This window comes from Ruegeria sp. AN6, assembly GCF_056540425.1.
The window spans coordinates 282,727-737,382 of the sequence record NZ_JBQFWR010000001.1; the positions used below are offsets into that span (position 1 = coordinate 282,727).

At 55.3% G+C, this 454,656-nt stretch carries 434 protein-coding genes, 11 tRNA genes, 1 other RNA gene and 2 pseudogenes (1 of these 448 only partly in view); 241 read left to right on the top strand and 207 right to left on the bottom strand.

The window, feature by feature from the left end:
* The first annotated feature begins 144 nt into the window (after positions 1–144).
* The 3 genes from ACR0MQ_RS01370 (at position 145) to ACR0MQ_RS01380 (ending at position 2,583) form a co-directional block, all read left to right on the top strand.
* Positions 145–2,004 carry a Na/Pi cotransporter family protein gene (locus tag ACR0MQ_RS01370; RefSeq protein ID WP_480605392.1) on the top strand — a complete coding sequence of 620 codons (1,860 nt, stop codon included), beginning with the start codon at positions 145–147 and terminating at the stop codon, positions 2,002–2,004.
* 39 nt (positions 2,005–2,043) lie between these two features.
* Positions 2,044–2,292 (top strand): hypothetical protein, encoded by a 249-nt coding sequence (locus tag ACR0MQ_RS01375; protein WP_170486660.1) that lies wholly within the window; start codon positions 2,044–2,046, stop codon positions 2,290–2,292.
* 144 nt (positions 2,293–2,436) lie between these two features.
* On the top strand, positions 2,437–2,583 hold the full coding sequence (locus ACR0MQ_RS01380; RefSeq protein WP_170623611.1) for a hypothetical protein: 147 nt from the start codon (positions 2,437–2,439) through the stop codon (positions 2,581–2,583).
* A 106-nt stretch (positions 2,584–2,689) separates the two neighbouring features.
* On the opposite strand, the gene ACR0MQ_RS01385 is transcribed toward ACR0MQ_RS01380, so the two are convergent.
* A complete protein-coding gene (locus ACR0MQ_RS01385; RefSeq protein WP_480605394.1) occupies positions 2,690–3,862 on the bottom strand; it encodes a cation:proton antiporter in 1,173 nt (390 codons plus the stop codon).
* A gap of 198 nt (positions 3,863–4,060) precedes the next feature.
* Between ACR0MQ_RS01385 and ACR0MQ_RS01390 the strand changes: the two genes are divergently transcribed.
* Positions 4,061–4,510 carry a phasin family protein gene (locus ACR0MQ_RS01390; protein WP_480605397.1) on the top strand — a complete coding sequence of 150 codons (450 nt, stop codon included), beginning with the start codon at positions 4,061–4,063 and terminating at the stop codon, positions 4,508–4,510.
* A 109-nt stretch (positions 4,511–4,619) separates the two neighbouring features.
* A complete protein-coding gene (locus ACR0MQ_RS01395; protein WP_480605400.1) occupies positions 4,620–5,237 on the top strand; it encodes an IS6 family transposase in 618 nt (205 codons plus the stop codon).
* 107 nt (positions 5,238–5,344) lie between these two features.
* On the opposite strand, the gene ACR0MQ_RS01400 is transcribed toward ACR0MQ_RS01395, so the two are convergent.
* Positions 5,345–6,223: a LysR family transcriptional regulator gene (locus tag ACR0MQ_RS01400; RefSeq protein WP_480605403.1), complete on the bottom strand. Its 879-nt coding sequence runs from the start codon at positions 6,221–6,223 to the stop codon at positions 5,345–5,347.
* A 97-nt stretch (positions 6,224–6,320) separates the two neighbouring features.
* Here ACR0MQ_RS01400 and ACR0MQ_RS01405 point away from each other — a divergent pair, with 97 nt between their 5' ends.
* Positions 6,321–7,628: an aminotransferase class I/II-fold pyridoxal phosphate-dependent enzyme gene (locus ACR0MQ_RS01405; RefSeq protein WP_480605406.1), complete on the top strand. Its 1,308-nt coding sequence runs from the start codon at positions 6,321–6,323 to the stop codon at positions 7,626–7,628.
* A gap of 85 nt (positions 7,629–7,713) precedes the next feature.
* Here the strand turns inward: ACR0MQ_RS01405 and ACR0MQ_RS01410 are convergent, their stop codons facing one another.
* From ACR0MQ_RS01410 to ACR0MQ_RS01430, 5 genes are all read right to left on the bottom strand, one after another.
* The gene (locus ACR0MQ_RS01410; RefSeq protein WP_480605409.1) at positions 7,714–8,466 is read right to left on the bottom strand and encodes an outer membrane protein; all 753 of its coding nucleotides are present in this window, start codon (positions 8,464–8,466) and stop codon (positions 7,714–7,716) included.
* 77 nt (positions 8,467–8,543) lie between these two features.
* Positions 8,544–9,788, bottom strand: coding sequence for a DUF3179 domain-containing (seleno)protein (locus ACR0MQ_RS01415; protein WP_480605412.1), 1,245 nt, complete (start codon positions 9,786–9,788; stop codon positions 8,544–8,546).
* A 45-nt stretch (positions 9,789–9,833) separates the two neighbouring features.
* Positions 9,834–11,477, bottom strand: a complete 1,644-nt coding sequence (locus ACR0MQ_RS01420; RefSeq protein ID WP_480605415.1) for a sulfatase-like hydrolase/transferase — start codon at positions 11,475–11,477, stop codon at positions 9,834–9,836.
* A gap of 123 nt (positions 11,478–11,600) precedes the next feature.
* A complete protein-coding gene (locus ACR0MQ_RS01425) occupies positions 11,601–13,241 on the bottom strand; it encodes a sulfatase-like hydrolase/transferase (RefSeq protein WP_480454766.1) in 1,641 nt (546 codons plus the stop codon).
* Position 13,242: 1 nt separating this feature from the next.
* Positions 13,243–13,551, bottom strand: coding sequence for a hypothetical protein (locus tag ACR0MQ_RS01430; protein WP_480605418.1), 309 nt, complete (start codon positions 13,549–13,551; stop codon positions 13,243–13,245).
* 96 nt (positions 13,552–13,647) lie between these two features.
* Between ACR0MQ_RS01430 and ACR0MQ_RS01435 the strand changes: the two genes are divergently transcribed.
* The gene (locus ACR0MQ_RS01435; RefSeq protein WP_480606148.1) at positions 13,648–14,973 is read left to right on the top strand and encodes a tetratricopeptide repeat protein; all 1,326 of its coding nucleotides are present in this window, start codon (positions 13,648–13,650) and stop codon (positions 14,971–14,973) included.
* A 24-nt stretch (positions 14,974–14,997) separates the two neighbouring features.
* Here the strand turns inward: ACR0MQ_RS01435 and ACR0MQ_RS01440 are convergent, their stop codons facing one another.
* From ACR0MQ_RS01440 to guaA, 8 genes are all read right to left on the bottom strand, one after another.
* Positions 14,998–15,612: a TetR/AcrR family transcriptional regulator gene (locus ACR0MQ_RS01440; RefSeq protein WP_480605421.1), complete on the bottom strand. Its 615-nt coding sequence runs from the start codon at positions 15,610–15,612 to the stop codon at positions 14,998–15,000.
* Between the two features lie 83 nt (positions 15,613–15,695).
* Positions 15,696–16,565, bottom strand: a complete 870-nt coding sequence (gene ppk2 / locus ACR0MQ_RS01445) for a polyphosphate kinase 2 (RefSeq protein WP_480605423.1) — start codon at positions 16,563–16,565, stop codon at positions 15,696–15,698.
* 49 nt (positions 16,566–16,614) lie between these two features.
* A complete protein-coding gene (locus ACR0MQ_RS01450; RefSeq protein WP_480605426.1) occupies positions 16,615–17,568 on the bottom strand; it encodes an alpha/beta fold hydrolase in 954 nt (317 codons plus the stop codon).
* The gene (gene metA / locus ACR0MQ_RS01455) at positions 17,558–18,475 is read right to left on the bottom strand and encodes a homoserine O-acetyltransferase MetA (RefSeq protein WP_170770616.1); all 918 of its coding nucleotides are present in this window, start codon (positions 18,473–18,475) and stop codon (positions 17,558–17,560) included. Before metA ends, ACR0MQ_RS01450 begins: the two co-directional genes overlap by 11 nt.
* 38 nt (positions 18,476–18,513) lie before the next feature.
* Positions 18,514–19,386 carry an ATPase gene (locus ACR0MQ_RS01460; protein ID WP_170770618.1) on the bottom strand — a complete coding sequence of 291 codons (873 nt, stop codon included), beginning with the start codon at positions 19,384–19,386 and terminating at the stop codon, positions 18,514–18,516.
* Between the two features lie 150 nt (positions 19,387–19,536).
* Positions 19,537–20,760 (bottom strand): outer membrane protein transport protein, encoded by a 1,224-nt coding sequence (locus ACR0MQ_RS01465; protein ID WP_170770621.1) that lies wholly within the window; start codon positions 20,758–20,760, stop codon positions 19,537–19,539.
* Positions 20,761–20,877: 117 nt separating this feature from the next.
* Positions 20,878–21,783, bottom strand: a complete 906-nt coding sequence (locus ACR0MQ_RS01470) for a DMT family transporter (protein WP_480605430.1) — start codon at positions 21,781–21,783, stop codon at positions 20,878–20,880.
* A gap of 109 nt (positions 21,784–21,892) precedes the next feature.
* Positions 21,893–23,452, bottom strand: a complete 1,560-nt coding sequence (guaA, locus tag ACR0MQ_RS01475) for a glutamine-hydrolyzing GMP synthase (RefSeq protein WP_170770623.1) — start codon at positions 23,450–23,452, stop codon at positions 21,893–21,895.
* Between the two features lie 70 nt (positions 23,453–23,522).
* Between guaA and ACR0MQ_RS01480 the strand changes: the two genes are divergently transcribed.
* Complete coding sequence (locus tag ACR0MQ_RS01480; RefSeq protein WP_170770625.1) at positions 23,523–23,963, top strand: GNAT family N-acetyltransferase; 441 nt, start codon at positions 23,523–23,525, stop codon at positions 23,961–23,963.
* A 135-nt stretch (positions 23,964–24,098) separates the two neighbouring features.
* Positions 24,099–25,643 (top strand): trimethylamine methyltransferase family protein, encoded by a 1,545-nt coding sequence (locus ACR0MQ_RS01485; RefSeq protein ID WP_170770627.1) that lies wholly within the window; start codon positions 24,099–24,101, stop codon positions 25,641–25,643.
* On the opposite strand, the gene ACR0MQ_RS01490 is transcribed toward ACR0MQ_RS01485, so the two are convergent.
* Entirely contained in the window at positions 25,644–25,943 is a 300-nt protein-coding gene (locus ACR0MQ_RS01490) for a DUF6477 family protein (protein ID WP_480605434.1), read from the bottom strand.
* Positions 25,944–26,184: 241 nt separating this feature from the next.
* Between ACR0MQ_RS01490 and ACR0MQ_RS01495 the strand changes: the two are divergent.
* Positions 26,185–27,203: pseudogene (locus ACR0MQ_RS01495) on the top strand (DUF6456 domain-containing protein).
* A gap of 52 nt (positions 27,204–27,255) precedes the next feature.
* Positions 27,256–28,179, top strand: coding sequence for a hydrogen peroxide-inducible genes activator (locus ACR0MQ_RS01500; RefSeq protein WP_170770631.1), 924 nt, complete (start codon positions 27,256–27,258; stop codon positions 28,177–28,179).
* A 51-nt stretch (positions 28,180–28,230) separates the two neighbouring features.
* Here the strand turns inward: ACR0MQ_RS01500 and ACR0MQ_RS01505 are convergent, their stop codons facing one another.
* A complete protein-coding gene (locus tag ACR0MQ_RS01505; RefSeq protein WP_170770633.1) occupies positions 28,231–28,779 on the bottom strand; it encodes a peroxiredoxin in 549 nt (182 codons plus the stop codon).
* Between the two features lie 264 nt (positions 28,780–29,043).
* Here ACR0MQ_RS01505 and lipA point away from each other — a divergent pair, with 264 nt between their 5' ends.
* Positions 29,044–29,994 carry a lipoyl synthase gene (gene lipA, locus ACR0MQ_RS01510; RefSeq protein WP_170770635.1) on the top strand — a complete coding sequence of 317 codons (951 nt, stop codon included), beginning with the start codon at positions 29,044–29,046 and terminating at the stop codon, positions 29,992–29,994.
* Positions 29,991–31,136, top strand: a complete 1,146-nt coding sequence (locus ACR0MQ_RS01515) for an amidohydrolase (RefSeq protein ID WP_170770637.1) — start codon at positions 29,991–29,993, stop codon at positions 31,134–31,136. The genes lipA and ACR0MQ_RS01515 overlap by 4 nt, the downstream gene beginning before the upstream one ends.
* A 162-nt stretch (positions 31,137–31,298) precedes the next feature.
* On the opposite strand, the gene hpt is transcribed toward ACR0MQ_RS01515, so the two are convergent.
* Entirely contained in the window at positions 31,299–31,847 is a 549-nt protein-coding gene (hpt, locus tag ACR0MQ_RS01520; protein ID WP_010439696.1) for a hypoxanthine phosphoribosyltransferase, read from the bottom strand.
* Between the two features lie 72 nt (positions 31,848–31,919).
* Here hpt and ACR0MQ_RS01525 point away from each other — a divergent pair, with 72 nt between their 5' ends.
* Together ACR0MQ_RS01525 and ACR0MQ_RS01530 are read left to right on the top strand one after the other, a co-directional pair.
* The gene (locus tag ACR0MQ_RS01525) at positions 31,920–32,363 is read left to right on the top strand and encodes a type II toxin-antitoxin system RatA family toxin (RefSeq protein WP_170539340.1); all 444 of its coding nucleotides are present in this window, start codon (positions 31,920–31,922) and stop codon (positions 32,361–32,363) included.
* A 38-nt stretch (positions 32,364–32,401) separates the two neighbouring features.
* The gene (locus ACR0MQ_RS01530; protein WP_480605437.1) at positions 32,402–33,697 is read left to right on the top strand and encodes an MmgE/PrpD family protein; all 1,296 of its coding nucleotides are present in this window, start codon (positions 32,402–32,404) and stop codon (positions 33,695–33,697) included.
* Here the strand turns inward: ACR0MQ_RS01530 and pyrC are convergent.
* A complete protein-coding gene (pyrC, locus tag ACR0MQ_RS01535; protein ID WP_480605440.1) occupies positions 33,694–34,731 on the bottom strand; it encodes a dihydroorotase in 1,038 nt (345 codons plus the stop codon). The two genes, ACR0MQ_RS01530 and pyrC, sit on opposite strands and share 4 nt — an antisense overlap.
* A gap of 146 nt (positions 34,732–34,877) precedes the next feature.
* Between pyrC and ACR0MQ_RS01540 the strand changes: the two genes are divergently transcribed.
* Together ACR0MQ_RS01540 and ACR0MQ_RS01545 are read left to right on the top strand one after the other, a co-directional pair.
* The gene (locus ACR0MQ_RS01540) at positions 34,878–35,786 is read left to right on the top strand and encodes an AAA family ATPase (RefSeq protein WP_170421335.1); all 909 of its coding nucleotides are present in this window, start codon (positions 34,878–34,880) and stop codon (positions 35,784–35,786) included.
* Positions 35,787–35,820: 34 nt separating this feature from the next.
* Positions 35,821–37,077 carry a vWA domain-containing protein gene (locus ACR0MQ_RS01545; protein ID WP_480605443.1) on the top strand — a complete coding sequence of 419 codons (1,257 nt, stop codon included), beginning with the start codon at positions 35,821–35,823 and terminating at the stop codon, positions 37,075–37,077.
* 3 nt (positions 37,078–37,080) lie between these two features.
* On the opposite strand, the gene ACR0MQ_RS01550 is transcribed toward ACR0MQ_RS01545, so the two are convergent.
* Entirely contained in the window at positions 37,081–37,581 is a 501-nt protein-coding gene (locus ACR0MQ_RS01550; protein WP_010439711.1) for a hypothetical protein, read from the bottom strand.
* A 206-nt stretch (positions 37,582–37,787) separates the two neighbouring features.
* Here ACR0MQ_RS01550 and ACR0MQ_RS01555 point away from each other — a divergent pair, with 206 nt between their 5' ends.
* The 5 genes from ACR0MQ_RS01555 to ACR0MQ_RS01575 all read left to right on the top strand — a co-directional run bounded on the left by ACR0MQ_RS01555 (position 37,788) and on the right by ACR0MQ_RS01575 (position 43,693).
* Positions 37,788–38,756, top strand: a complete 969-nt coding sequence (locus ACR0MQ_RS01555; protein ID WP_170539350.1) for an XdhC family protein — start codon at positions 37,788–37,790, stop codon at positions 38,754–38,756.
* On the top strand, positions 38,753–39,754 hold the full coding sequence (locus tag ACR0MQ_RS01560; protein WP_480605447.1) for a molybdopterin-binding protein: 1,002 nt from the start codon (positions 38,753–38,755) through the stop codon (positions 39,752–39,754). Before ACR0MQ_RS01555 ends, ACR0MQ_RS01560 begins: the two co-directional genes overlap by 4 nt.
* 154 nt (positions 39,755–39,908) lie before the next feature.
* Positions 39,909–40,394: a (2Fe-2S)-binding protein gene (locus ACR0MQ_RS01565; RefSeq protein ID WP_170770651.1), complete on the top strand. Its 486-nt coding sequence runs from the start codon at positions 39,909–39,911 to the stop codon at positions 40,392–40,394.
* A 51-nt stretch (positions 40,395–40,445) separates the two neighbouring features.
* Positions 40,446–42,806 carry a xanthine dehydrogenase family protein molybdopterin-binding subunit gene (locus ACR0MQ_RS01570; protein WP_170770653.1) on the top strand — a complete coding sequence of 787 codons (2,361 nt, stop codon included), beginning with the start codon at positions 40,446–40,448 and terminating at the stop codon, positions 42,804–42,806.
* Positions 42,807–42,901: 95 nt separating this feature from the next.
* On the top strand, positions 42,902–43,693 hold the full coding sequence (locus ACR0MQ_RS01575; protein ID WP_480605449.1) for an FAD binding domain-containing protein: 792 nt from the start codon (positions 42,902–42,904) through the stop codon (positions 43,691–43,693).
* 45 nt (positions 43,694–43,738) lie between these two features.
* Here the strand turns inward: ACR0MQ_RS01575 and ACR0MQ_RS01580 are convergent, their stop codons facing one another.
* Positions 43,739–44,638: a MurR/RpiR family transcriptional regulator gene (locus ACR0MQ_RS01580; RefSeq protein WP_480605453.1), complete on the bottom strand. Its 900-nt coding sequence runs from the start codon at positions 44,636–44,638 to the stop codon at positions 43,739–43,741.
* A 108-nt stretch (positions 44,639–44,746) separates the two neighbouring features.
* On the opposite strand from ACR0MQ_RS01580, the gene ACR0MQ_RS01585 reads away from it, so the two are divergent.
* The gene (locus tag ACR0MQ_RS01585) at positions 44,747–45,508 is read left to right on the top strand and encodes a beta-keto acid cleavage family enzyme (protein WP_480605455.1); all 762 of its coding nucleotides are present in this window, start codon (positions 44,747–44,749) and stop codon (positions 45,506–45,508) included.
* The gene (locus tag ACR0MQ_RS01590; protein WP_170770660.1) at positions 45,505–46,821 is read left to right on the top strand and encodes an aspartate aminotransferase family protein; all 1,317 of its coding nucleotides are present in this window, start codon (positions 45,505–45,507) and stop codon (positions 46,819–46,821) included. Before ACR0MQ_RS01585 ends, ACR0MQ_RS01590 begins: the two co-directional genes overlap by 4 nt.
* Before the next feature lie 131 nt (positions 46,822–46,952).
* Here the strand turns inward: ACR0MQ_RS01590 and infC are convergent, their stop codons facing one another.
* The 6 genes from infC to ACR0MQ_RS01620 form a co-directional block, all read right to left on the bottom strand.
* Positions 46,953–47,543, bottom strand: a complete 591-nt coding sequence (gene infC, locus ACR0MQ_RS01595; RefSeq protein ID WP_310793657.1) for a translation initiation factor IF-3 — start codon at positions 47,541–47,543, stop codon at positions 46,953–46,955.
* Between the two features lie 116 nt (positions 47,544–47,659).
* Positions 47,660–48,493: a ferredoxin--NADP reductase gene (locus tag ACR0MQ_RS01600; RefSeq protein ID WP_170770661.1), complete on the bottom strand. Its 834-nt coding sequence runs from the start codon at positions 48,491–48,493 to the stop codon at positions 47,660–47,662.
* Between the two features lie 107 nt (positions 48,494–48,600).
* Positions 48,601–49,008: a DUF934 domain-containing protein gene (locus ACR0MQ_RS01605; RefSeq protein WP_170469810.1), complete on the bottom strand. Its 408-nt coding sequence runs from the start codon at positions 49,006–49,008 to the stop codon at positions 48,601–48,603.
* Positions 49,005–49,766: a phosphoadenylyl-sulfate reductase gene (locus tag ACR0MQ_RS01610; protein WP_170770663.1), complete on the bottom strand. Its 762-nt coding sequence runs from the start codon at positions 49,764–49,766 to the stop codon at positions 49,005–49,007. Before ACR0MQ_RS01610 ends, ACR0MQ_RS01605 begins: the two co-directional genes overlap by 4 nt.
* Positions 49,756–51,420, bottom strand: coding sequence for a nitrite/sulfite reductase (locus tag ACR0MQ_RS01615; RefSeq protein ID WP_480605458.1), 1,665 nt, complete (start codon positions 51,418–51,420; stop codon positions 49,756–49,758). The genes ACR0MQ_RS01610 and ACR0MQ_RS01615 overlap by 11 nt, the downstream gene beginning before the upstream one ends.
* 65 nt (positions 51,421–51,485) lie before the next feature.
* Positions 51,486–51,800, bottom strand: a complete 315-nt coding sequence (locus ACR0MQ_RS01620) for a DUF2849 domain-containing protein (protein WP_170469818.1) — start codon at positions 51,798–51,800, stop codon at positions 51,486–51,488.
* Between the two features lie 245 nt (positions 51,801–52,045).
* On the opposite strand from ACR0MQ_RS01620, the gene ACR0MQ_RS01625 reads away from it, so the two are divergent.
* Positions 52,046–52,519, top strand: a complete 474-nt coding sequence (locus tag ACR0MQ_RS01625; RefSeq protein WP_170539370.1) for an Lrp/AsnC family transcriptional regulator — start codon at positions 52,046–52,048, stop codon at positions 52,517–52,519.
* A 126-nt stretch (positions 52,520–52,645) separates the two neighbouring features.
* On the opposite strand, the gene ACR0MQ_RS01630 is transcribed toward ACR0MQ_RS01625, so the two are convergent.
* Positions 52,646–53,827 carry a cytochrome P450 gene (locus ACR0MQ_RS01630; protein ID WP_480605460.1) on the bottom strand — a complete coding sequence of 394 codons (1,182 nt, stop codon included), beginning with the start codon at positions 53,825–53,827 and terminating at the stop codon, positions 52,646–52,648.
* Between ACR0MQ_RS01630 and ACR0MQ_RS01635 the strand changes: the two genes are divergently transcribed.
* The 6 genes from ACR0MQ_RS01635 to ACR0MQ_RS01660 all read left to right on the top strand — a co-directional run bounded on the left by ACR0MQ_RS01635 (position 53,826) and on the right by ACR0MQ_RS01660 (position 60,843).
* On the top strand, positions 53,826–55,607 hold the full coding sequence (locus tag ACR0MQ_RS01635; RefSeq protein ID WP_480605463.1) for a sensor histidine kinase: 1,782 nt from the start codon (positions 53,826–53,828) through the stop codon (positions 55,605–55,607). The genes ACR0MQ_RS01630 and ACR0MQ_RS01635 overlap by 2 nt on opposite strands.
* Entirely contained in the window at positions 55,604–56,833 is a 1,230-nt protein-coding gene (locus ACR0MQ_RS01640) for a sigma-54-dependent transcriptional regulator (protein WP_480605465.1), read from the top strand. The genes ACR0MQ_RS01635 and ACR0MQ_RS01640 overlap by 4 nt, the downstream gene beginning before the upstream one ends.
* Positions 56,834–57,201: 368 nt before the next feature.
* Entirely contained in the window at positions 57,202–58,203 is a 1,002-nt protein-coding gene (locus tag ACR0MQ_RS01645; RefSeq protein ID WP_480605467.1) for a DctP family TRAP transporter solute-binding subunit, read from the top strand.
* 117 nt (positions 58,204–58,320) lie between these two features.
* Positions 58,321–58,998, top strand: coding sequence for a TRAP transporter small permease (locus ACR0MQ_RS01650; RefSeq protein WP_170469832.1), 678 nt, complete (start codon positions 58,321–58,323; stop codon positions 58,996–58,998).
* Positions 58,998–60,374: a TRAP transporter large permease gene (locus ACR0MQ_RS01655; RefSeq protein ID WP_010439778.1), complete on the top strand. Its 1,377-nt coding sequence runs from the start codon at positions 58,998–59,000 to the stop codon at positions 60,372–60,374. The genes ACR0MQ_RS01650 and ACR0MQ_RS01655 overlap by 1 nt, the downstream gene beginning before the upstream one ends.
* Before the next feature lie 157 nt (positions 60,375–60,531).
* Complete coding sequence (locus ACR0MQ_RS01660; RefSeq protein ID WP_170770671.1) at positions 60,532–60,843, top strand: DMT family transporter; 312 nt, start codon at positions 60,532–60,534, stop codon at positions 60,841–60,843.
* Between the two features lie 6 nt (positions 60,844–60,849).
* Here the strand turns inward: ACR0MQ_RS01660 and tpiA are convergent, their stop codons facing one another.
* The gene (gene tpiA / locus ACR0MQ_RS01665; protein WP_170770673.1) at positions 60,850–61,599 is read right to left on the bottom strand and encodes a triose-phosphate isomerase; all 750 of its coding nucleotides are present in this window, start codon (positions 61,597–61,599) and stop codon (positions 60,850–60,852) included.
* Between the two features lie 121 nt (positions 61,600–61,720).
* Between tpiA and ACR0MQ_RS01670 the strand changes: the two genes are divergently transcribed.
* Positions 61,721–62,635 carry an isopenicillin N synthase family dioxygenase gene (locus ACR0MQ_RS01670; RefSeq protein WP_480605469.1) on the top strand — a complete coding sequence of 305 codons (915 nt, stop codon included), beginning with the start codon at positions 61,721–61,723 and terminating at the stop codon, positions 62,633–62,635.
* Here ACR0MQ_RS01670 and ACR0MQ_RS01675 read toward each other — a convergent pair.
* The gene (locus tag ACR0MQ_RS01675) at positions 62,632–62,997 is read right to left on the bottom strand and encodes a HesB/IscA family protein (RefSeq protein ID WP_170469848.1); all 366 of its coding nucleotides are present in this window, start codon (positions 62,995–62,997) and stop codon (positions 62,632–62,634) included. The two genes, ACR0MQ_RS01670 and ACR0MQ_RS01675, sit on opposite strands and share 4 nt — an antisense overlap.
* Positions 62,998–63,173: 176 nt before the next feature.
* On the opposite strand from ACR0MQ_RS01675, the gene ACR0MQ_RS01680 reads away from it, so the two are divergent.
* Entirely contained in the window at positions 63,174–63,506 is a 333-nt protein-coding gene (locus ACR0MQ_RS01680; RefSeq protein ID WP_170770676.1) for a hypothetical protein, read from the top strand.
* A gap of 219 nt (positions 63,507–63,725) precedes the next feature.
* On the opposite strand, the gene ACR0MQ_RS01685 is transcribed toward ACR0MQ_RS01680, so the two are convergent.
* From ACR0MQ_RS01685 to ACR0MQ_RS01695, 3 genes are all read right to left on the bottom strand, one after another.
* Complete coding sequence (locus tag ACR0MQ_RS01685; protein ID WP_010439793.1) at positions 63,726–64,088, bottom strand: SUF system Fe-S cluster assembly protein; 363 nt, start codon at positions 64,086–64,088, stop codon at positions 63,726–63,728.
* A gap of 96 nt (positions 64,089–64,184) precedes the next feature.
* Positions 64,185–64,463, bottom strand: coding sequence for an NfeD family protein (locus ACR0MQ_RS01690; RefSeq protein WP_170469854.1), 279 nt, complete (start codon positions 64,461–64,463; stop codon positions 64,185–64,187).
* Positions 64,463–65,353: an SPFH domain-containing protein gene (locus tag ACR0MQ_RS01695; protein ID WP_010439798.1), complete on the bottom strand. Its 891-nt coding sequence runs from the start codon at positions 65,351–65,353 to the stop codon at positions 64,463–64,465. The genes ACR0MQ_RS01690 and ACR0MQ_RS01695 overlap by 1 nt, the downstream gene beginning before the upstream one ends.
* 175 nt (positions 65,354–65,528) lie before the next feature.
* Between ACR0MQ_RS01695 and ACR0MQ_RS01700 the strand changes: the two genes are divergently transcribed.
* The 4 genes from ACR0MQ_RS01700 (at position 65,529) to lon (ending at position 70,780) form a co-directional block, all read left to right on the top strand.
* Positions 65,529–66,440, top strand: a complete 912-nt coding sequence (locus tag ACR0MQ_RS01700) for a nucleoside hydrolase (RefSeq protein WP_170770678.1) — start codon at positions 65,529–65,531, stop codon at positions 66,438–66,440.
* A gap of 63 nt (positions 66,441–66,503) precedes the next feature.
* Positions 66,504–67,634: a tRNA guanosine(34) transglycosylase Tgt gene (tgt, locus tag ACR0MQ_RS01705; protein ID WP_480605474.1), complete on the top strand. Its 1,131-nt coding sequence runs from the start codon at positions 66,504–66,506 to the stop codon at positions 67,632–67,634.
* 92 nt (positions 67,635–67,726) lie between these two features.
* A complete protein-coding gene (locus tag ACR0MQ_RS01710; RefSeq protein WP_480605476.1) occupies positions 67,727–68,137 on the top strand; it encodes a DUF6636 domain-containing protein in 411 nt (136 codons plus the stop codon).
* Between the two features lie 234 nt (positions 68,138–68,371).
* Positions 68,372–70,780, top strand: a complete 2,409-nt coding sequence (gene lon / locus ACR0MQ_RS01715; protein WP_319547075.1) for an endopeptidase La — start codon at positions 68,372–68,374, stop codon at positions 70,778–70,780.
* 48 nt (positions 70,781–70,828) lie between these two features.
* Here the strand turns inward: lon and ACR0MQ_RS01720 are convergent, their stop codons facing one another.
* Positions 70,829–72,415, bottom strand: a complete 1,587-nt coding sequence (locus ACR0MQ_RS01720) for an APC family permease (RefSeq protein WP_480605479.1) — start codon at positions 72,413–72,415, stop codon at positions 70,829–70,831.
* 249 nt (positions 72,416–72,664) lie between these two features.
* On the opposite strand from ACR0MQ_RS01720, the gene ACR0MQ_RS01725 reads away from it, so the two are divergent.
* Entirely contained in the window at positions 72,665–72,892 is a 228-nt protein-coding gene (locus ACR0MQ_RS01725; protein ID WP_170469869.1) for a hypothetical protein, read from the top strand.
* Between the two features lie 73 nt (positions 72,893–72,965).
* Here the strand turns inward: ACR0MQ_RS01725 and ACR0MQ_RS01730 are convergent.
* Positions 72,966–73,040, bottom strand: a tRNA-Val gene (locus ACR0MQ_RS01730).
* Between the two features lie 213 nt (positions 73,041–73,253).
* Between ACR0MQ_RS01730 and ACR0MQ_RS01735 the strand changes: the two genes are divergently transcribed.
* The 4 genes from ACR0MQ_RS01735 (at position 73,254) to uvrA (ending at position 77,097) form a co-directional block, all read left to right on the top strand.
* Positions 73,254–73,330: transfer RNA gene (locus ACR0MQ_RS01735), tRNA-Asp, on the top strand.
* 52 nt (positions 73,331–73,382) lie between these two features.
* Positions 73,383–73,459, top strand: a tRNA-Asp gene (locus ACR0MQ_RS01740).
* A gap of 105 nt (positions 73,460–73,564) precedes the next feature.
* Entirely contained in the window at positions 73,565–74,131 is a 567-nt protein-coding gene (locus tag ACR0MQ_RS01745) for a methyltransferase domain-containing protein (protein WP_170770958.1), read from the top strand.
* Positions 74,132–74,238: 107 nt separating this feature from the next.
* Positions 74,239–77,097, top strand: coding sequence for an excinuclease ABC subunit UvrA (uvrA, locus tag ACR0MQ_RS01750; RefSeq protein WP_480605482.1), 2,859 nt, complete (start codon positions 74,239–74,241; stop codon positions 77,095–77,097).
* A 6-nt stretch (positions 77,098–77,103) separates the two neighbouring features.
* On the opposite strand, the gene ACR0MQ_RS01755 is transcribed toward uvrA, so the two are convergent.
* From ACR0MQ_RS01755 to ACR0MQ_RS01770, 4 genes are all read right to left on the bottom strand, one after another.
* The gene (locus ACR0MQ_RS01755; protein WP_480605483.1) at positions 77,104–77,496 is read right to left on the bottom strand and encodes a hypothetical protein; all 393 of its coding nucleotides are present in this window, start codon (positions 77,494–77,496) and stop codon (positions 77,104–77,106) included.
* Positions 77,497–77,604: 108 nt separating this feature from the next.
* Complete coding sequence (mmsB, locus tag ACR0MQ_RS01760; RefSeq protein ID WP_480605485.1) at positions 77,605–78,477, bottom strand: 3-hydroxyisobutyrate dehydrogenase; 873 nt, start codon at positions 78,475–78,477, stop codon at positions 77,605–77,607.
* A 3-nt stretch (positions 78,478–78,480) separates the two neighbouring features.
* A complete protein-coding gene (locus tag ACR0MQ_RS01765) occupies positions 78,481–79,521 on the bottom strand; it encodes an enoyl-CoA hydratase/isomerase family protein (RefSeq protein WP_480605488.1) in 1,041 nt (346 codons plus the stop codon).
* Between the two features lie 7 nt (positions 79,522–79,528).
* Positions 79,529–80,671, bottom strand: a complete 1,143-nt coding sequence (locus ACR0MQ_RS01770) for an acyl-CoA dehydrogenase family protein (protein WP_170770694.1) — start codon at positions 80,669–80,671, stop codon at positions 79,529–79,531.
* Between the two features lie 160 nt (positions 80,672–80,831).
* Between ACR0MQ_RS01770 and ACR0MQ_RS01775 the strand changes: the two genes are divergently transcribed.
* Positions 80,832–81,692: a hypothetical protein gene (locus tag ACR0MQ_RS01775; protein ID WP_480605492.1), complete on the top strand. Its 861-nt coding sequence runs from the start codon at positions 80,832–80,834 to the stop codon at positions 81,690–81,692.
* A gap of 2 nt (positions 81,693–81,694) precedes the next feature.
* Here ACR0MQ_RS01775 and ACR0MQ_RS01780 read toward each other — a convergent pair whose 3' ends face one another.
* Positions 81,695–82,810: a carboxylate-amine ligase gene (locus ACR0MQ_RS01780; RefSeq protein WP_170770696.1), complete on the bottom strand. Its 1,116-nt coding sequence runs from the start codon at positions 82,808–82,810 to the stop codon at positions 81,695–81,697.
* A gap of 134 nt (positions 82,811–82,944) precedes the next feature.
* Between ACR0MQ_RS01780 and ACR0MQ_RS01785 the strand changes: the two genes are divergently transcribed.
* Together ACR0MQ_RS01785 and ACR0MQ_RS01790 are read left to right on the top strand one after the other, a co-directional pair.
* A complete protein-coding gene (locus ACR0MQ_RS01785; RefSeq protein ID WP_170770698.1) occupies positions 82,945–83,796 on the top strand; it encodes a class I SAM-dependent methyltransferase in 852 nt (283 codons plus the stop codon).
* A gap of 71 nt (positions 83,797–83,867) precedes the next feature.
* On the top strand, positions 83,868–84,344 hold the full coding sequence (locus ACR0MQ_RS01790; protein WP_170469899.1) for a fasciclin domain-containing protein: 477 nt from the start codon (positions 83,868–83,870) through the stop codon (positions 84,342–84,344).
* Positions 84,345–84,423: 79 nt separating this feature from the next.
* Here the strand turns inward: ACR0MQ_RS01790 and ACR0MQ_RS01795 are convergent, their stop codons facing one another.
* Positions 84,424–85,023 carry a L,D-transpeptidase gene (locus ACR0MQ_RS01795; RefSeq protein ID WP_170539434.1) on the bottom strand — a complete coding sequence of 200 codons (600 nt, stop codon included), beginning with the start codon at positions 85,021–85,023 and terminating at the stop codon, positions 84,424–84,426.
* Positions 85,024–85,211: 188 nt separating this feature from the next.
* Entirely contained in the window at positions 85,212–86,711 is a 1,500-nt protein-coding gene (locus tag ACR0MQ_RS01800; RefSeq protein WP_039535334.1) for a CoA-acylating methylmalonate-semialdehyde dehydrogenase, read from the bottom strand.
* Positions 86,712–86,815: 104 nt separating this feature from the next.
* Between ACR0MQ_RS01800 and ACR0MQ_RS01805 the strand changes: the two genes are divergently transcribed.
* The 3 genes from ACR0MQ_RS01805 (at position 86,816) to coaD (ending at position 88,790) form a co-directional block, all read left to right on the top strand.
* A complete protein-coding gene (locus tag ACR0MQ_RS01805; RefSeq protein WP_480605496.1) occupies positions 86,816–87,718 on the top strand; it encodes a LysR family transcriptional regulator in 903 nt (300 codons plus the stop codon).
* A gap of 60 nt (positions 87,719–87,778) precedes the next feature.
* A complete protein-coding gene (locus ACR0MQ_RS01810) occupies positions 87,779–88,216 on the top strand; it encodes a CBS domain-containing protein (RefSeq protein WP_010439840.1) in 438 nt (145 codons plus the stop codon).
* A gap of 82 nt (positions 88,217–88,298) precedes the next feature.
* Positions 88,299–88,790, top strand: coding sequence for a pantetheine-phosphate adenylyltransferase (gene coaD / locus ACR0MQ_RS01815; RefSeq protein ID WP_170778753.1), 492 nt, complete (start codon positions 88,299–88,301; stop codon positions 88,788–88,790).
* On the opposite strand, the gene gap (ACR0MQ_RS01820) is transcribed toward coaD, so the two are convergent.
* The 3 genes from gap (ACR0MQ_RS01820) to gap (ACR0MQ_RS01830) form a co-directional block, all read right to left on the bottom strand.
* On the bottom strand, positions 88,782–89,786 hold the full coding sequence (gene gap / locus ACR0MQ_RS01820; protein WP_480605499.1) for a type I glyceraldehyde-3-phosphate dehydrogenase: 1,005 nt from the start codon (positions 89,784–89,786) through the stop codon (positions 88,782–88,784). The genes coaD and gap (ACR0MQ_RS01820) overlap by 9 nt on opposite strands.
* Positions 89,787–89,867: 81 nt before the next feature.
* Positions 89,868–90,011, bottom strand: coding sequence for a hypothetical protein (locus tag ACR0MQ_RS01825; protein ID WP_008757368.1), 144 nt, complete (start codon positions 90,009–90,011; stop codon positions 89,868–89,870).
* Positions 90,012–90,084: 73 nt separating this feature from the next.
* The gene (gap, locus tag ACR0MQ_RS01830; protein ID WP_170770706.1) at positions 90,085–91,086 is read right to left on the bottom strand and encodes a type I glyceraldehyde-3-phosphate dehydrogenase; all 1,002 of its coding nucleotides are present in this window, start codon (positions 91,084–91,086) and stop codon (positions 90,085–90,087) included.
* 180 nt (positions 91,087–91,266) lie between these two features.
* Here gap (ACR0MQ_RS01830) and ACR0MQ_RS01835 point away from each other — a divergent pair, with 180 nt between their 5' ends.
* On the top strand, positions 91,267–92,238 hold the full coding sequence (locus ACR0MQ_RS01835; RefSeq protein WP_170770707.1) for a DUF808 domain-containing protein: 972 nt from the start codon (positions 91,267–91,269) through the stop codon (positions 92,236–92,238).
* Positions 92,239–92,255: 17 nt separating this feature from the next.
* On the top strand, positions 92,256–92,666 hold the full coding sequence (locus ACR0MQ_RS01840; RefSeq protein ID WP_170770709.1) for a hypothetical protein: 411 nt from the start codon (positions 92,256–92,258) through the stop codon (positions 92,664–92,666).
* A 60-nt stretch (positions 92,667–92,726) separates the two neighbouring features.
* Here the strand turns inward: ACR0MQ_RS01840 and tkt are convergent, their stop codons facing one another.
* Positions 92,727–94,751: a transketolase gene (gene tkt, locus ACR0MQ_RS01845; RefSeq protein ID WP_170770711.1), complete on the bottom strand. Its 2,025-nt coding sequence runs from the start codon at positions 94,749–94,751 to the stop codon at positions 92,727–92,729.
* A 235-nt stretch (positions 94,752–94,986) separates the two neighbouring features.
* On the opposite strand from tkt, the gene ACR0MQ_RS01850 reads away from it, so the two are divergent.
* From ACR0MQ_RS01850 to ACR0MQ_RS01860, 3 genes are read left to right on the top strand one after another with little or no spacing between them, the layout of a single operon-like run.
* Positions 94,987–95,820, top strand: a complete 834-nt coding sequence (locus tag ACR0MQ_RS01850) for a coiled-coil domain-containing protein (RefSeq protein WP_170770713.1) — start codon at positions 94,987–94,989, stop codon at positions 95,818–95,820.
* Positions 95,820–96,212 (top strand): cell division protein ZapA, encoded by a 393-nt coding sequence (locus ACR0MQ_RS01855; RefSeq protein WP_170469928.1) that lies wholly within the window; start codon positions 95,820–95,822, stop codon positions 96,210–96,212. The genes ACR0MQ_RS01850 and ACR0MQ_RS01855 overlap by 1 nt, the downstream gene beginning before the upstream one ends.
* Positions 96,212–96,562 carry an MliC family protein gene (locus ACR0MQ_RS01860; RefSeq protein ID WP_010439860.1) on the top strand — a complete coding sequence of 117 codons (351 nt, stop codon included), beginning with the start codon at positions 96,212–96,214 and terminating at the stop codon, positions 96,560–96,562. Before ACR0MQ_RS01855 ends, ACR0MQ_RS01860 begins: the two co-directional genes overlap by 1 nt.
* Position 96,563: 1 nt before the next feature.
* On the opposite strand, the gene grxD is transcribed toward ACR0MQ_RS01860, so the two are convergent.
* The 5 genes from grxD to ACR0MQ_RS01885 all read right to left on the bottom strand — a co-directional run bounded on the left by grxD (position 96,564) and on the right by ACR0MQ_RS01885 (position 103,319).
* Positions 96,564–96,926 carry a Grx4 family monothiol glutaredoxin gene (gene grxD / locus ACR0MQ_RS01865; protein WP_170539459.1) on the bottom strand — a complete coding sequence of 121 codons (363 nt, stop codon included), beginning with the start codon at positions 96,924–96,926 and terminating at the stop codon, positions 96,564–96,566.
* Between the two features lie 249 nt (positions 96,927–97,175).
* Entirely contained in the window at positions 97,176–97,412 is a 237-nt protein-coding gene (locus ACR0MQ_RS01870; RefSeq protein WP_010439863.1) for a BolA family protein, read from the bottom strand.
* 142 nt (positions 97,413–97,554) lie between these two features.
* Positions 97,555–99,714, bottom strand: a complete 2,160-nt coding sequence (gene purL, locus ACR0MQ_RS01875; protein WP_480605504.1) for a phosphoribosylformylglycinamidine synthase subunit PurL — start codon at positions 99,712–99,714, stop codon at positions 97,555–97,557.
* Positions 99,715–99,904: 190 nt separating this feature from the next.
* Positions 99,905–102,142: a mechanosensitive ion channel domain-containing protein gene (locus tag ACR0MQ_RS01880; protein ID WP_480605506.1), complete on the bottom strand. Its 2,238-nt coding sequence runs from the start codon at positions 102,140–102,142 to the stop codon at positions 99,905–99,907.
* Positions 102,143–102,410: 268 nt separating this feature from the next.
* Positions 102,411–103,319: a LysR family transcriptional regulator gene (locus ACR0MQ_RS01885; RefSeq protein WP_170539465.1), complete on the bottom strand. Its 909-nt coding sequence runs from the start codon at positions 103,317–103,319 to the stop codon at positions 102,411–102,413.
* 169 nt (positions 103,320–103,488) lie between these two features.
* Between ACR0MQ_RS01885 and ACR0MQ_RS01890 the strand changes: the two genes are divergently transcribed.
* From ACR0MQ_RS01890 to ACR0MQ_RS01935, 10 genes are all read left to right on the top strand, one after another.
* Positions 103,489–106,908: an indolepyruvate ferredoxin oxidoreductase family protein gene (locus ACR0MQ_RS01890; RefSeq protein WP_480605509.1), complete on the top strand. Its 3,420-nt coding sequence runs from the start codon at positions 103,489–103,491 to the stop codon at positions 106,906–106,908.
* A 78-nt stretch (positions 106,909–106,986) separates the two neighbouring features.
* Entirely contained in the window at positions 106,987–107,865 is an 879-nt protein-coding gene (locus ACR0MQ_RS01895; RefSeq protein ID WP_170776821.1) for a lysophospholipid acyltransferase family protein, read from the top strand.
* An 8-nt stretch (positions 107,866–107,873) separates the two neighbouring features.
* Entirely contained in the window at positions 107,874–108,683 is an 810-nt protein-coding gene (locus ACR0MQ_RS01900; protein ID WP_170770723.1) for an aspartate/glutamate racemase family protein, read from the top strand.
* A gap of 94 nt (positions 108,684–108,777) precedes the next feature.
* The gene (argC, locus tag ACR0MQ_RS01905) at positions 108,778–109,806 is read left to right on the top strand and encodes an N-acetyl-gamma-glutamyl-phosphate reductase (RefSeq protein WP_170770725.1); all 1,029 of its coding nucleotides are present in this window, start codon (positions 108,778–108,780) and stop codon (positions 109,804–109,806) included.
* A 7-nt stretch (positions 109,807–109,813) separates the two neighbouring features.
* Positions 109,814–110,260, top strand: coding sequence for a cytochrome c maturation protein CcmE (gene ccmE, locus ACR0MQ_RS01910; protein ID WP_010439882.1), 447 nt, complete (start codon positions 109,814–109,816; stop codon positions 110,258–110,260).
* A gap of 123 nt (positions 110,261–110,383) precedes the next feature.
* Positions 110,384–110,995, top strand: coding sequence for a holin-associated N-acetylmuramidase (locus tag ACR0MQ_RS01915; RefSeq protein WP_170770727.1), 612 nt, complete (start codon positions 110,384–110,386; stop codon positions 110,993–110,995).
* Positions 110,986–111,564, top strand: a complete 579-nt coding sequence (locus tag ACR0MQ_RS01920) for a holin family protein (RefSeq protein ID WP_480605512.1) — start codon at positions 110,986–110,988, stop codon at positions 111,562–111,564. Before ACR0MQ_RS01915 ends, ACR0MQ_RS01920 begins: the two co-directional genes overlap by 10 nt.
* A gap of 74 nt (positions 111,565–111,638) precedes the next feature.
* Positions 111,639–113,603: a heme lyase CcmF/NrfE family subunit gene (locus tag ACR0MQ_RS01925; protein ID WP_480606151.1), complete on the top strand. Its 1,965-nt coding sequence runs from the start codon at positions 111,639–111,641 to the stop codon at positions 113,601–113,603.
* Positions 113,600–114,055: a cytochrome c-type biogenesis protein gene (locus tag ACR0MQ_RS01930; protein ID WP_170770732.1), complete on the top strand. Its 456-nt coding sequence runs from the start codon at positions 113,600–113,602 to the stop codon at positions 114,053–114,055. Before ACR0MQ_RS01925 ends, ACR0MQ_RS01930 begins: the two co-directional genes overlap by 4 nt.
* A gap of 73 nt (positions 114,056–114,128) precedes the next feature.
* On the top strand, positions 114,129–114,905 hold the full coding sequence (locus ACR0MQ_RS01935) for an enoyl-CoA hydratase-related protein (protein WP_480605514.1): 777 nt from the start codon (positions 114,129–114,131) through the stop codon (positions 114,903–114,905).
* Between the two features lie 8 nt (positions 114,906–114,913).
* On the opposite strand, the gene bmt is transcribed toward ACR0MQ_RS01935, so the two are convergent.
* Both bmt and ACR0MQ_RS01945 read right to left on the bottom strand, forming a co-directional pair.
* Positions 114,914–115,927, bottom strand: coding sequence for a betaine--homocysteine S-methyltransferase (gene bmt / locus ACR0MQ_RS01940; protein WP_170539486.1), 1,014 nt, complete (start codon positions 115,925–115,927; stop codon positions 114,914–114,916).
* Between the two features lie 122 nt (positions 115,928–116,049).
* A complete protein-coding gene (locus tag ACR0MQ_RS01945) occupies positions 116,050–116,370 on the bottom strand; it encodes a DUF1476 domain-containing protein (protein ID WP_170469973.1) in 321 nt (106 codons plus the stop codon).
* A gap of 187 nt (positions 116,371–116,557) precedes the next feature.
* On the opposite strand from ACR0MQ_RS01945, the gene purC reads away from it, so the two are divergent.
* From purC to ACR0MQ_RS01975, 6 genes are all read left to right on the top strand, one after another.
* Positions 116,558–117,313, top strand: a complete 756-nt coding sequence (purC, locus tag ACR0MQ_RS01950) for a phosphoribosylaminoimidazolesuccinocarboxamide synthase (protein WP_010439911.1) — start codon at positions 116,558–116,560, stop codon at positions 117,311–117,313.
* A gap of 100 nt (positions 117,314–117,413) precedes the next feature.
* The gene (gene purS, locus ACR0MQ_RS01955) at positions 117,414–117,644 is read left to right on the top strand and encodes a phosphoribosylformylglycinamidine synthase subunit PurS (RefSeq protein ID WP_010439914.1); all 231 of its coding nucleotides are present in this window, start codon (positions 117,414–117,416) and stop codon (positions 117,642–117,644) included.
* 26 nt (positions 117,645–117,670) lie between these two features.
* Positions 117,671–118,339, top strand: coding sequence for a phosphoribosylformylglycinamidine synthase subunit PurQ (purQ, locus tag ACR0MQ_RS01960; RefSeq protein ID WP_170770741.1), 669 nt, complete (start codon positions 117,671–117,673; stop codon positions 118,337–118,339).
* Between the two features lie 36 nt (positions 118,340–118,375).
* Positions 118,376–120,154, top strand: a complete 1,779-nt coding sequence (locus ACR0MQ_RS01965) for a sensor histidine kinase (RefSeq protein ID WP_480605517.1) — start codon at positions 118,376–118,378, stop codon at positions 120,152–120,154.
* An 11-nt stretch (positions 120,155–120,165) separates the two neighbouring features.
* A complete protein-coding gene (locus ACR0MQ_RS01970; RefSeq protein WP_010439922.1) occupies positions 120,166–121,500 on the top strand; it encodes a sigma-54-dependent transcriptional regulator in 1,335 nt (444 codons plus the stop codon).
* Positions 121,501–122,010: 510 nt separating this feature from the next.
* Positions 122,011–124,803, top strand: a complete 2,793-nt coding sequence (locus tag ACR0MQ_RS01975; protein ID WP_480605519.1) for an Rne/Rng family ribonuclease — start codon at positions 122,011–122,013, stop codon at positions 124,801–124,803.
* A gap of 55 nt (positions 124,804–124,858) precedes the next feature.
* Here ACR0MQ_RS01975 and ACR0MQ_RS01980 read toward each other — a convergent pair whose 3' ends face one another.
* Positions 124,859–125,092 carry a sulfurtransferase TusA family protein gene (locus tag ACR0MQ_RS01980; protein WP_170469979.1) on the bottom strand — a complete coding sequence of 78 codons (234 nt, stop codon included), beginning with the start codon at positions 125,090–125,092 and terminating at the stop codon, positions 124,859–124,861.
* Between the two features lie 105 nt (positions 125,093–125,197).
* Between ACR0MQ_RS01980 and ACR0MQ_RS01985 the strand changes: the two genes are divergently transcribed.
* The 4 genes from ACR0MQ_RS01985 to ACR0MQ_RS02000 all read left to right on the top strand — a co-directional run bounded on the left by ACR0MQ_RS01985 (position 125,198) and on the right by ACR0MQ_RS02000 (position 129,549).
* On the top strand, positions 125,198–125,950 hold the full coding sequence (locus tag ACR0MQ_RS01985; protein ID WP_010439928.1) for a cytochrome c biogenesis CcdA family protein: 753 nt from the start codon (positions 125,198–125,200) through the stop codon (positions 125,948–125,950).
* Between the two features lie 87 nt (positions 125,951–126,037).
* Positions 126,038–127,249 (top strand): hypothetical protein, encoded by a 1,212-nt coding sequence (locus tag ACR0MQ_RS01990; protein ID WP_480605523.1) that lies wholly within the window; start codon positions 126,038–126,040, stop codon positions 127,247–127,249.
* A complete protein-coding gene (locus ACR0MQ_RS01995; RefSeq protein ID WP_480605526.1) occupies positions 127,246–128,595 on the top strand; it encodes a cytochrome P450 in 1,350 nt (449 codons plus the stop codon). The genes ACR0MQ_RS01990 and ACR0MQ_RS01995 overlap by 4 nt, the downstream gene beginning before the upstream one ends.
* A gap of 72 nt (positions 128,596–128,667) precedes the next feature.
* Positions 128,668–129,549, top strand: coding sequence for a fructose bisphosphate aldolase (locus ACR0MQ_RS02000; RefSeq protein ID WP_170770755.1), 882 nt, complete (start codon positions 128,668–128,670; stop codon positions 129,547–129,549).
* Positions 129,550–129,561: 12 nt separating this feature from the next.
* On the opposite strand, the gene ACR0MQ_RS02005 is transcribed toward ACR0MQ_RS02000, so the two are convergent.
* The 4 genes from ACR0MQ_RS02005 to fumC are packed head-to-tail and all read right to left on the bottom strand — an operon-like array spanning position 129,562 to position 132,012.
* Positions 129,562–130,164 (bottom strand): DNA-3-methyladenine glycosylase I, encoded by a 603-nt coding sequence (locus ACR0MQ_RS02005; protein WP_170770757.1) that lies wholly within the window; start codon positions 130,162–130,164, stop codon positions 129,562–129,564.
* Between the two features lie 59 nt (positions 130,165–130,223).
* Complete coding sequence (locus ACR0MQ_RS02010) at positions 130,224–130,445, bottom strand: ribbon-helix-helix domain-containing protein (protein ID WP_170770759.1); 222 nt, start codon at positions 130,443–130,445, stop codon at positions 130,224–130,226.
* The gene (locus tag ACR0MQ_RS02015; protein ID WP_170770761.1) at positions 130,442–130,618 is read right to left on the bottom strand and encodes a DUF4169 family protein; all 177 of its coding nucleotides are present in this window, start codon (positions 130,616–130,618) and stop codon (positions 130,442–130,444) included. Before ACR0MQ_RS02015 ends, ACR0MQ_RS02010 begins: the two co-directional genes overlap by 4 nt.
* Entirely contained in the window at positions 130,618–132,012 is a 1,395-nt protein-coding gene (gene fumC, locus ACR0MQ_RS02020) for a class II fumarate hydratase (protein WP_170770763.1), read from the bottom strand. The genes ACR0MQ_RS02015 and fumC overlap by 1 nt, the downstream gene beginning before the upstream one ends.
* A 222-nt stretch (positions 132,013–132,234) precedes the next feature.
* On the opposite strand from fumC, the gene ACR0MQ_RS02025 reads away from it, so the two are divergent.
* The gene (locus tag ACR0MQ_RS02025) at positions 132,235–132,783 is read left to right on the top strand and encodes a hypothetical protein (protein WP_170770962.1); all 549 of its coding nucleotides are present in this window, start codon (positions 132,235–132,237) and stop codon (positions 132,781–132,783) included.
* Positions 132,784–132,811: 28 nt separating this feature from the next.
* On the opposite strand, the gene ACR0MQ_RS02030 is transcribed toward ACR0MQ_RS02025, so the two are convergent.
* The 7 genes from ACR0MQ_RS02030 to ACR0MQ_RS02060 all read right to left on the bottom strand — a co-directional run bounded on the left by ACR0MQ_RS02030 (position 132,812) and on the right by ACR0MQ_RS02060 (position 137,609).
* Positions 132,812–133,282 (bottom strand): SspB family protein, encoded by a 471-nt coding sequence (locus ACR0MQ_RS02030; protein WP_170470011.1) that lies wholly within the window; start codon positions 133,280–133,282, stop codon positions 132,812–132,814.
* A gap of 76 nt (positions 133,283–133,358) precedes the next feature.
* Positions 133,359–134,609: a chromate efflux transporter gene (chrA, locus tag ACR0MQ_RS02035; protein WP_170770765.1), complete on the bottom strand. Its 1,251-nt coding sequence runs from the start codon at positions 134,607–134,609 to the stop codon at positions 133,359–133,361.
* A complete protein-coding gene (locus tag ACR0MQ_RS02040) occupies positions 134,606–135,421 on the bottom strand; it encodes a chromate resistance protein ChrB domain-containing protein (RefSeq protein WP_480605531.1) in 816 nt (271 codons plus the stop codon). Before ACR0MQ_RS02040 ends, chrA begins: the two co-directional genes overlap by 4 nt.
* A 127-nt stretch (positions 135,422–135,548) precedes the next feature.
* A complete protein-coding gene (locus tag ACR0MQ_RS02045) occupies positions 135,549–135,983 on the bottom strand; it encodes an ester cyclase (protein ID WP_170770769.1) in 435 nt (144 codons plus the stop codon).
* 99 nt (positions 135,984–136,082) lie between these two features.
* Positions 136,083–136,430, bottom strand: a transfer-messenger RNA (tmRNA) gene (gene ssrA, locus ACR0MQ_RS02050).
* Between the two features lie 36 nt (positions 136,431–136,466).
* Complete coding sequence (locus tag ACR0MQ_RS02055) at positions 136,467–136,829, bottom strand: DUF4345 family protein (RefSeq protein WP_170539524.1); 363 nt, start codon at positions 136,827–136,829, stop codon at positions 136,467–136,469.
* A gap of 48 nt (positions 136,830–136,877) precedes the next feature.
* The gene (locus ACR0MQ_RS02060; RefSeq protein ID WP_170770771.1) at positions 136,878–137,609 is read right to left on the bottom strand and encodes a FadR/GntR family transcriptional regulator; all 732 of its coding nucleotides are present in this window, start codon (positions 137,607–137,609) and stop codon (positions 136,878–136,880) included.
* Between the two features lie 89 nt (positions 137,610–137,698).
* On the opposite strand from ACR0MQ_RS02060, the gene ACR0MQ_RS02065 reads away from it, so the two are divergent.
* From ACR0MQ_RS02065 to ACR0MQ_RS02145, 17 genes are all read left to right on the top strand, one after another.
* Positions 137,699–138,490: a DUF2182 domain-containing protein gene (locus ACR0MQ_RS02065; protein ID WP_480605534.1), complete on the top strand. Its 792-nt coding sequence runs from the start codon at positions 137,699–137,701 to the stop codon at positions 138,488–138,490.
* A gap of 4 nt (positions 138,491–138,494) precedes the next feature.
* Entirely contained in the window at positions 138,495–139,199 is a 705-nt protein-coding gene (locus ACR0MQ_RS02070) for a DUF1326 domain-containing protein (protein WP_010439955.1), read from the top strand.
* On the top strand, positions 139,199–139,705 hold the full coding sequence (locus ACR0MQ_RS02075) for a DinB family protein (protein WP_480605537.1): 507 nt from the start codon (positions 139,199–139,201) through the stop codon (positions 139,703–139,705). The genes ACR0MQ_RS02070 and ACR0MQ_RS02075 overlap by 1 nt, the downstream gene beginning before the upstream one ends.
* A gap of 1 nt (position 139,706) precedes the next feature.
* Positions 139,707–140,801, top strand: a complete 1,095-nt coding sequence (locus ACR0MQ_RS02080; protein WP_480605539.1) for a dimethylsulfoniopropionate demethylase — start codon at positions 139,707–139,709, stop codon at positions 140,799–140,801.
* A 49-nt stretch (positions 140,802–140,850) separates the two neighbouring features.
* Positions 140,851–141,846: an acryloyl-CoA reductase gene (acuI, locus tag ACR0MQ_RS02085; protein WP_480605542.1), complete on the top strand. Its 996-nt coding sequence runs from the start codon at positions 140,851–140,853 to the stop codon at positions 141,844–141,846.
* 186 nt (positions 141,847–142,032) lie between these two features.
* On the top strand, positions 142,033–142,596 hold the full coding sequence (frr, locus tag ACR0MQ_RS02090; RefSeq protein WP_480605544.1) for a ribosome recycling factor: 564 nt from the start codon (positions 142,033–142,035) through the stop codon (positions 142,594–142,596).
* A 9-nt stretch (positions 142,597–142,605) separates the two neighbouring features.
* Positions 142,606–143,337, top strand: a complete 732-nt coding sequence (locus ACR0MQ_RS02095) for an isoprenyl transferase (RefSeq protein ID WP_170770779.1) — start codon at positions 142,606–142,608, stop codon at positions 143,335–143,337.
* Entirely contained in the window at positions 143,334–144,116 is a 783-nt protein-coding gene (locus ACR0MQ_RS02100) for a phosphatidate cytidylyltransferase (RefSeq protein WP_480605547.1), read from the top strand. Before ACR0MQ_RS02095 ends, ACR0MQ_RS02100 begins: the two co-directional genes overlap by 4 nt.
* A complete protein-coding gene (gene dxr / locus ACR0MQ_RS02105) occupies positions 144,116–145,288 on the top strand; it encodes a 1-deoxy-D-xylulose-5-phosphate reductoisomerase (protein ID WP_480605548.1) in 1,173 nt (390 codons plus the stop codon). The genes ACR0MQ_RS02100 and dxr overlap by 1 nt, the downstream gene beginning before the upstream one ends.
* A gap of 5 nt (positions 145,289–145,293) precedes the next feature.
* Entirely contained in the window at positions 145,294–146,646 is a 1,353-nt protein-coding gene (rseP, locus tag ACR0MQ_RS02110) for an RIP metalloprotease RseP (protein ID WP_170770785.1), read from the top strand.
* 347 nt (positions 146,647–146,993) lie between these two features.
* Positions 146,994–149,354, top strand: a complete 2,361-nt coding sequence (gene bamA / locus ACR0MQ_RS02115; protein WP_480605551.1) for an outer membrane protein assembly factor BamA — start codon at positions 146,994–146,996, stop codon at positions 149,352–149,354.
* A gap of 72 nt (positions 149,355–149,426) precedes the next feature.
* Positions 149,427–149,945 (top strand): OmpH/Skp family outer membrane protein, encoded by a 519-nt coding sequence (locus ACR0MQ_RS02120; RefSeq protein ID WP_480605554.1) that lies wholly within the window; start codon positions 149,427–149,429, stop codon positions 149,943–149,945.
* A gap of 72 nt (positions 149,946–150,017) precedes the next feature.
* Positions 150,018–150,491, top strand: a complete 474-nt coding sequence (gene fabZ, locus ACR0MQ_RS02125; protein ID WP_010439978.1) for a 3-hydroxyacyl-ACP dehydratase FabZ — start codon at positions 150,018–150,020, stop codon at positions 150,489–150,491.
* A complete protein-coding gene (gene lpxA / locus ACR0MQ_RS02130; protein WP_170770788.1) occupies positions 150,488–151,273 on the top strand; it encodes an acyl-ACP--UDP-N-acetylglucosamine O-acyltransferase in 786 nt (261 codons plus the stop codon). The genes fabZ and lpxA overlap by 4 nt, the downstream gene beginning before the upstream one ends.
* Before the next feature lie 3 nt (positions 151,274–151,276).
* Positions 151,277–152,071, top strand: a complete 795-nt coding sequence (locus ACR0MQ_RS02135; RefSeq protein ID WP_170770790.1) for a UDP-2,3-diacylglucosamine diphosphatase LpxI domain-containing protein — start codon at positions 151,277–151,279, stop codon at positions 152,069–152,071.
* Positions 152,071–153,228, top strand: coding sequence for a lipid-A-disaccharide synthase (gene lpxB, locus ACR0MQ_RS02140; protein WP_170770792.1), 1,158 nt, complete (start codon positions 152,071–152,073; stop codon positions 153,226–153,228). Before ACR0MQ_RS02135 ends, lpxB begins: the two co-directional genes overlap by 1 nt.
* Positions 153,228–153,809 (top strand): cadmium resistance transporter, encoded by a 582-nt coding sequence (locus ACR0MQ_RS02145; protein WP_170470071.1) that lies wholly within the window; start codon positions 153,228–153,230, stop codon positions 153,807–153,809. The genes lpxB and ACR0MQ_RS02145 overlap by 1 nt, the downstream gene beginning before the upstream one ends.
* Here the strand turns inward: ACR0MQ_RS02145 and mnmA are convergent.
* A complete protein-coding gene (gene mnmA, locus ACR0MQ_RS02150; RefSeq protein WP_170539558.1) occupies positions 153,806–154,951 on the bottom strand; it encodes a tRNA 2-thiouridine(34) synthase MnmA in 1,146 nt (381 codons plus the stop codon). The two genes, ACR0MQ_RS02145 and mnmA, sit on opposite strands and share 4 nt — an antisense overlap.
* Positions 154,952–155,081: 130 nt before the next feature.
* On the opposite strand from mnmA, the gene sciP reads away from it, so the two are divergent.
* The 5 genes from sciP (at position 155,082) to ACR0MQ_RS02175 (ending at position 160,874) form a co-directional block, all read left to right on the top strand.
* Positions 155,082–155,375, top strand: coding sequence for a CtrA inhibitor SciP (sciP, locus tag ACR0MQ_RS02155; protein WP_480606154.1), 294 nt, complete (start codon positions 155,082–155,084; stop codon positions 155,373–155,375).
* 84 nt (positions 155,376–155,459) lie between these two features.
* Positions 155,460–156,176: a response regulator transcription factor CtrA gene (gene ctrA, locus ACR0MQ_RS02160; RefSeq protein WP_480605557.1), complete on the top strand. Its 717-nt coding sequence runs from the start codon at positions 155,460–155,462 to the stop codon at positions 156,174–156,176.
* 125 nt (positions 156,177–156,301) lie between these two features.
* Positions 156,302–158,554, top strand: a complete 2,253-nt coding sequence (ligA, locus tag ACR0MQ_RS02165; RefSeq protein ID WP_480605559.1) for an NAD-dependent DNA ligase LigA — start codon at positions 156,302–156,304, stop codon at positions 158,552–158,554.
* Positions 158,551–160,641 carry an ATP-dependent DNA helicase RecG gene (gene recG / locus ACR0MQ_RS02170; RefSeq protein WP_480605562.1) on the top strand — a complete coding sequence of 697 codons (2,091 nt, stop codon included), beginning with the start codon at positions 158,551–158,553 and terminating at the stop codon, positions 160,639–160,641. Before ligA ends, recG begins: the two co-directional genes overlap by 4 nt.
* 110 nt (positions 160,642–160,751) lie before the next feature.
* Complete coding sequence (locus ACR0MQ_RS02175) at positions 160,752–160,874, top strand: hypothetical protein (RefSeq protein ID WP_010440002.1); 123 nt, start codon at positions 160,752–160,754, stop codon at positions 160,872–160,874.
* 186 nt (positions 160,875–161,060) lie between these two features.
* On the opposite strand, the gene ACR0MQ_RS02180 is transcribed toward ACR0MQ_RS02175, so the two are convergent.
* Both ACR0MQ_RS02180 and ACR0MQ_RS02185 read right to left on the bottom strand, forming a co-directional pair.
* Positions 161,061–161,699, bottom strand: coding sequence for a MarC family protein (locus ACR0MQ_RS02180; protein WP_480606158.1), 639 nt, complete (start codon positions 161,697–161,699; stop codon positions 161,061–161,063).
* A gap of 57 nt (positions 161,700–161,756) precedes the next feature.
* Positions 161,757–162,209: an iron-sulfur cluster assembly scaffold protein gene (locus tag ACR0MQ_RS02185; RefSeq protein ID WP_480605565.1), complete on the bottom strand. Its 453-nt coding sequence runs from the start codon at positions 162,207–162,209 to the stop codon at positions 161,757–161,759.
* A 48-nt stretch (positions 162,210–162,257) separates the two neighbouring features.
* Between ACR0MQ_RS02185 and hisI the strand changes: the two genes are divergently transcribed.
* On the top strand, positions 162,258–162,647 hold the full coding sequence (gene hisI, locus ACR0MQ_RS02190) for a phosphoribosyl-AMP cyclohydrolase (RefSeq protein WP_480605567.1): 390 nt from the start codon (positions 162,258–162,260) through the stop codon (positions 162,645–162,647).
* A gap of 29 nt (positions 162,648–162,676) precedes the next feature.
* Here hisI and gluQRS read toward each other — a convergent pair whose 3' ends face one another.
* The 4 genes from gluQRS to ACR0MQ_RS02210 form a co-directional block, all read right to left on the bottom strand.
* The gene (gene gluQRS, locus ACR0MQ_RS02195) at positions 162,677–163,522 is read right to left on the bottom strand and encodes a tRNA glutamyl-Q(34) synthetase GluQRS (RefSeq protein WP_480605570.1); all 846 of its coding nucleotides are present in this window, start codon (positions 163,520–163,522) and stop codon (positions 162,677–162,679) included.
* Positions 163,519–164,133: a class I SAM-dependent DNA methyltransferase gene (locus ACR0MQ_RS02200; RefSeq protein ID WP_010440009.1), complete on the bottom strand. Its 615-nt coding sequence runs from the start codon at positions 164,131–164,133 to the stop codon at positions 163,519–163,521. The genes gluQRS and ACR0MQ_RS02200 overlap by 4 nt, the downstream gene beginning before the upstream one ends.
* Positions 164,134–164,171: 38 nt before the next feature.
* Positions 164,172–165,512, bottom strand: coding sequence for a methylenetetrahydrofolate--tRNA-(uracil(54)-C(5))-methyltransferase (FADH(2)-oxidizing) TrmFO (gene trmFO / locus ACR0MQ_RS02205; RefSeq protein ID WP_480605572.1), 1,341 nt, complete (start codon positions 165,510–165,512; stop codon positions 164,172–164,174).
* 251 nt (positions 165,513–165,763) lie between these two features.
* Positions 165,764–166,549 carry an enoyl-CoA hydratase gene (locus tag ACR0MQ_RS02210; protein ID WP_480605575.1) on the bottom strand — a complete coding sequence of 262 codons (786 nt, stop codon included), beginning with the start codon at positions 166,547–166,549 and terminating at the stop codon, positions 165,764–165,766.
* A gap of 58 nt (positions 166,550–166,607) precedes the next feature.
* On the opposite strand from ACR0MQ_RS02210, the gene ACR0MQ_RS02215 reads away from it, so the two are divergent.
* Positions 166,608–167,051: a PaaI family thioesterase gene (locus ACR0MQ_RS02215; RefSeq protein ID WP_480605578.1), complete on the top strand. Its 444-nt coding sequence runs from the start codon at positions 166,608–166,610 to the stop codon at positions 167,049–167,051.
* Between the two features lie 59 nt (positions 167,052–167,110).
* Here the strand turns inward: ACR0MQ_RS02215 and ACR0MQ_RS02220 are convergent, their stop codons facing one another.
* Positions 167,111–167,338: a YjiS-like domain-containing protein gene (locus tag ACR0MQ_RS02220; protein ID WP_170770811.1), complete on the bottom strand. Its 228-nt coding sequence runs from the start codon at positions 167,336–167,338 to the stop codon at positions 167,111–167,113.
* Between the two features lie 99 nt (positions 167,339–167,437).
* On the opposite strand from ACR0MQ_RS02220, the gene ACR0MQ_RS02225 reads away from it, so the two are divergent.
* Positions 167,438–168,841, top strand: a complete 1,404-nt coding sequence (locus tag ACR0MQ_RS02225; RefSeq protein ID WP_480605580.1) for an aminotransferase-like domain-containing protein — start codon at positions 167,438–167,440, stop codon at positions 168,839–168,841.
* A gap of 3 nt (positions 168,842–168,844) precedes the next feature.
* Here the strand turns inward: ACR0MQ_RS02225 and ACR0MQ_RS02230 are convergent, their stop codons facing one another.
* Complete coding sequence (locus ACR0MQ_RS02230; RefSeq protein WP_480605583.1) at positions 168,845–169,210, bottom strand: nuclear transport factor 2 family protein; 366 nt, start codon at positions 169,208–169,210, stop codon at positions 168,845–168,847.
* Positions 169,211–169,455: 245 nt separating this feature from the next.
* Between ACR0MQ_RS02230 and rplM the strand changes: the two genes are divergently transcribed.
* Both rplM and rpsI read left to right on the top strand, forming a co-directional pair.
* Complete coding sequence (gene rplM / locus ACR0MQ_RS02235) at positions 169,456–169,914, top strand: 50S ribosomal protein L13 (RefSeq protein ID WP_010440027.1); 459 nt, start codon at positions 169,456–169,458, stop codon at positions 169,912–169,914.
* A 6-nt stretch (positions 169,915–169,920) separates the two neighbouring features.
* Positions 169,921–170,406: a 30S ribosomal protein S9 gene (gene rpsI / locus ACR0MQ_RS02240; protein WP_010440030.1), complete on the top strand. Its 486-nt coding sequence runs from the start codon at positions 169,921–169,923 to the stop codon at positions 170,404–170,406.
* A gap of 60 nt (positions 170,407–170,466) precedes the next feature.
* Here rpsI and ACR0MQ_RS02245 read toward each other — a convergent pair whose 3' ends face one another.
* The 10 genes and pseudogenes from ACR0MQ_RS02245 to ACR0MQ_RS02290 form a co-directional block, all read right to left on the bottom strand.
* Positions 170,467–171,627 (bottom strand): ABC transporter substrate-binding protein, encoded by a 1,161-nt coding sequence (locus ACR0MQ_RS02245; protein ID WP_010440033.1) that lies wholly within the window; start codon positions 171,625–171,627, stop codon positions 170,467–170,469.
* 30 nt (positions 171,628–171,657) lie between these two features.
* Positions 171,658–173,544, bottom strand: a complete 1,887-nt coding sequence (locus tag ACR0MQ_RS02250) for an AMP-dependent synthetase/ligase (RefSeq protein WP_480605586.1) — start codon at positions 173,542–173,544, stop codon at positions 171,658–171,660.
* Positions 173,545–173,549: 5 nt separating this feature from the next.
* Positions 173,550–174,323 carry an ABC transporter ATP-binding protein gene (locus tag ACR0MQ_RS02255; RefSeq protein ID WP_480605589.1) on the bottom strand — a complete coding sequence of 258 codons (774 nt, stop codon included), beginning with the start codon at positions 174,321–174,323 and terminating at the stop codon, positions 173,550–173,552.
* Positions 174,320–175,084, bottom strand: coding sequence for an ABC transporter ATP-binding protein (locus tag ACR0MQ_RS02260; RefSeq protein ID WP_480605591.1), 765 nt, complete (start codon positions 175,082–175,084; stop codon positions 174,320–174,322). Before ACR0MQ_RS02260 ends, ACR0MQ_RS02255 begins: the two co-directional genes overlap by 4 nt.
* A complete protein-coding gene (locus ACR0MQ_RS02265) occupies positions 175,081–176,178 on the bottom strand; it encodes a branched-chain amino acid ABC transporter permease (RefSeq protein ID WP_480605594.1) in 1,098 nt (365 codons plus the stop codon). Before ACR0MQ_RS02265 ends, ACR0MQ_RS02260 begins: the two co-directional genes overlap by 4 nt.
* 5 nt (positions 176,179–176,183) lie before the next feature.
* Entirely contained in the window at positions 176,184–177,059 is an 876-nt protein-coding gene (locus ACR0MQ_RS02270; RefSeq protein ID WP_170770823.1) for a branched-chain amino acid ABC transporter permease, read from the bottom strand.
* Between the two features lie 42 nt (positions 177,060–177,101).
* Complete coding sequence (locus tag ACR0MQ_RS02275) at positions 177,102–178,130, bottom strand: alcohol dehydrogenase catalytic domain-containing protein (RefSeq protein ID WP_170770825.1); 1,029 nt, start codon at positions 178,128–178,130, stop codon at positions 177,102–177,104.
* A gap of 210 nt (positions 178,131–178,340) precedes the next feature.
* The gene (locus tag ACR0MQ_RS02280) at positions 178,341–178,859 is read right to left on the bottom strand and encodes a hypothetical protein (protein WP_170770827.1); all 519 of its coding nucleotides are present in this window, start codon (positions 178,857–178,859) and stop codon (positions 178,341–178,343) included.
* 222 nt (positions 178,860–179,081) lie between these two features.
* Positions 179,082–179,840 (bottom strand): annotated as a pseudogene (locus tag ACR0MQ_RS02285) (IS5 family transposase).
* A gap of 102 nt (positions 179,841–179,942) precedes the next feature.
* Positions 179,943–180,974: a LacI family DNA-binding transcriptional regulator gene (locus ACR0MQ_RS02290; RefSeq protein WP_480605597.1), complete on the bottom strand. Its 1,032-nt coding sequence runs from the start codon at positions 180,972–180,974 to the stop codon at positions 179,943–179,945.
* 113 nt (positions 180,975–181,087) lie between these two features.
* Between ACR0MQ_RS02290 and ACR0MQ_RS02295 the strand changes: the two genes are divergently transcribed.
* Genes ACR0MQ_RS02295 through ACR0MQ_RS02315 form a run of 5 tightly spaced genes read left to right on the top strand, consistent with a single transcriptional unit; the run spans position 181,088 to position 187,041 of the window.
* Positions 181,088–182,599 (top strand): tripartite tricarboxylate transporter permease, encoded by a 1,512-nt coding sequence (locus ACR0MQ_RS02295; RefSeq protein WP_170470135.1) that lies wholly within the window; start codon positions 181,088–181,090, stop codon positions 182,597–182,599.
* Complete coding sequence (locus tag ACR0MQ_RS02300; protein ID WP_480605600.1) at positions 182,596–183,051, top strand: tripartite tricarboxylate transporter TctB family protein; 456 nt, start codon at positions 182,596–182,598, stop codon at positions 183,049–183,051. The genes ACR0MQ_RS02295 and ACR0MQ_RS02300 overlap by 4 nt, the downstream gene beginning before the upstream one ends.
* Before the next feature lie 41 nt (positions 183,052–183,092).
* Entirely contained in the window at positions 183,093–184,052 is a 960-nt protein-coding gene (locus ACR0MQ_RS02305) for a Bug family tripartite tricarboxylate transporter substrate binding protein (RefSeq protein ID WP_170539621.1), read from the top strand.
* Positions 184,053–184,111: 59 nt separating this feature from the next.
* A complete protein-coding gene (gene sauS / locus ACR0MQ_RS02310) occupies positions 184,112–185,533 on the top strand; it encodes an acylating sulfoacetaldehyde dehydrogenase (protein WP_480605603.1) in 1,422 nt (473 codons plus the stop codon).
* Entirely contained in the window at positions 185,530–187,041 is a 1,512-nt protein-coding gene (locus ACR0MQ_RS02315; RefSeq protein WP_480605606.1) for a class I adenylate-forming enzyme family protein, read from the top strand. Before sauS ends, ACR0MQ_RS02315 begins: the two co-directional genes overlap by 4 nt.
* Before the next feature lie 236 nt (positions 187,042–187,277).
* On the opposite strand, the gene ACR0MQ_RS02320 is transcribed toward ACR0MQ_RS02315, so the two are convergent.
* Together ACR0MQ_RS02320 and ACR0MQ_RS02325 are read right to left on the bottom strand one after the other, a co-directional pair.
* Entirely contained in the window at positions 187,278–188,369 is a 1,092-nt protein-coding gene (locus ACR0MQ_RS02320; RefSeq protein WP_480605609.1) for an aminomethyl transferase family protein, read from the bottom strand.
* A 12-nt stretch (positions 188,370–188,381) separates the two neighbouring features.
* Positions 188,382–189,944, bottom strand: a complete 1,563-nt coding sequence (locus tag ACR0MQ_RS02325) for a trimethylamine methyltransferase family protein (RefSeq protein ID WP_480605611.1) — start codon at positions 189,942–189,944, stop codon at positions 188,382–188,384.
* A gap of 107 nt (positions 189,945–190,051) precedes the next feature.
* On the opposite strand from ACR0MQ_RS02325, the gene ACR0MQ_RS02330 reads away from it, so the two are divergent.
* The 3 genes from ACR0MQ_RS02330 (at position 190,052) to ACR0MQ_RS02340 (ending at position 192,102) form a co-directional block, all read left to right on the top strand.
* Entirely contained in the window at positions 190,052–190,924 is an 873-nt protein-coding gene (locus ACR0MQ_RS02330; protein ID WP_480605614.1) for a LysR substrate-binding domain-containing protein, read from the top strand.
* Positions 190,925–190,996: 72 nt separating this feature from the next.
* Positions 190,997–191,533, top strand: a complete 537-nt coding sequence (locus ACR0MQ_RS02335) for a dihydrofolate reductase family protein (RefSeq protein WP_480605618.1) — start codon at positions 190,997–190,999, stop codon at positions 191,531–191,533.
* Complete coding sequence (locus ACR0MQ_RS02340; protein WP_480605621.1) at positions 191,530–192,102, top strand: TetR/AcrR family transcriptional regulator; 573 nt, start codon at positions 191,530–191,532, stop codon at positions 192,100–192,102. The genes ACR0MQ_RS02335 and ACR0MQ_RS02340 overlap by 4 nt, the downstream gene beginning before the upstream one ends.
* Positions 192,103–192,474: 372 nt before the next feature.
* Here the strand turns inward: ACR0MQ_RS02340 and ACR0MQ_RS02345 are convergent, their stop codons facing one another.
* From ACR0MQ_RS02345 to ACR0MQ_RS02355, 3 genes are all read right to left on the bottom strand, one after another.
* Positions 192,475–193,179, bottom strand: coding sequence for a hypothetical protein (locus ACR0MQ_RS02345; protein ID WP_480605624.1), 705 nt, complete (start codon positions 193,177–193,179; stop codon positions 192,475–192,477).
* A 542-nt stretch (positions 193,180–193,721) separates the two neighbouring features.
* Positions 193,722–194,003 (bottom strand): HupE/UreJ family protein, encoded by a 282-nt coding sequence (locus ACR0MQ_RS02350; RefSeq protein ID WP_480605628.1) that lies wholly within the window; start codon positions 194,001–194,003, stop codon positions 193,722–193,724.
* Entirely contained in the window at positions 193,924–194,088 is a 165-nt protein-coding gene (locus ACR0MQ_RS02355) for a HupE/UreJ family protein (RefSeq protein ID WP_170770847.1), read from the bottom strand. The genes ACR0MQ_RS02350 and ACR0MQ_RS02355 overlap by 80 nt, the downstream gene beginning before the upstream one ends.
* Positions 194,089–194,813: 725 nt before the next feature.
* Between ACR0MQ_RS02355 and ACR0MQ_RS02360 the strand changes: the two genes are divergently transcribed.
* From ACR0MQ_RS02360 to ACR0MQ_RS02370, 3 genes are all read left to right on the top strand, one after another.
* Positions 194,814–195,518, top strand: a complete 705-nt coding sequence (locus ACR0MQ_RS02360; protein WP_480605631.1) for a hypothetical protein — start codon at positions 194,814–194,816, stop codon at positions 195,516–195,518.
* A gap of 66 nt (positions 195,519–195,584) precedes the next feature.
* Entirely contained in the window at positions 195,585–196,979 is a 1,395-nt protein-coding gene (locus tag ACR0MQ_RS02365) for a site-specific DNA-methyltransferase (protein WP_480605634.1), read from the top strand.
* A gap of 29 nt (positions 196,980–197,008) precedes the next feature.
* Entirely contained in the window at positions 197,009–197,524 is a 516-nt protein-coding gene (locus ACR0MQ_RS02370; protein WP_480605637.1) for a DUF5681 domain-containing protein, read from the top strand.
* Positions 197,525–197,796: 272 nt separating this feature from the next.
* Here the strand turns inward: ACR0MQ_RS02370 and ACR0MQ_RS02375 are convergent, their stop codons facing one another.
* The 13 genes from ACR0MQ_RS02375 to ACR0MQ_RS02435 all read right to left on the bottom strand — a co-directional run bounded on the left by ACR0MQ_RS02375 (position 197,797) and on the right by ACR0MQ_RS02435 (position 211,523).
* Positions 197,797–198,441, bottom strand: coding sequence for a sugar transferase (locus ACR0MQ_RS02375; RefSeq protein ID WP_480605639.1), 645 nt, complete (start codon positions 198,439–198,441; stop codon positions 197,797–197,799).
* Positions 198,442–198,466: 25 nt separating this feature from the next.
* Positions 198,467–200,524 (bottom strand): GumC domain-containing protein, encoded by a 2,058-nt coding sequence (locus ACR0MQ_RS02380; protein ID WP_480605642.1) that lies wholly within the window; start codon positions 200,522–200,524, stop codon positions 198,467–198,469.
* Between the two features lie 4 nt (positions 200,525–200,528).
* The gene (locus ACR0MQ_RS02385) at positions 200,529–201,371 is read right to left on the bottom strand and encodes a glycosyltransferase (RefSeq protein WP_480605644.1); all 843 of its coding nucleotides are present in this window, start codon (positions 201,369–201,371) and stop codon (positions 200,529–200,531) included.
* Complete coding sequence (locus tag ACR0MQ_RS02390; protein ID WP_319545950.1) at positions 201,368–201,910, bottom strand: glycosyltransferase; 543 nt, start codon at positions 201,908–201,910, stop codon at positions 201,368–201,370. The genes ACR0MQ_RS02385 and ACR0MQ_RS02390 overlap by 4 nt, the downstream gene beginning before the upstream one ends.
* Before the next feature lie 27 nt (positions 201,911–201,937).
* On the bottom strand, positions 201,938–202,405 hold the full coding sequence (locus ACR0MQ_RS02395) for a UDP-N-acetylglucosamine--LPS N-acetylglucosamine transferase (protein WP_319545949.1): 468 nt from the start codon (positions 202,403–202,405) through the stop codon (positions 201,938–201,940).
* Between the two features lie 65 nt (positions 202,406–202,470).
* Positions 202,471–203,778, bottom strand: a complete 1,308-nt coding sequence (locus tag ACR0MQ_RS02400) for a glycosyltransferase family 4 protein (RefSeq protein WP_480605647.1) — start codon at positions 203,776–203,778, stop codon at positions 202,471–202,473.
* Entirely contained in the window at positions 203,745–204,680 is a 936-nt protein-coding gene (locus ACR0MQ_RS02405) for a glycosyltransferase family 2 protein (protein WP_480605650.1), read from the bottom strand. Before ACR0MQ_RS02405 ends, ACR0MQ_RS02400 begins: the two co-directional genes overlap by 34 nt.
* Positions 204,681–204,704: 24 nt before the next feature.
* On the bottom strand, positions 204,705–206,012 hold the full coding sequence (locus tag ACR0MQ_RS02410) for a hypothetical protein (RefSeq protein WP_480605653.1): 1,308 nt from the start codon (positions 206,010–206,012) through the stop codon (positions 204,705–204,707).
* A 3-nt stretch (positions 206,013–206,015) separates the two neighbouring features.
* A complete protein-coding gene (locus ACR0MQ_RS02415) occupies positions 206,016–206,993 on the bottom strand; it encodes an acyltransferase family protein (protein WP_480605656.1) in 978 nt (325 codons plus the stop codon).
* Entirely contained in the window at positions 206,990–208,249 is a 1,260-nt protein-coding gene (locus tag ACR0MQ_RS02420; protein WP_480605658.1) for a Coenzyme F420 hydrogenase/dehydrogenase, beta subunit C-terminal domain, read from the bottom strand. Before ACR0MQ_RS02420 ends, ACR0MQ_RS02415 begins: the two co-directional genes overlap by 4 nt.
* Positions 208,246–209,478 carry an oligosaccharide flippase family protein gene (locus ACR0MQ_RS02425; protein ID WP_480605661.1) on the bottom strand — a complete coding sequence of 411 codons (1,233 nt, stop codon included), beginning with the start codon at positions 209,476–209,478 and terminating at the stop codon, positions 208,246–208,248. The genes ACR0MQ_RS02420 and ACR0MQ_RS02425 overlap by 4 nt, the downstream gene beginning before the upstream one ends.
* A 10-nt stretch (positions 209,479–209,488) precedes the next feature.
* Complete coding sequence (locus tag ACR0MQ_RS02430) at positions 209,489–210,742, bottom strand: polysaccharide pyruvyl transferase family protein (RefSeq protein ID WP_480605664.1); 1,254 nt, start codon at positions 210,740–210,742, stop codon at positions 209,489–209,491.
* Positions 210,743–210,920: 178 nt separating this feature from the next.
* Entirely contained in the window at positions 210,921–211,523 is a 603-nt protein-coding gene (locus ACR0MQ_RS02435; RefSeq protein WP_480605667.1) for a response regulator, read from the bottom strand.
* Between the two features lie 261 nt (positions 211,524–211,784).
* On the opposite strand from ACR0MQ_RS02435, the gene ACR0MQ_RS02440 reads away from it, so the two are divergent.
* On the top strand, positions 211,785–212,309 hold the full coding sequence (locus tag ACR0MQ_RS02440) for a putative pterin-binding protein (protein WP_480605669.1): 525 nt from the start codon (positions 211,785–211,787) through the stop codon (positions 212,307–212,309).
* A 17-nt stretch (positions 212,310–212,326) separates the two neighbouring features.
* Positions 212,327–214,924: an ATP-binding protein gene (locus tag ACR0MQ_RS02445; protein ID WP_480605671.1), complete on the top strand. Its 2,598-nt coding sequence runs from the start codon at positions 212,327–212,329 to the stop codon at positions 214,922–214,924.
* Between the two features lie 70 nt (positions 214,925–214,994).
* Here the strand turns inward: ACR0MQ_RS02445 and ACR0MQ_RS02450 are convergent, their stop codons facing one another.
* Both ACR0MQ_RS02450 and ACR0MQ_RS02455 read right to left on the bottom strand, forming a co-directional pair.
* Complete coding sequence (locus ACR0MQ_RS02450) at positions 214,995–217,985, bottom strand: calcium-binding protein (RefSeq protein WP_480605674.1); 2,991 nt, start codon at positions 217,983–217,985, stop codon at positions 214,995–214,997.
* Between the two features lie 561 nt (positions 217,986–218,546).
* Positions 218,547–219,254, bottom strand: coding sequence for a Crp/Fnr family transcriptional regulator (locus ACR0MQ_RS02455; protein WP_480605676.1), 708 nt, complete (start codon positions 219,252–219,254; stop codon positions 218,547–218,549).
* 220 nt (positions 219,255–219,474) lie between these two features.
* Here ACR0MQ_RS02455 and ACR0MQ_RS02460 point away from each other — a divergent pair, with 220 nt between their 5' ends.
* The 8 genes from ACR0MQ_RS02460 to ACR0MQ_RS02495 all read left to right on the top strand — a co-directional run bounded on the left by ACR0MQ_RS02460 (position 219,475) and on the right by ACR0MQ_RS02495 (position 229,121).
* Positions 219,475–221,580: an alkyl/aryl-sulfatase gene (locus tag ACR0MQ_RS02460; RefSeq protein ID WP_480605679.1), complete on the top strand. Its 2,106-nt coding sequence runs from the start codon at positions 219,475–219,477 to the stop codon at positions 221,578–221,580.
* Between the two features lie 125 nt (positions 221,581–221,705).
* A complete protein-coding gene (locus tag ACR0MQ_RS02465; protein ID WP_480605681.1) occupies positions 221,706–222,173 on the top strand; it encodes a hypothetical protein in 468 nt (155 codons plus the stop codon).
* Position 222,174: 1 nt separating this feature from the next.
* A complete protein-coding gene (locus ACR0MQ_RS02470) occupies positions 222,175–222,561 on the top strand; it encodes a hypothetical protein (protein ID WP_480605684.1) in 387 nt (128 codons plus the stop codon).
* A 499-nt stretch (positions 222,562–223,060) separates the two neighbouring features.
* Positions 223,061–224,734, top strand: a complete 1,674-nt coding sequence (locus ACR0MQ_RS02475) for an alkaline phosphatase family protein (protein ID WP_480605686.1) — start codon at positions 223,061–223,063, stop codon at positions 224,732–224,734.
* 172 nt (positions 224,735–224,906) lie between these two features.
* A complete protein-coding gene (locus tag ACR0MQ_RS02480) occupies positions 224,907–226,433 on the top strand; it encodes a DUF1214 domain-containing protein (RefSeq protein ID WP_480605688.1) in 1,527 nt (508 codons plus the stop codon).
* Positions 226,434–226,843: 410 nt separating this feature from the next.
* The gene (locus tag ACR0MQ_RS02485; protein ID WP_480605690.1) at positions 226,844–227,071 is read left to right on the top strand and encodes a DUF3489 domain-containing protein; all 228 of its coding nucleotides are present in this window, start codon (positions 226,844–226,846) and stop codon (positions 227,069–227,071) included.
* Positions 227,068–227,508: a DUF2924 domain-containing protein gene (locus ACR0MQ_RS02490; protein ID WP_480605693.1), complete on the top strand. Its 441-nt coding sequence runs from the start codon at positions 227,068–227,070 to the stop codon at positions 227,506–227,508. Before ACR0MQ_RS02485 ends, ACR0MQ_RS02490 begins: the two co-directional genes overlap by 4 nt.
* Positions 227,505–229,121, top strand: a complete 1,617-nt coding sequence (locus tag ACR0MQ_RS02495) for a recombinase family protein (RefSeq protein WP_480605696.1) — start codon at positions 227,505–227,507, stop codon at positions 229,119–229,121. The genes ACR0MQ_RS02490 and ACR0MQ_RS02495 overlap by 4 nt, the downstream gene beginning before the upstream one ends.
* 173 nt (positions 229,122–229,294) lie before the next feature.
* On the opposite strand, the gene ACR0MQ_RS02500 is transcribed toward ACR0MQ_RS02495, so the two are convergent.
* Positions 229,295–229,384 (bottom strand) — tRNA-Ser (locus tag ACR0MQ_RS02500).
* A gap of 123 nt (positions 229,385–229,507) precedes the next feature.
* On the opposite strand from ACR0MQ_RS02500, the gene ACR0MQ_RS02505 reads away from it, so the two are divergent.
* From ACR0MQ_RS02505 to ACR0MQ_RS02545, 9 genes are all read left to right on the top strand, one after another.
* Entirely contained in the window at positions 229,508–230,350 is an 843-nt protein-coding gene (locus ACR0MQ_RS02505; RefSeq protein WP_480605699.1) for a DUF2059 domain-containing protein, read from the top strand.
* Positions 230,350–231,156 (top strand): DUF2059 domain-containing protein, encoded by an 807-nt coding sequence (locus tag ACR0MQ_RS02510; RefSeq protein WP_010440084.1) that lies wholly within the window; start codon positions 230,350–230,352, stop codon positions 231,154–231,156. Before ACR0MQ_RS02505 ends, ACR0MQ_RS02510 begins: the two co-directional genes overlap by 1 nt.
* 209 nt (positions 231,157–231,365) lie before the next feature.
* Complete coding sequence (locus ACR0MQ_RS02515) at positions 231,366–231,974, top strand: 50S ribosomal protein L21 (protein WP_010440087.1); 609 nt, start codon at positions 231,366–231,368, stop codon at positions 231,972–231,974.
* An 11-nt stretch (positions 231,975–231,985) separates the two neighbouring features.
* Positions 231,986–232,255, top strand: coding sequence for a 50S ribosomal protein L27 (gene rpmA / locus ACR0MQ_RS02520; protein WP_010440093.1), 270 nt, complete (start codon positions 231,986–231,988; stop codon positions 232,253–232,255).
* A 95-nt stretch (positions 232,256–232,350) separates the two neighbouring features.
* Positions 232,351–232,959, top strand: coding sequence for a LysE family translocator (locus ACR0MQ_RS02525; RefSeq protein ID WP_480605702.1), 609 nt, complete (start codon positions 232,351–232,353; stop codon positions 232,957–232,959).
* A complete protein-coding gene (locus ACR0MQ_RS02530) occupies positions 232,956–233,492 on the top strand; it encodes a GNAT family N-acetyltransferase (RefSeq protein WP_010440096.1) in 537 nt (178 codons plus the stop codon). The genes ACR0MQ_RS02525 and ACR0MQ_RS02530 overlap by 4 nt, the downstream gene beginning before the upstream one ends.
* Positions 233,493–233,529: 37 nt before the next feature.
* Positions 233,530–234,564, top strand: a complete 1,035-nt coding sequence (gene obgE, locus ACR0MQ_RS02535; protein WP_480605705.1) for a GTPase ObgE — start codon at positions 233,530–233,532, stop codon at positions 234,562–234,564.
* The gene (proB, locus tag ACR0MQ_RS02540; RefSeq protein WP_480605708.1) at positions 234,552–235,658 is read left to right on the top strand and encodes a glutamate 5-kinase; all 1,107 of its coding nucleotides are present in this window, start codon (positions 234,552–234,554) and stop codon (positions 235,656–235,658) included. The genes obgE and proB overlap by 13 nt, the downstream gene beginning before the upstream one ends.
* 34 nt (positions 235,659–235,692) lie before the next feature.
* Complete coding sequence (locus tag ACR0MQ_RS02545; RefSeq protein WP_480605711.1) at positions 235,693–236,955, top strand: glutamate-5-semialdehyde dehydrogenase; 1,263 nt, start codon at positions 235,693–235,695, stop codon at positions 236,953–236,955.
* Here the strand turns inward: ACR0MQ_RS02545 and ACR0MQ_RS02550 are convergent.
* Positions 236,952–237,548, bottom strand: a complete 597-nt coding sequence (locus ACR0MQ_RS02550; RefSeq protein WP_480605714.1) for a histidine phosphotransferase family protein — start codon at positions 237,546–237,548, stop codon at positions 236,952–236,954. The two genes, ACR0MQ_RS02545 and ACR0MQ_RS02550, sit on opposite strands and share 4 nt — an antisense overlap.
* Before the next feature lie 42 nt (positions 237,549–237,590).
* On the opposite strand from ACR0MQ_RS02550, the gene ACR0MQ_RS02555 reads away from it, so the two are divergent.
* From ACR0MQ_RS02555 to tsf, 5 genes are all read left to right on the top strand, one after another.
* Positions 237,591–237,773 carry a DUF3553 domain-containing protein gene (locus tag ACR0MQ_RS02555; RefSeq protein WP_010440107.1) on the top strand — a complete coding sequence of 61 codons (183 nt, stop codon included), beginning with the start codon at positions 237,591–237,593 and terminating at the stop codon, positions 237,771–237,773.
* Between the two features lie 106 nt (positions 237,774–237,879).
* Entirely contained in the window at positions 237,880–238,635 is a 756-nt protein-coding gene (olsB, locus tag ACR0MQ_RS02560; RefSeq protein WP_480605717.1) for an L-ornithine N(alpha)-acyltransferase, read from the top strand.
* A gap of 4 nt (positions 238,636–238,639) precedes the next feature.
* On the top strand, positions 238,640–239,476 hold the full coding sequence (olsA, locus tag ACR0MQ_RS02565) for a lyso-ornithine lipid O-acyltransferase (RefSeq protein ID WP_480605721.1): 837 nt from the start codon (positions 238,640–238,642) through the stop codon (positions 239,474–239,476).
* A 166-nt stretch (positions 239,477–239,642) separates the two neighbouring features.
* Positions 239,643–240,443 carry a 30S ribosomal protein S2 gene (rpsB, locus tag ACR0MQ_RS02570; RefSeq protein ID WP_010440118.1) on the top strand — a complete coding sequence of 267 codons (801 nt, stop codon included), beginning with the start codon at positions 239,643–239,645 and terminating at the stop codon, positions 240,441–240,443.
* A 76-nt stretch (positions 240,444–240,519) separates the two neighbouring features.
* A complete protein-coding gene (gene tsf, locus ACR0MQ_RS02575) occupies positions 240,520–241,395 on the top strand; it encodes a translation elongation factor Ts (RefSeq protein WP_170770869.1) in 876 nt (291 codons plus the stop codon).
* Between the two features lie 371 nt (positions 241,396–241,766).
* Here the strand turns inward: tsf and ACR0MQ_RS02580 are convergent, their stop codons facing one another.
* The 3 genes from ACR0MQ_RS02580 to ACR0MQ_RS02590 all read right to left on the bottom strand — a co-directional run bounded on the left by ACR0MQ_RS02580 (position 241,767) and on the right by ACR0MQ_RS02590 (position 244,098).
* Positions 241,767–242,519 carry a LuxR family transcriptional regulator gene (locus ACR0MQ_RS02580; protein ID WP_170770871.1) on the bottom strand — a complete coding sequence of 251 codons (753 nt, stop codon included), beginning with the start codon at positions 242,517–242,519 and terminating at the stop codon, positions 241,767–241,769.
* Positions 242,516–242,965: a type II 3-dehydroquinate dehydratase gene (gene aroQ / locus ACR0MQ_RS02585; RefSeq protein WP_010440129.1), complete on the bottom strand. Its 450-nt coding sequence runs from the start codon at positions 242,963–242,965 to the stop codon at positions 242,516–242,518. Before aroQ ends, ACR0MQ_RS02580 begins: the two co-directional genes overlap by 4 nt.
* 131 nt (positions 242,966–243,096) lie before the next feature.
* Positions 243,097–244,098 (bottom strand): NADPH:quinone oxidoreductase family protein, encoded by a 1,002-nt coding sequence (locus tag ACR0MQ_RS02590; RefSeq protein ID WP_480605724.1) that lies wholly within the window; start codon positions 244,096–244,098, stop codon positions 243,097–243,099.
* 128 nt (positions 244,099–244,226) lie between these two features.
* Between ACR0MQ_RS02590 and ACR0MQ_RS02595 the strand changes: the two genes are divergently transcribed.
* From ACR0MQ_RS02595 to ACR0MQ_RS02610, 4 genes are read left to right on the top strand one after another with little or no spacing between them, the layout of a single operon-like run.
* Positions 244,227–245,045 (top strand): SDR family NAD(P)-dependent oxidoreductase, encoded by an 819-nt coding sequence (locus ACR0MQ_RS02595; protein WP_480605727.1) that lies wholly within the window; start codon positions 244,227–244,229, stop codon positions 245,043–245,045.
* Between the two features lie 26 nt (positions 245,046–245,071).
* Entirely contained in the window at positions 245,072–246,106 is a 1,035-nt protein-coding gene (locus ACR0MQ_RS02600) for a phosphotransferase family protein (protein ID WP_480605730.1), read from the top strand.
* Positions 246,107–246,133: 27 nt separating this feature from the next.
* A complete protein-coding gene (locus ACR0MQ_RS02605; protein ID WP_480605733.1) occupies positions 246,134–247,351 on the top strand; it encodes a serine hydrolase domain-containing protein in 1,218 nt (405 codons plus the stop codon).
* A gap of 48 nt (positions 247,352–247,399) precedes the next feature.
* Entirely contained in the window at positions 247,400–248,266 is an 867-nt protein-coding gene (locus ACR0MQ_RS02610) for an acyl-CoA thioesterase (protein ID WP_480605736.1), read from the top strand.
* Here the strand turns inward: ACR0MQ_RS02610 and ACR0MQ_RS02615 are convergent.
* Positions 248,263–249,030: an SDR family oxidoreductase gene (locus tag ACR0MQ_RS02615; RefSeq protein WP_170778585.1), complete on the bottom strand. Its 768-nt coding sequence runs from the start codon at positions 249,028–249,030 to the stop codon at positions 248,263–248,265. The two genes, ACR0MQ_RS02610 and ACR0MQ_RS02615, sit on opposite strands and share 4 nt — an antisense overlap.
* Positions 249,031–249,163: 133 nt before the next feature.
* Positions 249,164–250,393, bottom strand: a complete 1,230-nt coding sequence (locus ACR0MQ_RS02620) for an acyl-CoA dehydrogenase (protein WP_170539713.1) — start codon at positions 250,391–250,393, stop codon at positions 249,164–249,166.
* A 98-nt stretch (positions 250,394–250,491) separates the two neighbouring features.
* Between ACR0MQ_RS02620 and ACR0MQ_RS02625 the strand changes: the two genes are divergently transcribed.
* Positions 250,492–251,403, top strand: coding sequence for a LysR substrate-binding domain-containing protein (locus tag ACR0MQ_RS02625; RefSeq protein ID WP_480605739.1), 912 nt, complete (start codon positions 250,492–250,494; stop codon positions 251,401–251,403).
* On the opposite strand, the gene phoB is transcribed toward ACR0MQ_RS02625, so the two are convergent.
* The 10 genes from phoB to ACR0MQ_RS02675 all read right to left on the bottom strand — a co-directional run bounded on the left by phoB (position 251,400) and on the right by ACR0MQ_RS02675 (position 260,880).
* Positions 251,400–252,089, bottom strand: coding sequence for a phosphate regulon transcriptional regulator PhoB (gene phoB / locus ACR0MQ_RS02630; protein ID WP_010440149.1), 690 nt, complete (start codon positions 252,087–252,089; stop codon positions 251,400–251,402). The genes ACR0MQ_RS02625 and phoB overlap by 4 nt on opposite strands.
* 12 nt (positions 252,090–252,101) lie before the next feature.
* Positions 252,102–252,803 carry a phosphate signaling complex protein PhoU gene (phoU, locus tag ACR0MQ_RS02635; RefSeq protein ID WP_010440152.1) on the bottom strand — a complete coding sequence of 234 codons (702 nt, stop codon included), beginning with the start codon at positions 252,801–252,803 and terminating at the stop codon, positions 252,102–252,104.
* Between the two features lie 16 nt (positions 252,804–252,819).
* Positions 252,820–253,617 (bottom strand): phosphate ABC transporter ATP-binding protein PstB, encoded by a 798-nt coding sequence (gene pstB, locus ACR0MQ_RS02640; RefSeq protein WP_480605744.1) that lies wholly within the window; start codon positions 253,615–253,617, stop codon positions 252,820–252,822.
* 12 nt (positions 253,618–253,629) lie between these two features.
* Complete coding sequence (pstA, locus tag ACR0MQ_RS02645; RefSeq protein ID WP_170470249.1) at positions 253,630–254,988, bottom strand: phosphate ABC transporter permease PstA; 1,359 nt, start codon at positions 254,986–254,988, stop codon at positions 253,630–253,632.
* Entirely contained in the window at positions 254,985–256,457 is a 1,473-nt protein-coding gene (gene pstC, locus ACR0MQ_RS02650) for a phosphate ABC transporter permease subunit PstC (RefSeq protein ID WP_480605747.1), read from the bottom strand. The genes pstA and pstC overlap by 4 nt, the downstream gene beginning before the upstream one ends.
* A gap of 82 nt (positions 256,458–256,539) precedes the next feature.
* On the bottom strand, positions 256,540–257,595 hold the full coding sequence (locus ACR0MQ_RS02655) for a substrate-binding domain-containing protein (protein WP_170470255.1): 1,056 nt from the start codon (positions 257,593–257,595) through the stop codon (positions 256,540–256,542).
* Between the two features lie 181 nt (positions 257,596–257,776).
* Positions 257,777–258,808 carry a sensor histidine kinase gene (locus ACR0MQ_RS02660; protein ID WP_480605751.1) on the bottom strand — a complete coding sequence of 344 codons (1,032 nt, stop codon included), beginning with the start codon at positions 258,806–258,808 and terminating at the stop codon, positions 257,777–257,779.
* Between the two features lie 6 nt (positions 258,809–258,814).
* Complete coding sequence (locus ACR0MQ_RS02665; RefSeq protein WP_170778573.1) at positions 258,815–259,336, bottom strand: gamma carbonic anhydrase family protein; 522 nt, start codon at positions 259,334–259,336, stop codon at positions 258,815–258,817.
* A complete protein-coding gene (gene gmk, locus ACR0MQ_RS02670) occupies positions 259,333–259,974 on the bottom strand; it encodes a guanylate kinase (protein ID WP_170539741.1) in 642 nt (213 codons plus the stop codon). Before gmk ends, ACR0MQ_RS02665 begins: the two co-directional genes overlap by 4 nt.
* 15 nt (positions 259,975–259,989) lie before the next feature.
* Positions 259,990–260,880: a YicC/YloC family endoribonuclease gene (locus ACR0MQ_RS02675; RefSeq protein WP_480605755.1), complete on the bottom strand. Its 891-nt coding sequence runs from the start codon at positions 260,878–260,880 to the stop codon at positions 259,990–259,992.
* 232 nt (positions 260,881–261,112) lie between these two features.
* Between ACR0MQ_RS02675 and ACR0MQ_RS02680 the strand changes: the two genes are divergently transcribed.
* On the top strand, positions 261,113–261,784 hold the full coding sequence (locus ACR0MQ_RS02680; RefSeq protein WP_480605758.1) for a PAS domain-containing protein: 672 nt from the start codon (positions 261,113–261,115) through the stop codon (positions 261,782–261,784).
* 51 nt (positions 261,785–261,835) lie between these two features.
* Here the strand turns inward: ACR0MQ_RS02680 and ACR0MQ_RS02685 are convergent, their stop codons facing one another.
* Positions 261,836–263,206, bottom strand: coding sequence for a class II 3-deoxy-7-phosphoheptulonate synthase (locus tag ACR0MQ_RS02685; RefSeq protein WP_010440176.1), 1,371 nt, complete (start codon positions 263,204–263,206; stop codon positions 261,836–261,838).
* A gap of 169 nt (positions 263,207–263,375) precedes the next feature.
* Here ACR0MQ_RS02685 and ACR0MQ_RS02690 point away from each other — a divergent pair, with 169 nt between their 5' ends.
* Entirely contained in the window at positions 263,376–264,380 is a 1,005-nt protein-coding gene (locus ACR0MQ_RS02690; RefSeq protein ID WP_170770901.1) for a GlxA family transcriptional regulator, read from the top strand.
* Positions 264,381–264,399: 19 nt separating this feature from the next.
* Here ACR0MQ_RS02690 and ACR0MQ_RS02695 read toward each other — a convergent pair whose 3' ends face one another.
* Complete coding sequence (locus tag ACR0MQ_RS02695; protein WP_010440178.1) at positions 264,400–264,927, bottom strand: GNAT family N-acetyltransferase; 528 nt, start codon at positions 264,925–264,927, stop codon at positions 264,400–264,402.
* Between the two features lie 81 nt (positions 264,928–265,008).
* Positions 265,009–266,103: a PQQ-dependent sugar dehydrogenase gene (locus tag ACR0MQ_RS02700; RefSeq protein WP_480605763.1), complete on the bottom strand. Its 1,095-nt coding sequence runs from the start codon at positions 266,101–266,103 to the stop codon at positions 265,009–265,011.
* A 170-nt stretch (positions 266,104–266,273) separates the two neighbouring features.
* Here ACR0MQ_RS02700 and ACR0MQ_RS02705 point away from each other — a divergent pair, with 170 nt between their 5' ends.
* From ACR0MQ_RS02705 to ACR0MQ_RS02730, 6 genes are all read left to right on the top strand, one after another.
* Complete coding sequence (locus ACR0MQ_RS02705; protein WP_170470285.1) at positions 266,274–267,455, top strand: ABC transporter substrate-binding protein; 1,182 nt, start codon at positions 266,274–266,276, stop codon at positions 267,453–267,455.
* Positions 267,456–267,584: 129 nt separating this feature from the next.
* Positions 267,585–268,373 (top strand): ABC transporter ATP-binding protein, encoded by a 789-nt coding sequence (locus tag ACR0MQ_RS02710; protein ID WP_170470288.1) that lies wholly within the window; start codon positions 267,585–267,587, stop codon positions 268,371–268,373.
* Positions 268,370–269,200, top strand: a complete 831-nt coding sequence (locus tag ACR0MQ_RS02715; RefSeq protein WP_170770905.1) for an ABC transporter ATP-binding protein — start codon at positions 268,370–268,372, stop codon at positions 269,198–269,200. Before ACR0MQ_RS02710 ends, ACR0MQ_RS02715 begins: the two co-directional genes overlap by 4 nt.
* An 85-nt stretch (positions 269,201–269,285) precedes the next feature.
* On the top strand, positions 269,286–270,296 hold the full coding sequence (locus tag ACR0MQ_RS02720; protein WP_170770907.1) for a branched-chain amino acid ABC transporter permease: 1,011 nt from the start codon (positions 269,286–269,288) through the stop codon (positions 270,294–270,296).
* Positions 270,293–271,606, top strand: a complete 1,314-nt coding sequence (locus ACR0MQ_RS02725) for a branched-chain amino acid ABC transporter permease (RefSeq protein WP_170770909.1) — start codon at positions 270,293–270,295, stop codon at positions 271,604–271,606. Before ACR0MQ_RS02720 ends, ACR0MQ_RS02725 begins: the two co-directional genes overlap by 4 nt.
* A 187-nt stretch (positions 271,607–271,793) precedes the next feature.
* Positions 271,794–272,048, top strand: coding sequence for a hypothetical protein (locus ACR0MQ_RS02730; protein ID WP_010440186.1), 255 nt, complete (start codon positions 271,794–271,796; stop codon positions 272,046–272,048).
* A gap of 44 nt (positions 272,049–272,092) precedes the next feature.
* Here the strand turns inward: ACR0MQ_RS02730 and ACR0MQ_RS02735 are convergent, their stop codons facing one another.
* Complete coding sequence (locus tag ACR0MQ_RS02735) at positions 272,093–273,640, bottom strand: helicase HerA-like domain-containing protein (RefSeq protein WP_480605770.1); 1,548 nt, start codon at positions 273,638–273,640, stop codon at positions 272,093–272,095.
* Positions 273,641–274,092: 452 nt separating this feature from the next.
* On the opposite strand from ACR0MQ_RS02735, the gene ACR0MQ_RS02740 reads away from it, so the two are divergent.
* Positions 274,093–274,686, top strand: a complete 594-nt coding sequence (locus ACR0MQ_RS02740; protein WP_170470310.1) for an invasion associated locus B family protein — start codon at positions 274,093–274,095, stop codon at positions 274,684–274,686.
* A gap of 49 nt (positions 274,687–274,735) precedes the next feature.
* On the opposite strand, the gene ACR0MQ_RS02745 is transcribed toward ACR0MQ_RS02740, so the two are convergent.
* The 4 genes from ACR0MQ_RS02745 to ACR0MQ_RS02760 are packed head-to-tail and all read right to left on the bottom strand — an operon-like array spanning position 274,736 to position 278,970.
* Entirely contained in the window at positions 274,736–275,944 is a 1,209-nt protein-coding gene (locus ACR0MQ_RS02745; RefSeq protein WP_170470313.1) for a beta-ketoacyl-[acyl-carrier-protein] synthase family protein, read from the bottom strand.
* Between the two features lie 8 nt (positions 275,945–275,952).
* A complete protein-coding gene (locus tag ACR0MQ_RS02750; RefSeq protein ID WP_010440190.1) occupies positions 275,953–276,210 on the bottom strand; it encodes an acyl carrier protein in 258 nt (85 codons plus the stop codon).
* A 32-nt stretch (positions 276,211–276,242) separates the two neighbouring features.
* Entirely contained in the window at positions 276,243–277,334 is a 1,092-nt protein-coding gene (gene lpxD, locus ACR0MQ_RS02755) for a UDP-3-O-(3-hydroxymyristoyl)glucosamine N-acyltransferase (protein ID WP_170770915.1), read from the bottom strand.
* 34 nt (positions 277,335–277,368) lie between these two features.
* Positions 277,369–278,970 carry a L,D-transpeptidase family protein gene (locus tag ACR0MQ_RS02760; RefSeq protein ID WP_480605774.1) on the bottom strand — a complete coding sequence of 534 codons (1,602 nt, stop codon included), beginning with the start codon at positions 278,968–278,970 and terminating at the stop codon, positions 277,369–277,371.
* Between the two features lie 345 nt (positions 278,971–279,315).
* Here ACR0MQ_RS02760 and mepK point away from each other — a divergent pair, with 345 nt between their 5' ends.
* The gene (gene mepK, locus ACR0MQ_RS02765; protein ID WP_170470323.1) at positions 279,316–279,885 is read left to right on the top strand and encodes a peptidoglycan L,D-endopeptidase MepK; all 570 of its coding nucleotides are present in this window, start codon (positions 279,316–279,318) and stop codon (positions 279,883–279,885) included.
* Positions 279,886–280,011: 126 nt separating this feature from the next.
* Here the strand turns inward: mepK and ACR0MQ_RS02770 are convergent.
* From ACR0MQ_RS02770 to iscR, 10 genes are all read right to left on the bottom strand, one after another.
* Positions 280,012–280,088 (bottom strand) — tRNA-Arg (locus tag ACR0MQ_RS02770).
* A 55-nt stretch (positions 280,089–280,143) separates the two neighbouring features.
* Positions 280,144–281,364, bottom strand: a complete 1,221-nt coding sequence (locus tag ACR0MQ_RS02775) for a cysteine desulfurase (RefSeq protein WP_480605776.1) — start codon at positions 281,362–281,364, stop codon at positions 280,144–280,146.
* A 13-nt stretch (positions 281,365–281,377) separates the two neighbouring features.
* Positions 281,378–281,935, bottom strand: coding sequence for a Yip1 family protein (locus ACR0MQ_RS02780; RefSeq protein WP_170774173.1), 558 nt, complete (start codon positions 281,933–281,935; stop codon positions 281,378–281,380).
* Positions 281,932–282,417, bottom strand: a complete 486-nt coding sequence (locus tag ACR0MQ_RS02785) for a YIP1 family protein (RefSeq protein ID WP_010440201.1) — start codon at positions 282,415–282,417, stop codon at positions 281,932–281,934. Before ACR0MQ_RS02785 ends, ACR0MQ_RS02780 begins: the two co-directional genes overlap by 4 nt.
* The gene (gene sufD, locus ACR0MQ_RS02790; RefSeq protein ID WP_480605781.1) at positions 282,417–283,697 is read right to left on the bottom strand and encodes a Fe-S cluster assembly protein SufD; all 1,281 of its coding nucleotides are present in this window, start codon (positions 283,695–283,697) and stop codon (positions 282,417–282,419) included. Before sufD ends, ACR0MQ_RS02785 begins: the two co-directional genes overlap by 1 nt.
* Positions 283,697–284,452, bottom strand: coding sequence for a Fe-S cluster assembly ATPase SufC (sufC, locus tag ACR0MQ_RS02795; RefSeq protein ID WP_010440203.1), 756 nt, complete (start codon positions 284,450–284,452; stop codon positions 283,697–283,699). The genes sufD and sufC overlap by 1 nt, the downstream gene beginning before the upstream one ends.
* 52 nt (positions 284,453–284,504) lie before the next feature.
* Positions 284,505–284,708: a hypothetical protein gene (locus ACR0MQ_RS02800; RefSeq protein ID WP_010440204.1), complete on the bottom strand. Its 204-nt coding sequence runs from the start codon at positions 284,706–284,708 to the stop codon at positions 284,505–284,507.
* On the bottom strand, positions 284,708–286,228 hold the full coding sequence (gene sufB / locus ACR0MQ_RS02805; RefSeq protein WP_170539790.1) for a Fe-S cluster assembly protein SufB: 1,521 nt from the start codon (positions 286,226–286,228) through the stop codon (positions 284,708–284,710). Before sufB ends, ACR0MQ_RS02800 begins: the two co-directional genes overlap by 1 nt.
* Positions 286,229–286,246: 18 nt before the next feature.
* Positions 286,247–287,290 (bottom strand): cysteine desulfurase family protein, encoded by a 1,044-nt coding sequence (locus tag ACR0MQ_RS02810; protein ID WP_170774168.1) that lies wholly within the window; start codon positions 287,288–287,290, stop codon positions 286,247–286,249.
* Positions 287,291–287,344: 54 nt separating this feature from the next.
* Positions 287,345–287,803, bottom strand: a complete 459-nt coding sequence (gene iscR, locus ACR0MQ_RS02815) for a Fe-S cluster assembly transcriptional regulator IscR (RefSeq protein WP_010440207.1) — start codon at positions 287,801–287,803, stop codon at positions 287,345–287,347.
* Between the two features lie 176 nt (positions 287,804–287,979).
* On the opposite strand from iscR, the gene ACR0MQ_RS02820 reads away from it, so the two are divergent.
* The 5 genes from ACR0MQ_RS02820 (at position 287,980) to ACR0MQ_RS02840 (ending at position 292,329) form a co-directional block, all read left to right on the top strand.
* Positions 287,980–288,633, top strand: a complete 654-nt coding sequence (locus ACR0MQ_RS02820) for an alpha/beta hydrolase (RefSeq protein WP_010440208.1) — start codon at positions 287,980–287,982, stop codon at positions 288,631–288,633.
* The gene (locus ACR0MQ_RS02825; RefSeq protein WP_010440209.1) at positions 288,633–288,878 is read left to right on the top strand and encodes a hypothetical protein; all 246 of its coding nucleotides are present in this window, start codon (positions 288,633–288,635) and stop codon (positions 288,876–288,878) included. Before ACR0MQ_RS02820 ends, ACR0MQ_RS02825 begins: the two co-directional genes overlap by 1 nt.
* A gap of 354 nt (positions 288,879–289,232) precedes the next feature.
* The gene (locus ACR0MQ_RS02830) at positions 289,233–289,607 is read left to right on the top strand and encodes a DMT family transporter (protein WP_010440210.1); all 375 of its coding nucleotides are present in this window, start codon (positions 289,233–289,235) and stop codon (positions 289,605–289,607) included.
* Positions 289,608–289,684: 77 nt separating this feature from the next.
* Entirely contained in the window at positions 289,685–291,502 is a 1,818-nt protein-coding gene (gene typA / locus ACR0MQ_RS02835; RefSeq protein WP_170470428.1) for a translational GTPase TypA, read from the top strand.
* Positions 291,503–291,777: 275 nt separating this feature from the next.
* A complete protein-coding gene (locus ACR0MQ_RS02840) occupies positions 291,778–292,329 on the top strand; it encodes a hypothetical protein (protein ID WP_480605787.1) in 552 nt (183 codons plus the stop codon).
* Between the two features lie 54 nt (positions 292,330–292,383).
* On the opposite strand, the gene ACR0MQ_RS02845 is transcribed toward ACR0MQ_RS02840, so the two are convergent.
* The 4 genes from ACR0MQ_RS02845 to recA form a co-directional block, all read right to left on the bottom strand.
* Positions 292,384–293,004 (bottom strand): transglutaminase-like cysteine peptidase, encoded by a 621-nt coding sequence (locus ACR0MQ_RS02845; protein WP_170774164.1) that lies wholly within the window; start codon positions 293,002–293,004, stop codon positions 292,384–292,386.
* Positions 293,005–293,357: 353 nt separating this feature from the next.
* The gene (locus ACR0MQ_RS02850; RefSeq protein ID WP_010440216.1) at positions 293,358–293,645 is read right to left on the bottom strand and encodes a DUF1330 domain-containing protein; all 288 of its coding nucleotides are present in this window, start codon (positions 293,643–293,645) and stop codon (positions 293,358–293,360) included.
* A 1-nt stretch (position 293,646) separates the two neighbouring features.
* Positions 293,647–296,316, bottom strand: a complete 2,670-nt coding sequence (alaS, locus tag ACR0MQ_RS02855) for an alanine--tRNA ligase (protein ID WP_170774162.1) — start codon at positions 296,314–296,316, stop codon at positions 293,647–293,649.
* 179 nt (positions 296,317–296,495) lie between these two features.
* The gene (gene recA, locus ACR0MQ_RS02860; protein ID WP_010440218.1) at positions 296,496–297,560 is read right to left on the bottom strand and encodes a recombinase RecA; all 1,065 of its coding nucleotides are present in this window, start codon (positions 297,558–297,560) and stop codon (positions 296,496–296,498) included.
* 190 nt (positions 297,561–297,750) lie between these two features.
* On the opposite strand from recA, the gene ACR0MQ_RS02865 reads away from it, so the two are divergent.
* Entirely contained in the window at positions 297,751–298,344 is a 594-nt protein-coding gene (locus tag ACR0MQ_RS02865; RefSeq protein WP_170774160.1) for a sulfotransferase family 2 domain-containing protein, read from the top strand.
* 5 nt (positions 298,345–298,349) lie between these two features.
* Here the strand turns inward: ACR0MQ_RS02865 and ACR0MQ_RS02870 are convergent, their stop codons facing one another.
* From ACR0MQ_RS02870 to guaB, 3 genes are all read right to left on the bottom strand, one after another.
* On the bottom strand, positions 298,350–300,656 hold the full coding sequence (locus ACR0MQ_RS02870; protein WP_480605791.1) for a two-component system sensor histidine kinase NtrB: 2,307 nt from the start codon (positions 300,654–300,656) through the stop codon (positions 298,350–298,352).
* A 104-nt stretch (positions 300,657–300,760) separates the two neighbouring features.
* The gene (locus tag ACR0MQ_RS02875) at positions 300,761–301,924 is read right to left on the bottom strand and encodes an RsmB/NOP family class I SAM-dependent RNA methyltransferase (protein ID WP_170774155.1); all 1,164 of its coding nucleotides are present in this window, start codon (positions 301,922–301,924) and stop codon (positions 300,761–300,763) included.
* A gap of 58 nt (positions 301,925–301,982) precedes the next feature.
* On the bottom strand, positions 301,983–303,431 hold the full coding sequence (gene guaB, locus ACR0MQ_RS02880; RefSeq protein ID WP_170470449.1) for an IMP dehydrogenase: 1,449 nt from the start codon (positions 303,429–303,431) through the stop codon (positions 301,983–301,985).
* Between the two features lie 215 nt (positions 303,432–303,646).
* On the opposite strand from guaB, the gene ACR0MQ_RS02885 reads away from it, so the two are divergent.
* Together ACR0MQ_RS02885 and ACR0MQ_RS02890 are read left to right on the top strand one after the other, a co-directional pair.
* Complete coding sequence (locus tag ACR0MQ_RS02885) at positions 303,647–305,692, top strand: ASKHA domain-containing protein (RefSeq protein ID WP_170774152.1); 2,046 nt, start codon at positions 303,647–303,649, stop codon at positions 305,690–305,692.
* A 24-nt stretch (positions 305,693–305,716) separates the two neighbouring features.
* Positions 305,717–306,574, top strand: a complete 858-nt coding sequence (locus tag ACR0MQ_RS02890; protein WP_170774151.1) for a class I SAM-dependent methyltransferase — start codon at positions 305,717–305,719, stop codon at positions 306,572–306,574.
* A gap of 10 nt (positions 306,575–306,584) precedes the next feature.
* On the opposite strand, the gene ACR0MQ_RS02895 is transcribed toward ACR0MQ_RS02890, so the two are convergent.
* The 4 genes from ACR0MQ_RS02895 to ACR0MQ_RS02910 all read right to left on the bottom strand — a co-directional run bounded on the left by ACR0MQ_RS02895 (position 306,585) and on the right by ACR0MQ_RS02910 (position 309,080).
* Positions 306,585–306,658 (bottom strand) — tRNA-Gly (locus ACR0MQ_RS02895).
* Between the two features lie 110 nt (positions 306,659–306,768).
* Positions 306,769–307,821 (bottom strand): methyltetrahydrofolate cobalamin methyltransferase, encoded by a 1,053-nt coding sequence (locus ACR0MQ_RS02900; RefSeq protein WP_480605796.1) that lies wholly within the window; start codon positions 307,819–307,821, stop codon positions 306,769–306,771.
* Positions 307,822–307,830: 9 nt separating this feature from the next.
* The gene (locus tag ACR0MQ_RS02905; RefSeq protein ID WP_170774149.1) at positions 307,831–308,757 is read right to left on the bottom strand and encodes a methylenetetrahydrofolate reductase; all 927 of its coding nucleotides are present in this window, start codon (positions 308,755–308,757) and stop codon (positions 307,831–307,833) included.
* 26 nt (positions 308,758–308,783) lie between these two features.
* Positions 308,784–309,080, bottom strand: coding sequence for a virulence factor (locus tag ACR0MQ_RS02910; protein ID WP_010440228.1), 297 nt, complete (start codon positions 309,078–309,080; stop codon positions 308,784–308,786).
* A gap of 241 nt (positions 309,081–309,321) precedes the next feature.
* Here ACR0MQ_RS02910 and ACR0MQ_RS02915 point away from each other — a divergent pair, with 241 nt between their 5' ends.
* The 3 genes from ACR0MQ_RS02915 to ACR0MQ_RS02925 all read left to right on the top strand — a co-directional run bounded on the left by ACR0MQ_RS02915 (position 309,322) and on the right by ACR0MQ_RS02925 (position 311,954).
* Positions 309,322–310,434, top strand: a complete 1,113-nt coding sequence (locus ACR0MQ_RS02915; protein WP_480605799.1) for a Ppx/GppA phosphatase family protein — start codon at positions 309,322–309,324, stop codon at positions 310,432–310,434.
* Entirely contained in the window at positions 310,434–311,150 is a 717-nt protein-coding gene (locus tag ACR0MQ_RS02920) for an RlmE family RNA methyltransferase (RefSeq protein ID WP_170539829.1), read from the top strand. The genes ACR0MQ_RS02915 and ACR0MQ_RS02920 overlap by 1 nt, the downstream gene beginning before the upstream one ends.
* 150 nt (positions 311,151–311,300) lie before the next feature.
* Complete coding sequence (locus ACR0MQ_RS02925) at positions 311,301–311,954, top strand: leucine-rich repeat domain-containing protein (RefSeq protein WP_170774144.1); 654 nt, start codon at positions 311,301–311,303, stop codon at positions 311,952–311,954.
* 19 nt (positions 311,955–311,973) lie between these two features.
* Here the strand turns inward: ACR0MQ_RS02925 and ACR0MQ_RS02930 are convergent, their stop codons facing one another.
* The 3 genes from ACR0MQ_RS02930 to ACR0MQ_RS02940 all read right to left on the bottom strand — a co-directional run bounded on the left by ACR0MQ_RS02930 (position 311,974) and on the right by ACR0MQ_RS02940 (position 315,021).
* Entirely contained in the window at positions 311,974–312,168 is a 195-nt protein-coding gene (locus tag ACR0MQ_RS02930) for a hypothetical protein (RefSeq protein WP_170703218.1), read from the bottom strand.
* A gap of 91 nt (positions 312,169–312,259) precedes the next feature.
* On the bottom strand, positions 312,260–314,164 hold the full coding sequence (locus ACR0MQ_RS02935) for a cytochrome c3 family protein (RefSeq protein WP_480605804.1): 1,905 nt from the start codon (positions 314,162–314,164) through the stop codon (positions 312,260–312,262).
* Positions 314,164–315,021, bottom strand: a complete 858-nt coding sequence (locus ACR0MQ_RS02940) for a YihY/virulence factor BrkB family protein (RefSeq protein WP_170703207.1) — start codon at positions 315,019–315,021, stop codon at positions 314,164–314,166. Before ACR0MQ_RS02940 ends, ACR0MQ_RS02935 begins: the two co-directional genes overlap by 1 nt.
* A gap of 123 nt (positions 315,022–315,144) precedes the next feature.
* Here ACR0MQ_RS02940 and ACR0MQ_RS02945 point away from each other — a divergent pair, with 123 nt between their 5' ends.
* From ACR0MQ_RS02945 to ACR0MQ_RS02980, 8 genes are all read left to right on the top strand, one after another.
* Positions 315,145–316,281 (top strand): AI-2E family transporter, encoded by a 1,137-nt coding sequence (locus ACR0MQ_RS02945; protein WP_319547216.1) that lies wholly within the window; start codon positions 315,145–315,147, stop codon positions 316,279–316,281.
* Positions 316,256–317,392, top strand: coding sequence for an acetoin utilization protein AcuC (locus ACR0MQ_RS02950; RefSeq protein ID WP_480605809.1), 1,137 nt, complete (start codon positions 316,256–316,258; stop codon positions 317,390–317,392). The genes ACR0MQ_RS02945 and ACR0MQ_RS02950 overlap by 26 nt, the downstream gene beginning before the upstream one ends.
* A 114-nt stretch (positions 317,393–317,506) precedes the next feature.
* Complete coding sequence (locus ACR0MQ_RS02955; protein WP_480605812.1) at positions 317,507–318,484, top strand: AAA family ATPase; 978 nt, start codon at positions 317,507–317,509, stop codon at positions 318,482–318,484.
* 20 nt (positions 318,485–318,504) lie between these two features.
* Complete coding sequence (locus ACR0MQ_RS02960; protein ID WP_480605814.1) at positions 318,505–319,452, top strand: DUF58 domain-containing protein; 948 nt, start codon at positions 318,505–318,507, stop codon at positions 319,450–319,452.
* Positions 319,449–319,922, top strand: a complete 474-nt coding sequence (locus tag ACR0MQ_RS02965) for a DUF4381 domain-containing protein (protein WP_480605816.1) — start codon at positions 319,449–319,451, stop codon at positions 319,920–319,922. The genes ACR0MQ_RS02960 and ACR0MQ_RS02965 overlap by 4 nt, the downstream gene beginning before the upstream one ends.
* Positions 319,922–320,908 (top strand): vWA domain-containing protein, encoded by a 987-nt coding sequence (locus ACR0MQ_RS02970; RefSeq protein ID WP_170774130.1) that lies wholly within the window; start codon positions 319,922–319,924, stop codon positions 320,906–320,908. Before ACR0MQ_RS02965 ends, ACR0MQ_RS02970 begins: the two co-directional genes overlap by 1 nt.
* Positions 320,908–322,404: a VWA domain-containing protein gene (locus ACR0MQ_RS02975; protein ID WP_480605821.1), complete on the top strand. Its 1,497-nt coding sequence runs from the start codon at positions 320,908–320,910 to the stop codon at positions 322,402–322,404. Before ACR0MQ_RS02970 ends, ACR0MQ_RS02975 begins: the two co-directional genes overlap by 1 nt.
* Positions 322,401–323,630: a hypothetical protein gene (locus ACR0MQ_RS02980; RefSeq protein WP_480605824.1), complete on the top strand. Its 1,230-nt coding sequence runs from the start codon at positions 322,401–322,403 to the stop codon at positions 323,628–323,630. The genes ACR0MQ_RS02975 and ACR0MQ_RS02980 overlap by 4 nt, the downstream gene beginning before the upstream one ends.
* A gap of 3 nt (positions 323,631–323,633) precedes the next feature.
* Here ACR0MQ_RS02980 and ACR0MQ_RS02985 read toward each other — a convergent pair whose 3' ends face one another.
* Entirely contained in the window at positions 323,634–324,314 is a 681-nt protein-coding gene (locus ACR0MQ_RS02985; RefSeq protein ID WP_170778511.1) for a Crp/Fnr family transcriptional regulator, read from the bottom strand.
* 241 nt (positions 324,315–324,555) lie between these two features.
* Between ACR0MQ_RS02985 and ACR0MQ_RS02990 the strand changes: the two genes are divergently transcribed.
* The 3 genes from ACR0MQ_RS02990 to cls all read left to right on the top strand — a co-directional run bounded on the left by ACR0MQ_RS02990 (position 324,556) and on the right by cls (position 328,606).
* The gene (locus ACR0MQ_RS02990; protein WP_037321012.1) at positions 324,556–326,124 is read left to right on the top strand and encodes an arylsulfatase; all 1,569 of its coding nucleotides are present in this window, start codon (positions 324,556–324,558) and stop codon (positions 326,122–326,124) included.
* Between the two features lie 72 nt (positions 326,125–326,196).
* On the top strand, positions 326,197–327,171 hold the full coding sequence (locus ACR0MQ_RS02995) for an HAD family hydrolase (RefSeq protein WP_480605827.1): 975 nt from the start codon (positions 326,197–326,199) through the stop codon (positions 327,169–327,171).
* Between the two features lie 22 nt (positions 327,172–327,193).
* Positions 327,194–328,606 (top strand): cardiolipin synthase, encoded by a 1,413-nt coding sequence (cls, locus tag ACR0MQ_RS03000; protein WP_010440246.1) that lies wholly within the window; start codon positions 327,194–327,196, stop codon positions 328,604–328,606.
* Here the strand turns inward: cls and ACR0MQ_RS03005 are convergent.
* Positions 328,603–329,037, bottom strand: coding sequence for an ion channel (locus ACR0MQ_RS03005; protein WP_029621819.1), 435 nt, complete (start codon positions 329,035–329,037; stop codon positions 328,603–328,605). The genes cls and ACR0MQ_RS03005 overlap by 4 nt on opposite strands.
* A 157-nt stretch (positions 329,038–329,194) precedes the next feature.
* Between ACR0MQ_RS03005 and ACR0MQ_RS03010 the strand changes: the two genes are divergently transcribed.
* Genes ACR0MQ_RS03010 through ACR0MQ_RS03020 form a run of 3 tightly spaced genes read left to right on the top strand, consistent with a single transcriptional unit; the run spans position 329,195 to position 333,277 of the window.
* A complete protein-coding gene (locus tag ACR0MQ_RS03010) occupies positions 329,195–329,842 on the top strand; it encodes an ABC transporter ATP-binding protein (protein WP_170774121.1) in 648 nt (215 codons plus the stop codon).
* Positions 329,839–332,253: an FtsX-like permease family protein gene (locus ACR0MQ_RS03015; RefSeq protein ID WP_170774119.1), complete on the top strand. Its 2,415-nt coding sequence runs from the start codon at positions 329,839–329,841 to the stop codon at positions 332,251–332,253. Before ACR0MQ_RS03010 ends, ACR0MQ_RS03015 begins: the two co-directional genes overlap by 4 nt.
* The gene (locus tag ACR0MQ_RS03020) at positions 332,243–333,277 is read left to right on the top strand and encodes a lipocalin-like domain-containing protein (protein ID WP_480605830.1); all 1,035 of its coding nucleotides are present in this window, start codon (positions 332,243–332,245) and stop codon (positions 333,275–333,277) included. Before ACR0MQ_RS03015 ends, ACR0MQ_RS03020 begins: the two co-directional genes overlap by 11 nt.
* A 271-nt stretch (positions 333,278–333,548) precedes the next feature.
* Here ACR0MQ_RS03020 and ACR0MQ_RS03025 read toward each other — a convergent pair.
* Positions 333,549–333,634: transfer RNA gene (locus ACR0MQ_RS03025), tRNA-Leu, on the bottom strand.
* Positions 333,635–333,779: 145 nt separating this feature from the next.
* Between ACR0MQ_RS03025 and ACR0MQ_RS03030 the strand changes: the two genes are divergently transcribed.
* Positions 333,780–334,358, top strand: coding sequence for a YqaA family protein (locus tag ACR0MQ_RS03030; RefSeq protein ID WP_170774115.1), 579 nt, complete (start codon positions 333,780–333,782; stop codon positions 334,356–334,358).
* Complete coding sequence (locus ACR0MQ_RS03035; RefSeq protein ID WP_170774113.1) at positions 334,355–334,816, top strand: disulfide bond formation protein B; 462 nt, start codon at positions 334,355–334,357, stop codon at positions 334,814–334,816. Before ACR0MQ_RS03030 ends, ACR0MQ_RS03035 begins: the two co-directional genes overlap by 4 nt.
* 3 nt (positions 334,817–334,819) lie before the next feature.
* On the opposite strand, the gene ACR0MQ_RS03040 is transcribed toward ACR0MQ_RS03035, so the two are convergent.
* Positions 334,820–335,407 carry an HNH endonuclease gene (locus tag ACR0MQ_RS03040; protein WP_010440254.1) on the bottom strand — a complete coding sequence of 196 codons (588 nt, stop codon included), beginning with the start codon at positions 335,405–335,407 and terminating at the stop codon, positions 334,820–334,822.
* Positions 335,408–335,619: 212 nt separating this feature from the next.
* On the opposite strand from ACR0MQ_RS03040, the gene ACR0MQ_RS03045 reads away from it, so the two are divergent.
* Together ACR0MQ_RS03045 and ACR0MQ_RS03050 are read left to right on the top strand one after the other, a co-directional pair.
* Positions 335,620–336,225, top strand: coding sequence for an rRNA large subunit pseudouridine synthase E (locus ACR0MQ_RS03045; RefSeq protein WP_480605833.1), 606 nt, complete (start codon positions 335,620–335,622; stop codon positions 336,223–336,225).
* 31 nt (positions 336,226–336,256) lie between these two features.
* Positions 336,257–336,682, top strand: a complete 426-nt coding sequence (locus ACR0MQ_RS03050) for a VOC family protein (RefSeq protein ID WP_480605836.1) — start codon at positions 336,257–336,259, stop codon at positions 336,680–336,682.
* A gap of 4 nt (positions 336,683–336,686) precedes the next feature.
* Here the strand turns inward: ACR0MQ_RS03050 and ACR0MQ_RS03055 are convergent, their stop codons facing one another.
* From ACR0MQ_RS03055 to ACR0MQ_RS03065, 3 genes are read right to left on the bottom strand one after another with little or no spacing between them, the layout of a single operon-like run.
* Positions 336,687–336,989: a putative quinol monooxygenase gene (locus ACR0MQ_RS03055; RefSeq protein WP_480605839.1), complete on the bottom strand. Its 303-nt coding sequence runs from the start codon at positions 336,987–336,989 to the stop codon at positions 336,687–336,689.
* Positions 336,990–337,018: 29 nt separating this feature from the next.
* Positions 337,019–337,684 (bottom strand): alpha/beta hydrolase, encoded by a 666-nt coding sequence (locus ACR0MQ_RS03060; protein WP_010440258.1) that lies wholly within the window; start codon positions 337,682–337,684, stop codon positions 337,019–337,021.
* Positions 337,681–338,313 carry a DNA-3-methyladenine glycosylase family protein gene (locus ACR0MQ_RS03065; protein WP_170539885.1) on the bottom strand — a complete coding sequence of 211 codons (633 nt, stop codon included), beginning with the start codon at positions 338,311–338,313 and terminating at the stop codon, positions 337,681–337,683. Before ACR0MQ_RS03065 ends, ACR0MQ_RS03060 begins: the two co-directional genes overlap by 4 nt.
* A 98-nt stretch (positions 338,314–338,411) precedes the next feature.
* On the opposite strand from ACR0MQ_RS03065, the gene ACR0MQ_RS03070 reads away from it, so the two are divergent.
* Entirely contained in the window at positions 338,412–339,638 is a 1,227-nt protein-coding gene (locus tag ACR0MQ_RS03070; protein WP_170774104.1) for an MFS transporter, read from the top strand.
* Position 339,639: 1 nt separating this feature from the next.
* Here ACR0MQ_RS03070 and ACR0MQ_RS03075 read toward each other — a convergent pair whose 3' ends face one another.
* From ACR0MQ_RS03075 to cysS, 3 genes are read right to left on the bottom strand one after another with little or no spacing between them, the layout of a single operon-like run.
* Entirely contained in the window at positions 339,640–340,416 is a 777-nt protein-coding gene (locus ACR0MQ_RS03075; protein ID WP_170774102.1) for a squalene/phytoene synthase family protein, read from the bottom strand.
* A 1-nt stretch (position 340,417) separates the two neighbouring features.
* Positions 340,418–342,052, bottom strand: a complete 1,635-nt coding sequence (cimA, locus tag ACR0MQ_RS03080) for a citramalate synthase (protein WP_480605842.1) — start codon at positions 342,050–342,052, stop codon at positions 340,418–340,420.
* Positions 342,049–343,449, bottom strand: coding sequence for a cysteine--tRNA ligase (gene cysS / locus ACR0MQ_RS03085; protein ID WP_480605845.1), 1,401 nt, complete (start codon positions 343,447–343,449; stop codon positions 342,049–342,051). Before cysS ends, cimA begins: the two co-directional genes overlap by 4 nt.
* A 218-nt stretch (positions 343,450–343,667) precedes the next feature.
* On the opposite strand from cysS, the gene ACR0MQ_RS03090 reads away from it, so the two are divergent.
* The gene (locus ACR0MQ_RS03090; RefSeq protein ID WP_170774208.1) at positions 343,668–344,012 is read left to right on the top strand and encodes an MmcQ/YjbR family DNA-binding protein; all 345 of its coding nucleotides are present in this window, start codon (positions 343,668–343,670) and stop codon (positions 344,010–344,012) included.
* A gap of 53 nt (positions 344,013–344,065) precedes the next feature.
* On the opposite strand, the gene ACR0MQ_RS03095 is transcribed toward ACR0MQ_RS03090, so the two are convergent.
* Positions 344,066–344,584, bottom strand: a complete 519-nt coding sequence (locus ACR0MQ_RS03095) for an outer membrane beta-barrel protein (RefSeq protein WP_170774096.1) — start codon at positions 344,582–344,584, stop codon at positions 344,066–344,068.
* Positions 344,585–345,003: 419 nt separating this feature from the next.
* Here ACR0MQ_RS03095 and ACR0MQ_RS03100 point away from each other — a divergent pair, with 419 nt between their 5' ends.
* Complete coding sequence (locus ACR0MQ_RS03100; protein ID WP_170774094.1) at positions 345,004–346,548, top strand: trimethylamine methyltransferase family protein; 1,545 nt, start codon at positions 345,004–345,006, stop codon at positions 346,546–346,548.
* Positions 346,549–346,602: 54 nt separating this feature from the next.
* Here the strand turns inward: ACR0MQ_RS03100 and ACR0MQ_RS03105 are convergent, their stop codons facing one another.
* Together ACR0MQ_RS03105 and ACR0MQ_RS03110 are read right to left on the bottom strand one after the other, a co-directional pair.
* On the bottom strand, positions 346,603–346,848 hold the full coding sequence (locus ACR0MQ_RS03105) for an EF-hand domain-containing protein (RefSeq protein ID WP_170774092.1): 246 nt from the start codon (positions 346,846–346,848) through the stop codon (positions 346,603–346,605).
* A 542-nt stretch (positions 346,849–347,390) separates the two neighbouring features.
* Positions 347,391–351,008 carry a vitamin B12-dependent ribonucleotide reductase gene (locus tag ACR0MQ_RS03110; protein ID WP_480605849.1) on the bottom strand — a complete coding sequence of 1,206 codons (3,618 nt, stop codon included), beginning with the start codon at positions 351,006–351,008 and terminating at the stop codon, positions 347,391–347,393.
* Between the two features lie 543 nt (positions 351,009–351,551).
* Here ACR0MQ_RS03110 and ACR0MQ_RS03115 point away from each other — a divergent pair.
* Positions 351,552–351,986: a hypothetical protein gene (locus tag ACR0MQ_RS03115; RefSeq protein WP_480605852.1), complete on the top strand. Its 435-nt coding sequence runs from the start codon at positions 351,552–351,554 to the stop codon at positions 351,984–351,986.
* A 9-nt stretch (positions 351,987–351,995) separates the two neighbouring features.
* On the opposite strand, the gene ACR0MQ_RS03120 is transcribed toward ACR0MQ_RS03115, so the two are convergent.
* From ACR0MQ_RS03120 to pdxH, 4 genes are all read right to left on the bottom strand, one after another.
* Positions 351,996–352,072, bottom strand: a tRNA-Pro gene (locus ACR0MQ_RS03120).
* Between the two features lie 43 nt (positions 352,073–352,115).
* Positions 352,116–352,580: a DUF192 domain-containing protein gene (locus tag ACR0MQ_RS03125; protein ID WP_010440270.1), complete on the bottom strand. Its 465-nt coding sequence runs from the start codon at positions 352,578–352,580 to the stop codon at positions 352,116–352,118.
* A gap of 10 nt (positions 352,581–352,590) precedes the next feature.
* On the bottom strand, positions 352,591–353,118 hold the full coding sequence (locus tag ACR0MQ_RS03130; RefSeq protein ID WP_029621826.1) for a cold-shock protein: 528 nt from the start codon (positions 353,116–353,118) through the stop codon (positions 352,591–352,593).
* A 121-nt stretch (positions 353,119–353,239) separates the two neighbouring features.
* Positions 353,240–353,845 (bottom strand): pyridoxamine 5'-phosphate oxidase, encoded by a 606-nt coding sequence (gene pdxH, locus ACR0MQ_RS03135; protein WP_319547242.1) that lies wholly within the window; start codon positions 353,843–353,845, stop codon positions 353,240–353,242.
* Positions 353,846–353,979: 134 nt separating this feature from the next.
* On the opposite strand from pdxH, the gene fabI reads away from it, so the two are divergent.
* From fabI to trpE, 5 genes are all read left to right on the top strand, one after another.
* Positions 353,980–354,786 (top strand): enoyl-ACP reductase FabI, encoded by an 807-nt coding sequence (gene fabI, locus ACR0MQ_RS03140; RefSeq protein ID WP_480605857.1) that lies wholly within the window; start codon positions 353,980–353,982, stop codon positions 354,784–354,786.
* Positions 354,787–354,792: 6 nt separating this feature from the next.
* Entirely contained in the window at positions 354,793–355,302 is a 510-nt protein-coding gene (gene gpt, locus ACR0MQ_RS03145; protein WP_010440275.1) for a xanthine phosphoribosyltransferase, read from the top strand.
* Between the two features lie 39 nt (positions 355,303–355,341).
* Positions 355,342–356,517: an aminotransferase gene (locus tag ACR0MQ_RS03150; protein ID WP_480605860.1), complete on the top strand. Its 1,176-nt coding sequence runs from the start codon at positions 355,342–355,344 to the stop codon at positions 356,515–356,517.
* Positions 356,518–356,598: 81 nt separating this feature from the next.
* A complete protein-coding gene (locus ACR0MQ_RS03155; RefSeq protein WP_480605863.1) occupies positions 356,599–358,440 on the top strand; it encodes a peptidyl-prolyl cis-trans isomerase in 1,842 nt (613 codons plus the stop codon).
* Between the two features lie 11 nt (positions 358,441–358,451).
* Positions 358,452–359,963, top strand: a complete 1,512-nt coding sequence (gene trpE / locus ACR0MQ_RS03160; RefSeq protein WP_480605866.1) for an anthranilate synthase component I — start codon at positions 358,452–358,454, stop codon at positions 359,961–359,963.
* A 24-nt stretch (positions 359,964–359,987) separates the two neighbouring features.
* On the opposite strand, the gene ACR0MQ_RS03165 is transcribed toward trpE, so the two are convergent.
* Positions 359,988–361,472, bottom strand: coding sequence for a divergent polysaccharide deacetylase family protein (locus ACR0MQ_RS03165; protein WP_480605869.1), 1,485 nt, complete (start codon positions 361,470–361,472; stop codon positions 359,988–359,990).
* Positions 361,473–361,669: 197 nt separating this feature from the next.
* Between ACR0MQ_RS03165 and ACR0MQ_RS03170 the strand changes: the two genes are divergently transcribed.
* From ACR0MQ_RS03170 to lexA, 6 genes are all read left to right on the top strand, one after another.
* The gene (locus tag ACR0MQ_RS03170; RefSeq protein WP_170774078.1) at positions 361,670–362,251 is read left to right on the top strand and encodes an aminodeoxychorismate/anthranilate synthase component II; all 582 of its coding nucleotides are present in this window, start codon (positions 361,670–361,672) and stop codon (positions 362,249–362,251) included.
* Positions 362,248–363,267, top strand: coding sequence for an anthranilate phosphoribosyltransferase (gene trpD, locus ACR0MQ_RS03175; protein ID WP_170777133.1), 1,020 nt, complete (start codon positions 362,248–362,250; stop codon positions 363,265–363,267). The genes ACR0MQ_RS03170 and trpD overlap by 4 nt, the downstream gene beginning before the upstream one ends.
* Positions 363,264–364,076: an indole-3-glycerol phosphate synthase TrpC gene (gene trpC / locus ACR0MQ_RS03180; protein ID WP_170774074.1), complete on the top strand. Its 813-nt coding sequence runs from the start codon at positions 363,264–363,266 to the stop codon at positions 364,074–364,076. Before trpD ends, trpC begins: the two co-directional genes overlap by 4 nt.
* Complete coding sequence (moaC, locus tag ACR0MQ_RS03185; protein ID WP_170774071.1) at positions 364,076–364,549, top strand: cyclic pyranopterin monophosphate synthase MoaC; 474 nt, start codon at positions 364,076–364,078, stop codon at positions 364,547–364,549. The genes trpC and moaC overlap by 1 nt, the downstream gene beginning before the upstream one ends.
* Positions 364,546–365,718, top strand: coding sequence for a molybdopterin molybdotransferase MoeA (locus tag ACR0MQ_RS03190; RefSeq protein WP_480605873.1), 1,173 nt, complete (start codon positions 364,546–364,548; stop codon positions 365,716–365,718). Before moaC ends, ACR0MQ_RS03190 begins: the two co-directional genes overlap by 4 nt.
* Before the next feature lie 70 nt (positions 365,719–365,788).
* Complete coding sequence (lexA, locus tag ACR0MQ_RS03195; protein ID WP_480606162.1) at positions 365,789–366,487, top strand: transcriptional repressor LexA; 699 nt, start codon at positions 365,789–365,791, stop codon at positions 366,485–366,487.
* Here lexA and ACR0MQ_RS03200 read toward each other — a convergent pair.
* Positions 366,481–368,508: a ComEC/Rec2 family competence protein gene (locus ACR0MQ_RS03200; RefSeq protein ID WP_480605876.1), complete on the bottom strand. Its 2,028-nt coding sequence runs from the start codon at positions 368,506–368,508 to the stop codon at positions 366,481–366,483. The genes lexA and ACR0MQ_RS03200 overlap by 7 nt on opposite strands.
* 78 nt (positions 368,509–368,586) lie before the next feature.
* Here ACR0MQ_RS03200 and gltX point away from each other — a divergent pair, with 78 nt between their 5' ends.
* The 3 genes from gltX to ACR0MQ_RS03215 all read left to right on the top strand — a co-directional run bounded on the left by gltX (position 368,587) and on the right by ACR0MQ_RS03215 (position 372,517).
* Positions 368,587–369,993, top strand: coding sequence for a glutamate--tRNA ligase (gene gltX, locus ACR0MQ_RS03205; RefSeq protein ID WP_170774064.1), 1,407 nt, complete (start codon positions 368,587–368,589; stop codon positions 369,991–369,993).
* Between the two features lie 114 nt (positions 369,994–370,107).
* Entirely contained in the window at positions 370,108–371,403 is a 1,296-nt protein-coding gene (gene gltA / locus ACR0MQ_RS03210) for a citrate synthase (RefSeq protein WP_170774062.1), read from the top strand.
* A 172-nt stretch (positions 371,404–371,575) separates the two neighbouring features.
* A complete protein-coding gene (locus ACR0MQ_RS03215) occupies positions 371,576–372,517 on the top strand; it encodes an autotransporter domain-containing protein (protein WP_480605879.1) in 942 nt (313 codons plus the stop codon).
* 9 nt (positions 372,518–372,526) lie between these two features.
* On the opposite strand, the gene ACR0MQ_RS03220 is transcribed toward ACR0MQ_RS03215, so the two are convergent.
* Positions 372,527–373,594, bottom strand: coding sequence for a PA0069 family radical SAM protein (locus tag ACR0MQ_RS03220; protein ID WP_480605883.1), 1,068 nt, complete (start codon positions 373,592–373,594; stop codon positions 372,527–372,529).
* A 308-nt stretch (positions 373,595–373,902) separates the two neighbouring features.
* Here ACR0MQ_RS03220 and ACR0MQ_RS03225 point away from each other — a divergent pair, with 308 nt between their 5' ends.
* Entirely contained in the window at positions 373,903–374,601 is a 699-nt protein-coding gene (locus tag ACR0MQ_RS03225) for a corrinoid protein (RefSeq protein WP_170392964.1), read from the top strand.
* 96 nt (positions 374,602–374,697) lie between these two features.
* The gene (locus ACR0MQ_RS03230; protein ID WP_480605886.1) at positions 374,698–375,363 is read left to right on the top strand and encodes a DUF1638 domain-containing protein; all 666 of its coding nucleotides are present in this window, start codon (positions 374,698–374,700) and stop codon (positions 375,361–375,363) included.
* 3 nt (positions 375,364–375,366) lie between these two features.
* On the opposite strand, the gene ACR0MQ_RS03235 is transcribed toward ACR0MQ_RS03230, so the two are convergent.
* Entirely contained in the window at positions 375,367–375,777 is a 411-nt protein-coding gene (locus ACR0MQ_RS03235) for a SufE family protein (protein WP_170539959.1), read from the bottom strand.
* 141 nt (positions 375,778–375,918) lie between these two features.
* On the opposite strand from ACR0MQ_RS03235, the gene ACR0MQ_RS03240 reads away from it, so the two are divergent.
* On the top strand, positions 375,919–376,443 hold the full coding sequence (locus tag ACR0MQ_RS03240; RefSeq protein WP_010440294.1) for a hypothetical protein: 525 nt from the start codon (positions 375,919–375,921) through the stop codon (positions 376,441–376,443).
* Here ACR0MQ_RS03240 and rnd read toward each other — a convergent pair.
* The 3 genes from rnd to purM all read right to left on the bottom strand — a co-directional run bounded on the left by rnd (position 376,440) and on the right by purM (position 379,346).
* Positions 376,440–377,597: a ribonuclease D gene (gene rnd / locus ACR0MQ_RS03245; RefSeq protein ID WP_480605889.1), complete on the bottom strand. Its 1,158-nt coding sequence runs from the start codon at positions 377,595–377,597 to the stop codon at positions 376,440–376,442. The two genes, ACR0MQ_RS03240 and rnd, sit on opposite strands and share 4 nt — an antisense overlap.
* A 109-nt stretch (positions 377,598–377,706) precedes the next feature.
* The gene (gene purN / locus ACR0MQ_RS03250; protein WP_480605892.1) at positions 377,707–378,303 is read right to left on the bottom strand and encodes a phosphoribosylglycinamide formyltransferase; all 597 of its coding nucleotides are present in this window, start codon (positions 378,301–378,303) and stop codon (positions 377,707–377,709) included.
* Positions 378,300–379,346, bottom strand: coding sequence for a phosphoribosylformylglycinamidine cyclo-ligase (gene purM / locus ACR0MQ_RS03255; protein ID WP_170470907.1), 1,047 nt, complete (start codon positions 379,344–379,346; stop codon positions 378,300–378,302). The genes purN and purM overlap by 4 nt, the downstream gene beginning before the upstream one ends.
* A gap of 107 nt (positions 379,347–379,453) precedes the next feature.
* Between purM and ACR0MQ_RS03260 the strand changes: the two genes are divergently transcribed.
* Positions 379,454–379,530 (top strand) — tRNA-Ile (locus ACR0MQ_RS03260).
* Between the two features lie 2 nt (positions 379,531–379,532).
* On the opposite strand, the gene ACR0MQ_RS03265 is transcribed toward ACR0MQ_RS03260, so the two are convergent.
* Complete coding sequence (locus ACR0MQ_RS03265; RefSeq protein WP_480605895.1) at positions 379,533–380,852, bottom strand: ATP-binding protein; 1,320 nt, start codon at positions 380,850–380,852, stop codon at positions 379,533–379,535.
* Positions 380,853–380,896: 44 nt separating this feature from the next.
* Between ACR0MQ_RS03265 and ACR0MQ_RS03270 the strand changes: the two genes are divergently transcribed.
* The 4 genes from ACR0MQ_RS03270 (at position 380,897) to ACR0MQ_RS03285 (ending at position 383,276) form a co-directional block, all read left to right on the top strand.
* Entirely contained in the window at positions 380,897–381,811 is a 915-nt protein-coding gene (locus ACR0MQ_RS03270) for an MBL fold metallo-hydrolase (protein WP_170774050.1), read from the top strand.
* Between the two features lie 74 nt (positions 381,812–381,885).
* Positions 381,886–381,960 (top strand) — tRNA-Asn (locus ACR0MQ_RS03275).
* 199 nt (positions 381,961–382,159) lie between these two features.
* Positions 382,160–383,041, top strand: coding sequence for a hypothetical protein (locus ACR0MQ_RS03280; RefSeq protein ID WP_170774049.1), 882 nt, complete (start codon positions 382,160–382,162; stop codon positions 383,039–383,041).
* Positions 383,042–383,201: 160 nt separating this feature from the next.
* A tRNA-Asn gene (locus tag ACR0MQ_RS03285) sits at positions 383,202–383,276 on the top strand.
* Positions 383,277–383,295: 19 nt separating this feature from the next.
* Here ACR0MQ_RS03285 and ACR0MQ_RS03290 read toward each other — a convergent pair.
* The 4 genes from ACR0MQ_RS03290 to zwf all read right to left on the bottom strand — a co-directional run bounded on the left by ACR0MQ_RS03290 (position 383,296) and on the right by zwf (position 388,760).
* The gene (locus tag ACR0MQ_RS03290) at positions 383,296–384,915 is read right to left on the bottom strand and encodes a long-chain-fatty-acid--CoA ligase (RefSeq protein ID WP_480605898.1); all 1,620 of its coding nucleotides are present in this window, start codon (positions 384,913–384,915) and stop codon (positions 383,296–383,298) included.
* A gap of 106 nt (positions 384,916–385,021) precedes the next feature.
* Positions 385,022–386,632 (bottom strand): glucose-6-phosphate isomerase, encoded by a 1,611-nt coding sequence (gene pgi / locus ACR0MQ_RS03295; protein WP_480605901.1) that lies wholly within the window; start codon positions 386,630–386,632, stop codon positions 385,022–385,024.
* A 5-nt stretch (positions 386,633–386,637) separates the two neighbouring features.
* Entirely contained in the window at positions 386,638–387,309 is a 672-nt protein-coding gene (pgl, locus tag ACR0MQ_RS03300) for a 6-phosphogluconolactonase (protein ID WP_480605903.1), read from the bottom strand.
* Positions 387,306–388,760, bottom strand: coding sequence for a glucose-6-phosphate dehydrogenase (gene zwf / locus ACR0MQ_RS03305; protein ID WP_480605905.1), 1,455 nt, complete (start codon positions 388,758–388,760; stop codon positions 387,306–387,308). Before zwf ends, pgl begins: the two co-directional genes overlap by 4 nt.
* Before the next feature lie 163 nt (positions 388,761–388,923).
* Here zwf and ACR0MQ_RS03310 point away from each other — a divergent pair, with 163 nt between their 5' ends.
* Positions 388,924–389,877 (top strand): radical SAM protein, encoded by a 954-nt coding sequence (locus ACR0MQ_RS03310; protein ID WP_480605908.1) that lies wholly within the window; start codon positions 388,924–388,926, stop codon positions 389,875–389,877.
* Here the strand turns inward: ACR0MQ_RS03310 and ACR0MQ_RS03315 are convergent, their stop codons facing one another.
* Together ACR0MQ_RS03315 and ACR0MQ_RS03320 are read right to left on the bottom strand one after the other, a co-directional pair.
* A complete protein-coding gene (locus ACR0MQ_RS03315; protein ID WP_480605911.1) occupies positions 389,878–390,573 on the bottom strand; it encodes a lipid-binding SYLF domain-containing protein in 696 nt (231 codons plus the stop codon). It abuts the gene before it with no gap.
* Positions 390,574–390,675: 102 nt separating this feature from the next.
* Complete coding sequence (locus tag ACR0MQ_RS03320) at positions 390,676–390,945, bottom strand: usg protein (protein WP_170470617.1); 270 nt, start codon at positions 390,943–390,945, stop codon at positions 390,676–390,678.
* A 224-nt stretch (positions 390,946–391,169) separates the two neighbouring features.
* Here ACR0MQ_RS03320 and gyrA point away from each other — a divergent pair, with 224 nt between their 5' ends.
* Positions 391,170–393,875, top strand: coding sequence for a DNA gyrase subunit A (gene gyrA, locus ACR0MQ_RS03325; protein ID WP_480606165.1), 2,706 nt, complete (start codon positions 391,170–391,172; stop codon positions 393,873–393,875).
* A gap of 143 nt (positions 393,876–394,018) precedes the next feature.
* Here gyrA and ACR0MQ_RS03330 read toward each other — a convergent pair whose 3' ends face one another.
* On the bottom strand, positions 394,019–394,462 hold the full coding sequence (locus ACR0MQ_RS03330; RefSeq protein WP_319545258.1) for a hypothetical protein: 444 nt from the start codon (positions 394,460–394,462) through the stop codon (positions 394,019–394,021).
* Positions 394,463–394,499: 37 nt separating this feature from the next.
* Entirely contained in the window at positions 394,500–394,868 is a 369-nt protein-coding gene (locus tag ACR0MQ_RS03335; RefSeq protein ID WP_319545259.1) for an antibiotic biosynthesis monooxygenase family protein, read from the bottom strand.
* 67 nt (positions 394,869–394,935) lie between these two features.
* On the opposite strand from ACR0MQ_RS03335, the gene ACR0MQ_RS03340 reads away from it, so the two are divergent.
* The 3 genes from ACR0MQ_RS03340 to ACR0MQ_RS03350 all read left to right on the top strand — a co-directional run bounded on the left by ACR0MQ_RS03340 (position 394,936) and on the right by ACR0MQ_RS03350 (position 400,009).
* Positions 394,936–395,469, top strand: coding sequence for a MarR family winged helix-turn-helix transcriptional regulator (locus tag ACR0MQ_RS03340; RefSeq protein ID WP_480605916.1), 534 nt, complete (start codon positions 394,936–394,938; stop codon positions 395,467–395,469).
* A gap of 448 nt (positions 395,470–395,917) precedes the next feature.
* Positions 395,918–398,401, top strand: a complete 2,484-nt coding sequence (locus ACR0MQ_RS03345) for a response regulator (protein WP_480605919.1) — start codon at positions 395,918–395,920, stop codon at positions 398,399–398,401.
* Between the two features lie 3 nt (positions 398,402–398,404).
* A complete protein-coding gene (locus tag ACR0MQ_RS03350; RefSeq protein ID WP_480605921.1) occupies positions 398,405–400,009 on the top strand; it encodes an adenylate/guanylate cyclase domain-containing protein in 1,605 nt (534 codons plus the stop codon).
* On the opposite strand, the gene ACR0MQ_RS03355 is transcribed toward ACR0MQ_RS03350, so the two are convergent.
* From ACR0MQ_RS03355 to ACR0MQ_RS03370, 4 genes are all read right to left on the bottom strand, one after another.
* A complete protein-coding gene (locus tag ACR0MQ_RS03355) occupies positions 400,006–400,392 on the bottom strand; it encodes a response regulator (protein WP_170470627.1) in 387 nt (128 codons plus the stop codon). The two genes, ACR0MQ_RS03350 and ACR0MQ_RS03355, sit on opposite strands and share 4 nt — an antisense overlap.
* Before the next feature lie 523 nt (positions 400,393–400,915).
* Positions 400,916–402,385 (bottom strand): carboxypeptidase M32, encoded by a 1,470-nt coding sequence (locus tag ACR0MQ_RS03360; RefSeq protein ID WP_010440315.1) that lies wholly within the window; start codon positions 402,383–402,385, stop codon positions 400,916–400,918.
* Positions 402,386–402,390: 5 nt separating this feature from the next.
* Positions 402,391–403,536, bottom strand: coding sequence for a heme A synthase (gene ctaA, locus ACR0MQ_RS03365; RefSeq protein ID WP_010440316.1), 1,146 nt, complete (start codon positions 403,534–403,536; stop codon positions 402,391–402,393).
* A gap of 62 nt (positions 403,537–403,598) precedes the next feature.
* A complete protein-coding gene (locus ACR0MQ_RS03370; RefSeq protein WP_010440317.1) occupies positions 403,599–404,342 on the bottom strand; it encodes an RNA methyltransferase in 744 nt (247 codons plus the stop codon).
* Positions 404,343–404,496: 154 nt separating this feature from the next.
* Between ACR0MQ_RS03370 and ACR0MQ_RS03375 the strand changes: the two genes are divergently transcribed.
* The 4 genes from ACR0MQ_RS03375 (at position 404,497) to ACR0MQ_RS03390 (ending at position 407,719) form a co-directional block, all read left to right on the top strand.
* Complete coding sequence (locus tag ACR0MQ_RS03375; RefSeq protein ID WP_480605927.1) at positions 404,497–405,117, top strand: thiamine phosphate synthase; 621 nt, start codon at positions 404,497–404,499, stop codon at positions 405,115–405,117.
* A 55-nt stretch (positions 405,118–405,172) separates the two neighbouring features.
* Positions 405,173–406,066 carry a PfkB family carbohydrate kinase gene (locus ACR0MQ_RS03380; protein ID WP_170774197.1) on the top strand — a complete coding sequence of 298 codons (894 nt, stop codon included), beginning with the start codon at positions 405,173–405,175 and terminating at the stop codon, positions 406,064–406,066.
* Positions 406,063–406,977, top strand: a complete 915-nt coding sequence (locus tag ACR0MQ_RS03385) for a pseudouridine-5'-phosphate glycosidase (protein WP_170774027.1) — start codon at positions 406,063–406,065, stop codon at positions 406,975–406,977. The genes ACR0MQ_RS03380 and ACR0MQ_RS03385 overlap by 4 nt, the downstream gene beginning before the upstream one ends.
* 64 nt (positions 406,978–407,041) lie before the next feature.
* A complete protein-coding gene (locus tag ACR0MQ_RS03390) occupies positions 407,042–407,719 on the top strand; it encodes a DUF502 domain-containing protein (RefSeq protein WP_010440321.1) in 678 nt (225 codons plus the stop codon).
* On the opposite strand, the gene ACR0MQ_RS03395 is transcribed toward ACR0MQ_RS03390, so the two are convergent.
* Entirely contained in the window at positions 407,720–408,745 is a 1,026-nt protein-coding gene (locus tag ACR0MQ_RS03395) for a patatin-like phospholipase family protein (RefSeq protein ID WP_170774025.1), read from the bottom strand.
* A 64-nt stretch (positions 408,746–408,809) separates the two neighbouring features.
* Complete coding sequence (locus tag ACR0MQ_RS03400) at positions 408,810–409,583, bottom strand: 3-hydroxybutyrate dehydrogenase (RefSeq protein WP_170774023.1); 774 nt, start codon at positions 409,581–409,583, stop codon at positions 408,810–408,812.
* 293 nt (positions 409,584–409,876) lie between these two features.
* On the opposite strand from ACR0MQ_RS03400, the gene ACR0MQ_RS03405 reads away from it, so the two are divergent.
* Together ACR0MQ_RS03405 and ACR0MQ_RS03410 are read left to right on the top strand one after the other, a co-directional pair.
* Entirely contained in the window at positions 409,877–411,703 is a 1,827-nt protein-coding gene (locus ACR0MQ_RS03405) for an extracellular solute-binding protein (protein WP_170774020.1), read from the top strand.
* 531 nt (positions 411,704–412,234) lie between these two features.
* Positions 412,235–412,471, top strand: coding sequence for a hypothetical protein (locus ACR0MQ_RS03410; protein WP_010440325.1), 237 nt, complete (start codon positions 412,235–412,237; stop codon positions 412,469–412,471).
* On the opposite strand, the gene ACR0MQ_RS03415 is transcribed toward ACR0MQ_RS03410, so the two are convergent.
* Complete coding sequence (locus tag ACR0MQ_RS03415) at positions 412,460–413,083, bottom strand: helix-turn-helix domain-containing protein (RefSeq protein ID WP_010440326.1); 624 nt, start codon at positions 413,081–413,083, stop codon at positions 412,460–412,462. The two genes, ACR0MQ_RS03410 and ACR0MQ_RS03415, sit on opposite strands and share 12 nt — an antisense overlap.
* 65 nt (positions 413,084–413,148) lie before the next feature.
* On the opposite strand from ACR0MQ_RS03415, the gene ACR0MQ_RS03420 reads away from it, so the two are divergent.
* From ACR0MQ_RS03420 to ACR0MQ_RS03440, 5 genes are all read left to right on the top strand, one after another.
* Entirely contained in the window at positions 413,149–414,666 is a 1,518-nt protein-coding gene (locus tag ACR0MQ_RS03420; protein WP_480605935.1) for a class I adenylate-forming enzyme family protein, read from the top strand.
* Positions 414,663–415,322, top strand: coding sequence for a DsbA family oxidoreductase (locus tag ACR0MQ_RS03425; protein ID WP_480605938.1), 660 nt, complete (start codon positions 414,663–414,665; stop codon positions 415,320–415,322). The genes ACR0MQ_RS03420 and ACR0MQ_RS03425 overlap by 4 nt, the downstream gene beginning before the upstream one ends.
* A gap of 73 nt (positions 415,323–415,395) precedes the next feature.
* On the top strand, positions 415,396–416,604 hold the full coding sequence (locus ACR0MQ_RS03430) for a multidrug effflux MFS transporter (RefSeq protein ID WP_480605941.1): 1,209 nt from the start codon (positions 415,396–415,398) through the stop codon (positions 416,602–416,604).
* A 57-nt stretch (positions 416,605–416,661) separates the two neighbouring features.
* Positions 416,662–418,326: a hypothetical protein gene (locus tag ACR0MQ_RS03435; RefSeq protein WP_170774013.1), complete on the top strand. Its 1,665-nt coding sequence runs from the start codon at positions 416,662–416,664 to the stop codon at positions 418,324–418,326.
* Positions 418,323–419,000 carry an SH3 domain-containing protein gene (locus ACR0MQ_RS03440; RefSeq protein ID WP_170774010.1) on the top strand — a complete coding sequence of 226 codons (678 nt, stop codon included), beginning with the start codon at positions 418,323–418,325 and terminating at the stop codon, positions 418,998–419,000. The genes ACR0MQ_RS03435 and ACR0MQ_RS03440 overlap by 4 nt, the downstream gene beginning before the upstream one ends.
* Here the strand turns inward: ACR0MQ_RS03440 and mfd are convergent.
* On the bottom strand, positions 418,997–422,452 hold the full coding sequence (mfd, locus tag ACR0MQ_RS03445) for a transcription-repair coupling factor (protein WP_480606167.1): 3,456 nt from the start codon (positions 422,450–422,452) through the stop codon (positions 418,997–418,999). The two genes, ACR0MQ_RS03440 and mfd, sit on opposite strands and share 4 nt — an antisense overlap.
* An 18-nt stretch (positions 422,453–422,470) precedes the next feature.
* The gene (locus ACR0MQ_RS03450; RefSeq protein ID WP_480605945.1) at positions 422,471–422,998 is read right to left on the bottom strand and encodes a component of SufBCD complex; all 528 of its coding nucleotides are present in this window, start codon (positions 422,996–422,998) and stop codon (positions 422,471–422,473) included.
* 120 nt (positions 422,999–423,118) lie between these two features.
* On the opposite strand from ACR0MQ_RS03450, the gene hemB reads away from it, so the two are divergent.
* The 4 genes from hemB (at position 423,119) to ACR0MQ_RS03470 (ending at position 427,963) form a co-directional block, all read left to right on the top strand.
* Positions 423,119–424,117, top strand: coding sequence for a porphobilinogen synthase (gene hemB, locus ACR0MQ_RS03455; protein WP_480605948.1), 999 nt, complete (start codon positions 423,119–423,121; stop codon positions 424,115–424,117).
* A gap of 143 nt (positions 424,118–424,260) precedes the next feature.
* Positions 424,261–424,836 (top strand): lipid-binding SYLF domain-containing protein, encoded by a 576-nt coding sequence (locus ACR0MQ_RS03460; protein ID WP_010440335.1) that lies wholly within the window; start codon positions 424,261–424,263, stop codon positions 424,834–424,836.
* Positions 424,837–425,000: 164 nt separating this feature from the next.
* Positions 425,001–427,463: a penicillin acylase family protein gene (locus tag ACR0MQ_RS03465; protein ID WP_170774002.1), complete on the top strand. Its 2,463-nt coding sequence runs from the start codon at positions 425,001–425,003 to the stop codon at positions 427,461–427,463.
* A gap of 104 nt (positions 427,464–427,567) precedes the next feature.
* On the top strand, positions 427,568–427,963 hold the full coding sequence (locus tag ACR0MQ_RS03470) for a nuclear transport factor 2 family protein (protein WP_170540042.1): 396 nt from the start codon (positions 427,568–427,570) through the stop codon (positions 427,961–427,963).
* A 16-nt stretch (positions 427,964–427,979) separates the two neighbouring features.
* Here the strand turns inward: ACR0MQ_RS03470 and ACR0MQ_RS03475 are convergent, their stop codons facing one another.
* The 5 genes from ACR0MQ_RS03475 to trkA all read right to left on the bottom strand — a co-directional run bounded on the left by ACR0MQ_RS03475 (position 427,980) and on the right by trkA (position 432,863).
* Positions 427,980–428,270, bottom strand: a complete 291-nt coding sequence (locus tag ACR0MQ_RS03475) for a putative quinol monooxygenase (protein WP_170774000.1) — start codon at positions 428,268–428,270, stop codon at positions 427,980–427,982.
* 32 nt (positions 428,271–428,302) lie between these two features.
* On the bottom strand, positions 428,303–429,574 hold the full coding sequence (hflX, locus tag ACR0MQ_RS03480; protein ID WP_170773998.1) for a GTPase HflX: 1,272 nt from the start codon (positions 429,572–429,574) through the stop codon (positions 428,303–428,305).
* Positions 429,574–429,813 carry an RNA chaperone Hfq gene (gene hfq / locus ACR0MQ_RS03485; RefSeq protein ID WP_010440340.1) on the bottom strand — a complete coding sequence of 80 codons (240 nt, stop codon included), beginning with the start codon at positions 429,811–429,813 and terminating at the stop codon, positions 429,574–429,576. The genes hflX and hfq overlap by 1 nt, the downstream gene beginning before the upstream one ends.
* 132 nt (positions 429,814–429,945) lie before the next feature.
* On the bottom strand, positions 429,946–431,487 hold the full coding sequence (locus ACR0MQ_RS03490; protein ID WP_010440341.1) for a TrkH family potassium uptake protein: 1,542 nt from the start codon (positions 431,485–431,487) through the stop codon (positions 429,946–429,948).
* On the bottom strand, positions 431,487–432,863 hold the full coding sequence (gene trkA, locus ACR0MQ_RS03495) for a Trk system potassium transporter TrkA (protein ID WP_010440342.1): 1,377 nt from the start codon (positions 432,861–432,863) through the stop codon (positions 431,487–431,489). Before trkA ends, ACR0MQ_RS03490 begins: the two co-directional genes overlap by 1 nt.
* A gap of 96 nt (positions 432,864–432,959) precedes the next feature.
* Here trkA and ACR0MQ_RS03500 point away from each other — a divergent pair, with 96 nt between their 5' ends.
* Positions 432,960–433,439 carry a hypothetical protein gene (locus ACR0MQ_RS03500; protein ID WP_170773996.1) on the top strand — a complete coding sequence of 160 codons (480 nt, stop codon included), beginning with the start codon at positions 432,960–432,962 and terminating at the stop codon, positions 433,437–433,439.
* Here ACR0MQ_RS03500 and ACR0MQ_RS03505 read toward each other — a convergent pair.
* The 7 genes from ACR0MQ_RS03505 to dusB all read right to left on the bottom strand — a co-directional run bounded on the left by ACR0MQ_RS03505 (position 433,404) and on the right by dusB (position 442,458).
* A complete protein-coding gene (locus tag ACR0MQ_RS03505) occupies positions 433,404–434,597 on the bottom strand; it encodes an MFS transporter (protein ID WP_480605956.1) in 1,194 nt (397 codons plus the stop codon). The genes ACR0MQ_RS03500 and ACR0MQ_RS03505 overlap by 36 nt on opposite strands.
* 43 nt (positions 434,598–434,640) lie before the next feature.
* Entirely contained in the window at positions 434,641–435,228 is a 588-nt protein-coding gene (locus ACR0MQ_RS03510) for a helix-turn-helix transcriptional regulator (RefSeq protein WP_480605959.1), read from the bottom strand.
* 9 nt (positions 435,229–435,237) lie between these two features.
* Positions 435,238–436,647, bottom strand: coding sequence for a nitrogen assimilation response regulator NtrX (ntrX, locus tag ACR0MQ_RS03515; protein WP_010440346.1), 1,410 nt, complete (start codon positions 436,645–436,647; stop codon positions 435,238–435,240).
* Positions 436,644–438,869 carry a sensor histidine kinase NtrY-like gene (locus ACR0MQ_RS03520; protein WP_480606170.1) on the bottom strand — a complete coding sequence of 742 codons (2,226 nt, stop codon included), beginning with the start codon at positions 438,867–438,869 and terminating at the stop codon, positions 436,644–436,646. Before ACR0MQ_RS03520 ends, ntrX begins: the two co-directional genes overlap by 4 nt.
* Positions 438,870–439,031: 162 nt before the next feature.
* Positions 439,032–440,399 (bottom strand): response regulator, encoded by a 1,368-nt coding sequence (locus tag ACR0MQ_RS03525; protein WP_170773989.1) that lies wholly within the window; start codon positions 440,397–440,399, stop codon positions 439,032–439,034.
* Positions 440,399–441,478 carry an ATP-binding protein gene (locus tag ACR0MQ_RS03530; RefSeq protein ID WP_170470680.1) on the bottom strand — a complete coding sequence of 360 codons (1,080 nt, stop codon included), beginning with the start codon at positions 441,476–441,478 and terminating at the stop codon, positions 440,399–440,401. The genes ACR0MQ_RS03525 and ACR0MQ_RS03530 overlap by 1 nt, the downstream gene beginning before the upstream one ends.
* Positions 441,475–442,458, bottom strand: a complete 984-nt coding sequence (dusB, locus tag ACR0MQ_RS03535; protein ID WP_480455010.1) for a tRNA dihydrouridine synthase DusB — start codon at positions 442,456–442,458, stop codon at positions 441,475–441,477. Before dusB ends, ACR0MQ_RS03530 begins: the two co-directional genes overlap by 4 nt.
* 178 nt (positions 442,459–442,636) lie before the next feature.
* Between dusB and ACR0MQ_RS03540 the strand changes: the two genes are divergently transcribed.
* From ACR0MQ_RS03540 to radA, 14 genes are all read left to right on the top strand, one after another.
* Positions 442,637–443,767, top strand: coding sequence for a bifunctional 2-C-methyl-D-erythritol 4-phosphate cytidylyltransferase/2-C-methyl-D-erythritol 2,4-cyclodiphosphate synthase (locus ACR0MQ_RS03540; protein WP_480605964.1), 1,131 nt, complete (start codon positions 442,637–442,639; stop codon positions 443,765–443,767).
* Positions 443,764–444,261 (top strand): phosphatidylglycerophosphatase A, encoded by a 498-nt coding sequence (locus tag ACR0MQ_RS03545; RefSeq protein WP_170470685.1) that lies wholly within the window; start codon positions 443,764–443,766, stop codon positions 444,259–444,261. The genes ACR0MQ_RS03540 and ACR0MQ_RS03545 overlap by 4 nt, the downstream gene beginning before the upstream one ends.
* Entirely contained in the window at positions 444,258–444,725 is a 468-nt protein-coding gene (locus tag ACR0MQ_RS03550; RefSeq protein WP_010440353.1) for a CinA family protein, read from the top strand. The genes ACR0MQ_RS03545 and ACR0MQ_RS03550 overlap by 4 nt, the downstream gene beginning before the upstream one ends.
* 208 nt (positions 444,726–444,933) lie before the next feature.
* Positions 444,934–446,115 carry an ammonium transporter gene (locus ACR0MQ_RS03555; RefSeq protein WP_480605967.1) on the top strand — a complete coding sequence of 394 codons (1,182 nt, stop codon included), beginning with the start codon at positions 444,934–444,936 and terminating at the stop codon, positions 446,113–446,115.
* A 140-nt stretch (positions 446,116–446,255) separates the two neighbouring features.
* Positions 446,256–446,933, top strand: a complete 678-nt coding sequence (locus tag ACR0MQ_RS03560) for an orotate phosphoribosyltransferase (RefSeq protein WP_480455015.1) — start codon at positions 446,256–446,258, stop codon at positions 446,931–446,933.
* 199 nt (positions 446,934–447,132) lie between these two features.
* Positions 447,133–448,623, top strand: a complete 1,491-nt coding sequence (locus tag ACR0MQ_RS03565) for a replicative DNA helicase (RefSeq protein WP_170470688.1) — start codon at positions 447,133–447,135, stop codon at positions 448,621–448,623.
* Positions 448,624–448,789: 166 nt separating this feature from the next.
* Entirely contained in the window at positions 448,790–449,728 is a 939-nt protein-coding gene (locus tag ACR0MQ_RS03570; protein ID WP_480605970.1) for an isopenicillin N synthase family dioxygenase, read from the top strand.
* 48 nt (positions 449,729–449,776) lie between these two features.
* Entirely contained in the window at positions 449,777–450,811 is a 1,035-nt protein-coding gene (gene alr / locus ACR0MQ_RS03575; RefSeq protein WP_170540097.1) for an alanine racemase, read from the top strand.
* Positions 450,808–451,590: an MlaE family ABC transporter permease gene (locus tag ACR0MQ_RS03580; RefSeq protein WP_480605974.1), complete on the top strand. Its 783-nt coding sequence runs from the start codon at positions 450,808–450,810 to the stop codon at positions 451,588–451,590. Before alr ends, ACR0MQ_RS03580 begins: the two co-directional genes overlap by 4 nt.
* Positions 451,587–452,333, top strand: a complete 747-nt coding sequence (locus ACR0MQ_RS03585) for an ABC transporter ATP-binding protein (protein ID WP_480605977.1) — start codon at positions 451,587–451,589, stop codon at positions 452,331–452,333. The genes ACR0MQ_RS03580 and ACR0MQ_RS03585 overlap by 4 nt, the downstream gene beginning before the upstream one ends.
* Positions 452,333–452,725: a hypothetical protein gene (locus ACR0MQ_RS03590; RefSeq protein WP_480605981.1), complete on the top strand. Its 393-nt coding sequence runs from the start codon at positions 452,333–452,335 to the stop codon at positions 452,723–452,725. Before ACR0MQ_RS03585 ends, ACR0MQ_RS03590 begins: the two co-directional genes overlap by 1 nt.
* Before the next feature lie 10 nt (positions 452,726–452,735).
* The gene (locus ACR0MQ_RS03595; protein WP_170773967.1) at positions 452,736–453,188 is read left to right on the top strand and encodes a paraquat-inducible protein A; all 453 of its coding nucleotides are present in this window, start codon (positions 452,736–452,738) and stop codon (positions 453,186–453,188) included.
* Positions 453,189–453,336: 148 nt separating this feature from the next.
* Positions 453,337–454,113: a DNA repair protein gene (locus ACR0MQ_RS03600; RefSeq protein WP_480605984.1), complete on the top strand. Its 777-nt coding sequence runs from the start codon at positions 453,337–453,339 to the stop codon at positions 454,111–454,113.
* Positions 454,114–454,234: 121 nt separating this feature from the next.
* A protein-coding gene (radA, locus tag ACR0MQ_RS03605) for a DNA repair protein RadA (protein ID WP_170470696.1) crosses the window boundary here: on the top strand, positions 454,235–454,656 show its 5' end (the start). Its footprint extends 943 nt past the window's final position; only the first 422 of its 1,365 coding nucleotides appear in the window; it begins with the start codon at positions 454,235–454,237; the stop codon falls past the right edge of the window.

The following is a 454,656-nucleotide window of genomic DNA, read 5'->3' on the forward strand; positions in this document are numbered from 1 at the left end:
AGAAAGCGCCCGGGTTTGGGATGTGGTATCTGCTGAGAATCTTGGCGCTGCACGAACGTTGGTTGAGGTTAGTGTGCGGTCTTCCTGGAGGTGGAAATTTGCGCCATGCGGTGTTTTTGCGATCCAAAAATTTGGATTGATTGAATGATCAAGTACTACCTACCGGTCGCAATTGGCGCGCTACTAATTGCCTTTTGGGTAAGTCCTGACGCGCAGGTGGTTGCAGCTGGGATCGCTATCTTTTTGTTTGGCATGCTTATGCTTGAAGACGGCTTCAAGCTACTTGGAGGCGGAACACTAGAACGAATGCTTCAGCGGGCGACAAAATCCGTTTCGCGATCTCTCTTATTCGGTTTCGTCTCTACTGCGTTGTTGCAGTCCAGCTCACTGGTTTCGGTCATAACGATTTCGTTTTTAAGTGCTGACCTTATTTCTCTGGTCGGTGGGGTGGGGATCGTCTTTGGGGCCAATATCGGAACGACGACGGGTGCGTGGTTGGTTGCCGGGCTAGGATTGAAGGTGAATATCGCAACCTATGCCATGCCAATTATCGGCCTTAGCATAATCCTTGTGTTTCAGAAGCCGAAGGTGCTCCGTGGGATTGGTTACGCCCTTGGCGGACTGGGTTTTCTGTTCCTAGGCATTCATTACATGAAAGAGGGTTTCGACGCGTTCAAGGACCAGGTCGACCTAATGCGATTTGCTTTGTCGGGATTTTGGGGGCTGGTGGTCTATTGTTTGTTGGGGACTGCCGCAACCGTGATTATGCAGTCGAGCCACGCGACGATGGTGCTTACTCTCACTGCGCTTGCCGCTTCACAAATTAGCTATGGAAACGCGCTGGCTCTCGCGATCGGGGCAAATATTGGAACCACGATTACGGCGATTATTGGCTCGATCAGCGCCAATTTTCAGGGCAAGCGACTGGCATTGGCGCACCTGATCTTCAATACAATGACTGCGGCGGTAGCTTTGGCTTTTATAGTCCCCCTGAGTGGGATGGTTGACCTGATCAGTAGTGCCGTGGGCATCGGTGCGGAAGATTATGCTCTGAAGTTGGCGGTGTTTCACACCATATTTAACGTGCTCGGCGTCTTGCTCATGTTACCATTGATGCGAGGGCTGATCTCCTTTCTTGAGCGCAGTATTGTCGAACCAACCCCGGATGTCAGTCAACCGCGTTACCTGAACGATGCGGCCGATGATTTCCCACAAACTCTTGAGATCGCACTTCGAAAGGAAGTCATGCATCTCTACGAAAACGCGAAGACGTTGATCTTGCATGGCCTGAATCTGCATAGGAAGGATGTGCTTAGCGCGAACAGCGTTGCAGAGGTGGTTCGAAGCAGTCGAACACCTACCGACATGGATATTGAGGAAAGCTACCGGCGCAAGATCAAGACACTCTATTCCGCCATTGTCGAATTCTCGACGCGCGTCGGGGAAAAACGTGTCGAACCAGATGTAGCGGAACGAGTTTATGCCCTGAGAGATGTCGCTGGCGACATCGTTCAAGCGGTTAAGTCGGTCAAACACCTGCGAAAGAATATCTTGCGTCACACTGTACGGTTTTCCGGGAGTGCAACCGAACTGTATGATGACCTCCGTACTGAAATTGCCAGAATACTCATTGAGATTCAAAAACTTGAAGGAGCAGAACCGGATGAGCGTAGTGCGCTCTGGCTTGATCAGGAACGTGCGCAAATAGAAGAAGATGCTCGGACCGCTACGCGCCGTGTAGAACAGCTCATTCGAAAAAACCAACTCACTCCCGATGCCGCAACTTCATTTCTCAACGACTCGGACTATGCCTACAGCGCGATGCGTAAACTGATCGAAGCAGCGAGAACCTTTTACATCGAACGAGACAGCGCCATGGCCGAAGTCGAACGTTTGTTGGCTTTAGAAGAAGAAGAACTCGGTGAGTATAAAATTGAAACCGATGCGCTCTCTAAGGAAGAAGAATCCGAAAAACATCACAGTAAAGTCGTAGAAAGCAAATAGCATGCTGAAATTTTGCGACGATCTGCGGGGGGTATTAAGATGGGATTGAAAAAACTTGCCGAAAAAATGGTCGAGTACAACTCGCGTCTTGAGGCAGGCAAAGCGGAGAAAATTAAATTCAGCCATGTTCAAAAGGTACTCAAAAAGCTGCGCAAGAAGGTGGCAGATCTTGAAGCCGAAATTCATTTGGAGAAGAATTCTGACAGGAAAGCCAGACTGGTTCGAAAACTCGGAACAGCGCACGAGAGTGTCAAACGGGCTGAGTGGCTGTTGAGCGAAATTGACTAATACTCTGGTTCAGGCTTTAGAAATTTGAGGACTCGCGACGAGTGCCTTGGTGGCCATTTTGAACCTGATGCCAACACACCTAAGCAACTGGAGTGCCCCATTTTATTTGGACCACCGTTACGTCTGAGAAACGGAGGGCCGAGAATGGCGAACAAGAGACATAAGCCGGAAGAAATAGTTAAGAAGCTGCGGCAAGTTGATGTGCTTGTCGGCCAGGGAATGATGCGTGTAGATGCGATCCGCGAGGTTTGCATATGGTGGCGAAATGCCAGTCTTTGGCGCGGTGTTTGAGACAGACCAACAAATCACGGTGGCTCTGCCTAATGGGCAACCTATAATGGTAGGCCTGCCGTTGGCGAATTTGCTCGCCTTTCTTGAATCGATCCAGTCTGAATAGTCACTGACCAATCTGCTCATCCGTGTCAGCCGTTCGTCTGATTGACATGAGAGTCAACGGCGGCCCCAACACCTCGAAGGCCACAGTACTGACTAGAGTAAAGGCCATGATCGACGCGGCCCAATGTGGAAATTGTTCTCCGGCGACAAGGGCCATTCCTACCGCGACACCGGCCTGTGGTAACAAAGCTGGACCGTACCAGCGGGTCTGACGGCTAGGCAGGCCGCCAAGTCTCGCTCCGTAATAACCCCCGACGAGGCGGGCGACGGCGCGCAAGAATAGGAAAAGAGCACCAGCCCAGCCCATCAAGCCGAAGGCTTCAATATCCAACGTGGCGCCAGCCAACAGGAAGAACAGGATCATGAATGGCCACTGAATGTGCTCGATCTCATGGAAAGCACGCTCGTGATGGCGGGCGAGATTCCCGATAACTGCGCCCGCAACCATGCCTGCTACCAAGAATGAAACCTCCAACCAAAGCGCGAGGCCCGCTGTAAGAAAGACTATGCCCACTGCTTCTGCCTGCATTGGCTCTCCCGGTTTCAAGCGACCGGTCAGGTAAGCGGATGGCACGCCTAGTGCGGAACCCAACAAAATAGCCCCTCCGAAATCCCACATCGCTGTGGTCGTGATGGTGGCCCAACCGTCCGAATGACCGGCCAGAACCAGGGCGATACTGAATACGATCAGACCCCAAGCGTCATCAATTGCGACTATACCCTTTAATGTCTCGGTGAAGCTGTTGGACACCCCAGATTGTTTGATCACGTCTGTCATGGCGGCCGGAGCTGTAGCCGTAGCAATTGCCGCCAGCACCAGCGCCAACCCGAAGGGCACGCCAATTGCGGCCAGTCCAGCAGACACAACAACAAGGGTTGCAACCACGGTTGAAATCGAAATCGTCAGAATGGCTCGGCCATGCCGAACTAGGTTCTCGCGGGTCAATGATCCTCCAAGAAGAAATGCGACCATCGTCAATGCAACGATGGATACCTCATCGAACCACATTGCAACGTCGAGTGGGATCAACCCCATTCCGGCATTCCCTGCGATCAAGCCAAGGAAAAGTAAGGTTGTAACACGAGGAAGATGCGTGGCCCGGCCGAGTTGGTCGGCGGCCAATCCGGCAAGGAAGAGTACACCAAGGGTAATCAGAAAGCCGGCAATGTGCATAGAAAACCAAGCGTTAAGTTCTTGTCTAGACTACTCTAACCCCAACCCTGCCTGCTAGGAACCGATGACGGAGAAAATGCGAGTGTCCCGTCGCAGCTTAGGCCGAAGATCCCTAAAAAGGGATATTGATCTGTATTAAGGCGAAAGCGCGCCGCACTTGGCACAATAACTCATTCAGGAAATGAGGAGGAACTTTCGATGCCGACAAAGAAATTTAACACAAATAGCCCGACCTCACTTTTGGATGTTTTCAAACAAATGCAGCCGCCCATGTCTGGCAATCCGGCCTTCGGTGCCCAGATCGAACAATTTTGGGACGCACAAGAAAAATTGCTCGAAGAAACAGAGGCCTTTGCGCAGCATTGGTTCGAACGGCGTCATGAGGCCGTCCGGACGGCTCTACAAGCTGCACGCAATGTGTCTTCCGCGAACCCGTCCGATCCATCGAAAGCCCTTCAGAGCATGGCGGAATGGCAGCGCCATTCGGCTGAGCAGTTGGTTGCTGACGCGCAGGAATGGTTTGAAACCGTGTCCCGTTGTGCATCTTATGTTGCTGAAACCGAAGCTGAAGCTGTTGAGAAAACAGTTGGTGATGTTGCAGCCTCTACAAAGAGCGCGGGGAAATCTTCAAAGTCTAACCCTGTGTAGGGTTCCTGCTTCCGAAAAACCAAACTGAAATCATCGGAGCAGTAGCTGGGAGGGTCTTGTCCGAACAACTTTGCTTGAGCGGGATAGGGGTGTTGCGTAGCTTTTGCCCATGACCAGACCTGCCTCTTTCAAGTACTTCAAAACCAGTCCCGAGATCATCCGCCTTGCAGTGATGCTGTACATCCGCTTTGGCCCAATGTTTGCTGCTGAGATCAGACGGAAGCGTGTTCAGCAACTGCGCGCGTTCTCCAAATGGAAGTGGCACGTGGACGAGGTTTTCGTGAAGGTGAATGGCAAGAGACACTACCTCTGGCGGGCTGTCGATCATGAGGGCGAAGTGCTGGAAGCAATCGTCACCAAACGCCGAAACAAGCAGGCCGCATTGAAATTCCTCAGGAAATTGATGAAGCGACACGGTAAAGCGGAAAACGTCGTCACGGATCACTTCGCCTCATACAGAGCCGCGCTCAGAGAGCTGGGCGCGCTCGAAACACAAAAGACGGGAAGGTGGCTCAACAACCGCGTCGAGAACTCGTACCTGCCGTTTCGACGACGCGAACGCGCGATGCAACGTTTCAGGCGCATGCGAAGTTTGCAAAAATTTGCCTCCGTCCATTCCTCCGTCTACAACCACTTCAACCAGGAAAGATCGTTGACCAGCCGAGACACCTTCAAGTTGACACGAAGCGCCGCTCTTGCCGAGTGGCGCGAACTTGGTGCTGGATAAAGGACAGCGTCACTGGCCTAATAGAGACTGGTTCGAATTCGTCTGACAGCACCGCCACTATTTCAAGCCAAATTTTCGCGGGTGCTCAGCTGCCCAGTTGGTCTTCATTAGTTTGATAACAACGCAACGACTTGACTTGTTTCAGATCTTTGTCGCGTCTTCGAAGGCAATGAAACAACAAGAGATCGACCTGTCGGACAAGAGCGCGAATGCGCAAATAGAAGCGTTTTGGATTCCAGTGCGTCTTCGATCAGACACAGATGCCCCATCAGCAAACCAGCCGATGCTTTGGCTTCTTCTACAGCAAGGCTATAGAGTGAGAACTGCGGGCCGCTTGCGTCAATTTGCAAATCAAAGCCCACATTTCGGGACCACGTGAACCAATCGTCGTTCCAGGTCTGGTCGTGCAAAATCGGTATCTCTCGGAAACCGTTTGAACAGTGCGCTCGGTCCAGAAGTGTAGGGGCGCAAACTGGCGCGATTACGTCTTGTGCCAAGGCAATTTGGTTTGACGATCCGTCCGGAACTGCGAAAAATATCGACAGATCAAACATCTCTCGCGAGAGACTGGGCGGAGTTTCCATAGCGGTGACAGAGAAATTGATCTCCGGCAATTCTTTTCGGATCCGTCGCAATCGTTTTGGAAGCCAGAGCTGGGCAACGGCGGGCAGGGCAGCGATATGAAAATCAGCGTTTGGTTTGAGTTCACGCAGGGCACGTGCTGCATCAGCCATTTGATCAAAGGCAGCGGAGAAAACCGGGACAAGCGATTGCCCCTCAGGCGTGAGTTCAACGCCTTGCGCGTTGCGTCGAAACAGCGGTGTACCGGCCCAGCCTTCGAGAGCCTTGATATGCTGCGAGATCGCCCCGGGCGTGACGTTCAATTCTTCGGCTGCAGCAACAAAGCTGACGTTTCTAGCCGCCGCTTCAAAGGCCCGCATCGCATTCAATGGAGGGCCTTTGGGGCGCTTGGGGGCAACACTCATTTCACTAGCCTTAGTTTTTCTACACCAAGAAATATCATTTCTGCTTTGCGATGTCACGCGACTGCCGCCAAAGTGGCAAAAACTAGGAGGATGTCAGATGACACTCGCACAAAGAGACTGGGTGCCCACCGCAAGCGAAGCACTGGTTCAAGATATCGCAAAAAAGGCGGCATCGGCATCTTCAGATGACCTGATGGCGCGGATCGAGCATCTTGCAAAGGAAAACCGCCGCATACACGAGCAAGAGTGCTTTAACCTGAACCCTGCCACAAATGTCATGAACCCAAAGGCCGAGGCGCTTTTGTCTTCGGGGATTGGGTCGCGGCCCTCGCTGGGCTATCCCGGTGACAAATATGAAATGGGTCTGGAAGCAATCGAACAGATCGAGGTTGTCGCGGCAGAGCTTTGCGCCGAGGTTTTTGATGCTAGGTTCGCTGAGGTCCGGGTGCCCTCCGGGGCGATTGCCAATCTCTATGGCTTTATGGCGACCTGTAAAGCTGGCGACACTATCATAGCCCCACCTGGATCAATTGGGGGGCATGTGACACATCATCTGGCGGGTTGTGCGGGTCTCTTTGGCCTACGTACCGTCGAAGCTCCTGTTAACGCTGATGGCTATACCGTCGATCTGGGTCAGTTGAGAGCGTTGGCAAAAACCGAACGACCAAGGCTGATCACCATCGGCGGCAGTCTTAACCTGTTTGAACATCCCGTCGCCGAAGTGCGTGCGATAGCTGATGAAATCGGTGCCAAGGTTATGTTCGATGCGGCCCATCAATGCGGCATCATCGCGGGGCGCGCTTGGTCCAACCCGTTGAAAGAGGGTGCACATTTCATGACCATGAGCACTTACAAAAGTCTCGGAGGACCGGCTGGGGGCCTGATCGTAACGGATGACGAAGAAATCGCAAAAGCGCTGGATGCAATCGCTTTCCCTGGTATGACGGCCAACTTCGATGCGGCCAAAACTGCGGCGCTTGCTGTCACGATGTTGGATTGGAAAGCGTATGGTTCTGCCTATGCGAACGAGATGATTGCGATGGCCAAAGCTCTCTCCAACGCATTAGATATAAAGGGTGTTCCCGTCTTTTCTGGAACACAGGGCTTCACCAACTCTCACCAGTTCGCGGTATTGGCTGCCCCATATGGAGGAGGTCAGGCCGCATCTAAGCAGCTTCGCAAATGCGGGTTCCTCGCTTGCGGTATTGGATTGCCGGTGGAGTTAGTGGAAGGCGATATGAACGGTCTTCGTATCGGCACACCAGAACTAGTGCGGTGGGGCATGACCTCTGGGGATGCCGAGGGTTTGGCTAATTTGATAATGCGTGGCCTGGGCGGGGAACAAATCCAGTCAGAGGTATCCGCATGGCGTCGTGAATTTGACACGCTGCATTATGTGAACTGAGAACAGGATGGCCGACTATGTCGCTGAACATTGTCGGCCACGCCAATCTTTGTTGGTTGAGCCAATGCAAACTGCCTATCGCAGATCAAAAACGGTAGGTAGCACCCAACAGCGGACCGGATTGATCAAACTTAAAGTCGTTACCATCGATGTCGTGGTCAAATGAGATATAGCGATACCCACCCCGGATCAGCCAACGGTCATTGATTGCGTAGTCGGCAGTTAGAAGAACTTGCCATGTTTCGCTCCCGCTCCGGAAACCGCCATAATCAATAAACCCGGTACCAGACCATTTGTCAGAGAACCTGACACGTGCGCGGGCACCAATCACAGGATCAGTCCAGCTTGCATCGACCGTTGTTCGGCGCCCAGGGGCAGCACCGGGTTGCAGGTCGAATTCAGTTTCAGTGCTGAACCACCTAAAGCCGCCGACGATATCAACATATGTGTCACGATCGTCATAGACCCGATATCCTGCATATCCGCTCAGAAACTGAGTGGTGAAAGAGGTGTCCAAGCCCGAGCTCGCCGGGCCAGGTGTGTCGCTGCTGAAAGACAGATTTGTATAATTGTAGTCTGCCAGGAATGACCAACGCCCATTGGTCGCTCCGAATGCAGCCATAAAGGCAAAGTCCAAATTCTCCAAAGCATCAGAAAAGCTCAGCGTGCCATCTAATGTGCCCAGCGGGGTATCCAGCGACGTTTCTGTTTCCGGCATGAACAGGTAGATTGAGGCCTCGTATGACCAGTCGGACTGTTGGGCCGAGGCCATTGACGCCATTGCGCCCGCCAATGAGATTCCAAGGAGTGGTCCTCTCCAATTTCGTGTCGCACCCATTATTGCTCTCCCGTCAAAAGTCTTGTTTCGAATTTTCGTTTCTGTGCAGCGAAAATCTGCGCAGATTTGTCTTGCGGTCAGGCTACTGCATCCTCGGTTTTGCCAGAACCAACGCCAACACGATTTATATCAGTGCTGGGAAAGAACTCGGACCAGACATGCCAGAATATGCCTGCGCGTAGAGTTTCGACCCGCTGCAGTTGCCCTTGATCAGACATTCCCCAAAAGTCGCATTTGGTTACGGGGTGCCCGCTGTCATTGTACCAGACGCCTAAACTTTCATATTTCGGATCAAGGCTGACGACAACATCTCGACCTCCGACCGTTGCGTTGACGATCCAATCGTTGTCGACGACGAAATCATCGGTCCAGCAGGTGGCATCCTGCCCGATGGTAATCCCCCAAACATAGGTTTTGTTCGGCAACCGGTCGTCTGAACGATCCATGTTGTCCATCACTGGAGCGTTTTCCTGATGTTGACGGCCAATCCCCCACCCAAAGGTGATTTCGGTCATCATATCAAGCAGGCGCAGCAATGGGTTTGGGGAAGGTTCATTCAGGAAAACCTCTCCATCCGGGTAGGCTTTCTGAAAGCCGCGAAATGTCATCCGGTAGGTAGGCCACGGTTTCATCCGGGCCTCGGGCCGGAGAGGGCATGCGAGGCCATCTGTGTTTGGGTTCTGGTCCGCTTCACGAAAGCCATATATCTGCTGAATCGGCTCGCCGCTTTCGTTGTCGCGCAGGATCAGGTTATTGCCGTGCTGGGCGAGAACCTCGAGATTCAGGCGCTTACCCTCTATTCTTGGAGTGTACCCCTGACCAAGATTGGCCATGGCACAATACGTCATGACGACGTCCTCTCCACCAAGCCCTTTTTCATTACCGGCAAGATGCGGTCGCATGATCTGCGCGTCGGGGTGTGCACGAGCGTGGCCGTTGTTGTCGATCACCATCACGGGCGCGGTCGGCCCCACGTATTTACGGGCCTCGTCAATCGGGAAGTACTGCGCGGTATTTAGTTGGTTTCTCAGCCCCAGATGAACCCAGACGTAGGGGAATCCATAGAAGAAAAGGACCAGCACTGCCGACACCAGCCACAGCCAGAACGGACCTGCACCAAGTATGAAATGTACAAGTGTTGCGACAGCAAATGCACCCAACCCAATAGCGATCAGGCGATATTCATGACGGATGAAGCGCACCATATTCTCGCGCTTCACCTTCAGCAGCATCTGGGACACATCGCCAAGGTCTCGGAAATAGATGAACCCGATCCCGAGTGATCCGATCAAACCCAGTGCAAACAGAAGTAGTCCAATCATGTCATGATCCTAAAGTCTTGAGCGCGTGATTTCCGTTGCACGGTGTTATTGCTGCGGGGATTGGCGTTTGATCAGGAAAGCCTCGACCGCTTGCTGGGTTTCGGGGCGGATGTTCTCGATCCCTTCATATGGCACACCATACGCTGGCGCGGTGTCGGGAAATTTCTCTTTGCGGGCCATATGTCGGCCAAGGATGCGTGCGAACTCCTGCCCTCCCCAGGCGCCAACCTCGGTCGAAACTGAATATTCCTCGCGCGTGTCCCGGTAGAGATCAAAGAACTTTGCCAGAATAGCGCTTTCGCCAGGTCCCGGCAGTTTCAGCTTAAGCTGGTCCTTCACGATCGCCTCGGGTTTGTTCACGGAATAGACGATGACGTGATCGCGTCGGGCCTTGGATTCGTCAGCAAACAACAGGGCGGCAGATTGGTCCACGCCATCCACCAGACGATCCCGCGGAATGTACTGATCTGCCCCAGCAAAACGCGACAGCGTTGTATAGAGGTCCGAGACGTGGATGATGCTGTTGAGCAACCCGTCAGCCTCGATCATGCCGGGCCAGCGGATAAAGGCGTCAACGCGGATACCTCCCTCGGTCGTGTCGCCTTTGCCGCCCGCATAGATCAGCGGGGTGAACCCGGATTGCGGCGCGTATTTGGTGAAGTGGCCGTTATCCCCCATGACCACAACCACGGTGTTTTCCGTTAAGCCCAGTTCTTCGATGCGCGCAAACAAGTCGCCCAGCCACTGATCCAGTAACTGCATCTTGTCGACATACAGACCACCATTCACGCTCTCTGGTCCTGATCGCCCGGCCCGGGTGTTGTCCAGCGGGATCATCGGCCAGTATTGCAGGAAAAACGGGTCTTCCCCACCTGCGAGGCGCTCCAGTTCCTCCATCGTCTTGTCTTGAAACGCCTGGTTCATCTCATCGTATTTCGCAGCGTTCCAGCGCTCTCCGGTTTCCATGCGAATTTCGCGGATCGGCCCGCCGGTTTCCCCTTCGATGACTGTCATCATCGCGGCAGAGTCCGGCCGGAACCAACCGTCCAGCGTGTATTTATCGTCATAGTCCTGGATTGCGACCGAGACCTGTTCTTTGATCGCATCATCATTGAAGATCGTCAGCTGGCCCTGTTGGTGGATGGCGTGCTGGGCATAGTCAAATCCCTGATTCATTGCCCAACTTTCGGCGATATCACCCATGTGCCATTTGCCGACATGGCTGGTCGCGTAACCCGCCTGTTTCAGAATCTCGGCCAGGGTGACCTCGTTTTCCGGCAAGCCGAACCCGGCAATGTCCACCGTGGTATCGCCCATACCCATGCGTACGGGCAACCGCCCGGTCATCTGCGCCACGCGGGTCGGCGTGCACGAAGGTTCGGTATACATACGCACCATTCGCATCGCCTGATCTGAAAAGTCGTTGATATTCGGCGTCTCATAACCTCGCACCGCGTTGAGCTCGGGAATTCCCATGTCGCCGAAGCCCATATCGTCGATCAGAACGCTGATTATGTTCGGGGGCTGCCCATTGTTGCTGTCGCGAAAAGCGGCCAGAGCTTCATCAACAGCGGTATCATCCTGTGCCCATTGTTCTGCGTGTTGTGCTTGCAGAATGTAAAACTCGGCGTCGTGTTGGATTGGATTGTCTTGTGCCAGCGCGGCCTGCGCTGCAAAACTAACAGACATAGCCAATACCCCTGAAATCTTCATCCCATATTCCCCGGTCATCTGCTTGGTGGAAGGCAAACGCTTTTGCAGCTGCCTTCACATTTAAACATTATCATATGTAAACAACAATTTCTGTAGATTTCAATTTTGCCAACCCATGAACACATCACGGGTCAATTCTGATTCCGGGCGCAGGTTGTCGATGCCCTCATAGGGGATGCCGCGACCGATCTCGGAATGCGGATGTTTGGCTATCATTTTTTGATGGCGTTTGATCATGTCCTGAAACGAAGCTCCGGCCCACAGCGAGTACCCAACCAACGGGTGCAGTTCACGTGGATCGCGATAGATGTTGAAGGTCGGGGCTGCCGCACCGGGTTGGCCGGGCGCGGGCAGGTGCATCTTGAACTCCTGCTTAACCACTGAGCGCAAAACAGGGCCTTCGTAGACATACACATAGTCGCGTCGACCATGACCTTCACCATTCAGCAACAGCGCCGTCTGATCGATCCCGTCGATGATGCGGTCACGTGGGATATGATCAGTCGCACCTGCAATCCGCGCCATGGTGGTGTAGATATCCGACACGTGAAAGATATCACCGGCTGCGCTGTCCGCTTCGATCACGCCGGGCCAGCGTATGAAAGCGTCCGTGCGTACGCCGCCTTCTAGATGCTGGGTCTTACCACCGCGATAGATCAGCTGATTAAGGCCCGAGGTCCCCTCGTAGTGGTACATCAGCCCATTGTCAGCCATCAGTACCACAATCGTATTGTCGGCTTCTCCGGTCTCTTCAAGCTTGGTCAGAAGATCACCGATCCACCCATCCAATAACTGCAGTTTATCAGCGTGGAAGCCACCATTGCGAGAGAGGGCCTTATCCGCATAGACGAAATTAAGGGGGTAGAGAGGCCAATATTGCAGAAAAAACGGTTCTTCTTCGGCTGCAGCACGTTCTAGCTGCTCAAGGGCCTGACGTTGATATCGCTCGTTCATCTCTTCGTACTTGGCCTGGGTCCAGATCTCCCCCGGTGACATGTCCACCTCACGGGCAGTGCCGCCTGCTTCGGCCTCGACACCGGTCACCAACCCGTATGGCTTGAAACGTTCGTCCAGAAGAAACTGATTGTTTTGCCCTTCGGGCACATATCCAAGCATGGCGTTCGCACGCATCGCCTCGGGGGTCATAAGGCTTAGTTGAACCTGTTGATGCAGGGGAAAAGCTGCCCAGTCGAAGCCCTGATTGTGCGGGTAGGCCTGTTCGATATCGCCTTGATGCCATTTGCCGACATGTACGGTGTTATAGCCAACTTCCTTCAATATCTCGGGCAGGGTTACTTCACTGGCAGGCAGGCCTTCGCCCACCAACGCAACTTTGACTTCTGATACCCCGGCGCGGACAGGGTGTCGACCTGTAAGCATGGCAGTCCGCGTCGGTGTGCAGGATGGCTCGGTATACATGCGCATCAACGATAGGCCTTCGGTGGCGAACTGGTTGATACTGGGTGTCTCGATGCCCATCACGTAGTTCATCTTGCGGTCACCCATCTGACCAAAACTGATGTCATCGATCAGAATGTACAGAAAATTGGGTGGACTGCCGCCGTTGGCCTCGCGAATTTCGGCTAACTTTGCGTCGATCTCGGCATCCTGTGCGTCCCACGCATCGCCGAATTGAGCGCGCAGATAATTGAACTCGCCGTCGTGAATGATCGGAGACTGCTGGGCAAATGCCGCTCCGGTGGTCAGAATTAACGAAGACAGGATGGGTATTAGTTTCATTTTAATCTCCGGGTTTGCCAAAATTCTGAGGCATGTTTTGAGCTTCAACTATTCTGGTTTCGATACTGCAGCGCAGATCGGCGAGGGTTTCGGCCAAATCGGCCAGGAACCGAGATTGCTGAGGCGTGTTTGAGTGCTGCAAAAGAGCGATTTCAGTAAAGATCTCTTGGTAATCCAGACATATCCGGTCAAATTCACTGTCCTCGGTGCGTAAACTTTGCAGAAGATTAGCGTGTTCAGGGAACTGATCCTCAATGAAATCACTATCGACCATCGGCAGCACTTTCGAAGCTGGTTGCTCGGTCAGCATGCGCTCCGCAGGAATTTTCTTGAACGTAATAAGCCGCATGCTACGGTAGCAACATGGCCACAAGTCCTTATTGTGAAAGGATAGTTCTTGACCGGCATGGGGGATGGGAAGCAAGATGACAATAAGCGTAACTTCTCTGCTGAAGATGTACGTGCTGCGCTTGAGCGTGTTTTAGACTCGGCAGGATTTAAGGGATCGGCCCGAATGCGGTCTTTCCTGACCTATGTCGTCGACGAAGCTCTTGCCGGGCGCACCGATGAAATTCGCGCAAAAACGATTGCGATGGATGTTTATGGCTACGGCGCAGACGAGCTGACAAAACGAGAAGGCGTTGTGCGGGTAGATGCTGGCCGGATGCGACGAAAGTTGAAGGCCTATTACGGTGGAGCGGGAGCGTCTGATCCGATCATGATATCGCTGCCCGTTGGTCGTTATGCACCAGAGTTCAGACCGGGTACGCGCCAGTACCGAAAGTTAACAAATCTGTGGCGTATAAGTGTGATGTCGGCGATGGCTATCACCCTTGTTGCGCTGGGTGGCGTCGGAGGCACCGTCCTTACAAAGCAATGGCCATCGAGCGATGTAAAAGCCGAGCAGTCCGCGATCTATGACGTGTCTCCGGCGCGGGTCGAGGCGATGAATCTGTGTAGTGCCGGACAGGATGTGATGTTTCCGGTTGTTAACTTGCCGCGCCTGAAACCCGCGTTATTGATCTTTAAAACCGCGATTGAGCGTGATCCGCTATATTTCTGCGGGTACGCGGGGGCCGCTCAGGTCGAAACCATGCTTGCCATTCTTCAGTCTACCGATCCTGCAGCCACTGATATGCTTGCTGTGGCAGACGAAAACAGTGCTCATGCGCTAGAGATCGAGCCGGATGCGGCATGGGCACTTTCATCGCGCGCCTGGTTGGAATTCGGGTTGGGGAACTACGACAAGGCTACGGCGTTGTCCCGCAGGGCGGTCGATCTTGCACCAACAGATCCACATATAGCTGAATTTGATGCGCTAATCTCGCTCTACACAATGAACTTTACGTATATCATTTCGCAATCAGAGCGATATGAAAAACTGGCGGAAAGCAGCGGTGCGCTTGTGTTCGGGAATGTGCTCGGGTCAGCTCAATTTCATTCTGGTGATTTTACGGCCGCGATTCGAAGCTACGAAGATACTATCGCGCGTGGTGGCCCCTTCGGCCCGATTTCCGCGGCATATCTGATGGCGGCGCGCTGGAACAACGGAGAGCAGACTGAGGCGCGTCGGCTCGCAAGTGTTTACCAAAAGACCTGGCCCGATTTTCCACTGGAAACCTTAAAACGGCGGGTTTTCCAACAGCCACAACCGGTCGACGCACTTGTCGAAGCGATGAAAGCCGCTGGTGTAGTTATGGAGCGGGACAATGCGCCCCTGACAGCAGATTGACATGCTCTGGAATTGGCAATCCTGTTAGTCGTCCTGCGCGACCAGCCCCAAACCGCGTAGGTAGATACCGATCCCACTTTCGAGCAGGTCTTCAGGAGGGAAGGGAGAGCTTGCACCGGTATTGCGCGCATAAAGTTCAACGACACCGTGACTCAACGCCCAAATGTGAGCACTGAACATTGACGCAGGGGGTCTTTTCTCTGGCGGTATGTGTTGAGACAAATCGCCAGCAGCTTTTTCCAGCACATTCTTTGCGCGATTGGCGGCGAGGGCCAATTCGGGCGTTCGGTTTAGGGATATACCGCTTTCGAACATCGCGATGTAGTGGCCTGGGTGCTTGCGCGCAAAGGCTAGATAGGCGCGCCCAGTGGCTTCAAATGCTGCCAGTGCCGACGGTTGCCCCTTGTCATAGGCAAATTGCATCAGGTCAGCGAACATCTCAAAGCCTTGTCGCGCGGCCTCAGCAATTAGATCTTCGCGCCCCTCGTAATGTCGATAGACCGCTGCGGGCGTCACCCCAGCCGTCTTGGCGGCCTCGGACAGCGTAAATCCGGTCGGACCTTTTTGTTCAATCAGAGACAAGGCAGCCTCGATCAGGGCCTGCTTCAGATTTCCGTGGTGATATCCGCGCTTTGTCATCCCGTCCTCAAGTGCTTATACGGGTATATATGCACAGGTCATGACCTAATCCAGCGCAGTTCGTGTATTGCCCCATGCCAAGTTCAGGCATCCCAGATTTCCGGTCCACCACTGATCTTTTTGTCTGGCTCGCCAACCACGTCGGCATTTTTGCCATCATAATCCAGCCCGCTAAGCACTGTGCGAATGGCGGCCAGCCGAGCGCGTTTTTTGTCATCGGACCGAATGATCGTCCAAGGACAATCTTCGGAATGGCTGCGGGTCAGCGTTTCGGAAATTGATTGGCTGTATTCGTTCCACTTGTGCAGGCCAGCTATGTCGATTGGGCTGAGTTTCCATTGCTTCAAAGGGTCGGTTTCGCGGGCAAGAAAGCGGTTCAGCTGTTCTGAGCGACCTACATTCAGCCAGAACTTGAACATGTGGATCCCGTCATTCTTGAACCCCATTTCCAGAGGCAGAACCTGTCTGAAGAACCGCTCACGCTCATCTGTTGTGCAAAAACCAAAGACGTTTTCAACGACGCCCCGGTTATACCAGCTGCGATCAAAGAACACGATTTCTCCGGCAGAGGGCAGATGTGAAATATAGCGTTGAAAATACCACTGGCTGCGTTCAGCATCTGATGGTTTGCTAAGTGCAACATTGCGCGCGCCCCGTGGATTAAGGTTTTCGCGGAACCTTTTGATTGTCCCACCTTTCCCGGCTGCGTCACGCCCTTCGAACAGTATTGCGACACGCTGATCGGTGTTCTTGACCCACCGCTGCATCTTGACCAGTTCGATCTGCAAACCCTGCATCTGCTCGTCATAATCCTTGCCCTTCATCTTTTTCGGGTAAGGGTAGGTCGGGTTCAGAATTTCTCCTTTTTTGGCCTGCTCAATGACCGATTGAACAGTCTTGGGCGCGTCATAGCGAAAATAGCTCTCGATAGCGCCGTGTTCTGATTTGGTCATGTGCGGCCTCGCCATAAAATCCATAACTTACTATGGATTACGGATGGGGTTAACGCAAACCCGCACGTGCGGCGGCACGGTCGATTGCGGCTGCGACCTCTGGGGCGGCAACTACCTGAGGCATGTGACCGACACCGTCCAGTTCGATCAGCTCCGCACCTGGTATTTGCTCTATCAGGCGCTCAGAATGCCAATCCAGCCCAACGGTCGTATCGGCGGTGCCGTGGACTATTTCAGTTGGAACCGTAATCTCGTTATAGCGGGGTTGGAGTTCGGTGATTTCGTCCAGCAGATTTGCTCGCTGTTTGGCATTTGCATGCATCGATGCGCGGCGCATGGTCAGACCGGGGCCGAAATGTTCCGCATAACCTTCGGGGGCTACTTGCGGCGCAAAAACCTGATCCAGTGCTTTCGAAACGAACCAGTCAGGAACGAAGGCGCTGACCAACGGCAGGCCAAGTGCGTTGCCGATGGTTGTTGCGCCCATTGTGTTGAATGCGTCCAATGGCGTCTCCCAGGGGATAGCTGCAGGAGCGATCAAAACGAGAGCGGCGATATTGTCAGGCCGTGTGACTGCCCAGGCAAGTGCGACTGACCCGCCATAGCTTTGCCCAGCAACAACGGGTTTTTCAGCACCAAGTCCTGAGGCAGCTTTCTGTAGGATTTCTGCTTGTTCAACAATGGTTTCTCCGTCTGGGTTAAAGCTTTCAGAATAACCTAGCCCAGGGCGATCGAATACGATGACCCGATAGCTTTCTGCTAAGATCGGTGCCAACGCAAATGTCATGTCGCGCGTATTCCCGCTGGAACCGTGGATCAGGACGACATCTGGACCTTCGCCCATGACGACGGCATGTACAGAGATACCATCGACATCCAGGATCTGACCTTCAGCAGGAAACGAAGCTTCGGCACTGATTTCGCGTTGCGTACCACGCCAGGCAGTGACTATGGCAACGGCTGTCAGCGCAATGCCAATTGTTATCAAGAGTTTACTGGCCAATTTTTTCCAAATCAAAGGGGGTTGTCTGATAGATGGAATTGATCCAGTTGCCATAAAGCAGATGTGCGTGACTGCGCCAGCGGTTCTGCGGATGCTGGCTTGGATCATCGTCTGGATAGTAATTTATTGGGACATTGATCGGTGTACCGTTGGCAACGTCCCGGTCATATTCCTGCTTGAGCGTGTCGCTGTCATACTCGAAATGATTGAAGATATAGAGCGCCCGATGTGCTGGATCTTCGATCAGGCAGGGGCCCACATCATCGCTGCCAAGCAGTGTGATCAGATCAGGTACCGCGTCGATTTCATACTGCCGCATCTCGGTCCAGCGGCTTACAGGGATCACGCAATCGTCAGAAAAACCACGTAAAAATGGCGATGCTGGCGCAAGATTTCGATGCCGGAAACACCCGAAGGCCTTTGCATTCAGCATATGTTTTTTGACATTGTGAAAATGGTTGATCATGGCCATGCCACCCCAACAGACACCGAAGGTGGAATGCACATTGGTTTGCGTCCACTCGAACACTTCACGGATTTCGTCCCAATAGGTGACATCAGCGAAATCAAGGTGCTCGATTGGGGCACCCGTAATGATCAACCCATCAAATTTCTGGTCCTTTACCTCCTGAAAAGGATGGTAGAATTCGGCCATATGCTCGGCAGCGGTGTTTTTGGTCTGATGCTCGGTCATACGGATCAGCGAAAGTTCGATCTGCAAAGGTGTCGCCCCGATCAGACGCGCAAACTGGTTTTCGGTCTGAATTTTCTTGGGCATCAGATTCAACAGGCCGATCCGCAAGGGGCGAATATCCTGCCGTGCGGCCTGATCTTCGGCCATGACCATGACACCCTCATTGGTCAGGACTTCAAAGGCGGGCAGGTCGGAAGGAATTTTAATCGGCATTTGGTCACGCTGTTGAAACTGCGAAAGAAGTCTGGAACTTATGCGGGGTTGGCGCGGGCCTCAAGGGTGCGTTCGATCAACTCATCGAAATCACTGCTGTCGCGGACCTTGGCGATATCGTCGGCGGCGATTGTAACGCCCCAGTTTCGTGCCATCGCTTCATATCTCGGTTGTCGGTGCGCCAGCGCTTGCGCATAGGTCCAGCGTATGAACGCGTCCGGATCGACCGCGGAGGCTTTGCAGTTGTTAAGGGCAAGGTATTCATCCCAGACCCGCTGCAGGAACTCGGCTTGGTAAGACATGGGCTTTGGGGCCTTGTCGAAACGTTTTACCAATTCCTCTGTATGGGCCTCGTCGCCCTTGATCCAGATCATCAGCGTCTGGCGCGATAGCTCGGACAGGACCTGGTCGTTCGGATCTTCGGGCTCGACCCACTCGCAGATAGAGCCACCGGTATCGCAGATAAAATGCGGATAGCTGTACAGACGCTCGGCTCGGTCGATAAAATACTTGGTATCCAACAGGGCGTGAATCTCTGCCAGTCGGAACTGTTCCTGGCGAAGCCGGTATTCCGAGATTTCAAGACCGCCAAGCCCGGGATTGCCGGGTTTGCCCAGATAGGCGGAGACGGGGGTCAGGTTTTCGAACGTGATGTTCGATCCGATATAGATCGAATCCGATAGCAGAAGCTCGCGCAGAAAGGGCACTTTCATCGCTTCGGCCTTGGCGTTGTCGGCGATGTATTCACCCATGTAGCGGGTCCCGATCCGGTAATCGATCGAGTAGTGGAACCAGTCACCTGCATCCCGAAGAGTGTTCGAGACATAGGATTTCCCCAACCCGGACATACCGAAGAACAGTACTTTCTTTCGCGCAGCGTCGCGCCAGTCCTTTGCCGAGTTGTAGATCATGCGCCACCATCCCTTGTTTTGCATTAGCTAAATCGGGCTGATCGCGGCGTCAATTGTGCTGCTGTGTTCCGCAATGAAAAGAAGGCGTGTAATTGGAAAAGCCCCACCATACCAAGGCGGGGCTTTCCGATGTGTTTGCTGCCGCTGGGATCAATCCAGGGCGTAAGTCACCTGAATGCCAACGCTCCATGCACTGTTGCCGGTGAAAGTGGCGCGGTTGTCGGGACCCGTACCGTTTGCCGTGGCATCACCGATGTCGGTATAGCGCACGCCGCCGGAGATTTTGGCTTTCTCAAGCGAATACGTGCCACCCAGACCTATGCTCCAGAAACCATCTGTCGGGCCGAGGTTGGAAACCGAGTTCCCTTGCGAACTTTCGTAGCCGAGAGTTACGGCGCCCGAGAATTCGTCGGTGAATTGGTAGCCCAGACCAAGCGAATAGGTCCAAGTTGCTTCTTCATAGTCGACGAGGTTTATACCTGTCAGGCCGGTATAGACGGGCGGTGCGTAAACGGTTTGTGGCCAGTCAACCCAGCGCACCGAGCCGAACAGCAATGTTCTAGGCGCGACACCTGTCTGGAAGTCCAGATTGACGGATTGAGGTGTTACAACCTCGGTTGAAGTATCTGCGCTCGATCTAGCGATTTCGGGAAATGGCGTGAAAGCGAGCGCATCATTTGACTCGGTCTGCGACAGATCGTGTTTAATCTTTGAGTTATATGTCAATGCGACGCGAGCCGCGATATCAGGTCGTTCCCACGCGACGCCAACCACATAGCCAAAATCGATTTCAGCGTCTGTTTCAACACGGTATCCACCAGATGGGAACGGCTCTAAGCCCGCGCCTGCGATTGGTACTGATACGCTTGCTTTCAGCCTTTGTGCACGGACACCGCCGATTACACTGAATCCATTGTCCAGTTTATAGCGAAGTAGAGCCGTAATTGCGTCAGTGTCTGCCTTGGCTCTCAACACATCTTGGTTTGCGCCTAGAGGAAATGGAGGGGAGAAACCTAACACATTCTGCGATAATGGGTACTCCGAAGAGTAATCGATATCGGCGCCAAATGGCTGGTCATAGACCAGCGCAAAATCCAGTTTCTCTGTCAGCGATGTTTTGTACGCAAGATGTGGCGTGAAGAAGCTGTTCGAGACATTGCCCGACTCAATGGTTTCCCCGAATGTTGGGCTCAACGGGATCTGATCTTCCATCGAGCCACTGACATCAGGCTTGGTATAGCCCAGTCGAAACTGAACGACAGATCCTTCTTCAAACAGAATGTTAACGCCCTGACCGCTACGATCTAGGCCACCTGCCTGCACACTGGTTGCCCCGATGCACAACGCGCATGCGTGAAACAACGATCGTTTCATACACTTCTCCCTACACTGTCCTGCGGCCTGTAATGCTCATCCCATCAAACGCACCCGGCCTTGTTACCGGCTTTTACTGTCTTAAACTTTAAATTTTGGTCAATTGGTGACGGAACGTTACTCGGTGTGCGCACGCTGCACGGGTGTTGCGGATTTGTTACGATTTTCTGACCAGACGTTCAGGAAAATCCCCGCAAAGATGACTGCTGCACCCAGGAGCGTCCACTGGTCCAGCGGTTCATGATAAAGGATCATTCCCACTATCGCGATGGTCGGAAGGCGTGCAAAATCAAAGGGTACCACGATTGTTGCTGGAGCGATCGCGAGAGCATTGGTGATACAATAATGCGCAAATAGACCAGCCACGCCGACCAGCAGAAGAAACGGCGCTGTATTTACGCTAGGTAATGAGATCTGTCCGTCATAGGCCGATGCGATGAATCCAAGGCCCGCCTGAATCAGAGTCAGCCAAAACATGATGCAACCGATGCTCGCGAACCGAGTAAGGGTTTTCGTCGATATCGTCGTCAGAGCAAAGAACAAAGCGGACAATGCTGCGGCAATCACTCCTGGGCTGATCGAGGCCGCGCCAGGACGTGCCACAATGAGTATTCCGGCAAATCCGATTAGTGCTGAGGTCAACCGAAGCGCAGTCAACCTTTCTTTCAACAGCAATGGTGAGAGGAGTATCACCCAGATCGGTTGGGTAAACTCCAGCGCGAAGACCTGCGCAAGAGGAATGACCGTCACCGCATAGAACCAGAGGTTTTGCCCCGTAAAATGCAGTACATTTCGAACGCCGTGCAAATCTAATCGCCGTGTCGAGACTTGATGCCATTTGCGCGATATCGTCAGAAAAAAAGCGACTATGCAGATCCCGACGAGGCTGCGATAGAACATAATCTCAAAAGTATCATGAGTTACGCTAAGTTCGCGTCCGGCAATTGCCATCGATGAAAACGAGGCGATTGCTCCGGTCATCCAGAGCGCGGCCTTGCCGATCTGCATTGAGTTGCTGCTCATGAAACTTGGTTTACGTCCCGACGTATGGCAGGCCGACTTAATGGTGTTTCACGAGGCAACGCAACGAATAATAGCCGTGTCAGAATTTTTGTGCTTTGCGTGTGAGCGTTTATTCCCACTCGATGGTACCTGGCGGTTTCGAAGTGATGTCGTACGTGCATCGGTTGATGCCTTTGACTTCGTTGATGATGCGTGTTGCCGTTTCACCCAGGAACTCGTGACTGAACGGATAGTAATCAGCGGTCATGCCGTCGACCGATGTCACCGCGCGCAGTGCACAGGCATAATCATATGTTCGTCCATCACCCATCACGCCGACCGTTCGCACCGGAAGAATGGCGACAAAGGCCTGCCAGATATCGTCGTATAGCCCATGTTTGCGGATTTGATCGATATAGATCGCGTCGGCTTCGCGTAGAATGTCGAGCTTTTCGCGAGTGATTTCTCCAGGGCAACGGATTGCAAGGCCGGGGCCGGGGAAGGGGTGGCGACCGATGAAACTGTCGGGCAGACCCAACTCGCGACCCAAGGCGCGAACTTCATCCTTGAACAGTTCTCGCAGGGGTTCGACAAGCTTCAGGCCCATTTTCTCGGGCAACCCGCCCACATTGTGGTGCGATTTAATGGTGACCGAGGGACCACCAGAGAACGAAACAGATTCAATCACATCGGGATACAGGGTGCCTTGTGCCAGAAACTCGGCACCATCAATGGTGTCGGCGTGTTTCTGGAAAACATCGATGAACAGTTTGCCGATGATTTTCCGTTTGGTTTCAGGATCGCTTTGCCCCTCCAGCTCGCCCAGAAACAACTCGCTCTCGTCAGCATGGATCAGCTGGATATTGTAATTGTCGCGGAACATTCCGACGACTTCGGTCGCTTCGTTCTTGCGCAAAAGGCCATGGTCAACGAAGACACAAGTCAACTGATCACCGATTGCCTCGTGGATCAGGATTGCCGCGACCGAACTGTCGACGCCACCTGAAAGACCGCAAATGACTTTTTTGTCGCCGACCTGCTCGCGGATTTTCGCGATCATTTGCTCGCGATATGCGCCCATGGTCCAGTCACCCGAGAATCCTGCCAGTTTGACGAAATTCTCATATAGTTTGGCACCCTTGGGAGTGTGGTGCACTTCCGGGTGGAATTGCACGGCATAGAAATGACGCGACGGGTCTGCCGTTATGGCATAGGGCGCGTTGGGTGAGGTACCAAAGACTTCAAAGCCCGGCGCGATTTCACTGACGTGGTCACCGTGGCTCATCCAGACCTGCTCATCACCCTCTGCGAACCAGCCATCAAGAATGTCCAACTGGTTCTGAGGCGTCACGAAAGCACGCCCGAATTCGGCGGTGCCGTGACCGCTTTCGACCTGGCCGCCCAGTTGCTGCATCATCACCTGCTGGCCATAGCAGATGCCTAGGATTGGCACGCCATAGTCAAAAATTTCCTGTGGCGCACGGGGCGAACCCTCTCGTGTAACGCTGTCCGGACCGCCCGAGAAAATGACAGCTTTGGGGGCCATCTGTCGGACAAAGTCCATCGTGACGTTCTGATAAGGATGAATTTCGCAATAGACATTCAGTTCGCGCAGGCGACGGGCGATTAGCTGCGTCACCTGGCTGCCGAAGTCGATGATCAGAAGGCGGTCGTGGGATGCTTGGGTCATGACTGGCTATTAGGTTGCAAGCCTTGCTTGTGCAAGCGCAATGACGTCAATTGGTGGCGGAGGCACTCAGATGACTGACCTAATTCTCAGAACTGCGGAACCAGGCGACGTAAATGCAATAGAAATCTGTATTACAAGCGCCTACGCTGATGCGAACAGGAAAATTGCCGATATCCCGGATGTGGCAAGCGGAATCGAGGGCGATATTGCCAACCGAAATGTCCTTGTCGCAGAAGAAGGTGGGCAACTTTTGGGTGTCATAATTTATGGTCTGAAGGCTGGCGCGATGATGGTCTTCAATCTCGCGGTTGTGCCGCAAGCTCAGGGGCGGGGCCTCGCACGAAAATTGCTTGCTGCTGCTGAAGCCGATGCGTTGACAGCGGGGTTGTCCGTGCTTTGCCTAAGAACGCATCGACTTATGGGAGCAACCCGCGCCATGTATACACATCTTGGCTGGCACGAGGTCGAGGTGACCGGGAACTCGGTGATGATGCAGAAGAGCGTGACGTGACGTGCAAATGTGTCTGAAATAGCGATGCTGCCAGTTCATGTCGCTTTTACCTCTATTGCGCCGTAAACTACCTCTGGCATCGTGGTTCGTTGATGTAACACACTTGTCGAACCAACCAATAAACGGGATTTTCTCATGACAGAGGCAAGCACCCGGCGCAGAGCACGAGGTGGCGGCGGCGCCGCCCGCCGGGCCGAGCGCACGGCGGTAAAGATCGAAACCGCAAAATACATCGAACGTAACATTCCCAATTTCGAAGTCCTCAATGAAGAAGCGCTTGAGGTCATCGAAACCAACGCGGAAACTGTGCTGGCCGAGATCGGTGTCAATTTTGTTGACAATCCGGCGGCATTGGAACGTTGGCGCGAGGCTGGTGCCGATGTCGATGGTGAACGCGTGCGTCTGCCGCGCGGACTGGCGCGTGAATTGATCAAATCCGCACCCAGCGAATTTACTCAACATGCGCGCAACCCTGAGAAATCAGTCGTCATTGGCGGTCGGAATCTTGTTCTGGCCCCGGTATATGGCCCTCCGTTCGTACGCGATGCGCAAGGCGGCCGTCGCTATGCGACCATGGACGATTTTAACAAGTTCGTGAAATTGGCCTATATGTCCAAATGGCTGCACCACTCGGGCGGCACCGTGTGTGAGCCGACGGATATTCCGGTGAACAAGCGTCACCTGGACATGTTGATGGCCCACATGACCTTGTCGGACAAACCGTTCATGGGCTCCGTCACCGATCCTTCGCGAGCACAGGATTCGGTTGAAATGTGCGAGATTCTCTTTGGCAAAGAGTTCGTGCAGAACAACACGGTTATGACCTCGCTAACCAACATCAATTCGCCGATGACATTTGACGATGTGATGATGGGTTCGCTTGAGGTTTACGCTGCTAACAACCAAGCCTGCATTATCTCGCCCTTCATCGTCGGTGGCGCAATGGCACCGGTATCAGTCGCTGGTACGCTGACGCAGGTTCTGGCAGAAGTTATGGCCGGGGTGGCATATAGCCAGATCATCCGTCCGGGGGCTCCGGCGATTTTTGGGGCTTTTGTTTCATCGATCGACATGAACTCGGGCGCGCCGACTTTTGGTACTCCTGAAGCATCGCACGTGACCTATGGTGCGGGTCAGCTAGCGCGTCGCTTGGGGCTGCCGTTCCGGTCTGCAGGTTCTTTCTGCGGCTCGAAGTTGCCCGATGCGCAGGCGGCATACGAGACCGCAAATTCACTGAATATGGGTCTGATGTCAGGCGTGAACTTCATGTTGCACTCATGTGGCTGGCTTGAGGGCGGTCTGGTTGCCGACTTCGAGAAGTTCGTCATGGATGCCGATCAGTTGGGTGTTCTCCACGGTCTGGCCAAAGGCGTCGCATATGACGAAAATGCTCAGGCCATGGATGCGATCCGCGAAGTTGGTCCGGGCGGGCACTACCTTGGGTGCGCCCACACGCAGGCAAACTTCAAGGAAGCGTTTTGGAAAACCGATTTGCTGGACTACAAGCCGTTCGAAACCTGGGAAGAAGAAGGCGCGCGTGACACACGGACGCTGGCATCGGCACGGGTTGAACATCTTTTGGCCAATTATCAGCAGCCACAACTTGATCCTGAGATTAATGCTGCACTGGACGCATACGTTGCCGAAAAGAAAGCATCCATGCCGGACGCCTTCACCTAATCACTGAAATTGCGCGGCGCGACTGGTTTGATACAGTTGCGCCTCGCCATTCAATGCGATCAGCAAATCCAGATGGCGCACCAAAGAATAGGCCGCGTCTTCTTCTATCCGCTGTGCATTCACTTCGCGTTCCAGCTCTAGCAGGCGCATTAACGCAGCGCCCGTTCCTGGAATCGATCCATAACCCAGAAGACGTTGCAGATGACGGTCGCGATTATAGTCCAGCGCCCCGATCTTGGCAGCATGGGCCAGCAGTCGCGGGCGGCGGAGTGAAGTAATCAAGGTCATCAGGTCCTGCACGGCAGTATCCTTTTCGTTCAGTTTCAATGTCTGAAATGCGGCACAACCTGAGCAGGTGTTGCCTTGATGTAGTTCGCCCCGAACTATGGTTTCACCACTATTTATCTTTTTGAATCAATTCTACTCTGAGCCGTCTGTGATTAACGAACGAGTAACGAAAGCACCTCTAGTTAGATTTGGTTAACTAAGATTCCGACGGCTAAAACTGTCAGTTTGTTTTGTCGACAAGGGCGAAGAAAATATGGAAAACAGCGTGGCTTTCACCGTTCCGGCATGGGTTCCCGAAGGAGCACAACGATATCTTGACCATGCAGAATCTGGGCGGTCGATACGGGATATCGCGCGGTCGGCTGGATGCCATGCCTCGACCATATTGCGACAGATCCGCAGGGTCGAGATGCGTCGCGATGATCCGCTGGTGGACGCCGCGTTACAATCACTGGCCCAATCGCATTTTTCACCCACGGAATTCAAAAATCCTGCGTTTGCAGTCGTAACATCCGAAGAGAACCGACCAGAAACTCAAAACGCAGAGTTCGAGCGAGAGGCGCTGCGTGTTCTGAGACGTTTGTGTGAATCCGGGGCTGTGCTTGCAGTGGCCGAAGACATGGATAAGGCCGTAGTGGTTCGGGACAACGGTGAAGGCGGGACAACCAAAACAGCAGTTGTGGATTGCCGAACAGCGCAGGCGCTGGCGTTAAATGACTGGATATCGTGCGATAATCCCGGTCGGATTTCACGATATCGTATTTCAAGTGCAGGACGCTCGGCATTGAGTCACTTGATTGCCGAAGTGGAAAACCGGGCGCGCACTCAGAATGAATTTGGCATGGCCGAAGCCCCCTGATCGCATTGGCGCGGCGACGGGACAAGAGCGGTAAACCGTTCCTTGATGAGACATTGGTCGGCGCGGGTGAGCGTTTGCGTGAGGATTTTGAACTTGCACAGATAGGCCCTCAGATCACGCAGAACTGGGATCGCTTTCTGACCTGTGGAGGGCGTGGAGATTTCGTTTCAGATGCCCATATTGGGCAAGGCCATTCCAGTGCCAGGGACCGTGTGACAAAGGCGCTTTCAGATTTAGGGCCGGGTTTGAGCGACGTTGCCTTGCGTTGTTGCTGCTACCTTGAAGGGTTGGAGTTGGCGGAAAAGCGCATGGGCTGGTCGGCGCGATCGGGCAAGATCGTTCTGCGTATCGCCTTGCAGCGGCTGAAGCGACACTATCAGGATCAGGCCGAGCAAGACCGCATGATCGGCTGATGACCTATTAGGATGGTCTTGAGTAACGGGCTGCAAATGATAGTCAGAGGTTATGAATTTCACCATTCGACAATTGCAGTATTTCCGTGCTGTCGCTGAACAACGAAACTTTGGTCGCGGTGCGCAGGTCTGCAATGTATCGCAGCCTGCGCTGTCAGTTCAGATCAAGGCGCTGGAAGACGCGATGGGCGGGCCACTGTTTGAACGGCAGGCGCGGGATATTTTGCTGACCCCACTTGGGCGAGATGTTCTGGAATACACACAGGATGTACTGAATGCGGCAGCGCGTCTGGATCAATTCGCGCGTGATCAATCTGGCGGGCATCGTTCCCTATCGATTGGAATAATTCCGACCGTTGCCCCGTACCTTCTGCCGGGGGTGCTGGCTGGGTTGCGCGCGTCAGATGTCTCGTTAAAAGTGCAAATTCGCGAGGCCCGGACTGAGCGACTTCTTTCAATGCTGCGCTCAGGTGAAATTGATGCGGCTATACTAGCGCTTCCGTTAGGCAGCGAAGCCTTTCACGAAGAACCATTATTCGAAGACCGCTTCTTGCTTGCAGGAAGTCAAGCCCGGCTGGACCGGCTAACGATCAGCCCCGAGGCGTTGCGGCCGGTGGACCTTAAGACGGCTCAGTTGATGCTGCTTGAAGACGGGCATTGCTTGACTGATCAGGCACTTGAAGTTTGCGGGCAGGATCGCACCAGCGGTCAGATAAATATGGGCGCGTCATCGCTTGCGACATTGTCTCGGTTGGTCGCGGAAGGATTCGGTATGACCTTGATGCCAGAACTCGCAGCGCAGGCCGAGACAGATGCGGTGCCTGGCCTGCGGTTGCTCCGGTTTGGCACCCCGCAGCCAGCCAGAACCATCGGTTTGGTGCGTCGCGTTTCGACTGGTGCAGAGGAGTGGTTCAATCGGTTGGCGCGGGTGATCCGTGAGGTTGGGGAAGACGTGGTCTCGGGAACCCGTACCTGACAAAAAAGGCTCGCCGATATGGCGAGCCTGGTAGCGGTTTAACTGATCGGATTATGCCAGCGCTGGTTCGCGGGCCTCGTCCAGATGTTTCATCAGATTCTCTGGCGACGACACGCCATAAGGGTCTTCGGGGCAGTTATCCATCAGGCCGGGCTCTTCAAACCATGCCTCAACCACACCGTCATTGACGATGGCCGCATAGCGCCACGAGCGCATGCCAAAGCCCAGATTATCCTTGTCGACCAACATACCCATCTTGCGGGTGAATTCCCCGGATCCGTCAGGAATGACTTTGACATTTTTCAGCCCCTGATCCGCAGCCCATTTGTTCATGACAAAGCTGTCGTTGACGGACATGCAGTAAATTGCGTCGACGCCTTTGGCTGCGAAATCAGCATGACCTTTTTCAAAACCGGGCAACTGATAGGTCGAGCAGGTCGGGGTGAATGCACCCGGCAGCGAGAACAGGATGACGCGCTTGCCTGCAAAATAATCTGCGGTTGTCTTGTCTTCCCAGCGGAAGGGATTGGGGCCTTCTATCGCCTCGTCGCGGACGCGGGTGTGGAAAGTTACGTCAGGCAGTTTTGCACCGGTTTTCATCATCAAACTCCTGTGATTCACATGTGATTAACGTGAGGGTTAGAACGATTCCAGAGCGGCTTCAACATTAGATATGCTGCACTTGCGAGATATCTTATTCGCATGCAAATTGAATGAAAATAGGTAATAATATGTGATTTATTTGAGGCTTTTGCTGCAGTCGCGAATGCGGTCTGCATAGCGGCTATGCGCCGCTGGTGTAACCAACAAAGTCAGTTTATGTTAAGCACCAAGCAAATTGACCCGAAGTCAGGAAAGCCAGCCGTGCGTGATCTGAAAATACCCGAACAAAGACACCCCGAAAAAGCGCATCGGCCTGATAATGCAGCGCCGCGCAAACCTGCGTGGATTCGTGTCAAAGCGCCTGGTGGCAAAGGGTATGCTGAAACGCACAAGATCATGCGTGACAACAATCTGGTCACTGTTTGTGAAGAGGCTGGTTGCCCGAACGTAGGCGAATGCTGGAGCCAGGGCCACGCCACCATGATGATCATGGGTGAGATTTGTACGCGTGGTTGTACCTTCTGCAATATTGCGACGGGCAAGCCGGATACGCTGGATGCGTTCGAGCCAGGGCGCGTGGCGCACGCGGTGCAAAAGCTGGGCTTGAATCATGTTGTTATCACGTCGGTCGATCGGGATGACCTGCTCGATGGCGGCGCAGACCACTTTGCACAGACCATCCGCGCGGTGCGACACCGGTCACCCAAGACAACAATCGAGATTCTGACGCCGGATTTCCTGAAATGTGATCCTACGGTTCTAGAGGTCGTCGTCGAAGCCAAGCCGGATGTGTTCAACCACAACCTCGAAACAGTACCAGGGCTATACCCTGAAGTTCGTCCCGGTGCGCGTTATTTCCATTCATTGCGCTTGCTGCAGCGGGTGAAAGAGATGGATCCGTTGATTTTCACCAAATCCGGCATCATGGTCGGGCTGGGTGAGGACGAGCAACAGGTCCGTCAGGTCATGGATGACATGCGCGCAGCAGATATCGATTTTCTGACAATTGGCCAGTATCTGCAGCCAACGCCCAAGCACCATGGCATTGATCGTTTTGTCACACCCGAAGAGTTCGCGGCCTATGAAAAGGCTGCTTTTGGCAAGGGCTTCCTGATGGTTTCGGCAACCCCTTTGACCCGGTCGTCATACCATGCGGGTGATGATTTTGCGCGCTTGCGTGAGGCCCGGCAAAAGAAGTTGAATCAGGTGTGAAACCCGAGCTTCAATCCTGGCTCACTGAAAAACGCCATGAGCTGCATCAGGTCCCGGAGATTTCGGGCGAGGAGCGCGGAACCGCCGCAAGTATTTCCAATCTTCTGCTGGCTTGCGGCCCCGATGCGGTTTTGACTGGAATCGGTGGTCACGGCGTTGCGGCAGTCTATGAAAGCGGCCAGCCAGGGCCTACGATAGGTATCCGATGCGAACTGGATGGTTTGCCGATCCAGGAAATATCTAGCGCGCGATACGCGTCGCAACATCCGGGCAAGGGGCATCTGTGTGGGCATGATGGTCACATGGCAATGGTTTTGGGTGTGGCTTTTGTTCTTGGTGATAAGCGCCCAGCAAAAGGACGCGTCGTTCTGATTTTTCAACCCGCTGAGGAAACTGGGCAGGGTGCTATAGCCTTTCGCGCCGCCCCCAAGTTCGCCAATATTGCACCGGATTACGTGTATTCTTTGCACAATCTTCCGGGGCTGGAATTGGGGGCGGTCGAGCTGTGCTCTGGCCCGGCCAATTGCGCCTCACGCGGGATGCGGATCGTGCTGACAGGCAAAACCTCACATGCAGCCGCACCGCAGGATGGGCTTTCACCGGCTGGAGCCTTGGCTGAGCTTATACCTGCATTGGCCGCATTGGGACACGGTGGGGTGCTGGATGCAGACTACGCTCTGACGACTGTAACCCATGCGCGGCTGGGTGAGACCACATTCGGGGTCGCACCTGGCATGGCCGAGCTTTGGGTTACTCTGCGGACGGTATCAGACACGCGAATGACCGTTTTGATCCGCGAGGCGGAGCAGCTTGTGAGCGCAAGCGCTCAAGCGCATGGGCTGGGTGTCGAAATCAGCTATGACGATGTGTTTGAGGCTTGTGTAAATACGGATGAAGCCGTGCAAATTCTGTCAGAGGCTTGCCAAACACGCGATATACCCTGCAAACTGGTGCCGACGCCACAGCGGTTCTCGGAAGATTTCGGGCAGTTCGGCAAAGGCGCGAAAACTGCGATGTTCTGGCTTGGAGCAGGCCGGGATCATCCGCAACTGCACAACCCCGACTATGATTTCCCGGATGCTCTGATCCCGATCGGGACCGACATATTTCTTGCAGCGATCGAACAAACGCTCAAGGCTTGAGCTTTCTGGGTTGGCTTCCTGCCCATTCGGGCCACCAGCCCATATATTCAACGCCGGCAACCAAAAGACAGATAAGTATTGCGCCGAACACCAGTTTCACCCGCCGTTCCGAGGGCGGATTTCGCCCCCATTGCGACATGCGAAGGAAGTGGCGCAAATTCATCAATCCTGATCTTCGACAAATCGAACCTTGCCAATAAACGGCAAATTGCGATTGCGTTGCGCATAGTCGATCCCATAGCCCACGACAAATTCATCAGGGATTTCGAACCCGATCCAATCCGAGCGGAAATCGACCTCGCGCCGGCTGGGTTTGTCCAGAAGGGCGATGGATTTCAACCGGTGTGGTTTACGGGTGCGGAGCAGCTTGGAGACGTGGTTCAGGGTATGGCCGGTGTCCACGATATCCTCGACCACCAGCACATCACGCCCTTCAATTGCGCCGCGTAAGTCTTTGAGAATGCGAACTTCCCGACTGCTTTCCATCGAATCTCCGTAGGACGATGCCTCAAGAAAATCGACCTCGATGGGCAGGTCTAGCTCACGCACCAGGTCAGCGATAAAGACGAAACTGCCGCGCAGCAGGCCGACAACAACCAGCTTGTCGGTACCGCCAAACTCGGCTGTGATTTCGCGGCAAAGCTCTTCGATCCGGGCGGCAATTGCCTTGGCCGAGATCATCTCATCTATCACATATGCGCGTTGGCTCATCGCTGCCCCCTTGATCTTTGGCGCGCAACATACGAAATCACGCGCCATTGTCACCAGTTAATCCCGGATATCATGCCAACCCACTCCGAGACCCGCCCGCTGCCTTACACCGCTCAGCAGATGTATGATCTGGTCGCGGATGTTGCAAAATACCCTGAGTTTTTGCCTTGGTGCGCCGCGGCCCGTATCCGTCGGACCTATACCGCGGGCGAAGGCAAGGTGATGGAAGCGGATCTTGTTATTTCATTCAAGGTGTTCCGCGAACGCTTTGGCAGCCGGGTTACGTTGTTTGATGCTCATAAACGGATCGATACCGAGTATCTGGACGGTCCGTTCAAATACATGCGTTCCGATTGGGAGTTCGAAGATACGGATGACGGCTGCAACGTCTCGTTTCACGTTGACTTCGAGTTCAAAAATGCGGTCCTGCAAGGGATCATCGGTGTCGTGTTCAACGAGGCCATGCACCGTATCGTGCGCGCATTCGAACAACGTGCTGCCGTCCTCTACGGCTAAGGCTTTACGCGCGTGACGCGCGCGCTAGACTGCGCGCCATGACCGATCTCACATCCGCCCTTGCCGAATTCGCCGCTGGTCCTGTGTCGACCACTTCACAGGCTCGAATCGTGACATCGCTTTCCGCGTTGGATTGGCTCGCCGTGGGGCGGGCGGGTGCGGAAGAGCCTGTTTCCCGCATCGTCCGCCAGATGGTTTTTTCCGAAAGCGGTGCAGCACAAGCACGCCTATTCGGGGGTGGTGAAGCCCCTTTACGCGCTGCGGCACTGGTGAATGGTACCGTTTCCCACGCGCTTGATTACGATGACACCCATTTTGCCCATATCGGTCATCCATCGGTTGCTGTGTTTCCGGCAGCCCTTGCGCTTGCGGCGTGGGAGGATCGACCGCTGGTCGATTTGCTCGAAGCAGCGCTTGTTGGGATGGAATTGTCGATCCGCGTTGGACTGTGGTTGGGCCGCGGCCACTATCAGGCAGGCTTTCACCAGACCGCCACGGCGGGCGCGTTTGGGGCTGCGTTAGCTGCGGGGCGCATTATGTCCTTCGATGCCAAGCAGATGCGTGATCTGTTGGGGCTGACTGCAACAAGAGCATCCGGACAGAAGTCACAGTTCGGAACCATGGGCAAACCCTATAATGCCGGGCTTGCGGCCTCAAATGGCGTTGAGGCGGCTCAGTTGATCCGCAATGGATTTCAACCCGGTTGTGACGCGTTGGAAGGTCCGTTTGGGTTTGGGGCGACACATCTGGGGGCAGACGATATCAATGCAGCGCTTGATGGGTTGGGTGATGAATGGTTGTTCGAAAACGTAAGCCATAAGTTCCACGCCTGCTGCCATGGCCTGCACGCGGCGCTTGAGGCCGCGCGCGATCTTGACATTGCCGAACCAGAGGTGGCCGAGATCAAGGTTAAAACGCACCCCCGCTGGATGAGCGTTTGCAATCAACTGCAGCCGACTAGCGGGTTGGGTGCGAAGTTTTCTTATCGCACAGTGATCGCAATGCAATCGATGGGGTACGATACGGCACTACCGGGCAGCTATACTGCCAAGATTTGTGCAGACCCGAGGCTTCAATCCCTGCGGGATCGGATTAGTGTAGAGGCAGATGAAAGCTTGTCCGAGACCCAAGCCCATCTGTCCCTCTTGCGACGGGATGGCGCGCGCCGCGAGGCCAAACATGATCTGCTCGCCCCGATGTCACTTTCGGACCGCGAAGATCGGGTTAGGGACAAAGCGGCGAAGCTGATCGGAGGGGATGAAGCAGATGCGATCTGGTCGATGCTGCGCACCGGCGGGCGCGCAGCGGATCTGGCAGATAGACTAAATGATTAGGCGACTCGCCAGTGCAGTGGGAAGCCGGGATCGAAAACTGTGACAGGACCGTCCGCGCATTCGATTTTGGCGGGATAGACAACCTCATCGCCCTTTGTCAGCGTGATGGTCTCTTCGTTCACCGGCAGGCGATAAAAGGCCGGGCCGTTAAGGGAGGTAAACGCTTCCAGTTTGTCCAACGCATCCGCGCGTTCAAACATTTCGGCCAGCAGTGACATCGTGTTGGTTGCAGTGAAACAACCGGCGCAGCCACAGGCCATTTCCTTGTTCGCATCCGTGTGCGGCGCGCTGTCTGTGCCAAGGAAGAAGCGCGCGTCGCCTGAGGTCGCGGCGGTCAACAGCGCCAGCCGATGCTCTTCGCGTTTGGCGACCGGCAGGCAGTAGTAATGCGGCTTGATGCCGCCGACCAGTATGTGGTTGCGGTTGATGATCAGGTGATGCGTTGTAATCGTCGCACCCAAATCTTTCTCGTTCGCCTTGACGTAATTCACGCCGTTTGACGTCGTGATGTGCTCCATCACCACGCGCAGCCCGGGTGTTGCCTTGCGAATCGGATCAAGAACGCGGTCGATGAATACGGCCTCGCGATCGAAGATATCGATCTCGGCATCTGTGACTTCACCGTGCACACACAGCGGCAGACCGATCTCGGCCATCTTCTCCAGCACCGGGCGCACATTGTCGAAATCGCGAACGCCAGAAGACGAGTTGGTTGTTGCCCCAGCCGGGTAAAGCTTGACTGCCTTGACCAATCCGCTTGCATGTGCGGCGGCCACATCTGCCGGGTCCGTGTCCTCGGTCAGGTAGAGCGTCATCAGCGGCTCAAACGTCATATCCTCAGGCAGTGCTGCAAGGATGCGGTCCCGATAGTCTGCCGCGTCGTCACTCTTCACAACGGGCGGAACCAGATTTGGCATGATAATGGCACGGGCAAAATGGCGCGCGGTTTCAGGTAGGACGGCTTGAAGCATCGCGCCATCGCGCAGATGCAAATGCCAGTCATCGGGGCGGCGGATCGTCAGGGAATGGGTCATGGCCCCCGGCTAGCACAGCCGCTTGAGTGGTGAAAGACCCTCTTGCCCTTGCCGATGAGACAGATCGCCGTAAGTCACTGACGGATGGTGGTCTTGACCTCTGGTTGTGGTCATGACCTGTTGGGGCGCAGGAAAAAGGGGAACTCATGACACAGCCAAACTCCATCGATGCCGTGCAAGAGCTTTTGGGCTCTGAGGGCTATGTCTGTGGCCGGGCTTTGGCGACGGTTGTGTTTCTTTCGCTGAAGCTTGGCCGGCCTCTGTTTCTGGAAGGTGAGGCGGGCGTTGGCAAAACCGAAATTGCCAAAGCGCTGGCCGCGGGATTGGGGCGTCGCTTGATCCGGTTGCAGTGTTACGAAGGCCTTGATGCCTCCTCCGCTGTGTATGAATGGAATTTCCCCGCCCAGATGGTGGCGATCCGTACCGCCGAAGCGTCGGGCGGTGCGGATCGAGGCGCGCTACAGACCGAGTTGTTTTCGGACGACTATCTGATCGAACGCCCCTTGCTGCAGGCGATGCGTCCGGACGCCAATGGGGCACCTGTATTGTTGATCGACGAGTTGGACCGGACCGACGAACCTTTTGAGGCGTTCCTGCTGGAAGCCCTCAGCGACTTTCAGGTCACGATCCCCGAACTTGGTACCGTCAAAGCACCCGAACCACCAATCGTAATCGTCACCTCAAACCGCACGCGCGAAGTGCACGACGCGCTGAAACGCCGCTGCTTGTATCATTGGGTGGATTACCCTGATTTTGCTCGTGAAATCGAAATCCTGCACGCCCGTGCCCCCGAAGCGGCCGAAGCGCTGAGCCGTGAGGTCGTGGCATTTGTTCAGCGTCTGCGCACCGAAGACCTGTTCAAGAAACCCGGGGTGGCTGAGACCATCGATTGGGCCAAGTGCCTTCTTGCGCTGGACGTCATCAATCTCAGCCCCGAGGTGATTGGCGATACGTTGGGTGCTATCCTGAAATACCAGGACGACATCCAAAAGCTGCAAGGGTCCGAGGCCAAGCGCATTCTCGATCAGGCCAAGGCCGACCTCGAACCGGCCTGATGCTTCATCCGCTTGCAAATATTTCGGGGGTGTGATGGCCGAACAACTCCCACTCGATATCCCGGACAACCCCAAGCTGGCCCAGAACATCATCCATTTTGCGCGCGCTTTGCGTAAGGCCGGGCTGCCGATTGGAACCGGACGTGTGGTTGATGCGATTCGCGCGGTGCAGGCTGCGGGCTTCACCGAGAAACGAGATTTCTACTGGACGCTACATGCCTGTTTCGTAAACCGGCCTGAACACCGCACGGTTTTTGCGCAGGTCTTCCGCCTGTATTGGCGCGATCCGCGCTATCTCGAACATATGATGTCCATGATGCTGCCCGCCATTCGCGGTGTGCAGGAGGAGCGCAAAGCGGATGCGGCTGAAAAGCGCGCGGCTGAGGCGTTATTGGATGGCGTCGAACGCGACTTGCCGGAAACGACGGAGCAGGAAGAAGGAAGTGAGATCGAGATCGACGCGACCCAAACCGCATCCTCCGAAGAACGCTTGCGCAACCTCGATTTCGAACAGATGAGCACATCCGAGATCGCCCAGGCCAAACGCATGCTGTCGCGCCTGAATCTACCGGTCAAACCCATCGAGTCTCGGCGTGGTCTGGCCAGTCATCTCGGTCACCGCATCGATCGCGCACGCACCCTGAGGTCATCCATGCGGCAGGGTGGCGAGCTACGCGATATCGCGCGCCTGCAACCAAAACCTCGCTGGCCGAATTTGGTAGCGCTCTGCGACATTTCCGGATCGATGAGCCAGTACAGTCGGATCATTCTGCACTTTCTTCACGCGGTTTCGAATGCCAAAGGCGCAGGTTGGGCCAAAGTGCACGCATTCACGTTTGGCACACGCCTGACCAACATCACCCGCCATCTGCATCAACGTGATGTCGATGCAGCTCTGGCCGCTGCCGGGGCCGAGGCGCAGGACTGGGAAGGCGGAACACGGATCGGAGAATGCCTGCATCAGTTCAACCGCGACTGGTCGCGGCGTGTAATGGGGCAGGGGGCGGTCGTGTTGTTGATCACCGACGGTTTGGAACGGGGCGATCCCGAGGTGCTGGAAAAGGAAATCGAGCGTTTGCACCTGTCGTCGCGACGCTTGATCTGGCTGAACCCATTGCTGCGCTGGGATGGGTTCGCGCCAAAGGCTCAGGGCGTTGCGACAATGCTTCCACATGTCGACAGCTTCCGCGCCGGGCATTCGATTGCGTCGCTGGAAGATTTGGCCGCCGTGATATCTCAGCCTGACGATCAGGGTCAGAAAGCGCGGCTGATGGCCGCGCTTTCTGACTAGATATTAAGACAGCTGTTCTTCATTGCACTTTCGCGCCATCTCCATGGCTTTGTAAGTGCCAGTCAGATCGACTGTGAAGGCGAACTCTTTTTCCGGGAACACTACCATCACCTTCTTCTTGGCAAGGTCATCTGCGAACTGAGGATCGTCTGACAGAACATACCCGCCTGAATAGCCCTTGGTGATATTCCCTTTCATGCCAGTGGCCTCACCAACATAAATGTTGTCTCCGATGAGGATGGCGACGGCTTCTTTCTCGCCCTTCTTGATATTGGTTTTGGCCTTGGTGAAAACGCCCACATAGCCGACACCGCGATCTTCGGTCAGCCCCATCTGCACGACATTTTCCGAGTCATCCACCGCTTCGATCAGGCAGGATTTCTTGTCTTGATCGATGAAGACTTTCCAGCCTTCAACCTCACCGTACTTCAAAAATGTATCAGCCCATCCGGCGCTGGCAGCCATCATGCCAAGCGCCGTTCCCAGTGTAAGAATACGTTTCAACTGTTTGTCTCCGCTTTGAAATATGCAGGGGTGATTTCGGGAAGCACCCGAAACTGCGTCCAAGCTAGAGTGCGGTCAGGTGACAATCAATCTTTTATGAATATGAGTTCAAAACCGGCCTGTTAGCGCCGGTAACTTAGACTTCTGAACGCTTTTCATTGTTACAAAGCTGACTATGTTGAAGCCGAGCACGGTCGGAGGTCTCAATGGAACGATTCGATAGCAGCCCGGAAACCGCATTGGAATGGTATCGCGCAGGTAAGGGCGCGGCTCTGGCGACTGTAGTCGAGACCTGGGGCAGCGCACCACGCCGTGTCGGTGCGCAGCTCGTTATTGCAGGCGACGGTCGGATCGAAGGTTCGGTTTCAGGCGGCTGCGTAGAGGGCGCAGTAATTGTCGAGGCGTTGGAGGCCATCGAAGAAGGTGAGGCCCGGCTGCTGGAATTTGGGGTCAGCGATGATGACGCATTTGCCGTCGGATTGGCCTGCGGTGGGACGATCAGGGTTCTCGTTGAACCGGTTGGAAAAGTCCTGCCCGAACCGATGCTGGCTGAACTGGTCGCCGCACGGGCGCGGCGTGAACCTTTGGCGTATGAGGTAAACACTGAAACCGGCCACCGAGCATTGCGTCGAAACGCCTATACCGAACGATTGCGCATGGATAGGTCTGGGTTCGAAGAAGATGGTCAAACCTTTGTTGCGGTTCACAATCCTCCTTTGCGATTGATCGTGATTGGAGCTGTGCATATTGCCCAAGCACTTGTGCCGATGGCACGCCTCGCTGGCTACGATCCAGCGATTGTTGACCCACGCGAAGCTTTTGCCTCGGACGCCCGATTTCCCGGAGAGACCATCCTGACAGACTGGCCGGATGAGGCGGTGTCGAAACTGGGGCTGGACACAAGAACGGCGCTTGTTCTGCTGACCCACGATCCAAAGCTAGACGACCCAGCGCTTCAGGCCGCATTGTCAGCCGATGTGTTTTACATCGGGGCACTTGGGTCCAAGCGCACCCACGCCAAGCGTATCGATCGGATGAAACAATCCGGGTTTACAGACGAGCAGATTTCAAGGATTCACGGACCGATCGGGCTGGATATCGGTGCGGCCAGCCCTTCCGAGATCGCTGTGGCCATCCTTGCACAAATGACAGCAGTTCTGCGGGGCAAGGCGTGAAGTTTGGTCCGGTAGCGGTTGCCGACGCCTGCGGCGCGATTCTGGCTCATTCCGTCAAGGCAGGTGACCAGAGGCTGCGCAAAGGCATCACGCTGACGCCCCAGCATATCGCTGAATTGCAGCAGGCTGGTCTGACTGAGGTAACGGTCGCCAAGCTTGAGCCCGGCGATTGTCATGAGAATGAGGCGGCGGCAATGCTGTCTGCAGCCCTAGTGCCGGACCCTGCAAAGGCTAACCTGCGCGTGACCGACTCCTTTACAGGGCGGGTCAACTTGCTGGCTGATGGTCCAGGCGTGGCAATCTTGGACACTGATGCATTGCAAAACTTCAATCGGGTCAATCCGATGATCACGGTCGCAACCGTACCGCAGTACCAACAGATGACGGCAGGCGGCATGGTCGCGACGATCAAAGTCATCTCGTATGCGGTGCAGCAAACCGACGTTCGCCGTGCGGCCGAACAGGCGCAGAAATCCATTCGACTTTCGGTGCCGAAATACAAGAACGCCGGGCTCGTCATCACCGATATTGCCGGCGGGCCTTCGAACGAAAAAGGTATTGCCGCCATTCGCGGACGGGTTGAGTCATTGGGGATGGACCTATGCGATGTTAAAGTTGTTCCGCATAGACAGGGTGATTTAACAGCCACGCTAAAGTCCGTTCGCGGCGAGATCGTCATGATTCTGACCGGATCGGCCACGTCGGATGAAAATGATGTGGCACCGGCCTCTGTTCGAGAAGCCGGAGGCGCAGTCGACCGATTTGGGATGCCGGTTGATCCGGGAAACCTGTTGTTTCTTGGGTCTTTAGGTGGTCGCCCAATCATCGGTCTGCCTGGATGCGCCCGTTCGCCTGCACTGAACGGGGCGGATTGGGTGCTGTCTCGAGTCGCTTGCGGGATCGAGACGACGGGTGCTGACATCGCAGCGATGGGTGTCGGAGGGCTGCTGAAGGAAATCCCCACACGGCCGCAACCTCGCGCTGCCAAACAAAAGTGACGTAACGGCATTTTTGCCGTTTCGATCATACGCCTCATGATTAGTGAGATGAGCAAAGAAGTTGCGGAAAAAACGGGCAAATATTTTTGTTCTCAAACAAAATTTCCCGTGTTTAACTCGGAACTAAGGAAAAACAATAAATTGGGAGGATCTCATGACACAGGTCTCAATGACCGTGAACGGGAAAGCCGTTAATGGTGATGTTGAAGGCCGGACGCTTCTGTCCAGCTTTTTGCGTGATCATCTGTCGCTGACCGGAACACATGTCGGATGTGACACAGCACAATGTGGTGCGTGCGTCGTGCATGTGAATGGTGAGGCGGTCAAATCCTGCAATATGCTGGCCCTGGAAGCGAATGGTGCCGATGTGGGTACGATCGAAGGGCAGGCTGCAGAAGATGGTTCGCTGAACGTCATTCAGCAGGCCTTTCAGGATCATCATGGGCTGCAATGCGGGTTTTGTACTCCTGGCATGGTGATGAGCGCTGCGGCACTGCTCAAGAATAATCCGCGCCCGACCGAAGGGGAAATCCGGAAGTACCTTGAGGGTAATCTGTGCCGGTGCACAGGCTATCACAACATCGTCAAGGCGATCATGGCCGCATCCGGCCAGGACGTTTCCAGCATCGCCGCCGAGTAAGGCGGGTAAGAATTTTCGACGAAAATTCTTTTCCAGGGAGGAGAACAAGCAATGCCCAAAGACAGTGGCATCGGAGCCAGTTCCAAGCGGCGTGAGGACGTACGCTTTCTGACCGGAGCAGGCAATTACACCGACGACATCAACGTACATGGCCAGGCCTATGTGCATTTTCTACGGTCCGACATCGCACATGGCCGGATCACCAATATCGACACATCTGCTGCCGAGGGCATGCCAGGTGTGGTGAAGGTTTTCACCGGCAAGGATTTTGAAGGCGTGGGCGGAATGCCCTGCGGCTGGGAAGTCACCGACCGGCACGGCGCCCCGATGCAGGAACCCCCGCACCCCATTCTGGCACAGGGTAAGGTCCGCCATGTAGGCGATCCGATTGCCGCTGTTGTGGCCGATAGCCTCGAGCAAGCCCGCGATGCAGCTGAGGCGATCGAGGTGGAGATCGAGGAACTGCCCGCAGTTCTGGATATGAAGGCTGCGGCGCAGGATGGCGCGACGCTTGTCCACGACGATCTGAAGAACAACATTTGCTATGACTGGCACTTGGGCGAAGAAGACAATGACAAGGTCAACGCGGTCTTTGCCGATGCGGCCCACGTCACCACGCTGGATCTGGTCAACAACCGACTGGTTGCCAACCCGATGGAGCCGCGCGTGGCCGTGGCCGAGTACAGCCGAGGCACGGATGAGTACACGCTCTACACCACCTCGCAGAACCCGCACGTGATCCGTTTGCTGATGTGCGCGTTTGTTCTGGGCCTACCCGAGCACAAGGTGCGGGTGGTCGCCCCGGATGTGGGCGGTGGCTTTGGAACCAAGATTTTCCACTATGCGGAGGAGGCATTCTGCACCTTCGCTGCCAAGGCCTGCAACCGCCCGGTCAAGTGGACATCCAGCCGGTCCGAGGCGTTCATGTCGGATGCCCATGGTCGCGACCATGTAACTACGATTGAGCTGGCGTTGGATGCGGAGAACAACTTCACCGGTTTGCGCACCAACACTCATGCCAATCTGGGTGCTTATCTATCGACTTTCTCCAGCTCGGTTCCGACCTGGTTGCACGGCACGCTGATGGCGGGGAACTACAAGACGCCAGTCATTCAAGTGAATGTGCGGGCGATGTTCACCAATACGGTGCCGGTGGATGCCTATCGCGGCGCGGGCCGGCCTGAGGCAACATTCCAGTTGGAGCGGGTCATCGACAAGGCCGCGCGAGAGTTGGGCGTTGATCCGATTGCGCTGCGTCGTCAGAACTTCATTACCCAATTCCCGTATGACACGCCGGTTGCGCTGACCTATGACACCGGGGATTACAACGGGACGATGGACAAACTTGAGGCCGCAGCCGATCTATCTGGCTTTGCCGCACGGCGCGCGCAGAGTGAGGCCAATGGCAAGCTTCGCGGCTTAGGTGTCAATTGCTATATCGAGGCCTGCGGTATCGCGCCATCCAACATCGTTGGCATGTTGGGGGCCCGGGCGGGTCTATATGATGCTGCCACGGTGCGGGTAAACGCCACCGGTTCGATCAGTGTCATGGTTGGCGCGCACAGCCACGGGCAAGGGCATGAAACCGCCTTCCCGCAGGTTGTGGCGGACATGATCGGTATCGATGAGTCGATGGTCGAGATTGTACATGGCGATACCTCGAAGATCCCGTTCGGGATGGGCACCTATGGCTCACGCTCGCTGGCGGTTTGCGGTTCGGCCATGGTCAAGGCGACTGAGAAGGTGATCGACAAGGCCAAGAAGATCGCAGCTCACCTGTTGGAAGCGTCTGAGGCCGATATCGAGTTGAAGGACGGACAGTTCAGCGTTGCGGGTACCGACAAATCGGTGGCCTGGGGTGATGTGACCCTCACGGCCTATGTGCCGCACAACTTCCCGCTGGAGGTTGAGCCGGGGCTGGAGGAGACCGCGTTTTATGACCCGGCCAACTTTACCTTCCCGGCCGGCGCCTATGCCTGCGAGGTCGAGGTGGACCCCGAGACCGGTCAGGTCAGCATCGAGAAGTTCACCGCCGCGGATGACTTTGGCAACATCGTGAACCCGATGATCGTGGATGGTCAGGTACATGGTGGTATTGGTCAGGGCATCGGTCAGGCGCTGCTGGAGAACTGCGCATATGACGAGAACGGCCAACTGCTGAGCGCGTCGTTCATGGACTACGCGATGCCACGCGCCGATGATCTGCCATTCTATGAAGTCGACCATTCCAGCCAGACGCCGTGCACACACAACCCGTTGGGTGTGAAGGGCTGCGGCGAGGCCGGAGCAATCGGTTCGCCACCTGCCGTTGTCAACGCGGTTTTGGATGCGCTGAATTCGGGTGGAAAGGCTGTTGATCACATTGACATGCCGATGAGCCCGTCGCGTGTTTGGACGGCAATGCATGGTTGAGAGGTTGGGGTGCGAGGGGCCAGCCCCTCGCGCTCCCCGAGATATTTATAGCCAGATGAAGGGCGGATCCGCGCCTTTCGGAAAGGAAGAACGAAATGTACAATTTCGAGTTTGAGAAGCCCTCGACCATTGCTGACGCGGTTGCCGCGTTGGCGGGTGAGGATACGCAGGCGTTGGGGGGTGGTCAGACCCTGATCCCCACGTTGAAGCAACGATTGGCGGCGCCATCAACGCTGGTTTCAGTCAGTGGGATTGCTGAAATGAAGGGCGTCTGTGTCGAGGATGATGGTTCAGTTGCCATTGGTGGTGCCACGACCCACGCAAATGTAGCGGCGGATGCAGCGAGCAGCTATCCGGCGCTGGCGGCCTTGGCTGGTCAGATCGGAGATCCGGCGGTGCGTAATCGCGGCACCATTGGTGGCTCTGTCGCCAACAATGATCCGGCGGCCTGTTATCCAGCGGGAGTGCTGGGTTCAGGGGCGACCGTTGTCACTAATACGCGACAGATTGCGGCAGATGACTTCTTTCAAGGCATGTTTACGACTGCGCTGGAAGAGGGTGAAATTATCACCTCGGTGCGTTTTCCGGTGCCGCAAGCTGCGAGCTATCAGAAGTTTTTGCAACCGGCGTCCCGTTTTGCATTGGTCGGAGTCTATCTTGCCCGGTTTGCGGATGGTGTGCGGGTTGCCGTAACCGGCGCCAGCGAAGATGGAGTGTTCCGTTGGTCCGAGGCCGAGGAGGCCTTGAACAAAGAGTTCCGTACCGATGCTTTGATGGGTCTGCACATCAATCCGATGAACATGATCGGAGATTTGCATGGCAGCAAAGAATACCGGGCGCATCTGGTCAGCGTGATGACAAAACGGGCCGTCGAAGCCTGCAGCTAAGCAGGTTCGCAGCCAAATCGATAAGCCCCGGTGAAAGCCGGGGCTTTACTTTTTTCTGACCCGAGGCGGCTTGGCCGGTCGCCAATATGCGCCAGTGTCTTCTCGGGCCGTCTGATACCGTTCGACGCGATCGCGTGCTGCCGACCCACCTGCAGCAAAAAGGTGACCGATCAGGCATTCAAGCACGGCCATGGCCCCGGAGAAGCTGGAAAAGTGATGTTGAGTGCGGGTGCTGACCGGCAGCACGACATCCGGGTCAACACCAGGTGCAATGACCTCGCTATCCGACAATAAGACGATCCGCATCCCGCGTTTACGCGCAAAACGCATGGATTGGATAGTGTCCGAGGAATAGGGATGAACGGTGATGGCGAACAAGCAGTCCGCTGCATCGGCCTCGAGCAGATCATCGACGGCTGACCCCATGTGCCGGGGGACCAATTGAAATCCGGGGTGTGCCATCCGACCGGCATAGTGAAAATAATAGGCCAAAGCATAGCTGGCTCGGGTTGCTGTGATATAGCAGCGTTTTGCTGACAACATGTGGTCCGTGACCTGCTTTACCAACGCGGGATCAGCCAGACGCAGGGAGCGGGTTACGACATTCAGCTCATTTTGCGCGAACCCTGCTTGAGCCGCGCTGAAGTCATCACCTGACCGCATGCGGCCCAACCAATCTTGGCCCAACCGATCCTCGCGATCGGTGACAAGTGTCTGCCGAAATGGTTTTCGAAAAGCCTCGAAACTGTCGAAGCCCAGACGGTACGCCAGACGCACGAGGACGTTTGAGCTTACACCGATTTTCTCAGCCGTAACGCGGACCGGGTCGAGCCCAAAATCCCCGGGATGATCGATGATGTATTTTGCTGCGGCCTGCATCTGTTGGGGCAGGGTCTCGATATCAGCGCGCAGCTGCTCGGTCAGTTGGGCTGGTTTGTTTTGCATGGTTATAGAAAAACAAATGTTATGGAGAATGCAAATTGAAAACACTAGGGCTGCATATATTTCGGGATCAGATTAAGCCGTTTGGAAATGTCAGAAGGTGGTTCCGGGATGTCGGTAAGCGAAGCCCTGCCTTACATATTGGTCGCGCCAAATGGAGCGCGCAGAGGGCACCGGGATCACCCTGGCTTGCCCGTCACAATGGAAGAAATCGTCGAAACGGCGAAAGCCTGCAGCCTGGCAGGTGCCAATGGATTGCATCTGCATGTCCGTGATCAGGCGGGTCAGCATTCTCTGGATGCAGGTTTGTATCGAGAGACGCTTGCGGAATTGCACCACGCCGTACCGCAGATTGACATCCAGATTACCACAGAGGCTGCTGGAATTTTTGACGTTCAGACCCAGTTCGATTGCTTGAAGAACGCCCAGCCGGATTGGGCTTCGATTTCGGTACGCGAGATCGCAAGATCGCCGGAGCTTGCGCCAAGTGTTTATGCGCTGTGCGCCGAACAGGGGACGCGCGTTCAACACATTCTCTATGACGCTACCGACGTTGAGTTGTTGGTCCGCTGGCGGAAGGATGGAGTTGTTAAACCCCATCAGATCGAACGTCTGCTTGTGCTTGGCCGCTACTCGACAACGCAGGAATCAACACCGGAAGATCTGGATGCATTCCCGGCTACGACAGACCCATGGATGGTCTGTGCCTTTGGCGGGCTAGAGCATGCGTGCCTGCAAAAAGCTGTACAGCTTGGTGGTGATGTGCGCGTGGGATTTGAAAACAGTATTACGGGCTTTGATGGTCAGGCCTGGGCCGATAACGCCGCATCCGTTGCCGCTCTGATTGATCTTTTGAAAAGGACTTCGAAATGAGTCACGTTTTTCCGCGCCACACTAAGTCTGAATTGCCGGTCGCTGCAGGTGGTGAGGGTTGTTATCTGATTGATTCAACCGGTCGCCGCTATCTGGATTGCGGGGATGCAGCGGTTTCGTGTCTTGGTCATTCCAATGATACTGTGGTCAAAGCGGTGCAGCAGCAGGTAGAGCAGATCGCGTTTGCCCATACCGGCTTCATGACCTCGGAACCGGCTGAGGCGCTTGCTGATTTGTTGATCGAACATGCTCCGGGTGATTTGGACCGCGTGTATTTCGTGTCGGGCGGGTCCGAGGCGACCGAGGCTGCGATCAAGTTGGCACGGCAGTACTATCTGGAATCAGGTCAGCCTGAGCGCCGTCATGTCATTGCACGTCGGCAAAGCTATCACGGTAACACACTGGGGGCACTGTCGGCGGGGGGCAACGAATGGCGACGGGCTCAGTTTGCGCCGATGCTGATCGAGATGACCCATATCGCACCCTGTTATGAATACGCTGAAAAGCCTGAGGGCGAGAGCAGCTACGACTACGGGCAGCGTGTGGCTAATGAATTGGAGGCCGAAATATTGCGTCTGGGGCCCGATACGGTGATGGCCTTCATGGCAGAACCCGTGGTCGGCGCGACTTTAGGGGCCGTTCCTGCGGTTGAAGGATATTTCAAACGTATTCGTGAGATTTGTGATCAATATGGTGTTCTGCTGATCCTTGATGAAGTGATGTGTGGCATGGGGCGTACCGGCCATCTGTTTGCTTGTGATCATGACGGCGTGGCACCGGATATTTTGTGTATAGCCAAGGGGTTGGGGGCCGGGTATCAGCCAATCGGGGCGATGCTGTGTTCGGCTCGGATCTACGACGCAATCCAAAACGGATCGGGATTCTTCCAACACGGTCACACCTATATTGGTCACCCGGTTGCAACAGCTGCCGCATTGGCGGTCGTGACGGAACTTACGCAGAACGATCTGCCATTGAGGGCGGCGCTGATGGGCGAGAAACTGCAGTCAGCCCTGACCACTGCGTTTGGTCAGCATCCCCATGTTGGCGATATCCGCGGGCGTGGTTTGTTCCGGGGGATCGAACTTGTGGCAAATCGCGAGACCAAAACGCCGTTTGATCCAGCACTTGGAGTTGCGGGCAAGATCAAGAAGGCGGCGTTTGCGGAAGGATTGATTTGTTATCCGATGTCCGGAACACGCGATGGTCAACATGGGGATCATATCCTTCTGGCGCCTCCATTCATTATAGAAGGCAAGCAGATCGATGAGTTGGTCGCCAAGTTGGATCGCGCGATCTCAAACGTGATCTGACAAACTGAAAGCTGTCTTCTCAAATAGTTCGCCGCACGTTGAAAATCTGCAGAGCGGATTCGATAAGAGCCAGGCATGAAAAAAGGCTCCGACCAGACTGGCGGAGCCTTTGAACACGTCCTGAAGCGCGGTTACTTCTGCGGCAGAGGGCCGATCATCATGATCATCTGACGGCCTTCCATCTTGGGCATGTTCTCAATCTTGCCCAGATCCTTGACGTCTTCAGCCACACGCTCTAGCAGCTCACGGCCCAGATTTTGGTGTGCCATCTCGCGACCACGGAAACGCAGGGTGACTTTGACCTTGTCGCCGTTCTCAAGAAACTTGAACACGTTGCGCATCTTGACGTCATAGTCATGCGTATCGGTGTTGGGCCGGAACTTGACCTCTTTCACCTCGATGATCTTTTGCTTCTTGCGGGCTTCGCTTTCGCGTTTCTGCTGTTCGTACTTGAACTTGCCGAAATCCATGATTTTGCAGACCGGCGGGTTCGCGTTGGGCGAAATCTCAACCAGATCGAGACCGACGTCGGCGGCCATCTGCATGGCTTTTGCGGGATGAACCACCCCGACATTTTCGCCTTCGGCACCAATCAGGCGAATTTCGGGAGCACGGATCTTGTCATTGACGCGCGGGCCGGTATCTCGCTGTGGCGGCGCGTTGTGAGGTCTGCGGGCTATGGGTTCATTCCTTTGATGATTGCAGAATTTCGAGCCCGGAATTTAGACCGGGCTGAGAGGTGTTTCAAGCGGCATAAATTGCAAGCCGCATGAATTTTCCATGAATTTCGTGAGTTTTTGCCGGTTTAGGGTGTCGACAACCCGACCGGCAAACCCGTTTAGCCCACAAAGGCCTTTTCGATCACGAATTCCTTGGGTTCGGAATTCGCGCCTTCGCGCAGGCCGAACTCTTCCAAAATTGCTTTGATGTCATGGTTGAACGCAAGGCTGCCACAGACCATGGCACGGTCGGTGTCCGGTTTGATACCACCTTCGATGCCCAGATCGGCAAACACCGAGCCGTCTTTCAGCAATTCGGTGATGCGGCCCATTTTGGGGCTCTCTTCTCGCGTGGTGGTCGGGTAGTAGCGGATCTTGTCGGCGAAACCTTCACCGATCAGTTCAGCCAGCAACTCGTCCTGACGGATGTTCTCGATCAGCTTGCGACCATAATCCAGCTCGGCCACATCGCGGCAGGTATGAGTTATGATGACCTCGTCATAATCCTCATATGTCTGAGGTTCGCGCAGCAACGATGCGAAGGGGGCAAAGCCGGTTCCAGTTGCAAAGAACCAGATGCGCTTGCCGGGCAGCAGCGCGTCATGGACCAGCGTTCCAACCGGTTTGGGCCGCAGGATGATCTGATCGCCAGGCTGGATGTGCTGTAGTTTCGAGGTCAGCGGGCCATCCTGCACCTTGATCGAATAAAATTCCAACTCTTCGTCCCACGAAGGCGAAGCGATTGAATAAGCGCGTAGCAGAGGTTTGCCATTGTCACCCAGCAGACCAATCATCACGAACTCGCCCGATCGGAAACGCAGGGACGCCGGGCGCGACACCTTGAACGAGAACAGGCGGTCGGTCCAGTGCTTGACCTCGGTCACGGTCTGAGCGTCGGGCAGGACGGGGGCCTTTACGGCGGTTGCTTCACTCACGGGCTTCATCTCTGTCATAATTTCACCACCGATCTGCTAAACCGGTATCTCCGTTTAATCTTTGATCCAAGTCAGGAAAAGGGGCAGATTGCCCCTTTCGTGTCACAAGCTGGCGATGGCGGGTTTCAGCCGCGCAGGCGGGCCTGATAATTGTTCTCTTGCCAGTTGGCACGCGCCAACCACTGATCTTCGGGCTGACGTGCGGCTAGGCTGTGATCGATTTCGACCTCATCAAACCCGCTGCGACGTGCCATTGCGTATTGATCCGCCAATACATGGCCTTTTGCACGAAGGCGACCGGTATACCCTTTCAACCGCAGCACACGTGCGATCGTAAAGCCGCGCCCGTCTGCTGATGACGGAAAGTCAACGCGCACCATCTGAGCGCTGCCCAAACGGTCAATCAGTTCATCCGGATCCGTGTCCGAGCTGACGTCGAGTGCTACAACATCGTTGGCTGCATCGTCCAAAGTAACGAAGCCGTCGGTCCAGTCCTCGGGCGAAAAGCCTTGGTCATTCACGATTACGTTCATGTTTTCTCTCCAACACGCACCATCTTGCCGTCGACAAAATGGATGCCGCATTCTTCTTTTTCTTTGTTACGCCAGCGTCCGGCGCGGGGGTCTTCGCCCTCTTTGACCGGCGAGGTGCAGGGTGCACAGCCGATCGATGGGTATCCTTTGGCCACCAGCGGGTGCCGGGGCAGGTTGTTCTCAGTCATATAGGCGCGCACATCTTCGGGCGCCCAATGGGCCAATGGGTTGACTTTGATCCGTCCGGTGCCGTCTTCGACTTCGAAGAATTCGAGCGCCGCGCGGGTTCCTGATTGAAACCGTTTGCGCCCGGATATCCAGCCGCAATATCCAGATAGCGCCCGTTGCAGCGGGAAAGTCTTTCGCAAATTGCAGCAAGCGTCAGTGTCACTTAGATGTAGTGCCCCATAAGGGTCGTCACCCTCAACATCGTTCTTATCCGCTTGGATGATTTTCACGTTGGTCAGCCCCAGACGTTCACTAACCTCGTGCTGATACTCGAGCGTTTCCGTAAACAGCATCTGCGTGTCGATGAACAATACCGGTGTGGCTTTGTCGACCACTGCCGCCATGTGCAACAGCACGACTGATTCCGCCCCAAAGCTGGAAACGAGCGCAAGTTCTTCGATCTCTTCAATCGCGCCGTGCATCACGTCATGAGCACTATGATGACGGAACCGGGTATTCAGCGCGTCGACCTTTTCGGTCAGTTCGCGTCTGTTGGAACCCAGTTCCGTCTGGATCAGGTCAAGCGGCATTAGCCCGCGCCTCGGGATAAAGCACAGCTTTGAACGGAGCCATTCCAACGCGGCGATAGGTTTCGAGGAAAGTTTCCTCGGCGCTATCACGCAGGTCCAGATAGGCTTCGACGATGCGTTCAACGGCAGGAACGATCTCATCATAGGCAAAACCCGGACCCGTGCGATCACCGACGGCTGCCGTTTCAGTCGCGTCACCACCCAGCGTGATCTGATAGTTCTCGACGCCTGCGCGATCCAGGCCCAGAATGCCGATGTGACCGACGTGGTGGTGCCCACATGCGTTGATGCAGCCCGAGATTTTGATCTTCAAGTGGCCGATATCATGCTCCAGCTTCATGTCCTCGAACCGGGTCGCGATTTCCTGAGCAACCGGGATCGAACGGGCCGTTGCCAGCGCACAATAGTCCATGCCCGGGCAAGCGATGATGTCGCTGATCAGCCCGATATTGGCTGTGGCCAGTTCGTATTCTTTCAGCTTCGCATGGATCGTAGGCAGGTCCGATTTGTGGACATGCGGCAGGATCACGTTCTGCTCGTGGCTGATGCGTAGCTCGTCATAGGCGAACTCTTCGGCCAGGTCGGCCATAACGCGCATTTGCTCGGCAGTTGCGTCGCCTGGCGTTTGGCCGTGCTTTTTGATCGAGATCGTTACGATGGCGTGGTCCGCGTTTTTGTGCGGCGAGATGTTGGTGTCGACCCACGACCGGAAAACCGGATCGTTGGTGTAGGCGCTCTCGAACGAGGCAACCGAACCCTCACGGAAGGCCGGAGGCGCAAAGTGACCTTTGATTTCTTCCAGCAGGTTCATGTCAGCACCTTTGAACTGCGGGCGGACCTGCAAGAAGCGCTCGTTCACCTTGGCGCGGATGGCGTCGATGCCATGTTCATGCACCGTAATCTTGATACGGGCTTTGTACTTGTTGTCGCGGCGGCCAATCTGGTTCCACACCGAAACAGTCGCTTCGAGATATGCCAACAGGTCGTCAATGGCGACAAATTCGGACAGTTCTTTGCCGATCATCGGCGTGCGACCCAGACCACCACCCACGATGACGCGGGCGCCAAGAACGCCGTCACGCTCGACCAGTTGCAGTCCGATGTCATGCGCTTTGATCACGGCGCGGTCGTTCTCGCTGCCGGTAATGGCGATCTTGAACTTACGCGGCATGAACTGGAATTCCGGGTGGTCGGTGGACCACTGGCGCAGCAGTTCAGCATAGGGGCGCGGGTCGGCAACCTCATCCGCGGCGGCACCGGCGAAGTGGTCGGCTGTCACGTTACGGATGGTGTTGCCTGAAGTCTGGATGGCGTGCATGCCAACCTCGGCCAGCGCGTCTAGCATATCCGGCACGTCGTTCAGCTTCGGCCAGTTGTACTGGATGTTCTGACGGGTGGTGAAATGGCCATAGCCCTTGTCCCACTTCTCGGCCAGTAACGCCAACTGACGCATCTGTGCACTGGACAGAGTTCCGTACGGTATCGCAACGCGCAGCATATAGGCGTGCAACTGCAGATACAGGCCATTCATCAGGCGCAGGGGCTTAAATTCGTCTTCGGTCAGCGAACCGTCTATGCGGCGCTCAACTTGCGCGCGGAACTGTGCGTTGCGTTCTGCCAAAAATGCTGTGTCGAACTCGGAGTAGCGATACATGTTTAGCTGTCCTTAGTTGCAGCCCCGGACCTGGGGCCTTGAAGGGGAGAGAGAAGAGCCTGAAATCAGACCCGGGGCTGCGGGGAGGTTTCCTGTTTGCCGTGGGCATAGTTGGACGGACCAGTCCGGCGGAAATCCTCCCGGAAATGGGTGGGTTCAGGTCCCTTGTCACCGGCGATCGCGTCGGCGAGATACGCGCCAACGATCTTGTTTGCCTGACGCGCGGCATCCAGCAATCGAACCTGCGCATGGGCTTCATCGGTGATCAGCTCGGCCTCGGATAGATCGCGCGACCAGCGGTCATCTTCGGTCTGGTAAATCACATCGCCTTCCAACAGGTCGTTGGCGGTGACGACTTTAGGGGTAAAAGCGCGGGCCATCAGGCAAACTCCTTATGAAAAACCGAGATCAGGTGCAGGCCGAACACGGCTTGGGCTAAGCCGGGCTTGTTCATGCATTCATCTGACTGTTTGACCTGCATCGGATCATCTCGTGACTGAATTGACTTGAATGGCAATATAGGAAATATTCCCGGTAAATCGCCATATGCGCCGACAAATAAGGACACATGTTCTTTTGCGGGCTGCAGGCGGAACCTTTGTCCTGAATTGGAAGGAAATTTGGAATGTCGGTGCGGATAGACGACACGGATCGGAAAATTCTAGCCGAGCTGCAACGGGACGCGAGCCAGTCGCTGGATGAAATCGCGGCCCGTGTCGGCAGTTCGAAGACGCCAGTTTGGAATCGCATTCGCAAGCTGAAGGGGGCAGGGGTCATTGGTCAACAGACGGTTCTGCTGGATGCTGAGGCGCTTGGATTCGAGGCCACTTTCTTTGTGCTGATCCGTACGTCGGAACATGAAGCGGAATGGCAGCAGAAGTTCCTGAAAGCTTTGCGAGACCGTCCTGAGGTGCAGGAAGCACATCGGCTGGCCGGCGACATTGACTACATCCTGAAGGTAAGGGTCAGGAATGCGCGTGCCTATGATGCATTTTACCAGGCGCTGATATCAGAGGTTCGGGTGCACAACGTTACGGCTTTGTTGTCGATGGAAGAGATCAAATCGACCACCATGCTGCCATTGAAATCTGTCGGTTGAATTAAGGCGGGTGATTGGGGGCGCTGCCCCCGTCCCCCATGGGCGACTCCCCGGGGATATTTTTGGCCAGATGAAGAACGGATCCGGGATCGATAGACCGGTTGATGCTTTATGCGCGTCTGGGATTCACGTTTCCACCATCAGTTTGGTTAGCCCATGGAAATGATAGCTGTTCGAGTATTCAGGGCCATCTGCAAGCCGCAAGTTGGGATGTCTGTTGAACAGGATTGGAAGTGCGATACGCATTTCCAATCGTGCCAGAGGGGCGCCGACGCAGAAGTGGAGACCTCCGCCAAAACTGGTGTTGGCGCTGATTTCTCGTGTTGGATCGAACTTATCGGGTTGGTACCAGACCGTGGGGTCACGATTGGCGGCCCCCAGAAGCAATGCGACCTGATCTCCGTGGGAAAAGCGGTGCCCCAATAGCTCAACCTCTTCATAGGCATAGCGTGTGAACATATGGAGGGGCGGATCATATCGCAGAATTTCCTCGACGACCCCATCAATGGAGTTGGGTGACAGGAGAAGCTGCTGGGTGCGTGTTGTCAGTAGGGTTTTCACGCCATTGCCGATGGCATGCACCGTCGCTTCGTGACCGGCATTCAGCAATAGGATGCAGGTTGTTATCAATTCATCGCGTGAGAGTTTTTCGCCGTCTTCTTCCGCTGCGATCAACCGCGTGATTAGGTCATCGCGCGGGTCTCTGCGTCGCAGTTCGATGTAGTCTTCAAGATAGGCCGTAAACTCTTGCGTGGCCTGAACAGCATCATCCTCGATTTCGCGGGTTCGGTTTGCCTGATACATGGACACCATCGCGTGGGACCAATGCAGGAATTCTGGTGCCATTTGTTCGGGAACGCCCAGCAGGCGGCAGATCGTAATGACAGGAACCTGTGTGCAATAGGCCTGCAATAGATCGAAGGGGCCATCGGGAAATCTCTCGATCAAATCGTTGCTCAATTCTTCTATGGCGGGCTCCAACGCGGCAATGGCGCGGGATGTAAAGGCCCGCAGGACTAACGATCGCAGCCTTGTGTGCCTGGGTGGTTCGAGTTCCAACATTGAATGCGACTCAACCTCAAGCCACGGGGCAAGGTGGCTTGGGCCGGGTTTTGCAAATTCCGTTGGTATTTCGCGCCCAAAGCGCCGATCACGCAACAATGTATGCACCGCCTTGTACGAAGCGGCTGCAACCAAGCCATACTCCTCCCAATAGAACAGATCGCCGAATTGGCGCGCAGTTTCATAGAACGGGTAAGGGTTTTGCACGAATGCCGGGTCAGTCGGGGATTGGTAGAGCGTCTTCATGCGCTGCACACTTGCCATGGGCGTCGCTGAATGCAAGACCCTAGATATGCAACGGATTTGGATCATTGCAGGTTTTTTGTGCGCAGTTGGTTTGTTGTCGGCTGGGGTCTGGACATATGGCTATCGTCAGGCCTTGTCGCAGCTGAGCGAAAAGGCCGAGGCGGATCTGGAGCTGGCGGCGGACCGGTTGAGCACACAGATGCAAGTATATCAGGAAGTGGCTGCGTTGATAGCGGACCATCCTGCATTACAGGCGCTTGGTGCCGGGGCGCAGCAGCAAGCAGCACGAAAAGTGTTGTTGGATGTGGCTGACAAGACCGCTGCGGTTAATGTGATCTACCTGGACACAGATGGGCAGGCTCTGGCGGCGGCACAGCCCGTGGCGCAGCGCGATATGTCTGAGCACCCGGCTTTTGAACGCGCCATGCAAGGCGCGTTAGGGAGCGCGCATGGAGTCGAAGACGAGAGTGGGGATCGGATATATTCATATGCAGCGCCAGCGTTTGGAGATTCAGGGCAAATAAAGGGTGCACTGATGGTTCTGGCCGACGTGCAGGATGTCGAGCAGACATGGCGTGGAAGTACGGATGCGGTGTTCTTTGTTGATGCGGATGGGGTCGTTTTTATTTCGAACCGCTCGGACCTGTTGCTTTGGCACCGTGCGCAAGGCCAGCAGGGTTTGATGTCACCAGCAGGTGAGAATGTTGAATTTGCGTCGTCACGAGTTGCCGGGCATGAAGTTTGGAAACTGAATTGGGGGCGTTATCTGCCTCGCCGTGCGTTGCACCTGACTCTCGACCTGCCGGTGATTGCGATGACTGCAGAGATGCTGGTCGATGTCGCGCCTGCTCGTCGTTTGGCAGGACTACAAGCAGCAGCGGTTGCAGCGATCTGTTTCGCGTTTGGAGCGTTGTTGTTTCTGGCCTCAGAACGTCGGCGAACATTAGCGGATGCCAATACTGTATTGGAAAGCAGGGTGGCCCAGCGCACGCGAGCGCTGACAGCGGCAAACTCGGCTTTGCGCCGTGAAGTCGCTGAACGTGAAGAAGCCGAGGCGGCGCTTAAGCAAGCTCAGACCGAACTGGTTCAAGCAGGTAAGCTGAGCGCATTGGGCAAGATGTCAGCGGGGATCAGCCACGAGCTGAACCAACCGTTGATGGCTATCCAGCAATTCGCTGATAACGGGTCAGCATTTCTGGAACGCGGTAAAGAAAAAAAAACCGGTGAAAACCTGAGCCGGATTTCCGACATGGCTGCGCGTATGGCCCGGATCATAAAAAACCTGCGCGCATTTGCCAGAAACGAGAGCGAGCCGATGGGGCGCGTCGACTTGGTTGAAGTTTTGAATACGGCTGCCGAATTGACTGAGTCTCGATTACGAGACGAAGGCGTCGAATTGAGTTGGGAGCCGCCAAATTCGGCGGTTTACGCATGGGGAGGTGAAGTGCGTTTGGTGCAGGTTTTCGTCAACCTGATCAATAATGGCGCAGACGCCATGGCCGATCGGGCAGCCCGCAAAATCTCGATCACTTTGACGGAGGGGCAGCCCATTCGTGTTTCGGTCAGAGATACCGGGCCGGGTATCGAAGACCCAGATCGCGTGTTTGAACCATTCTACACCACGAAAACCGTGGGTTCGTCCGAAGGAATGGGTCTGGGGCTATCCATCTCCTACGGTTTGGTTCAAAGTTTCGGGGGGGACATTCGCGGCACGAATACCGGCGACGGTGCTGAATTTACCGTCGAACTGGAACCCTTCAGCGAGGATAAGGCTGCATGATCCGCAAAGTGCTTTTGGTCGACGACGATGCCGCTGTTCGTGAAGCTTTGGCACAGACGCTTGAATTGGCAGAATATGAACCGGTTACAGCGGGATCATTTGTTGCGGCGAAAGATCATATTCATAGCGAATTTGACGGTGTGATAATCTCGGATATTCGGATGCCTGGGCGCGATGGGTTCCACCTACTGAACTTCGCGCGCGAGGTTGATCCTGAACTACCAGTTGTTTTGCTGACCGGCGAAGGAGATATTCCAATGGCTGTGCAGGCCATGGGACAAGGCGCTTTCGATTTTCTTGAAAAGCCCTGTGCGGCAGCAGATCTTCTGGCGGTTCTGGAGCGTGCGATTGCCGCGCGGTCAGAGGTGTTGCGTGATCGTGAGCTCAAGCGCGAGTTAGAGCGAGGCGATCCAGCAGCCCGAATGCTATTCGGTTTGTCAGAGCAAGCCGAAGCCTTGCGAGAGCGCGTGCGGAGCGTGGCACCGACACACGCCGAAGTCTTGGTCACTGGACCGGCGGGCAGCGGTATATCCAAAGTCGCCGAGGTTGTGCATCTGATGTCTCCGGTCGGGCAGGGACCGTTTGTAAAGCGCCCGGCTGCGAGCCTGATGCCTGAAGATTTGTCAAGGGTCTGCGGGGACGCGGCTGGCGGGTCGCTGTTTCTTGATGAGGTTTCTGCAATGCCGGATTCCACTCAATACGCAGCGTTGGAACTGATCGAGCAGGGGACAGATGCGCGAATAATAGCAGGCACAACTTCCGACTTGTCACAGCTTTCTGGGCAAGGGCGGTTCAACGTCGATCTGTTCTATCGCCTTGATGTCATGCGGGTTCGCATTCCTGCATTATCGGAGCGCCCAGAGGATATTCCGATCATTTTTCGCCGTTATGTAGCGCAGGCGGCGGAACAGGCTGGTATCGCCGAGCCAGAGATTACGCCTGAACATCTGGCCTCTCTCATGGCGCAGGAATGGCCGGGAAATGCGCGCTCTTTGATGTCTGCCGCCATGCGATTTGTGTTGGGAATGCCAGAAGAGGTCGGGCAGGCTGCGGACCTGGGGCTGAGCGAACAATTGGCGCTGGTAGAGAAATCTTTGTTGGTCGCTGCACTAGGGCGCCACAATGGCAAGGCTTCTGACGCGGCCAAGGCTCTGAAACTGCCGCGCAAGACGTTCTATGACAAGTTGGCTCGCTACGAAATACGACCAGAAGACTATCGTCGGTAGGCAGATCCTCCCGCCTATTTTGCCAGTATTAACATACCAGCAAAACTGTTGGGCCGGGCAGCGCGCATATGCGGGCTGCGGTCGCACATTGCCTAGACGAATCGATTCGGTCGGGTTGATTTGATTTTGTGCGAAAACTCGCACTCGGCGTGGTTGCTCTGTGCGAAATTTCGCACAGAGCATTGCGGTAGCTTTCTTGATTTGCGAAGTGGGACATTAAACGTATTGATAATAAATAATAATTATTAATTTGGTTAGTAACGGAACAAACCGTTGAGAGGGAGAGATTGATTCGCTTCACTCCGCTTCATACGGCGCGGACTGAGCGCTTGATCGAAGTTTTAGGGAAATCTGGGAGGAAAAGACTGATGAAATTCCTAACAACGGCAGCAACTGCAATTGCACTTTCTGTCACCGCGACGGCCGGGATCGCGGCCTGTGATGACGGTGAGATCGTGGTTAAGTTTGCCCATGTGACCAATACTGACAAACATCCCAAGGGTATTGCCGCCTCGCTGTTGGAGCAGCGCGTCAATGACGAGATGAACGGCGTTATGTGCATGGAGGTCTATCCGAACTCGACCCTCTACAATGACGATAAAGTGCTTGAGGCGATGCTGCAGGGCGACGTGCAGCTGGCCGCGCCATCGCTGTCGAAGTTCGAGAAGTTCACCAAACAGTTCCGCCTGTTCGACCTTCCGTTCATGTTCAAGAACATCGATGCCGTTGATGCATTCCAGGCCTCGGCTGATGGCCAGGCGATGAAAGACAGCATGCAGCGTCGTGGCCTGCAAGGGCTGGCATTCTGGCATAACGGCATGAAACAGATGTCCGCGAACAAACCTTTGGTTGATCCGTCGGATGCTGACGGCCTCAAGTTCCGCGTGCAGTCCTCGGATGTTTTGGTGGCACAGATGGAAGCCATCGGTGGTAGCCCTCAGAAAATGGCATTCTCGGAAGTCTACGGCGCACTGCAGCAGGGTGTTGTGGACGGGCAGGAGAACACCTGGTCGAACATTTACGGCAAGAAGTTCTTTGAAGTGCAGGATGGTATCACCGAGACCAATCACGGTATCATCGACTATCTTGTGGTCACTTCTGTGGACTGGCTGGACAGCTTGGACCCCGAAGTCCGTGATCAGTTCCTGACAATTCTAACCGAAGTGACGGAGACCCGGAACAAGGAAGCCTTTGCGGTGAACGAAGCGGCTAAGGCCTCGATCACTGACGCAGGCGGTATTATTCGTGATCTGAATCCTGAGCAGCGTCAGGCTTGGGTCGATGCGATGAGGCCCGTGTGGGACAAATTCGCTGACGACGTAGGTCAGGACAAGATCGACGCCGCACAGGCGATCAACGCCGGGTTCTGATCCCGGATCAAGCCGCGTGTCCGGGGACTGGGGAGTTATGGACGCGTAGGTCAGGCGGGCCTTGATGGCCCGCCACACTCCCTCCACTCTCATCAAAAAAAATGCGGGGACAGAGAGATGTCTGGTGCGAAATCCGGCCAAGGCGGGCTGGTCGACCATATCGAAGAAACCATGATCGCGTGCCTCTTGGGCCTGATGACGATTGTCACCTTCGCCAATGTGATCGCGCGGTTCGTGTTTAACTCTAACATTCTTTGGGCACTAGAGCTGACGGTATTCACCTTTGGTTGGTTGGTGCTGCTGGGTGCGTCGTATGCCGTGAAAAAGCACGCGCATCTGGGTGTTGATGCGATCCTGAACATGCTGGCCCCTGCGCCGCGCCGGGTTTTGGCGCTGATAGCGGTTGCGTGCTGTCTGGTGTTTTCGCTGCTCTTGCTCAAGGGGTCGTATGACTACTGGGCGGTGTTTGCCGATTTGCCACCAACTTCGGGTCGCTGGTTTCCGACCGGCTTCGACATGAGTGCACGCAGCCAGAGTTTTTATGAGGTCGACGATATCCCCATGGTCGCACCGCTGCGATTTCTCGAAGATATGATCAACTACGGTGAGTACTACGAGAAACTGCCCAAGGTGGTTCCGTATTTCGTTCTGCCCTTGTCGATGCTGTTGCTGGTGATCCGCTTCGCACAGGTCGCGGTCCAAATCTGGCGCGGCGAAACCGATCGCCTTGTTGCCAGCCACGAGGTTGAGGACGAGATCGAAGAGGTTCGCGCGCAGCAGGGGGAGCATGACTGATGGATGTTGTTCTTCTCTTTTCGATGGTCATTGGTCTGCTGCTGATCGGTGTTCCGATTGCGGTTTCGCTTGGCCTCAGTTCGACCCTCTTCCTGCTGATCTATTCCGACAGTTCGCTGGCCTCGGTCGCGGGCACGCTGTTTGAGGCGTTCGAAGGGCACTTTACGTTGCTCGCGATCCCGTTCTTCATCCTCGCATCGTCCTTCATGACGACAGGCGGCGTTGCACGCCGGATCATTCGGTTTTCGATTGCCTGTGTGGGGCATCTGCCGGGCGGGTTGGCAATTGCGGGCGTGTTCGCCTGTATGTTGTTCGCCGCGCTTTCGGGCTCATCGCCAGCTACCGTTGTGGCCATCGGATCGATCGTCATCGCAGGGATGCGTCAGGTTGGTTATTCCAAGGAATTCGCCGCTGGTGTGATCTGTAATGCTGGTACTTTGGGCATTCTAATCCCGCCGTCCATCGTGATGGTTGTCTATGCTGCCGCCGTCGAGGTTTCGGTTGGGCGGATGTTCCTTGCGGGGGTTATTCCGGGCCTGATGGCGGGTCTGATGTTGATGATCACCATCTACGTCATGGCCAAGGTCAAGAACTTGCCCAAAGGAGACTGGAAGGGTTGGGGCGAGGTCTTCACCTCGGCGCGCGAGGCCGGTTGGGGCTTGTTCCTTATCGTCATCATCCTCGGCGGAATCTACGGCGGTATTTTCACCCCGACGGAGGCTGCTGCGGTTGCGGCTGTCTACGCATTCCTGATCGCGAGCTTTGTTTACAAGGACATGGGGCCGCTCAGCACCGAAGGCGATGCAAAGAACATCTCGTTGTTGAAGAAGCCCTATGCTCTCGTCACGGCCTTTGTGCACCCCGACACTAAGCATACGCTGTTCGAAGCTGGCAAACTGACCGTCACGCTGCTGTTTGTTATCGCCAACGCGCTGATATTGAAGCATGTTCTGACCGATGAACAGGTCCCGCAGCATATCGCAAGCGCTATGCTGTCCGCGGGACTGGGGCCGGTAACGTTCTTGATTGTGGTTAACGTGATCTTGCTGATCGGCGGTCAGTTCATGGAACCCTCAGGCCTCTTAGTCATCGTGGCGCCTCTGGTCTTTCCGATTGCGATTGAGCTGGGCATCGACCCGATCCATCTGGGCATCATCATGGTGGTGAATATGGAGATCGGGATGATCACGCCGCCGGTTGGTCTGAACCTGTTCGTAACCTCAGGCGTCGCGGGTATGCCAATGATGAGTGTTGTGCGCGCGGCGCTGCCGTTTTTGGCCGTGCTCTTCGTCTTCCTGATCATGGTGACGTATATCCCGTGGATTTCGACCTTCCTGCCCAACACCTTCATGGGGCCAGAGATCATAACCAACTAGATCAAAAACACCGATCATTTGAACCGGGCGGCGTAATCCGCCCGGTTTTTTGTGCCTTGAAACTGATGCTTAAGCGCATATCTGAGCGTCAGAGGACGACCTCACCATCATGGATGATCATTCGGGACGACCCGAACTCGGAAAGTGAGGTGTTCTTATGCCCTGGATATTACTGTTGTTCGCTGGCCTGCTTGAGATTGTCTGGGCCGTCGCAATGAAGCAGACCGCAGGTTTTACACGCTTGTGGCCGACAGCGATCATGGGCGTCGCAATGATCGGGTCATTTGGTCTGCTTGCGATGGCCATGCGGGAATTGCCACTTGGAACGGCCTATACCATCTGGACCGGAATCGGCGCTGTCGGTGCGTTCACCGTTGGCATCTTGTTTCTGGGCGAAGCGCTGACACCGATGCGGATCGGTGCGGCGATTCTGATTGTGACCGGTTTGGTCATAATGAAACTGGCCTAAGTCTACTTAGGCCTTTTCAAGCGCGCGAATGATGCCCGAGAAATCTTGGGCTTTCAGGCTTGCGCCACCCACAAGTGCCCCGTCGACATTTGATACTCCAAAAATCTCGGCGGCGTTGCTGGGTTTTACCGACCCACCATAGAGCAACCGGACCGAGCGGCCCACGCCTTCACCAAAGCGGCGTTCCAGCCGGGCGCGGATGAAATCGTGCACTTCGCCAATCTCTTCCAGGGTTGGCACTTTGCCGGTCCCAATCGCCCAGATGGGTTCATAGGCAACAATGAGATTTTCGCCGGTCGCCTGATCCGGGATTGATCCCGACATCTGACCTCCAATGATGTCCAGTGTGTTCGCCGCTTCACGCTGTTCAAGGCTTTCGCCAACGCAGATTATCGCTTTTAGGCCCGCGTCCATCGCGGTGCGGGCCTTGGCGCGAATGTCTTCGTTCTGTTCGCCATGGTCCTCTCGACGTTCGGAATGACCGAGTATTACTGCGTCTGCCCCTGCGTCAAGCAGCATCTCGGCGCTTAGATCCCCTGTATGCGCACCCGAAGTCGCGGCGTGGCAATCCTGTCCGCCGACAGTGATTCCCGAGCCTTCGACAGTAGTACCAGCGCGATGAAGCAATGTGGCAGGCGGGCAGATCAGTATTTCGACGGGGGAAGAGGGATGTGACGCGCTCAACTCTTTTAGTTCGTTCAGCGCAACGCCGGTTCCATTCATTTTCCAATTGCCTGCCGCCAACTTACGCCGCATTGCGATCCCTCCGGTTTTGTGCGTTCTGCACCCCGGATATCACCGGCAAGCAGCGCTGACAATTCCGGTTGCGGACCGCGAATTGTGTGGACAGATTGCACGCGTAAATGCAGAGGACAGCATGATAGACAACCTAGACCTTGCAAAGCTGGACCAGCGTGAGCCGGCGGAGCTGGATAAGCTGAGACATGCCATTGGCCGGGTCGGATTTCTGACGATTTCCAATACCGGACTCAGTGCTGAGCGCGTTCAGCAGGTGATTAGCGAGTACCGCGACTTTTTTCGGCAACCTGAACAGATCAAGCGGACTGTAGACATGGCCACCACCGGTGCCAACCGCGGCTGGGGCGCACCTCGTTCTGAGCAAGTCGATCCTACAGCGAACCCGGATTTCAAAGAAGTGTTTGACTGCGGCTATGAACTGTCTGCCAACAATCCCTATGCAGGCCGCGAACTGAGCGTGTATGCCCCAAACCACTGGCCGGAATTTTCCGGCGAGTTCCGGACAATAATCCAAGGCTATTATTCGGACGCTTGTGGCATTGCCATGCGCGTTTTGCGTGCCATTGCCGTTGCCATCGGTCGGGATGCGAACAGTTTTGATGCCGCCTTTGATACGCCCATGGCCTTGCTGCGCGGTAACTTCTATCCGCAACGACCTGATTGGGCAGGAGAAAACGATTTTGGAATCGCTGCTCACACTGACTATGGCTGCCTGACATTGTTGGCCACCGATGGTACTCCGGGGCTAGAGGTGCGTATGCCTGATGGCGATTGGCAGGCCATAAACGCCGCGCCGGGGCAGTTCATTATCAATTTTGGCGAAATGTTGGAGTTCTGGACAGACGGTGAAGTCACGGCAACCGAACATAGAGTCAAAGGGAGTTCAGACGAGCGAATCTCGGTCCCGCTGTTCTTCAATCCCTCTTATGACACCAATGTCGCCCCGCCGGATTCAGGCAAGATAATTGGGGCTGGAGAGCACTTGACGCAGCGATTTAATGAAACTTACGTGCACCTGCAGGCAGCGTCTTAACGCTGCGTCGCCAGAGTATCGTCGAACTTGATCGATTCCCCGCAGCCGCAGGCATCGACCACGTTCGGGTTGCGGAACTTAAAGCCGGATTCGAGCAGTGAAACCTCATAGTCGATCTCGGTCCCAAACAGGAACATCTGTGCCATTGGCGCGATCATCACGCAGGCGCCATCCTGCTCGACCACCTCATCGTTTGGGTCGGCTTCATCGACATAGTCCATGGTATATTCCATACCAGCACAGCCGCCTTTCTTGACGCCAATGCGCAGACCGGCGTGACCGCCAGAATTCATCAGCCGAACAATCTGTTCGGCGGCTTTGGGTGTCATGGTCACGGCTTGTTTGCCGGGAATGCCAAACATGATGGGCTCCGTATTCGCGCGTTATCTCCAATCTAAGGCCGACGCTCGTCGGGCTCAAGAGAGGGAGGGCACAATTCCCACACATGTGGCGGGTTGATCGGGAATTCGGGTTGGCAATATCGCGCGGGATATGGTCGGATGACGTGGAATTATTGGTCTGACAGAGGCGAAGTAAGATGGCATTAAGTGCAAAGCAGTTGTTTGGTCGAAGTATTTCCACTGGGTTGGTTTACATTGCACTGGCTTATCCGACATTCGCCGCCGGTGATGACAAACGGCACCCGGTCAATTGTGCCACAGCACCGGGTGATCTTCGTGCGATCGCGGCAGAAAAGAAGCATGCGGAGGAACAACAAGCGGAAAGCGTTGTCTCGATCCTACCAGCCGGAGCTTTATTGGGATTGATAACCGGGACCGAGAACAAACACCTAAAGATGCTTTCAGGCGATTACGTCGAACAGTTGGATGCGAGAGCCGCGGAAATCAAATCGACCTGTGGAATCAACTAGTAGCAACCGGAAAAGACCGCCCTCGGGCAAGGGCGGTCAATATCCGGGCTAGGTCAATTTGGGGACAGCAGACAGGTTTGCGACCCGGTGCGCCAGCACAGTATGTATCACTGCGCCTACAACCGAAAAGTACCGGCTTTTTGTGTCACAATGTCTACGCATTTGTAACAGGCGCGTAACCGTTTCACGACAAACGATAAAACCTGATGAGAAAAGGGGTTACATGAACCCCAGCTCAAGCCGCGCTTCATCTGACATCATCTCCATACCCCAAGGCGGTTCCCACGTCAGTTCGACGTCAACTTCCTTGACGCCCGCAACGGGTTCAATGGCTTCCACGATCCAGCCGGGCATCTCGCCGGCGACTGGGCAGCCGGGGGCCGTTAGGGTCATAATGACTTTGACCGCGTTTTCATTGGTGATGTCGATGGTATAGATGAGACCCAGATCATAGATATTGACTGGAATTTCAGGGTCAAAAACTGTTCGGCACGCGTCCACTATCGCGTCGTACAAAGGATGTTCGATGGTCGAAGGCGCAATGAGCGGGCTGCCTTCGAACTGTTCGCTGGGGTGGGTCATTGATGCCTCGGGTCTGTTACCTGAGAAATTATATAGGGAAACCGCCGACCAGCGTCCAGAGGGGCAGTGGCGCCCGGAATGGGCGCCAGTACAAAATCACTCGTTGATATCGTGATTGAAGGTTTTGACCTGCCCGTGAGGCAGCGCGAACATGCGGCGTAATGCGAGCCAGGATACCAGCGAAAGAACCGCAAAGATCAGCAATAGAACGGGCAGGGAAGGTACCAGTCCCGGTATCAGCAACAGCAATCCTGTGATGGCTGCTCCGATGGCAAAGCCAAGAAAGATGAAGCCTGGCAGGGCGACCTCAAGGATGGCCAAAGCGAGCGCTGCGGCCAGCCAGACCCACCAAGTAAGCCAGAAAGGTTCAGCCATTATTTTCCTCCTTTCAGCATGTTAAAGGCATTCCCAAACGCTTCAATAGCATTTGCCGGTACCACGATTGTCTGCGAGCCGCTGCCATTACCCAAAGCGTTCAGTGATTCCACTTGCTTCAAGGCGACCTGATATTGCGCAGCTTCCAATCCATTATCTTGAATCGCCTTGGCCACAACCTGAGTCGCGTAGGCTTCGGCCTCGGCCTGGATACGGCGGGCTTTGGCGGTCTGTTCAGCGGCATAAAGCTCGGCATCGGCTTGCAGCTCAACGGCACGCTTCTGACCTTCGGCCTCTGTTACCTGTGCGCGGCGCGCGCGCTCGGCATTCAGCTGCTGCAGCATTGCGTCACGGGTGGCCTGGTCGAGGTTTACGTCCAGAATCTCGGCGCGGGTCACTTCGATACCCCAATCGTCAACAGCGGTTTCGACACTTTCCTGAATGCGTTCAATCAGTTGCGCGCGGTTCGACTGAACTTCATCCAAGTCCATCTTACCAATCTCCGCACGGACGATGCCGGCCACGGTTGTGGCAATCGCACCGTCTACGTCACGGATACGGTATACAGTCTTTTCAGGTTCCAGAATACGGTAGAACACCGAGGTATCGATCTGCACCAGAACATTGTCCTTGGTGATCGCGTCTTGAGTTGCGTTGGGCAACTGACGCTCAAGGATGGATATCTTATGGCGTGCAACATCAAGAAAAGGAACGATAAAGTTGATTCCGGGCCCAAGGACCGAGCGCAAGCGGCCGAACCGTTCAACCACGTATTTCTCGGATTGAGGCACGATCTTGATGCCCTTGAAGATGACAAGTGCAATTAGCGCTGCCGCCAGCAGATAAATAATGTTCGAAGTAAGCAGTCCGATAATCTGGTCTTCTGTCATATCTGTCCTCATTTATTGTGTACTATAGTATACATTTGGGGATTGAGTCGCCCGATTTCAACTCTGGTATGGATTGAGTGCGCCCAAATGCAAATCTTTGAAACAGTTAATGCGGTGCGAATTCTTTGCCTGTGACCGCTTTGCATCCTACCTGTGTTTGCGGTATCGGGCGGGGATGAAACTGATAATTGATACTGATCCCGGCATCGATGATGCGATGGCCATCGCCTATGCCGCTGCAGCTCCGGAAATAGAGTTGGTTGGCCTGACGACCGTCTTTGGCAATACTCATGTGCATCAATCCAGTCGCAATGCGCGCTATCTGGTTGATAAACTTGGATTGAATATTCCAGTAGCTGAGGGGGCGCCATTTGCACGTGGTGAAGACCGCCACGCGCCGTCCGAGCATGTACACGGGCCTGAAGGGTTCGGTGATTTTACCGATATCCCGCATATTGGCGAGAACCACGCGCTGACAGGCGCAGAGTTCCTGGTTGAAATGGCGCGCGCGCATCGCGGTGAATTGGTCGTTTGTGCTGTTGGCCCGCTCACCAATATTGCGGATGCAATCAAGCTTGACCCGGATTTTGCCGACAATGTGGCCAAGCTGGTGATCATGGGTGGCGCGGTTTACTGCCCGGGTAACATTACCGAGCATGCCGAAGCGAATATTTACCATGATGCCAAGGCTGCCGATGAAGTATTCGCTGCGTCTCTGCCGACCGTGCTGGTTGGCTTGGATGTGACCTTGAAAACGCTTTATGAAACTGCCGACTTCGAAGGGTTGGCTCAGAAATCCCCCGATATGGGTGGTTTTCTGCGCGACATCTCGCGGTTCTATCTGAAGTTCTACAAAGAGGTTGGCGGGCTTGAAGGTTGTGGCCTGCACGATTCGACGGCAGTGATCGCTTGTACGCATGAGCCAATGTTCGATGTGGTTGAAACTGGTTTGCAGGTGTCGCTCGAAGGACCTGACATCGGGGCCACACGTATTAACCCTTCGCGGCCTGCAGTACGCGTATGCCGGAATGTGGACGGGGCAGGGGTTGTACAACTGTTTACCGAACGCGTTGCATCTCTGCCCTGACGGGTTGCATTGAACCAGTAGATCGGGCAAAGCCTGCCCGGTTCCGCGACCCGAGGCCCCAACATGACCGACCGTTTCTCGTTTGACCTGAAAGCCACAGACGGCAAGGCCCGCACCGGCGTGATCAACACGCCGCGCGGCGAGGTGCGGACGCCTGCATTCATGCCCGTCGGGACTGCGGCGACGGTTAAGGCAATGATGCCCGAAAGCGTCCGCGCAACCGGTGCGGATATCTTGCTGGGCAACACTTACCACCTGATGCTGCGTCCTACGGCCGAGCGGATCGACCGCCTGGGTGGTTTGCACAAGTTCATGAACTGGGAACGCCCGATCCTGACAGACTCGGGCGGGTTTCAGGTCATGTCGCTGGCTGGTTTGCGCAAGCTGACTGAGAAGGGCGTGACCTTCAAATCCCATATCGATGGGTCAAAGCACGAATTGACCCCTGAACGTTCGATGGAGATCCAGCGCCTTTTGGGATCGGACATCGTGATGTGTTTCGACGAATGCCCGGCATTGCCTTCGGATCGGGACCGCATCGCCGAGTCGATGCGATTGTCGATGCGATGGGCCGAACGGTCTCGGGACGCGTTCGGTGATCGCCCCGGACATGCCTTGTTCGGAATCATGCAGGGTGGGTTGGAACAGGACCTGCGTGAAGAAAGCGCAGAAGCGCTAAAACAGATCGGTTTTGAAGGCTACGCGGTTGGTGGGCTCGCGGTGGGCGAGGGGCAAGAGGCCATGTTCAGCTGTCTTGATTATGCACCAGAATTCCTGCCTGAGGACAAGCCGCGCTACCTGATGGGTGTGGGCAAACCCGACGACATCGTGGGTGCCGTGGCACGCGGAATCGACATGATGGATTGCGTGCTGCCTTCGCGGTCCGGACGTACCGGGCAGGTGTTTACGCGCTACGGTGTGGTCAACATCAAGAACGCCCGCCATGCTGACGATCCGCGCCCTCTGGATGAGCATTGTACGTGCCCTGCGTGCTCAAATTATTCCCGCGCCTATCTGCACCATGTATTCCGGTCAAATGAGATGATCTCGGGTATGCTGCTGACCTGGCATAACCTTCACTACTTTCAGGAAGTCATGCAGGGCATGCGTGACGCGATTTCCAACGGAACATTTGCGCAGTGGCAGGCGCAGTTTCATGCACAACGAAAGCAGGGCGATATAGAACCACTCTAGATTGCGTCTCATGCGGTGACAAACATCGCCCTGTTTGCTATACTGTTCTCAGTTTGTTTCATCAATTTCATTGTTTTGTTAAGGAGGATTCCATGCCTCACTTACTTGTTTCTATAGCTATCGTTTTTTGTGCATCCTTGGCCCACGCAGATGTCTGGACCTTTGAGACCCCGTCTGAAAACATCCAGTTTGTGGTCGGGCAGGATGCCGGAACCTCGGATTTGTCTTGCACTATAATTGAGCGTAGCGGCGCGCCTGCTTTGCCACGACCTGCGGATTGTCAGTCTGATTGGGGACATGAATTTTTCATGACCGATAAAGGCGCTGTCCGCATGCTGTGCCAACCCGTCAATCAAAATCGCGACGGTTATGATCGCGCAGAATATGGCGTAACCGGGACGTTTGGTGGATTTATCTGCCATTCCTCGAAAAAGGGTTTGGAATGCAGGAATGAAGTCGGCCACGGGTTCTTTTTATCTCGTGCCAAGCAGCGGATATTTTGATCCCCAACTGACAATTTATTGGCGGTTTTGTCGGTGCGCCTGGCCAAAATCGGTGGATATGTCTGCCGGACGCCTTGAAGTCCCCAATTCATCGGGTCATGCTGCATCACGACAAACGGCGATGAGGTTGAAATGGGGGAACAGGTGCCCCACCTTTATCGTCCAAGACAGGAGACAGCCAATGGTTGCCTGATCCAGGGACCAGCGCCGTCTTGCCAATGATAAGGATAGAGCATGCAAGAGCCTCTGAATTCCTCATACCCCGTCCTGCCGCTGCGCGACATCGTGGTATTCCCACATATGATCGTGCCGCTGTTCGTGGGCCGAGACAAATCGGTGCGCGCACTGGAAGAGGTGATGCAGGATGACAAGCAAATTCTGTTGTCGAGCCAGATTGACCCCGGTGAGGATGATCCGGAAATCGACGGTATCTACCGTTCGGGTGTTCTGGCCAACGTACTGCAGCTGCTGAAGCTGCCCGATGGCACCGTTAAGGTTCTGGTCGAGGGGCAGGCGCGCGTACAGATCACAGAATTCCTTGAAAACGATCAGTTTTTTGAAGCGCGTGCCGAGTATCTGACCGAAATTCCCGGCGATGTCACCACGACTGAGGCGCTTTTGCGCACTGTCGCGGATGAGTTTGAGCGCTATGCCAAAGTGCGCAAGAACATTCCCGAAGAAGCACTGGCTGCAGTCGGCGAAACCACTGAGCCTGCGAAACTGGCCGACCTTGTGTCAGGTCATCTGGGCATTGAGGTCGAACAGAAGCAGGAACTTCTGGAAACCCTCAGCGTCAGCGAGCGGCTTGAGAAGGTCTATGGCCTGATGCAGGGCGAAATGTCTGTTCTGCAGGTCGAGAAGAAAATCAAGACCCGCGTCAAATCTCAGATGGAGAAGACGCAGCGCGAGTACTATCTGAATGAGCAGATGAAGGCCATTCAGAAAGAGCTCGGCGATGGTGAGGACGGAAGCAACGAAGTCGCCGAACTGGAAGCCAAGATTAACGAGACCAAGCTTTCGAAAGAAGCGCGCGAGAAGGCCGAGGGTGAGCTGAAAAAGCTCAAGAACATGTCGCCGATGTCGGCCGAGGCCACTGTTGTGCGCAACTATCTGGACTGGATCCTTGCTCTGCCATGGGGCACCAAATCCCGTGTCAAAAAGGATCTGGGCCGTGCGCAGGACATTCTGGACGCTGATCACTATGGTCTTGAAAAGGTCAAGGAACGGATCGTTGAATACCTCGCAGTTCAACAGCGTTCGAAAAAGCTGAAGGGCCCGATCCTGTGCCTTGTTGGCCCTCCGGGCGTGGGTAAGACCTCACTGGGTAAGTCCGTCGCCAAAGCCACGGGGCGCGAGTTTATTCGCATCTCGCTGGGTGGCGTGCGCGACGAATCCGAGATCAGGGGTCACCGTCGGACTTATATTGGTTCGATGCCCGGTAAAATCATTCAGGCGCTGAAAAAGGCGAAGACCACGAACCCGCTCATCCTGCTCGACGAGATCGACAAGATGGGACAGGACTTCCGTGGCGACCCGGCCTCAGCGATGCTGGAGGTGCTGGATCCAGAACAGAACAACACGTTCATGGATCACTACTTGGAGGTCGAATATGACCTGTCCAACGTGATGTTCCTGACCACGTCGAACAGCTACAATATGCCCGGGCCTCTGCTGGATCGGATGGAGATCATTCCGCTGGCTGGTTATACCGAAGACGAAAAGAGCGAGATTGCCAAGCAGCACCTGATCGGCAAGCAGGTCAAGAACCATGGTCTGAAAGACAAAGAGTTCGAACTTACCGATGAGGCGCTGCAATCGATCATCCGCACCTATACTCGTGAGGCGGGTGTACGAAACCTTGAACGTGAAATCGCCAAAGTGGCGCGAAAATCGCTGACCAAGATCATCAAGAAAGAGGCGGAAACCGTGACGGTGACGCCGGAAAATCTGGATGACTTCCTCGGCGTGCCTAAGTTCCGCTACGGACTCGCCGAACAGGACGATCAGGTCGGCGTAGTCACCGGCTTGGCCTGGACCTCGGTCGGGGGCGACTTGCTGCATATCGAGGCGCTGAAACTGCCTGGTAAGGGTCGGATGAAGACCACAGGTAAGCTGGGCGATGTGATGAAAGAATCCATCGACGCAGCATCGTCGTACGTTCGGTCGATTTCGCCTCAGATCGGCGTGAAGCCACCGAAGTTCGACAAGATCGACATCCACGTCCACGTGCCCGATGGCGCGACGCCCAAGGATGGGCCGTCAGCGGGCTTGGCGATGGTGACCTCGATTGTTTCGGTCCTGACAGGTATTCCGGTGCGCAAGGACATCGCCATGACAGGCGAGGTCTCGCTGCGCGGCAATGCGATGCCAATCGGTGGGTTGAAGGAAAAACTGCTGGCTGCTCTTCGTGGTGGGATCAAAACTGTTCTGATCCCTGAAGAGAACGAAAAGGATCTGGCAGAGATTCCGGATAACGTGAAGGAAGGACTGGAAATCATCGCGGTCAAGCACGTCTCGGAAGTCCTTGAGCAGGCACTTATCCGTGCGCCTGAGTCCATTGATTGGGACGAGGCTGCGGAAGAGGCTGCCGCGGCGGCTGCAAAAGCGGCCGAAGGTGCAGGACCGTCTGCGACAGCTCACTAAGACTGCTGATAAAGTTAAGAGGCGGGGTCACCCCCGCCTTTTTTTTGTTTAAAGGCCGATGACCGGTTTGGATGGATCGAGCACTTCTTCATCAGCGATGTAAGCCTGAAATTTCTTATCCGACAGGGACGAACGTACAGCGAGTGTGAAGATCACCATCGAAAATACGACACAAAGCAAAATATCCCAACCGAATGGGATTTGTTTCTGCGCACCGTCTCCAAATTGCCCCATGTAAGATATCAGCCCCAGGCCGCAGAAATATGGCATCAGCCAAAGGGCTTCTGTCGCGTCCATCTCATCAAGCCGGTTGTGAAAGCGGATCAGCAGCAGCGCCATGCCAATAAGCAAGGCGATACCAAGCCTCCAGACCGTGTCCCAACCGCTCCAATAAACGATCAACGTCGAAATGGCGAAGGCTGTGATCGCGACAAATTTGACCGCGGGGATACGGATCGAGCGGGGTTGATCAGGTAGCAGATCGCGCAGGCATACCACTGCGATGGGACCGACCGCAAATGAGAGGACGATTGCGGCCCCGTTCAAGGCGATGACGGTGGTGAACGGTGCGGTGAGCAAGAACAGCGTGCCGATCAGAAAGTTCAGCGCCAGCGCCCACAAAGGGACGCCAAAGGATGAGAGCATCTGCAAGCGCTTCGTCAGGAATCCATTTTGCGACAGGGCCATTGCGATCCTTGCATTTGAACCTGTTGCTACAAGCCCATTGCCAAACGGGCCGATAATCGAACCGACGTTCAAAAGGCTGAGAAACCACAACAGCCCAACTGACATGATGACGCCATCCAACGGCCCTTGACCGCCAAAGCTCAGGTGCGCCCAGCCTTGGCTGATCATTGTGGGGTCCAGTGCTCCTATAAAGGCAACCTGTAGTCCGAGGTAGATCAGTGCACACAGCACAATGGAAAGAACCAATGCGGCCGGTATAGAAAATTTCGGATTGCGAACTTCCCCAGCCATATCAACCACATGTCGGAATCCAATGAAGGAAAAAATCACGCCGCCAGTAGATACGGCCGCCATGATACCCCTAAGACCATAGGGGGCGAATCCATCTGGCGTCGTAAAGTTTTGCGTTTCAAATCTTGATGCGATCAACAGAACTGACATGACAACTGGGATCGCAATTTTAGCCCAGGTCAGTGTCGCATTTACCTGGGTGAAAAACTTAACCCCCAGCGCGTTTACCGCGACGAATAACAGCATGAATAGCAGTGCAACAGAGACACCGGCCCCGGTCAGTTCCCCAGTTTCTGCCGTATGGAGCCAAGACGCGTATGGCGCGAGGTATTTAAGCATGGCCTCAACCTCGATTGGGGCGGTCGTATTGTAGCCAATCCAGGCGGTCCAACCCATCGCCATCGACACGATATTGCCATGCGAAAACTGCGGGACGCGTGCGATGCCGCCGGGGATAGGCAGCATCGCCGATATTTCGGCAAATGTGATCGCCAAAATGAACATCGCAACGGCGCCGATGATCCAGGAAAGAATAGCGGCAGGGCCGGCATGCTGTACGGCGAGCAGGGGTCCGAATAGCCAGCCCGATCCGATGATGCCGCCGACTGAAATGAACGTTAGACCAACGAGGCCGATTTCCCGCTTCAGTTTCGCCATTTGTTAACCCACCCAGGAAATCCGTTGGTTCGACAGACCACAGTTTCAGGATAAGCAGGCCGTAGGAAACATGGCAAGTCTCTATAATCATGAAAGAATCTCAGTGCCTAAAGCAACGAATTGGAAAGTTCTTCCAGTCGTTTCGAGCACTTTCTGCCACGAGTGTCTATCTTCAGGGTATCATAACGCTGGACCCGGGTTGGAATATCATTCACGCTGAGAGCCCACGCCATTGTAGGAGACCCCAGGATGCCTCGGTACAACGATCTGTTCGAACTTTCGGTGGAAGATATGGAATTGATTGAAGAGGCAATGCGCCATGCGATTTCGGCCAGGTCCGTCGCACTTGTTGATGAAGGCAATGAGGACAGAGAGGCCCGCGAGAACTTTGTGCGCAAGGCACACGAATTACTCGGCAGGTTACATGACCAGAAGATATTCTATCGCCCGAAGTCCGGCGTGTATGTCGGTGGGTAGTGCAGGGTGTGCTGAGCGCTTGATCTGAAGGAACCCCAGCACTTTACTTGCAGCTAATAAGTTATTGAAAACATGGTGGGTGATAAGAGATTTGAACTCCTGACATCTTCGATGTGAACGAAGCGCTCTACCACTGAGCTAATCACCCTTGGCGGGCTCAAATAAAGAAACCAAGAAATATTCGCAAGCTGAAATCGCTATCCGTTGGCCGTGGACCAGGGTTTTCACGATGCGTTCGCTTTGTTCAAAGTTACTCGCATTGGAAAAATCCGTGATTAAGCAAAAAACTTGAAAACGCCGCTTGACGCTGCACAGCGGTGGCCATAATACACCCCAACGTTCAGAGATGAACGGGCAGTGGGCGGTTGTAGCTCAGTTGGTTAGAGTACCGGCCTGTCACGCCGGGGGTCGCGGGTTCGAGCCCCGTCAACCGCGCCATCACTGTCAGCCTTTGATCCGGGCAAACGGATCACACATAGACCCAAAATGCGCGGTTGTAGCTCAGTTGGTTAGAGTACCGGCCTGTCACGCCGGGGGTCGCGGGTTCGAGCCCCGTCAACCGCGCCATTTTCCTTTGAAATCAGACACCATACCCACGCTATCGCATTGCAGGGTGTCCTGAGGTCTGGCATGACGTTTCCGTCCGTTTCAATTCTGTCCGAAAGGGTGCTCATGACAAGCTTGAACCGGGTCGTGATGGCCCGACGCAGCCGTCAGTGGATTCATGGGCTCAATCCGCAGAAGCTGGAGGCTTTCGAGATTTCAGGTTCGTGGGGTAAGCAATTCGCCTTTCAGAACTATACGCAAGCCTGGCAGCGTCAGCTTGATATCTGCTGCGGACCATTGCTGGATGAACACGGACAAGTCCGGCAATTTGACCTGATCCTGGCCAATCAGGTTTGGGAACATCTTGATCGACCCTATGAAGCGACTTTGAATGTGTTGGAGATGCTGCGACCTGGCGGTTACTTCTGGCTCGCAGTGCCTTTTTTCATTCCGTTTCACGCAGCTCCGCAGGATTGTTCTCGGTGGACTGCGCGAGGATTGAAGAATTTGCTAAGTGAGTGCGGTTTTGATCCGACTGGCATCAAGGCAGAGCAGTGGGGCAATCGCCATGCAGCCCAACGAAATCTGGAACTGGATTGGCCACCGACCTACGATCCCGAGACCGACGAATTGGAAAATGACCCGGATTTCCCAATTTGCGCATGGGCATTGGCCCGGAAATCGATTCAGTAGTTGGTAAGCCGGAGAAAATCCGCTAGTTCTTGCTTTGTTCTAACTTTTCGATTGGAGACTCGGCGCTGCTCGCTTATCTCTGAAAGACGTATCTGTTGGGGGCCAGAATGGCTGAGCTGAAGAATATCGAGGTGCGCGGCGCGCGCGAGCATAACCTCAAAAGCATTGATGTTGACATTCCGCGTGATCAGCTGGTGGTGATCACCGGTCTTTCTGGCTCGGGCAAGTCCTCGCTGGCGTTTGACACTATCTACGCCGAAGGTCAGCGCCGCTATGTCGAAAGCTTGTCGGCTTATGCGCGGCAGTTTCTGGATATGATGGAAAAGCCCGATGTAGATCACATCAGCGGCCTGAGCCCTGCTATTTCGATCGAACAGAAGACGACGTCCAAGAACCCCCGCTCAACCGTGGGGACCGTGACCGAGATTTACGACTATTTGCGTCTGTTGTTTGCTCGTGCTGGAACGCCCTACAGCCCGGTCACAGGGCTGCCTATCGAGGCGCAGCAAGTGCAAGACATGGTCGACCGGATCATGACCATGGAGGAGGGCACCCGTGGCTATTTGCTGGCCCCAATCGTGCGGGACCGGAAGGGCGAGTACAAAAAGGAATTCCTGGAACTTCGCAAACAAGGGTTCCAGCGCGTCAAGGTCGATGGCGAGTTCTACGAGTTGGATGAACCGCCAACGCTGGATAAGAAGTTCCGACATGATATCGACGTCGTGGTTGATCGTTTGGTTGTACGTGAAGGGATGGAAACGCGCTTGGCTGACAGCCTGCGGACAGCGCTGGATCTTGCCGATGGGATTGCAATTCTCGAAACCGCACCGAAAGAGGGTGACCCCGAGCGGATCACGTTCAGTGAGAATTTTGCCTGCCCGGTCAGTGGGTTCACGATCCCCGAGATCGAACCCCGTCTGTTTTCATTCAACGCGCCTTTCGGAGCATGCCCCGATTGCGACGGTCTGGGGGTTGAACTGTTCTTTGATGAACGCCTCGTTGTGCCGGACCAGACGCTGAAGCTGTATGATGGGGCTTTGGCGCCGTGGCGGAAGGGGAAATCCCCGTATTTCCTGCAAACCATCGAAGCCATCGCGCGGCACTATGAGTTCGACAAAAACACGCCGTGGAAGGATTTGCCCGATAAAGTTCAGCAGGTGTTCCTGCGTGGTTCTGGCGATGAGGAAATCCAGTTCCGCTATGACGAAGGTGGTCGCGTTTATCAGGTCACGCGCAGCTTCGAGGGCGTCATACCCAACATGGAGCGCCGATATCGCGAGACTGACAGCGCCTGGATTCGCGAAGAATTCGAGCGTTATCAGAACAATCGTCCCTGTGGCACCTGCGAGGGATATCGTCTGCGCGCAGAAGCGCTGGCTGTAAAAATAGCAGGGCTGCATGTGGGGCAGGTGGTCCAGATGTCGATCCGAGAGGCATTGGCCTGGATTGAGGATGCGCCGAACCATCTGACTGCGCAAAAGAACGAAATCGCTCGGGCCATTCTGAAGGAAATCCGCGAACGGCTCGGCTTTTTGAATAATGTGGGTTTGGAATATCTTACACTGTCACGTTCAAGTGGCACTTTGTCCGGTGGCGAGAGCCAGCGCATTCGTTTGGCCAGCCAAATCGGATCGGGCCTGACCGGGGTATTGTATGTACTTGATGAACCTTCGATCGGTCTGCATCAACGCGACAATGACCGGCTGTTGGGGACACTCAAGAACCTGCGCGATCAGGGAAACACCGTTATCGTCGTAGAGCACGACGAAGAGGCCATTCGCGAGGCTGACTATGTCTTCGATATTGGACCCGGGGCTGGCGTTCACGGTGGGCAGGTCGTCAGCCATGGCACGCCCGAACACATCGCTGGTGATGCGGCTTCGATTACCGGTCAGTACCTGTCTGGGACGCGTGAAATTGCGGTGCCTGCAGAGAGGCGAAAAGGTAAGAAGCAGAAGGTGAGCGTGGTTAAGGCCACTGGAAACAACCTGAAAAATGTCACGGCAGACTTTCCGCTGGGCAAGTTCGTCTGTGTTACTGGGGTCTCAGGAGGCGGTAAATCCACCCTGACGATTGAGACGTTATTCAAAACAGCCTCGATGCGGCTAAATGGTGCGCGTCAGACACCGGCGCCTTGCGAGACGATTAAAGGTCTAGAGCATTTGGATAAGGTGATTGATATCGATCAGCGTCCGATTGGCCGGACTCCGCGTTCAAATCCAGCGACTTACACCGGAGCCTTTACGCCGATCCGCGACTGGTTTGCGGGCCTGCCTGAGGCCAAGGCGCGTGGCTACAAACCCGGTCGCTTCAGCTTCAATGTCAAAGGTGGACGCTGCGAGGCCTGTCAGGGTGACGGTGTGATCAAGATCGAGATGCACTTCCTGCCCGATGTCTATGTGACTTGTGAAACCTGTAAGGGCGCGCGCTATAATCGCGAGACGCTTGAGATCAAATTCAAGGGCAAGTCCATCGCGGATGTGCTTGATATGACTGTCGAAGATGCGCAAGAGTTCTTTAAGGCCGTGCCTTCGATCCGAGACAAAATGGATGCCCTTGCGCGCGTCGGGCTGGGCTATATCAAGGTCGGTCAGCAAGCAACAACGCTGTCTGGTGGTGAAGCGCAGCGCGTGAAGCTGTCGAAAGAGCTCAGCAAACGTTCGACCGGGCGAACACTATATATCCTTGATGAGCCGACAACCGGTCTTCACTTCGAAGATGTTCGTAAGCTTCTGGAAGTGCTGCACGAACTGGTGGATCAGGGAAATACGGTCGTGGTGATCGAGCACAATCTGGATGTGGTAAAGACCGCCGACTGGATTATCGACATCGGTCCCGAGGGAGGCGACGGAGGCGGCCAGATCGTGGCAGAGGGCACACCTGAAGATGTCGCGGAATGCGAGAGCAGTCATACCGGACGCTACCTAAAACCGATGCTCAATACTGAACGTGTGGCCGCTGAATAGCGAACTCTAGTAAAGGATGTCGGCAACCGCGCCGATGAGGTTCAACACTTTGCGCGTGTCCGGGTCGATTGAATAGACATAGTCACCGGCACGCACATAGTTGCCACCGCGCCGTAATCCATAGCGATAAGGGTCGTCAATCCAGATGTAATCATCAAGCCGATCACCCTTTCGGTAGAGCTTTTTGGCCTGCCCGGGTGGCACGCAAGGCACAGCCTTTTTCGCAAGCCCCGGAGGGCAATGGCCAGTATTGCTACGCACCACACCAAATTGCGGAGCGACTCGTTCGACTTGCAACTTGGACTTGTTCTTACCTTTACCATTGCCATTCCCGGCCAACGCTACGGCTGGGCTCAGCGCAATCAGGGCGACCATTGAAAGGCAGGTCAGAATTTTCATCGAGGCGCACTCCGGCGTGGGTGTTTGTATTTGCTTGTACAATACCCAATCACGTAGGAGCGCGCCTCCTTGTATTCCAGCCCTGTGCGGTTTTCCGCTGCTAGAGTGTTAGCTTCGGCCGCGCGTCTCGAACCGTGGCAACATGGCGCTGAAATCGCGACCTAAGCCATTTTCGTGTTCGACAAACTGTTCATAAAGCTTAGTTGCGATTTCTCCCATGGGAGTATCGGCATCAGCGCTTTCTGCAGCCTGTTGGCTGAGGCGAAGATCTTTCAGCATCAACTCGGCGGCAAAGCCAGGGGTATAATCATTGTCAGAAGGGCTTTCGGGGCCAACACCCGGCGCGGGGCAATACGCATTCATCGTCCAGCTGTAGCCAGAAGAAGTGCTTACCACATCAAACATTTTTTGGCGGTCCAACCCTAGCTTGTCAGCCAGTGCAAATGCCTCGCAGGTGGCAATCATGGTGACGCCGAGGATCATGTTGTTGCAGATTTTGGCGGCTTGACCAGCGCCCGCCTCGCCGCAGTGAACCGCTTTTTGGCCCATGATTTCAAACAACGGGGCGGCTTTGGCAAAAGCGGTGTCAGAGCCACCAGCCATAAAGGTCAGCGTGCCGGCTGCGGCGCCGCCAATTCCACCTGAAACCGGTGCATCCACCGAGAGCAGACCGGCGTCTGTGGCTTGCTGGGCTACGACGCGGGCGCTGTCGACATCTACGGTCGAACAGTCGATCAGAACCGCACCGTTCTGCATCGCAGGAATAACCTCATTGGCCACGGTGCGCAGTATCTGGCCATTGGGAAGCATGGTGATGACCGCCTCTGCGCCAGAAACGGCTTGGCCCCCTGACGCGGCCATCGTCACACCATCGATCGATATGTCTGCCATGTCATGGCCGACCACTTCATGACCGGCCGCTGCCAAATTGGCTGCCATTGGGGCGCCCATGTTGCCCAGTCCAATGAATGCGATTTTCATCCCTTACTCCTCTGAAAAGGTCAGCGCCTTCTCACCTAATGGTTGCAACATATTCGAGACTGCTGCCGCAGGTACGTTCATATCTGCAAATTGCCAGTTTGGATTGCGATCCTTGTCTATAATCTGTGCACGAATGCCTTCCAGAAAATCTCCGTGTTCCATCGCGCGATAGGTAAAGCGATACTCCATCTCCAATGCCTTGCGCAGGGTCAAATTCGGTCCGCGCAACCGATGCAGCATTTCGATGCAACAGGCCATCGAAATCGGAGCATTTCGTTTGAGGCCATTGAGAACTTTCGACGAGAATTCCTGGCCGTCGCTACGCAGGATGTTCAGGATATCAGTCAGGCTTTCTCCGCCGAAAAACGCGTCGATCTGTGGTTGGAGCTCGGCCAGTTTGCCTTTCGGGAGAGTTTCAGTGTGCTCTTCAACAAATTCTGCACGACCGGAAGCTTCCAGCATTTCGATAAGGCCCGCCCAGCGGTCTTGCGGAATGAAATGATCCGCGAAGCCAGCAAAGATTGCGTCATCGGGGCCCATTCGGTAGCCGGTTAATCCCAAATACTCGCCTAGACGCCCTGGCGCCAGCGCCAACATCAGTGTTCCGCCCACATCAGGGACCAGACCGATCGAACACTCCGGCATAGCAATCTGCGAGCTTTCGCCAACGATGCGATGACTTCCATGGCAGCCGATGCCAACACCGCCGCCCATGGTAAAGCCTTGCAGGAAGCTGATAACAGGTTTGGGGTATTCAAAGATTGTAGCATTCATCCGATATTCGTCGCGCCAGAAGGTACGGCCGTAATCGTAATCGCCATTGGTGCCAGTTGCGTATAGCTCTGCAATGTCGCCACCGGCACAAAAAGCCTTTTCACCCTCGGCGTCAAAAATGATCAGATCGACTACATCATCCTCACGCCAACTCCGGAGAGCGGTGTCGATGGCCATGCACATCTCATAGCTAAGTGCATTCAGGGCCTTTGGGCGAGTTAACGTGATGCGCCCGGCGCGCCCTACGGTACGTATATAGATGTCAGCCATTGGACCCTCAGCGGTTCGCCAGCATTTGCCGTGCAACGATGACGCGCATAATCTCGTTGGTGCCTTCAAGTATCTGGTGCACGCGCAGATCGCGCACAAGCTTTTCGATGCCATAGTCGGCCAGATAACCGTAGCCGCCATGCAATTGCAGGCACTGGTCAACCACCTTCGATCCGGTTTCGGTGACGAATTTCTTGGCCATGGCGCAGAATTTGGTGGCATCAGGCGCGCCCTGATCCAGTTTCCACGCTGCTTGCCGCAGGAAGGTGCGGGCGGCCTGCAATTCGATCTCCATATCGGCGAGGCGGAACTGCAGCGCTTGGAACTGATCGATGGATTGGCCGAATGCTTTGCGCTCGGACATGTATTGCAGCGTCAAATCCAATCCATTCTGCGCTGCACCTAATGAGCAGGAAGCAATGTTCAGGCGTCCGCCGTCCAGCCCCATCATGGCGTATTTGAATCCGTCGCCTTCTGCACCGACCAAGTTTCTTGCGGGGATCTTACAGTCATCAAACTGGACCTGCGCGGTGGGCTGGCTTTTCCAGCCCATTTTCTGCTCCAGAGCGCCAAAGCTAAGGCCGGGTGTCCCGTCTTCGACATAGACCGTCGAAATTCCCTTGGGACCATCCTCACCCGTGCGGACCATGCAGACATAGGCATCCGAATAACCGCCGCCCGAGATGAAAGCCTTAGAGCCGTTCAGGGTGTATCCCTCGTTCGTGCGTTCAGCCCGGGTTTTCAAAGCGGCTGCGTCTGAGCCGGAACCGGGTTCCGTCAGGCAATAGCTGAGCACCGTCTCAAGGCTGAGAATGTCAGGCATGATGCGCGATTTCAGATCATCACTGGCAAAGCTGTCCAGCATTTTGGCGCACATGTTGTGGATTGACAGGAAAGCCGCGACCGAGGGGCAGGCCATCGACAGGGCTTCGAACACCAGCGTCGCATCAAGGCGGCTCAGGCCTGATCCGCCAACTTCTTCCGAGACGTAGAGGGCGCCAAATCCAAGTTCGCCGATCTTGGGCCAAAGATTTTTCGGTATCGTGCCGTCAGCTTCCCATTGGCGCGCGAATGGGGCGATATGTTCCTGGCCAAAGGCATAGGCCATATCAAAAATGGCCGTCTGTTCTTCGGTCAACGCGAAATCCATGGCGGTGGTCCCTGTATACTGCAGAATTGAACAAGCGTTTTATTCTTCAATCCTTACAGAAATTTTTCAGCGGCAGCAAACGTTGCGGACGGGTTTGGGAGAATTACTTGCCTGCGCTATACTGAGGAAATTCAAAAGATCGATTTTATGGAGTATTCTGATGCCGTCTCACAAAATGGCCGTGATCGCCATTCACGGAATGGGAAGCCAATACAGACCCCAAGGGCAACCTGCATCAACAACCCCAACATTTTCGAAAGGATTGAAGCGGCGCGTCGCGAACCGGATCGGAGCCGATATGAGCCATGTGATCTGGCATGAGGTTGTTTGGGCTCAAATCCTGCAGGGGCGGCAGAAAGATTATCTGCGCAAGATCAACCGTAGTTTGGGCTATGACAAGCTGCGCGAGTTTGTTGTGTGTAACTTGTCCGATGCTGCCTCGTATCGCCCGACGCCGGATGACGGTGACAAAATCTATGATGCGATCCACAAGAAAATCGAGAATGTGATGGGTGTGGTCAAACATCAGGTAGGCCATGACGGCCCCGTCCTGATACTGGCCCATTCACTGGGTGGGCACATAATGTCCAACTATATCTACGATATGCAGAGGCATCTGCGGCAGGGTGGATCACCGGTTCATCCGACACATGTAGAAAACATGAAAACAGTCGCGGGGATCGTGACCTTCGGATGCAATATTCCGATCTTCTTGTTCGCGTATCCCGAGAATGAGATATTCCCGATAATGGCTCCTAATCGCGAGCTTCCACCCGCGCTCCGGTTTACGACATGGTGGCACAACTACTATGATCGTCACGATGTTCTTGGGTTTCCGTTGGGCAAAAGTGCGCCGAGCTATGCGCAGCTGGCACAAAGCAGAGCCTTGAAAGACAAGCCAATCAATGCAGGCAAAATATTTACGTCTTGGAACCCGTTTTCGCACAACGGATATTGGACAGACCGGGACCTGTACGAGCCGGTGGCTGAACGGATTAAGGATGTACTGGCCGCAGTCTGAAACTACAAATCAGCGTGAAACTCTTCGATCAGATGGCTAACCACGGCTTTCCCCGGATCATCTCCGCGCGCGACAGCCTCGGCATGGACGCGACGTTGGCGGGTTGAAGAAGTGCCTGTCTCGGCAATGTGCCTTAGACGTGCAATCTCGGTCATCGTGCCGAGCGCTTCCGTATCTTCAGCCAGCATACCCATGAGTTCACCCATCAGTTCGGCCATGGGCTTGATCGAGCGATCCCCGAAATCAATCAGCCCTTCGCCAACGCCATAGCGTTGCGCACGCCAGCGATTTTCGCCGATCAGGAACTTGTCATATTGCCGCCAACGTAGATTGCGCGCTTTCAGACGGCATAACATCCGGGTCAAGGCTTGCGCCAAAGCCGCCAAAGACAATGTGTGTTCCAGCCGGGGCTGGACATCCATGATCCGGGTTTCGAGCGTTGGAAAGCGATGCGAAGGGCGCAGGTCCCACCAGATTTTTGAGGTATCTTCGATTACCCCGAGTTCGACCAAAACTCCGGTTGTACGTTCATATTCGCCCCAACTACCGAATACCGGAGGTAAACCGGTTCTGGGCAAATTATCGAATACGGTCAACCGATAGGAGGATAGGCCCGTATCCTCGCCGTTCCAGTAAGGTGACGAAGTAGACAAAGCCAGGAGATGCGGCAGAAAGTAAGACAGCTGTGGCATCAGATCAGCGCGCAGGGCCCGGTTTTCGATCCCCACATGCACGTGCATCCCGCAGATCAGCATTCGGCGTGCAACGCCGCCAAGAGCGTGCTGCAATGCGTCATAGCGCTCTCTTCTTGTATGATGCTGATCTTTCCAGTTTGCGAATGGATGGCAGGAAACCGCGATTGGTGCCATATTGTATTCAGCCGCGCGCTTTGAGACACAGGACCGCAACCGCTTTAGGTCTTCTCGGGCGGATTTGATGTTGGCGTGCGGGCGGGTTCCGACCTCGATCTGGCATTGCAGAAATTCGGGGCTGACCTGACCTTCGAAATCACTTTGACAAGCTTCGATCAACGCGGTCGGGGCATGCGCAAGCTGCATGCTGTCGCGATCAACCAGCAGATACTCTTCCTCGATGCCTAACGTGAATTCCTGCTGCATGGCGGTCCTCGTCGTTCAATTCCAATCAGTGAATACGGAATTTTCTCTTTTGCCAAGGGTTTGGCTCAAGGGTTCTTGCAGAGGTGCCGCGAGCAAAGGTAAGGAAAGGCGCAACGTAGATTGGAGCCATCCTCGTGAAACCCAGAAAATTTCCACAGATCAACGCTGCTCTGGACGAGTTAGGAGTGAAGCTGATCGACAAGGTCACGGAACAGGATGAACGGGCGCGGCTTGAAGCCTTTGAGCGGGCAGGGGGGCTGACCCGCCCTGCATATGCCCTGTCACCGGGGATGGAAGAGTTCGATATCACACAGTTGGTGGACGCGTACACGCGACACGCCGACGATCTTGCGGCGCTAAAAGATCCTGCGCGCAATCAGACAGGTTATGTAACCAACAACGGGTATTATGATAGCCCGGACGCGGATGCGCTTTATCTTATGATCCGCCGCTTTCAGCCAAAACGCGTGATCGAAGTCGGCTGCGGAAACTCGACCCGCGTGACACGCCAAGCGATAATCGATGGGGCCCTTGATACGACCATCACCGCAATTGATCCGTATCCGCGCGCCGATATCGCTCATGTCGTTGATCGGTTCGAGCAAAAGCGACTGGAAGAGGTCGATCCCGCAATATTCGAACAGCTTGAAGCCGGAGACGTTCTTTTCATCGATTCAAGCCACGTGGTTCGGATAAGCAATGACGTGGCTCATTTATTCTGCCGGATCATTCCTGCGCTGAAACCGGGCGTTGTCATCCACGTCCACGATGTTTTTCTGCCTTACGAATATCCTAAGCGGTTCTTCTATGATTGTCCGGGTTGGGGCGAGCAATACATGCTGCACGCCTTGCTGCAATCTGGCTTCTATTCAATGCTTTGGCCCGGATATTATTTGCAACAGGAACGCCCCGACGCGGTGGAGGCATTGCCGTTTCTGAAAGACGGTCGCGCGCAGAGCATATGGGTGCAGCTCAAAGAAAAATGATCAACATGTGATCCGGTTTGCTAAAAGGCCCGTAATCCTCTGCATAACAAGCTGGAGAGGAGTTAACAGCCATGTTCCGTCGCACATTCATGGGCGCTGCCGCCGCATTTGCACTTGCACTACCCGTCAAAGCACAGGCCGCAGATATCGTCGATACGGCAGTCGCCGCCGGGTCGTTCAACACTCTGGTCGCTGCCGTTCAGGCCGCTGGCTTGGTTGATACGTTGAAAAGCGATGGGCCCTTCACTGTTTTTGCACCTACGGATGAGGCTTTTGCCGCTCTGCCCGAAGGCACGGTTGAAACTCTTCTTCTACCAGAAAACAAGGACCAGCTGGTAGCGATCCTGACCTATCATGTTGTGCCAGCCAAAGTGATGTCTGGTGACATCGCTGGGAAACGAGCAAAGGTTCTGACCGTACAAGGCGATCGTCTAAGCGTGAACGCAAAGAATGGTGTGAAAGTTAACGGCGCCGAAGTTGTGCAGGCTGATATCGAAGCCAGTAACGGCGTCATTCACGTTGTAGATGAAGTGATTATCCCCGAATAAACCTACCACTTCCACAATCGTAAAAAGCCCCATTCCTGAAGGACGGGGCTTTTTTGAATTCCTGATAGAAATTTGCCGTTTAAACCAAACGTACCTGAGTGCCGACCTTCACCAGAGGATACAGCTCTTCCACATGTTGGTTATAAAGACCGATACAGCCGGACGAGCTTTGGCGTCCGATCTTGCGGGTATCGTGGGTGCCATGAACCAAATAGGCAGGCCAGCCAAGATACATAGCGCGGGTCCCCAACGGGTTCCCGGGTTCGCCACCCTCCATGCGAACCGGCAACGACGGATCGCGTTCGCGCATTGATGCAGTTGGAGTCCAGCTTGGGTTTTCCGACTTGCGCGTGACTTTGGTATATCCGCGCTTGGTGAGCTCTTCGCTCATCGGGACAGAGCTGGGATAGAGTTTGTAGGTCCCATCGGGTCCCCAGTAATGCACAGCCCGGCTGGTGATATCGGCCAGCAACGCACCGACGCCCAATTCGTCAAAGTGATCCTGCCAATTCTGCTGCGAGAATGACGACACATTGCGACGGACGGGTAATTGTGTGCTGATCGCTTCTTCATCCTGCGGGAAAGCATCGATGCTTTGGGCGCGTAGGATGGCTGGTGTCGCAATCAGAGATGCGGCGGCCAACAGGGCATGGCGACGGGTCAAACGATTTTGTGACAAGGTTGCCTCCGGAAAGATACGAACTGCTCGATTAGTTGAATCGCCGATAAAATATTGGTGATTGCCTGATTTTTCCAGAGGTGGGTCTCTGAATTTCTTGTGAAGTGTCTGAACCAGCGAGAACAGGCCCAAAACGAAAGAAGCCCGGCCTGCGTTAGGCCGGGCTTCCCGATTAATGAACTAACAGATCAGTCCATGGCTTTGAAGTTGAACTCGCCGCCTTCTTTGATACCCGACGGCCAGCGCGATGTGACAGTCTTGGTGCGCGAGTAAAACTTGAAGCTGTCCGGGCCGTGCTGGTTCAGGTCACCGAACATGGACTTCTTCCATCCTCCGAAGGTGTGATAGGCCAGCGGAACCGGGATCGGGACGTTGATGCCAACCATGCCGATATTGATCCGGCTGGCAAAATCACGCGCGGTATCACCGTCACGGGTGAAGATCGCTGTGCCGTTGCCGTATTCATGATCCATCGCCAGCTTCAGCGCTTCTTCATAAGAACCCGCGCGGACGGTCGACAGGACCGGGCCAAAGATCTCTTGCTTATAGATGTCCATGTCGGGCGTGACGTTGTCGAACAGGTGCGGGCCGACAAAGAAACCGTCCTCATAACCCTGCAGGCTGAAGTCACGGTTGTCGACAACCAGCTTCGCGCCTTGCTCAACACCCGAGTTGATCAGACCAAGAATTCGCTCTTTCGCGGCAGCAGTAACAACCGGACCCATGTCAACATCGTCGCCGGCTGTGTAGGGGCCGACTTTCAGCTTTTCGACACGCGGGATCAGTTTTTCGATCAGCGCGTCTGCGGTTTCTTCGCCAACCGGTACAGCGACCGAGATTGCCATGCAGCGTTCGCCAGCTGCGCCGAAGCCAGCACCGACCAGCGCGTCAGCGGCCTGATCCAGATCGGCGTCAGGCATAACGATCATGTGGTTCTTGGCGCCACCGAAGCATTGCGCGCGTTTGCCGTTGGCGGTTGCACGAGCATAGATGTACTGCGCGATCGGGGTCGAACCCACGAACGACACGCCCTGAATGATTTCACTGTCGAGCAGGGTGTCAACGGCCTCTTTGTCGCCGTTTACAACCTGGAACACGCCTTTGGGCAGACCAGCTTCGACAAACAGTTCAGCCAGCATCAATGGAACAGATGGGTCACGCTCGGACGGTTTCAGAACAACTGCGTTGCCGCAGGCCAGAGCAGGGCCGACATGCCACAGCGGCATCATGGCCGGGAAGTTGAACGGCATGATCGAGGCGACCACACCCAGCGGCTGACGCATCGAATACATATCGATGCCCGGGCCCGCGCTGTCGGTGAATTCACCTTTCAGCATCTGGGGCGCACCGATGCAATATTCGATCACTTCCAGACCACGCTGCAAGTCACCCTTCGCATCGGGAATGGTCTTGCCATGTTCACGGCTGAGCGCCTCGGCCAGTTTGTCCATGTCGCGGTTCATCAAGCCAACCATCGCCATCATGACGCGCGCGCGTTTCTGCGGGTTGGTTGCGCCCCAAGCGACCTGAGCAGCTGCGGCGTCTTCGATCGCTGCGGTGGTCTCGGCAACACTTGCCATCGGGCATTGGTACTGCACTTCGCCCGTTGCGGGGTTGAACACATCATCAAAGCGACCAGATGTGCCGGCGACATGTTCACCGTTGATGAAATGGGTCAGGTTCTGCATGGCAAATTCCTCCGGATTAGGTTGCGCGCAGAATAGACTTGCGAAAATCACCTGAACAGAGGCAATATTTCAAATCAGTTTTGCAAAAATGCAAGGGGAGAGGCATGACACCGAATTGGGATGATTTGCGGGTTTTCCTGGCAGTTGCTCGCGACGAAAGCCTTTCTGGGGCTGGGCGGGTTCTTAAGATAGACCCGGCGACTGTCGGTCGCAGAATCGCGCGATTGGAAGCGGCTTTGGACGCTGTGTTGTTCACGAAATCGCAGCAGGGCTATGTTTTGACGACTGCGGGGCAGCGTCTCATGGAGCATGGTCTACAGGCAGAAGAGGCTATGCGCGCTGCGACAGGTGTCATGTCGGGTTCCGCCAATTCGCTGAGTGGTCAGATCAGAATTGGTGCGCCGGATGGAAGTGCCAATTACCTTTTGCCGCAGGTCTGCGCCAAGATCAGCGATGCGAATCCTGACCTCGATATTCAGATTTTGGCGTTGCCGCGCATCATCAACCTATCCCGGCGAGAGGCCGATATGGCGGTCACTGTCAGTGCGCCCACTGCCGGGCAATTGCTGGTTCAAAAGATATCCGATTATCGGCTGCACATGGTCGCCACGAAAGATTACCTGAATCGCCACGCTGAAATTAGAACCATTGAGGATCTGAAAGGGCACAGGATGATCGGCTATATCCCGGACATGATCTTCGATCGGGAACTTGACTACCTCAACGATATAGGTGTTGAGCGTGTCGCGCTTGCATCAAACTCGGTCTCAGTTCAGTTGCGGCAGGTGTCGCTGGGCACCGGGGTTTGTGTTGCGCATGATTTTACATTGCCGTTCCACCGGGGATTGCAAAAAATACTGACGGATCAGGTAAGTCTGACCCGGGGGTTCTATTTGGTCCGCCATCAGGGTGACCAGCGCAATGAGCGGTTGAATCGGTTTGCCGAAGCACTAACACGTGGCCTGCGGGACGAAGTAGCGCGGCTGGAAGCCGAAGCTTCACCTTGACACCTTCAGACATTCCGGCAACGCTTAGAAAACAGTACGTTATTCCGGAGGTTTTTGCAGATGCTCGTTCAGGCCATTCTCAAGTCCAAAGCTGGCAGCGGCGTAGTGACAGTCGAACCATCGGCGTCGGTCTCGCAGGCCGCTGCAATTCTGGCGGAGAATCGGATCGGTACTGTGATCGTCTCCGAAGATGGCGGGCAGACGGCTTCGGGCATCCTGTCCGAACGTGATATCGTGCGCGAGCTGGCAGCCAGTGGTAGCGGGTGCCTGGACAAGCCGGTCAGTACCTACATGACCAAGAAGCTTGTAACAGCCAGCCAGCAGGACTCGGTCGAATCCATCCTATCACAAATGACGGAAGGTCGATTTCGCCATATGCCTGTTCTGGAAGAGGGCAAACTGGTTGGAATCGTAACGCTGGGCGATGCGGTCAAGGCGCAACTGGCTGAACTTGCTATGGAAAAAGACGCGCTTGAAGGCATGATCATGGGCCACTGAACGCGGGGGCTGTTTCAGCCTCTTGCACCTGCGGCAAAGTTATGTTTGCTTGCGCAGAAATTTTGTTGCGCTGGAGAGCCCTATGCGGGTTGGATTATATCCCGGTACCTTTGACCCAATCACATTGGGCCATATCGACATCATTCGCCGTGCCGCTGCATTGGTGGATAAGCTTGTGATTGGCGTCGCTATCAACCGCGACAAGGGCCCTCTGTTTTCTTTGGAAGAACGAGTCGCGATGATCGAAGCCGAGTGTGCGCATCTCACCGAGCAGACCGGCACGGAAATCGTGGCGCATCCATTTGAAAACCTGCTGATCGATTGTGCACGAGATGTCGGGGCGCAAATCATTGTGCGCGGTCTGCGCGCGGTCGCGGATTTCGAGTATGAATTCCAGATGGTTGGCATGAACCGCGCGCTGGACGACTCGATTGAAACGGTCTTCCTAATGGCCGAGGCTCGGCATCAGGCGATTGCCTCGAAACTGGTCAAAGAAATCGCCAGGTTGAATGGGGACGTGTCGAAATTCGTCACGCCCCGCGTCAATGAAGCTCTGCGTGAGCGTTTAGGCTAGGGCACCCATCGCGGCGGCCGTGTCCAGCATCCGGTTCGAGAAGCCCCACTCATTGTCGTACCAAGCGAGTACGCGCACCAGCGTGCCGTCGGTTACTTTGGTTTCAGCCAGCGAAACAGTTGAGCTGTGTGAGTCGTGGTTGAAATCGATCGATACCAGCGGGCGATTCTCGGCTGCCAAAACGCCGGGGACTTTCGCGGCGGCTTCTACGAAGAGGGCATTGACCTCCTCTTCGGTTGTTGGGCGTGATACTTCGGCGACCAGGTCAACAACTGAGACATTGGGCGTAGGCACGCGAATGGCTTGCCCGGTCAACTTTCCGGCCAGTTGTGGCAAAACCAGACCCACTGCAGACGCCGCGCCGGTTGTCGTGGGAATCATCGACAGTGCTGCTGCGCGCGACAGGTAGGGGTCTTTCCCAGCTGTGTCATGAACCGGTTGGCTCGCCGTGTAGGCATGAACGGTTGTCATATTGCCGTGCTTGATGCCAAGCCCTGCGTCCAGTGCTGCGGCCACGGGCGACAGGCAGTTGGTTGTGCACGAGGCGTTCGAGACAACGATATCGTCAGCGGTCAGCTCATGATCGTTTACGCCAAAGACGACGGTCTTCACACCGCCATCGCCGCGGGCAGGGGCGGAGATCAGTATTTTCTTTGATCCGTTTTTCAGATGCCGCTCGGCTGCTTCGCGGGTACGAAAGACGCCGGTACATTCCAGAACCACATCCACATCAGACCAGTCCAGTGCTTCGGGGTCTCGCTCGCTGGTCAACCGGATCGGTCCGGCACCAACATCCAGACCGGCGTCAGTCAGTGTGACAGGTCTGGGATAGCGGCCATGCACACTGTCGAACTCGAACAAATGTGCGTTCATTTCGGGTTTTGCCAGATCGTTGATTGCGATGATTTCAACATCAGTACGTCCGGACTCCATGACGGCTCGCAGAACGCCACGCCCGATCCGTCCAAATCCGTTGATTGCCAGCTTGAGTGTCATAATGCGCTCCGTCAGAATTCGGTCGATTGATGGTTAGCGCTAACAAAGCTAGATTGGCGCGAAAGTCAAGCAAAACCTCTGTCATCGCCAGAAGGCGAGCCAATCCAGGAAATCGTAGAGTTTCTTACCAAGGAACAGCAGGTGTTCGGTGCCGAACAGTGCAACGTCCAGCATCAGCCCACCCAGGATCAGGACTCCAAGCCAGATGGCGATTTGATTTGTCATTGCTGCGCCCTGAACGAAAATGCCCGCTCAGATAACCTGAGCGGGCAACAAGGTACAAGCGATGTGCGAAGGGTCAGTTAAGGCGGCCCATCGCAACGGCGACATCCGCCATTCGCACCGAGAAGCCCCATTCGTTGTCATACCATGCCAGTACACGCACCATACGGTTGTCAACGACGCGGGTCTGGTCTGGAGCGAAGATCGAGCTTTCCTCGGTGTGGTTGAAATCGGTCGAGACCAGAGGCGCAGGCTCATAGCCCAGGACCCGCTGCATCGGGCCCTTGGCGGCTTCTTCAACGATCGCGTTAACCTCTTCTACGGTCACGTCGCGCGATGCGCGGAACGACAGGTCGACGGCCGAGACATTTGGGGTAGGTACACGGATCGCGGAACCGTCCAAGCGGCCCTTGAGGTTAGGCAGGACTTCACCTAGCGCTGCCGCAGCACCGGTTGTGGTCGGGATCATCGACATCGCCGCTGCGCGCGCGCGATACAGGTCGCTGTGACGACGGTCCAGAGTGGGCTGGTCGCCGGTATAAGCGTGGATCGTGGTCATGATGCCATGCTCGATACCGATGCCTTCATCCAGAACTTTGGCAAGCGGGGCAAGGCAGTTGGTCGTGCAGGAGCCGTTGGACACCATATTGTCGTTTGCAGTCAGGGTGTTGTGGTTTACGCCAAACACAATTGTCTTATTGACATTCTTACCCGGCGCCGAAAGCAGCACCTTACCAGCGCCGCGATCTAGGTGCGTCTTTGCCTTTAGCCCGTCATTGAACTTGCCAGTACATTCCAGGACGACATCGCAGCCTTCCCAGTCAAGCTCGGTCATGTCATAGGTCGAGAACATTTCCATCGGGCCACGGCCCAGATCCATGGTGTTGCCTTCGACAGACACTTCGCGCGGGAAACGGCCGTGAATGCTGTCATATTTCAGCAGATGTGCCGATGTTTCCAGCGGGCCAGTGGCGTTGACCTTGATCACTTCGATGTCGTTACGCGCCGATGCGGCGATGTGCGACAGCGTACAGCGGCCGATGCGGCCAAAACCATTGATACCGACCTTGATGGTCATCCGACGTCTCCAAACTGCGCTTGTGTTGCTGGCCATATAGCCGTGAAAACCGAATCTCAAAAGGGCAAAAATGGCATATTTTTAAGGTGTTAGCGCAAACCTGCGCCGGTTGCGCTAACGCTTGCGCTAAGGGTTGGATCAGGTAGTGTCGGCAACAGCGGATAAACAAGAGGATGCGCGATGAGTGGTCTGTTGGCCCTGTTGGATGATGTGGCAGGCATTGCAAAGGTTGCAGCGTCATCAGTGGACGATGTCGTAGCGGCGGCTGGCAAGGCCGGGGCCAAGACTGCCGGTGTAATAATCGACGACGCGGCGGTAACTCCTAAATACGTGCAGGGGTTCGCGCCGGCACGAGAATTGCCCATCATCTGGCGCATCGCTCGCGGATCCGTTTTCAACAAGATTGTCTTGCTGTTGCCCGTGGCACTGCTGTTGGCGAACTTTGCGCCATGGCTGATTACGCCTTTGCTGATGATAGGTGGCTCGTATCTTTGCTTTGAGGGTGCCGAGAAGATTTTTCATGTCTTGTTCCCGCATGGCAGTCACGTCATCGAAGAAGACATGAAAAATCGCGACCCAGGGCATTTGGAAGAGCAGAAAGTCAAGGGGGCAATCAAGACCGATTTCATTCTGTCCGCCGAGATCATGACCATTGCATTGGCGGCTATCGAAGCGCCCAACATCTGGATGCAGGCTGCGACGCTTGCGGTGGTTGGGTTGGGTGTGACTCTGGCAGTTTACGGTTCGGTTGCGCTGATCGTGAAGATGGATGATGTCGGGTTGTATCTGGCTAAGAACGCACCGACGCCCGTAGGCCGAGGTCTTGGTCGGGGCTTGGTCAAAGCCATGCCCGGCGTGATGAAGACACTTTCAATCGTTGGAACTGCCGCGATGCTCTGGGTCGGAGGATCGATTATCATCCACGGGATGGAGGTTCTGGGCTTTGGCTGGCTGGGCCATCATATTCATGACTGGGCTTATGCGGTAGGACATGCAGTGCCTGCCCAATGGGAAAAAGCCGCCGAATGGATCGCAAAAGCGACAATGGATGGGGTGTTCGGTTTGGCTTGGGGATTTGTGTTAATACCGTTGGCGACGAAGGTCATTGCGCCGATGATCGGGAGGTTTTCAAATAAGCCTGGAGTTCACTGAATCTAAGGCGTGAGGTGATGGATCTTAGTCATTTACCAGCCTTTCGACCGGTTCAAGTCCGCACCCGGTTTAAGTTGAGGGGGCTCGCTGCCAAACGTAAAGCAGCGGCATTGGCTGCCATGAACCTTGGTGCGGAACAAATGCCGTTTGAACCGAACGCACTGTATCGGGTTCTGCATTTTCGGATCGATACGGCGGACAAAGCTGCCGAACGTGCCAAGTGGGCAGGCGGGCGAATGTTCAACCTGCTTACGGGTCAATCTGCGCACTTCATTCCGCTTTATGGAACGCATGTGCGGCAAATTTTGTCTTGGGCAGGGCAAAACGTACCCGGAGGGATCGTGCCAGCGGAGCGGTACGAACTGCGATTGGACTTTGCGAAATTAGCATATGAGGCGTTAAGGGCGAAATTAAGCCAGCCAAAATAGGAAAGGGCGGCCGAGAAAGCCGCCCTTTGTATTTCTAACTGTTGAGCCTGAGCCGAGTGCTTACAGCCCCAGCAGTTCTTTTACTTTTGCAACGGTGGCTTCAGATGTGATGCCGAAGTGTTTGTACAACTCACCTGCCGGGGCCGATGCACCAAAGCTCGACATGCCAATAAACCCAGCTTTGGCTTCGCGGCCACGTTCACCCAGCAACCAGCGGTCCCATCCGCCAGCGCGTACGGCGGCCTCGATGCCAACGCGGACGGCACCGGCAGGTAGGACGCGTTTGCGATAGGATTCATCCTGTTCGGCAAACAACTCCATGCAGGGCATTGATACGACGCGGGTGCCGATGCCCTCGGCCTCCAGCATCGCTTTGGCTTCCATGGCCAGCGAGACCTCGGATCCGGTAGCGATCAGGATTGCCTGACGTTTGGCTTCTGCGTCAGCGAGCACATATGCGCCTTGTGAGGTCAGGTTTTTACCTTTGTGCTCGGTCCGCACTGTTGGCACGCCCTGACGGGTCAGCGACAGGACTGAGGGGCTGTCTTTGAAGGTAAGTGCCAGTTCCCAAGCTTCGGCAGTCTCAACAGTGTCAGCGGGGCGGAAGACATAGGTGTTTGGCGTTGCGCGCGAAATCGCCAGATGTTCCACCGGCTGGTGGGTCGGGCCGTCTTCGCCCAGACCAATCGAGTCATGTGTCATCACAAAGACCGTAGGCACCTTCATCAAGGCAGCCAGACGCATGGAAGGGCGGGCATAGTCAGTGAAAGCCATGAAGGTGCCGCCATAGGGGCGGATGCCCCCGTGCAGAGCCATACCGTTCATCGCAGCGGCCATGCCGTGTTCACGGATACCATAGTGGATGTAGCGGCCTTTGCGGTTTTCCGGCAGGAAAACGCCCATATCCGCCGATTTGGTATTGTTTGAACCAGTCAGGTCAGCCGAACCACCAATGGTTTCTGGCATGATCGGGTTCACCACGTTCAGAACCTTTTCGGACGACGCTCGGGTGGCCAGCTTTGGCTGCTCTTCCGACATCTGTTTCTTGAATGACCGGATGGCACCAGCCAGTTTCTTCGGCGCTTCACACGCATAGGCACGGTTGAATTCCGCCTGCTTACGCTCGGAGATTTGCGCGAAACGCCCTTCCCATGCAGCGCGCTCGGCAGCACCACGTGTACCGATAGCTTCCCATGCGGCTTTGACCTCTGTGGGGATGACAAACGCATCATGCGGCCAGCCATAGCCGTCTTTGGCCGCCTTCAACTGATCCTGATCGGTCAGTGCGCCGTGGCCTTTCGAAGTATCCTGCGCCGCGTGGCCAAGTGCGATGTGGCTCTCGCAGGCGATCATTGTCGGCTTGTTCGACTTTTTCGCCCGCACGATGGCGTCGTCGATGGCCTTGGGGTCATGACCGTCAATCTCAAGCACATGCCAGCCCGAGGCCGCAAAACGGCGCACCTGATCGGTGCGGTCGGCGATATCAACGGTGCCGTCGATGGTGATGTTGTTGTTGTCCCAGAAGACGATCAGCTTGCTCAGTTCGTGTCGGCCAGCCAGGGTGATCGCCTCTTGGCTAACGCCTTCCATCAGGCAGCCGTCGCCCGCAATCACATAAGTGTAGTGATCAACGATCTTCTTGCCGTAATGCGCGCGCTGGATTTCCTCAGCCATGGCAAAGCCCACAGCGTTCGAGATGCCCTGACCCAGAGGGCCAGTGGTGGTTTCGACACCGTCTATCAGGAAGTTCTCGGGGTGGCCGGCTGTTTTGGCACCCAACTGGCGGAAGTTTTTGATTTCTTCCAGCGTAACGTCGCCATGACCAGTCAGGTAAAGCAGCGAATAGACCAGCATCGAACCGTGACCCGCCGACAGGATGAACCGGTCACGATCCGGCCAATTCGGGGCAGAGGCGTCAAATTTCAGGTGCTTTTCGAACAATACAGTCGCAACATCGGCCATGCCCATTGGCATACCGGAATGGCCGGAATTGGCGGCGGCGACGGCGTCGAGGGTCAGGGTGCGGATGGCCGCAGCCTTGTCCCAGTGTTCGGGGTTGGCATTGCGCAGCGCAGTCAGGTCCACGGGCGTTATTCCTTTGGGTTACGGGCAGATTTAGCGCTGAATACCATCCGTCTGACAAAGTGCAAGCAGAACCGGGTTCTGCGCCGATCTGGCGCTTCAAGAGCGGTGTGCAAGTGATTGAAACCAAACAGTGGGTATTTTCTGTTACATTCCGTTAGACTAGGGCAGAGAGCCGCCGCTTTTGATTCGGACAGGCGTATAGCAGAACTAACCTTGATAAAGAGGTGACAGGGGCATGAGTCAGATCGAAGAATTACAACGCCGTATCATTACTGCGATGGAGCGGATCGGCACCGGAGTCGAGGCACTGCAGGACGCTGAGCCCGCGGTCGATAATGGTGTTGCATTACGATCAGAACTTGAAGAAGAGCGCTTGGCCAACGCGCAGTTGGAAGAGCGGCTGAAATCGCTCATAGAAAGGCACGCTCTTGAGGTTGATGCACTCCGGGAGCAGGCGGGATCAGGAGAAGAAGTTGCTGCACTGCGTGATCAATTGGCCGAGGCGACCGCAAAGCTTGCAACGGTCGAGGCCGCGCGCGCAGAGTTAGCCGAGGCCAAGGCCGCACTAGATAACAGCGACGAAGTAAATTCGCTGAAAGCCGAAATCGAAACCCTACGATCCATGGAAAATGCCACAGAAGAAGCCGAGTCGTTGCGGGCGGAGGTCGAGCAATTGACCCCCATCGCAGATCGCGCCGAAGAGATGGAGGCAGAGCTGTCCCGTCTGCGCGCTGAATTGGTCGATAGCGAGCGGCTGACCGAACTGAACGCCGAGCTTGAAATGCTGCGTGCCGAGCGTGCCAGCCATGGCGCGGCGATGTCGCGACTGGATGACGATTTGCAACGGTTGCGCAAGGCAAACGAACAGTTGCGTGGAACAGTGGATGAATTGCGCGCCGCTGCAGAAGAGGGTGTGACCGATGCAGACATGCTGAATCGCGCAACTGCTGCAGAGTTGGAGGCAACGCGTGCCGCAAGAGCCTCGGACGCGGCCGAAGCACATGCGGTTCTGGCCCGGCTCGAACCGCTGTTGACCCACGCCAATCTGGCTGAAGGAGAGGTTGAATAATGCCCGAGGTGACCATTCATATCGGTGGACGAGGATTTGATGTCTCGTGCCAGGACGGTGAAGAGCCCTTTCTGCAGGCCGCGGCCAAGCTTTTGGATGATGAAGCACAGGTATTGTCGGACCAGATCGGACGCATGCCTGAATCGCGCATGTTGCTGATGGCCGGACTAATGTTGGCCGACAAAGCTGCAGCGCACGAAGATCGCCTGAAGCTGGCCGAGGCAAAGCTTGTGGAAGCCGAAGCCGAGTTAAATCGCCTGCGTAGTCAACCTCTGCCCGAGCCCGAGCGAATTGAAGTTGCAGTGGTGCCGCCTTCGGTAACAGACACATTGGCGGAGATGGCCGCGCGTGCAGAAGCGCTGGCTGCGGTGATCGAGGAAAGGAACGCCTGATGGGCTTTGTTCGAACGGCAGCAGGGGCCGCGGTATTGTCTTTGTACGCTACGGCAGGTTTGGCCGAGATCGACATACTGTCTGTGACATTTAACTGCGAGAACAACACGCAGGTGCCAGTGTCCTATTTCAACGCCGCAGATGGATCGGGTGCTGCCGCGATGCTGATTGAGGACCAGTTAATTGCGCTGAAACAGGTTCAAAGTGGATCAGGTATTCGCTACGAATCTGTAGACGGGGCAGGGACATACACCCTTCGATCCAAAGGCTGGGAAGCTACGATCAGCCATCAGGCCCAAGGCAGCACAGCCCCCGAACGTGTTTTGTTCAAGGACTGCTCTAGCCGGTGAATTAGGCGTTTGCTTCACGGATTTTGTCGGCTGCATCTTTGTCGTATCCGACATTGTTTTCTTCAAACAAAGTATCCAGCTCTCCCGAAAGGGTCATCTCGGTGATGATGTCGCAGCCGCCGACAAACTCGCCTTTGACGAAAAGCTGGGGCACAGTTGGCCAGTCTGAATAATCCTTGATGCCCTGACGGACAGAGTCGTCCGCCAAAACATTCACGTCGGTATATTCGACACCCATGTAGTTCAATACACCAGCGACGCGCGACGAGAACCCGCACTGCGGCATCTCTTTGGTACCTTTCATATACAGCACCACGTCATTGGCTTTGACGGTTTCGTCGATCTGGGTTTTCACGTCGGTCATTTGGTGTTTCCTTTGCTCTTCGGCATTATTGCTTTGGCGTAGTCTTGAGGATTCTTCGGAATATGGGTCTGCGCCGAGCTAATTGCACCGTCATGTGAATTGTAGGAGGAATGCAGGAGGTGTTCTCCTTGTCCAGGTGGCGATCCTCGTCTTGTATTACGTCCCGCCTTTGAATGGTTCCAAGCTATGAGCGCGATCAACACAACAAAGACGGTGAATGTAATTGAGATTACAATCGCGTGCTCCATATTACTCCGGTACTTTCGTGGTCAGCGCCAGCGCGTGCAACTCTCCATCCGGGCCATCCATCTTGCCTTTCAACGCGGCATAAACAGCACGTTGTTGCTGAACGCGGTTCTTACCGCGAAAGCTTTCATCCACGACCATGGCAGACATGTGCACGCCATCGCTGCCACCAACTTGGATTTCCGCATCTGGAAAGCTCTCGCGTAGCAGAGTTTCAATTTCGTGGGCGCTCATCGGCATGTAGGTTTACTCCTGAAGGTCTTTCCCAAGATGTAGAGCGATGAGACGGGGCGTGCAAGATGGGGCCGGTTCCGTTCAACAACAATTCCTGCGCGCCGACACGCGCAAGAAATCTGTTTGATCGCACCAGAACAAAGATTGATTAGGCAACGGCTTCGGCAAAGCTGCTGCGGAACGTATCCGCCAACTCGGTAAGCGAGACTTCGGAGCTGCCGATTTTAACACTATCCCCAGTGAAACGTCCGACTGATACTAGGGGAACACCGGCCTGACCAGCTGCGATCATCAATGCTTCGGCCTGATCAAAGTTACAGGCGACCAGATAGCGCGCCTGATCTTCTCCGAACAGGAATTCGGTCGAGGCATCGTCGAGGCAAACGCCGACACCAGCAGCCTCGGCTAGTTCAAAAGCGGCTAGCGCAAGGCCACCGTCACCCAGATCGGTGCAGGCTTTGATCATTTCACGGTTGGCGCGAATGAACTCTCCGTTGCGCTGTTCAGCGTCCAGATCGACATGTGGGGCGTCCCCGTCTTCGCGGTTGAAGACTTCGGCCAGAAGGGCCGACTGGCCCAGATGGCCTTGGGTTTCGCCGATAACCAGAGCGACATGGCCTTCACGAACCTCGTTACCGATGATTTCATCGGCAGTTTGCAGCAGGCCTACGGCCCCAATCGTCGGAGTTGGCAGGATCGCCTGCCCATCAGTCTCGTTATATAGCGACACGTTGCCGGAAACGATGGGCATGTCCAAGGCTCCGACTGCGGCTCCGATACCTTGGATTGCCCCTACAAACTGGCCCATGATTTCAGGCTTTTCGGGATTGCCGAAATTCAGATTGTCAGTGGTGGCCAGCGGCTTGGCGCCCACGGCAGTCAGGTTGCGGTAGGCTTCGGCTACGGCCTGTTTGCCGCCCTCAACAGGGTTTGCGCGGACATAGCGCGGGGTCACGTCGCTGGTGAACGCCAGCACCTTGTCAGTACCGTGCACACGCACCATCCCAGCACCCAGACCAGGCGTGCGGGAGCTGTCGGCCATGACCATAGTGTCATACTGTTCGTACACCCATTGCTTGCCTGCGTAGTTCGGCGAAGAGAGCAGGGCGCGAAGGCCATCAACAGGGTCGATCTGGGGCACATCTGTCAGCTCTTCCGCGTTGGGCGTTGGTTCCCATGGTCGGTCGTACTCTGGTGCCGTTGAAGACAGTTTGGAAAGGACGAGGTCCGCTTTGACTTCGCCGTTGTGCATGATCAGGAACCGGTCTTCGGCGATCGTTTCACCGACAATGGCGAAATCCAGATCCCATTTCTCGAAAACCGCACGGGCTTCGGCTTCAAGCTCTGGTTTGAGGACCATCAGCATCCGCTCCTGAGATTCAGACAACATCATTTCGTACGCGGTCATGTTCTCTTCGCGCTGAGGGACATTCTCCAGATCAAGGCGAACGCCTAGGCCACCCTTGTCTCCCATCTCAACGGCCGAACAGGTCAGCCCTGCCGCACCCATATCCTGAATCGAGATCACGGCGCCGGTCTGCATCAGTTCCAGCGTGGCTTCCATCAAGCGTTTCTCGGTGAAGGGGTCGCCGACCTGAACAGTCGGGCGTTTTTCTTCGATGGTGTCGTCGAATTCCGCCGAAGCCATAGTCGCACCGCCCACACCATCGCGTCCGGTTTTAGCGCCTAGATAAACAACAGGCATACCGACACCCGAGGCCGCCGAATAGAAAATCTTGTCACTGTCGGCCAAACCTGCGGCAAAGGCGTTCACAAGGCAGTTGCCGTTATAGGCTGGATGGAACCGAACTTCGCCACCAACGCAAGGCACACCGAAGCAGTTACCGTAGCCGCCGATGCCTTCAACCACACCATTCACAAGCTGACGGGTTTTGTGGTGGCCGGGCTCACCAAAGGACAGCGCATTCATTGAGGCGATGGGGCGCGCCCCCATGGTGAAGACATCCCGCAAAATACCACCAACGCCGGTCGCGGCACCCTGATAGGGCTCAATGTAGGAGGGGTGGTTGTGGCTTTCCATTTTGAACACCACGGCCTGACCGTCGCCAATATCAACCACGCCTGCGTTCTCACCCGGGCCGCAGATAACTTGTGGGCCTGAGGTGGGCAGTGTGCGTAGCCATTTCTTCGAGGACTTATAAGAACAATGCTCATTCCACATAGCCGAGAAAATGCCCAGTTCGGTGAATGTTGGCTCGCGCCCGATGATCTCGAGGATCATGTCGTATTCCTCGGGCTTGAGCCCGTGCGCAGCAATCAGATCCGGGGTGATGGCGGGCTCTTGCATCTTCTGTCCTGTGTCCATAGTGGCCGAGATTGCGGGCCTTTTAGGGCAAGGGCGCTTCCGTGGGAAGGGTCAAGTCACCGCAGGGCCATTTAGAAAAGAAAATGCGGAACCGACAATGCCGCCGATTCCGCACATCTGGAGGTTGGCTTATAGATTGGCGCTGTAAAATCCCAGCGCCAATCCTACCGATTTAGGCCGGGTTCTGACCTTTGTTGACGGCATCAGCTGCAGCTGCACCAGCGGCTGCTTTTTGTTCTTCAGTCATATTCTCGCTGCCAGGTATCGCAACGCGCACCTCGCGGCGGGCGAAGTCGATGCCATTGGCGTTGAACTCTGCTTTCACGCGATTGAAGATTTCCTTCCGCAGCGTGAACTGCTTGCCCGGCTTGGCCATGAACTTGCCTCGGATGATCATACCGACATCATCAAAGTCGAACACACCCTGAGATTTGAACGGCTGCAGGAACCCATCTTTATGAGTTTCGTCCTGCATCATCTCGGCACCGATCTTTTTGAAGATCTTTTTGACCTTATTGGGATCGGTATCGAAAGGCACAGTGAACTTGAGCTTCATGATGACCCAGTCGCGGCTGAAATTGGTCAGCTTTTGAATCTCGCCATATGGGATCGTGTGAACGGGCCCGCGATGGTGGCGCAATTGCATGGATCGGATCGAGATCTTTTCGACCGTTCCCATCGTACCGCCGACATCGACATATTCGCCGACACGGAAGGCGTCATCGATCAGGAAGAAAATACCACCTACGATATCGGCCACCAGTTTTTGCGCGCCAAATCCAATAGCCAGACCCAGAACACCAGCACCGGCTAGTAGTGGTGTAATGTTGATCCCAAGCGCACTCAACGCCAGCAGGCCGAAGATGACGCAGATTGTGACCTGTGCAGTGATCCGCAGCAAAGGCAGAACCGTTGCCAGACGCGAACCGCCAGCACCGCCACCTTCGCCGCCAGCTTCTTCATCCAGCTCTTCCGCAGCAGTTTGTTCTTTCGCCAGACGACGATTGATCCAGAGCGAGACAATCTCGTTCAAGATGTAGCCGACTGCGATGATCAGCAGGAACTGGATGACCGCGCCACCGACTTCTGCTCCGATGCCAGCTGATGCGACATGGCGAAGGTCAAGTTGCCAGGCACGCGAAATCATCAGGACTACGAACAGTCCCGCAATAACCCGCCCAATCCGGATATAACTGCGCTTGGCCGAGCGATAGGCGCGTTCCGCCAAAGGTCCTTCACCTGATAGCGGCGGCTGCAGATGGCGGACCAGTCCACGTATCAAAGTATCGAGCGCTGGTGCGATCAGCAGCCAGAACATAGTGGTGAAATGCGCCCCGGTTCCAATCACGCGCAAAATTGCCGGATTACGCTGTGCTACGAGGAATTCAACGAGCAACCAGATCACCACCGACACGCCAATGGCGAAGTAGGGGTAATAATGCGCGACCTCCTCATCAAACTTGGTGCGATCCGGGTCTGTGCCCAGCATCATCTGCGACAGTCCTTCGCGTGCAGTCCAGGCGATTACACCGATATATATGTGGATTGCCGCATTCAGCCAAAAGCCGATGCGCGTCTCGTTTGGAGTAATTCCGTTGAGCGCATTGAAGCGGACAACAAACAGCGTGAATCCGATCAGGATCAGAAGGCCAATCAGATTTCTGTGCAGGTATTTAGCCCAGTGGTCATCAATATTCACCAATCGGTATTGAGGTTTTTGCGGTGCGAGTACAAATCTTGAAACAGCCGCTCCAAGGCGCGGGACCCAAATCAAGAAGAATACGAATGGTGCGGCAAACGTGATTTGTTCGGGGGTCAGTAATGCGCGACCAAGCGCGCGGATAACCACGTAGAATACGATGAGGCCGGCAATTTCGCGGCAAAACCGGCGGAATAGGTATTGCACGGCTCCCCAAAGGTCAGCTTCATCTCCGACTTCGGGTGCCTTTGACCAGCGACGGGTTAGTATGCTGAACAGCTTTTCTGCTACATATCCGACCAGTAGGACCGATAGCACTAGCCCGATCAGGGTAAGGACCCCAGTTTCGTTGAATTTATCCGCAAAATTGCTGAACGATTTTATTTGCGCACTGACGATATTGGGAACTGTCGTTAATACTTGCGTCCAGGAGGTAACCATTTCCGCCCAGATCTCGTTCAGTTCAGTCAGCGGATCTTCGTGACCTTCCTTCTCTGCGGCATGTTTTTCGGCAACTGCATCAAGGCGTTCAAGCAAGATCGCCCGTACTTGGTCATCAGACATACGCGCAACCAGATCATCGACTTGCTCAGGCGTTAGATCCTGGGGGATCGTAACCGTAGAAGTTGTGCTTGTGTCTTGTGCGTGCAGCGGCACCGCCAGAAACAAGACTGAAATCATCGCCAACAATAGGCGCAATGAATGGAACATGAATTAGCCCTCGAACACGATTTTAAGTGTTTTTTCGGGATCATAGGCTCGTGTATTCAATTTTCCCAGTGCTTTCCTGAGAATTGCCGAACGTAAGGCCAAAAAAAAGGCCGAGCACTAAGCTCGGCCGTAGTCCAACAGGGAGGTATGAAGATGATGAGCGTTACAGCATCATCGCCTTCAATTGCTCATTTAGGGATCAGTTTGTTAACGATCAAGGTTTAATAGGAGATAAGATCGTCATGCCCGCTATGTCCTGAGTGCATGGCTAGAGTTTCCCCATCTGCCTCAGATGTTTGCGGTGGGCTATGATTTCGTCTTGCACGAAATCCCGAAAGGCAGCGATCCGCTTGGAATGGCGAAGCTCTTCGGGATAGGCGAGGTAAACCGGTACATCAGCAGTTTCAATGTCCGAAAGGATCGGAACCAGATCGGGAAAGTCCTCGGTCACGTAGTCGGGCAGGACACCAATTCCAAGATCGTGGAGTACACCTTGCAGAACGCCAAAATAGTTGTTCACGGTTAATAACGATCCAGGATTATAGGTCATTAGGTGCTTTACCATCGATGCGCCGGCCCCGACCTGAGGAGCAGATGGTGTCTGGCAGATCAATCTGTGCTTGGCAATTTCTTCCAGTGACTCAGGTTTGCCGCCGTGGCTGTCCAGATAGGCTTTGGTGGCATAGAGCATCATTTGCACTGTCATCAGGCGCTTGCGCACCAAATCCGCCTGACTGGGCTCTTTCATGCGGATGGCGACGTCTGCTTCGCGCATCGGCAGGTCAAGAACGCGTTCTTCCAACATCAGATCAATATTGAGATCGGGATATCTTTCGTAAAGCTTTGGCAGTCGAGGTGCGAGCCAGAGCGTGCCGAAACCAAACGTGGTGGTAACACGCAAAACACCGAACACCTCGTCCTCGCTGTCCCGAATTCTTGCAGCCGCAGTGTCCAGACGTTTGGACATTGCCGAAGTCGCGTCGAACAGCAATTCGCCTTGTTCAGTTAGAATCAGGCCACGGGCATGGCGGTGGAATAAGGTCGCATCCAGTGATTCTTCGAGAGCGCGAATTTGACGGCTCACAGCAGATTGAGACAAATTGAGCTTGTCCCCTGCATGTGTGAGGCTGCCTGCATCCGCAACCGCGTGAAATATTCTGAGCTTGTCCCAATCCATCGCCGCAACTTTCGTTATCTTTCGGCAGCCCTATATGAAACACGTAACAAATTCCACATTCAAACCGGGAAATCGTTACGGCAAAGGAGAAAATTACTATACAGGTCAGCAATTATGACCTAAAATACCTAAAGATACAGCACACTAATCCGACGAGGGGAGACGTCAGATGAGTCAGCCGAAGATCACGTTAAATGATCGGTTTGATCTATCCAAAAGCCCGGTTCTTTTGAACGGAACGCAGGCGTTGGTGCGTCTGATGTTAATGCAGAAAGAACGTGACCGCGCGACGGGGTTTAATACTGCGGGTCTGGTTACTGGATATCGAGGATCACCCCTCGGGGCTGTCGATTTGCAGATGTCGCGCGCTGAAAAGCAATTGGCCGAAAGCGATGTGACGTTTCAATACGGTCTGAATGAAGATCTTGCCGCCACCGCATTGTGGGGCAGTCAGCAAGCCGGGTTACGTGGCGACGGCAAGTTCGATGGTGTATTTGGCCTTTGGTATGGCAAAGGCCCTGGGGTCGACCGGTCCGGAGATGTGATGCGTCATGCAAACATGGCCGGTACCGCGCAACAAGGCGGCGTCTTGATGGCCATGGGCGACGACCATACTGGCGAAAGCTCGACCGTTCTGCATCAGTCTGAATGGTCTTTGGTCGATATGTATATGCCAGTCGTCAGTCCGGCCGGAGTTCAGGAAATCCTGGATTACGGCGTCTACGGATTTGCGCTGAGCCGATTTGCCGGGGTTTGGGTCGGGTTGAAAACGATGAAGGACACGATCGAGGTCACTTCGGTCGTTGATGGCAGCCCCGATCGGATGCAGATAACGATACCACAGTTTGATATGCCCGAAGGAGGGCTGAACATCCGGCTGGGAGACACGCCGCATCTACAGGAAGCGCGGGTCATTGACTATAAACGTTTTGCGGCTGAGACGTTCTCGCATGCGAACAAACTGGACAAACGGGTCTGGGGAAAACCCGGTGCCAAGATCGGGTTTGTTGCCGCGGGCAAGAACTGGCTTGATCTGATGCACTCAATGTCACTGCTGAACATAGATGCGGACGAGGCAGAGCGACTTGGTATTACAACTTACAAGATCGGACAGACGTTCCCTCTGGATATGAGGGGTTTCCACGATTGGGCGGAAGGTCTCGACCTGATTGTGATCGTCGAGGAAAAGCGCAAGCTGATTGAGGTTCAGGTCAAGGAGGCGATCTTCGACGATCGGCGTGGTCGTCGCGTTTACGGCTGGTACAAAGGCGGGGCAGGGACGTTGCACCGCGAAGAGCTGTTCCCGACCAGAGGGGCGCTTGATCCAATCATGATCGCTGAAAAACTTGGGCAGATACTGGTTGAGGAAGGCCATGATACCGATGGCGTTCGCGCAGGTCTTGCAAAACTGGACGAGGCGCGCCGCGCTGATAATGCTCAGGAAATCGCAGCAAGATTGCCCTATTTTTGTTCAGGATGCCCGCATAATAGCTCGACCAAGTTGCCGGAAGGCAGCCGTGCCTATGCCGGGATTGGCTGTCATTACATGGTGCAATGGATGGATCGCGAGACCACCGGATTCACCCAGATGGGCGGTGAAGGGGCGAACTGGATTGGCGAGGCTCCGTTCTCGACCACCAAGCACGTTTTTCAGAATCTTGGCGACGGAACCTATAATCACTCGGGCGTTCAAGCGATCCGGGCCGCGTTGGCGGCTGGCACCAATATAACCTTCAAAATTCTATACAACGATGCCGTTGCCATGACTGGTGGGCAAGAGAACGAAGGTGGTCTGAGTGCTGAGCGTATCGTTGCTGAGGTCAGCGCGATGGGTGTCAGCAACGTTGCCGTCGTCTATGACGAAAAAGAAGATGTGAACTTCGGGGCGCTACCCACGGGCGTCGAGACCTTTGAGCGTGCCAAACTGATGAAGGTTCAGGAAAAGTTCCGCGAAATCGAGGGCGTATCAGTCATTGTTTATGTCCAGACCTGCGCTGCCGAAAAGCGCAGGCGGCGCAAGCGGGGCACGTTCCCGGACCCGGACAAGCGCGTGTTCATCAATACCGATATCTGTGAAGGTTGCGGAGACTGCGGTGTCCAGTCGAACTGTGTCTCAATTGTCCCGAAAGAAACCGAGCTCGGGCGCAAACGTGCTATTGATCAATCCAGCTGCAACAAGGACTTCTCATGCTTGAATGGGTTCTGCCCTTCCTTCGTGACGGTAGAAGGCGCGAAAATCCGCAAAGAAGCCACCACTGAGCTTGATTTACCTGACCTGCCGGAACCTGAGCTGCCGCAGATCGATGGAACCCATAATGTCGTAATCACGGGTGTTGGCGGCACAGGCGTCGTCACGATAGGTGCGGTGCTGGCACAGGCTGCACAGATCGACGGTAAAGGGGCAGGCATGATGGAGATGGCAGGCCTCGCACAAAAGGGCGGTGCCGTTCATATCCATTGTCGGCTTGCAAACCGGCCGGAAGACATCAGCGCGATCCGTGTCGCCACTGGTGAAGCGCACGCGCTGATCGGCGGTGATCTGGTGGTCTCGGCAGGGGCCAAAACGCTGGGTCTAACGCAGACTGGTCGTACCGGGGCGGTCGTGAACAGCCATGAGATCATTACTGGTGATTTCACTCGAGATACCGAGTTTACCATTCCAAGCGATCAGCTGCAGCTTGCCCTGCAAGCACGGCTAAAGGATAGGGTAGCACTATTCGATGCAACCGATCTGGCCCGCGCGGTGATGGGGGATTCGATCTATTCCAACATGATGGTATTTGGCGCCACCTGGCAGCGTGGCCTGCTACCGATCAGCCATCAGGCGATCATGGAAGCGATTGAACTGAACGGTGCGGCGGTCGAACGCAACAAACGTGCCTTCGAAGTTGGCCGCTGGGCTGTGACCCATCCCGAAGAGGTCAACAAAATCCTAGGCCCGAACGTGGCCGAATTACCTAAATCGTTGGATCAGGTGATCGATTTCCGCGTGGCACATCTGATCGACTATCAGAGCAAGCGATTGGCCAAACGCTATCGTAATCTGGTCGAAAGCGTCGATGATCAGAAGGTCCGAGAAGCAATCGCCAAAGGCTACCATAAGCTCTTGTCCTATAAGGATGAATATGAGGTCGCACGGTTGCTACTCGACAGTCGCCAGAAGGCAGAGGCTGAGTTTGACGGCGACTTCAAAATGACCTTCCATCTTGCACCGCCAACTTTGGGCAAAAAGGGCGATAATGGACGTCCGGCCAAGAAAGCCTTTGGCGAGTGGTTTCTTGGCCCTCTGAAAGTGCTTGCAAAACTGAAAGTTCTGCGTGGCACTCCACTGGATTTGTTCGGCTACACGGCGGAGCGCAAAATGGAACGTGCTTTGATCCGTCAGTATGAAAAGGATTTGAAAGAGGTTCTGCCCAAGCTGACACCCGAGACTAGCAATGCAATTACGGCGCTTGCCGCTCTGCCTTTGGAGATTCGTGGATTTGGTCCGGTTCTGGTCGCGAATGAGGCCAAGGCCGCGAAACGGCGCGAAGAATTACTGGCTGTTATCCGCGATGGCGGGCCTCAAATGCAAGCTGCGGCAGAGTGAGGCTTTACAATCCTGTCATAAAATCTAGGCAAATTGGTTACCCCGTCATACTTAGTCGGTAGCAAACCGGAGTAGCCAATGCCGCCGCATCATCACGTCGCTCGTGACATATCCTACGCTCATTCCGCAGAAACGCGGGGTGGGCGTATGGTGATCAAGTTGATGGAAAACACAACGGGCCGCCTGCGTCTTATCCGTCGCGCAGATGGCTACGATCAGGAAGTCGCACAGGGACGTGATTTCTGGTCGGTGATGGTGGAACGCTATGGGCTGACATTGGATGTGGTCGGTGGCGCGTTATCGAAAATTCCTAAAGATGGCCCGCTGATTTTGATTGCGAACCATCCATACGGCATTCTGGACGGGCTGATGATGGGTCATATCCTGTCTCAGACGCGCGGAGATTTTCGTATTCTTGCCAACCATGTCTTCCGCAAAGCTGAAGATTTGGATCGGATCGTCCTGCCAATCTCTTTTGATGCTACCAAAGAGGCGATGCGGTTAAACCTTGAGACCCGCAAGACTGCTCTGAGCTATTTAAGCGACGGCGGGGCAATCGGGATATTTCCGGGTGGCACCGTCAGCACGGCTTCGAAGCCATTTGCGCATCCGATGGACCCGGGGTGGCGCGGATTTACCGCTCGGATGGTGGCCAAATCTGATGCGACTGTTGTGCCGGTTTTTTTTGATGGACACACCTCGCGATTGTTCCAGATTGCTAGCCATCTGCACAACACGTTGCGCATGGGTCTTCTAATCAAAGAGTTCAAGAAACGTGTTGATACTCCAGTGCGCGTGGTTGTTGGAGACCCCATCGGGCGCGACATTCTGGACCCATTGGGCAAGGATACACGCAAGATGATGGATTTCCTGCGCAAAGCGACGTATGAGCTGTCTCCAGAGCCATTAAAGTCTTATGACTACGGCTATGAATTTGAGGAACGGCATCGCGCCTGAAGGGGCAAATGGCAGTAGGTATCTTTGATTCCGGGTTGGGCGGTCTAACCGTCCTGAACGCCGCGCAGAAACATCTGCCGGACGTGGATTTCCTGTATTTTGCGGACAGCGCGCATGCGCCTTACGGCGTTCGCGATGCCGAAGACATCTACAACCTGACCCGCACTGCCGTTCATGATCTTTGGGATCGCGGCTGCAATCTGGTGATTCTGGCCTGCAACACAGCCAGTGCTGCCGCTTTGCGCCGGATGCAGGAGGCGGGTGTGCCCGATGGTAAGCGGGTACTGGGCGTGTTCGTTCCTTTGATCGAAGCGCTGACCGAGCGGCAATGGGGTGACAATTCACCTCCGCGCGAGGTCGAAGTGCAACATGTCGCGCTGTTTGCGACACCCGCGACTGTGTCTAGCAGGGCGTTTCAGAGAGAACTGGCGTTTCGGGCGATTGGCGTGGATGTAGAGGCGCAGGCCTGTGGCGGTGTGGTCGACGCCATTGAAGATGGCGATATGATCTTGGCCGAAGCCTTGGTGCGCAGCCATGTGGATGCGCTGAAACGCAAGATGCCGGAACCGCAAGCGGCTATTCTGGGCTGCACCCATTATCCGCTGATGGCGGAAACGTTTCAGAATGCATTAGGCCCTGATGTGAAGGTCTATAGCCAAGGAGACTTGGTGGCTGAAAGCCTTGCGGACTACTTGAAACGTCACCCAAACATGCTCGGCGAAGGTGCAGGTGGGTTCTTGACCACCGGCAAGCCCAGCACAGTGTCGGATCGCGCAACGCAATTCCTCCGACGACAAATCACCTTTGAAGCCGCCTGATTTTGGTCAAGGACGGCGCTTTTCTGATTTTGTAATTCGTTGACCGTCGCATCGGCGGTCACCCCATGTGACACATGAATGAAAGAGGTCTGACATGACCCATAAAATCGCAATTCTAGGTGCTTCCGGCTATACCGGTGCGGAACTGGTACGGCTGATCGCCGGGCACCCGAATATGGAGATCAAGGCTCTGGCCGCCGAGCGCAAGGCCGGGCAGACAATGGCGCAAGTGTTCCCGCATCTGCGGCATATGGATTTACCAGTGCTTTGCAAGATTTCCGAGATCGATTTTTCCCAGATCGACCTGTGCTTTTGTGCCCTGCCGCATAAGACCAGCCAGGAAGTCATCCGTGATCTACCCAACACATTGAAAATCGTTGACCTTTCGGCTGACTTCCGGCTTCGGGACGGAGACGAATATCAGAAATGGTACGGCAACCCGCACGCCGCGTTGGGACATCAGGAAGAAGCCGTTTATGGCCTAACTGAATTCTATCGTGATGATATCAGTTCTGCGCGGCTCGTCGCTGGCACAGGTTGTAACGCTGCGACCGGGCAATATGTGCTGCGGCCATTGATATCAGCGGGCGTGATTGATCTGGATGACATCATTCTAGACTTGAAATGCGCAGTTTCAGGCGCAGGTAGGGCACTGAAAGAAAACCTTCTGCACGCAGAGCTCAGCGAAGGAGCAAATGCCTATGCAGTAGGTGGGACACATCGGCATCTGGGTGAGTTCGATCAGGAGTTTTCTGAGCTTGCCGGTCGGACCGTTCATATTCAATTCACTCCACATCTGATCCCGGCCAATCGGGGCATTCTGGCGACCTCTTACGTGAAGGGCGATCCGCAGAGCGTCTATGAGACTTTGCAATCGGCCTATGAGGATGAGCCGTTCGTCCAGGTGCTGCCCTTCGGAGAAACACCTTCAACCCACCATGTACGGGGGTCGAACTTTTGCCATATCGGTGTCGTTGGTGATCGGATCGAACGCCGCGCAATCGTTGTGGCAGCTTTGGATAACTTGACAAAAGGTAGCAGCGGGCAAGCCTTGCAGAACGCCAACCTGATGTTAGGTGAGGATGAAACCCAAGGGCTGATGATGGCCCCTCTGTTCCCGTGAGGACGGTATGAAAACGCTCAAGAAACGTCGTCGAATACAGATCATTGTGCTAGCCGCGGTGGCCCTTGCCTTATCGACGGCGTTGATTGGAGTGGCCATGAAAGATGGCATCAACTTCTTCCGTTCACCCAGTCAAGTGATCGCCGAGCCGCCTAAGCCGTCCGAAGTGTTCCGCATCGGTGGGCTTGTCGAAGAGGGCTCGATCATACGTGGGCAGGGTGAAACTGTGTATTTCGTCGTCACCGATGGCGGTGAAAGCGTCAAAGTCGCTTTCACGGGCGTCCTGCCTGATCTGTTTTCAGAAAATCAAGGTATGGTTGGGACAGGTAGCTATGTGAACGGCGTCTTTGAAGCCACTGAAATCCTTGCGAAACATGATGAAACCTATATGCCGAAAGAGGTTGTGGACGCATTGAAAGAGCAAGGTGTTTACAAAGAAGCCGGCGACAGCTGATCAATTTCAAAATTTTCAGATCTTGGGGGCGTTGCGTTCAAGGAACACGCAGCGCCCTTTGTTCTATCGTCGGATTAACTTATTTGCCGGACCATTTGCCTGACCACAGCAAAGGGGGCGGGCATGAGCACGGTTCGACAGATCGCAGATGAAATCGTGGCGCGGGAAGGTGGCTTTGTCGATGATCCCGACGATCCCGGTGGGGCGACAAAATTTGGTGTGACGATCCACGCCATGCAGCGTTTGGGTCTTGATCTGGATCGCGACGGTGCTGTGACACATCGGGATGTGAAAGCTCTGACCAGGGCACAGGCCGTAGACATCTTTGTCGACCACTATTTTGAAAGGCCTCGCCTTGAGTTGCTACCCCTGGCTGTACAGGCCTCGGTGTTTGACATGTACGTCAATGCGGGTTCGCAGGCAGTTAGAATATTGCAAAACCTGCTGTGCCAAATGGGGTTTGAGGTCGCGGTTGATGGCGTGATTGGCCCCCAAACTGCGCGCGCAACAGATGCTGCTGCCAAACCAAAACCACAGGCCCTAACAGATGCCTATGGCGTCGCACGGCGTAACTATTATTTTCGGTTAGCAGATCGGAGGGTTTCACTGCGTAAATATGCCCGAACCCGGGCCGGGGGCAAAGGTGGTTGGATCAAGCGCGCTGAAGAGTTTTTGTCTCCTCAGTATCACCTGACGGATGCAGATTTTCAGAGGAGGATTTCAGGATGGGTTTGATCTCTGGCCTTTTAGCCCTGTTGTTCGGTGGAGGCCGCAATGTGGTTCGTGAAACTACCGAGATATTTCGAGAAAATGCTGAAAGCGAGGCGCAGCGGACCACAGCGCTCCGCAGTGCGGCGATGGTGCAGTTCGGGGCCGAGTTCCAAGTGCCCAGAAAAGGGGGGTTTGATCGATTCATGGACGGGCTAAATCGACTGCCGCGCCCGGCTCTGGCGTTGGGCACCTTGTGCCTGTTCCTTGCCGCTATGATCGACCCGCACTGGTTTGCGGCGCGCATGCAGGGCATTGCACTGGTGCCGGAACCGCTGTGGTGGCTGTTGGGTGTGGTCGTGTCATTCTACTTTGGCGCGAGGCATCAGATCAAAGCGCAGGATTTTCAGCGCGAGATCAATCAAACGGTGCTGCGAGCGCCAGAAGTATTGGCCAACATAGCGAAAATCCGTGAACTTCGCGAGGACAGTCCCGGCATCGCGGATACCCGGTCGGACGCGGCCCTGACCGAAGCAGTAATACAGGCCGATTTCAACCCTGCACTAGAAGATTGGCGACGGCTGCGCGCAGCCTGAGGCGCGACACTATGTGCGGCGATACTTGACGAATGTTAATGGCACATGCCGACCTGCCGCAGTATAAGCGCGTCATGATTACAGAGCTCGGCCATTTCGCACTGATCCTAGCCTTCCTGGTCGCCATCGTTCAGACTGTGGTGCCTCAGATCGGGGCTGCCAAACGATGGAACGGATGGATGGTTTTCGCAGAACCTGCGGCCATCGCTCAGTTTTTGCTGACCGCGTTTTCTTTTGGAGCACTGGTTTGGGCTTTCGTGGCGTCCGACTTTTCGTTGCGGATTGTGGTTGAGAACAGCCATTCCGCCAAGCCGATGCTGTACAAGATCAGTGGGACTTGGGGAAACCACGAGGGCTCGATGCTGCTATGGGTCCTTATCGTCACAATTTTCGGGGCAATGGCTGCGATCTTTGGCGGCGGATTGCCCCCGACGCTCAAAGCACGGGTTCTGTCGGTGCAGTCGGCCATCGCTGTTGCGTTTTTTGCGTTCATTCTGTTCACATCTAACCCGTTTGATCGCTTGCCAGTTCCACCTTTCGACGGTCGGGACCTGAACCCACTGTTGCAGGACCCGGGCCTAGCGTTTCACCCACCGTTTCTTTATCTGGGTTATGTCGGCCTGAGCATGGCCTTCAGCTTTGCTGTCGCGGCCCTGATCGAAGGCCGCGTGGACGCGGCATGGGGCCGTTGGGTGCGACCTTGGACGCTTGCAGCGTGGATTTTCCTGACCATTGGTATCGCACTGGGGTCTTGGTGGGCCTACTACGAACTGGGTTGGGGTGGTTTCTGGTTCTGGGATCCGGTCGAAAATGCCAGCTTTATGCCATGGCTGCTGGCCGCAGCGCTGCTGCATTCGGCCATCGTTGTCGAAAAGCGCGAGGCGCTAAAAAGCTGGACTATTTTGCTGGCGATCATCGCCTTCGGGTTCTCGCTGATCGGGACTTTTATCGTGCGCTCGGGGCTTTTAACCTCGGTCCATGCCTTCGCAAATGATCCCGAACGGGGGGTATTCATCCTGTTCATTCTGGTGATTTTCATCGGCGGCGCACTGACCCTGTTTGCGGCCCGTGCGCAGGCGATGGAAGCAAAGGGAGTGTTCGGGATGGTCAGCCGGGAAAGCGCGCTGATTCTGAACAATATCCTGCTGGCAGTCAGTTGTTTCGTCGTGTTCTTTGGTACGCTGTGGCCCATGGTGGCTGAGATGGCATTTGACCGGAAACTCTCGGTCGGAGCGCCATTCTTTAATGCGGCCTTCACACCATTCATGATTGCCCTAGGGATCGTGCTGCCTATTGGCGCTATGCTGCCCTGGAAGCGGGGCAGGTTAGGTCGCGCGGCGTGGTCTCTGCGCTATGCATTCATTCTTGCTGTAGCGTTGGCGATACTGGTCTGGGTGATGCAGACTGGGCGCAGCGCTTTAGGGCCTGTTGGTCTTTTCCTCGGCGCTTGGATTACGTTCGGCGCTCTTGTCGATCTTTGGAGCCGAACAGGCCGCAAAGGCAACCTTGCACGCCTGTTCCGCCTTCCGGGTGCTGATTGGGGTAAAGCCGTCGCCCATACTGGCTTGGGTGTCACAATGTTTGCCATCGCGGGGCTGACAGCGTGGGAAGTCGAAGATATTCGAGTCGCCCAACCCGGTCAGCCATACGAAGTTGGGCAGTTCACGTTGACATTGCAGGATGTGCGCCGGGTTCAGGGACCGAACTATTTCTCGACCATGGCGGATGTGATGGTGGAACAGGATGGGCGTTTTGTCACGACGCTTAACCCCGAAAAGCGCGACTACCCCGTGGCCCGCATGCCGACGACAGAAGCCGCAATTGACTATCGGTTCCTGCGTGATCTTTATGTTGTGATCGGTGATCAACAGGCGGATGGCGGCTGGGTGATGCGAACCTACATCAAACCTCTCGCCAACTGGATTTGGGGCGGATGTATCTTAATGGCTCTTGGTGGTGCACTCAGCCTGTCGGACCGCCGTTTCCGGGTCGCAGCTGGCGCGCGTAAGACGCCTGCAGGTGGGGTGCCGGCCGAATGAAACGTTTACTTTTGATACTGCTGCTGATCGCATCACCGGTTTTGGCTGTTCAGCCAGACGAGGTTCTGGATGACCCGGCGCTTGAAGCGCGGGCTAGGGATATCAGCACGGGCTTGCGCTGTCTGGTCTGTCGGAACGAAAGCATTGATGAAAGTAATGCCGAGCTTGCGCGTGATTTGCGCATTCTGCTGCGGGAACGTCTTGTTGCGGGCGATACGGACCAAGAGGCAGTCGAATTTATCGTTGATCGCTATGGCGAATACGTTCTTCTGAAACCAACCACGACCGGAGCCAATCTGATGCTTTGGTTGGCAGGCCCGATCATGTTGTTGATCGCGGCGGGCATGGGCTGGAGCTTTTTGCGGAAGCGTTCGCGGCATCAACAAGCGGCTCTTTCTGATGCGCTGACCGATGAAGAACAGGAACGCTTGCGCCAAATCTTGGAAGACTGACGCGCGGTTCTACTTTTCCTTTTTCCACATTTGCGTCAGGGTTTTGCGAAACACTGCGCAGGTGAGGTTGTACATGGAATACGAAGCGGTCCTTCTGGATGTTACCGATGATTTGGCGGTTTTGACATTGAACCGACCAGACAAGATGAATGCACTGACGACGCAGATGCGGGCCGAGATCACCTATGCGATGAAAGAAGCGGCTCGCCATGCCAGGGCAATTGTTTTGACAGGAGCTGGGCCTGCGTTCTGTTCTGGCCAGGATCTAGGGGACGCGTCGAGCACAGGAAAGATCGATCTCGAACGAGCATTACGGGATGAATATGAGCCTATGCTTGAGGCGGTTTACGACTGCCCGGTGCCAACGATCGCGGCCGTTAACGGGGCGGCAGCAGGGGCAGGGGCGAATCTTGCACTCTGTGCCGATGTCGTAATCGCAACCGAGAGCGCCTATTTCCTGCAGGCCTTTGCTCGGATCGGATTGCTGCCCGATGCTGGCGGAACTTGGTTCATGCCGCGTCAGATGGGATTTGCCAAAGCGATGGGGGCTGCTTTGTTTGCAGACAAGATCAGCGCGCGTCAGGCGGACGACTGGGGGTTGATTTGGGAAGCAGTCTCTGACGATCAGTTCGACGCGCATTGGCGCGAACGGGCCGCCTATCTGGCTAATGGCCCAACTGCCGGGTTCCGGGCAATCAAACAGGCGATCCGGGGGACCTACGATAGAACATTGCCGAAACAGCTTGCCGCCGAGGCGCACCTGCAAGGCGAATGCGGTAGAACCCGTGACTTTGCCGAAGGTGTGGTGGCATTTCTGGAAAAGCGCCCCCCGAAATTCGAGGGGCGCTGAGAGATCATTCAGGCGCGGCGGCGACGTCGTGTGCGTCGTTCAGGCACCGCCTCGTCGCCGGTGCCATCTGAGGCTGAGGTAAACGGACCAAGCGCCGATGTAATCTGATCCAGGGTCGGGCGATCTCCGCGTTGGCCGCTATCCAGTGCTTCCCGCATCTTGCGCAGATGCGCAGGCATGGTGCCGCAGCACCCGCCAATAATTGTCGCACCTGCATCTCGGGCCATGGCGGCGTATTGGCCCATCAGTTCGGGCGTTCCGTCGTAGTGGATATGTCCGTCCACGTATTTCGGAATGCCCGCGTTTCCCTTGGAAATCAGCGGACGTTCGCTGCCCTGAGCAGCGAAACCAAGCACCGTACGTAAAATGTCGGACGCACCCGTACCGCAATTAGCCCCAAAGGCCACAGGGGGATTGGGTAGGGTTTCGACAATCATCGCCAGATCAGAGGATGTAACACCCATCATGGTCCGGCCCGCGGTGTCAAAGCTCATTGTGCCGCACCAAGGCATGTCGGCCAGAGCAAAGGCCTCGGCTGCGGCGCGGAACTCTTCTGGGGCGCTGATGGTCTCAAGCCACAGAACGTCTGCGCCTCCGGCTTTCAACGCCTCTGCCTGCTCATGAAACATCTCGACGGCTTCAGCATGCGAAAGGCTGCCAACGGGCTCCATGATTTCACCGGTCGGGCCAACAGAACCTGCCACAACAATTGGGCGGCCTGCATTGTCTGCAACTTCACGACCCAGCTCTGCCCCGATACGGTTCAATTCGGTCACACGGTTCTGGGCATCATGCAGTTTCAGACGTGCTGAGGTTCCGCCGAATGTGTTGGTGAGAAACAGATCGCTACCGGCATCGACCGAGCCCTGATACAGCGCGCGAATCTTGTCGGGAGCATCGACGTTCCACAACTCAGGTGCATCACCAGATTGCAGGCCCATGTTGAACAGGTTCGTGCCCGTCGCACCATCCGCAAGAATGACGTCGACGGTTTCAAGTAGAGTGCTGAGCGCGTTTGTCATTGAGGTATTCCAAGAATAAGGCCGTGGCCCGTCAAAATATGAGACGCCCCGTGTCTCATGACCGGGGCGTCAAATCAAATTCATAAAACTCATGAAGATCATGAGTTTTGCATTTTACGCAATCAATCTTCGGCTTCCGCCATAACCTGTTCTTTGGCTTCAACCAGCAGTTCCGCCATTTTCGCACGAATCTTGGCCTCGTCTGCAAGATCGCCAAGATAGCCTTTAACCGCCTCGACGACATCGTCCTCGCTGACATTCTGCAGATCGGTATGGACCAGTTCCTGGCCATATTTCCGAGCTTGCTCTACGGTTTCGCCCTTCAGTGCCGATGCCCAGACAGCCATAAACCGGTTACGGCGCATCCGCGCGATGAACTGCATCTTTTCGTCATGAGCGAATTTGCTTTCAAATGCGGCTTCGCGTTCGTCGAATGTGGTCATTGGTTCGGGACCCCTTGGCTTGAATTCTCTTTCCTGATGATATGACTATACGACGCCTCGGGCGCAAGGTATTTGCGCTGCGTCAAAGCCTCTCGGGGTCGCGAACTTGCGGGAAGGCGGGGCTTGCACTATGAGGGCGCCAACGTAAGGGGACTCATTCCCTTTCCCCAGCCTGGAAAGGTCGCTCATGGCGCGTCGCAAGAAGATTTACGAAGGTAAAGCCAAAATTCTGTATGAAGGCCCGGAACCGGGAACCATCGTGCAGTATTTTAAGGACGACGCCACTGCTTTCAACGCCGAGAAAAAAGATGTCATCGACGGCAAGGGTGTTCTGAACAATCGTCTGAGTGAATTCTTCATGACTGGTCTGGCCCAGATCGGGGTGCCAACGCACTTCATCCGCCGTCTTAACATGCGCGAACAACTGGTGCGGAATTGCGAGATCGTGCCGCTGGAAGTCATCGTGCGCAACTATGCCGCCGGAACGATGTCCAAACGTCTTGGTATCGCCGAGGGGACTCAGCTGCCGCGCCCGATTGTTGAATACTGCTACAAGGACGATGCGCTGGGTGATCCGCTGGTGACTGAAGAGCACATCGCGGCATTCGGCTGGGCTAGCCAGCAGGACATGGACGATATCCTGAGCCTTGCACTGCGTGTGAATGATTTCATGAGCGGTGTAATGCTGGCTGTCGGCATTCGACTGGTCGATTTCAAGATTGAGATCGGGCGCGTGTTCGAAGGTGATTTCCAACGCCTGATCATTGCGGACGAGATCAGCCCCGACAGTTGCCGTCTTTGGGATATCGAAACCGGTCAGAAGTTGGACAAGGATGTGTTCCGCCGCGACTTGGGCAGCCTGACGGATGCCTATTCGGAAGTCGCCCGTCGTCTTGGTGTTCTGCCCAAAAGTAATGTGACCAAGCCAACGCTGATCAACTGATCCTGCCCCGGACGGGCAGGGTTGTCCGACACGCCCAAGCGGGGTATCCCGCGCGCAACGAAACGGATCGGAGAGCGGTCCACCAGTGGAGTTTTCGAAAATGAAGGCACGTGTGCATGTGATGCTCAAGAACGGGGTTCTGGACCCGCAGGGTGAGGCTGTGCGTCACGCATTGGGTGCGATGGGTTTTGATCAGGTCGAAGGTGTCCGTCAGGGCAAAGTGATCGATTTGGAACTGGCCGACGGCGCGACCGAAGCGGACGTAACTAAAATGTGCGAAAAGCTGTTGGCCAACACGGTCATCGAACGCTTCGAGATCGAACTGCTCTGAGTTTTTCCGACCTAGGAGGGTCCGCCATGCGCGCAGCCGTCATCGTTTTCCCCGGTTCCAACTGCGATCGCGATCTCGCTGTCGCCTTTGAACAGGCCGGTTTTTCCGTCGATATGGTCTGGCACAAGGATGCCGCGCTGCCCGAGGGTATCGATATCGTCGGTGTTCCGGGTGGATTTTCCTACGGCGACTATCTGCGCTGCGGCGCGATTGCGGCGCAGTCACCGATTTGCAAAGCGCTGGCTTCGCATACCGAGCGTGGTGGTTACGCCGTCGGTATCTGCAACGGGTTTCAAGTTCTGACCGAAACTGGAATTCTGCCCGGCGCACTGCTGCGAAATGCCGGTCTGAAATACATTTGCAAAACTATCGGACTAAAAGTCGAAACCAGCAACAGTGCATTTACCGAAGGGTATAATGCCGGTGATGTGATCGATATCCCGATTGCCCATCATGATGGTAACTATTTCGCCGACGACGCGACCATTTCTGAACTTAAGGATCAGGATCGCATTGCCTTCACTTACGCCGAGAATCCCAACGGTTCGCGCGACGATATTGCGGGCATTTTATCACACAACCGCCGCGTGTTAGGCATGATGCCCCACCCCGAGCGGGCGGCGGATTCAGGCCACGGTGGCACTGATGGAACGGCGCTCTTCCGCGCATTGGCCGGGGTGTTGGCGCCAGCGTGACTTGAGGTCATCAGTCGGGACGCGTAGCGTCAGAACATGACTGCCCAAAATCAATCAGACCGCAACGGGTTCCCGAACCGACTGCGTGGCTCGCCAATGGGCTGGCGGTTGCGTCTTGCTGTGTTCTTGCTGCTGCTTGTAACGGTCGCCACAGTCTGGATTACCAACAGTCTTCTGACCAGCCGTTTCACAGAATCTACCCGCAACCGGGCCGAACTGCGTCTGGCGCTGTATTCCGGTAACTTGCTCAGTGAATTGCGTCGCAATTCCATCGTTCCGCAACTTCTTTCCAGAGACCCAACGCTGATCTCGGCCTTGCAGTCCAGTGACTATACGCTGTCGACTCAGCGGCTGATCTCTTTTGTAGAAGAAATTGGAGCGGCGTCGCTGGTTCTGTTGGACGGAGATGGGCTTACGGTGGCGGCAACCGATCGCAATCGATTGGGTGAGGGGCATCGTAGCTCTCCCTACTTCATTGATGCGATGCGATCGAATGCTACGATATTCTCGGTCATCCCGCGCGAGGCTGGGGGATACAGCTTTGTCTATTCACGCAGAATTGAAGCCAATGCAGAGATACTCGGGGTGATTGTGGTCGAGGTCGATTTGCAAAAATTCGAGCGCGCCTGGGCCGGGATTTCTGATGCAGTGATGGTGACAGACAGCACCGGTGCGATCATTCTGTCGACTGAACCACAATGGCGCGGCCTGGAAGAAGGAAGTGCTATTCTGCGCCAACCCCCTCAAAGTGCCATTCAACGTGCGATCCGCGCGACGACCGACTGGAATGCGCTGCCGCCTGATGCTTACTTGCAGGGTGAAGCTGTGATGCGAATGGAAACTCGCATACCGTTCCGGGGCTGGCAGATGACATCGTTCACCACCTATTCGTCAATCAGGGAACGTGTGAACAGCGTTCTCGCGCTTGAAATCATGGCATTTGCGATTCTTCTGGCGCTGACCTTCTATGCGCTCAGTCGCAGGGCCACCTCGCGCATGACTTTGTTCCAGCGAGAGTCGGCGGAGCTTCGCGCATTGAACGCCAGGCTGCAGCGGGAAATCGCTGAGCGGGAAAGGGTTGAAAAGACGCTGGAAGTTGCCGAGCAAACGCTTGCTCAAAGCTCGAAACTGGCGGCTCTGGGTGAGATGTCGGCAGCGGTGAGCCACGAGTTGAACCAGCCACTGGCCGCTATGAAAACCTATCTGGCAGGCGCGCGTTTGCTGTTGCGTCGGAACCGACCGGAAGAAGCGCTGGCCAGTTTTGGTCGCATTGATGGTTTGATTGAACGGATGGGTGCGATCACGCGCCAGCTAAAGTCGTATGCCCGCAAGGGCGCGGATGCGTTTTCGCCCGTAAATCTAGGCGAAGCGCTGGCATCGAGCCTGTCGATGATGGAGCCGCAGCTCCGTCAAAGGCACGTTAAGATAACCCAGATTTTACCCGAAGTCCCTGTTATAGTGATGGGGGATCGGATGCGGATTGAACAGGTTATGGTCAATCTCTTGCGCAATGCGCTGGATGCCACCAAATCTGTAGCTGAACCTGATGTCGAAATTATCCTGGCTGCAGGAGATACTGCTGTACTGACCGTACGTGATAATGGCCACGGGATCGAAGATATCGAAAACCTGTTTGAGCCGTTTTATACGACCAAACGCCCCGGAGACGGTGTTGGTCTGGGGCTTGCCATCTCGTCCGGGATCGTGAACGACCATGGCGGACGTTTGACCGCACGAAACGGCCAACAGGGCGGCGCGGTGTTTGAGATGCAATTGCCCATTCTGGGAAGCGACGGCCTTGAGGCCGCGGAATAAAGGAAGTGACTATGGCACAGGCCATGAAAATCGCCATCGTGGATGATGAACAGGACATGCGCCAGTCGATTAGCCAGTGGCTGGCTCTGTCGGGGTATGACACGGAAACCTTCGCCAGTGCCGAAGATGCGCTCAAGGTGCTTGGTCCGGAATATCCGGGGATCGTGATCTCTGACATCAAAATGCCTGGCATGGATGGCATTCAGCTTCTAAAGAAATTGATGGGCGCGGATAGCACATTACCGGTGATTATGATCACGGGTCACGGCGATGTTCCAATGGCCGTCGAAGCCATGCGGGTGGGTGCTTTTGATTTTCTTGAGAAACCGTTCAATCCTGACAAGATGTCTGAACTGGCCAAGAGGGCCAGTAACGCACGACGTCTGACACTGGACAACCGGGCGCTGCGCCGCGAATTGTCGGGTGGCACTCAGATCATGAACAAGCTGATTGGTGCCAGCCCCGTCATGGAACGCTTGCGCGAGGATATTCTTGATCTGGGGCAGGCCGATGGTCACGTTCTGATCGACGGTGAAACGGGGACCGGGAAGACTTTGGTGGCACATGCCTTGCACGCTGTCGGGAGCCGGGCGGGCAAAAAGTTTGTTCTGGTTTCTTGTGCCGCGTTGGAGGAGGAAGCGCTGTCGAAGCGCTTGTTTGGCCCGATGCTGCCAGAGGATACTCAGTTGCCTGCCATCGAAGAAGCACGAGGCGGGACATTGGTTTTGGAAGATGTCGAAGCGCTGAGCGATACGCTGCAGGCGCGTTTGCTGAGTGTTATGAACGAACAGGGGACGCCTGCGGAAACGCGGATCGTTGCGATCTCGAATCTGCAGGAGGCCGGCAAGACATCTGAGGATGTTTTGCGGCCTGACCTGTTCTACCGGCTTGCGGCCTTGCGCATCACGATGCCGCCGCTGCGTCAGCGCGGCGAGGATATCCTGACTCTGTTTACGCGCTTGAGCGAACAGTTTGCCGAGGAATATGGTTGCGATGCACCCCAAGTCAGCGCACAAGAAGCGGCGCAGCTATTGCAAGCCCCTTGGCCGGGGAATGTTCGGCAGTTGATCAATATTGCCGAGCGCGCAGTGCTTCAATCGCGACGCGGATCAGGGACGATTGCGTCGCTGCTGATGTCAGATCATGAAGAGATGCAGCCCGTAATGACCACCGAGGGCAAGCCGCTAAAGGAATATGTCGAAGCTTTCGAACGGATGCTGATCGACAATACGATGCGCCGTCATAAGGGTTCGATCGCATCCGTGATGGAAGAGCTTTGCCTGCCGCGCCGAACATTGAATGAAAAGATGGCAAAGTATGGATTGCAGCGCTCGGATTACCTGTAGGCCGGAGAGGGGGCCAGCCCCCTCTTGAGCCTTAGGCTCAATTCACCCACGAGATATTTTCAGCCAGATGAAGAGATCCTGTGCTGTGATCTGTGGGTGTTATTCAGTTTGCCCATTGTCTTTTCCACAGGACTGCTTTTATTGTGTTCGGACGGGCCGGGCGATTTGACGCCCAGAAGTCCCGAATCATTGAGTTTCGCTACTGATCTGCTGCTGAGGATCATTTCCACGCAGTTCAGCAGGCCGATTGTGCCCCAGCCGGGGCAACTGAGTACCTGAACCCGTTCTGGCGGGTGAAAGGAATAATGGGCAGGCCGCGGCCCTATCCCGCGCCTGTCGGAGAAGAACCGCGATGACGCGCGCGCAACGATTGAGTATACGGGCAGGGGGCCACAGCGCCGCACCCTGCCGCGCGCCGTCTGAAATCGCCCGTACAAGACACCTCCCCAAAAGCGCCTGTCCGCCTGGACGGGTCAGGACAACGCGTTTGGCGCGGTGCACCAAGGACACATGGCTAAGAAAATGCTTATCGATGCCACCCACGCGGAGGAAACCCGCGTTGTGGTGGTCGATGGAAACAAGGTTGAGGAATTTGACTTTGAATCCGAAAACAAACGCCAGCTTGCTGGCAACATCTATCTTGCAAAAGTAACGAGGGTTGAGCCGTCGCTTCAGGCGGCCTTTGTGGATTATGGCGGGAACCGGCACGGGTTTCTGGCGTTTTCTGAGATTCATCCGGATTATTATCAGATCCCGGTCGCCGACCGCGAAGCGCTGATGGAAGAAGAGCGCGCTTATGCCGAAGCCATGAGGGCGCGGGATGAAGCAGAGGAATCCAAACCCAAAAAACGTCGCTCGCGCTCACGAAGCAAGGCGGCAGATGTGAAAACGGATGATCCGGTCGAAACCCTCGAAGTTTCGTCCGAACCCACCGGTATGGAAACCATCGATCTGGGAGATGAAACTGAGGAGACCGATCTATCGGTTCCCGAGGGGACTTCGCCCATGGAAACGGTTGCCGAGACCCCTGTAGAGGAACCGGCCGACGAAGCAGTTGACCAGCCGGAAGAGACCGCGATTGAGAAGGTTGCCGAGCAAGAGGCACCCAGCGCGGAAGATACCTCTGAGGAGCAATCCGAAGCTGTTGCAGAGGATGTCACAGAAGGAGCATCCGAAGAGACTGCCGAGCATGTGGCTCAGGAAGAAGCCGTTGAGGGCTCTGTTGACGCGGAGACCTCGGAGGAGGCTGATCAAGACGTGGACGAGAGCGAGGAGGCCAAGGCGCCGGACGCTGCCTCGAAAGACGACTCGATCGAATCCGTAGCGGATGAGGATGATAGCGAGGACATCCGTCCTCCGCGTAAACCGCGCCCACGCCGGTACAAGATTCAAGAAGTCATCAAAGTGCGCCAGGTTCTGCTGGTGCAGGTGGTCAAGGAAGAACGTGGCAACAAGGGTGCGGCGCTGACCACATATCTTTCGTTGGCCGGTCGTTATTGCGTGCTGATGCCAAACACGGCGCGCGGTGGAGGGATCAGCCGCAAGATCACCAACGCGGCTGACCGGAAGAAATTGAAGGACATCGCCTCGGAGATCGACGTACCAACAGGTGCGGGTCTGATCGTGCGCACGGCAGGGGCCAAGCGCACCAAGTCAGAGATCAAGCGCGACTATGAATACTTGCAACGTATGTGGGAGCAGATCCGCGAACTGACACTGCAATCCATCGCGCCGGCAAAGATTTACGAAGAAGGCGACCTGATCAAACGATCGATCCGCGATCTCTATAATCGTGATATCGATGAAGTTCTGGTTGAAGGTGAGGGCGGGTATCGCATCGCCAAAGACTTCATGAAGATGATCATGCCGTCCCATGCCAAAAACGTGAAACGGTATGAGGATGCGCTGCCGCTGTTCGCGCGTTATCAGGTGGAGAGCTATCTGGCGGGGATGTTCAACCCGACGGTTCAGTTGAAATCGGGTGGCTACATCGTTATCGGCGTGACCGAAGCCCTGGTGGCAATCGACGTGAACTCGGGTCGGGCGACCAAAGAAGGCTCGATCGAGGAAACTGCGCTGAAAACGAACCTAGAGGCCGCAGAAGAGGTGGCACGCCAATTGCGTCTGCGCGATCTTGCAGGCCTGATCGTCATCGATTTCATTGATATGGACGAGCGTAAGAACAACTCGGCTGTTGAAAAACGCTTGAAGGATAAGCTGAAAACAGATCGCGCCCGTATTCAGGTGGGCCGGATTTCGGGCTTTGGTCTGCTTGAGATGAGCCGCCAACGTCTGCGGCCCGGTATGCTTGAAGCGACGACACAGCCGTGCCCATCTTGCCATGGCACCGGTCTGATCCGATCGGATGACAATATGGCGCTGTCGATCTTGCGCCAGATCGAAGAAGAAGGCACCCGCCGCCGTTCGCGTGAGGTTCTGGTGAGGTGTCCGGTCAGCATCGCCAACTTCCTGATGAACCAGAAACGTGAACATATCGCTCAGATCGAGGCGCGGTATGGTTTGTCGGTGCGCATCGAAGGGGATGTGCATCTGGTTAGCCCTGATTTCTCGATGGAGAAGTTCAAAACCGCGAGCCGCGTTGTTCCCGAGGCTACTGCCCCGGTGGTATCGGTGGATGCGTCCCTGATGGATTTGGTCGACGCCACCGAAGAGGAAGAAAGCGAAGAAGAAGTCACAGTACAGAACGAGGAAGAGGCCAAGCCGAAGCGCAAGCGTCGTCGGCGTCGGCGCAAAAAGAACGCGGGCGGTTCAGAGGCGTCTGATAGTGATACTGACGAAACTGAGGCCGAGAATAACGCTGAGGCGGCTGAACGGGCTGAAACTGTTGAGACCGAGCAGGCCGAGGCTGAACCGGTTAATGAGGAAGCGGCTGAGAAACCAGCCAAGCCCAAGAAGCGTCGGGCGCCGCGTCGCCGGAAAAAGGATGCAGATACTGACACCGGTGCCAACGAAACTCAGCCTGCCACAGATGACACGGCGGCTGAACAGGCGAACGAACCAGTTGCCTCCACAGTTGAGGTTTCCGACGCCGAACCAGAGCAAACCCCAGAAGCCCAGAACCCCGGGGAAGTACCCGAACCTGAGGTTGCCGAGGCTCAGCCAGTAGAAGCTTCTGAACAGGCTGAACCGGTGGCCATAGAGGCCGAGGAACAGCCAATAGAGATTGAACCTGAAGTTGTTGAGACTGAGACCCCGGAGCCTGTCTTGGAGGTTGTGACGGAAGAACCTGAACCTGCGCCAGCCAAGCCAAAGCGGCGCGGGTGGTGGTCACTCGGGCAATAATGAAAAGGCGGGCTGATTGGCCCGCCTTTTTCTTTAATACTATCGTGACGAGTCGCTAGTCGGATTTTCGGATCAAATAGATCTGATGACCATCTACACTGTCTTGTGAAATGAGCGTGTGACCCGCCTCAGTACAGAAATGCGGCACGTCGATTATCGCTGCCGGATCATCAGCAAGCAGGCGCAGGACGCCACCTGCAGGTAAGGATTTAAGCCTTTTTCGGGCCTTGAGGACGGGTAGAGGGCATAACAATCCCAGCGCATCCAACGTATCTGTCTCATCTGTCATTCGGTTGAGATATTTCCAACAAGGGGCACTGTCCAGCGTGTAACCACGAGGATGTGACCGAATGGCCCCGTGACGAAACCCACTTGATACCATATGTGCTGATCCATGTTCGGAATTGAGATCATCGATGCAGGACTTTTACCTGCCATGTTTGTCGCCTTGCTCGGCGGGCTGATCAGCTTTTTGTCGCCCTGCGTGTTGCCGATTGTGCCCCCCTATCTTGCGTATATGAGCGGCGTGACCATTCACGAGATGCAGGACGAGGCGCGTGCGCGGCGCAAGGCGACCCTGTCGGCGCTTTTCTTTGTTCTGGGTCTGTCGACGGTATTTCTTCTGCTGGGCTTCACAGCATCGGCCTTTGGGGCGTTCGTACTCCAGAATCAGGTGCTTTTTGCTAAATTGTCAGGCGCGGTGGTGATTGTTTTTGGCCTGCACTTTCTGAATGTGTTCCGTATCCCTCTGTTAGATCGCGAAGCGCGCGTTGATGCGGGAGAATCCGGTGGTTCCGTATTCGGGGCCTATATTCTGGGCCTGGCGTTTGCTTTTGGCTGGACGCCCTGCATCGGTCCTCAACTGGGGGCAATCTTATCGTTGGCCGCGTCAGAGGCGTCTGTCGCACGCGGCACGTTGTTACTAGGTGTTTATGCTGCAGGGCTGGGTATTCCGTTTCTTTTGGCCGCAATGTTCCTGAACCGCTCCATGGCCGTTATGAACCGTATCAAACCTCATATGGGTACGATCGAAAAGGTGATGGGTGGGTTGCTATTGTTCGTCGGTATCATGTTGATCACTGGGCTGTTCACGGAATTCAGCTGGTGGCTGCTTGAAACATTTCCAGCTTTGGCGAATTTTGGTTAACCCTCTGGCGCTAAACGTGGATGGTTAAACGGCGGGTCTTACCTTGACCTTGCCGCTGCGCTAATCTGCCGATCAGAGGGCCGGGTCATGAGCAGTCAACAAACCCAACCACAGGTGCGCAAGCGCCGGGTGTTTTATATACCCGGCTATGATCCGATTCCCCCACGCCGCTATCGCGAACTCTATCGAAGAGAGAGCCGTTCCCAGGCCGCGATATCTGGCTACGAGATCGATGTGATCGGCAAAACCGATGGTGGAGCCTATGGTTGGCGCGTTCTTTCACATCAAGACGGTGTATCTGTTGAGACCGAGATCGAGGTTTTGGTTTGGGCTGATATCGTTAAGGACAGCATGGCGCGCTCGATACTGGCGACGTATTTTCAGATGGTACAGACCGCCTGGATCTACATATCAACGGGAACGCTTTGGCGCCTTATGCAATTGCGCAAGGGTCCGGTTATCGCCGCACTATATCCGGTAGGAATGTTATTGGCTCAACTTGCGCTGGCTCTGCTGGTTGGGTGGGGTGTTGCTGTTGGGTTAAGCACGTTCATGTGGTGGTGGTCTGTGCTGCCTGCTGCTGTGGCCGTTTACGCTCTGATGCGCTGGTTTCGAGCGATCGACAACCGATTGTTCGCCTATTACCTGATGCATGACTATGCGCATTCCGCACGTTTAAAAGGTGCATATTCACCTGAGCTGACAACGCGGCTTGACCAGTTTTCAGATCAGATTTTGCAGGCCCTCGGATCTGACGTTGATGAGGTTTTGGTGGTCGGCCATAGCTCTGGGGCTCATCTTGGCGTGACAGCCCTGGCTGAGGTTCTAAGGAGGCAGGGCAAGATCGGCGGGCCGGCCTTGTCATTCCTGTCATTGGGGCAGGTCGTGCCGATGGTTTCCTTTTTGCCTAAGGCCCGCGCATTGCGGACCGATCTGCAATATCTCTCGGGTAGCGAGGGGCTGGCTTGGGTCGATGTTTCAGCACCCGGAGACGGCTGCGCCTTCGCTTTGTGTGATCCGGTGGCGGTTAGCGGAGTATCGCTACCCAACAAATGCTGGCCGCTGGTACTGTCTGCAGCGTTCACTCAAACTCTTTCACCCAAGCGCTGGAAAAAGCTCAGGTGGCGGTTCTTTCGGCTGCATTTCCAGTATCTGTGCGCGTTCGATAGGCCCAATGATTACGACTACTTCAAAATAACCGCGGGCCCGCAAACGCTGGGAGAAAGGTTTGCTAACCGAACACCTTCGCGTTCACGCATTGAACGCACCATTTCGAAACACACTACGGTGGCGGCATGAGGCCACCTAAACCTGCTTCACGGCCCGATAAGGTTTCACTCTGGCGGTATATGCGTTTGTTTCGACAAGACCTTCTGTCGGCGCAACCTCAACGTTTGTATCGGGCCTGGATGGCTGAGTTTCGGACGCCTTTCTTTCGATCGTTCCTGATCAACCAACCGGAACTGATCCGCACTGTGTTGAAAGATCGACCCGATGTGTTTCCCAAATCAAGCCGCATCAGCGAAGGTTTGCGCCCGCTGCTGGGGCAGTCCGTGTTTCTGACCAATGGGGCGGTCTGGAAGCAGCAGCGCAGGATCATCGATCCTGCGTTTGAAGGTGGCCGATTGAAAGACACATTTCCTGCGATGGTAGATGCGGCGCAAGCTTGCGTCGACAGGCTTGGGGTGCGGATTGGGCAGGACGTGGAATGTGAAGAGATCACCAGCCACGTGGCCGCAGATGTCATATTTAGAACCTTGTTCTCGGTTCCGATTGAGCATGAGGTAGCTGCGCAGGTTTTTGAAAAGTTCAGGATCTATCAGCGCGAACAACCTTTGTTGAACCTGGCAGCCTTTGTACCGATTCCCAGATGGGCCCCCCGGTTGCATTCGCGCAAGACGCGTCAGACCGCCCGACAAATACGCGCTCTGATCAGCCAACTAACACTTGACCGGGCAACAGCAATCAAGAACGGAACGGCACCTGATGATCTCGCCACAAAGATCATGACGACTAACGATCCAGAGACAGGCAAATGCTTTGACGCGCAAGACATGGTCGATCAGGTCGCTATTTTCTTTCTCGCGGGGCATGAAACCAGTGCATCGGCGTTGGCATGGGCCCTGTATCTACTGGCCTTGTATCCCGATTGGCAGGATAAGCTGGCAGAAGAGGCGCAAGCGCTGGATACACCCGATTTCTCGGCCATGTCCCACCTACGACTTAGCCGCGACGTATTTCGTGAGGCGCTGCGCCTGTATCCGCCTGTTCCAATGATGGTGCGTGAAGCCTCCTGTCCGGAAAAATTCCGTGACCGAGATATCCCGCAAAAATCTCAGATCGTGGTCAGCCCCTGGCATTTACATCGCCACGAACGCTTATGGGACAGACCAGACGAATTTGATCCCGGGCGATGGGCAACAGAGAACGGAAAGGCCTGTCAGCGTGACGCCTACATCCCATTTTCTGCCGGCCCTCGAGTTTGCACAGGCGCGGGGTTTGCCATGGTTGAGGGTCCTCTCATACTGTCGATGCTGCTGCGTCGATATCGCTTCGAAACAATCGAAGGCAAAACGCCCGTACCGGTCGCACATCTGACCGTCAGATCAAAGGATGGGATTTGGTTGCGCCTAGTTGAGCGCTAACAAACTACCATCGTTCGTCGGCTTGCTGTATGCGGTTGGAAAATGCGGAATCATATTGAACGGGAATGAGTTATGTCGAAAGCAGAACAGCGCGCGCAGATGTCCGAAGGCGCAGGATTTATTGCAGCCCTGGATCAAAGCGGCGGTTCAACCCCAAAAGCACTGGCTTTGTACGGCGTTGATGCCTCTGGGTATAACTCGGACGAAGAGATGTTCGGAGAGATCCAGAAGATGCGTGCGCGGATCATTCTGGCAGAAGATTTCACCAAGGAAAAAGTGATCGGGGCGATCCTGTTCGAACGAACGCTGGGTGAAGAAATCGAAGGCAAGAAGGTCGCAGATTACCTGTGGTCGGTCAAAAACATCGTGCCATTTCTGAAGATCGATAAAGGGCTTGAGGATCAAGCCAATGGCGTTCAAATGATGAAGCCTATCCCGGGGCTGGTAGAAACCCTGTCCAAAGCGGATGGCGTATTCGGAACCAAGGAACGCTCGGTCATCCACGAAGCCAATGCGCAGGGCATCGCGGATGTTGTTGCACAGCAATTTGAAGTGGCCCGGGTCGTTACAGACGCAGGCATGGTGCCGATTGTCGAGCCCGAAGTGAACATCCATTCGGAAACAAAAGCCGAGGCTGAAGACATCTTGAAATCAGAAATCCTGAAGAACCTCGATCAATTGGCCGAGGGGCAGGAAGTCATGCTGAAGTTGACCATTCCAAGTCAGGCCAACTTGTATGACGAGGTAGCCGACCACCCACGTGTCCTGCGCGTGGTTGCGCTGTCGGGTGGATATTCGACCGAGCAGGCTTGTGACCTGCTCGGCAAGAACGGCAAGATGATCGCGTCTTTCTCTCGCGCGCTGACTGAAGGCTTGTCCAAGCAACAATCCGATGCGGATTTCAATGCAGCGCTCGGAAGCAACATTGACAATATCTACCGCGCCTCGATCTGATCGCAGGAGATTTTATTCTGGCCTGATGAAATCGCGGCGCATTTGCGTCGCTTTTTCGCGCATGGCACATCCCAATGCGTGATCATTGATCAACCCCATGGCCTGCATGAAGGCAAACACGGTCGTAGGACCGACGAATTTCCAGCCACGTTTTTTCAGATCTTTCGACATCGCAATGGATTCTGCCGAAGTGGATGCGCTTTGCGGGGCAGGTGGCGTCTCAGGCTCGTACCTCCAGACATATGCTGCCAATGATCCTTCAGCTGCGATTACGTCCTGCACGCGACCGGCGTTATTGATCACGGCTTCGATCTTGCCGCGGTGACGTACAATGCCTTTGTCGTCCAGAAGACGATTGATATCTGCATCAGAAAACTCTGCTATCTTGTTGAAATCAAAGTTTCTAAACGCTGCTCTGAAATTCTCGCGTTTTGACAGAATGGTGCGCCAGCTCAGGCCCGACTGAAAGCTTTCAAGGCATAGTTTTTCAAACAACCGTCTGTCGTCGGAAACGGGATATCCCCATTCGTTGTCATGATAGTCGAAGAATTCAGGGGCGGCGTTGCACCACGCGCACCGAGATCTCCCATCTGGACCCGTTGCCAAATCGCTCATGAATGTACCCTTTTTGTTCCCCGCGAGGATAAGCGACGAGATCGGCTGAAATCAAGCAATCATTCAGTTTGACGATACCAATTCAGAATGAAAACGCGAATAGCCGAAGCTAACCCGGTTTCAGGATCACGATCTGCATCAATATTTGCCGCCAGAACATTGATTGGAATATCTTTTTTCCGCGCAATGTCACGGAATGCCTGCCAGAATTCATCCTCAAGCGATACGGATGTTCGATGACCTTGCAAGGTCAGAGAGCGTTTGATAGGCCGCCCGCTCATTCGTCGACCTTGTGACCGTCGAGGTCGCGGCGCTGGCGCATTTGCTCCAGCTTTACCACAGCTTTCTCGGATTTGGTCTGTCCGTGCTTCGCAGCGTTTGCATCTGCACGGGCCTTCTTTTCGGCCCGCGTTTTTTCTTTTCGATACCGGTTCAGGTTGACCGGCTTGCCCATCAGTTCTTGGGCCCGATCATCTTCTCAGGGCGGACAACTGCGTCGAAGGTTTCTTCATCGACAAAGCCCAGTGCAATCGCTTCTTCCTTGAGCGTCGTGCCATTCTTGTGCGCCGTCTTGGCGACGGTCGTGGCGTTGTCATACCCGATGGTGGGGGCCAGAGCGGTCACCAGCATCAACGACTCTTTCATCAGTTTATCGATGCGCGGTTCATTGGCTTTGATGCCTAGTAGCATCCGTTCGGTAAAGCTGTCGGTCGCATCACCCAACAGTTGGATGGATTGCAACAGGTTATACGACATCATCGGGTTATAGACATTCAGTTGGAAATGTCCTTGCGAGCCAGCAAACTTCATTGCTGCGTCATTGCCCATCACGTGCGCGGCCACCTGTGTTAACGCTTCGGCCTGGGTCGGATTGACCTTACCGGGCATGATGGACGAGCCAGGTTCATTCTCGGGCAGGATAAGTTCGCCTAGCCCCGAGCGGGGACCCGAACCTAACAGACGGATATCATTTGCGATTTTATAGCAGGATCCGGCGATCGTGGCCAAAGCGCCGGACAAGAAGACCATGGCGTCATGAGCGGCCAACGCTTCGAATTTGTTTGGTGCAGTAACGAAGGGAAGGCCGGTGATTTCGGCCATATTCCTAGCGACAGCCTCGTCCCAACCGTCATGCGTATTCAATCCAGTACCAACGGCGGTGCCACCTTGTGCCAGTTCATAAATGCCAGGCATCGAGGCTTCGACCCGCGCAATGCCCTGACGAATCTGATGCGCGTAACCGCCGAATTCCTGTTCCAGTGTCAGCGGGGTGGCGTCCTGTGTGTGGGTGCGACCGATCTTGATGATCCCGGCGAACTCTTTCGCCTTGGCTTCCAGCGCAGACGCAAATTTCTCGAGCCCAGGCATCAGCACATCTCGCACACTCATTGCGGTGGCGATGTGCATAGCAGTAGGAAATGTGTCGTTCGAGGACTGACCCATGTTGCAATGATCGTTCGGATGTACTGGCTCTTTCGAGCCGATCACGCCACCCAAAATCTCGATCGCGCGGTTTGCAATGACCTCGTTCGAGTTCATGTTGGATTGAGTACCCGACCCGGTTTGCCAGACGACCAAGGGGAAGTTGTCGTCAAACTTACCCTCGAATACTTCTCCTGCGGCCTGAATAATCGCGTCAGCGATCTTATCATCCAACTTGCCCGTCGCCTTGTTTTCCATTGCGCAGGCCTGCTTGATCACGCCCAGCGCCCGTACGATTGCAACGGGTTGCTTTTCCCAGCCAATTGGGAAGTTCATGATCGAGCGTTGTGTTTGTGCGCCCCAGTATTTGTCGGCGGGCACCTCAAGAGGGCCAAAGCTGTCGGATTCGGTACGGGTTTTAGACATCGGTCGCTCCGGTCTGGTATGCAGTCGTATGCCGTTTAACCGCAGCGGGGCTGAGGCGCAATCGGCCAGTTGAGCGCACCATAAACCTAGGCCGGACAAAGGTATAGACGAAGCGCCGCACCAATTAATTTCTGTTAGCGAAAACAGTGCCATTGTGCGCAGATGGACTAAAGTTAGAATGAAGTTACATAGAGGACGGAGTCAGCCATGCGAGTATCATTTATGAACAGACCCCTGCATGCGGTTGCGTTGGCGTTTGCCGCATGTATCTGGCTGGCCGCATCTTTACAGCACGCCAACGCGACCAATATTGAGCCTTTTGTCGGCGATTATACTGGATCTGCCGAAGTTGTTGACGCCGATGGTACTTCGACGCCTCGGGATATGAGTGTTTCAATCCATGAGATTAAAGGTGGTTTCAATGTAAGTTGGACCACCACGACTTACAAAGCAGATGGGCGCATCAAGGATGAGAAATATTCGGTTGATTTTCAAAGCTCAGATCGTGCGGATGTTTATTCTGCCGCAATGAAACGCAACGTGTTCGGGCACGAGGTGCCGCTTGACCCGATGAAAGGTGAACCATTTGTCTGGGGCAGGATTGAAGGCGACACTCTGACTGTATTTTCGTTGTTCATCGCAGAAAATGGGGGCTACGAGTTGCAACAGTTTGACCGGACCTTGGCAGATGGCGGTTTGGATCTGTCATTTTCGAGGTTCCGGGACGGAGTCAAATCACGCTCGGTTGAGACATTTTTGAAAAAGGAGTAAACCCCACATCAAGCGGGGAACTACCTAATTATTTTCGGAAGCTATCCAGCGAAACCACATCCGCATCATGATGCTGTGGTTCCGGTTCTTCCGCTTCCAGTTCGATTGGGGCTTCATCCGCCACAAAGACTTCGTCGTCCTCATCCTCGGGGCTTTCAAAGCGCAAGCCAAACTCGACCGAAGGGTCAACGAAGGTTTTTATTGCCATATACGGTATGTACAGCGGCTCAGGCGCATCGCCGAAATTCAACGTGATCGAAAATCCTTCATCGCCGACTTCGAGATTCTCGAACCAATGCTGCATGACGATCGTCATTTCACCGGGATACCGCTCTCGTAGCCAGTCAGCCAGTTCAACGCCTTCATATCGTGTATCAAAGGTGATGAAGAAATGATGTGCTCCGGGCAGGCCAGTCTTGGACACATCCGTCAGGACGGTCTTGATCAGGCCCCGCATGGCCGTGTGCATCAGATTCCCGTAGTCGATGTCTTGCGACATGTTTGATCCTCGAAAGTGGTTAATACCAGCATAGTTCATTCGGACGGAAACGAAAGGCCGTGCTGGGCTGTATTGGTCACAAAAACTGCAACCCGATTCCGGCCAGAACCATAATTCCTAATGTGGTCGCTAAACCGGATTTCATACGGAAAATCAACAGGCCAGCTAGCACCGTAAGAACAAGCGCCCTGATATCGAGCGTAGCAGGATCGGGCAGGGGGATTGACACAGGTCCCAATGACCAACCGGGGAGAGAGCCAAACAGAACGTTCAACCCAAACCACACGGAGAGGTTGAGAATCACTCCGACAACCGCAGCCGTGATGCCGTGCATAGCGGCCCCAAGCCGAGGGCGTGCTGCAATTCTGTCCAGTTGTGGCGCCGCGAGGAAGATCCAGAGGAAGCAGGGAACAAATGTCGCCCATAAAGCGACAACTCCGGCCGCTAGTGCAAGTGATGGCCCTCCGGCAACCTGTCCAGTCAGCATCGCCACAAATTGCGTCACAAGGATTAGAGGTCCCGGCGTGGTTTCGGCCAGGCCAAGCGCGTCGATCATCTGATCCGTACTGATCCATTGGTATGTGTCCACAACGGTCTGGGTCATATAGGCCAGCACCGCATAAGCTCCTCCAAAGGTGACGACGGCAAGACGGGCAAAAAACCAGCCTAAGTCGCTGAGCAGTTCCTGCCCTGACAATTGCAGTAAAAACAAAGGTCCCAGCCACAATATGAGCCAGAATACTGCCGTTTGAACGGGTTTGCCTAATGCCGGGCTTGCTTGGACGGCTGTAGGAGCTTGGCCTTTGGACGTGGCAAAGCCCCAAAGGGCCGCGCAGAAAATGATCAGAGGGAAGGGTAGGTTGAACAGAAATATTCCAAGAAACGCGAGCCCGGCGATCATCTGATGTTCGGTATCGGTCAACGCCTTTTTCGACAGATTACGCAAGGCTTGAAGAACGATGATAATGACAGTGGCCTTGATGCCCAAAAACCCCGCCTGAACCAGTGGCAATGTACCATACGCTGCATACAGCGCTACAAGTATTGCAATGACCAGCGCCCCGGGCAGGACAAACAAGCCACCTGCAATCAAGCCTCCGGTCACACCACGCAATCGCCAACCCGCGTATGTTGCCAGCTGCATGGCCTCGGGCCCCGGCAATAACATGCACAACGAAAGCGCGCGCAGATAGGTTTGCTCGTCCAGCCAGGGGCGTTTCTCGACGAGTTCCTGATGCATCAGTGAAATCTGCGCCGCTGGCCCACCAAAGGACAAAAGCCCGATACGCCCGAAAACGCTGAACAACTCACGGTACGATAGTGTCATTTCCCGTGACCTGCTGGCCAGTCATGTGTTTCACCAGATCCATCCCGCGCCCATCGATAAAGCGCATCGTAGATATGCAGACCAGCCTCCAGTTGTTGCTGATTGTCCCGATATTGGCGCGACAGTCCGACCGATATTGCCAATAATCCAGCAGCTTCTGGCGCTAAATTATGCCTGTTGGTGTCAGCCGCGCGTATTATGGTGGCCAATCGGTCCATTAGTTCGGAATGCAGGTTGAACACGTCCAGCATGGTATCGAAGGTGCATTTCTCACCGCGATGGCTCCAGTCGACACCTTCGACGTCAAAGGGAGTGGCGCCGAAATGCTCCGCTACTCCCTGTATTTCGCCGGGCGCCACAAAAAGGAAGCGCGCTTGAGCGTCGACAAACCTTCGGATTAACCAAGGGCACGCAATGCGATCAATCTTGGGGCGATGTCGTGTCACCCAAATCGTACCGCCCTGGGCAATCTCAGGCAGGGCAGAAATAGGCACGGAGGGTGCCCCTGGCAGATCGCGCCAGGCAAACATGCCGCCCTCAAGATATTCGGACATTACGCCCTCGGATTGCAGCCAAGAGACGACACCCTGGCTTAGTTTCTTGCCTTTTTGACAAATCACAACAGAAGAGCGATCTCCGATCCATTCTCTGATTTTGTCAACATCTTTGAAAGAACGACGAATAGCGCTCGGAACAAGCACAGGGTCGTCCGCAAAATCCGCCTCGGTTCGCACGTCGATAAGGACAGGCGCCTTGGGCGTACCGATTAAGCGAAGCAGTTGTCGGGGTGTTATTGCATTGGGGGCAGCCATTGCATGTTTCCTTGTGGCTTTGGATACATGCGAACTTGGGCTGCCGCCTCACGGGGTGTTCGCAAGCTTACCCCTTGAACCTCTGCTATCGCGTGGATGCGGTAGGGGTCAAGCTTGCGGTTGTGGTTTAACCGACCCAGTCCAACCTTTGCCCAGTCATGCAAACCGGAAGCGTATCCTGCGGGAACTGCCCAAGCTGCTCAAAGAGTGAAATGAAATCGAACTGATTATACGCCTCGACCATTTTATCCCCTTTGAATCGGGCCATGACTTGCCCGGTAACCTCTAATGGTGCGCCGTTGTCAGCCCGAAATGTGCGGACGTGAAGAACTCCGGACACCCAATCACCGTTTTCAATGATTTTGGGGAGGTCGACCTTGATTTCGCCCAGCACATGTCGGAAGGCCATGACCAGATCGCGAAAATCATCGGCCCCAACTTGCATTTCGGGGATCAACCCCTCGGCCATCGTGTCTGGAGCAAAAAAGTGATCGATTGCGTCGGTATTGCCCTGTTCCCAAACCTCAGAATACCACGCCCTAAGCCTGTCAGAATTCGTCATCTTAACCCTCCTGTCGCCTGGACAGAAATGTGGGATAAACAAGTGAATAAATCCTGAATCTCTAATGAGCTATGAGCAATAAACAGACATAACAGGGAAAATGCAGGTTTCTGTTGCCAGGTACCTGCGAACCCCGCCTTACGCGGCTAGGCGCAAGGGCTTAAGTTTCGGTCTTGCTACTGCTTACGCAGCAACTGCAACCGGAGCACGATTGTCGTTTGCAATTGTACTATTTTCGCCGATAACGGTGGCAGACAGCCGAGACAAAGCTAACCCCTTTAGACGTTCGTCGATCCTGTTTCGGCCCCAAAATCCCCAAACGAAGGATGGTTGGTGGAGCCGCCGGGTACCGCCCCCGGGTCCGATCCGCTTATTACGAGCGCGTTTATGTCCATAGTCCCGAGGGACCTCTCTTATATAGGTGAGGTGACGATGGGATGCAAACTCGGAATCTGGGCTATGGGGTGGTTTTGTTTCAATGGGTTACGATGCTCTGTTCATGTTTGCCAGAATAAGCCAGATGGCGAGAACAAGTTCGATTCCACCAAAAATCAATGCTTTCGCCAAAGGTGGATGATCGAGAGCAACAGAAACGAATCTGCCAAGTGCTGCTCCAGAATAGACTATCCCTAGCATCACATAAGCCATCGGATTGTTAAGCCACAGCACCGCAGCGCCGGTGACTACAAACAGCCCACCAACCGAGGCGCGCATTTCACTGAGACCCATGGTGCTTTTGGTCGGGACCAGATCCAATGCGTTAGCAGTATGCGCAGGCGCCAGGAAGCCAAATAACCCGAAAGCAATTGTCAGCAAGGCGGCAACTACATTGAGGACAGTGATCATTTTCACCTCATGTTTCCATTTCAAACCTCTGATATAAAGCTATTTAGATCAGGCCGGTTTGCGTTTTTTCTCGGCGACATCTTGCGCCAGTTGCCGAGTATAGCTCTCAAGCTGAACCAGCACTGCATCAACCTTTTCAACGTCACGCGCCTCTAAGGCATTGGCGATTTTGGTGTGCAACGCGATGATTTCTTCCCGCGAACGAGCGGTGAAGGTGATCATGTTCATTAATGGCTGCATCGCCTCGACAGCGCCAGCCAGCTGGTAGGACAAGACCGGATTGCCAGCGCCATCGACCAGCGCTCGATGGAAGGCAACATCTGAGGCGCAGAATGCTTCGTCGGTCAGACCGGGCTGTGCCTGCCGAAAGATCTCGGCCCGCATTGTCGCAAGCTGATCTGCCGTTCGACGTTGCGCAGACAGGGACGCACAGGCTCGTTCCAACGCGTACCGTGCCTCGCACGCAGTGTCGAAACTGACCGCGTTCATCGACAGTAATAGCGTTGAGGTCGTAACCTGTTGAGAATAAGCGCCTTCAAAGCTTAGTCGATTTACAAACGCGCCCCCTGTGGCCCCACGTTGTGTACGGATCAGAGATTGTGCCGCCAAGCGTTTCAAAGCTTCGCGAACAGTCGGGCGCGAGACATTGAATTGCTCGGCAAGTTCAGATTCGGAGGGCAAGCGTTCATCGACGATGAGCTGCCCCGATATGATGGCATCCCGGATCGCTTGGGCAATTTGAGCCGATAGATCGGCAGAGCTTTGGGGGTCAATCTTCATCGTCGCTTGCGTCAAAAGTAAATTTTTATTTGTCTGACATTTAAAAGTCTGACATTTGAAAAGCAAGAGAGTTGAGTCGGGAGAGGCAAGTGAGTCGCTCAGTTTTCCGCAGCGCGCTTTGGTTGGGCTTCTACATCGCGATCATTTGGGCGTGGTGGATGATGGTCTCGATGAGCCGCGATATGGATTTGGACTGGATCGGGCGGCCCGGCCCGATGGGACAGGCCATGGCGGCGATGGACCCGCGCATGGATATGTATATGCCCATGGCCGAGTTTGGCCCGCTGTTCTGGATGTGGGCGATCATGATGGCGGCAATGATGCTGCCAACACTAGTCCCCACATTGCGCAGTTACGATGATCTGATCCGCAGCGCGAATGGCACGCGGGCAGGGTGGCTGGGCGTTCTATCCGGGTACTTCATAGTTTGGGTGGGTTTTGCTGCGTTGATCACCGGCCTGCAGCTGGCACTGCTGTTCGGAGGTGCGGTTGATATGCTGGGCATCGCCAAATCGCCCTACTTGGCTGCAGGCCTCCTTATGGCAGTGGGCGCGTTCCAATTCACCCGTGCAAAAGAGGTCTGCCATGGCGTTTGTCATGCGCCCATGATGTATTTTCTGGGACATTGGAAAGCGGGTTTCTCAGGCGGCCTGCGCATAGGCCTTGGGTTGGGTGCATTTTGCGTTGGCTGTTGCTGGGGCTTCATGGCTCTGGGCTTTGTGGGCGGCGTCATGAGCCTGCTGTGGATGGGGCTGGCGACGCTGTTCATGGTTTTGGAAAAACTACCCCAAATCGGACACGTAGTGACCCGGCCGATGGGGTTCATCTTAATAGCGGGCGGTCTGGCACTGCTCGTACATCACATTACTTACGGAGGATAGGTCTATGGCTAAGAACAGAAAACCGGATGCGGATAAGCTGCCGGTCAGTCAGAGAATTGACAGCCGAATGCCCAATCCCAAGCGCCGAGAGATGAGCCCGACCGACTGGGCAGTCAAGGGTGAACTGATCCTGAACTGCTCCTGCGATGTGTTTTGTCCTTGCGTCGTCTCGCTAGGCGCACACCCTCCGACCGAAGGGCATTGCCATGCGTGGATGGGTATCGTGATCGACGAAGGCCACTACGAAGGCGAAGATCTGTCAGGCCTCAACGTCGGGCTGTTGGTCGATATCCCCGGGCGCATGGGAGAGGGCCAGTGGAAAGTCGCGGCTTATGTCGACGAACGCGCTAGTGGGAAGGCCTATAACGGGTTGCTGCAAATATTCAGCGGGCAGGCAGGCGGCACTACCGGTCTGTTCACCATGTTGGTTAGTGAAATCATCGGGGCAGAGCGTGCACCGGTTCAAATCGAGCGAGATGGGACAAAGCGCCGGATCATGATCGGGCGGAAAATTCAAGGCGAGATCGAGATGCTGGCTGGTAAAGACCCTGAGCATCCAGTGATGGTTTCAAACTCGAAATACTGGATGGGCCCGGACATCATCGTGGCCAGAGGAACGAAATCCAAGGTACGTGATTATGGTCGCGTCTGGGACTTTGGCGGGAAATCAGCCGAGATTTGCCCCATCGACTGGCACGGGCCAAAGTAATGATCACCGGTGCCTATGCCCGTGAGATGGCGCGTTATAGTCGATGGGAGAACAGTCAGTTAAAGGGTTTTCTTAAGGCTCTTTCCGACGAAGAACTGACGCGGAAACGGGGCGTCTTTTTCGGTTCAATCATGGGAACAGCCAATCACCTGCTTTGGGGGGACTGGATCTGGATCTCACGGTTCGACAAAGGCCCTGGACCAGGCGGTGGCATCCCAGAGAGCGTGTCAATCTGCGCTGGTTTGTCCGACTGGTTGCCGCTGCGGGATACCATTGACGATCGGATTACTAGGTGGAGCGAAACGTTGGGAGACGACGAACTTACGGGCCCATTCACATGGTATTCCGCTGCAAAAGAAGAAGATGTAACAAAGCCTTATGCGCAATGCATCATTCACATGTTCAATCACCAGACGCATCATCGCGGACAATTGCACCAAATGCTGACCGAGGCAGGCTCTGATGCGCCTGTGAGCGATCTTGTCTTTCTGCCAGAGGATTTCTGACATGGCAGTCATTACGCCGAACCGACGCGTGCGCAAAACCCCGTTTACTCCGGGTGTCGAAGCCGAAGGGGTCAAGGGATACACTGTCTATAATCACATGCTTCTGCCTACAGTCTTCGAAAGTGTCGAGGCTGATGCTGCGCATCTGAAAAAGCATGTGCAGGTTTGGGATGTCTCGTGTGAGAGACAGGTTCTGATCAAAGGCCCGGACGCGCTGCGACTGATGAAAATGCTCAGCCCGCGCGATATGGACAAGATGCAGACGGATCAGTGTTATTATGTGCCGATCGTTGACCAAAATGGCGGTATGCTGAATGACCCGGTGGCGATCAAACTGGCAGATGACCATTACTGGCTTTCCGTCGCTGATGGAGATCTTTGGCAATTTGCTCTGGGCATCGTGCTTGCCCTGGAGCTGGATGTCGAAGTTTCCGAACCAGACGTGTCTCCGCTAGCCGTTCAAGGCCCTAGGGCAGATGATCTGATGGCACGGGTATTTGGAGAAGATGTCAGGGACATAAAATTCTTCCGATACAAGAGGTTGCCCTTCGAAGATACATCGTTTGTCATCGCCCGATCCGGCTGGTCGAAACAAGGTGGGTTCGAGATCTATGTCGAAGGGGCGGATTACGGAATGCCGCTTTGGGACACGTTGTTCGCAAATGGTCGCGACCTGAATGTACGTGCGGGTTGCCCCAACGGGATTGAACGGATCGAGAGTGGCCTATTGAGTTTTGGGTCGGATATGCGACGCGAGAACACTCCTTATGAATGCGGGCTTGAGCGCTTTTGCAATTCTCCGCTTGATTACATCGGTAAGGCCGCTTTGGCGGATCAGGCAGAAAACGGGCCGCCCAGACAAATCCGTCCGCTGACTATCGAGGGCGAGATCGGTCCGTGCACCGAATCCTGGCCTTTGATGGCTGAGGGTCGTCAGGTGGGGCAAGTGGCCTCTGCTGCATATTCGCCCGAGTTCGAGGTGAACGTCGCCATAGGGATGGTGGACCGGTCGCATTGGGCACCCGGCACACGGATCGAGTTGATGACTGAACACGGTATGCGATGGGCCGTCGTACAAGAGAAATTCTGGCGCTGAGCCCTGTATCTGAGGACATGCCCATACGGGCTACTAAAGGAGTAAGTTTATGTTTAATTCACTCGTCGTTGAAAAAGATGAAGAAAGTGGCCTCGCAAGCGCCTCGGTAAAACAGATATCTCTGGATGATTTGCCGGATGGAGAAGTGACTGTTGCTGTCGAATATTCAACAGTTAACTACAAAGACGGGCTGTGTATGTCGCCAAAGGGTGGCGGCTTGGTGCGGAGTTATCCGCATGTCCCGGGTATCGATTATGCGGGCACCGTCGAGCAATCCTCTGATAATCGCTATAAACCCGGTGACAAAGTCGTTTTGACGGGCTGGCGCGTGGGTGAGGCGCATTGGGGCGGGTATTCTCAGAAGGCCAATGCCCGTGCAGATTGGCTGGTTCCTTTGCCGCAGGGTTTGGATACGCGACAGGCGATGGCGGTTGGCACCGCAGGATTTACGGCCATGTTAGCCGTCATGGCGTTGGAAGATCATGGAATGCAGCCGGGCCATGGCCCGGTGCTAGTCACGGGTGCCGCAGGCGGCGTGGGTTCGGTCGCCACTGCCATTCTGGCTCATCTGGGATATGAGGTCGCAGCAGTAACCGGTCGCCCGGATACCGCTGACTACCTAAAGTCTTTGGGTGCAACCACAATTGTTCCGCGCGACGAATTGAACGAAACCACCAAGCGTCCGCTGGAAAGTGAAACCTGGTCCGGGTGTGTTGACGCAGTGGGTGGCGCCATGCTCGCCCGCGTATTGGGTCAGATGAAATATGGGGCATCAGTTGCTGCCGTTGGACTTGCCGGAGGTGCGGGTTTGCCTGCGACTGTGATCCCATTTCTACTGCGTGGCGTGAATCTGTTGGGTATCGACAGCGTCATGCAGCCCTATGACAACCGTGTTCGCGCTTGGCAGCGTATTGCTACCGATCTGCCCATGGAAAAGCTTGAGGCCATGATTCACCCAGCAACACTGTCTGATCTGCCGCAATTGGGCGCGGATATTCTGCAGGGACAAGTCAAAGGTCGCGTCGTAGTCGATGTGAACATCTGATATTGATTGTACCAAGAAGAATCCGACCGAATTCAGTGTTCGGTCGGTCCCTTGGTCGCGATTGGGGCCGGAATGCCGGAAACAGTTCTGGTCATTGCCACAATTCATCCGCATGATTGCTATACATCCCAATTGTGATGGCTTAAGACCCATCCAAACATCACCTGAAGACGGGGAGTGAGCAGCATGTCTGATGATTTCATACTCGACACCGATGATCTGAAACGCCGTATGGACGGCGCAATGGCCAACCTCAGAACCGAATTCGCTTCATTGCGGACCGGGCGCGCTTCGGCCTCGATGCTTGAGCCCGTGATGGTTGACGCGTATGGCTCGATGACCCCAATCAATCAGGTCGGCACCGTAAACGTCCCCGAACCACGTATGGTTACCGTAAATGTCTGGGACAAAGGTCTTGTGGGCAAAGTTGAAAAAGCAATTCGTGAAAGCGGGCTTGGTATCAATCCACAGCTGAATGGCACGATCATCATGCTGCCGATTCCTGAGTTGAACGAGGAACGCCGGCGTGAATTGGGCAAGGTTGCAGGCCAATACGCCGAAAGCGCGCGTGTTTCGATCCGGAACGTGCGCCGCGACGGTATGGACCAGATCAAGAAAGCCAAAGCCGATGGCATGTCCGAGGATGATCAGAAATTCTGGGAGGTAGAAGTGCAGGAGCTGACCGACACGATGATCAAATCCGTCGATGAGGCACTTGAGACCAAGCAAGCCGAGATTATGCAGGTCTGAGACTCGGTCATGCCAAAGGATCCCGATAACGCTTTGCAAACCGGTCCGCGCCATGTGGCCATTATCATGGACGGCAATGGTCGATGGGCTCAGGCACGGGGACGGCCTCGGTTGTTTGGCCATCACGCAGGCGCGCGGCGTGTTCGTGAGGTGGTCGAGGCCTGCCCAGGGCTCGGGATCAAATATCTGACGATCTTTGCGTTTTCGACCGAAAATTGGAAGCGTACGCAGGTGGAGGTTGCAGGCCTCATGAGCCTGTTCCGACGCTATATTGTCAAAGAAACCAATACTCTAAAGAACAACGGTATCCGGGTGCGATTTATCGGTGACCGCGTACGTTTGGATGCCAAACTTACCGAGCTGATGGATACGCTTGAACGTGAAACGCAGGATAATGATCTGGTCCATCTGACAGTCGCCTTGAACTATGGCGGTCGAGATGAGGTTGCTCGCGCAACCAAACGTTTGGCACGTGACGTGGCCGAAGGTGTTTTGCGTCCCGAAGATGTGGACGAAGAAACTCTGCCCAAATATCTGGACACGCGGGTTCTGCCGGACCCTGATCTGGTAATCCGTACCAGTGGTGAAGCCCGAATTTCGAATTTCTTGCTCTGGCAATCTGCCTACTCAGAGTATGAATTCATAGATACATTGTGGCCCGACTTTACTGCTGCCGAGTTGGAACGCTTATGCCTGAACTATGGATCGCGTGAACGGCGATTTGGGGCGGTTCCGGCATGAGTGATGGCCGATGGTCTGATCTGACCGCTCGGGTTTTGTCAGCGTCCGTGTTGGTCCTCATAGCGGCCATCATGGTGTGGCTGGGTGGATTTTGGTTCGAGGCATTTATTGCCACTGCGTGCGGGCTCATGACGTGGGAGCTGGTGCGGATTGTGGACCCTCAGCAACGAGGTGTCGCGATTCAGCTTGCGATATTGACCGGTGTCGCCGTTGTTCTGAGTTACCATTTGCCGCCGCTGTATAAAATTCCATTTTTGTTGGCACCTGCTTTGGTTGGCGCGGGTCAAATCAAGTGCGCGCGTGGTACCTACGCGCTTTTTGCGATCTGGATAGCGACTTCGGGTCTGGGGTTTATCTCGATACGCGAAAGCTTGGGGTTTGGATGGATGGTGTGGCTGATCCTTGTTGTCATAGCGACGGATGTTGCCGGGTATTTTGTGGGCAAAACGCTTGGTGGACCTAAGTTTTGGCCAAAGGTCAGCCCCAAGAAAACATGGTCCGGAACGATAGGGGGATGGGTCGCCGCAGGAATAGTTGGTACATTATTTGCGTTCTACGCGGGTTTTGGTTTGGCTTTCGTAGTTGTATCGGTTCTCGCCTCTATGGCGAGCCAGATCGGCGATATCGTCGAAAGCTCAACAAAACGCAGGTTTGGAGTTAAGGACAGTTCGAACTTGTTACCTGGTCATGGTGGCTTTCTGGACCGGTTCGACGGGATGATGGGGGCCTCGGTCTTTGTCCTGTTGGCAGGGTTGCTTTATGCACCCGGAGGCATGTGATGCGAAAGGTATCGATATTCGGCGCGACGGGATCGATCGGGCAGAACACGCTTGATCTGATTTCGAGGAATCCGAATGCCTATGATGTCGTCGCGCTGACCGGTGGCGGCAATATTTCGAAATTGGCGCAAGATGCGGTCCGTCTGGGAGCAGATGTTGCTGTCACCGCGTTTGATGACAGGTTGGATGACCTGCGTTCAGCCTTAGCCGGAAGCGGTGTTCAAGCGGCTGCGGGGCAGGCGGCTTTGATCGAGGCAGGTGCGCGCCCTGCAGATTGGGTTATGTCAGCGATTGTCGGCGCTGCGGGACTTGCTCCGGGGATCGAAGCCCTTAAGCAAGGCGCGACGCTTGCGCTGGCGAACAAGGAAACGCTGGTATGTGCAGGACCTTTGGTACTGGAGACTGCGCAGAACTACGGCGCAAGGCTACTTCCTGTCGATAGTGAACATTCGGCAGTCTTTCAGGCCCTTGTTGGCGAAGACATGACAAGCGTCGAGCGGATTATTATCACGGCAAGCGGTGGCGCATTTCGGGATTGGCCGCTGAGTGATCTGGCGAACGCAACTGTCGAACAAGCGTCAAACCATCCGAATTGGAACATGGGGCAGCGAATTACAATCGACAGTGCTTCTATGTTCAATAAAGCACTGGAAGTCATAGAAACAAAAGAATACTTCGGCATTCAGCCCTCTGAAATCGAAGTTCTGGTGCACCCCGAATCTATTGTTCACGCGATGGTTGGGTATCGGGATGGTGCCGTGATGGCACACATGGGTGCGCCCGATATGCGCCATGCCATCGGATACGCATTGCACTGGCCCGAGCGGCTTGATCTACCTGTCGCAAGGCTTGATCTGGCTCAATTGGGGCAATTGAGCTTCAGCGCTCCAGATGAGGCCCGGTATCCTGCGTTGCGTCTCGCACGCGAAGTGATGCAACGCGGCGGATTGTCGGGTGCGATCTTCAATGCCGCAAAAGAGCGCGCGCTGGACCACTTTATCGCCCGTAGAATTCGGTTTCTGGATATGGCTGACGCAGTTTCGTCGGTTTTGGAGCGATTTGAGGCGACAGATGGCCTTATTGATGCTCAGTTGACTCTTGATAATGTACAGCAAACGGACCATCTCGCACGTCAGTGGGTCGATGAAACCGTATTGGAACGAGCAGGATAATACCTTTGGACATACTCTCTTTGATCCCGCAATTCGGCAATCTTCTCTATACGATAGTTGCCTTTGTTATTGCGCTTTCAGTGATTGTCGCTGTGCATGAATACGGTCATTACATTGTCGGGCGCTGGTCGGGCATTCATGCCGAAGTGTTTTCGATCGGCTTCGGTCCGGTTCTGTGGAGCCGGGTAGATAAGCGCGGCACACGGTGGCAGGTCGCGTTGCTTCCATTTGGCGGATACGTCAAGTTTTTGGGGGATGCCAACGCTGCGTCTGGCAAAGATACGGATGCGATGAACGAAATAGTCGAGCAGAGCCCGGAAGAATTGCGTCGAACGATGCATGGGGCACCGCTGTGGGCACGTACCGCCACTGTGGCGGCTGGGCCTATATTCAACTTCGCGATGTCGATCCTGGTTTTTGGATTTGTGTACTGGTCGCAAGGCGTATCACGAGAACCTTTGACAGTCGGTTCCTTGCAGCCGCTCCCCGGAGTCGAGCAGGGGTTGCTTGAAGGGGACGAAATTGTTGCGATTGCAGGCGTGCCGACACCGGATTTTGATAATGCAGGCAGTTGGTCGGATTTCGTTGATGCTCTGCCCGTACAGCCTGAACTGGACTATACTGTAATCCGGGACGGTGAGACCATCGATGTTTCTGCCCCGTGGCTGTTTCCAGCGTTGATCCAGCAGGTTACACCACGCAGCGCTGCAATGGACATACAATTGCAGCAGGGCGACGTAATTACAGCGATCGATGGCGACCCAATTTTCAATTTCGAACAATTGAAAGAACGTGTCGAAAGCTCGGACGGGCGCGTGTTGCTTCTGGACGTTTGGCGCAATGGAACCGAGCTTGAATTTGCGCTGGCCCCCAGACGTACCGACGAGCCGAAAGCAGATGGAGGTTTTGTGACCCACTGGCGGATCGGGATCGTTCGGGGAATGATGTTTGAACCTCAGACTGTTCCCGCCGGCATCTGGGATTCCGTAAAAACCGGTTTTGCTCAGACCGGACGCATTATCGAAGGGTCATTGTCAGGTATGTGGCACATGATCACGGGGGCGATCAGCACGTGCAATATTTCCGGCCCGATCGGGATTGCGGAAACCTCTGGCGCGATGGCCAGTCAAGGCGCACAGAATTTCATCTTCTTTATCGCGGTACTTTCTACGGCGGTTGGGCTGCTGAACTTGTTCCCGATCCCAGCGCTTGATGGCGGACACTTGTTGTTTTACGCCTACGAAGCCGTCTCGGGCAAACCACCCAGTGACAATGCCCTGCGGATTTTGATGGGAATTGGGATAACGCTGATCCTTTCGTTGATGATCTTCTCTGTCAGCAATGACCTGTTCTGCTGAATAAGGCGTGACAGGCGCCATTTGGACGCAATATTGCCGCAATTGAAGCGTATCTTCATTGGTGTAATTCAATGAGCGGGCTTGAGAGCGATGACCGAAGCGTTGCAGAGATCTTACAAAAGCGTCAGCGTCCTTTTTCAGTTGAACTGGGATGTATTACTTAGCTTTGGCGTAACCGCCTTGGCATTGGCTGTAGGCGGATATCTCGTCGGTTTGTGATTCTTCAGACCAAGGCTATGAAAATGCAACGGCCCACCGGGCCGTTTTTTTGTGTTTGCTCTTTTGACATGGCTTCTCAATCCGGCTACTCAGCAACTACAGGCTGAGATTTCTGGGTAGTGATAAAAATGACTGATTGCAGGGGCACGAGCACATTCTGCGGCGCTCGAGGGCAGAAGACCAATATTTTGTGGCAGGCACTAACGCTCTTTTTTCTATTTGCTACACCGGGTTTGCTGGTATTACCGGATCCTGCTCAGGCGCAATCTTACACGATTAACCGCTTCGAGGTTGAAGGCAATCGACGGATCGAAACCTCGACAATCATCGCACGAACGGGAATCGAACCGGGGCAAACTGTCAGTGCCGGACAGATAAATGATGCTTTTCAGCGTTTGCTTGACAGTGGTGTTTTTGAAACAGTCGAACTGACTCCTCGCGGAAACACACTGGTTATTGCGGTTGAAGAGTACCCGACGATTAATCAGATCAGCATTGAGGGGAACCGTCGCGTTAAGGATGACGTACTGCTCGAGGCGATCTCATCCCAGACCCGCCGTGTCTTTACCCCGCAATTGGCAGAAGCCGACGCAGATTTGATCGCCGAGATCTATTCGGCGCAGGGCCGGGTGTCAGCAACGGTGATTCCACGCATCATCCGCCGAAATGACAATCGTGTGGATTTGGTTTTTGAGGTGGCCGAAGGCACCACCATCGAAGTTGAGCGCGTCAGCTTTGTTGGCAACCGTGCTTACTCGGACCGCCGCCTGCGTCGTGTGCTCGAGACCAAACAAGCAAATATTCTGCGGACTTTCCTGCGGGGCGACACGTTTATTGCTGATCGTATCGAATTCGATAAGCAGGTCATCCGCGATTTCTACCTTTCGCGCGGTTACATCGATTTCCGAGTAAACAGTGCCAATGTGGAATTCACGCGTGAACGGGATGCGTTTTTCCTGGTTATGAATATCACCGAAGGTCAGAGATTCGCCTTTGGTCAGATTTCAACTGTAAGCGAAATTCCTGGCGTCGATCCGGCACCCTATCAGGCAGCACTAAAGGTCAAGCCTGGTGTTATCTACTCGCCGACTTTGATTGAAAACTCGATTGCTCGACTTGAGCGTCTGGGTCTGAAACAGGGCGTTGATTTCTTGAGGGTTGAACCTCGGGTGACGCGCAACCCGCGTGATCTGACGCTGGATGTTCAGTTTGTCCTAACCCGCGGCCCGCGTATTTTTGTCGAACGCATCGACATCGAAGGCAATACCACAACACTTGACCGGGTGATCCGGAGGCAATTCGATACCGTGGAAGGTGACCCCTTCAATCCCCGAGAAATCCGTCAGAGCGCCGAACGTATTCGTGCGCTGGGCTTCTTCTCAACCGCTGATGTTGAAACCCGCGAAGGTACATCTCCAAGTCAGGTCATCGTTGATGTCGATGTTGAAGAACAACCAACCGGATCGCTTAGCCTGGGTGGTAGCTACTCAGTCTCGGACGGTTTCGGGATCGCCATTGGCCTGAACGAATCCAATTTCCTGGGCCGTGGCCAGAATCTAGGGATCACGCTTTCGACGGCTCAAGATTCTGAGCAGTATACAATTAACTTTACCGAACCTTATCTGCTGGGGCGGAAATTACGCTTTGATCTTGGGGTGGGTCTTGCAAGCACCAACTCAAGCTTTGCGAGTTACGACACCAAAACCGTCTTTTTTAATCCTCAGGTCAGCTATGCCATCGGCGAACTTTCAGCGCTGCGTTTGCGTTACGGCTGGAACCAAAGCGAAATGACCCAGCAGAGCAACGAGACCAATGGGGCGGTCATCGCTTCTGAAATTGCTCAGGGCAAAAGAACCAGCAGTTCGATTGGTGTTTCTTATGTGTACGACAGTCGATTGGGTGGCTTGAATCCCAATGCAGGCGTCTTGTTTGAGCTTGGCGTAGATGCAGCTGGATTGGGCGGCGACAACGAGTATATCAAGACCACAGCCCGCGCGATCGCTCAGAAACGCGTACTCAACGAGGAGGTCGTGCTACGGGCATCTCTGGAACTTGGCGCGCTCAACTGGACCGGGGATGATTTTAGCCGGACCATTGATCGATTTGTGCTTGGCCCGAACACGTTCCGTGGTTTCGAACCTGCCGGTCTTGGGCCGCGCGACCTTTCCAACGGTCAGGACGATGCCATCGGTGGTAACTATTATTGGGTTGCCCGGTTCGAGTCTGATTTCCCCTTAGGCTTGCCTGAAGAGCTCGGATTGCGGGGTGGTTTATTCTACGACGTAGGTAACCTTTACAACATCAACAACGTGGATACGTCGGGTGCCGATATCGTCGGAGCCAGCGGATCCATCCGCCATGTGGTCGGTGTCTCGGTTCTGTGGACAACGCCATTTGGTCCGCTGCGCTTCAACTTTTCACAAGCGCTGAAGAAAGAAGAGTTCGACAAGGAACAGAGCTTTGACCTGACCATTCAGGCACAGTTCTGATCCCAGATGTTGACTAAAGTTATGAATAATCTGCAGGGCCCGCTAAGGGCCCTGTGTGTTTGGGCGGCCCTGATGGCGCCAAGTCTATTGTTGGCGCAACAATTGGGCGTTCCGCAATCAGACGTACTTACCATTTCAAGTGAACGGCTATTTGCTGATTCTCGTTTCGGTCAGCGCATTTTTCGCGAGATTGAGGCCGAGAGCGCTCTGCTAGCGGATGAGAATGAGTTGATCGTGGCACAGCTCAGCAAAGAAGAGAAAGACCTGACGGACAAGCGCTCTGAAATGTCCGCCAGTGAATTTCGACCTTTGGCCGAGGCTTTCGATGAGAAAGTCCAGTCGCATCGGGATGGCCAACGAGCCAAACTGGATGCTTTGGCGCGGCACGGAGAAGAAGCACGCAATCAGTTCTTTGAGATGGCTCAACCTGTATTGATCGAACTTCTACGCGAATATGGGGCGTCGATTGTCATCGAGCGTTCAAATGTTGTTCTCAGCTCGGATGCGTCGGATATTACCGATACCGCAATTGCCCGGATTGACGCGGCAATTGGCGACGGGTCTGCACTTGAAGACGCTAATGACGAATAGGCTGGCTTGCCCTTAAGTACGCGTATTGCTAACCACGCTTGAAAGAGACATCCAAAACAGGACATCCGCACCATGACCACGGAAACCCAGAGCGCCGACATTCAGCTGATTCAGCGTATATTGCCGCATCGCTATCCGTTTTTGCTGGTCGACAAGGTCGTGGATATTGACGGCTATCAATCTGCAGTTGGCATCAAGAATGTCACTATGAACGAGCCGCATTTTCAGGGTCATTTTCCTGGCACGCCGATCATGCCCGGTGTGACCATTGTCGAAGCGATGGCGCAGACTGCAGGTGTCATGTTGGGTGTTGGTATGGACGTGATCGACAGTGAATTGCTGATCTATTTCATGAACATCGACAAATGCAAATTCCGCCGCAAAGTCGTGCCCGGTGACGTGCTTGAGATGCATGTCGAAACTGTGCGTGGCAAGAAAGGCGGCAAGATCTTCAAGTTCAGTGGTCGCGCGACCGTTGAGGGTGAGGTCGCCGCCGAAGCCGAATTTTCGGCCTATGTCGACTGGGACATGGAAAAGACAACATGAGCGGCATTCATCCCAGCGCCATTATCGAAGACGGTGCGCAGATCGGGCAGGGCTGCACGATTGGTCCGTTCTGCCATATCGGGCCGTCCGTCCGTCTAGGCGATCGGGTTGAGCTCAAGTCCCATGTGGTAGTCACCGGCGATACCTCAATTGGTGACGACACAGTGATCTTCAGCTTTGCTGTTGTCGGCGAAATCCCACAAGACAAAAAGTTTGGCGGCGAAAATACACGGCTTGAAATCGGTGAACGCAATCGCATTCGCGAGCACGTCACCATCAATACCGGCACGGATGGCGGCGGTGGCGTCACGCGGATTGGTGATGACTGCCTGCTGATGGCTGGAGTCCACGTTGCGCATGATGTGCAGATCGGTAACCGGGTCATTTTGGTGAACCATGCAGGCGCAGCAGGTCATTGCATTATCGAGGATGACGTCATCGTCGGTGGTATTTCGGGTCTGCATCAGTTCGTTCGCGTTGGTCGCGGGGCCATCATCGGTGCGCTGACTATGGTTCCGAACGACGTGATTCCATATGGTCTGGTTCAGGCACCACGCGGTGAGCTTGATGGATTGAATCTGGTTGGGTTGAAACGGCGCGGTGTCACGCGCGAAGATATCTCGGCGCTGCGCGCGGCATTCAAAGAGTTGTCGGAAGGTGACGGCACCTTCATGGATCGCGCCAATCGCTTGGGCGAGGAGGCCGACAACGAATATGTACGCCAGATTGTCGAGTTTGTGACGGGGCAATCGGACCGTTCCTTCCTGACGCCGAGGAAATAAGACATGTTGGCGCTGATCGCGGGAACTGGGGCATTGCCGGACGAGGTGGTTGCATGTTTGCCGAACCGACCTTTGATTTGCGCGCTGGAAGGGTTTGAGCCTGATAGGCTGAATGTTGACGTGGTCTTTCCGCTTGAGGAATTGGGCAGCTTTATCGCCGATCTGAAAGCGCGCGGCGTGACCGAGATTTGCATGGCCGGGGCTGTGCGCCGGCCCACCGTAAATCCTGCGCGCATTGATGCTGCGACGATGCCATTGGTCCCGATTTTACAAAAGGCCATTATGGCCGGTGATGACGGTGCCCTGCGCGCGGTTATCGGGATTTTTGAAGATTCTGATTTGACGGTCCGTGCCGCGCACGAGATCGCACCGGATTTGCTACCGCCGCTCGGCGCGCTGACTGAGGCACAACCCTCGGATACTGATCACGCAGATGCTGACCGTGCGGCAGGTATCCTGCGAAGCATGGGGACTGCAGATGTCGGTCAGGCATGTGTAGTGCTGAAAGGGCAAGCGCTAGCAATTGAGGGCATCTATGGTACTGCTTGGATGTTGCAGTCGCTGACCCAACGCCCTGACGCGGGTGGGGGTATTCTGTACAAAGGCCCCAAACCCGATCAGGACCGGCGCGCGGATATGCCTGCTATCGGACCCGGCACCGTATCGGGCGCGGTTGCGGCGGGCTTGTCAGGTATTGTCATCGAAAAGGGCGGTGTCATTGTCCTGCAACGGGACCGAGTGATTGAAGAGTGCAATCGCCTCGGTCTATTTCTCTACGTTCGCGAGCGCACCGTCTGATGCGCGTATTCTTGGTCGCCGGTGAACCGTCGGGCGACCGATTGGGCGCCGCTTTGATGGAGGGACTTAAAACCCTTTCGCCAGAGGTGCAGTTTGATGGGGTCGGCGGTCCACTGATGCAGGCGCAAGGACTGAGCAGCCGCTTTCCCATGTCCGAACTCAGCGTCATGGGATTGGTCGAGGTTCTGCCCAAGTTCTTTCACTTGAAGCGCCGGATCGCCGAGACCGCTCAGGCGGTTCTGGACACGCAGCCGGATGTGTTGATCACCATCGACAGTCCGGACTTCTCGCTGCGGGTCGCTAAACTGGTGAAGGCGTCCAGCAATATTCGAACCGTCCACTACGTTGCACCCAGCGTTTGGGCCTGGAGGCCCGGGCGCGCCGACAAAATGGCGAAGGTGATCGACCATGTTCTGGCGCTGCTGCCGTTTGAACCGCCCTATATGGAGCGGGTAGGGATGGAGTGTGATTTTGTCGGTCACCCCGTCGTCAACGAGCCGATTGCGTCTGAACCAGATATCAAGATATTCCGTGCGGATCATGACTTGGGCGACGCTCCAATTGTGCTCGCATTACCCGGCTCTCGGCGGGGAGAGGTCGAACGATTGGCCCCGATATTTGGCGCTGCTCTGCAAGAATTCCTGACAGATCGACCCGATACCCGTGTCGTTGTTCCAACCGTTGCGCATATGGTTGATGTGGTTGCCGAACAAGTTCGGGATTGGCCGGGCAATCCGATTGTTGTCGATCCGCGAAAGTTGCCATCGGACGAGGCACAGGCGCAGAAGAGGGCGGCCTTCGCGTCAGCCGATCTGGCATTGGCGGCATCGGGCACCGTGTCATTGGAACTGGCTGCACAGTCAACGCCGATGGTGATCGCTTATAATCTGAATTGGCTGACCACATTGATCGCGAAGCGCATGGTCAAGCTCGATACGGTGACGCTTGTCAATCTGGTCTCGGACACGCGTGCTGTACCTGAATGTCTGTTGGACGACTGCCAGCCGCTAAAGATCGCGGCAGCACTGGAAGAGGTTGCAGCTACGCCGGACGCCCAACATGAGGCTATGGCGATGACGATGGAGCGTCTTGGGCGGGATGGAGAGGCGCCGGGTCTGCGCGCGGCAAAAGCCGTTTTGGACAGAATGAACACGTGATGCTGGATCACGTGATCTTTGCCGCCTCTGCCTACATGGCACAGGTTCTGACTAACCTCGACAACCTCGCAGCGCTTGTTGCGCTGATGATGGTTTCCGGTCCGCGACGGACCGTTGCGGGGTTCCTGCTTGCGCAGATATTGATCATCGCCGCCGCCTTGTTGCTGGCTTTGGGTGTCGATGACGTGGTGCCACATTGGGCTGGCTATCTGGGTGTGATCCCGCTTGGCCTCGGCGTGATTGGGGTTATCCGGCAGTTTCGGGGATCAGAGACCGAGGAGGCACCGCAAGTATCCTCAGGTGCCTCAACCGTTGTAACGATGTTGCTGTTCATAAGCCTGTCGATGGATACGTTCGCTGTGCTCGCACCGCTTTTGGCAGACTCGGCCCCAAGCTACCGTATTGCAGGCGTTACAGGTGCGGTTGCTGCGGCCCTGACGCTAACCATGCTTGGTCTGCTAGGCGCGCGATCTCCGATCATGACCGGCGGGTTTGCGCGGCGACTTGAGAAACTGGTTCCTTACGTAATGATCTGTGCCGGTATCTATATCCTCAGCAATTCCTGGACTGACGCGATTTAATAACCGCGCCAGATCCAGCCACCGCCAAAGATGCGGCTTCCACCAGTTTCGTAAAACACACAAGCCTGACCCGGAGAGATACCTTCTTCGGGTGTAAACAGCTCAACCTCGGCCGTTGTGTCGGACAGAGGCCGAATGATCGCCTCGCGCGGCGGGCGGGTCGAACGGACCTTGACCGAAACATGCCATTCGTTTTTTGACGTGAAGGGTTCATCCCCAAGCCAATTGATTTCACGCACCGGAACGGTCCGTGTAGCCAACATCTCTTTGGGGCCGACGACAACCTGCTTTTTGTCGACGTCCAGCTTTACCACATACAACGGCTCGCTTAGGCCACCGATGCCAAGCCCGCGGCGCTGACCGATTGTATAGTGAATCACTCCATCATGCTGTGCCAGAACACGGCCATCGGCATGTACGATTTCACCCGGCTCTGCAGCACCTGGGCGCAACTTTTCGATTACGCTGGCGTAGTTGCCGTTCGGTACAAAGCAGATGTCCTGGCTGTCAGGTTTGTCCGCAACCGCCAACCCGTATTGCGCCGCCATCTCGCGCGTGGCGTCCTTGGAGGGCAGGTGCCCCAAAGGAAAGCGCAGGAAATCCAACTGCTCGGGCGTTGTCGAGAAAAGGAAATAAGACTGGTCGCGGTTGGCATCCTCAGCACTATGCAACTCGGCCCCATTGGTTCCCATCTTGCGCTGGATATAATGACCGGTGGCCATACAGTCGGCCTCTAGGTCCTTGGCGGTTTCCAACAGGTCCTTGAACTTCACCCGCTCATTGCAGCGGATACAAGGCACCGGAGTCGCTCCTGCCAGATAGCTGTCAGCGAATTCGTCGATTACAGCGTCTTTGAAGATGTTCTCATAATCCAAAACATAATGAGGGAAGCCTCGCTCTTCGGCCACGCGGCGCGCGTCGTGGATATCGATTCCCGCACAACAGGCACCTTTCTTGGCAAGCGCCGCACCGTGGTCGTAAAGCTGCAGCGTAACCCCTACAACGTCATAGCCCTGATCAGCCAGATAGGCCGCGACAACAGAGCTGTCCACGCCGCCAGACATAGCCACAACCACCCGCGTTTCCGAGGGCGGTTTGGCAAAGCCAAGCGAGTTTAGCGGGGTCTCGGTATCGAGGGCCATTGACGGTTCCAGTCCGGGTTAAGAAAGACCGGCAGAATATAGGAAAATTCTACACACTCTCAAGGGGCGGTTTCACACCGTTTTAAGTAGATTGGATGCAGCTTTGTCGCAGCAGAAGAAGGTGGAACAGATGTATTTGCACAAAGTGGAAGGTCCAAGATCGGTCACCTTTCCGGATGGAAGCGTGCTAACACGCGCCGATCTACCCCCGGCAGACACGCGGCGATGGGTAGCTTCGCGCAAAGTAGTTGTCGTGCGTGGAGTGCTTTACGGGCTGATTTCCCTGTCTGATGCAAAGAAACGCTACGGCATCAGCGATGAGGAATTCAATTCCTGGGTGTCAGCCGTCGCAGAGCACGGAATCGATGCGCTGAAGGTGACTGCATTAAAAAAATATCGACAACCTAAAGGAGAAGCTAAATAAATGATTCAACGGTAACGTCAGATTAACCATTTTTATTCAGGCTCAGATCAGTTGAAGAATTTGACCTAATTGGAGCAGTGAAAAATGCGCATACTTCTTGTCGAGGATGATCCAACCACGTCCAAGAGCATTGAATTGATGCTGACGCACGCAAATCTCAACGTATATGCGACGGACCTTGGCGAAGAAGGAATCGATCTGGCCAAGCTGTATGATTATGACCTCATTCTGCTTGACCTGAATTTGCCTGATATGAACGGCCACGAAGTGCTGCGCCAACTGCGGATCGCACGCGTGGAAACACCGATCCTGATCCTGTCGGGCGCGGACGACACCGAAAGCAAAATCAAAGGCTTCGGGTTTGGTGCAGACGATTACCTGGCCAAACCCTTCCATCGCGAAGAGCTGGTGGCGCGTATTCATGCGATCATCCGGCGTTCCAAGGGGCATTCCCAGTCCGTGATCCACACAGGGCAGGTGGCCGTCAATCTGGATGCCAAGACCGCCGAGGTCGAAGGAAAGACCGTGCACCTGACGGGCAAAGAATATCAGATGCTTGAGCTTCTAAGCCTGCGCAAAGGTACAACTCTGACCAAAGAGATGTTCCTGAATCATCTCTACGGCGGCATGGATGAGCCAGAATTGAAAATTATCGATGTGTTCATCTGCAAGTTACGTAAGAAGCTCAGCAATGCCACTGGTGGTGAGAATTATATCGAAACAGTCTGGGGTCGCGGTTATGTTCTGCGCGATCCACAATCCAGCAATATGGGTGAAGCCCGCCTTGCCGTTGGCGCCTGAATTGATCTGACTGCTACCGTCGATGGTCCAGGACGGTAATTTCACTCGCGTCTCAGCACAACACTGGACCTGATCATGGCCTCGTCCTATCACTGGATTCTAATATGACGTGACAGGGCGGGGCCATGAGCGATACCACTGCAATCGCAGAATTGACGGAAGACGAAGCACGTGCAGAACTAGCTCGGCTTGCCAAGGAGTTGCAGAGGGCCAACCAGCTTTATCACACTGAAGATGCTCCGGAAATATCAGACGCCGATTATGATGCCCTCAAACGTCGCAACGCCGATATTGAGGCGCACTTTCCGGAACTAAAACGTGCAGACAGCCCTTCGGATCAAGTAGGGGCACAAGTTTCAGACGGGTTTTCCAAAGTCACGCATGCAGTGCGGATGATGTCACTTGGCAATGCCTTTGACGAGGAGGATGTTGCCGATTTTGACCGCTCAATCCGCAAGTATCTCGGGTTAGGGGAAGACGCACCACTTGAATATACAGCCGAGCCAAAGATCGATGGCCTCTCGTTATCCTTAAGATATGAGCACGGCGAGCTGATTCAGGCGGCGACCCGAGGGGATGGTGAGACCGGGGAAAACGTGACCGCCAATGCGCGCACTGTGTCGGATATTCCGCCTCGAATTGAAGGTGCTCCAGATATATTCGAGGTTCGCGGCGAGGTTTACATGTCTCATCATGATTTCGAAGCGCTGAACGCACGGCAAATTGAAACAGGTGGAAAGACTTTCGCAAATCCGCGTAACGCAGCGGCTGGTTCGCTGCGTCAACTGGACTCGGAAATAACTCGATCACGTCCACTAAAGTTTTTTGCCTATGCCTGGGGCGAACTGTCGAAACCTCTGGCTGAAACGCAAATGGGGGCAATCGAACGACTCAAAGCGTTGGGCTTCCAAGTCAACGCGCTTACGCGTCTCTGTTCCACGACAGGTCAGATGCTGGATCATTACCGCGCGATCGAAGAACAGCGCGCGATTTTGGGATATGACATCGACGGGGTGGTCTACAAAGTTGATGATCTGAGTCTGCAATCCCGGTTGGGATTCCGCTCGACAACGCCCCGCTGGGCGATCGCGCATAAATTTCCGGCCGAACTGGCCTGGACCCGGCTTGAAGCGATCGACATTCAGGTGGGTCGGACCGGAGCGCTTAGCCCGGTTGCACGTTTGCATCCTGTGACTGTCGGTGGGGTCGTTGTGTCGAACGCGACGCTGCACAATGAGGACTATATCGCGGGGCGGGACGCCAAAGGCGGGGTTATCCGCGATGGCAAAGACATACGCATCGGCGATTGGGTGCAGGTTTATCGGGCAGGGGATGTGATCCCAAAGATTTCGGATGTTGATCTGTCGAAACGACCGGATGATGCGAAACCTTATTCCTTTCCAACGACATGCCCGGAATGTGACAGTGAGGCAATCCGCGAAGAAGGTGATGCGGTACGCCGATGCACCGGGGGTTTAATTTGCCCTGCGCAGGCGGTGGAGAAACTTAAACATTTCGTGTCGCGCAAAGCCTTCGATATCGAAGGGCTCGGTGCCAAACAGATCGAGATGTTCCACAACGACCCCGTTCTGCCTATCAACACACCTGCCGATATCTTCACCTTGAAAGAACGGGACGCTGAAAATCTTGCCCGTTTGAAAAACCGTGACGGTTGGGGAGAGACCTCGGCCAGCAATCTGTTCGCCGCGATTGATGACAAACGAACCATTCCCTTCGCTCGATTGTTGTTTGCGCTCGGAATTCGCCATGTGGGCGAAGTCGGCGCCCGGGATTTGGCCCTGTTCTATCGGGATTGGGATCAAATGACCGCGTCGATCGATACGGCGCGACCCGCAGCACTTGCGCAGCGTGCCGCTGACGAAGCGGAAGATGCAGAAAGGATCGCAGCTATAGAAGAAGGTCGGCGCGCCAGAGTCAAAGAGGCGCGGGATGCTACGGTTGCTAAGCTAAATGTACCAGCGGACGCTGCCAGCGCTTGGACGGATATGATTGGAATTGATGGCATTGGAACCACGCTGGGGCTGTCGCTGTCTGACGCCTTTGCCAACCCGGACGAACGCAAAGCGATTGATGGACTGCGCAGTCACTTAACCATAGTTCCGCCAAATGCGCCTGCATCGGATAGCCCGGTTGCAGGAAAAACGGTCGTCTTTACAGGAACGCTTGAGAAGATGACCCGCGCCGAGGCCAAGGCGCGTGCCGAGGCGTTGGGCGCCAAGGTGTCGGGTTCGGTCAGCCAAAAAACCGATTTGTTGGTGGCGGGTCCGGGTGCGGGTTCCAAGGCAAAGAAGGCGGCCGATCTGGGTATAGAAACCCTGGATGAAGACGGCTGGCTTCAACTGATCGGCGATCTATGAGCGGCAGGCCAGAGCAACTCTTTCCGCTGTTCGCAGGACTTGAAACGCTGGATGGTGTGGGACCGAAAACAGCGCAACTTTTCGGCCAATTAGACATCGAGTCGCCGCGAGATGTCTTGTTTTCATTGCCATATGCGGTGATCGACCGGCGCCGACGCGATACCATACAAGGGGCCGATCTTCCGACCACCTTGACGGTAGAGGTCACGATCGGAACCCACCGGCCTCCGCGTAACAAAGGTGGTGCATACCGCATTCATGTCGAGGACAGCCAAGCGGATTTTCAACTAGTGTTCTTTCACGCGCGCGGGGATTATCTGAAGAAACTGTTGCCGCAGGGTGCGCGCCGCGTGGTTTCGGGAAAGCTGGAACTGTTTGATGGAATGGCCCAGATGGTACACCCCGATCACATGGTTGCGCCAGAAAACGCAGGTGAGTTACCAGAGTTTGAACCGGTTTATCATCTGACCCAGGGCGTTACGCAGAAAACGGCGTACAAGGCGGCGCAAAGCGCACTCAAACGGGTGCCTGCTCTGGCTGAATGGGCAGACCCAGCTCAGGTGGCTCAGCAAAACTGGCCCGACTGGTCGGCTGCAATTCGTGCTGCTCATCATCCGCATGGGGCAGATGACGTAGCCCCTTTTGCACCTGCAAGGGAGCGTCTGGCATATGATGAATTGCTCGCCCATCAACTGACTTTGGCTCTGGCACGACAGCGTGAGCGGAAGGCGCGTGGCATCATCAGTCTCGGGACAGGGGCGCTACAATCTAAGGTGCTTGCAAGCTTGCCGTATCGACCAACCGATGCTCAATCCCTTGCAATCGAAGAAATTTCGGAGGATATGGCCTCTAGTTCCCGCATGAATCGATTGCTGCAAGGCGATGTCGGCGCGGGAAAGACGCTTGTGGCGTTTATAGCGCTTTTGATCGCGGTTGAAGCAGGCGGGCAGGGGGTGATGATGGCTCCCACCGAGATCCTTGCCCGACAACATCTTGAAGGATTGCGACCCTTAGCCGAAGAGGCCGGAGTTGTGCTGGAAATCCTGACCGGGCGCGACAAAGGGGCCGAACGTCGGGCGAAGTTGGCCGCACTGAAACAAGGTGACATTCAAATACTGGTCGGCACCCATGCGGTATTTCAGGACGATGTCGAGTTTAAGGCCTTAAGGCTGGCCATCGTTGATGAACAACATCGTTTTGGTGTCCGCCAGCGGATGGAATTGTCCGAAAAAGGTCAACGCGCGGATGTTCTGGTGATGACCGCAACGCCCATCCCGCGCAGTTTGGCGTTGGCGCAGTATGGTGACATGGATGTCTCGGTTCTTGATGAAAAGCCACCTGGCCGAAAGCCAATCAAGACCGCGATCGTCAGCACGCAGCGCATGGACGAGGTTGTGGCCCACCTGCGCGGCGCGATTGATGCGGGCAAACAATGCTATTGGGTATGTCCTCTGGTCGATGAATCCGAAGTCTCAGACCTGACCGCCGCCGAGGAGCGTTTCAAGCGGCTGCGCGCGCTTTTGGGGGATGATGTGGTGGGGCTGGTGCATGGCCAGATGCCACCCACCGAAAAAGATGCTGCAATGGCGGCGTTTCAGACCGGCCAAACCAAGGTTCTAGTCGCAACCACGGTGATTGAAGTTGGGGTCAATGTTCCCAATGCGACAATCATGGTGATTGAACGGGCAGAGATTTTCGGATTGGCGCAATTGCACCAGTTGCGGGGGCGGGTTGGACGCGGAGAGGATGCTTCGACCTGTTTGCTGATGTATCAACCGCCACTTAGCGAAGGTGGCCGCAAGCGTCTGGAAGTTCTGCGTGAAACCGAGGACGGGTTCCGCATTGCTGAGACCGATTTGCAGATGCGCGGCGCGGGTGACTTGATCGGCACAGCGCAATCTGGCTTGCCTAAGTTCAGGATTGCCGATCTCGAACGCCAGGCAGGATTGATGGCAGTGGCGCAATCTGATGCGCGCGCGTTGCTCTCCTCAGACCCCAAGTTGACATCGGACCGAGGCCAGGCGGCGCGTGTTCTTTTGTGGCTCATGAAACAGGACAAGGCGATCCGTTTGATATCAGTGGGTTAGACTGTAAATCCCATAAAGTTCACAAATGTTCCCAAAAAGTTCTTTACCGACTCGTTAAAATATGAGAACAAAAGGTCAACAAATGATTAAACCTGACCGGAGGTGAGACCATGCTGAGCCAGATCAAGACTGCCTTTACCCGTTCGCAATCCACGATCTTGCAGGATGCAGCAGGCGCGGTTTCTCTGGTTGTGATGCTGGTGGTTGCCCTTCACCTGCCAAGCGGGTTCTAAGCCTTTCTGCCTGCGATCTCGTGCCGATCATACCGCGCTTGTTTCCCCGTCATGATCAAGGGTGACCTGCCTGTCCCATTTCCCTTGAAGGGGCCAGCCTCGGCCCCGTGCGGTAATCCGGACCCTACATGAGAAACGCATGACTTGCCGCCGCCCTTTCCGCCCGGAAGGTGCGGCGGTTCTTTTTTAAAGCTGACCGGTTTTGATGATCTCAATCGTCGCCGACAGGACAGAGTTGACCGCGACTGAGGCCAGGATCATTCCCATTACGCGGCTGATGATGGCTGCACCTGAATGACCGATTAATCGGATGATCGGTTCTGCCAATAGCATCAGCACAAACGCGATGGCGATCACAGCTAGCATAACCATGGCAGTGATACTTTGATCAGCGACGCTGTATCGGTTGTTGTCGGTCAAAACAACGATAGCGAGCATCGCGCCAGGGGAGGCGAGGGATGGAACGGCGAGCGGGAAAATGGCCGGGTTGGTCTTGTGCATTTTATCGTCCAGGTCCTCTTCGGCCTGACGTTGTTCAATCTCTTGCTTGCTTTCGCCAAAAATCATGGTCAACGCGAAGAGGAACAGTATTATCCCACCGGCAACCTGAAACGAGTTCAGGCCGATGTCCAAAGCCTCGATCACAAGTTGTCCGAAGATGAGAAAGAACATTAGTATTCCCGCGCTCACCAATGCCGCCAATAGGGCGGTCTTGCGACGGGCCCCAGCGGCTATACCGGCAGTGACGGCGATAAAGACGGGGATCGTGCCGATAGGGTCGATTACAACCCAAAGCGTCACGAAATGTTCCAGCAAATTGTTCACGTTAACCCCCAAATCAATTAGGGGCACACTATACGTCTTTGTTTGGAAAGGCCACGATCAGGCGCAGTTGGCTTGTTCTACCTGCTCCATCGCTTCCGCAGTTGCGTCCAGTGCCAACAAGATCGACGCATGCCGGTTCCTATAGTCCCGTGCGGGCATTAAAACCTCGAGCCCGTCAAATGGAGCGTCGGGGGCCGGGCCGTCTTTCTTCAACATTGCCGAAAGCTGATCGCGCGCGGTTTCTACCTGAGCCCGTGTCGCACCGATCACCGCGCTGCCGACAACCGAAGCCGAAGCCTGGCCCAAAGCACAAGCCTTAACATCTTGCCCGAAGTTGGTAATCCGACCATCCTCGACTTTGACGTCAACAGTTACTGTCGAGCCGCATAAAGGTGCACGTTTTTTCACTGTCGCATCGGGACTTTCCAAGCGGTCCAGATGCGGAATATCCGCCGCCAGCGCCAGAATGCGTCCGGAATAGAGCTTGATTAGATCGGTTTCGCCGCTCATGGCTTTCCCTCGTTTTCTATTCCCCATACATAATGGCGAGATTCTGGGATGCAAAAGGTTTTTGCGATGGCTGACACAGTCTTGTTTGACCCGTCGACACTGAAATTCAACGAGGCTGGTTTGATCCCTGCGATTGCGCAGGATGAAGAAACCGGTGAGGTTCTTATGATGGCATGGATGAACGCCCAGTCCATCGAGCGCACGTTGGATACTAGGCGCGTCACCTATTGGTCGCGGTCGCGACAGGCGTTCTGGGTCAAAGGCGAAAGTTCGGGCCATGTGCAGGAGTTGGTGGATTTTCGCGTCGATTGTGACCGGGATTGCCTTCTGATCGTAGTGAAACAAACCGGACCGGCCTGTCACACAAATCGGCGGAGTTGTTTCTATACAGCGGTTCGCGATGGCACCGAAGTCGAGCTTATGTCACCGATTGAATGAAGCGTTAGGCGATCGGTTTGCTTCTCAGATCAAAGCCCGACCATCGCTCTGATTTCGGCCGGTGTAGCGCCTTGATCGCGATAGAGAGAAATCGCGCGCGCATCATCTCGTTTTGCAAGCCGTTTGCCAGCCTCGTCCCGGATTAGACGGTGGTGGTGATATACCGGCGTTGGAAGCCCAAGCAAGCCCTGTAGCAAGACGTGTATCTGCGTAGCGTCGAACAGATCTTCACCTCGGACCACATGCGTTATGTTCTGATCTGCGTCGTCAACGACTACGGACAAATGATAAGAACTGCCCATATTGCGCCGAACGAGGATGATATCGCCGACTGCGTTGACAAGCGTATCGGCACTAAGTGAGTGTGTTCCCGCATGTTTCGCTCCGGTTTCACGAAAAGTGCGAAGCTCTGACGCCTCTAGCGCTTTTTCCATATTGAGGCGAAGAACATCCTCGGGGCCCGCATCGAGCAGGAGCCGCTGACGGCATGTACCCGGATAGATGCGCCCATCTGGTCCAAACTGGGGCGCTCCTTCCTGTGGGGCCCCAGCCGCGGCCTCGATATCGGCACGCTTACATTGGCAAGGGTAGACCAACTTCAGATCGATCAAGGTTTCGAGCGCGTGTCGATATTTTTGAATTCGATCTGATTGGCGCATCACCGGCAGAGGCCATGTCAGGCCAAGCCAGTGCAGATCGTCATAGATTTGGTTTTCCCAATGAAGGCGAGAACGCGACTGATCTATATCTTCGATCCGCAAGTGGAATTCTCCACCTGCAGCCTGCGCTTGATCACGGGCCAGAAGTGCGGAATATGCATGGCCCAGATGCAATGGACCTGTCGGAGAAGGCGCAAAGCGCGTTATGAATCTCACGCTTTTTCAACAACGTAGACGTTAGATTTCATGTCCATTCCGGGGAGGTGAGGGCCATATTCACGAAATAACAACCGTGCGTGCCCCATGTCCAGCCAATCGTTGAGACGCGCGGTATAGGCGTGATCGGCCAAGGTATGGTCATTGAAAGAAAAGGCCAGATACCCACCGCGTGGTAACGCATTCATAAGAAGATCAAAGGTTTCAGGCGGAGCCGCGCCGGCTCCAATAACCCCTATAGATGTGATGGCAGAGTAAGCACCCGCCTCAATCGGTTCGGGGTTGGTGACGTCAAAGCCTATCAGATTGCGATAGACACCCTTGGCCGCTGCCCCTTTCAGCATATTCGGCGATGGGTCCATGCCGTCGATCACGTGGAAACCGGCCTTGCTCAGCGCAACACCTGAAAGCCCTGTGCCACAGCCATAGTCCAAAACCGGCACCTCGGCATCTGAGATAAATGACCACAATGCTGCGGCAACACGATCCGGGGTGACGTAGCCATGCTCATCGACTTCATCATCATACGACGCCGCCCAATTCTGATAGTGTTCCTGCGTTTCCTGGGCAGAGTTCAGATTGTATGTGTTTTTCAGAAACTTGTCGCTCATACCTCACATGTTAGGCGCAGGGTAGGCGTGCCGTCCAGTCAACACTGGTTTAACCAGTCTCTCCAGACAGCTTTTGCCCGGTCTGTATACGCCTTGTAGCGATCTTTACGGCCCCGACGACCACCTTTCAGACCATCGACTGGGCGGAATAATCCGAAATTCACGTTCATGGGTTGGAACGTTTTGGCCTCAGCACCGCCGGTAATATGGTGGATCAACGCGCCCATCGCGCTGTCTTGAGGCACTTCGGGCAAGGTCTTGCCCAAAATCTCGGCGGCAGCAAGACGACCAGCCAGCAAGCCCATCGCGGCACTTTCAACATAGCCTTCAACCCCAGTGATCTGGCCCGCAAATCGAATATTGGGCCGGGATTTCAGCCGCATCTGCGCATCTAGCAATGTCGGAGAATTGATGAAGGTATTACGATGAATGCCACCCAACCGCGCAAAGCTGGCGTTTTCCAGCCCTGGGATTTTACGAAAAACATCCGTTTGTGCGCCGTATTTCATCTTGGTCTGAAAACCAACGATGTTGAATAAGGTGCCCAAGGCATTGTCACGCCGCAATTGAACAACAGCGTGTGGCTTTACATCCGGTTGGTGCGGATTGGTCAGACCAACGGGTTTCATCGGACCGTGACGCAAGGTTTCACGGCCGCGCTCGGCCATTACTTCGATCGGCAGGCAGCCGTCGAAATAACCAGCGGTTTCGCCCTCGTGGAACTCGGTCTTGTCAGCCGCCAGCAGCGCATCAATGAAGGCTTCGTACTGTTCACGATCCATCGGACAATTGAGATAGGCCGTCCGTTCTTCTTCGGTCTCGCCCTTGTCATAGCGCGACTGCATCCATGCTTTGCTCATATCAATGCTGTCGGCGTAGACGATAGGCGCTATGGCGTCGAAAAAGGCTAGTGCTTCGGCACCTGTCTCTGACCGTATGGCCTCACTCAAACCGGGTGAGGTCAGCGGGCCTGTGGCGAAAATCCAGTGGCCCTCACTGGGCAGGCTGGTGACCTCCTCGTCAGTGACCGATACGTGTGAATGTGCCTTCAACTTGGCGGTCACAGATTCAGCAAAAGGATCACGGTCAACCGCCAGAGCACCACCGGCTGGTAGGCGGTGGCTATCAGCCGTGGTCATAATCAACCCGTTTGCTGCGCGCATTTCCCAATGCAGCAATCCGACAGCGTTCTGTTCATCATCATCCGAGCGGAACGAGTTCGAACATACCATCTCGGCCAGATAGCCGGTCTGGTGCGCAAAGGTGCCTACATTAGGTCGCATTTCGTGGATCACAACATCCACGCCCATTTCCGCCGCCTGCCAGGCGGCCTCGGACCCGGCCATGCCGCCGCCCACGATGTGCAACTTATCTGTCATGCGCTGCCAAATAGGGCACTGCAACGTCATACGCAATGCGCAGATATCAGCAACTTTAAACGGAGAAGTTTTTGGGGTCGCCGCTGCGGGAATGTCTGCGCCGGTGAGAGAAACCAGCTGGAGGGACCTTCCGCCCACGGCGACCCAAAAGCATATTCAGGCCTTGGCCTTGTCCCAGCATTGCCACAGTGTCGCCCTTTTGAAAAGTGAAAAAATGCGAACAGTGCTGAAAAATGTATGAAATAACAGCGTCACTGATGCCAATTGGGCGGACGTTTCTCTATAAATGCGCTTATGCCTTCCTCGGTATTCCGGTCCATCATATTCTGAGCCATTACTTCGGCAGTGTACGCGTAGGCCTGGTCAACGGGCATGTTAACTTGTTGATAAAAAGCTGTTTTACCGATTTTCACCGCACTGCTAAGCTTTGCCGCCAACTTCTCTGCAAGCGTATCAGTTTCTTCCGCCAGCAGGTTTTCTGGGACAACCCGATTGACCAGACCAAGCTCGGCTGCGCGTTCGGCTGAAATAAAATCACCGGTCGTCAGCATCTCAAACGCCTGTTTACGCGGAATATTCCGGCTGAGTGCCACCATCGGGGTCGAGCAAAACAGGCCGATATTAACGCCATTTACACCAAACCGTGTACCCTCGGCCGCAATTGCCAAATCACAGGTTGCTACCAACTGACAGCCTGCCGCCGTGGCGATTCCGTGCGTCTGGGCAATAACAGGTTGGGGCAGGGACTGGATAGACAGCATCATCTTTGCGCAGCGGTCGAACAGATCCTGAAAGTAAGAAAGCCCTCGGTCGCTGGCCTGTCGTCCTTGCGTCATCTGTTTCAGATCGTGCCCGGCACAAAACGCTTTTCCTGCCCCTGAAAGAACAACGACACGAATCGAATTATCATCACGCAGTGCATCGAGCTCGGCCTGCAACGCGGCGAGCATTTCGTCACTCAGTGCATTCAAACGCTGAGGCGCATTCATCTTGAGCCGCGCAATAGCTCCTGTGTCGTTACGTTCCAGAATTGCCATCTTGCCCTCCCACTGGCGTTTGGGCCAACTCTAGGCGGGCAGAGCCATGAGGGGAAGCATGTCGTTAGCACTGAGCAAACAAGATTTGGCAGAGTATCTGGAAGAAGTATTTCCACAGGTCCACAGCGATTTTGTTGTGGAAGAACTGACCAAGACGTCCATCACGATGCGACTAAGGGTCGAGGACCGACATCTGCGACCTGGCGGCACCGTATCTGGGCCGTCCATGTTCGGGCTGGCTGATGTTAGCGTTTACGCGATGGTTTTGGCGCGAAAGGGTCGGCAATCGCTGGCGGTAACCACAAACAGTTCGCTGGATTTCCTTCGCAAGCCGAAAGGTGGCGCGGACTTAATTGCCGAATGCAAGTTGTTGAAATTAGGCCGAACATTGGCAGTAGGGGATGTGCTGATGTACTCAGAAGGCTCGGACAAACCGGTCGCAAGGGCGAGTATGACGTATTCCATTCCTCCAGAAGGCTCAGCCGCCGCCGCGTTTGGATAAAAAAGGGCCGGGGACAAACCCCGGCCAGGAAGAGGTCCCTTAGGTGGGACTGGGGATAATTATTTCATCCAGAAATAGCGGCTTGCTTCTTCATCAGCGCGATGGCGGGTCAGTCCTACATCGCGAAGCAGCCTGTCATCCAGCTTGCCTAAATTGACGCGGCTGCGGCGGCGTTGCTCCCACTGTGTGACAATCGCCGCAAACCGCACGGCCAGCGCGGCGATCAGCGGCAGCCGAGGGCTGTCGTTCAGCAGCAAGAGGGCGGGGTTGTGCATTGCGCGTGTCATCTTGGGTATCCTTTCAAATTGTATTGACACAAAGCTAAGATGTTCGGTACAGTGCGTTGATACATTCAACATTGTATCGAAATCAAAGGAAGAATTGTAATGGATACAATTTGGCCAGAGGCATTACCTAAATCCAAAGGTCCAAAATACACTCTGGTCGCCGACACGATCCGAAAAGCAATAGATAACAAGACACTGGAGGTTGGAAAGAAACTGCCTCCGGTACGGGAACTGGCGTATCGACTAAAGATCACACCAGGCACTGTCGCGCGTGCCTATACGATCCTGACCGATGAAGGCTTGCTACAAGCCGAGGTCGGGCGTGGTACATTTGTCGCCCCGCCGCGATCGCCCATTTTGGATGATGTCTGGTCGAGGCAGCTGCATCTGAGGGACGATAAATATGAGTCCAACGTCAGCCTGTTCAGCCCACGCCTGCCGGATGTAGGGCAGGTGACCTTAATCCGCGAATGCCTTGAAAAGGTTGCAAAAGGCGATCCGCGGATGTTCATGAACTATCCGACCCGCGATGCTTATCTACCGGTGCGCCAAGTTGTGGCTGACTGGTTATCGGATCTTCCACTTGGTTCATTGAATGCTGATGACATTGTACTGACGCATGGCGGACAAAGTGGTATTTGTGTTGTTTTTCAAACCGTTCTGAGGGATCCCAGACCCGTCGTACTGGTCGAGGATCTGTCGTATGCTGGCTTCCGACGGGCCGGTGAGTTAATGCGCGCCGAGATTGTTGGGGTAAAGATGGATAAATGGGGCATTAGCCCAGACGCGCTGGATCACATCCTCAGGCAAACCAAAGCACAAGCGATCTGCGTCTCACCTGAGGTGCAGAACCCGACGGGCGGGCATTCTCCGCTGGAGAGACGCAAAGAAGTGGTCGAGATAGCGCGTAAGTATGAATTGCAGATCATCGAAGATGATTGCTATCGCATGGGTGAGGCACGCGCGCCCAGCTATCGTGCGTTGGCACCTGAGCGGGGCTGGCATGTCTCTTCAATTTCCAAAACGCTGACGCCAGCGCTACGTGTTGGATTCGCGATTGCCCCGCGGGAGCGAAGCGTAGATTTGCGCCGATCTGCCGAGTACGGGTACTTTGGGTTGGCCCAACCCTTAGCCGAATTGACGCGACTATTGTTGGGGCACCCAGAGGCGAGGCAACTGGCACGAGATGTTCGCTCCAAGATGGGAGAATATGTGCGGGTCGCAGTAAACGCCTTGGGCGGCTTTGACCTTAATTGGGATTCAGAGATTCCCTTTGTGTGGCTGCATCTGCCTTCGGGTTGGCGCTCTGCTGCCTTCAGTCGCGCAGCTGAACGTGAAGGTATTCAGTTGCGATCTGCCGACGAATTCGCGCTTAGAAACGGCAGGGCACCGAATGCTGTCCGAATTGCAGTGAACGGGCATGTCTCGTTAGCTAAATTCGAAGATGCAATGCTGCGCCTGCGCGCGTTGTTGGATAACCCACCCGAACAAATAAGCGTCTAAGTTTTAATTCAACGGGGAAGGGTCGCCAAAAAAACCGGCCAGATGCCCGATCTTGCCGTTGGCATCGAGGCGGATGAAATCATGTCCCGCAACCATGATCGAACCATCGGGTGAAACCATATGCCAGGTGAAGTGGACGACGTCATGATGTGAGGTGGGGGCGCTTGTCAGTTCAACGCGGCCTTGCGTATCTTTCAGGACTTCTCCGATATGTTCGGATAGCTGATCTCTTCCAGTTACCGCAGCGGTAGGATCGACATAGCTGCCATTGCCAGCAAAACACTGATCAAGCAGTTTCAGTCGTCTATTCGGGTTCGTTTCCTGCCAGGCAGCACCGTAAGCAGCAATTACATAGTTTAGTTCTTGCATGGTAGCCTCCCGGGACTGGTTGGTTTTTATGAGCGGGTTACAGTTGCGCACCTTATAGATTTAGATAGGTTGGCGGATAAATCATTGGGGTAAAATAATACCTATTTTGTAAACATCTGTTATCGCATAATTTATTCTACCTTGCGTGTATTGACCTGCATCACGAGTAGGTCTAAACCCCATCCATCGAATTCGAGCCGCTCCGCCACGGGGCGGTCTTTCACATCAAACAGGACTATCCTGCCATGAAAACCTTTTCTGCAACACCTGCAGACATCGACAAGAAATGGATCCTGATCGACGCAGAAGGCGTTGTTCTGGGCCGTCTTGCCTCGATCGTCGCCATGCGCCTGCGTGGCAAGCACAAAGCGTCGTTCACCCCGAACATGGACATGGGCGACAACGTCATCGTGATCAACGCTGACAAAATCCAGATGACCGGCAAGAAGCGCGAAGAGAACTTCTACTGGCACACTGGCCACCCGGGCGGCATCAAGTCGCGCACCAAGCAGCAGATCCTCGAAGGTGCACACCCCGAGCGCGTCGTGACCCAAGCGGTCAAGCGCATGCTGCCGGGCAACCGTCTGGCACGCCAGCAGATGACCAATCTGCGCGTTTACGCCGGTGCCGAGCATCCTCATGAGGCGCAAGCGCCCGAAGTTCTGGATGTTGCATCCATGAACAAGAAAAACACCCGGAGCTAATGACCGATGGCTGACCAGATCAATACTCTCGAAGAGCTGAGCGCCGTCGCAGGCGTTGAAACCGTGGCCGAAGAAGTCATCGTGCGTGAACCCGTACGTGACGAACTGGGCCGCTCCTATGCCACCGGCAAGCGTAAAGACGCCGTTGCCCGCGTTTGGATCAAGCCGGGTTCCGGCAAGGTCACCGTGAACGGCAAAGATCAGGACAAGTATTTTGCGCGTCCCGTTCTGCAGCTGATCCTGCGCCAGCCGTTCCAGGTTGCTGGTGTTGAAGGTGAGTTCGATGTTGTTGCAACCGTCAAAGGCGGTGGCCTGACGGGGCAGGCCGGTGCGGTCAAGCACGGCATCTCGAAAGCGCTGCAACTGTACGATCCGAACCTGCGTGGCGCTCTGAAAGCTGCTGGCTTCCTGACCCGCGACAGCCGCGTTGTGGAACGTAAGAAATACGGTAAGCGCAAAGCGCGTCGTTCGTTCCAGTTCTCGAAGCGTTAATCGCTACGGATACCGAATTGGAAAGGGCTCGCAACTGCGAGCCCTTTTTCTTTGGTGGGTTTATTCTTCGTAAACCAGTTTCCACGCACCATTTTCGACGACGCTGACAAAGACAGTATCAGCACCCTGATGGTCATCCGGCCCATAGGTGATCTGGTTGCCGACCAGCTCATCCATGTAATCCAGCGATTCCATTGCGGCGATGAAACTTTCGTGGGTCAGATCAGGCCCTGCGGCCTCAAGCGCTTTGACCATCATCTCGGCTGCTGAATAGCCAAGCATTGAGAAACCGACCGGATCCTCGCCTGTTGCCTCTTTGTATTCTGCGATAAACGCTGCCGGGGCAGGTTCTTCCGCGCGCGCCCAGAGGTCCAACCAGGACGCGGCTGCATAGAAACCATCCGTGACGCCTCCGGGTACCTGTGCCACCACGGTCAAGAAGCTGGCCGAGGTGCCGAGGAACTTCATGTCGGTCAGACCCATTTTCTTGGCCGTTCCAACAACGGTGATTGCCTGACGTACGCCGAGGGCCATGGTGACGATATCGCAACCTTCTTCCTTGAGCTTGCTCAAGGACCCCACGAAGTCCGTCTCGTCCGGCTTATGGGTGGTCTCTGCGCCGAAAGTGATGCCAGCTTCTTCAGCCCCAGCTTTGCTGCCTTCCAGGATTTCCTCGCCGAAATCGGTGGGTAGATACATTGTGCAGACGGTTTGCGATCCGAATTCACCGTTTAGATATTTCACTCCAATCCGCGCCTGGTCGTAATAGGTCGAGAACGACGTGAACTTGTTCTTCATCGGCTCTTGCAGCATCTGCCGCGCGGCGGTCAGAGGAGCGACGTTGGGAATACCTTTCGGGTCCAGCAGCTTGAACCCGGCGACGTTCATCGGCGTACCCAGCGATTGCAGCATGGCAAACACCTTATCGCGGTTCAGAAGCTTGTTATAACCCTGCATCGCGCGTGGCATCTGGTAGCCATTATCCTCGACCACAAAGCGAATCTGACGCCCGTGAACGCCGCCCTCAGCGTTGACCCGATCAAAGACCACATTCGCGCCCTTCGTGGCCGGTACTCCCACGGCAGCGAAGATGCCACTGAGGTCGTTAACAGAGCCGATGACGATCTCATCATCGCTCACACCTTGGGTTTGCGCCCAGCCTATTGTGGCGCATGCAGTTAATGCCGTGGCTGCAGCAAACCCTTTAATCAGTTGTTTCATATTTCTCCTCCCTGTTGGGTCGTCCCTTAACTAATTGTACATATCTTCAATGAGATGTGCGTGTTTCTTTTCCACAAGACCACGCTTGAGTTTCATCGTCGCAGTCAGCTCATCATCCTCTGCGGTCAGCAACACATCGATCAAACGAAAATCCTTGATCTGTTCGACCCGTGCAAACTCTTTGTTTATGGCTTTGATCTCTGCACCAATTAGTTCGGTGACTTCCGATGCCGCACAGAGGGATGCAAAATTCGAGAAGGGGATCTTACGCTCTTGCGCGAATTTCTCGACATTCTCCTGATCGATCATGATTAGCGCAGTTAAATACTTACGCCTGTCCCCGATGATTACCGCGTCCGAGATGTACTGGCTGAACTTCAATCCACTCTCGATCTCGGCGGGCGTGATGTTCTTGCCGCCCGCAGTGATGATGATGTCCTTAAGGCGACCTGTGATGGTGACAAAGCCATCCTCGTCGATATGCCCCATATCCCCGGTGCGCAGCCAGCCGTCGCAGGTGAAGCTTTCAGCTGTCTTGGAATTATTGCGCCAGTAGCCCTGAAAAATGTTCAGACCTTTAACCTGAATTTCCCCATCATCCGAAATGCGCATGTCGTTTCCGGGCACCGGCATTCCAATGGTGCCGATCTTGTTGACCCCAAGCGTGTTCAACGCCGCTATGCCGGCAGTCTCGGTCATCCCGAACCCTTCGACAATTGGTACGCCGATGGCCCAATACCATCTAAGCAGATCGGGAGAGATCGGGGCTGCGCCAGAGCCACCCCGACGAAGCCGGTCAAGGCCCAGCATCCGTCGGAGGTTGCGCAATACCAGCCGATCCCAGAACCAGAACCGCATGGCGACAGGCGAGGGCACAGGCTTGCCCGTAAGGATGTAATCAGCGCGCGCCGTGCCCGCCTTGAGCGCCTGCGCAAAGGCGAAACGCCCGGTCGGCGTGGCCTCTTTCGCCATGAACATGACCTGCGAGTAGATTTTCTCCCACACGCGCGGAACGGCGGTAAAGGTGGCGGGAGAGACTTCTTGCAGGTTGGCGAATACCGTTTCGGGGCTTTCGGCGAAATTCACTGTGCTTTTCATTGCCAGTGGGTAATAGATCGACACGTCGCGCTCGAGGATATGACAGAGCGGCAGAAAGCACAGTTGTTCGTCGGTCGACTGAGACGGTAGGGAATGCGCCCCGGCCTCGATCGCCGCCATGATGTTTTCATGGCTTAGCATGGCGCCCTTAGGATTGCCGGTGGTGCCCGATGTATAGATGAGCAGGGCAGTGTCTTGTGGCGAGGCTGCAGCGATCTCCGATTCGAATGCGCCAGCTTCTTCGGCCTCAGCCTGCCGCCCCAGAGCGTACAAGTCCCCAATCATCATGCAACGCGGATGGTCGAGATCGTGCAGGCCTTCGTCTTCAAGGATAATGACCTTGAGCAGATCTGGAAGTTGCTCTTCTACCTCGAGGAACTTGTCCAACTGCTCTTCGTCTTCAACGATCAGAAACCGGCTACCACTGTCGTTGATCAGATATTTCAGCTGAGCAGCTGAATCCGTGGTGTAGACGCCAGAGGCGATCCCTCCGACGCATTGGATGCCCATATCGAACCATGCCCATTCCTTGCGGTCTTCGGACAAGATCGAGACAACCTCGCCACGTTGCAGGCCCAACTTACGCAGGGCCAGCCCGATCCATCTGGCGTGCTGCCAGTATTCGGCCCATGAATAGGATTTCCAGATGCCGAAATCCTTCTCGCGATGCGCTGTCCGCTCACCTAGTTCGGCACAGCGTTTCTGGAACAGCTCGCAAATCGTCACGCAACCATCGACCCGCAGCGGGCGCTGCCCGGGCGTCGCGTTGAACTGCACGCCGTTGATCGTGATCTGAGGGGGCAGGGGGGTCGCGTCCATCCGGCTCACCTCCACGTCTTCTTGCGTTTCCAACGGCGGTTCTCCCGCGCGCCTTCTTCCTGAACGCCCAAATAGAAGTTCTGGATGTCCTCGGATCGCTGCAGTACATCGGCGGCACCATCCATGACGATCCGCCCGATCTCCATAACATAGCCATGATGGGCAAGTTCCAAGGCGGCATTGGCGTTCTGTTCAACCAGCATCATCGTCATTTTCTGCTCGTCATTGAGGCGCTTGAGGATGCCAAAAATCTCTTGCACCAACAATGGGGACAGGCCCAGCGAAGGCTCGTCTAGCAGCATGATACGGGGGTTGGCCATCAAACCGCGACCGATTGCGAGCATCTGCTGCTGTCCACCAGACAAGGTGCCGGCCTCTTGACCCCGGCGTTCTTTCAGAACGGGAAAGTAGGAAAAGACCAGATCGCGGTCGTGATCGATCTGACCTTTGTCTGACAGGGTATACGCGCCAAGGCTCAGGTTCTCATCGACGGTCAGTAGCGGAAAAACCTCACGTCCTTCAGGCACATGTACGATGCCTTTTTGAACAACCTTGTGAGGTTCGGAGCCTTGTATTTGCTGGCCGTCAAATGTGATCGTGCCTTTTTCGGGGTCCATCACGCCCGAGACGGTTTTCATTAGTGTCGTCTTGCCTGCACCATTCGCGCCAAGGATCGAGACGATCTGCCCTGGATGCACGTCCAGCGATACACCGCGAATTGCCATGATCGGTCCATAGAAGCTTTCGATATTGCGGATTCTGAGAATTGGCTCATTCATGAGGCTTTCCCCAGATAAGCCTCGACCACGGCTGGATGCGATTGAACCTCAGCTGGGGTTCCTAGCGCAAGTTTCGCTCCGTCTGCCATCGCCAGCACTCGGTCGGAAACGCCCGAGACCAGTCTCATGTCATGTTCCACCATCAGCACGGTGATCCCCATCTGCCGCCGGATATCATCGATCCACCAGCGCATATCGGTGGTCTCTTCAACCGACAGGCCCGAGGCGGGTTCGTCCAGTAGCAGGAGTTTTGGATCGGTGGCCAGCGCGCGCGCGACCTCGACCACCTTGCGTACACCGTAGGGCAGGCCCGAGATCATCTTGTCGCGGAAAGCCTGAAGGTCGAGGAAGTCGATGATCTCTTCTACCTTTTCACGGTTTTCAATCTCTTGCTTGCGCGCAGTGGGCGTAAACAGAATTTCCGAAAACAGGTTGGTTTTGCGGTGCCGGTGGCGCCCGACCAGAAGGTTCTGTAGAACGGTCGCGTGTTCGAACAGTTCAATGTTCTGGAATGTACGTGCCACACCATAGGCCGCTACGGCCGAAGGTTTCACGCGCAGCAAGTCGTGCCCATCGAACCGGATCGCCCCCGCATAAGGATCGTAAAATCGTGAGATCAGATTGAAGACAGTAGATTTGCCAGCCCCGTTCGGACCAACGATTGCAAAAACCTCGCCCTCCTGAACATCAAATGACAAATTATCGACTGCAGTCAGACCGCCGAATTTCAGGGTGACGCTTTCAAACTCCAGCAAGCTCATCTCAGACGCTCCGTCTTGAGATACGATTTTTGCCGTTTGAACATGTCCTTGCGGTAGAAGGGGAACAGCTCGAACCAAGTGCGGATTTTCAGCCATCGGCCATAGAGGCCCATTGGTTCAAACAGGATGAAGGCGATCAAGATCATGCCGAATACGCCGAACTCCAAGCCCGGAATGGCAACGGTGTTGCCGCCAAATAAGGCTGCTACATATTCTTTCGAGATCGATAGGAACTGCGGCAGGAAACCGATCACGATTGCACCCAGAAACGCGCCATGGATAGAACCCAATCCGCCGATCACGATCATCATCAGCAACTGGATCGAAATGACGACACTGAAAGTCTCGTTATTGAACGCTCCCGCAAACATTCCCATCAGTGCGCCTGCCAGCCCGGTGACCGCACAAGAGAGGGCAAATGAGATCGATTTGGTGCGCGCGATATCCACGCCCATCGCCTGCGCTGAGACCTCCGAGTCTCGTACGGCGATGAAGCTGCGGCCCAAGGGCCCGCGCAACAGGTTGATATAGCCCAGTGTCACGACAACGGCGACGGCCAGCACCAGCCAGAAGAACGGGGCCGGGGTGGCCCAACGATCGACCAGATGTCCAAAGATCTCGACACCACCCAGATATTTACCCGCGACACCTCCGGTGATGGGTTCGGCCAGAACGATGATGTCGTCCATGAGCACAGACAGGGCCAAAGTAAAAATCGCAAGATAGATGCCGTGCAGGCGCAGGGCAGGGATGGCGACGGTTGCTCCGACGATGCCGGTCAACAGACCCGCCAAGGGGAAAGCGATGAGGAAGGGTACACCAGCCTCGATCAGGATAACGTTGGCATAGCACCCAACGGCCAGAAAGGCGGCATGGCCAAGACTGGCCTGCCCGGTATGGCCGGTCAGGATCATCAAGCCCAAACCCGCTATGGCCCAGATCAGAACGTTGGTTAGTTCACCAAGATAAAAGTCATCCAGCCACCACGGCGCAGCGGCTACGACCGCCAACAGGATCAGATAGAGGCTAAGCTGATAGCCATCCTTCCACAGGCGAATGTCCTGCATATAGCTTGTTTTGAAAATAACCCGCATGGCGCTCAGACCTTCTTGACCCGCACCTGGCTGAACAGCCCATGCGGTCGAAAGATCAGTACCGCCAGCAAGAGCGCATATGGTGCGATCTGGCTGTATCCAGCGGCGACATAGCGGCTGGCAAAAGGTTCGATCACTCCTACAATCAGCCCGCCGGCCAATGCACCCGGAAGGCTGCCGAACCCTCCGATCACTGCGGCCGCAAAGGCTTTGATTCCCAGCAATCCGGTCGTGGGATCAACCGAGCCTTTGGCGGCGAACAATATTCCGGCGATTCCGGCAACGACACCTGCCAAGGCCCAGATAAACCCCTGAACGCGCTTGACCGGGATACCCATGTAATAGGCTGCCAACTGGTTCTGAGAGGCACCCTGCATGGCAAGCCCCAACTTGGTCTTGCTGAAAAACACATAAAGGCCCCAGGTGAGTAGGATAGTGACGACGATAACGGCCACATCTTCCATGCCTAGAACCAGTCCACCAAACCGGATTTCCTTCCCGGCCAGAGGATTCTGCAGCGTTTGTGGCTCGTGCCCCCAGATCTGACCGGCGGCAAACCGGATCACAAAGCCCAAAGCGATGGTCAGGATCACGACCGCGGTTTGGCTTTCGCCAAACAGGCGACGGATGATCAGCCGATCAATCAGATATCCCAACGCCCCCATAATCATCAGTGAGATTGGCAATGCCAGCCAGAAGGGCAGACCCATATATTCAGTATTCGTAAGGCCGATAGTGACAAACGCACCCAGCATCATGAAATCGCCCTGCGCGAAATTCACCGCCTCGGTCGCTTTGTAAATCAGAACAAAGCCCAGAGCGATCAGGCCGTAAACGCAGCCATTCGCCAGCCCGCTGATCAGCAGCTGTGCGTTATCCAATCTCACCCTCCCTCAGCCGGTTATGTCCGGCGCTTTGTTCTACTATGGCGTGATAATCACCTTGCCGTCACTCTTTTTTAGAGCGTCTGCCAGATTTGGCAGCACTTCTCGCAACGAAAGCCTTGCGGAAACATCTGTGTGCCAGCGTCCGTCCGCAAATCGCGCCTGTACTTCGCCGACAACGCGCATTTGATCAGCCGGGGGAGTGTCCATCATCCAGCGGGTCAGCCAAAACCCTTCGATCCGTTTGCTCATAAAGATCAACTGTCCCATCTGAGTCAGCTTCGGCAATTCAGAGCTGAGCTTGCCGTAACACACCCAGCGCGCGCCATTGGGCATGGCACAAAACACTTGCTCGGACAGTTGGTCTGCAACGGCATCAAGGAACACACGAGGTTTTAGGTTTTTGCTGATAGTCGCGAACTGCGTGGCTGCATCAGCGCCACCAGTTACCACCACCTCTGCAGCGCCGAAGGCCTTTAGCGAGTCAACCGTTTCAGCTCGTCGCACCAACGCGATTGGTTTCAACCCAAGGTCCCGCCCAAGGCTGCACATCAATTTTCCGAGTTGGCTGGTCGCAGCGGATACCACAAAGGCCTCACCTGCATTCTTCGCGATATCCACCATCGCCATAGCTGTCAGAGGGTTAACAATCTGCGCAGCACCGTCTTCGTCTGAGATATCGGGCCGCAAAGGGATGCACATCTGAGATTGCGTGACGACATATTCGGCCCATGCACCTGAGCCTGCTGCAACAAACGCCACCCGCTGATCCTGCAGGGCTTCAGCGCTGGCTCCTGTGGCTACAACGTCCCCGCATCCTTCGAAACCTGCAGCAGCACCTTTGACCCGAGGCTGACCGTATTCGCCTTTGATAAAATGGATATCAGATGGGTTAACCGAGGCAGTTCGCAATCTGATCAACACCTGACCCGGCCCGGGAACGGGCAAGGGTAGATTAGCTTCGGCCAACCAATCCGATGCCTTTTCCAAAGTGGGTCCGGTGGCAGTACCGGAATAGCCGTCATGTGTTTGAACAATGGCAATCATGGAGTCGGGCAGAGCGGTCATTTTACAATCCTTTTGGAAAGGAAGTTCAACACAATGTGGAAACTACTTCAACGTAACACTCTGACAAACATCTAAAATTGTATTTCCCAGTGTTGCAGAACTAAGCGTTCTTGGGTTTGCTGCATTACTTTGCACGATCGCAACACTAAGGAATCAAAGTACCCAAGCTTAGCTGAACCAGCCCCAACCGGGCTGGTTCAAAGAGCCGCGCTACTGCGTCAGCAAGTTGCGCAGGTCTTGTATCTTGGCGACGATCAGCTCGGGCGATGCTTTAATATCGTCGAGAATCGTAAGAGCTTTGGATTTAACATCCTCAGTTAGAGTGCTGTCCTGGATCGATGTGACCAAGGCGTCATAGTCAAAATTCTGTGCAGTCAGCATTCCCTCTTGAACCCAGGAATTAAACAGCTCTTGCCCCTGCGCCGTGAGCGCAGCAACTTGTTCTCCGGCGTCGGAAACTGCATCGCTGGCTTGTTCTGCGACAGATGACGCCGCTTCACTTGCTTGATCTGCAACCGAAGATGCGGCCTCAGACGCTTGCTCGGTCGCCGCTTCAACCGCATCGCTCGCAGCCTCTTGAATGGCTGTGGCTGCCTCGCCAACAGCGTCGGATGCGTCCTCGGCAGCCGATTGAAGCTGTTCGGCTGGTGTTGGTTCAGGCTTTGTGGCGAAATAGTATGCCCCTCCGCCAATGATGGCGATGGCAACAATTAACAATAGACGCGACATAGGGGGTCTCCTTCAAATAATGTGTCGCCGACATGGGTTGAATTTACCCTAGCGCCAAGGGGAAAACCCGTGAATCTGCAGCACATTCCGGGTTTGAGCTACACTGTGCTGATAGGCATGGTATGCGGTGGCAACATCATGCCGTATTCGGTCGATTGATCAGATAAAAACATGTTTCGGAAGTTTGTGGTGGAAACTCAAGCGGCAAACTAGGCTCAAGACTCATAGCCAATAGATTAAGAGTGCGGCGAGCGCGATTGCGGACAGGAAGACCTTCGGGCATCTGTCGTATCTTGTTGCAACTCGCCGCCAGCCCGTCAGCCTGCCGAACATGATCTCAATCTGATTACGTCGTTTGTATCGTCGCTTGTCGTATCGAACTGCTGTCTCGCGTTGCTTTCGACCGGGGATACAGCCGCGTATCCCTTTGTCTTTCAATGCTTCCCTGAACCAATCAGCGTCATAGCCTCGATCACCCAGCGGCCAATCGACCTTTGGTAGACTGGAAACGAGAGCTCAAGCGCCGATGTAATCAACTGACCTGACCGGCGGTTGTGAAGGAATTCAACGGTCATCCAGTGCTGTCACAGATCGCGTGAAGCTAGGTGTTCATCCCGCCCTTTGTCCGCCCGATCAGACGGCTACGTCCCCTTTTTTCACCGCAAGGCTCGACGCCGTGCGATGGGCTTTGAGATAGGTTGCGTCGATCATGACTGTATTCTTTTCACCTTGATCTGCGGCCAAACCAATCAACATCTCAGCAAAGATACCCTTATCGCTCCATCGCTTCCAACGATTGTACAATGTCTTGTGCGGCCCGTATTCTTTGGGTGCGTCGCGCCACCTTAACCCATTGCGATTGATGAAGATAATCCCGCTCAGCACACGCTTATCGTCAACACGGGGCTTGCCATGGGACTTCGGAAAGAAAGGTGCAAGCCGCGCCATCTGCGCGTCGCTCAACCAGAATAGACCACATATGTTCACCGCTCGTTTTTCGACCCGTGAATCACGCAACCAAACGGAATTCAATGGCTCCTGAGCCTAACAATTTCAGTTGGCGAAGTAATCTGTCCAAGTAGGTTAATATACTGACATCGGGCTTGTCGTTCCTCTAACGACACATTCGAGTTCGCAACAGATTTTAAAAGGCTCTGGATGTTCTGAGGTAATGTAGTCGGTGAACCTCTCGCCAGCGAGTTTGCCGATGTTTTCTGCCGGGATGCGAATGGTTGTGAGGCCCGGCTCAACATCCGCTGATCCTTTGAAGTCTCCGATGCCGATGATCGAGAGATCGTCTGGAACCCTCAACCCCAGGCTCTGGGCCGCGAATAATGCGCCTTGCGCAATGACGTCATTGCCGCAAAGCAGAGCCGTAGGACGAGAGTGCTTCGTCAAGAGGGTCTGCGCTGCTTGCTTAGCTTGCGACACACTATATGGGGCTTCAGACTCATGTTCACTCGGAACGGAAATACCCATTTCGTTAAGCGCTGCATGCACGGCAGATATCCGATGTTGGGCGCGGTCATTACCATTGGTTTGGGGAAATATCAGCCCAATGTCACGGTGCCCCAAGGCCAGTAGATGTTCCGTCGCAAGACGCCCGGCCAGCCGATTGTCGGCCCCCACACAAGGAAGGATGGATTCTTCCGAAAAATTCCATATAGCGAGCGCGGGTATTTTCTGCTGTTCGATCAGTCGGGCGGTGGCGTCAGAATGTTCCAATCCAACCAGCGCCACTCCGTCGACACGATGTTCAAGAAATTTTCGTACCATCGCGTATTCCCGATCGAGGTCATATCCATGCGACGCCAGCAGCAGGCTAAACCCGGCGTTGTCGATTGAGTCCGAGAAGGCCTGAATCACTTCGGCAAAAATGGCGTGGTTGATCGTCGGGACGACCAGGCCGATGGTGCCGGAACGTTTGCCATGCATCGTCTGTGCGGCACGGTTTCGGATATAACCCAACCTTTGCACCGCCCGATTGATCTTTTTCCGAGTCGCGGGGTTGACCAAATTCGGGTGATTGAACGTGCGCGACACTGTTGATGGTGATACTTTTGCGGCCTTTGCAACCGCTACAATGTCCACCTTACCTTTTTGAAAGTTAGACATAATATTCTCTCACTTGATCGAATTTATGAAAACATTTGCAATACTATTTTCATCGCCTACCCTGATTTGTCAACAAAAGTAAAAGTGTGAACTGATGGGTTGGGAGGCCCTGAATGGACTTCATTTATTACTTCGGAGACGTATTCACGCCGCTGTCCTTTATGCTACTGTTGGGCGGTACGATTGGGGGGCTTATCCTGGGCGCGACGCCGGGCTTGTCGCCAACAATGGCAGTCGCACTATTGATCCCTTTCACCTTTCAGCTGGAGGCTGCGCAGGGCCTGATCCTGCTGGGTGCCGCCTACACTTCAACAGTCGCAGGTGGAGCAGTCAGCGCCATCTTGCTCAAGATCCCCGGTGCGCCAGCAAATATCGCAACGACCTTGGACGGGCATACCATGGCCAAACAGGGTCAGGGTGCGCGGGCGCTGCAATTGTCGTTTCTGGCTTCGGCCGTAGGTGGCATTTTTGGCGTGCTTTTACTGATCTTTCTAACCCCGGTGCTGGCGAAATGGGCTTTGGCTTTCGGGCCGTCACATCTGTTCTGGCTGGCTATTTTGGGCGTAACAGTAATCGGGACGCTGGATTCCGCCTCGGTGGTTAAAGGTCTGCTCTCAGGCTGTATCGGGTTGTGGCTGGCCACTATTGGCTTTGACGATATCATGGGTGCGCAACGTTTCATCTTTCACCCTGCTTTGGGAGGCGGGATCAATATCATCGCCGCGCTGATTGGCCTGTTCGCGATCCCGCAGGTGCTTACAATGTTCGCAAAGGGTCGCCACAACACCGGTGCCGAAGTCATCGAGGTGCAACGGCATTCTATCCTCGAAGCCTTCCGCGAACTCTTTAGCCGCACACGCGCGTTGAGCATCGGAACGCTGACCGGCTCGATCATCGGCCTGATCCCCGGCGTCGGAGGGCAGATCGCCGGGCTCGTCGCTTATGACCAGACCAAAAAGTTCTCGTCTGAAAAAGACAAGTTCGGCACAGGACATTCCGAAGGCGTAATCGCCGCGGAATCGGCCAATAATGCGATGGTAGGCCCATCTTTGGTGCCGCTGCTGACCCTGTCGATCCCGGGTAGCCCAACCGCTGCCGTTCTACTGGGCGGATTGCTGATCCATGGGATATTCCCAGGTTCGGATCTGTTCGACAACCATCCCGACGTGGCTTGGACTTTCATCAACTCGATGCTGATCGGGCAGGTCTTGATGTGCATCTTTGGCCTCTATGTCGCCGGTCTCGCAGCGCGTGTAGCCCAAGTCCCGCAGTCGGTTATGGCAGCCATCGTTCTGGCACTGTCGGTCTTCGGGGCCTATTCGGTGCAGGGTTCGATGGGCGATGTTTATGTCATGGCCTGTCTTGGAATCGGCATGTTCTTCCTGGAGCGCTTTGGTTTTTCAGCCGCACCACTGGTGTTGGGGTTAATCCTTGGGCCAATCGCCGAAGCCAACTTCATTCAAGGCGGGATGATCGCCGACGCAACTGTCGGCAAGGCTTCGTATTTCCTGACCGGTGGACTGAACCTGTTGCTGATTGCAGTGGTGCTAGCCTCAATCGCTTACTCGGTCTGGATGGAACTGCGCCACCGTCGCTACACCACGAAAGAGGAGGCGCAGGCATGAACCGCTCGCAACACGTATTCGGGTCGGGTCTGGTCTTTGCCGTGGGTCTATGGGTGACCTGGGTCAGCTATACCCAGCAACCGGCCGAGGCATTCCTATTCCCGCGACTTATCGCATCAGTTTTCGTGGTTCTGGCCGGGTGGACATTTGGCAAAGCGGCGATGGGTCTGTCCAAGGTCGGGAATGGTGTAACACGATCGATGTTCCTGAACATGCTGCCGGGTTTGATCATTACACTGATCTACGTGTTCTGGGCGGCCAAGTCGCTGGGCTTCTACACAGCGACGGCCATCGCATTTTTCGTTCTGCTGTCGATTTATGATCCAGCCCCACATTCCGAAACCAAAACCTGGGTTAAGCGCGGCGTCATCACGGCAGTCTTTTTGGCGGTGATGTACGGGCTCTTCGCCATGCTTCTGAACGTCTACACACCAAAGGAAATTCTGTTCTAACCGCGCAGGGCGCGGGGAACTAAATTAGGGAGGAAACGCAAATGAGACGAATGATAGCAGGGGCCGCATTGGCCTTCATGAGCCTGACAGGAGCCGCAGTGGCAGAGGAGTACCCCGAACGGCCGATCATGATGATGGTCAGTTACGGCGCGGGAGGCGCGACCGACTTTCAGGCGCGCATTGTCACCATGACATCCGGTAATGAAGACGCGCTTGGAATGCCCATTGCCATTATCAACAAACCCGGGGCAGGTGGTCGTGTGGGTTGGAATTGGTTTGCCACGCAGGCTGACCCGGATGGCTACACACTTGCGGCCTATAACGTCCCGCATTTTATCGCTCAGTCGATCAAAGGTGGGGTGGAATATTCGACTGACAGCTTTGAACCCATCGCGAATTGGGGCGCTGATCCGGCTGTATTCGTCGTTGGCGCGGACAGTGAGTTCAATTCAATGGAAGATGTTGTCGCCTTTGCCAAGGAAAACCCAGGCAAGCTGACCGTTTCCGGCGCGGGCCTATTTGTGGGTCACCACATTGCAGCCTTGCAGATCGACAAAGCAGCGGGAACCAAGATGGCCTACATCCCGACCAAAGGCGGTGGGGCTGCGGCCATGAAAGCTGTGATCGCAGGTGAAGTGTTGGGCGGTATCAACAACCTGTCGGATGCGTTCCGCGCGCAGGAAGCGGGCAACGTCAAAATTCTGGGTGTTGCTGACCTCGAGCGTAACGCATTCCTGCCCGACGTGCCGACGATGATGGAACAGGGATTGGACGTCGACAACTCGTCGGTCAATTTCCGAGGCGTGATGGTGCCCAAAGGCACTCCACCCGAGGTTATCGAGAAACTCTCGGCAACAGTGCCCGAAATGTTTGCCAATTCCCGCGTTGCCAAAAAGATGGAGGCCGGCGGTTCACCGATGCACATCATGACACGTGATGAAGTGATCGAGATGTGGGCTCAGCGTCAGCAGACACTGAACGAGTTGCTGGCCGGCCTCTAAGCCGGATGGACGCAGCGGGGCGGAGCTGGTCCGCCCCGGACAACATATCGAGGACCAAGATGAACGCTCAGGACGGGATTTCGCCGGAAATAGCCGAAGTAGATCGTATCGTAGCTCAAGCGCGCAAGGCGCAGAGGGATTTCGAAGCTGGTGGAAGTCAGTCGCTATACGACAAAGCGGCACTGGCAGCGGGATGGGCCATAATGGAACCAACGCGCAATCGGACGCTGGCGGAAACTGCGGTTGAAACCACCGGTCTGGGCAACGTGCCGGACAAGATCACCAAGAACCATCGGAAGACACTCGGCCTGCTGCGCGATATTGCCGACGTGAAAACCCACGGCGTCATCAGTGACGACCCGAAAACAGGTATTACCGAAATTGCGCGTCCAATCGGCGTGATCGGCGCGGTTGTACCCTCGACCAACCCTGCCGCAACGCCCGCGAACAACATCATCAATGCGCTCAAAGGCGGTAATTCTATCGTGGTGGCTCCGTCGCCAAAAGGCGTGGCGTCCTGCGAAATGTTGGTTGACTACATCCATTCCGAATTCGATAAGCTCGGGCTGGATCGCGATCTGGTTCAGATGATCCCCGCGCCCGGATCCAAGGCCAAGACACAACGGTTGATGGAAACTGTTGATCGCGTGATTTGCACTGGCAGCCAGAACAATGTCCACCGCGCGCAGTCCTGTGGAACGCCAGCCGTTGCGGTTGGCGCAGGCAATGTGACCGTGATTGTGGACGAGACCGCTGATTTGCAGGCAGCGGCAGCCAAAATCACGGCTTCAAAATGTTTCGACAACGCGACGTCTTGTTCTTCTGAGAACGCGCTGGTCGTAGTGGGCGCAGTCTATGACGCGTTCGTGACCGCAATGGCTGCTGAGGGCGGCGCTTTGGTGACGTCCTCTGAGGCAAGTGATATCGTGGCGCGACTTTGGCCTGATGGCCATCTCAACCGATCGGTCATAGCGCAGGACGCCGAAAAAATGCTCGAAGCCTTGGGGATGGCGGGCAAAGTACCTGAGGGGACTAGATATCTGGCGGTGGAGACTGATGGAATCGGCCCGGATCATCCTTTGTCAGGCGAAAAGCTCAGTCGGGTCCTAGCTCTCTATCGTGCTGCAGATTTTGAGGCGGCCAAGGCCATAGCGTCGAGCATTTTGGTGCATCAGGGGGCCGGGCATTCGGTTGGCATACATACTGGCGACGACGAGCGTGCGATTGGATTGGGTAATGATTTGCCAACCTGTCGGGTCATCGTAAATCAGCCGCACACCTTTGCCACTGGCGGCAGTTTCACCAATGGAATGCCTTTTTCCCTTTCGATGGGCTGCGGTAGCTGGGGCGGCAATTCAATCGACACCAACCTGCATTGGCGGCATTTCGTGCAGACCACCAAGATCGTTCGAGAAACATCCCCGCGTGAACCCGAGCTGGAAGAGATCTTCGGTGACTACTGGTCGGAGGCCGGACAATGATGGAACCGCCCAAGGGAACTGTTCGCGAATGGTTAGACTACAGGGCAAGCCAGGGAGGAACCGGTTTTGTTTTCCCGGATGGGGCACCGGAGCTGAGTTGGAGTGAGTTGCGCGAAACGGCCCACCGCATCGCAGTTATGTTAACCGGCATGGGTGTGGAGAAAGGAGAAAGCGTGGCGATCCTGTACCCTAACTGCCGTGAAGCGCTAGAGATCCTTTTCGGCGTCCTGTATGGCGGGTTTCGGGCGACGATGATTAACCTTGTCGCTGGTGACAGCGCCGTGGCCTACGCGCTGGAACACAGCGGCGCGCGTTATGGCTTCGTCCATCCCGGACAGATGGATTTGTTCGCGCGCACGGCCAATCCTGATGAGGTCACCGCGCTGCGGGTTGAAGATGCCCAGAGTTCCGATGGCAACTTGCATGACCTCTCATCCGGCGACCACGCGCTTTTGATGTACACATCCGGCACGACCGGGCGTCCAAAGGGCGTGGTCCACACGCATTCCAGCCTGCTCGCCGGAGGCTGGACAACCACCGTGGCGCATGATTTGACCGAAGCCGACCGTGGGTTCTGCGTTCTGCCGATCTATCACATCAACGGTCTTTGTGTGACGGTCATGGGAACACTGGTCTCGGGCGGATCGCTGGCCATGTGCGATCGGTTTTCGGCCAGTCGGTTCTGGGGCAATATTGGAAAGTCCCAAGCGACATGGTTCTCTGTGGTTCCAACCATCATTTCCCACCTGCTGCACTCGGATACCTGCCCGGACACCCAAACGCGCCAGAATGTGCGTTTCGGTCGTTCTGCGTCGTCAGCGTTGGCCCCGGATGTGCAGCGCGCCTTTGAGGACCGGTTCAAAATCCCCATCGTGGAAACTATGGGTCTCACGGAAACAGCAGCGCAAATTCTTTCCAACCCATTGCCTCCAGCCGTTCGCAAGATCGGCTCTCCCGGCATCCCATACGGGAACGAGGCGGCAATTGTTGATGCCGACCTGCGACCTGTTCCACACGGATCAGAAGGCGAGTTGGTTATTCGCGGACCAAATGTAATGCTGGAGTATCTCAACGACCAAGACGCTACCACGGGCACGTTTACGTCTGACGGATGGTTGCGAACCGGTGATCTCGCCCGCATGGACAAGGACGGTTATGTTTTTGTCACCGGCCGATTGAAGGAGCTTATAATAAAAGGCGGCGAAAACATTGCACCGCGCGAGATTGACGAAGCACTTTATTCGCATCCCGATGTTGTTGAAGCCGCCGCATTTGCGCGCCCCTGCAAAAGCTATGGCGAAACCGTCGAGGCAGCGGTCAAAATTCGTAAAGGGTCCCAGGTGACGTCGCTGGGCCTTTCGAAACTTTGTGAAGCTCAATTGGGTCGTTTTAAGTCCCCCGACGAAGTTCATATCTTGCCGGAACTTCCAAAAGGGCCGTCGGGAAAGATTCAAAGAAACAGAATACTCGAGATCGTTGGCGAGAAGGCCAACGACTTGAAGAAATAAACATCTGTGATGCTGTGTGTTTGAAAATCCAATGTTCTCACTTCATATACTGCGCAGCGGCACCGTCAGGGTGGCTTAGGGTCTTCGTTGAGCCTGGCTGCCGTCAATCGAGGTGCTGAAATGCTACGCGTCACACCAAAGGCGGCTTTGGACGACTGCACCGCGGCATCATATTTGGAACGTTGAAGTCCACTTTGGGCCGCCAACAGTTTTTACAGAAACCCGCAACGATCTCCTTATTCGTGCGTTCGTAGCTTCGTTGGATCGTAGATGGGGTAGTTTGCGATCTTTGCCTTTGTGTTTAGGCCCTCGCCTGCGACGGAGAGCGTCGTTCCAACAGCCAGTCCTGGAACAACATGCGCAAGAGCAAGGGATTTACCCATCCGGTGTGAGTAGCAGGGGCTGTTGATCACGCCGATAATTTTGCCACCCCACAAAAGCGTTTCACCGCCAACAACCATGTTGGTGTGGTCAATTTCCAGGCAAACATTGCTTATTTTTTCGGCCCCCTTTGCTGCCGAGACGGCAGCTTTTCCGCGATAGTCGGCCTTGGTTGTGCTTACGGTAAAGCCTAAGCCAACCTCCCATGGGGTGTTTTCCTCGTTCATGTCATAGCCGTAAAACAGCAGCCCGGCTTCGATACGCACCTTGTCCAAAGCGGTAAAGGAACAGGGCATGACTCCCTGTTGCGCGAGCTTGTCCCAGATATCCGTAATCACTACCCCATCTGCAAAAATCTCGTAACCGCGTTCGCCGGAATAGCCTGTGCGTGAGATGCGGCACGGATAACCAAAAAGCGTCGCCAGTGCGTGTTCGAAATAGTCCAACTCTGCCAAGTCGATATCTGTGTGGGCGTTCAGGATCTCCAAGGAGGCAGGGCCCTGCACCGAAAGGTCATGCAGATCGTCAGTAAAGTCGATCTGAACGTCACGCCCTGCCGCCGACGCTTTCAGCAGCGCCATGGTGTCGCCGGAGCCGTGCACGATCATCCATTCATTGCCACCATTGTTCGACACGATCGCATCGTCAGCGATCCCGCCTCCATCGGTCAGAACACAGAGGTAGGCAGCCTTACCCGGTCCAACTTTGGTCAGATCGCGCGTGGTCAGATGGTCTAGTACCGCTTGGGCTTCGGGGCCGCGCACGAACACTTTCTTCAGGGGGGACATGTCGAACATACCGGCCCGTTCACGGACCGCATCGTGCTCATCATTGGGATCGGAGTTATAGGTCCAAGCCGTACCCATGCCGTTCCAGTCCTCCAACCCAGAGCCAAGCGCGGTATGGCGCGATGCAAGGGCGGATGTGCGGCTAAGCTCTTCGGTCATGGGGCTTCCTTTCTAGTACCATTCGTCCGGCATGCTTGCCTTGCGTTCAGACACGAAGCCTTCAAGCGCGGCTTTTGTGCAGGAGTTCATTTCGGGCTGTTGATAGTCGTCCAGCATTTGGCGCCACCGCGCCGTGGCGCGTTGGTCTGACGTGAGCGCGCCTTTCTCCGTCCAGGTCTCGAAAGGGCCGGCATCCGGGATTTGCGGTTCGAAATTCGCCGATTTGTAGTGACGCAGCGTGTGGCTGGTGGAGAGGAAATTCTCACCCGGGCCGGTTTCGAGATAGGCATCGCGGCCAAAGGCTTCATCGTCGACTTCAAAACCCTGCAAAAGTTTCAGCATCGCGCCGCAGTGATCTACGTCCATGATGAACTTCTCGTAGGACATGACCAATCCACCTTCGAGCCATCCCGCCGCATGCCAGACCTGATGCGCGCCGGATAGAAGTGTGGACCACATGGCCCCCGTACTGTCCTGCATCGCTTGTCCGTCCGGGGCGTTGGACGCGGTGATTTGTCCGCCGCCCGAGCGCACCGGAACACCAAGTCTGCGCCCCAATTGCGACAACGCCATGGTGACCATGTTCGCCTCTGCCGATCCGAAGGTCAGAGCGCCCGTGCGGAGGTTCATGCTGGAGTGAAAGGACCCCATGACAACCGGGCAACCGGGCCGGACAAGCTGCGCCAGGGCGATACCGACCATGGCTTCGGCCAGTGTCTGCGCGACCACTGCTGCGGGTGAAAGCGGCCCCATGGCACCTGCAAAGATCGCCGGAGAGATACACACGCATTGGTTTGCTTCGGCATAGATGCGCAGCGCGGACGACATGGTGTCATCGAAAACCAGTGGAGAGTTGACGTTGATATTGGCCTGCATCACGGCGTTGTATTCCATGATGTCGCCCCCAAAGACCAATCGCGCCATGTCGATGCTGTCCTGCGCGCGGTCTGGCGCGGTGACCGATCCCATAAAGGGCTTAGTCGATAGGGTGAGATGGGCCAACACCATTTCCAGATGCCGCTTGTTCACGGGTATGTCTGTCGGCTCAACTACGGTTCCGCCGGAATGATGTAGGGCAGAGGAGCTGTATGTGAGTTTGATAAAGTTCCGGAAGTCTTCGAGCGTCGCGTACCGACGACCATTGGTCAGATCGCTGACAAAGGGTGACCCGTATCCCGGCATCAGGACAATATTGTCGCCACCGAGGGTAACGGTGCTGGTCGGGTCCCGACCGTGCAGTTTGAACTCGGACGGTGCTGTGGCGCAAAGGTCGCGCGCATGTCCCGGGTCAAACCGAACACGCTCACCTTCGACGTGAGCACCTGACTCGGCAAACATCTCTAACGCCGCGTGGTCGCCTCGAAAATCGATCCCGATCTTGCCCAGAATCCAGTCCGACTGTTCTTCGATCCGCGCCAAAGCCGCATCGCTCAGCAACGCGTATGCAGGTATCTTTCGCTTCGCAAACGGAGCGCTGGCCGCAAGTGTGCCTCGACACGACGACCGACTGCGACGGGATCGGCTGCGGCGCTCTGCAGGTTGCGGTGTATCCTTTGTTGCGTTCAAGGAACCCAAACGCGTTACTCCTGCTCTTCAGTATCGGATTTAGAATGGGCAATGTTGCGTGATTGGAAATCGAAATTTTCTGGTCTCAGCGTTCAAATTTCTTATACAACGAGGGTATGCCTCGTCACTTTCATCATCATGACCTTCTGCGGCTGTTTACTGAGATTGCCCGATATTCCAGTTTCTCGGATGCTGCCACGGCCCTGAACATGACCAAAGGCGCGATCAGCTATCAGATAAAGACGCTTGAGACTGACTTAGGAATGGCCTTGTTTCGGCGCACGACGCGCGGCATCACGCTTACGAATGACGGGCTAAAGCTGCTGGTGACTTGCCAATCCAGGTATGAAGAAATTGAATCCGGTATCCTGACATTGAAGGGGAAAATCTCACGGTCTCTGACCGTCGGCGTGTCCACCTATTTCGCGGCGCGCTGGCTATCTCCTCGCCTGATGACGTTCATGCAACGCCACCCGGATGTGCAGTTGCGCATTCAACCGATGATCGAATTCTCTGATCACGAGATGCAGGATGTTGATCTGGCGATCAGATGGGGAAACGGTGAGTTCGGTCACGGCAATGTAACCCGCTTCATGCCGATGTCGCCCTATCCCGTTGGGAATGCCTCAGCGGCCCAAATGGTTGCAGAATCGGGAATAGATGCCTCCATATCACAACTCATCTTGCTCAGAGATCGCGATGACAGCAACGCTTGGTCCGATTGGCTGATCGCGGCACATCTGCCCCAGCAATCGCGGCAGGATGTATTGATCGTTCCTGACCCCAATGTCCGGGTGCAAGCCGTCATCGACGGGCAGGGCATCGCCTTGATGGATGACCTCGTGTCGGCTGATTTGGAGGCGCAACGGCTGTTCCGGTTGTCCGATATTGAACTGCCCGACTACGGATACTTTCTTGTTCAGCCACATAACACCGTTGCGACGGAGGCCGTGGCCGCCTTCTCGGAATGGGTGACCAACCAATCCTGACCACGTTTGGCTTGAACATCATCGGTTTGAAATTTATACGCCGTATAATTTAAGGCTTACGGAGGCACCGATATGACAACTGGGCACATCATGATGGCCATGAGCCTCGATGGTTTTGTTGCAAGACCCGACCACGCGCTTGACTGGCTGAACAAGCAAGCGACGCATAACGAAGATCACGGCTTTGCAGAGTTTCAGGGCCGGATGGATGTAATCGTCATAGGGTCGGGATCGTTTCGCACGGTTGTGGGATTCGGGGAGTGGCCATACTCCATCCCCTGCATCGTGATGAGCCGCACTATGACTGACGAAGACGTTCCCATGGAGCTGCGCAGCAGGGTTGAGGTTTCAACGCTTGAGCCGAATGTCCTATTCGCCTCTTTGCAGAAGCGCGGATTGCAACGGGCCTATGTCGATGGTGGCGCGGTTATTCGATCGTTTATCGAGGCGGGTCTTATCGAAGACATGAAGATTACCATCGTCCCAATCCTTCTTGGTGATGGCATCCGGATTTTTGGTTCCATCGACAGGGACATTGATCTGGAACTGATGTCCTCAACACCTTTCCCTTCGGGGCTGGTGGACCTTGAATACAAGGTGAAACGGTGACGAAGGTCGTTTCAGTCGGACGGCCGGTAAAGTCGTCGCAAAAGCTCTCAAAGCAACTGATCCTCAGAACGGCGCTGCCGATCGTTCAGAAAGGCGGCGTTGAAGGGCTGTCATTTCGTGTGCTGGCTGAACAACTGGGCGTTACCCCGATGGCAGTCACGTATCACGCAGGTAGCAAGAAGCAGCTTTTGAGCGATCTGGTTGAGCTTGCATTCGAGGGAGTCCTGGGTGGCATTGAGGACGGTCCTCCGGTCAAACGGGCGCGTAGCATACTGGCGGCCCACTACCGGTATGCGTTGAAGAACGCCAATCTTCTGCGTGCGATCCTCAATGACGTGACACTCATGAGCGAGGACCTTGTCCGTGTTGCGGCGGAATTGAAGGCCTGCACAGACCAACTGAAGAACAGCGATGGCGGAGATGTCCTTGTTCACCTTCTGATCGACTATGCGCATGGCTTTGTGCTCTCCGCCTCCAGCGGAGAAAACAATCCGCTCACAATCGACGACTTTCTGCGCGGCGTTGACTGGATTCTGTTTCAAGCAGCTGGAATGGACGAGGCGATTTAAGATGAAGTACATCCGTGCGGTGCGCCAGAACACCTTTGAAGGCGTAGACATCAGTATCTAAGCAATAATATCTCGGTACTTGCGGGTGTTTCCGGTTCGGGAAATTGTTCGCTGGTTGAATTCACTGTGGGGGATGTTCTGCACCGGCGGCGAATGTCTAGAAAGCAGAATACCACCACAGCATCTCAGCTGGCTGTTGGATGTCACCTTAGGACCGTTTTCGGTACTTGTGAGCGTGGGCAGAGTGCGGAATTCGCCGCGTTTCCGCGAGGCACATTACTGAACACAGATCAAACATTCGATAAAGTTAGGACATTGATTGATCTACAGTCAGAGCGTGAGAATTCGGCAAGAAACCAATTTTAGTTCCGATCAATCCTTGAATTTTGCATCCACAATCGCTGCGAGAACAAATCGCGTTGCTGGATCAATTTCGTCGCCTTGGAGAAGGCTTTCGAATTGATGGTTTAATGCCTTTGAATGCCAGTTTTGCATGGTCGTTGCGACGCGGGCAGCCAAAGACGCGTTATTAGCCAAGGCCTCAGAATACAAACCAATGATGTATGGTCTATATTCCGGATGAACGGTGCCGCCATCAGCCAATGCCCGAACAAGTTCCTTGATGCTTGCATGGTGCACATGGGATTGCCCGAGCGCCTCTCCGATTGTGCGGATTGCTTTCATGCCATCGACTTCGATCCCGGCAAGTGCCCATTCATATACATTTGATCTTTTTGATCGCAATATCTCCGCAAAATTGAACCTAACAACAGCAGCGGCCGTTGCGTCAGTCTGTAGGCCCAGTAGCCGGATGGAAACCGGTACGTAACTGACGCGATCAATTCTGCCGAATTCTTCCAATAGCTGGCTTGTCTCAACAGAGGTTTTCAGGGGGTGCACGAGTTGATACGGTGCCCGATGTATCTCGATCAATGCGACGTTGCGCAAGACCGGGTCTGGGTGTGACAGGTAGTTGGCCAAAAAGGCTGTTCGTTCCTGTTTAACGGATTTCGTGGAAGGCCAGAACGCTGCGGCCTTTCGCAAGCGATTTACAAATTCGGCTCTTTCAGGCGTCATCAGAAAAATTCGTGTCCAACGCCGGGATATAGCGCGGCCAGCGCTATCCCGGTCAATAGAGCCGTAGGTGAATAGCACAGTCTTGTCGGGATCGGATTGCAGCGCGCGCCTTGTCACGCTGTCGATCAGGAACGGGATCTCAGGTAGTCTACCAATTTTCCGATCATTTTCTTTCCACACTTGTATTGGTGCGAACTTGAAAGGATTGTCTGGCTGAGGTCGCGCGAGGACGATGAAATCTGCCGAAAGAATATGGTCCGCAACAGAAGCTTCCGGTAGTTCGATGCAAACCGAACATGCGTGGAGCGACCGGGGCCAAGCCACGACACAGAAAAACAGACAGAGAATGGCCATCAACAGCCGAAGATGTGGCATCCAATTGATTTGCTTCTCCGCACTCGACATAAGAAACCGTTCTACCCCCAAAATCCCTCAACACGTTCAACCCGCCAAAACTGAGCCTATCAGATAAATGGTCACCGTGTTTAGAAATTGCCATTTCTCTGCTTTGATCCGTTCGAATGCCGGAGAAAGCTTCGTGATCAACTCGCCAGTGAAAGGATCCCGGCAACAGACATGATTTGACCGATTTCTACACCAAGGTTGAACCCCAAACGAGCAACAAATTTGTCTCCCTCTGGTAACCCGATTTCATTCAGAGCACTGGCAGAACCCAGGCCGTGTAGAAGGCCACAAGAAAATGAGACAATCCACGGCCATCTCTCTGACATACGCAAGTGCTCGCTATCGCATTTTTGCAATTTCAACCGCAAGAATGACGATTGACAAAACGATGACAGCTTCCACAGGTGGGGAAGGGACATGGATCAAATTCAATGAAGCCAAGGCCAGTGTAATACTATTCGCGAAGGTAAAGGCGGTGATAGCACCAAGTATGGTCCGTTTCACCCCGCGCTCTGCTAGTTCGCGCAGCGCTACATTTTATACTTGTAGCGAATGGCGATAACGGGGGCTACCACAGCAGAATAAAAGCACCACGCTGAATGCCTCTCATGGGCAGGGGATAGATCGTGGAATACGAGACAGGGTTCTATGCTTCAGGAGTTCCGAGGCTGCTACGAGCCCATCCCAGTCTTTGTATTTTTGTGCGGCGCGGACTTATGCAGACATGTTTGCTTAAACTCTAAAACTATTTTGAGATATCTGGTTACTGACCCATTTGTTGTCTAACGGATAGTACACCAATAGCGAGTGACGCTTCGCGCCGCTGACAAAGGCATGTACTAGTCTTAGCAAAGTGGCGGTGGACGCAGTCTGGAGCGAACCGGTCTCTGCGAAGACCGGCGGCAAGACTAGGCATTTTCGCGGTTGTTGGCCTGATTTACCTGTTTTTCACAGTTTTGCGTGTTTTGTATCAGCTCTATTGTCGTAGTTCTCCGATATTGTCCCAAGGTTTCCGCGAGTTAGTCGAATTCAGGTCGCTTTGAAAAACACGCCAGAAACACGAGCAAAACACGTGATCTACAGGGTAGGGGGCTTGGAAATCAGGATCAAATCAGGGTCGGTGCACGCGGTTGATTCAGCGGCAACCCATAATATGACCCCAAATGGGGTTGACTTATCGAGGCGCGAGTATTAATTCGACCCTAAGTCAAGCTGAATTGGGTGCACCAATGTCAAACCAAACCTATGGTCGCGGACAAGCCGAGTGGGCACTGTGGAAGAGTTTCACGGTTGGGAGCGGTGCGTCTGATGACGTCCCAAAGGTCTTCCGGACCCGGGTGAAGCGCCTTCTTGATGTGGATCGCGAACACGACTTTTCTGAGGCCTCTGCGCCACCGCCTGTGCGATGGTCCTTTGTGGCGCCGCCGGAAGAGAGTGGCGCGGAAGCCGCCTATACCGCGATCGACGTGTTCTGTTTGGCGATTGGACTGGACCTGCTCGATGCCGGGTTCAAGCAATCAGAGATCGTGTTTCTGATGCGATACCTTCGGCCCGAGCTGGAGGCGCGCATGCCAGAGCTTGTTGAACGCCCGTCGCTTAACGCCCGCCAAAGGTATAAACCCGAGGTCGACCCCTCTCTCCCGACATACGGCGAGAACCGAAAGAGATACCTGGATGCCCGCCAGTTTGTCGTTTTGAGCAAGATCGAGCTGCGGGAGATCGTGCCGCAGGGCAGGGCCCGTGCGCAAAAGACGCCGCTGTTCCTTGAGCCGGACTTCTGCGGCGGGATCGAAGCGCTGAGTGAGGTTCTGAGCGACGCGATGCCCAATCGCCGCCGGGTCGTTACCGTCCTAGAGCTGACTGCCACGGCCCAGGCAGTTGTCAATTCCCTTGAACAAGCCCCAAGCATCCGGCGCGGACGACCCAAGGCTTAAGGCGTGAGAGATGATCCATTCCCGTCCCAAAGCATCGCCTAAATCAACCCTTAGTGAGGTTAAATAATGAGAACTGTTAGACTTGAGACGATCGATCCAGACGGTCCCATCAGAGCTCTGAAGGGAACAGCGACACTACCAATCGCGCGCCTGAAGCCGCATGATCGGCGGGCGCGGACTCATTCAAAGCGACAAGTCCGCAAGATCGCGGCATCGATCGAACGCTTTGGTTTTGTAAACCCGGTGCTTGTGGATGGAGACAATGGGATCATCGCTGGTCACGGCCGCGTTGAAGCCGCCAAGTCTCTTGGCTGGACAGAGGTTCCCACACTGCGCGTCGAGCATCTGAGCGATGCTGAAAAGCGTGCCTACATTCTGGCGGACAATCGTCTTGCAGAGGAGGCGGGTTGGGACCGGGAAATCCTCGCGATCGAACTTCAGGGGCTTATCGACGTTGACTTCTCCGTTGAGTTGACGGGCTTCGATCTCGCTGAGGTGGATCTTATCCTCGAGGAGCAGGCGACCGGTCAGGCAACTGACCCCGGCCGCGAAGACGAAATCCCGCAGGTGCCCGACGACGCTGCCGTCATCAGCCGTGTCGGCGATCTCTGGGAACTTGGATCACATCGTCTGCTCTGCGCCGATGCAACGTGCCCTGCCTCCTATGAACGGCTTCTCGGCGACGATGTCGCCTCCCTGATCTTTACCGATCCGCCTTACAACGTTCCCATTGCCGGGCATGTGTCTGGCCTCGGAAAGGCACAGCATCGCGAGTTTCCGATGGCGTCGGGCGAGATGTCGTCGGAGGCCTTCCAGACCTTCCTGGCCACTGTCTTTGGGCACATGGCGGCCCATTCAGGTGATGGTTCGATCCATTTTATCTGCATGGATTGGCGCCACATGGGCGAGACCCTGGCGGCCGGGGATAGTGTTTATGACGAGCTCAAAAATCTCTGTGTCTGGGCCAAGTCAAACGGCGGCATGGGTACATTCTATCGGTCGCGACACGAGTTGGTCTTTGTCTTCAAGAGCGGGACAGCGCCGCACATCAATACATTTGAGCTTGGCCAAACCGGGCGCTACCGAACCAATGTCTGGGAGTACCCAGGCGTTAACAGCTTCGGCGAAGACCGCGACGCGGCCCTGGCCATGCATCCGACCGTCAAGCCTGTCGCGCTGGTCGCGGACGCCATCAAGGATTGCTCCAAGCAGCGGCAGATTGTGCTTGATCCCTTTGGCGGGTCAGGCACAACCCTGATCGCGGCAGAAAAAACCGGCCGGCGAGCACGGCTCTTGGAACTTGATCTGGCGTATTGCGACACGATCATCCGTCGATGGCAAAATCTGACTGGCAAGCATGCGCGGTGCGCTGAAACGGGCACGCGATTTGCAACAAAGGCTTCCGAACACGAGGCCGAGGTGCAAGCACCGTCCGCGACGGACGCCGAGCCAGCCTGCTGACATCCAACCATCAAATGAAAGGTAGATTGATGCGCAAAGAAGATGAAAACGCGCCTGATGTGGGCTCGAAACCGACAGACCAGAGCCGGGATGCCCGCGGCCGTTGGCGCAAGGGTCATTGCCCAAATCCGAAAGGGCGACCGCGCAAAAAGAGGTTCAAGAACTACTACCCGTCTGATGTGAAGCACTTTGCCAACACACAAATCGAATTGATGATCGGCGGTGAGCCGGTGAAGCTGGATCGCCGTTCAGCGCTTTTGAACAAGATATTTGAGAGCGCGATGAAGGGAAGGGTCTCGCAGCAACGCTATTTGATGGGGTTGTTTGAAGAGAAGGATGCCGAACTTGCCGAGCTCAGGCACCAATACGAGCGATTTCTGCACGAATGGGTGTTGGACAATCCAAACTTCAAGAACTTCGATGACAGCCTGTCCCATGAGCAACAACTCATATTGCTTAAGATGGGTGCCACCCTCAATCACTACTATCCCGGGCAGTTTACTGCATTTCTGGGGATCGATGATACTGACGAAGAGGTCGGCTAAACGGACAAAAGCGGCTGTTAAGGCGCAGAGCAGCGAATGGCGGTAACGAGCCCAAAGCCGAAGTGCTCTTTCGCTCTTGCTCGCTCATGCAGCAATGCCAACGCCAAAACTTTTTTCCACGCCGAAAATGCGAAAGAAGACGTTCATTCACGGTGGGCCGACAGAACTGCAATTCGTCACGGTGCAAATACTTAAATCGTTAGTTGGCACGGCATCGAACCTTGGTTCTGTCTCGTTCTTATGTAAACGGGCCACGCCTTCGCAGCCTTGCGCTAATACGCACCTTTGCCTCCAATGACAGCGTAAAATGTTCGAAAAAGAATCCGGACGTCCGTACCAAGGGAGCTTTGGCGAACATAATCGAGATCAAGCGCAATCATTTCTTCGAAGCCAATGTCCGCTCGGCCAGATACCTGCCATAAGCCAGTAATGCCTGGCAGAACTTCATGCCTTCCGAGCGCATGGTTCGGGTAGGCGGCCACCTCGTCGACCAGTGCAGGGCGAGGTCCGACCAGTGACATATCTCCGCTTAAGACGTTGAACAGCTGTGGAAGCTCGTCCAAAGACCAGCGCCTGATAAAACGGCCGACAGGCGTGATGCGAGGATCGCATTTGACTTTGAGACAAATCCCGTCGCGGTCGCTCATGTCTTCAATATCTCTGCGGCGGTTCTCCGCATCCTGGTACATCGACCGAAACTTCAACATACGGAAAGTGCGACCGTCGCGACCCACCCGGGTTTGCACGAAGAACACTGGCCCGGGCGAAGTGCTGGCCACGGCTATGGAGATCACCAAAAGGACAGGCCAAATGGCGAGGAGACCCAATGCCGTCAATGAAACATCAAGAACGCGTTTCGCTCCGATTGAGGGCGTTTTTTTGCGCGGCAAATTCGGTTCGATGCTGATCATCGTCATTTTAATTCTCCAGTTCTCAAGAATTTCAGGTGCGGACTGCGACCCAGGGGTCTCCACGCAGCGCGTTACGCATCACGGCCACGCTGCCATTGCGCGGAAGTTCATCAAGGCGGTCTATTTGGGCGAAAACATCTGCGCGCACGTCCGAAGGTGCCATTGCGAGTACACCGACATCCGAGTTTGACAGGATGAGCTGTGCAGAGAGACGGTCTTTCAGGCTCCCGGCAGAGACAACGACGACGTCGAAGGAGTCCGAGGCTTGTTCAATCGCGGCCCTGACCATGGGCGCGGACACCATTCGATCTTCGAGTGTCCCTGGTATTCCTTCGGCCAGCTCCCATAGCCCAGCAGTTTGGGCGTTGGCGCGCGGCTCAGTTGCTTGCCCCAAAAGCACATCTTGCCAGCCGGTGGCGGATACCTCCTCATCGAGATTTCCCAGGTCAGCATCGACAAAGAGCGTTTTCATACGCGCTCGTGCAAAACTCTCGGCAAGCGATCGAGCAAGGTCTGTTGTTTCTCCATTACACGCTCTTGTTACAGCGATTACCGGGGCCTTTCCGACGAGGCGTGGTTTGCGAAAGCTTTGCAGCTGCAGTTCGTTGCGCAGCAGATCTGCAGCATGTGGGTCTGCTTCGTCGGCATCGGAAACCTGATGCACCGGGATACGATTTTCGAAGGGCGCTAATGCTTCTGCAAACCGCACTCTGCGTTCGAACAAGGCCAAAGCAAGTATGAGCGTTCCGGCAAAACCAATTCCCCCAACCATTCCTGCCGCCATGAACATTTTCTTGCTGTCTTCAGCTGGATCAACCGATTGTGACGGCGGTGACATGACAACCGTGTACCCGGGGAGGGCGCGACCGGATTCTAGTCTAATGACTTCAAGAGCATGCCGTGTTTCCTCCAGCAAGCGCTCGGCCTCTTCTATTTCGTTCTCAATACCGTCAAGTTCAATCCGGCGGCGGTTCAGATCTCTTGCTTCCTGTCTCGCGGTTGCGAGTTGCGAGGATACTTTCTCAAACAGAGATCTGAGCTCGACGACAGTCGTTTGAGAGTCGGTTGCCGCGACATCCGTCAGTGCACCGGTTTGCCCCAACACACGGATTTGTTCTCGACGATCCGCTGCGGCTTGTTCGATGACGGCTATCTGATCAAGCTTAGCTTGTTCTTGCTGTCTGAATTGTACGTTGGTTGGGTGCAGGAAACCGGCACGCAATGCAGCCAACTCGCTCATAAGTTTGGCGCGCTCAAAACTGAGATCGGCCATCGCTCGATCAAGCAGTGTCGCGCGCATTATCTCCTGGTCTGAGGTGTCCGCAGAAGGCGCACTGCTCTCAGCTTCCAGCGCCGCAATTGTAGCAGCAACCTCGGACTTTCGAGCGGTCAAGCCGTCGATCTGTGCGATTTTTTCGATGTGCGCTTTGGCAAGAGCATTCAGGCCAAACTCGCCACCGACTTCAAGCTGATCTGTACGGAGAGCAGAAAGCCTTTGCGAGATTTCCGCTTCTCTGTCGTGTAACTCAGAAAGTCTGACGGCCGATCGTTTTTCTTCGGCCTCTGATTTCAATGCGAGGTAGGAAGCTATCACTGCTTCCAGTTTTTCTCTCGCAAAATGTCGATCCTTGCTCCGCGTTTTCAAAACGATCAGGCTGTCAGAACGTTTGATTTCGACAGATCCAGCGAGATCAGAGGTTTTGATTTCATTGGCAAGGTCTGGTCGGGAAAGAGCCAAGGCCTCGACCGAGCGCGCCATTACAGGTTCCGAGGCGACATAGGTTGTTTCGGCCTTCACGAAACTGTCGAATGTTTTCAAGACCGAGTCATTCCCGGTCGCATAAAGAATATTCGACTCTTGCGGGTATACGCGAAGAATGGCTTGCGATTCATAGAGTTGCACGCCCGCGAAGTACCCCGCCGCAGACATCGCCGGACCAAGCAGTGCCGCGCTGACAACAACTGCTTTCCAACGCCCCCGCATGGCCCGAGCGAGTGCTGCAATTGGGTTGGGTTGAGGCGTCTCAACAACAGGAGGCAAGTGAATTTCCTGCCTCTCATCGACAACGGGTGAAGCTGCGGCAACCATGGCGCTATCCTCCAATCCGCGTTGTCAAATCGCGTTCCCAATGGGTGTTTCCTTCTGTCGTCCGGCATGCAAGGACCATCCGGGCCCAGGCGTTGACTGCGAGGTAGACGAAGACGGAATGCAAATTCCTCGGGTTACAGATTGAGCGCCACAAAACGACGCCAATGCTGCCCCGTTCAGGGCTTGGAAAGCCGAGTTCGGAGACTTCTCTCGCGCCGCGCAGACTGCGACGACGAACGCGCGCCAGACTTCCAAGCGTCTTAGGTGCTCGAGCGGTAAAACGGCATCGTTTGACGTAAGTGATTTCATGCGGAGCAAAGCTGCGCCGCACAAATTCATCGTCTGCAGTTATTTGAGGAAGTGGAAACACCCGAGCCGCGCCCTTCGGCGAAACCGCAAAGAGGCCCCCAAACTTTCCGCGGTCGAAGTATGGATTGTTCTTCCAACCATTGTAGTAGGCGCGCACTAAGGGGTGCGCGTCGCAGGTACGAACATCCATGCGCCCGCAAGCGGCAAGGGCAGCGCCTTTTTCTAATGGCTCGATGAGGGCAAGCAGTGTTTCCAATGTCACGTCTACATCAGCATCGAGGCAGATAACCGGCCGGTCTTTTTCCGCTTCGTCGAGACCAAGGTTGAGCGCGTTGCATTTGCCTGGAGTTGCTGTCTCAATGACGATCCCATGCGACAGAACCGAGCGCGCTTTCACGGCCGTCGCATCGGAACAGCCGTTTGCAATCACGACGATTTTGAACTCGCCACGCAGCAAACCACTGGAAAGGTGCAGCAAGGTTCTGCCAATCACTGCTGCTTCGTTGTGCGCCGGGATAAGGATCGTCGCCCGCGTCATGCCGCTTTTTCCCTGAAATCGCTGCGTGGCTTCGCTGCTGTGTCAAACTCCGACCAGACAAAGTCCCGTACAGCTTCGATCAATGGATCGAAATCGCTGGCCTGCGCGACGGCGGTCTGCGGCGCAATCTCAAAACCCCGGGAAAGTGCGTAATCCAGCGCTTCATGCAGCGCCTCACCGTCCTGTACGACCGTAACGTTCGAAAGACGCGCCATCTTGTTGGCCGTGTCCTGTTGATGGTCGTTTCTGTGTTCCCGAAATTTTGCGCGTCGTGGCATCAGAATGATTGGCTTGCCCAATTCAGCTGCTGACAGAATGGATCCCATTCCCGCGTGCGCCACGACCAGATGAGCGGCTTCAAAGTGAGCCTGGAAGTCCGACTGACTTAGGTGAGAAACTGTTTTGATGTGAGAAAAATCACGCGTACTCGTACCGGCCTGTGCGAAAACGGGTACATCAGGGTTCCGCATGGCCCAGCTGTTCAGCCCAAGCAGCAAGCGATCGAAAGGCAGCTGTGTGCCCACAGTAGCAAAAATCATGACTGTATCCTCAGAATAGTTGGGTTGTCAGATGACTGCGCCGCGATATTCGGCGTCGGTCAGAGCGGCGACATCTGGCCATTGCGAAAGCACACGGTCCGCAACACCCAGCGACAGACGGGCGGAGATGGATAGTTCCCGAGCATTCGCAATTGAGTCTATGAACATCGTGCGGGCGCCGATCAGGCGCGCCAGCTTGATGGCGAGAAACCCGCCTGCCGCGCCTGTAGAAACAACAACCTGTGGACGCAGGCGGAGCACGATCCACGCCAGCCGGATAACGCAGAGGAAGAGACGGAACGCTGTGTCTTTGTTTGCGTCCGGATACACGTGCAACTGTGACTTGCCGATCTGATCCGCAGCAGATGGGTCAGTTGTCGCGTAGTGCACATCCGCTCCGGAGAACGCCGGTGCCAAACGCCGCATCTGGACCCAGTGACCACCACCGGAAGAAACCGCGAGTACAACGGGTCGTCTGTTATCTGATCCAAGCATTTATTGATCTCCATCTGCTTCGTTTGACTTCTTGCAGATAGATAACTTGAATTAAGTCACTGATGTTAATGCGTAAAAGTCGTGTCGGCGAGCAAGTTGGCAGTGGTCACACTATCCTTTGGTAGCGTTGGCGCAGACCTTTGGTCAGCGACGATATCCTCGTAGAGAGACACCAGATGTGCCGCCTTGACGGGCCACAGTCCTTCTCGTTCGACTTTTGCCCTCGCGCCCTCGCCAAGGCGAAGCCGCAGTACCGGATCGTTGGCAAATTTTCTGAGCGTCACCGCGATTTGATCGGCAAAATCCGCAGGTTCAGCAACCGGTACTTTGAACCCGGATGCTTCGTCGATAATCCATGCAGGGCCACCGCGATCTGCCGTGATAATCGGAAGGCCATGACGCATTGCTTCGTAAAGCACGCCACCTGCAGGTTCCCGAAACGACGGGAAACAAAAGGTGTCATGAGACGCGTAGAGCCCCTCGACCTGCTCGCGCGGGATTCCGCCGAGGATGGTAACGCGGTCACCGACACCCAGCCGCTCAGCCTCCATGCGGCACGTTTCAATTTCTTCACCGGCACCCGCGCTGGTCAGTGTTACACCGGGCAGATCACGCAGCTGTGCCATCGCGCGCACCGTGTCCCTGAGGCCCTTGGTGCGAACACCGCGCCCGACGTGCAGCACCTTTAGCTGGCCGGCGTCAGTCGCACGTCCCCGCCGAGGTTCCACCTCGTCGATCCCCAATTCAAGGACCGGCTCAAACCTGCGCAACTGCACATCAGCCAGTATGTCGCGCACATAAGGGGCGACCCCGAGAACACATGCAGCTTCAGAATAGGAATTGCGCAGCCATGGGTCGTTCCGGAAACGATACTGGTCCAAAGCGCGCAGGCGCGTAAACAGCGGTGCATTGCCTGCCTCTTCACGAAATTCATCAGGCGTATCCAGCGCTCCGCCCAGTGGTCCGATGATATAGGGCGTATCGAAATGGCGAAGTGGCGATGCGTAGCGCGCCGCCTGTGGCATCAGTTGGTGCGCAATATCGAAGATTTTGCCGCGTTTGTTTGCGGCTTTGACCCACCGCCGAACATGACTTGCAAAGACCGGCCATGCTGGCTTGAGCATAGCATTCAGGCGTTCGTTTCTTCGCGCCCACGCCGGCTCAAGCCACGTCACAACGCGGGCACTGGGCAATTGTTTCGACAAGCAACCGCGGCCGGGCCGCTGGAAGGACAGAACGGTCAGATCCACCAGGTCAGCCAACGCGTTCGCCCATTTGAATGCCACATAGGCTTCGCCCACATCCGTTGCGTCAATGTTGGGTGCGATCAACAGAGCCTTCATGCTTTCGCCGCCCTGTGTTTCGACGGCCATGCCTTTGGCATGTCCAGGGTCACTTTACCAAAATGTTGCGCTCGCGCCTTTGCTCCGGGACGGTGCAACAAACTGAGTACTGACCAAAAAATGGCTCGGGAAGTGTTGTGAGCGGCAAGGATGGCAAAACAGCTGAGCGCGGCGAGCAGCCCGCCGTGTTTCAGATGCAGTCTCGTCGTACCCTCCGTCATCAGCACATCGCGCCGATGATTCAACTTGCCTGCTGAGCCGTTTCCGAAGTGCGTGACCTCCGGGATCGGCGCAAAAACCAATTCCCATTCCGCTTGTGCGAAGCGCCGGCACCAGTCGGTCTCCTCCCCATAAAAGAAAAACGCTTCATCCAACAATCCGACTTGTCGCATCGCCGCAGTTCGGACGAACATCGCAGCCCCCGAGATCACGTCGACATTGCGTTCGGTCGTTCTGTCCCATCCGATCATGCGATATGCGTCCCACTTCGAAAAGCGCGTGAGGCCCATGGTTTGCATTGCTAGATGACCTAGGCTTGGAAAGGCACTGCAAGAGGGCTGAACGGATCCGTCGGTGTTCAACAGACGAGGTCCCATGACGCCGACTGTGGGATGGGCGTCAAGCCAGGTGACTGCGTCCTGCAGCACCGTCCCATGAACAATCGTATCCGTGTTCAAAAGCAAGATGTAGCGCCCTAAGACCTGCTTGAGCGCCACGTTGTTCCCGCCTGCAAAACCCAGATTTTCGCCGCTTTCGAATAGCCGGACCGCCGGGAACTCAGCCCGAACCATGTCGCAAGACCCATCCGAAGAAGCATTGTCGACGACCAACACTTCTGTGTGCAACGAGCCGAGACCCGAATACACCGACTGCAGGCAATCGCGTAGCAGGTTTTCGGTGTTCCAATTCACAATGACGATGGAAAGATCCATGGCGTTTGTCCTGTCAAATGAGTGTCAAAATAGCCTTGCCGGGTGCAAATTGGCTTGAGGCGTTAGAGGGACGTGGAACCGACGTTTTCGTTCAGGCGCCGCATCAAGCAGCCAGGCTCCGGCACCGAGCAGAAAGAAAAAGAGTACGAAAAGAGCGTTCCAGAGGTGAACGGTAGCCGCAGCGACGGTGATCCCGAAAAGCGTAAAGGCCCAGGCGTGACGTGCGCGTTTCCAGTCGGGGGGGAGGTTTTTCCTCTGACCAACAGCCCAGACAAGCCCGAGTAGGAGAGCGAGCAAGAGCAACAACGCCGGCAATCCATAACGCACCGCGATGGCCAGCCAGAAGTTATCCATACTGTCCGACATCCAAAGCGGTCTTTCCCATTCGCCCAACCCGATCCCGAAGATGGGGTGCCGGGCGACTTCCGCCGTGCCAAACTCGAAAATCAAAATCCGGTTGTAGGCGGACTGCTTTGAAAACGTGAAGTAATTTACGAAGACATGGAAAGGTGTTTTCGTTGAGAAGAGATCGATGGCGACGTAGGCCATCGCAAACAGTGAGAAAAGCGCCGCCCAACGGCCCTGCACGGTGCCCAAAACGCGCTCCCACCCGGCCACGAACCCTTGCATCATCAAAACGACATAAGGACCACCCGAGGCGGACATGAAAGTAGCCAGCACCACACCAGCGACCTTCGCCATGCCGCCAAAGTTCATAAGTTGTCTTTGTGCGAGAACAAAATACGCAAGCGAAAAGGATGACGCGCAGAATACACCGTACAGGATCGGATGATCGAAAGGACCAAAAGTGCGTTCAAGCCCCATGCGCGGTTCGATAAAAGGTGCTTTGGGTCCTCCAACGGCCCCGGAAATACCATCGTGCAGAATGTGAACACCGGTCAGTGCTTCGGGAATCGTGAATACCAAAGTAGCGAGCACCATGCCCACGTAGGCACGCGCCATTGCTGTAAAGTCATCGCAAGATCTGATGTAGAGACGACCGAGCAGGTATGCGCCGGCACATTCAACGATGTATATGCCACCAGATTCAATGCCCTGAGCGACACCGCCCCATTTGATGAGTGCCAGCAATGCCCATCCGCAGTGGGCAAATAGAAGCGCATCAAAGATGTGCATCCGGCCACGGTGGCCGGATATCAGCTGGACCAGCATTGGGACAATCAGCACGATCAACACTACCCGATACGCGGAGAGCCTTAGTCCACCAAGGTTCAACGACACGGCTGTTGGCAACATCAACGCGAGAAAGAATATCGCGACCGCTGCGGGGACACCAAAAATGGCGTAGGAGTGCACGCGCGTCGTCGCCATCGCTCAAGCCGCCGCCCGACGATTGGCGAGTCCGGGCCGTTCTACAAACTGCCAGCTCAAGAACGCTATCGGATATGTGGCCAGAAGGCTCAGAACGGCCAGCGGTACCGGCGATATCCCGGGCAAAACAACCACAACCGTCTGCGCGATTGGCCAACCGTATATATACATGCCGTAGGAAACATCGTTGCTGAGCGCCACTACTGGCGCGCTCAGAGCCAGCATGACCAAGGCAAAGCCAGCCACGCCAAGCGCCAGCGCCTCGGGCACAATCGATGCCAAGCCAAGGAGTAAAACAATCATGATCGGACGCAATTCAATCCGGTCGCGCCAAACATAAACCGCCATACCCAGAGCAAAGGATGCGAAGAGCGGAGCAAATGTGGCCGCGCGTCCGAATAATTTTTCCTGCACAAGGCAAGTTGCGGCAGCGAGCGCCAGTAATGCCCAAACTGTTTTCGCATTTCGAGCACCGCCCATCCACACGAACGCCGCGCAGATGCCATATGCAAGCACTTCGTAGAATAGGCTCCACAATGGTCCGTTGACGACTTCGGGGTACGGATTTGTCGCGAAAGCGTCTGTCAATCGGTGTTCAATGGAGACGAGTGTCAGCGCGCGCAAAAACCAAGACGTCGTCTCATGCAGCCCCGCAGTGGAACCGCTGGCGAAAGCCATCGCGAGCGTGACAAAAAGTGCGGCACCCAGGCCAGGTACGATGCGTCGCGCGCGTGCCGTCCAAAAGTGGGTAGGCGTTTTGCGTTCGGCACTAGCCGTTATCAACAGCCCTGAAATGAAGAAGAAAACGCCAATGGCCCAGCCCCCAAGTGAATGACCCGTGAGATGTTCCAGCGGTTCCGCTGTGCCGGGTCCGAGCGAAAGCGGCCAGGCATGGCTGACTAATACCCCTGACGCCAACGCCAACCGCAGGAGGTCAAGATTTCGGCTGCGATCTGAGGCCATTGCTTCTTCGAGTGTCATTGCACCCGCTCCGTAATGGCTACATCGCGCCACAGTCTGTCTCGCAGGACCCTTTTCCACGTCCCGAGAACTGACTGTAGTTTCTGTTTATTTGGCAAGCCCAGCCAGAGACTAAACAGCCTCTGGCCCCGATCCTCTGGAGGGGACAGGCCAAGGACGCGCATGGCGATACGACGCCCCCAGACCGCGCCATTTGTGGCGCTGAGGTTCGGTTGGGCTTGCGCGATCACATCACGTGACCGCTTTTCGGCGACGAGAAAGCCGGCTTCCATAGCCGCTTCGATGAAAGCCCGACCGCGCGCGGTGCGCGCAACAATGAGTGACTGGCCTGCTTCGGTGTTTCCTTTGGGCGGGGCGTGCCATGGGTCGCCCACTGAAATGTCTGCAAAAGCGCCCGTGTGGTCGGCGCACACGCGGCAGCGCCACCTGCGACTTGATTGAAGGATTTTCCCCCAGCCTTCGGCATAAGAGATGCCTTCGCTGGTGTGTTCCTGACCGGTATTGTCTTGCCAGACCGCCTGCATGAGACCCGGCCAGCCTTCTCCGCGATACCTGAGTTCGGTCAGACGCGCATTTTTCGGAACACTCAGGCGATCGAGCAAGGCGTTGGTTGCGACGAGGGTAGGAGCACCGGCACAAAAAATCGCAATAGTCAGGGGTATGCGTGCGGCAAGTGACGCATCCGCCGCCGTGGCTTTGTGAATAGACGCCACATCGCAGGGCTTTCCGACTAACACCACAGGCTCAGTGCCCGCAGAAATCTCGTGGATCGCCTCGGCAGGACTTGCCTGAGCATAGCGCGAACCCGGTGCGCGACGCAGCCCTTCCGCGTCTCTACTGATCACAGTCTCGTTCAGGCGCGGGTCATCGCTACGTGCGGCCACATGTGCAACTCCGGAAGCGAGCCCGTTTGACAAAGCAAATTGGGATAGTGCTGTGACTGCACCGCCAGACGACCCGCGATATCGCGTTTCCGGGTCAGTGGCCCATCCTTCCCACGCGCTTAGAACCGGACCCCACGCTGCGTCAATTTCGTCGCGAATTGGAAGTTCTGTCCAGTTCGTAGAGGCTCCGGCGCAGGTTGCCACTGCAGCTCTGGAAGCCTCGTGGCCCGCTCGGGTTTGCCTAACAACCGGGCGGCGACCGTTCTCGGGATCGTCCACCATCTTTATAAAGTCGGGAAAGCTGCCGGCACAGGCGCCACACCCGGTGCAAAGGTTGCAAGCAACGATCGAGGTAATAGGGTCTTTGGTCATGCGAAAGCGCCTTTCCTATCGTTACAAACGAAAACTGTCGATGAAAGTTGAAACGCGCGGAAAGTAGCGCCGCCTTCCCCTATGGCTGCGGCGGCCGCTATGGCGGCTAAAGGCAGCCCTGCCACAGCAAAGGCTGCTGCGGGCACCAGGGCGAGCGCGCGAATGAGATTTGCACGCGCTGGGTCGCCTGTGCGCCCAGTTGCGACTGCAAGCTGCGAAAAAGGTGTTCTTAGGATTCTGAAACCTGCGGCAATCGCGAGAGCTGTGGCCAATGCAACTTCAGGCTGAAACGCGTCTCCGTAGACGAGTGAAATCACGGTGGGAGCGAGCGTGGCAAAACCAACCACCATCACGCTGGCCAAAACAATGTGAGTGTTGAGACAACGTGACCAGACCCTCTCGAGGTCATTGTTGGCAAGAGCCAAACGCAACTCAGGCAAAACGAGAGACGCCGCCGCCCGGCCAACGATCTGAGCAGGAAGCAATGCCAGTTGCAAAGCCACGCCGTAAAGCGCCAGTGAGGACCACCCATATGCCTGAGCAACGACAAACCGGTCGGCGTAAAACGTCAGAAACAAAAGGCCGGCATTCAGCAGTAGTGGCGCTCCGAACGTCCAGCTGCGCCGCAACGTTGCCAGCGAAAGTGCTGTTTTGTATTTTCGATCTGCAACCAGATGCGATAAGGTTGTGTAGGAGACTGCGTGCGCTACAAGAATGACACCCATCGCGCGGTGATCGGTAAAAAGCCAAGCGAACGGCACCACGCATATGGCCATCGTAACCGTTGCACCGCCCTCTACGATGCTCATTTTCATGTAGCGAAATTGTCTTTCCAACCGGCGATAATCGAGATGCCCGAAACCGCGGATCAAAGGTATGATCGCCAAAAACCCGTACGCCGCCGCGCTCGGGCCATCTGAAAACACCGCTGCCAGCAAAGGTGCAAATCCCAGTAGGATTGTCGCACAAATCACGCCTCGCAGGATCGCAGCTCCCTGAAGTTCTGACTGAAAACGCGCTGCATTGCCGTCGGGCGCCTGAACCATCAGACGTTCGATACCCAAATCGGTTGCCATTTCGACAAGCCGAACAGTCAAGGCCAACATCATAGCGCGCCCCAGCTCGTCGGGTCCAATCACCCATGCAAGAGCTATAGAACGGCCCAACGCGGCCGCTTCCGCCAGCACAGGAACGGCCCACGCAAGAGAGCGGCCAGATATCGCAATCAACCGCACTAGCTCAGGCCCCGACCTGCCGCGCTATCATGTCCATTTCGCGATTAGCGCGGGCGCGAATGCCATCGAGGCGTGATCTCAGGTAAGATTTTCTGCGCTTTGACGACAAGTACGAAGCGGCTGCCCGCGCGCCCAACGCGCGTGCATCTAAGCGGCGCAGGTCTGCCACGTCTTCGCCAATGCCGCATTCGTCGAATACGCCCTGAGCTTTGTCCGTGTACCCCAGGCCCAGAGTCGGCACGCCGGACGAGAAGGCCCCGATGGTCGCATGCATCCGCGCGCCTGCGAACCAATCCAGCTTGGCTAGGACCCACTTGAGTTCCATTGCGTCCAAATGCTGCTCAAGAATGTACACGCGCTTGTGTGCGACCGGTCCCAATCGCCTTAGCAAACGGCGGCATGCTGCCAGATCGCTTTCAGTTTCGGTCTCAGGCTTATGCACATGCGGTATCAATAGAAGCCGCAAATTCGGATCGCCCTTCAAGAGCGACCGTGCCAATGTTTCAATCTGTTTTTCGTGCGATTCCGCGAGATCAAAAGTCAAGCGCGCTTCAGGTGCATCGTTGCAAAGCAACCCTGATACATTAAGCCCTACGAGAGGAAAAACCGATTTCAGCGTCGGCGCAAGCAGGCTTTGAACTTCATTGGACAACATCTGCGGCTTCTTCTGCGGAAGTGTTACAGCAACATCAACGGCAAGACGGTGGCGTTTGGGGTTAAAATCGGACCCGAGATGCTCTTGAAGGAATTCGAAGCTTTGCGCATCTCTCACCCAAACGGCTGCAGCGCCGCGCAGAATGCTTACAGCTTCCACAGCTAGCTCTGGGTTGCGGAACGGCCCGAGTTTTTGCGGCAACAGGATAAGCGGCACACCAGCGTTTAGCGCCATTTGCTTGGTCAAAGCCATCGCCTGGAACCGCTTAAGTCCGTAAATGTCAGTGAAGCTGTCTCCACCCGAAATGTCGAGCACGGCGTGCGACCGCGCGATCGAGCGCGCCGGAGCACTGATCATACCGCCAAAGCGCGTCATGGCATGCGCTGTGCGCAGGTTATCACCCCGCCAGAACCGCCTGTTGTGCGTCAGACCTACAAGATTGACAGCGGTGTAGCCCCAGTCCGCACGACGTAAACCGCGCCCATGATCCGCAACGGTAATCTCTTTCACACCGCGGCTTGATAATCCGGCAACTACGGAGTGGCATAATGCACTAACACCCTGGTTCCCGGTGTCTGGTGCAGCGTTCAAAAGCGTAATCATAACATTCCTCATTCAACTGAGGACGTGATACGCGGGCCTTACCTTCTTGTCCGCTGCGCATCGGGCTGAGACGAACTCCAGTTGGACAGGTGCACCTATACGATCGGATAGATCAGCGGCTGCCACAAGAAAACCGGCGGAAATTCCGCCGGTTTGCTTCTGTGTGCTGTTCTCTCGGTTATAAGAAGTTGCGATCTCTAGCGATCATTGCAGCATGAGTTCTGTTTCGGGCCCCAAGTTTGCGGCACAGCGTTTTGGCGTGCAACTTCACCGTGGCTTCGTGAATATTGAAATCCCGAGCTATTTCCTTGTTCGCTTGGCCGCGACAAATGCCCTGAAGCACGTCGAGCTCTCGTTTTGAGAGCAAGCCTGATGTCTGTTCTTCCCGTTTCTGCATCAGATTGAACGGGGCGTAAATCTCACCGGCCGCCATGAACCGCGCAGCACTGATCATTGATTTTGACCCGAGCGTTTTAGGTACAAAACCTGCGGCGCCTTCGGATATTGCTTCCTCGGCGAGGGCGCGCGTGGTTGTCCCGGACAGCAGAGCGACTGGCCGTTTATCACTGATCGAAATCATCTTTCGCAAGCCGTCGAGGCCGTTCATGCCCGGCATATTGTAGTCAAGTAGTACAAGATCGAACGGACCTTTTTGCTTCACTTCATTGATTGCCTCAGGAAGAGAACCGGTCACAACAACGTCGGCTTCACCTTCATTGACGAGAAATGCCGCGATCGCTTCGCGCACAAGGTCGTGGTCATCGGCCAAAAGTATTTTCATATCTCGCCTTCCTGAGTTTGAGATCCGCGCATCTGCATGACGGCGCCGCTCTCTTCAATGGCGTGCACTACAGCAAATCAATTTAATAAGCTTGCATGGGATAACATCTCCACGGATTACTACTCAACACTCTTTGGCATGGACAAATTGGAGCATCGGCAGCTCCGACATATCCGAAAGTATATAAACCAATGCGTATGGGCAGATGACGAAAATGGTTTTTCGTGTCAGAAACTCCCGCACACTCAGCGGAGATAACAAATGTCTGGATTTACGAAGAGCATCACAAATGCGGCCTTTGGATTGCTTTTTTGTCTGGTAAGTCTGAATGCAACAGAAGCGGGACCCCTTGAACCGGCAAAGAGCGATGTTGTCCTTACCGTCAGCGGTGCAATTTCAAATACCAACGCAGGCGAAACCGCAGAGTTTGACAGGGCAATGCTTGAGGCCATTGGCACAGTTACGTTTGAAACAGAAACCATGTGGACAGAAGGAGTTCAAACCTTCACCGGTGTCGAACTTTCAGATCTCTTGTCTGTACTGGGGGTGAATGGGTCGCAATTGAGAGCATCAGCTGTTAATGACTATGCGGTGGATATTCCAACAGAGGATGCGGTAGAAGGCGGACCCATTGTGGCATTCCTTCGGAATGGTGAATTGATGAGTTTGCGAGACAAAGGTCCGTTGTGGATCGTGTACCCTTATGACAGCTCGCCAAAGTATCGGACCGAAGTGATTTTTTCCCGCAGCATCTGGCAACTGGATCGCATTGAGGTACTGCCCTGAGCGAACAATCAAAAAAGTTGCGAGTCGCAATAGCGCGTATAATTCGCGAAGGTGGCCTGCAGGTCGCGTTTGCGACCGCAGGTTTGTTGTTTTTCTTAGGGTTGATTGTAGCGCTCGTTCAGCTGAACCGGGACGTTTACGGGCAGATTGATGCGTTGGCTTCAGCGAATTCAGACAGCACACAGTGGACGATCGCGCAGTCTGACGTTGAGTTGCTGACCCTAATGACAGCACTCGCCGACGCCGCCGCCGACCCGGACGCTTCTTTATCGGCAGTACGTACCCGCTTCGACATATTTTACAGCCGAACACGCATGCTTTCGGCCAGTCAATCTTTGCAATCTGTGCGTGAAAGCGCGGAGGTCATGGATGCACTGGCAAGGCTCAATTCCTATCTCGATGAAAATGCGCCGCTCATTGATGGCGACGATTCCTCACTTCGTCGCTCACTGCCCGAACTTCAAAGGCGAACGGCCGATATTCGCAATGACATACGCGAAATCAACCTGACCGGAGTCAATGTATTGTCTCGGGAGGCGGATTCACAGCGTACCAGTATTGCCAACACTCTGAGCCGGATGTCGCTGCTCACTTTCGTTCTCTTTGCGATACTTGCGGTTACGGCCATTCTGCTCCTGTTCTTTTTTCACCGCGCCCAGCAACGCGCTGCGGAACAGAGCCAGATCCGATCGCGCCTGGGGGCTATGGTTTCCTCTTCTCTCGACGCTGTAATTGCCGTGAATACCGCTGGGCTTGTGATCGATTTCAACGGTGCTGCCGAAGAGATCTTTGGATATACGCGCGAAGAGGCGTTGGGACAAAAAATGGAGGACCTGATTGTTCCGGATCATCTCAAAGAAGCTCACGAGGCGGGTATGGAGCGTTATCGGAATACCCGCGAGAAACACGTCATCGGAAAGGGTCGCGTTCAGCTCGAAGCGAGGAGGAAAAACGGAGAAGTATTCCCGGTGGAACTGTCCATCGAAACGGCTGAATCCGACGACGGCGAGATATTCGTGTCTTTCCTGCGCGACATATCCAAAAGCGTAACAGCCGAGAAGCAGCTCATAGAAGCGCGGGACAACGCTGTTGCTGGTGAAAAGGCAAAAGCCGATCTGATCGCTGTCATGAGCCACGAGATGCGCACTCCTTTGAACGGGATGCTCGGCACGCTTGAGCTTCTGAAGTCGGAAGAACAAAAACCCAGGAACCACGAGTATCTCGACATTATTCGTGCGTCGGGAAAGCTTCTCTTACATCACGTCGACAATGTGCTCGAAATTTCTCGCGCCGAGGCGGGAAAAATTGAGATTGAACAGACTGTGTTTTCGGTACCGGCTCTGGTGCGGGAGCTCGTTGAAAGTCAACGCGGCGTCGCCGAGCATCGTGGCAATACCCTCTCGAAGATGGTCGAAATGCAGGGTGAAGATTATGCTGTGGGCGATCCGACACGCATTCGGCAAATCCTGCTCAACCTGATCGGTAACGCGATCAAATTCACTCGTAACGGCTCTATTACAGTGGAAGCTAAACGCCTAAAAGAAGGCGAACGCGTTGAGTTCCGCGTCACGGACACGGGTGTTGGGATCCCGGCTGACGCGCGCGAGCGGATCTTCGAAGACTTTGTCACTCTGGACCCGTCGTTTTCCAGAGTGGTTGGCGGAACGGGCCTTGGCCTTGCCATCGTCAGACGGTTGGTTCTGGCGATGGATGGTGAGATTGGACTGGAAAGTACAAGCGGATACGGAAGCAGTTTCTGGGTTCGTCTGCGTTTGCCTAAGGCAGCTGGACATACCCCTGCGGATCCAGGTTCGGGTATTGAGAAAACGCGAAGGATCTCAGACGTCCGCTCGCCGCCCATGAAAATTCTGGTTGTCGAGGACAACCGGATCAACCGGGTCGTGGTGCACGACTTACTCGTGCAAGACGGGCATTCCGTAGACGAAGCGTTCGATGGTCAACAAGGGGTGAAATTCGCGAAAAGCAACTCTTATGACCTCGTTTTCATGGACATTTCAATGCCCGTGATGGATGGGATCGAAGCAACCCGGGAAATTCGGGCAAACGAAACTGCGGGCACGCATTTGCCAATCGTAGCTTTGACGGCAAATGCGGTTCCGTCAGAAAAGGACCGTTTTCTGGCAGCAGGCCTTGATGACATATTGGTCAAACCAATAACACAGCGGCGTTTGCGCGAGATCCTGGCCCGGTATTCCAAAACAGGTGAGCCCGTCGAGTATCAGTCAGAAAACGATGATGGTTCCACTTTTGACGCCATGGTTAACCACGACCATCTGCGAGATTTTTCTGAGGCATTGGGCGCGGAAAAGGCCAACCAGCTCATCGGGAGCTTCTTGCAGGAGGCAGACGAGACGATTTCCGGTATCCGCGCGCGCCTCGAAGCCGGCGAGAGGTCGGACAGCCTGAGGGAGACTGTTCATCACACTGCGGGTTCAGCAGCGCTGTTGGGGGCGGAAGTGCTGCGCGCCATGCTCGCGGAAATCGAAATTGACTTGGCCGAAGGCGTAGAATGTGATCCGTGCAATGCAGATGATTTGAAGGACATATGGTCGAAGACTGCACCGGAGCTGCGCTTACACTTAAGAAATGCATAAGCAGCAAAAAGAGCGGCCGGACGGCCGCTCTTTTAACTGTTCCATCAGTCATGCCGTAGCTACTCTTGGCTCACAGGAACATGAGTTCAACTTCGTTCGCTTGTTCGAGATCGAGTCCACACAACAGTACGGACGCGTCACTCCCGTATTCGATTGAAATGCCGCGATCATCTTCGACCCAGACAAGATCGGTTGGATCAACAGCAAGAAACCGCAGAGCATCTTCTGTCGTATCGAAGGATTTGATCTCATCATGACCATCACCCGACGCGAATTCGAATGTATCCGCGCCAGCGTCACCGCACATGAAGTCATCTCCGAGGCCGCCATTGAGTACATCGGTGCCTGTACCGCCGCTGAGCGTGTCGGCACCGGCTCCCCCATAAATGAGGTCGTTACCGGCATCCCCCAGAAGCTTGTCGGCGCCTTCGCCGCCAGACAGGTTATCGTCACCCAGCATCCCGTTTATGTGATCGTCACCAGCATTCCCGGACAGAACATTATCTCCGGTGTTCCCGACCAGGAGGTTATCACCCAAATTACCACTACCAACAAATCCGCCCTCTCCAAAAAACAACAAATCCTCAACATGCTCTGAGAGCGAAAAATCAGCCATGGCGTGCACCACGTCATGCCCTTCACCAGCATATTCGATAATCGTATCCAGCGTGTCTGACACTTTGTAGGTATCGTCCCCCAAGCCACCGTAAGCTATATCCGCGCCCGCGTTGCCCGAAAGCAGGTCCCGCCCGGCACCACCGAACATGATGTCGTCGCCGTCACCGGGGCACAATGTGTCGTCGCCATCTCCGCCATAAGCGACATCATTGCCCGTGCCGCCATGCAGTTTGTCGTTTCCGGTTCCTCCCCAAAGCTCGTCTGCTCCATCATTTCCGTGCAGCTTGTCGTGCCCGTCGCCGCCATAGATGACGTCGTCTCCATCGCCGCCAATCAGGTTATCGTTGCCGCCTTTACCGTCGATCAGATCATCATTCTGGTTGCCAACGATCATATTGCGAAGTTCGTTGCCAATACCGACATCCGCCACCGAGCCTTTCAAGAGCCAAAGGTTTTCCAGGCCGTCTCCCAAAGTGAAATCAACTTTGGACTTCACCGTGTCGCTGCCACTTCCGTCTTCTTCGGAGACTACGTCTCCAATGGTGTCAACGAAGTAAGTGTCATTCCCAGTGCCGCCAAACATCCTGTCGTCGCCGGTCCCACCGTCGAGAATGTCATTATCCGCCTCGCCATAGATGACATCATTGCCAGCCTGCCCCCTGATAAAGTCGTTGCCGGCACCACCGTAAATGTCATCATCCCCAAGTCCTGCGTAGATTTTGTCTTTCCCGCCGTAACCGAGGATCACGTCGTTCAGGCCATCTGGTCCGTCGATATGCGTACCATCTGCGTCAGTATACCCAACCATATGATTGTCTTGGGCGGTGCCTTGCACCGGAGACGTTTCAATTGTCAGCGTTGCAGTATCGGTGACGCCACTTTCGTTACGGATCGTGTAGGTCAACTCGGCCATGACATCACTCGGGTCGCTTCCGGGCGTGACAGAAACCATACCAGTGCCTAGGTATGTGACGATCTCTCCAGTGGCGAGTGTGAAGGTGTCGCCATCCGCAACTTCCACTCCATTCAAATGGGTCAGCGTCAGACTTTCCCCCTCGCTGACATCATCGTTTGCCAGAAGATCAATAGAGACCTGATCACCTTTCGCTGCGAGTTTTACATGATCGTCTTCTGCCACAGCGACTGAGAGCACTGGTGAACGCAACAAGACGGTCGAAGATGTATCGATCCCGAGAAAGGGATCGACACCGCGCGTATCGAGCGCCCCGTCATTGCTCGACACCCTGGGAGCTTCAGCAAGCAGTTCCATGTAAAGCGCGCCATCATCGCCGGTAGTAATTTTGTAAAACCCACCTTGGATGGGCGTTGACGCATCCAAGTCGTGATCCGCGTTATTGGCGCCGATGTAAACGTTGCCGTCGCCATCGACTATTGTTGCACCGAAGGCGCTTGATGGGATGCCAGATTTGACTTCACCGTCAACGATTGTGCCGACAATTAGTTGGGTCGTGACGACAGGTTCTCCGCCGAGGCTCACTTGCGAGATATCGATCGAAACCAAGGTACCGGGTTGTCCGCTCGAGCCGCCGTGGGAGACGCCAAAGAAGGTCTGAGACGACGGCAAGTATGCGAGGTCGGCAAGACCCTTGGTGGAAACACCAAGTGATGGCAGGTTCAGTGTTTGACTGACCAGAGATCCATCCGGGTTGGTTTCTGAGAGATCGTAGACGACAGCGGTGCCCAGATTACCACTGAAAGTCCAAAGGTTTCCGTGATCATCCACGTCACCAATGTATGATCCCATAACACCAGGCGATACAGCATATGTCGCTCCGGTTGCGTCCATGGCAATGACATCATTTCGCGATATTGCGTTCCCCAAAGCGTCGGTGCCGTCGGAACGGGCTATTCCGTAGATCAGATCAGTCTCATTCGAATAGCCGATAGCATTGACGTTGACCGCAGCGGGTGTCTCTGTTTCGGTGTAACTATTGGTTTCCAGATCGAACTTGACCAACTGCCCATTAAGGACCTGATAGATATAGTTTTGGCCGGGTGCGAAGGCGTCGACCGTGACTTCCTCGCCGAGAAAGCTCACCGCTCGCTCATAAGACGGCACGACGCCGGAGGTACTAATTGACCCTTCCGAGCCTGCGTTCACGTCTGTGATGCGGAATTCCAGTTCCGAAATGTCACCTGTTCCGATGAGATCGAAAGTATAGCTTTCGAAAACACCGCCTTCATGGAAAAAGCTCCCAATGTTTTCGCCGCCGAAGAAGACCTCAACGGTGACACTTTGGACATCCGCCGCAAGATTGGCCGCAAGGTTGAACTCAAGCTCGTAGGGTACGTCCAGAATGGTTTCTACGGACGTTGACAGCACGGGCTGACCGTTCTCATCGACTTCGCCCACCCAGTAGTCTGACACGGCATACTGGTCAAAAGTGAGCTTTTCGTCTGCATCCTGCAGTAAGTTGTCCATTTATTTTTTTGTCCTCGGTAAAAGCGTCGTTGTGAGCTTTGCGGTTGGAGGCGCCGCAAGCCGATGCTTCAATATGCTCCAACGGCACGTCGAGTTCTCGGCGCCAAAAGCATATTCTGAGTACCGTGGGTAGCATTTGCTTCTACTTTCGGAGCGGTCGGATCGACTTTCTGTGTGTGCTGCAGATTGTGACCGGTAAAGAAACACCGCACTCTAGTGAGGAAGATAAACGTCGCTGACTTTTGCTGTAGATATTCACTGATTGAAGTGAAGTGGCAAACGACTGAGTACGCTTGCGTAGCAGTTGGCAAAATAATCGACTGTTTTGAAAAAGAGCATACCGCCTCGCCGTGACTTGATCGGTGTTTTGCATGGTAAAAGTTCGTAAAGTTCGCCGGATCAGCATTAGGCAGCTTTGTCCGCACAGCGGTCGTTCAAATGTACTGCCGCGAATAGCTGCTTCGAGCCCAGAGCAGACCCAACGCGCCAGCCTTTCTTTGCAAGTGCAGCATCTCAGTTTGCCCAACGAACAGCGCATTCCGTCATCAGACCTAGATCTTGCTACCCGGCCCCGAGCTTGTCGGCGAAACGTTTCAATTCTACGGTGTCCTTGACCACGATCTTGCCGTAGTAGGTTTCCAGAATTCCCCGGCGTTTCATGTCGCGAAAAGCGCGCTGGACAGTTGGAACCGAAACACCGACAGCCAATGCAAAGTCCATTTGTGAGATCGCAACCGAATTACCCGCATCCAGCCGGTCGTTTGCTGCCATCCATGACAATCGCCTCGCAACCAGGTCGACACCTTCACCCGTGACAATTTCTGCAACAACCTCTTGCATTTGACGCCTTAGCGCGTTGTCGTGAGCGATGATGTCGACGTAACGCCTTGGGTTTGAGTCCAAAAAGTGCATCAGTTCCCGTCTGGAAATGCGCAGCAGTACTGACGGTTGGCGCGCGATGGCCAACCCCACTGCGGGCTCGTTGGTGATCACATCCGAGAAACTGTACCACTTGCTTTGCCGACCGGATGGGTATGCCAGTTCTTCATTGTTCGGGGCAAGAAGTTGAACGTCAATCTGCCCTCGGATCAGACCATGAACATGGGTTGGAACCCGGCCACGAGGATAGAGAATCTGTCCGATTTCCAGCGTCTTTACTGCGCCTAGTTTCAGGAAATCGTCCTGAAACGCCGGGCGTCTAGTGGAAAGCCATCCGGACCCTCGAAGAATGTCACTCTGCTCTGCCGTCAGTTGTCCAGAATTCCCCATGCCGGCCCTTCAAGCACATTCTTCGCTTCATTCCCGTGCTCATGATGAAGCGATAAACATCGTAAGTTGCTCTGGTGATCAAGTCTACTGAATTAACGCCCCCTATCATTGTGTGCGTAGAGTTGTTCGATGCAAGCATCGCCTCAGATCGGCCTGTCAGACCCAAATGCGCCGAGGTGGAAACAACCGCTCGTCACGTCAACAAGAACGGAGAAAGATGATGACCACCCGCAGAGATGTTTTGAAAGCCATACCCACTGTCGGAACAGCATTTGCTGTTTCTGCAAACGTTCTCTTGGATGATGCCGTCGCTCATGCGCAGGAGGTCGCGCCGCCGTTGGATGGCCATTTCCACCCCAAAGGCAAAGCGCCATCTTCACACACCAAGGCAATTCTGGACAAAGCGCGATCCGACCTGCCGTTTTCTGACACGCAGGATTTTGACGAACAAAAGCGCGGATTGATCGCAGAAATGCCCGAGAAGCAGATCATGGCGGATGCTGGTCATGTCGCCTGGGACAAAGAGCGGTTCGACTTTCTGAACTCGGACGAAAATTTTGACAGCATCCATCCTTCGATGCAGAGAATCTCGCGCCTGAACCAAAACTATGGGCTCTACGAGGTCATCCCCGGCATCTACCAGGTGCGCGGTTTCGACCTTTCGGACATCTCATTCGTGCGCGGCAAGACCGGCTGGATCGTGATCGACCCTCTGGTTTCGGCAGAAGTGGCGCGGGCGGCATGGGAGTTGTTCCAAGAACATGTGGGTGAAGGGCTGCCTGTGACGACGGTGATCTACTCGCACAGCCACGGCGACCACTGGGGCGGTGTTCGTGGTGTCGTCGACGAAGCCGATGTTCGGTCTGGCAAGGTCGAGATCATCGCTCCGCGCGACTTCATGGAACACACGATTTCAGAGAACGTGTATGCCGGTAACGCTATGAACCGGCGACTGTTTTACCAATATGGCCTGCTGCTGCCTGCGAGCCCACACGGATACGCTGGCCAAGGGCTTGGTCAAGGCGTCTCCGCCGGTCAGGTTGGCCTGATCGCACCGACACGCATCGTCGAAGACGATATCGAGGAGTTCGAGGTCGACGGGGTGCGGATGATCTTTCAGAACACCCCGGGCACCGAAGCGCCATCTAACATGAACACCTATTTGCCGGACATGAAAGCGCTCTGGATGGCAGAGAACGTCACCGCGACGGTTCACAACATCTACACGTTGCGCGGTGCGCCGGTGCGGGACCCGTTACGTTGGTCGAAATACATTTCACGGGCGCTGCACCTTTATGGGGAAGAGGCCGAGGTGATGTTCTATTCGCACCATTGGCCGCGCTGGGGAAATGATCGCATTCAGACCATTCTGCGCGACCAACGTGATGTTTACGCCAACATGAACAATCAAGTCCTGCATTTCGTAAACAAGGGCGTGACGATCAATCAAATCCACAACGTTTATGAGTTTCCGAAAGGACTACAGGATAAATGGCATTGCCGCGGCTATCATGGGTCTGCAGCCCACAACAGCCGGGGCGTGGTGCAGCGCTATATTGGGTTCTGGGATTGCAACCCGGCCACGCTGATCCCGCCGTCGCCGGAGGACAGTGCCCCGCTCTATGTCGAGATGATGGGCGGTTCGGACGCGATCATCGCGCGTGGGGCCGACTTGCATGACAAGGGCGACTACATGCTGGCGACCGAAATCCTGAACAAGCTGGTTCAGGCCGAACCGCGCAACATGGCGGCGCGGAACCTGCTGGCGGATGTCTACGAACAGCTTGGCTACCAGCAGGAAAACCCGGGGCTGCGCAATTCGTTCCTGTCCGGCGCGTTCGAATTGCGCTCGGGCATTCCCGGCGGGGACATTCCGGATACCTCCAGCCCAGACGTGATCCGCGCCATGTCGACCGAGTTGTTCCTAAACTTCCTCGCCATTAAGATGGACGGTCGCAAAGTTGAAGGGCATGAATTCACCATGAACCTCGTCACTCCGGACAATGGCGAGAAGTTCCTTGTCGAACTGCGCAACAGCACGCTGACCAATGTCGAAGGGTTCATCTCTGATGCTCCGGATGTGACACTCACGATCAATCGATCAGATTTGGAGCCGGTCATGGCCGGGGAAAAATCGCTGGATGCCCAGATCGCTGATGGTACCGCAACGCTCGACGGCGATCCGACCATTTTGGGTGTTCTGGCGCAGGCGATGGTCGATTTCGATCCCTTCTTCGAAGTTCTTCCAGGCACACGTGATCCACATCATGTCGAAGCTCATTCTGACGCATTCGAAGCCGTAACGGGGCTACCCGTTATCGAGTGAGTGTCTGAAGGATCAGGTGGGAACAAGGCATGGGCGGCAAAATCGCCCGTGCAAGGCATAGATAACAAGGCCATGTTCATCCGGCAGGGTCGACTGGGTTGAACAGAACTGACGGGGGTCCGATCATGATCAAACGTTACGAATACGCTTTTTCGAGACGCCAGTATATTGCACTTCTGTCCGCGGCCTCGCTTGTCTGTGTCGCGGGTTGCGCGTCCTTGACGGCTTCGTCCGAAATCAATGAGCTCAACTCCGATCTCAGGGCCAGACTTGCGACCATCCCGGCAAGTGACAATTCGGAACTGGTGAACATCGCGCGTCAGATCGAGGCATTGTCGTCATCAATGATTGAGGCACATCTGACCTTCGTCGATGAGTTCAATCGTCTTTCGATTGATCAGAGCACAAGCAGCAGGCAACTGACCGAAGCTTCGTCCAGTTATGACGCTGATCGGCTGTCGCGACGTTCCCAGCTGCTTGGATTGCAGCAACAACTGCAAGGTTCAGTTCCAGATGAGTATTGGCCCGAGGTCGCCGAGATCCTGTACAAGAAATCGGACGTCCTGAGCGGTGGAACACGTCTGGAGATCTGAAATGCCCGTACTCATAACAATCACAGCAGTCAATTTCTTGTTTGGAGGGCCATCCGACGGCCCAGCGTCATTTCTGAACCCGGAATCCCTCAGGTCCAAGTTGAATGATGCCATCGAGCCAGAGGACAGCACCACACGCGTCGCGGCAATGCAGATTGTAGACGAGCTGGTCGCAGCTGTTGAAAGCTACCAGCTGGCCGTGGATGCCGCTGCGGACAAGGCGATCCTCCAATCAAAAACCAGACAGACGTCGGCCAGATCTACTGCTGTCATTTTTTCCAAGATTGACCGTAACCGAAGCCAAGCGATGCAAGACATCATACGCTTGCGGGGTCGGCTCGCTGAACTTCTGGGCCAAGGAGTCTGGTCGCGGGTATTCGAAAGCTGAATCGTCTGCGAGAAACGGGCGCGCAATCTGCTGGTATTGGTGCCGCCAATCTTTCCAAATGAGAAAACTGGAAAGGCGCAACACCCCTCTTCCGCCTTGAGGCGACGGTGGTAAGTGTCGGTGACGCAGTTCTTTAAAGCCGCTGTGCGAACCGCCAATGTCTGCTTTGTCGAGCCGTTTTTCGGTAACCAGGCCGACCGACGATTGTCGATCTTGAACCTTTCTCGCCGACTTTGCAATATCCGCTTCCTGCGCATAGCTGTCACGCCAAGATAATCAGGCTGCAACTGCGGCGAACGGCAGCAAGGTCCGCGTTGCAGACCTTGAACCCGAGCTTCAGCAATGACTGCAATGCGGACTAAGCAGACGAGCTATCAATATTGTAAGCTGGCTTTGGCCTTAACGGCACGGGCACCTCAATGGCGGGATCGTACTGACAGTAGCCGAAATACTTAGCCACTGATACTTTCGGCGCTGAGGTCACCCTGCGAGGTAAGAAATGAAGAGATACTGGTCATTTGCCGCAACCATGCTTCTATCTGTTTCCGCAACGGCAGTAAGTGCCACGGAAGACATTCGACTTGTCGTGCAGATAACAGTGGATGGCCTGCGTGGAGATTTGATTTCCCGGTACAGCGCCTCTTTTGGAGATGGAGGGTTTTACAGACTTCTGAAAACCGGTGTCTGGTACACCGACGCTCACCATAGACACGCCAACACCGAAACTATTGTCGGCCACGCGACTCTTGCGACTGGGGCATACCCCTCTGAACATGGAATGATTGGCAATGCCTGGTTTAACAGGAGTGAAGAGCGTTTGGGGTACAATATTGAGGACCCGAACTTTCCAATGCTAGCTGTTACCGGCTTTGGGGGTGAGGTCGATCAAGTTGACCCAACACAGGCAGCCGCTACGACCTCAGGCCGTTCGCCTGTTAACCTGCTGGCCACAACTTTCGGAGATGAATTGTCGAAGTCCAATGCGGGCCGATCCAAAGTGTTTTCTGTGTCTGGCAAAGACCGTTCGGCGGTTGCAATGGCCGGACATGTCGGCAAGGCCTTTTGGATGTCGACGGCCACTGGCGCGTTTGAAACAAGCACGTACTATTATGACGCATATCCTGACTGGGCAAACGATTGGAACGCCAAGCGCCCGGCAGATACGAAAATCGAGAGTGAATGGTGGCCGGAATGCTCGGACGCGCCCTACCTGATGGACAAAGAGGAACGTCCATTCGTAACAAATCTCGGCACGTTCGGTCGTACTTTCCCACATTTCTATGGGACGCCGGAAGATGGGCTCTATTACACACAGGTCCTGGTTTCACCGCATGGAGATCGGATCACGGCGGATTTTGCAAAAACTGTTATCAAAGAAGAAGAACTAGGCCTTGACGAGTGGCCCGACTACCTCTCCATCAGTTTCTCGGGCGTGGACGCAACCAACCATTTCTTTGGACCAACCAGCCTGGAAAATGAAGAAATGGTGCGCTGCTTGGACGAGACGCTGGCAGATTTTTTCGCCTTCCTGGATCGAGAAGTCGGACCCGAGAATGTACTTTACGTGCTTTCCGCAGATCATGGCATGCCCGAAGCCCCGGAAGAGATGGCTCAAGCCGGACTCACGACTTTCCGAAACTCCACCGAAGTACTGATGGCGGAAGTAAATAACACTATTGCTGATGAATTCGGTGTTGAGGGCGCGATTCAGTTCTTTTTTCGTCCATATGTTTATCTCGACCACAACGCTATATCGTCGGCAGGCGCCGACCTCCGGTTGATCGAACAGCGCGTCGCCGAAAGGTTAATGGCTGAACCGGTTATTGAGCTTGCCATGCCGACTGTACCGCTCGCTGAACAACAGGGTCACACGCTGCAAAACCAAATCCGGCGCAATTACCACCCAACACGCTCTGGAGACATTTACGTTGTGCAGACGCCGTACTCATTTCTGTTTGAGGATGGTCCGATTGCCGTAATGCACGGATCACCTTGGCGCTATGACACTCACGTTCCTATCATCTTCTCTGGGCCCGACATCAAACCGGCTAGAGTAAGTCGCCCAGTTTCAACAGTGGATGTCGCTGTTACATTGAGCAATTTTTTGGGTATCAGCCAACCTAGCAGCGCTGCTGGTGAACCGTTAATGGAAATTGGCCCTCCGAGTCCTTAAGGTGGTAGTACTGGGCTCAAGGCAGACGTTCGCTCTCGACTCAAAACTGCCATTCGATCGAACAGATACGCTATTGCTACTCAACGGTTTAGACACTTCAATATCGGTGACTGCAGGTGCTGAATTCAAAACCCCGATTCTTCATCTGCTCATAACTGTGAGGAATAAGCCAATGAAAAGAATTATTTGTTCGACAGCTCTCATATTATCTCTTTCCGTTAGTTCGTCTATGGCTGTCTCACCCACAGGCTCAGACTTTGCCGACACTGGCGACATTCTTGCCCGCTCGGCTGAGATTGAAGACATCGAATATCAAATCATGGTCCAGCGGGCGACGCAGGCGGCGATCTACTACATGCCAGCTGTGGCCCAAGTCGACTTCATCAAGGCCACCGTGCGGGCCGGCGGCGATTACGATACTGTCAACTACGTGACCGAACCCTTTGGGTCCGAGAAGGGTTTTCTCACAGCGAACGACACGACGGCCTATGCTTGGGGGTCGATCACATCCAAAGACGGCCCGATGGTTGTTGAAGTCCCGCCAATGACGGACAAAGTGGACTATTTCGGCTCCTTCATCTCAGCGTGGCACGTCCCGATGATCGACGTTGGATCGAAAGGGGCCGACGAGGGCAAGGGCGGTAAATACCTGTTCTTACCGCCCGACTACGATGGCGCGTTCGGCACGGCGGAAAAGCTGGAAGCACAGGGCTATATAATTGTACCTAAGTACGACACGTATGACGTCTCATTTTCGTTCCGCCCGACGCTTTTAAACGGAGCCACACACGCGGAAGCTGGAGAGCACGCCAAGGGCATTAAGATCTACTCGTTGGAAGAAGACGTTAACGGAACCATCGAGCCCACGCATTACCTCGATGCCACCGAGCTCGCTTACGACTGTCTGCCGTATTACAACATGACCTTTATCGAAGACATTAACGATGTGGTGCAGAACAACCCGATCCGAGAAAAGGACCGCGCCATGTACTCGATGCTGGAAAGCTTCGGTATCGAGAAGGGTGAAGCGTTTGACCCCACGGAGACGCAGAGGAAAGCTGCGCTTGAGGGGTTGGAGCTCGCCTACGCCCACATGCAGAACAAGTTCGTCACCGAGGGCGAAACGGTTGCTCCTCTTTGGACTAAAGATGGTGAGAAACTGTCTGAGTGGTCTTTCTGGAACTTTGGTCCTCAGGCCCAGATGGGTTTCCCATTTGAGGATGGTGCGGAAATCCTCATAGACAAAAGGGCCGCGACCTTCTTTTACGTGACCTTCCTTCCGAGCAAGTTGGGCGGTGCTACCTTCTACCTGACTGGTCTGCGCGATTCAGATGGGAACATGCTCAATGGTGAGGACACCTACAAACTCAACGTACCTGCCGATGTGCCCGCTGAGGATTTCTGGTCGGCTATCGTGTACAATATGGAAACCAAGAACTTTAATCGCGGCGTTGATCGGGTCGGGGCGTCGACCAAAGACTTGGACAACATGGTGAAGAATGACGATGGCTCTGTCGATGTTTACTACGCTCCCAATCTTGATGAGGTGCCAGAAGGCTTTGAAGCCAATTGGGTGACCACAGAGAGCGCCACCAATGCCAACGATTGGTTCTTCCTGTTCCGCCTCTACCGCCCCGTGAGTGAGGACTGGTTCAAGGACTGGATGCTGAATGACGTTGTGAACATCTCTACTAAGTAGAGAATCCAAGGGCTCTTTCGGGAGCCTTTTTTTCTGCCGCGCTAGTAGTATTGCTTTGTCTGGTGACTGCGCAATACTGACACTTGACAGTTTCACAGCATCGTCGCCTTTGGGCTCGTAGCTGTTGTTCGCTGTGTCTTGAACGAATGGCGGGTTTTGGAGCTGAGGGGCCTTGGCTTTGTCCCAGTCGAGCACCACTAGCCGGTGCGACTGGCGTTTGCTCACAATGTTTTCTGGGAAGTTGGGCGGACCCTCTCCAACTTTGGACAAATGACTGGACTACGCGGGCATAGTGAGCGTGTGTGGTGCTGTGGTGACGCACTCATGTCGCCAGTCTCCGCCCGGTTTCCCGGGCTTGTAGCGGTGCGGGGCGCTGGATGGACCAGCAACGATCACCACAGGAGACAAACATGACAACGCAAACAGGAAAGACTGCAGCGAGCAAAACGAAGAAGGCCCGGCTGGTGGGGCTTCTCGGGCGCCCAAGAGGCGCCACTGTCGGGCAGCTTCAGAAGGCGCTGGACTGGCAGCCGCATATCATTAGGGCCGCGATTTCCCGCCTCAGGAAGGACGGAACTGAGATCACCCTCCACCACAGCGGAAAGACACCGGCCTATCGGATCGACGCCGTTTCATGAGCGGGCAAGGGACCCGCGATCTCCCGGAACAACTTCGGGAGATCGCCCACATGGACCACGCCGCTTGTACCGAAGCACTGGCGGCCGTGCCGGGGATCACGCTGCCATCTCGCTTACGGGTCCAAACACTGAGACGGTTGCTGGCCTATGAGATCCAGGCGCGGGCTCTTGGCGGGTTGAGCCCGAAAGAACAGCGCGCACTCAAAGCCATTGCCGGAGGCAAGAGTGCCGGTGATGTGGGTGCCGCGACCCCGTCGACTGGCACGCACCTGGTGCGGGAGTGGAATGGCCGAACCTATCGGGTTGAAGTGACAGACGAAGGCTATGTGCTGGATGGCACGACGTACCGCTCGCTCTCTGCTGTCGCCAAACGGATCACCGGCACAGCTTGGTCGGGCCCGCGTTTCTTTGGGTTGGCAAAGAAGCGATCGGCATGAGAAAGACCCGCTGTGCGATCTACACCCGCAAGTCGAGCGAGGAGGGGTTGGATCAGAACTTCAACTCACTCGACGCGCAGTATGAAGCCTGCGCGGCTTATATCGCTAGCCAGCGCCACGAGGGCTGGGTTCTGGTTAAAGACCGATATGACGATGGCGGCATATCAGGCGGGCATCTCGATCGCCCGGCACTGCAACAGATGATGGCAGACATCGCCTCAGGCCGCATCGATCGGATCGTCGTCTACAAGATTGACCGGCTGACGCGGTCGCTCACAGACTTTGCAAAGCTCGTCGAGACGCTCGATGGGGCAGGGGCGTCCTTTGTCTCCGTGACCCAGTCCTTTAACACGGCAACCAGCATGGGGCGGCTCACGCTGAACGTGCTCTTGTCGTTCGCCCAGTTCGAGCGGGAAGTGACCGCTGAGCGCATCCGCGACAAGATCGCTGCGTCGAAGAAGAAGGGCTTGTGGATGGGGGGAAATGTTCCACTCGGATATGTGGCGGCAGACCGAACACTTTCTATTGTGTCAAAGGAAGCAGAGACGGTTAGGGCACTCTTCGACCTTTACGAACAACTGGGCACGGTGACGTCGGTCACAAAGGAAGCCGCGAAGCTCGGATTGAGATCAAAGAGACGGATTGGCCGAGACGGAACACCCCGCGGCGGATCGATCATGGGTCGCGGCCAGGTCCATCACGTGTTGTCGAACCCAGTCTATGTAGGGCGCATCCGCCACAAGGCCAAAGTGCATGAAGGCCAGCACGCAGCGATCATTGATCCCGACCGTTTTGATGCCATCCAGACCCGGCTGAAGGATCGCTCGGCCAAACTACGCAACAAGCCTGCCACAGCCCATGTATCACCGCTGGCGGGCAAGATCTTTGATGAGACCGGGGATCGTCTGACCCCGTCGCACGCCTGTAAGGGTGGCAAACGTTATCGCTATTATGTCTCTCGGCGACTCGTGACCGGAGCATCCGATGACGGCACCGGATGGCGGATTCCGGCGGACCGGCTGGAGAGAGATCTTGCCAGCTCTTTGCAGAAGCACCTCGTGGAATGCATCGATCGCGGTGACATAGCGGAGAGCCGCGTGCAGGTGATCGGTCGGCTTAGGTCAGACGCAGATGCGCTCGGGCTTCAGGTTCTGGGCATCGTAGGAGCGGCAAGGTTTGCGGATGGCGCCGTTGCGATCGATCTCGATCCCGGTGAGATCGCAAGGAGGATGCAGATTGCACGGACCAGCATCTCATCGGAAGCGCTGTCGTTGCGACTGCCGTTCCGGCAGCGTCGCCGTGGCGTCGAGAACCGGCTGGTCATCGGTGCTGGACAACCCGCCAGAGATGATATCCTGATCTCCAATATTGCGCGGGCATCAGCCTGGCGAGAAGCTCTGTGCATGGGCGAGGACCTTGCCACCATTGCCGCCCGAGACGGCATTGCCGTAAATTATCTCGGCGCGATGCTGAACTTTGCGTTCCTGTCACCAAAGCTTGTTCGCCTGATCTGTGAAGGTCGCCAACCGCCGATCCTAACTACCAACTGGATCCGCCGTCACGGCCTTCCGGCATCCTGGGCCGAACAGGACAATATCCTCGCGCAGCTCTGAGCATCCCACGCATCGCTAAGTCTACTCTGGAAAAGGGAAGCTGAGACTCTTGGCCGAAAGGGCCTGCATTCGGGTCTCACTGTCGGTCTCTGGATGCACCACCGCCCGCTAGTCCCCGGAAATGCGGGACTATTTTGGCGCCGGTGGAAATCAACTGTCGAGACAGGACTGTGTGGCGGAGAGACAGGGATTCGAACCCTGGGTGGGCTTGCACCCACAACGGTTTTCGAGACCGCCCCGTTCGACCACTCCGGCACCTCTCCGCGGGGGTCTGTGAAGGGGGGATTTAGTGGTGAACGGGCAGGGGCGCAAGTGGAAAATTCCGGAATTTAATGATCCTTGGGTTTTCCATTGCCTGAGACAAGAAAACTCCTAGGCTGATGGGTATGACCTACCATCTACGCCAGTTTACCATCAGTGTTATAATTCTGCTTCTTTCGCTAGGTGCCATGACGGTGCAATCGCTTGCCGCCAGCCGAGACCAGATTGAGGCATTTCTGACCACAACAGGGTTTGACGTTGCGTTGGAAAGTATCGCGCATGCGTCTGCCTCAGCCCCGCAAATGCTGGGAATTGACCCCGACGGTTTCGGTTCAGATTGGACGCGACTGACTGAAGAAGTATTCGATACAGAACTCATGTACGATACCGCTGTTTCAATCCTCGAGCAGACGCTCAGCGACGAGGCGTTGGACCATGCTGTGACATTTTATGCATCCGCGCTGGGGCAAAGACTAGTCGTTGCCGAAAACGCAGCTCATTCGGATGAAGATGACGATGCCAAGCAGCTTGCTGGGCAGGAAATTGTGTCCGAGCTCATCAAAAATGGATCTTCCCGCGTCGAAAGCCTGAAACGAATGAACCGAGCGGTAGATGCAAGCGGCACTTCCTTACGTGCACTGCAGGAGATTCAGGTTCGGTTTTTGATGGCGGCCAGTGCGTCTGGCATTATCGACTTGCAACTCAATGGGGATGAGCTGCGTGAAATGATGCGCCGCAACGAAGGCGATATACGTCGGTCGCTGCAACTGTCCGCTTTGGCCGGCGCGGCCTACACCTATCAAGAATTCTCAGATGATGATGTCGATGCTTATGTCGAGGCCCTGGAACAGCCTTTGATGCAAGAGGTGTATGAGCTGTTGAACGCGATCCAATACGAGATCATGGCAATGCGATTCGAGGTCTTGGCGGCCCGCATGGCCGAGCTTCGTCCGGCTCAGGATATTTGATGCGCGTTCTCGCCGCTGCGATCTTGTTGGTCGTATGGGCAGTGCCCTTGGCAGCCAATCAGCAGGCTGAACGATTGATGCAGGCCATGCATTTGTCGGATTTCCTGGAAATACTAAGCGAAGAGGGCTTGGCCCAAGGGCTCTCGATTGACGAGTCGATGCTAGGCGGAGCGGGAGGGTCGTATTTTCAGGCTCAGGTTGCTGAATTGTATGATCCTTCATCCATGTACGAACGCCTGTCGCAATCGGTTGGGCGCATAATGACCAATGCACAATTGGAACAGTCTTCGATCTTTTTTGAAAGCGATCTTGGGCAGAGCATTGTTTCTCTTGAAAATTCAGCACGGAAGGCTCTGGCGGATGATACGATCGATCAGATGGCGCGAACGGCCTATTTTGAGACTGATCGTGAAGACATGTTTTTTCGTCTGGTGGACGAGTACGTGCAGGTTAACGACTTAATCGAACAGAATGTCCGGGGAACCATAAGTGCAGACTTCAGTTTCTACCGTGGGCTCGCCTCGGGGCAGAACGGGTCATTGGATGAGGCAACCGTGTTGGATGAACTGCTGTCCCAACATGAGCAGACCAAGGCAGAAACGACGGAATGGATGTACTCATTTCTTCTTTTAGCCTATCGGCCTTTGAGTGAAACGCAATTGCGCGAGAACATTGCCTTTTCGCGCACGGATGCCGGACGCGCCCTAAACGCGGCTTTGTTCAAGAGTTTTGACGAGATGCTCAACAGCATCTCATACCAGCTTGGCCAGGCCGTTGCGCAGGCAATGAGCGCCTCAGAACTTTGATCCCGGTTTTGGGTTGACTTTGGCAGGCAATGCTTGGATAAGCGCGCATCCCGGCCGGTTTTCCGCGCCGGGTATCGTTATTCTTTGACCCGATAGCAACGCGCTAAGGGTCATCCACACTGCCCGAAAAGGGCGCGCTGTTCGAGGTGGCGAAAGCCAGAAACACCCATCCGGGGACCACAGAACGCGGTTAGACAAAGGAAAGACGCATGTTTGCGGTCCTCAAGACTGGCGGCAAGCAGTACAAGGTTCAGGCGGGCGATGTGCTCCGTGTTGAAAAACTGGCTGCCGACGCAGGTGAAAAAGTTCAATTCAACGATGTTCTGATGCTGGGCGGTGACGCTCCTGTTGTTGGTGCGCCTTTCGTTGAAGGCGCAGGCGTACAGGCCGAAGTGATCGAACAGATCAAAGGTGACAAGGTCATCAAATTCGTCAAGCGCCGTCGTAAGCACAGCTCAAAGCGTACCGTTGGCCACCGTCAGAAGCTGACACTGGTCAAAATCACCGACATCCTGTCGTCGGGCGCTGACAAGTCGGGCATCAAAGCTGCAACCGGTTCAGCTCCGGCTGGCGAAGCGGCACCTGCTGCAAAGCCCGCCAAGAAAGCTGAAGCCAAGGCAGAGGCACCCGCCGCTGCTGCTGACGATCTGACCAAGCTGAACGGTGTCGGCCCTGCCGCTGCCAAAAAGCTGGTTGAGGCCGGTATCGAGAGCTTTGCCGCTCTGGCCGCCTTGTCGGATGAGCAGATTGCTGCTATCGACACCATCAAAGTGAAACCCGAATGGGTTGAGCAAGCCAAAGAGCTGGCTCAAGGCTAAGGAGAGAGAGAATGGCACATAAAAAAGCTGGCGGTTCCTCCCGTAACGGTCGCGACTCAGCAGGTCGCCGCCTTGGCGTGAAACTGTATGGTGGCCAGGCAGCCATCGCAGGCAACATCATCGTACGTCAGCGCGGTACCAAGTTCTGGCCAGGTGAAGGCGTAGGCATGGGCAAAGATCACACAATCTTTGCAACTGTCGATGGCGCCGTGAAGTTCCATAAGGGACTTAAAAACCGCACCTTTATTTCGGTCCTGCCAGTGGCGGAGGCCGCAGAGTAAGCCGAAACCCAGAAGGTTTAAGAAAAATTCATGGGGGACCGGCACAAAGTGCCGGTCCCTTTTTCGTTTTAACGCAGTCGTGATCACCAGAGCCGATGACAGTCGCAACCACCAGTTTCCTGATTTTTGCCGCCTCGCAGGTTGGCACACCGGGACCAGCCAACATGGTCCTGCTGGGAACAGGTGCGCGCTATGGGTTTCGGTCGGCGCTGCCGTTTGTAGGCGGGGTCATTCTGGGCAAGCAGTTGATCATCTGGCCGGTTGGTTTCGGACTGATGCAGGTGGCCGATCAGGCGCCGCTGGTGTTTGAGGCGCTCAAATATGCTTCGGCTGCCTATATTTGCTGGCTTGCGTGGAAAATCGCCAATCTGCGGCTTTCTCGCAGTCAAACGGATAAGCAAGTGCCCGGATTTCTGGCGGGGTTAATTGTACACCCGCTTAATCCCAAGGCCTGGGCGATGATTATTGCAGGCTTCACTGGATTTGTGGCCGCAGGGACACCGAGTTTTGAGGCGACTCTCACGATCGCTCTCTGTTTGTTGATCTGCCAGATCGTGTTGCACCCGATTTGGACATTTGCAGGAGATCGGATCGCCCATGCGGTTGAAGGTCGGCCTGCCGAAAAATATCTGATGTGGACGTTAGCCAGTTTGACAGTTGCGTCCGTACTTTTTGTGTTGTTCGGAGGAGGAACGCACTCATGAAACTTGAGGCAATTATAAATCAGCCGGTCATTGAAACCGAGCGGTTCGACCTGCGCCCCCTGCGCCGGTCGGATATGGGACTAATTGAGCATTACGCCGGCGATGAACGTGTCGCGCGCATGACCACGCGGATCGCCCATCCGCTGCCGCCCGGAGCTGTCGAGGCGTTCGTAACGCGCGCCATGTCGGACGAGCGGGACGAGGACGTTTGGGCGATGGATGCGACCAAGGATGGCGGGCCCGAGCTGATTGGCTTGATTTCGCTTGAAAAGCTGGATCGCAATCAATCCGAAATCGGCTATTGGGTCGCGCCAGTTTATTGGAACACAGGCATTGCATCTTTGGCTGTTGAAACGCTGGTCAAAGCCAATCCGCTGGAAAATGCAACAATGTTTGCCAGCGTGTTTCAGGACAACCCGGCCTCAGCGCGGGTGCTGACTCATTGCGGGTTTCAGTATCTTGGCGATGCGGAAACTTATTCAGTGGCGCGCGATGCGAATGTGCCCACCTGGACGTATACAAAGAAACTCTGACTTGTGGCCGATGGGGCCTTTGCAGTAGGGGACAGCTATGAAATTTCTCGATCTTGCAAAGGTCTACATCCGGTCCGGGGCCGGAGGTGGCGGCTGCGTCAGCTTCCGACGCGAAAAGTACATCGAATACGGCGGACCCGATGGCGGGGACGGCGGTAAGGGCGGTTCGGTATGGGCCGAGGTCGTAGGCGGACTAAACACCCTGATCGACTTCCGTTACCAGCAGCACTTCTTCGCCAAGAACGGTCAACCCGGGCGCGGTCAGCAGCGTACTGGCAAGGATGGTGATGACATCATCCTACGTGTGCCTGTCGGAACCGAGATTCTCGATGAAGACGAAGAGACCGTGATCTGCGACCTGACGGAAGTTGGTCAGCGGGTCCTGTTAGCCAAAGGTGGCAACGGCGGGTTCGGTAACCTGCATTTCAAATCAGCCACCAATCAGGCACCACGCCGTGCCAATCCGGGGCAGGCGGGGATTGATCGCACGATTTGGTTACGCCTGAAGCTGATTGCGGATGTGGGCCTGCTTGGGATGCCCAATGCGGGCAAGTCAACCTTTCTGGCCGCAACATCAAACGCTCGGCCCAAAATCGCTGACTATCCCTTTACTACGCTGCACCCAAATCTGGGCGTTGTCGGCGTAGATAACGTGGAATTCGTCGTCGCAGACATCCCCGGCCTGATCGAAGGCGCGCACGAAGGGCGTGGGATTGGGGATCGCTTCCTCGGCCATGTCGAACGCTGCGCCGTTCTGCTGCATCTGGTCGATGGCACGTCCGAAACCGTCGCCGAAGATTACCGCACTATCATTCACGAACTTGAGGCCTATGGCGGCGAGCTTGCGAACAAGCCGCGTATCACCGTTCTGAACAAGGTTGACGCTCTGGATGAGGAAGAACTTGAGCTTACCAAGGAAGAGCTCGAGCAATCCGTGGGTGGCCCGGTTATGACGATGTCTGGTGTTGCACATCTGGGTGTAACAGAAGTGCTGCGCGCTTTGCGGACACAGATTGATGAAAACCGCCTGCGGCAAAAACCCACCGAGGAGGCAGAGCCTTGGCAACCCTGACCGCCGCAAACCGCATGGTGGTCAAGATTGGGTCCGCCTTGCTGGTGGATCGGAATACCGGCCAGTTGCGATTGGAGTGGTTGCAATCGCTCGCACAGGATGTGGCATGGCTAAAAGGTCAGGGGACAGATGTCATCCTGGTATCTTCAGGCTCAATCGCGCTTGGGCGTGGAGTTCTTGGATTGCCAATGCAGACGCTGCCGTTAGAGCAATCTCAGGCCGCGGCTGCTGTCGGTCAAATTCGATTGGCGCGCGCGTATGAGGAAGTATTAACGCCACATGACATCAAGACCGCACAGGTTTTGGTGACGCTAGAGGATAGTGCAGATCGGCGGCGATACCTGAACTCTCGCGCGACGCTTGAGACATTACTTGGGTTAGGTGTTGTGCCTATCGTTAACGAAAATGACACAGTGGCGACCGATGAAATTCGGTATGGCGACAATGACCGGTTGGCTGCACAGATCGCCGTGACGGTCGGCGCAGATCAATTGATCCTGCTGTCAGACGTTGACGGGTTCTATACTGGCAACCCGATCGAAGACACCACCGCGACCCGATACAATGTGATCGACCAGATCACGCCCGAGATCGAGGCCATGGCCGGTGATGCGGGATCGGGGCTGTCTAAAGGCGGAATGAAAACCAAGCTTCTCGCCGCCAAGATGGCAACGGCTGCCGGCTGCACCATGGCAATAACTGAAGGGTCAACATTGAACCCGCTAAAAGCGCTGGAAAACGGCGCAAATTGCACTTGGTTTACAGCAACACTTGATCCGCATGCTGCCCGGAAACGCTGGATATCGGCCATGAAACCGCGTGGTGAGATCATGATCGATGATGGTGCGGTTACAGCTCTGACAAACGGTAAAAGCCTTCTTCCTGTTGGAATTGTTGAAGTGACCGGCGAATTTGGACGCGGTGACCCAGTTACGATCCTAGACCCAGCAGCGCGACCACTGGCGCAAGGCCTCAGCCGCTATACCGCGCAAGAGGCCGACGCGATCAAGGGGCGCAAGTCCTCTGAAATCGAAACCACACTAGGCTATCCGGGCCGCGCAGTGTTAATCCATCGCGATGATCTGGCGCTTTGATAGAATAGAGAGAACCACCTGAAAGGCTTACGAGATGAAAGACTTCGACAGTATTCCCAGCCTGATGGAAGACCTCGGCAAACGCGCGAAATTGGCTTCGCGCGAACTGACATTTGCCAGCGCCGAACGAAAGCACGCGGCGTTGATCGCGGCTGCAGATGCCGTATGGAACAATCGCAATGACATCATTGAGGCCAACAAGAAAGATTTGGAGTTTGGTCGTGAGAAGGGCCTAAGCCCCGCGATGATGGACCGCCTGATGCTGGATGAGGCGCGCGTTCAAGGTATGGTTGACGGCTTGCGAACCGTGGCTGAACAGGCCGATCAGGTGGGTGAGGTTCTGGCCGAATGGGACATGCCCTCGGGTCTGAACATTCAGCGTGTACGCACGCCTTTGGGTGTGATCGGAGTGATCTATGAAAGCCGCCCCAATGTGACGGCGGATGCGGGTGCGCTATGCCTGAAGTCGGGCAATGCAGTAATCTTGCGCGGCGGGTCCGAGAGTTTTCATTCGTCAACCGCTATTCATGCCTGTTTGGTCGAAGGACTGAAGGCCGCCAACCTGCCCGAAGATGCAATCCAACTGATACCGACCCGTGATCGTGCCGCAGTGCAAGAGCTGCTAACGATGACAGATTACGTTGACGTCATTGTCCCGCGTGGCGGCAAAGGTTTGGTCGGTCTTGTGCAGCGCGAGGCGCGCGTGCCGGTATTTGCCCATCTTGAAGGCATTGTTCATATCTATGTCGATAAGGCTGCAGACCCTCAGAAAACGCTGGATGTGGTATTGAATGCCAAGACGCGGCGCACTGGCATCTGTGGTGCTGCGGAGTGTTTGTTGGTGCATCAGGACGTGGCGGAAACGCTTGGGCGTGACGTCATTGCGGCGCTTCAAGCGGCGGGTGTCGAGGTTCATGCACAAGGCATCTTGGCCAATGATCGCACTATTGCCGCAACTGATGAGGATTGGGGCAAGGAGTTTTTGGATAGCATCATCGCAGCCAAGCCTGTTGCTGACATCGATGCTGCGATCGATCATATCAATACGTATGGTTCCAGCCATACAGATTGCATCATGACCGAGAACACTGCTGCTGCAGCGCATTTCTTCGAGCGCCTCGATAGCGCTATTCTGATGCACAACGCCTCAACCCAGTTTGCCGACGGTGGCGAGTTCGGAATGGGTGCCGAGATCGGCATCGCCACGGGCAAGATGCATGCTCGCGGACCTGTCGGGGCGGCTCAGTTGACCAGCTTTAAGTATCTGGTTCGTGGAAACGGGACGACGAGGGTTTAGAATCTCAGTTTCACCAGGGTTGTGGTCGTTTCTACCGCAACCCGACGCCCCATCGCAGCGGCGGTTTCGGGCAACAGTGCAAATTGAACATGTGCCGGACTGACTTTGCTGGCAAAACAGCCGGTTGAAACCCCTTTCCACAAATCGGGGTCGAGGTTCAGTTTGTCGGCTGTTCCTGTCACAGTCCACGCATCACCCCGAGTTTCGATCTCCACCTCACCACCAAACGGCATCGCGCTTTCGCAGCACATCACGCCGAGGAAGGCGAGTTTAACCTGATTGCGCGGCACGGGTTCGGTCAGGTTCCATGTGATCCGAACCCGGCTCGCCTTTTCAAGATCCTTTAGCAGTTCAATTACCTCAGTTCTTCCCAGCGGTTGATCACTGGCTGCCCCAAAGGCCACGCGAAAGAACCGGATGCGCGCGCCCGCGCTTCCGACGCTGCCGGAAATCAGCTCCATCTCGGGACCCTGGACCGCGCCAACCATCTCCAACAGTTCAAGCCCGTTGGTGATTGCCCCAATTGGGCTGATCAGATCATGGCAGATCCGAGAGCCGATCAATTCGGCCAGGTTGACGTCTGAAGCGCCCATGCGTACCTCCTGCTGCATCTGCCTCAGGACCCGGAGCCCAATATGACAGATCTGAATGCCATTCTTGCACCGGGCATGTATGTCCGCCACCCCGATTTCCCCGATTGGGGCGTTGGACAGGTACAGTCCAATATCGGGGGCAAGATCACCGTGAACTTTCGCGAGCAGGGGAAAGTGGTAATCGACGGGACACGCATAGCCCTGATGCCGGTCTTTGATCCGTGAAACTGGTTTAGGAAAGGTTAACAACTCAGGCGAAACGCGGGCTTGTTGCCTTTCGCAATGCAATCGCGCTATCAGCGCGCAATCACAAATAGCGGACCAATCATTGATGCCGGATAAAGGCCCCTCATTCACCGTAAAACTTGCTGAAACCGAGGCTGAACAACGCGCGGCCCAGCGTCTGCGTTACGACGTCTTTGTGCGTGAACTCGGCGGCGGTGGTGAGATGGTGGACCATGAGTCCGGGCTCGAGAAAGACCGGTTCGACCCGCATTTCGATCATATGCTGGCCATTGATGATTCAACGCGCGCGGTTATCGGCGTCTATCGATTGCTTCCCGGTGAGCGAGCGGCCGAATTGGGGCAGTTCTATTCCGAGGATGAATATGACCTCACCGTTTTAAAGCAAAGCGGGCGCAAACTGTTGGAACTTGGGCGCTCGTGCGTGCATCCGGATTACCGCGGTGGCACCGCGATGTATCACCTGTGGAATGGGCTGGCAGCCTACGTCACGGAGCGCGAAATCGAAGTTTTGTTCGGCGTCGCAAGCTTTCATGGCACCGATGTCCAGAAGCTGGCACAGCCGCTATCGATGCTGCATCACAACCATCTCGCCCCTCCAGACCTTAGGGTCCGCGCACAGCCGGGCGTGTTTCAGCCCATGGACATTCTCCCGGTCAATGCCCTGGATCGTCGTGCCGCCATGGTTCAGGTGCCATCCCTGATCAAGGCTTACCTCCGTCTGGGTGGTTTCGTCGGTGAGGGGGCCTTTATCGATCATGCATTCAATACAACCGATGTGTGCCTGATCCTCGACACCACCCGCATGAACGCGCGTCAGCGACGCATTTACAGTGGAGCGTAACGAGGTGAGCGATCCCTCATGGCAGAGCGAAGACGAACCTGATCCGATCGAACTTGGTGTTCTTGGCTGGATATTGGTGTTCTTGCGCGGCGTCCCTCTGGCGGTGCTAGTTTTTGGGGGCCTGATCGTTCTGCTGTCGATACGCTTGATCGAACGTCCATTATGTGGCGTTCAGCGACCAGTTACACCTTTCATCAGTCAATTTGTCTGCCGCAACGCGTTCAGGACCCTCGGGATAGGATTTCATAGCTCTGGTGAGTTGATGCGGGAACGTGGCGCCGTGGTCGCAAATCACACGTCGTGGCTGGACATTTTTGCGCTGAATGCCCGCAAACGCGTGTACTTTGTCTCGAAAGCCGAGGTGGCGAAATGGCCGGGGATCGGATGGTTGGCACAAGCAACCGGTACGTTATTCATTGAGCGAAATCGCCAAAAAGCTCGCGAACAGACCCGCATATTCGAAGAGCGCCTTAAAGCCGGGCATAAGCTGTTGTTCTTCCCAGAGGGCACTTCGACAGATGGTTTGCGAGTTTTGCCATTCAAAACAACGCTTTTCGCTGCGTTCTTTACGGATGAGCTGCGTGAATTCATGTATGTCCAACCCGTCTCGGCCATTTTTCATGCGCCCAAAGGGCAGCCTGCGCGTTTTTACGGTTGGTGGGGTGACATGGATTTCGGGCCGCATCTGCTCAAGACGTTGGGCGCGCGACGACAAGGTTGGGTGGAATTAATATATCATGAGCCCGCCAAGGTCAGCGATTTTGAAAACCGTAAAGCTCTAGCAGCACATTGCGAACAGGCCGTGCGGCACGCTCACAGCTTGGCGCGGCTTGAAAAATAAGGGCATTTGGCCCTTGCACTGTCTCAAATCCTGTCATATACGCGCGCCATTCAAACCCGCAGGCGGGGTTTGGGTCATTTGAGGGAGACATCCTTATCTGGCCCGCCGGTTGGAGCATCCGCTTCTTTCACCCCCGCCGAGGCGTAAACCGGAAAAGGAAAATAGCATGGCTCTTCCCGAGTTCTCCATGCGTCAGCTGTTGGAAGCTGGCGTTCACTTTGGTCACCAGACACAGCGTTGGAATCCCCGCATGGGCCCGTTCATCTACGGCTCGCGCAATGGTATCCACATCATGGACCTGACCCAGACTGTTCCGATGCTGGATCAGGCTCTGCAGGCAGTTCGTGACACCGTCGCAAAAGGTGGCCGCGTTCTGTTCGTAGGCACCAAGCGTCAAGCCGCTGGCCCGATCGCGGAAGCCGCTGAAAAGTCGGCTCAGTACTACATGAACCACCGCTGGCTGGGCGGCACACTGACCAACTGGAAAACTGTTTCCCAGTCGATCAACCGGCTGAACCAGATCGACGAAGCGATGGAAGCGGGTGCTGAAGGCCTGACCAAGAAAGAGCGTCTGGGCATGGAACGTGACCAGGGCAAACTGCAGGCATCGCTGGGCGGTATCCGCGAGATGGGCGGCGTTCCTGATCTGCTGTTCGTCATCGACGTCAAGAAAGAAGCACTGGCGATCGCCGAAGCCAACAAACTGGGTATCCCGGTTGTGGCTGTTGTCGACACCAACTGCTCGCCCGACGGTGTTGACTACATCATCCCCGGCAACGACGACGCAGCGCGCGCCATTGCTCTGTACTGCGACCTGGCCGCACGCGCCGCTCTGGACGGCATGACCGCTCAGATGGGTGCTGCAGGTGTTGATCTGGGTGCATTCGAAGAAGCTCCGGTTGAAGAAGCCGTTGCCGAAGAAGCACCCGCAGAAGAAGCCGCGCCGGAAGCCAAAGCCGAAGCGTAAGCTGCCCGTCACGTAAATGACATATGGGGCAGGGTAGACCTGCCCCAATTCCGTTTGAATTGAGGAGAGCCAAAAGATGGCAATCACAGCAGCAATGGTAAAAGAACTGCGCGACTCGACCGGCGCAGGCATGATGGACGCAAAAAAAGCGCTGACCGAAACCGGCGGCAACATGGACGAAGCCGTTGACTGGCTGCGCACCAAGGGCTTGGCCAAAGCAGCCAAGAAATCGGGCCGTACCGCCGCCGAAGGTCTGGTGGCCGTTCACGTCAACGGCGGCAACGGTGTTGCAGTCGAAGTGAACTCGGAAACCGACTTCGTTGCGAAAAATGGCGAGTTTCAGGAAATGGTCGGCAAGATCACCTATGCAGCCGAAGGCGTCGACGATGTCGAAGCTCTGCTGGCTGCCGATCTGGGCGGCAAATCTGTTGCAGACACTCTAACCGACAAGATCGCCACCATCGGTGAGAACATGTCGGTACGCCGCATGTCCAAGCTGAGCGGTGACACTGTCGTGTCCTATGTCCACAATGCTGCAACCAGCGGCATGGGCAAAATCGGCGTTCTTGTTGCTCTGTCTGGCGGCGATGAAGCCTTCGGCAAGCAGGTTGCAATGCACATTGCGGCAGTGAACCCGGCGGCCTTGTCTGAGGCGGACATGGACCCGGAAGTTGTCGAGAAAGAGAAGCAGGTCCAGATGGACATCGCCCGCGAATCCGGCAAGCCGGAGCAGGTGATCGAAAAGATGATCGTCGGTCGTATGAAAAAATTCGTTGCCGAGTCGACTCTGCTGAACCAGGACTTCGTTGTGAATCCTGACCTGACCGTCGAAGCTGCGGCTAATGAAGCGGGTGCAACCATCACCGGATTTGTCCGCATGGAAGTAGGCGAAGGCATCGTTGTCGAAAAAGAAGACTTCGCAGCCGAAGTTGCGAAGGCAGCTCAAGGCTAAAGATAAAATGCAGCCTCACTGAGGGGCTGCAATCCATAAAAGACCCGGTTGCGATGCAGCCGGGTTTTTTTGTGCTAGGCAGCTTTTCAATGCGCAGTAAACAACATCAAGGAAAAGAGGAGATTGAGGGGCCCTGCATGATGGGGATGGAAGGGCCCCTCAAAAATTCCGACAAAGCGACGCGGACGAATAGACGCCTCTATGTCAGAGCGATCAGAGAGCTTTGGTATTACAAAGATCCAATCAAAACGTTCCCTGGCTAAAGCCACCACTCACGGAACAATACCAATTTGCAATTTATGGGGGAGATTCGGAAAGTCATGTATTCCTTACCCCAGGTCAATTTGACGCAATGTAGCGTCAAATCAGGGTCAGGCTTCCATTACAAACATCTGGTTATGCAAAGTCGCCTTAAGCACAGCCTGCGCTGTGGTTTCAACCGAAAGCGCCTCGCGCGCCAGCCTTAGGTGCTTTTCCACCGTCGCGGCAGTCAAACCCATAAGTAACGCGATGTCCTGAGTGGTCTTTCCATCCCCCACCCATTGAAGCGCCTCTCGCTGCCGCTTAGTCAGAGCGCGGTTCGGAGCGTTGTACGGTAAGGTAAGGATTTTGAGATGAGCAACATTGTTCATCAGCAAAATATCCTTGCCGTGTTCCTGCCAGATCTCGTCCACTTCATCCTGATCATGCATTCGGGCTGCAAGTGAGATCGCGCCTTTGGTTCGCATCGAAACCGAGTTGAAGCTGACCGTATAACCCGATGTAAGACCCAAAGATTTGTTAAACTCATAAACCCTAAGTTCTTCGGGTGTCATAACCCCGCTGGACATCATGTCATTGATCATGCTCCAGCTTGCCGCGCCCTCATGATCCAAGGCCCATTTCAACATCGGAGCGTGAAAATACAATCCCGAGCGGAGGAACCCATCAAGGTAATCTTTGCAGTGGTTGGACAGGATGACGAAATCCTCGGGGTCACCCAATGATGTCGCCGTGCGATACTGGGTGTAACCATACAGCAACCGATCAAATCCGAACTTTGCCATCTGGCGGCAGTGGGCATCCCACAGCTCTTCCAATGTCTTGGTATAGCTCAGAAAGTTCAGATAATCGTTGAGGTTCATCCAGTGCCCCCCTCAGCCAAATGGGCCGCAAGGGCATTCAGCGCAAGCACATAGCTATGTGCGCCGAATCCACAAATCTGACCAATGGCAACTGGGGCGACGTATGATTTGTGTCGAAACACTTCGCGCGCGTGAATATTTGACAGATGAACCTCTACAACCGGAACTTCGGCGGAAGAAATCGCATCCATCAGCGCGACCGACGTATGGGTGTATCCACCCGCGTTCAAGACGATTCCATCCTGTTCGCCGCGTGCTGCGTGAATCGCATCAATCAATGCGCCTTCGTGGTTGGTTTGAATATGCGTGATCGTCTGATTCAATGCCTGTCCATGAGCAACGCACAGATCCTCGATCATCTTCAAGGTCGTTGATCCATAAACCTCGGGCTGCCGCGTCCCCAGCAGATTCAGGTTCGGACCATTCAGAACCAATATTTTTTGCATATTCAAACTGTCCCCATCTTATTCTTTTTCATAAACCCGAAAATTTGAGGCGTCCAGCGACCATCGCCCCTTTGGCGCGAGTGGTTGTGTCGCATTTTGGTAAGAATCTAAAGTTCTGAATGAATATCAGCTCATTTAGTTCCCATTGTGACCACAACATTACCGAGAGTTTTGCGTTGGTCCATCTTGGCGATCGCTTCCGCCGCGCGTTCAAGTGGGAACCGGGCGCTGATACGAGGGCAGATGGCACCGCTTCGATACATTTTGAACAGCTCACCCACATTATGAGAATGCCCTTTCGGATCCCGAAACACTGACGCGCCCCAAAACACGCCGACGATTTGACATCCTTTGAGTAGCGTCAGGTTCAACGGAATGCTGGGAATGCCTGCTGGAAAACCGACGACCAGATATCGGCCTCCCCACGCCAAGCAGCGCAAGGCAGGTTCGGCGTAGTCCCCGCCAACGGCGTCATAGACCACATCCACACCTTCGCCACCGGCCAGCGATTTGATTTCAGCAGACAGCGCCTTCTGCGCCGCTCGGTCCAGATCACGTGGATAAATCAGTGTTTTATCTGCACCGACTTTTTTGCAAAACTGTGCTTTTTCTTCGGACGAAACTGCCGCGATCACCTGCGCGCCCATGGCTTTGGCAAGCTCTATCGCGGCAGAGCCAACGCCACCCGATGCGCCCAGCACAAGTACGGTTTCCCCCGAGAGCAGCTGCGCTCGATCTTTGAGCGCATGGTAAGACGTACCGTACGTGAATATAAAACACGCAGCGTCTTCATATGGCATATCATCCGGGATTTTGATCGCCGTCGCTGGTTTGAGCGTCAGGTGCGTGGCGAACCCTCCATGTCCTGTCAGCGCCAGAACACGATCACCGGGCAGGAAATCAACGACATCTTTGCCGACGCTGGTGATCTCACCTGCAATCTCGCCACCTGGGGCAAATGGACGAGGAGGCTTTATCTGGTAAAGGTCCCGGATCATCAGCGTATCTGGAAAGTTCACTCCGGCCGCGTGTATTCGCACCAATATCTCACCAGCCTTTGGCACGGGATCGGGCAGGGTGGTCAACTCCAATGTTTCTGGTCCGCCCGGTTTGACGCTGAGTAATGTCTGCATATGCCCCACTTGCCCCTTGCTTCGTTTGAATTGAAATCGTTGGATTACACGAACGTATTGTCAAGATGACCGCCGCTCTGGGTCTCAAACGATAGGCGCAAAGAGCAGATCACCTGAAAGGAGATTTCATGACGCCCGAGACATTGTTTTCACTCAACGGAAAAACTGCGCTGGTGACAGGTGGGGCCACGGGTATTGGCCGGATGGCAGCCGAGGCGCTTGTTCGCGCCGGTGCTCATGTTCTGATTGCCTCGCGCAAGGGTGATGCATGTGAACAGGTTGCGGCAGAGTTGAACGCGTTAGGCACCGCCGGATCTGCAGAAGGTTTCGCAGGCGATATCGGCAGTGAAGTGGGTATTGATGCATTAGTTGGTGAGATCAACAAACGAACGCAATCTCTTGAAATATTAATGAATAATGCTGGTGTTACCTGGGGTGCACCGATGGGTCAGTTTCCCCACTCGGCGTGGGACAAAGTGATGTCCGTCAATGTCGCAGGTATATTCGATCTGACCCAAAAGCTACTACCGCTTTTAATGAAATCAGCCAGCGACGATGATCCAGCACGGGTCGTAAATATTGGATCGGTTATGGGCGAGGTCCCGATGGGTGACGGGGCCTACAGCTATTCCGCGTCAAAAGCCGCGGTGATTCACCTGTCAAAAATCATGGCCAAGGAACTTGCGCCGTATCGTGTCACAGTGAATGCTCTGGCGCCTGGGCCGTTCGTATCGCGCATGACCGCCTTTGCAACCGAAGATGAAAGTAAGCGCGAACGCGTCGGCAAGGCGGTACCGTTGGGTCGCGTGGGTCGTGACGAAGATATCGCGGGCTGTATGTTGTTCCTGTGTGGCCGCGGTGGCAGCTACATCACGGGTGCGGTGTTGCCGGTATCCGGCGGGATCAACGTCCAGACAGGCGGTAACATCTTTGCCGATGCTCTTTAGCCCCAGATCGACCGCAGGTTTGGTAGATGAAAGAAACCGATAGTACATTAGATATCAACGCAGTTGAAACCTATCTTAACTCACATCTTGATGGGTTTCACGGCCCATTGAAGGCGACAAAGTTCACCGTAGGCCAATCCAACCCGACATATTTGCTCAGCACACCGAATGAGGCTTATGTTTTAAGGCGCAAGCCGCCCGGAGTATTGCTGAAATCAGCCCATGCAGTGGATCGCGAGTTTCGCGTCATGAGCGCGCTTGCTGGCAGCAATGTGCCTGTGCCGAAAGTTCACCTGCTATGCGAAGATGACCGGGTGATAGGGTCGGCTTTTTACGTAATGGAATATCTGCAAGGGCGTACGTTTGTAGATCCGGTCATGAAGGGTGAAGACAACGACACCCGTACGGGCGTGATAGATGAAATGAACCGCGTTCTGGCTGAGTTACATATGGTCGATATCGATGCAGTTGGTCTTTCAGATTACGGGCCACCTGGCAACTATTTCGAACGGCAAATTGCCCGCTGGACCAAGCAATATCGTGCTTCTGAGACCGAAACTATCCCAGACATGAACCAGTTGATTACCGCGCTCGAGCATCAAGTTCCAGAGGATGACAACCAAAGGACGTTGGTGCACGGGGATTATCGCATCGACAATCTGATGTTTGAAGCGAATGGCACGGGCTGCATCGGGGTCCTGGATTGGGAATTGTCGACCATCGGCCACCCATATGCGGATCTCGCGGCAGTTATCATGCAATGGCAGCTGCCTCCGGGAAAAGAGGGGCGCGGATTGGCGGGCGTAGACCGAGAAAACCTTGGCTTACCAACAGATCGCGCCTTTGTCGCAAGCTATTGCGCACGTCGCGGCATTCCAGCGATCGAGAACTTTGGGTTTTACCTTGCTTTCAATTTCTTTCGAATGGCTGGAATTCTGCAAGGTGTTTACAAGCGCGCACTTGACGGAAATGCATCTGATCCGAAGCGGGCACAGGCATTTGGTGCGTATGTCCCACTCTTTGCTCAACATGGCTTGTCTGCTTTACGCAGCGAGGCGTAAGCGGTTTGACCCAAACGGAGTTGCCTCATGGGATTTGATCCGACCTCACTGGCCAATATTCGCAAATGGATGAACAGGTATGTGGACCAGCGCAAATATGCGGGTAGCGCGCTTCTAATCCACCAGCACGGGAAAGAGGCCTTCTTTCATACTTGTGGGCGCCGCTGCATCGAGAACGACCTTCCCTTCCAACGTGATAGTTTGGTTCGGATATATTCGATGACAAAACCGGTGACCTCAGTTGCCCTCATGACCCTGGTCGAACAGGGTTTTTTTCATCTCGACGCTCCGGTTTCCGAGTTTCTGCCTGAATTTAAGTCCATGAGGGCCCTAATTCCGGACGCAACCAGCCTAGATCAGACTGAGGATTCGCCGTCACCAAGCCTGCATCAGCTTTTGACCCATACCAGCGGGATGAGTTACCCGTTCAATCCCGGCCTGCTGCCCAAGGCCATGGACGACCTTGATCTGATCTTTTCACCACAACAGGGCCCTCTGTCAGAAAGGGTTAAGCTGTTGGCGCAACTCCCACTGGCCTTTCAACCCGGTGCGCGATGGGAATACTCGGTCGGGATAGATGTAATTGGGCGCGTGATCGAAGTGGTATCAGGCAAATCACTCGACGTATTTCTGACTGAACATATCTTTGAGCCCCTGGGTATGAATGAAACCGCGTTCTCAGTGCCTAATGGGGCAGGGGACAGGTTTGCCTCACTCTACACCCCGTTGGAAGGTGACGCGATGGCGCTGAACGCCACAAAATCAGGTGCCGAAACGCTCCGATTGGTGGATAATTCCGGGCAATCTCCATTCGAGGCGGCGAATACTTTCTCCGGAGGCGGCGGGCTGATCAGTACGATCGACGACTTCAGTAAATTCGCCGAAATGTTGCGGAGCAATGGAACAGGAAATGGCGCCAGAATCCTGGGGCCAAAGACGATGGAGTTTATGTTTCGCAATCACTTACCGGGCGACATTGCATCAATGGGGCCGCAAAGTTTCGCGGAACAACCCATGGACGGAACAGGTTTCGGTATAGGAGGAGCGGTGGTTCTGAACCCGGCACTTGCCAAATGCCCTGGTTCGGTTGGAGACTTCGGCTGGGGTGGTATGGCATCGACGTATTTCTGGTTCGATCCAGTCAATGATCTGACGACCGTATTCTTCACTCAGCTTTCGCCGTCCAGCTCCTATCCATCGCGCGCCGAATTGAAGGCGCTTGTGCATGCAGCACTCGTTGAATGATCGGTTGTCGAATGATACCCGAAAAGTCTGGATGCAGGAGACCCCAAGATGACCGAAGCCGAACGTGTACTGCTTGATCTGCTGAATATCGAGAGGCTCGAAGTCGATCTATTCCGCGGCACCGGCTCAGGCGGTGAAACGCCAACGCGCATCTTTGGCGGTCAAGTGATTGCACAGGCGCTTGCGGCAGCCTACCGGACGGTTGAAGATCGCCTGTGTCATTCGCTACATGCTTATTTCATCCGCCCCGGCGATCCGTCCATTCCCGTTATATATCAAGTGGATCGCGCACGAGATGGAGGTTCATTTACGACCCGTCGCGTGGTTGCGATCCAGCATGGCAAACAGATCCTGAACATGTCCGCCTCATTCCACAAACAGGATGATGGGTGGGATCATCAGCATCCGATTCCCAATGTTGATGGTCCAGAACTCTATCCATCGCGTGACGATCTGCGGCAAAAGTATCTTGGCCGTGTGCCGGACAAGCTGAAGCCAGAGTTTCTGCGTGAGCGTCCCATCGAAGTGCGCGAAGTTGATCCTCTGGACCTGTTCACGCCCTCAAAGGCAGATGATAAGAACTATCTCTGGTTTCGCATGGGTGCGGCGAATGATGCGGACACGATTACGCAACATCTTCTCTTGGCCTATGCCTCGGATATGGGGCTGCTCACTTCCGGGATGAGGCCCCATGGGCTGAGTTGGTTTACTGGCGAAATCGATGGTGCCAGTCTGGACCATGCCATTTGGTTTCATGCACCCGTTATGTTTCAGAACTGGCATCTTTATTCCATGGAATCACCATGGACGGGGCAGGGGCGTAGCTTCAATCGCGGATCAATCTTTTCTCAGGATGGAAAGCTGGTTGCGTCAGTCGCGCAGGAAGGCCTGCTAAGGCGGCGTCGGTTACGTTAGATATCACCGATAAAGCGTTGATTAATCTTATTCATATTACTTAACCAGCCATCATAGTCTTCGATCTTCATGCGCATGTAATCAAAGACTTGCGGATGCGGAAGAACCAGAAAACGCTCGTCGGAAATTGCCTCGATACAGGATTGTGCAACCTCAGCAGGCTCAATTATTCCGTCGAACGCGGCAACAGAATCTTCGTATCCACGCATCATTTCTGTCCGCACAGCTTGCGGACACAAAACAGAAACTCGGATGCCACGGTCGCGATATGTCAGAGCGATCCACTCAGCAAATCCTACGGCCGCGTGCTTGGTAACTCCATACGGCGCCGCGCCGGGTATGTTGAGCAGTCCAGCGGCAGATGCAGTAAACATCATGTATCCGCCACCACGCGCGACCATCCTTGGGATCAAATGCCGCGCAGCCCAAACATGCGACATTACGTTGATTTGCCAGATGCGCTCCCAATCCGTGTCAGGTACGTCAAGCCCACCGAACGTTAGAATGCCAGCGTTGGCACAGAACAAATCAATCGGAGCAATGGTATCCTCGACCACATCGATCAGCTCTCGAATGTCGCTTTCTTTGGAAACATCACATCTGATTGCATCGCCACCGATTTTCTTGGCCACAACCTGCGCGCCAGTAAGATCGAAATCCGCACAGACCACATGTGCGCCTTCCTTTGAAAACCGTTCTCCAAGACCTTTACCGATGCCACTTGCTGCACCGGTGATGACAACGGTTTTTCCATTCAGATCCATCACGATATCCGTGTTCTACATTTCAAACACAGCGTAACATCTTGGGAAACCACAGCCAATGCGGATTAGCCAGCAATGGTTTACCCATTCCATTATTTACATAATACCGATTATACGATTAATCGATAAAGCTTCAGTAAAACGCCTGCAGACCTGTTTGCGCCCGTCCCAGGATCAATGCATGGACGTCATGTGTCCCCTCATAGGTATTGACGGTCTCCAGATTGATCATGTGGCGCACGACTTGGAATTCGAGCGATATCCCATTGCCGCCGTGCATATCACGCGCCATTCGAGCGATGTCCAACGCCTTACCGCAATTGTTGCGTTTGATAATCGAGATCATTTCAGGTGCAGCCTCGGCCTGATCCATCAAACGTCCGACACGCAAGCTTGCCTGCAAGCCGAGTGAGATTTCGGTTTGCATCTCTGCGAGTTTGCGCTGAAACAGTTGGGTCTGTGCCAGAGGGCGATTGAACTGCTTGCGATCTAATCCGTATTGGCGAGCTGCGTGCCAACAACATTCCGCCGCACCCATCGCACCCCAACTGATACCAAAGCGTGCGCGGTTCAAGCAGCCAAACGGGCCCTTTAGGCCTTGAACATGAGGCAGCAAGGCACCCTCGTCCACTTCAACACCATCCATGACGATTTCACCGGTGATCGAGGTTCGCAGACTCAACTTGTTTTCGATCTTCGGAGCGCTCAATCCCTTGGCACCTTTGTCCAACACAAATCCGCGGATCTTACCGTCATGCGCATCGGATTTGGCCCAGACCACAAAAACGTCGGCAATCGGCGCGTTTGAGATCCACATCTTACTGCCGGTCAAGCGATAGCCACCATCAATCTTCTCGGCGCGGGTTTTCATTGCCGCCGGATCAGAACCCGCATCCGGTTCCGTCAGGCCAAAGCAGCCGATCCATTCTCCGCTGGCCAGTTTCGGCAGGTATTTGCGCCGCTGTTCCTCGCTGCCATATGCATAGATTGGATACATTACCAACGAGCTTTGCACCGACATCATCGAACGATAGCCAGAATCCACACGTTCGACTTCGCGCGCTACCAGGCCATAAGTGACATAACCGGCACCAATTCCACCGTATTCCTCAGGGATTGTTGTGCCGAGCAGACCCATTTCCCCCATCTCACGAAAGATTTCCGGGTCCGTTTCTTCGTTTTGGAAAGCCTGAGTAACGCGCGGCTGCAGTTTTTCTTGAGCATAAGCGCGAGCGCTGTCGGCGATCAGGCGTTCATCCTCTTCCAACTGGTCAGACAGGCGGAATGGATCATCCCAGTTGAAACTGCCAAGTTCGGGCGCATCCTTCGCGCGCAGGACCGGTTTTGTATCTGGAGCATTCATTTTGTTTCTCCGGCAGGAATGGGTTTGTACAATCATAACCTGAGCTATTGTCAAAAAACAGCGAGACATTTGCATGGTTTCATGATCAAAACGCATAGATGAGACCGAACCGCCCTACTCTACCGCCCATTTCTGCACTGCGCGCGCTTGAAGCTTTGGATCGACTTGGGTCAGCCTCGGCAGTCGCTGATGAAATGGCTCTGACGCAAAGCGCTGTCAGCCGACAACTTCAGACACTTGAGGCGCATTTGGGCGCCGAGTTGGTTAGTCGTGATCGAAAGCGGCTATCACTCACAAAGGCGGGGCAAGACTATGTTCGGGAAATTCGGCCAGCCTTGTCGCAGATCGCACAGGCTGCATTGAAATTGCATGTTGCTCCGGCCGGTGGAACACTAAACCTTGCGATCCTGCCAACGTTCGGAATGCGTTGGTTGGTGCCGCGTCTTCCCGACTTTGCGCGGCTCTATCCTGATATTACAATCAACATGACCACGCGACTGAGACCATTCAGCTTTGCATCCGAACCTTTTGATGCAGCATTACATTTTGGGGAGCCGGATTGGCCTGGAACTGATCGCTTGTTGTTGAGTATGGAGCGTGTTCTACCTGTTTGCGCGCCCGGTCTCTTACCGCAAGGCGCGCCAACCTCACCTCGAGACTTACTCAAACTGCCTTTGCTGCACATCCAGACCCGACCCCGTGCATGGCAAGACTGGTTTCGCCAAATGGGGATCGAACATCAGCACCCTCTGCCCGGCACGATCCACGATCAGTTCAACACGATCAATCAAGCTGCGTTGCATGGATTGGGTGTGGCGCTATTGCCGAATTATCTGGTCGAACAGGACCTGGCGACCGGCAAACTGATTGCGGCTTTCCCAAACGCAATTGAGGCTATGGGTGCCTATTATCTGGTTTGGCCGCGCGAAAAGTCCGACGACGACGCCCTGCGGCAGTTCAGACATTGGTTGGCATCTCAGGCACAAACCGAAGAAGCGCTACCGCGTTAGCCCAACGCGTACCCTGCCCCACGAACCGTACGCACCGGATCTTCACCGCCGTGCTGTGTCAATGCTTTGCGCAAACGTCCGATATGGACATCAACGGTGCGCGTATCGACATAGATATCGCGCCCCCAAACACGGTCGAGCAATTGCTCGCGGCTCCAGACACGGCCGGGTTTTTCCATGAATGTGCTCAGCAGCCGGAATTCGGTTGGTCCCAATTTCAAAGGCTTATCGTCTCGGCTGACCTTGTGGGTCTCGGAATCCAGAATGATATCATCGAACTCCAGTCGGATACCTACAGTCGCTGGCCTCACTCGCCGCAGTTGCGTCCGGACACGCGCCATTAGTTCCACGATCGAGTACGGTTTGACCACATAATCATCCGCGCCCGTCTCGAGGCCGCGCACCTTGTCGACCTCCTCGGACCGGGCTGACAGCATGATGATCGGGATCGAGCGCGTGTCAGACCGCGATTTCAATCGACGGCAGACCTCGATACCACTGAGATTGGGCATCATCCAATCGAGAACGATTATGTCAGGGCGATCTTCTTCGACCAGCAGTAAAGCTTCTTCCCCATTGGCAGCGCGTGATACGCGAAACCCTTCGGCGTCCAGATTGTAGGCCAGCACCTCTCGCTGAGCCAGCTCATCCTCAACCACCAGTACCGTCGGTTGATCAGCGGACATGTCGAAAGTCTCCTAGATCGTTTGCGACGTGTTATCAGCTTTGGGCCGGGCCTCGCTGGGTCGCTCACCCGTAACGAGATAGACAACCTGCTCGGCGATCGCTGTCACGTGGTCGCCCATCCGTTCGATGTTCTTTGCGATGAAATGCAGGTGCATGCAGGATGATATGTTGCGCGGGTCCTCGGCCATGAAGGTCAGGAACTCGCGGAACAAGCCGTTATACATTTGGTCTACTTCCTGATCGCGTTCGATTACGTCGGTGGCCAATTCTGCGTCTCTCTGGATGTAAGCATCCAGCGCATCGCGCAGCATCAGTTCAACTTCGCGCGCCATGCGACGCAGCGCAGCGGCGCTGCCGTTGATCTCGCCCGCGTTGACCAGAACGGTGGTTCGCTTAGCGATGTTCTTGGAGTAATCGCCGATCCGCTCGAGGTTGGCTGAAACCTTGAGCACCGACAGAACCAATCGTAGATCACCTGCCGTGGGGGCACGCAACGCAATCAGCCGTGCGGTTTCTTCGTTGATCAATTCTTCCAGCGCATCGATGGCCTTATCGCCCTGCCGCACTTCCTGCGCCAATTCCTCGTCGCGGGTTTCCAGCGAACGGGCGGCGCCCATGATGGCGGCTTCGACCAAGCCACCCATCTTCATAATATGGGCTTGAATGGCCTCGAGATCCCGGTCGAACGCGGATGCAATATGTTGTTCGGTCATGTCTGAATACCTGTTCTCAGCCGATCCGGCCGGTAATGTAGCTTTCGGTCCGGGGGTCTTCGGGATTTGTAAATATCTGGCCGGTCTCACCAAATTCGACCAGATTGCCCAGGTGGAAAAACGCGGTCTTTTGGCTAACACGCGCGGCCTGCTGCATCGAGTGGGTAACAATCACCACCGAATACCGCTTACGCAGATCATCTATCAGTTCTTCGACCTGTGCCGTCGCAATCGGGTCTAGCGCCGAGCATGGCTCGTCCATTAGCAAAACCTCTGGTTCGGTCGCGACGGCGCGGGCGATACATAGGCGCTGCTGCTGGCCACCGGACAGGCCTGTTCCGGGCGCGTCCAAACGATCCTTTACCTCGTCCCAGATAGCACCGCGGCGCAGGGATTTCTCAACGATCTCATCCAGTTCCGCCTTGTTCTTCGCAAGGCCGTGGATGCGAGGACCATAAGCCACGTTGTCATAGATCGACTTTGGAAACGGGTTGGGCTTCTGGAACACCATGCCCACTTTGGCGCGCAGCTGCACCGGGTCGACCCGTTTGTCATAGATATCTTCACCATCCAACAGAATATCCCCGGTGACGCGGCAGATATCGATGGTGTCATTCATCCGGTTCAGGCAGCGCAGGAACGTGGACTTGCCGCAGCCCGAGGGGCCGATGAAGGCGGTAACCGTCTTGTCCTCGATCTCGACATTCACGTCCTTGATGGCATGGGTATCGCCATAGTGGACCTGAACGTTATACGCGGCGATCTTGATTGCTTTGGAGTCCACGGTTCTCTCCACTCGTGTCATATCGTTCATCTTAGCCCCCTCTTACCAGCGGCGTTCAAAGCGGCGGCGCAGGATGACCGCAATGGTGTTCATTGTCACGAGGAAGATCAACAGAATGATGATGCCCCCCCATGCGCGTTCGTAAAAGGCCGGGTCAGCGCGTTTGGACCATTCATAGATCTGCGCAGGCATGGCCGAGTTCGGAGACAGAAACCCCGCAACGATTCCGTCCGGCGGGTTTGAAGCGATAAAGCCTACCATCCCGATCAGCAGCAACGGAGCCGTTTCCCCCAGCGCTTGCGCCAGGCCGATGATAGTACCTGTCAGGATGCCCGGTGCTGCCAGTGGCAAGACATGGTGGAACACTGCCTGCATTTTCGAGGCCCCTACCCCAAGCGCCGCATCGCGGATCGAAGGCGGCACCGCCTTAAGTGAAGCGCGGGTCGAGATGATGATCGTGGGCAGCGTCATCAGCGTTAGCACCAGTCCACCCACCAGCGGGGCTGAGGTCGGCAGGTGCATATAGTTGATGAACACCGCCAGTCCGAGGATACCAAACACGATGGACGGTACGGCTGCGAGGTTCGAGATGTTCACCTCGATGATATCGGTCAGCCGGTTTTGCGGCGCAAATTCCTCAAGATAGATTGATGCGGCCACACCAATGGGCAATGCCAGCGCCAGCACCACGAACATCATGAACAGTGAGCCGAGCATGGATACACCGATCCCGGCCGCTTCGGGCCGCTGGTCAGAGGCGTCCGAGCCAAAGATGAAATCCGGGTTGAAGGCTTTGTACAAGATGCCCGCATCCCTTAGCTGGTCAACAAAGTCCAACTGCGCGACCGAGATGCTCTTGTCATTGGCAATAGACTCGCGCGTCACGCGACCTTTCATGTAACCATCGACACGGCTGTTGACCAGAAAGCGGAAGCTTACGGTTTTTCCAATCTCATCCGGATTGGCGATAACATAGTTCCTCAGTTCTGCTTGTGCGGCCTTCGACAGAATCTTACCCATTTCTTTGGGTTTCAGATCTGTTTGAATGCCAAGCTTTTGTACTTCGGATTCCAACGCCGAAGCGATCAATGGGGCGTAACCAAAGGTTGAGACCTTTTTGATATCCTCGATATTTCGATTACCCTTTTTGTCCAGCTTGTCTTCCTTCAGCTCGACATTCAGCTCTAGAAAGCTTTGTTGGAAAGCGCCAGTACCGGCGGTCACGATATTGGTCACCAGAACGATCAACATCAGCAGACCGATACCAATGGCGGCGATGCCATACAGTTTGAACCGCCCCTCAGCGGCATTGCGACGTTTAGTGCGTGCATCCTTATCAAACAGCGAACCTTTGGGTTTCGCAGCAGAAGAAGCACCAGGGGATTGGGAAATATCGGTCATTCGTACTGCTCCCGGTATTTGCGTACGATGTAGAGGGCGAAGATATTCAGCCCCAGCGTGATGACGAACAGCGTGAGACCCAGTGCGAAGGCCACCAGCGTTTCAGGGCTTGCAAAGTCGGTATCGCCGGTCAGTTGGCTGACGATACGGGTGGTGATAGTCGTCATCGCCTCAAAGGGATTACCCGAGAATTTCGCAATCGCACCGGCCGCCATAACCACGATCATGGTCTCGCCAATGGCCCGACTAGCAGCCAACAGGATCGCACCGACGATCCCCGGCAGCGCTGCCGGCAAGACCACCTGACGCACAGTCTCGGACTTGGTTGCTCCCAACCCAAGCGAGCCATCTCGCATCGATTGGGGCACCGCATTGATGATGTCATCCGATAGTGAGGATACAAACGGGATCAGCATGATCCCCATAACCAGACCTGCAGTCAGAACGGCGTTGGAACTTGCCATCCAGCCTAGCCCCAGTGCCCCGCCGTCCCCGAACAGGGACACCAGCGCCGGACCAACGGTCAACAAAGCAAACAAACCGTAAACGATGGTTGGGATGCCTGCGAGAATTTCAAGCAGCGGCTTGGCAATCGAACGGGTCGCTCCGGTCGCGTATTCCGATAGATATATCGCCGCAAAAAGGCCAATCGGCACCGCCACCAGCAGCGCGATAACCGAAATGTATAGCGTGCCCCACAGCAACGGCAGGATCGAAAGCTCACTACCTCCACGGAAGTTCGGGGCCCATGTGCTGCCAAAGAAAAAGTCTTTCCATGAATGCAGTTGGAAGAAATTCATCGTCTCGAACAGCATTGAAAGAACGATGCCTACGGTTGTCAGAATGGCGATAGAAGCGGCCAGAAGAAGAAGCGCCAAAATACCTTGCTCGACAACGTTGCGGGCGCGGAATTCCCTGTGCGTGCGGATATACGCATAGGCGGCTCCCAAAAGCGCAACGACCAGCACCATGATCTGCATTGCGGTTGAACCGGTCGACGTCATGCTACGGTATTTTTGAGCGGCCAACAGAATGGGCTTTGAGATGTCTTGAGTCAGAACCTGACCTGCATCTTTCAGCGATTGTGTCAGTGCGTCGATATCTGCATCGGCGTTGCGCGCCTGCACCTCGGACAGCAGTCCAGACGCAATCGCGCCGTCTAACCCATGGGCGACGCGGCGAACTTCGCTCATGACCAGACCACGATCAGAGCCTTCGGCGATCGCAGTGTCAGGGATCATACCTGACACCGTGTTGTTCACAATCAATGGCTGCACCAGAAGCCACAGGATCAGCAATCCCAGCGCGGGGACAAGCGCGGTAAGCGCGACATTGTACCCATAATAGGATGGCAAGGAATGCAATGCGCGCGCATCACCCTCGGCACTTGCCAAGGCGCGGGACCGGCCCGCGAAGTACCCAAGCACCGCCAAAGCAAGCAGGCTGAGCAAAATCCAGGATAACGCCATGTGAACTCCGTGGGTATGGCAGAGTTGGAGTCAAAAAGAACCGGGGCGTGTTTGCATCGCCCCGGTTCATAAGTTCTATGGTTTAAGAACCGCCGCCCAGAACGGTTTCATTGGCAACAGCTTCCTGAACCTTGATCAGTTCCGGATCCGACACCAGGCCGTATTCGGCCAGTGGGCCATCAGGGCCAGCAATCTCGTCCGCGACGAAGAATTCAGCGTATTCCTTCAGGCCGGGGATCACACCGATATGCGCTTTCTTTACGTAAAAGAACAGCGGACGAGAGACCGGGTATTCGCCGGTTGCAATCGATTCGGTCGAAGGAACCACGTCGGACATGGTGGCAACCTGCAGCTTGTCTGTGTTGTTCTCGTAGAACGCCAGACCAAAGACGCCGATGCCGTCTTTGTTGCTGTCGATGCGGGCCAGAGTTTCAGTGTAGTCGCCGTCGATGTCTACTGAAACGCCATCAGTACGCAGCGCGATACAAGCTTTTTCAGCGGCTTTTTTCTTGGCTTTGTCGCTATCACCTTCGGCAGCGGCCAGATAGGCGTCAAAATCGCCGGTGTGCTCGCAACCTGCCAGGATCACTTTGTCTTCGAACACTTCACGGGTGCCGTGTTTGGTGCCAGGAACGAAGGCAGCAATCGGCTGAGCAGGGAAGTTCGGGTTCACCTGATCCCAAGTTTTGTAGGGGTTGTCGACCAGCTGGCCGTCAACAACAACCTGAGCGGACAGGGCTTTGTACCAGTCATCCGGTGTGAACGCGAACGAGTTGCCGTTTATGTCGGATGCAAACACGATGCCGTCATAGCCGATCTGAACTTCGATGATGTCGGTAACACCAGCATCTGCGCAGGCTTTGATCTCTTTTTCGCGAATCTTGCGCGAGGCGTTGGCGACGTCGATGGTGTTTTCACCCACGCCTTCGCAGAAACGCTTGAGACCAGCAGAAGAGCCACCGGATTCAACAACAGGTGTCGGAAAATCAAAGTTCTCACCGAAGGCTTCAGCAACAATCGAAGCGTAAGGCAGAACGGTTGACGAGCCAGCAACCTGAACCTGATCACGAGCGGCCGCAGTGGTCGCCGATACGGCAGCGATGGCCAGAGCCGAAGCCGACAGTTTTACAAAGGACATCCCAGTCTCCTTGAGAAATATACGTTCTGATCACCCCTATGATGATCTGGGCGAAGCACTATGACGCTCGCGTAAGCCTTTTGTGACAGGCATGTAACAGTTTCATGACAACTCACGAATTTCTCAGAAATTCTTAACTTGACGAGGCGTCATGACTGGATGACCAACCGTCCGTGTAAACTCAACGCGGCAAGATCACCGTGAAAACGGCACCTTGTCCCAACTCGCTATCTACTTTCAGTCGTCCGCGATGGCGATTGACGATGTGTTTTACGATCGCCAAACCCAGCCCCGTTCCGCCCAATTCGCGTGAGCGGTGGCTGTCTGCCCGATAGAATCGCTCGGTCAACCTGGGTAGATGCTTCGCATCGATGCCGGGACCCTGATCTATGATCTTGATCCGCACGGCTGGCCCGCGCATTGCGGTATCTCGCTCGGACAGATTCACGATCACATCGACTCGGCCACCACTCCCGCCGTATTTGATCGCGTTTTCAACAAGGTTAGTGAAAACTTGACGTAACTGATCGCTGTCCCCAACCATCGTGATTGGCTCGTTCGGGGCATTCAGTGATAGCTCGACACCTGCATCATCTGCCAATGGCCGTAGCGTGTTCAACGTCGACTGAATTAACCCGGTCAGCTCCAATGGTTCCTTGGGCCTGACCCGCTCTTCGCTTTCGACCCGATTAAGCGAGAGCAGATCCCCCACCAGCCGGTTCATTCGATTGGCCTCATCCGCCATGATCTGCAGAAACCGATCACGTGCTGCTGTGTCATCGCGGGCTGGGCCTTGCAGGGTTTCGATAAACCCCATCAGCGCCGTTAGAGGTGTCCGCAGTTCATGACTGACATTGGCTACAAAATCGCGGCGCATCTGGCCGGCCTGTTCCAGATGCGTGACATCCTGAAACACAACCAGTACGGCATCGGTCCCATTGACGGGCCTGCACTGTACCTCAAAAGTGGTATCCTGCGCACCGTCATTTGACAGATGTCGCGCCCGACCCGGTTCTTTCGAACGGAGGCTCTGCTCAACCGCATCTATGATCTGCGGTTGCCGCAGGATCGTTGCAAAGTGCCGGCCTTCAATGGCTTGGCCCAGCAGAGACAAGGCCTCAGTATTCGTAGCAACGATCCGCTCGGTTTGCCCGACCAGAAGCGCTGGTGCGGGAATGGCAGAGACAAGATCAGCGAGCAAAGTGTCAGTCATGCAAACTCAGACCGGTCGCAGAGAATCGCGAAAATTACGCATGTTTTCCTGATAATGCAGCGCACTCAAAGTCAGCTTTTGCGCAGTTGCATCATCAATCTGTCGCACGATCTTACCGGGTGATCCCATGACAAGTGAGTTATCGGGGATTTCCTTGCCTTCCGTAACAAGCGCCCCTGCCCCGATCAAACAGTTTTTGCCGATCTTTGCGCCGTTCAATATGATGGCGCCCATACCGATCAGAGAATTATCTCCGATTGTGCAGCCGTGCAGCATGACCTTGTGACCAATGGTGCAATTCTGACCAATCGTCAGCGGATATCCGGCATCAATATGCATCACGCAGTTTTCCTGCACGTTGCTGCCAGCCCCCACCCGTATTTCCTCGTGATCCGCGCGGATGGTGCAACCGAACCAAACCGAAGACCCCTGTTCCAATACTACCTTGCCAATCAGGTTGGCATCAGGTGCAACCCAGGTGTCTTCGTGTATCTTTGGTGTGTGTTTGCCCAAGGCGTAAATCGTCATGATAGACCATCGAATTCGGTTTGCAGAGCGCGGATGTGGTTTTGCAGGCTGGGCTGCTGAATTCGGCGCATCCGCTCGGCACTGACAATGGTTTTCAGTTTTTCCTCGGTTGCATCCAGATCATCGTTGATCAAGACGTAATCATAGTACCCCCAATGACTGATCTCATCCCAACTTTTTAGCATGCGTTTGGCGATCACATCATCACTGTCCTGACCGCGCCCTTCCAGTCTGCGCCGAAGCTCACGGATTGAAGGAGGAAGGATGAAAATTGACAATGCGTGTTTGCCAAGATCAGAATTGCGAATCTGCACCTCACCTTGCCAATCAACATCAAACAGCACGTCGCGCCCTTGCGTGATGGATTCACGCACCGGCCCCGCAGGTGAACCGTAGAAGTTACCAAATACATGAGCGTGTTCCAGCATCTGGCCATCTGCGACCTGCTGCTTGAACTCGTCTTCCGAGAGAAAATAATACTCTCGCCCATGTTCCTCACCCGGGCGCGGCGCGCGGGTAGTGGCTGAGATTGAAAACTCAAGGCCGACATCCCACTGCATCAGGCGACGGGCCAGAGTAGATTTGCCTGCGCCCGACGGCGACGACAGAATGATTAGTAGACCGCGGCGATCCGCCATGTGATGTATCCGTCCTTATTCCACGTTCTGTACTTGCTCGCGCATCTGATCGATCACGGCCTTCAGCTCTAAACCGACTGCTGTCAGTTCGGCATTTTGCGATTTCGAGCAAAGCGTATTCGCTTCACGATTGAACTCCTGCATCAGGAAGTCCAGCTTGCGCCCGACCGGTCCGTCTTGCGACAACAGCGCGCGTGCCGCTGAGACATGCGCGATTAACCTGTCGATCTCTTCGGTAATGTCAGCCTTCACCGCAATAAGCGCAAGCTCCTGCGCAACTCGTTCAGGATCGGCACCTTGGGTGTTGTCGAGAACCCGCGCGAGATTGTCTCGCAATGCCTGTTCCATTTGCAACCGACGACCTTCGGCCAGTTTGACAGCCTGGTTTGTCAATTCAGCGATCTGGTCTAATTGCCCGCCAAGAATGCCTGCCAGCGCTTTTCCTTCAGCACTTCGCATTTCAATAAATTCCAAAAGCAGCCCGCCAAACTCCGCTTTCAGCTTCTCAACAAGTGGCCCCGGATCATCACTATCACCGCCTATTTCCATCATCCCCTTCAGGGAAAGCAGATCGCTGGCCTTCGACGGCGCCAATAGCACGCCGCGCGTGCCAGCCATGGCCTCAGTCTGAGCCAGCGCCTCCAGTGCAGCCTCCATCGCAGAAGTGTTCAGTTGGATATCTGCAGCGGCTTCCTCACGACCCAGCCGCAGGGACAGCGTGACATTGCCGCGATTGACTTGCTTTGACAGGTCGCTTCTCAGCGCGGCCTCAAGCCCTGTCAGCCAATCCGGCATTCGCAGACGCAGGTCCAACCCTTTGCCATTGACGCTGCGCAACTCCCAAGTCCAGCTATGGGGCCCGAACGCGCCCTTACCCGAGGCGAACCCGGTCATGGATTTGATCATGACTGCCCTTTCCGTCAAATTCACTGGTCGCACCTAATGCCATTGACCAGCAGGGGGCAAGTCCTTGCTCAAATCCGGATCAATTCCGAGAGGTTAACCATTCGTTAAAGAATTGCTCCAAAATTGTCTTAACCCCTGTCAATCTTGCAGCGGGAAAGGCTGGTGGGTCGCAGCATTGCCCATTAGGTGGCATTTTAGAAAAATCGTGATCTATTGACGTTGGGGTGATGAAATGAAGAGGTTTTTCAGTACTAAATCCGGTTCTGAATTTGGAAAGATCATCGCGATGGACCGATTTGAGAGTGGACGCAGCCTGTCTCCTATTCGTCAGGCCGAAGCCTATTGGACAGCATTGCTGACAGCAGACGGCGTTCCGATGCGGTCACAAATCGACCCGCGCGGGCTTGAGAATATTCTGGAATACACCTTCATTCTTGAACGCATCGCACCGGGCCTCGCCCGATTTCGTCTGGCCGGGAGTCATCTGAATAAACTGGCGGGAATGGAAGTTCGCGGGATGCCGCTCACTTCGTTTTTCGAGCCCGATGCCCGAGATGACACCAAGCAGCTTCTCGATCAGGTGTTCTCTGCACCAGCAGTTGCCGAACTTGGGCTCGTCTCAACGGGCAAGTTGGGTCGGGTAAGCTTACAAGCGCGCATGATCTTGCTGCCACTCAAGAGCGATTTGGGAGATATCAGCAGAGTCCTGGGTGTCATGGTCAGTGATGGGATGATCGGTGTCACGCCGCGCCGGTTCACAATATCCGATCACCGGGTACATAAGGTTTCCGATCTACAGACCCCGCCAAAACACGCGCCGAACATGGCAGAAGGATTTGCCGAAAGTCCGAGCGGGTTCAAAGGCGCACCGCACCTAAAGCTGGTTTCGTCGCGGGATGAATAAAAAAACGGCGGGCAAGTTGCCCGCCGTTTTCGTCTTTGAACCATTGCTACTTTAGCTCGCGGCGCGCTTGCCCCGATCCCGGCGCAGATTGGTCAGTTCTTCCGCAACAAGGAAGGCCAGTTCTAGCGACTGCGACGCATTCAGGCGCGGGTCGCACGCTGTGTGATAGCGATCGGAAAGATCCTCTTCGGTCACCGCGCGGACACCGCCGGTGCATTCGGTGACGTCCAGACCGGTCATCTCGAAATGCACCCCACCCGGAACGGTGCCCTCGGCCTGATGCACTCCAAAGAAGTCGCGTACTTCACGCAGCACGGAATCGAACGGTCGTGTCTTATACCCGGTCGCCGATTTGATCGTGTTGCCATGCATCGGGTCACAAACCCAAGTGACCTTGGCACCTTCTTCTTTCACAGCCTGGACCAGACGCGGCAAATGCTCACCCGCTTTGCCTGCGCCGAAACGCGCAATCAAAGTCAGACGACCCTCTTCGTTTTCCGGGTTCAGTTTCGACATCAGAACCTTGAGGTCTTCGGCGCTGGTTGTCGGACCGCATTTCAAACCGATCGGGTTCAGGACACCGCGGCAAAATTCGACATGCGCACCGTCGGGCTGGCGGGTACGGTCGCCGATCCAGATCATGTGGCCCGAGCCAGCCAACCAATTGCCCGAGGTCGAATCCAGACGGGTCAGCGCCTCTTCGTACTCAAGCAGCAGGCCTTCGTGACTGGTGTAGAACTCTACCGACGAAAACTCATGCGTCGTATCCGCAGTGATGCCCGCCGCCCCCATGAAATCAATCGAATCCTGAATGCGGTCGGCGATCTCAGAGTATTTCTGAACGTCTTGCCCATCGGCAAAGCCCAGTGTCCAGGAGTGGACATGGCTCATATCCGCGAAACCACCTGTCGAAAACGCGCGCAGCAGGTTTAGCGTGGCGGCCGCCTGAGTGTAGGCCTGCAGCATCTTGCTCGGATCAGGAATTCGGGCCTCGGGCGTGAAGTCCAGTTCGTTGATGATATCACCACGGTAGCTGGGCAGTTCTACACCATCCACAATTTCCGTTGGCGCGCTGCGTGGCTTGGCGAATTGACCCGCCATGCGGCCAACTTTCACCACAGGCACCTTGGCGCCATAGGTTAGCACCATCGCCATTTGCAGCATCACCTTGAACGTGTCACGGATAGCGTCCGCACTGAACTGTTCAAAGCTTTCAGCACAATCTCCGCCTTGCAGCAGGAATGCCTCACCACGGCCTGCAGCACCCAAATGCTGCTTGAGCCGCCGCGCTTCGCCGGCAAAAACCAGCGGGGGATACTTTGAAAGCTGCGCCTCGACTTTTCCCAACGCAGCCGCGTCGGTATAGTCGGGCATCTGAACTCGGGGCTTGTTGCGCCAGTTCGTTTTTTGCCACTCGGTCATAGCTTGGATCTCCGCTGAGGTAATTCAGATCGTCTCTATACAAAAAGCATTGAAGAGAGGCCATATGCGATTTGCACCTCTTGACGGCACAAACAAGCTTTGAGCATGTTGACGGGCATATCTGCCGTCGCCAAGAAGCTGACGTGTACCGAATCAAGGACAGTTCGCCATGCAAGAGCAACGCCAAGTTGTCACCGTGGAAAATGACGCGGGCAAACCGCTTAATTTTGTGTTTGTCCTTTTGGACAAATTTTCACTGCTGTCCTTTGCTTCGGCCCTCGACAGTCTGCGCATCGCCAATCGTATGGCAAATCGCGATTTGTATACTTGGACGCTGGCGGGTGAAGGCGGAGAGCTGGTGCATTGTTCAGCCGGAACCACCTTCAAATTGGATGCAGACCTTAAAGAATTGCAGCGCGATGAAGTGATCCTGATCTGCGGTGGGGTCGACGTTCAGGCGGCCACTACGAAACGGGTGTTGAACTGGCTCCGCCGCGAGGCCCGCAAGGGGCTGAAGATCGGTGGTCTCTGCACTGCTGCTTATACGCTTGCGAAAGCGGGATTGCTGGAAGGTAAACGCGCCACAATCCACTGGGAAAACTCCGACAGCTTTGCTGAGGAGTTCGATACGGTCGAGCTTACCAAATCCGTATTTCTGGTGGATGGGAACCGAATGACCACCGCAGGTGGAACATCGTCGATTGATCTGATGCTTAAACTGATTGCCGACGACTATGGTGAAGATCTGGCCAACGCTGTTGCAGATCAGATGATATATTCCTCAATCCGCACGGATCAGGACACTCAGCGTCTGTCGACGCCGACGCGGATCGGTGTACGTCACCCCAAGCTCAGCCAAGTCATCCTGATGATGGAAAAGAACATAGAAGAGCCGATCTCGCCATCGATTCTGGCCAAGGACGTGGGCATGTCCACGCGTCAGCTTGAACGCCTGTTCCGCCGCTATCTTAGCCGTTCCCCCAAGCGCTACTACATGGAACTGCGCCTGCACAAAGCGCGCAACTTGCTGATGCAGACAGATATGAGTGTCATCAACGTGGCACTGGCCTGTGGCTTTGCCAGCCCATCGCATTTCTCAAAATGCTATCGGGCGCATTACAACACTACACCCTACCGTGAACGTGGAGCGCAGAGCGGGCGATTGTCTGTTTGATCCAAGGACGCTGCCAGACCTACAACTCTTTTTCGAAGTAATGCAGGTGCGGCCGAAGCATCGGCTGATCCAGATAGGTTGTTGTTTCGATCGGTTCTTCAAGCTCGACGAATCCGAGCTTGGGATACAAGCTTCGCATTTCGACATTTGGCGTCAGTGTGTCAGCGATCAGGCGCTTGAGACCCATATCGCGTGCAGCTTGTTCACGGGCCATAATCAGCGCACGCCCCGCACCGGTTCCTCTTGCTCCCTCAATCACAAAGACACGCTTTAGCTCACCTGTACGGGAATCAAAGCGTTTCAGCATTCCGCATCCAATGATGTCTCGGGTTTGATTTCTGGCCACAACCAAGCATCCGTTCGGGGGCAAATAGTCATCCGTATTTGCCCAGAACTCGGCCAGCGCGCTTTCAGGGGCAGCTGGATCTATCTCAAATCCCATTGCCTGCATTCTGACAACGATAAGCGCGTAATACTCTTTCAAGATCGAATTCAGTTCGCTCTTCGGCGGTATAGTGCTGCACAGTTCAATTACGAAGCCACTCATTTGGCACCTCAAAACAACTGGCCACCGGGTTACTCAAACGCTTCGATGACTTGGAAAATTCAATAACTTCGTTGCAGGTTATCAGAGGCGCGACATCCTATAAACCGCGCCCTGCCCGACCGAAATGAACCAGATCGACCCATCGGACGCCTCTACGATATCACGGACACGTTCTGTTTCAGGACCCTTGATCCGTTCTACCTCACGAAGCGGATTGCCCGAAAGCCGTGCAATATAGTCGAATTTCAGAGATCCGACGAACAAATCACCTTTCCACTGCGGCCACAGCTTACCCGAATACACAAGCAATCCCGAGGGTGCGATAGACGGGTCCCAATAGTGTTTAGGCTGCTCCATCCCTTGTTTCGACGTTCCTTCGCCAATCTTCTGACCCGAGTAATGCACCCCATAAGAGATCACGGGCCATCCATAGTTAGCTCCGGGCCGGATCAGATTGACCTCATCGCCCCCTTTGGCCCCGTGTTCAGATACCCAAAGCCGACCCTGCTGATCCAAGTTGGCTCCCTGAGGGTTCCTGTGCCCAAACGACCAGATTTCGGGCCGGATATCGGGATTGTCCACAAACGGATTGTCACGAGGAACTGTTCCATCTCGATTTATTCGAATAACCTTTCCCAAATGGTTTGACCGGTCTTGAGCTGCCGGACGATCCCCACGATCTCCGATCGTGACAAACAAAGAGCCATCCTCAGCCTCGACGACACGCGAGCCAAAGTGCCGACCCCCGGAACCGCCGGGTACGGCCTCAAAAATTATGCGCAGGTTGGTCAGGCGATCCCCGCTTTCGGAGAACCGCGCGACTGCAACTGCAGTACCCGCACCACCTCTTTGCGGCTTTGAAAACGTTAGAAAAAGCTCTCGGGTTTGACTGAAATTCCGAGCAATCGTGACATCAAGCAAACCACCCTGCCCGTTCGCGACCACTCTTGGCACCCCTTTGACGCGCTTTGCCTCGCCTTCAGCGACGTAAAGAAGCTCTCCATCGCGTTCGGTTACGACGAAACTGTTGTCCGGAAGAATGCCAATGGCCCACGGCGTGTCCAGGCCTTTCACGACTTGGTTGAGTTGAATTCTCCCGACCGAAGTCTCGATAACATCGGACCAGCCGGACACCGACCAACAGGACAGAATCAGAATCGCTAAAATTCTATGCATCTCTACCCTCTTCTCAACAATACTTCGGTATTAAGGCTCAATTCCCATCAAAGCAGATAGATTGTCTGCGGACAAAAGCACTTTTTTGTTAGGACTTTTCTTTTCCGAACAGCTTGCCTAGGGTCGTGCCCAGAACGACAACGTTCAAACAATAAATAGGGAGTAACCTAATGAAAAAGCTGCTTACCGCTACCGCAGCAACCGCCCTGCTGGCGGGAACCGCAATGGCCGACGACGTTAAGCTGGGTGTGCTGTTTGGCTTTACGGGTCCGATTGAATCGCTGGCACCTGCCATGGGTTCGGGCGCTGAACTGGCAATGGCCGAAGTTACCGAATCCGGGAAGCTGCTGGATGGCTCAACCGTTACCGGAACGCGTGCTGACACCGGCTGCATCGACAACGGCCTGGCGACATCGAACGGCGAACGCATGATCGCGGATGGCGTCGCTGGCATCATCGGCGGTGACTGCTCGGGCGTAACTGGCGCCATCCTGCAGAACGTTGCGATTCCGAACGGCATGGTCATGATCTCACCCTCGGCAACATCGCCTGGCCTGTCGACCATGGAGGATAACGGCCTGTTCTTCCGCACCGCCCCGTCGGATGCGCGTGAAGGTCAGGTGATGGCAGATATCCTGAACGATCGCGGCATCAGTTCGATCGCTCTGACATACACCAACAACGACTACGGCAAAGGTCTGGCAGACGCGATCCAGTCTTCATTCGAAGCTTCGGGTGGTGAAGTCACCATCGTCGCTGCACATGAAGACGGCAAGGCTGACTACTCGGCAGAAGTCGGCGCGCTGGCCTCCGCCGGTGGCGACATACTGGTGGTTGCGGGTTATCTGGACCAAGGCGGTCTGGGCATCATCCAGTCAGCACTGGACAGCGGCGCGTTTGACACGTTCGGTCTGCCTGGCGGCATGATCGGTGACTCGCTGCCCGCAAATGTCGGCCCCGACCTGAACGGCTCGTTCGGACAGATCGCCGGTTCCGGCGGCGAAGGTGCTGAGAAATACTTTGCCATGGCTGAAGCTGCTGGTTTCGACGGCTCTTCACCCTATTCGCCCGAAGCTTACGATGCCGCAGCGCTGTTCATGCTGGCCATGCAGGCCGCAGGTTCGACCGCTCCGGCAGAATACGGTGCAAAGATCATGGACGTTGCCAACGCTCCGGGTGAGAAAATCTATCCCGGTGAACTGGCCAAAGGTCTGGAACTGTTGGCTGCTGGTCAGGAAATCGACTATGTCGGCGCATCTGGTGTTGAACTGATCGGACCCGGTGAAAGCGCAGGTTCCTATCGCGAGATCGAAGTGACCGACGGCGAGAACAAGACCGTCAACTTCCGTTGATCCGAACTTCATAGTCATAAAATCAAGCAGCCCGGGCCTTGTGTCCGGGCTGTTTCAATGACAAAAGGCCGCACCTCCCTTAAGGGGATGTGACAACAAGAACGCCGAACAGGGCGGCAAGGGGAAAAGATGATCGTCGTCGAAGACGTGCACAAGCATTTCGGCGGGTTTCATGCGGTGGACGGGGCATCGCTGGAAATCCAAAAAGGGTCCATCACCGGCCTGATCGGTCCGAACGGGGCCGGAAAAACCACTCTGTTCAACGTGATCGCGGGTGTTCTTCCACCGACCAGCGGCAAGGTCCACATGGATGGTGAGGATATCACTGGCCTGCCTCCGCATGAGCTGTTTCACAAAGGCCTGCTGCGTACCTTCCAAATCGCGCATGAGTTTTCCTCGATGTCCTGCCGCGAGAACCTGATGATGGTACCCGGTGCGCAATCGGGTGAATCGCTGTGGAACACATGGTTCGGGCGTAAACGTATCGCCGATGAGGAACGCGCACTGAAAGCCAAGGCTGATGAGGTGCTGGAGTTCCTGACCATCGAGCATCTGGCAGATCACAAGGCCGGTCAGGTCTCGGGTGGGCAGAAGAAACTGCTGGAACTTGGCCGCACCATGATGGTCGACGCCAAGATCGTGTTTCTGGACGAGGTCGGCGCGGGCGTGAACCGCACCCTGCTGATGACCATTGCTGACACGATTCTGCGCCTGAACAAGGAACGCGGCTATACCTTCGTCGTCATCGAGCACGACATGGATTTCATTGGCAAGATCTGCGACCCGGTCATCTGTATGGCCGAGGGTAAGGTGCTGGCCGAAGGCACTCTGGACGAGATCAAAGCCAATGAACACGTGATCGAAGCTTATCTGGGCACCGGCCTTAAGAACAAAGACAAGCTGGAGGCGGGCGCATGAGCGACAACCCCTACCAGGACGATAAGGGCAACAAGGACGCCTCAATCACCAATCCGCATGGTGTCGGCACCATGACTCCAGCGCATCGCAAAAGTGGTGAGACTCACCGAGTCGAGGGCGGCCCTTTCCTGATTGGTGACACCATGACCGGCGGCTATGGCAAAGGGCCGGACATACTGCATGATTGCACCATTGCCGTTGACAAGGGTGAGATTGCGGTGATCGTGGGACCCAACGGTGCGGGTAAATCAACTGCAATGAAGGCTGTTTTTGGCATGCTAGATGTACGCCAAGGGTCTGTGCGCCTGGATGGCGAAGACATCACCAATCTCAGCCCGCAGGATCGTGTGCAGCGTGGCATGGGCTTTGTGCCACAGACCTCGAATATATTTACGTCGATGACGGTCGAAGAGAACCTTGAGATGGGCGCTTTCATCCGTCGTGACGATTTCTCGGATACGATGGAGCAGGTCTATGACCTCTTCCCCATTCTCCGCGACAAACGCAATCAGGCCGCCGGAGAGCTGTCAGGTGGTCAACGCCAACAGGTCGCTGTGGGCCGCGCGCTGATGACCCAGCCCAAGGTACTAATGCTGGACGAACCCACCGCTGGAGTCTCACCCATCGTGATGGATGAGTTGTTTGATCGGATCATCGAGGTCTCGCGCACCGGCCTGCCGATCCTGATGGTCGAACAGAATGCCCGTCAGGCGTTGGAGATCGCGGACAAGGGGTATGTACTGGTTCAGGGACGCAATGCCTATACCGGGACGGGCAAGGAACTGCTGGCCGATCCGGAAGTTCGCAAGAGTTTCTTGGGGGGATGACGCCAGTGACAGCTACTCTCGTGTTTGATCACTCTGAAATCAGGTCGAAAAAACGAACGAACTTGGAAAATGAGGTAACGAACTAATGGACTTCCTCAACGCCCTTGTGGCGCTCTCCAACTTCGTTCTTGTTCCCGCAATCGCCTATGGCAGCCAGTTGGCGCTGGGCGCGTTGGGGGTGACGCTGATCTATGGCATCCTTCGGTTCTCGAACTTTGCCCATGGCGATACGATGGCCTTTGGCGCGATGATCGCCGTGCTGGTCACGTGGGCCATGCAGGCCGCCGGGGTCAGTTTCGGGCCGCTGCCGACCGCTCTGCTCGCCCTGCCCTTTGCCATTCTGGGCTGTATTGTGCTGGTGCTGATCACCGACCGACTGGTTTATAGGTTCTACCGGGAACAAAAGGCCAAACCGGTTATTCTGGTGATCGTATCCATGGGCGTGATGTTCATCATGAACGGGCTGGTACGGTTCATCATCGGGCCAGATGACCAGAGGTTCTCAGACGGTGCGCGGTTCCTGATTAAAGCGCGGGATTTCAAGGCTTGGACAGGGCTGAACGAGGGGCTTGCGATCAAGACCTCGCAAGCCATCACAGTTGTTGTCGCTGTGGTAGCCGTGGCCGCCTTGTTCTGGTTCCTCAACAAGACCCGCACCGGCAAGTCGATGCGCGCCTATTCGGATAACGAGGATTTGGCGCTTCTGTCCGGCATCAACCCCGAACGCGTGGTGATGATCACCTGGATCATCGTCGCCGCCCTGGCGACCACTGCAGGTGTGCTTTACGGCCTCGACAAAAGCTTTAAGCCTTTCGTCTATTTCCAGCTTTTGCTGCCGATCTTCGCATCGGCCATTGTGGGCGGCCTCGGAAACCCTCTGGGCGCCATCGCGGGCGGTTTCATTATCGCGTTTTCTGAGGTGACCGTCACCTATGCGTGGAAAAAGGTGCTGACCTATCTGGCACCGGAAAACCTGGAACCGTCCAGTTTGGTCCAGTTCCTGTCCACCGACTACAAATTCGCCGTCAGCTTCGCCATCTTGCTGATCGTGCTGCTGTTTAAGCCGACAGGCCTGTTCAAAGGAAAAGTAATATGAGCGAGCCCGTCAAAAACACACTGCTATTTGTTGTCGTTGGCAGCCTGATCCTGTTGACCGGTTTCACTCAAAGTTGGAACGCCGCGATCCTGATCCTGAACATGGGCCTGATCTCGGCCATCATGTCGATTGGGGTGAATCTGCAATGGGGCTTTGCAGGCCTGTTCAACGTCGGCGTCATGGGCTTTGTTGCGCTGGGCGGGCTGGCGGTTGTTCTGGTCTCAACCCCACCGACACCCGGCGCATGGTCAAGTGGAGGTTACGGTGTCATACTTTCGCTTCTGCTGGGGGCGGCAACCGTGGTTGCGGCCGTTATGGTCGCGCAGAAGATGCCGAAAGGGCTCACACGGACATTTGCGATCATCGGCATTCTGGTCGTTGGATTTTTTGTTTACCGCGCAATCTTTGATCCCAATGTTGCTTCGATCGAAGCGATTGATCCTGCTGTGGCAGGCAATATCGGCGGGCTGAACCTGCCGGTCCTATTCGCTTGGCCGGCTGGAGGGCTGCTGGCCGCAGGCGCGGCCTGGCTGATCGGTAAAACCGCTCTGGGTTTGCGTTCGGACTATCTGGCGATTGCTACGCTTGGGATCGCCGAAATCATCATCGCGGTTATGAAAAACGAAGACTGGTTGGCCCGTGGGGTCAAGAATGTCTACGGCATACCGCGCCCCGCACCAGTGGTGGGCTATGAGGTTGAGCTGCAGCAAGACCCCTCTTTCATCGCGCGGGCCGAATGGTTCGGGCTGGACCCCGTCACCGCCTCGACCCTATCCGTGAAGCTTGGGTATTCGTTGCTGTTCCTCATCGTGTTGCTGATACTGCTCTGGATGGCTCAGATGGCGTTGAAAAGTCCTTGGGGCCGCATGATGCGTGCCATTCGTGACAACGAAGTCGCGGCTGAGGCGATGGGCAAGGACGTCACCCGCCGTCATTTGCAAATCTTTGTTCTGGGTTCGGCCATCTGCGGCATTGCCGGCGCAATGATGACCACGCTCGACGGGCAGCTGACACCAGGTACCTACAACCCCTTGCGCTTTACCTTCCTTGTTTGGGTCATGGTCATCGTCGGCGGATCGGGCAACAATTTCGGAGCCGTACTGGGAGCGTTCCTAATCTGGTTCTTGTGGGTGCAGGTTGAACCCATTGGCCTGTGGCTGATGAACCTAATCACCGCAGGAATGCCCGATGGCAGCGCTTTGAAGTCGCATCTGATAGACAGCGCAGCACATATGCGGTTGTTCACGATGGGACTTATTCTGCTGATTGTTCTCAGATTCAGCCCAAGAGGGTTGATCCCAGAGAAATAAGCAAAATTTCGTGAGAAATTCCCCTAACGCGCCGTGATCCGGCGCGTTTTATTGTGCGGAAGATCAGAAAGGGCTAAACCTGCACACTGCGAACCACCACATCGCTGCTGTGCCGAGCTCTGTGCGAGATTGGCGCAGGGTTGTTAACGATCTGAACGTTTACCAGGATGAGAGCATCGACCTCGCTATGAACAAACCACTCAAAATATTCGCTATGGCCGTTCCGACATTGGCAGTGTTATCGGCCTGCGTACCCACGCCCGAGGAATTGGAAACCACCCCGGTCAAGGTGCAGACACCAAAAGGGGTCGTGACCTGCCAGCTTTACCGGCATGACAGGGTCAGCTGGGATCGTGCGATCGATTTCCCCGCCACCAAGATGTCGGTGCCCGAGGCAGACAACTACTGCAAACAAGAAGGCCTGCGACGATTGAAGCGCTGATCAGGCGGCGTGCGACCTGTTGATCGCGCGCATGAACGAACGCCTCATCGATTGCGAAACAATCCGCCCAGGATGCCACGAACGATACGGCGACCTGTCGTTCCTTTCAGCTCTTTGATCACGGCCTCGCTCATGGCCGTGGCGAAAGTATCCTTCTTTCGCGAGACACGCGAAGAAGAGCGCCCAACACGACTGCCCGAATATCTGCGGGCCGAGGCATATTCCCGTTCCATCGGGCTCTGCTGTTCCAAAACTTCGTCGGATTCGGCCTGTTCAGCCGCGTTGGCCGCCGCATTGGCCCGCGCCTGCAGGATTTCAAAGGCAGATTTGCGATCGATCCGGGTGCCGTATTTGGCACCCATCGGAGACGTTTCGATGAACGATTGACGCTCAGCCTTGGTTATCGGACCAAGTTGAGAACCCGGCGGTCGGATCAGGGTGCGTTCGACGACACCCGGGACCCCTTTTTTTTGCAGCATCGAGGTTACCGCCTCGCCCACGCCGACTTCGCGAATGGCGGCCTCGGTATCGAAGGAGGGATTCTCGCGATAGGTCTCTGCAGCCAGACGCAGGTTTTTTCGATCGCGTGCGGTAAATGCCCGAAGCGCATGCTGGATCCGATTGCCCAGCTGGCCGAGGATATCTTCGGGAATGTCGGCTGGGTTTTGCGAGATAAAGTACACGCCCACACCCTTCGATCGGATTAGCCGCGCCACTTGTTCGACCTTGTCCACCAGCACTTTCGGAGCGTCCTCGAACAGCAAATGCGCCTCGTCAAAGAAGAACACCAGCTTGGGTTTTTCCGGATCACCAACTTCGGGCAATTCCTCGAAGAGTTCACTGAGCAACCATAACAAGAAAGTCGCATATAGACGCGGAGACCCCATCAATTTGTCCGAGGCCAGGATGTTCACCATACCTTGCCCGCTTTCGTCAGTTTGCATCAGATCTGCAAGTTCCAGCGCAGGCTCACCGAACAGGTTCGTGCCACCCTGATTTTCAAGCACCAGCAAACGCCGCTGAATGGCACCAATCGATGCCGTGGAAACGTTGCCATATCGCAGCGACAGCTGGGCTCGGTTTTCGCCAATCCAGACCAGCAATGCCTGCAGGTCTTTCAAGTCCAGCAGCGGCATGCCCTCTTCATCCGCGACCCTAAAGGCGATATTCAGAATACCTTCCTGCGCCTCGCTAAGCTCCATCAGTCTGGATAACAGCAGCGGGCCCATCTCTGTCACGGTCGTTCGCACGGGATGGCCTTGTTCACCGAACAGGTCCCAAAAAGTAACCGGGCACGCGGTGTACGAGAATGTATCGAACCCGATCTTTGCAGCGCGGTCCTGAAAGGCTTGATGTAGCTTGTGACTTTCGCTTCCGGGCAGCGCCAATCCCGACAAGTCACCTTTGACATCGGACAGAAACACCGGAACACCGGCTTGCGAAAATCCTTCGGCCAGAATTTGCAGCGTTACCGTCTTACCTGTTCCGGTCGCGCCGGCGATAAGACCGTGGCGGTTCGCGTATTTCAATGACAACCCCTGTGCCACTGAGTATCCATCACCGCCGCCGCCTACGAATATTTTGTTGTCCATTAAGAAACTGCCCTGAATTCTACCGATCTGCTGCAAGCATACAAAGTTAACCTTTCGCTGCGAGAGTAAATGTTGCTCATCGTGGTCTGACTGCGGTGGCAAACTTCCTCCCTGTCGACTGGCCGTGCCTTCGGGCACGGCTTTTTTATGAATTCTGACCAAATCCAACGATATCGGTTCTTTTTTTGGGGGTTAGCAGTTGACCGATGGGTTTCGCTTTCGTAACGTCTGCGCATAACTAAGTCGGCCAGTCCGACGGGGAGAAAAATTCAAGAAGGGAGCCGCTCCACCGGCTCCCTTTTTCATTGCCTGTTCACTGCTTAATTTGCTGTGTTTGACGCGTATCGGCAAAAAATTGAGTAATTTGCAGACCGTCGTTCGGATTGTTCCTGACACCGCCCTACAACAATGTTAGACGAGGCAAAAAGCTGGATCATCAAGATGAGGCATTTATGATCAGGAAATTGGCACCCCTTAGCATCGTGGCGGCAGGACTTTTCTGCACCACGGCCCTAGCGCAGGAAAGCACCGACGCTCCGGAAACCGGGGCCGAGGTCGGTTCTGATCTGGATTTGGGCCAGACCGGTCCCCGGATTGGCGAGCAATATGAGAAAGAGCAATCGGGCGATTGGAAAATTTCTTGCATCAAATCCGATGCTAGCCAGGATCCGTGCGCCATGGTTCAGATTCTGAACAATCAGCAAGGCGATCCAATCGCCGAGGTGTCGATCGGCAAGTTGCCGCAAGGAGGTGCCGCCGTCGCTTGGGCAAATGTCGTGGTTCCGCTTGAAACACTTCTGCAGGCTCAGTTGGCGGTTTCAATCGATGGTGCGCCGCGCAAGTTGTATAACTATCACCACTGTGTCCCGGTAGGATGTCTTGCGCAACTGGGACTGACACAGGGCGATATCGATGCCATGAGATCGGGATCCACTGCAGTGCTCTCGCTGGTCCCTGCCCGGCTGCCGGATCAGGTGCTGAACATGGAGATGTCGCTAAGCGGTTTCACCGCAGCATTTGATGGCCTGACTGAGTCAGCAAACTGATACCGAATTTAGCTAAAACCCGGGCCGTTGCTTAACAGCGACGGCTTGTTCATATCCGCTTTAGCGCGAGAACGGCATTCAATCCGCCAAAGGCAAACGCGTTGCTAAGTGCGACATCGACCTTCGCCTCACGCGCTTCGTTCGGCACCACATCGAGTGCACATTCGGGGTCAGGCTCTTCATAGCCGATAGTCGGGGCGACAATTCCGTCGCGTAAGGCCATGATACAGGCCAGCAACTCGACCGCGCCAGTTCCACCAATCAAATGACCATGCATTGATTTGGTGGACGAGATCATGAGGTCGTCTGCATGAGGGCCAAATACATCAGCAACCGCAGCGCATTCGGTTTTGTCATTTGCAGCCGTGCCAGTGCCATGCGCGTTGATATACCCCACGTCACTGGCATTTAATTTGGCATCCGCCAAGGCACCGGCCATCGCACGAGAAGCCCCTTGTTTGCTTGGCATAACGATGTCGGCCGCATCTGATGACATGGCAAAGCCCACGACTTCGCACAGGATTTCAGCGCCACGCGCACGCGCGTGTTCATATTCTTCGAAGACAAAGACACCCGCTCCTTCGCCTTGCACCATCCCGTTTCGGTTAGCACTGAATGGGCGACAGGCATCTTTGGACATGACACGAAGCCCTTCCCACGCCTTAACACCGCCAAAACACAGCATCGATTCCGACCCACCAGTCACCATGGCTGGTGCAGCCCCACTGCGCACCATCTGAAACGCCTGTGCCATGGCATGATTCGATGATGCACAAGCGGTCGACACCGTGAAGCTGGGGCCTTTTAGGTTGTGTTCCATCGAAACGTGGCTGGCTGCTGCGTTGTTCATCAATTTGGGGACAACAAATGGATGCACCCTGTTTTTACCGTCCTCGTAGACCGAACGATAGTTGTCATCCCAGGTTGAAACACCGCCCCCGGCGGTTCCCAAAACAACGCCTGACCGTGCCGCAGTATCACCCGAGAACACAATACCTGACTGGTCAATCGCCTCTTTGGCAGCGGTCAGCGTGAACTGTGTGAACCGATCATACAGCGTCATCTGCTGACGATTGAACCGCCCCTCAGCCTCAAAACCGCGCACTTGACCGCCGATTTTGATCGACAACCGGTCTACATCACGGAACTCAAGATCTGAGATACCGCATCGGCCTTCACGCATGGCTTCCAGCGTATCGGGGACAGAATGACCCAGAGAATTGATGGTGCCCGCACCCGTAATGACGACGCGTTTCATACCGGAGGTCAGACCTTTTCCGATACAAGTTTTTCTATGCCCGCAATAATCGCGGCCACGTTTGAAATATCGAAATCACTTGCAGTGGGTTCGTTCGCGTTGAAAGGCACCGTGATATCAAACTCTTCTTCGATGGCAAAGATGCTCTCGACCAGACCCAGGCTATCGATGCCCAAATCCTCGAGCGTGCTGTCGGGCGTCACATCCGAAGGCTCAAGCACGGCCTGCTCGGCAATGATTGCAATGACGCGGTCGCTGATGCTCATCTCGATCCCCTGGTTATCGTGTTGGGGTTGATTTAATCGCTTGGAGCCTGTTTGGAAACAGCCTTTTTCAACGCCTCAACGTCACGGGCCAAACGGGGCAACCGGCGTTGGGCTTTGTAAATCTCTGTGTGGCTTTCCATTTTGATCGCTGGATAGCCCATAATCACGCGGCCAGCAGGCACATTCGACAGGATCTTGGTACCTCCACCGGCTATTACCCCATCACCGACAAAGATGTTGTCGGAAACGCCGGTCTGACCACCCAATACAACGTTATTTCCGATCTCAACTGAACCGGATACTCCGGTCTGACCACATAGCAAGCAATCCTGCCCCACGCGCGTGTTGTGACCTACATGTACAAGGTTATCCAACTTGGACCCGCTTCCGATCACGGTGTTGCGGATAGTGCCGTTGTCGACCGTACAGTTCGACCCAACTTCAACATCGTCACCAATCTCAACCGCCCCAAGTGAGTGAATGCGCAACCAGTTCTGTGCTTTTGCATCCCCTTGATCGCCAAGTGTTTTCCGCGCGTTTTCTGCGCCTGATACCTCAGGCGTGACGTAGCTGAACCCGTCACCTCCGATACGCGCACCCGGCTGAGCAATAAAACGATCGCCAATCTGCGCCCGTGCCCCGATGCTTACCATCTCGCGAAGCAGAGCGCCTTCACCCAGCGAAGCATCCATTCCAATCACGCAATGCGCGCCGATAACCGAACCCTTACCTATCTTTGCCCGCGCTCCGATCACGGCAAGCGGACCGACCGATACGTCCTCTCCAATCTCAGCAGTTTCATCGATAACAGCCGATGGGTGGATCCCCGGTGCAATGCCCTGCCCGCGATCCAGCATCGACGTTATTCCGGCCATCGCCATACGCGGGCGCTGAACAAAGATGGCGGCCTCAAGACCCAAAGCCTGCCAATCTGCCCCATCCCAAAGTACAGCGGCCCGCGCCGCGCCATTCGCCAAGGCTTCGGCGTATTTGGGCGACATTGCCATCGCCAGATCGGTTGGTCCCGCATCGCCTGGCTCGGCTGCGCGAAGGATCGTCAAACTCGTCTGACCCTCGGCCACAACACCAAGAGCGTCGGCGATTTGCTGAACTGTGAATTGCATGCGGGCTTCCTCGTGGCGCGTAGTTGCCCCGTGATTACCCCTGAACGTCCGGCAGGGCTACCCCTGCCTTTTGCAATGCCACCCAGATCTTGCGATCACGGTCATATACATCACGGCGATATTGAACCTCACCCTTCGGTCCGACATAGGCCGTTCTGTAGATCAGATGCACCGGCACCGGGTTTTCAAGGTTCACCTTCGTCTCTTTTCCAGTGTTCAACACACGATGGAAGAAAGATTTTGGATCCTCTTCCTGTTTGGCCAGCAATGCATATGCAAATTCAAATGGCTGCGCCAATCGAATACATCCGTGTGAGAAAGCCCGAACCTCGCGCGCGAACAAAGACTTCTGTGGCGTATCGTGGAGATAGATGTTGTGCTTGTTCGGGAACATGAACTTCACCAGACCCAGCGCGTTGCTTCTGCTTGGTGGTTGACGCATCGAGAACGGGAAGTTCCTTGCGGTGAACTGGGTGAAATCAACAGCGCCCCGGTTAACTTGCCGCCCCCCACGATCAGTAATCTGGATATGCCCCACTGCGTTCGGGTTAGCTTGTAATTTCGGCAGGTACTCTTTGGTGATGATCGAGCGCGGAACATACCAGCTGGGGTTGATCACCATATGCTCCATCTCGTCCGAAAATTCTGGACTACGGCGATCATGTGTATTTTTGCCAATGACTGCGCGTGTCTCGAACGTGACCTGACCGTCATCAACGATCTTTGCCGAAAAGTCTGCCTGATTCACCAGAATGTGGCGCTCACCACGTTCTTCGGGCAGCCAACGCTCACGTTCCAAAGCAACGTAAACCGCTTTCAGACGGTCGGATACTGGCCGATTGATCTCGGTGATTGTTCCATTACCTGCAACGCCATCCGGTTCAAGCCCATGTGCGGTTTGAAACGCCTGAACGGCAGCAAGCAACACGTCATCATAGTTGGGGCTTGCAGTGGGCTTCAAATAACCCATAGCGACCAACCGATTGCGCAATTTGATGACATTCGCGCCTGTGTCTCCGCGCTCAAGCTTTGTGACAGGAACGGTCTCACCCCACCCGCCCTTTTCGATCAGCGTTTCGAGCGCAATTTTCTGCTTCATCAACGCGCGATACTGGCGTGATTGAGGCATAATCTCATTGAAGTACTCATCACCATCGCCGGCAACAAGACGCTTCAGGTGTTCTTGCGTGTTGCGCTGTTCAACATCCCGTACAAGGCCAGCATCGATTTGCGAAGGTGAAGTAACACCGGACTGTATATCGTTGGCATATTTAGCAAAAACTTGACTTAGCTCAGCCTCGATCAAACCCAAATCACGGGTTGTTCTGGCGTCCTGCATCTTCGCAATCAATGCCGAGACATCATAGCGCGCGCGCGGAAGCCCATGCATGTCGATTGTTGACAAAGCCTTGATCAAGGCAGCGCGCCGCGCTTGATGCTCAGGTGTGTTGCCTACCCACACCGGATCGAAAGCATTTTTTCGGTAGAATTCAGCGATCGCATTGTTTGAAACCGTGCTTTCAGCCACCGCCATCTGGAAGGCGGTGCCAGACGTTCCCGCCAAAGCTACGGAAGCTGAAACTGCTACAAAGGTAGCTGCAAATACACTAGAACGAGCACGAGAAACAAACGACATCAGATAGCCTTGGTTATTCAATGATTTGCCGCAAAATTTCTACGGCGTTTAGAAATAATGTTTGGAGGTGCAGTTAATGTCTATTCACAAATATATCAATTAGCCTCTTCTTTTTACCGTGATGCGTGTTTGCATCGTTGGAACCTGGGATGCAGAATTATCATGCATGTTTGCATCAGTTGCGCAAAAAACTGCCGAAAATTCCCCCTTGATTAAAGCGCAAGCAAAGACTCCTTGGCGGATGATTCCGACTATGCAATAAATTCCGCATCTGGGATGGGATAAAAATTAAGACAGCGCGCGTAACATCGTGTGCAGGCAGGAACAGTACGGGACGAAACTGAAATGACCGAGAGCAGTACATCGGGCTTGACCCGGCGTGCCCTATTGGGCGCATTCGCCGCAACGGCGGTTGTCGCGGCACCAACCTATTCCAAAGCAGCGGGTTTTCTTCGTGGCGGTGGCGACATTCGCCGCATTCGTATGTATTCGGGCCGCACCGGTGAGCGGATCGACATGGTATATTGGGTTGACGGAAAATATATCAAGGACGCGGTGAAAGAGGTTAATCACTTCATGCGTGATTGGCGCAGCGATCAGGTCAAGGACATGGACCTGCGCACGATCGACATCATGGCTGCGGCGCATAATATGCTGGATGTAAGCGAACCCTATATGCTGCTGTCTGGTTACCGCTCACCGCAAACCAATGCCATGCTGCGCCGTCGCTCTCGCGGTGTCGCCAAGAATTCCCTGCATATGAAAGGCCAGGCTGCCGACTTGCGTTTATCCTCGCGTTCGGTCTCCCAAATGGCGAAAGCTGCAATTTCCTGCCGCGCCGGGGGCGTTGGCCAGTACAATCGGTCGAATTTCGTGCATATGGATTGCGGTGTCATCCGTTCGTGGCGCGGCTGATTTAACTCATTATCCCATAGCATAATATGAACCCCCTCAGTTATCTCTGATGGGGGTTTTGTTTTGTCGGCAGCTAGATTGCATACCAAACGCCAATGTGCAGAGCAAAAACAAACACACGAGAAGTGGCGCACCTGAGAGGATTCGAACCTCTGGCCTCTGCCTTCGGAGGGCAGCGCTCTATCCAGCTGAGCTACAGGTGCCTTGGCCGTTAGCTACCCTCGTTCCAATCCGGGTGCAACTGCAAATGCGACCTCATCAGGCAAACAGATCGTGGGCCAATTCCAAAGCATCGATCAGCGTGTCGACCTCTTCGGTCGTGTTGTAGAGGCCGAAGCTGGCGCGGCAGGTCGCGGTGACACCCAGATGGTCCATCAATGGCCCCGCGCAGTGATGGCCCGCGCGCACTGCGACACCTTTTTTATCCAGTATCGTCGAAACATCGTGGGCATGCCCTGCCCCGTCCAGCGTAAAGCTGAAGATTGCGGCCTTGTCGGATGTGGTTCCCTGAACCTGCAGCCAGTTCAGCCCGTTCAGTCGTTGCATCGCATAGTCGCGCAGTCCCGCCTCATGTGATGCGATGTTCTCCATGCCCAAGTCCATCATGTAATCCAGCGCAACGCCCATACCGATGGTCTGCACGATGCCCGGCGTTCCGGCTTCGAACTTCATCGGTGGATCATTGTAGATCACCTGATCTTTTGACACCTCTTTGATCATGTCGCCGCCCCCGATAAAGGGACGCATTTCGGCCATGCGTTCCGATTTGATGAATATCGCACCTGAACCGGACGGTCCGTACAACTTGTGGCCCGTTATCGCGTAAAAGTCGCAGCCGATATCCTCGACATTCACGGGCATATGGACAGCGCCTTGGCTACCGTCCACCAGTACCGGAACACCTTTGGCGTGGGCCGCTTGTGTGATCGATTTGACGTCGACCACAGTGCCTAAAACGTTTGAACACTGCGTCACCGCCACCAGCTTTGTCTTCGGACCGATCGCATCGATGACAGCTTGTGGATCAAGATATCCGGTTGCGTCCACATCAACCCACTTCAGAACGACGCCCTGCCGTTCGCGCAAGAAATGCCAGGGTACTATATTTGCGTGATGCTCCATCACGCTGAGCACGATCTCGTCCCCCGCCTGCAGATGCGGCATCGCCCAACCGTAAGCGACGAGATTGATCCCCTCGGTCGTACCCGAGTTCAATACAATCTCTTCCTCGTTCGAAACGCCAAGAAAACGTGCGACAGTGCCCCGGACGGACTCGTACTTTTCGGTCGCAAGATTGGACAGGTAGTGAAGCCCGCGATGAACGTTCGAATACTCATGGGCATAGGCCTGCGTGACTGCGTCAATAACAGCCTGAGGCTTTTGCGCGGATGCGCCATTGTCGAGATAGGTCAGAGGCTTTCCGTTGACCTGTCGCGACAGGATCGGAAAGTCGGCGCGAATTTTCTGTACGTCATACATGGACAGAGGTTCCCTATACAGGCGACAGCCAAAGGACAAATGGGATAGCCACAAGGCCAGACAATAGGATCACCAGAAACGATTTACCCAGCGACTGAAATCGATGCGCTTCGTTGAGGAAATGTAAGGTGATGTAGAGGCTCAGTACCAGCATCGCAAGGCTTGCCGGTAAGAACAAAAACGGCAGCACCGAGACCAATGTCAGAATGATCGCCTGCCCGATAATCTGCAGGATCTGCAGCCAGACGACCAGAGTCATGAGGTCGTTGAACGACCCCTCTCCGCCCAGTACCCGCCCTACCAAGAGGAAAGCAACGACGCTGATCAGAATCGCGGCAACTGATACAAACAAGGTCCGCGATAAAGGCTCGGCAATTTGTTGAACCTCTGGGTTAATAAACGGCATGACAAAGCCGGACAGAGTTTGAACCAGCGCATTCAGGATCACGGCAAGAAAGAATGCAATCCACAGCACGTCTGGACCAAAGCGCATCGCCAGCAATCGCTTGGCAGCCTCGGCCGGGTTTGTCAGGGTCAGGACGACCATATTCAGAAGCACGGCAGAGTTCATTTAATGGCCTTTTGCGATTGTCTGAGACCGGACAACCAGAACCAGGTAAAAATCGCAACCCATAACATTCCGGCTAGCGTTTGTTCCGGGCCCGGACCGATAAAGCCCGCGACCAACCCGTTCAACAACACCAAGGGGGCCGATGCCAACAACGCCCAGAACAACGCCAGCCTTGCGCCATAGCCGTTTCCACGGCCTCCAAAAACCCGCGCTACGAGTTGTGAGAGCCAAGCCAGAAGATAAAAGAACAGAGGAAGTATGAAGACCGAGCCCAACAAAGCGCCGCCCATGAGCATGTTCAGTTCCAGCCCCTCAATGTGGGCACGGCGTGCAAGGCTTGGCAATTGGGCGATGAAACCAACTACACAGAAGGCCATCACAAATGCCAGCGCACGATCTTCACGCGGGCCCATATCCAACAGGCGACGCACAACACGCCCCGGTCCGCGATACGTGGCAACGATATCTGTTGTGACGGACATCAGCGGCGGCGTGCCAGCCAATCTTGCAATCGTGTGACAATCACTTCGGCCAGAGCTTCATCTTCGATTTCCTGAACCGCTTCCGCGAGGAAAGCCAAAGTCAGCATATCCGTCGCCTCTTTGGTGGGAACACCACGCGATCGCAGGTAGAACAGCGCTGTTTCGTCAATCGCACCAGAGGTCGAGCCGTGCGAACAGGCGACGTCATCCGCGTAGATTTCCAACTCGGGCTTGGCGAGAAATTGGCTGTCCTCATCCAGCAGCAACGATTGGCTGATTTGATATCCGTCGGTTTTCTGCGCACCCGCTTTGACGAGGATCTTTCCCTGAAAGACACCGGTCGCCCCGTTGCGCAACACCTTTTTAAACACCTGACGGCTTTCGCAATTCACCGCATCGTGGGTCACAAATACCGTGTCGTCATGATGGAATTCACCATCTCCAACGCAAGCACCCGCAACATGGACCACGGCATCGTCGCCGGTAAGCTCAACCACCTGCTCGTTCCGCGTCAGAACACCGTTCACAGTAAGTGTGAAGGATTTGTACACAGACTCCGTTCCCATTCGAGTGAACATATGCGTCGCTGCTCGCCGCTGATGATCGCGACCCTGCGCGCGAACATGGTGCAGCGTACCGCCATCGGCGATATCGATCTCCATACATTTGTTAAAACGCGATGCGGCCGGGCCATTTTCAAGGATGGTCACCTCGGCACCGCTTTCAACACGAACCACATGATGCAGGATCGCATCCGAGGTTTCCGAAGCATGGCGATAGATCAGGCTGATCGGTTTGGCAGGTTTTCCGGTCACATGGATGGCAACACCATCTGACGCAAATGCAGTGTTCAATGCCGCCAGAGGGCGATGCACCGGGGTCTGACCATTTGCCTCAAGAACACCGTATAACTCTTTGGCCCAATGGATATCTTTGCAGCAAATATCTTCCAACCTGTCGATAGTGACACCCTCCATCGACAGTTCGTCTGACTCTTCAGGGCTAAATACACCATCGATGAAGACAATCTTCAGCCGGTCAAACTCGTTGAACATCGGCGCTTCGTCGTTCTGAAACAACGCCGCCGCGGGTGCTTGTGCCGAGATCAATGTATCGGGTTGGGTATACTTCCAGTATTCATGCCGACGTCCGGGCAGTCCCATTTCGCGCACCCGCGCCAGAGCAGCCTCTCGCGCCTTACGCGTGCAACCCGCATCTGGCATGGTCAGAGCTGCAAGCCGCTCTTCGGTTGCCGACTGTTTTGCTTGAGCGAGAGCCATCAGTTTACCTCGGCCAGAATGTCAGCATACCCATTGTGCTCAACTTCCAGAGCCAACTCGGGTCCGCCGGATTTGACGATACGGCCATCGGCCATGATGTGCACGACGTCTGGTTTGATGTGATCTAGCAAACGCTGATAATGCGTGATAACAAGGAAACCGCGCCCTTCGTCGCGCAACGCATTCACGCCTTCCGATACCAGCTTCATCGCATCCACATCGAGCCCCGAGTCGGTCTCGTCAAGGATGCATAACTTGGGCTCAAGCATTGCCATCTGCAGTATTTCGTTGCGCTTTTTCTCACCACCCGAGAATCCAACATTAACTGGGCGTTTCAACATATCTGCATCGATCTTCAGCGCCTTTGCCTTGGCGCGGATTTCTTTCAGGAAATCCGCTGCAGACAGTTCTTCCTGACCACGTGCCTTACGCTGAGCATTCACCGCTGTGCGCAAGAACGTCATGTTACCGACACCGGGAATCTCAACCGGATATTGGAATGCGAGAAAAACGCCAGCAGCCGCGCGCTCTTCCGGCTCCATCTCTAGCAGATCTTCGCCCTCAAGTGTGGCGGTACCATCTGTCACTTCATATCCGTCCCGACCGGACAAGACATAGCTAAGCGTAGACTTGCCAGAGCCATTCGGCCCCATGATCGCATGCACCTTGCCGGCCTCAACAGTGAGATCGACGCCTTTGAGGATTTGTTTGTCTTCTTCCTCAAGTTTTACGTGCAGGTTTTTGATTTCCAGCATTTTTTGTCCTTTTGCATCTCGCAAGGGGCGCAGATTGACCCCAGATAATTGTCTATCCCAGCACCTTGCGGATCACCCGAGCGATGATCCAACCCAGCAGCGCGCCTCCGCCCACTGCCCAGACCGGGTTGATGAAGTCCATGTATTTCGTGTTGACGTAAGCCACCCCCAACAGGCCGCCGATCACCGGCAGCGCGTAGCCGAGCGCTGTCAGCACATCATCCTTGCGGATACGTTGTTGAGGTTTTGGCGTCATCAGCCGACCGATCCCTCTAGGCTGATCGCAACCAATTGCTGAGCCTCCATCGCGAATTCCATCGGCAGCGCCTGCAGCACATCCTTGCAGAACCCGTTGACAACAAGCGCCACGGCCTCTTCCTCGTCCATGCCGCGCTGACGGCAATAGAACAACTGATCCTCGTCGACCTTCGAAGTCGTCGCCTCATGCTCGACACGGGACGAGTTGTTTTTGACCTCGATATACGGAACCGTGTGCGCCCCACACTTGTCACCAATCAGCAAGCTGTCACACTGGGTGTAATTGCGACTATCCTTGGCCTTTGGATGCATCGAGACCAGTCCGCGATAGGTATTCTGCGCCTTACCCGCACTGATCCCTTTCGACACGATCCGCGACTTGGTGTTCTTGCCCAGATGAACCATCTTCGTGCCAGTATCGGCCTGCTGCATGTTGTTCGTGATCGCGATCGAGTAGAACTCACCCTGGCTGTCATCGCCACGCAGGATGCAGGACGGATACTTCCAAGTCACAGCCGAGCCGGTTTCAACCTGCGTCCACATCACCTTGGAGCGATCCCCACGACAATCGGCACGCTTGGTCACGAAGTTGTAGATACCACCTTTGCCGTTCTCATCACCGGGGAACCAGTTCTGAACCGTCGAATACTTCACCTCGGCATCTTCTTCGATAATGATTTCCACCACGGCCGCGTGCAGCTGTGCGGTATCTCGTTGTGGTGCAGTACAACCTTCCAAGTAACTGACATAACTGCCCTTGTCGGCAATGATCAGCGTCCGTTCGAACTGCCCCGTATTTTCCGCGTTGATACGGAAATAGGTGCTCAATTCCATTGGACAGCGGACACCCGGTGGCACATAGACAAACGAACCATCCGAAAACACAGCGGAGTTCAGAGTGGCATAGAAATTGTCGGATACCGGAACCACGGTTCCGAGATATTTCTTCACCAGTTCCGGATGTTCTCGTATCGCCTCGGAGATCGAGCAGAAGATAACACCCGCTTTTTTCAGCTCTTCCTGGAAAGTCGTGCCAACCGAAACCGAGTCAAACACCGCATCGACGGCGACCTTGCGCCCCTCGGCTGGCGCATCTTCGGCACCTTCAACTCCGGCAAGAATCATCTGTTCTTTCAGAGGGATACCCAGTTTCTCATATGTCGCCAGCAGCTTGGGGTCGACCTCATCCAAGGATTTGGGCTTCTCTTCCATCGATTTCGGACGGGCATAATAATACTGGTCCTGAAAATCGATTTTAGGATAGCTGACCATGGCCCAGTTCGGTTCATCCATCTTGGTCCAGCGTTCGAACGCGGCGAGACGCCACTCGGTCATCCATTCGGGCTCATCATTTTTGCCTGAAATCAGCTTGACGATATCGGGGTTTACACCCTTCGGGGCGTACTCCATCTCGATTTCAGTTTCCCAGCCGTATTTGTAGGTTCCGACCTCGCGTACCGCATCCACGGTTTCCTGATCGACACCTTCTTTTACCTGGGTCTGGTCCAAAGCGGCCATAAGACACCCTCCGTCAGATCACGCGGCGCGCGCGCGATGCTTTTTCTCTTTCTCAAGCCACGTTTCCGCAAAACGCAGCACATTCTCTTCCGTCGTCTCGGGACCGAGCGATACGCGTATCGCACTGGCCGCCGCGTGTTCATCAAATCCCATGGCCGTCAGCACAGCACTGGCGCGCACTTTGCCGCTGGAGCAGGCTGAGCCTGCACTGATCGCAAATCCTGACAAATCCATCTGCATGACCTGGGTTTCTCCCTTCCAGCCCGGAGTGGCAAAGCACAACGTGTTGGGGAGTCGCTCCTGATCTTTCCCGACAAAAATAGTAGATTTCGATCCGGCCTCAAGAGCGTTTTCTAGAATATTTCTAAGTTCACGAACTTTTTCCCAGACACCATTTGCAAGATCGCGGGATGCAGCTTCAGCAGCCGCACCGAAGCCCGCGATTCCGATAACATTCTCAGTGCCCGAGCGACGCCCCATCTCCTGCCCGCCACCTTTGATTTGCGCGGCCAAATCCGTGCCGCGTTTCATCACCAACGCACCGATCCCTTTGGGACCGCCCAGTTTATGTGCAGAAATCAAGGCCATTTCCGCGCCCAGCCAGTTGAACGCGACTGGCAGCTTTCCAAACGCCTGAGTGGCGTCAGTTACAGCCAGATCAGACGGGAGAGATTGAATGATGCCCGTCTCGGAGTTTGCAAGTTGCAATGCAGTTAAGGCGGGATCTGAAACCGTAACTTGCCCGTCTTTCGACACTGGTAAAACTTCATTGGCCCAAGCACGTACCGCATCATGCTCGATCGCGCCCCCCTGCAGACCACGTCCTGACATTGCCAACGCCGCCGCTTCGGTAGCGCCTGAGGTAAACACGATGTCAGCGCCATCCGCCCCAAATGCGGTGGCAATCTGTGCGCGTGCTTTCTCGACTAAAGCCTTTGCGGCACGGCCCTCTGCGTGAACGGATGACGGATTGCCGGCCAGATCCATCGCCGCAATCATTGCAGCGCGGGCTTCGGGCCTTAATGGAGCCGTCGCATTATGATCGAGATAAACCCGTTTCATAGATACATCTTTTCCAACATGGATTCCTGTGGAACGAAAATCTGTTTCATCAGCTCAGTCGTCCACGACCGCAAACAAGTTTGGAACTGCCGGGCACGGTGCCAGATCATTTCGGATCACATCCGACAAACGCGTTTGATGCAGGAACACATACACATGTGCGCTCAGGCTTTCCCACAAACGATTGGTCAGGGATTGCGCCCGACTGCCGGACGAAGCACCCGATGCCCCCGCCCCTTTGTGCATCGCATCCACGGTTTCATCGACTGCAGCCAAAATCTCAACCACTCGAATTTCGGATGCAGGGCGCGCAAGACGATAACCTCCACCCGGACCCCGAACCGAGCTGACCAACTCAGCACGACGCAGTTTTACAAAAAGCTGTTCCAGATAAGGAAGAGAAATATCCTGACGCTCGGAAATCTCACCAAGTGTCACGAGCTTGTCGGAGGATTGCAGAGCAATATCCGCCAGAGCAACCATCGCATAGCGTCCTTTGGTCGACAGCTTCATATGAATTCCTTGAGGCAAGAACCGCGAAAACATTGACGCCGCCGCAGCCAGTGCGTATCTCCCAATGACAGCGTTTTCACGCGACACAATGTAATTAGAACCGTTCTAAGGTGCCTGACGATTACCGTCAAGATAATCTCGGGGCCGAGGCGTCAAAAAACAGGACTAAAGCACACATGCCCGAGGTGATTTTTCCCGGACCCGAAGGCCGCCTGGAAGGCCGCTACCACCCGCAAAAGGAAAAAGACGCACCGATCGCAATCGTGCTGCATCCGCACCCTCAATTTGGCGGGACCATGAATAACAAGGTGGTCTACAACCTGCACTATGCCTTCTACAACATGGGCTTCACGGTTCTGCGCTTTAACTTCCGTGGCGTAGGCCGCAGCCAAGGCGAATATGATCAGGGTGTTGGCGAGCTTAGCGATGCCGCGTCGGCGCTGGATTATCTTCAGTCCATGAACAACAACTCCAAGCATTGCTGGGTTGCAGGATTCTCATTCGGCGCCTGGATCGGAATGCAACTGCTGATGCGTCGTCCCGAGATCACCGGCTTTATTAGCGTGTCACCCCCGGCGAACATGTATGATTTTTCTTTCCTGGCCCCCTGCCCGTCTTCCGGCCTGATAATCAACGGGTCGTCAGACCGCGTTGCACCCCCTGCGGATACCACTTCGCTGGTTAGCAAATTGCACGAGCAAAAAGGGATCACAATCACGCATCACGAGGTTGAAGGCGCGGATCACTTCTTCCAGGATCGCCACATGGACACGCTGATGACCGACGTGACGGATTATGTGAAGCGTCGCCTGACCGAGAATACGCGCTGATGTCTGATACCATCACCACCCTTGCCTCGAGATTGGCAGAGGATACGATGAAGGTCATGGACGAAACCGGTGAGGATCGGTTTTATGTGGAGGTCGGCGAGCTTTTGGGCGCGTCATCTCAGACGCTGGAAGAAGCGTTTTTGACCGAAGTTCGGGTACGGCTCGCAGAACGCAAGGCCCGTAAGTTTGTGGTCAAGAAATTGTCCGATCATCGCTCAAAACTCAAAGCAATCGAGAAGCAGTAAGAATTGAATTCAATCTTATTGCGAACGAAAGAAAAGGAGCCCGAAAGCTCCTTTTGATCAAATCGTTCGGTGGGCGCCTAAACTGGAATACCCTTTAACCGCTCAACATTTTGGGCTGCATCAATGTCGACGGCCCCCCCGTCTGCAAGCCACCCTAACGCCACGATCAACACCGAAACGATAATGATTGATTTTGCAAATGTCGTCATTCAATCAAACTCGCTACAAACTAACTAAAACACCCAACCCTCTATCATGCCTCAGGAATATCGAACAGTCAGGTTTACCTGACCTTTGGTAAAGTCACTCTTTATTCTGCGCCGCCAGAATCCACTTGCCCGGCAATAGTCAACTATGGTCAACCTTCCGCGACACTTCGGAAAGGCATCAATCTTGCCCAAAACATATTTCATTCTGCTGCTGGCGGTCATTGCGGAAACCATCGGGACCACTGCACTGCAAGCCAGCCATCAGTTCACCCGCTTTTGGCCCTCTGCCCTGGTGGTCGTTGGCTATGGCAGCGCATTCTATCTTATGGCGCTCACTCTGAAAGTGATGCCTGTCGGGATTGTCTATGCAATCTGGTCGGGACTTGGGATTTTCCTAATAGCACTGATTGGTTTTCTGGTATTTGGTCAGAAACTCGACTGGCCGGCGATCCTGGGGCTTGTTCTGATACTGTCTGGAATTCTGATCATTCACCTGTTTTCTTCGACCGCGGGTCACTGAACGCCGGTTAGGGCTGGTATATTTTGTCGCGCCGCGTTATGCGCCGGGCCAACTTCCCGTTCAAAGGTTGACCTCTCATGGACCTGCGCAATATCGCAATCATCGCTCACGTGGACCACGGTAAAACGACCCTGGTGGATGAGCTTCTTAAACAATCCGGCGCTTTCCGCGAGAATCAGGCCGTTGCCGAGCGCGCAATGGACAGCAATGATCTGGAACGGGAACGTGGCATCACCATTCTGGCCAAGGCGACATCGGTCGAATGGAAAGACACTCGTATCAACATCGTCGACACCCCCGGCCACGCCGATTTCGGAGGCGAGGTTGAACGCATCCTCAGCATGGTCGACGGTGTTGTTCTTTTGGTCGACGCCGCCGAAGGTCCCATGCCGCAGACCAAGTTCGTGACCTCTAAGGCGCTGGCATTGGGACTGCGCCCCATCGTTGTATTGAATAAGGTCGACAAACCGGATGCCGAACCAGATCGCGCGCTGGACGAATGTTTTGACCTGTTCGCCAACCTTGGTGCTGACGACGATCAGCTTGATTTTCCCGCCATGTATGCCTCGGGCCGTTCAGGTTGGGCAGATATGGAACTTGACGGACCGCGCAAGGATCTGACTGCCCTTTTCGATCTGATCGTCGATCACGTCCCCGCCCCCAAGCAAATTGAGAAAAAAGACGAGCCGTTCAGAATGCTTGCCACCACGCTTGGCAGCGATCCTTTCATCGGCCGCATCCTGACCGGTCGTGTCGAGAGCGGAACGTTGAAAGCGGGTGACAGCCTCAAGGCGCTCAGCCGTGACGGAACATTGATCGAGAATTTCCGTGCGACAAAGATTCTCGCGTTCCGTGGTCTCGCACAACAGCCTATCGATGTAGCCGAGGCCGGGGACATCGTCACCATTGCGGGAATGAGCAAGGCCACGGTTGCGGATTCTTTGGTTGCTCCGCAAGTAAACGAGGCTTTGCCCGCCCAGCCAATCGATCCACCAACGATCACCGTCACCTTCGGCATCAATGATTCTCCGCTTGCAGGCCGAGACGGTAAAAAGGTTCAGTCCCGCGTCATTCGTGATCGTCTAATGAAGGAGGCTGAATCAAATGTCGCCATCCGCATTAGCGATACACCCGGTGGTGAAGCCTTTGAAGTCGCTGGCCGTGGCGAACTCCAGATGGGCGTCCTGATCGAGAATATGCGCCGCGAAGGATTCGAACTCAGCATCTCGCGCCCACAGGTTTTGTTCCGCGACGAAGACGGTCAACGCCTTGAGCCCATCGAAGAAGTCACCATCGATGTCGATGACGAATTCTCGGGCTCGGTGATCGAGAAGATCACTGGAGCACGCAAAGGTGAACTGGTCGAGATGCGCCCCGCGGGAGTTGGCAAAACCCGCATCATCGCCCATGTGCCATCACGTGGTCTAATCGGATATCACGGCGAATTTCTGACCGACACGCGCGGGACCGGTGTCCTGAACCGCGTTTTCCATGGATGGGCTGCCCACAAGGGATCGATCCCCGGTCGTCGTGCAGGCGTCTTGATCTCAATGGAAAAAGGCCAGGCCGTCGCCTACGCCTTGTGGAACTTGGAGGAACGTGGACGCATGTTCGTGGGGCCGCAAACCGATGTCTATCAAGGCATGGTGATCGGTGAACATTCCCGTGACAACGATCTGGAAGTGAACCCGCTTAAAGGCAAGAAGCTGACCAACGTACGCGCCAGCGGATCGGATGACGCGGTGCGCCTGACGCCTCACATTAAGTTCTCTTTGGAAGAGGCGATCGCGTATATCGACGATGACGAACTGGTTGAGGTGACGCCAAATGCGATCCGGCTTCGCAAACGCTATCTGGATCCGCATGAGCGGAAGAGAATGGCACGATCTGCGTAGGTCCTGCAGTAACTCAGTTCACACATACGCAACAATGACCCATTCGTGGCAAATTTGCGTCAATATGGAAATAGTCCAGAAATCTAGAGCCCGCCAATTTGGCGGGCTTTCTATTTGTTTTTAAACGCCTTTCCCTGGCGTAAGCCAATATTGATCCTTTTGCACTCATCATTGGCCGCTTGAAAATAAGGCCCAAGAAGGAGATTTTGAGTTAAAAGAGTGGCGCCGCACGAGTATACGGCGAGGTAGTTAATGAGTATTTAAGGAGAAATGCCATGCGCATTAGTTCCAAACTGTTTTCGATAGTATTTGTTGCTTCTACATTTCCATTGATATCTGCTGGTACTGCGCAAGCATCTGAGATGTGTACTGTGAAGACCGCAAAGCAATCCGTGTCCTCTAACACCCTTTGCGCCTGCGACGTCGTAAGCTCGCGAATGGTGCGCTATATCCAACGGCGCGCCGATTTCGAGAGCATCCTCGAGCAGACGCTGCTTGATTGCCCTGCCTTTGCCTCGGTACTAACTGACTTGCCGACAGCTTCCGTCGGGTTTGCCGAGCAGAGAAATGGCGATGGCAATGATGAAGAAAACGGAGGTGATGACTTCAATGATCCACCTTCCGCGCCAGAACCCGAATCCAAGCCTGATCCAAAATCTGATCCAAAACCGTCAACTCCTGACCCGACCCCAACAGGAGGCGGAGGACCAGGTTCGGAAACACCTAAAGGTGGCGGCGGTCCGGGTTCGGAAACACCAAAAGGTGGTGGTGGTCCGGGGTCAGAAACACCAAAAGAAACGCCAACGGATAATGGAGCTAAAACCTAGAGGATAGTAGTAGGGATAGGAGATACGAATAGATTTCTTTCTGTGTAGTGTTCCCTATCCCTGACCGTAGATACCCACCCAGTTGCGTGGTTGCCTTGGGTCCTGCATCCGCAGAAACAAATACCGCGTAGCGGACCATGGCTTTACCTGGTTCGTCAGGTTATCCAGCACCAAATCACCCTGATTTGATCGATATACCAATACGGCGTGAGAGTTTCGGCGCGTATCCAGTACGGTTGCGATCAATAGTTTACGGGGATCGATTCCTGCATTGATCAAATCACGCTTTTTAAGCAGGGCAAAATCTTCACAATCCCCGCCAAGAGATGTCGGCAGGGCCCACAACTCGCGGGTCTTGTACTGCCTTTGGTCGGTGACCTCTCGCGTCGACACATTTACGCGTCGGTTGATCTGTTTAACGAGCTTCAGTTCTTGTGCGCTGGAAAGGGATGCCGCTCCTTTTTGAGCACAAGCCCAAGAATACTGACGACACAACTGCCGTGCCCCTGTCGGCGGAGGTGAGGCGGCAACACTTTGAATAAATGCGGCATCACGCGCTGACACCGCTGATCCAATCATCATTGAACCAGCCATGATGACCACTATACCAAAATGGTTGATTAACCCTAAAGTTCGCTCAACAACACTATTCAGTTTGGTGCCAACGGTTGTCATGATTTTCCTTTAGTTTCCAGTTCAAACCAATGATTGGCACCATTCACATTAGCATATTAAACAGAAAACATCCGAAAACTGCTATGTTTGTGCAATCACTTGGCAAGTTGAGCGGGAAAAACGGCAGAAATTCGTCAACTTTCATGACCATTTCAGCACAAGATCATGGCAAACACTGCCATAATTGATAGCCGACTAAGTAATAGAGAGCTGGAAAATCCAACAATGACACTGAAATATGCGGCAATTGTTGTTACAGGCCTATACTTCGATAACCCTCTAAAAGATCAAACCCGGCCCAAAGCTGGGCCGGGTCAATGCTCATTCGCGCGGGAGGCAGAATCAGAAAACTGTTATTCGGTAATTTCGACTACAACCAGCTCACGTTCGCTGGCGCCTCGGGCATGATCCAGTGCTTGTTGGTAAGCGGGCGAATTATAGCATTCAACAGCAGCTTCAACCGAGGGGAAGCGGGCGACCACATTACGCGGACGTTCCTTGCCTTCCAACTGCACGTACCGCGCGGCACGGGCTATGAACTCACCGCCATGGGCGGCGATCGCGGGACCTGCCAGCTCGGCGTATTTTCCGTATGCATCGGCATCAGTCACAGTGACATGAGCAATCCAGAGTGCAGGCATCTTATCCTCCCAAAACCTGTTCTGCGGCTTTTATGGCTGCTTCAACGTTCGAGGCATCTTTGCCTCCGCCTTGTGCCATGTCAGCCCGACCACCACCACCCTTGCCGCCAAGTTCGACAACGGCAGCGCGAACCAGATCAACGGCCGAAACTTTGTCAGTCAGATCCGTTGTAACACCGGCGGCAACGGCAGCTTTTCCACCAGTATCTGCGATTAACAACACAGCACCTGAACCCAACCGGTTCTTGTGCTCATCGATCAGCGTTGGCAGGTCCTTTCCGGACACGCCGGTCAGTGATTGGGCGAGGAAGGCCATACCATTGACCTCTTTTGCTTCAGAGCCACCCTGCCCTGCGCCACCAGCCATCGCCAGATCACGGCGCAGTTGAGCAACTTCGTTTTGAAGCGATTTACGCTCATCCATCAGCGATTTCACACGCGCAACAACGTCATCAGGCTGTGCTTTCAACTCCAAAGCAATAGCGCCGAGACGCTGATCCTGAGCCGACAGGTGATTGAAAGCTTCATCCCCAGTAAGCGCCTCAATCCTGCGCACACCTGCGCTGCTGGCGCTGTCGCCGAGAAGGACAAACGTACCTATGTCACCTGTCTGGCGCACATGGGTGCCGCCACACAATTCGATCGACCAGGTCTCACCATCCTGCCCTTTGCCGGTAGGTGCCTTACCCATCGACACGACACGGACCTCATCACCGTATTTCTCGCCAAACAGCGCCTGTGCACCCAGCGCACGGGCATCGTCTGGCGTCATGATACGCGTCTCGACAGCCGAGTTCTGGCGAATAAAGGCATTCACCTCACGCTCGACCTTTTGAATCTCTTCCCGCGTCAAAGCCTTTGAGTGGCTGAAATCAAACCGCAATCGGTCGGATGCATTTAATGAGCCGCGCTGAGCCACATGATCACCCAGCGTTTCACGAAGGGCTTCGTGCAACAGGTGCGTCGCTGAATGGTTTGCGCGAATGGCCGTACGTCTTGCGTGATCGACTTCAAGCTCAACAGCGTCACCTGTCGAGATCGATCCATGATCAACTGTCACCTTGTGTGCATAGACCTTGCCGTCGGCAAATTTTCTGGTGTCTACAACACGGGAAATGTCATTTCGTTCATCGAGCTTGCGGATTTCACCTGTATCGCCAACCTGACCACCGGCTTCACCATAAAACGGCGTCTGGTTAACCACGACCCAGCCACTGCCGCCTTTCTCAATACTATCGACCAAGGCACCATCGACTACCAGTGCAGCCACCTGACCTTCGGCTTTTTCCGTGTCGTAACCAAGGAAATCGGTAGCACCGGCGGAGTCTAACACATCGAACCATACGACCTGATCAGCTGCTTCGCCAGAACCAGCCCAGGCAGCGCGCGCCTTTGCTTTTTGTTCGGCCATAGCGGCATCAAACCCGTCAGTGTCTACTGTACGTCCTTTCTCGCGTAGCGCATCCTGAGTAAGATCCAGCGGGAAACCGTATGTGTCATAAAGCTTGAATGCCGCATCACCCGGCAGCGGATCACCTTCCGACAAACCAGAGACCTCGTCATCAAGCAATTTCAAGCCGCGATCCAATGTTTGTTTGAACCGCGTTTCCTCCAGCAGCAATGTCTCTTCGATCAGAGGCTGCGCCTGACCAAGCTCGGTGTATTGCGCGCCCATCAGTTGAATCAGAGTTGGCACCAAACGGTGCATCACCGGATCTTTCGCGCCCAACAAATGTGCATGGCGCATCGCACGACGCATGATACGACGGAGAACATATCCACGCCCATCATTTGACGGCATCACCCCATCAGCGATCAGGAAAGATGTCGAACGCAGGTGATCCGCAATCACACGGTGATGCACATTCTGATCCCCATAAGGATCAACTCCGGTGGCCTCTGCGGAAGCCTCGATCAGTGTTTTGAACAGATCAGTGTCGTAGTTGTCATGACTGCCCTGAAGCAAAGCACCAATACGTTCCAGTCCCATGCCAGTATCGATCGACTGCATATCGAGCTCGACCATCGAGCCGTCTTCGAACTGCTCGTTTTGCATGAAAACGATGTTCCAGATTTCGATGAACCGGTCGCCATCTTCTTCGGCGGAACCCGGAGGGCCACCCCAGATGTGATCGCCGTGATCATAGAATATCTCGGTACACGGGCCACATGGCCCGGTTGGACCCATCTGCCAGAAGTTGTCATTGGTGGCGATGCGAATGATCCGGTCTTCGGGAACTCCTACCTTCTTCCAAATTTCAAAGGCTTCGTCATCAGTATGGTAGACCGTTGCCAGCAGGCGGTTCTTGTCGATCCCAAATTCTTTGGTGATCAGCTCCCAGGCGAATGGGATTGCTTCCGGCTTGAAGTAATCTCCGAACGAGAAATTTCCCAGCATTTCAAAGAACGTATGATGGCGCGCGGTATAGCCCACGTTATCCAGATCATTATGCTTGCCACCTGCGCGCACACATTTCTGTGCTGTGGTCGCGCGATGATAATCACGGGTTTCTACGCCGGTAAACAGGTTCTTGAATTGAACCATACCTGAGTTCACGAACATCAACGTCGGATCATTGCGCGGCACCAATGGGCTGGACGCAACCACTTCGTGGCCTTGCTTGGCAAAGTAGTTCAGAAAGGTCGAGCGGATATCATTCAGCGTGGGCATTTGGGCTCTCTCAACGCGCATTCATAATGGTCTGCGAAGGTTTAGCCCTCTGTCCAAGGAGTGTCCACAGCATTGGACGACCCAAACGAAACAAGGCGGCTCCCTTGAGCCGCCCCGTTCTAGGTATTCTAAGCACTATCGGAGTGCCGGGGGATTTCTGCTGATGCCGTCAGAGTGCATTACGCTTCGAGGATATCATCCTCTTCCGCCTCGGGGGGCATTTCAAAATCCAGACCGTGGGCCGCGCGAATCTTATCTTCGATCTCTAACGCGGCGCGGGAATTGTCACGCAGATATTGCTTGGCGTTTTCGCGCCCCTGCCCGATCCGCTCGTCGCCATAGCTGAACCATGAACCTGACTTTTCAACCACTCCGGCTTTAACGCCCAAGTCTAGCAATTCGCCCATCTTGCTGATGCCTTCGCCATACATGATGTCAAATTCCACCTGCTTGAACGGCGGCGCCACCTTGTTCTTCACAACCTTGACGCGGGTCTGGTTGCCGACCACCTCGTCGCGATCCTTGATCGCGCCGATGCGGCGGATATCCAGACGGACCGAGCTGTAGAACTTCAGTGCGTTGCCACCGGTCGTGGTTTCGGGGCTACCGAACATCACGCCGATCTTCATCCTGATCTGGTTGATGAAGATCACCATGCAGTTCGAGCGATTGATCGAGCCGGTCAGTTTGCGCATTGCCTGGCTCATCAGCCGGGCCTGAACGCCCACGCTGCTATCGCCCATGTCGCCTTCCAACTCGGATTTCGGCGTCAGGGCCGCAACCGAGTCGACCACAACCATGTTCACCGCACCCGAGCGCACCAACGTATCAGTGATCTCAAGCGCCTGTTCACCGGTATCGGGCTGCGAAATCAGCAGTTCATCCAGATCAACACCCAACTTGCGGGCATATTGCGGGTCAAGTGCATGTTCTGCGTCTACAAAAGCGCAAACACCGCCACGTTTTTGCTGTTCAGCAATGCAATGCAGTGTCAGCGTGGTTTTACCCGAACTTTCAGGCCCGTAGATTTCAACAATCCGCCCCATCGGTAGACCACCGATACCCAACGCAATATCCAGGCCCAGTGAGCCGGTCGAGCTTGCCTCGATATCCTGCTTGGAATCCTCGCCCAACTTCATGATCGAGCCCTTGCCGAACTGCCGTTCGATCTGAGCCAATGCGCTGTCGAGCGCCTTTTGCTTGTCTGCGTTTTTCTTGTCGCTCATCGTCAGAAGATCCGCCATTGTCCTGTCACTATCCCTTTTGTCACACCCTTTGACGGGCGGCAATCGCTGCTTTGTTCGCCTCTTGTTCCTTATGGGACCAAAAAGAGAACATTTCAACTAAAACTTATGAAATTCAGTCTTAGGCAATTGTGTTAAAGAGTCGTTTACGACAATCTGCCAATCGAAAAGCGTTGTAGAGAAAAGATAAATGCTTGTTTTTTATGAAGAGCGTCTCGCGCTTTTGTCCGTCCCCAAAACCGGCAGCACAGCCTACCAATCTGCTCTGAAAGACCGTGCCGATATCGTTGTCTCAGGTCCAACTGAATTAAAACACGCAAACATGCGCCGCTTTGATCGGTTCTATCAAACCATGTTCAAGAAGCTGTTTGACACTGAAATGGAGGTTATGGCCGTCGTCCGAGATCCCATCGACTGGTTAGGAAGTTGGTATCGATATCGCACGCGGCAGGAATTGAACAATCATCCACACTCTACTCAGGGTCTTGATTTTGAGGCATTTGTAGTTGCCCATATGCAGAAATCCCCACCGGCCTGTGCGAATGTCGGACGCCAGAGCGAATTCCTAATGCCCCGCAGCAATGGTGCCGGAGTGAGCCACGTGTTTAAGTACGAAAACCAAGGCACGATACTCGATTTCCTACGAAATCGCCTGAACTGCGACATACAGCTTCCGCAAGAGAATGTTTCGCCCAAGCTCAAGCTTGAACTCTCGAAAGACACAGACCAGCAATTTCGCAGCTTATTCGCAGCGGAATTTGCACTGCATCAATCTGCTGAGTAACGGCGTCAGTTGAGTTGCTGAAACACCGCTTCGGTCAACTGCGTCAATGAAAATGGTTTTGGCAGAAAGGTCGAGTTTTCAATCTCGGGACCGGATTCACCAAATGCGCCTTCCGTATAGCCGGACATAAAGACCACCCGGACCTCGGAGCGCGTTTTCATTGCCTCGCGCACCCAGGTCGGACCATCCATGCCAGGCATCACCACATCTGTGACAAAAACGTCGACCGTGAGATTTGGGTCCTCCAACATATGCAGCGCATCCTCGGCTGATTCCGCCTCGAGCACTGTGTACCCCTTCAGACGCAGCGCACGCGTGGCAAAAGCGCGGACGGGGGCTTCGTCCTCGACTAACAGAACAACGCCCTCACCGTGCCGTGGTTTTTGCTCTTCGTGGGCCTCTAGTGTGATCGGTTCAGGTGTCTGCGCCGCCGTACTGGCAGGAAGAAGAACGGTAAATTCGGTACCCGTACCGGGTACGCTGTCCACGAAAATGAATCCTCCGGTCTGTTTTACAATGCCGTATACCGTCGAAAGACCCAGACCTGTCCCTTCTCCGGTGCGCTTGGTGGTGTAGAAAGGTTCGAATACCTTTTGCAGCTTGTCCGGAGGGATACCTATGCCGCTGTCTATGACCTTGACCATCACATACTCGCCCGGCAGCACTGTCGCCCTGTCGCGCGAATAGGCCCGCTCTAGATTCAGAACTTCGGTTTCGATCCGAATCTCACCGCCGTCGGGCATCGCATCGCGCGCGTTTACAACCAGATTCATCAACACCTGCTCAAGCTGTCGTTTGTCGGCACAAACCGGCTTGAGCACGGGATCATGGCTGAGCGTCAAGCGGACCTTCTCGCCCACAAGGCGATTCAAAAGGTGGATCAGATCGGAAATCGTGTCTCGCAAATCCAACACCTCGGGCCTGAGGGTTTGCTTGCGCGAAAATGCAAGCAACTGACTGACCAGAGCGGCAGCGCGGTTGGCATTCTGGTTGATTTGTACAAGGTCACCATAATTCAGATCATTTTGGTCGTGGCGCAGCAACAGAAGATCGCAATGCCCTGATATTGCTGTCAGCAGATTGTTAAAATCATGCGCAACCCCACCGGCCAACTGGCCTACGGCTTGCATTTTTTGCCCCTGAACGAACTGCGCCTCAAGTGTTTTTAACTCAGTTGCGTCATTCAGAACTGCGATCAGATATACCTGACCGTCACTCACAATGCGAGACAGCGTGACCTGAACGAACACTTCTTTGTCTTTACGGGTAAGGCGCAGAAACTCTGACTTTGGAGCAGAAGTCGGTTCAACCGTACGAGCGAGCCAATCACGAATGGAATAGCCAAGCCCGTGCATAACCTCGTCAATTCTGGAATTGCCCAGCCGAACCTCACCCACCAGTTCGATTGCAAGGTGGTTGGCTTCGATGATCTCACCATCGGGCGCCAATCTCATGATCGGAACCGGCAAATCAGCGAACGAAGTTGCCTCGAGTTTTGCATCGCTATCGGTGATCGGGGTCAAAATCAGTTCGCGTGCGATCCCGCTTCGGCGCAACTGAGAAACCAGGACCGTTTTGTCACCCTCAGGCGTCCTAACTTGAATTGCGCAGCTGTTTCCGACGGGATCGCCCAGCACACCATTCTCTGATGATAACTCTGCAAACGTGGCAGGCGTGCGGCCAAAAAAATTTGCAGCTGCATCATTCGTGTTTAGAATAACTTCATTCCGACCAATGGTGATGACCGGTAACCCGACATTTCGCCAGGCTTGCTCAGCCTCTAATACGAAGCGCCAGCAATACCAATCATGATCCAGTTTCGATACCGTCACCGGTATGGTTTGACCACGTGTGACTACATCCTCCTCAGCTTTCACCCGTGACCGGAGCTGAGTTTGAAGACGCAGCAGAATCGCCGCCGGATTGGCGAATACAGATCGCAAAGCGTCATCCAGTTGCTTCTCTGGTATGGCACCAAGGCCGAGGCTGGCCCGCGAATTGACCAGGACAATTCGGCCGTTTTGATCCGTAACGATACAGGCTGCGGTATCTTGTTCCAAAAGCGCTGCAATCACGCCTTTTGTACGCTGCTCAATCTGCTTGGCGATCCAATTGCCTAAGATAGCAAACCCAACAACCGCAAGAAAAGACAGACCGACGGTTGCAACACCAGTGTTCCATTGTTTTGGAAGGACACCCAAGGCAGCAAGCAGGCAGAGAAGAAGGGCAATCAAACCCAGAGACACATGGCGCCCGCGATCAGATACGACCCGATCTGACAAACGGGGAAACGCTTGGGGAACACTGGGCATAAAGCAGCTCTTATTAAGACATATTTGACCAATATCGGCCCGCAATCGTTAATTGCCGCTTAATAAACCAGCGGTGAGAACTCCTTTAAGTTGTTTGATCGGATCTAGGTTCTAGTCAAGTGAGCCGAATAAAATCCATCCGCCCCGTGTGAAACCAGCCACGTACCCCGAAACCCAGACCGCCAATCCGAATGCTCTTGCAAAAACCTGTCCACAATCGCGTCGTTTTCGACAGCCAGCATTGAACATGTGGCATAAGCAATCGTACCTGCGTCTGCGGTCAATGGAGCGACGCTCTTCAAAATCATTGCCTGAATGCGGGTAAGTTCAAGCAAGCGCTCAGGCGTCAGCGCCCATTTCCCCGCGGGCGAACGGCGCCATGATCCGCTTCCAGAACAGGGCGCATCCACCAGAACGATGTCAAAGGGTGCCTGTCCTGATACCTGATCCGACGTCAGCAGTGAAATTTCTGCGCGCGCCCGCTTTGCACGTGCAGGCAAATCTGCCATGCGACCTGGATTGATATCATGCGCAAAAACCTGAATGCCTTCGGCCCTTGCCGCCAAGGCCAAAGCTTTGCCACCACCACCGGCGCAATAGTCCAGAACCCTCATTCCAGGTTGCAATTCCAACGCTGCAGTAACGGCCTGACTGGCGGCGTCCTGCAGCTCGATTAAACCCTCAAGATATGGATTGCATTGTGAAATTTTTCGTGCACCAGCGGTGACCTCCAAAGCAGTGTCACACGCTGAGTGAGGCTGCGCCACTATGCCTTCATCCGAGAGGCGTTGGATGATTTCAACCAGATCAGCCTGCGACAGGTTCACCCTCAAATGCACCGGGGCCCGACCCTGCAATGCAGTTGCGGCTGCGTTGGCCTCATCTTTCAACGACGCCTTGAATTCGGGCCACAACCATTCAGGGATGTCGAGGGCTTCGGCCTCGGTCTGGAAACCTCGGTCATTCTCGGCATCTGTTACCGAAGTTGGCGCATATCGCGCGCCCGAGAAGTACTGAGCAAGATCCTGATCCGATGATCGCATCGCGCCGATCATCAAGCCCCGCCCTGTTTCAGCCCCACCACGCGCGGCAAAGGATCGTTTGCAGCGTAACGCATCAAATACGTGATCGCGGATTGCCGCACGATCTTTCGAGCCCGCAAACCGACTGCGCCGCGCCCAACCTATCAACGCTTTCTCGACTGGCGCTCCGGCCAAAATTTCATCGAGGATGTCGATCGAGGCCTGAACTCGGGCTGCGGGCGTCATAGCTGGGTCCGTTTGACTTTGTCATAAATTCGATGCCCAGATACGAGCACCATAGCAATTACATGATCCGATAGTTCGGGCTTTCGCGCGTAATCTGCACGTCATGCACATGGCTTTCCTTCAGGCCTGCACCGGTGATTTTGACAAAGTTGCAGTTGCGACGCATTTCATCCACCGTTGCGCATCCGGTATAGCCCATCGCTGCGCGCAAGCCGCCAACCAGTTGATGCACAACCGCACTGGCGGACCCTTTGTAGGGTACCTGACCCTCGATCCCCTCGGGTACCAACTTGTCGTTGGCAGCATCCTTCTGAAAATACCGATCCGCCGAGCCGCGCGCCATCGCGCCCAAGCTACCCATGCCGCGATAGGATTTGAACGAACGGCCCTGATACAAGATGACCTCACCTGGACTTTCGTCTGTGCCAGCGATCATCGAACCAACCATGGCACAAGATGCCCCCGCCGCGATCGCCTTGGCGAAATCACCCGAGAATTTGATGCCACCATCAGCAATGACTGGCACGTCACCTGCTGCTGCCGCACAATCCATGATCGCAGTTAGTTGGGGAACCCCAACACCAGCGACCATCCGCGTTGTACAGATCGAGCCGGGCCCGATGCCCACCTTGATTGCATCAGCGCCTGCATCGATCAGCGCTTTGGTGGCCTCGGCGGTGGCAACATTACCAGCAATGATCTGAACCTCGTTCGACAGCGTCTTGGCGCGTTTCACTGCGTCCAGAACCCCTTGCGAATGACCATGCGCGGTATCTACAACGATGATATCAACCCCGGAATCGACCAGCTGCTCGGACCGTTCAAAACCCGCGTCCCCGACAGAGGTCGCTGCAGCTACGCGCAGACGGCCCAACCGGTCCTTGCAAGCTGTAGGGTTTAGCACAGCCTGTTCTGTGTCTTTCAGCGTCAGTAAGCCGGTCAGCTTGCCCTCGCCATCGACGACCAGCAGCTTTTCGATCCGACGGGCACGCATCAGGCTTTTGGCTTCTTCCAGATCGGCGGGCTCTTGCAGCATCGCCAGATTGTCCGAAGTCATCATCGCTTTGATTGGCGTATCGTCTGAGGTCGCAAAGCGCATGTCGCGGTTGGTCACGATCCCCACGACCCGGCCACTTTCATCAACTACAGGAAAGCCGGTGAAATTATAGCGTTCGACCAGCGCCTGTGCATCAGCCAGCGTCTGATCCGCGCGCAATGTCACAGGATTGTAGACGATCCCGGATTCGAACCGTTTCACGCGCCGCACCTCTCGGGCCTGCTCCTCGACCGACAGGTTCTTGTGCACAACGCCGATGCCCCCGGCCTGCGCCATGGCAATGGCCATACGCGCCTCGGTTACCGTGTCCATTGCCGAGCTAAGCAGCGGAATGTTCATAGTGATCTCGCGCGTCACACGCGTGGTTGTATCCGCCGTCGCCGGAAGCACAGAAGATGCGCCCGGAACAAGAAGTACGTCGTCAAAGGTGAGTGCCTCACGAATCTGCATCTGAAAACCCCATGCAAAAGCCCGTTTGACGGTGACCCTATTACATGGATTTCACCCGAGGGAAAGCCCCGAACCCAAGTTGTTTTCCCCTGCGGGCTTCTGCCACGCCCGAAAACGACGCAAGCAATGCAAAACGTGCCGCTGAATGCCCTTTCCCTTTGCGTTCAAACCCATATGTTCGCCGGCATACGCGCGAATACAAAGGCAGGCCATTCATGACCACCGATCCTCTTGTCGTTTTCACTCCGTCCGGCAAACGTGGGCACTTTCCCGTTGGCACGCCAATCCTGACTGCTGCGCGCCAATTGGGCGTCGATCTAGATTCGGTCTGCGGCGGGCGTGGCATCTGTTCGAAATGTCAGATCACCCCCAGCTATGGCGAGTTCCCCAAGCACGGTGTGACGGTTTCCGAGGATGCCCTGAGCGAATGGAACGCCGTCGAGCAGCGCTATGATGACAAGCGCGGCCTGAAACCGGGTCGGCGTCTTGGCTGTCAGGCATCAGTTCAGGGCGATGTAGTGATTGATGTTCCGCCCGAAAGCCAGGTGCACCGTCAAGTCGTCCGCAAGGCCGCAGCGGCCCGGGCGATTACAATGGACCCAGCCACGCGCCTCTATTTCGTAGTGGTGGAAGAGCCAGACATGCATTCGCCCACCGGAGATCTGGAACGGTTGGAGCGCGCCTTGCGCGAGCAATGGAAGATCGATGCGATCACCGCCGATCTGTCCCTTATGTCCAAGCTGCAGCCAGTTCTACGCAAAGGGAAATGGGAGGTCACGGTCGCCGTTCACAAGGGCCACAAGGATGAAGTGGCGCGCATCGTCGAAATCTGGCCCGGTCTGCACGAACACGGACTCTATGGTTTGGCCATTGACCTCGGCTCGACAACCATTGCGGCACATTTGACCGATCTGGAGACGGGTGAGGTCAAGGCCTCATCGGGTCTGATGAATCCACAAATCCGGTTCGGTGAAGACCTGATGAGTCGCGTCTCATACGCCATGATGAATCCCGGCGGCGACAAAGAAATGACCAAAGCCGTGCGCGAGGCGATTAATGATTTGACAAACTCAATCGCAGATGAGGCCGAGATTGACGCAGCGCTTATTGTTGAAACAGTATTTGTCTGTAACCCGGTGATGCACCATCTACTGCTCGGGCTTGATCCGGTTGAACTCGGCCAGGCTCCATTTGCGTTGGCAACTTCGGAAAGCATGTCCCTGCCCGCGCGAGAAATGGACCTGATCAATATGAACGCGCGTGCGCAGGTCTATATCTTGCCGTGCATCGCAGGCCATGTGGGCGCAGACTGTGCCGCCGTTGCCCTTTCGGAAGAACCCGGCAAATCCGAAGACCTCGTGCTGATCGTCGATGTGGGCACCAATGCCGAAATCCTGTTGGGCAACACTCAGCGCGTTTTAGCCTGTTCCTCACCCACTGGCCCCGCCTTCGAAGGTGCGCAGATAAGTTCAGGCCAGCGGGCTGCCCCCGGAGCCATCGAACGGATCGAGATTGATCCCGTCACCAAGGAACCCCGCTTCCGCATCATTGGGTCCGAGAAATGGTCGGACGAAGAGGGCTTTGATCAGGACATCGCAACAACTGGCATCACGGGAATCTGCGGCTCGGGTATTATCGAGGCTGTCGCTGAGATGCGTATCGCTGGCCTGCTGGACGAAAGTGGCCTGATCGGCTCGGCTGAACAGACGGGTACTCCCCGTTGTGTTCCCGAAGGCCGAACAAACTCCTATCTGATCCACGATGCCAGCGCTGAAGGTGGCCCGCGTATCACGGTAACTCAGGGCGATATCCGTGCCATCCAGTTGGCCAAATCCGCGCTTTATGCCGGTGCGCGTCTGTTGATGGACGAGATGGAGGTCGACCGCGTGAACCGCGTGGTACTGGCCGGGGCGTTCGGCGCGCATATCTCGACCAAACACGCGATGGTTCTAGGCATGATTCCCGACGCGCCTCTGGACAAGGTTTCCAGCGCGGGCAATGCCGCGGGTACAGGCGCGCGAATTGCATTGTGCAACATCGGATCGCGGGCCGAGATCGAGCGCGTCGTGCGCGAAATCACCAAGGTCGAAACCGCGATCGAACCCAAGTTCCAAGACCATTTCGTCGCCGCCAACGCGATCCCGCACAAAACCGATCCGTTCCCTGAATTGGCGCAAGTCGTCACCCTGCCCGCTCCGTCCTTCAACACCGGCGGCGGAGACGATGAAAAGTCTGGTCGTCGCCGCCGCAGGAGGTCATAGTCCCTTCAAAACCTGGAGGGCGCGATGCTGACAATCAACGGTGATCAGGAAGAATTCTGGGGCAAGTCCGAAATGGGCACGCGCTGGCTGACCTTCGAGGATCAGTTGGACCATCTGTTCGCGCCCGTACTGGATCTGGTCCTCGATCACGCCGCGCTGGTTGGTGGAATGCGCGTCATCGATATCGGCTGCGGCACCGGGGCAAGTGCACTTCGGGCGGCGCAGCAGGTTGGACCCGGGGGGCATGTTCTGGGCATTGATATTTCGGAACAATTTCTCGAACGAGCGCGGATGCGCGCAGACGAGGCCAAGCTCGACAATCTCGAGTTCACATATGCCGACGCTCAGGTCGCTGAGCTTTCGTCAGGCGGTTTTGATGCAATGATCTCGCGGTTTGGAGTGATGTTCTTCACCGATCCCGTAGTAGCCTTCGCCAATATGGCTCGGGCCTTGAAACCAGGCGGTCAGATAACCTTTGCAGCCTGGGGTGGTCTGTCAGAGAACCCTTGGTTCAAGATCCCGCATGTCGCCGCCGTCAAACGGTTGGGCCAACCACCCAAGGTGGACCGGAATGCACCCGGCCCTTTAGCATTCCATGACCGCGACAGGGTTTCAAACCTGATGGCGCAGGCTGGTTTAAAAGATATCCATATTGAAGCGGTCCCCCTTGCGCTGACCGCCCCTGCATCCGTCGGAGATGCTGCGCTTTTGTGTACCCGGGTCGGCCCCGCCGCGCGGGTGATCGCCCATTTCGAAGGTACACAGGAGGATGTTGAAGCCATCGTGCGTGGAGTCGCCGAAAAATTTCGCACATTCCAAACACCAAAAGGCGTACAGGTTCCAGCAGTCATCAACCTGCTGCAGGCTCGTGTATCGAGTTGATCGATAGAATTGGAGCGGGTAGCGGGAATCGAACCCGCGCGTTCAGCTTGGGAAGCTGACAGGCTACCATTACATCATACCCGCCGCTAAGAATTGACTACCACTTGTCCTGACTGGGGTTCAAGCCAAACCAGTACCGACAAAAACGAAAGAGCCGGGTCAAAGACCCGGCTCAATCTGTTGTTTTCCATAGATTAAGCGCGACGACGACGTCCACCGCCCCGACGCCCACCGGCGGCACCGGCTTCCTCAGGCGCTTTGTTGGACCTGATCCATTCACCACCATGCGGGTCATTGTTTGTGAGCAGATTTGCGGCGCGGATGGCCTCCATCTCTTTACCAGCGCGCGGTTTGGTCGAACCCAGGCCGAACATCTGAACGAAGGTTTCGTCATCCATGCCTTCTGGCAGGATGATGCCAGCGGCGGCAACCTGTTCCCTCTTCTCGGCAATCTTCTTCTGCGTTACCGGCAGGGCAACCGGGTTCATGATCGCCGAAGTCATGCCAGCACCCATTGCCATCGGCAGGAAGGCGTTGTTGATGCCATGACGGTTGGGCAGACCAAACGAGATGTTGGACGCACCGCAGGTGGTGTTTACACCCAGCTCTTCACGCAAACGACGGACCAGAGCAAATACCTGCTGGCCTGCAGTTGCCATCGCACCGATGGGCATTACAAGCGGGTCCACAACGATGTCATGCGCTGGGATGCCGTGATCCGCTGCACGCTCAACGATGGTCTTGGCGACGGCAAATCGCACATCGGGGTCTTCCGAAATACCGGTGTCATCGTTCGAGATCGCCACAACCGGTACGTTGTATTTCTTTACCAGCGGCAGAACCAGTTCCAGACGCTCTTCTTCGCCCGTGACCGAGTTTAGTAGCGGACGGCCCTCTGCGGCTGCCAGACCGGCTTCTAGCGCACCCGGAACTGAGCTGTCGATGCACAGCGGTACGTCAACCAGACCCTGCACCAGTTCGACAATCTTGCGCATCAGCGGCGGCTCGGTCTCGTTTGGGTTGGGGTTCGAGTTGTAAACAACACCCGCGTTGATATCCAAAACGGTCGCGCCCGCCATAACCTGCGCCAATGCGTCTTTTTCAACGGTTGAGAAATCGCCCGCTTCCAATTCGGCGGCCAGTTTCTTGCGGCCTGTCGGGTTGATCCGCTCTCCGATCACGCAGAACGGTTCATCAAAGCCCAGAACGGCTGTTTTTGTTTTTGATTCGACGACTGTACGGGTCATGTCCGTTCCTTAGGAGTTTGCTGGCTTTGCCGAAGCGCCGCCGTTGTTGATCGCCCAGTTGGCGTTGGTTTTGATGCCGCCAAGCGGGAAGAAGTGGACGTTGGTGATGTTGAAATCCGGGTTGGCCGCTTTGTGGTTCGCGAGTTCGGTGATCACGTCAGTCGGCTCGTAAGGCAGCAACAGTTTGGACACATCCATTGCGCGCTTTTGCAGAACTTTCAGCGACGGGCCTACACCGCAGGCAATGGCGAATTTAATCAGAGTCTGCAGCTTGGCAGGGCCCGCGATACCGATATGGACTGGGATATCAATGCCGGCCTCTTTAAGGCTGTCCGCCCAGGCGATGATCGGCTTGGCATCAAACGCAAATTGAGTGGCCAGCGCCATTTCCGCATCTGTTGTTTCGCTGAATTTTTGCTTCCAACGCAGCGCATCATCGACATTCTTGGTCGAGCCGTCTGGGTCAATGTCCTTGTTCCCCTCGGGGTGACCGGCAACGTGCAGACGCTTGAATCCAGCCTTGTCGAACAAGCCAGTTTCCAGCAATTGCATCGAGCTGTCGAAGTCGCCGTGAGGGTTCGCGACACCACCGGCGAGCAGCAGCGCTTGTTCAACGCCCGCCTCGCCCTGGTACATCGAAATCCAGTTTTCCAGAGTCGCCGCATCCTTGATGATCCGCGCAGGGAAGTGCGGCATGACAGGGTAACCTTCAGCCGCAATGCGCTTGGCCGTTTTGACCATGTCTTCGATTGGCGTGCCCTCGATATGGGCGATGTAAACGCGCGTGCCTTCGGGCAGCAGCGCGCGGAAGTCTTCGACTTTTTCGGCGGTGCGCGGCATTACCTCGATCGAATAGCCCTGCAGAAAGGCTTCGACGGTCGGGTTCACAGGGCCGTTTTCGACCGCATCACGTTTCTTGAAGTTCAGCAAAGCCATAGCGGCCTCCCATAAAGATCTGGGGCTCATGCCCAACCGTCATTGGCGATCAGGGACTTGATACGGTCCTGATCGTATTCCGTTTCCAGGCGCGCGGCCTCGGCCTCGGCAATCTCGGACGGGTCGCCCTCAACTGCGAAAGGTTCGGCTTTGCGCCACTCGGCCAGATAGGCATCACTATCCTTGGCGTTCACCTTCATTGCGGCCCGGTCGATGGCTTGTTCAAACCGCTCTTCCAATTGCCGCTTGGCGCCACGACGGCCTTTGCCGACGATGACCTGAGCGGGAATGTCGCGCCAGTATACGATGGTGACGTCAGGCATAACTGTGATTCCTCCTAACCCGATGGGCCGGTTCTAAACTTCAATATGGGCGCAGGTCGGTCGATTTTCGACACACGGCGTATTTGCAGCGACCTTTTTGCCCAGGATCGGATATCGCTGCTTTTAAAGACCCCTGCCTCGAAACCGAACATCAAAATCCTCATGACTTTAATGAGTGTCTTGCGTGATTGAAAAGCGCGACCTATGGTCGGGGTAACTCGAAAATCGGAGGGCGTTTCAGATGGCGCCCAAGCGTCCCAAAGGTGCGGGCGCGTTCCCGAAAGCGGTCGAAAGCCCCGCGCCGGCAAGACCCGATCCAGATGCGTTATATGCGGCGCTGGATTTGGGGACAAATAGCTGCCGCATGTTGATTGCCCAGCCCAAAGGCAGTGGCTTCCATGTGGTAGACAGCTTCTCCAAATCAGTGCAACTCGGCGCTGGTCTGGAACGCACCGGACGATTGTCGCGGGCGTCTATGGCGCGTACGGTACAAGCTCTTCGGATCTGTCAGCAAAAGCTGAAACGGAACAAGGTCAAGCGCATGCGCTTGATCGCGACCGAGGCCTGTCGTCGTGCCAAGAACTCGCGCGACTTCATCCGCCAGGTCAAACGTGAAACTGGCCTGACGCTCGACATCATTCAGCCCGAGGAAGAAGCGCGCCTGGCCGTCATTTCCTGCGCGCCGCTGGTATCAATCAAAACCGAGCAATTGTTGGTCGTGGACATTGGCGGCGGTTCGACCGAGTTGGTCTGGATCGACATATCCTCGGTTCCGCGCCGCGACCGACCTGCTTCGATCATGCGGCTGCATAACGGATTCCATACCACCGACAGCCCATTTCCTGCGGCTAAAGTCGTGGATTGGATCAGTGTACCGTTGGGAGTGGCCACTTTGCGGGACCAGTTCAACGACGTCGAAGACGACGCAGCGCGATTTGCGCTGATGAGCTGGTTCTTTGAAGAAAACCTTGCTGATTTTGCACCTTATAAAGATGAACAGGCTCGCGAGGGGTTCCAGATCGTGGGCACTAGCGGAACGGTCACCACGGTGGCTGCTTCGCATCTGGGTCTAAAACGCTATGACCGAACCAAGGTGGACGGATTGCGAATGACCAGCGATCAGATTGACAAGGTCATACGAGGCTATCTAGAACTCGGCCCTCGTGGGCGCCGCCGTGATCCCCGGATCGGAGAAGATCGGCAGGCCCTGATCATGTCCGGCTCGGCCATTTTGCAGGCATTGTTGCGCTGCTGGCCCACTGATCGCCTTTCTGTGGCGGATCGGGGGCTACGCGAAGGTTTGCTCTATGCGCAGATGAGCGCGGACGGTGTATTGGAAGACGGACCGTTCTGATGGCGAAGACACCAACCGGCAAAGGCAACTCGGGTCGCGGGCAACGTGACCTGAAGGTCAAGGTTAAGACAGCGCGCGGGCGTAAGCTCAGCTCGACCCGCTGGCTTGAGCGGCAGTTGAACGACCCTTACGTCAAGCGGGCGCAGGTCGAAGGGTATCGCGGACGCGCAGCGTTCAAGATACTGGAGTTAGACGATAAATTCCGGTTCCTTGTGCCCGGCGCGCGCGTGGTTGATCTGGGTTGTGCGCCAGGTGGTTGGCTGCAAGTTGCAGTGCAACGTGTTAACGCACTGGGCGAGAAGAGCGGTAAGCGTATTGGCACGGTTCTAGGTGTCGATCTGCAAGAGGTCGAACCGGTAGCGGGGGCCACCGCGCATGTGCTTGATTTCATGGAAGATGATGCCGACCAGAAGGTCAAAGACTGGCTGGGCGGTAAAGCGGATGTGGTCATGTCCGACATGGCGGCTGCATCCTCAGGCCACAAGCAGACCGATCACCTTAGGATTATGGCCTTGTGCGAAACGGCAGCCTATTTTGCGTTTGATGTGCTGGAAGAAGGTGGCACCTTCGTCGCAAAGGTTCTTGCAGGCGGGGCCGAGGGAGACCTTCAGAAGCTGCTCAAGCAGAAATTCAACAAGGTGGCCAATGTAAAGCCACCCGCGTCACGCTCGGACAGCTCGGAAAAATTCGTTGTCGCCACCGGTTTCCGTGGCTAAGCGACTGTAAGGTTAAATCTTTTAACCAACTGTAATTCTCGGATGGCGACTTAGTCCTCTAGCACGACACGTTGAGGTTTACCGTGATTGCCTGCATTTCGCGCTACACGGTCATAGATTAGCCGCATTGCCGTTTTATCCGCCGCTCACATGAGAAAAACTGTCCTAGTACTTATTATTGCCCTGATTGCGTTGGCCGCCTGGCAGTACAAGCTGCAGAAAACTGCAAACCAACAACTACTGATAGCCGAGCAGCGGGTCAAAGGTGTCGTTTCTGCGGGAACGAACGATCTTGATTTTAAAGATCTTACTGAACTTCGAAAGCTGCCGGCCAACATCCCGGATATTCCGAATCTCAAATCTCTGAATGCACGGGGAACCAATCTAAGTGATCTGACCGGGCTGGAAGGGAACGCAACACTCGAGCGGCTTGACGTGAACATGACGCGGGTCTCCGATCTTGGCCCACTTAACGGTTTACCGAACCTAAAGCTGGTTTACCTCCATGATACCTGGGTTTCTGATGTTTCTCCTCTCGCGACACTGCCATCGCTTGAACGCCTTGATATCGGCAATACCCAAATTGAAACGCTGGTGCCTGTTTTACAAATCGAGAACCTGAATTGGCTGAATCTTCACAACAGTCATGCGCTTGACGGGTCTGGTGAACAATTTGCGATCTTGCAGGAACGTCCATTTCTTCAGTTGTCAGGCGGTTCTGGCTTCCGACAAAATTATCAACCGGGCTGGCAGTACAACATGATGCAGCACCTATCGCGTTTGCGAGAAAAGCTTGGGCTTTAAGGTTTGTCCGGTCGCTGTGCTAGTCCAGATCGATCTTACCCTGAGCAATACGCTGTTTCTTGAGTGACGCCGTCGCAATCCCCTGAAACAAGATTGCCTCTCCATGATTTATATCGACAGGCTCGCGCGCGCGAAGTTCTTCGATGCGCTGATCCAACGTTGTTTTCCGATCAGCAGAAATCGGCTTTATGATAGTAGCTGTGCGATCCGGCATACATCACCTGTTGACAGTCCAAGTGCTGGCATCGGTGTCTAGCCAACAAATGGGCCCGTAACGTGGCGTAAATCTGCCGGATTGGTGCCTGTTACCGCCCCATATCGCGCGCCAACTGATTTAAGCTCGGATCATCTGGAAGGATGGATAAAGCCTCGTCCAATGTCGCAATCGCTGCCTGTGGACCACGATTTATGTGGGCCAGCTGTACCAGCATCGGCCAGGCCTCAGACCGTTGTGGATCTAGCGTCACAACCTCGCGGAACGCCTTTTCCGCGGCTTGGGCATTTCTCAGCGCCAGTGCCCAGCCTCCCAAAACTAAGTGGGTTTCAGGAAAATCCAGACGATGCGATATACTGCGCTGCCAGTCGGCCATACCCTGCTGAGCGGCCGCCCGTTGATCCTGCGACATGGCTTGTGCGGGAATGGCAAGAAACTCCTTGGCTGCCGAAATTCGGACATTGCGCAAGGGGTCGGACAATAGCGGCTCAAGCCGTGCAACACGTTCCGGCATTGGCGCTTGGCGTTGCAAAACCGGCCCGTTGGCGCGAACCAGCGGATCCGGATCGGATAAGAGCGGCGCCACCCGCTGCGCAAGTACAGGCGTCGCAAAGGGTTGCAGCAGATAGAGTGCAGTCGCGCGGACAATTCCTGCCTGCTCTTTGTCCAAAGCGATCGCGATTAACGCTTCGGGATCGTCCAATTGACCAATGCCCGCCGCAGCAAACGCTGTACCATAATGAACGGTTCGATGGGCAGAGTTTGGGAACCAGTCAGAAATCTGTTGCGCAGCCCAGGGCTGCCCCTCTTCCGCATGACAATCGGTGCAAGCGTCAACTCCAAGCCCCAAATCCGGTCGGGGGATTCGGAAACTGTGATCGTGCCTGCCGTCCACGCCCATATAGACTCGCTCGATCATGTGGCAGTTCTTGCATTGGGAGCCATCAGAGTTTTCTGCATGGTGATGGTGTTCGGGCGTGTCATAACTAGCCAATCGAAGGGTTGGGAATTCCGAATTTCCAGCGGGCGAATGACACTGCGTGCACAAGCCATTCCCTTCGGCTTTTACCTCGGCCCGGTGGGGATCATGGCAATCCATGCACCCTACCCCCTCAGCATACATGCGCGACTGAAGGAACGAACCATATACGTAGACCTCGTCCAAAATCTGCCCATCCGGGTGGTAAGCGCCCGGTCGCAGGACAGCTAAATTATATGCGTCATGAAAAGGCGTACCGGGGACCGGATTACCATCCTCCAGCGCCTCGCGCCGAGAATGGCACCCGGCGCATTGCTGGATGTCTGCCTCGGTTTGCCCCTTTCCCAATTCGATTGGAAATCCAAACGCGCCCAACCCGTCGTCAAGCGTTTTGCCAGTTGTCCACTCAAGATGCGCTGATCCTGGCCCGTGACAAGCCTCACAACCGACGCCGATTTCAACTTGTGTCGACGCATAGCGCCTTGTCTCGGCATCGTAATTCTTCACGTAACCGGTCGCATGGCACTCGGCACAGCGCGCGTTCCAGTTCTTGTACGGCCCTGTCCAATGCAGCCCGTCATTCGGTGGTAAATCCTGTTCTGGATAGAGGTGATACCAGCGGCTTTCTTCCGTGTCCCAGACGACATCGAAACTCTGTAATCTGCCTGGTCCAGTTTCAAAGAGGTATTGCTGCAACGGCGCAATGCCGACCACCGAATGCACCGGATAGTCGGTGATAACGCCATCTTTTTCGGTGACTCGCGCTGAAAGAACGCCGTTTTTATCCACGAAAGAAACGCTCATCCCATCATGGGAAAAGCTGGTCCCATCGAAATCAGCCAGAACTTGGCCATCTTCTACCTCGGTCCAAGCGAGATCGTGATGTGACCCTTTCCAGGCTTCAGTTTCGTCTTGATGGCAATCTGCGCACAGCTCGGATCCGACATATTCCTGTGCCCAGCCAGCCGGCGTCGTTGCCCACAGGATCGCAATCAGAATGAGCTCGCGGAAGTACATCAAGTGGTTTCCGCATTTTTTAAGTCTATCAAGGCCCCGTTATACTCGGCACCCAGGATCAGCATGGCAGAACACAGGTAGAGGAAAATCAGCGCGGCCATTGCTCCAGCGAGGCCCGCATAGGTTGCGCTATAGGTGGCAAACTGGGCGATATAGATCGAAAACCCCCATCCACCTGCAGCCCACAATGCCAAGGTCAGGATGACACCCGGAAGTATTTGCGAAAGCCTGTGCCGCCGTGTGGGTAAGATCAGATGAGCCAGAATAACTGTGCCTGCCGGTACCGCAACGGTGAACGTCCATCGCAGGCGGTCAACGGACAGCCAGTTATCAACATCAACGGCCGTCTTTTCCGAGACCAGACGCGTGTAGACAGGCAAAACCACCTCAACCGCTGCGATGGCCAAAATTGCGGCCCCACCGATAATAACAAGCGCAAAACACAACAGCCGGGTTTTCCAGAACGGCCAGATATCTTTGTCATGATAGGCTTGCGTCATGGCGCGACGTACGGCAGCAACACCATTGGATGCGAAGTAGATCGCTAACAAACCGCCCAATGTGATCACGCCCGACCCCGCCCCTGCCAGCACAGCCCGCAACTCAGAAACAATCGGATCGGCGACGTCTTTGGGCCAGGCACCAAAAATCAGCTCTATCAACTCGTCCGTCACATATCCCTGTGACAAAGCCCCCGCCAACGCCACTGTGAATAGAACAAACGGAAACAGCGCCATCATCAATGACATCGCCACATGGCTGCTCATGACAAAACCGTCTTTGTCGTTGAACCGACGAACAGCAAGCCAGAGCGCGCGCAGAAACTGATTGGATGAGAGAATCGATACACGTGACATCGCAACAGCCTAACGCGCCTTTTGCGCTGGCAGAACCGCCAATTCGCCATTTGCAAGGAATTCCAGCGCTTAACCTTCTGTATGGATTGCATAAACTGGTAAGCCTGTGCAGGATCGTGCAAGATGTCCCAAATCACGCACCAGCGGCAAGCAGACCCAGGCCAACTCATGACCTCTGATCCCGAAAATAGCCCATCCAGAGCGCGCCTGCAGTTGGGCGTATTGAGGGATGTTGTGATCGTGGCCACTCTTGTGGTGCTTGGCCTTTATGCAGGGGCGAATTTTCTGGTGCCGTTGACCATGGCACTGCTGATCAATGTACTGATCCTGGCCCTCAGTGACCGGGTCATCGCGGTGACACGTGTACCAATCTGGATCGCGAACTTAGCCGGAGTTACTGTCGTTTTGGCAGGCTTGTTCATGATCATGTATATTCTCGGCAGTCAGGCCACGCAATTTGCGCGTTCGATCAACACCTATGAAAGCCAGTTTGATGGTGCGGTGCACAGAATTACCGGATTGGTCGGAAATGACGTCACCAGTTTCATTCGGGACAATCTGGTCAGCATCGACATGTCCTATGTTGCACGGCTTTTGCTGGGCAGTGCCACATCTCTGCTGAACCAGTTTTTCCTCATCAGCCTGTATGTCGCATTTCTGATGGCTGAGCGCCTGGCATTTCGCAAGAAAATCCAACTTGCAGCAGGTAACCCGCAGCTCGGCGCTGATCTGGCTTCGGTTTTGGATGCTATCTCGTACAGTCTGCAGCGCTATGTCGGGGTGAAGACTTTGATCAGCCTGATCACGGCCCTCATAAGCTATTCAATATTTAAGGCACTGGGACTGGAATATGCCGAGACATGGGCCGTTCTAACATTCGCGCTGAATTTCATCCCGTCTATCGGTTCGATTATTGCCGTGATCTTTCCGTCGATGATTGCATTGGTACAATTTGAAACCATTGGACCATTCCTTGTCATCGTCCTGGGCTGTGGCACGCTGCAATTTGTGATCGGCAATTTCCTGGACCCGGCCATGCTTGGCCGGTCTCTGAATATGTCGACCTTTCTTGTCATATTGGCACTGACATTCTGGACCACAGTCTGGGGTTTAATCGGAGCGTTTCTCAGCGTTCCCTTAACGGTGTGTATCCTGATTATTTTCAGTCATATTCCAGCACTCAGGCCCGTTGCCGTTCTGATGTCGCTGGATGGTCAATTGGGCGATGACAGCCATGCGAGTGTTGAAGACAAACAATAAACCTCGACCCATCTTCATAGGCTCGGAAATCTATCGCACCTCGAGCTATGGCGCAAAACACCCGCTTGCAATCCCGCGCGTTTCCACTGTGATTGACCTCTGCAGATCGATGGGTTGGCTGAACTCGCAGAACTATCGGACCAGCCCGTGTGCCAAACCTAAGGCACTGCAGCGATTTCATTCACCTGCTTACATTTCAGCATTACTAAACGCCGAAAAAACACAGTCGGTCTCCGACGAGGTAAAACGCAGGTTTGGTCTGGGCACATTGTCCAATCCGGTATTTGGAGAAATGTATCGACGGCCAGCCACTGCCGCCGGAGGATCGATGCTGGGAGCCGAGTTAATTTGGAACGGTGGTATTGTGTTTAACCCAGCAGGAGGTACGCATCATGGATTGGAAAGTCGCGCCAACGGCTTCTGTTACCTAAACGATCCAGTTCTCGCGATCCTAAGACTGCTCGATCTTGGGCTTGAACGAATTGTCTACATAGACATCGACGCCCATCATTGCGATGGCGTCGAGGCTGCGTTCCACGGTTCGTCAATGGTGCGCATAATTTCGATTCATGAGGCGCGCAGATGGCCCTTTACCGGACTACTGGAAGATGACGCAGGTGGCGCCGCATGGAATTTACCTGTTGATCGAGGTCTAAATGACGATGAATTCCAAGCCATTCTGGAGGGGATGATTCTTCCTGTAACTAAGGCTTTCCACCCACAAGCCATTATCCTGCAATGCGGTGCCGACGCCGTCACCGAAGACCCGCTATCGCGCCTCGCATTGTCAAACAATGCGCACTGGCGTGCCGTTTCCAGCCTCCAACACTTAACACCTCGGTTTTTGATCTTGGGTGGCGGGGGTTATAATCCTTGGTCTGTCGGCCGTCTGTGGAGCGGTGTTTGGGCAACCCTGAACGGATATGAAATCCCTTCTCATCTGACAGAAGAACAGCAATCTATCCTAAACGCGCTGAGTTGGAACCGAAAGACCGGTCGCGACCGACCAACCCACTGGACAACCACACTACGTGATCCCAGTAATCCCGGGCCCATCCGCGAGGAGTTAAAGAGTGATATTCAAAAACTTAGAACTCGGAATTCATTGTAGTCTGAGCAACTTCGCCCTGCTAACATTCTATCATTACTTCAAGATACCGACTCTCGGCCATCGCAGACGATAGAACGCGAGACCGGTATTTCGGGCTATTACGGGACAATTGTTATGAGCGCACTCAACCAGATTATGGATCTCAGATCCCGTATGGGCCAATCGATCATTGGCCAGATCGAGGTGATTGATCGCCTGCTGATCGGTCTCTTGGCCAATGGTAACCTTTTGATCGAGGGCCTGCCTGGTCTGGCCAAGACACGCGCGGTCAAGGCAATGGCGAAGAATATGGATGCAAGCTTTAGCCGCATTCAGTTTACGCCGGACTTACTGCCTTCGGATGTGACTGGGACCGAGATATTCCAGCAGACCGATGCGGGGGGTGAGTTCAAGTTCGAACCGGGACCGATTTTTGCGAACATCGTACTAGCGGATGAAATCAACCGTGCGCCCGCCAAGGTGCAGGCGGCGTTGCTGGAAGCGATGGAGGAACGGCAAGTCACTGTTTCAGGAACCACGCATAAAATGGATCCTCTGTTTATCGTCATGGCCACCCAGAACCCCATCGAACAGGAAGGTACCTACCCACTGCCCGAAGCACAGATGGATCGATTTCTGATGCATGTTCAAATCACTTACCCCCCCGTCGAAGACGAAGTTGAAGTTATCCGCCTGGTTCGGGGCGAAGATATCGCAGCCAACAAGGGTGGGGCGCGTGAAACTCCAGCCGCGATACCACAGGAAGCCATCTTTGCGGCAAGGTCAGAGATCGGTCAAATCCATGTGTCTGACGCGATGGATCGTTATATGGCCGACCTCGTGCAGGCGACGCGTACGCCCGAAGCTTTGAGCCCCGAACTCGCGAGTTGGATTGAGATCGGCGCCAGTCCACGCGCCTCACTGGCGTTGGACAAATGCGGGCGCGCCCATGCCTGGATGAACGAACGCGATTATGTCGACCCTGCAGACACCCGCGCCATTGCGCATGACGTATTTCGTCATCGCGTTACACTCAGTTTCGAAGCACAAGGATCAGGCAAATCCGCAGATGACGTGATCGCAGAACTCCTTCGCCTGGTGGCGCTTCCCTAATCGCTAAGGAAAACGGCTGCATGACCCTGACTGCGCCATATCCGAACGACCCACGCGTCCGAGTCGACGCGGACCATCTATTGCAATTGGGCCCCAGATCGCGGCCACTCAGCCTGTTACCGCGTCAACCCGCGCGCTCGATCCTGAATGGTCGTCACGCCTCGCGTCTGCGTGGTCGCGGCCTGAATTTTGAAGAATTGCGTGGCTATTTGCCGGGCGACGATATCCGAACGATCGACTGGAAGGTCACTGCACGCACCGGAAAGCCCCATGTTAGGGTCTACACCGAAGAACGTGATCGCCCTGCCCTGCTGTTGGTCGATCAGCGCATATCGATGTTCTTCGGAACAGAAGTCTACATGAAATCTGTCATCGCTGCCGAAGCCGCAGCAATTTCTGCGCATCGAATTCTTGGTCAAGGCGATCGTGTTGGAGGTCTCGTATTCAGCGATACAGACGTTGCCGAGCATAGACCACAGCGCCGCGCGGCAGCCCTTACGCGGTTCTTGTCCTCCATCGGAACAGCAAATTCCAGCTTGCATGCAGGCTTGACCCCACAGCCAACCGTGTTTCTGAATGACATGCTTATCGAGGCTACCCGCATCACCCAAACCAGCGGACTAATATGCCTGTTCTCAGACTGCGACGGGCTCGATGAAAGATCGGAGAATTTGTTGCGGCAACTGGCGTTCTCAAACGATTTGATCGTTTTCAATATCGCGGATCCAACTGCAACGGCCCTCACGCCGAACCTGAAGATGACGGTCTCTGATGGTAACGAGCAGATTGAAGTCGACAGTTCCGACCCTGAGTTATCAGACAAAATTCGAAGATCGATGGAGGATAGGTTAGCACAACTGCACACATGGTCCGGACGATATGGTTTTCCGGTAGTTCCTATGACAACCTCGGAACCGGCTTTGGATCAGCTATTGCGCTTATTCGGGCACCGCGGAGGTCGGCGATGAGCATCGATACCACAGGAAAATCGCTGGTTGATCTGTTGGATATGCTCGAACCAGCGCCAGAACCTGAAGCTATTTCAATGATGCCCCAGACCTGGGGATGGGTCGTGGTCGCTGTCATCCTGCTGGCAATTTTTTCGGTCGCTACAGTCCTGATACTGCGGCACAGGCGTGCGAACGCCTATAGGCGGTACGCGCTGGCAGAACTCGCAGCGCCTGGCATCTCTGTGGCCAAGGTTGCCGAGATCCTTCGGCGTACTGCGTTGGCCGCATATCCTCGCGAGCAGGTCGCAGGGATTCATGGCGAAGAATGGCTGAGATTTCTATCCCAAACCATTGATAGAAAATCATTAAATTCGGAAGTTTGCCGAGCGTTAGTTGAAGCCCCGTATAAAGACATACCGCCAAACCCTGCCGTCACGCAGCTTGCGCGCCATTGGGTTAAAGCCCACAAACCATATCGGAGAAAGTGATGTTTTCCTTCGCTGCTCCGTGGGTTTTTCTGCTACTTCCGCTTCCGGCGCTGGTCTATTTTTTTGCTCCACCCCATCGCGAAAAAAACACTTCAATTCGTATTCCCTTCTTTCGCCGCGTTGCGCAGGCCGCGGGCGTCGAGCCGAGTTCCGGCTCAGTCATCCCAGTTCGATCCCACCTTCAAACGGCAAGCGTCGTGTTAATCTGGATTTTGTTGGTTCTGTCGCTGGCTCGACCAGAACAGTTAGGTGATCCCATAGTGATTGAAAAATCTGCGAGGGACGTCGTCCTCGCGTTGGATATCTCGGGCTCGATGGATCAGCGCGATTTCAAATCCGAGACTGGCGGCCCTGTGCAAAGGTTGGAAGCAGTAAAAGATGTCCTAAAACAATTCATCGCCGAGCGCGATGGTGACAGGATGGCCCTCATCATTTTTGGAACACGCGCGTTCATACAAGCGCCGTTTACAGAAGATCTTAATAGTTTGAATGGCTTCCTGGATCAAACTCAAGTTGGCATGGCTGGTCCGAACACTGCCCTTGGTGACGCGATCGGGCTTGGGATCAGAACATTCGAGTCCAGCGAAGTGGATCAACGCCTGATGATCGTCCTAAGCGATGGGGCCGATACATCCAGCCGTATGACGCCTGTAAACGCGTCGGCGATTGCCGCAGAAAAGAATGTGGTCATCTATACGATTGGTGTTGGAGACCCTAATGCTACGGGCGAAGATCGCGTGGACCTGCAAGCGTTAAAGGATATCGCGGATCGCACCGGTGGAGAATATTTCTTTGCAGATGATGCGTCGGCCCTCGCACAGACCTACGAGCGCATAGATCAGCTAAACCCCAGAATAGTAGAAACTCAAAGCTATCGCCCGACAAACAGCCTTGCCCATATTCCATTGGCGAGTGCGCTGATCGTTATTCTTATCAGCACAATCTCGTTCCATTTTGCCCAGCGGCGCAAGGAGGTTGCTCAATAATGGAACTTCCTGATTTCCATTTTATTCGAGGTTATTACCTTCTGTTTTTAATCCCAATCGTGGCGTTATGGTGGTTGATCAGACCCAAGCCTGCGGCTGAAACCAAGCTACCCTCAGGGATCGCTCCGCATCTGGCGACCGCATTGCAGCTTGGCAAGACTGAAACCCGTCGCATTCAACCAATTGATATTGCGATGGTCATCGCCACACTTGTTGCCCTCGCGGCCTCCGGTCCAACCTGGTCGCGTGCACCCAACCCGCTAATTGCAGATACCGCCCCGTTAGTGATCGCTCTAAAGGTCACCGACAGCATGGAGAACACGGATATTGCTCCTTCACGGTTGGACCGAGCACGGTTCAAGATCGCTGATCTGATCGATGAGCGCGCTGGAGCCCGCACTGCGCTGATCGCTTATTCCGGAACGCCGCACCGAGTTGCTCCCCTAACCGAAGACGCCAACATTCTTCGCCCTCTGCTTGAAGGCTTAACGCCGACTGTGATGCCAACCCCAGGCGACGCAGCGGCCGATGCTCTCGATTTAGCGCAATCCATACTGGATGAAAGTGAGAGCCCAGGGGCAGTGCTGTTTGTTTTGGATGACTTAGACCCGTCTCAGGTATCTAAGTTAAACACTTCGACTAACGACATTTTCTTTCTCACTATGCTGCCCAATGGTGAGCGAATTGTTCAGCTAGGCAACGTCCAAGGCGCATCCGTGATAGCGTTTTCGGATGACGATCGGGACATCAGTCGTCTGCAGCGTCAAATCCAAACTGCCTACACTGCAGCTCTGGATGATGATGAACGTCTTGATTGGCAGGACAATGGCTGGATCTTGGCATGGCCTGCTGCGTTAGTATCACTTCTTTGGTTCAGAAGAGGCTGGGTGATCCGCTGGGCACTACTGGCTTTGATGATAATTCCACCATCAGGAGTTCGAGCCGAAGGGTGGAAAGATTGGTTCCTTACGGCCGATCAGCAAGGTCAAATTGCAATGAATCAAAAGCGCTTTGCTGAAGCGGCGGAATTGTTTGAGGGCTCGTATCACAAGGGATATGCCTATCTCAGGGACGGTCAATATTCAGAGGCGTCCTCCATATTTGCCGGGCTGGACACATCGGAAGCCGCGTTTGCTGAAGGTATGGCGCGAATACGGAACCGTGAGTATCGCCCAGCCATATCCGCCTTCGAGACCGCCTTGGAACGGCGTCCTGAATGGCCCGAAGCGCAGCACAATCTCGAGGTGTCGAAAGCCATCCTTGATTACATTGAAACAACACGCGAACAATCTGATACGGGCGAAGAGGCTGGCATCGGTGCGGACGATACGGTGTTCGACAATGATGCGGCCCGCGGTAACGAAACTACGGTTCAAGCTCCTATAGAAGGGCCGCAAACCCTTTCGGCTGATCAATGGATCAGCTCGATAGATACCGACATGCAAGACTTTCTGCGTAACCGTTTTCTTCTTGAAAATCAGGAGCGAACAGAATGAGATACGTTACTTTCTTTATTCTTTTTCTTGCTCTTCCAGTATTTGCGCAGAATAACGATGCGACTGCCCCTCAGGTCTCGGTCGAAGTGCCTGATAAACCGGTCATTGTAGGGCAACCAGCGATCGTTCGAATCAAAGTTCTGGTGCCAACATTCATGCCACAACCTCCGGTGTTTCCCTCTTTAGAACAACAAAACCTCGTGGTTCGTCTTCCTGAACGTGCCTCTGGACCAATCAGCGAGACGGTGAACGGAGCGACCTGGTCCGGTGTGCAGCGCAGCTATCGCCTATACCCTCTGGCAACAGGTCCGGTTGCGTTTGACTCGCAAGAGGTGGTTGTAACTTATGCCGATCCTCAAACCAACGATCCAATTCAGGTTTCGTTGGCGCTTCCGCCTGTACAACTCAGCGCCGAGATTCCAGAAGGTGCCCGTGGTCTAGATCCGTTAATCATCGCAAACGGGTTTTCGCTCCAGCAGCAAATAGAAGGCACAACAGATATGCAGGCTGGTGACGCCATTACACGCGAATTGAGCGCGCAGATATCTGGCACGACGCCTCTTTTGATCCCAGTGCTCACACCTCACGAGCAAGACCCGTTGGTGCGCGCATATCCTAAGGAGCCGCGCATTACAGAAACCGAAGATCGAGGGGTGTTGTCCGGACAACGCATGGAGAAGACGGTATATATTTCGCAGGAGGGCGGCCAGACAAGGTTGCCAGCTGTGTCAATCGATTGGTTTAACTTGCAAACCAGACAAATTGAAACGGTCGCCGTCCCAGCGACCGAGTTAACGCTGGCACCACCAAAATGGCAGCAGCCGGATATCGAAACCCTTGCAAAGGCTGCATTCTGGATCACGATTGTTGTTTTGGCATTGTGGGCCGCAGTGCGATCTCTTCGCCCACGCTATCAGCGCTGGAAAGACAAGCGACACAGTAGATATCTTGCCTCCGAGGAATACGCCGCCGAAGCTTTGAGAGCAGCATTGAGAGCTCGGGATTTGTCTGCAGCTTATGAAGCTATAGAACTTTGGAAAGAGCGCAGCCTCCAACCAGAACGCGCCGCGCCCCTTGAGAGCAGCCTGACCCAGATAGGTGCTGAGCGGTATTCAAAGAAGAGCCAAACCGGCTTTGAGGATTGGAGTGCGGTCATGCGGAAACTGAATACCCTGAATCACTCTAGTCGTCCCAAACCGGGTGTGTTGCCGCCACTTAATCCCTAGGCTTCAACTTTGGCAGCTTGCGATAAGTTTGCGCCTGTCGATTAGACGTAGTCGACCATATCCCAGCTCAACTAGGCCTAAACCTGAAAGTCGATGCAAGTTACGATGCAACGTTGGTTGAGACACTGCGACCATCGCAGCCAGCTCATCCTGCGATACAATAATCCAGCCGTCGGATTTCGAGGCGCCCTCGTCCAAATGCAGCAGACGTAAGACAAGGCGCTTCTCCGACCCCGTAACTGCCAAGTTGGCCATGATCCGGAGGGCTGTTTTCATGTTTTCACGTGTTAACGCATAGAAATCGCGGACATATTCCGGATTCTCTTGCACCATTCTTTCCACCCGTGAACTGGGGAAAAACAATGTACGCGTCTGTTGGGTGGTCATCACGCTGACCAGTCTTTGCGCTTCGGCGAAAAGAGCAAGATCTCCAATCCAGAAACCTGCACCTTCCCGATGCACAACAAATTCTTGCCCGTCATCGGCGGGTGCCGTGATCTGAACAGACCCATCAAGCACAGCATGAATACCATTTGCCGGATCACCATGGTGATAGAGTGTTTCGCCTGGATCAAACGTTCGGACAACCGCACAAGTCATCAGATCATTCTGAAATTTCGGCCCGCGTGCCCCAAACCAGTCGGTTTGGGTCAGGATCTGCATATCATCATCATTATCAAACATTTGTATCTTTCAAAATGATCATATGATAAGTTTTAGACACGTTTCATCGCTTAAAGTAGTTCTGTTCGATTCCCGGTCCATTACATATTTTTTCTTCCGGTAATCAACAGTTTGCACGCGGCTATCGAGTTCAATTTAGCCGCTGCCTCTAAAACTAAATTTACTGGGCCATTAAGGCTCGTTTAATCAGGAGCACCCTATGTCACCTCCACAAATGATTGCATATAGCTGGCGCAAATCGATGCGCAAGTTCGCAGTGGCAACCGTTGCTGTTGCGCTTGCACTTCCCGCCTGGGCGCAGGATCAAAAACCTAATATTCTTGTGATATGGGGCGATGACATTGGGCAATCGAATATCTCAGCCTACACCATGGGCCTCATGGGATATCAGACACCCAATATCGATCGCGTGGCCAATGAGGGCATGATCTTCACCGATTACTATGGTGAGCAATCCTGCACTGCTGGTCGCTCATCCTATATCATGGGACAGTCCGTGTTCCGGACAGGCCTGTCGAAGGTCGGTCTTCCGGGGGCTGATCTTGGCATGCAGGTCGAAGACCCAACCATACCTGGTTTGTTGAAAGACCACGGTTATGTCACTGGTCAGTTTGGCAAAAACCATCTTGGAGACAAGGATGAACACTTGCCAACAAACCACGGTTTTGATGAGTTTTTTGGCAATCTCTATCACTTGAATGCTGAAGAAGAACCAGAAAACGAGGACTATCCGGGTGACCGGGTATTGGCTGATGGCCGCACCTTCCGCGAGGCGTATGGGCCGCGCGGCGTTATCAAATCAAAGTCAGATGGTACCATAGAAGACACGGGACCATTGACCCGCAAACGCATGGAAACTGTCGATGACGAAACCGTGGCGGCGGCGATTGATTTCATCAAGCGGGCACATGAGCAAGGGCAACCCTTCTATGTCTGGTGGAATGGTACCCGCATGCATTTCCGTACCCACGTCAAAGACGAGATGCGCGCAAAAGCCAATGAAATCTCAGGTCGCGTTGCGGATGAATACACCGCAGGCATGATCGAACATGATATGCATGTGGGTCAGCTGCTGGATCTGCTGGACGAGCTTGGCATCGCCGACAATACCATAGTTCACTATTCCACAGACAACGGTCCGCACATGAACACATGGCCCGATGCGGCCGCAACGCCGTTCTGGGGTGAAAAGAACACCAACTGGGAAGGCGGATGGCGCGTTCCCTCGATGGTCCGCTGGCCCGGTCAAATCGAAGCCGGATCTGTCACCAACGAGATCGTGCACCACATGGACTGGTTGCCAACATACCTCGCGGTCGCCGGTGATCCCGAAATTAAGGACAAGTTGAAGGCAGGTTATAGCTCGTCTGGCATGGGGCGCGAATACAAGGTGCACCTGGATGGCTATAACATCCTGCCTCTGTTGACTGGTGAGACTGCCGAAAGTCCTCGCAAAGAGATTTTCTATTTCTCGGATGACGGAGACCTAACGGCGCTGCGCTTCGAAGACTGGAAGCTAATATTCCTGGAGCAGAAAGCCTGGGCAACTCTGAGGGCCTGGATCGAACCTTGGACCGAGCTGCGCATACCCTTGATCGTCAACCTGCGCCGTGATCCGTATGAGCGAGCCTACCGGACCTCTAACACCTATTACGATTGGCTGTTGGACCGAGCCTATTTCCTAGTTCCAGCGCAGCAGTATGTTGGTAGTTTCCTGAGCACATTCCAGGAATTCCCACCACGTCAGAAAGCGGCCAGCTTCAACTTGGATCAGGTTATGGAGAAGCTAACAACACCGACCAACAATTAGGCCTTGAATGTAACTCTTAGGGTCGCCCTCTACAGGGCGGCCTTTTTCCTTTTTGAAAATGTCGAGAGTCATATGCGATACGCCGCTCTAGCTGCCGTGCTCAGCTGCACCCCCCTTACACTGTTCGCAGACCCACTTCCGAGTTGGAACGCTTCTGATTCAAAAAATACGATTATTGAGTTCATAGGCAACGTCACAGATCCAAGAGGGCCGAACTATGTCACCCCCGCCGACCGGATTGCGGTGTTTGACAATGACGGCACGCTCTGGGCTGAACAACCGGTTTATTTTCAATTCATATTTGCCATGGACCAACTGGCAGAGCTTGCTGCACAAGACCCGTCGATCTTATCGACGCCAGCCCTGAAAGCGGCTGCCGAGGGTGATTTGCAAACCATTCTGGAAGGCGGGCACGACGCTCTGATCGAAGTGGTTAACGCGTCGCATTCCGGCAGCAGCGTTGAAGTGTTCCAGGCGTCGGTGGCCGACTGGCTGGGCACTGCACGACATCCCGAGACCGATCTGCCTTACGACCAGATGACCTATCAGCCGATGGTCGAGCTGTTGCGTTACCTGCGGGATAAAGATTTCAAAACCTATATCGTTTCGGGCGGAGGCCTGCATTTCATGCGCGTATTCGCCGAACAGGCATATGGCATCCCGCCCGAACAGATTCTGGGCACGTATGGAGAAACAACCTATGACAGCGTGGACGGCACACCTGTAATCAACAAGGCCCCCGGCATCGCCTTCATCGATGACAAAGAAGGCAAGCCAATCAATATCGAGCGCACCATCGGCAAGCGCCCCATATTTGCTGGGGGAAACTCGGACGGGGATTTTGCCATGCTTGAATGGACCACCGCAGGCGACGGGCCACGGCTGGGCGTTTTGATACACCACACTGATGCGGACCGTGAATGGGCCTATGACCGCGAAAGTCCGATCGGTCGGCTGGTCGACGGGTTGGATAAAGGCCCTGACATGGGGTGGGTCATCGTTGATATGGCCAATGACTGGTCGCGCATCTACACTGGGGCCAACTAACAAACCGGATCATTGCGCACCCATGTGGACATTGCTCGTTTCGTTTTTTCTGTTTGCGCTCTATTGCCTAGCGGTCGTTTTTTCCGTGCGCGCTGCTCAAACGGCGCGCACACCTCAGGGTGCAGTTGGGTGGGTGGTTTTCCTGCTGTCAGCGCCGGTGTTTGGCGTTCCTTTCTATCTGTTTCTGGGGCACCACCGCTTCAAAGGCTATCGCATCGCGCGACAGGAAAGCGAACGTGTGGTGGAAGGGATCAAAACCTTTGCCGACTACTCGAAACCTGATCCTAAGACGATGCGCATCAATCCGCGGCCATTCGAGGCTCTGGCACACCTACCCGTCTCACGCGGCAATGGGGCCGAATTACTGATTGATGGTGATGTCACGTTTCAGTCAATACTGGACGCAATCGACGGGGCAAAGAATTATGTCCTGATCCAATTCTACATCGTGCGCGATGATGAGCTGGGGCGAAAAGTACAAGATCGGCTGATTGCAGCGGTCAAACGCGGCGTTCATGTTCGGTTTATGACTGATGCCGTAGGCAGCTATGGCCTGCCGTCGAGCTATCTGGAAACACTGCGCGGGTCGGGTGTGGATGTGGCTGATCCGCGCGAACAGCGCGGGCCGAACTTCCGCTTTCAACTCAATTATCGCAACCATCGAAAGACCGTGATCATTGACGGTGAGACAGGCTTCATCGGCGGCCACAACGTTGGTGTCGAGTATCTGGGGCAAAGCCCTCGGTTCGGGCGTTGGCGGGACACGCATATTAAGATGACCGGTCACGTTGTGCGGCAGTTGCAACTGATCTTTACCGAAGATTGGCACTGGGCACGCAACGAAGACCTGATCGATAAGCTCGATTGGGCAGGCAGCGAATCTGAACAGGATATGAACGCGTTGCTGGTCGCTACTGGTCCGGGCGATGATACCGAAACCGGCGCGATGATGTTCTTTTCTGCCATCGCCGAGGCCAAGGAACGGCTGTGGATCGCCTCACCGTATTTTGTGCCCGACATCGACATCATGACCGCGTTGCAACACGCGGCGTTGCGCGGCGTGGATGTGCGGATACTCGTGCCCGATGTCATTGACCATCGCCTGCCCTGGTTAGCGGCATTTGCGTATTTCGATGAAATTCGCGACTGCGGTGCACGTGTGTTTCGCTATACCGATGGCTTTATGCATCAGAAAGTGTTTGTCGTTGACGATACACTGGCAGCTGTTGGTACCACCAATCTGGACAACCGATCTTTCCGTCTGAACTTTGAGGCGATGGCGCTGTTTTTTGATCCCCGCGCGGCACGTGCTGTATCTGACATGCTGGAAACCGATTTCCATTCTAGCTACGAGTTGACGCGCGACCTGCCTCAGCAGCCGTTTCACATCCGGTTTTTCGCGCCAATCGCGCGATTGTTCGCGCCGATCCTTTAGTTCAGGAACCGTTCTTCAAACACCCGCGTCATTAGGGCGACGAGGAATGCCGTAGACAACCCAAAGGCCAGAAGTCCAGTAACCGAGGCGAATGCGCCGAAAATACGCAAACCTTCGCCCAATACGATGTCTCCGTAACCCAGCGTCGTGAAAGTCACCAACGAGAAATAAAGGGCCGAATTCCAATCCGGCAGCACGTCGCCCCACACCCATACAATCGCCCAGATCCAAACTTGTACCGTATGGGTAAGCACAATGAACATAAGCGCTACGCTGATCGGGCCCGCAGTTGCCAGGATCGTGCTCCGGGTCTCCCATCTTTCGACGAGTTTGCGAATGACCAGAACGCACCATGTCAGCAGCATGATTTCGATCAGAAAACAAATACCTAAGTAAAAGCTGCCCCAAATAATCTGCTGCGACAATGTCATATAGATGGCCTTTGTTCCGATTGCAGCCAGCATGGAACTTTCGCGCGCGCTGAACAACCCCGCGCTCAAGGTGCGGGCTGCGGCGAATAGAACCGATCTCTGCTCTGGACACTGTTTCGTTGCGCTGCACATTGTGACAGAACGAATGAGTGTTCAAATGTTGCTATCGATTGATCACGTCCAAAAATCCTATCCCGGCGGACGCCCGGTCCTGAATGATGTCTCGCTGACCTTGGAACAAGGCCAGACCCTGGCGCTGACCGGGGAAAGCGGCAGCGGCAAAAGCACTTTGCTGCACTTGGTTGCCGCTTTGGATGGGTTCGATGGCGGGGAAATCAACCTGGATGGAAGGCCCATGTCGTCTCTGAATGACATTGAGCGTGCTGCCTTGCGCCGAAATACGCTGTCATTGGTGTTCCAACAGTTTAATCTGATCCCGTCGCTGACCATCGCTCAAAACCTTTCAATCCACGCGCGGCTTGCTGAACGTGAGGACCCAGAGTGGATCGAGCATCTGACCAAGCGTCTTGGACTGGCCGATCTGCGGAACCGCTACCCTGAACAGCTATCGGGTGGGCAGCAACAGCGCGTTGCCATCGGGCGGGCCATGGCGATCCGGCCGCGATTACTGCTGGCCGATGAACCGACGGGTAATCTGGATGAGACAGCAAGCGCGGTAGTGCTGGATCTGATGCTTTCATTGGTGGCAGATACAGGGGCCGGCCTCTTGCTGGTCACTCACTCGAACGAGATCGCCAGCAGACTGGACCGTCGTGCCCATCTGACGGGCGGACGGATCGAATGACACGCGCTGCAGTCCAGGCGTTGCTGTCCCATTGGCGCGCGCATCCGTTGCAGTTGCTGACCCTTCTGACCGGCATCGCGCTGGCAACCTGCCTCTGGTCGGCGGTACAAGCGATCAACGCCGAGGCGCGTGCCAGTTATGAGCGCGCCAGCGCACAGCTTGCCATTGGACAGTTTGACGAGCTGCGCGCGACCGGGTCCATGATCCCTCTGAAGCGATATACGGAACTCAGGCGCGCAGGCTGGCAGGTGGCCGCGGTGCTCGAAGGCACGCTGCGCGTAAATGGCCGTTCAATACGCTTAATGGGCGTGGATTTGGTCGCTTATCCTGCCCTGCCCGCCATTCTGCAACTCGAGCAAAGCACCAATGCGCCGGATCCGGCTGATATGCTGACAGCTCCGGGACGGCTGCTGATGTCGCCCCAACTTTCACAGGTATTTCAATCCGCTGACCGATTTCCACCTATTCTTACCAGCGGCGCGCTACCGCCTGATCTGGTCCTTACAGATATCGGAGTAGCCGAGCAACTGCTCAACCGCCCCAATCAAATATCCCGTCTGATAATTTTGCCGGATCAGCCTCGCAAATTGCCAGCTCTGTCGGAAATCGCACCTGAACTGCAACGTATTGCACCATCTTCACAATTGGACACCGCCCAACTCACTGACAGTTTTCACCTGAACCTGACTGCTTTTGGTCTGCTGTCATTCGCAGTTGGTTTGTTCATCGTCCACGGTACCGTCGGCCTAGCTTTCGCACAGAGGCGCGGCACAATCCGAACATTGCGGGCCTTGGGTCTTCCAATGCGGAACCTGATCGGAATTGTTCTCGGTGAACTTTTGTTGCTGGCTCTGATCGGAGGCCTATTCGGGCTTGTGCTGGGATATTTCCTTGCCGGCGCGCTTCTTCCAGACGTTGCTTCGACCTTACGCGGCCTCTACGGAGCACCAATCGACGGGCAAATGTCACTGCGCCCTCAATGGGTCGCCGCAGGTCTTGCCATGGCAACAGGTGGCACTTTGGCTGCAAGCGGGCAAGCGCTCTGGCGGCTTTCCCGCATGCCCATACTCGCCGGACCCGGCTTGCAGGCCTGGGGAGGCGGAAAGATATCTGCCTGGATTTCTGGCGGATTTGGATTCGCTTTGATTGCTTTGGGCATCATTGCCTACATTACTTTCGGTGGTCTTATTGCCGGATTTGCACTGCTCGCCGGGGCACTGACTGGGGCTGCATTGGTACTGCCACTCTTCATTTCAGCTGTGTTGCGCCTGTTGAGCCAAAAGGCAAGAACGCCGGTCACACAATGGGTCCTTGCCGATATGCGCGCGCAACTGCCCGGCCTTTCCTTGGCGCTAATGGCCCTATTGCTGGCGCTGGCGGCTAATATCGGAGTTGGAACCATGGTTTCCAGTTTCCGCCTGACCTTCACCGGATGGCTGGATCAACGTCTAACTTCGGAGCTTTACGTGACCGCTGCGGATGAAACCCAAGCTGAGGCGATTACCCAATGGCTTGCACCAAGAACTTCAGCAATCCTTCCGATCCGCAGCACCGAGATACCGCACGAAACCGGACCGCTTTTCCTGTATGGGATCGTCGATCACCAAAGCTATCGCCAAAACTGGCCACTGATCGCTAAAGAACCTGATGTCTGGGACAGCGTCCTGAACCGGGGTGCAATTCTGATCAACGAACAACTTGCCCGCCGTGCGAATTTGTGGCCGGGAGATACGGTCGCGATCACGCCAGAGCACGTTCTGACCATAAGCGGGGTCTATTCCGACTACGGGAACCCAACCGGACAGGCGATCGTATCAATGCCAATGTTGGATCGGATAGCTCCGGATACGGAAACCCGGCGCTTTGGAATCCGCATTGCGCCAGAGAAAGCCACGGAGTTGGCGCAAGCGTTGCGTGCCCAGTTTGAACTGTCGCCCACGGCCGTGGTGCAACAAGCTGCCATGAAGGCCCGGTCGCTTTCTATCTTTGAGAAAACCTTTGTCATCACCTCAGCCCTGAACGTGCTGACCTTAGGCGTCGCAGGATTTGCGATCTTGACCAGTTTGCTGACGTTGTGGACCCAACGCTTGCCGCAGGTCGCGCCGGTTTGGGCGTTGGGTCTGACACGTTCGAAACTTGCCCAGCTGGAACTTTTGCGCAGCGCTCTGCTTGCTGCTTTAACTGCCTGTCTGGCTTTGCCACTTGGGCTGATATTGGCCTGGGTATTGTTGGCCGTGATCAACGTACAGGCATTCGGTTGGCGTCTGCCTATGCGTCTGTTTCCGGGTGATTGGCTGGCGCTGTTTCTGCTGACATTGATTGCCGCGACTCTTGCCGCCGCTTGGCCTGCCTGGCGATTACTCCGCCTGCCACCTGCGGCTTTGCTACAGGTTTTTGCCAATGAACGTTAGAGCTTTCTTCCTATTCTTAATGTTCCCCATAGCCAGTTGGGCACAAGGCTATGCCGGACTGGGAGGTAATGCCGAGGGGTTTGCGCGGCCTGAAGCAGGTTACCAATTCCAGTTCCCGAAAGATCACGGCCCGCACCCTTCTTACCGGATAGAATGGTGGTATCTGACTGCAAATCTCAAAGACGCAGAAGGCAATGACTATGGTGTTCAATGGACTTTATTCCGGTCGGCCCTGAAACCAACTGAGATAGAGGGCTGGCAGAGCCCTCAGATCTGGATGGGTCACGCAGCAGTAACAACATCAGACACGCACTATTTCGCGGAACGGCTATCCCGTGGAGGTATCGGACAGGCCGGTGCCACCGCCCAACCTTTCGAAGCCTGGATCGACGAGTGGCATATGCGTGGAGGCGATTTAACCCAATTGAGTCTAAGCGCGACAGGATCGGAATTTGGTTACGACCTAAGCCTACAAGCGCAAGGCCCATTGGTGTTCCACGGGGACAGGGGATATTCCGTGAAATCTGCCGATGGGCAGGCCAGCTACTATTATTCACAGCCATTCTACACAGTAGAAGGTATCCTTCACCTACCAGACCAAGACATCGAAGTGACTGGGCAGGGCTGGCTGGACCGCGAATGGTCCTCGCAACCTTTGGCAGAAGATCAAAACGGTTGGGACTGGTTTTCGCTCAGCTTTGACAGCGGCGACAAATTGATGGCGTTTCGCCTGCGTGGGGAACGTGGGGATTTCACAGCTGCCACATGGATCGAGGCGGATGGGCAAACAACATCTCTGCCGGACGGTTCGGTACTATTGACACCACTAGAAACAAACCGCATCGCTCAGCGCGAAATACCTACCAGATGGCAAATATCACTACCTGAGAAAGGTATTGATGTAGTTGCATCGGCCCTGACGCCCAAAGCCTGGATGGGGACTCGGTTCAAGTATTGGGAAGGCCCTGTCACGATCTCTGGCAGCCATTTAGGACGGGGGTATCTGGAAATGACCGGGTATTGAATAAGAACCAACTACCCTTGAAGATCAGTTGAGATGCCCATCGAGAGCATTCGATACTCAAACCAATACGACGAATACCAAACAAAATAAGATATTTACCGAATACTCAAAAGATTCGATTTTTCTGAACGTCTAACCGGTCACCGAATAATGTATCTTGATATCGCCAAATTACCGACTAGCGCAGGAATGCGAGGTTTCTCTGTGACAAAACAAAATCGCCAAAAAGAAAAAACAGCAGGCCGGTTCCCCTAACCTACTGTTTTTACTTTGGTACCCAAGGCCGGACTCGAACCGGCACGGTATCACTACCGGGGGATTTTGAATCCCCTGCGTCTACCATTCCGCCACTTGGGCCACGAACAATGGATTAGCGCTCAAGCGCAGGAAGGTCCAGAGGCAAAAAACAACCAGAGCATCGATTGTTTCGGCGACGGAGGTTGACGGTCAGGCAGGTGCGTGGTTTGCCTTGCAACAACAGTTATCAGGACAACAGTTCTTTATGTTACGACCACTTTATGACTGGACCCTTCGTCTGGCCGAACATCCTCATGCGCTGTGGGCACTGGCCATTGTGGCCTTTGTTGAAAGCTCCTTCTTTCCGATTCCACCCGACGTCCTGATGATTCCGATGATCATCGCGAAACCATCGCGCGCCTGGCTGATCGCCACCGTTGCCTTAGTGGCATCTGTACTGGGCGGAATGCTGGGTTACGCCATCGGGGCATTCTTCTACGAGAGCCTCGGGCAGCCAATTCTCGAAGCCATGGGCAAGGCCCACGCGATGGAAGAATTTAACACCCGCTTCAACGATTTCGGTTTCTGGGCCGTGCTCGCAGCCGGGGTAACTCCGTTCCCCTATAAGGTCATCACAATCATGTCCGGTTGGACCGGGATGCCGCTGGGGACTTTCATTGCCACTTCGATTCTGGCACGCGCATTGCGGTTCTTCCTTGTCGCCGGACTCCTGTGGAAATTTGGTGAGCCAATCCGCGATTTCATCGAAAAGCGGTTGGGTCTGATGTTCACCTTGTTCATCGTACTGCTGTTTGGTGGCTTCCTTGTTGTGAAATACCTATGACCAAGAAAACGCTCATACTTATTGCAACCACAGGTTCGGCCGTCCTATTGCTAGGTGCTTGGGGATTTCAATACCTCGGCGGGTTTGCACCGTGCAAAATGTGCATCTGGCAACGCTATCCGCACGGCGTGGCGATCGTTCTTGGTGTGCTCGCATTCACATTTCCGGGCATTCGACCATTGCCCCTGTTGGGAGCCCTTGCGGCAGCCACAACCGCAGGGGTCGGATTCTATCATGCGGGTGTCGAACAAGGCTGGTGGGAAGGCCCATCAACATGCACTTCTGGTGATATTGGAGGCCTCAGCGCCGAAGAACTGATGAACCAGATCATGTCCGCCCCATTAGCGCGCTGTGATGAAATTCCATGGGAAATGTTCGGGATATCAATGGCCGGCTGGAATGGATTCATCTCGGCGGGTCTGGTCCTGGTCTGGATCGCAGCTTGGCGCGTGCGTTAGGTGTTATTGCTGATCCAATTCGGCATCCCAGTACAGAAAATCAATCCAACTATCATGCAGATGGTTGGGTGGGAACTTGCGACCAATATTTCTAAGGGCTTCAGCGTCCGGCTGACGCGGCGGTTTGCTCAGGGACATTCTGGCTTGTCGAAGTGACTTTGACCCCTTGCGCAGATTGCAGGGGCTGCAGGCTGCCACGACGTTCTGCCAACTGGTCACACCTCCGGCAGCGCGCGGGACGACGTGATCAAAGGTCAGTTCTCCACGGCTCCCGCAGTACTGGCATTTGAATTCGTCCCTCAAAAATAAATTAAAGCGCGTGAAGGCCACGCGCTTTCTGGGTTTTACATAATCTTTCAGGACAACGACCGAAGGTATTCGAATTTCGGTGCTCGGGCTTCGGACGACCTCGTCGTACTCGGCCACAATATCCACCCTGTCCAACCAGGCCGCCTTGATCGCCTCTTGCCAGGGCCACAGAGATAACGGGTAATACGAAAGCGGGCGATAATCGGCGTTCAGAACCAATGCCGGATGATGCCTTAGCGCACCGGGTTCCCTGACAAATTCGGTCCTGAAGTCTCCGTCCATAACAGAATCGCTCCTCGCTCTGTACTGCCCGTTTATGACATCAGAGCGGGGAACACCCGCCCCGGCCTTAACTTAACTATATATCGTGTTAAAACTCTGACAAGTCCCGATTTTACACAACATCTCGAGTAATGCTTAGGCCGATTCCGTAACAGATAAGTAACATTTATCCACAGGTTGCGCTGCCGTGGTCCGGGCGGTATGGCGGGGGCATGTCCTGGTTTATCCGCTTTAACAAACCTTATGATGTGTTGCCGCAGTTCACAGACCGCGCCAATGCGGATTCACCTCGCAGCACGCTGTCGGATTTCATCGATCTGCCCGGCGTCTATCCTGCCGGGCGTTTGGATCGGGACAGCGAAGGTTTGATGCTGCTGACCGACAATGGGAAGTTGCAGGCACAGATATCCGATCCCAAGCACAAGATGGCCAAGACCTACTGGGTTCAAGTCGAGGGTATCCCGGATGGGGCCGTGCTGAAGGCACTGCGCGATGGGATTGAGCTAAAGGACGGGCTGACACGCCCTGCCAAGGCCCGTCTGATTGACGAACCCGAAGGCTTATGGCCCCGAAACCCGCCGATACGTGCCCGCCAGACCGTACCGGACAGTTGGGTCGAACTGACCATACGCGAGGGCCGCAATCGTCAGGTTCGCCGGATGACCGCAGCAGTCGGACATCCAACTCTGCGCCTGATCCGTGCACGGATCGGCGACTGGTATTTGGACGGCCTCGACCCCGGTCAGTGGGACAGCCTGCCGATGCCTTCTATAAGTGCAGCGCCAGCGCGCAAACGCGACCGACGTCCGCGTCGATGACAAAAACTGCGTGATGTGATATACTTACGGCATGAAAGTCACACCAGACATTCCTGCCCCGTCGGCGATCCTTGAAGCCGCACTTTATGTCGACGATCTGGACGCGGCCGAGGATTTCTACGGTCAAATACTGGGCCTCGAAAAGATTCAGCGCGCAACCAACCGCCATGTCTTCTATCGGATCGGCGGGTCAGTCCTGTTGTTGTTCATTGCCGACGAGACCGAAAAACCGCCGAGCAACCCGGAACTTCCGGTCCCACCACATGGCGCTCGCGGCCCCGGACACGTATGTCTTGTCCTCACCCGCGACGAGATCGCAGTGATGCGCAAGCACCTGTTGGACTGGAACATCCCTATCGACGCCGAATTTGACTGGCCCAATGGGGCCTTGTCGCTGTATGTGCGAGACTCGGCGGGCAATTCGGTCGAGTTCTCAGAAGGTTGGTTGTGGGACTGACCGGCTAGCGCAGCGGCTGCTTTTCGCCCCCGATCACGCGGTAGATCTCGCTTGAGGTCACGCCGACCTCACCCAATTCAGCCTGAAACGCGGCCATATGCGGGGTCGCAAAGTGGGCTTCCAGCGCAGTCTGATCCTGCCACTCTTCGTAAACCCGAAACCGGGTCGCATGGCCCAGAACTTGGCTGAACTCATAGACCATGCATCCTGGCTCTTTCAGGGTTTCCGCGACCATTTTCTGCGCAGCAACCGAGGCTTTTTCGACGCCTTCTTCGGCAACTTCCACAATACCTGTCACGATCAGCATCAAATGCTCCTTTAGTAGACGCGCAGAGATCAGAGGCTGAGCTTATCCCGCATGAAGGCCAGTGCAACACTCAAGCCATCCGGAGCGATCCCGTGGCCGGTGCCTTTCATCACATGGGCGTAGACCTCTTTGAAACCAGCGGCCTGCAACGCCTCAGCCGCCTCAGGCAGCGATTGCGGCGGCACCACATCATCGGCATCGCCATGCACCAGCAGCACCGGCATCCGACTGACGGTTTCGTCCGGCAACAAGTCAGGTTCCAACAACCGACCCGAGAACGCGACAATTCCGGCCACAGGATCTTCACGGCGCGGGGCGACATACAGGCTCATCATCGTACCCTGGCTGAAACCGAACAGCACAACCTGTTCGGGCAGGACATCCTCGTCAACCATCAGCGCGTCGAGGAACGCGTTGAAATCCTCGACGGCCATTTCCATACCACGGCGGGCCTCTTCTTCGGACGAGCCATCAATCCACGGAATCGGAAACCATTGAAACCCATTGGGCATACCTGGGATCTGTTCCGGCGCGTCGGGTGACACGAACAGAGTATCCGGCAGATGTTCCCCCAGCGGATCGGCCAGCCCCAAAAGGTCAGCTCCATTGGCGCCATAACCATGAACGAACACAACGACCGAGCGTGTATCCCCCGAAACCGGCTCTTTTCGGAGCGCATTCAAAACTCGTGTCATCTGATCCCTTCTCTGTCTTTTGCGACCCGGTAATAGGCCCACAGCACCCGGGCCGCAACCGATCGCCAGGGCGACCATGCTTCAGCCATCTGACGCAACTCTTTGTCTTTTGGTCGTTCTGGCAGGTCGTAAAGAATTCGAGCCGCTTCCTGCAACGCCAGATCACCCGGCGCAATCACGTCAGCGCGACCAAGCGAAAACATGGCATAAATCTCGGCGGTCCAGACACCGATTCCCGGTACCTCGGTCAGAATTGCGACCACCTCGTCATCCGGGGCATCACGAAGTGCTTTGTAGTCGATCCGCGCTTCGGCCAAGGCTCGGGCATAACGGATTTTCTGACGGCTGAGACCCACCGCCCGCAGATCATCATCCGTGGCCCAAATGATCTTACGCGGGCCGGTCAGTTTTGCGTCCTGCAACCGCTTCCAGATCGCGTTTGCCGAGGCCACGCTGACCTGTTGGCTGACAATGGCGCTGAGCAGTTGGGCAAACCCGTCAGGCTTGCGCCTAAGCGGCAGAGGGCCGGTTTGCTCCATCGCATAGGCCATACGGGGGCAGGCCCCTGCCAGCCATTCGGCCCCTTCACTCACGCAATCCGGGGTTTCGATGATGCGTCCGACGGACATGCGCTCTCCGATAAGTGATCCTCGTCCGCACGTTAGGCGGATGTGCCGCATATGCAAGCCGCTTGTGCCTAGTCTCAATCGTAGATAACCATTCGCCCATGACAATGATCGCTGCCACCCCCGACGACAGTCAGGCCAAACGAAACGTCGCCGTTCTGGTGGCGGCCCAGGCGATCTTGGGTGCGCAGATGCCAATCATGTTCATTGTCGGCGGATTGGCCGGGCAATCGCTGGCCAGCAACGCCTGCCTCGCGACGCTGCCGATTTCACTGATCGTACTGGGTTCGATGCTGGCGGCCACTCCGATCTCGGCCATCATGCAACGCTGGGGACGCCGCGCAGGGTTCCTTGTAGGCTCCACAGCGGGTGCTACCGGTGGCATTATCGGGGCTTACGGCCTCTATCTCGGCTCATTCCCTGTGTTCCTTGTTGGCAGCTTCCTGACCGGCATCTATATGAGCGCACATGGCTTCTATCGCTTTGCGGCAGCCGACACCGCTTCTGATGCGTTCCGGCCCAAGGCAATTTCTTACGTCATGGCCGGGGGGCTCGCGGCGGCCATCATTGGCCCACAGATCGTAAAGCTGACCTCGCAAGCCTATGTGATCCCGTTTCTGGGCACTTATTTGGCTGTGATTGCAATCAACGTACTGGGTTCTGCCCTTTTCCTCTTTCTTGATATTCCCACTCCACCCAAGCCTACCGAGGATGAACCCAAGGGCCGCACGCGGCTGGAGCTGCTAAAAACCCCGCGTATCGCAGTGGCGATCATCTGCGCGATGGTTTCTTACGCGCTTATGAACCTTGTGATGACATCGACACCGTTGGCTGTTGTCGGATGCGGATACACCGAAGGTGATGCCGCGGATATCGTAACCAGCCACGTACTGGCGATGTATATTCCCAGCTTTTTCACCGGCCACCTAATTGCCAGATTTGGCGTTGAAAAGATCGTGGCCCTTGGTCTGGCCATCCTCGGCGGCGCGGGCCTTGTTGCCCTGCAGGGTGTAGATCTGGGTAACTTTTTCGTCGCCCTCATCCTGCTGGGAATCGGCTGGAACTTTGGATTCATCGGCGCCACCAGCATGCTCGCCGACTCGCACGAAGTGCACGAGCGCGGGCGGATGCAGGGCCTGAACGACCTTATGGTCTTTGGCGGCGTCACCTTTGCGTCGTTGGCGTCCGGCGGGCTGATGAATTGCTCGGGCGGCTCAGCGGTCGAGGGCTGGACAGCCGTGAATTTAGCAATGATCCCGCTGCTGACACTGGCAGGAGGCGCGCTGTTGTGGCTGGTGCTAAGGCCGTCAGACCCTCAAACTGCCTGACTTACCAGCGCCCTGTCGCGGCTGTCTTCATCAAAGAAAACCGACGGCGAATTTCGCCCTGCGCTAAGGCACCCGCAGCCACACGTTCTGGCCGTTCCAAGGCCGCCTGCAACACCCATTCTGTCTGCCATCCTGCAAAGAGTGCTGGCCGTGCTGCCGCCGATATTTCGCCACGCGCAGATCGCGCACGCGCCAGCCGGTCCAACGCTTTCTGCGCTAAGGTCCGAACACCATCCTGTGTGCCATCTAACAATGGGATACGACCTCGCGACTCGAGCTCGGGAATAGCACGCATCCAATTCGCAATCCCGGCCGCATAACCAAAATTTCGAAGAACAGTCTCATCCGACGCACCCAAAGCCTGCGCCGACACAACCATCAACGATCCGGCGCTGTGGTCGATATAGGAGTCAAAATGCTCCTCATCCTCAAACGGATCGCGGTATATATCCCAACGCCTTACGGCGACATATTCATCCAATTGCGCCGCCAGATGCGGTGAGAGAATACGCGACAACGGCGTGACAACCTCGTGCCGGCGCACGGTTGGACTTTCGGCAATTTCCTGCAAGGCATCGCGCCACCATTGCAGCCGCATCTCAGCGATCATGCTCTCCTGAGTCACCCATGGAGCGCGGGCCACTTCGACGTTCAGCGCATAGATCGGGAACAGGACAGCCCGTGCCTCGACCGGTGCGGCCATGGACGCCATAAAGCGATCGGGATCGGCCCGATGCACCAGTTCTGCACACGCCTTGATGTCGTCGTCGAACTCCACCTTATTCGGCTGCCGCGGACTGCGGGGCGCAATCGTTCACCAGTTTCCACTGGATCGCGTCCAATAGCGCCTCGAACGAGGCATCGATTATGTTCGCGCTGACACCGACAGTGGACCAGCGCCGTCCCTGCCCGTCTTCGCTATCGATGATCACGCGAGTCACCGCCTCGGTCCCGCCTTGAGTGATGCGCACCTTGAAGTCGACCAGCCGCATATCCGACAGTATCTGCGAATATTGCCCCAAATCCTTGGCCAAAGCCTTTGCCAGCGCGTTCACCGGACCACGGTCACTGCCGCTTTCATCCAGCGACTCACTGACCGACAGCTTCTTCTCGCCATCCACTTTCACAACAACAACCGCCTCTGACAGGCTAACCATCTTGTTGTATTTATTCTTCCGGCGCTCAACGGTGACCTTATAGCGCTTGACCTCAAAGAACTCGGGCAATTGCCCCAACTCATCCCGCGCCAACAGCTCGAAACTGGCCTGCGCTGTGTCATAGGAATAGCCCTCGGCCTCGCGCAGTTTGATCCGCTCAAGGATGCGTCCCAATGCCGGATCACCCGCCTCAACGGCCAATCCCGCATCGGTCAGACGTTTGCGCAGGTTCGATTGCCCGGCCTGGTTAGACATCGGAATGATGCGCGCATTCCCGACGCTTGCAGGATCGATATGCTCATAGGTCGTTGGATCCTTGAGGATCGCGCTGGCATGCAGCCCGGCCTTATGGGCGAACGCCGACGCGCCGACATAGGCGCTCTGCTTGCTGGGCACGCGGTTCAATATGTCGTCCAGCATCCGGCTGATCCGGGTCAGCCCGGCCAGAGCCTCGGGCTTCACTCCGATCTCATTACGCGAGGCATAGGGCTCTTTCAGCATCAGAGTCGGGATCAGTGCGGTCAGATTGGCATTGCCACAGCGCTCCCCTAGCCCGTTCAGAGTGCCTTGAATCTGCCGCGCACCCGCATCCACAGCGGCCAGCGAACAGGCCACCGCGTTTTCAGTATCGTTGTGGGTATGAATACCCAAACGATCCCCTGGCAGACCGGCAACAATCACCTCAGACACGATCCGCCCGACCTCGGCGGGCAACGCGCCGCCATTGGTATCGCACAAGACGACCCACCGTGCACCGGCGTCAAGCGCTGCACGACAGACCTCAACCGCATATTCCGGGTTGTCCTTATAGCCATCAAAGAAATGTTCGGCATCGAACAAGGCCTCACGCCCCTGCGCCACGATATGCGCGACCGAAGCCCTTACGTTCTCAGTGTTTTCCTCCAACGAGATGCCAAGCGCATGAGTCACATGGTAATCATGTGACTTTCCCACCAGACAAACGGCTGGCGTTCCGGCATTCATGACGGCCGCCAAAACGTCATCATTCTCTGCCGACCGACCAGAGCGTTTGGTCATCCCAAACGCGGTCATACGGGCCGAGGTCTTGGGAGCGCTCTCAAAAAACGCACTGTCGGTCGGGTTCGCCCCGGGCCAACCCCCTTCGATATAATCGAGACCCAGCCCATCCAACGCCTGCGCGATCTGCACTTTCTCAGCGGTCGAGAACTGCACGCCCTGCGTCTGCTGCCCGTCGCGCAACGTGGTGTCATAAAGATAAAGGCGTTCCTTAGTCATTCGACCCCCTCCAGCTTGGTGGCATCGAACCCGGCGCCGGGTACCAACTCCACACCATCCTTGCTCATCCGAACCTCAAGCCCTGCAGCGATATATGCTGCCTTAAGGCGATCTACCTCAGAGAAGTCCTTGCTCTGCATCGCAAACGCTCGCGCTTCGGCCAGTTTTTCTGCATGAGATGACAGATCAGCTGAAACGGTCTCGGCCCAAGCGCCCATATCGTCCACCAACAGGCCGACCACCTGAGCACTTGCCAACAGTGATGCGGCCTCTCCCTCGGCCGCGAGCCGATGAAGTTCCGCGATTGCACCTGCCGTGTTCAGATCATCCGCAAGCGCATCGATGACCGCAGGTGCTGCGGTGGTGGCGGGCTCGATGCCCGCCGTCAGCGCCCGCCACTTGCGTAACGTCGCCTCGGCCTCACGCGCCTTCTTCTCGGTCCAGTCCATCGGCTTGCGATAGTGTGTCTGAAGGAATACAAACCGGATCACTTCACCCGGCACACCTTGCTCCAACAGGTCATGCACAGTGAAGAAATTGCCCAGCGACTTGGACATCTTCTTGCCCTCGACCTGCAGCATCTCATTGTGCATCCAGACGCGCGCGAATTCTCCATGCGGATGTGCGCATTTGCTCTGAGCAATCTCATTTTCATGATGCGGGAACATCAGATCGTTGCCGCCGCCATGAATATCAAAGCTCTCGCCCAACAGCTCATAGCTCATAGCCGAGCATTCAATATGCCAACCCGGACGCCCGCGTCCCCAAGGACTGTCCCAGCCAGGCAACTCATCGGTCGAAGGCTTCCACAGCACGAAATCCATCGGGTTTTTCTTGTAAGGCGCGACTTCAACCCGCGCACCGGCAATCATGTCATCGACCGAGCGGCCAGACAGCCTACCATAATCTTCTTTCCAACTGTCCACCGCAAACAGGACATGACCCTCGGCAGCATAGGCATGCCCTTTGGCAATCAGGTCCTCAATCATTGCGACCATCTGCGCGATATATTCCGTGGCGCGCGGCATTGCATTCGGCTCCATCGCCCCAAGCGCGCCCATATCATGCAAGTACCAGCCTATGGTCTCGTCCGAGCGCTCCTGAACCAACTGCTCCAGCGTACCTTCTGCTCCGGCCTGTTTGCGCGCCAAAGCAGTGGCGTTGATCTTGTCGTCCACATCGGTGAAATTGCGCACATAGGTCACGTGATCCGCACCATAAGCGTGCCGCAGCAAACGATAGAGCACGTCGAACACCACCACGGGCCGCGCATTCCCAAGATGGGCGCGGTCATAAACCGTCGGACCACAGACATACATCCGCACATTGCCTGGATCGATCGGCACGAAATCCTCTTTCGTCCGTGTCCTTGTGTTGTGCAGTTTGATCGTCGTCATCGGGTCGTGCTCCTGAAACAGCATGTTCGTCACGCGTTGGCGCGGGCTTAGCAACTTGTCTCAGGGATGAAAACGAAAGAAACCGGCCCGCTTGATAAATCAGCAGGTAATGCAGCAAATAATGATGCAGGTTTTCTGGTTCATGCGCCGTGGGTAACACGAGTTTTACGCTGAGCCAAGTCTTGAGTTTTACCAGCCGTATCGGCACTCTGCCTTTCATGAGCCGTGAATACGTCAATTCCATTTGTGCTGAACTGCCCGGGGCCGAGCTTTCCGATCCCTGGGGCGGAGGTCACGACGCCTGGAAAGTGGGCGGCAAAATGTTCGCCTGCGTCGGCTCAGTCGGGGATGGGGTGTCAGTCAAGACACCTGACATTGAGACAGCTCAAATGCTGATCGATGCTGGAGTTGGGATCAAGGCCCCATACTTCCATCGCAGTTGGGTTCGTCTGCCCTGGTCAACAGAATCTGAAGAAATGCGCCACCGCATTGAATCGTCCTACGATATTATACGCACGTCGCTCCCCAAGAAAGTTCAAGCAACCTTAACCAATCGTATCTGATTGGTGGTTTTGAAGAGCGCGAAGTGGTTTATTCAACCTACCTAAAGCGTTTGTTAAAAGCGGAATGTAGTGCGCAGGTTGAAGACGTTTGCGTCAAGCTTCCCACCTGTCTGAGGAACATTCTCAAAATCCTGTCTCAACGCCTCGCCACTGATCACGAAGCGATCACCCAGAGGATAAGCCACACCGATGCCGTATACTGCTGCCGTGTCGCTATCGCCCGATGTGCTAGCCCGCGCTGCGCCGACGACGACGTATCCCAGTGCCGAGCCGAAATCGTAGCCACCGCGCAATTTCAAACGCGACATGCTGTCTAAACTGCCTTCCGACTGGCCAAGATCAAGGTTGAGCCAGTTGTATTCCAGTTCACCACCCAACACGAAATTTCCAAAATCGTAGTCGTATCCGATCACAGGGCCAAAACCGACATCGCTTCCGCCAGCATTGCCCGATCCGTCAACATCCGCATAGCCGAAACTGAAACCTGCATATGCTCCGGTCCAGTCTTCCGACAATACCGGCCCGACACCTGCGAACAGCGCGATGACGAGTGCGGCAATCGTTGACTTCATCAAGCCCTCCAACAAACCAGAAGCGGTCCATAAAAGAATGCGGCGATATCCAACAGAAGGAAAATCAGCACCTACTTCCAATTCAAACCAACAGTTGTCTCAAAATTAACTAGGGATAGGTTAACAGATTTTTAGCGTAACGGAAAAAAAACATTTCTGTATATCAATTTAACCTGTTCACATCGCCGGTGAAATTTTTGCACGGAAATTCATTTGCAGGTCGCAAACAGAACAGATTGTGACGCTGAGCGTTGAAACTATGAGCTCAGTTAGATTGGAACACAATGCACAACGAAGTTTGGAAAATACGTCTGGTCAGCCGCACCATCGGAGCGGATCGTGGACGTGCGGCACGAGGGCGACCAGCGGCGGTCTGAGTTCACTCAACCCAATACGCATTTCTTCGACCGGATTCCAATATGAACGAACAAACCCGAAACTCATCCCGTAGCGGTGGCCGCGCTGCACGCCGTGCAGCCCGCGCCTCGGCACTGCCAGAGCATTTGCGCCCCATTCGACCCGGCATGGAGGGTGGAACGCTGAAGGTTCTGACTCAGCACCAGATTGAGCGTATCCATGAGTCCGCATTGACCGCGCTGGAAACTATTGGACTTGCCGATGCGCCACAAAGCGGGATCGATTATCTGGTGGCCGCCGGTTGTTCCCTAGGCGACGATGGCCGCATCCGCTTCCCGCGTGCATTGGTCGAAGACACTATCGCCAAAGCAAATCGTTCAGTCACGCTGTACAGCCGGGATGGAAAGTCCGATCTGAAGCTGTCGGGAAACCGGGTTCACTATGGAACGGCCGGGGCGGCGGTCAGCATGGTCGATGTGCACGGGCAGGAGTATCGTGATTCGACCCTTCAGGATCTCCACGATGCATCCCGCATCTGTGAACAGCTTGAAAACATTCACTTTGTTCAGCGTCCTATGGTGTGTCGCGATATTGCGGACAACCTCGAGATGGACCTGAACACGGTCTACGCCACCACTTCCGGTACGTTCAAACACATCGGCACGTCTTTCACTGAACCCAGCCATGTCGCGCCCGCGATCGAAATGCTGCACATGATTGCAGGCGGAGAGGACAAGTGGCGCGAACGGCCTTTCATGTCCAACTCCAACTGTTTTGTTGTTCCACCGATGAAATTCGCCACCGAAAGCTGCGAGGTGATGGAGGAATGCATCAAGGCTGGCATGCCGGTTCTGCTGCTGTCCGCCGGCATGGCCGGAGCCACAGCACCCTCGACAGTTGCCGGGGCGATAGCGCAAGCCACGGCTGAATGTCTGGCCGGTTTGGTTTATGTAAACGCCGTAAAGCCCGGTGCGCCTGCGATTTTTGGCACCTGGCCCTTTGGGTTGGATCTGCGCACCGGTGCAATGTCTATCGGCTCTGGGGAACAAGCCCTGCTGACCGCTGGTTGCGCCCAGATGCACCATTTCTATGACCTGCCTGGCGGAGCCGCCGCCGGTGCCTCAGACGCGAAACTGCCTGATATGCAGGCCGGTTGGGAACAGATGTGCTCGAACGTCATGGCCGGACTTTCGGGCCTGAATATGGTTTATGAGGCCGCAGGCATGCACGCCTCATTGCTGGGCTTCTGCCATGAGAGCTTAATCCTAAGCGACGATCTGATCGGACAAGCGCAGCGCTGCGTACGTGGAATTGAAGTGTCGGATGAAACTCTGGCGCTGGATCAGATGGCCGAGGTCTGCATGGGCGGCCCCGGTCACTATCTAGGGACAGATGCGACACTGGGCCGTATGCAGGCGGACTACGTCTATCCAACCTTTGGCGACCGTTCGTCTCCAAAAGAATGGGTTGAACTTGGAAAACCTGATCTGATCGAGAAAGCGGTGAAGCGGAAAGAAGAGATTCTGGCGGTGCCATCGCCGGCCAGATTTGATCCTCTGCTGGATGCCGAACTCCGCGACAGGTTTAACATTCACTTGCCTGCGTAACCTACTGAAATATAAACGGCCCGAATAAATCGGGCCGCCATTTTTCTAAGTGGATCAACCGTTGGAGGGCGGCAACAGTCCTGCCTGTTGGGCGATTGTGATCTCATCCTGATCAAGCGCGCCGTCGCCGTTTGCGTCCATCTGCGCGAAACCCTCGGCGTCAACTTCTGGCACAACGGCCTGAACCTCGTCGATTGTCAGCACGCCATCGCCGTTGGTGTCAGCTGCGTTCTGGGCCAACGCCAATGCCGGCAGTCCAAGGGCCAGCGCCGAGATTACGGCCAATTTCTGCGGTTTCATATTTGCCTCCTGAGTGAGTTTTCTTAAGTGTTTGTGTCCGGACGAGCGCCAAAAGAAAGCCACCCAAAGGACAAGTCACCCGCTCCGATTGATTTTGCTCCATTCGAGCCAATCTCTGCGTGTTTGTCCGAGTCGCATCTGCGGAGGATTGCCGGGCAAAATGGCCCACACAGGTTTCGGCAACTCTTGCCCGACCCGGGCAAGATAATCTGGCAATCCCCTGCTCAAAAACCGACTCGCACTTGAAAAAAGAAAGGGGGCCGAAGCCCCCTGTCAGTTTCGCCTTCCAGGCTCATTTCGTTGACCGCCCGGTGTTTTTTTGCCTGCGGCCTGGACTGCGCATGGGACGAGCGCACCCGCCCCGTGAGAGAGTGGGAGGGAGCAAATATTCCGCCCCACCCTGTTCCCGGCCAACACGGGCATGTCGGCCGAGTGGACCAAGGCATCGATGGTAAGTCTCAGCGCCTTGCTCCGTATTCGTCGGGGTCGGTACCTGTGGCAGCTATCCGACCCCTGCACCCCGGGTTGCCGGGGCGCTAAACTCAGCTACACCCGCTTGTCGCACCGCAAGTGTTGCACTTCATGCAGGTGCCGTTGCGCACCAGCGTGTAGTTTCCACATTCCCCGCAGGGATCACCCTCGTATCCTTGCATCTTTGCTTTGGTGCGGGCGTCCATTCCTGTCGCAACCGCCGTTTCAGCAGGAGCTTCGAATGTCGCTGCGGTCTCCGCCATACCGGTCACGTCGGCTTGACCACCGTTGAAGACCATCAGATCCTGTGGCAGACGCTTACGCAGATAGCCGGTCGAGCTGATTTGTTTCAACACTTCCAATGACTTGGTCGCCGCAGTTTCACTGATTTCTGAAACATTCGAAAGACCGTCTTCTTCACCCCGACCCAAATCATCGAAGGTTGCGCCTTCTGGCTTTACATGGGCCAGATCGGTGCGGTCAAGATAGGACACGGCCAGTTCACGGAATATGTAATCCAGGATCGACGTTGCGTTCTTGATCGAGTCGTTACCCTGTACCATCCCCGCCGGTTCGAACTTGGTGAAGGTGAAGGCGTCAACAAACTCCTCCAGCGGCACGCCGTATTGCAGACCGACTGACACGGCGATGGCAAAGTTGTTCATCATCGCCCGGAAGCCAGCGCCTTCCTTGTGCATGTCGATGAAAATCTCGCCCAGCTTGCCGTCTTCGAACTCACCGGTGCGCAGATAGACCTTGTGGCCGCCTACAATCGCCTTTTGGGTATAACCTTTGCGGCGATGGGGCAGTTTCTCGCGATGGCTGCGGATCATTTCCTTGACCACAACCTTCTCGATCACCTTCTCGGCCAGAACGACCGCCTTTTCCTGCGTCGAGCCGCTTTCCAGCACTTCCGCCGCTTCGTCGTCATCCTCGACCAGTGCTGCCGCCAAAGGCTGCGACAGTTTCGAGCCGTCACGATAGAGAGCGTTGGCCTTTACACCCAGCGACCAGCTGAGTTCATAGGCCTTCTGGCAATCCTCAATGGTCGCGTCATTCGGCATGTTGATCGTCTTCGAGATCGCGCCCGAGATGAAGCTCTGCGCTGCCGCCATCATGGTGATGTGGCTATCAACCCCAAGGAAACGCTTACCTTTCTTGCCACACGGGTTGGCGCAGTCGAAGATCGAGTAGTGCTCTTCCTTCAGATGCGGCGCGCCTTCCAGTGTCATGGTTCCGCAGACATGGTCGTTCGCTGCGTCGATATCCGCCTTGGTAAAGCCCAGGTGGCGCAGCAGATCGAAAGTTGGGTCATTCAGCTTGGTCGCCGGGATGCCCAGAACGCCGGTGCAGAAATCCTCGCCCAGCGTCCACTGGTTGAAGACAAACCGGATGTCGAACGCGCTTTCCAGCGCAGCATCGACTTTGGCCAGTTCATTGGGGCCAAAGCCGTGGCCAGTCAGAGAGGTGTGGTTGATCCCCGGCGCGTTGCCGATGGTGCCGTGACCAACCGCGTAGCCCACGATCTCTTCGATCTGAGCCGAGGAATAGCCCAGCTTCTCGAGCGCCGAAGGCACCGAACGGTTGATGATCTTGAAGTAGCCACCACCGGCCAGCTTTTTGAATTTAACCAGCGCAAAATCAGGCTCGATCCCGGTTGTGTCGCAGTCCATCACCAGACCAATAGTGCCGGTCGGGGCGATAACTGTGGCCTGCGCGTTGCGATAACCGTTCTTCTCGCCGAGGCTCAGAGCCTCATCCCAAGCGGACATGGCCAGATCGACCAGACGTTTATCCGGACAGTTGCCGTGGTCCAGAGGCACCGGCTTCACCGCCAGTTTCTCATAACCCTCGATCACACCTTGTGACGCACGGCGGTGGTTACGGATGACGCGCAGCATGTGGTCGGCGTTGCGCTCATAGCCCTTGAACGGGCCAAGCTCACCGGCGATTTCGGCCGAGGTCGCATAGGCCACACCGGTCATGATCGCGGTCAATGCGCCACAGATCGCCCGCCCCTCATCCGAGTCATAGCTGTAGCCCATGTTCATCAGCAGGCCGCCGATATTCGCATAACCTAGACCCAGCGTGCGGAAGTCATAGGACAGCTGCGCGATCTCCTTCGACGGGAACTGCGCCATCGTCACCGAGATTTCCAGCGTCAGCGTCCACAGCCGCGAGGCGTGCATGTAATCCGCCGCCTGGAACTCACCATCCTTAAGGAAGGTCAGCAGGTTCATCGACGCCAGGTTGCAAGCCGTGTCATCGAGAAACATGTACTCCGAACACGGGTTCGAGCCGCGAATTTCACCATCTTCGGGGCAAGTGTGCCATTCGTTGACGGTATCGTGGAACTGGATGCCCGGATCGGCGCAGGCCCAAGCGGCGTGGCCGACCTTCTCCCACAGATCGCGCGCTTTGACGGTGCGGGCAACCTTGCCGTCGGTACGGTTGATCAGTTCCCAATCGGCGTCTTTCTCAACGGCAGTCAGAAACGCGTTGGTCACGCGGATCGAGTTGTTCGAGTTCTGGCCAGAAACCGAGCTGTAGGCTTCCGAATCCCAGTCCGTATCATAGGTCGGGAATTCGATGCTGTCGTGGCCCTGCTTGGCGTAATCCAGCACGCGCTTGATATAAGTCTCGGGGATCGCAACCTTTTTCGCCTCGCGAACCGCTTTCTTCAGGCTGTCATTCTTACTGGGATCATACGCATCATCCTGCGCGCCGTCCCAGCTGCGGATGGCCTCGAAAATGCCATTCAGCATCTTCTCGTGCATCTTTGATCCGGCAACGATCGAGGCCACCTTCTGCTCTTCGATCACCTTCCATTCGATGAATTGCTCGATGTCCGGGTGATCTGCATCGACGATCACCATCTTTGCTGCCCGACGGGTTGTCCCGCCTGATTTGATCGCGCCAGCGGCGCGGTCGCCGATCTTGAGAAAGCCCATCAAGCCCGAGGATTTACCGCCACCCGACAGCGCCTCGCCTTCTGCGCGCAGGTGGCTGAAGTTGGTCCCGGTGCCCGAGCCGTATTTGAACAGGCGCGCCTCACGCACCCATAGGTCCATGATGCCGCCTTCGTTCACCAGATCATCATCGACGGACTGGATGAAGCACGCGTGCGGTTGCGGATGCTCGTAGGCGGATTTCGATTTTGTCAGTTTGCCGGTTTTGTAATCGACATAATGGTGACCCTGCGCCGGGCCATCGATGCCATAGGCCCAGTGCAGACCCGTGTTGAACCATTGCGGCGAGTTCGGTGCAGCACGCTGGGTCGCCAGCATATAGCGCATCTCGTCGAAATAGGCGCGCGCGTCTTCCTCGGTCGAGAAATAGCCGCCCTTCCAACCCCAATAGGCCCATGCACCTGCGAGACGGTCGAACACCTGTTTCGAAGACGTCTCACCATCAAATTCAGCGCCATCTGCGGGGACCGAACGCCACAGGAATTCAGGAACGTCCTTTTCCTTAACCTTCTTCAGCTTGGATGGAACACCTGCCTTGCGGAAGTACTTTTGCGCGATGACGTCGCTGGCGACCTGGCTCCACTTTGCGGGAACCTCGATTTCGTCCAGACGAAAAACGATAGTACCGTCGGGATTGCGAATCTCGGATGTTGCAGACACAAAATCCAGATCGGCATATGCATCCTGTCCAGGTTTGGTGAATTTTCTTTCAATTTTCATGTCCGCTGCCCCAGCTACGATCTGTCCAAATTTTAGTACCCGGCACAAAATCTTGATGTCGCGGTGTGCCGCCCGCCCTGCCGTAATATTGAGACGCAAGGGACCAAGCGCTGCCGATAACAGCGCAGAACCGTAAATACGGTTTCACGTCATACTGGTTTGCACTCCGTCCCTCGTCCGATGCCTTTTCTGGTTATTGCTACCAGATTTAGTGGCTCGTCTTTCGGCCCATACAATTTGACGTATATTCCCATAGATGGTCAACGGGCTTTTTCAGTCATTTTTGGAATCTTTTAGCTTGACCTGATCTGACGAACCGGCGGTTTCTTGCCGGATCGCGATTCCTCCACAGGCCTGTCCCCGGATACCAATCAATCTGCGCTCGATGCGTCAGAGTGATTTCTCTTTTTTTCCGCCACAGTTAGAGGAAATTGATCAACCTGTCCGACATTAAGGACATATTCAGAGAATCATCGTCACCGCAACGTGGCGCGTGCCATAGTTTGTAAATCACGACATTTCTGGATGGGAAATCTATTCAACATGCGTTTGATTTCGTTGTTAACTATTATGGGCTTAATCGTGTCCTGCACAGCACAGGACGTTCCGCCTGCGTCTCGTAGCGCTCAATTCGATGGGTACCCGCAGAACCTGTTCAATTCCTTCAAGACAGACTGCGCTGGCCCTGGCGATAAATTCGTCAAAACCGGGACAAGCAGTTTTGAATGTCGCGAAATACTCTCGCCCGAGGCGACAGCCTATCTGATTCTCAATTTTGATGGATATTCTCAAAATCTGCCAAAGATCGTGACGCGGCTAAGTTCAGCAAAGAATCAAGCAGGCTACCGTGTGCATGCCGAATTGTTTTTTATCATTCCCCAAAAAAGCGGAAGCACACTTAAGATTCCAATCGAAAGCGATGAATTGGACAGGGATTTTTCCAGACTCTACACCGACTATGGCGGAACGCCGGTGTAAGAGTGGAAATGGTCGGGGCGGCAGGATTCGAACCTACGACCCCCTGTACCCAAAACAGGTGCGCTACCAGACTGCGCCACGCCCCGGACCGTGCGCCTTCCTAAACGCGCCGATCTGATTTGAAAAGCCCTAACAGGGCCAAATTGCAGGACCTTGCGAAAAAACTTGGTGGCGCATCTGTGTTCCTGGTCGAATACCATAGCGCGCGGCAAGTCCCGCATTGATTTCAAGCACGGCATAAACCGAATCGCCGCCTTCGATCGGGGTCAGATCGCCAGGGATCGCGCCCTCATGCACGCGGGTGACGGTTCCTGCTTTGTCGGTAAAGATCATGTCCAAAGGGATCAGCGTGTTCTTCATCCAAAACGCCACCCGCTGCGGTGGATCAAAGATGAACAGCATGCCAGAGCGGTTGGGCATACTCTCACGAAACATCAGCCCGCGTGATCGTTCCTGAGGGGTAACGGCCAACTCGATATCAAATCGAACCTGCGCAAGTTCATTTCGCAACTCGACACGGTCAGAACGGCATTCGGCTTGCGCGCCACCACTGATCAGAAATGTCAGGGCCGCTACGAATAATGCTGTTCTCATTCTTTAAGACCTAGGCGTTCAGCGCCGCTTCCCAGGCAAGAACCTGTGCCGCCATCCGTCCGCGCTTTCCGTCAATCACACGCATGGCCAAGGCTTCTCCCGGTTGCAGATCCGCAAGACCTGAACGGCGAAGAACCTCAATGTGCAAGAACACATCTTCGCTGCTTCCGAAGACATTGGCGAAGCCGAATCCCTTGCCTTTGTCGAACCATTTGACACGCGCTGCCTCTAATGGAGCATTGCCGATCACGGTCGGATCAAGCTCCGCAAAGTCGGCCAGCATCATTGTTTCTGCCCGCACGGGTGGATCAACGCTGATCACTTCGACCGCCTGAACACCGCGATCAGTTTTGTGCGTCATAATCTCGATACCAGCACCGTCGGCGACCGAGCTCTGACCAAAATTGCGCAACACATTGACATGCAACAGTATGTCCGGACCGCCATCGTCGGACACAACAAATCCGTATCCCTTTGCGGGATCGAACCATTTAACGTGTCCATGGACGCGATACATGCTGTTCAAATCTTCTGGCACTGTTTTCCCGTTACGATAATAGGCAAGCCGTTAAGGGTTTGTTGTTTATGATATTCACTCGCAAATTCAAGCTGAAAAAAACTATTAATAGCAATCAGTTGCATTTCACGGTACGCGAACATCACGGATTCAACCTCTGCACTTGCCAATCGGAATCGGCGTTACGCCTCTTCCATTGAAACCTGTCATGCAACCTGAAGGCTCCATCAGCCCAGAATTCCACTTCGACAGGTGAAACCCGATACCCTCCCCAGAAATCCGGGCGCGGCGGATTGGGTCCCAACTTTGCCGTCACCTTTGCCACCTCGGCCATCAAAGATGCCCGGCTCTCCAGAGGTTGCGACTGGCGAGAGGCCCAGGCACCCAGACGGCTCTTAAGCGAGCGCGAGGCATAATACGCGTCTGCCCCAGGCCCGTCTTCTTTGCTGACTATACCACGAACTCGAATTTGACGCCGCAAAGATTTCCAGTGCATCACAAATGCCGCTTTATGGGCACTGTCCAGTTCCTGTGCCTTGGCGCTGTTATAGTTCGTATAGAAGACAAATGCGTCTTTTTCGATTTCTTTCAGCAGAACCATTCTTGCATTAGGCAAACCTTCCGAATCCACGGTTGCCAATGCAATCGCGTTCGGATCGTTTGGTTCGGTCTTTTCCGCCTCAGCCAGCCACCGACCCGCGATTTCAAACGGATCAGTCCCGGCGAAGATGCCATTATGCTCGTTCATTTCCATCCCCTGGAAATAATTAACCCGACCCTAAGGCGAGAACCCGCTGCGGGCAAGAGCGCGTGGTCTTGCCGCAGGACAATCAATGGCATAAACCAACTCAACACAATGCGACGACAGGCGGAGAACCGAAGATGTCAAATCAGTTGATGGCCGGAAAACGCGGCCTCATCATGGGACTGGCCAATGACAAATCAATCGCATGGGGGATAGCCCGCGCCTTGTCCGACGCCGGGGCCGAACTGGCCTTTTCCTATCAGGGAGACGCGCTGAAAAAACGTGTCGACCCGCTGGCTGCGCAATTGGGCAGCGAAATCGTTCTGCCCTGCGATGTCAGCGACGAGGAATCGATTGATAACCTTTTCAACTCGCTTGAAGAGAAATGGGGAAGGCTTGACTTTGTTGCTCACGCCATTGGCTTTTCTGACAAGAACGAGCTTCGTGGGCGCTACGTCGACACATCGCGCGCTAACTTCAATCTGACGATGGACGTATCGGTCTACTCTTTTACAGCCGTTATGCAGCGCGCAGAGAAGATGATGGGCGAAGGCGGTAGCGCAGTCACCCTCACCTATTACGGCGCTGAACAGGTCATGCCCCATTATAATGTTATGGGTGTCGCCAAGGCTGCGCTTGAGGCATCGGTCAAGTATCTGGCTGAGGATCTGGGAAAAGACGGTGTTCGCGTCAACTCGATCTCGGCGGGTCCAATCAAGACACTCGCAGCCAGCGGCATCGGCGATTTCCGCTATATCATGAAGTGGAACGAGTATAATTCTCCGCTGCGTCGCAACGTGACCATCGATGATGTCGGCAAATCGGCGCTGTACCTGCTGTCAGACCTCAGCAGCGGTGTGACCGGAGAGAATCTGCACGTGGATTCGGGCTATCACATCGTCGGCATGAAGGCCGTCGATGCGCCGGACGTTGAAAAAGGGTAATAGATCATGAGCGCCAAGGACCGCCTGCCCCACGAAAAGGGCTTCCACATTAGTTGGGATCAGATTCATCGCGACTCGCGCGCCCTGGCTTGGCGTCTGGATGGGCAAGGTCCCGATGATGGCGCTTGGCGTGCCGTCGTAGCGATCACTCGAGGCGGAATGGCTCCTGCGATGATCGTCAGCCGTGAACTGGATATCCGCACGGTCGATACCGTCAGCGTGCGGTCGTATCACCACCAGTCACAGGGTGAGGCTGAGATTCTAAAAGCCCCCAATGCTGATTTGATGGGCGATGGGACCGGTATCCTGATCATAGATGATCTGGTCGACAGTGGAAAAACGCTTGAACTCGTGCGCGAAATGTATCCCAAGGCGCATTTCGCGACCGTATATGCCAAACCCAAGGGACGACCGATGGTTGATACCTTTATTACCGAGGTCAGCCAAGACACCTGGATCTTCTTCCCATGGGATATGGCCTTGCAATATGTCGAACCTTACCGGGGTACCGATTGATAAAGCGTTTTGCTTGAACGCTAAAAACACGGACTTTCCATGAATATGACCCGTACCGCCGCCACCTTTGCCCCTCCGGTGATGGAGGCGCGGCGTTGGTTGGACGGTGTCGAGTTTCCTGAAGACCGTCCGCTGATCAATGTCAGCCAGGCGGCTCCGGTCGATCCACCGCCACTGGCCTTGCGGCAAGCTATGGCCGAATTCGCAGTCGAACAGGACAGCGCACATCTTTATGGCCCAGTTCTGGGCAATGATGAATTACGGACCGAGCTGGCTGTACAGATCAGCCAACACTATGAAGCAAGAGTTAAGGCTAATCAGGTCGCGATTACTTCGGGCTGTAATCAGGCTTTCTCGGCCGTGATCGCGGCGATTACGGATCAGGGAGATGAGGTCATTCTGCCAACCCCGTGGTATTTCAATCACAAAATGTGGCTGGATATGGCCGGTGTCAAAGCCATCGACTTGCCCACCGGTAACGATCTGTTGCCCGACCCCGAGATGGCGCGCGCACTGATCACCAAGAAAACGCGAGCCATTGCATTGGTAACGCCGAACAACCCCGGTGGTGTCGAATACCCATCAGACCTGGTACGCCGCTTCTATAAACTCGCGCAGGAAACAGGGATTCGTCTGTTGTTTGATGAAACCTATCGCGATTTCGACAGCCGATCTGGTGCGCCACATGAATTGTTCCAGCAGCCTGATTGGTGCGAAACCTTTGTGCATCTCTACTCGTTCTCGAAAGCCTATCGCCTGACTGGGCACCGAGTCGGCGCAATTGCTGCCGGTTCGCCGCTTTTGTCGGAGATTGAGAAGTTTTTAGACACAGTTGCGATCTGCCCCGGCCAGATCGGTCAATTCGCTGCGCTTTGGGGAATGCAGAACCTGTCTCATTGGGTTGCTGGTGAGCGTAATGAGATTCTGGACCGAAGGGCTGCAATTGCCGAAGGAATGCCTCGGTTAGAGGCAAAAGGCTGGCGTCTTCTGGGGCTGGGTGCCTACTTCGCCTATCTCAAACACCCCTATCAAATCGCATCGGACGATTTGGCCCGGCAGTTGGTGCCTGAGGCGGGCATTCTGCTGTTGCCCGGAACCATGTTCATGCCCGCGCATGACCCGGCAGGGAAACAACAGGTCCGCATCGCGTTTGCCAATCTCGACCGCGCCGGAATCGCGCAATTGTTCGACCGTTTGCAGGCCCTGTCCTTCTAAGCTTGCCCCTCGGCTGCACGCATCGTATTCAGGGCCGCAACTAGCAGGGCAGACACTTGCCGACCAAACCAAGAGGGCACCATGGCCGCAGGCATGAAAAACCTATCCAAAACCTTTGTCTGGATTCTCATGGGCCTTCTGATGCTGGGTCTAGCCGGATTTGGTGCGACCAGCCTGACCGGAACCGTGCGCGCTGTGGCGCAGGTTGGCGATGAAAGCGTTTCGGTCGACGAATACTTCCGCGAACTTCAGCGCGAGATCAGGGCGGTCGAGGCGCAAACCGGACAGCCAATGCAGATTTCACAAGCGCATGATCTTGGATTGGACCAATTGGCCTTGTCGCGTCTGATTGCACTGGCCGCGCTGGACAATGAAGTCGGGCAGCTTGGCATTTCGATAGGCGACGAGAACCTGCAGAACGAGATCGTCCAGATACCCGCATTCCAGGGGGTGAACGGTACATTCGACCGCGAAGCCTATCGCTTTCAGCTTGAACAGGTCGGGATGAGCGATTCCGAGTTCGAATCGGATCTGCGCAAGGAATCGGCGCGCACAATCGTGCAGGGTGCAGTCATGGGCGGGGTTGAGATGCCACGCACTATGACCGAAGCAATGGCGAACTATGTACTGGCCCGCCGCAGCTTTACCGTGGCTACGCTGTCCGCAGACGCGTTGGAGACGCCAGTGGCAGAACCGACAGAAGATCAGATTCAGACATTCTATGACGAGAACACTGATCTGTTTACCCTGCCCCGCACCAAGCAACTGACGTATGCCATTTTGTCACCAGAGATGCTGCTTGATACGATTGAGATCGACGAAGACTCGTTGCGCCGCCTCTACGACCAGCGCGCAGAACAGTATTTCCAGCCCGAGCGCCGTTTGGTCGAACGCCTGACCTATCCCAGCGAAGAGGCCGCAACCGAGGCCTTGGCTCAGCTGGAGGTTGGTGGAGCAGATTTTGAACAACTGGTCCGCGATCGGCAACTCGAGCTTGGCGATGTAGATCTGGGTGACGTCACCCGCGAGGACCTTGGCGATGCCGCTGATGCTGTATTCGCTGCCGAGATCGACGATGTCGTTGGCCCACTCCCATCTGTTTTTGGTCCAGCCTTGTTCCGGATCAACGGATCACTGGCAGAAAACAATGTAACCTTTGAAGATGCTGAGCCCGAGTTGCGTGATGAACTTGCCTCAGATCGCGCGCGCCGTCAGATCGAGGCGCAGGCCGAGGACATCAACGACTTGCTTGCTGGCGGCGCAACGCTGGAAGAATTGGTCGATGAGACTGAATTGGAACTTGGCCAGATCGACTGGACCCAGCAAAGCGATGATGGCGTTGCCGCCTATGACGGCTTCCGCGCCGCCGCCGAGGCCGTGCAAGAGGGTGATTTTCCCGAAGTCGCGTTCCTCGAAGACGGTTCAATCTTTGCTTTGCGCCTGAATGAAGTGCTTGAGCCCCGCCCCGAACCGCTTGAAAATGCCCGAGGGCGGGTTGCTGAGGCCTGGACACAAGCAGAGACCGCGAAGGCGCTACAAAATCAGGCAAACTCGGTGCTGACCCAATTGGCGACGGATGGAGATTTCACGGCGACTGGCCTGCCCTTCCGGGTCGAAAACGCCCTGACGCGTACCGCGTTCCTTGAGGATACTCCGGTAGATTTCATGACACAGGTCTTCGAGCTCGAACCGGGTGAATTACGTGTCATTCCCGGAAACGGCACTGCCCTGATCGTGCGCTTGGATGAAGAGCTGCCACCGGCCGAGACCGACGAACAGCGTCAGATGCAGGATGCTCTTGCAGCGCAGTTTGACCAGGCACTGGCGCAGAACATCTTTGATATCTATGTGCGCAACGCCCAGACCCGCGCGCGCCCTGTACTGGATCAGCAAGCGCTGAACGCTGTACGGTCAAGCTATTAAAGAGACAGCACATGGCCCTGACCCCGGAATTCGAAACTTTCGCGCGCGCCTATGACGCGGGTGAAAATCAGGTTGTCTATACCCGACTTGCCGCCGATCTGGACACGCCCGTGTCCTTGATGCTCAAGCTGACGGGCGCACAAAAAGACGCCTTCATGCTCGAATCGGTGACAGGTGGCGAGGTGCGCGGTCGCTACTCGATCATTGGCATGAAACCCGATCTCGTCTGGCGGTGTCATGCCGAAACATCGGCCCTGAACCGGTCGGCCCGGTTTGATGCCGACGCGTTTCAGCCACAGGATGGCAACCCGATGGATAACCTGCGCGATTTGCTGGCCGAAAGCCGCATCGCGCTGCCGGATGACCTACCACAGGCGGCTGCCGGGCTGTTTGGCTATCTGGGCTATGACATGGTGCGGCTTGTGGAATACTTGCCGGATGTGAACCCCGACCCGCTGGGCCTGCCGGATGCGATCATGCTGCGGCCTTCGGTGATCGCCGTATTGGACGGTGTTAAAGGTGAGGTCACTGTGGTGTCTCCGGCCTGGGTCAGCGACGGACAATCCGCTAAGGCCGCATACGCACAAGCTGCAGAGCGTGTCATGGACGCTGTGCGTGATCTGGAGCGCGCAATGCCCGCCGAGACACGCGATCTGGGCGACGCGATTGAAGTTGGCGCTCCAGTATCCAACTTCACCAAATCGGGTTACATGGAGGCCGTTGAAAAGGCCAAGGAATATATCCGCGCAGGCGATATCTTCCAGGTTGTCCCAGCCCAACGCTGGACGCAGGACTTTCCGCAACCTCCGTTTGCCCTCTACCGGTCTTTGCGGCGTACGAATCCGTCGCCCTTCATGTTCTATTTCAACTTCGGTGGCTTTCAGGTCGTAGGCGCGAGCCCTGAAATCCTGGTCCGCGTCTTTGGGGATGAAGTCACGATCCGCCCGATCGCAGGCACTAGACCGCGAGGCGTAACCCCCGAGGAAGACAAGGCCAACGAAGTCGATCTGCTTGCCGACAAAAAGGAACTGGCCGAACACCTCATGCTGTTGGACCTTGGACGCAACGATACGGGCCGTGTGTCCAAGATCGGAACCGTCCGCCCCACCGAAGAGTTCATCATCGAACGCTACAGCCACGTGATGCACATCGTGTCGAACTTGGTCGGAGAACTTGCCGAAGACAAAGACGCGCTGGATGCCTTCTTTGCCGGGATGCCTGCTGGTACGGTCTCGGGCGCGCCAAAAGTGCGCGCGATGGAGATTATCGACGAGTTGGAGCCCGAAAAACGCGGCATCTACGGTGGCGGTGTCGGGTATTTCAGCGCTGGTGGCGACATGGACATGTGCATCGCTTTGCGTACGGCCATCGTGAAAGACCACAAGCTGTATATCCAAGCTGGCGGCGGCGTTGTCTATGATAGCGACCCCGAGGCGGAATATATGGAGACCGTGCACAAATCGAACGCGATCCGACGCGCGGCGGCAGATGCGGCGCGTTTTACCGGCAGCGGAAACAGCTGAGCAAGCGGCAACAAGGTGCCGCTATTACCCGTCCGTCAAGGCTTCGGAAGCACCTTGTTCGACCTCTTTCATCATCACGGCTGAGATCGGTGCCATCGCCACCCGGCTGCCGCGATCCTCAAGCCCCCACAGCAACAAGGCCGAGATCGTTTCGGGGCGCAATCGGCCAAGCATTACGACCGCACCCTCCTGCCCGGCGCGGAATGCGGCTTGATCTAGAAAGCGCCGCATTATCTTGGGATCCTGCTTGGCCCCATCGAAATCGCGGAATACGACGCTGGACGGAACGCCATTGCGGGCGGCGAGTTTCTGCGCAGTGTTCAGGCCGTTATCCTGTGTCACCAGACCACGGCCGGTGTCGCCAACAATGGCGGCGACCTGGTCTGCCAATTTTCGGTTACCCTGAATACCGCTTTCAACGCCCTCCAGAATGCCTACCGTGTGGGGCAACTCATCCAACCACACCGACAAGGATACTTCTGCATCCTGAGCGCTGGCGGCTTCGTGCATGTCAATCATTGCCAGCACTTCAAAACCCGCTTCGCGATGGCGCGCCATCTTTTCGGCTGCATCCGGGTCTGACGGGCTAATGGCAAAGCTTAGCGGGTATGGAAAATCCTGAAGCGCCTCGGCTCCAAATGCTCCTTCATCGTCGATCAAAATGATAGACATCAATGGCTTGGCTTCGGGGTTCTCAAAGATCGCGGCATGCGCTTCGATAGGTTTTGCCGCCACCTCAGGCACCACCTCGGTTTGCTCAACGGGTGCGTCATCCCTTTCGGTCAGGGGTACGACACGTTTGCCGATCAGTGAATTAGAGCTCGCGGTCCCTTCCCCGCCAATTTGAGGCAGCATCAGCACGCGCGGCTTGCTGACCGGGCGTGTATCTTCTTCGCCCTCAACGGCAATCGGGTTATCGTTCGGCACGCCCTCGGTTACCGGAACCTCAAAAGTTACGTCCGGCAATTCTTCGGTCTCGGGTTCCAATGCCGCCACTTGAGGTGCTTGTTCCTCAGGCGTTTGTTCCGCGATCCGGGGTTCAGGTACCGCTTCAGGCTCTGGTGCTGGAGGCGCGTCTGCAACCCTGGCCGGTTCAACCTCTGGTCTGGGCGTTTCTGGTTCAGCAAGCGGCGGCGGCGGTGCTGTCGGCGCATCTGTCTGAACGGTCACTGCGGGAGTCGAAATTCCAGCAGGTGCTGCGGTGGCAACAGGCGAGTCACTAGACTGCGGAGGAGGCCCGGGCGCAAGCTCGACGTCTGCCAAACCATCCAGAGTATCCGACGATAGCTCCGGGCTTTCGGGACCCGATGGTGGCAACTCAACCAGATCTGCATCGACACCAGCGCTATCGACATTCGCTGTTTCAGGCGCATCAGGCGCATCAGCCACTTCGGGTGCTGTCGCCGCGACTTCTGGCTCGCGCGACAAGGGGGTGGACAGCGACAGGACCGCGCCCAATGCCAGGACAGAAACCGCACCAGCGATCAATCCACCATAAAATCCGCTCATCGAAATCTCGCCTCTCGCGTTGTTTCGTGCCTCAACCACCCATACGCCATCTTCTGCGGCGCTCACCTGCACTGCGCCAAGTTGGGTATGTCCTCTTGACGCTGCCGCACAAGCCTGAGCATGTATGTCCCGACATTATACCGCGCTCAAGGGCTGCATCGCCAGTCTGAAATGCCGATAGGAAGATAAGTGCCCAAATGCTGCTGCTGATCGACAACTATGACTCGTTTACCTACAACCTCGTTCATTATCTGGGCGAACTTGGGGCCGAGATGGTCGTGCGCCGGAATGATGCGCTGGACGTACAGGAAGCGATGGCGATGAACCCGGCTGGCATCCTGCTGAGCCCCGGCCCTTGTGATCCCGATCAGGCAGGTATCTGCCTTGCGCTGACCGAAGCGGCAGCCGAAACGCAGACACCGCTGATGGGCGTCTGCCTCGGCCATCAAACCATTGGTCAGGTCTTTGGCGGCAAGGTCGTGCGATGCCACGAGATCGTGCATGGCAAGATGGGCACGATGAATCACACTGGTAAAGGCGTATTCGCTGGTTTGCCGTCACCATTCGAGGCGACCCGCTACCACTCATTGGTCGTTGAACGCGAAAGCTTGCCCGAGTGCCTAGAGATCACCGCCGAACTTGAGGATGGCACCATCATGGGCTTACAGCACAACGAGCTTCCCATTCACGGCGTCCAGTTCCATCCGGAATCCATCGCATCTGAGCACGGTCATGCCCTGCTCAAGAATTTCCTGAATGAAATGAAAGTCCCCGCATGAGCGATGCTCTGAAACCGCTGATCGGTGCTGCGGCCGATCGACCTTTGACCCGTGCCGAGGCTGAACAGGCCTTTGGTATCCTGTTTGACGGTGCCGCGACTCCGAGCCAGATCGGCGGATTGCTGATGGCGATGCGCACACGCGGTGAAACGGTGGACGAATACGCCGCCGCCGCCGCTGTAATGCGCGCCAAATGCAATGCTGTGAAGGCCCCGGCGGGAGCAATGGATATCGTGGGCACCGGTGGTGACGGCAAGGGAACGCTCAACATCTCGACGGCAACGGCCTTTGTAACGGCGGGTGCCGGTGTCACCGTTGCAAAACATGGCAACCGGAACCTAAGTTCGAAATCCGGTGCGGCGGATGCACTTGGTCAGCTTGGAATTAATGTGATGGTCGGCCCGGAAGTGGTTGAAAAGGCGTTACAAGAGGTCGGTATCGGCTTCATGATGGCGCCGATGCATCACCCTGCGATTGCCCATGTCATGCCTTCGAGGCAAGAACTTGGTACACGCACTATATTCAACATTCTGGGTCCTCTCACCAACCCGGCTGGTGTGAAGCGCCAACTGACCGGAGCGTTTAACCGTGATCTGATCCGCCCAATGGCCGAAACTCTGGGCCTGTTGGGCGCCGAGCATGCCTGGTTGGTGCATGGTTCGGACGGGACCGACGAGTTGACGATTACAGGCGTCAGCTGGATCGCCTCCGTTGAGGACGGCGTTGTAAAAGAGGTCGAGCTTCACCCTGAAGACGCAGGTCTGCCAGTCCACCCATTCGAGGATATTGTTGGCGGGACACCGGAAGAAAACGCCATCGCATTCCGTGCCTTGCTGGACGGCCAGCCATCGGCCTACCGTGACGCTGTACTGCTGAATTCTGCTGCCGCACTTGTCGTCGCAGATGCCACCAGTGATCTGCGTGAAGGGGTGGCTATGGCCGCTGAAAGCATCGACAGCGGCAAAGCCCGTGAAAAGATCAACGCTCTGGCACGCATTACACAGGAAGCCGCATGACCGAGACCGTTCTGGACAGGATCAAAGCCTACAAACTTGAAGAAGTCGCCTCAGACAAGGCAGCTAAATCGCTGGAAACATTAGAGTCAGAGGCGCGCAATGCACCAGAGGTTCGGGGGTTTGCCGAAGCTCTGCACAAAGCCACGCGATCCGGCTATGGGCTGATTGCCGAGGTTAAAAAAGCCAGCCCTTCCAAGGGATTGATCCGCGAAGACTTTAACCCACCCGCGCTGGCCGAAGCATATGAAGCGGGAGGAGCTGCGTGCTTGTCGGTGCTGACCGATAAACCTAGCTTTCAAGGGGCAAAGGAATTCCTGACTGAAGCCCGTGCAGCATGTTCTCTGCCCGCTTTGCGTAAAGATTTCATGTATGACCCCTATCAGGTGATCGAAGCCCGTGCTCTGGGTGCGGACTGTATTCTGATCATCATGGCCTCGGTTGAAGATGCGCAAGCTTCAGAGCTTGAGCAGACAGCGTTCGATTGGGGTATGGATGTTCTGATCGAAGTACACGACGCCGAGGAGCTAGCGCGGGCAACGCAGCTGAAAAGCCCTCTGATCGGGATAAACAACCGCAATCTCAAAACCTTCGAAACCACACTTGATACGACACGCCACCTGTCGAAGTTGGTTCCAGCAGATCGCACGATCGTGTGCGAAAGCGGTCTGAGCACGCCTGCTGACCTTGCTGATATCGCCCGCTATGGCGCGCGCTGCTTCCTGATTGGCGAAAGCCTGATGCGACAAGACGATGTGGCCAGCGCCACCCGTTCGCTACTGGCCAATCCACTCATCCCCGGAGTGATGTGATGCCACTGACGCATTTCGATGCCAAGGGCGAGGCACACATGGTGGATGTGTCCGATAAGACCGTCACCGACCGGGTTGCAATCGCCGCAGGTTACATCAGGATGGCCCAAGAAACCTATGATATTATTTCAGAAGGCCGCGCTAAGAAAGGTGACGTTCTTGGTATTGCGCGTCTCGCTGGCATCATGGGCGCAAAGAAAACACCGGACTTAATTCCGCTGTGCCACCCTCTGCCCGTTACTAAAGTTGCGGTTGAGCTGACCCTGGATCCGGATCTTCCCGGCGTGCAGATCGAAGCCACCGTCAAAACTGCGGGACAAACTGGTGTCGAGATGGAGGCGCTGACGGCGGTCTCAACCGCCGCCCTGACTGTCTATGACATGACTAAGGCCGTGGATAAGGCAATGGAGATTGGCGGCATCCGAGTTCTTTTGAAAGACGGCGGTAAATCAGGTCGTTACGAGGCGTCATGATCTCCGTCGAAGACGCCCGCGCCCTATTGTTCGATCTGGTCACGCCCCTGTCTGCGGAAACGGTTTATCTTGCAGAGGCAGGTGGTCGCATCTTGGCGCAGGACGTTGCTGCAACACGTGATCAACCCCCTTTTGCAGCGTCTTCGATGGACGGATATGCGGTGAAAGCGACCGAAGTTGAATTGCATGCGATGTTCAAAGTGATCGGCGAATCCGCAGCCGGAAAGCGCTTTGAAGGCACGGTCGGGCCCGGTCAAGCAGTGCGAATATTTACGGGTGCGCCGATGCCTGACGGCGCGGATTTCGTCGTTATTCAAGAAGATGTCGAGCGCCGAGACAGCCTGATCACCATCACTCACCCTCCCGGAGAAAAGACTAATGTCCGCCCTGCTGGCATAGATTTCGCCGTCGGCACCAAAATCATGGCCCCACGCCAGCTACGGCCCGAGGATATTGCGCTTTTCGCTGCGATGAATATCGCCTCCGTCCCTGTGACCCGTAAACCTGTGGTGGCATTGATATCGACGGGCAATGAACTGGTGATGCCCGGCGAGATGCCTGGACCCGATCAAATCATCGCATCAAACACGTTTGGCCTGAAAGCGCTCCTTGAAAACAACGGTGCGCATGTGCGCGTGCTACCGATCGCACAAGACACGGTTGGCTCTCTGGAAACGGCTTTTGGTCTGGCGCAAGGCGCAGACCTTGTGGTGACAATCGGTGGGGCATCGGTCGGCGAATACGATCTGGTTGCAGATGTCTCGGAAGGCCTTGGGCTGGAGCAGTCGTTCTACAAAATCCGCATGCGTCCCGGTAAGCCACTAATGGCTGGACGCCTCGGCGACGCAGCAATGGTTGGCCTGCCCGGCAATCCGGTTAGCGCAATGGTCTGTGGGTATCTGTTTTTGGTTCCGATGGTGCGGCGCATGCTGGGAATAGAACAGGTACTTCAACCTCTGCAGCAGGCCCAGCTGACGGTACCACTCACTGAAAACGGTGGGCGCGAACACTATATGCGCGCGATTGTGGACAGAGATGGCATTCGGGCTTGTGACGATCAGGACAGCTCACTCCTAAGTGTTTTGGCACATGCAAACGCATTGCTGGTAAGACAGCCCAATGATCCCGCGCGCCCTGTCGGTGATAAGGTCACCTACCTGCCCATCTAGCAAATCCGTTGACACAAAACGTGAACATGCGTAGAACAAAAGAAAACGCATGAGCGATGAGGTGCGAGCGATGCTGACCAAGAAGCAATTGGATTTGCTGGAATTCATCCACAAACGCGTGCAAGCGGACGGTGTTCCGCCCAGTTTTGATGAAATGAAGGCAGCGTTGGACCTGCGTTCCAAATCCGGGATCCATCGATTGATCACGGCGCTGGAAGAACGTGGCTTTATCCGCCGCCTTGCTCACCGGGCGCGCGCCATTGAAATCGTCAAGCTGCCCGAAAGCCTTGGTGGTGAGCCGACGGCGGGCTTCAAACCCCGCGTGATTGAAGGTGACCGGCCCGATGGGGCCCGCCCAGCGAACTTCGAACCCGTCACCGTTGATGCGATGGAACTACCCGTCATGGGGCGGATCGCGGCCGGTGTCCCGATCGAAGCGATAAGCCATGTTTCCCACCGCGTGGCAGTGCCGGGCTCGATGATTTCAGGTAGCGGTGAACATTACGCGCTTGAAGTGCGGGGCGACTCGATGATCGACGCCGGAATCAACGATGGCGATGTCGTCGTGATCCGTGAAACCACGGCAGCAGATAACGGGGATATCGTCGTGGCGCTGGTTGAAGATCAAGAAGCCACGTTAAAGCGCTTTTTCCGTCGCGGTCAGGCCATTGCACTTGAGGCTGCAAACCCGGCTTATGAGATGCGTGTGTTGCCCGAGGAAAAGGTGAAAGTACAGGGTCGGCTGGTTGGTTTGATCCGTAGCTACTGACGGGGTTGAGGTGACCACAGGCGGCGCCCTGAAACCTCTGAACTGGTGAGCAAATTCCCTTTGGAAATGGCAAGACTGCCTGTGTTTCGCAGTGCATCCGGGTCATAGATCTGACATGCACCTGTCAGAGACAACGACACAGACGAGATAATAATTTGATCTGGCAAGCACTCTTCAAAGGCAAGCGCAGCGCGTTTGCCTGTTAGGTGCACTAGCTCTTTGTCACCCAGCAGATAGCGTAAGACACCCCCTGAGGACTCAGGCCAGCGCTTCGCCGCCTTTGGCTGATCTGCGTCGTCTCCGTCATTCTCCAACCAAACCGATGCGACAAAACCGCTGCCTTTTGGTTTACTCAGCGCACGGCCTTGATCGGTCATCACGCCGACGAGCCCTCCGGTATCTGCGATCAGAACATCAGGACGGCTCCCCTGCCCCCACGCCGCAATAGCAACCACCGTGGGCACCAATCCAATCCATCGCGTGCGCCCTTGCCACAGGATCAGCCAGAGGAAAGACACTGCTGTAACGGGCAGGACAAATGCGCCTGGGCTAACAACAAACCCCCGCGCACCTTCAAGTCCCGAAACCCAGGACGCAACCGCAAGGATCCAATTCAGCCCTAAACCCATCACGTGCAGTGCGATCGCCTCAAGCCCGAATGGCGCAAGAAGTGCTGCGACAACGGCACTCGGGACGACCAGAGTGCCCATCACCGGGACCGAGACGAGGTTTGCGATTAATCCATAGTGGGACACGGTGTTGAAATGAGCCGCCCCGATGGGGGCAGTTGCGATCCCCGCGATGGCCGATGAAATCAACAAGGCCAACACCGGCCGCATCCAGAGTGGACCGGGCATTGGACCATAGTCTCTCAGGGCTCCGAAACCCGCGACCAGAGCGGTCGTCGCAGCAAATGACATCTGGAACCCGGGGCTCAGCAGTGTTTCAGGGCGCAGTACCAATACGATCAATGCGGCAACGGCCACCGCCCGCAGCGAGATCGCGCGGCGGTCCAGCATCACGGCTCCCAGCATGACGCAGACCATGACAAATGCGCGCTCGGTCGCGACGTTTCCACCAGAGAGAAATAAATAGATGGTGGCAGCGACTAAGGCGCAGATCGCTGCGATTTTTCGTACAGGCAAACGCAGGGCCAGCATAGGCACCATCGACAATCCGATGCGGCATGCCACGAATACAAAACCAGTCAGCAAGCCCATATGCAATCCAGAGATCGCCAGAAGATGCGCCAGATTTGAGGCACGCAAGGACTCAAGCGAGGCCTTGCTCATACCGCTGCGATCCCCTGTGGTGACGGCGGCAGCAAATCCGCCGATCTCGCCAGGCAAAATTGCACGAACTCTGTCCGAGATCGCCATACGCCACGCCGTAATACGAACGCCGCTTTGTCCATCGCGAGCCGGGGCCGAAGACAAAACTGGAACACGGGTATATCCAACTGCGCCAAGCCTTTGGAACCAAGCGTGGCGGCGAAAATCAAATCCACCCGGTTCGACCGGACCTTGCGGCGGAGAAAGGTGCGCGGTGGTCATGATCCGCTGACCCGGGGACAACGCAACAGTATCGCCATGTATCGAAAGTCGGATGCGCCCGGGCCTTTGATCAGCGGGAATATCGACAATCCGCACCTGATCCAGCATAACCCGCAGCGCATCCGACGCAGAGCGGTCCAGCGCTATGACCCTCCCCTCGACCGGGCCATAATAGCGCCATTGCAAGACTGGCTCTGCAACCATATGGGCCCGCGTTCCGGCCAGCAGGAAACCCAACGCAATCAGCGTCATCCCGATGGGCAACGGACGCCAGGCCTCTCTCAGCCAAAGACTGGAACCAATCGCCAACAACACAAACGCAACAACCACTGCGTACACGCCTGCGCCGGGTTCAAACCTCAAGCTAAAGTACCAGCCGATCCCGACCGCAAGACAGACCGGAGACCACGGGAACAGATATCCCCGCTGGATCAGCAATGCGGTCTCGACCCGTGTCAGAACACGCATGGTTGCCCCCGTCCTTCGGGCTGGGTAGATAGTCGCCAAACTATGCCCGCTAAGGTTACCAAAAGGTTAATCCACACAATGTCCGATCAGGTCGTCACTCGCTTTGCCCCTTCTCCCACCGGATTTCTGCATATCGGTGGCGCGCGCACCGCGCTGTTCAACTGGCTCTATGCGCGGGGCCGCGGGGGCAAGTTCCTGTTACGGATCGAAGATACAGATCGGGAACGTTCGACTCCGGAAGCAACGGCCGCGATCCTGCAGGGTATGAAGTGGTTGGGGCTGGACCACGACGGGGACGTTATCAGCCAATTCGAAGGTGCCGCCCGTCATGCCGAGGTAGCGCGTCAGTTGCTTGCTGAGGGCAAGGCCTACAAGTGCTATTCGACCCAAGAGGAAATCGCTGCGTTCCGCGAACAGGCGCGCGCCGAAGGTAAGTCGACGCTGTTTCGCAGCCCATGGAGGGATGCCGAGCCAGCCACGCCCCCAGATGCCCCCTATGCGATCCGCATCAAAGCGCCGCAGGAGGGTTCCACCGTGATCCGCGATCAGGTGCAGGGCGACGTGACCATTCGCAACGATCAGCTTGATGATATGATCCTGCTGCGCTCGGATGGTACGCCGGTCTACATGCTGGCGGTTGTGGTCGATGATCACGATATGGGCGTGACTCATGTGATCCGGGGAGACGACCACCTCAACAACGCTGCCCGTCAGATGATGATCTATGAGGCGATGGGGTGGGACATCCCGGTCTGGGCGCATATCCCGCTAATACACGGCCCGGATGGAAAAAAACTTAGCAAACGCCACGGCGCATTGGGTGCGCAGGAATATCAAGCCATGGGCTATCCTGCCGCGGGGATGCGCAATTATTTGGCGCGCCTTGGTTGGAGCCATGGAGACGAGGAATTCTTTACTGATGCTCAAGCCAAAGAGTGGTTTGATCTGGAAGGGATCGGCAAAAGTCCCGCACGGTTTGATTTGAAGAAACTGGAAAACCTATGCGGACAACATATTGCCATCGGAGAGGATGCTGCGCTGCAGCAGGAAATCCAAGATTATCTGTCTGCAGCAAACAAATCACAGCTGACCGAAACACAATCGAGTGATCTAGCGCGTGCGATGTATTGCCTCAAGGATCGAGCTCGCACTTTCCCGGAACTCCTTGAAAAAGCCCATTTTGTTCTGACGTCCAGACCTATCCAACCGGACGAGAAGGCGGCTAAGGCCCTGACGTCAGTATCCGACGGTATACTGAAAGAATTGACGCCGCAGCTGCAAAATGCTAGCTGGTCTCGGAACGAACTGGAGGAGACCCTGAATTCGTTCGCAGAGGCGAACGGGGTTAAGTTCGGCAAATTGGCCGGCCCGCTGCGGGCCGCGCTGGCAGGCCGGGCAGTTACACCTTCGGTATTTGACATGATGCTTGTGCTTGGGCGGAATGAAACCCTGGCGCGGCTTGATGATGCAGCGAACCCTGACTGATTTCACATTCGGGTAATGCTGCTCCACTAAGAACGAACTGCGCGACACCACGCAGTCGTTGCCTGCTTTGACGGACAGCGATCCGGCAACTGTACGAATGAGGAAGGGATAAACATGACCGAGAGCCAACAAACAGCCAAACTGACTGTCCACGGCGAAAGCTACGATCTGCCGATATTTTCTCCGACTGCGGGGCCCGACGTGATCGACATTCGTAAGCTCTATGGTCAAGCTGGTGTATTCACTTATGATCCGGGTTTCACGTCGACGGCGAGCTGCGACAGCACCATCACTTTTATTGACGGCGACAAGGGCGAACTCCTGCACCGCGGTTATCCGATTGAGCAGATCGCATCGAAATCTCACTTCCTCGAACTCAGCTATCTGCTGCTTTATGGCGAACTGCCATCGGCAAAAGATCTGGAGAAATTCGAGACTACCATCACGCGCCACACAATGCTGCACGAGCAAATGCAGTATTTCTACCGCGGTTTCCGTCGCGATGCGCATCCGATGGCCATCATGGTCGGCGTGGTCGGCGCCATGTCCGCCTTCTATCACGATTCGACCGACATTTCGGATCCGCGTCAGCGCGAGATTGCATCTCACCGCTTGATTGCGAAGATGCCAACCATCGCGGCTTGGGCATATAAATACCACATCGGTCAGCCCTTCGTGTATCCGCGCAACGATCTGGACTATGCGTCGAACTTCCTGCAAATGTGTTTCGCAGTTCCTGCGGAAGACTACGAAGTAAACCCGATTCTGGCACGTGCCATGGATCGTATTTTCATGCTGCAGGCCGATCATGAACAGAACGCCTCGACATCGACGGTGCGTCTGGCTTCTTCGTCCGGCGCAAACCCGTTCGCCTGTATCGCAGCTGGCATCGCTTGCCTCTGGGGCCCCGCCCATGGCGGCGCAAACCAGGCCTGCCTTGAAATGCTGGAAGAGATCGGCAGCGTAGACCGCATTCCCGAGTTCATTGAACGCGCCAAGGACAAAGACGATCCATTCCGCCTGATGGGCTTTGGCCACCGCGTTTACAAAAACTTCGATCCGCGCGCGACTGTGATGAAACAGTCTGCAGATGAAGTTCTTGATCTGTTGGGTATCGAAGATAACCCTAAACTTCAGGTCGCCAAGGCGCTTGAAAAGCAGGCCCTGGAAGATCCATATTTCATCGAAAAGAAACTCTTCCCGAATGTCGACTTCTATTCGGGCATTGTGATGGAAGCTATGGGTTTCCCAACCTCGATGTTTACTCCGATCTTTGCATTGTCGCGTACGGTTGGCTGGGTCAGCCAGTGGAAGGAAATGATTGCCGATCCACAAAACAAGATCGGTCGTCCGCGTCAGCTGTATCTGGGCGCGACAAGTCGCGACTACGTAGATATCGAAAACCGCTGATCGGTGACAGAAGTTGAAATGAAGGCCCCGGCTAGCCGGGGTCTTTTCTGTTCCTAGCGTTACCTAAAAGAAACCGTTCTGAGGCAATCTTGGACTAGCGCCTTGTTCGTTCTTTTCGCGGCACGCCACTCAACCTAGTGTTGCTGCGTCCAGCAATAAGATTCCGGTTATCATGCGTTCCGTCCTTGTGTTCCTTTTGCTGCTGTTTGCACAGACCGCCGCCGCACAAAGCCTGCTTGAAAGAGCTTTTGAACAGCAGCAGCAGGAAAATGCTGCTGGCTCGCTTGCGATTTTGGGGCTGGCTGGCATCCCGGACGATTCTGCCAGTGCAATTTCGTTGCAATCGAACACGGATAATCGCGACTACGATTTCAAATCCGCACAGCTGGGTGGCGGATTTCGTCTTGCCGAAGGCGTACCGATCTATCTCGAGGGCTACATCGGATACGCGCGCTATGATCCCGTTCTGACCTTCAGCGGCACCGGAGAAACTAATCATTTACCTCTTAAATGGACCAGCCTCGCCCTCACTGGTGGAGTCGGCTATCAGTTTGACATTGGGGAGTTTTGGAAACTGACTCCAATGGCCCATATTTCGGTCGGGCGCACGCAATCCGATGCATCGATAGGGGCGCAAGCCATTGCCAACCGCCTTGGCCTTGACCGAGATTACCTTGATAGCGGTGGTATCTGGGCTGGTGGCGCGGGTGGCTCGATGACAGTTGCGTACGAGAAGTCGCTATCTAATGATCGGGAGTTCGAAGCAAGCCTGCGCTATACGCATATCGAATATTGGCCTATCGGCGACAACGAAGACCTATTGGTTGAATCGACCGCCGCGAATGCCGTCCTTTGGTCACGATATCGTTTTTCAACGGGTAAACGTATGTTCGGGCGCCCGGTTCGATGGGTTGGTGATCTGTCGGTATCCTATCTGATCGGGGATCAGGCACTGGTGCTGGGCACGGATTGGCTGGCCCGCGTCGGTGGCGGGATTGAGGTTGATCTATCCGATACCTGGGTGCCCTGGGTATCAACGACACGTTTCATGGTCCGCTATTATGGAAGCGATACGGTAAACGGTTTCTCGGCCGGAATCGGTATCAGCTTCTGACTCATGAATTCAGAATAAACTTAACTGATCACCAGACTGGGGCGGTGGCGCGAAATCCGCACAATTCAGCGGCGGTAGGTCTACGGCGAGCCCCAGCCGTTTCACGGCGGCGCTGAACCGTTGCGCAATCATTTCGGCATAGGTCCCCTCGCCCCGCATTCGATGACCCCAACGCGGATCATACTCTTTTCCTCCATGCATCTCCCGTAGCCGCGCCATGACCTTCTCGGCCCTGCCTGGCTGATGCTCGGTCAGCCATTCCCGCCACAGCTCGGACACTTCGCGCGGCAGCCGCAACATAATCCAGCTTGCGGCGTCCGCACCCGCCTGCTTGCCGGCCTCCAACAGCTTCTCAAGCTCATGATCGGTTAATCCCGGCACGACAGGAGAGGTCATAACGCGCACCGGTATACCTGCTTCGGTCAGGACGCGAATCGTGCGCAACCTGCGCAGTGGAGAAGGTGCACGTGGCTCCATCTGACGGGAAAGATTAGCGTCCAGAGTGGTCAGCGAAATCCCGACCCGCACAAGACCGTTGCGGGCCATGGGCGCTAGAATATCGAGATCACGTTCGATCAATGTACCTTTTGTCACGATGCCGATTGGATGCTGAAAATCACTCAACACCTGAAGACAGCCTCTTGTTATCTCGCGGCTTTTCTCAATCGGTTGATATGGATCGGTGTTAGTGCCCAACGCAATCGTAGCCACCTTATAGCGTCGCGCAGAAAGCTCCCGACGCAATATCTCTGCGGCATTGGGGCGTGCGATCAGACGTGTTTCAAAATCCAACCCTGGCGACAGGCCTAGATATGCATGGGTTGGCCGGGCAAAACAATAAACGCAACCATGCTCGCAACCCCGATATGGATTGATCGAACGATCAAAAGGTAAATCCGGTGATTTGTTGTAGGTGATCAGACTGCGGGCCACTTCGTCCTGAACCTCGGTCCGCAGCGGAGGTAGATCTTCGGAGAAATCCCACCCATCCTCGGTCAGTTCGGTCAAATATTTCTCGAATCGACCTGCTGAATTTGATGCCGCTCCCCGGCCCGGATGGTTCATTCTTACGGCCATTTGTTCACCATATGTTCCGATTGTCAGTACTAAGTTAAGCTGGGCCCAATGGCAAGGATTACACCTGCTTCATATCCGACCACCTTGAGGCGTTTTTGAAATCGGTCTGCGCGAAGGAAATCAGAACAAATGAAACAAATGCAGGATGATCTTGCAGAATTCGAGGTCGCCCGAGGCCAAAATTCGGCCTATAGGTCGGTCTCGGAACGACCTAGGTCGCAATCGTCACAGTAGTCCTGCGACGAAATGGCCAAAACGGAAAAAATGCCACCACGGGCCGCGAGCCCGCACAGCTCAGGGAAATACCCATGTCTGATGAAGAAGACATCGTCCTGTCCGAACTGAATGACGACGAACTCGTCGAACAGATGTTCGATGACCTTTATGACGGCCTGAAGGAAGAAATCGAAGAAGGTGTGAACATCCTGCTCGAGCGCGGATGGCAACCCTACGACATCCTGACCAAAGCGCTGGTTGGTGGCATGACAATTGTCGGCCACGACTTCCGCGACGGCATCCTGTTCGTTCCCGAAGTTCTGTTGGCCGCCAACGCCATGAAAGGCGGCATGGCAATCCTGAAGCCATTGCTGGCTGAAACCGGTGCTCCGCGCGTTGGCAAGATGGTGATCGGAACCGTCAAGGGCGACATCCATGACATCGGTAAGAACCTTGTTGCAATGATGATGGAAGGCGCCGGGTTCGAGGTTGTCGATATCGGAATCAACAACCCGGTCGAAAACTATCTGGAAGCGCTGGAAAACGAACAGCCCGACATTTTGGGTATGTCCGCCCTACTGACAACGACTATGCCTTACATGAAGGTGGTAATCGACACGCTGGTCGAACAGGGCCTGCGTGATGAATACACCGTTCTGGTCGGCGGCGCACCGCTGAACGAAGAGTTTGGCAAGGCGATCGGTGCTGACGGCTATTGCCGCGACGCAGCCGTGGCGGTGGAAATGGCCAAGGACTTCATGTCGCGCAAGCACAACCAACTGGCCGGTTAAGGCACGCGACCATACCGTGAGACAGGCCGTCCTTTCTGGGGCGGCCTTTTTTGTCCAAAGCCTGACATATATATAGCTGCCAACCAGAGAGATCACATGACCGACGCGCAGATACCAAATGATGACAGCCTGACCCGTCAAGGTTACGCCACTCCGCGCGCAGCCGAGTCGATTCTGCTGATCGCATGTGGAGCGCTTGCCCGTGAAATTCTGGATCTCAAGGAACGGAATGTCTGGGATCATATGGCTCTGACCTGCCTACCCGCAATTCTGCATGTACACCCAGAGAAAATCACGCAAGCGGTCGAGGATGCGATCGCCAAACACCGAGATTCATACGACCGAATCTATGTTGTATATGCCGATTGCGGAACCGGAGGCCTGCTGCAGACTGCATGTGAACGTCTGGGCGTCGAGATGATTCAAGGGCCCCACTGCTATTCCTTTTTCGAAGGAAATCTGGCATTTGCCGCACATGGCGACGATGAAACCACTGCGTTTTACCTAACCGATTTCCTCGCCCGGCAGTTTGACGCATTTGTATGGAAACCGCTTGGTCTGGATAGACACCCGGAACTGCGCGAGATGTATTTCGGAAATTACACCAAACTCGTTTATCAAGCACAGACCGACAACCCGGATCTCACACGTCGCGCACAAGAATGTGCCGAACGGATGGGACTGGAATTCGAGCGTCGGCAGACCGGATACGGTGACTTGGAAACGACGCTTACGGATTGGGCAACACGCAACGCTACATGAAGATCAAGCGCTGGCCAACGCGACCTCGCGAATGCGTTCGATCATGGCACGTAGCCCGTTCGAACGTTGCGCAGACAAGTGCTCCTGCAACCCCAGTCTGGCAAGTTCTCCTCCGGCGTCGACCTTTGGCACATCGGCTACCGGCAAGCCGTTGTAAAGCGTGCGTAATACCGCAATCAGGCCCCGCACGATCAGCGCATCGCTGTCCCCGTCAAATTTGAATTGTCCATTCTCGATGCTGGGATGCAGCCAGACTTGGCTGGCACAGCCATTCACTTTGGTCGCGGGAACCTTGAACGCATCATCCAGCGGTTCCATCGCCTTACCCTGCTCGATGACATGACGATAGCGGTCTTCCCAGTCTTCCAGAAACTCGAAATCTTCGACTATATCTTCAAAGGCTGGCGTTGCCATGGCTGGTTTGTCCTTGCGTTACGCGATCACATTTGTGAACTATGCTCAGCTTCCCCTTCTGTCCAGCCCCCAGTGTGGCTTTTCAAGGTGCTGAAATTGCGGTAACCCAGTGCGGGTAAAGTTGCGCAAAGTGTTGGGTCCATGCACAAATCTCTGACTGTTCTTCTGCTCTCCGCCACGGTTCTTTCCGCCTGTAACAGTTGGAGCAACTCTCGGGCGAACCCATCGAACTGGTTTGGCAGCAGCACACCTGCCCCATCAGAGGTTTCAGCCAGCGACGCAGATGCATTGGTTCCACGTCAAAACAACGGTAAAGGCCTGTTGGCGCGGCCTGAAATTGAAGACAATAGCGTTCCAATAGCGGTCATCAACGAATTGCGTGTCGACCCCACACCTTCTGGCGCGATCATATATGCGGCTGGCACCGCCATTCGGCAGGGCGCATATAATGCGCAGCTTGCCCGAGTAAGGTCCGAAGAACTTACCAAGAATGGCATTTTGGAATATACATTCCGCGTGGATTATCCCGACTATGCAACCGTTCAGGGAAACGAACGCTCTAGAATGGTTTCTGAAGCTGTCAATGTCAGCGCTCAAGAACTGGAAGGCATCCGCATGGTCCGTGTCAAAGGCCAGCAGAACGCGCTAGAATCACGTCGCCGTTAAAGCGCAACCACATCCACAGCTTGCCCCTTGGCTGCTAGTGCAATCTTGCCCTCGCAAAGCTTAAGTGCATCCTCGCCAAAGACCTCAAAACGCCAGCCGGACATGGCTGGAACATCGCGCTCACCAGCGGCGATCTGGTCCAGATCAGCGCTGGACGCGATCAGTTTTGCGGCGACGCCTGCGCTTTCGGTCTTTGATTTCAGCAGAACGCGCAGAAGATCGGCGAGGGCCGGATTCACTTTCAGCTTGTCACGGCTGTTGTCTACCTTTGGCAATTGATCTTGTGGGCAGTTCACACCCCTTTTTACTGCCGCCAGGATACCGTCAGCGATCGCCCCCTTGCGGGCCTCTCGCAACAGCAAACGTGATCCACCAAGATCAGAGGGCGTTTTAGGCTTTGTCGACGCCATTTCGATTAGTGCATCGTCCTTGAAAACACGGCTACGAGGCACATTGTTCTCTTGCGCATGGGCTTCGCGGAACTGAGCCAACTCTTTCACTACAGCCAGAAATTTAGCGGAATTTGTGCGTGTTTTGACCCTGCGCCACGCTTCTTCAGGACGAATGTCATAGGTCTCGGGCCGTGTTAGAATACGAAGCTCTTCAACGACCCAGTGATCCCGCTTGCTCTTTTTCAACTCAGTAGACAGATGTTCATAGATTTTCCGAAGATGGGTTACGTCTGCCAGCGCATAGGTTTTTTGCGCGTCCGTCAATGGACGCCGCGACCAGTCGGTGAAACGCGATGTCTTATCAACGCCTTCTCTACATACTTTCCGGACAAGTGTTTCATAACCAACTTGCTCACCAAAGCCACAAACCATTGCGGCAACCTGAGTGTCGAACAGCGGTGTCGGAAAGACGCCAGCGTCGACCCAGAAAATTTCCAGATCCTGCCGAGCCGCGTGGAATACTTTGACAACACTTTCGTTCCGGAACAGGTCATACAAAGGCTCAAGCGAAAAATCCTCAGCCAAGGGATCGACTAGAACAGCACTGCCCTCATCCTCGGACGGCACCGCGAGCTGAACCAGGCAGAGCTTTGAGTAATAAGTCCGTTCGCGCAGAAATTCGGTATCAACAGTGACATAAGGATATTGTGCAGCAGCCGTGCAGAAGGCGGCTAGCTCTTGCGTCGTAGTCAGGGTTTTCATGCGCGGTGCTGTTCTTGCTTTTGTTTCTTGTGACTGCCCGTGTCGTGCTTGTCCCGAGCATATGCGACCATAAGACGATTACCCTACGCGTGTAAATCGCCGCGCAGATTCAAGGCAACAGAACTGGGTCTTTGTTGCCCATACAATACCGGCGCAGGACCTCAGGATAGAGTTTGTGTTCCTGTACCAACACGCGAGCGGCAAGTTCCTCTGGCGTATCCCCTGCCTTTACCTCCACGCGCGCCTGCCCCAGAACCGGGCCGTCATCCAGCGCGGCTGTTACTTCGTGAACGGTGCAACCATGTTCGAAATCACCCGCCTCGATGGCGCGGGCATGCGTGTTCAGGCCTTTATACTTCGGCAACAGCGAAGGGTGGATGTTCAGCATACGTCCTTGGAAGCGAGAAACAAAGTCGCCGGTTAGAACGCGCATGAAACCGGCCAAACACACGATATCTGGCTGCGAAGCCAGCAGCGGCTTGAGCAGTTCCGCCTCGAACGCCGCGCGATCTTTGCTGAAAGGCCGGTGATCGACAGAGGCAGTCATTATTCCACGCTCGGCGGCCTTTGCCAGCCCTCCGGCTTCAGGGTCGTTCGACAGCACCAAGCAAGGCCGGCCAGCATGGTCCCCGATCATGCTATCGACCAGCGACAGCATGTTTGATCCGCCACCAGAAATCAGAATCGCGACGCGCTTGTGACTCACAGCAACTTGCCTGAGTACGCGACGCCGGGTGTTTCGGTGACAGATCCGATCCGGGCAACGGTTTCACCAGCTTCGGACAGCAGTGCTTCCAGTTTGTCAGCATCCTCAGCCGCGCAGACCACGATCATCCCGACACCGCAATTGAAGGTTTTCAGCATCTCGGATTCGGCGATGCCGCCAGTTTCGGCCATCCATTTGAACACAGGCGGCAAGTCCCAAGCGCTCAGATCGATCTCGGCCCCCAGCCCGTCGGGCAATACGCGCGGCAGGTTTTCGGTGAGGCCGCCGCCAGTGATATGAGCAAGCGCATGGATGCCCCCTGACCGGATCGCCTGCAGCGCCGGTTTCACATACAGCCGCGTGGGGGTCAGAAGAGCCTCACCCAATGTTCCGCCACCGAAAGGCGACTCTGCATCCCAGCCCAGCCCCGACATATCGACCAGTTTGCGCACCAGAGAATAGCCGTTGGAATGCACACCGTTCGAGGCCAGCCCAAGCAGCACATCCCCGTCTTGCACACCCTCGGGCAGGGTCGCGCCGCGCTCCATTGCACCGACCGAGAACCCGGCCAAATCGAAATCGCCATCGGGATACATACCCGGCATCTCGGCGGTTTCGCCTCCGATCAGTGCGCAGCCAGATTGGACACACCCCTCGGCGATGCCTTCGATAATCCGTGCTGCGGTATCGGTGTCCAGCTTACCGGTGGCAAAATAATCCAGGAAAAACAGCGGCTCAGCACCTTGGCAGATCAGATCGTTGACGCACATCGCCACCAGATCGATGCCCACGCCTTCGACAACGCCGGTATCAATCGCAATCCGCAGCTTGGTGCCCACACCATCGGTTGCACCTACAAGAATCGGGTCCTGATACCCAGCCGCCTTTAGATCAAACAGAGCGCCAAACCCGCCTAGCCCACTCACCACGCCCGAGCGGTTGGTGCGCTTGGCCGCAGGCTTGATCCGATCGACCAGAGCGTTGCCCGCATCGATATCCACACCTGCGTCGGCGTAGGTGATTCCGTTCTTGCCCGCTGTCATGGCCAATCCCTCATGAGTGCTTTGCGCGCGGGTTATTCGATTGTGGGCGATGTTGCAACGGTCAGGCTTGACGCGGGCTGCCATCGTGATACGCAAGGCGCATCGGCGGGCCTGTAGCTCAATTGGTTAGAGCAGAGCGCTCATAACGCTTTGGTTGGGGGTTCGAGTCCCTCCGGGCCTACCACATCACCGCCCTATCACGATATCTGCGCATAAACCGCCCAATTTTTCGCTGCTGCCCAGCCGAAGGATGCCGCCGTGTACACGGGCGATGTCGGCGACGATGGCAAGGCCCAACCCAACACCGCTGCCCTGATTCTGGTTCCGAGCCGGGTCCAGGCGCGTGAAAGGTTTGACCGCCTCCGTACGCTGTTCAATTGGTATACCGGGGCCGTCATCCTCGACTCGGACACGGATCGATTTCGGTGTCATCGACAGACTAACCTCAGCCCGTGAACCATAGCGGATAGCGTTTCCAATCAAATTTTCCACCGCGCGGCGCATTGCCGACGGGCGCAACATAACAGTCCCCTGCCCCTCGACCGATACCAGTTCAACCTGCTGACCTGCGCGTTGCGCGTCATCGATAATCTGACTCAGCCAAATCTCGGGCTCGACCGCCTCAGGTGTGCTTTCTGCAGTCCCTCTTGAGAAGTCCAGAAATGCATCCAGAAGCGATTGCATTTCATCAACATCCTGCAACAGCGGGGCTGCCTCATCTTCGGGCAACAATGACAACCCCAGCTTCAGACGCGTCAAAGGCGTGCGCAGATCGTGGCTGACGCCAGACAACATCAAAGTGCGCTGCTCAATCTGCCTTTCGATTCGGGAGCGCATATCAACAAAAGCGTTGCCCGCCGCACGCACTTCGATTGCCCCGCCAGGAGAGTAAGGCACCACGCGACCCCGGCCGAACGCCTGCGCCGCATCTGCGAGCCGAGTAATCGGCCGCAGTTGGTTGCGCATGTATAAAAATGAGATCGTGGTGATCAACGCCGCAAAGAACACCATCGTAACGATAAGCTGGTGCGGTGCCGTGGGTGACAGGCGCCGTCGATCAAATTTTAATTCCAAAGTGCCAAGATGCGTGCTCAGATAAAGCCGCACCTCCTGTCCATTCGGCAGTGCGACGTCTTGCATTTGAGGCACCAACACCCGCATTTCAGCATCGACTTGTGGTGCGATGAAATCATACCAACGACGCTTTCCAACCACCGGTTCTTGGTACAGCGGCAGAAAACGAGCCGTCATATTCAATGCCGACAGATCAGGCCGTGCGGCAGCCAGCGCCTGCTGCTGCGTCTCTGCACCCTCCATCACGTTCAATATAAGCGTGACCTCACGGGCTGCCGTTCGCGTCATCTGTGCGGTCACTTCCTCGAGATGCTTTTGCAAAAAAGCGATCGCCACAACCAAGAGTACAACGATGACCGGTAGCACCAGGATAAGTGCAGCCCGCGCGTAAAGGCTGCGCGGCATATAGGGTTTGAGCCATTGGGTCGACATGCGCTAAACCTAGCGGGCTGCCTGGACAAGAGGAAGAGGTCAGAATGCAAGCCCCCGATGATTTCGACCCAGTGCCTGGACAAGCTGTGGAACTTGCTCAAGGCCTAAGACGGGTGCTTGCCCCAAACCCCTCACCGATGACATATCGCGGTACGAACACTTACCTTCTGGGTGAAACAGACATCGCCGTCATCGATCCGGGACCGCTGAGCGACGCACATTTGTTGGCGATTCTCGATGCATTACAGCCCAATCAGCGGATCAGCCATATCTTCGTCACTCACACCCATCTCGATCACTCACCCCTTGCTGCCCCTCTTGCGGTCCATACAGGCGCACCGATTCTCGCTTTTGGAGGGCCTCAAGCAGGCCGTAGTGCGGTTATGACGGAATTGGCGCAGAATGGGTTTGCGGGCGGCGGTGAGGGAATTGATATGGATTTTCGCCCTGATATTGAGCTGGAAGACAGTGCATGTATTTCTGCGGACGACTGGACGCTAGAAGTCATCCACACACCCGGCCATCTCGGCAACCATATTGCGCTCGCCTGGGGCGATATTTGCTTTACAGCGGATCACGTCATGGGATGGGCCAGTTCGCTTGTCTCACCGCCCGACGGGGATCTGACCGACTTCATGGCCGCCTGCCATCGCCTTCGCGCGAGAGAATGGTCAGTCTTTCATCCCGGCCACGGCGCTCCTGTAACTGAACCAAACAATCGCCTGGAGTGGCTGATTCAGCACCGTCTTTCGCGCGAATCTCAGATTCTTGACGAACTGATCAAAGGCCCGGCCACTGCACGTCAGCTTGCACAGCGTATTTATGTAGACACGCCTGGTGCATTGCTCCCAGCGGCGGAAAGAAATGTATTCGCGCATCTGGTCGATCTGACCGGAAAGGCCCAGGTCGCACCCGTTGAGACGCTTTCAGCACAGTCCGAATTTAGGAGGCTCGGTTAGCAGCAAACTTTTTTCATCAGCAATGCGCTTCCCCTCTGGACGACGAAATTCCGTGTTGTTATACGCCCCTCAGTTCCGGCGTAGCTCAGCGGTAGAGCAGTTGACTGTTAATCAATTGGTCGTAGGTTCGATCCCTACCGCCGGAGCCAATATCCATATGCACTCTCATTGCGCTGACAGATCGTACTAACCTTCCAGAAGTCTATTTTGGTGCAGTTCTGAAACGGCTGAGACGTCTTGTTTTCTGATTGCCTTGTCGCGGTCCATATTGGTGATTAGGACTTAACCCAATAAACGATATTGGCGGATTGTTTAGCTGCAATCACGTGTACAGGAACAAGAACAAATATGCGCCACGAGTACGAAATAGGGATGCTGTGGGTCGAAGGCCCCCTCAGCTATGTAGAAGTTCTTTGCGCTCAATCTTTTTTAGATGCAGGTCATCATGTAAAACTCTACCATTATGGACACGTGCAAAATGTGCCGGAAGGTGTAGAGCTTGTTCACGGCGATACCGTACTCGGCAGTGATCGCTTTATCAAACACGGTAGAACAGGTAGCTTCGCGTTGTTCTCTGATGTATTCAGGTATCATCTTCTTCAACAAAATGACCGGATGATCTGGGCGGATCTTGATGCTTATTGCGTCAAGACTTTCAAGTCGGAGACTGGTCATTTCTACGCCTGGGAATCCGACTATCAAATTGCTGGTGGTGTTTTAGGCCTACCTTCAGACAGCGAAGCGCTTGGGCAACTTCTTGAGATGACTGAAGATGAATATGGAATTCCTGAATGGTATCCTGATGAAGAGAAGAAGCGCCTTGAAAACCTAAGAGAGGCTGGAACTCCGGTGCATGTTGGTGATTTACGTTGGGGCGTCTGGGGTCCGCATGCAGTGACTCATTATCTGCAAAAAACCGGAGAATCGAAATACGCTTTTCCAGAAAATTGGCTTTATCCAATAAGTTTTAAAAACCGCCGCTTTTTAATGCGGTCAAAATGGGCCCGTAAAGTGCGCCGTGCTGTAACTGAAGATACTTATTCAGTTCATTTCTATGGGCGTAGAGTCCGGCAGTTTTTGGCCACTATAGGAGGCGTTCCTGAACCGGGCAGTTACATGGAACAGTTGTTGACTAAGCACAACATTAACACCGCTGCGGCACCTATTTTTACGCGGCAAGAGCGTGAGGCACAAAAGGCAACTCAGGAAGCAACTCCATCTGTAGAATAAACCTGCAGGTAGCCTTTCCAAGCGACAATGCTTACGTCGATGCTAAGAGAAAACTCACAAGCAAAAACACAGCGTTTTCTTGGCCTTTACTAATTATCTTCAAAAAATAATCTTATCCTCTGGACGATGCCAAAGCTGATTGTTATACGGCGCGGACCGTTCCGGCGTAGCTCAGCGGTAGAGCAGTTGACTGTTAATCAATTGGTCGTAGGTTCGATCCCTACCGCCGGAGCCATTCTTCCCCCGTTTGGCAATCACCCCATCAGCACGTCGCTAAAATCCGCACGCAAGTTCCGTTTCAGGACTTTGCCGGTTGCGTTCAATGGCAGAGCGTCGACGAATACAACTTTGTCTGGGACCTGCCATTTGGCGATCTTACCGTCGAAGAATGAAAGTAAATCCTGCTCGGTCGGCTCTTGGCCTTCCGCCTTCACAGCAACCAAAAGCGGGCGTTCATCCCACTTCGGATGTGGCACACCCACAACCGCCGCTGTCGCCAGTTGAGGGTGCGCGACAGCGATATTTTCCAGCTCAACAGAACTGATCCATTCGCCACCTGACTTGATAATATCCTTCGATCGGTCGCGGATGGTCATAAATCCATCCGGGTCCAATGTTGCCACGTCGCCGGTTGCGAACCAGCCATCCTGCAACAAGGCCTCATCTTGCATGTGGAAATAGCTGTCTAGCACCCAATGGCCGCGCACCATCAGATCACCCTGCGTTTCACCGTCATGGGGAAGGTCGCTGCCATCGTCATCTACGATTTTCAGCTCAACCCCAAAGGGCGGGCGGCCTTGGCTCTCGCGTAGTTTGTGTTGTGCTTCAATGGGCATTTCCAGATGCTTGGCCATAGGATAGTTCGTAGTGCCCAGCGGGCTCATTTCACTCATACCCCAGGCATGGACGGTATCGACGCCATAGGTCTCGCGAAAGGTTTCGATCATCGAAGGCGGGCACGCTGCACCCCCGATCACGGTACGATTCAGGCTCTCCAGTTTGGTTCCACATGTCGCCGCGTGCGCCAGAAGGCCCTGCCAGATGGTTGGCACACCCATCGCCAATGTCACGCCATAAGTGTCGATCAGATTAACCAATGCTTCCCCATGCAAACCCGGCCCCGGCAATACCATGCGTGAGCCGGACATGGCGCTGGCATATGGTGAACCCCAAGCATTGACGTGGAACATTGGCACCACCGGCAATACCACATCCATCGCGGAATAGCCGATCACATCACGTGTGTTTGACGCGAAGCTGTGCAGCAAGGTTGAACGATGCGAATACAGAACACCTTTGGGGTTTCCTGTTGTGCCGGATGTGTAACAAAGGCTAGAGGCGGTATTCTCATCAAAACTGGGCCACGCGTAATCCGCATCGCCGGTTTCAATCAACTCGTCATAGAAGATCAGACCAGGGACCTGAGACAACGCGGCCTCATCTCGTGCCCCCATCAGCACGAAATGCTGCACCTCGGTTAGATGCTCCTGAAGCGCGGCGACCAACGGCAGGAAAGTTGCATCAAAGAACAGAACCCGATCCTGCGCGTGGTTGATGATATAGGTCAGTTGCTCAGGGAAAAGACGCGGATTGATCGTGTGGCAGACGAAGCCCGCGCCGGATACGGCATAGTAGATCTCAAGATGGCGGCGGTTATTCCAGGCCAATGTGCCCACTCGATCCTGCGGCTGTAGCCCAAGCTTCATAAGCGCCGAAGCCATACGGCGGGCGTTCTGCGCGATCCCCGCCCAGTTGGTCTGGGTCACGGCCCCGTCCGTCTCGACCGAGATTATCTCGGTCTGTCCGTGATAGCGTTCGGCGTGATCAATAAGCGACGAAATCAGCAAAGGCTGCGTCATCATCTGTCCCAGCATGGACAATCCTCCCATCGTCAGCGCTTGGCCGCGCGCTTCTACATTGGCAGAAACCCTGCCAAGATTTTAATTGTCTGACAATAAGAGAGTTTGGCTGAGTGCCGTGTCAACCTCGATGGCGTAGCGCGTACTCGACCAGACCGGCTGTCGAACCATCCTTGCCTTCGGTGCCAACTTCGCCATCGACAATGGGGCCCAGAGACGTCGCCAGTTCTTTGCCCAGCTCAACGCCCCATTGATCGAATGAATTGATGCCGAGCAACACGCCTTCGACAAAAACCCGATGCTCGTACAGCGCAATGATCTGGCCCAGCACATATGGCGTAAGCTGCGGATATATCAGGGTTGTTGATGGGCGATCCCCCGAGAACACACGGTGGCGCGCCTGACGCTCCAGCTCTTCGCCGGTCAAACCTTTATCCACCATCCGCGCGCGGGCTTCATCCAACGATCGGCCTTGCATCAGAGCCTCGGACTGAGCCAGGCAATTGGCCAGAAGCAGACGATGATGATGGGCCAATTCAGGCTCATGCCCATTGGCTGCCACCATGAACTCGCACGGGATCACGTCAGTGCCCTGGTGAATTAGTTGATAGAATGCGTGCTGTCCATTGGTGCCAGGCTCGCCCCAAACCACCGGACCTGATGGCATGGCCAACGCACTGCCGTCCATTGCGACAGATTTGCCGTTCGATTCCATTTCAAGCTGCTGGAAATACGCTGGAAGCCGCAGAAGGCGCTGATCATAAGGCAAAACCGCGCGGCTGGCGTAACCCAAAACCTGCCGATGCCAGACACCGACAAGCGCCAACATGACCGGCATGTTTTCAACCCACTTCGCCGAGCGGAAATGCAGGTCCATCGCCTGCCCACCTCGCAGAAAAGCATCGAATGCATTTGAGCCTACAGCGATCATCACCGGCAATCCGACCGGGCCCCAGACCGAATAGCGTCCGCCCACCCAGTCGGCGAAACCGAACACGCGCTCTTCGGGGATGCCAAATGCAGCTGTCTTATCCACCGCGCTCGAAACGGCAGCGAATTGCTGCGACGGGTCTCCGCCTCCATCCACCATCCAAGCCCGCGCCGTCCGTGCGTTGGTCATGGTTTCGATGGTGGTGAAGGTTTTCGAGGCCACAATAACCAGCGTGCGCATCGGGTCGAGCATGCGCAACGTGTCGGCGATATGCGCCCCGTCCACGTTCGAGACGTAATGCAACTTTGGACCATCGTGATACGGTGCCAAGGCATGTGTCGCCATGACCGGACCAAGATCCGAGCCGCCGATGCCGATATTCACAACATCCGTAAAGCTGCCCCCTGCCCCCTTGATCGCCCCGCCGCGCACCTCTTCGGCAAACACGCGCATCCGCTGCAATGTTTCCAGAACGTCTGGCATCACGTCCTGACCATCCACCTCGACCGGACCGCCATCGAGGTTGCGCAACGCCGTATGCAGTACCGCACGCCCTTCGGTCTCGTTGATCTTTTGGCCCGCAAACATCGCCGTCCGGCGATCCGCCAATTTGGCATGGTCACAGAGTTGAATAAGTGCAGAGCGAATGTCGTCGTTGATCTGAGTTTTAGAGTAGTCAAACAACAGGTCGCCGCTGGACGTGGAAAAACTCTCGGCACGGTTTGAATCTGCATCGAACAGATCAAGTATTCTGCGATCACCGATCGATTTAGCCAGAGATTTCAGTTGATCCAATTGCATGGTGACTACTCCGCCCAGTGGACAGTCATGCCGGTTAGCACGGCCGCGATAGGCGCCTCTTCTGGCGGCAGTGACATGGCGCGATCCAGCGCATCGCGCTTGGATTCTCCGAAGATAATGAGGTGTTTTGACAACGCACCTTCGAGCACGGGTGCGGTCAGTGTTATTCTCGCCTCGGGCTGCACGTCTGTCCTTGCCACCGCAAGTGTAGGCGCGTGGCTGTCCAGCGCGGCAGTCAGGCCCTGCATCCCAGGAAAAAGAGAGGCCGTGTGCATATCCTCACCCATGCCAAGAACCAGGACCGACAGAGGCAAGACGGGATTGATCAGGCTTTCGATCTCAGGCAGAACCGCTTCGGGCTCATGACCTGCGACAAACAATGGCAGGTACTGCGCGACAGAGGCGCGATTGGTCAATAGACGCTCGCGGATCAGCCGCTCGTTCGAACGTTTATGGTCACCCGGTACGCACCGCTCATCTGTCGGCAACACGCGCACGCGATCCCACTCAAGATCAGCCGCACATAACCCATCAAACACCGGCCCCGGGGTGGTCCCTCCGGGAACGGCAAGCGAAACAACATCGTGGTGCAACAACGCGGACTCAATGTCTCCGGCCAGTGCATTCGCGACATCAATGGCCAGCATGTCACGGTCTGCATATTCTTTAATATTCATGGGTTTATTCCTTGCCAGCGGCGGTGATCTCTCTTCATCAGCAGTTCGGCGTCGCCTGGGCCAGTGCTGCCATTTTCATAAGGTTTGGGCACGTCTCCGCGTGCCTGCCAGCCCGCAATGATCGGGTCGGTCCAGGCCCACGCGGCCTCGACCTCATCACCGCGCATAAACAGGGTCTGGTTGCCGCGAATGACATCCATCACCAGCCGCTCATAGGCGTCTGGCGGGTCCTGATTTTCGGGTCCAAGCGCCTCGGCAAAGCTCATGTCCAGCGGAACGTCGACCAGCCGCATCCCACCCTGCCCCGGCTCTTTGATCGTCACTTTCAGAGTAATGCCTTCGTTCGGCTGCAACCGAATCGAAAGCGCATTTGCGTGACGCCCCGCCTCTTCGCCGAAAATCGAATGCGGCGCATCCTTGAACATCACATTGATGACCGACGACCGCGCTACCAATTCCTTACCAGTGCGCAGATAAAATGGGGTGCCTGCCCATCTCCAGTTGCTGATATGCGCGCGCAAAGCCACATAACTCTCGGTCGTGGACCGGTTGTTACCCACAACCTCGCGATACCCCCGACCCTGTTTTCCACCGGCAAACTGTCCCCGAACAATGTGGTGCGGTTCAACCGGGTCCAGCGCACGGATCACCTTGAGCTTTTCGTCGCGTACCGCATCCGGGTCAAACTTTGCGGGCGGTTCCATCGCGATCAGACACAAAAGCTGCATTAGGTGGTTCTGCATCATATCGCGCATGGCACCTGCACGCTCGTAATACTCTTCCCGCCCATCGATGCCGACTGTTTCCGCAACGGTGATCTGAATGTGATCCACGTACTGGCTGTTCCACAATGGCTCGAACAACATGTTGCCGAACCGGACCGCCATCAGGTTTTGTACCGTTTCTTTACCCAGATAGTGATCAATTCGATAGATTTGCCCCTCATCAAAATGCGACGCCAAAGTTGCATTCAAAGCGCGCGCACTTTCCAGATCGTGCCCAAACGGCTTTTCAACAACGATCCGGGTCTGAGGGGTGGCGAGATTATGAGCTCTGATCCGCTCGGCCAGCGGACCAAACAGTCTGGGACCCACCGAGAAATAGAACGCTCGGATTCGATCCGTGCTCAGCAATTCGGACAATGGAGCCCACCCGTCTTCGGACAAGGCATCCAGCGGAACATAATTTATGCGCTGCAGAAAACCTTTTACCGCCTCCGGGTCTTTAGACCGTTTTGGCGCATACTGACGCAAAGATTCGGCAACTATATCCCGAAAGGATTCAACGGTTAGCGCACCCCGTGCCGCACCTATGATCCGGGCGGCCTCGGGCCATTGTCCGGCGCAGTAACGCCGAAACAGGGCCGGAACGATCTTGCGCTGCGCCAGATCGCCGGTTCCGCCGAATATGACCAGATCAAATGGGTCAACGGGTATGACGCGAGAAACCATGGCTTTTCCTTACCTTGCCAGTCGCGGCATGTCCAATGTTAGCGCAATCAAAATGACGAAATCTTCGAACATCAAAACTCTGTCAGCAGGGTGTCAACGTACTTAACTAAACCGGCACAAACGATTAAGTCGGTTTGGTAAATGCACAAAACCGGATGCCGGAATGAAAGACAACGCCACTCAGGCTGCAAATATCGGGAAGTTTCAAAACAGTTTGGTGACAGCGGACGGGCAAACGCGCGCGTCTGTTGCATTATCCAATCCGGAAACGCTGTGGTTCAATACGGGCACGCTGTGCAATATCGAATGCGTCAACTGTTATATCGCCAGCAGTCCCACCAATGACGCGCTGATTTACATCGCAGCAGATGAGGTTCGCGCTTATCTGGATCAGATCGAAGAACGCCAGTGGCCAATCCGCGAGATTGGTTTTACCGGTGGTGAGCCCTTCATGAACCCTGAAATGATCGAAATGACCCGCGCAGCGCTTGAACGTGGCTACGAGGTTCTGATTCTGACTAACGCCATGCAGCCGATGATGCGTCGCACGATGCGTGAAGGGTTGCTAGAGCTGCAACGTGACTATGGCGGCAAGCTGACACTGCGCATTTCGGTCGATCACTACCGCCCGGAATTACATGATGAAGAGCGTGGAAAAGGCAGCTTTGCCAAGACGCTGATCGGCATGGAATGGCTGCGGGATAACGGCTTTAAAATGGCGATCGCCGGGCGTACCGTGTGGGGAGATTCTGACGATGACAGCCGTGCAGGCTATAGCGCATTCTTTGCAGAACATGGCTTTGACATCGATCCTCAAGACCCGGGTCAAACCGTGCTGTTTCCCGAAATGGATGAATCCGTTGAAGTGCCTGAAATCACCACCGCTTGCTGGGGAATTCTTGATAAATCTCCGGATGCCGTGATGTGTGCCAGCTCGCGCATGGTGGTTAAACGCAAAGGCGCGGAACGCCCGGCGGTTTTGGCATGTACGTTGCTGCCATACTCACCTGAATTCGAAATGGGCGAAACCTTGGCCGAGGCCGAAGCCGACGTGCATCTAAACCACCCGCACTGCGCCAAGTTCTGCGTTCTTGGTGGGGCAAGTTGCTCCGGTTAATCAGTTAAGTTCAGGTGATTTCCAGAATTTTGTACCTGAGGCTCCCGCTGACACACGCCATCCTTTCTTGCTCAGAACAAAGAAGGATCGGCCATCGGTAAAGCGCAGCGTGTCCCCCGCACGATCCTCACCATACATTGCGCCCGTCTCCGCGGTCGCGTCGTAGCCGTGATCGATAAAATTCTCTAGATCTGCAGGGGTTTCGAAGAGGATCACGAACTTGGTTTCAAAGCCCCCGATCCCAATCGCTCCGCCAACGCCCCCGGTCCCCATGTTCATATAGGTGTGTTGCCCTGTGTCATTTGAAACGGCCACACCGCGCCCGTAACCTGCAGATACCGGAAAAACCGTCACCTTACGCGAGTCAAAAACCGCGTATCCAGCGCAGACATCGTATAGTTCTTGTGCCTGTGGATTCTCGGCTAGTAGTTGATCAAGAATTTCGCCCGCCATCAAATCCAACTTGGCACGTGTCTCTTCAGGCGTGGCCTCGTTTCTTAGCAGTTCCGAAGTCGAATCAATGGTTTCGTCGACGGCGTTCGCACCTTTCTCGATTGTGTTACCAACACCCTCTGCACCGCGACCTATCGCGTTTGCAGTATTCTCAGCCCCCTTTTTGATCTTATCCAGAACCCCTTCGGCGATGGCAGGACCGCTCAGGAAAACCGCAGCGGCGAGGATAAGATATCTGGGCATAGAGTGATTCCGTATAAGACCATCAGTTTGGTCATTACATTATCTCAATCGCGACATTTGAGAACCGGACTTTCGATTCCTGAAAGTATATCCGACGCCCGATTAGTTCACGCGAAACTCTCCAACCATATTCCGCCATTCGCCCGGAGCGATCATCTTTCGATGTGTGAACCGAACAGAATGCAGTGGTCCTTCAATTTCTTTTTGCCAGAATTCCACGAATTCAAAAAGTTTGGGGTGATCCGGGGCAAGATCATAATCCTGCCAGATAAACGTATTCAGAACGTGTATGTAATCGGGCATGTGATAGAAAAATTCTGCGGTTGTCAGCCCGTACCCTTTCAACATGAGTTCGGTTTCGTTTTGCGCCATCCAGACCTCCAATTTTGTTGCAAGGTCTTCTCAGGGTAACACGAAAATCACCTAATACTTAGTTAACAATATGTTACTCTACTGTTACCGGGCTAATTTAGCCACAAGACGGTTGCTTGCTTGCACCTTATATGCCTGGTCTGATAAGGTGCATCCACAAGATATAGATCAAAAACAAGACACGGGCAGCCTACGTGAGCGATACGCCAGAAATACCTGAAAACATGGATGAAACACCGCCCGAGCGCCCCGTTTATGACGGCCCGTCGGTATCCATCGAATCCGAGATGCGCACGTCCTATCTGGACTATGCCATGTCGGTCATCGTATCCCGCGCCATTCCCGATCTGCGCGATGGTTTGAAACCAGTGCACCGCCGCATCCTGTATGCTATGCACGAAACCGGGAACACGCACGAAAAGGCCTACCGCAAGTCGGCCCGCCCGGTCGGCGACGTGATGGGTAAGTACCACCCGCATGGTGATAGTGCGATCTATGACGCGCTGGTGCGGATGGCACAGGATTTCTCGATGTCGCTGCCGCTACTGGATGGTCAGGGCAACTTTGGCTCGATGGACGGCGATAACCCGGCGGCCATGCGTTATACCGAAGTTCGGATGGACAAGCCTGCCGCGTCCCTGCTGGCCGATATTGAAAAAGAGACGGTCGATTTTCAGGACAACTATGACGGCAAAGACAAAGAGCCGACCGTCCTGCCCGCCCGTTTCCCGAATATGCTCGTCAACGGTGCCGGCGGTATCGCGGTGGGTATGGCAACGAACATCCCTCCGCACAATCTGGGTGAAGTGGTTGATGCAACTCTGGCGCTGATCGATGACCCGGACTTGACCTCGGAACAGTTGATCGAATACGTCCCTGGCCCAGATTTCCCGACCGGCGGCGTAATGCTGGGCCGGTCCGGCGCGCGCAAAGCTTATCTGGAAGGCCGTGGCAGCGTCATCATCCGTGCCAAGACCCGTGTCGAGGAGCTTCGTAAGGACCGCTACGCCATCGTTGTCGATGAGATCCCCTATCAGGTGAACAAAGCCGCGATGATCGAAAAGATTGCCGAGGCCGTGCGTGAGAAGCGGATTGAAGGTGTGTCCCATGTGCAGGACGAATCCGACCGAAATGGTGTGCGCGTCGTCGTCGAATTGAAGCGCGATGCAACACCCGAAGTGGTGTTGAACCAGCTCTATCGTTTCTCACCGATGCAAACTTCTTTCGGCTGCAACATGCTGGCCTTGAATGGTGGTCGCCCCGAACAGCTGACTTTGCGCCGCTTCCTGACGTCCTTCATCGACTTTCGCGAGGATGTGGTTGCACGTCGTACTGCGTACGATCTGCGCAAAGCACGCGAACGCAGCCATATCCTCTGTGGTCTAGCGGTCGCTGTTTCCAATGTGGACGAAGTGGTCGCCACGATCCGCTCGTCTGCAGACGCGGCACAAGCACGTGAAAAGCTGATGACCCGCCGTTGGCCAGCGGCTGATATCGAAGGCTATCTGCGTCTGATCGACGATCCACTGTCAAAGATGAACGACGACGGCACCTATAACCTAACCGAGGTTCAGGCCCGCGCCATCCTTGAGCTGCGCCTGCAGCGGCTGACCCAACTGGGCGTCAAGGAAGTCACGGACGAGCTGGAGCAGCTGGCCGCCAAGATCAAGGAATACCTGGATATCCTGTCGTCGCGCGAACGCATCATGTCGATCATCGGCGATGAGCTGCGCGACGTGCGCGAGCAATTCGCCGTGCCCCGCCGCACCGAAATCGTCGACTGGTCCGGCGACATGGAAGACGAGGACCTGATCGAGCGTGAGGATATGGTCGTGACCGTCACCTCGGGCGGATACATCAAGCGCACCCCGCTGGCTGATTTCCGCGCCCAGAAGCGAGGCGGCAAAGGTCTGTCCGGCATGCAGACCAAGGAAGAAGACGTGGTCACCACGCTCTTCGTGGCGAATACCCACACGCAGTTGTTGTTCTTCACAACGGATGGCATGGTCTACAAGCTCAAGACCTGGCGACTGCCGCAATCGGGGCGGACTGGCAAAGGCAAAGCCATCGTCAACATCCTGCCGATTCCAACCGGGGTTTCCATTGCTGCAATTATGCCGGTGGATGTGCCGGATGAAGAATGGGAAAACCTGCAGATCATCTTCGCCACCAGTGCGGGCACTGTGCGGCGCAACCGTTTGTCAGATTTCACCAACGTCAAGCGCAACGGCAAGATCGCCATGAAGTTCGAAGAGGATCACGCCGACACCAAGTTGATCAACGCGCGTATCTGTTCCGAAGATGATGACGTCATGCTGGTCACTAAATCTGGCCGCGCAATCCGCTTCTCAACAACAGATGTACGGGTGTTCAACAGCCGGTCGTCTGTTGGTGTACGCGGTGTACGTCTGACCGGCGATGATGAGGTGGTTTCGATGTCGGTCATCCGCCACTTCAACGCCACCTCGGATGAACGGGCCGCTTACCTTAAAATGCGCCGCCTTATGGCCGGTGTCACCGATGAATCCGAGACGGAAGAAGATGAAGGTAACGCCGACAGTGTGCTGCCTCAGGAACGTTATGCCGAGATGTCGGCTGCCGAGAACCTGATCCTGACCATTACGGCAGGGGGCGCGGGCAAGCTGAGCTCAAGCCACGATTACCCGGTTCGCGGACGCGGCGGTATGGGCGTGGCAGCGATGGACAAGGCCATGCGCGGCGGTAAATTGGTGGCATCCTTCCCCGTTGATATTGACGACCAGATCATGCTGGCCACCTCAAAGGGTCAGTCGATCCGGGTGCCGGTTGATGGGATCTCTTTCCGCTCCCGCAGCGCGGGCGGTGTGAAAGTCTTCAACACGGGCAAGGGCGAAGAAGTCGTCAGTGTTGCCTGGATTGCAGACCAGGGTGATGAAGAAGCCGAAGAGTGAAGGATCGAGAAAGAAATCGGGTGAGTTAAGCTCGGTTTCTTTGGTCTAAACCTTCCAATTACCGCTCTGCGGACAGAGCGCCAATTCGCTGCGTTTGCTCGAATGTCGGCAATTTGGCCAATGCATGTATTGGAACCACATCTTCAGCGAGGCCTCCGAATTCTACCGGTCATTCGCAAGCCATCACGAATGTTCAACCCCATCATCGTGAGGTTGGCCGCCCCGGCGATCAGCTCAATCACCTGAACCGTGTAAAAGGTGCTGTCGAATTCGCCAGCGGCGGCTTTACCGGCCAGAAACCAGGCGGCTGGTACGAGGATCAGCAAACCATTCAACGCAATGACGGGCATTCGGGTTTTCTTGGCCGTCGTAAGCGCATCCTTGCGTTTCCGGCCCATTGCCATGCCCGATACGCCAGCAATCGCCATTGCCGGGACGAGGATGAACATGCCTTTCAAGATCAATGCCTTGACGGTCCCGACTGTTTCATGGCTCGCAAAGAGTTCGCTGGTGGCCGTTGATGTCCAGAAGAGGAGGATCATCACAAAGCCGATACCCCCTGCGATAGCGTGAATCTTTGTTTTCATAACGCTTCACTCAAATTGGCTTTTGGAAAGGATTTCGTCAGGCCGTGCAGCAATTCGGCACCGCAACCTTCTCAAACAGATGGGGGGCGGTCACAGCGCTTGAGGGATAATGGCTGAGCTGCTGCTGAAACTCGGGGTTTGAAAACGCCGCGCGGAAGTCCGCAACAGAGTCCCAGATCGCGTAGTTCATATACATGCTGCCGTCACCAACGGCTTTGTGCAGTTGGGTGCTGATGTAACCCGGCTGCTTTTTCATCCATTGGGCATCGCTCTTCCAGGCTTCAACCAAGGCGTCTTGTTCATCGGGATCGATTGTGAAGAGATTGACGAGAACGACGGGTCCAGCGTCGATGCCCAATTGCCGATCAATGGGAAACTCAGGGTCGAGGGGTTTGAAACTTACCATTTCGGTACTCCTTGAAAGTAGCTTCGTTTTGGTGCCATGTTGTCATATTTAGGAAACATCAAACATAATGACAACACGTTGTCAAATGAAATGGGGAATCGACATGCCGTATGCGCGAAGAACCGAAGAAGGAGAAGCCGTGACAGCGTTGATACTGGATGTGTTTCGGCTAAACGGTCGATTGCAGCTTGCCGGTGATCGCCTCGTGTCAGAACTCGGTCTTACAAGTGCTCGATGGCAGATTCTTGGTGCCATCGCCTATTCTGATCGACCGGAATCCGTTGCCTGGCATGCTCGGACGATGGGCGTTCACCGGCAGGGCGTACAAAGGATCATCAATGAATTGAGCAAAGAAGGCATAGTGGAGTTTCAGCCGAACCCACACCACAAGCGGGCGCACTTAGTCGTACTGACCCAAAAGGGGCAGGAGTTGTACGAAGCCGCGATTGCGAAGCAAATCCCATGGGTGAATGAACTCTCGGAAGGTCTGTCGCCAGATGATGTTGCGACAGCGCAAAACGTTGTTGACCGTCTTAAATCACGTCTCGAAGAAGCATCAATGCGACAAGATCAGAGCCCGTCTCAAAGCGGACGTTCATAAAGAGCGCAGCATCGGTCATTTTGGGCTCGAAGCGGATGTTGCTATTAAGCAAAATCCTGAATTCGTTAACTTTCATACGCCTTATAGAGGTTAATATTCGGCCCTCGCTCAAAGCCCATACAATGCCCCAAACTTGTTCTCAAGATAGGTCAACAACGCCTTCGGCCCGGGCTCGACACCACTTGCCCTCTGGATGATTTCGCGTGGCGCATAAAGGCCGCCAAATTGCTGGACGTTCTCGCGCAATACTATGGCCTCTTAAGTGTCATAGGAGAAAAATAGGATGGCTCAGAAACGGTATTGAGATGAGTATTCGCTGCCCGAACCATGAGAACCTAACCGTACGCAACGAACACATTCAAAAATGCAACCGTCGATAAATCTTGCAAGATTAGGGCCGCACCTGATTTAGTGACCGAAAATTGGGCGGCTTTTGGGGGAGAAGCGCGTGCAGAAAGAACAAGAGCAGGATTACGAAGCCGAACTACGCATTCACGAAGCACTGGACGTTGCGTCGACAACGCCTGTATTTGCATTGTCTTTCGTGATGGCCTTTGCTGTGATGATATTGCAAATCGGTCCCTCGAACCTGACTCTGGGCGCGATCGCGTCTTTGGTCATGTTGCTGATCATGAATGTGAAGGGGATGAAAAGCTATTACGCGTTGCGTAACAAGCCTAGACCAAAATCAATCTCGAAACGGCGGTTGAGGGTTATTCTCATCACCTCACTGATCCTTGGAACAGGTTGGGGCAGTTTCAATTTTTTCATGATGCCGGTCTTGGCACCGCATGAACAGATGGTTCTGTATCTGTTCGCGTTTATCGGAGCATTTGGCGGCTCTACAACATTTTCGCTTAGGGTGACCTGGGGCTTCTCAAGCTCAATTCTCTTTCTAACTTGGCTGTCCATGCTTCTATGGGGGCCTCTGGAATGGTATTTCAATACGCTCATTATATTGGGCACGATTCTGGTCATAACTCAGCTGACACTCTTAACCAGAAAAAGTGCGATCAACGGCATCAATTTGACGCTGGCCAACACCAAGGCGCTGAACAATCAACTTAGGGCTGAAAACCGGATACGTGAATTGGCGCGCATTCCGGAAGAAAACCCGAACCCGGTGTTGCGTATCACCGAGAAGGGCGAACTGACTTACGCCAATAAGGCAAGCGCTCCATTAATCGAAGCACTGCAGCTAAAAGTTGGTGACCGCGTGGGAACGGGTTGGCGCAAACGTATTGCCAAGGGTTTGCAGGAAGATCAAAGGGCAGATTTCCAGTATAAGGCTGGTGGTCAGACCTATTCTCTTTTGCTGTGGCCGGTTCCGGAAGGAGGATACGCGAATATCTACGGTCGGAATATTACGCAGCAAAAACGCGTGGAGAGCGAGTTGCGGGTGGCCCGCGATACAGCAGAAACCGCTAACAAGACCAAAAGCACTTTCCTTGCCAATATGAGTCATGAACTGCGCACACCGCTGAATGCGATTATTGGATACAGCGAACTAATGCTGGAAGAAGCCATCGACCAGAAGGACGAAGCAAACCTGAGCGATTTGAAGAAGATTCAATCTGCCGGAAAACACCTGCTTGCGTTGATCAATGATGTATTGGACCTCTCCAAAATCGAAGCCGGAAAGATGGAGTTCGAACTGGAAACTTTCGACGTTTTCCAGATGATCAAAGATGTTAGCGCGACAGTGCAGCCGTTGGCTGAGCAGAACAACAATACGCTGGAAATTGAGTGCCCTGATGATATCGGCGAGATGGTCTGTGACTTGACCAAGGTGCGGCAGGCCCTGCTGAACTTGTTGTCCAATGCTTGTAAGTTCACAGAACATGAAATGATCACGTTATCGGTTGTAAAATCGAACGACACAGATCAACTGGAATTTGCGGTCACCGATCACGGCATCGGCATGTCGCCAGAGCAGGTCGAGAGGATATTCGATGCGTTTACGCAGGCAGATTCCTCAACAACGCGTAACTACGGTGGTACCGGATTGGGGCTGTCTATCACAAAGGCCTTCTGCGAACAGTTGGGCGGCAACATTCACTGCGAAAGTGCGCTTGGCGAAGGTTCGACCTTCACAATTCGCCTGCCGCGCATCTGTCGCGACCCGTCAAAAGGCGTGATGCGTCTGGCTGACCAGTCAGAGAATGAATCGAACAATGACCCGAATGCTCCACTGGTTCTGTTGGTGGATGACGATCCGACCGTGCATGATCTTCTGGGTCGACGATTACTTCGTGAGGGATATCGCGTTCTCGCATCGGCCAATGGCGATGAGGCATTGGAACTGGCTCGAACAACCCGTCCTGATGCCATCACGCTCGATGTCTTCATGCCCGAAATCGATGGCTGGGCTGTTTTGTCCAAGCTCAAGGACGATCCCGAACTTAGGGATATTCCTGTCATTATGTTGACTTTCGCAGAGGATCGCAAAAGAGGTTTGTCGCTGGGAGCCAGTGAATATCTGGGCAAGCCAATTGACACGACCGAGCTGCTGAGTGTCCTTAAAGAGCACTGCCCGACTCTGCCAACGCCACGCGTTCTGGTCGTCGAGGACGAGGCTGCAACGCGTGAGCTGATCTGTCGCGTTCTCGAAAAAGAAGGCTGGCAGATTGACGAGGCGATCAATGGACTGGATGCCCTTCAACGCCTATCTCAGTTCGTGCCGGACGTGATTTTACTTGATCTCATGATGCCCGAGATGGACGGTTTTGAGTTCTTGGCGGGGATAAGAAAGAACCCGGAGTGGAAGAATGTTCCCGTCATCATCGTGACCGCCAAATCCCTGTCCAGCGAGGACCGCGCGCAACTGAATGGCTCGTTCCAGACGCTGATCCGCAAAGATGGGGATGAGATTGAAATCATTCTGAACCAGTTGAACGAAATCCTTTCGGCTTCTCGATCTGAAGACGTATAGGCTGTGAGTAGCACCCCGAATACCCAACCCGAGCAGGCACAGGCAATGTGGCTGGCAAATTTACGCCAGAACCTGATTCCCCCGGTCAGTGCGATAGTCGGGCTATGTGAGTTTCTCGAAAGTGAGGCTGAACGCCTTACTCTGAAGGAAGCCGCATCAGACCTGAACCGAATATCTCAGGCTGCAACCGAACTAAGCGTGTTTGTGGACCAGCTTCTGCATCCCCGAATGGCCTTGAAGCTTACGGTAAGCGGTGACGAAGGAGTGAAAAGGCTTCGTCACGATTTGCGAACGCCGATGAATGCGATCAAGGGCTACAGCGAAATGCTGCTTGAGGATCTGGAGGATCTAAACGCAGGACATCTGGAGTTGGACCTGCGCGGATTGCTGAAGCATACGGATTCTCTATTGCAAGAAATTGATGTGCTCGCATCGTTGTCCGACAACCAGTCCGGCGATGGCTTCAAAATACCCGAGGCATCGCAGGACGCAGCTGAGATGTTCGCAAATCTGGCTCAAAGCATGCGCTCGATTGATCCGGTTGCGGAGACTGCTTCGCTAACCGGAACCATCCTAGTCGTAGATGATGTCGAAGCGAACCGTACGCTGCTTGCCCGGCGGCTCGAACGGGATGGTCATCAAGTCTGGACCGCCGACGGAGGATATTCGGCTTTGGAAAAGCTGTCTCAACACGCGTTCGATCTGGTCCTGCTTGATCTTATGATGCCGGATCTCAACGGTTATGATGTTTTGAAGCGACTGAAAGAAAACGATGACTGGCGCGACATCCCGGTCATCATGATTTCCGCGCTCGATGAGATCGAAAGCGTTGCGCGTTGCGTTGAGATCGGAGCAGAAGATTACCTCCCTAAACCGTTCAATCCAATCTTGTTGCAAGCTCGGATCAACGCCGCGCTTGAGAAAGGACAGTGGCGGGAGCGAGAACGCCTCTATCTCTTTCAGATGGAGGCAGAGAAGCAAAAGTACAAAGACCTGTTGCATAGTATTCTGCCGCAAAAAATCGTGACACGATTGAACGATGGAGAGGCCACGATTGCCGACCGTCATGACGATGTGACTGTCCTGTTTTCGGACATGGTTGGCTTTACGGAGATGTCGGCGAAATTGTCACCCGCGCAAGTGGTTCACTACCTTAATCGGGTTTTTTCGGGCTTCGACAAGACGGCTTCGGAACTTGGTGTGGAAAAGATCAAGACAAACGGAGACGCCTACATGGCCGCAGCCGGAGTACCCGACCACCGGAATGACCACGCTGAAGTGATCGTTGAACTGGCTTGTCGGATGTTATCTCAGGTCGAAGCGCTGAACCACGAGCTGGACTACCCTATGCATCTTAGAATCGGCGTCCACAGTGGGCCCGTAGTAGCCGGAATAATCGGGTCACACCGTTTTCTCTACGATGTTTGGGGGGATACAGTGAATTTCGCCAGCCGTCTTGAAACAACGGGTGCGCCAGGCCGCATTCAAGTCTCAGAGGAGACCGCAAGGCGGGTTACGCATTGCTTTGACCTAACTGATCCGATGGATGTGAGAATTAAGGGCAAAGGCCAGGCAAAAACATATTTCATCACTGGACGGAAATCTTAGTAGTCGGATCTTCCTCCAGAGGCTGACAGCAGTTTTTCCATTATCTCAAGCAAACGGTTAAGTTCGACAGGTTTGGTATCAAAGTCATCGCAACCTGCCTCCAGCGCCTTTTCCCGGTCGCTGGCCATTGCGTGTGCCGTCAGCGCAACCACCGGGATTGAGGCCGTCTCGGGTGCTGCCTTGATGCGTCGGGTCGCCTCCCATCCATCAATCTCAGGCAGGCTCATATCCATCAAAACAATGTCGGGACTTGCTTCACCAGCCATGGACACGCCTTCCAACCCGTCCTTCGCAACGATAACTTGGAATCCTTTGCGCGCCAACCGACGCGACAACATATCGCTGTTCATTTCGTTGTCTTCCACCAACAGAACTTTAGCCAAATTTCCCCCTTTACGCATGCGCGCCATTTGACTGCCCACGAGACCGAGTGTTTCCGGATCCATTTTCAAAATGTCGAACATACCACTAGATTGCGCAAGTCGTTTCGGTTGAAGCATTCTTTCATCAATTCAGCTTCACGCAATGAACAAATTAGTGTCTTCAGGTAATGTCGTCTTTTAGTCCACCCAACCCGCTACGAATTTCGCTTTCCCACCCTTGCTTTTTTTTGCTGCGGTCGTGTTGCGACCAAAGCAGTCGTTCATTGTCAGATTGCCAATGGCGGTAGTGTCCGCGTCTCGTTCATTGCCTGGGGAATTCTCGCTGCGCCGGGCCCGAATGGCGGCTCCTTACGCCGAATCGCCGTACTCAAGATAATGCACCCCCAGCAAAATCTGCGCTGTGTGCGTTTGCAGCGAGAAAATCGAATTCACAGGATGGGCCTGAGGCGGGCGTTTCTTTTGAGCAAGATCCTGAACTCAAAAACTTGCGTACACCTTCAGGAAGTTAATAATCGGCCATCGCTCAAAGCCCATACAATGCCCCAAACTTGTTCTCAAGATAGGTCAACAACGCCTCCGGCCCGGGCTCGACACCACTTGCCCTCTGGATGTTTTCGCGCGGCGCATGAAGGCCGCCAAATTGCTGGACGTTCTCGCGCAGCCATCCGGTGGCGCCCGAGGAATCGCCCGCAGCCAATTGCGAATCCAAATCGGGTACGGCCTTGCGCAAAGCCTGATTCAGACATCCTGCGTAGACATTCCCCAACGAGTAGGTCGGGAAGTAGCCAAACAGCCCAACAGACCAGTGCACATCCTGCAGGCACCCATTCGAAGGCTTGTCGACCGCATATCCAAAATCTGCGGCGAAACGATCATTCCACGCGGCTTCAAGGTCGCTGACTTGCAGATCACCTGCCATCAGCGCACGCTCTAGATCGAACCGCAGCATGATATGCAGGTTGTACTGCACTTCGTCCGCTTCGGTCCGGATGTATCCACTGTGTACTCGGTTAACGGTGCCATAGAAGGCATCGGCGTCGGCGATGCCAAAATCGCCAAAGGCTTCTTTCATTTGATCGAAAAGCCAGCCGGTGAAGGCGCGGGACCGGCCCAGTTGGTTTTCATAAATCCGGCTTTGGCTTTCATGAACTCCCATGGATACACCGCGCCCTAAAGGCGTCAGCAAATAATCCGGGTCGATCCCCTGTTCATAAGCCGCATGTCCCACTTCGTGGATCGTGGAATAGAAGCAATTGAACGGGTCCGTTTCGCTGGTTCTGGTGGTGATGCGTACATCCAGCCCGCTGCCAGAACTGAACGGGTGTACAGCTTTGTCCACGCGGCCATTATTTAGGTCATAGCCAAAGGCGACGGCCAGCTTTTGCGACAGGCGCATTTGGATCAACTCGTCAAATCTACCGGTCAGAGCCGCAGGCTCGGGCCGATCTAGGACAGCTGCGCGCAAAGTAACCAGACGTGGGCGCATCTGGTCGAATATCTCGGCAATCTGCGCACCCGTCGTGTAGGGCTCGTAATCTTCGACCATTGCGTCGTAGATATCACCGCCTTGAGCGAGCGCGGCACCTTCCTCGCGCTTAAGTGCAACAACCTCTTCCAGAACGGGTAGAAAAGCAGCGACATCCTCATTCGCGCGGGCCTGCGCCCATTTTCCCTGCGCCTCGGACGTCACGCGTGCAATTGCAGTAGCCAGATCCGATGGAACCTTCACCGCCCGATCATATTCGCGTCGAATTTCCCGCAGCTGAGCCTTGTCCGCTTCGCTAGTTGCATATGCGCTCTCCAGCCATTCTGCCACACGTGGGTCTGAGCGGCGCGCGTGAAGCACGGCTTCGATCGCAGCCATCTCTTCGGCCCGTTGCGGAGCTGCGCCGCGCGGCATTACCGTTTCCTGATCCCATCCCAGACGTCCGGCGATCTGGCCAAGGGCCGAAGTTTGGCGCTGATAGGCCATCAGGTCGTTGAAAGCTGTCATCTGAGTTATGCTCCGCGCAGAGAAGTTGCAATAGGATAGGCCGTGAGAAAACGTGCACGCAGGATCAGCGTCCAAACCACGACGGCCATGAATTGGTGGAATATCGCGATTTGCCAGGGTGCCGCGTAGATCACTGTCATGATACCGACCACCACCTGTAGCGAAAGCGCAGCGAATGCGGCGTTGAAAGCGAACCGCGTCTGCGGATGCGCACTTGCCGCGCCGCGCCGCCAAACAACGACACCAAAAGCGAACAGCAGATAACCAGCGCAGCGGTGGATGAATTGCACAAGGCCCGGGCTTTCGAAGAAATTTCGCCACATCGGTTCAAGCATCGTGGCGTCCGGTGGCAGAAGCTGACCTCCGATCAAAGGCCAATCCGTATAGGAACGACCCGCGTCGATACCCGCGACCAGCGCCCCAATGAGTATTTGCAAAAAGGCGAAATGCATCAGACCTGTGCAAAGCGAGAACAACCGGGTTTCCTTTGCGCGGCGTGCTTGCATCAGATCGCGCTCCTCGCGCGCCAACATGAAGATGTACCAAGCCAGAAATCCGAGGATGACAAACGCAAGCCCCAGATGCACCGCTAGTCGATAGCTTGCAACTGCGGTCATCCCCTCGCCTTGCGTCACACCCGACGCAACCATCCACCAACCAACAGCACCTTGAACGCCACCGAGCGCTCCGGGGATCAGCAATCGACCGGTCCAACCAGCCGGTATCTTGCGGGCAACAAGAAAACCGGAAAAGCCGAGAGCCCAGACCAGTCCGATCACGCGGCCCAGTTGGCGGTGGCCCCATTCCCACCAGTAAATTGACTTGAAATCATCCAGCTCCATCCACTGGTTCTGGATGCGCCATTGATCGATTTGCTTGTATTTGTCGAACTCGGCCTGCCAGTCAGCCTCGGAGGTCGGCGGGATGGCCCCGGTGATCGGACGCCATTCGGTGATCGACAGGCCGCTATCTGTCAGTCGGGTCAGTCCGCCGACCGCGATCATGATGACCACAAGCGCAAACAGGATCATAAGCCAGACGCGAATGGCCTGGCGTGCACCACCGCGCCCGCGATCGATCACACCCGGCTGAACCGCTTGTGGTTTTTCAGTGTCTGAGACGTCTTCGAAGATGCTGCGCTTACCGCTCATGCTGTCCTCTTGTGCCTTGGATTTCGTCGCAAGCTAGGTTGACTTGGGGGCGAGGTCCAGCCTCAGCCCCGATCCTTCCAGCGGACCATCTGACGCATCACCCCGTGCAGCATTTGAACGTCCGCCCGCGTCATCCGCATCCTGGACCATAGATTGCGCAGGTTGGTCTTCATCCCTTCGGCCTTTTCGGGCGGGTAGAAAAATCCCGCCTCTTCCAACCGATCCTCGTAATGCTCGACCAGCTTCTCGACCTCGATCCCCGTAGCCCAGTCGCCTTTGCCCAGATCAGTGGCTTCATGCATCACATCCCCAGTTTGGCGCATCCACTCGTAAGCCGTCAGCAAAACGCATTGCCCAAGGTTCAGCGACGCGTATTCGGGATTCACTGGTACCGAGATAATCGCGTTTGCCTTGGCGATATCCTCGTTTTCAAGCCCGGCGCGTTCTGGACCGAACAGCACAGCCACCTTTTCACCAGCGGCCACCTTTTCCGCGGCGATTTGCATTGCCCGCTCGGGGCTGAACACTGGCTTGGTCAAGCCCCGTTGCCGTGCCGTGGTCGCAAAGACATATGTGCGATCCCCCAATGCTCCAGCCAGATCGTCGAACAATTGTGCCTCATCCAGCAATCGCCCTGCGCCGCTGGACATCGCAACGGCCTTGGGGTTCGGCCATCCATCGCGCGGTGCAACAATCCGCATCCGGTCCAGTCCGAAATTCCACATCGCCCGTGCTGCAGCACCGATATTTTCGCCCATCTGAGGGCGCACAAGCACGAAAGAAGGCTGGGATGTATCGCTGGGCATGGCTGTCTCCGAAAAGGTCTGCCTGCTCTAATCGCGTCTCCCCCGCAGGGCAAGGCACCCGGCGCGTCTAATCCAGCACGAGACGGCATAAAAGTTTGCTTCCCGCCCGCAATCCGCTAAACCGCGCGAAAGACTGAAAGCGAAGGACGCGCCAATGGACACCCCCGAGCAGCCGCAGATTTATCTGATCACCCCGCCAGCGATCACACTGAGCACTTTCCCCGACCAGTTGTCCCGCGTTCTGGACGGAGCCGAGATCGCCTGTATCCGCCTGGCCCTCGCAGGAAGTGACGAAGATACCATCGCTCGCACCGCTGATGCCTGCCGTGAGGTTGCTCATGCACATGACGTGGCGCTGGTGATTTCGAACCATGTACTGCTGGCGCAACGGCTGGGTCTGGACGGGGTGCATCTGGACGATGCGGCACGCTCGGTCAGGGCTGCGCGTAAGGAACTGGGGCCAGATGCCATCGTCGGCAGCTTTTGCGGAGCCTCCAGCCATGATGGCATGACCGCTGGAGAAGGTGGGGCAGACTATATTGCCTTTGGCCCGGTGGGCAACGTCGCGCTGGGCGATGGAACCCGCGCTGAGCAAGACCTGTTCCAATGGTGGTCTGAGATGATCGAGGTTCCGGTGGTGGCCGAAGGCGGGCTAACCGAAGACCTGATCCGAGACCTGACCCCCTGCACAGATTTCTTTGGCATCGGCGATGAGATCTGGTCACATGACAACCCGCTGGATGCATTGAACACTCTGATCGCCGCAATGCGCTGACGACTGTGAGCGTTAACCCTTGCACCCGCGTCGGGGCTGCGGCATGACACGAAGCATGACTCAGAACAGCGAAATCCTGTGTATCGGATCGGTCCTGTGGGACGTAATCGGGCGATCTGCCAGCGTCATGCGGCAGGGATCGGACGTACCGGGGCGGATTACCCGCTTGCCCGGCGGTGTCGCCATGAACATCGCCATGACGTTGGTGCGCTTTGGGATGACCCCTACGCTGCTCACTGCAATCGGCCGCGATCCCGAAGGCGATGAATTGGTCCACTCCTGCGCACGGCTGGGCATGGTGACCGACCACATCTACCGTTCGCAAGACTTGCCGACCGACCGCTATATGGCCGTCGAAGGTGCCAATGGATTAATCGCAGCCATTGCAGACGCCCATTCACTTGAGGCGGCGGGAGCAAAAATCTTACGTCCCTTGATGCATGGACCTTTGGGCTATGAAAATACACCTTTTGAAGGCCCCATCGCGCTGGACGGCAACCTAACCCTGAACCTGCTGGAAGAGATCGCGCAAAGCCCCGCCTTTGCCCGCGCCGATCTTCGCGTGGCCCCCGCGTCCCCCGGCAAGGCCGAGCGTTTGTTACCTTTTCTGAAACATGCGCGCGCAACACTCTATGTAAACCTCGAAGAAGCTGGGCTTTTGTGCCAACGCGAATTCACCGATTCCGAAAGTGCTGCTCAGGGCTTGCTTGACCGTGGCGCACTGCGTGTTCTGGTGACCGATGGTGGCAACTCGGCCACTGTCGGTAGCGCTAATAGTGTTCTGACCCAAAAACCACCTTCCGTTCTGGTCACCCGCGTGACCGGCGCAGGTGATACTTTCATGGCAGCCCATATCGCTGCCGAAGCAAGTGGCGCTGACAACGATGCCGCGCTCAAGCGTGCCCTGCATGCCGCCGCAACATATGTTTCCGGAGAAACTCCACTGTGATCGAAATCCAATATTCCGCCGAGGTTCGCGCCGCAAAAGACGCAGGCCAACCCATTGTTGCGCTGGAAAGCACTATCATCACCCACGGGATGCCCTACCCCCAGAACATCGAGGTTGCCGCACAGGTCGAACAGGACATCCGCGATGGGGGTGCAGTTCCCGCAACTATCGCCGTGATCGATGGCGTGCTTAACATTGGGCTTGAGTCCGATCAGCTTCAGGCCCTTGGTCAGGCGCAAAGCGTTGCCAAGCTGTCGCGCGCCGACATGGCTGCATGTCTTGCAACTGGCGGTACAGGGGCCACCACCGTCGCAGCTACCATGATCGCAGCGCATTATGCAGGTATCGAAGTATTTGCCACAGGCGGCATCGGCGGCGTTCATCAGGGGGCTGAAACCTCTTTTGATATCTCTGCTGACCTGCATGAGCTTGCGCAAACACCAGTGACGGTTGTTGCGGCTGGAGCCAAAGCTATTCTCGACCTGGCCAAAACGCTTGAGGTTCTGGAAACGCTCGGTGTGCCGGTCATCGCACACGGACAGGACGAATTTCCGGCGTTCTGGTCAGCCAAGTCTCCGCTGGCCGCACCCTTGCGGATGGACAGCGCAGAGGACATCGCCAAAGCCCATGCCGCGCGGCGCGCGCTGGGATTACCCGGTGGGCAGCTCGTAGCCAATCCGATCCCGCAGACAGATCAGATCGCTGCCGAGGAACTTGCCCCGATCATTGCTTCCGCACAGGCCGATGCCGAAACATACAGGATCACCGGCAAAGGCGTTACGCCTTACCTACTGCAACGCATCTACGAACAGACCAATGGTCGCTCGTTGACCGCTAATATCGCTCTGGTACGCAACAATGCACGGCTGGCGGCGGGCATAGCAATAGCGCTGGTAAAGACGGCTGAGTGACATAAGCCTATTGTACCAAGACCTCGGACTGCTTAACTAATTCCGCAAACCACTCAGGACCGCAATGAACACGCCGTTTGACGAAGAACCACATCGCCGCTCGGGCCTTCTGTCCGGACTGCGCGCGTCATTTTTGACGGGCATTGTCGTCATTGCTCCGGTTTGGTTGACGATCTGGCTGATCTGGTCGGTCGTGGGCTGGATCGACAGCGCCGTGCTGCCATTGATCCCTCAGCAATTCCAGCCGGCCGAGTATGTTGGGATCAACCTGCGCGGCGTCGGCGTCATCATCTTCCTGATCTTCACGGTCATCGTCGGCTGGATTGCCAAAGGCATTTTGGGCCGTTCACTGATCCACTTCGCCGAAAGCCTCGTTGATCGGATGCCCGTCGTCCGGTCCGTCTATTCCGGAATCAAGCAAATCTCGGAAACAGTCTTTGCGCAGACAGAACGTTCTTTCGAAAAAGCCTGTCTGATCCAGTATCCGCGCCGCGGAATTTGGGCGATTGGATTTGTTTCGACCACAGCGCGGGGCGAAGTCAGCCAACGTGCCGAAACGGGTGGTGAGTTGCTCAGCGTCTTTGTCCCGACGACCCCAAACCCCACATCCGGTTTCCTGCTGTTTTTCCCAGCCGAAGACGTGATCCTGCTGGATATGTCGATCGAGGACGCAGCCAAATTGGTGATTTCAGCGGGGCTGGTATACCCCAACGAAAAAGACCCGACCCAGCCGCCGGAGTAGTCAGCCAAACATGGCAGGCAGGTCGACAGTACTGCGTTCGCCCAGATCATCCTTGTGGGCGCGCAAGAATTGATCTGCCGCAACGCGCCCGGCCTGCTTCAACCTGTTCAGAACAACCGGATTTGGAACGGTTTTTGTCGCAGCCGACAGATCGTTCATTAGAGCATCATCCGCGATCATATGAACCAGCACCCGGCTCATCTCGCCCGCTTTCAATTTTCCCTCGGCCAGTAGCCGCTGTACAAAGTTAATCGCGCGCAATTCACGAAATAGCGATGAGTTAAAGCTGATCTCATTAATCCGGTTCTGAATCTGCTGCGGCGTCTTCGGCACCTCGTCCCTTTCTAAAGGGTTGATATTTACAATCACCACGTCGTCGGGAAGGCCACCACCAAACAAGGGGTACAACGCCGGGTTGCCAGTATATCCCCCATCCCAATACGCTTCGGTACGACCAGATTTTGGATCATAGATCTCTATTGCCTGAAATAGGTTGGGTAGACAGGCCGACGCCAAAATTGCGTCGGTCGATATCTCATCTTCAGCAAAGACCCGAATTTTGCCACTGCGCACGCAAGTCGCACAGACAAAAAGCTCCGGCCCTTCATCCGCACAAATCTCATCAAAATTGAACCGATCCACAACCGGCTCAAGCGGATTGCGATAGAACGGCCCGTAAGCATAGGGAGACACCAGCCGCGACCATGTTTCGGCCATCGAATACGGCAGTGAATACTCAAGCGCCTGCGATATATGCGCGGGCTCTATACCGCGCATCCAATGAACGATCCGCATATCACCAACAGCGCCCATGCGCGTCCATAAATCGTCGAGACAGTCCCGAGCGCCTTCGCGCCCCGCATGCACCATTCCGGATTTGAACGCGGCTCCATTCAGGGCGCCAGCCGAGGTTCCAGTGATCGCCGCAACCTCGACATCCTCCTCATCCAGTAGACGGTCCAGCACACCCCAGGTAAACGCACCATGGGCACCACCGCCCTGCAAAGCCAGATTGATCCGCTTCATACTTCCGCCTCTTCATCTGGCCAAAAATATCCCGGGGGGTTGGGGGCAGAGCCTCCATACATCCTCAAAGCGCGGTCCACCCCCCATCGACCGAAATCGTCGTCCCGGTGATCTGCGCAGCCGCATCCGAACACAAGAAGATGGTCGTGCCACCAAGCTGTTCAACCGTCGCGAACTCTTTTGAAGGTTGCCGTTCCAGCAGGACGTTCTTCACAACATCCTCGCGGCTCATGTCATATTCCTTCATCGTATTGGGGATTTGCGCCTCAACCAGTGGGGTCAGCACATAACCCGGGCAGATAGCGTTGCACGTAATCGGTTCCTGAGCCGTCTCAAGCGCAACGGTTTTGGTCATCCCAACCACACCATGTTTTGCCGCTACATAAGCTGCCTTAAAAGGAGAGGCAGTTAACCCATGTGCCGAAGCGATATTCACGATACGGCCCCAACCTGCCGCGCGCATCATCGGCAAGGCTGCAGCTGTTGTGTGAAAGGCTGAATTCATGTTGATCGCGATGATTGCATCCCATTTATCAGTCGGAAATTGATCGATCGGCGAAACATGTTGGATGCCGGCATTGTTCACCAGTATGTCGCAGGCACCTGCCTGTTCGATAAGTGCGCGGCATTCATCGCCTTTCGACATGTCCGCCTTGATGTAGCGCGCGTTGGTCCCGGTCTCTTTCCCAATCTCGGCAGCCAGCGCATGATCTTCATCCCGGTCGGTAAACGAGTTCAGAACCACATCCGCACCCGCCTTGGCCAGCTCACGCGCAACGCCCAGTCCAATCCCTGAATTCGACCCTGTTATGATGGCTGTTTTTCCCGCCAAGCTCATGCCTGCTCTCCGTCCTGATTTCAATTCAGCCACACAGTGCCATGCTGCACCTGCAAAGGAAACGGGGAATGATACAGCGGGTGCATCCCGGCAGATTTTGCCAAAAAAAACGCCCGCACGAAGCGGGCGTTAAGTTATTGAGGCAGGTTTCATACAGGCAAGAAACCTATCGAGCAGTGCATCCTTTATAAGCAATTCTTTGCATCCGTCCAAGCTAAAAGTTTGATAATAAGAAAAATCATGGCTACGGTGAATCCCAAACAAAATAAGGCCAGAGCAGGATTGTTTCCAAAATGAGCCCCGATTATCTCCACCCCCTCCGACCAGCAATTGCGGGAATCGCCTGCATTTTTGCGGCTTCATTCGCTTCGGCAGAATCAGCCCATGGCATAGCTATGTATGGCGACCCGGCACTACCACCGGATTTTGTGTCGCTACCCTACGCAAATCCCGATGCGCCCAAGGGCGGAAAGGTCGTATTTGGAAATACCGGCGGCTATAACAGTTTGAACCCGTTTGTGCAAAAAGGCACGTCACCCTGGCAGCTGCGATTTTGGACCCATGAAAGCCTGATGGGGCGGTCCTGGGACGAACCTTTCACTCTTTACGGGTTGTTAGCCGAATCAGTTGAGACAGATTCAGACCGCACTTGGGTCGAATTCACTTTGCGTGAAAACGCACGATTCTCGGATGGCGCACCTGTCACTGTCGAAGATGTTATCTGGTCGTACGAGACGCTGGGTACCGAAGGCCACCTGCGGTATCGCGGGCTGTGGGGCAAGATCGATAGCATTGAACAGACAGGCCCACGCAGTGTCCGGATCAGCTTTAATGAACCCGATCGCGAGCTGGCCCTGATCGCTGGCATGCGCCCTATCCTGCAAAAGGCACAATGGGAGGGGAAATCGTTCGCAGACGCTCAGTTGCAAGATATACCCATCGGATCAGGACCCTACGTGATCGATGATTACGAAGCTGGCCGCTATGTAAACCTACGCCGCAACCCTGACTACTGGGGTGCCGATATCCCATACCGCAAGGGCACGATGAATCTGGATGACATGCGGATCGAATTCTATGGTGACGGCACCGTTGCCTTCGAAGCATTCAAGGCAGGTGAACTTTCAGCAGTGCGCGAGTTTAACGCGGACAAATGGAACACTCAGTATAATTTCCCAGCGGCGCAACGCGGTGATGTTGTAAAGACCGAAATTCCGCATCAAAAACCTTCGGGCATGACCGGTTTTGTCATGAATACGCGTAAGGCCCCCTTTGACGATTGGCGCGTTCGCGAAGCGCTGACTCTGGCGTTCAACTTTGAATTCATCAACGACACCATCACAGGCGGCGCGCAACCCAGAATTACGTCCTATTTCTCAGGCTCCGAGTTGGGCATGCAACCCGGTGCGGCCACCGGTCGCGTCGCAGACCTTCTGCAACCTTACGCCGCCGAACTGGCGCCGGGTACCATTGAGGGGTATGAATTGCCCGCGGGTGATGGAACCGAACGCAATCGGAGCAATATCCGCAAGGCGCTAAAACTGCTGGAAGAGGCAGGCTGGACAATTCAGGACGGTCAGCTTCGCAATGCCAATGGCAAACCGTTTGAAATCGACCTTGTCATCAGCCAGGGCAGCCTGAATGTGGTGCAGGATGTCGGTGTGATCGCGGAAATCTATGCACGCGCGTTGGAGCGCCTGGGCATTCAACTGACCGTCGATAAAGTTGACGACGCGCAGTACACCTCGCGTATCGACGCGCAAGACTTCGACATGACGCCCTTCCGCCGCGCCCTTTCGCTGTCGCCCGGCAACGAACAACGCCTGTATTGGGGCAGCGAAAACGCCGACACTCCGGGGACTAGGAATGTCATGGGGCTGACCTCTCCTGCCGTTGACGGATTGATCGATGCAATGCTGGCCTCGGAAAGACACGAGGATTTTGTGGCCGCTACCCGCGCGTTGGACCGCGTACTAACCGCAGGCCGTTACGTCATTCCTATCTGGAGCTTCGACGTCGGCCGCATCGCCCACGTGAAGGAATTGAAGCAACCTGCCTCGCTTCCGATTTATGGAGATGGCCCCGAATACATGCCGCAGGTCTGGTGGTACGAGGACTGACAAGACCGCGCGGCTTTTAGTTCAGCGCATATCCGGGCCAAAAATTGGTTGATGCGGCAATGGCACGGCAACAGGGAAGATTGCCAGCCATAAGCGATTTTCGGCTGAAACTGTCATAAACTGTGTCCAATACCAGAGCTTGTGGGTCGCGGAACCATTCGCGCCTACTGGTACACAAGTTGCACAAGTATTGCTTATCCGGTCAAAATCATCGCAAGGGGCTTTACGGACTCGTGGCACGGACTATACGTTGTACATATCCCGATGAATATCTTAGTGCAGATAATTGCAGCATTTTTCGGGTACGTGATACTGTACTGGCTGTTTAAGTCAGAAGAACAACGGACCGGCCGCCACTCACTAAAACAGCAGGTCCGTCGGCCCGTTGCGGTTTTGCCGCAGCGGGTTTTTGCCTTTGGTTTCCGTCACGGCAACCTGCGACATTTTGTCATGTCCGCATTATCCCCCCACACTCCGTACGCTAATACCGGGGAGAGCAATCCTGGAACCGAATAAAGGGAAGGCTCGTAGATGTTGAACTGGGCTGATCTGACGCAAGACTGGGGCGCGTCGTATGCGCGTGCAAAACGCAGATTTCCAAACCTGCGGGACAGGGACATGGCGCGCGTTGGTGAAGATCGTAAGCAGTTCGAAGCATATCTGGCCGAACGTCACCATCTGACCGTTAATGAAGCCCGGGAAGAGCTTGAGGATTTCCTGTATACCGAAGCGTTGAACCGCGAAGTTGCGCAAACCTTAAGTAAGTGACGTCACCCAAAGGATCGTGGCGTCCTCGTCACTAACCGAAATTACATTGTGCCCCATGCTACCGTCATAATAGGCGCTATCGCCCCGGCGCATCTCGACTGGTTCATAAAATTCGGTGAACAGGCGCACCACGCCGGTCAGGACATACAAGAACTCCTCACCATCGTGACGTACCCATCCATCAAACTCTTCCATAGATCGTGCGCGCACTCGGGCGCGATAGGGTAGCATCTGCTTTTTGGTAAGCGTTTCTGCCAGCAGTTCATGCTCATAGGTTGTAGTTGCGTGGGCAGCCCCCGCACCCATTTTGGTCACTGCCATTCGGCCTATGACCTGATCACGCTGGGGCGGAGTGAACAGCTGAGGCACCGAAATTTCCAGCCCTATCGCCAGCTTCTTCAACGCATCATAAGTCGGCGACATCTGACCGTTTTCGATCTTGCTAAGTGTCGACCTTGCCAACCCGGCCTGGTTGGCCGCCTGTTCCAGCGTCCAGTTTCGGGCTTTGCGCAGCTCACGCACACGCGCGCCCAGATCGACGGGCTCAAGCTCGGTATTAATACCATTGTCGCGGGCAATTCTGACGATGGACTTATGATCATTCTTGCTCATGCGTCTTTCTATAGGGGCAGCATGCTCTGCTTGCAACGCGCCGTGCGCAGCTGTAGCCAGTTCCCATGTTGTCGATCTTTGATCAGGGACCACCGCCGCCCTGCCCGCGCCCATTCAATCTTGCCGCGCATGTCCTGCGTCATGCCCAAATCTATTCGGAAAAAACCGCTCTATCTGTGCTTGGGCAGAACAGCGCAGTCGACTGGACCTACAGAGAGCTGAATGCAGCGATTCTGGGAACAGGAACAGGCTTGCTTCAGAGCGGCCTCAAGCCCGGCAACATCATTTTGATGCGACTTGGCAATACAGTCGATTTCCCAATCGCATATCTTGGAGCAATCGCCGTGGGGCTGGTTCCAGTCCCAACCTCATCACAACTGACAGATGCGGAAACCGCCAAGATCATCGACGATCTGAATCCTGCCGCCGTTTTGCGCGATCCGCAGGTCGCCTGCGCCGATCACTCCAACCAAATACGGCTGGATGAGCTTGTCGGAATGCGAACGCTGCCGCCAGCGGAGTTTGCAATGGGTGACCCCGAGCGATTGGCCTATGTTGTCTATACTTCGGGCACTTCAGGCAAACCCCGCGCCGTCGCCCACGCGCATCGCGCCATCTGGGCGCGGCAAATGATGGTCGATGGCTGGTACGGTCTGCAATCTTCGGATCGATTGTGCCACGCGGGCGCGTTCAATTGGACCTACACGTTGGGCACCGGGTTGATGGACCCGTGGACCATCGGCGCAACCGCCCTGATTCCGGAGCCGGGAACGGACATCCGTGATCTGCCTGCCCTGCTGACCCAGCAACGCGCCACGATTTTTGCAGCTGCCCCCGGGGTCTTTCGGAAGATCATGCAGGGCAATCAGCGACTGGACTTACCTGATCTGCGCCATGGCCTGTGCGCCGGAGAAAAGCTCTCACGTCACCTGCATGACAAGTGGGTGCGGTCCACCGGAACAGAACTATACGAAGCGTATGGTATGTCGGAATGTTCGACTTTCATCTCGTCCAGCCCCAACCACCCGGCGCGCGGTGAGGCGTTGGGTCAGCCGCAACCCGGACGCCGGGTGGCCATTGTTGGTCCCGACGGCCCGGTCCCGCAGGGACAAGAAGGCAAGATTGCAATTCATCGTGACGATCCGGGCCTTATGTTGACTTACCTGAACGCACCCGAAGAGGCCGACGCACGTATCGCTGGGAACTGGTTCCTGACAGGTGATCAGGGTGCGATGGCCGCAGACGGGCAGATCACTTATATGGGCCGCGACGATGACATGATGAACGCAGGCGGGTACCGGGTTTCCCCGGTCGAAGTTGAGGCTGCCTTGTCGAACCACCCAGGTATCACGCAGGTTGGCGCCGCGTCGGTTGAGGTTAAACAAGACAGCTCGATCATTGTTGCATTCTACACCGGCCCCGAGGAACTAGACGCGGAGACGTTGCGCGCCTATGTGTCTGACAAGCTGGCGCGCTACAAACAACCGCGGGCCTTTGTCCATCTGTCCGAACTGCCCACTGGGGGCAACGGCAAACTCCTGCGCCGCGCCCTGCCGGCCTATTTCAAGGCAACGTCCGAATGACACAGACCGTTAAGCTTGATATCATGTCCGACCCGATCTGCCCCTGGTGCTATATCGGCAAGACCCATTTAGACAAGGCGCTTGCCGAAATCCCGAACCATCCGTTCGTGATCGAATGGCATCCTTTTCAATTGAACCCGGATATGCCCGATGCAGGGATGGACCGGCGTGAGTATCTGGAGCGTAAGTTTGGCGGCAAAGACGGCGCTGTTCGCGCCTATGCACCGGTCGTCGAGCACGCCGAGAACGCTGGTCTGAAGATCGATTTCGAGGGCATGAAACGTACGCCAAATACGCTGGACGCACACCGACTGATCCATTGGGCCGGTATAGAGGGCAAGCAGAACGCCGTGGTCGATGCCCTGTTCAACGCATATTTCGTCGAAGCACGCGACATCGGAGATCGAGAAGTTCTGGCCGATATCGCAGACAGCGTTGGCATGGACGCGGCAGTCGTGATGAAATTGCTGCAATCGGAATCCGATCGCGAAGAGATAAGAACCCGCGACAGCCATTCTCGCGAGATGGGCGTGAATTCGGTTCCCACTTTCATTGTGGCGAACCAACACGCCGTTCCTGGCGCACAACCCCCTGAATTATGGGGAAAAGTTATATCCGAGATCATGTCTCAGATTGAGGCTTCCTCTGCAGAATAGCACAGACCCCTGTGCATTTCTGATCTAGTCCGTTCCTCGGCACCGTGATAGCGCTGCTGGGAAGGAGCTCCCCATGACCAATCGCATGTCCCGGGGCGAATTCATTGCGCTGGTCGCGATGATGTTCGCCACGATTGCCTTTTCGATCGACTCAATGCTGCCCGCTCTGCCCGAAATCGGTAATGAGCTTAGCCCCAATGACATGAACAAAGCGCAACTGATTTTGACATCTTTTGTGCTGGGCATGGGTATCGGGACGTTTTTCACGGGCCCGATTTCGGATGCCGTTGGACGCAAACCGGTTATCTATGGAGGCGTTGCCCTCTATATCCTGGCGTCGGCAGTTGCCTGGGCCAGTTCTTCGCTCGAGCTGGTATTGGCTGCGCGGGTTGTTCAAGGCCTCGGCGCTGCTGGCCCTCGAGTTGTGGCGATGGCGATCATTCGGGACCTCTATGCGGGACGCGAGATGGCGCGCATCATCTCAATTGCCATGATGATCTTCACGTTGGTTCCGGCCGCAGCACCGTTGCTTGGTGCAGGTGTTATCGCTTTGGTTGGATGGCGCGGAATCTTCGTATCCTTCATGCTTTTTGCTTCAATCATCGTAGTTTGGATGGCAACGCGGTTGCCCGAGTCCCTGGCTCCTGAAAATCGCCGCCCCTTTCGACTGCCATTAATGATCGCAGCTGTGAAGGAGATGATGACCCATCCCACCGTGCGACTTTCAATCCTTGTGCAGACGTTGTGTATGGGATTGCTGTTTACCATGCTGACAATGGTGCAACCGGTTTTTGACGTCATACATGACCGAGCCGAAAGCTTTCCGTTCTGGTTCGGCTTTGTGGCGCTGATTTCGGGCTCGGCCAGTCTGTTGAATGCCGCGCTCGTTGTTCGCCTCGGCATGCGCCGGATCGTGACCTGGGCCCTTGGTGCGCAGATCATTATCACCGCATGCGTAATTGTCCTGAACGCGATGCCATTGTCCCCGGACGCCTCATTCGCGCTGTTCGTGACGTGGCAAACTACCGTATTCTTTATGGCGGGCGTTACCATGGGCAATCTGAACGCCATCGCGATGGAACCGATGGGCCATATCGCGGGAATGGCCGCCTCAGTGATTGGGTCTATCGCCACGGTTCTGGCTGCGGCAATCGCCGCACCCGTGGGCTTGCTATTTGATGGATCGATTACGCCTTTGACGACAGGGGTGTTGATCATGTGCATTCTGGGTTTCGGCCTGATGCTGCATATGGGTCGGATCGAAAACAGACTGCCTGCCTGATCTGTGCAGACCTTCTGAAACGCGTTAAGCTCCTGCCAATTGTTTGGGAGAGGTCTTATGCGCGACTATTATGATCTTGGCACCTATTCCTGTGCCGTCACCACTGCGTCGGCTGAGGCGCAGCTGTGGTTCGATCGCGGACTAGTCTGGACATACGGCTATAACCATGACGAGGCGGTCGCCTGTTTTCAGAAGGCCGCAGACGCTGACCCCGACTGCGCCATGGCCCATTGGGGCGTCGCCTATGCAGCGGGGCCGAACTACAACCTGCCATGGGACCTGCGTGACGATCAGGGACAGACCAAATCACTGGCGATTGCCTATGACGCCACACAAAAAGCTATGGCCCTTCTGGAGATGTGCACACCGGTTGAACAGGCCCTGATCCGCGCGCTGCCAGCTCGTTACCCACAGCGTGATCCGATTGAGGATATGCACACCTGGGACTACGACTATGCCGACGCAATGCGCGCAGCATTTTCCGAACAGCCCGGCAATCTGGATCTGCGCACCATCTATGTCGAGGCATTGATGAACCTTACGCCCTGGCAGATGTGGAACCTGAAAACCGGACAACCTGCCGAGGGCGCGGCCACGCTTGAGGCGCAAGAGGCATTGGAAAAAGCGATGGCTGATGATCCTGATGCGATGTCTCATCCCGGCCTGTTGCACCTCTATGTCCATCTGATGGAGATGTCGCCGACCCCGGAAAAGGCTCTGCAAGCGGGGGATATTCTGCGCACGCTGGTTCCGGATGCGGGGCATCTGGTACATATGCCAACGCATATCGACGTGCAGTGCGGCCATTATCACAACGTCGTCTATTGGAATGAACAGGCCTCGGTCGCTGATTTGAAGTATTATGAGCGCGAAGGCGCGTTCAATATCTACACCGGCTATCGTCAACACAATTACCATTTTGCAATCTACGGTGCATTATTTCTGGGTCAGATGGAGCCCGCCCTGCGCGCCAATCAAGGCCTGTGGGACACCACACCCGAGGAAATGCTGCGGATCGAAAGCCCGCCCATGGCGGATTATTTCGAAAGTTATATGTCCATGGGTCCGCATATCCTGATCCGCTTTGGCCGCTGGGAAGAGGCTAAGGCGTTGGATCTTCCCGACGATCCGGACCTCTATCGTACGCTCACGGCAACAACACACTATGCCCGCGCCATCGCCCATGCGGCCACGGATGAGGTCGCGCAGGCCGAAGCTGAAGAGCAACTTTTCCTTGCCGCTAAGACCTGCGTGCCCGAAACACGCAGACTGCACAATAATCGCGTCATCGATCTGCTTGAAATTGCTGCGGAAATGCTGCGCGGAGAAATCGAATATCGTAAGGGCAACTACGATATCGCATATGCCCATCTGCGTCGGTCGGTCGAGTTGGACGACACATTGCCTTATGACGAACCATGGGGTTGGATGCAGCCCACACGCCACGCGCTTGGGGCTTTGTTATTTGAACAGGGCCACGTTGCCGAGGCCGAGGCCGTCTTTCGAGAGGATCTGGGCCTAGGAGGAGCGCTCGGCCGTGCCTCGATCCACCCCGACAATGTCTGGAGCCTTAGAGGGCTACGCGATTGCCTGAAAGAGCGTGGAGAGGCCATAGAAATCAAACAGATTCAACAACGTCTTGATCTTGCGCTCGCGCGTGCGGACAGGGCTGTTGGTGCATCCTGTTTTTGTGCGCAAGCCGCGATGCGAGCCGCCGAATGAATGCACTGTCATTGGCTCTGGCTTTGGTAATGTGTGGTCCCGCATTTGCGCAACGGCAGACATTTCCTCCATTGGATCAAGCAGAACAAGACCCCACCCTGCTAAAGTTCAGGTCCGATCTGCTTGCAAAAATCGAGGCGCGCGATACCGAGGCCGTGGTGGCTGCCTCATGTCCCGATATTTATCTAAGCCATGGCAGCAATGGCGGTCCGGACGAATTCCGAATAAACCTAACTGTGCCGCCCGATCAGCTGAGCGAAGAGTTCAGAGACGAAGCTGACGAACTGCGCGAAGCCTATTGGACAAATTTATACGAAACGCTGTCGCAGCCAGGTTACTTTGACGAACAGGGTGAGTTCTGGATGCCAACACATTGGCAAATCGCCCTGCCCGCTTCCCTGGATCCGTTCACGGCATATTTCGTTGCCGCTGAACAGGTAACGCTGCGCCAATCCCCGTCGCGCGGTGGCCCGATTGTTGGTTTAATCAGCCACGAGGTTGTCATTGTTCCTGACTATCAAACCGATGAAACCTATCAGAAAATTCGACTGACGGATGGAACCACAGGCTACATGCACGGCGACTTTCTGACATCTATGGTTGGGTATCGCGCTGCTTTGGTGAAATCCGAAGCGGGCGATTGGCAGCTTTGCACTTTTGTGACCGGGGACTAGGCTTTTGCCTTTTTCTTCTCAGCCATCACCTTTTCGGCCAGATCGCGCGCGATCGCAAACGCGCCCTTGATCTTGTCGCTGTCCTTTTTCCAATCGCGCCGGACAACGATCTTGTTGTCCTTGACCTTGGCCAATCCGCGCTGGTTCTGGATGAACTCGACCAACCCCTGAGGAGAAGCGAACTTGTCATTATGGAACTGGATCGTCGCGCCTTTAGGTCCACCGTCCAGCTTGGCAATCCCTGCCCGTTTACACATCGCCTTGATACGTACGACCAGCATCAGTGTATTCACCTCTTTCGGCAAAGTGCCGAAACGGTCGATCAATTCAGCAGCGAAGCCTTCCAGCTCGACCTTCGTCGACAATGACGACAGGCGGCGATAGAGACCAAGGCGCACATCAAGATCGGGCACGTAATCCTCGGGGATCAGAACCGGGACACCTAGGTTGATCTGCGGTGCCCATTGGTCGTCGGCATCCGACAGCCCTTCCATCTCGCCGGCTTTAATCTTGGCAATCGCCTCTTCCAGCATCGACTGATAGAGTTCATAGCCTACGTCGCGCATCTGGCCGGACTGCTCTTCACCCAGCAGATTACCGGCCCCACGAATATCCAAATCCTGTGACGCCAGCGTAAATCCGGCCCCCAGCGTATCCAATGAGCCCAGAACCCGCAGGCGTTTCTCGGCCGTTGCCGTCAGGCGTGCGCGCGGTTTGGTGGTCAGATAGGCATAAGCGCGGGTTTTCGAACGCCCCACCCGACCCCGGATCTGATAGAGTTGTGCCAGCCCGAACATGTCCGCCCGATGCACCACCATCGTGTTGGCGGTCGGAATATCCAACCCGCTTTCGACAATCGTGGTCGCCAGCAACACGTCGTACTTGCCGTCGTAGAAGGCGTTCATCCTGTCATCCAGCTCACCCGCTGCCATCTGCCCATGGGCGACCACATAGGTCAGCTCCGGCAGTTGTTCTTTGAGGAATTCCTCGATCTCGGGCAGGTCCGAAATACGCGGGACCACATAGAAGCTCTGCCCACCTCGATAATGCTCACGCAGAAGCGCCTCGCGAATGGTGACGGCATCGAACTCGCTGACATAGGTGCGGATGGCAAGGCGATCGATGGGTGGGGTGCCAATGATCGACAGATCGCGCACTCCGGTCAGAGACAACTGCAGAGTCCGCGGGATCGGCGTTGCGGTCAGGGTCAGGACGTGTACGTCCGAGCGCAACTGTTTCAACCGTTCTTTGTGACTCACGCCGAAATGCTGTTCCTCATCGATGATCAGCAGACCCAGATTGTTGAACCGTATCCCTTTGGCCAACAGCGCATGTGTTCCGATCACGATATCCACAGTGCCCCGTGCCAGCCCGTCGCGGGTTTGTTGCGCCTCCTTTGCCGACACAAAGCGCGATAATTGCCGAACCTCCAGCGGGAAGCCCCGGAAGCGTTCCTTAAAGGACGCTGCGTGTTGGCGTGCGAGCAACGTGGTCGGCGCAACTATGGCGACCTGCACGCCTGACATGGCTGCGACAAAGGCTGCGCGCATGGCGACTTCGGTCTTGCCGAACCCAACGTCGCCGCAAATCAGGCGATCCATCGGCGCGCCGGAGTGCATGTCCTCCATCACCTCGGAAATGGCACGCAACTGATCGTCGGTCTCCTGATACGGGAAACGCGCGCTGAACTCCTCCCACGCGTGGGGCGGCGGGTCCATCACCGGGGCCTTGCGCAAAGCACGCTCGGCCGCAATGCGGATCAGCTTGTCCGCCATCTCGCGAATGCGCTCTTTCAGCTTGGCCTTCTTGGCTTGCCACGCGCCACCGCCCAAACGATCTAGCAGCCCCTCGTCATGGCCGTATTTCGACAGCAACTCAATGTTTTCAACCGGCAGATAGAGCTTTGACTGTTCCGCATACTCCAGCAGCAGGCATTCATGCGCAGCACCGGCGGCGGTGACGACCTCCATCCCCATGTAGCGACCAATGCCGTGGTCTACATGCACCACCAGATCGCCGGGGCTGAGGGATTGGGTCTCAGTCAGAAAGTTCTCGGCCTTGCGGCGTTTCTTGGGTTGGCGGATCAAACGGTCACCCAGCACGTCCTGCTCAGCGATCACCGTCAAATCAGGCGTTTCAAATCCATGCTCCAATGCCCAAACGGCCAGATGCAACCCGCGCTTCCCAACTCGTGTGCCATCGGTCACTGGGATCGCCTCGGCGAGACCTTCGTCCTCGATCAAACCGGTTAGACGCTCACGCGCGCCTTCTGAATAAGAGGCAATGAGGACAGGACCTTTGTCCATCTTATCGGTGATGTGGCTGGCGAGAGCACCAAATAGGCTGATGCTTTCCTGCTGGCGTTCCGGGGCAAAGTTTCGCCCGATCCGACCACCTGCATCAATCACACCCGGTCCGCTGGCCTGCGGCAGCGGGCTGAACTGCAACACTCGCCGGTCGCCAACCGCCTTTTCCCATGCAGCATCGTCCAGATAAAGTAGCCCAGGAGGCGTCGGCTTATACACAGTATCCATGCGCGAGCGATTTTCCAGCGCCAGCTTTCGCGTCTCATACTGATCAGCAATCGAATCCCACCGCGCCAACCGCGCTGGTGTGACCTGATCATCAAGTGAGATTGTTGCGCCCGGCAGGTAATCGAACAGCGTCTCAAGCTTTTCATGAAAGAACGGCAACCAGTGTTCGATACCCTGATGTTTACGGCCAGCGCTGACGGCCTCATACAGCGGGTCATCCGTGCCCGCTGCGCCGAATTCGATGCGGTAGTTCTGGCGAAATCGGGTGATGGCGGCTTCGTCCAGAATAACTTCGGACACTGGAACAAGCTCGACCACATCAAGCTTTTCTGTCGTGCGCTGCGAGACAGGATCGAACCGGCGCGCGCCATCCAGAACATCTCCAAACAGGTCCAGCCGAACCGGGCCACTTTCGCCCGGTGGAAAGATATCAATGATACCCCCGCGGATCGCATAATCTCCGGGCTCCATAACAGTCGGACTTTGGGTGAAGCCCATGCGCACCAGAAAGTTCCTCAGCGCTTCTTCATCTATGCGCTGATCTACGCGGGCGGTAAACGCGGCCTCGCGTAGAATCGCGCGGGCCGGAACCCGCTGTGTTGCTGCATTAAGCGTCGTCAACAGCACAAACTGCTCTGGCATCTGATGTACTAGTGCGGCCAATGTCGCCACGCGCGCAGCAGAGATATCCGCATTGGGCGACACACGATCATAAGGCAGGCAATCCCAGCCCGGAAAAACGAACACCGGCATGTGAGGGGCAAAAAAAGCCAGCGCCGCCCGCATCGCCTCCATCCGTTTGTCATCGCGCGCGACATGACAGACCGGACCACCCGAGCGGACTATCTCATTCAGCACCAGCTGTGCGTCAGACCCTTCAGGAGCACCGCCGACTGTAACGTGGTTCGGAGCCTTCATCATGCTGCCTCTTTGATATCACCAGCCCAGAACGCCAGCCGTAAAGTTCTGATACATGCCCCAAAACGAAGTGAGCAATATAGAGATCATTCCAATGATCTGAGTATAGACCCGGCACCGGCCCAGATTCTTGGCAACGTTTTCCAACGTCAGCTCTTGTTGTCTCATTTTTTTTGCGGTCGATATATTGATGAGCATGACAAAGCACATCGGGCACAACAGCAAGAACACAGCTTGCGCGAATTCAAGCCCGTAAAAGAAACCCATTGTGGCCAACCCGGTCAGCACGAAACAACAGATCGCAAAGATCGCAAGACCAGAGGTCTCGACAATATACAACACGCGATTCGTGTTGATCCTGGCAATGTCCAACAAATCCTGTTCTGACTGGCCACCGGAACGGCGCGCCCGTGCAACCAGATCGTGGGGCACGCCAATCGACCAATGGCTGGCTGAAGACCAAAGAACAGCCAACCCGATCCAATACCACAGATTCGAAAAGCTTCGCATATCGATGATTTCAAATATCGAAGTGTAAATGTCCAAGCGTCTGCCCTTTATTCAACGTCCGCAGGGACCGTCATCGACTGGATGCGTCCATTGTTACCCTTGAGACCACCGGGAATTCATGCCACCCAATGCGCGATTGTTCAAGGAGAGTGCGCCATGAAACCGACCATCGCCCCCTATCCACTGACGCGGTTCCGCCGGGCCCGTCAATCCGAGGCGATCCGGGGGTTGGTGCGCGAGAACACCCTGACTGTCGATGACTTTATCTGGCCGATTTTTGTGCGCGATGGTGAAGGGATTGAAGAGCCCGTGCCCTCCATGCCCGGGGTTAAGCGTCGTTCGGTTGATTTGATAGCCAAAGCAGCTGGCGAGGCACAGGCACTCGGAATACAGGCTATCTGTATATTCCCATACACCGATCCCGCGCTGAAAACCGAAGATTGTGCCGAAGCGTGGAACCCCGACAACTTGTCCAATCGCGCTATTCGGGCAGCCAAAGAAGCGGCACCAGATATCGCTGTAATGACCGATGTGGCGCTGGATCCCTACAACATCAACGGCCATGACGGTTATGTTGTGGATGGCGAAATTGTGAATGATCAGACGGTCGAAGCGCTGGTTAAAATGACTCTGGCGCAAGCCGAAGCCGGTGCTGATATTATCGGCCCTTCAGACATGATGGATGGACGGATTGGCGCAATGCGTAGTGCGCTTGAGGCGGCAGGGCATCACAACGTCATGATCCTCAGCTACGCCGCCAAATATGCCAGCGCGTTTTACGGCCCGTTCCGTGACGCCGTTGGGGCCTCGGGCGCACTGACCGGGGACAAGAAGACCTATCAGATGGATCCCGCAAACTCGAACGAGGCGCTGCGTCTGATCGAACGCGACCTGACTGAAGGTGCAGATATGGTCATGATCAAGCCAGGGATGCCCTATTTGGATATTTGCCGCCGGGTAAAAGACAGCTTTGGCGCGCCGACCTACGCGTATCAGGTCTCGGGCGAATACGCGATGATACAGGCAGCAGCCCAAAACGGTTGGATCGACGGCGAAAAGGTGATGCTTGAAAGCCTGCTGGCTTTCAAACGCGCGGGATGTGATGGCATTCTGACGTATTTTGCGCCAGAGGCCGCGCGCATTTTGAACGGCTAACGCCTCAGATTGTCGCGACTTTTCGCCGATCTGCCGCGCATGCAGCGCAGCTTTCCCGTGACAGGCGGGCGCAATCGGCGTATTCTTGCAAACAAGATCGGGAAGACCCGACAAATCAGGCACATACACAGAGACAGAGAAACATGAGCAGTTCAAACTCCCTCCGACTAAGCCGTCGCGGCTTTGCATTTGGCATGGCCGGACTGACGCTAACAGCCGCCTGCGGCAATGGCGTCGGGAATTCCAATGCGGTGGCGCTTGATGCCCGTGTTGATGCGACGCTAAACGAAATGTACAGCAAGTACCCTAATACCGTTGATATCGCCAACAAGGCTAACGGGATGCTGGTCATGCCATTGATCACCGACGCCGGGTTAATCTTCTTCGGTGGTGCCTATGGTCAGGGTGCGCTGCGCATTCAGGGTGCTACGGTTGATTACTATTCGGCCATTTCCGGTACGGCGGGCCTGCAGATCGGCGCACAACAATATGCACATGTTCTATTCTTCATGACCGAGGACGCGCTGAATGACTTCCGCCGATCCAGCGGTTGGACCGCAGGCGCCGATATCGGGTATGTCGTTGACGCAACCGGTGAGTCGCTTTCGACAGATACCAATCAATTGGGCAAACCCGTGCTAGCAGCGGTCTTTGGGCAGGCGGGTCTGAAGTTCGGTGCAACCATAGAAGGCACCAAATACACCCGCATCATTCCCTGATTCACGAGCCCCCCCTTCCCCCTCAGAAAAGCCCTGCTACATCTTGTGGCAGGGCTTTTAGATTTTATGGATTTCACACATATTCCTGTGGCATTCCTCTTTCGGTCCGGATGGGCTTCCAGTAACCTCTGCGCAAACGAATATACAGAATTCTTGGGGGACAGATGGGTCTGGTCTTTCGCTGGCTGGTGAGAATTGCGACGGGCCTGATCCTGCTTTTGGTCGCAGCAATCGGGCTGATCTATTTTCTGGCCAGCCAGTCCCTGCCCGAATATGATCAAGCTCTTGAAGTTGAGGGGATTACCGCCCCCGTCGAGATCGTCCGCGACACCGCGAACGTACCACATGTCATGGGCCAGTCCGACCCGGATGTATTCTTTGGCCTTGGATATGCCCATGCGCAGGACCGGCTTTGGCAAATGACCGTTCTGCGCCGGACCGTACAGGGCCGATTGTCCGAAATATTCGGCCAGCGAACAGTCCATATCGACAAGCTCTTGCGACGACTGGACCTTTATGGCCTTGCCCATCGATCTGTCGACGTACAAGACGATTACACGCTTGCCGCATTGCGCGCCTATTCTGCTGGAATTAACGCCCGGCTGACCGAAATAAACGAACAGGCGCTAGGTCGTGGCGCGCCCGAGATGTTCTTGTTCAACGCGCCGGTCCCGCCATGGCAGCCCGGCGACAGTCTTGCCATCATGAAACTGATGAGTTTGCAATTGTCCGGCCACCTTGCGGATGAGGTTCTGCGTGCCCGAACTTCTCTGATATTAGACGACCCAGCACGTTTGGCTGACATTCTGCCCGATGTCCCTGGCCCCGGGATCGCGGCGCTACCTGAATATGCCGCTCTGTTTCCGAACCTTCCGCGGTATGCGCAGGGAGCTTCGATGCCTGACACGCCGCTTTCACCTTTTCCCCAGCGCGGATTGGCAGGGGCGTCAAATGCCTGGACCGCCGCGCCGTCTCGTTCGGCCAGCGGTGGCACCTTATTGGCCAACGACCCCCATCTGGGCTTCACCGCACCCGGCATCTGGTACCTGGCCCGGCTGGAGCTTGCTAAAGGCGGAGTTATTGGCGCGACGATCCCTGGTATTCCCGCGATTTCAGCCGGGCGAAGCGAGCGCTTGGGATGGGGTCTGACCTCATCTTATCTGGACGATCAGGACGTCCATATCGAACAGTTGAACCCCGAGAATCCCGAAGAATACCTGACCCCAGACGGATATAAGCGCTTCCAAACCCGGCCTTCGATCATCGAGATCAAGGACGCGGCCCCGATCACTTTGACCCTGCGTTGGACCGAGAACGGCCCCGTTCTGCCGGGCACGCATTACCATCTGGAAACCATTACGCCTCCGGGGCATGTGGCCTCCCTGTCATGGAGTGCGCTCAGTCCCCGCGACACCTCCATGAGTGCATCTTTGGCGCTGATGAATGCCGATACCGTTCGGCAGGCCATCAGTATAGCTGAAGATTACATCGCGCCGTCACAGAACCTGTCATTAGTCGATCGAAACACGATCGGTTTGAAACTGATCGGTGCCATGCCCCGGCGAGACCTTAACAACCAAAGTCGTGGCCGTATTCCAACCCCCGGGTGGCTGGAACGAAACCGCTGGCAAGGTCGGTTGCCTTATGCGGACAACCCGGAATTTGTTGCTCCAGCCGGCGGCGTACTGGGCAATACAAATAACAAGATCATTGATCGCCCCTTCCCAGATCATGTCTCATATGAGTGGGGTGACACCCAGCGCGTTCACCGTTGGGAACGCCTGATGCAATCGCGCGAAGTGCACACCCGCGACAGCTTTATCGAGGCGCAGCTGGATACGGTCAGCTTTACGGCTCGATCCTTGTTGCCGCTGATCGGCGCTGATCTCTGGTTCACCGGAGAGTCCGCGCCTGAAGGCACACCGGAACGTCAGCGGCAAATCGCGCTGGATTTGCTGGCCAACTGGAATGGCGAGATGAATGAGCACCTGCCCGAGCCATTGATTTACGCTGTCTGGCTGCGGGCACTGCAAATCCGTCTGATTTCGGATGAGCTTGGCCCGTTGGCGGCGGAATACAAACATGTCGAACCATTGTTCATCGAGCGTGTCTACCGTGATATCGATGGCGCTTCGGTCTGGTGCGACGTGCGTCAGAGCGCCCCGGCTGAGACATGCACAGACATGGCTCGGCTGGCGCTGGATGACGCAATCATCTGGATTTCGGAACGATATGGCTCAGCGCTGGAATCTTTGCGTTGGGGTGATGCCCATCAGGCGACCCACGACCACCCCGTGCTGGGCGAAGTACCGGTACTGCGTTTCTTCGTAAACATCCGCCAGTCGACCAGTGGCGGCGACAATACCTTGTTGCGCGGCCGCACTTTGGGCGAAGGTCCAGATCCATTCCAGAATGTGCACGGTGCAGGATATCGTGGCGTATATGATTTCGCCGATCCGGACAGTTCAGTATTCATCACGGCCACTGGTCAGTCTGGCCATTTTTTGTCGCGCTACTACGATGATCAGGCCCAGTTGTGGCGCCGGGGCGAATACATTCCCATGTCGTTGGATATCGGTCTTGCCCGCGCCGCGGCAGTTGGTGTGACCGTGCTCAACCCACGCTGACAGTATCGGCAATTCCCCGCCCCTTTTTACGTGCCTCGTGGACGTGGTTGATTGAATTCGCCTAAAATCAATGGGCCGTCGCATCGCACCAAAGGGGGAAATGCATGGGCAGCCTTCGCGATATTTTGAATAATCTGGCGCGCGACTATGCCGTTGCGTGGAGTTCAGGCGACCCAGACGCGGTTGCCAGCTTCTTTTCGCCGGATGGTCAAATCAGCATCAATCGTGGCGAACCTCTGCAAGGACATGCCGCAATCGCTGAAATGGCGCGTCGTCTTTATGCGGATTTCCCTGATCTGGAAGTACGTTGCGACATGATGCGGTGGGCTGGACCACATGCCCTGTTCGTCAGAACGCTCGAAGGGCATCATCACGCCACTGGTAACCGCGTTGTCACGCGTGGATGGGAGCAGTGGGAACTAACATCGGACAACAAGATCAAAACTTCGCTGGAATGGTTCGATGCACAAGAGCGGCAAAGCCAGATTGATGGTGTCTGAAACGCGTCCGCGCGCCTTACTCTGAAGTCACAATGTATTCACGGGGAATGCCCTGCGTGATCCGATACCAGTCCGAGTTTTTCGTCCTGTCCTGGTGCGCCTCAAAGGCCGCCCTGTTTGCAAACACCTCGGACACTTCAAACCGACCGGGCTGGTTGGCATCTTCGCAGACTTCGAATGAGATACACCCCGCCTCTGCACGGGTCAGTGAAACATGAGCAGGCAGCGCTTGTCGCACCTGTTCCAACCGGTCCTGAGGCACCGTAATATGACCGCGCAAATGAACCTTCTTTTCAGCCTGTGTCATCGACAACCCTTTTTATTGAGTGGGTCCTAAGTTCAAAGCGCGGCAAAGCGGGCCGCTTGTTTGTCAGTCCAAAGCACAGTGATTTCGAAACCATCCTCGGTCTGCTCTTCGGATCTCACGACTTCCTGACGGAACAACCATGCCCGCTTTTGACCTTCAGCGAACGTCAAAGAGAGTGTTGATTCATGCCGGGCGCCCTGCAGGATCGTGGCAATTTCAGACAAAAGAGGCGCAATCCCCTCGCCTGTTACAGCCGAAATCGCAAATATTGCCGGATCACGCTCGGATCGAGCCAGCGTGGCCTGGCGATCCTCGGGGCTGAGAAGATCAATTTTGTTCCAGACTTCTAGCCGGGGCCGGTCATCCTCGACCCCAAGAGAGGTCAAAATCGTCTCGACATCCTGCGCCTGCGCTTCGGTTTCTTCATGACTAATGTCTCGAACATGAACCACAAGATCGGCACCCAACACCTCTTCCAGCGTGGCGCGGAATGCGGCAACCAGTTCTGTCGGCAGGTTCGAGATGAAACCCACTGTGTCCGAAAGGATCACTTCGGGACCATCCGGCAGTTCGACCCGCCGCATTGTGGGATCAAGCGTGGCAAAGAGCATATCTTTCGCCATCACCTTGGCCCCGGTCAGGCCATTGAATAGCGTGGACTTCCCGGCGTTGGTGTAGCCGACCAACGCAACGATTGGGTACGGAACCTTGGCCCGTGCGGCGCGGTGCAACGTGCGGGTCTTGACGACTTTCTGCAATTGCCGCCGTAGACGCACCAATTGTTCATCGATCGCACGGCGGTCCGCTTCGATCTGGGTTTCACCCGGCCCGCCAACGAATCCCAATCCGCCGCGCTGCCGTTCAAGGTGGGTCCAAGCCCGCACCAATCGCGTTCGTTGATAGCTGAGTGCCGCCATCTCGACTTGTAGCACCCCTTCGCGGGTACGCGCACGATCACTGAAAATCTCCAGGATCAGCCCGGTTCGATCGAGGATTTTGACCTTCCAGGCCTTTTCAAGATTTCGTTGCTGAACAGGCGTGACTGGCCCGTCGATCAGAACCAGTTCCACTTCGTTCTCGTGGAAACGCTCACCCAACTCTTCGATCTTGCCGCTGCCGAACAGCAATCCCGCCTGAGCCCGCTGTAGACGTACAACTTCGGAACCGACCACATCCAGATCGGGCAAAGCGGCAGCCAATGCCACCGCCTCTTCCAGCGCCGGTTCTGGAACGCGGCGCTGTTCATCTGATTTGATTTCCGGATGCAGCACCCAGGCACGGGTGCGCGTCCTATCATGTTCCATCAAGAGGCGTCTTCGCCCTCATACAGGCTGATCGGCTGTGACGGCATGATGGTCGAAATCGCGTGTTTGTAGACCAGCTGCGACTGTCCGTCGCGGCGCAACAACACACAAAAATTATCGAACCAGGTGATTACACCCTGCAATTTCACGCCATTGATCAGGAATATCGTGACCGGGACTTTTGCTTTCCGTACATTATTCAGGAACGCGTCCTGCAGATTCTGTCTGTCCGAAGCCATATTGTTTTAATCTCGCCATTGTTCTTGCTACGCGCTGCGGACCAACGCGCTCCCTCCGGCGGAGTATGGAGTGGTGCGCGCAGATATTCCAGATGAAAAATCATGCAGTAACAGCGGACGCCTGCCGCAGGGTCAATCGCGCCACAGGGTTGGTGTAATCAGTGCGACGATCGCCAGGGTTTCCAAACGGCCAATAACCATCGCAGCGCAAACTGTCAGTTTGGCTGCACCAGACAGATCAATAAGTCGAATGGGGACATCAGTTGCCAATTCAATCAGCGGCCCCGTTGTGCTCAGCGCCGCAACGCTCAGCACCATCGCCTGCTCAAACCCGACACCCATGGCGGCCAGAAGCAAATCGAACAGAGCCAACGTCAAAGCAAACATCATCAGGAAGATCCAGGCGATGAAGGCCCCGTCGCTTTGGATACGTCGGTTGCCTCCGCCTTCGCCGCTGACAGAAGACGGATAGATCAGTCGGTCAATTTCGCGCTTACCATTCAGATAAAGTGCAAAAACGCGCAGCAGTTTGACCCCTCCTGCGGTTGTTGCAACACCGCCGCCAATCAACGCCAAACCCATCAGGATCAAACCAGGTGTCCCGAGGCCCGATAGTTGCTGCGCATCGTTCCAATTCGCGCTTTCAAATCCGGCTGTTGTCAAGAAAGACATTCCAGTGAACACCATACCCCAAGCCACGTGCAACGCCTGCACAATCTCGATCTGAATACCAAGCTCGGCCGTTCCCGCCAGAACTCGGATAAACAACAATACCGCAACCGCCAGCACGATAAAGATACCGATCCGAAACTCAGGGTCTTTGTCCAACCGCGAATAGCCCGAGGTCGCTGTATCGGTCGAAAAGGTCAGCCGCGACAACGCGAAGAAAAGGAACAGGAACATGATAGCTTCGCCGGTTATACCTGCTGTTGATCCTTCCAGCCCGCCCACAGGCGAAATACCCGAGGTCGCCATCACCGACATCGCGTGGCACACTGCGGTTAAGCCTTGTTCGCCTGCGATCAGCAAAAGAACCCAGATCACCGCTGTCAATCCGGCATAAATCGGAGCCAAAGCGCGCGACACGCGGATCAGATGGCCTCTTGGATCGGTCTTTTCGCTTTGGGCAACGCCCGAGACCGGTCGACCAGGTTGCCCTTTTGCGGTTACCTCGAATCCACCCAACGACAAAGGCGCGAGGATCGCCGCTGCAGAAATCCACATCAACAGCCCCCCCATCCATCCAACCAAAGCGCGCCACAAATGCAGCGGTGCAGACAGACGCTGGGGATCCGGGAACAGGTCAGCGCCGGTTGTTGTCAGCGCACTGACCATATCAAAATAAGCATTTAGAAAACTGGTTGTTCCCAGCGCATCATGAAACGGTATGGCCAGAAAGATCGGCAACAAGGTGAACGCGGCAAGTAGAACCGCCAATTGGCCAAGCGTCCCGCGCCGGGGTTTTCGGTTCGACATCGCAAGCGCAATGATCAAGACAGCGAACACACCTAACAGCCCGGAATAAAAGAAAGATCGTGAGGTATCGTGATCATCCAGTGCCAGCGCGTAGGCAGCGGGAATCCACATCGACAGCGCGACAATTCCCCAGATCATCAGCAACAGCGGTAGTCGCCGCAATACTCCGATCCGTTGCTGTCCACGTGCCTGCAACATCAGAAGAAATCGATCGAGACCTGCATCAGACGTTCAACCTCGGGCACGTCTTTGGCCATAGCAAAGATTGCAACGACATCCTTCTCGTCAATGCGGAGGCTTCCAGTTGGGCGCAGCACCTCGTCTCCTTTGCGGACGGCACCGACCAATACGCCCTCGGGGAAATCAATATCACGCAGCTTTTGCCCCGCCATCGGAGAAGTCGACAGGACTTCGGCCTCAATAACTTCGGCTTCGGCGTCGCCAATAGAATAAACCTGACGCACCCGACCGTGACGGATGTGGCGCAGGATCGAACTTACTGTTGTCGCACGCGGATTGATATAAGCGTCGATTCCCAGCGGCCCCATCAGGGCGACCATACTGGGGTCATTGATCAAAGCGATGGCCAGCGGGCAGCCCTCGCCCTTGGCACGCACCGCAGCCAACATGTTGGTGCGATCGTCGTCTGTGACTGCCAGCATCGCATCGGCGCGTTCAATACCTGCCTCGCTCAGCAAAGACGAATCCAGACCGTCGCCATTCAATACGATGGTGCGCTCCAGCCCCTCGGCAGCGATTTCCGCGCATCGGCGGTCGCGCTCGATGATCTTGGCACGGACGCGGCTTTCACGTTCTTCCAGCGTGCGGGCAACTTCCAACCCGACATTTCCGCCACCCACGATGACGACTCGATCTTGCTGACGTTGGGCTTTGCCGAACACCTCCATCGTGCGATCAACATCCTTGACGCTGGTAAAGACATAGCATTCGTCACCAACAAACAGCTGATCCTCGGATTCAGGCGCGAACAACGTCCCTTCACGACGAACACCAACAACGATTGAACTGAGCGTCGAGAACAAATCAGTCAGCTGGCGAAGCGGAGTGTTGACGATTGGACAGTCTTCTTCAACCCGAATACCCAGCAGCTGCGCCTTACCGTCCATGAAAATCTCGGTATCGAAAGCCGACGGAGCCGACAGACGGCGCATTGCAGCGGCAGCGACCTCGCGTTCAGGGCTAATTACCACGTCGATGGGCAGATGATCGCGTCGATAAAGATCGGAGTGAATCGCTTCGAGATAGGATTTAGACCTCAGACGCGCGATCTTGCGCTGGATCGAAAAAACCGAGTGCGCCATCTGGCAGGTGACCATGTTCACCTCGTCCGAATGGGTCGCAGCAATGATCATATCAGCGTCGCGGGCCCCTGCCCGATCCAGTACATCCGGATAACTGGCGAATCCGGCGATCCCCTGCACGTCCAGCGTCTCAGTCGCGCGACGCACCAGATCAGGGTTGTTGTCGACCACCGTTACATCGTTCAGTTCGCCCGAAAGGTGACGCGCAATCTGCCAGCCCACTTGGCCGGCACCGCATATGATGACCTTCATACTCTTGGCCTTTCTGCCTGAAATCTTTGAATGACAGATGCCCCCAAAGCGGTCAATTGAATTGTCATGGATGACAAGCTGAGCCAAAGTAACTGTATGAAAACAATTCTGCCCGCTCTGATTTGCTTGCTGACACTATCTGCCTGTGGTCCGCTTTCGCTGTATTACCGCGAGGGCGAAAGCGTTGCGCGTATGCAGACCGAAACCACAAACTGTCAGGTGCAAGCTCTTAAAGACGCCCCTGTCGCCAATCAAATCCGTCAGAGCCCACCGGTATACTGGCCCGGGCGCACCTATTGTGATGGCCGTGGGCGTTGCTATCGCAACCCTGGATGGTGGGAACCCGGACGGATCTATACCGTAGACGTGAATCAGGGGCTAAGAAAGAAGGTCGAAGCACAGTGTATGGCGCAGAAAGGGTACCGCCCGGTCAGCCTGCCGCCCTGCAAACAAGGTGTCAAATCGCGGGTTGCACCCGCACGTACCACAACTCTTCCACCGCTGAGCACTGAGTCGTGTTTCGTAAAGTTTGAAGACGGGTCATTTCAAATCATCACTCCGGGACAAGCCGGCTGATTTGCGACGCTTGGCCAGCGCGAGATGAACAAATATGGCAATGCCATAGAATGCAGCCACGGCCAAAAACATACCGACCTCTTTCGCGCCCAAAAGAATGGCCAGTAAAACTGGCGTCCCTAGCAGATTTCCAGCATTCCCCATCTGCGCCATTGCGCCGTAGCTTAACGCTTGGGTCTCGGCAGTATAGTTCAACTCGGGCACAGCAGCGAAACTACCGCCCTGAACAAGCCCAAGAACCGCAAACAATGCGATGCATCCGAAGGCAAGCGGAGCCCCCAGAAACAGCGAAATGATCGTCAGAATCCCCATGGCGAATCCCAGATTCACGACACTGACGCAGGACATCACGGTCAAAAGCAGCGGTACCAGCAACCATGACAACACGATCCCGGCCAACGGCATCAAAGCTGCGATCGAAGCACCCTGCCCTTCGGGTAAGCGCCCCGGCAGAATTGCCAGAAGCGAGACGAAAGTGAGCGTGTAGAAGAACCATCCGATCGCCGGAGCCGAGATGAATGGCGAGCGATAGGTCCTTAGGTGCACACCAAGCAAAGAAGATAAACTCCACCTCGTGCCGGCTGGCTGATCTATGTCGATCTTCAATTTGCTGAACGCTATCAGCGCGGCAATCACCAACATCAATCCGCCATGCAGGGCAAAATACACCGGCAATCCATAGCGGTCGACAATTGGCAACCCGAACCAGGCATTCAACGCAAAGGCTACGCCAAAAAACGTACTCCATAGCACCATAGAGTTGTACCTAGCGCGACCGGTTGTGATCTGTGCAATCAAGGTCGGTGCCGCGACAACAATCGCAAGATGGGATAGCCCTTCGACCACCCGGCTGAGCAACATCAATTGGAATCCCGGCAGACTTGCTTGCAATATTGACAATGCACCCCCAAGAACCAAACCCGACAAAAGCAGACGGTTTGGCCCGATCCGCGCCGCAATCGCACCCGACATCGCACCCAGCGCTGCTCCCATCAGGCTGATAATCGATAGCAGCCAGCCGATCACCGCCGCATGATCGGGATAAAGCAATCCAATGTCAGCAAACGGAACGGCGATCTTGGCAAACTGGGTCGCAGCCCCGAGGCCTGCGAACCAAATCAGCATTACTTGCAGAAATGCGCGGAAAGAGTCGCTCATATACTCGGTCTATCGCGACCTACACACCAGCGGAACGCATAAATTATGCGGCACCCTCTCGCCGACCGCTGACCAGACGAACCGGGGTGCCATCCGAAAGATACAATCGCTCCCAAACGATCCGTCCAGCGCTGATTCTGATTTGGTCATGCACGGCTTCCGAGGTCAGAAACGCCTTGGGCGCAGGCGAGTGCAAATCCCACCAACCATCGAGTTGCAGTTCCGCCTCAGCCTGTCGGATCTCATCCGTCGCAAATTGCCAGAGTGATACGCCCAGCAACGCGTGCTGAGAGGTTTTCCAATCTCGTGCACGACTGGCCGAATAGGCAAGGCAAGTGTGTGTGGCTTCTTCAACAAGGTGTAGGCACTCGGACGAGTTTACCACCAGACGTTTAAGCGCGGAATCTTGTGCCTTTGCCGGACCAAGCGCCGCAAAAACAACCTGTTGAACATGGGCCGAAGGGGTTTGGCCACCATTTTCCCACCGAGAAATCGTGGCCTGATCAACCTCGATCAGATCAGCAAGGGCAGATTGCTTCAGGCCAACCACGCGGCGCAGCCGTTTCAGCCGCCTTCCAAATGCTGGAAAACCAATGGAAACGGCTGTGGTCTTCGAGCAATCTGCGGTCATTGAAGCAAATCACTCTGCGGGTTCGGGCTCATCAATCTGCGCCACCCGCGCACCTGACTTGTTCGAGGTCACGACCCCCAAGGACTTGAGCTTGCGGTGCAAGGCGCTGCGCTCCATGCCGACGAAGCTGGCAGTGCGGCTGATATTACCACCAAACCGATTGATCTGCGTCAGCAGATACTCACGTTCGAAGGCTTCGCGGGCCTCGCGAAGCGGCAGCGTTGCCAGAGCACCGGACAGGACCACCCGTCCGGTTTCATCTGCCTTCTCTTCTTCATTGGGCAGTTCGCGTGCCTCAATCGGGCCGGTACTATCCCCAAGGATCAGTACCCGTTCGATCAGGTTCTTGAGCTGACGCACATTGCCCGGCCATGTCATCGTTTGAAGCAGCGCGACGGCCTCATCGGAAAGTTCACGCACTGGCAGGCCCTGCGTGTCGTTGCACATCTCGATAAAATGCTGCGCCAAAACCGGAATGTCTTCGCGGCGCTCTTCCAGAGAAGGAACTGCGATCGGTACAACGTTCAGACGATGATACAGTTCTTCGCGGAACCGCTCTGCTGCAATTTCCTGTTCCAGATCGCGGTTGGTCGAAGAGATGACGCGCAGATCAACCCTCACTTTGTCTGACCCGCCGACGCGCTGGAACTGCTGATCGACCAGCACACGCAAGATTTTGGACTGCGTTCCCAGCGGCATATCAGCGACTTCGTCGAAATAGACGACCCCGCCATGGGCCTCTTCCAGCAGGCCTGACTCGACACCACGCTCCGAGGATTCACGGCCGAACAGAACCTCTTCGACCCTCTCAGGCTCGATCCCGGCGCAGTTTACCGTGACGAATGGCGCATTGGCGCGATTGGAATGGGCGTGGATATAACGTGCTGCGATCTCTTTGCCCGAGCCTGCCGGACCGCTGAGCATGACCCGACCATTGGACTTGGTCACCTTATCCAACTGCCCCTGCATCGCCCGGAACGAAGCCGATTTGCCGATCATATCGGAACAGCTGACTTCCTGCCGTTTCAACGAGGCATTCTCGCGGCGCAGGCGCGAAGTTTCCATCGCGCGGCGGATAACCACCATCAACTGATCAATATTAAAAGGCTTTTCGATAAAATCGTATGCCCCCTGTTTGATCGCCGCGACCGCAATCTCGATATTGCCGTGCCCGGAAATGATCACCACCGGCACATCCGGGTTGTCGCGTTTCACCGCCTTCAGGATGTCAATCCCATCCATACGACTGTCTTTCAGCCAGATATCCAGGATCAACAGTCCGGGAGGTTCGGCATTGATCGACGACATGCACTCATCCGAGTTTGCCGCCAGCCGTGTGGAATAGCCTTCGTCCTCTAGAATATCGGACACCAATTCGCGAATATCGCGTTCGTCATCTACGATCAGAATGTCGCTCATCTTTGGCCTGCTTTCAGTTTGTTTGCTTTAATCGCCTGTTTTTCCGGCGCATCTGTCGGGCCGCCTGAGGCCCCAGGAAGACGAATGACAGCCATCGCGCCGTAATGGTCCTGTCCGTCAAATGTGGGCGCATCTTCTAATGTCAGCGCTCCGCCATGTTCTTCGATTATCTTTTTGACGATAGGCAGGCCCAAGCCCGTGCCTTCGTCACGCGTGGTTACATAAGGTTCAAACAGCCGCGCCCGATCTTCTGGCAGGCCGATGCCGTTATCGGCAATGGTGATCTGCGTTCCCGCATCTTCATTGCTGACCGCCACCTTAATCTGAGGTTCAAGATTGTCCGGGGCGCCTTTTTCTTTCAGCGTTTCAATAGCCTCGCCCGCGTTCTTGATCAGGTTAGTCAAGGCCTGGCTCAACATGGTCGAATCCACATCCGCCAAAATAGGCTGTTCGGGCAGATCCGCGTCGATCTGAACATCGGGTTGGCCCGCCTGCTGCAACAACACCGCCTCACGCACCAGCGTCACAATGTTTTCTTCGCGCCGCTCCGGCTCGGGCATCCGCGCGAACTTCGAGAACTCATCGACGATCCGTCGCAGATCATTGGTCTGACGCACGATCACATCTGTCATCGATTCAAGGCTACTGCAGTCTTCTTCATCCAGCTTGCGCGAAAACTTACGTTTGATCCGCTCGGCGCTCAGCTGGATCGGGGTCAGAGGATTCTTGATCTCATGCGCAATGCGACGGGCCACATCGCCCCAAGCCGCCATGCGCTGTGCACTGACCAAATCGGTCACATCGTCAAAGGCCACAACGTAGCCTTCCAAGCCGCCATCTTCACCTCGACGCGTCGCCATGCGTACCAGCAAGTTCTCTAATTGACCCTTTCTAGTCACTTTCACTTCGCCCTGAACAGCCTCTTGCCCGCTGTCCTTGAGCGTTTCGAACAATGGCAAGAATTCGGGCACGGCTATGCCTATCGCAAGATGATGCTCACCGCCCGACCAACCCAACAGGCGCTCTGCGGACCGGTTCACAAAAGTTACGCACCCTTCGGAATCAACGCCCACAACCCCCGACGTCACCGAACTGAGCACCGAGTCGAACAACCTTCGGCGGCGTTCGATCTGGCGCGTATTCTCCAGCAAGGTATCGCGCTGCCCCTTCAACTGGCGGGTCATCTGATTGAAGTATCGGCCCAGCATCGCGATTTCATCATCGCTGGCCTCTTCGATGACCTGAACGCTCAGATCACCTGCACCGACCCGTTGCGCAGCCGTTGTCAGCCGCCCTACGGGACGTGAAAGGCGCTCGGCAAACCACATGCCCAGCGACATAGCCGCCAATATCAGGATCACCGCGAAACCCAGATACAGAAGACCGAACTCGAACAGTACCCGACCACGCTCACTTTCGAGCTGACTGTAAAACTGCGCGGTTTCTTTAGTCTCATCCAGTAGGGTCAAAAGCTGTCCGTCAACCTCGCGGCTGACATATAGGTATCGGTCCAGATAGGCCTGCAATGGTACAAGAGCGCGGAACTCGCTGTTCTCCCAATCTGCGATAATCGCCACACCCTGATCATTGGCCTCAATCATCTCTTCGGGCGTCGGTGCCTCGTAGTCGAACAGGTAGGACCGATCACCACGCGACCGAATTTCAGCACTGCCATCAATCACATAGGCCTCACGCAAACCGCGTTGAATCTGGGACTGCCCCTGCGCCAGAACCTCACGCAATTCGGCATCTGAGATGTAGTAATCTAATGATCGAGCGTTATCGAGAAATCGCGCCAGAACGATCGCGTCCTGCGTCAGCCCTTCGCGGTGCTCTTGTTCGTAGGCTTCGGCGGCCGTAAGAGATGACCCAACAACCTGCCTAACCCGATCCGAGAACCAGCCTTCAAGGCCGATATTCACCGTAAGCCCTGCAAAAATAGCAACCGTAACGGTAGGAACCAGAGCCAGCAGCGTAAACGCGCCAATCAGGCGCAGGTGAAGCCGTGACCCTGCTGATTTCGCGCGTCGAGCGGCGATCAGACTGAATAACTGCCCCAACACCAACGCTGCGACGACCAGCACATAAACCAGATCGGCCAGCAGAATCAGCCTCAGCGTCGGCGCCGCCGCGCCTAAATCAAAGGGACCAATGACCAGATAAGTTGCCAGCGCCAGAATGGGGCCCAACACGACCAGACCCAAGGTACTGAAATTGCGCATCCTCCGGGACTTGCGCCACCGGTTGATCGATAGGATCGGCCCGTTCTGTGCCCGGGTTGCCACCGTCTGCCCTCATTCTGATGTGCCGCTTGCGCGGCTTACCGCCATATGTCGTGGTCGTTCCCGGGGTCGAACCCGAATGCCACGGTTTGTGTGGCGATATTACATCAGTTTGCGGCGGCGTGTCACCTGAATATCGAGGTCGGTAATCTTTTTCCGCAACGTATTTCGGTTAATCCCCAGAAGATCAGCACATTTTGCTTGATTTCCACCGGTCGCATCCAGCGCAATTTCGATCAGAGGCGCTTCGACTTCACGCAAAATACGCTGATAGAGCCCGGGCGGTGGTAGGATATTCCCGTGCAAATCGAAGTAACGCCGCAGGTGGCGCCCCACCGAAGCTGACAGTTTTTCACGCTCGCCATCCCCCAGAACCGGCTCAGCCTCAGGCTGACTGCCCAAAACCATCTCAACTTCGGTGCGAGAGATTTCTTCTGCACGGCTTGTCAGGCTGAGACGACGGATGGCATTTTCCAGCTGCCGGACATTCCCAGGCCAGGAATATCGACGCACAAGCTCCACAGCTTCAGGACTGAGGCGGCGTTTCGTCCCGCTTTCGCGCTCTTCCCTCGCAAGAAAATGGTCGGTGAGCAACGTGATATCATCAACGCGTTCTCGCAGAGCAGGAACATGTACTGTCGCACCGCAGAGACGATAATAAAGGTCCTGCCGCACGCGACCGCTTTCCATTGCGTCAGTAAGGTCAGATTGGCTGGTGGCCATGAAACGCGGCACATGATCGCCCGGAGTGTCCATCATGCGCACGATCCGGGCCTGAATCTCGTCATCGATATCGGCGATCTCATCGATCAACAGCGTGCCGCCCCGCACGCGCGCCATGACTCGCGCCGGGCCTTCCAGATCACTTAGATCAGCGGCAGTCGCGGTGACAAAAGGCAGTGTTCGACGGTCTGAAAAATCGTGAATAGCGCGCGCAATCAAAGATTTACCTGTACCACTTTCACCCGATATCATCACTGACAGATCGGTGTTCATCACCCGCGCCACAAGACGATAGAGCGCTTGCATAACTGGGGTTCGCCCAACAAGCGGCAACTCGTCTGGACGATCTTCGCTGGCTTCGACAGGCTCAACCTGAGCATGCTGTTTCTGATCAAGCGCCCGTGCGGTCCGCTTCATTAGATCAGGCAAATCGAAGGGCTTGGGCAGATAGTCATAGGCATCCGCCTCGGCAGCCTGAATGGCCGTCATGATGGTGTTCTGGGCCGAGATCACGATGACCGGCAATCCAGGTCGATCCTGTGCGATCTTCGGCAACATCTCGAGCCCGTTTCCATCCGGCATCACTACATCCGAAATCACCACGTCGCCCTTGCCTTCGGCCACCCAGCGCATGAGCGTGGTCAGCGAAGATGTGGCATGCACCTTGCACCCCGCCCGCGTGAGGGCCTGTGTTAGAACCGTGCGGATCGTGCGGTCGTCATCGGCAACTAGAACTGTGCCATCCATCAGATGCTCTCCTTGTCATATGTGCCCTGCGGCGCGCGCCGCAGGGACAAACGGAATACTGTGCGCCCAGGCACCGATTCCGCTGATATCCATCCGTCGTGGTCGGATATGATCTTGCTGACCAGCGCCAGCCCCAGGCCGGTTCCGTTTTCTTTACCCGAAACAAACGGATCGAAAATCTCGCCCTGAATTTTCTCCGGCAATCCGGGACCGTCATCGATGATCTCGATTTGCAAAGGCAGCGAGTGACCGGAACCATCACTGCGACGCAGCCGGAACGAATGTTCGAAATAGGTTCGAAGCCGGATTATGCCACTGCCATCAGCAGCCTCAGAGGCGTTCTTGAGCAGATTCAAAATCACCTGCAAAAACTGGTCCGGATCTCCGTATGCCAGTGGCAAAGATGGATCGTAATCCTCAACAATGGTCATATGAGCGCCAAACCCCAGCAGCGCCGATCTGCGCGCGCGGTCCAAAACATCGTGTATATTGACAGGCTTGAAATCAGGCTGAGACAGGTTTCCGAACTGTTCCACCTGTTCCAGCAGCTTCACAATACGACGGCTTTCCTCGACAATAAGATCTGTTAATTCTAGATCTTGCTGTGAGATATTCATGCTGAGCAACTGTGCCGCACCGGTGATCCCGGCCAGAGGGTTTTTGATTTCATGCGCCAGCATCTCGGCCATGCCAATGGCCGATTGCGCCGCCGATTTCACGGTATTGCCTCGGGTCATCCGCCCAGACAATTCACGTGGTGAGATGATCATAATCATGGATCCGGGATGCCCCATTAATGGCGCGATCTGCAGGGCACATTGCAGCGGTGCACGATTACCCGAGCCCACATCCACATCATTCACAAACAGGGGCGTGCTCTGCTGACGGGCGCGTATGAAAGCCTCTTCCAAGGGCGCATCGACTGCGATCTGATCCCAGACTGGATGCCCGATTACAGCTTTGCGCGAAGCGTTCAGGAACCCCTCACCCGAAGAATTGACATCCGATATGCGGTCGTCAGGATCGATGATAAAGGCCGGAACCGGCAGCGAGGTCCAGATGCTCTGATCCGAGGTCATGCCGCCACCTCTGCCGAGCTGTTCAAAGCATCGCCCAGTAGTTGCAGAACTTCATCCGTATCGCGTGATGTCAGTACTGCGCGCCGTAAGGTGGCAGGCGTCCGGGCCTCATCCATGTACCATCCCAAATGCTTGCGTGCGACGCGCAAGCCCAGCTCAGTACCGTAGAATGAGAGCATCGCCTGATAGTGGGCGCGCACCATCTCGATCAGGTCGGCTCCCACCGGAATGTCCGGAGCTGCAGCTCCATATAGATCGTGACAGATCTGCGCCAGCAGCCATGGCTTACCCTGCGCGCCCCGGCCCACCATCACGCCATCCGCACCAGACTGCACCAGCGCGGTTTGCGCGGCCTCCGTATCAATAATATCCCCATTTGCGACGACCGGGATCGAGACCGCCTCTTTCACCGCCCGGATCGCCTGCCAATCTGCCCGACCTTTGTAGAACTGACAGCGCGTACGCCCATGGATGGTGACCATCCGGATGCCAGCATCCTGCGCCCGTCGCGCCACATCCGGCGCGTTCAGCAATTTGTCATCCCACCCCAGGCGCGTCTTCAACGTGACCGGTACGTCCACGGCATCCACCACGGCCTCTATCAGCGTCAACGCGTGATCCGGCGTCTTCAGCAGGGCTGAACCGGAATAGCCGTTGGTCACCTTCTTTGCTGGACATCCCATGTTAATGTCGATCACTTGGGCGCCCCGGTCGACGACCTGCCGGGCAGCCTCGGCCATCCAGTGCGCCTCGCGACCGGCCAATTGCACCGCCGTGTTCTCAACATCCGCCGACAGTTCTGCCCGTTCACGGACGCCAGGTTTGGCCTGCACCATCTCTTGGCTGGCAACCATTTCGCTGACCACCATGCCTGCACCGAAGCGCATCACAAGATCCCGAAAAGGCCGGTCGGTGATTCCGGCCATAGGTGCCAGCAGCACCGGCGGGGTCAGGTCCTTCTCAGCAAGACGCAGGGTCAATGTGCTTAATCCTTGAGCAGTTGCGCTTTTAATATCGAAATTGCAGCATATGAACAACAAATCGACGGCATTCAAGCCCGCTAAATCATCAGATGCTTAATCTTTAGGCAGATTGACGTGGGTGATTGCCTCTGCATTCACCGCCCCCTAAACAATGCCCAATCAGGAGAACCCGCAGATGACCACAGCCGCCATCATCGTCGCCGCCGGGCGCGGCCAGCGCGCCGGAGGCGGAGTGCCTAAACAGTGGCGCGCTTTGGGTGGGCAGCGCGTGGCAGATTGGACCATTGATCGCTTCAAAGGGCTCGTCGATCATATCGTTCTTGTTCTGGCGGAAGACGATACATCTGCCTGGGAAGAATTCTCTGCAACAGACCTGATCCTTGCACCGGGTGGCAGCGACCGGGCCGGATCTGTGCATAGCGGCTTGCAGGCGTTGGAAGCACACAGCGTCGAAAAGGTCTTGATCCACGATGTCGCTCGTCCCTGTGTCAGCGCGAGGGTAATCCGGGATGTGCTGGCTGCGCTCGATGCACATCCTGCAGCGGCTCCGGGTTTGGCCGTCACTGACGCACTCTGGACCGGAGATGGATCGGTGGTGACAGGAACACAGGATCGGTCTGCTCTTTACGCCGCGCAGACGCCGCAGGGGTTTCACTATGGCGCGATCACAGCCGCCCACGCCTACCATCCCGGAGGCGCGGCAGATGACGTCGAAGTTGCGCGTGCTGCCGGGATTGATGTGGCGATCGTTCCGGGCGATGCGGATAACCTGAAAATAACCCGGCCCGAAGATTTCGAACGGGCGGAACACATAATGGGTATGAACATGGATGTAAGGCTGGGCAACGGCTATGACGTGCACCGATTTGGGGACGGAGATCACGTGATCCTGTGCGGTGTGATAGTGCCGCATTCGCGCGGGCTTCAAGGCCATTCAGATGCCGATGTCGGTATGCATGCGGTGACCGACGCGATCTATGGCGCGTTGGCACGGGGCGATATCGGGCAGCATTTCCCACCCTCCGACCCGCAGTGGAAGGGTGCGACCAGTGAGATTTTCCTGCGCCACGCCGTCGAGCTTGCCGGGCAGATGGGTTATGCGATCTCGAATGTCGATTGCACGCTGATCTGCGAGTATCCCAAGATCGGCCCTCATGCTGACGCGATGCGTGCCAAAATGGCACAGATCATGGGCCTTCGCACCGATCAAGTTTCGGTCAAGGCCACCACGTCCGAGCGGCTGGGCTTTACCGGTCGCAGCGAGGGGATTGCGTCGCTTGCGACTGCCTGTCTGGTGAAGTCATGATCGCGGCGCGCTTGATCGGAACCGTCGGCGGCGTCGGCTATTTGCGACCTGCCCCTGGAACCTGGGGATCGCTGGCTGCATTGCCACTGGCCTGGGTTCTGCACACGCTAGGCGGCTTCCCCCTGCTGGTCGTCGCGACGTTGGCAACATTCTTCGGCGGCCTTTGGGCCACGCGCGTGATGACGGCAGGACAGGATGACCACGACCCGTCCGAGATCGTCATCGATGAAGTCGCAGGTCAGTTCATCGCAATCTGGGCAATCTCCTACCCGTCATGGGCCCATGGGATCGATATCACGGCGCTCTGGCCTGGCTGGGTCGCAGGCTTCCTGCTGTTCCGACTGTTCGACATCACCAAACCCGGCCCCATCGGTTGGGCCGACCGGCGCGGTGATCCGATGGGTGTCATGCTGGACGACGTGATCGCGGGCATCTTTGCAGCCGTCGGCGTCGTGATCCTTGCTGGCATCGCGCATGGGGTGATGGGCCTATGACCGTGATCGACCTGTTGAACCGCGCCAAGGCGCAGGGTGTGATGATCGCAACGGCCGAAAGCTGCACCGGCGGCATGGTCGCCGCCGCACTGACTGACATCCCAGGCAGCTCAGACGTGGTCGAGCGCGGCTTTGTCACCTACACCAACACCGCCAAACAAGAAATGCTTGGCGTACACGTCGACACGCTTGAAGCCCATGGTGCCGTCTCGGAAGAGGTTGCACAGGAAATGGCCGAAGGTGCGCTGCACAACTCACAGGCGCAACTGGCAGTCTCGATCACCGGCATTGCGGGCCCCGGCGGGTCCGAGCACAAACCCGAAGGCCGTGTTTGCTTTGGTTTGGCAGCAGATGGCCAACCGACCCGCACCGAGACTGTTGAATTCGGTGCTCTGGGGCGTGAAAACGTGCGCAAAGCCGCTCGCGATCATGCATTACTTATGCTGCTGAGCAGCGTTTCGTAGTCTGCCCAAATTTAGGGCAAATACGCCCGATAGGCGCAAAATTGATCACCAGTTGAAAAAAAGCCGCCTAAACGGGCGGCTTTTTGTATTGCTGCCTCTTTTTTCCCCACCTCAGCTCGGCTTCAACCCGCTCCACACCACTCACGCGGTGTCGGAGGTAGATGTGGTTTGTCTATCCGACGCCCCAATAGGGAAAGGAGAGCGGCCCATGAACGGAGCCGATACAGCGTGGATCATTGTGGCAACAGCATTGGTCCTGTTCATGACATTGCCGGGTCTTGCCCTGTTCTATGGTGGGCTTGTACGTGCCCGAAATGTACTCAGCGTTTTCATGCACTGCTTCTCGATTGCTTGTTTGATGAGCATTCTTTGGCTAGTCGCAGGGTATTCGATCGCCTTTGGACCGGGTGAAAGCGGCCTCTGGGGCGGTCTTGGCAAAGCCTTCCTGAACGGAGTGGACGCCGATAGCCTTGCGGGAACCTTACCCGAGATCCTGTTCTTTGCCTTCCAGATGACCTTTGCCATCATCACCCCTGCCCTGATCATCGGCGCATATGTGGAGCGTGTTGGCTTTGGCTTTGTTCTCACCTTTTCGGCGCTGTGGATGTTGCTGTGCTATGCGCCCGTTGTCCATTGGATCTGGGGCGGCGGCATGCTGGCGGATGGAGGCATTCTTGGCGAGATCGGCGTGCGCGACTTTGCGGGTGGCATTGTCGTCCACGAAACTGCCGGCCTGGCCGCGCTGATCATCGCAGTTATCCTCGGACCGCGACGCAATCGCACGACACCTCCACATAACCCCGGCTATGTCATGGTGGGTGCTGCAATGCTGTGGGTCGGTTGGTTCGGTTTCAATGGCGGCTCACAACTGGCTGCCGACGGCGGCGCGGCGATGGCCATGACTGTCACCCATCTGTCTGCCGCAACAGCGTCGCTGACATGGGCGTTGTGGGAACGCATCCGTTTTGGCAAAGCCTCGATGGTCGGCCTTGTAACTGGCACCATTGCTGGTCTGGCGTCGATCACCCCGGCCTCGGGTTTTGTGGGTCCGGTTCAGGCTCTGATCATAGGAGCAGTCGCAGGTATCCTGTGTCAGGAGGCCGTCAATGTGATCCGTAACAAGCTGAACATCGACGACACGCTGGACGTTTTCGCCGTTCACGGTGTCGGGGGTATCTTTGGTACTCTGATGATTGCGCTTTTCGGTCTGGGAACTTGGACTGCGCAACTGGGCGGCTTGGTCATCGTAGGTGCCTTTACGGCAGTTGTCACGATTGTGTTGGTCAAGGTGGTTGCACTCATCACCCCGCTTCGCGTAGACGCCGAGACTGAAACAAACGGGCTCGACCTCTCGATACATGGGGAACGCGCCTACGATATGAGCAGCTAAGCCCACCTTGGCGCTCTGCCGCCCGTAAGGGCAAAGCGGACCTCTTGGGGGTCCGCTTTTCTTTTGGTCAGCCCCCTCGACTCTGGGCCAGAGGTCGGGCTATCAGCCAGCGACACCCTTCCAGCCCAGAGGTTTGCGCCATGATCCCCAGTTCTTTCCCCGACAGCACCGAAATCGCCCGCCTGACTGCGCGGATGCTGCTGGAGATCAAGGCGGTTCATTTCAACTCGCGCGAGCCCTTCACGCTGGCATCCGGCCTGCCCAGCCCGACCTATATCGACTGCCGCAAGCTAATCTCCTACCCGCGCATCCGCTCAACCCTGATGGACTTCCTGACTGTCACAGTGATGCGCGACGCAGGGTTCGAGGCATTCGACAACATTGCAGGCGGTGAAACTGCGGGTATCCCGTTTGCCGCCATGGTTGCGGAACGCATGGCGCTACCGATGACCTATGTGCGCAAGAAACCCAAAGGCTATGGCCGCAATGCCCGTATCGAGGGCGCGATGACCGAGGGCGAACGTGTGCTGCTGGTTGAGGATTTGACCACCGATGGCGGCTCGAAACTGTCCTTTGTCGATGCGATCCGTGAGACGGGTGCGACCTGCGGCCATACAGCAGTAATCTTCTACTATGGCATTTTCCCTGAAACCGAGAAGACACTGGGCGATCATGGCGTAAAGCTGCACAGCCTTTGCACCTGGTGGGATGTGCTGGCAGAGGCTAAGGTGCAGAAAGCGTTCGACAATGAGACGCTGGACGGGGTCGAGGCCTTCCTCAACGACCCACGTGCATGGCAGGAAACCCACAAAAGCTAACGCAACGGCATCTGTGCGCGCCTTGGAAACAATGATCGCGCAATGCGATCCAATCGCACAATATGTTGACGAGCAACCTCATCATCCTTCAATATGATGGGGTCTGGAGATATGCACAGCCTATCCCCAAAAACATACAATTTGCCCCGACTCACGGGGCTCGGCTATGGAACATGCCCAAGGGGCATAGAGAGCAGCAATGAACGAGATCAGCAGTATCGAGCAGGCAGCCGCACAGATTCAGAATCCGGAAACAATGCCGCACTCCATCGAGGCCGAGCAGCAGCTTCTGGGTGCGATTCTGACGAACAACGATCTGTATGATCGCGTCGCATCGATTATTGGGGCTGAGCATTTCTATGATCCGGTTCATGCGCGCATCTACGAAGTCGCATCAACTCGTATCGCAAAAAATGCGCTGGCTTCACCCGTCACGCTAAAATCATTCATGGCTGAAGATGAGGGTCTGAAAGAACTGGGTGGTCCGGCCTATCTGGTAAAACTGGCGGGCGCTTCAATCAGTGCCTTTGCGGTGCATGACTACGCCCAGATGATCTATGACCTTGCCATCCGACGCGAGTTAATCCGTCTGGGCCGGGACATTTCGGACAAGGCAGCGCGGGTCGATGTGGCCAGTGAACCCAAGGAACAAATCGTCGAGGCCGAACAACAGCTCTATCAGTTATCCGAGCAGGGCCAGACCGAACAAGGATTTCAATCCTTCCTTAAGGCGGTCACAGAAGCCGTCAACGTCACCAACGAGGCGTACCAGCGCGGTGGCGGTATGGCGGGGATTTCCACCGGTCTGGCCGATCTCGACAAGCAATTGGGCGGGTTGCACCCATCCGACCTGATTATTCTGGCCGGGCGTCCGTCGATGGGTAAAACCTCATTGGCGACCAACGTCGCGTTCAACGTGGCCAAGGCTTACAAGCGCGGGCAGAAACCCGATGGCAGCGAAGGCGCAGTTGACGGCGGTGTTGTCGGGTTCTTCTCGCTGGAGATGAGCGCCGAACAACTCGCGGGACGTGTACTGGCCGAAGCCTCGGAGATTTCTTCGCACAAGATCCGCCAAGGCGACATGACAGAATCCGAGTTCCGTCGCTTTGTGGATGCGGCCAAGGAATTAGAAGCCTGCCCGCTGTTCATTGACGACACCCCCGCCCTCCCGATCTCTCAGCTTGCAGCGCGTGCGCGGAGGTTGAAGCGTACGCATGGGTTGGATTTGCTGGTCATCGACTATCTGCAACTCTGCCGGGGCATGGCTGAGAACCGGGTCAACGAGATTGCCGAGATTTCGATGGGCATGAAGGCCATCGCCAAGGAACTGAACATCCCGGTCATTGCCCTGTCACAGCTCAGCCGTCAGGTGGAAAACCGCGACGACAAGCGCCCACAACTGTCAGACCTTCGGGAATCAGGATCGATCGAACAGGACGCTGACGTGGTCATGTTCGTATTCCGCGAGGAATACTACAAAGAACGCGAGAAACCCGGCGATCACGAGTTGGAAAAGATGGAAGAGTGGAAGCAAGCCATGGAGCGCCTGCATGGCAAAGCCGAAGTCATCGTCGGCAAGCAACGCCACGGCCCCATAGGCACGGTAGAGCTTTCGTTTGAAGCCCAGTTCACCCGCTTCGGAAATCTGGTCAAACCTTGGCAGCAGGAAGGTCAGATCGATGGATATTGACGTTTACCAAATCTCAATGAACTAATCCTGCTATGCGGTATTCTCTTCAACCTTTGCCACGTCGCGTCATACTCGCACGCCACTACGGACATCGGCGCAAACGCTTTGCGGGATAGATCGGGGGCACGCTTCGCCCCTGAAACCATCCCAACAAAGCGAGAGAGAAATGACAGAATTCACAGAAATCCCGGTCGTGCGACTGGGTGAACGATGTGACGAGGAAATCGCCAACGATTTCCGCGCTGCCTACGGAACAACCGGCTTTGGATATATTGTTGATCACGGTATCGACCAAGCCCTGATTCAAACTGTCTTCGAAGCCTCCAGGCAATTTCACGCATTGCCATTGTCCGAAAAACAAGCAATCGCGGTCGATACAACCCATCGCGGCTATATTGCCATCAATACGTCGACGGATGTGAACTCCTCCCTCGCTGATGTCACCAAACCCAATCAATCCGCCAGTTTCATGATGATGCGCGAGGACGCATCCGTTGATCCGAATATCTATCTCTCTGGCCCCAATCGCTGGCCAGAATTGCCGCAGTTCCGTGATACACTTGAGACCTATGTCGAGGTCATGTCCGGATTGGGCCGCCGACTGATGAGGATTGCACTTTTGGCGTGCGGGACAACTGATTTCTCGATCCTATCGGCCTTTGACGAGCCTACTATCTGGTTGCGCCTTCTGCACTATCCACCGCAGCCCAATACCAGTCCGGACGACCTGTTCGGTTCTGCGCCGCATACGGATTTCGGATGTCTGACCTTGCTGGCCCAGGATCAGGTCGGCGGATTGCAGGTTCAGACACCTGCGGGAAACTGGGTCGATGTTCCGACAAACCCGGATGCGTTTGTCGTGAATGTGGGCGACATGTTGCACCGCATGAGCAACGGTCAGCTCATGTCAACACCTCACCGCGTTATCAATCGCTCAGGGCGTGAACGATACAGCGTTCCCTTCTTCTTTGATCCGCATGTGAATACAATCGTTCAACCTCTACTTGGCACTGGTCATCCCAGGTACAACCCCCTGATATTCGGAAATTTCCTGCGTTCTGAGCTAGAAGCAGCTTATGAGGCGCACAAACCAGGCAAAAATTAGATCAATCCCCCCCTTGACGTCGGCCGCACAATGGCATGAACAGCTTTTATGAGTACCGCACATCTTACGATTAATCTGCACGCACTGACACATAACTGGCGTGCGCTCGACGCAAAAACCAACGTCGAAACCGGGGCTGTCGTAAAGGCCGACGCCTACGGATTGGGTGCCGAACCCGTCGCTTGGGCTTTGGCCGAAGAAGGGGTGCGCAAGTTTTTTGTCGCTGTCGCCGAAGAAGGTGCGGTCGTACGTGAGGCGGTTGGCCCCGGCCCACTTGTCGCGGTCTTTTCAGGCCATATGGAGGGCGACGCTGATCTGTTGCGCAATCATGCTCTGACACCTCTGCTCAACTCCCCCGAACAGTTCAAACGCCATCGAGAGGCCTTGCCCGACCACCGCTTCGGCATTCAGCTTGACAGTGGAATGAACCGTCTGGGGCTTGAGCCTGCTGATTGGGCAGAACTGCGCCATGAGGCCCTTGCGCTGAATCCGCTAGTGGTTATGTCTCATCTGGCTTGCGGGGATGAACCGGAACATCCGATGAATCAGCAGCAGTTGCGGACTTTCAAACAAATGACTGATGGGGTGGATGCACCGCGTTCGCTTGCAGCCACCGGTGGCACATTGATGGGACCCGAATTTCACTTTGATTTCTGTCGTCCGGGGATCGGCTTGTATGGCGGGCTGCCCTTTGCCGGGGCCAAACCGGTTGTAACCGTCGATCTGCCCATCATCCAAGTGCGCGATGTCTCCGTCGGCGAAACCGTAGGCTACGGAAACAGTTGGACCGCGCGCCGGCCGTCCAAGATCGCAACCGTGGCGGCAGGTTATGCCGATGGGCTGCATCGTGCCATTGGCGGCGGCATTGACGCATTCGCTGGTGATCAGCCCTGCCCGGTGGTAGGACGTATCTCGATGGACCTGATCACCGTGGATGTTACCGACTTGCCATACACTCCTGAACGCCTGCGTATCCTGAACGGGCACCAAACCGTCGATGATCTGGCCGAAGCCGCCGGAACCATCGGTTATGAGATACTGACTTCACTCGGCAGCCGCTATTCCCGAGGCTACGTGGAATGAACCCCATCTCATTGCTGGGTGAGCTGGGACGCGCCGTACTGAACATGCTAGCCGCGTTTGGCCGCGTCGCGCTGTTCGCGCTCGACGCGGTTTCACATATTTTCCGACCTCCGTTTTATCCACGTGAGTTCGGCATCGCCCTGCTGAATATCGGCTGGCTGTCCCTACCCGTGGTCGGCCTGACCGCCATCTTCACCGGCGGCGCGCTGGCGCTGCAGATCTACGCCGGTGGCGCACGTTTCAATGCCGAAGCTGTGGTGCCCCAGATCGTCGCCATTGGCATGGTGCGAGAGCTTGGACCGGTGCTGGTCGGCCTGATGATCGCCGCCCGCGTGACGTCTTCGATCGCCGCCGAGATTGCGACGATGAAAGTGACCGAGCAGATTGATGCTTTGGTCACGCTCTCCACCCACCCGATGAAATACCTCACCGCCCCGCGCGTGCTGGCCGCCCTGATCACGGTTCCAGCGCTAGTCGGGGTCGGAGATATCATCGGCATTGCAGGCGGTTACACTGTCGCCACGCAAAATCTGGGCTTCAACCCGGCGGCCTATCTGAAGAACACTGTCGATTTCCTTGAACTACGCGACATTGTCTCGTCGCTGGTCAAAGGCGCGGCCTTCGGCGTGATCGCCGCCATCATGGGCTGCTACTACGGCATGTCCTCGGGCCGCGGCGCGCAGGGCGTGGGCCGCGCCACCAAAGGCTCGGTCGAGGCCGCCGCCGTCCTTATCCTCGCCGCCAATTTTGTCCTCACAGGGGTGTTCTTCTCGCTATGATCCGGATGGAGAACGTACATAAAGCCTTTGACGACAACCACGTCTTACAAGGCATGAACCTTGAGATTCCCAAGGGTACCTCAATGGTTATCATCGGTGGTTCGGGCACCGGTAAATCCGTGGCGCTGAAATGCATCCTTGGCCTGATAAAGCCTGATAGCGGCATGATCTATGTCGACGGCAAAGACGCCACCAAAGGCGACCGCGACGCGTTTCTGGCCCGTTTCGGGATGCTGTTTCAGGGGGCCGCGCTGTTTGACTCCCTGCCCGTCTGGCAGAACGTCGCCTTCCGCCTGCTGCGCGGCTCGTTGAAACGCCCGGCAGATGAGGCGCGCGAGATCGCCATCGAGAAACTGCGCCGTGTGGGCCTGAAGGCCAACGTCGCCGACCGCTTCCCGGCCGAGCTGTCCGGTGGCATGCAAAAACGCGTCGGCCTCGCCCGCGCCATCGCCGCCGAGCCCGAGATTATCTTTTTCGATGAGCCCACCACCGGCCTCGACCCCATAATGTCCGGCGTCATCAACGACCTGATCCGCGAAATCGTGACCGAGATGGGCGCCACCGCGATGACCATCACCCACGACATGAGCTCGGTCCGCGCGATTGCCGACAACGTGGCCATGTTGCACGGAGGCCTGATCCAATGGACCGGCCCGGTCAGCCAGATGGACGCCTCAGGTGATCCTTATGTCGAGCAGTTCATCAGCGGGAGTGCAGAGGGGCCGATTGAGGCGGTGCGGTAGTGGAATTCGTGAAACTGCTCATTGAACAGCTTCCGTTTCTCTACTTCATTTCGGTTGTGCTAGCTTGGTTTACCATTCATTTCATAGGCGAGAAGTCGGGACTCCCGCGCTCGCTGCGAACCGAAGTCATTTTCGTTCCTGTCATAATCTCCGCTTTGCAGGGTGCCTTTCCGGGAATGCTCGCGTCGATTCTATTGGTAAAAACGCTGAACATTGAAGAACCGCTCTCGGGTATTCCTTTGTCCGTTGGGTATGTCATTTCAGGACTTCTGCTGCATCGGAAACTACTTGTCACTGTCGCAGACAAAAGAATGTCATATGGCCTTGTTGGCGGCATTACCTTGCTGTTCATTGTGGGTTGGATGGTTTCCGTCCGAAACATGATCAACTAGCGTATCGGATATGACCCTCCGCCTCGCCACCCTCTCCCTCCTGATCCTCTACCCCATCGCGTGGTTCGCACCGCTGATGCGCGCAGGCCTCTTGCCGATCTTCGGCCTCAGCGAAATCAGCGTCATCACCGGCCTCCAGTCCTTGTGGAAATCCGACATCTTCCTCGCGCTGGTCGTCACCGTCTTCGCCCTCTTCGCCCCCTACATCAAAACCATCGGCACTGCGCTTGTCCAATGGGATATGTTGGACCCACGGGTCCAACCCGCGCTCAACATCCTGGGCAAATTGGCGATGGCCGATATCTTCCTCATCGCGCTTTACATCACACTGGCCAAGGGCATCTCCTACGCGACCATCGAAACCGCGTGGGGTCTCTACCTGTTCACCGGCTGCATTCTCGCTTCGCTTGCCTTGGGCCACATTACAGAGATGACATCCGGATCACGAAAATCTCAGACCTAATTGATTGAAAACAGATTTCTGAGTAACATCTTTATATTTCGAGCAGTCAGTTTTGTAGTTTGCGGGTCCGTAGCGGACCACCCTAAGTTTATTTACCCCTCCGCTTCGGCCCGGTTTGTGTACCGGTTGAAGAAGGAGAACGACGATCATGGCCGCCCTCCACACAATAACATTGCAATTTCAGAATACCTTATTAAGGCTCACTTTTTTCCTGATCTGCGCCGCAGCATTGTTCGCGGTGACGACCACCATTTTATCCGCGTTTGGCATCCTCCCCTGGCTCTCGTTGCAGGCCGGTCTCAGCACCGGTGCAACGATTGACGCAGGTCTATATGTTCAGGCCGGATTGACCGCCCTGATCCTGATGCTGGTCTTCTATCTGCCATCAAACGCACGCATGATGGCGCTTGAAAACACCCATCGTAAGTTCACGATGAACATGCAGGACGTGGCCGGGGCCTATCAGGTCGCTCATGCCGCCGACCGCAGCGGTGCATTTGCGTTGTCATCCGAATTCGATGCGGTGAAAGAGCGTATGGCTTTTCTGCGCGATCACCCTGATCTGCAATCGCTTGAACCGCAGGTTTTGGAACTGGCCGCACAAATGAGCCAGATCAGCCAGGAGCTTGCCGATACCTATTCCGAGGCAAAGGTCTTGCGCGCCCGAACCTTCCTGCAGCAAAGGCAGGAAGAGATCGAGCAGTTTCAGCATCGCATAGAAGAGGCCCAGATTATCCAACACGAACTGCGCCAATGGACCCGAGATATCGAGATCGAAGAATCCATCGCCAAATCCCAACTGGCGCGGCTAAGGGACGAGTTGTTCGACCTGCTGCCCGAACTCTCGGCACAACTGCAATCGCCTAACGACGATAAATCCCCCGCCAGCGTGGTCGCCATGACCCCGCCGCGGGCTGCGGAATAGGCGCGATCAGCGCCTGTCGCGAACGATGGTCCGCAGGGCCTGAGGACGCGGCACGCTATCGGCGGTGAGGAAAGCCCGCGAGGGCTTGAAGAACCGCCCTTCCTCGGGCACGAAGGGCGACATGGCAAAGACACAATCCTTCACCTGCTCCGCCTGCGGTGCCTCACATACAAGATGGTCCGGCCGCTGCGATGGCTGCGGCGAATGGAACACTATCATTCAGGAAGCGCCCCTCTCAGCTGGACCGGCCAAGAAATCGCTGGGCGGCAAGCGTGGCCAGTCGATCACGCTCTCCGATCTTTCGACCGAGGAGACACCCCCGCCCCGCACCTTGTGTGGAGTTGAAGAACTCGATCGTGTCCTCGGTGGCGGCCTCGTCCCCGCCTCGGCCCTATTGGTGGGGGGCGATCCTGGCATCGGCAAATCAACCCTCCTGCTGCAGGCTGCCGCGCGCTTCGCGCGCAACGGTATCAAAACAATCTATGTCTCAGGTGAAGAGGCCAGCGCGCAGGTCAGGATGCGTGCACGTCGGTTGGGTTTGGA

Excerpts from the sequence above, each read along its gene's own strand:
- ACR0MQ_RS01370 (WP_480605392.1), top strand. The coding sequence starts at position 145 with ATGATCAAGTACTACCTACCGGTCGCAATTGGCGCGCTACTAATTGCC.
- ACR0MQ_RS01375 (WP_170486660.1), top strand. The coding sequence starts at position 2,044 with ATGGGATTGAAAAAACTTGCCGAAAAAATGGTCGAGTACAACTCGCGT.
- ACR0MQ_RS01380 (WP_170623611.1), top strand. The coding sequence starts at position 2,437 with ATGGCGAACAAGAGACATAAGCCGGAAGAAATAGTTAAGAAGCTGCGG.
- ACR0MQ_RS01385 (WP_480605394.1), bottom strand. The coding sequence starts at position 3,862 with ATGCACATTGCCGGCTTTCTGATTACCCTTGGTGTACTCTTCCTTGCC.
- ACR0MQ_RS01390 (WP_480605397.1), top strand. The coding sequence starts at position 4,061 with ATGCCGACAAAGAAATTTAACACAAATAGCCCGACCTCACTTTTGGAT.
- ACR0MQ_RS01395 (WP_480605400.1), top strand. The coding sequence starts at position 4,620 with ATGACCAGACCTGCCTCTTTCAAGTACTTCAAAACCAGTCCCGAGATC.
- ACR0MQ_RS01400 (WP_480605403.1), bottom strand. The coding sequence starts at position 6,223 with ATGAGTGTTGCCCCCAAGCGCCCCAAAGGCCCTCCATTGAATGCGATG.
- ACR0MQ_RS01405 (WP_480605406.1), top strand. The coding sequence starts at position 6,321 with ATGACACTCGCACAAAGAGACTGGGTGCCCACCGCAAGCGAAGCACTG.
- ACR0MQ_RS01410 (WP_480605409.1), bottom strand. The coding sequence starts at position 8,466 with ATGGGTGCGACACGAAATTGGAGAGGACCACTCCTTGGAATCTCATTG.
- ACR0MQ_RS01415 (WP_480605412.1), bottom strand. The coding sequence starts at position 9,788 with ATGATTGGACTACTTCTGTTTGCACTGGGTTTGATCGGATCACTCGGG.
- ACR0MQ_RS01420 (WP_480605415.1), bottom strand. The coding sequence starts at position 11,477 with ATGTCTGTTAGTTTTGCAGCGCAGGCCGCGCTGGCACAAGACAATCCA.
- ACR0MQ_RS01425 (WP_480454766.1), bottom strand. The coding sequence starts at position 13,241 with ATGAAACTAATACCCATCCTGTCTTCGTTAATTCTGACCACCGGAGCG.
- ACR0MQ_RS01430 (WP_480605418.1), bottom strand. The coding sequence starts at position 13,551 with ATGCTGACCGAGCAACCAGCTTCGAAAGTGCTGCCGATGGTCGATAGT.
- ACR0MQ_RS01435 (WP_480606148.1), top strand. The coding sequence starts at position 13,648 with ATGGGGGATGGGAAGCAAGATGACAATAAGCGTAACTTCTCTGCTGAA.
- ACR0MQ_RS01440 (WP_480605421.1), bottom strand. The coding sequence starts at position 15,612 with ATGACAAAGCGCGGATATCACCACGGAAATCTGAAGCAGGCCCTGATC.
- ppk2 (WP_480605423.1), bottom strand. The coding sequence starts at position 16,565 with ATGACCAAATCAGAACACGGCGCTATCGAGAGCTATTTTCGCTATGAC.
- metA (WP_170770616.1), bottom strand. The coding sequence starts at position 18,475 with ATGCCGATTAAAATTCCTTCCGACCTGCCCGCCTTTGAAGTCCTGACC.
- ACR0MQ_RS01460 (WP_170770618.1), bottom strand. The coding sequence starts at position 19,386 with ATGATCTACAACTCGGCAAAGGACTGGCGCGACGCTGCGCGAAAGAAA.
- ACR0MQ_RS01465 (WP_170770621.1), bottom strand. The coding sequence starts at position 20,760 with ATGAAACGATCGTTGTTTCACGCATGCGCGTTGTGCATCGGGGCAACC.
- ACR0MQ_RS01470 (WP_480605430.1), bottom strand. The coding sequence starts at position 21,783 with ATGAGCAGCAACTCAATGCAGATCGGCAAGGCCGCGCTCTGGATGACC.
- guaA (WP_170770623.1), bottom strand. The coding sequence starts at position 23,452 with ATGACCCAAGCATCCCACGACCGCCTTCTGATCATCGACTTCGGCAGC.
- ACR0MQ_RS01480 (WP_170770625.1), top strand. The coding sequence starts at position 23,523 with ATGACTGACCTAATTCTCAGAACTGCGGAACCAGGCGACGTAAATGCA.
- ACR0MQ_RS01485 (WP_170770627.1), top strand. The coding sequence starts at position 24,099 with ATGACAGAGGCAAGCACCCGGCGCAGAGCACGAGGTGGCGGCGGCGCC.
- ACR0MQ_RS01500 (WP_170770631.1), top strand. The coding sequence starts at position 27,256 with ATGAATTTCACCATTCGACAATTGCAGTATTTCCGTGCTGTCGCTGAA.
- ACR0MQ_RS01505 (WP_170770633.1), bottom strand. The coding sequence starts at position 28,779 with ATGAAAACCGGTGCAAAACTGCCTGACGTAACTTTCCACACCCGCGTC.
- hpt (WP_010439696.1), bottom strand. The coding sequence starts at position 31,847 with ATGAGCCAACGCGCATATGTGATAGATGAGATGATCTCGGCCAAGGCA.
- ACR0MQ_RS01525 (WP_170539340.1), top strand. The coding sequence starts at position 31,920 with ATGCCAACCCACTCCGAGACCCGCCCGCTGCCTTACACCGCTCAGCAG.
- ACR0MQ_RS01530 (WP_480605437.1), top strand. The coding sequence starts at position 32,402 with ATGACCGATCTCACATCCGCCCTTGCCGAATTCGCCGCTGGTCCTGTG.
- pyrC (WP_480605440.1), bottom strand. The coding sequence starts at position 34,731 with ATGACCCATTCCCTGACGATCCGCCGCCCCGATGACTGGCATTTGCAT.
- ACR0MQ_RS01540 (WP_170421335.1), top strand. The coding sequence starts at position 34,878 with ATGACACAGCCAAACTCCATCGATGCCGTGCAAGAGCTTTTGGGCTCT.
- ACR0MQ_RS01545 (WP_480605443.1), top strand. The coding sequence starts at position 35,821 with ATGGCCGAACAACTCCCACTCGATATCCCGGACAACCCCAAGCTGGCC.
- ACR0MQ_RS01555 (WP_170539350.1), top strand. The coding sequence starts at position 37,788 with ATGGAACGATTCGATAGCAGCCCGGAAACCGCATTGGAATGGTATCGC.
- ACR0MQ_RS01565 (WP_170770651.1), top strand. The coding sequence starts at position 39,909 with ATGACACAGGTCTCAATGACCGTGAACGGGAAAGCCGTTAATGGTGAT.
- ACR0MQ_RS01570 (WP_170770653.1), top strand. The coding sequence starts at position 40,446 with ATGCCCAAAGACAGTGGCATCGGAGCCAGTTCCAAGCGGCGTGAGGAC.
- ACR0MQ_RS01575 (WP_480605449.1), top strand. The coding sequence starts at position 42,902 with ATGTACAATTTCGAGTTTGAGAAGCCCTCGACCATTGCTGACGCGGTT.
- ACR0MQ_RS01580 (WP_480605453.1), bottom strand. The coding sequence starts at position 44,638 with ATGCAAAACAAACCAGCCCAACTGACCGAGCAGCTGCGCGCTGATATC.
- ACR0MQ_RS01585 (WP_480605455.1), top strand. The coding sequence starts at position 44,747 with ATGTCGGTAAGCGAAGCCCTGCCTTACATATTGGTCGCGCCAAATGGA.
- ACR0MQ_RS01590 (WP_170770660.1), top strand. The coding sequence starts at position 45,505 with ATGAGTCACGTTTTTCCGCGCCACACTAAGTCTGAATTGCCGGTCGCT.
- ACR0MQ_RS01600 (WP_170770661.1), bottom strand. The coding sequence starts at position 48,493 with ATGACAGAGATGAAGCCCGTGAGTGAAGCAACCGCCGTAAAGGCCCCC.
- ACR0MQ_RS01605 (WP_170469810.1), bottom strand. The coding sequence starts at position 49,008 with ATGAACGTAATCGTGAATGACCAAGGCTTTTCGCCCGAGGACTGGACC.
- ACR0MQ_RS01610 (WP_170770663.1), bottom strand. The coding sequence starts at position 49,766 with ATGCCGCTTGACCTGATCCAGACGGAACTGGGTTCCAACAGACGCGAA.
- ACR0MQ_RS01615 (WP_480605458.1), bottom strand. The coding sequence starts at position 51,420 with ATGTATCGCTACTCCGAGTTCGACACAGCATTTTTGGCAGAACGCAAC.
- ACR0MQ_RS01620 (WP_170469818.1), bottom strand. The coding sequence starts at position 51,800 with ATGGCCCGCGCTTTTACCCCTAAAGTCGTCACCGCCAACGACCTGTTG.
- ACR0MQ_RS01625 (WP_170539370.1), top strand. The coding sequence starts at position 52,046 with ATGTCGGTGCGGATAGACGACACGGATCGGAAAATTCTAGCCGAGCTG.
- ACR0MQ_RS01635 (WP_480605463.1), top strand. The coding sequence starts at position 53,826 with ATGCGCTGCACACTTGCCATGGGCGTCGCTGAATGCAAGACCCTAGAT.
- ACR0MQ_RS01630 (WP_480605460.1), bottom strand. The coding sequence starts at position 53,827 with ATGAAGACGCTCTACCAATCCCCGACTGACCCGGCATTCGTGCAAAAC.
- ACR0MQ_RS01640 (WP_480605465.1), top strand. The coding sequence starts at position 55,604 with ATGATCCGCAAAGTGCTTTTGGTCGACGACGATGCCGCTGTTCGTGAA.
- ACR0MQ_RS01645 (WP_480605467.1), top strand. The coding sequence starts at position 57,202 with ATGAAATTCCTAACAACGGCAGCAACTGCAATTGCACTTTCTGTCACC.
- ACR0MQ_RS01650 (WP_170469832.1), top strand. The coding sequence starts at position 58,321 with ATGTCTGGTGCGAAATCCGGCCAAGGCGGGCTGGTCGACCATATCGAA.
- ACR0MQ_RS01655 (WP_010439778.1), top strand. The coding sequence starts at position 58,998 with ATGGATGTTGTTCTTCTCTTTTCGATGGTCATTGGTCTGCTGCTGATC.
- ACR0MQ_RS01660 (WP_170770671.1), top strand. The coding sequence starts at position 60,532 with ATGCCCTGGATATTACTGTTGTTCGCTGGCCTGCTTGAGATTGTCTGG.
- tpiA (WP_170770673.1), bottom strand. The coding sequence starts at position 61,599 with ATGCGGCGTAAGTTGGCGGCAGGCAATTGGAAAATGAATGGAACCGGC.
- ACR0MQ_RS01670 (WP_480605469.1), top strand. The coding sequence starts at position 61,721 with ATGATAGACAACCTAGACCTTGCAAAGCTGGACCAGCGTGAGCCGGCG.
- ACR0MQ_RS01675 (WP_170469848.1), bottom strand. The coding sequence starts at position 62,997 with ATGTTTGGCATTCCCGGCAAACAAGCCGTGACCATGACACCCAAAGCC.
- ACR0MQ_RS01680 (WP_170770676.1), top strand. The coding sequence starts at position 63,174 with ATGGCATTAAGTGCAAAGCAGTTGTTTGGTCGAAGTATTTCCACTGGG.
- ACR0MQ_RS01685 (WP_010439793.1), bottom strand. The coding sequence starts at position 64,088 with ATGACCCACCCCAGCGAACAGTTCGAAGGCAGCCCGCTCATTGCGCCT.
- ACR0MQ_RS01690 (WP_170469854.1), bottom strand. The coding sequence starts at position 64,463 with ATGGCTGAACCTTTCTGGCTTACTTGGTGGGTCTGGCTGGCCGCAGCG.
- ACR0MQ_RS01695 (WP_010439798.1), bottom strand. The coding sequence starts at position 65,353 with ATGACAGAAGACCAGATTATCGGACTGCTTACTTCGAACATTATTTAT.
- ACR0MQ_RS01700 (WP_170770678.1), top strand. The coding sequence starts at position 65,529 with ATGAAACTGATAATTGATACTGATCCCGGCATCGATGATGCGATGGCC.
- tgt (WP_480605474.1), top strand. The coding sequence starts at position 66,504 with ATGACCGACCGTTTCTCGTTTGACCTGAAAGCCACAGACGGCAAGGCC.
- ACR0MQ_RS01710 (WP_480605476.1), top strand. The coding sequence starts at position 67,727 with ATGCCTCACTTACTTGTTTCTATAGCTATCGTTTTTTGTGCATCCTTG.
- lon (WP_319547075.1), top strand. The coding sequence starts at position 68,372 with ATGCAAGAGCCTCTGAATTCCTCATACCCCGTCCTGCCGCTGCGCGAC.
- ACR0MQ_RS01720 (WP_480605479.1), bottom strand. The coding sequence starts at position 72,415 with ATGGCGAAACTGAAGCGGGAAATCGGCCTCGTTGGTCTAACGTTCATT.
- ACR0MQ_RS01725 (WP_170469869.1), top strand. The coding sequence starts at position 72,665 with ATGCCTCGGTACAACGATCTGTTCGAACTTTCGGTGGAAGATATGGAA.
- ACR0MQ_RS01745 (WP_170770958.1), top strand. The coding sequence starts at position 73,565 with ATGACAAGCTTGAACCGGGTCGTGATGGCCCGACGCAGCCGTCAGTGG.
- uvrA (WP_480605482.1), top strand. The coding sequence starts at position 74,239 with ATGGCTGAGCTGAAGAATATCGAGGTGCGCGGCGCGCGCGAGCATAAC.
- ACR0MQ_RS01755 (WP_480605483.1), bottom strand. The coding sequence starts at position 77,496 with ATGAAAATTCTGACCTGCCTTTCAATGGTCGCCCTGATTGCGCTGAGC.
- mmsB (WP_480605485.1), bottom strand. The coding sequence starts at position 78,477 with ATGAAAATCGCATTCATTGGACTGGGCAACATGGGCGCCCCAATGGCA.
- ACR0MQ_RS01765 (WP_480605488.1), bottom strand. The coding sequence starts at position 79,521 with ATGGCTGACATCTATATACGTACCGTAGGGCGCGCCGGGCGCATCACG.
- ACR0MQ_RS01770 (WP_170770694.1), bottom strand. The coding sequence starts at position 80,671 with ATGGATTTCGCGTTGACCGAAGAACAGACGGCCATTTTTGATATGGCC.
- ACR0MQ_RS01775 (WP_480605492.1), top strand. The coding sequence starts at position 80,832 with ATGCCGTCTCACAAAATGGCCGTGATCGCCATTCACGGAATGGGAAGC.
- ACR0MQ_RS01780 (WP_170770696.1), bottom strand. The coding sequence starts at position 82,810 with ATGCAGCAGGAATTCACGTTAGGCATCGAGGAAGAGTATCTGCTGGTT.
- ACR0MQ_RS01790 (WP_170469899.1), top strand. The coding sequence starts at position 83,868 with ATGTTCCGTCGCACATTCATGGGCGCTGCCGCCGCATTTGCACTTGCA.
- ACR0MQ_RS01800 (WP_039535334.1), bottom strand. The coding sequence starts at position 86,711 with ATGCAGAACCTGACCCATTTCATCAACGGTGAACATGTCGCCGGCACA.
- ACR0MQ_RS01805 (WP_480605496.1), top strand. The coding sequence starts at position 86,816 with ATGACACCGAATTGGGATGATTTGCGGGTTTTCCTGGCAGTTGCTCGC.
- ACR0MQ_RS01810 (WP_010439840.1), top strand. The coding sequence starts at position 87,779 with ATGCTCGTTCAGGCCATTCTCAAGTCCAAAGCTGGCAGCGGCGTAGTG.
- coaD (WP_170778753.1), top strand. The coding sequence starts at position 88,299 with ATGCGGGTTGGATTATATCCCGGTACCTTTGACCCAATCACATTGGGC.
- gap (WP_480605499.1), bottom strand. The coding sequence starts at position 89,786 with ATGACACTCAAGCTGGCAATCAACGGATTTGGACGGATCGGGCGTGGC.
- ACR0MQ_RS01825 (WP_008757368.1), bottom strand. The coding sequence starts at position 90,011 with ATGACAAATCAAATCGCCATCTGGCTTGGAGTCCTGATCCTGGGTGGG.
- gap (WP_170770706.1), bottom strand. The coding sequence starts at position 91,086 with ATGACCATCAAGGTCGGTATCAATGGTTTTGGCCGCATCGGCCGCTGT.
- ACR0MQ_RS01835 (WP_170770707.1), top strand. The coding sequence starts at position 91,267 with ATGAGTGGTCTGTTGGCCCTGTTGGATGATGTGGCAGGCATTGCAAAG.
- ACR0MQ_RS01840 (WP_170770709.1), top strand. The coding sequence starts at position 92,256 with ATGGATCTTAGTCATTTACCAGCCTTTCGACCGGTTCAAGTCCGCACC.
- ACR0MQ_RS01850 (WP_170770713.1), top strand. The coding sequence starts at position 94,987 with ATGAGTCAGATCGAAGAATTACAACGCCGTATCATTACTGCGATGGAG.
- ACR0MQ_RS01855 (WP_170469928.1), top strand. The coding sequence starts at position 95,820 with ATGCCCGAGGTGACCATTCATATCGGTGGACGAGGATTTGATGTCTCG.
- ACR0MQ_RS01860 (WP_010439860.1), top strand. The coding sequence starts at position 96,212 with ATGGGCTTTGTTCGAACGGCAGCAGGGGCCGCGGTATTGTCTTTGTAC.
- grxD (WP_170539459.1), bottom strand. The coding sequence starts at position 96,926 with ATGACCGACGTGAAAACCCAGATCGACGAAACCGTCAAAGCCAATGAC.
- ACR0MQ_RS01870 (WP_010439863.1), bottom strand. The coding sequence starts at position 97,412 with ATGCCGATGAGCGCCCACGAAATTGAAACTCTGCTACGCGAGAGCTTT.
- purL (WP_480605504.1), bottom strand. The coding sequence starts at position 99,714 with ATGCAAGAGCCCGCCATCACCCCGGATCTGATTGCTGCGCACGGGCTC.
- ACR0MQ_RS01880 (WP_480605506.1), bottom strand. The coding sequence starts at position 102,142 with ATGTTCCATTCATTGCGCCTATTGTTGGCGATGATTTCAGTCTTGTTT.
- ACR0MQ_RS01885 (WP_170539465.1), bottom strand. The coding sequence starts at position 103,319 with ATGGATTGGGACAAGCTCAGAATATTTCACGCGGTTGCGGATGCAGGC.
- ACR0MQ_RS01890 (WP_480605509.1), top strand. The coding sequence starts at position 103,489 with ATGAGTCAGCCGAAGATCACGTTAAATGATCGGTTTGATCTATCCAAA.
- ACR0MQ_RS01895 (WP_170776821.1), top strand. The coding sequence starts at position 106,987 with ATGCCGCCGCATCATCACGTCGCTCGTGACATATCCTACGCTCATTCC.
- ACR0MQ_RS01900 (WP_170770723.1), top strand. The coding sequence starts at position 107,874 with ATGGCAGTAGGTATCTTTGATTCCGGGTTGGGCGGTCTAACCGTCCTG.
- argC (WP_170770725.1), top strand. The coding sequence starts at position 108,778 with ATGACCCATAAAATCGCAATTCTAGGTGCTTCCGGCTATACCGGTGCG.
- ccmE (WP_010439882.1), top strand. The coding sequence starts at position 109,814 with ATGAAAACGCTCAAGAAACGTCGTCGAATACAGATCATTGTGCTAGCC.
- ACR0MQ_RS01915 (WP_170770727.1), top strand. The coding sequence starts at position 110,384 with ATGAGCACGGTTCGACAGATCGCAGATGAAATCGTGGCGCGGGAAGGT.
- ACR0MQ_RS01920 (WP_480605512.1), top strand. The coding sequence starts at position 110,986 with ATGGGTTTGATCTCTGGCCTTTTAGCCCTGTTGTTCGGTGGAGGCCGC.
- ACR0MQ_RS01925 (WP_480606151.1), top strand. The coding sequence starts at position 111,639 with ATGATTACAGAGCTCGGCCATTTCGCACTGATCCTAGCCTTCCTGGTC.
- ACR0MQ_RS01930 (WP_170770732.1), top strand. The coding sequence starts at position 113,600 with ATGAAACGTTTACTTTTGATACTGCTGCTGATCGCATCACCGGTTTTG.
- ACR0MQ_RS01935 (WP_480605514.1), top strand. The coding sequence starts at position 114,129 with ATGGAATACGAAGCGGTCCTTCTGGATGTTACCGATGATTTGGCGGTT.
- bmt (WP_170539486.1), bottom strand. The coding sequence starts at position 115,927 with ATGACAAACGCGCTCAGCACTCTACTTGAAACCGTCGACGTCATTCTT.
- ACR0MQ_RS01945 (WP_170469973.1), bottom strand. The coding sequence starts at position 116,370 with ATGACCACATTCGACGAACGCGAAGCCGCATTTGAAAGCAAATTCGCT.
- purC (WP_010439911.1), top strand. The coding sequence starts at position 116,558 with ATGGCGCGTCGCAAGAAGATTTACGAAGGTAAAGCCAAAATTCTGTAT.
- purS (WP_010439914.1), top strand. The coding sequence starts at position 117,414 with ATGAAGGCACGTGTGCATGTGATGCTCAAGAACGGGGTTCTGGACCCG.
- purQ (WP_170770741.1), top strand. The coding sequence starts at position 117,671 with ATGCGCGCAGCCGTCATCGTTTTCCCCGGTTCCAACTGCGATCGCGAT.
- ACR0MQ_RS01965 (WP_480605517.1), top strand. The coding sequence starts at position 118,376 with ATGACTGCCCAAAATCAATCAGACCGCAACGGGTTCCCGAACCGACTG.
- ACR0MQ_RS01970 (WP_010439922.1), top strand. The coding sequence starts at position 120,166 with ATGGCACAGGCCATGAAAATCGCCATCGTGGATGATGAACAGGACATG.
- ACR0MQ_RS01975 (WP_480605519.1), top strand. The coding sequence starts at position 122,011 with ATGGCTAAGAAAATGCTTATCGATGCCACCCACGCGGAGGAAACCCGC.
- ACR0MQ_RS01980 (WP_170469979.1), bottom strand. The coding sequence starts at position 125,092 with ATGACAGATGAGACAGATACGTTGGATGCGCTGGGATTGTTATGCCCT.
- ACR0MQ_RS01985 (WP_010439928.1), top strand. The coding sequence starts at position 125,198 with ATGTTCGGAATTGAGATCATCGATGCAGGACTTTTACCTGCCATGTTT.
- ACR0MQ_RS01990 (WP_480605523.1), top strand. The coding sequence starts at position 126,038 with ATGAGCAGTCAACAAACCCAACCACAGGTGCGCAAGCGCCGGGTGTTT.
- ACR0MQ_RS01995 (WP_480605526.1), top strand. The coding sequence starts at position 127,246 with ATGAGGCCACCTAAACCTGCTTCACGGCCCGATAAGGTTTCACTCTGG.
- ACR0MQ_RS02000 (WP_170770755.1), top strand. The coding sequence starts at position 128,668 with ATGTCGAAAGCAGAACAGCGCGCGCAGATGTCCGAAGGCGCAGGATTT.
- ACR0MQ_RS02005 (WP_170770757.1), bottom strand. The coding sequence starts at position 130,164 with ATGAGCGATTTGGCAACGGGTCCAGATGGGAGATCTCGGTGCGCGTGG.
- ACR0MQ_RS02010 (WP_170770759.1), bottom strand. The coding sequence starts at position 130,445 with ATGAGCGGGCGGCCTATCAAACGCTCTCTGACCTTGCAAGGTCATCGA.
- ACR0MQ_RS02015 (WP_170770761.1), bottom strand. The coding sequence starts at position 130,618 with ATGGGCAAGCCGGTCAACCTGAACCGGTATCGAAAAGAAAAAACGCGG.
- fumC (WP_170770763.1), bottom strand. The coding sequence starts at position 132,012 with ATGTCTAAAACCCGTACCGAATCCGACAGCTTTGGCCCTCTTGAGGTG.
- ACR0MQ_RS02025 (WP_170770962.1), top strand. The coding sequence starts at position 132,235 with ATGAACAGACCCCTGCATGCGGTTGCGTTGGCGTTTGCCGCATGTATC.
- ACR0MQ_RS02030 (WP_170470011.1), bottom strand. The coding sequence starts at position 133,282 with ATGTCGCAAGACATCGACTACGGGAATCTGATGCACACGGCCATGCGG.
- chrA (WP_170770765.1), bottom strand. The coding sequence starts at position 134,609 with ATGACACTATCGTACCGTGAGTTGTTCAGCGTTTTCGGGCGTATCGGG.
- ACR0MQ_RS02040 (WP_480605531.1), bottom strand. The coding sequence starts at position 135,421 with ATGGCTGCCCCCAATGCAATAACACCCCGACAACTGCTTCGCTTAATC.
- ACR0MQ_RS02045 (WP_170770769.1), bottom strand. The coding sequence starts at position 135,983 with ATGACGAATTCTGACAGGCTTAGGGCGTGGTATTCTGAGGTTTGGGAA.
- ACR0MQ_RS02055 (WP_170539524.1), bottom strand. The coding sequence starts at position 136,829 with ATGATCACTGTCCTCAATGTAGTTGCCGCCTTGCTGACAATTGCTTTC.
- ACR0MQ_RS02060 (WP_170770771.1), bottom strand. The coding sequence starts at position 137,609 with ATGAAGATTGACCCCCAAAGCTCTGCCGATCTATCGGCTCAAATTGCC.
- ACR0MQ_RS02070 (WP_010439955.1), top strand. The coding sequence starts at position 138,495 with ATGGCTAAGAACAGAAAACCGGATGCGGATAAGCTGCCGGTCAGTCAG.
- ACR0MQ_RS02075 (WP_480605537.1), top strand. The coding sequence starts at position 139,199 with ATGATCACCGGTGCCTATGCCCGTGAGATGGCGCGTTATAGTCGATGG.
- ACR0MQ_RS02080 (WP_480605539.1), top strand. The coding sequence starts at position 139,707 with ATGGCAGTCATTACGCCGAACCGACGCGTGCGCAAAACCCCGTTTACT.
- acuI (WP_480605542.1), top strand. The coding sequence starts at position 140,851 with ATGTTTAATTCACTCGTCGTTGAAAAAGATGAAGAAAGTGGCCTCGCA.
- frr (WP_480605544.1), top strand. The coding sequence starts at position 142,033 with ATGTCTGATGATTTCATACTCGACACCGATGATCTGAAACGCCGTATG.
- ACR0MQ_RS02095 (WP_170770779.1), top strand. The coding sequence starts at position 142,606 with ATGCCAAAGGATCCCGATAACGCTTTGCAAACCGGTCCGCGCCATGTG.
- ACR0MQ_RS02100 (WP_480605547.1), top strand. The coding sequence starts at position 143,334 with ATGAGTGATGGCCGATGGTCTGATCTGACCGCTCGGGTTTTGTCAGCG.
- dxr (WP_480605548.1), top strand. The coding sequence starts at position 144,116 with ATGCGAAAGGTATCGATATTCGGCGCGACGGGATCGATCGGGCAGAAC.
- bamA (WP_480605551.1), top strand. The coding sequence starts at position 146,994 with ATGACTGATTGCAGGGGCACGAGCACATTCTGCGGCGCTCGAGGGCAG.
- ACR0MQ_RS02120 (WP_480605554.1), top strand. The coding sequence starts at position 149,427 with ATGGCGCCAAGTCTATTGTTGGCGCAACAATTGGGCGTTCCGCAATCA.
- fabZ (WP_010439978.1), top strand. The coding sequence starts at position 150,018 with ATGACCACGGAAACCCAGAGCGCCGACATTCAGCTGATTCAGCGTATA.
- lpxA (WP_170770788.1), top strand. The coding sequence starts at position 150,488 with ATGAGCGGCATTCATCCCAGCGCCATTATCGAAGACGGTGCGCAGATC.
- ACR0MQ_RS02135 (WP_170770790.1), top strand. The coding sequence starts at position 151,277 with ATGTTGGCGCTGATCGCGGGAACTGGGGCATTGCCGGACGAGGTGGTT.
- lpxB (WP_170770792.1), top strand. The coding sequence starts at position 152,071 with ATGCGCGTATTCTTGGTCGCCGGTGAACCGTCGGGCGACCGATTGGGC.
- ACR0MQ_RS02145 (WP_170470071.1), top strand. The coding sequence starts at position 153,228 with ATGCTGGATCACGTGATCTTTGCCGCCTCTGCCTACATGGCACAGGTT.
- mnmA (WP_170539558.1), bottom strand. The coding sequence starts at position 154,951 with ATGGCCCTCGATACCGAGACCCCGCTAAACTCGCTTGGCTTTGCCAAA.
- sciP (WP_480606154.1), top strand. The coding sequence starts at position 155,082 with ATGTATTTGCACAAAGTGGAAGGTCCAAGATCGGTCACCTTTCCGGAT.
- ctrA (WP_480605557.1), top strand. The coding sequence starts at position 155,460 with ATGCGCATACTTCTTGTCGAGGATGATCCAACCACGTCCAAGAGCATT.
- ligA (WP_480605559.1), top strand. The coding sequence starts at position 156,302 with ATGAGCGATACCACTGCAATCGCAGAATTGACGGAAGACGAAGCACGT.
- recG (WP_480605562.1), top strand. The coding sequence starts at position 158,551 with ATGAGCGGCAGGCCAGAGCAACTCTTTCCGCTGTTCGCAGGACTTGAA.
- ACR0MQ_RS02175 (WP_010440002.1), top strand. The coding sequence starts at position 160,752 with ATGCTGAGCCAGATCAAGACTGCCTTTACCCGTTCGCAATCCACGATC.
- ACR0MQ_RS02185 (WP_480605565.1), bottom strand. The coding sequence starts at position 162,209 with ATGAGCGGCGAAACCGATCTAATCAAGCTCTATTCCGGACGCATTCTG.
- hisI (WP_480605567.1), top strand. The coding sequence starts at position 162,258 with ATGCAAAAGGTTTTTGCGATGGCTGACACAGTCTTGTTTGACCCGTCG.
- ACR0MQ_RS02200 (WP_010440009.1), bottom strand. The coding sequence starts at position 164,133 with ATGAGCGACAAGTTTCTGAAAAACACATACAATCTGAACTCTGCCCAG.
- trmFO (WP_480605572.1), bottom strand. The coding sequence starts at position 165,512 with ATGACAGATAAGTTGCACATCGTGGGCGGCGGCATGGCCGGGTCCGAG.
- ACR0MQ_RS02210 (WP_480605575.1), bottom strand. The coding sequence starts at position 166,549 with ATGGCAATTCTGGAACGTAACGACACAGGAGCTATTGCGCGGCTCAAG.
- ACR0MQ_RS02215 (WP_480605578.1), top strand. The coding sequence starts at position 166,608 with ATGTCGTTAGCACTGAGCAAACAAGATTTGGCAGAGTATCTGGAAGAA.
- ACR0MQ_RS02220 (WP_170770811.1), bottom strand. The coding sequence starts at position 167,338 with ATGACACGCGCAATGCACAACCCCGCCCTCTTGCTGCTGAACGACAGC.
- ACR0MQ_RS02225 (WP_480605580.1), top strand. The coding sequence starts at position 167,438 with ATGGATACAATTTGGCCAGAGGCATTACCTAAATCCAAAGGTCCAAAA.
- ACR0MQ_RS02230 (WP_480605583.1), bottom strand. The coding sequence starts at position 169,210 with ATGCAAGAACTAAACTATGTAATTGCTGCTTACGGTGCTGCCTGGCAG.
- rplM (WP_010440027.1), top strand. The coding sequence starts at position 169,456 with ATGAAAACCTTTTCTGCAACACCTGCAGACATCGACAAGAAATGGATC.
- rpsI (WP_010440030.1), top strand. The coding sequence starts at position 169,921 with ATGGCTGACCAGATCAATACTCTCGAAGAGCTGAGCGCCGTCGCAGGC.
- ACR0MQ_RS02245 (WP_010440033.1), bottom strand. The coding sequence starts at position 171,627 with ATGAAACAACTGATTAAAGGGTTTGCTGCAGCCACGGCATTAACTGCA.
- ACR0MQ_RS02250 (WP_480605586.1), bottom strand. The coding sequence starts at position 173,544 with ATGGACGCGACCCCCCTGCCCCCTCAGATCACGATCAACGGCGTGCAG.
- ACR0MQ_RS02255 (WP_480605589.1), bottom strand. The coding sequence starts at position 174,323 with ATGAATGAGCCAATTCTCAGAATCCGCAATATCGAAAGCTTCTATGGA.
- ACR0MQ_RS02260 (WP_480605591.1), bottom strand. The coding sequence starts at position 175,084 with ATGAGCTTGCTGGAGTTTGAAAGCGTCACCCTGAAATTCGGCGGTCTG.
- ACR0MQ_RS02265 (WP_480605594.1), bottom strand. The coding sequence starts at position 176,178 with ATGCGGGTTATTTTCAAAACAAGCTATATGCAGGACATTCGCCTGTGG.
- ACR0MQ_RS02275 (WP_170770825.1), bottom strand. The coding sequence starts at position 178,130 with ATGACCGCTCTGCCCGACTCCATGATTGCCATTGTTCAAACACATGAC.
- ACR0MQ_RS02280 (WP_170770827.1), bottom strand. The coding sequence starts at position 178,859 with ATGTCGCGTCTATTGTTAATTGTTGCCATCGCCATCATTGGCGGAGGG.
- ACR0MQ_RS02290 (WP_480605597.1), bottom strand. The coding sequence starts at position 180,974 with ATGTCTAACTTTCAAAAAGGTAAGGTGGACATTGTAGCGGTTGCAAAG.
- ACR0MQ_RS02295 (WP_170470135.1), top strand. The coding sequence starts at position 181,088 with ATGGACTTCATTTATTACTTCGGAGACGTATTCACGCCGCTGTCCTTT.
- ACR0MQ_RS02300 (WP_480605600.1), top strand. The coding sequence starts at position 182,596 with ATGAACCGCTCGCAACACGTATTCGGGTCGGGTCTGGTCTTTGCCGTG.
- ACR0MQ_RS02305 (WP_170539621.1), top strand. The coding sequence starts at position 183,093 with ATGAGACGAATGATAGCAGGGGCCGCATTGGCCTTCATGAGCCTGACA.
- sauS (WP_480605603.1), top strand. The coding sequence starts at position 184,112 with ATGAACGCTCAGGACGGGATTTCGCCGGAAATAGCCGAAGTAGATCGT.
- ACR0MQ_RS02315 (WP_480605606.1), top strand. The coding sequence starts at position 185,530 with ATGATGGAACCGCCCAAGGGAACTGTTCGCGAATGGTTAGACTACAGG.
- ACR0MQ_RS02320 (WP_480605609.1), bottom strand. The coding sequence starts at position 188,369 with ATGACCGAAGAGCTTAGCCGCACATCCGCCCTTGCATCGCGCCATACC.
- ACR0MQ_RS02330 (WP_480605614.1), top strand. The coding sequence starts at position 190,052 with ATGCCTCGTCACTTTCATCATCATGACCTTCTGCGGCTGTTTACTGAG.
- ACR0MQ_RS02335 (WP_480605618.1), top strand. The coding sequence starts at position 190,997 with ATGACAACTGGGCACATCATGATGGCCATGAGCCTCGATGGTTTTGTT.
- ACR0MQ_RS02345 (WP_480605624.1), bottom strand. The coding sequence starts at position 193,179 with ATGACGCCTGAAAGAGCCGAATTTGTAAATCGCTTGCGAAAGGCCGCA.
- ACR0MQ_RS02350 (WP_480605628.1), bottom strand. The coding sequence starts at position 194,003 with ATGTCCCTTCCCCACCTGTGGAAGCTGTCATCGTTTTGTCAATCGTCA.
- ACR0MQ_RS02360 (WP_480605631.1), top strand. The coding sequence starts at position 194,814 with ATGTCAAACCAAACCTATGGTCGCGGACAAGCCGAGTGGGCACTGTGG.
- ACR0MQ_RS02365 (WP_480605634.1), top strand. The coding sequence starts at position 195,585 with ATGAGAACTGTTAGACTTGAGACGATCGATCCAGACGGTCCCATCAGA.
- ACR0MQ_RS02370 (WP_480605637.1), top strand. The coding sequence starts at position 197,009 with ATGCGCAAAGAAGATGAAAACGCGCCTGATGTGGGCTCGAAACCGACA.
- ACR0MQ_RS02375 (WP_480605639.1), bottom strand. The coding sequence starts at position 198,441 with ATGACGATGATCAGCATCGAACCGAATTTGCCGCGCAAAAAAACGCCC.
- ACR0MQ_RS02380 (WP_480605642.1), bottom strand. The coding sequence starts at position 200,524 with ATGGTTGCCGCAGCTTCACCCGTTGTCGATGAGAGGCAGGAAATTCAC.
- ACR0MQ_RS02385 (WP_480605644.1), bottom strand. The coding sequence starts at position 201,371 with ATGACGCGGGCGACGATCCTTATCCCGGCGCACAACGAAGCAGCAGTG.
- ACR0MQ_RS02390 (WP_319545950.1), bottom strand. The coding sequence starts at position 201,910 with ATGATTTTTGCTACTGTGGGCACACAGCTGCCTTTCGATCGCTTGCTG.
- ACR0MQ_RS02395 (WP_319545949.1), bottom strand. The coding sequence starts at position 202,405 with ATGCTTGGATCAGATAACAGACGACCCGTTGTACTCGCGGTTTCTTCC.
- ACR0MQ_RS02400 (WP_480605647.1), bottom strand. The coding sequence starts at position 203,778 with ATGGCCGTCGAAACACAGGGCGGCGAAAGCATGAAGGCTCTGTTGATC.
- ACR0MQ_RS02405 (WP_480605650.1), bottom strand. The coding sequence starts at position 204,680 with ATGGATCTTTCCATCGTCATTGTGAATTGGAACACCGAAAACCTGCTA.
- ACR0MQ_RS02410 (WP_480605653.1), bottom strand. The coding sequence starts at position 206,012 with ATGGCGACGACGCGCGTGCACTCCTACGCCATTTTTGGTGTCCCCGCA.
- ACR0MQ_RS02415 (WP_480605656.1), bottom strand. The coding sequence starts at position 206,993 with ATGACACTCGAAGAAGCAATGGCCTCAGATCGCAGCCGAAATCTTGAC.
- ACR0MQ_RS02420 (WP_480605658.1), bottom strand. The coding sequence starts at position 208,249 with ATGACCAAAGACCCTATTACCTCGATCGTTGCTTGCAACCTTTGCACC.
- ACR0MQ_RS02430 (WP_480605664.1), bottom strand. The coding sequence starts at position 210,742 with ATGATTACGCTTTTGAACGCTGCACCAGACACCGGGAACCAGGGTGTT.
- ACR0MQ_RS02435 (WP_480605667.1), bottom strand. The coding sequence starts at position 211,523 with ATGAAAATACTTTTGGCCGATGACCACGACCTTGTGCGCGAAGCGATC.
- ACR0MQ_RS02440 (WP_480605669.1), top strand. The coding sequence starts at position 211,785 with ATGTCTGGATTTACGAAGAGCATCACAAATGCGGCCTTTGGATTGCTT.
- ACR0MQ_RS02450 (WP_480605674.1), bottom strand. The coding sequence starts at position 217,985 with ATGGACAACTTACTGCAGGATGCAGACGAAAAGCTCACTTTTGACCAG.
- ACR0MQ_RS02455 (WP_480605676.1), bottom strand. The coding sequence starts at position 219,254 with ATGGGGAATTCTGGACAACTGACGGCAGAGCAGAGTGACATTCTTCGA.
- ACR0MQ_RS02460 (WP_480605679.1), top strand. The coding sequence starts at position 219,475 with ATGACCACCCGCAGAGATGTTTTGAAAGCCATACCCACTGTCGGAACA.
- ACR0MQ_RS02465 (WP_480605681.1), top strand. The coding sequence starts at position 221,706 with ATGATCAAACGTTACGAATACGCTTTTTCGAGACGCCAGTATATTGCA.
- ACR0MQ_RS02470 (WP_480605684.1), top strand. The coding sequence starts at position 222,175 with ATGCCCGTACTCATAACAATCACAGCAGTCAATTTCTTGTTTGGAGGG.
- ACR0MQ_RS02475 (WP_480605686.1), top strand. The coding sequence starts at position 223,061 with ATGAAGAGATACTGGTCATTTGCCGCAACCATGCTTCTATCTGTTTCC.
- ACR0MQ_RS02480 (WP_480605688.1), top strand. The coding sequence starts at position 224,907 with ATGAAAAGAATTATTTGTTCGACAGCTCTCATATTATCTCTTTCCGTT.
- ACR0MQ_RS02485 (WP_480605690.1), top strand. The coding sequence starts at position 226,844 with ATGACAACGCAAACAGGAAAGACTGCAGCGAGCAAAACGAAGAAGGCC.
- ACR0MQ_RS02490 (WP_480605693.1), top strand. The coding sequence starts at position 227,068 with ATGAGCGGGCAAGGGACCCGCGATCTCCCGGAACAACTTCGGGAGATC.
- ACR0MQ_RS02495 (WP_480605696.1), top strand. The coding sequence starts at position 227,505 with ATGAGAAAGACCCGCTGTGCGATCTACACCCGCAAGTCGAGCGAGGAG.
- ACR0MQ_RS02505 (WP_480605699.1), top strand. The coding sequence starts at position 229,508 with ATGACCTACCATCTACGCCAGTTTACCATCAGTGTTATAATTCTGCTT.
- ACR0MQ_RS02510 (WP_010440084.1), top strand. The coding sequence starts at position 230,350 with ATGCGCGTTCTCGCCGCTGCGATCTTGTTGGTCGTATGGGCAGTGCCC.
- ACR0MQ_RS02515 (WP_010440087.1), top strand. The coding sequence starts at position 231,366 with ATGTTTGCGGTCCTCAAGACTGGCGGCAAGCAGTACAAGGTTCAGGCG.
- rpmA (WP_010440093.1), top strand. The coding sequence starts at position 231,986 with ATGGCACATAAAAAAGCTGGCGGTTCCTCCCGTAACGGTCGCGACTCA.
- ACR0MQ_RS02525 (WP_480605702.1), top strand. The coding sequence starts at position 232,351 with ATGACAGTCGCAACCACCAGTTTCCTGATTTTTGCCGCCTCGCAGGTT.
- ACR0MQ_RS02530 (WP_010440096.1), top strand. The coding sequence starts at position 232,956 with ATGAAACTTGAGGCAATTATAAATCAGCCGGTCATTGAAACCGAGCGG.
- obgE (WP_480605705.1), top strand. The coding sequence starts at position 233,530 with ATGAAATTTCTCGATCTTGCAAAGGTCTACATCCGGTCCGGGGCCGGA.
- ACR0MQ_RS02545 (WP_480605711.1), top strand. The coding sequence starts at position 235,693 with ATGAAAGACTTCGACAGTATTCCCAGCCTGATGGAAGACCTCGGCAAA.
- ACR0MQ_RS02550 (WP_480605714.1), bottom strand. The coding sequence starts at position 237,548 with ATGGGCGCTTCAGACGTCAACCTGGCCGAATTGATCGGCTCTCGGATC.
- ACR0MQ_RS02555 (WP_010440107.1), top strand. The coding sequence starts at position 237,591 with ATGACAGATCTGAATGCCATTCTTGCACCGGGCATGTATGTCCGCCAC.
- olsB (WP_480605717.1), top strand. The coding sequence starts at position 237,880 with ATGCCGGATAAAGGCCCCTCATTCACCGTAAAACTTGCTGAAACCGAG.
- rpsB (WP_010440118.1), top strand. The coding sequence starts at position 239,643 with ATGGCTCTTCCCGAGTTCTCCATGCGTCAGCTGTTGGAAGCTGGCGTT.
- tsf (WP_170770869.1), top strand. The coding sequence starts at position 240,520 with ATGGCAATCACAGCAGCAATGGTAAAAGAACTGCGCGACTCGACCGGC.
- ACR0MQ_RS02580 (WP_170770871.1), bottom strand. The coding sequence starts at position 242,519 with ATGAACCTCAACGATTATCTGAACTTTCTGAGCTATACCAAGACATTG.
- aroQ (WP_010440129.1), bottom strand. The coding sequence starts at position 242,965 with ATGCAAAAAATATTGGTTCTGAATGGTCCGAACCTGAATCTGCTGGGG.
- ACR0MQ_RS02590 (WP_480605724.1), bottom strand. The coding sequence starts at position 244,098 with ATGCAGACATTACTCAGCGTCAAACCGGGCGGACCAGAAACATTGGAG.
- ACR0MQ_RS02595 (WP_480605727.1), top strand. The coding sequence starts at position 244,227 with ATGACGCCCGAGACATTGTTTTCACTCAACGGAAAAACTGCGCTGGTG.
- ACR0MQ_RS02600 (WP_480605730.1), top strand. The coding sequence starts at position 245,072 with ATGAAAGAAACCGATAGTACATTAGATATCAACGCAGTTGAAACCTAT.
- ACR0MQ_RS02605 (WP_480605733.1), top strand. The coding sequence starts at position 246,134 with ATGGGATTTGATCCGACCTCACTGGCCAATATTCGCAAATGGATGAAC.
- ACR0MQ_RS02610 (WP_480605736.1), top strand. The coding sequence starts at position 247,400 with ATGACCGAAGCCGAACGTGTACTGCTTGATCTGCTGAATATCGAGAGG.
- ACR0MQ_RS02615 (WP_170778585.1), bottom strand. The coding sequence starts at position 249,030 with ATGGATCTGAATGGAAAAACCGTTGTCATCACCGGTGCAGCAAGTGGC.
- ACR0MQ_RS02620 (WP_170539713.1), bottom strand. The coding sequence starts at position 250,393 with ATGAATGCTCCAGATACAAAACCGGTCCTGCGCGCGAAGGATGCGCCC.
- ACR0MQ_RS02625 (WP_480605739.1), top strand. The coding sequence starts at position 250,492 with ATGAGACCGAACCGCCCTACTCTACCGCCCATTTCTGCACTGCGCGCG.
- phoB (WP_010440149.1), bottom strand. The coding sequence starts at position 252,089 with ATGTCCGCTGATCAACCGACGGTACTGGTGGTTGAGGATGAGCTGGCT.
- phoU (WP_010440152.1), bottom strand. The coding sequence starts at position 252,803 with ATGACCGAACAACATATTGCATCCGCGTTCGACCGGGATCTCGAGGCC.
- pstB (WP_480605744.1), bottom strand. The coding sequence starts at position 253,617 with ATGAACGATATGACACGAGTGGAGAGAACCGTGGACTCCAAAGCAATC.
- pstA (WP_170470249.1), bottom strand. The coding sequence starts at position 254,988 with ATGACCGATATTTCCCAATCCCCTGGTGCTTCTTCTGCTGCGAAACCC.
- pstC (WP_480605747.1), bottom strand. The coding sequence starts at position 256,457 with ATGGCGTTATCCTGGATTTTGCTCAGCCTGCTTGCTTTGGCGGTGCTT.
- ACR0MQ_RS02655 (WP_170470255.1), bottom strand. The coding sequence starts at position 257,595 with ATGTCCTTTGTAAAACTGTCGGCTTCGGCTCTGGCCATCGCTGCCGTA.
- ACR0MQ_RS02660 (WP_480605751.1), bottom strand. The coding sequence starts at position 258,808 with ATGACTGACACTTTGCTCGCTGATCTTGTCTCTGCCATTCCCGCACCA.
- ACR0MQ_RS02665 (WP_170778573.1), bottom strand. The coding sequence starts at position 259,336 with ATGACGATTTACGCCTTGGGCAAACACACACCAAAGATACACGAAGAC.
- gmk (WP_170539741.1), bottom strand. The coding sequence starts at position 259,974 with ATGGCGGATCGCCGCGGTCTACTAATCATTCTGTCGTCGCCGTCGGGC.
- ACR0MQ_RS02675 (WP_480605755.1), bottom strand. The coding sequence starts at position 260,880 with ATGATCAAATCCATGACCGGGTTCGCCTCGGGTAAGGGCGCGTTCGGG.
- ACR0MQ_RS02680 (WP_480605758.1), top strand. The coding sequence starts at position 261,113 with ATGAAGAGGTTTTTCAGTACTAAATCCGGTTCTGAATTTGGAAAGATC.
- ACR0MQ_RS02685 (WP_010440176.1), bottom strand. The coding sequence starts at position 263,206 with ATGACCGAGTGGCAAAAAACGAACTGGCGCAACAAGCCCCGAGTTCAG.
- ACR0MQ_RS02690 (WP_170770901.1), top strand. The coding sequence starts at position 263,376 with ATGCAAGAGCAACGCCAAGTTGTCACCGTGGAAAATGACGCGGGCAAA.
- ACR0MQ_RS02695 (WP_010440178.1), bottom strand. The coding sequence starts at position 264,927 with ATGAGTGGCTTCGTAATTGAACTGTGCAGCACTATACCGCCGAAGAGC.
- ACR0MQ_RS02700 (WP_480605763.1), bottom strand. The coding sequence starts at position 266,103 with ATGCATAGAATTTTAGCGATTCTGATTCTGTCCTGTTGGTCGGTGTCC.
- ACR0MQ_RS02705 (WP_170470285.1), top strand. The coding sequence starts at position 266,274 with ATGAAAAAGCTGCTTACCGCTACCGCAGCAACCGCCCTGCTGGCGGGA.
- ACR0MQ_RS02710 (WP_170470288.1), top strand. The coding sequence starts at position 267,585 with ATGATCGTCGTCGAAGACGTGCACAAGCATTTCGGCGGGTTTCATGCG.
- ACR0MQ_RS02715 (WP_170770905.1), top strand. The coding sequence starts at position 268,370 with ATGAGCGACAACCCCTACCAGGACGATAAGGGCAACAAGGACGCCTCA.
- ACR0MQ_RS02720 (WP_170770907.1), top strand. The coding sequence starts at position 269,286 with ATGGACTTCCTCAACGCCCTTGTGGCGCTCTCCAACTTCGTTCTTGTT.
- ACR0MQ_RS02725 (WP_170770909.1), top strand. The coding sequence starts at position 270,293 with ATGAGCGAGCCCGTCAAAAACACACTGCTATTTGTTGTCGTTGGCAGC.
- ACR0MQ_RS02730 (WP_010440186.1), top strand. The coding sequence starts at position 271,794 with ATGAACAAACCACTCAAAATATTCGCTATGGCCGTTCCGACATTGGCA.
- ACR0MQ_RS02735 (WP_480605770.1), bottom strand. The coding sequence starts at position 273,640 with ATGGACAACAAAATATTCGTAGGCGGCGGCGGTGATGGATACTCAGTG.
- ACR0MQ_RS02740 (WP_170470310.1), top strand. The coding sequence starts at position 274,093 with ATGATCAGGAAATTGGCACCCCTTAGCATCGTGGCGGCAGGACTTTTC.
- ACR0MQ_RS02745 (WP_170470313.1), bottom strand. The coding sequence starts at position 275,944 with ATGAAACGCGTCGTCATTACGGGTGCGGGCACCATCAATTCTCTGGGT.
- ACR0MQ_RS02750 (WP_010440190.1), bottom strand. The coding sequence starts at position 276,210 with ATGAGCATCAGCGACCGCGTCATTGCAATCATTGCCGAGCAGGCCGTG.
- lpxD (WP_170770915.1), bottom strand. The coding sequence starts at position 277,334 with ATGCAATTCACAGTTCAGCAAATCGCCGACGCTCTTGGTGTTGTGGCC.
- ACR0MQ_RS02760 (WP_480605774.1), bottom strand. The coding sequence starts at position 278,970 with ATGTCGTTTGTTTCTCGTGCTCGTTCTAGTGTATTTGCAGCTACCTTT.
- mepK (WP_170470323.1), top strand. The coding sequence starts at position 279,316 with ATGACCGAGAGCAGTACATCGGGCTTGACCCGGCGTGCCCTATTGGGC.
- ACR0MQ_RS02775 (WP_480605776.1), bottom strand. The coding sequence starts at position 281,364 with ATGTATGACGTACAGAAAATTCGCGCCGACTTTCCGATCCTGTCGCGA.
- ACR0MQ_RS02780 (WP_170774173.1), bottom strand. The coding sequence starts at position 281,935 with ATGAACTCTGCCGTGCTTCTGAATATGGTCGTCCTGACCCTGACAAAC.
- ACR0MQ_RS02785 (WP_010440201.1), bottom strand. The coding sequence starts at position 282,417 with ATGTCCGTCACAACAGATATCGTTGCCACGTATCGCGGACCGGGGCGT.
- sufD (WP_480605781.1), bottom strand. The coding sequence starts at position 283,697 with ATGGCTCTCGCTCAAGCAAAACAGTCGGCAACCGAAGAGCGGCTTGCA.
- sufC (WP_010440203.1), bottom strand. The coding sequence starts at position 284,452 with ATGCTGGAAATCAAAAACCTGCACGTAAAACTTGAGGAAGAAGACAAA.
- ACR0MQ_RS02800 (WP_010440204.1), bottom strand. The coding sequence starts at position 284,708 with ATGACGCCAAAACCTCAACAACGTATCCGCAAGGATGATGTGCTGACA.
- sufB (WP_170539790.1), bottom strand. The coding sequence starts at position 286,228 with ATGGCCGCTTTGGACCAGACCCAGGTAAAAGAAGGTGTCGATCAGGAA.
- ACR0MQ_RS02810 (WP_170774168.1), bottom strand. The coding sequence starts at position 287,290 with ATGAAACGGGTTTATCTCGATCATAATGCGACGGCTCCATTAAGGCCC.
- iscR (WP_010440207.1), bottom strand. The coding sequence starts at position 287,803 with ATGAAGCTGTCGACCAAAGGACGCTATGCGATGGTTGCTCTGGCGGAT.
- ACR0MQ_RS02820 (WP_010440208.1), top strand. The coding sequence starts at position 287,980 with ATGCCCGAGGTGATTTTTCCCGGACCCGAAGGCCGCCTGGAAGGCCGC.
- ACR0MQ_RS02825 (WP_010440209.1), top strand. The coding sequence starts at position 288,633 with ATGTCTGATACCATCACCACCCTTGCCTCGAGATTGGCAGAGGATACG.
- ACR0MQ_RS02830 (WP_010440210.1), top strand. The coding sequence starts at position 289,233 with ATGGTCAACCTTCCGCGACACTTCGGAAAGGCATCAATCTTGCCCAAA.
- typA (WP_170470428.1), top strand. The coding sequence starts at position 289,685 with ATGGACCTGCGCAATATCGCAATCATCGCTCACGTGGACCACGGTAAA.
- ACR0MQ_RS02840 (WP_480605787.1), top strand. The coding sequence starts at position 291,778 with ATGCGCATTAGTTCCAAACTGTTTTCGATAGTATTTGTTGCTTCTACA.
- ACR0MQ_RS02845 (WP_170774164.1), bottom strand. The coding sequence starts at position 293,004 with ATGACAACCGTTGGCACCAAACTGAATAGTGTTGTTGAGCGAACTTTA.
- ACR0MQ_RS02850 (WP_010440216.1), bottom strand. The coding sequence starts at position 293,645 with ATGCCTGCACTCTGGATTGCTCATGTCACTGTGACTGATGCCGATGCA.
- alaS (WP_170774162.1), bottom strand. The coding sequence starts at position 296,316 with ATGCCCACGCTGAATGATATCCGCTCGACCTTTCTGAACTACTTTGCC.
- recA (WP_010440218.1), bottom strand. The coding sequence starts at position 297,560 with ATGGCGGATCTTCTGACGATGAGCGACAAGAAAAACGCAGACAAGCAA.
- ACR0MQ_RS02865 (WP_170774160.1), top strand. The coding sequence starts at position 297,751 with ATGCTTGTTTTTTATGAAGAGCGTCTCGCGCTTTTGTCCGTCCCCAAA.
- ACR0MQ_RS02870 (WP_480605791.1), bottom strand. The coding sequence starts at position 300,656 with ATGCCCAGTGTTCCCCAAGCGTTTCCCCGTTTGTCAGATCGGGTCGTA.
- ACR0MQ_RS02875 (WP_170774155.1), bottom strand. The coding sequence starts at position 301,924 with ATGACGCCCGCAGCCCGAGTTCAGGCCTCGATCGACATCCTCGATGAA.
- guaB (WP_170470449.1), bottom strand. The coding sequence starts at position 303,431 with ATGCAGATTCGTGAGGCACTCACCTTTGACGACGTACTTCTTGTTCCG.
- ACR0MQ_RS02885 (WP_170774152.1), top strand. The coding sequence starts at position 303,647 with ATGACCACCGATCCTCTTGTCGTTTTCACTCCGTCCGGCAAACGTGGG.
- ACR0MQ_RS02890 (WP_170774151.1), top strand. The coding sequence starts at position 305,717 with ATGCTGACAATCAACGGTGATCAGGAAGAATTCTGGGGCAAGTCCGAA.
- ACR0MQ_RS02900 (WP_480605796.1), bottom strand. The coding sequence starts at position 307,821 with ATGACCCGTACAGTCGTCGAATCAAAAACAAAAACAGCCGTTCTGGGC.
- ACR0MQ_RS02905 (WP_170774149.1), bottom strand. The coding sequence starts at position 308,757 with ATGGCTTTGCTGAACTTCAAGAAACGTGATGCGGTCGAAAACGGCCCT.
- ACR0MQ_RS02910 (WP_010440228.1), bottom strand. The coding sequence starts at position 309,080 with ATGCCTGACGTCACCATCGTATACTGGCGCGACATTCCCGCTCAGGTC.
- ACR0MQ_RS02915 (WP_480605799.1), top strand. The coding sequence starts at position 309,322 with ATGGCGCCCAAGCGTCCCAAAGGTGCGGGCGCGTTCCCGAAAGCGGTC.
- ACR0MQ_RS02920 (WP_170539829.1), top strand. The coding sequence starts at position 310,434 with ATGGCGAAGACACCAACCGGCAAAGGCAACTCGGGTCGCGGGCAACGT.
- ACR0MQ_RS02925 (WP_170774144.1), top strand. The coding sequence starts at position 311,301 with ATGAGAAAAACTGTCCTAGTACTTATTATTGCCCTGATTGCGTTGGCC.
- ACR0MQ_RS02930 (WP_170703218.1), bottom strand. The coding sequence starts at position 312,168 with ATGCCGGATCGCACAGCTACTATCATAAAGCCGATTTCTGCTGATCGG.
- ACR0MQ_RS02935 (WP_480605804.1), bottom strand. The coding sequence starts at position 314,164 with ATGTACTTCCGCGAGCTCATTCTGATTGCGATCCTGTGGGCAACGACG.
- ACR0MQ_RS02940 (WP_170703207.1), bottom strand. The coding sequence starts at position 315,021 with ATGTCACGTGTATCGATTCTCTCATCCAATCAGTTTCTGCGCGCGCTC.
- ACR0MQ_RS02945 (WP_319547216.1), top strand. The coding sequence starts at position 315,145 with ATGTCCCAAATCACGCACCAGCGGCAAGCAGACCCAGGCCAACTCATG.
- ACR0MQ_RS02950 (WP_480605809.1), top strand. The coding sequence starts at position 316,256 with ATGCGAGTGTTGAAGACAAACAATAAACCTCGACCCATCTTCATAGGC.
- ACR0MQ_RS02955 (WP_480605812.1), top strand. The coding sequence starts at position 317,507 with ATGAGCGCACTCAACCAGATTATGGATCTCAGATCCCGTATGGGCCAA.
- ACR0MQ_RS02960 (WP_480605814.1), top strand. The coding sequence starts at position 318,505 with ATGACCCTGACTGCGCCATATCCGAACGACCCACGCGTCCGAGTCGAC.
- ACR0MQ_RS02965 (WP_480605816.1), top strand. The coding sequence starts at position 319,449 with ATGAGCATCGATACCACAGGAAAATCGCTGGTTGATCTGTTGGATATG.
- ACR0MQ_RS02970 (WP_170774130.1), top strand. The coding sequence starts at position 319,922 with ATGTTTTCCTTCGCTGCTCCGTGGGTTTTTCTGCTACTTCCGCTTCCG.
- ACR0MQ_RS02975 (WP_480605821.1), top strand. The coding sequence starts at position 320,908 with ATGGAACTTCCTGATTTCCATTTTATTCGAGGTTATTACCTTCTGTTT.
- ACR0MQ_RS02980 (WP_480605824.1), top strand. The coding sequence starts at position 322,401 with ATGAGATACGTTACTTTCTTTATTCTTTTTCTTGCTCTTCCAGTATTT.
- ACR0MQ_RS02985 (WP_170778511.1), bottom strand. The coding sequence starts at position 324,314 with ATGTTTGATAATGATGATGATATGCAGATCCTGACCCAAACCGACTGG.
- ACR0MQ_RS02990 (WP_037321012.1), top strand. The coding sequence starts at position 324,556 with ATGCGCAAGTTCGCAGTGGCAACCGTTGCTGTTGCGCTTGCACTTCCC.
- ACR0MQ_RS02995 (WP_480605827.1), top strand. The coding sequence starts at position 326,197 with ATGCGATACGCCGCTCTAGCTGCCGTGCTCAGCTGCACCCCCCTTACA.
- cls (WP_010440246.1), top strand. The coding sequence starts at position 327,194 with ATGTGGACATTGCTCGTTTCGTTTTTTCTGTTTGCGCTCTATTGCCTA.
- ACR0MQ_RS03005 (WP_029621819.1), bottom strand. The coding sequence starts at position 329,037 with ATGACATTGTCGCAGCAGATTATTTGGGGCAGCTTTTACTTAGGTATT.
- ACR0MQ_RS03010 (WP_170774121.1), top strand. The coding sequence starts at position 329,195 with ATGTTGCTATCGATTGATCACGTCCAAAAATCCTATCCCGGCGGACGC.
- ACR0MQ_RS03015 (WP_170774119.1), top strand. The coding sequence starts at position 329,839 with ATGACACGCGCTGCAGTCCAGGCGTTGCTGTCCCATTGGCGCGCGCAT.
- ACR0MQ_RS03020 (WP_480605830.1), top strand. The coding sequence starts at position 332,243 with ATGAACGTTAGAGCTTTCTTCCTATTCTTAATGTTCCCCATAGCCAGT.
- ACR0MQ_RS03030 (WP_170774115.1), top strand. The coding sequence starts at position 333,780 with ATGTTACGACCACTTTATGACTGGACCCTTCGTCTGGCCGAACATCCT.
- ACR0MQ_RS03035 (WP_170774113.1), top strand. The coding sequence starts at position 334,355 with ATGACCAAGAAAACGCTCATACTTATTGCAACCACAGGTTCGGCCGTC.
- ACR0MQ_RS03040 (WP_010440254.1), bottom strand. The coding sequence starts at position 335,407 with ATGGACGGAGACTTCAGGACCGAATTTGTCAGGGAACCCGGTGCGCTA.
- ACR0MQ_RS03045 (WP_480605833.1), top strand. The coding sequence starts at position 335,620 with ATGTCCTGGTTTATCCGCTTTAACAAACCTTATGATGTGTTGCCGCAG.
- ACR0MQ_RS03050 (WP_480605836.1), top strand. The coding sequence starts at position 336,257 with ATGAAAGTCACACCAGACATTCCTGCCCCGTCGGCGATCCTTGAAGCC.
- ACR0MQ_RS03055 (WP_480605839.1), bottom strand. The coding sequence starts at position 336,989 with ATGCTGATCGTGACAGGTATTGTGGAAGTTGCCGAAGAAGGCGTCGAA.
- ACR0MQ_RS03060 (WP_010440258.1), bottom strand. The coding sequence starts at position 337,684 with ATGACACGAGTTTTGAATGCGCTCCGAAAAGAGCCGGTTTCGGGGGAT.
- ACR0MQ_RS03065 (WP_170539885.1), bottom strand. The coding sequence starts at position 338,313 with ATGTCCGTCGGACGCATCATCGAAACCCCGGATTGCGTGAGTGAAGGG.
- ACR0MQ_RS03070 (WP_170774104.1), top strand. The coding sequence starts at position 338,412 with ATGACAATGATCGCTGCCACCCCCGACGACAGTCAGGCCAAACGAAAC.
- cimA (WP_480605842.1), bottom strand. The coding sequence starts at position 342,052 with ATGACTAAGGAACGCCTTTATCTTTATGACACCACGTTGCGCGACGGG.
- cysS (WP_480605845.1), bottom strand. The coding sequence starts at position 343,449 with ATGACGACGATCAAACTGCACAACACAAGGACACGGACGAAAGAGGAT.
- ACR0MQ_RS03090 (WP_170774208.1), top strand. The coding sequence starts at position 343,668 with ATGAGCCGTGAATACGTCAATTCCATTTGTGCTGAACTGCCCGGGGCC.
- ACR0MQ_RS03095 (WP_170774096.1), bottom strand. The coding sequence starts at position 344,584 with ATGAAGTCAACGATTGCCGCACTCGTCATCGCGCTGTTCGCAGGTGTC.
- ACR0MQ_RS03100 (WP_170774094.1), top strand. The coding sequence starts at position 345,004 with ATGAACGAACAAACCCGAAACTCATCCCGTAGCGGTGGCCGCGCTGCA.
- ACR0MQ_RS03105 (WP_170774092.1), bottom strand. The coding sequence starts at position 346,848 with ATGAAACCGCAGAAATTGGCCGTAATCTCGGCGCTGGCCCTTGGACTG.
- ACR0MQ_RS03110 (WP_480605849.1), bottom strand. The coding sequence starts at position 351,008 with ATGAAAATTGAAAGAAAATTCACCAAACCTGGACAGGATGCATATGCC.
- ACR0MQ_RS03115 (WP_480605852.1), top strand. The coding sequence starts at position 351,552 with ATGCGTTTGATTTCGTTGTTAACTATTATGGGCTTAATCGTGTCCTGC.
- ACR0MQ_RS03125 (WP_010440270.1), bottom strand. The coding sequence starts at position 352,580 with ATGAGAACAGCATTATTCGTAGCGGCCCTGACATTTCTGATCAGTGGT.
- pdxH (WP_319547242.1), bottom strand. The coding sequence starts at position 353,845 with ATGAACGAGCATAATGGCATCTTCGCCGGGACTGATCCGTTTGAAATC.
- fabI (WP_480605857.1), top strand. The coding sequence starts at position 353,980 with ATGTCAAATCAGTTGATGGCCGGAAAACGCGGCCTCATCATGGGACTG.
- gpt (WP_010440275.1), top strand. The coding sequence starts at position 354,793 with ATGAGCGCCAAGGACCGCCTGCCCCACGAAAAGGGCTTCCACATTAGT.
- ACR0MQ_RS03150 (WP_480605860.1), top strand. The coding sequence starts at position 355,342 with ATGAATATGACCCGTACCGCCGCCACCTTTGCCCCTCCGGTGATGGAG.
- ACR0MQ_RS03155 (WP_480605863.1), top strand. The coding sequence starts at position 356,599 with ATGGCCGCAGGCATGAAAAACCTATCCAAAACCTTTGTCTGGATTCTC.
- trpE (WP_480605866.1), top strand. The coding sequence starts at position 358,452 with ATGGCCCTGACCCCGGAATTCGAAACTTTCGCGCGCGCCTATGACGCG.
- ACR0MQ_RS03165 (WP_480605869.1), bottom strand. The coding sequence starts at position 361,472 with ATGAGCGGATTTTATGGTGGATTGATCGCTGGTGCGGTTTCTGTCCTG.
- ACR0MQ_RS03170 (WP_170774078.1), top strand. The coding sequence starts at position 361,670 with ATGCTGCTGCTGATCGACAACTATGACTCGTTTACCTACAACCTCGTT.
- trpD (WP_170777133.1), top strand. The coding sequence starts at position 362,248 with ATGAGCGATGCTCTGAAACCGCTGATCGGTGCTGCGGCCGATCGACCT.
- trpC (WP_170774074.1), top strand. The coding sequence starts at position 363,264 with ATGACCGAGACCGTTCTGGACAGGATCAAAGCCTACAAACTTGAAGAA.
- moaC (WP_170774071.1), top strand. The coding sequence starts at position 364,076 with ATGCCACTGACGCATTTCGATGCCAAGGGCGAGGCACACATGGTGGAT.
- ACR0MQ_RS03190 (WP_480605873.1), top strand. The coding sequence starts at position 364,546 with ATGATCTCCGTCGAAGACGCCCGCGCCCTATTGTTCGATCTGGTCACG.
- lexA (WP_480606162.1), top strand. The coding sequence starts at position 365,789 with ATGCTGACCAAGAAGCAATTGGATTTGCTGGAATTCATCCACAAACGC.
- ACR0MQ_RS03200 (WP_480605876.1), bottom strand. The coding sequence starts at position 368,508 with ATGCGTGTTCTGACACGGGTCGAGACCGCATTGCTGATCCAGCGGGGA.
- gltX (WP_170774064.1), top strand. The coding sequence starts at position 368,587 with ATGTCCGATCAGGTCGTCACTCGCTTTGCCCCTTCTCCCACCGGATTT.
- gltA (WP_170774062.1), top strand. The coding sequence starts at position 370,108 with ATGACCGAGAGCCAACAAACAGCCAAACTGACTGTCCACGGCGAAAGC.
- ACR0MQ_RS03215 (WP_480605879.1), top strand. The coding sequence starts at position 371,576 with ATGCGTTCCGTCCTTGTGTTCCTTTTGCTGCTGTTTGCACAGACCGCC.
- ACR0MQ_RS03220 (WP_480605883.1), bottom strand. The coding sequence starts at position 373,594 with ATGGCCGTAAGAATGAACCATCCGGGCCGGGGAGCGGCATCAAATTCA.
- ACR0MQ_RS03225 (WP_170392964.1), top strand. The coding sequence starts at position 373,903 with ATGTCTGATGAAGAAGACATCGTCCTGTCCGAACTGAATGACGACGAA.
- ACR0MQ_RS03230 (WP_480605886.1), top strand. The coding sequence starts at position 374,698 with ATGACCGACGCGCAGATACCAAATGATGACAGCCTGACCCGTCAAGGT.
- ACR0MQ_RS03235 (WP_170539959.1), bottom strand. The coding sequence starts at position 375,777 with ATGGCAACGCCAGCCTTTGAAGATATAGTCGAAGATTTCGAGTTTCTG.
- ACR0MQ_RS03240 (WP_010440294.1), top strand. The coding sequence starts at position 375,919 with ATGCACAAATCTCTGACTGTTCTTCTGCTCTCCGCCACGGTTCTTTCC.
- rnd (WP_480605889.1), bottom strand. The coding sequence starts at position 377,597 with ATGAAAACCCTGACTACGACGCAAGAGCTAGCCGCCTTCTGCACGGCT.
- purM (WP_170470907.1), bottom strand. The coding sequence starts at position 379,346 with ATGACAGCGGGCAAGAACGGAATCACCTACGCCGACGCAGGTGTGGAT.
- ACR0MQ_RS03265 (WP_480605895.1), bottom strand. The coding sequence starts at position 380,852 with ATGTCGACCCAATGGCTCAAACCCTATATGCCGCGCAGCCTTTACGCG.
- ACR0MQ_RS03270 (WP_170774050.1), top strand. The coding sequence starts at position 380,897 with ATGCAAGCCCCCGATGATTTCGACCCAGTGCCTGGACAAGCTGTGGAA.
- ACR0MQ_RS03280 (WP_170774049.1), top strand. The coding sequence starts at position 382,160 with ATGCGCCACGAGTACGAAATAGGGATGCTGTGGGTCGAAGGCCCCCTC.
- ACR0MQ_RS03290 (WP_480605898.1), bottom strand. The coding sequence starts at position 384,915 with ATGCTGGGACAGATGATGACGCAGCCTTTGCTGATTTCGTCGCTTATT.
- pgi (WP_480605901.1), bottom strand. The coding sequence starts at position 386,632 with ATGCAATTGGATCAACTGAAATCTCTGGCTAAATCGATCGGTGATCGC.
- pgl (WP_480605903.1), bottom strand. The coding sequence starts at position 387,309 with ATGAATATTAAAGAATATGCAGACCGTGACATGCTGGCCATTGATGTC.
- zwf (WP_480605905.1), bottom strand. The coding sequence starts at position 388,760 with ATGGTTTCTCGCGTCATACCCGTTGACCCATTTGATCTGGTCATATTC.
- ACR0MQ_RS03310 (WP_480605908.1), top strand. The coding sequence starts at position 388,924 with ATGAAAGACAACGCCACTCAGGCTGCAAATATCGGGAAGTTTCAAAAC.
- ACR0MQ_RS03315 (WP_480605911.1), bottom strand. The coding sequence starts at position 390,573 with ATGCCCAGATATCTTATCCTCGCCGCTGCGGTTTTCCTGAGCGGTCCT.
- ACR0MQ_RS03320 (WP_170470617.1), bottom strand. The coding sequence starts at position 390,945 with ATGGCGCAAAACGAAACCGAACTCATGTTGAAAGGGTACGGGCTGACA.
- gyrA (WP_480606165.1), top strand. The coding sequence starts at position 391,170 with ATGGATGAAACACCGCCCGAGCGCCCCGTTTATGACGGCCCGTCGGTA.
- ACR0MQ_RS03330 (WP_319545258.1), bottom strand. The coding sequence starts at position 394,462 with ATGAAAACAAAGATTCACGCTATCGCAGGGGGTATCGGCTTTGTGATG.
- ACR0MQ_RS03335 (WP_319545259.1), bottom strand. The coding sequence starts at position 394,868 with ATGGTAAGTTTCAAACCCCTCGACCCTGAGTTTCCCATTGATCGGCAA.
- ACR0MQ_RS03340 (WP_480605916.1), top strand. The coding sequence starts at position 394,936 with ATGACAACACGTTGTCAAATGAAATGGGGAATCGACATGCCGTATGCG.
- ACR0MQ_RS03360 (WP_010440315.1), bottom strand. The coding sequence starts at position 402,385 with ATGACAGCTTTCAACGACCTGATGGCCTATCAGCGCCAAACTTCGGCC.
- ctaA (WP_010440316.1), bottom strand. The coding sequence starts at position 403,536 with ATGAGCGGTAAGCGCAGCATCTTCGAAGACGTCTCAGACACTGAAAAA.
- ACR0MQ_RS03370 (WP_010440317.1), bottom strand. The coding sequence starts at position 404,342 with ATGCCCAGCGATACATCCCAGCCTTCTTTCGTGCTTGTGCGCCCTCAG.
- ACR0MQ_RS03375 (WP_480605927.1), top strand. The coding sequence starts at position 404,497 with ATGGACACCCCCGAGCAGCCGCAGATTTATCTGATCACCCCGCCAGCG.
- ACR0MQ_RS03380 (WP_170774197.1), top strand. The coding sequence starts at position 405,173 with ATGACTCAGAACAGCGAAATCCTGTGTATCGGATCGGTCCTGTGGGAC.
- ACR0MQ_RS03390 (WP_010440321.1), top strand. The coding sequence starts at position 407,042 with ATGAACACGCCGTTTGACGAAGAACCACATCGCCGCTCGGGCCTTCTG.
- ACR0MQ_RS03395 (WP_170774025.1), bottom strand. The coding sequence starts at position 408,745 with ATGAAGCGGATCAATCTGGCTTTGCAGGGCGGTGGTGCCCATGGTGCG.
- ACR0MQ_RS03400 (WP_170774023.1), bottom strand. The coding sequence starts at position 409,583 with ATGAGCTTGGCGGGAAAAACAGCCATCATAACAGGGTCGAATTCAGGG.
- ACR0MQ_RS03405 (WP_170774020.1), top strand. The coding sequence starts at position 409,877 with ATGAGCCCCGATTATCTCCACCCCCTCCGACCAGCAATTGCGGGAATC.
- ACR0MQ_RS03410 (WP_010440325.1), top strand. The coding sequence starts at position 412,235 with ATGTTGAACTGGGCTGATCTGACGCAAGACTGGGGCGCGTCGTATGCG.
- ACR0MQ_RS03415 (WP_010440326.1), bottom strand. The coding sequence starts at position 413,083 with ATGAGCAAGAATGATCATAAGTCCATCGTCAGAATTGCCCGCGACAAT.
- ACR0MQ_RS03420 (WP_480605935.1), top strand. The coding sequence starts at position 413,149 with ATGTTGTCGATCTTTGATCAGGGACCACCGCCGCCCTGCCCGCGCCCA.
- ACR0MQ_RS03425 (WP_480605938.1), top strand. The coding sequence starts at position 414,663 with ATGACACAGACCGTTAAGCTTGATATCATGTCCGACCCGATCTGCCCC.
- ACR0MQ_RS03430 (WP_480605941.1), top strand. The coding sequence starts at position 415,396 with ATGACCAATCGCATGTCCCGGGGCGAATTCATTGCGCTGGTCGCGATG.
- ACR0MQ_RS03435 (WP_170774013.1), top strand. The coding sequence starts at position 416,662 with ATGCGCGACTATTATGATCTTGGCACCTATTCCTGTGCCGTCACCACT.
- ACR0MQ_RS03440 (WP_170774010.1), top strand. The coding sequence starts at position 418,323 with ATGAATGCACTGTCATTGGCTCTGGCTTTGGTAATGTGTGGTCCCGCA.
- mfd (WP_480606167.1), bottom strand. The coding sequence starts at position 422,452 with ATGAAGGCTCCGAACCACGTTACAGTCGGCGGTGCTCCTGAAGGGTCT.
- hemB (WP_480605948.1), top strand. The coding sequence starts at position 423,119 with ATGAAACCGACCATCGCCCCCTATCCACTGACGCGGTTCCGCCGGGCC.
- ACR0MQ_RS03460 (WP_010440335.1), top strand. The coding sequence starts at position 424,261 with ATGAGCAGTTCAAACTCCCTCCGACTAAGCCGTCGCGGCTTTGCATTT.
- ACR0MQ_RS03465 (WP_170774002.1), top strand. The coding sequence starts at position 425,001 with ATGGGTCTGGTCTTTCGCTGGCTGGTGAGAATTGCGACGGGCCTGATC.
- ACR0MQ_RS03470 (WP_170540042.1), top strand. The coding sequence starts at position 427,568 with ATGGGCAGCCTTCGCGATATTTTGAATAATCTGGCGCGCGACTATGCC.
- ACR0MQ_RS03475 (WP_170774000.1), bottom strand. The coding sequence starts at position 428,270 with ATGACACAGGCTGAAAAGAAGGTTCATTTGCGCGGTCATATTACGGTG.
- hflX (WP_170773998.1), bottom strand. The coding sequence starts at position 429,574 with ATGGAACATGATAGGACGCGCACCCGTGCCTGGGTGCTGCATCCGGAA.
- hfq (WP_010440340.1), bottom strand. The coding sequence starts at position 429,813 with ATGGCTTCGGACAGACAGAATCTGCAGGACGCGTTCCTGAATAATGTA.
- ACR0MQ_RS03490 (WP_010440341.1), bottom strand. The coding sequence starts at position 431,487 with ATGTTGCAGGCACGTGGACAGCAACGGATCGGAGTATTGCGGCGACTA.
- trkA (WP_010440342.1), bottom strand. The coding sequence starts at position 432,863 with ATGAAGGTCATCATATGCGGTGCCGGCCAAGTGGGCTGGCAGATTGCG.
- ACR0MQ_RS03500 (WP_170773996.1), top strand. The coding sequence starts at position 432,960 with ATGAAAACAATTCTGCCCGCTCTGATTTGCTTGCTGACACTATCTGCC.
- ACR0MQ_RS03505 (WP_480605956.1), bottom strand. The coding sequence starts at position 434,597 with ATGAGCGACTCTTTCCGCGCATTTCTGCAAGTAATGCTGATTTGGTTC.
- ACR0MQ_RS03510 (WP_480605959.1), bottom strand. The coding sequence starts at position 435,228 with ATGACCGCAGATTGCTCGAAGACCACAGCCGTTTCCATTGGTTTTCCA.
- ntrX (WP_010440346.1), bottom strand. The coding sequence starts at position 436,647 with ATGAGCGACATTCTGATCGTAGATGACGAACGCGATATTCGCGAATTG.
- ACR0MQ_RS03520 (WP_480606170.1), bottom strand. The coding sequence starts at position 438,869 with ATGCGCAATTTCAGTACCTTGGGTCTGGTCGTGTTGGGCCCCATTCTG.
- ACR0MQ_RS03525 (WP_170773989.1), bottom strand. The coding sequence starts at position 440,399 with ATGGATGGCACAGTTCTAGTTGCCGATGACGACCGCACGATCCGCACG.
- ACR0MQ_RS03530 (WP_170470680.1), bottom strand. The coding sequence starts at position 441,478 with ATGACCTCGGATCAGAGCATCTGGACCTCGCTGCCGGTTCCGGCCTTT.
- ACR0MQ_RS03540 (WP_480605964.1), top strand. The coding sequence starts at position 442,637 with ATGACCACAGCCGCCATCATCGTCGCCGCCGGGCGCGGCCAGCGCGCC.
- ACR0MQ_RS03545 (WP_170470685.1), top strand. The coding sequence starts at position 443,764 with ATGATCGCGGCGCGCTTGATCGGAACCGTCGGCGGCGTCGGCTATTTG.
- ACR0MQ_RS03550 (WP_010440353.1), top strand. The coding sequence starts at position 444,258 with ATGACCGTGATCGACCTGTTGAACCGCGCCAAGGCGCAGGGTGTGATG.
- ACR0MQ_RS03555 (WP_480605967.1), top strand. The coding sequence starts at position 444,934 with ATGAACGGAGCCGATACAGCGTGGATCATTGTGGCAACAGCATTGGTC.
- ACR0MQ_RS03560 (WP_480455015.1), top strand. The coding sequence starts at position 446,256 with ATGATCCCCAGTTCTTTCCCCGACAGCACCGAAATCGCCCGCCTGACT.
- ACR0MQ_RS03565 (WP_170470688.1), top strand. The coding sequence starts at position 447,133 with ATGAACGAGATCAGCAGTATCGAGCAGGCAGCCGCACAGATTCAGAAT.
- ACR0MQ_RS03570 (WP_480605970.1), top strand. The coding sequence starts at position 448,790 with ATGACAGAATTCACAGAAATCCCGGTCGTGCGACTGGGTGAACGATGT.
- alr (WP_170540097.1), top strand. The coding sequence starts at position 449,777 with ATGAGTACCGCACATCTTACGATTAATCTGCACGCACTGACACATAAC.
- ACR0MQ_RS03580 (WP_480605974.1), top strand. The coding sequence starts at position 450,808 with ATGAACCCCATCTCATTGCTGGGTGAGCTGGGACGCGCCGTACTGAAC.
- ACR0MQ_RS03585 (WP_480605977.1), top strand. The coding sequence starts at position 451,587 with ATGATCCGGATGGAGAACGTACATAAAGCCTTTGACGACAACCACGTC.
- ACR0MQ_RS03595 (WP_170773967.1), top strand. The coding sequence starts at position 452,736 with ATGACCCTCCGCCTCGCCACCCTCTCCCTCCTGATCCTCTACCCCATC.
- ACR0MQ_RS03600 (WP_480605984.1), top strand. The coding sequence starts at position 453,337 with ATGGCCGCCCTCCACACAATAACATTGCAATTTCAGAATACCTTATTA.